This is a genomic window from Bacillus sp. FJAT-27001 (assembly GCF_019039175.1).
Taxonomy (GTDB): Bacteria; Bacillota; Bacilli; order Bacillales; family Bacillaceae; genus Bacillus; species Bacillus velezensis.
In genome coordinates this window covers 397,819-743,161 of sequence record NZ_JAHOAA010000001.1, presented here as the reverse complement: position 1 = coordinate 743,161, position 345,343 = coordinate 397,819, and the positions used below count along the sequence as shown (strand labels likewise).

Annotated in this window: 302 protein-coding genes, 3 pseudogenes and 8 riboswitches (1 of these 313 cut by a window edge); of the genes and pseudogenes, 249 read left to right on the top strand and 56 right to left on the bottom strand. The window is 45.9% G+C overall.

Annotated elements, in window-relative coordinates; all coding sequences use genetic code 11:
* Window positions 1–720: alpha-helical endospore appendage domain-containing protein (locus BGM27_RS20485; RefSeq protein WP_483297753.1), on the bottom strand; the 720-nt coding region annotated here is incomplete at its 3' end.
* A 271-nt stretch (window positions 721–991) separates the two neighbouring features.
* Complete coding sequence (locus tag BGM27_RS02860) at window positions 992–2,176, bottom strand: MFS transporter (protein WP_007407225.1); 1,185 nt, start codon at window positions 2,174–2,176, stop codon at window positions 992–994.
* 81 nt (window positions 2,177–2,257) lie between these two features.
* Between BGM27_RS02860 and yeiL the strand changes: the two genes are divergently transcribed.
* Window positions 2,258–2,929 (top strand): transcriptional regulator YeiL, encoded by a 672-nt coding sequence (gene yeiL / locus BGM27_RS02855; RefSeq protein ID WP_041482289.1) that lies wholly within the window; start codon window positions 2,258–2,260, stop codon window positions 2,927–2,929.
* Window positions 2,930–2,976: 47 nt separating this feature from the next.
* Here yeiL and metE read toward each other — a convergent pair whose 3' ends face one another.
* Together metE and BGM27_RS02845 are read right to left on the bottom strand one after the other, a co-directional pair.
* Complete coding sequence (gene metE / locus BGM27_RS02850; RefSeq protein WP_007407223.1) at window positions 2,977–5,265, bottom strand: 5-methyltetrahydropteroyltriglutamate--homocysteine S-methyltransferase; 2,289 nt, start codon at window positions 5,263–5,265, stop codon at window positions 2,977–2,979.
* Between the two features lie 83 nt (window positions 5,266–5,348).
* A riboswitch (SAM riboswitch) is annotated at window positions 5,349–5,503 on the bottom strand.
* A 139-nt stretch (window positions 5,504–5,642) separates the two neighbouring features.
* On the bottom strand, window positions 5,643–6,602 hold the full coding sequence (locus BGM27_RS02845; RefSeq protein ID WP_007407222.1) for a S8 family peptidase: 960 nt from the start codon (window positions 6,600–6,602) through the stop codon (window positions 5,643–5,645).
* A gap of 219 nt (window positions 6,603–6,821) precedes the next feature.
* Here BGM27_RS02845 and BGM27_RS02840 point away from each other — a divergent pair, with 219 nt between their 5' ends.
* The gene (locus tag BGM27_RS02840; protein ID WP_007407221.1) at window positions 6,822–7,655 is read left to right on the top strand and encodes an STAS domain-containing protein; all 834 of its coding nucleotides are present in this window, start codon (window positions 6,822–6,824) and stop codon (window positions 7,653–7,655) included.
* Between the two features lie 45 nt (window positions 7,656–7,700).
* Here BGM27_RS02840 and BGM27_RS02835 read toward each other — a convergent pair whose 3' ends face one another.
* From BGM27_RS02835 to BGM27_RS02825, 3 genes are read right to left on the bottom strand one after another with little or no spacing between them, the layout of a single operon-like run.
* A complete protein-coding gene (locus BGM27_RS02835) occupies window positions 7,701–8,462 on the bottom strand; it encodes an energy-coupling factor transporter transmembrane component T family protein (RefSeq protein WP_007407220.1) in 762 nt (253 codons plus the stop codon).
* Complete coding sequence (locus BGM27_RS02830; protein ID WP_007407219.1) at window positions 8,437–10,074, bottom strand: ABC transporter ATP-binding protein; 1,638 nt, start codon at window positions 10,072–10,074, stop codon at window positions 8,437–8,439. Before BGM27_RS02830 ends, BGM27_RS02835 begins: the two co-directional genes overlap by 26 nt.
* Window positions 10,061–10,660, bottom strand: a complete 600-nt coding sequence (locus tag BGM27_RS02825) for an ECF transporter S component (RefSeq protein ID WP_007407218.1) — start codon at window positions 10,658–10,660, stop codon at window positions 10,061–10,063. Before BGM27_RS02825 ends, BGM27_RS02830 begins: the two co-directional genes overlap by 14 nt.
* A 182-nt stretch (window positions 10,661–10,842) precedes the next feature.
* Window positions 10,843–10,956, bottom strand: a riboswitch (TPP riboswitch).
* Window positions 10,957–11,104: 148 nt separating this feature from the next.
* Between BGM27_RS02825 and BGM27_RS02820 the strand changes: the two genes are divergently transcribed.
* The 3 genes from BGM27_RS02820 to mgtE all read left to right on the top strand — a co-directional run bounded on the left by BGM27_RS02820 (window position 11,105) and on the right by mgtE (window position 14,455).
* The gene (locus tag BGM27_RS02820; protein WP_007407217.1) at window positions 11,105–12,367 is read left to right on the top strand and encodes a glycoside hydrolase family 18 protein; all 1,263 of its coding nucleotides are present in this window, start codon (window positions 11,105–11,107) and stop codon (window positions 12,365–12,367) included.
* An 88-nt stretch (window positions 12,368–12,455) separates the two neighbouring features.
* Window positions 12,456–12,593, top strand: coding sequence for a transcriptional regulator SplA domain-containing protein (locus BGM27_RS02815; RefSeq protein ID WP_003154740.1), 138 nt, complete (start codon window positions 12,456–12,458; stop codon window positions 12,591–12,593).
* Between the two features lie 106 nt (window positions 12,594–12,699).
* Window positions 12,700–12,865: riboswitch (M-box (ykoK) riboswitch) on the top strand.
* A 234-nt stretch (window positions 12,866–13,099) separates the two neighbouring features.
* Window positions 13,100–14,455 carry a magnesium transporter gene (gene mgtE, locus BGM27_RS02810; protein WP_007407216.1) on the top strand — a complete coding sequence of 452 codons (1,356 nt, stop codon included), beginning with the start codon at window positions 13,100–13,102 and terminating at the stop codon, window positions 14,453–14,455.
* A gap of 35 nt (window positions 14,456–14,490) precedes the next feature.
* Here mgtE and BGM27_RS02805 read toward each other — a convergent pair whose 3' ends face one another.
* A complete protein-coding gene (locus tag BGM27_RS02805; RefSeq protein ID WP_003154734.1) occupies window positions 14,491–14,823 on the bottom strand; it encodes a MerR family transcriptional regulator in 333 nt (110 codons plus the stop codon).
* A 193-nt stretch (window positions 14,824–15,016) separates the two neighbouring features.
* Between BGM27_RS02805 and BGM27_RS02800 the strand changes: the two genes are divergently transcribed.
* From BGM27_RS02800 to BGM27_RS02785, 4 genes are all read left to right on the top strand, one after another.
* Window positions 15,017–15,172, top strand: coding sequence for a hypothetical protein (locus BGM27_RS02800; protein WP_003154733.1), 156 nt, complete (start codon window positions 15,017–15,019; stop codon window positions 15,170–15,172).
* Between the two features lie 88 nt (window positions 15,173–15,260).
* Window positions 15,261–15,443, top strand: coding sequence for a Fur-regulated basic protein FbpA (gene fbpA / locus BGM27_RS02795; RefSeq protein WP_003154731.1), 183 nt, complete (start codon window positions 15,261–15,263; stop codon window positions 15,441–15,443).
* A gap of 142 nt (window positions 15,444–15,585) precedes the next feature.
* On the top strand, window positions 15,586–16,050 hold the full coding sequence (locus BGM27_RS02790) for a MarR family winged helix-turn-helix transcriptional regulator (protein WP_007610911.1): 465 nt from the start codon (window positions 15,586–15,588) through the stop codon (window positions 16,048–16,050).
* 178 nt (window positions 16,051–16,228) lie between these two features.
* Complete coding sequence (locus tag BGM27_RS02785; RefSeq protein ID WP_007407215.1) at window positions 16,229–16,783, top strand: YkoP family protein; 555 nt, start codon at window positions 16,229–16,231, stop codon at window positions 16,781–16,783.
* A gap of 9 nt (window positions 16,784–16,792) precedes the next feature.
* On the opposite strand, the gene BGM27_RS02780 is transcribed toward BGM27_RS02785, so the two are convergent.
* Window positions 16,793–18,628, bottom strand: coding sequence for a DNA ligase D (locus BGM27_RS02780; protein ID WP_020953984.1), 1,836 nt, complete (start codon window positions 18,626–18,628; stop codon window positions 16,793–16,795).
* 2 nt (window positions 18,629–18,630) lie between these two features.
* Window positions 18,631–19,512 (bottom strand): non-homologous end joining protein Ku, encoded by an 882-nt coding sequence (gene ku / locus BGM27_RS02775; RefSeq protein ID WP_007407213.1) that lies wholly within the window; start codon window positions 19,510–19,512, stop codon window positions 18,631–18,633.
* Between the two features lie 531 nt (window positions 19,513–20,043).
* Here ku and BGM27_RS02770 point away from each other — a divergent pair.
* The 4 genes from BGM27_RS02770 to BGM27_RS02755 all read left to right on the top strand — a co-directional run bounded on the left by BGM27_RS02770 (window position 20,044) and on the right by BGM27_RS02755 (window position 23,905).
* Entirely contained in the window at window positions 20,044–20,679 is a 636-nt protein-coding gene (locus BGM27_RS02770; RefSeq protein ID WP_369878818.1) for a DedA family protein, read from the top strand.
* Window positions 20,680–20,924: 245 nt separating this feature from the next.
* Complete coding sequence (locus tag BGM27_RS02765; protein ID WP_007407211.1) at window positions 20,925–21,707, top strand: TerC family protein; 783 nt, start codon at window positions 20,925–20,927, stop codon at window positions 21,705–21,707.
* 276 nt (window positions 21,708–21,983) lie between these two features.
* Window positions 21,984–22,739, top strand: coding sequence for an RNA polymerase sigma factor SigI (sigI, locus tag BGM27_RS02760; protein WP_003154719.1), 756 nt, complete (start codon window positions 21,984–21,986; stop codon window positions 22,737–22,739).
* Window positions 22,736–23,905, top strand: coding sequence for an anti-sigma factor domain-containing protein (locus tag BGM27_RS02755; protein ID WP_007407209.1), 1,170 nt, complete (start codon window positions 22,736–22,738; stop codon window positions 23,903–23,905). Before sigI ends, BGM27_RS02755 begins: the two co-directional genes overlap by 4 nt.
* Before the next feature lie 6 nt (window positions 23,906–23,911).
* Here the strand turns inward: BGM27_RS02755 and BGM27_RS02750 are convergent, their stop codons facing one another.
* The gene (locus BGM27_RS02750; RefSeq protein WP_003154717.1) at window positions 23,912–24,106 is read right to left on the bottom strand and encodes an alpha/beta-type small acid-soluble spore protein; all 195 of its coding nucleotides are present in this window, start codon (window positions 24,104–24,106) and stop codon (window positions 23,912–23,914) included.
* A 135-nt stretch (window positions 24,107–24,241) separates the two neighbouring features.
* Window positions 24,242–24,943 (bottom strand): DUF1836 domain-containing protein, encoded by a 702-nt coding sequence (locus BGM27_RS02745; RefSeq protein WP_007407208.1) that lies wholly within the window; start codon window positions 24,941–24,943, stop codon window positions 24,242–24,244.
* A gap of 148 nt (window positions 24,944–25,091) precedes the next feature.
* Between BGM27_RS02745 and htpX the strand changes: the two genes are divergently transcribed.
* The 4 genes from htpX to BGM27_RS02725 all read left to right on the top strand — a co-directional run bounded on the left by htpX (window position 25,092) and on the right by BGM27_RS02725 (window position 28,437).
* Window positions 25,092–25,985, top strand: a complete 894-nt coding sequence (htpX, locus tag BGM27_RS02740; RefSeq protein WP_007407207.1) for a protease HtpX — start codon at window positions 25,092–25,094, stop codon at window positions 25,983–25,985.
* Between the two features lie 158 nt (window positions 25,986–26,143).
* Window positions 26,144–27,496 carry a TrkH family potassium uptake protein gene (locus tag BGM27_RS02735; RefSeq protein ID WP_007408478.1) on the top strand — a complete coding sequence of 451 codons (1,353 nt, stop codon included), beginning with the start codon at window positions 26,144–26,146 and terminating at the stop codon, window positions 27,494–27,496.
* Between the two features lie 94 nt (window positions 27,497–27,590).
* Window positions 27,591–28,265 carry a DUF421 domain-containing protein gene (locus BGM27_RS02730; protein ID WP_020953985.1) on the top strand — a complete coding sequence of 225 codons (675 nt, stop codon included), beginning with the start codon at window positions 27,591–27,593 and terminating at the stop codon, window positions 28,263–28,265.
* A 1-nt stretch (window position 28,266) separates the two neighbouring features.
* Window positions 28,267–28,437, top strand: a complete 171-nt coding sequence (locus BGM27_RS02725; RefSeq protein ID WP_007408476.1) for a hypothetical protein — start codon at window positions 28,267–28,269, stop codon at window positions 28,435–28,437.
* Between the two features lie 41 nt (window positions 28,438–28,478).
* Here the strand turns inward: BGM27_RS02725 and BGM27_RS02720 are convergent, their stop codons facing one another.
* Window positions 28,479–29,501: an acyltransferase family protein gene (locus BGM27_RS02720; RefSeq protein WP_007408475.1), complete on the bottom strand. Its 1,023-nt coding sequence runs from the start codon at window positions 29,499–29,501 to the stop codon at window positions 28,479–28,481.
* A 255-nt stretch (window positions 29,502–29,756) separates the two neighbouring features.
* On the opposite strand from BGM27_RS02720, the gene BGM27_RS02715 reads away from it, so the two are divergent.
* Together BGM27_RS02715 and BGM27_RS02710 are read left to right on the top strand one after the other, a co-directional pair.
* Window positions 29,757–31,976, top strand: a complete 2,220-nt coding sequence (locus tag BGM27_RS02715) for a PAS domain-containing sensor histidine kinase (RefSeq protein ID WP_007408474.1) — start codon at window positions 29,757–29,759, stop codon at window positions 31,974–31,976.
* On the top strand, window positions 31,973–32,470 hold the full coding sequence (locus tag BGM27_RS02710) for a methylated-DNA--[protein]-cysteine S-methyltransferase (RefSeq protein WP_007408473.1): 498 nt from the start codon (window positions 31,973–31,975) through the stop codon (window positions 32,468–32,470). The genes BGM27_RS02715 and BGM27_RS02710 overlap by 4 nt, the downstream gene beginning before the upstream one ends.
* Window positions 32,471–32,711: 241 nt before the next feature.
* Here the strand turns inward: BGM27_RS02710 and mtnA are convergent, their stop codons facing one another.
* The 3 genes from mtnA to BGM27_RS02695 all read right to left on the bottom strand — a co-directional run bounded on the left by mtnA (window position 32,712) and on the right by BGM27_RS02695 (window position 36,100).
* Window positions 32,712–33,773 (bottom strand): S-methyl-5-thioribose-1-phosphate isomerase, encoded by a 1,062-nt coding sequence (gene mtnA / locus BGM27_RS02705; protein ID WP_007408471.1) that lies wholly within the window; start codon window positions 33,771–33,773, stop codon window positions 32,712–32,714.
* Window positions 33,774–33,779: 6 nt separating this feature from the next.
* Complete coding sequence (mtnK, locus tag BGM27_RS02700) at window positions 33,780–34,964, bottom strand: S-methyl-5-thioribose kinase (RefSeq protein WP_007408470.1); 1,185 nt, start codon at window positions 34,962–34,964, stop codon at window positions 33,780–33,782.
* Window positions 34,965–35,073: 109 nt separating this feature from the next.
* Window positions 35,074–35,228: riboswitch (SAM riboswitch) on the bottom strand.
* Between the two features lie 92 nt (window positions 35,229–35,320).
* The gene (locus tag BGM27_RS02695) at window positions 35,321–36,100 is read right to left on the bottom strand and encodes a carbon-nitrogen family hydrolase (RefSeq protein ID WP_003154702.1); all 780 of its coding nucleotides are present in this window, start codon (window positions 36,098–36,100) and stop codon (window positions 35,321–35,323) included.
* 91 nt (window positions 36,101–36,191) lie between these two features.
* Here BGM27_RS02695 and BGM27_RS02690 point away from each other — a divergent pair, with 91 nt between their 5' ends.
* The 6 genes from BGM27_RS02690 to spo0E all read left to right on the top strand — a co-directional run bounded on the left by BGM27_RS02690 (window position 36,192) and on the right by spo0E (window position 41,201).
* Entirely contained in the window at window positions 36,192–37,388 is a 1,197-nt protein-coding gene (locus BGM27_RS02690) for a pyridoxal phosphate-dependent aminotransferase (RefSeq protein WP_007408469.1), read from the top strand.
* 36 nt (window positions 37,389–37,424) lie between these two features.
* Window positions 37,425–37,524, top strand: a riboswitch (SAM riboswitch).
* A gap of 81 nt (window positions 37,525–37,605) precedes the next feature.
* On the top strand, window positions 37,606–38,820 hold the full coding sequence (mtnW, locus tag BGM27_RS02685; RefSeq protein ID WP_015239734.1) for a 2,3-diketo-5-methylthiopentyl-1-phosphate enolase: 1,215 nt from the start codon (window positions 37,606–37,608) through the stop codon (window positions 38,818–38,820).
* A complete protein-coding gene (gene mtnX, locus BGM27_RS02680) occupies window positions 38,817–39,521 on the top strand; it encodes a 2-hydroxy-3-keto-5-methylthiopentenyl-1-phosphate phosphatase (RefSeq protein WP_007408467.1) in 705 nt (234 codons plus the stop codon). Before mtnW ends, mtnX begins: the two co-directional genes overlap by 4 nt.
* Window positions 39,479–40,108, top strand: coding sequence for a methylthioribulose 1-phosphate dehydratase (locus tag BGM27_RS02675; protein ID WP_007408466.1), 630 nt, complete (start codon window positions 39,479–39,481; stop codon window positions 40,106–40,108). The genes mtnX and BGM27_RS02675 overlap by 43 nt, the downstream gene beginning before the upstream one ends.
* A gap of 15 nt (window positions 40,109–40,123) precedes the next feature.
* Window positions 40,124–40,660: a 1,2-dihydroxy-3-keto-5-methylthiopentene dioxygenase gene (locus tag BGM27_RS02670; RefSeq protein ID WP_007408465.1), complete on the top strand. Its 537-nt coding sequence runs from the start codon at window positions 40,124–40,126 to the stop codon at window positions 40,658–40,660.
* 280 nt (window positions 40,661–40,940) lie between these two features.
* On the top strand, window positions 40,941–41,201 hold the full coding sequence (spo0E, locus tag BGM27_RS02665) for an aspartyl-phosphate phosphatase Spo0E (protein WP_007408464.1): 261 nt from the start codon (window positions 40,941–40,943) through the stop codon (window positions 41,199–41,201).
* A 209-nt stretch (window positions 41,202–41,410) separates the two neighbouring features.
* Here the strand turns inward: spo0E and BGM27_RS02660 are convergent, their stop codons facing one another.
* Window positions 41,411–42,928 (bottom strand): sporulation kinase KinD, encoded by a 1,518-nt coding sequence (locus BGM27_RS02660; RefSeq protein ID WP_046559543.1) that lies wholly within the window; start codon window positions 42,926–42,928, stop codon window positions 41,411–41,413.
* A 198-nt stretch (window positions 42,929–43,126) separates the two neighbouring features.
* On the opposite strand from BGM27_RS02660, the gene mhqR reads away from it, so the two are divergent.
* Complete coding sequence (gene mhqR / locus BGM27_RS02655; RefSeq protein WP_007408463.1) at window positions 43,127–43,573, top strand: MarR family transcriptional regulator MhqR; 447 nt, start codon at window positions 43,127–43,129, stop codon at window positions 43,571–43,573.
* A gap of 35 nt (window positions 43,574–43,608) precedes the next feature.
* Here the strand turns inward: mhqR and motB are convergent, their stop codons facing one another.
* The 3 genes from motB to clpE all read right to left on the bottom strand — a co-directional run bounded on the left by motB (window position 43,609) and on the right by clpE (window position 47,447).
* Window positions 43,609–44,394, bottom strand: a complete 786-nt coding sequence (gene motB, locus BGM27_RS02650) for a flagellar motor protein MotB (RefSeq protein ID WP_003154685.1) — start codon at window positions 44,392–44,394, stop codon at window positions 43,609–43,611.
* Complete coding sequence (motA, locus tag BGM27_RS02645) at window positions 44,366–45,181, bottom strand: flagellar motor stator protein MotA (RefSeq protein ID WP_007408461.1); 816 nt, start codon at window positions 45,179–45,181, stop codon at window positions 44,366–44,368. The genes motB and motA overlap by 29 nt, the downstream gene beginning before the upstream one ends.
* 169 nt (window positions 45,182–45,350) lie before the next feature.
* The gene (clpE, locus tag BGM27_RS02640; protein WP_007408460.1) at window positions 45,351–47,447 is read right to left on the bottom strand and encodes an ATP-dependent protease ATP-binding subunit ClpE; all 2,097 of its coding nucleotides are present in this window, start codon (window positions 47,445–47,447) and stop codon (window positions 45,351–45,353) included.
* Window positions 47,448–47,848: 401 nt separating this feature from the next.
* Between clpE and BGM27_RS02635 the strand changes: the two genes are divergently transcribed.
* The 6 genes from BGM27_RS02635 to queF all read left to right on the top strand — a co-directional run bounded on the left by BGM27_RS02635 (window position 47,849) and on the right by queF (window position 52,694).
* A complete protein-coding gene (locus BGM27_RS02635; protein WP_020953988.1) occupies window positions 47,849–48,886 on the top strand; it encodes a YkvI family membrane protein in 1,038 nt (345 codons plus the stop codon).
* Window positions 48,887–48,983: 97 nt separating this feature from the next.
* Complete coding sequence (locus tag BGM27_RS02630; protein ID WP_007408456.1) at window positions 48,984–50,105, top strand: hypothetical protein; 1,122 nt, start codon at window positions 48,984–48,986, stop codon at window positions 50,103–50,105.
* Window positions 50,106–50,213: 108 nt separating this feature from the next.
* Window positions 50,214–50,258, top strand: a riboswitch (PreQ1 riboswitch).
* Window positions 50,259–50,354: 96 nt separating this feature from the next.
* Window positions 50,355–51,014 carry a 7-cyano-7-deazaguanine synthase QueC gene (queC, locus tag BGM27_RS02625; RefSeq protein ID WP_003154679.1) on the top strand — a complete coding sequence of 220 codons (660 nt, stop codon included), beginning with the start codon at window positions 50,355–50,357 and terminating at the stop codon, window positions 51,012–51,014.
* A complete protein-coding gene (gene queD / locus BGM27_RS02620) occupies window positions 51,015–51,458 on the top strand; it encodes a 6-carboxytetrahydropterin synthase QueD (RefSeq protein WP_007408455.1) in 444 nt (147 codons plus the stop codon). It abuts the gene before it with no gap.
* The gene (gene queE, locus BGM27_RS02615; protein ID WP_003154676.1) at window positions 51,451–52,182 is read left to right on the top strand and encodes a 7-carboxy-7-deazaguanine synthase QueE; all 732 of its coding nucleotides are present in this window, start codon (window positions 51,451–51,453) and stop codon (window positions 52,180–52,182) included. Before queD ends, queE begins: the two co-directional genes overlap by 8 nt.
* Window positions 52,183–52,199: 17 nt before the next feature.
* Complete coding sequence (queF, locus tag BGM27_RS02610) at window positions 52,200–52,694, top strand: preQ(1) synthase (protein ID WP_003154673.1); 495 nt, start codon at window positions 52,200–52,202, stop codon at window positions 52,692–52,694.
* A gap of 571 nt (window positions 52,695–53,265) precedes the next feature.
* Here queF and BGM27_RS02600 read toward each other — a convergent pair.
* Window positions 53,266–53,634, bottom strand: coding sequence for a winged helix-turn-helix transcriptional regulator (locus BGM27_RS02600; RefSeq protein ID WP_007410449.1), 369 nt, complete (start codon window positions 53,632–53,634; stop codon window positions 53,266–53,268).
* A gap of 168 nt (window positions 53,635–53,802) precedes the next feature.
* Between BGM27_RS02600 and BGM27_RS02595 the strand changes: the two genes are divergently transcribed.
* The 6 genes and pseudogenes from BGM27_RS02595 (at window position 53,803) to BGM27_RS02570 (ending at window position 58,358) form a co-directional block, all read left to right on the top strand.
* A complete protein-coding gene (locus BGM27_RS02595) occupies window positions 53,803–54,549 on the top strand; it encodes an SDR family NAD(P)-dependent oxidoreductase (RefSeq protein ID WP_007410450.1) in 747 nt (248 codons plus the stop codon).
* Between the two features lie 114 nt (window positions 54,550–54,663).
* A pseudogene (locus BGM27_RS02590) lies at window positions 54,664–54,876 on the top strand (7-cyano-7-deazaguanine reductase); the annotation flags it as partial.
* A gap of 317 nt (window positions 54,877–55,193) precedes the next feature.
* The gene (ykvP, locus tag BGM27_RS02585; RefSeq protein ID WP_007409587.1) at window positions 55,194–56,393 is read left to right on the top strand and encodes a spore protein YkvP; all 1,200 of its coding nucleotides are present in this window, start codon (window positions 55,194–55,196) and stop codon (window positions 56,391–56,393) included.
* A 15-nt stretch (window positions 56,394–56,408) separates the two neighbouring features.
* Complete coding sequence (locus BGM27_RS02580) at window positions 56,409–56,636, top strand: LysM peptidoglycan-binding domain-containing protein (RefSeq protein WP_007409588.1); 228 nt, start codon at window positions 56,409–56,411, stop codon at window positions 56,634–56,636.
* Between the two features lie 96 nt (window positions 56,637–56,732).
* The gene (locus tag BGM27_RS02575; RefSeq protein ID WP_007409589.1) at window positions 56,733–57,668 is read left to right on the top strand and encodes a glycosyl hydrolase family 18 protein; all 936 of its coding nucleotides are present in this window, start codon (window positions 56,733–56,735) and stop codon (window positions 57,666–57,668) included.
* A 414-nt stretch (window positions 57,669–58,082) separates the two neighbouring features.
* Window positions 58,083–58,358 carry a DUF3219 family protein gene (locus tag BGM27_RS02570; RefSeq protein WP_007409590.1) on the top strand — a complete coding sequence of 92 codons (276 nt, stop codon included), beginning with the start codon at window positions 58,083–58,085 and terminating at the stop codon, window positions 58,356–58,358.
* A 72-nt stretch (window positions 58,359–58,430) separates the two neighbouring features.
* Here the strand turns inward: BGM27_RS02570 and BGM27_RS02565 are convergent, their stop codons facing one another.
* Window positions 58,431–58,616, bottom strand: coding sequence for a YkvS family protein (locus tag BGM27_RS02565; protein ID WP_003154669.1), 186 nt, complete (start codon window positions 58,614–58,616; stop codon window positions 58,431–58,433).
* A 163-nt stretch (window positions 58,617–58,779) separates the two neighbouring features.
* Between BGM27_RS02565 and BGM27_RS02560 the strand changes: the two genes are divergently transcribed.
* The 6 genes from BGM27_RS02560 to BGM27_RS02535 all read left to right on the top strand — a co-directional run bounded on the left by BGM27_RS02560 (window position 58,780) and on the right by BGM27_RS02535 (window position 65,249).
* Entirely contained in the window at window positions 58,780–58,974 is a 195-nt protein-coding gene (locus BGM27_RS02560) for a hypothetical protein (RefSeq protein WP_007409591.1), read from the top strand.
* A gap of 275 nt (window positions 58,975–59,249) precedes the next feature.
* Window positions 59,250–59,873, top strand: coding sequence for a cell wall hydrolase (locus BGM27_RS02555; protein ID WP_007409592.1), 624 nt, complete (start codon window positions 59,250–59,252; stop codon window positions 59,871–59,873).
* A 115-nt stretch (window positions 59,874–59,988) separates the two neighbouring features.
* Entirely contained in the window at window positions 59,989–61,329 is a 1,341-nt protein-coding gene (locus BGM27_RS02550) for a polysaccharide biosynthesis protein (RefSeq protein ID WP_007409593.1), read from the top strand.
* A 62-nt stretch (window positions 61,330–61,391) separates the two neighbouring features.
* A complete protein-coding gene (gene stoA / locus BGM27_RS02545; RefSeq protein WP_007409594.1) occupies window positions 61,392–61,886 on the top strand; it encodes an endospore biogenesis thiol-disulfide oxidoreductase StoA in 495 nt (164 codons plus the stop codon).
* A gap of 242 nt (window positions 61,887–62,128) precedes the next feature.
* Window positions 62,129–64,042 carry a heavy metal translocating P-type ATPase gene (locus BGM27_RS02540; RefSeq protein WP_007409595.1) on the top strand — a complete coding sequence of 638 codons (1,914 nt, stop codon included), beginning with the start codon at window positions 62,129–62,131 and terminating at the stop codon, window positions 64,040–64,042.
* Window positions 64,043–64,154: 112 nt separating this feature from the next.
* Window positions 64,155–65,249 (top strand): M24 family metallopeptidase, encoded by a 1,095-nt coding sequence (locus BGM27_RS02535; RefSeq protein WP_007409596.1) that lies wholly within the window; start codon window positions 64,155–64,157, stop codon window positions 65,247–65,249.
* 57 nt (window positions 65,250–65,306) lie between these two features.
* Here BGM27_RS02535 and BGM27_RS20710 read toward each other — a convergent pair whose 3' ends face one another.
* Window positions 65,307–65,432 (bottom strand): hypothetical protein, encoded by a 126-nt coding sequence (locus BGM27_RS20710; protein ID WP_003154659.1) that lies wholly within the window; start codon window positions 65,430–65,432, stop codon window positions 65,307–65,309.
* A 100-nt stretch (window positions 65,433–65,532) separates the two neighbouring features.
* On the opposite strand from BGM27_RS20710, the gene BGM27_RS02530 reads away from it, so the two are divergent.
* The 9 genes from BGM27_RS02530 to BGM27_RS02490 all read left to right on the top strand — a co-directional run bounded on the left by BGM27_RS02530 (window position 65,533) and on the right by BGM27_RS02490 (window position 76,302).
* Window positions 65,533–66,498, top strand: coding sequence for a LacI family DNA-binding transcriptional regulator (locus tag BGM27_RS02530; RefSeq protein ID WP_007409597.1), 966 nt, complete (start codon window positions 65,533–65,535; stop codon window positions 66,496–66,498).
* Window positions 66,499–66,548: 50 nt separating this feature from the next.
* The gene (glcT, locus tag BGM27_RS02525; protein WP_096335139.1) at window positions 66,549–67,415 is read left to right on the top strand and encodes a glucose PTS transporter transcription antiterminator GlcT; all 867 of its coding nucleotides are present in this window, start codon (window positions 66,549–66,551) and stop codon (window positions 67,413–67,415) included.
* Between the two features lie 230 nt (window positions 67,416–67,645).
* The gene (ptsG, locus tag BGM27_RS02520; RefSeq protein WP_007409599.1) at window positions 67,646–69,742 is read left to right on the top strand and encodes a glucose-specific PTS transporter subunit IIBC; all 2,097 of its coding nucleotides are present in this window, start codon (window positions 67,646–67,648) and stop codon (window positions 69,740–69,742) included.
* Between the two features lie 96 nt (window positions 69,743–69,838).
* Complete coding sequence (locus BGM27_RS02515; protein ID WP_003154654.1) at window positions 69,839–70,105, top strand: phosphocarrier protein HPr; 267 nt, start codon at window positions 69,839–69,841, stop codon at window positions 70,103–70,105.
* Window positions 70,105–71,820, top strand: coding sequence for a phosphoenolpyruvate--protein phosphotransferase (gene ptsP / locus BGM27_RS02510; protein WP_007409600.1), 1,716 nt, complete (start codon window positions 70,105–70,107; stop codon window positions 71,818–71,820). Before BGM27_RS02515 ends, ptsP begins: the two co-directional genes overlap by 1 nt.
* 87 nt (window positions 71,821–71,907) lie before the next feature.
* Complete coding sequence (gene splA / locus BGM27_RS02505) at window positions 71,908–72,147, top strand: splAB operon transcriptional regulator SplA (RefSeq protein WP_003154646.1); 240 nt, start codon at window positions 71,908–71,910, stop codon at window positions 72,145–72,147.
* An 84-nt stretch (window positions 72,148–72,231) separates the two neighbouring features.
* Window positions 72,232–73,260: a spore photoproduct lyase gene (splB, locus tag BGM27_RS02500; protein WP_007409601.1), complete on the top strand. Its 1,029-nt coding sequence runs from the start codon at window positions 72,232–72,234 to the stop codon at window positions 73,258–73,260.
* A 126-nt stretch (window positions 73,261–73,386) separates the two neighbouring features.
* Window positions 73,387–75,354 (top strand): methyl-accepting chemotaxis protein, encoded by a 1,968-nt coding sequence (locus BGM27_RS02495; RefSeq protein ID WP_007409602.1) that lies wholly within the window; start codon window positions 73,387–73,389, stop codon window positions 75,352–75,354.
* An 81-nt stretch (window positions 75,355–75,435) separates the two neighbouring features.
* A complete protein-coding gene (locus tag BGM27_RS02490; RefSeq protein ID WP_007409603.1) occupies window positions 75,436–76,302 on the top strand; it encodes an NAD(P)-dependent oxidoreductase in 867 nt (288 codons plus the stop codon).
* A 32-nt stretch (window positions 76,303–76,334) separates the two neighbouring features.
* Here BGM27_RS02490 and BGM27_RS02485 read toward each other — a convergent pair whose 3' ends face one another.
* Window positions 76,335–77,111: a CAP domain-containing protein gene (locus BGM27_RS02485; protein WP_007409604.1), complete on the bottom strand. Its 777-nt coding sequence runs from the start codon at window positions 77,109–77,111 to the stop codon at window positions 76,335–76,337.
* A 336-nt stretch (window positions 77,112–77,447) separates the two neighbouring features.
* On the opposite strand from BGM27_RS02485, the gene BGM27_RS02480 reads away from it, so the two are divergent.
* Window positions 77,448–79,580 carry a peptidoglycan D,D-transpeptidase FtsI family protein gene (locus BGM27_RS02480; protein WP_007409605.1) on the top strand — a complete coding sequence of 711 codons (2,133 nt, stop codon included), beginning with the start codon at window positions 77,448–77,450 and terminating at the stop codon, window positions 79,578–79,580.
* Between the two features lie 177 nt (window positions 79,581–79,757).
* Window positions 79,758–81,578 (top strand): PAS domain-containing protein, encoded by a 1,821-nt coding sequence (locus BGM27_RS02475; RefSeq protein ID WP_007409606.1) that lies wholly within the window; start codon window positions 79,758–79,760, stop codon window positions 81,576–81,578.
* Here the strand turns inward: BGM27_RS02475 and BGM27_RS02470 are convergent.
* A pseudogene (locus tag BGM27_RS02470) lies at window positions 81,559–82,772 on the bottom strand (aminotransferase A). The gene BGM27_RS02475 and the pseudogene BGM27_RS02470 sit on opposite strands and share 20 nt — an antisense overlap.
* 200 nt (window positions 82,773–82,972) lie before the next feature.
* Window positions 82,973–83,134, bottom strand: a complete 162-nt coding sequence (locus BGM27_RS02465) for a hypothetical protein (protein ID WP_007409608.1) — start codon at window positions 83,132–83,134, stop codon at window positions 82,973–82,975.
* 188 nt (window positions 83,135–83,322) lie between these two features.
* Here BGM27_RS02465 and cheV point away from each other — a divergent pair, with 188 nt between their 5' ends.
* Window positions 83,323–84,234, top strand: coding sequence for a chemotaxis protein CheV (cheV, locus tag BGM27_RS02460; RefSeq protein ID WP_007409609.1), 912 nt, complete (start codon window positions 83,323–83,325; stop codon window positions 84,232–84,234).
* A 42-nt stretch (window positions 84,235–84,276) separates the two neighbouring features.
* On the opposite strand, the gene BGM27_RS02455 is transcribed toward cheV, so the two are convergent.
* The 4 genes from BGM27_RS02455 to BGM27_RS02440 form a co-directional block, all read right to left on the bottom strand.
* A complete protein-coding gene (locus tag BGM27_RS02455; RefSeq protein ID WP_003154622.1) occupies window positions 84,277–84,741 on the bottom strand; it encodes a YkyB family protein in 465 nt (154 codons plus the stop codon).
* 122 nt (window positions 84,742–84,863) lie between these two features.
* Complete coding sequence (locus BGM27_RS02450) at window positions 84,864–86,156, bottom strand: MFS transporter (RefSeq protein WP_007409610.1); 1,293 nt, start codon at window positions 86,154–86,156, stop codon at window positions 84,864–84,866.
* A gap of 75 nt (window positions 86,157–86,231) precedes the next feature.
* The gene (locus BGM27_RS02445) at window positions 86,232–86,726 is read right to left on the bottom strand and encodes a L,D-transpeptidase family protein (RefSeq protein WP_095284082.1); all 495 of its coding nucleotides are present in this window, start codon (window positions 86,724–86,726) and stop codon (window positions 86,232–86,234) included.
* A 74-nt stretch (window positions 86,727–86,800) separates the two neighbouring features.
* The gene (locus BGM27_RS02440) at window positions 86,801–87,664 is read right to left on the bottom strand and encodes a metallophosphoesterase (RefSeq protein ID WP_007409612.1); all 864 of its coding nucleotides are present in this window, start codon (window positions 87,662–87,664) and stop codon (window positions 86,801–86,803) included.
* Window positions 87,665–87,808: 144 nt separating this feature from the next.
* Between BGM27_RS02440 and fadH the strand changes: the two genes are divergently transcribed.
* The 14 genes from fadH to BGM27_RS02370 all read left to right on the top strand — a co-directional run bounded on the left by fadH (window position 87,809) and on the right by BGM27_RS02370 (window position 98,106).
* Complete coding sequence (gene fadH / locus BGM27_RS02435; protein WP_007409613.1) at window positions 87,809–88,573, top strand: 2,4-dienoyl-CoA reductase; 765 nt, start codon at window positions 87,809–87,811, stop codon at window positions 88,571–88,573.
* A 113-nt stretch (window positions 88,574–88,686) separates the two neighbouring features.
* Window positions 88,687–89,235, top strand: coding sequence for a hypothetical protein (locus BGM27_RS02430; RefSeq protein WP_007409614.1), 549 nt, complete (start codon window positions 88,687–88,689; stop codon window positions 89,233–89,235).
* 141 nt (window positions 89,236–89,376) lie between these two features.
* A complete protein-coding gene (locus BGM27_RS02425; RefSeq protein ID WP_007409615.1) occupies window positions 89,377–90,597 on the top strand; it encodes an EAL domain-containing protein in 1,221 nt (406 codons plus the stop codon).
* Window positions 90,598–91,040: 443 nt separating this feature from the next.
* Window positions 91,041–91,280, top strand: coding sequence for a YkuJ family protein (locus BGM27_RS02420; protein ID WP_003154613.1), 240 nt, complete (start codon window positions 91,041–91,043; stop codon window positions 91,278–91,280).
* Between the two features lie 122 nt (window positions 91,281–91,402).
* The gene (locus BGM27_RS02415) at window positions 91,403–91,921 is read left to right on the top strand and encodes a ribonuclease H-like YkuK family protein (protein ID WP_007409617.1); all 519 of its coding nucleotides are present in this window, start codon (window positions 91,403–91,405) and stop codon (window positions 91,919–91,921) included.
* A 140-nt stretch (window positions 91,922–92,061) separates the two neighbouring features.
* Window positions 92,062–92,253, top strand: a complete 192-nt coding sequence (abbA, locus tag BGM27_RS02410) for an antirepressor AbbA (RefSeq protein ID WP_007409618.1) — start codon at window positions 92,062–92,064, stop codon at window positions 92,251–92,253.
* Between the two features lie 143 nt (window positions 92,254–92,396).
* Window positions 92,397–92,840, top strand: coding sequence for a cyclic-di-AMP-binding protein CbpB (gene cbpB, locus BGM27_RS02405; protein ID WP_003154608.1), 444 nt, complete (start codon window positions 92,397–92,399; stop codon window positions 92,838–92,840).
* A gap of 140 nt (window positions 92,841–92,980) precedes the next feature.
* Entirely contained in the window at window positions 92,981–93,862 is an 882-nt protein-coding gene (gene ccpC, locus BGM27_RS02400) for a transcriptional regulator CcpC (RefSeq protein ID WP_007409619.1), read from the top strand.
* Window positions 93,863–93,974: 112 nt separating this feature from the next.
* Window positions 93,975–94,448 (top strand): flavodoxin, encoded by a 474-nt coding sequence (locus tag BGM27_RS02395; protein WP_007409620.1) that lies wholly within the window; start codon window positions 93,975–93,977, stop codon window positions 94,446–94,448.
* Entirely contained in the window at window positions 94,438–95,331 is an 894-nt protein-coding gene (locus BGM27_RS02390) for a WD40/YVTN/BNR-like repeat-containing protein (protein ID WP_007409621.1), read from the top strand. Before BGM27_RS02395 ends, BGM27_RS02390 begins: the two co-directional genes overlap by 11 nt.
* Before the next feature lie 26 nt (window positions 95,332–95,357).
* Window positions 95,358–95,813: a flavodoxin gene (locus tag BGM27_RS02385; protein WP_007409622.1), complete on the top strand. Its 456-nt coding sequence runs from the start codon at window positions 95,358–95,360 to the stop codon at window positions 95,811–95,813.
* 81 nt (window positions 95,814–95,894) lie between these two features.
* Complete coding sequence (gene dapD / locus BGM27_RS02380; protein ID WP_007409623.1) at window positions 95,895–96,605, top strand: 2,3,4,5-tetrahydropyridine-2,6-dicarboxylate N-acetyltransferase; 711 nt, start codon at window positions 95,895–95,897, stop codon at window positions 96,603–96,605.
* Window positions 96,606–96,675: 70 nt separating this feature from the next.
* Window positions 96,676–97,800, top strand: coding sequence for an N-acetyldiaminopimelate deacetylase (locus tag BGM27_RS02375; protein WP_007409624.1), 1,125 nt, complete (start codon window positions 96,676–96,678; stop codon window positions 97,798–97,800).
* Window positions 97,801–97,860: 60 nt separating this feature from the next.
* Window positions 97,861–98,106, top strand: a complete 246-nt coding sequence (locus BGM27_RS02370; protein ID WP_003154596.1) for a YkuS family protein — start codon at window positions 97,861–97,863, stop codon at window positions 98,104–98,106.
* A 33-nt stretch (window positions 98,107–98,139) separates the two neighbouring features.
* On the opposite strand, the gene BGM27_RS02365 is transcribed toward BGM27_RS02370, so the two are convergent.
* On the bottom strand, window positions 98,140–98,946 hold the full coding sequence (locus BGM27_RS02365) for a mechanosensitive ion channel family protein (RefSeq protein WP_007409625.1): 807 nt from the start codon (window positions 98,944–98,946) through the stop codon (window positions 98,140–98,142).
* Between the two features lie 288 nt (window positions 98,947–99,234).
* Between BGM27_RS02365 and BGM27_RS02360 the strand changes: the two genes are divergently transcribed.
* Window positions 99,235–99,693: a TlpA disulfide reductase family protein gene (locus tag BGM27_RS02360; RefSeq protein WP_007409626.1), complete on the top strand. Its 459-nt coding sequence runs from the start codon at window positions 99,235–99,237 to the stop codon at window positions 99,691–99,693.
* A gap of 452 nt (window positions 99,694–100,145) precedes the next feature.
* Window positions 100,146–100,742 carry a transcriptional regulator Rok gene (gene rok / locus BGM27_RS02355; RefSeq protein WP_003154591.1) on the top strand — a complete coding sequence of 199 codons (597 nt, stop codon included), beginning with the start codon at window positions 100,146–100,148 and terminating at the stop codon, window positions 100,740–100,742.
* Window positions 100,743–100,762: 20 nt separating this feature from the next.
* Here the strand turns inward: rok and BGM27_RS02350 are convergent, their stop codons facing one another.
* Complete coding sequence (locus BGM27_RS02350; RefSeq protein WP_007409627.1) at window positions 100,763–101,755, bottom strand: coiled-coil domain-containing protein; 993 nt, start codon at window positions 101,753–101,755, stop codon at window positions 100,763–100,765.
* Window positions 101,756–101,900: 145 nt separating this feature from the next.
* Between BGM27_RS02350 and BGM27_RS02345 the strand changes: the two genes are divergently transcribed.
* The 14 genes from BGM27_RS02345 (at window position 101,901) to sipT (ending at window position 114,687) form a co-directional block, all read left to right on the top strand.
* Window positions 101,901–102,503: a molybdenum cofactor guanylyltransferase gene (locus BGM27_RS02345; protein ID WP_007409628.1), complete on the top strand. Its 603-nt coding sequence runs from the start codon at window positions 101,901–101,903 to the stop codon at window positions 102,501–102,503.
* 51 nt (window positions 102,504–102,554) lie between these two features.
* Window positions 102,555–103,574 (top strand): molybdopterin-synthase adenylyltransferase MoeB, encoded by a 1,020-nt coding sequence (locus BGM27_RS02340; RefSeq protein WP_007409629.1) that lies wholly within the window; start codon window positions 102,555–102,557, stop codon window positions 103,572–103,574.
* 17 nt (window positions 103,575–103,591) lie between these two features.
* Complete coding sequence (locus BGM27_RS02335) at window positions 103,592–104,884, top strand: molybdopterin molybdotransferase MoeA (RefSeq protein WP_007409630.1); 1,293 nt, start codon at window positions 103,592–103,594, stop codon at window positions 104,882–104,884.
* Window positions 104,845–105,366, top strand: a complete 522-nt coding sequence (gene mobB, locus BGM27_RS02330) for a molybdopterin-guanine dinucleotide biosynthesis protein B (RefSeq protein WP_007409631.1) — start codon at window positions 104,845–104,847, stop codon at window positions 105,364–105,366. The genes BGM27_RS02335 and mobB overlap by 40 nt, the downstream gene beginning before the upstream one ends.
* On the top strand, window positions 105,367–105,837 hold the full coding sequence (locus BGM27_RS02325) for a molybdenum cofactor biosynthesis protein MoaE (RefSeq protein ID WP_007409632.1): 471 nt from the start codon (window positions 105,367–105,369) through the stop codon (window positions 105,835–105,837). It abuts the gene before it with no gap.
* Window positions 105,834–106,067, top strand: coding sequence for a molybdopterin converting factor subunit 1 (gene moaD, locus BGM27_RS02320; RefSeq protein ID WP_007409633.1), 234 nt, complete (start codon window positions 105,834–105,836; stop codon window positions 106,065–106,067). Before BGM27_RS02325 ends, moaD begins: the two co-directional genes overlap by 4 nt.
* A 323-nt stretch (window positions 106,068–106,390) precedes the next feature.
* Window positions 106,391–107,089, top strand: coding sequence for a YknW family membrane protein (gene yknW, locus BGM27_RS02315; RefSeq protein ID WP_007409635.1), 699 nt, complete (start codon window positions 106,391–106,393; stop codon window positions 107,087–107,089).
* 1 nt (window position 107,090) lies between these two features.
* Window positions 107,091–108,227 (top strand): efflux RND transporter periplasmic adaptor subunit, encoded by a 1,137-nt coding sequence (locus BGM27_RS02310; protein WP_007409636.1) that lies wholly within the window; start codon window positions 107,091–107,093, stop codon window positions 108,225–108,227.
* On the top strand, window positions 108,228–108,920 hold the full coding sequence (locus tag BGM27_RS02305; RefSeq protein ID WP_007409637.1) for an ABC transporter ATP-binding protein: 693 nt from the start codon (window positions 108,228–108,230) through the stop codon (window positions 108,918–108,920). It abuts the gene before it with no gap.
* Window positions 108,917–110,110, top strand: a complete 1,194-nt coding sequence (locus BGM27_RS02300; RefSeq protein WP_007409638.1) for an ABC transporter permease — start codon at window positions 108,917–108,919, stop codon at window positions 110,108–110,110. Before BGM27_RS02305 ends, BGM27_RS02300 begins: the two co-directional genes overlap by 4 nt.
* A gap of 282 nt (window positions 110,111–110,392) precedes the next feature.
* Window positions 110,393–111,148: a DeoR/GlpR family DNA-binding transcription regulator gene (locus BGM27_RS02295; RefSeq protein WP_007409639.1), complete on the top strand. Its 756-nt coding sequence runs from the start codon at window positions 110,393–110,395 to the stop codon at window positions 111,146–111,148.
* Window positions 111,145–112,056: a 1-phosphofructokinase gene (gene pfkB / locus BGM27_RS02290; RefSeq protein WP_003154572.1), complete on the top strand. Its 912-nt coding sequence runs from the start codon at window positions 111,145–111,147 to the stop codon at window positions 112,054–112,056. Before BGM27_RS02295 ends, pfkB begins: the two co-directional genes overlap by 4 nt.
* A gap of 14 nt (window positions 112,057–112,070) precedes the next feature.
* Window positions 112,071–113,975, top strand: coding sequence for a PTS fructose transporter subunit IIABC (locus BGM27_RS02285; protein ID WP_007409640.1), 1,905 nt, complete (start codon window positions 112,071–112,073; stop codon window positions 113,973–113,975).
* A gap of 130 nt (window positions 113,976–114,105) precedes the next feature.
* Complete coding sequence (gene sipT / locus BGM27_RS02280; protein WP_003154568.1) at window positions 114,106–114,687, top strand: signal peptidase I sipT; 582 nt, start codon at window positions 114,106–114,108, stop codon at window positions 114,685–114,687.
* A 37-nt stretch (window positions 114,688–114,724) separates the two neighbouring features.
* Here the strand turns inward: sipT and BGM27_RS02275 are convergent, their stop codons facing one another.
* The gene (locus BGM27_RS02275; protein ID WP_007409641.1) at window positions 114,725–114,994 is read right to left on the bottom strand and encodes a hypothetical protein; all 270 of its coding nucleotides are present in this window, start codon (window positions 114,992–114,994) and stop codon (window positions 114,725–114,727) included.
* 159 nt (window positions 114,995–115,153) lie between these two features.
* Between BGM27_RS02275 and BGM27_RS02270 the strand changes: the two genes are divergently transcribed.
* Window positions 115,154–116,773 carry an ABC-F family ATP-binding cassette domain-containing protein gene (locus tag BGM27_RS02270; RefSeq protein WP_007409642.1) on the top strand — a complete coding sequence of 540 codons (1,620 nt, stop codon included), beginning with the start codon at window positions 115,154–115,156 and terminating at the stop codon, window positions 116,771–116,773.
* Between the two features lie 112 nt (window positions 116,774–116,885).
* Window positions 116,886–117,794 (top strand): ketopantoate reductase family protein, encoded by a 909-nt coding sequence (locus BGM27_RS02265; protein WP_007409643.1) that lies wholly within the window; start codon window positions 116,886–116,888, stop codon window positions 117,792–117,794.
* 31 nt (window positions 117,795–117,825) lie between these two features.
* On the opposite strand, the gene BGM27_RS02260 is transcribed toward BGM27_RS02265, so the two are convergent.
* The 3 genes from BGM27_RS02260 to mreBH form a co-directional block, all read right to left on the bottom strand.
* Entirely contained in the window at window positions 117,826–119,058 is a 1,233-nt protein-coding gene (locus BGM27_RS02260) for an aminopeptidase (RefSeq protein ID WP_007409644.1), read from the bottom strand.
* A gap of 100 nt (window positions 119,059–119,158) precedes the next feature.
* Window positions 119,159–119,293: a protein YkpC gene (locus BGM27_RS02255; RefSeq protein ID WP_003154559.1), complete on the bottom strand. Its 135-nt coding sequence runs from the start codon at window positions 119,291–119,293 to the stop codon at window positions 119,159–119,161.
* 71 nt (window positions 119,294–119,364) lie between these two features.
* Window positions 119,365–120,372: a cell shape-determining protein MreBH gene (gene mreBH, locus BGM27_RS02250; protein WP_003154558.1), complete on the bottom strand. Its 1,008-nt coding sequence runs from the start codon at window positions 120,370–120,372 to the stop codon at window positions 119,365–119,367.
* A gap of 270 nt (window positions 120,373–120,642) precedes the next feature.
* On the opposite strand from mreBH, the gene BGM27_RS02245 reads away from it, so the two are divergent.
* The 5 genes from BGM27_RS02245 to ade all read left to right on the top strand — a co-directional run bounded on the left by BGM27_RS02245 (window position 120,643) and on the right by ade (window position 125,821).
* A complete protein-coding gene (locus BGM27_RS02245; protein WP_003154557.1) occupies window positions 120,643–120,927 on the top strand; it encodes a transcriptional regulator AbhA in 285 nt (94 codons plus the stop codon).
* Between the two features lie 172 nt (window positions 120,928–121,099).
* Entirely contained in the window at window positions 121,100–122,404 is a 1,305-nt protein-coding gene (locus BGM27_RS02240) for an ATP-binding protein (protein WP_007409646.1), read from the top strand.
* A 1-nt stretch (window position 122,405) separates the two neighbouring features.
* Window positions 122,406–123,233 carry a gamma-glutamylcyclotransferase family protein gene (locus tag BGM27_RS02235; protein ID WP_007409647.1) on the top strand — a complete coding sequence of 276 codons (828 nt, stop codon included), beginning with the start codon at window positions 122,406–122,408 and terminating at the stop codon, window positions 123,231–123,233.
* A 40-nt stretch (window positions 123,234–123,273) separates the two neighbouring features.
* Entirely contained in the window at window positions 123,274–123,939 is a 666-nt protein-coding gene (ktrC, locus tag BGM27_RS02230) for a Ktr system potassium transporter KtrC (RefSeq protein WP_003154554.1), read from the top strand.
* Between the two features lie 148 nt (window positions 123,940–124,087).
* Entirely contained in the window at window positions 124,088–125,821 is a 1,734-nt protein-coding gene (gene ade / locus BGM27_RS02225; RefSeq protein WP_007409648.1) for an adenine deaminase, read from the top strand.
* 32 nt (window positions 125,822–125,853) lie between these two features.
* Here ade and rnjA read toward each other — a convergent pair whose 3' ends face one another.
* Both rnjA and BGM27_RS02215 read right to left on the bottom strand, forming a co-directional pair.
* The gene (gene rnjA, locus BGM27_RS02220; RefSeq protein ID WP_007409649.1) at window positions 125,854–127,521 is read right to left on the bottom strand and encodes a ribonuclease J1; all 1,668 of its coding nucleotides are present in this window, start codon (window positions 127,519–127,521) and stop codon (window positions 125,854–125,856) included.
* Window positions 127,522–127,526: 5 nt separating this feature from the next.
* A complete protein-coding gene (locus tag BGM27_RS02215; RefSeq protein WP_003154548.1) occupies window positions 127,527–127,736 on the bottom strand; it encodes a DNA-dependent RNA polymerase subunit epsilon in 210 nt (69 codons plus the stop codon).
* 354 nt (window positions 127,737–128,090) lie between these two features.
* Between BGM27_RS02215 and BGM27_RS02210 the strand changes: the two genes are divergently transcribed.
* Window positions 128,091–128,864: a Cof-type HAD-IIB family hydrolase gene (locus BGM27_RS02210; protein WP_007409650.1), complete on the top strand. Its 774-nt coding sequence runs from the start codon at window positions 128,091–128,093 to the stop codon at window positions 128,862–128,864.
* A 34-nt stretch (window positions 128,865–128,898) separates the two neighbouring features.
* On the opposite strand, the gene def (BGM27_RS02205) is transcribed toward BGM27_RS02210, so the two are convergent.
* Together def (BGM27_RS02205) and BGM27_RS02200 are read right to left on the bottom strand one after the other, a co-directional pair.
* Window positions 128,899–129,453 (bottom strand): peptide deformylase, encoded by a 555-nt coding sequence (gene def / locus BGM27_RS02205; RefSeq protein WP_003154544.1) that lies wholly within the window; start codon window positions 129,451–129,453, stop codon window positions 128,899–128,901.
* 111 nt (window positions 129,454–129,564) lie between these two features.
* Window positions 129,565–129,744 carry a YjcZ family sporulation protein gene (locus BGM27_RS02200; RefSeq protein ID WP_007409651.1) on the bottom strand — a complete coding sequence of 60 codons (180 nt, stop codon included), beginning with the start codon at window positions 129,742–129,744 and terminating at the stop codon, window positions 129,565–129,567.
* Between the two features lie 244 nt (window positions 129,745–129,988).
* Between BGM27_RS02200 and BGM27_RS02195 the strand changes: the two genes are divergently transcribed.
* The 14 genes from BGM27_RS02195 (at window position 129,989) to lpdA (ending at window position 189,770) form a co-directional block, all read left to right on the top strand.
* Window positions 129,989–130,627: a YkyA family protein gene (locus BGM27_RS02195; RefSeq protein WP_032865273.1), complete on the top strand. Its 639-nt coding sequence runs from the start codon at window positions 129,989–129,991 to the stop codon at window positions 130,625–130,627.
* A 456-nt stretch (window positions 130,628–131,083) separates the two neighbouring features.
* On the top strand, window positions 131,084–133,390 hold the full coding sequence (gene fabD, locus BGM27_RS02190; protein WP_007409654.1) for an ACP S-malonyltransferase: 2,307 nt from the start codon (window positions 131,084–131,086) through the stop codon (window positions 133,388–133,390).
* A gap of 21 nt (window positions 133,391–133,411) precedes the next feature.
* Window positions 133,412–145,669, top strand: a complete 12,258-nt coding sequence (locus BGM27_RS02185) for an SDR family NAD(P)-dependent oxidoreductase (protein ID WP_007409655.1) — start codon at window positions 133,412–133,414, stop codon at window positions 145,667–145,669.
* Window positions 145,669–150,441 (top strand): type I polyketide synthase, encoded by a 4,773-nt coding sequence (locus BGM27_RS02180; protein ID WP_007409656.1) that lies wholly within the window; start codon window positions 145,669–145,671, stop codon window positions 150,439–150,441. Before BGM27_RS02185 ends, BGM27_RS02180 begins: the two co-directional genes overlap by 1 nt.
* 47 nt (window positions 150,442–150,488) lie before the next feature.
* Window positions 150,489–159,197 (top strand): type I polyketide synthase, encoded by an 8,709-nt coding sequence (locus BGM27_RS02175; RefSeq protein ID WP_007409657.1) that lies wholly within the window; start codon window positions 150,489–150,491, stop codon window positions 159,195–159,197.
* Window positions 159,190–166,194: an SDR family NAD(P)-dependent oxidoreductase gene (locus tag BGM27_RS02170; RefSeq protein ID WP_007409658.1), complete on the top strand. Its 7,005-nt coding sequence runs from the start codon at window positions 159,190–159,192 to the stop codon at window positions 166,192–166,194. The genes BGM27_RS02175 and BGM27_RS02170 overlap by 8 nt, the downstream gene beginning before the upstream one ends.
* 23 nt (window positions 166,195–166,217) lie before the next feature.
* A complete protein-coding gene (locus tag BGM27_RS02165; protein WP_007409659.1) occupies window positions 166,218–171,929 on the top strand; it encodes a type I polyketide synthase in 5,712 nt (1,903 codons plus the stop codon).
* Window positions 171,929–179,308, top strand: a complete 7,380-nt coding sequence (locus tag BGM27_RS02160; RefSeq protein WP_007409660.1) for a type I polyketide synthase — start codon at window positions 171,929–171,931, stop codon at window positions 179,306–179,308. Before BGM27_RS02165 ends, BGM27_RS02160 begins: the two co-directional genes overlap by 1 nt.
* A 50-nt stretch (window positions 179,309–179,358) precedes the next feature.
* Window positions 179,359–183,210, top strand: a complete 3,852-nt coding sequence (locus tag BGM27_RS02155; RefSeq protein WP_007409661.1) for an alpha/beta fold hydrolase — start codon at window positions 179,359–179,361, stop codon at window positions 183,208–183,210.
* A 32-nt stretch (window positions 183,211–183,242) separates the two neighbouring features.
* Complete coding sequence (locus tag BGM27_RS02150; RefSeq protein ID WP_007409662.1) at window positions 183,243–184,334, top strand: serine hydrolase domain-containing protein; 1,092 nt, start codon at window positions 183,243–183,245, stop codon at window positions 184,332–184,334.
* Window positions 184,335–184,804: 470 nt separating this feature from the next.
* Window positions 184,805–185,920, top strand: coding sequence for a pyruvate dehydrogenase (acetyl-transferring) E1 component subunit alpha (gene pdhA, locus BGM27_RS02145; protein WP_003154530.1), 1,116 nt, complete (start codon window positions 184,805–184,807; stop codon window positions 185,918–185,920).
* A gap of 3 nt (window positions 185,921–185,923) precedes the next feature.
* Window positions 185,924–186,901, top strand: a complete 978-nt coding sequence (pdhB, locus tag BGM27_RS02140; protein ID WP_003154528.1) for a pyruvate dehydrogenase complex E1 component subunit beta — start codon at window positions 185,924–185,926, stop codon at window positions 186,899–186,901.
* 123 nt (window positions 186,902–187,024) lie between these two features.
* Complete coding sequence (gene pdhC / locus BGM27_RS02135) at window positions 187,025–188,353, top strand: pyruvate dehydrogenase complex dihydrolipoyllysine-residue acetyltransferase (RefSeq protein ID WP_003154526.1); 1,329 nt, start codon at window positions 187,025–187,027, stop codon at window positions 188,351–188,353.
* Between the two features lie 4 nt (window positions 188,354–188,357).
* On the top strand, window positions 188,358–189,770 hold the full coding sequence (gene lpdA / locus BGM27_RS02130; RefSeq protein WP_007409663.1) for a dihydrolipoyl dehydrogenase: 1,413 nt from the start codon (window positions 188,358–188,360) through the stop codon (window positions 189,768–189,770).
* A 47-nt stretch (window positions 189,771–189,817) separates the two neighbouring features.
* On the opposite strand, the gene BGM27_RS02125 is transcribed toward lpdA, so the two are convergent.
* On the bottom strand, window positions 189,818–190,192 hold the full coding sequence (locus tag BGM27_RS02125; protein ID WP_007409664.1) for a hypothetical protein: 375 nt from the start codon (window positions 190,190–190,192) through the stop codon (window positions 189,818–189,820).
* Window positions 190,193–190,440: 248 nt separating this feature from the next.
* On the opposite strand from BGM27_RS02125, the gene BGM27_RS02120 reads away from it, so the two are divergent.
* Together BGM27_RS02120 and BGM27_RS02115 are read left to right on the top strand one after the other, a co-directional pair.
* Window positions 190,441–191,241, top strand: coding sequence for a polysaccharide deacetylase family protein (locus BGM27_RS02120; RefSeq protein WP_007409665.1), 801 nt, complete (start codon window positions 190,441–190,443; stop codon window positions 191,239–191,241).
* A 113-nt stretch (window positions 191,242–191,354) separates the two neighbouring features.
* Window positions 191,355–191,474: a GapA-binding peptide SR1P gene (locus BGM27_RS02115; RefSeq protein ID WP_003154518.1), complete on the top strand. Its 120-nt coding sequence runs from the start codon at window positions 191,355–191,357 to the stop codon at window positions 191,472–191,474.
* Window positions 191,475–191,521: 47 nt separating this feature from the next.
* On the opposite strand, the gene BGM27_RS02110 is transcribed toward BGM27_RS02115, so the two are convergent.
* Window positions 191,522–192,994, bottom strand: coding sequence for an aminotransferase class I/II-fold pyridoxal phosphate-dependent enzyme (locus BGM27_RS02110; RefSeq protein WP_007409666.1), 1,473 nt, complete (start codon window positions 192,992–192,994; stop codon window positions 191,522–191,524).
* Between the two features lie 179 nt (window positions 192,995–193,173).
* Between BGM27_RS02110 and BGM27_RS02105 the strand changes: the two genes are divergently transcribed.
* On the top strand, window positions 193,174–193,440 hold the full coding sequence (locus BGM27_RS02105; RefSeq protein WP_007409667.1) for a UPF0223 family protein: 267 nt from the start codon (window positions 193,174–193,176) through the stop codon (window positions 193,438–193,440).
* A gap of 34 nt (window positions 193,441–193,474) precedes the next feature.
* Here the strand turns inward: BGM27_RS02105 and BGM27_RS02100 are convergent, their stop codons facing one another.
* Window positions 193,475–194,107, bottom strand: a complete 633-nt coding sequence (locus BGM27_RS02100; protein WP_007409668.1) for a DUF1054 domain-containing protein — start codon at window positions 194,105–194,107, stop codon at window positions 193,475–193,477.
* Window positions 194,108–194,343: 236 nt separating this feature from the next.
* Here BGM27_RS02100 and BGM27_RS02095 point away from each other — a divergent pair, with 236 nt between their 5' ends.
* The 3 genes from BGM27_RS02095 (at window position 194,344) to BGM27_RS02085 (ending at window position 195,902) form a co-directional block, all read left to right on the top strand.
* Window positions 194,344–194,532 (top strand): hypothetical protein, encoded by a 189-nt coding sequence (locus BGM27_RS02095; protein WP_007409669.1) that lies wholly within the window; start codon window positions 194,344–194,346, stop codon window positions 194,530–194,532.
* Window positions 194,533–194,665: 133 nt separating this feature from the next.
* The gene (suhB, locus tag BGM27_RS02090) at window positions 194,666–195,463 is read left to right on the top strand and encodes an inositol-1-monophosphatase (protein ID WP_007409670.1); all 798 of its coding nucleotides are present in this window, start codon (window positions 194,666–194,668) and stop codon (window positions 195,461–195,463) included.
* Window positions 195,450–195,902 (top strand): GNAT family N-acetyltransferase, encoded by a 453-nt coding sequence (locus tag BGM27_RS02085; RefSeq protein ID WP_007409671.1) that lies wholly within the window; start codon window positions 195,450–195,452, stop codon window positions 195,900–195,902. The genes suhB and BGM27_RS02085 overlap by 14 nt, the downstream gene beginning before the upstream one ends.
* 51 nt (window positions 195,903–195,953) lie before the next feature.
* Here the strand turns inward: BGM27_RS02085 and BGM27_RS02080 are convergent, their stop codons facing one another.
* Entirely contained in the window at window positions 195,954–197,519 is a 1,566-nt protein-coding gene (locus BGM27_RS02080) for a M4 family metallopeptidase (RefSeq protein ID WP_007409672.1), read from the bottom strand.
* Window positions 197,520–197,885: 366 nt separating this feature from the next.
* Between BGM27_RS02080 and BGM27_RS02075 the strand changes: the two are divergent.
* Together BGM27_RS02075 and BGM27_RS02070 are read left to right on the top strand one after the other, a co-directional pair.
* Window positions 197,886–198,020, top strand: a pseudogene (locus BGM27_RS02075) (RNA polymerase sigma factor); the annotation flags it as partial.
* Window positions 198,017–198,310: an anti-sigma factor family protein gene (locus BGM27_RS02070; RefSeq protein ID WP_007409673.1), complete on the top strand. Its 294-nt coding sequence runs from the start codon at window positions 198,017–198,019 to the stop codon at window positions 198,308–198,310. The pseudogene BGM27_RS02075 and the gene BGM27_RS02070, both read left to right, overlap by 4 nt.
* Before the next feature lie 38 nt (window positions 198,311–198,348).
* On the opposite strand, the gene BGM27_RS02065 is transcribed toward BGM27_RS02070, so the two are convergent.
* Window positions 198,349–198,966 carry a hypothetical protein gene (locus tag BGM27_RS02065; protein WP_007409674.1) on the bottom strand — a complete coding sequence of 206 codons (618 nt, stop codon included), beginning with the start codon at window positions 198,964–198,966 and terminating at the stop codon, window positions 198,349–198,351.
* Window positions 198,967–199,276: 310 nt separating this feature from the next.
* A complete protein-coding gene (locus BGM27_RS02060) occupies window positions 199,277–199,465 on the bottom strand; it encodes a YlaF family protein (RefSeq protein WP_003154504.1) in 189 nt (62 codons plus the stop codon).
* Between the two features lie 111 nt (window positions 199,466–199,576).
* Here BGM27_RS02060 and typA point away from each other — a divergent pair, with 111 nt between their 5' ends.
* On the top strand, window positions 199,577–201,415 hold the full coding sequence (gene typA, locus BGM27_RS02055) for a translational GTPase TypA (RefSeq protein WP_007409675.1): 1,839 nt from the start codon (window positions 199,577–199,579) through the stop codon (window positions 201,413–201,415).
* A gap of 56 nt (window positions 201,416–201,471) precedes the next feature.
* A complete protein-coding gene (locus BGM27_RS02050; protein WP_007409676.1) occupies window positions 201,472–201,792 on the top strand; it encodes a YlaH-like family protein in 321 nt (106 codons plus the stop codon).
* 42 nt (window positions 201,793–201,834) lie between these two features.
* On the opposite strand, the gene BGM27_RS02045 is transcribed toward BGM27_RS02050, so the two are convergent.
* Together BGM27_RS02045 and BGM27_RS02040 are read right to left on the bottom strand one after the other, a co-directional pair.
* Window positions 201,835–202,044 (bottom strand): YlaI family protein, encoded by a 210-nt coding sequence (locus BGM27_RS02045; protein ID WP_007409677.1) that lies wholly within the window; start codon window positions 202,042–202,044, stop codon window positions 201,835–201,837.
* 102 nt (window positions 202,045–202,146) lie between these two features.
* Window positions 202,147–202,770 carry a YhcN/YlaJ family sporulation lipoprotein gene (locus BGM27_RS02040; protein ID WP_007409678.1) on the bottom strand — a complete coding sequence of 208 codons (624 nt, stop codon included), beginning with the start codon at window positions 202,768–202,770 and terminating at the stop codon, window positions 202,147–202,149.
* 154 nt (window positions 202,771–202,924) lie between these two features.
* On the opposite strand from BGM27_RS02040, the gene BGM27_RS02035 reads away from it, so the two are divergent.
* Window positions 202,925–204,253 (top strand): PhoH family protein, encoded by a 1,329-nt coding sequence (locus BGM27_RS02035; RefSeq protein WP_007409679.1) that lies wholly within the window; start codon window positions 202,925–202,927, stop codon window positions 204,251–204,253.
* Here the strand turns inward: BGM27_RS02035 and BGM27_RS02030 are convergent.
* Complete coding sequence (locus BGM27_RS02030) at window positions 204,248–204,724, bottom strand: hypothetical protein (protein WP_007409680.1); 477 nt, start codon at window positions 204,722–204,724, stop codon at window positions 204,248–204,250. The two genes, BGM27_RS02035 and BGM27_RS02030, sit on opposite strands and share 6 nt — an antisense overlap.
* A 103-nt stretch (window positions 204,725–204,827) precedes the next feature.
* Between BGM27_RS02030 and glsA the strand changes: the two genes are divergently transcribed.
* The 4 genes from glsA to pyc all read left to right on the top strand — a co-directional run bounded on the left by glsA (window position 204,828) and on the right by pyc (window position 211,083).
* Window positions 204,828–205,757 carry a glutaminase A gene (gene glsA / locus BGM27_RS02025; RefSeq protein ID WP_007409681.1) on the top strand — a complete coding sequence of 310 codons (930 nt, stop codon included), beginning with the start codon at window positions 204,828–204,830 and terminating at the stop codon, window positions 205,755–205,757.
* A gap of 107 nt (window positions 205,758–205,864) precedes the next feature.
* Window positions 205,865–206,146, top strand: coding sequence for an Fpa/YlaN family protein (locus BGM27_RS02020; protein WP_003154494.1), 282 nt, complete (start codon window positions 205,865–205,867; stop codon window positions 206,144–206,146).
* Between the two features lie 203 nt (window positions 206,147–206,349).
* Window positions 206,350–207,561: an FtsW/RodA/SpoVE family cell cycle protein gene (locus tag BGM27_RS02015; protein ID WP_007409682.1), complete on the top strand. Its 1,212-nt coding sequence runs from the start codon at window positions 206,350–206,352 to the stop codon at window positions 207,559–207,561.
* A gap of 75 nt (window positions 207,562–207,636) precedes the next feature.
* Entirely contained in the window at window positions 207,637–211,083 is a 3,447-nt protein-coding gene (gene pyc / locus BGM27_RS02010) for a pyruvate carboxylase (protein ID WP_007409683.1), read from the top strand.
* A 99-nt stretch (window positions 211,084–211,182) separates the two neighbouring features.
* Here pyc and ctaA read toward each other — a convergent pair whose 3' ends face one another.
* Window positions 211,183–212,109 carry a heme A synthase CtaA gene (gene ctaA / locus BGM27_RS02005; protein WP_007409684.1) on the bottom strand — a complete coding sequence of 309 codons (927 nt, stop codon included), beginning with the start codon at window positions 212,107–212,109 and terminating at the stop codon, window positions 211,183–211,185.
* 343 nt (window positions 212,110–212,452) lie between these two features.
* Between ctaA and cyoE the strand changes: the two genes are divergently transcribed.
* The 6 genes from cyoE to ctaG all read left to right on the top strand — a co-directional run bounded on the left by cyoE (window position 212,453) and on the right by ctaG (window position 218,425).
* Complete coding sequence (gene cyoE / locus BGM27_RS02000) at window positions 212,453–213,370, top strand: heme o synthase (protein WP_003154486.1); 918 nt, start codon at window positions 212,453–212,455, stop codon at window positions 213,368–213,370.
* Window positions 213,371–213,587: 217 nt separating this feature from the next.
* Window positions 213,588–214,658, top strand: coding sequence for a cytochrome c oxidase subunit II (coxB, locus tag BGM27_RS01995; RefSeq protein WP_003154484.1), 1,071 nt, complete (start codon window positions 213,588–213,590; stop codon window positions 214,656–214,658).
* Between the two features lie 31 nt (window positions 214,659–214,689).
* Window positions 214,690–216,558 (top strand): cytochrome c oxidase subunit I, encoded by a 1,869-nt coding sequence (gene ctaD / locus BGM27_RS01990; protein ID WP_007611227.1) that lies wholly within the window; start codon window positions 214,690–214,692, stop codon window positions 216,556–216,558.
* Window positions 216,558–217,181 carry a cytochrome c oxidase subunit III gene (gene ctaE / locus BGM27_RS01985; RefSeq protein WP_003154482.1) on the top strand — a complete coding sequence of 208 codons (624 nt, stop codon included), beginning with the start codon at window positions 216,558–216,560 and terminating at the stop codon, window positions 217,179–217,181. The genes ctaD and ctaE overlap by 1 nt, the downstream gene beginning before the upstream one ends.
* Window positions 217,182–217,183: 2 nt before the next feature.
* On the top strand, window positions 217,184–217,516 hold the full coding sequence (gene ctaF / locus BGM27_RS01980; protein WP_007409686.1) for a cytochrome c oxidase subunit IVB: 333 nt from the start codon (window positions 217,184–217,186) through the stop codon (window positions 217,514–217,516).
* Between the two features lie 24 nt (window positions 217,517–217,540).
* Window positions 217,541–218,425 (top strand): cytochrome c oxidase assembly factor CtaG, encoded by an 885-nt coding sequence (gene ctaG, locus BGM27_RS01975; protein WP_020953993.1) that lies wholly within the window; start codon window positions 217,541–217,543, stop codon window positions 218,423–218,425.
* 34 nt (window positions 218,426–218,459) lie between these two features.
* Here the strand turns inward: ctaG and BGM27_RS01970 are convergent, their stop codons facing one another.
* Window positions 218,460–218,819, bottom strand: coding sequence for a YugN family protein (locus BGM27_RS01970; protein ID WP_007409688.1), 360 nt, complete (start codon window positions 218,817–218,819; stop codon window positions 218,460–218,462).
* A gap of 140 nt (window positions 218,820–218,959) precedes the next feature.
* Between BGM27_RS01970 and BGM27_RS01965 the strand changes: the two genes are divergently transcribed.
* The 9 genes from BGM27_RS01965 (at window position 218,960) to coaD (ending at window position 223,561) form a co-directional block, all read left to right on the top strand.
* The gene (locus tag BGM27_RS01965) at window positions 218,960–219,403 is read left to right on the top strand and encodes a CBS domain-containing protein (protein ID WP_007409689.1); all 444 of its coding nucleotides are present in this window, start codon (window positions 218,960–218,962) and stop codon (window positions 219,401–219,403) included.
* Between the two features lie 84 nt (window positions 219,404–219,487).
* On the top strand, window positions 219,488–220,528 hold the full coding sequence (locus BGM27_RS01960; RefSeq protein ID WP_007409690.1) for a CAP domain-containing protein: 1,041 nt from the start codon (window positions 219,488–219,490) through the stop codon (window positions 220,526–220,528).
* A 175-nt stretch (window positions 220,529–220,703) separates the two neighbouring features.
* Complete coding sequence (locus BGM27_RS01955) at window positions 220,704–221,114, top strand: YlbD family protein (protein ID WP_007409691.1); 411 nt, start codon at window positions 220,704–220,706, stop codon at window positions 221,112–221,114.
* A 15-nt stretch (window positions 221,115–221,129) separates the two neighbouring features.
* Complete coding sequence (locus BGM27_RS01950; RefSeq protein ID WP_003154475.1) at window positions 221,130–221,369, top strand: YlbE-like family protein; 240 nt, start codon at window positions 221,130–221,132, stop codon at window positions 221,367–221,369.
* A 70-nt stretch (window positions 221,370–221,439) separates the two neighbouring features.
* A complete protein-coding gene (gene ricF, locus BGM27_RS01945; RefSeq protein WP_003154472.1) occupies window positions 221,440–221,889 on the top strand; it encodes a regulatory iron-sulfur-containing complex subunit RicF in 450 nt (149 codons plus the stop codon).
* Between the two features lie 58 nt (window positions 221,890–221,947).
* Complete coding sequence (locus tag BGM27_RS01940) at window positions 221,948–222,220, top strand: YlbG family protein (protein WP_003154470.1); 273 nt, start codon at window positions 221,948–221,950, stop codon at window positions 222,218–222,220.
* A gap of 90 nt (window positions 222,221–222,310) precedes the next feature.
* Entirely contained in the window at window positions 222,311–222,520 is a 210-nt protein-coding gene (locus tag BGM27_RS01935; RefSeq protein ID WP_007409692.1) for a hypothetical protein, read from the top strand.
* On the top strand, window positions 222,520–223,074 hold the full coding sequence (gene rsmD / locus BGM27_RS01930; protein WP_007409693.1) for a 16S rRNA (guanine(966)-N(2))-methyltransferase RsmD: 555 nt from the start codon (window positions 222,520–222,522) through the stop codon (window positions 223,072–223,074). The genes BGM27_RS01935 and rsmD overlap by 1 nt, the downstream gene beginning before the upstream one ends.
* Before the next feature lie 4 nt (window positions 223,075–223,078).
* Window positions 223,079–223,561 (top strand): pantetheine-phosphate adenylyltransferase, encoded by a 483-nt coding sequence (gene coaD, locus BGM27_RS01925; RefSeq protein WP_007409694.1) that lies wholly within the window; start codon window positions 223,079–223,081, stop codon window positions 223,559–223,561.
* A gap of 18 nt (window positions 223,562–223,579) precedes the next feature.
* Here the strand turns inward: coaD and ylbJ are convergent, their stop codons facing one another.
* A complete protein-coding gene (ylbJ, locus tag BGM27_RS01920; RefSeq protein WP_007409695.1) occupies window positions 223,580–224,806 on the bottom strand; it encodes a sporulation integral membrane protein YlbJ in 1,227 nt (408 codons plus the stop codon).
* 179 nt (window positions 224,807–224,985) lie between these two features.
* On the opposite strand from ylbJ, the gene BGM27_RS01915 reads away from it, so the two are divergent.
* Both BGM27_RS01915 and BGM27_RS01910 read left to right on the top strand, forming a co-directional pair.
* A complete protein-coding gene (locus tag BGM27_RS01915; protein ID WP_007409696.1) occupies window positions 224,986–225,765 on the top strand; it encodes a patatin family protein in 780 nt (259 codons plus the stop codon).
* Window positions 225,766–225,770: 5 nt separating this feature from the next.
* The gene (locus BGM27_RS01910; RefSeq protein WP_007409697.1) at window positions 225,771–226,793 is read left to right on the top strand and encodes a SepM family pheromone-processing serine protease; all 1,023 of its coding nucleotides are present in this window, start codon (window positions 225,771–225,773) and stop codon (window positions 226,791–226,793) included.
* Window positions 226,794–226,811: 18 nt separating this feature from the next.
* On the opposite strand, the gene BGM27_RS01905 is transcribed toward BGM27_RS01910, so the two are convergent.
* Entirely contained in the window at window positions 226,812–228,059 is a 1,248-nt protein-coding gene (locus tag BGM27_RS01905) for a nucleotidyltransferase (RefSeq protein ID WP_007409698.1), read from the bottom strand.
* 208 nt (window positions 228,060–228,267) lie between these two features.
* Here BGM27_RS01905 and BGM27_RS01900 point away from each other — a divergent pair, with 208 nt between their 5' ends.
* From BGM27_RS01900 to gerR, 3 genes are all read left to right on the top strand, one after another.
* Window positions 228,268–228,786, top strand: coding sequence for a YceD family protein (locus BGM27_RS01900; RefSeq protein ID WP_007409699.1), 519 nt, complete (start codon window positions 228,268–228,270; stop codon window positions 228,784–228,786).
* 21 nt (window positions 228,787–228,807) lie between these two features.
* A complete protein-coding gene (rpmF, locus tag BGM27_RS01895) occupies window positions 228,808–228,987 on the top strand; it encodes a 50S ribosomal protein L32 (RefSeq protein ID WP_003154457.1) in 180 nt (59 codons plus the stop codon).
* 157 nt (window positions 228,988–229,144) lie between these two features.
* The gene (gerR, locus tag BGM27_RS01890; protein WP_003154450.1) at window positions 229,145–229,720 is read left to right on the top strand and encodes a sporulation-specific transcriptional regulator GerR; all 576 of its coding nucleotides are present in this window, start codon (window positions 229,145–229,147) and stop codon (window positions 229,718–229,720) included.
* Between the two features lie 39 nt (window positions 229,721–229,759).
* Here gerR and BGM27_RS01885 read toward each other — a convergent pair whose 3' ends face one another.
* Window positions 229,760–230,242 carry an N-acetyltransferase gene (locus tag BGM27_RS01885; protein WP_007409700.1) on the bottom strand — a complete coding sequence of 161 codons (483 nt, stop codon included), beginning with the start codon at window positions 230,240–230,242 and terminating at the stop codon, window positions 229,760–229,762.
* A 162-nt stretch (window positions 230,243–230,404) separates the two neighbouring features.
* On the opposite strand from BGM27_RS01885, the gene BGM27_RS01880 reads away from it, so the two are divergent.
* The 50 genes from BGM27_RS01880 to BGM27_RS01635 all read left to right on the top strand — a co-directional run bounded on the left by BGM27_RS01880 (window position 230,405) and on the right by BGM27_RS01635 (window position 287,489).
* The gene (locus tag BGM27_RS01880; RefSeq protein WP_038462175.1) at window positions 230,405–231,286 is read left to right on the top strand and encodes a 2-dehydropantoate 2-reductase; all 882 of its coding nucleotides are present in this window, start codon (window positions 230,405–230,407) and stop codon (window positions 231,284–231,286) included.
* 86 nt (window positions 231,287–231,372) lie between these two features.
* Window positions 231,373–232,992, top strand: coding sequence for a bacillithiol biosynthesis cysteine-adding enzyme BshC (bshC, locus tag BGM27_RS01875; protein WP_007409702.1), 1,620 nt, complete (start codon window positions 231,373–231,375; stop codon window positions 232,990–232,992).
* Window positions 232,993–233,117: 125 nt separating this feature from the next.
* Window positions 233,118–233,549, top strand: coding sequence for a division/cell wall cluster transcriptional repressor MraZ (gene mraZ, locus BGM27_RS01870; RefSeq protein WP_007409703.1), 432 nt, complete (start codon window positions 233,118–233,120; stop codon window positions 233,547–233,549).
* A 69-nt stretch (window positions 233,550–233,618) separates the two neighbouring features.
* Window positions 233,619–234,554, top strand: coding sequence for a 16S rRNA (cytosine(1402)-N(4))-methyltransferase RsmH (rsmH, locus tag BGM27_RS01865; RefSeq protein ID WP_007409704.1), 936 nt, complete (start codon window positions 233,619–233,621; stop codon window positions 234,552–234,554).
* A gap of 39 nt (window positions 234,555–234,593) precedes the next feature.
* Complete coding sequence (ftsL, locus tag BGM27_RS01860; RefSeq protein WP_003154442.1) at window positions 234,594–234,947, top strand: cell division protein FtsL; 354 nt, start codon at window positions 234,594–234,596, stop codon at window positions 234,945–234,947.
* 6 nt (window positions 234,948–234,953) lie between these two features.
* On the top strand, window positions 234,954–237,098 hold the full coding sequence (pbpB, locus tag BGM27_RS01855) for a penicillin-binding protein 2B (protein ID WP_007409705.1): 2,145 nt from the start codon (window positions 234,954–234,956) through the stop codon (window positions 237,096–237,098).
* Between the two features lie 113 nt (window positions 237,099–237,211).
* Complete coding sequence (locus BGM27_RS01850) at window positions 237,212–239,131, top strand: stage V sporulation protein D (protein WP_007409706.1); 1,920 nt, start codon at window positions 237,212–237,214, stop codon at window positions 239,129–239,131.
* Between the two features lie 195 nt (window positions 239,132–239,326).
* Window positions 239,327–240,799, top strand: a complete 1,473-nt coding sequence (locus BGM27_RS01845; protein ID WP_003154436.1) for a UDP-N-acetylmuramoyl-L-alanyl-D-glutamate--2,6-diaminopimelate ligase — start codon at window positions 239,327–239,329, stop codon at window positions 240,797–240,799.
* A 107-nt stretch (window positions 240,800–240,906) separates the two neighbouring features.
* The gene (gene mraY, locus BGM27_RS01840; protein ID WP_007409707.1) at window positions 240,907–241,881 is read left to right on the top strand and encodes a phospho-N-acetylmuramoyl-pentapeptide-transferase; all 975 of its coding nucleotides are present in this window, start codon (window positions 240,907–240,909) and stop codon (window positions 241,879–241,881) included.
* Window positions 241,882–243,237 carry a UDP-N-acetylmuramoyl-L-alanine--D-glutamate ligase gene (gene murD, locus BGM27_RS01835; RefSeq protein WP_007409708.1) on the top strand — a complete coding sequence of 452 codons (1,356 nt, stop codon included), beginning with the start codon at window positions 241,882–241,884 and terminating at the stop codon, window positions 243,235–243,237.
* 58 nt (window positions 243,238–243,295) lie between these two features.
* Window positions 243,296–244,396, top strand: a complete 1,101-nt coding sequence (spoVE, locus tag BGM27_RS01830; RefSeq protein ID WP_003154430.1) for a stage V sporulation protein E — start codon at window positions 243,296–243,298, stop codon at window positions 244,394–244,396.
* A gap of 116 nt (window positions 244,397–244,512) precedes the next feature.
* On the top strand, window positions 244,513–245,604 hold the full coding sequence (gene murG, locus BGM27_RS01825) for an undecaprenyldiphospho-muramoylpentapeptide beta-N-acetylglucosaminyltransferase (protein WP_003154428.1): 1,092 nt from the start codon (window positions 244,513–244,515) through the stop codon (window positions 245,602–245,604).
* Window positions 245,605–245,629: 25 nt separating this feature from the next.
* Window positions 245,630–246,541, top strand: coding sequence for a UDP-N-acetylmuramate dehydrogenase (gene murB, locus BGM27_RS01820; protein WP_007409709.1), 912 nt, complete (start codon window positions 245,630–245,632; stop codon window positions 246,539–246,541).
* A gap of 128 nt (window positions 246,542–246,669) precedes the next feature.
* On the top strand, window positions 246,670–247,458 hold the full coding sequence (locus BGM27_RS01815) for a cell division protein FtsQ/DivIB (protein ID WP_007409710.1): 789 nt from the start codon (window positions 246,670–246,672) through the stop codon (window positions 247,456–247,458).
* A 549-nt stretch (window positions 247,459–248,007) separates the two neighbouring features.
* Window positions 248,008–249,321, top strand: coding sequence for a cell division protein FtsA (gene ftsA, locus BGM27_RS01810; RefSeq protein WP_007409711.1), 1,314 nt, complete (start codon window positions 248,008–248,010; stop codon window positions 249,319–249,321).
* 35 nt (window positions 249,322–249,356) lie between these two features.
* The gene (gene ftsZ, locus BGM27_RS01805) at window positions 249,357–250,505 is read left to right on the top strand and encodes a cell division protein FtsZ (RefSeq protein ID WP_003154424.1); all 1,149 of its coding nucleotides are present in this window, start codon (window positions 249,357–249,359) and stop codon (window positions 250,503–250,505) included.
* A 273-nt stretch (window positions 250,506–250,778) separates the two neighbouring features.
* Window positions 250,779–255,074 carry a S8 family peptidase gene (locus tag BGM27_RS01800; RefSeq protein ID WP_007409712.1) on the top strand — a complete coding sequence of 1,432 codons (4,296 nt, stop codon included), beginning with the start codon at window positions 250,779–250,781 and terminating at the stop codon, window positions 255,072–255,074.
* A 216-nt stretch (window positions 255,075–255,290) separates the two neighbouring features.
* A complete protein-coding gene (gene spoIIGA / locus BGM27_RS01795; protein WP_007409713.1) occupies window positions 255,291–256,220 on the top strand; it encodes a sigma-E processing peptidase SpoIIGA in 930 nt (309 codons plus the stop codon).
* A 57-nt stretch (window positions 256,221–256,277) separates the two neighbouring features.
* A complete protein-coding gene (gene sigE, locus BGM27_RS01790; RefSeq protein WP_007409714.1) occupies window positions 256,278–256,997 on the top strand; it encodes an RNA polymerase sporulation sigma factor SigE in 720 nt (239 codons plus the stop codon).
* A 140-nt stretch (window positions 256,998–257,137) separates the two neighbouring features.
* The gene (gene sigG, locus BGM27_RS01785; protein WP_003154420.1) at window positions 257,138–257,920 is read left to right on the top strand and encodes an RNA polymerase sporulation sigma factor SigG; all 783 of its coding nucleotides are present in this window, start codon (window positions 257,138–257,140) and stop codon (window positions 257,918–257,920) included.
* Window positions 257,921–258,049: 129 nt separating this feature from the next.
* Entirely contained in the window at window positions 258,050–258,847 is a 798-nt protein-coding gene (locus BGM27_RS01780; RefSeq protein ID WP_007409715.1) for an ABC transporter ATP-binding protein, read from the top strand.
* Window positions 258,848–258,851: 4 nt separating this feature from the next.
* A riboswitch (TPP riboswitch) is annotated at window positions 258,852–258,957 on the top strand.
* A gap of 76 nt (window positions 258,958–259,033) precedes the next feature.
* A complete protein-coding gene (locus BGM27_RS01775; RefSeq protein ID WP_023842863.1) occupies window positions 259,034–260,314 on the top strand; it encodes an acetylornithine deacetylase in 1,281 nt (426 codons plus the stop codon).
* A 60-nt stretch (window positions 260,315–260,374) separates the two neighbouring features.
* Window positions 260,375–260,626, top strand: a complete 252-nt coding sequence (locus tag BGM27_RS01770) for a YlmC/YmxH family sporulation protein (protein WP_003154415.1) — start codon at window positions 260,375–260,377, stop codon at window positions 260,624–260,626.
* Between the two features lie 154 nt (window positions 260,627–260,780).
* Window positions 260,781–261,617 carry a peptidoglycan editing factor PgeF gene (gene pgeF, locus BGM27_RS01765; RefSeq protein ID WP_020953996.1) on the top strand — a complete coding sequence of 279 codons (837 nt, stop codon included), beginning with the start codon at window positions 260,781–260,783 and terminating at the stop codon, window positions 261,615–261,617.
* Window positions 261,618–261,621: 4 nt separating this feature from the next.
* A complete protein-coding gene (locus BGM27_RS01760) occupies window positions 261,622–262,314 on the top strand; it encodes a YggS family pyridoxal phosphate-dependent enzyme (protein ID WP_007409718.1) in 693 nt (230 codons plus the stop codon).
* Window positions 262,311–262,769, top strand: a complete 459-nt coding sequence (sepF, locus tag BGM27_RS01755; protein WP_007409719.1) for a cell division protein SepF — start codon at window positions 262,311–262,313, stop codon at window positions 262,767–262,769. Before BGM27_RS01760 ends, sepF begins: the two co-directional genes overlap by 4 nt.
* Window positions 262,770–262,775: 6 nt before the next feature.
* Window positions 262,776–263,054 (top strand): YggT family protein, encoded by a 279-nt coding sequence (locus BGM27_RS01750; protein ID WP_003154408.1) that lies wholly within the window; start codon window positions 262,776–262,778, stop codon window positions 263,052–263,054.
* Window positions 263,055–263,115: 61 nt separating this feature from the next.
* A complete protein-coding gene (locus BGM27_RS01745) occupies window positions 263,116–263,886 on the top strand; it encodes a YlmH family RNA-binding protein (protein WP_007409722.1) in 771 nt (256 codons plus the stop codon).
* A gap of 94 nt (window positions 263,887–263,980) precedes the next feature.
* The gene (gene divIVA / locus BGM27_RS01740; RefSeq protein WP_003154406.1) at window positions 263,981–264,475 is read left to right on the top strand and encodes a septum site-determining protein DivIVA; all 495 of its coding nucleotides are present in this window, start codon (window positions 263,981–263,983) and stop codon (window positions 264,473–264,475) included.
* Between the two features lie 341 nt (window positions 264,476–264,816).
* Window positions 264,817–267,582, top strand: coding sequence for an isoleucine--tRNA ligase (gene ileS / locus BGM27_RS01735; protein ID WP_007409724.1), 2,766 nt, complete (start codon window positions 264,817–264,819; stop codon window positions 267,580–267,582).
* Window positions 267,583–267,731: 149 nt separating this feature from the next.
* A complete protein-coding gene (locus BGM27_RS01730; protein WP_007409725.1) occupies window positions 267,732–268,103 on the top strand; it encodes a TraR/DksA family transcriptional regulator in 372 nt (123 codons plus the stop codon).
* Between the two features lie 101 nt (window positions 268,104–268,204).
* The gene (lspA, locus tag BGM27_RS01725) at window positions 268,205–268,666 is read left to right on the top strand and encodes a signal peptidase II (protein ID WP_003154398.1); all 462 of its coding nucleotides are present in this window, start codon (window positions 268,205–268,207) and stop codon (window positions 268,664–268,666) included.
* Between the two features lies 1 nt (window position 268,667).
* Window positions 268,668–269,582 carry an RluA family pseudouridine synthase gene (locus tag BGM27_RS01720; protein WP_007409726.1) on the top strand — a complete coding sequence of 305 codons (915 nt, stop codon included), beginning with the start codon at window positions 268,668–268,670 and terminating at the stop codon, window positions 269,580–269,582.
* Window positions 269,583–269,772: 190 nt separating this feature from the next.
* Window positions 269,773–270,318, top strand: coding sequence for a bifunctional pyrimidine operon transcriptional regulator/uracil phosphoribosyltransferase (gene pyrR / locus BGM27_RS01715; protein ID WP_003154392.1), 546 nt, complete (start codon window positions 269,773–269,775; stop codon window positions 270,316–270,318).
* A gap of 154 nt (window positions 270,319–270,472) precedes the next feature.
* Window positions 270,473–271,783: a uracil permease PyrP gene (gene pyrP / locus BGM27_RS01710; RefSeq protein ID WP_007409727.1), complete on the top strand. Its 1,311-nt coding sequence runs from the start codon at window positions 270,473–270,475 to the stop codon at window positions 271,781–271,783.
* A gap of 142 nt (window positions 271,784–271,925) precedes the next feature.
* Window positions 271,926–272,840: an aspartate carbamoyltransferase catalytic subunit gene (locus BGM27_RS01705; RefSeq protein WP_007409728.1), complete on the top strand. Its 915-nt coding sequence runs from the start codon at window positions 271,926–271,928 to the stop codon at window positions 272,838–272,840.
* Window positions 272,824–274,110, top strand: coding sequence for a dihydroorotase (locus BGM27_RS01700; protein ID WP_007409729.1), 1,287 nt, complete (start codon window positions 272,824–272,826; stop codon window positions 274,108–274,110). Before BGM27_RS01705 ends, BGM27_RS01700 begins: the two co-directional genes overlap by 17 nt.
* Window positions 274,107–275,201, top strand: coding sequence for a carbamoyl phosphate synthase small subunit (locus tag BGM27_RS01695; RefSeq protein ID WP_007409730.1), 1,095 nt, complete (start codon window positions 274,107–274,109; stop codon window positions 275,199–275,201). Before BGM27_RS01700 ends, BGM27_RS01695 begins: the two co-directional genes overlap by 4 nt.
* Window positions 275,186–278,401, top strand: a complete 3,216-nt coding sequence (gene carB, locus BGM27_RS01690; protein WP_007409731.1) for a carbamoyl-phosphate synthase (glutamine-hydrolyzing) large subunit — start codon at window positions 275,186–275,188, stop codon at window positions 278,399–278,401. Before BGM27_RS01695 ends, carB begins: the two co-directional genes overlap by 16 nt.
* A complete protein-coding gene (locus BGM27_RS01685) occupies window positions 278,398–279,168 on the top strand; it encodes a dihydroorotate dehydrogenase electron transfer subunit (protein WP_007409732.1) in 771 nt (256 codons plus the stop codon). Before carB ends, BGM27_RS01685 begins: the two co-directional genes overlap by 4 nt.
* The gene (locus tag BGM27_RS01680) at window positions 279,168–280,103 is read left to right on the top strand and encodes a dihydroorotate dehydrogenase (protein WP_007409733.1); all 936 of its coding nucleotides are present in this window, start codon (window positions 279,168–279,170) and stop codon (window positions 280,101–280,103) included. Before BGM27_RS01685 ends, BGM27_RS01680 begins: the two co-directional genes overlap by 1 nt.
* Window positions 280,072–280,791, top strand: coding sequence for an orotidine-5'-phosphate decarboxylase (gene pyrF, locus BGM27_RS01675; RefSeq protein ID WP_007409734.1), 720 nt, complete (start codon window positions 280,072–280,074; stop codon window positions 280,789–280,791). Before BGM27_RS01680 ends, pyrF begins: the two co-directional genes overlap by 32 nt.
* The gene (gene pyrE / locus BGM27_RS01670) at window positions 280,788–281,420 is read left to right on the top strand and encodes an orotate phosphoribosyltransferase (protein ID WP_007409735.1); all 633 of its coding nucleotides are present in this window, start codon (window positions 280,788–280,790) and stop codon (window positions 281,418–281,420) included. The genes pyrF and pyrE overlap by 4 nt, the downstream gene beginning before the upstream one ends.
* Before the next feature lie 101 nt (window positions 281,421–281,521).
* A riboswitch (SAM riboswitch) is annotated at window positions 281,522–281,626 on the top strand.
* A 127-nt stretch (window positions 281,627–281,753) separates the two neighbouring features.
* On the top strand, window positions 281,754–282,455 hold the full coding sequence (locus tag BGM27_RS01665; protein ID WP_003154369.1) for a phosphoadenylyl-sulfate reductase: 702 nt from the start codon (window positions 281,754–281,756) through the stop codon (window positions 282,453–282,455).
* A gap of 12 nt (window positions 282,456–282,467) precedes the next feature.
* A complete protein-coding gene (locus tag BGM27_RS01660) occupies window positions 282,468–283,532 on the top strand; it encodes a sulfate permease (protein WP_020953998.1) in 1,065 nt (354 codons plus the stop codon).
* Window positions 283,533–283,580: 48 nt separating this feature from the next.
* The gene (sat, locus tag BGM27_RS01655; protein ID WP_007409738.1) at window positions 283,581–284,729 is read left to right on the top strand and encodes a sulfate adenylyltransferase; all 1,149 of its coding nucleotides are present in this window, start codon (window positions 283,581–283,583) and stop codon (window positions 284,727–284,729) included.
* Between the two features lie 13 nt (window positions 284,730–284,742).
* Window positions 284,743–285,336 (top strand): adenylyl-sulfate kinase, encoded by a 594-nt coding sequence (gene cysC, locus BGM27_RS01650; protein WP_007409739.1) that lies wholly within the window; start codon window positions 284,743–284,745, stop codon window positions 285,334–285,336.
* 124 nt (window positions 285,337–285,460) lie between these two features.
* Window positions 285,461–286,234, top strand: coding sequence for a uroporphyrinogen-III C-methyltransferase (cobA, locus tag BGM27_RS01645; protein WP_007409740.1), 774 nt, complete (start codon window positions 285,461–285,463; stop codon window positions 286,232–286,234).
* Window positions 286,235–287,020, top strand: a complete 786-nt coding sequence (locus BGM27_RS01640) for a sirohydrochlorin chelatase (RefSeq protein ID WP_007409741.1) — start codon at window positions 286,235–286,237, stop codon at window positions 287,018–287,020.
* Window positions 287,001–287,489, top strand: a complete 489-nt coding sequence (locus BGM27_RS01635) for a precorrin-2 dehydrogenase/sirohydrochlorin ferrochelatase family protein (protein ID WP_007409742.1) — start codon at window positions 287,001–287,003, stop codon at window positions 287,487–287,489. Before BGM27_RS01640 ends, BGM27_RS01635 begins: the two co-directional genes overlap by 20 nt.
* 442 nt (window positions 287,490–287,931) lie before the next feature.
* Here the strand turns inward: BGM27_RS01635 and BGM27_RS01630 are convergent, their stop codons facing one another.
* Window positions 287,932–289,638: an Rqc2 family fibronectin-binding protein gene (locus BGM27_RS01630; protein WP_007409743.1), complete on the bottom strand. Its 1,707-nt coding sequence runs from the start codon at window positions 289,636–289,638 to the stop codon at window positions 287,932–287,934.
* A 119-nt stretch (window positions 289,639–289,757) separates the two neighbouring features.
* Between BGM27_RS01630 and BGM27_RS01625 the strand changes: the two genes are divergently transcribed.
* The 17 genes from BGM27_RS01625 to spoVM all read left to right on the top strand — a co-directional run bounded on the left by BGM27_RS01625 (window position 289,758) and on the right by spoVM (window position 307,312).
* Window positions 289,758–292,430, top strand: a complete 2,673-nt coding sequence (locus BGM27_RS01625) for a calcium-translocating P-type ATPase, SERCA-type (protein ID WP_007409744.1) — start codon at window positions 289,758–289,760, stop codon at window positions 292,428–292,430.
* 81 nt (window positions 292,431–292,511) lie between these two features.
* Window positions 292,512–293,387, top strand: coding sequence for a YicC/YloC family endoribonuclease (locus tag BGM27_RS01620; protein ID WP_007409745.1), 876 nt, complete (start codon window positions 292,512–292,514; stop codon window positions 293,385–293,387).
* Window positions 293,388–293,463: 76 nt separating this feature from the next.
* Window positions 293,464–293,733, top strand: a complete 270-nt coding sequence (remA, locus tag BGM27_RS01615) for an extracellular matrix/biofilm regulator RemA (RefSeq protein ID WP_003154355.1) — start codon at window positions 293,464–293,466, stop codon at window positions 293,731–293,733.
* A 7-nt stretch (window positions 293,734–293,740) separates the two neighbouring features.
* Window positions 293,741–294,355 carry a guanylate kinase gene (gmk, locus tag BGM27_RS01610; RefSeq protein WP_003154347.1) on the top strand — a complete coding sequence of 205 codons (615 nt, stop codon included), beginning with the start codon at window positions 293,741–293,743 and terminating at the stop codon, window positions 294,353–294,355.
* Window positions 294,356–294,358: 3 nt separating this feature from the next.
* A complete protein-coding gene (rpoZ, locus tag BGM27_RS01605; RefSeq protein WP_003154346.1) occupies window positions 294,359–294,562 on the top strand; it encodes a DNA-directed RNA polymerase subunit omega in 204 nt (67 codons plus the stop codon).
* Window positions 294,563–294,652: 90 nt separating this feature from the next.
* The gene (coaBC, locus tag BGM27_RS01600) at window positions 294,653–295,873 is read left to right on the top strand and encodes a bifunctional phosphopantothenoylcysteine decarboxylase/phosphopantothenate--cysteine ligase CoaBC (RefSeq protein ID WP_003154345.1); all 1,221 of its coding nucleotides are present in this window, start codon (window positions 294,653–294,655) and stop codon (window positions 295,871–295,873) included.
* The gene (priA, locus tag BGM27_RS01595) at window positions 295,870–298,281 is read left to right on the top strand and encodes a primosomal protein N' (RefSeq protein WP_007409746.1); all 2,412 of its coding nucleotides are present in this window, start codon (window positions 295,870–295,872) and stop codon (window positions 298,279–298,281) included. The genes coaBC and priA overlap by 4 nt, the downstream gene beginning before the upstream one ends.
* Window positions 298,282–298,305: 24 nt before the next feature.
* The gene (gene def, locus BGM27_RS01590; protein WP_007409747.1) at window positions 298,306–298,788 is read left to right on the top strand and encodes a peptide deformylase; all 483 of its coding nucleotides are present in this window, start codon (window positions 298,306–298,308) and stop codon (window positions 298,786–298,788) included.
* A 4-nt stretch (window positions 298,789–298,792) separates the two neighbouring features.
* A complete protein-coding gene (fmt, locus tag BGM27_RS01585; RefSeq protein ID WP_020954000.1) occupies window positions 298,793–299,746 on the top strand; it encodes a methionyl-tRNA formyltransferase in 954 nt (317 codons plus the stop codon).
* Complete coding sequence (gene rsmB / locus BGM27_RS01580; protein WP_007409749.1) at window positions 299,733–301,076, top strand: 16S rRNA (cytosine(967)-C(5))-methyltransferase RsmB; 1,344 nt, start codon at window positions 299,733–299,735, stop codon at window positions 301,074–301,076. Before fmt ends, rsmB begins: the two co-directional genes overlap by 14 nt.
* 3 nt (window positions 301,077–301,079) lie before the next feature.
* Window positions 301,080–302,171, top strand: coding sequence for a dual-specificity RNA methyltransferase RlmN (gene rlmN, locus BGM27_RS01575; RefSeq protein ID WP_003154339.1), 1,092 nt, complete (start codon window positions 301,080–301,082; stop codon window positions 302,169–302,171).
* A gap of 5 nt (window positions 302,172–302,176) precedes the next feature.
* Window positions 302,177–302,938: a Stp1/IreP family PP2C-type Ser/Thr phosphatase gene (locus tag BGM27_RS01570; protein ID WP_007409750.1), complete on the top strand. Its 762-nt coding sequence runs from the start codon at window positions 302,177–302,179 to the stop codon at window positions 302,936–302,938.
* The gene (gene pknB, locus BGM27_RS01565) at window positions 302,932–304,875 is read left to right on the top strand and encodes a Stk1 family PASTA domain-containing Ser/Thr kinase (RefSeq protein WP_007409751.1); all 1,944 of its coding nucleotides are present in this window, start codon (window positions 302,932–302,934) and stop codon (window positions 304,873–304,875) included. Before BGM27_RS01570 ends, pknB begins: the two co-directional genes overlap by 7 nt.
* A gap of 14 nt (window positions 304,876–304,889) precedes the next feature.
* The gene (rsgA, locus tag BGM27_RS01560; protein WP_007409752.1) at window positions 304,890–305,780 is read left to right on the top strand and encodes a ribosome small subunit-dependent GTPase A; all 891 of its coding nucleotides are present in this window, start codon (window positions 304,890–304,892) and stop codon (window positions 305,778–305,780) included.
* 1 nt (window position 305,781) lies between these two features.
* A complete protein-coding gene (gene rpe / locus BGM27_RS01555) occupies window positions 305,782–306,435 on the top strand; it encodes a ribulose-phosphate 3-epimerase (protein ID WP_007409753.1) in 654 nt (217 codons plus the stop codon).
* Window positions 306,436–306,500: 65 nt separating this feature from the next.
* Window positions 306,501–307,145 carry a thiamine diphosphokinase gene (locus BGM27_RS01550; protein ID WP_007409754.1) on the top strand — a complete coding sequence of 215 codons (645 nt, stop codon included), beginning with the start codon at window positions 306,501–306,503 and terminating at the stop codon, window positions 307,143–307,145.
* A gap of 86 nt (window positions 307,146–307,231) precedes the next feature.
* Complete coding sequence (gene spoVM / locus BGM27_RS01545) at window positions 307,232–307,312, top strand: stage V sporulation protein SpoVM (protein WP_003154329.1); 81 nt, start codon at window positions 307,232–307,234, stop codon at window positions 307,310–307,312.
* 77 nt (window positions 307,313–307,389) lie between these two features.
* Here the strand turns inward: spoVM and rpmB are convergent, their stop codons facing one another.
* Window positions 307,390–307,578 carry a 50S ribosomal protein L28 gene (gene rpmB / locus BGM27_RS01540; protein ID WP_003154328.1) on the bottom strand — a complete coding sequence of 63 codons (189 nt, stop codon included), beginning with the start codon at window positions 307,576–307,578 and terminating at the stop codon, window positions 307,390–307,392.
* 258 nt (window positions 307,579–307,836) lie between these two features.
* On the opposite strand from rpmB, the gene BGM27_RS01535 reads away from it, so the two are divergent.
* From BGM27_RS01535 to fliF, 39 genes are all read left to right on the top strand, one after another.
* Window positions 307,837–308,199: an Asp23/Gls24 family envelope stress response protein gene (locus BGM27_RS01535; protein WP_003154327.1), complete on the top strand. Its 363-nt coding sequence runs from the start codon at window positions 307,837–307,839 to the stop codon at window positions 308,197–308,199.
* A gap of 15 nt (window positions 308,200–308,214) precedes the next feature.
* Window positions 308,215–309,882 (top strand): DAK2 domain-containing protein, encoded by a 1,668-nt coding sequence (locus BGM27_RS01530; RefSeq protein ID WP_007409755.1) that lies wholly within the window; start codon window positions 308,215–308,217, stop codon window positions 309,880–309,882.
* A gap of 142 nt (window positions 309,883–310,024) precedes the next feature.
* A complete protein-coding gene (sdaAB, locus tag BGM27_RS01525; protein ID WP_003154325.1) occupies window positions 310,025–310,687 on the top strand; it encodes an L-serine ammonia-lyase, iron-sulfur-dependent subunit beta in 663 nt (220 codons plus the stop codon).
* A 20-nt stretch (window positions 310,688–310,707) separates the two neighbouring features.
* The gene (gene sdaAA, locus BGM27_RS01520) at window positions 310,708–311,610 is read left to right on the top strand and encodes an L-serine ammonia-lyase, iron-sulfur-dependent, subunit alpha (RefSeq protein ID WP_007409756.1); all 903 of its coding nucleotides are present in this window, start codon (window positions 310,708–310,710) and stop codon (window positions 311,608–311,610) included.
* Window positions 311,588–313,636: an ATP-dependent DNA helicase RecG gene (gene recG / locus BGM27_RS01515; RefSeq protein WP_007409757.1), complete on the top strand. Its 2,049-nt coding sequence runs from the start codon at window positions 311,588–311,590 to the stop codon at window positions 313,634–313,636. The genes sdaAA and recG overlap by 23 nt, the downstream gene beginning before the upstream one ends.
* Window positions 313,637–313,743: 107 nt before the next feature.
* Window positions 313,744–314,310, top strand: a complete 567-nt coding sequence (gene fapR, locus BGM27_RS01510; RefSeq protein ID WP_003154320.1) for a transcription factor FapR — start codon at window positions 313,744–313,746, stop codon at window positions 314,308–314,310.
* A gap of 13 nt (window positions 314,311–314,323) precedes the next feature.
* Window positions 314,324–315,322: a phosphate acyltransferase PlsX gene (plsX, locus tag BGM27_RS01505; RefSeq protein WP_007409758.1), complete on the top strand. Its 999-nt coding sequence runs from the start codon at window positions 314,324–314,326 to the stop codon at window positions 315,320–315,322.
* Window positions 315,323–315,340: 18 nt separating this feature from the next.
* A complete protein-coding gene (fabD, locus tag BGM27_RS01500) occupies window positions 315,341–316,294 on the top strand; it encodes an ACP S-malonyltransferase (protein ID WP_007409759.1) in 954 nt (317 codons plus the stop codon).
* Window positions 316,287–317,027 carry a 3-oxoacyl-[acyl-carrier-protein] reductase gene (gene fabG, locus BGM27_RS01495; RefSeq protein WP_003154312.1) on the top strand — a complete coding sequence of 247 codons (741 nt, stop codon included), beginning with the start codon at window positions 316,287–316,289 and terminating at the stop codon, window positions 317,025–317,027. The genes fabD (BGM27_RS01500) and fabG overlap by 8 nt, the downstream gene beginning before the upstream one ends.
* 84 nt (window positions 317,028–317,111) lie before the next feature.
* On the top strand, window positions 317,112–317,345 hold the full coding sequence (gene acpP / locus BGM27_RS01490; RefSeq protein WP_003154310.1) for an acyl carrier protein: 234 nt from the start codon (window positions 317,112–317,114) through the stop codon (window positions 317,343–317,345).
* A 138-nt stretch (window positions 317,346–317,483) separates the two neighbouring features.
* Window positions 317,484–318,233: a ribonuclease III gene (gene rncS, locus BGM27_RS01485; RefSeq protein WP_007409760.1), complete on the top strand. Its 750-nt coding sequence runs from the start codon at window positions 317,484–317,486 to the stop codon at window positions 318,231–318,233.
* A gap of 101 nt (window positions 318,234–318,334) precedes the next feature.
* The gene (gene smc, locus BGM27_RS01480; RefSeq protein ID WP_007409761.1) at window positions 318,335–321,895 is read left to right on the top strand and encodes a chromosome segregation protein SMC; all 3,561 of its coding nucleotides are present in this window, start codon (window positions 318,335–318,337) and stop codon (window positions 321,893–321,895) included.
* A gap of 19 nt (window positions 321,896–321,914) precedes the next feature.
* On the top strand, window positions 321,915–322,904 hold the full coding sequence (gene ftsY / locus BGM27_RS01475; RefSeq protein ID WP_003154301.1) for a signal recognition particle-docking protein FtsY: 990 nt from the start codon (window positions 321,915–321,917) through the stop codon (window positions 322,902–322,904).
* Window positions 322,905–322,987: 83 nt separating this feature from the next.
* Window positions 322,988–323,758 (top strand): phosphotransferase family protein, encoded by a 771-nt coding sequence (locus BGM27_RS01470; protein WP_007409762.1) that lies wholly within the window; start codon window positions 322,988–322,990, stop codon window positions 323,756–323,758.
* Window positions 323,759–323,879: 121 nt separating this feature from the next.
* Window positions 323,880–324,212: a putative DNA-binding protein gene (locus BGM27_RS01465; RefSeq protein ID WP_003154299.1), complete on the top strand. Its 333-nt coding sequence runs from the start codon at window positions 323,880–323,882 to the stop codon at window positions 324,210–324,212.
* A gap of 13 nt (window positions 324,213–324,225) precedes the next feature.
* A complete protein-coding gene (gene ffh / locus BGM27_RS01460) occupies window positions 324,226–325,566 on the top strand; it encodes a signal recognition particle protein (RefSeq protein ID WP_007409763.1) in 1,341 nt (446 codons plus the stop codon).
* A gap of 105 nt (window positions 325,567–325,671) precedes the next feature.
* Window positions 325,672–325,944, top strand: a complete 273-nt coding sequence (gene rpsP / locus BGM27_RS01455) for a 30S ribosomal protein S16 (RefSeq protein WP_003154296.1) — start codon at window positions 325,672–325,674, stop codon at window positions 325,942–325,944.
* On the top strand, window positions 325,944–326,189 hold the full coding sequence (locus BGM27_RS01450) for a KH domain-containing protein (RefSeq protein WP_007611392.1): 246 nt from the start codon (window positions 325,944–325,946) through the stop codon (window positions 326,187–326,189). Before rpsP ends, BGM27_RS01450 begins: the two co-directional genes overlap by 1 nt.
* A 90-nt stretch (window positions 326,190–326,279) precedes the next feature.
* Window positions 326,280–326,666 (top strand): YlqD family protein, encoded by a 387-nt coding sequence (locus BGM27_RS01445; RefSeq protein ID WP_003154291.1) that lies wholly within the window; start codon window positions 326,280–326,282, stop codon window positions 326,664–326,666.
* Window positions 326,667–326,670: 4 nt separating this feature from the next.
* Window positions 326,671–327,195 (top strand): ribosome maturation factor RimM, encoded by a 525-nt coding sequence (gene rimM / locus BGM27_RS01440; protein WP_003154290.1) that lies wholly within the window; start codon window positions 326,671–326,673, stop codon window positions 327,193–327,195.
* Entirely contained in the window at window positions 327,192–327,923 is a 732-nt protein-coding gene (gene trmD / locus BGM27_RS01435) for a tRNA (guanosine(37)-N1)-methyltransferase TrmD (protein ID WP_007409764.1), read from the top strand. Before rimM ends, trmD begins: the two co-directional genes overlap by 4 nt.
* A 140-nt stretch (window positions 327,924–328,063) precedes the next feature.
* Window positions 328,064–328,411, top strand: a complete 348-nt coding sequence (rplS, locus tag BGM27_RS01430; protein ID WP_003154288.1) for a 50S ribosomal protein L19 — start codon at window positions 328,064–328,066, stop codon at window positions 328,409–328,411.
* Window positions 328,412–328,553: 142 nt separating this feature from the next.
* Window positions 328,554–329,402 carry a ribosome biogenesis GTPase YlqF gene (gene ylqF, locus BGM27_RS01425; protein ID WP_007409766.1) on the top strand — a complete coding sequence of 283 codons (849 nt, stop codon included), beginning with the start codon at window positions 328,554–328,556 and terminating at the stop codon, window positions 329,400–329,402.
* Between the two features lie 72 nt (window positions 329,403–329,474).
* A complete protein-coding gene (locus tag BGM27_RS01420; RefSeq protein WP_007409767.1) occupies window positions 329,475–330,242 on the top strand; it encodes a ribonuclease HII in 768 nt (255 codons plus the stop codon).
* Between the two features lie 16 nt (window positions 330,243–330,258).
* Window positions 330,259–331,962 (top strand): hypothetical protein, encoded by a 1,704-nt coding sequence (locus tag BGM27_RS01415; protein ID WP_007409768.1) that lies wholly within the window; start codon window positions 330,259–330,261, stop codon window positions 331,960–331,962.
* Window positions 331,959–332,240 (top strand): FlhB-like flagellar biosynthesis protein, encoded by a 282-nt coding sequence (locus tag BGM27_RS01410; RefSeq protein WP_007409769.1) that lies wholly within the window; start codon window positions 331,959–331,961, stop codon window positions 332,238–332,240. Before BGM27_RS01415 ends, BGM27_RS01410 begins: the two co-directional genes overlap by 4 nt.
* A 174-nt stretch (window positions 332,241–332,414) precedes the next feature.
* Window positions 332,415–333,572: an ADP-forming succinate--CoA ligase subunit beta gene (sucC, locus tag BGM27_RS01405; RefSeq protein WP_003154283.1), complete on the top strand. Its 1,158-nt coding sequence runs from the start codon at window positions 332,415–332,417 to the stop codon at window positions 333,570–333,572.
* A 28-nt stretch (window positions 333,573–333,600) separates the two neighbouring features.
* Window positions 333,601–334,503 (top strand): succinate--CoA ligase subunit alpha, encoded by a 903-nt coding sequence (gene sucD, locus BGM27_RS01400; RefSeq protein ID WP_003154281.1) that lies wholly within the window; start codon window positions 333,601–333,603, stop codon window positions 334,501–334,503.
* Window positions 334,504–334,568: 65 nt separating this feature from the next.
* The gene (dprA, locus tag BGM27_RS01395) at window positions 334,569–335,468 is read left to right on the top strand and encodes a DNA-processing protein DprA (protein WP_007409770.1); all 900 of its coding nucleotides are present in this window, start codon (window positions 334,569–334,571) and stop codon (window positions 335,466–335,468) included.
* A 181-nt stretch (window positions 335,469–335,649) separates the two neighbouring features.
* Window positions 335,650–337,725, top strand: a complete 2,076-nt coding sequence (topA, locus tag BGM27_RS01390; RefSeq protein ID WP_007409771.1) for a type I DNA topoisomerase — start codon at window positions 335,650–335,652, stop codon at window positions 337,723–337,725.
* A 64-nt stretch (window positions 337,726–337,789) separates the two neighbouring features.
* Complete coding sequence (trmFO, locus tag BGM27_RS01385) at window positions 337,790–339,097, top strand: FADH(2)-oxidizing methylenetetrahydrofolate--tRNA-(uracil(54)-C(5))-methyltransferase TrmFO (RefSeq protein WP_012117550.1); 1,308 nt, start codon at window positions 337,790–337,792, stop codon at window positions 339,095–339,097.
* A gap of 69 nt (window positions 339,098–339,166) precedes the next feature.
* On the top strand, window positions 339,167–340,084 hold the full coding sequence (gene xerC, locus BGM27_RS01380) for a tyrosine recombinase XerC (RefSeq protein ID WP_007409774.1): 918 nt from the start codon (window positions 339,167–339,169) through the stop codon (window positions 340,082–340,084).
* Between the two features lie 15 nt (window positions 340,085–340,099).
* Window positions 340,100–340,645, top strand: a complete 546-nt coding sequence (gene hslV, locus BGM27_RS01375; protein WP_003154267.1) for an ATP-dependent protease subunit HslV — start codon at window positions 340,100–340,102, stop codon at window positions 340,643–340,645.
* 16 nt (window positions 340,646–340,661) lie between these two features.
* Window positions 340,662–342,065: an ATP-dependent protease ATPase subunit HslU gene (gene hslU / locus BGM27_RS01370; RefSeq protein WP_007409775.1), complete on the top strand. Its 1,404-nt coding sequence runs from the start codon at window positions 340,662–340,664 to the stop codon at window positions 342,063–342,065.
* A 37-nt stretch (window positions 342,066–342,102) separates the two neighbouring features.
* Window positions 342,103–342,882 (top strand): GTP-sensing pleiotropic transcriptional regulator CodY, encoded by a 780-nt coding sequence (codY, locus tag BGM27_RS01365; RefSeq protein WP_003154263.1) that lies wholly within the window; start codon window positions 342,103–342,105, stop codon window positions 342,880–342,882.
* Window positions 342,883–343,235: 353 nt separating this feature from the next.
* The gene (gene flgB, locus BGM27_RS01360) at window positions 343,236–343,625 is read left to right on the top strand and encodes a flagellar basal body rod protein FlgB (RefSeq protein WP_003154260.1); all 390 of its coding nucleotides are present in this window, start codon (window positions 343,236–343,238) and stop codon (window positions 343,623–343,625) included.
* On the top strand, window positions 343,625–344,077 hold the full coding sequence (gene flgC, locus BGM27_RS01355) for a flagellar basal body rod protein FlgC (protein ID WP_007409776.1): 453 nt from the start codon (window positions 343,625–343,627) through the stop codon (window positions 344,075–344,077). Before flgB ends, flgC begins: the two co-directional genes overlap by 1 nt.
* Before the next feature lie 10 nt (window positions 344,078–344,087).
* The gene (fliE, locus tag BGM27_RS01350) at window positions 344,088–344,408 is read left to right on the top strand and encodes a flagellar hook-basal body complex protein FliE (RefSeq protein ID WP_007409777.1); all 321 of its coding nucleotides are present in this window, start codon (window positions 344,088–344,090) and stop codon (window positions 344,406–344,408) included.
* A gap of 42 nt (window positions 344,409–344,450) precedes the next feature.
* On the top strand, window positions 344,451–345,343 hold the 5' portion of the coding sequence (fliF, locus tag BGM27_RS01345) for a flagellar basal-body MS-ring/collar protein FliF (RefSeq protein WP_007409778.1). Its footprint extends 718 nt past the window's final position; the window shows 893 of its 1,611 coding nt (coding positions 1–893); it begins with the start codon at window positions 344,451–344,453; the stop codon falls past the right edge of the window.

The window sequence follows — 345,343 nt, the reverse complement described above, 5'->3', positions numbered from 1 at the left end:
TCCGGTGCCGCCAGTAACGCCGGTGATCCCGGTCGGTCCGGTGCCGCCAGTAGCACCGGTAATTCCAGTCGGTCCGGTGCCGCCAGTAGCGCCGGTACTCCCGGTCGGTCCGGTGCCGCCAGTAACGCCGGTGCTTCCGGTCGGCCCGGTACCGCCAGTAGCACCGGTGCTTCCCGCCGCAGCTAAAAGTGTATAGTCAGCTGAGGCTCCAGGGGTTCCCGCCGGGCTGTTTACGTTTGCGACGTAAGAGCTTCCGTTATACAAGACAACCTGTCCGGTTGTGTAAGTGGGGGCAATCAGCGGATTAAAAGCGACAATCCCTTGAAGGCCCGCACCGGTGACCCCCGTAGGTCCGATCGCTCCGGCCGGTCCGACTGCTCCCGTCGGTCCCGTCGGCCCCGTAGCACCAGTCGGTCCCGCCAGTGTAGGGATATTTGAGATACTGTCCAATTTTGAACCGAGAAGAAGCTCCTGTTTCATTAAGCTGTCAAGCGTATCACGGACGCTCTCATTCAGGTTAAGAATATCCGCAAGACTTGACGGGGGCCCTGTTAATCCGGGAATCGTTCCGAGCGCGTATTGGATTTTTTCCCCTTCCGCATTCAGAATATGTGCCATTCCCAGTTCTTCCATAGCAATTGACGAAAGAAGAAGGTTAATGGTATCGTCTCTGGAAAGTGTAACGACAGGGGTGATATTGGGCAAATTAGGCTGTGACACAATGTCCCTCCTTATGAGTTGGCTGAAAATCATTTTATTACGAACAAAGTTCCCCGAAATGAGCGTAAGCAGTACTGTATCAGTATATTCACTGATTCTGTCCAAGTTTCTGAATGGATTCCCTTCATTAACCAATTGAGCGGGTTATACCGCTGTTTTTGATTTCATCATATATGAAGGAAATACTTTAAATATAGAGAAAATACATCGCACAGCATTCGCAAATCGGTCAAAATGACAGCGGGACATGTGATCGTCTATAAAGCGATGGCTATATATCTTGTGCGTTTCCTGCAAAAACTCTCTTTTTCATTTCAAGTTTTCTGTATAAAAGGGCGAGAAGCATGGATGGGATCGTACAAACAATCATTCCGATAAAGGCATACCGGGGTTCAATTTCATATAAAAAACCTCCGAAAATAGTAAATACCGCAGTGCTCCAGCTGAGAGCAAGCGCTGAATATATGCCTTGGGCTTTCGGGATTTGCGCGGGTGAAATATTTTTAATTAAGTATTTCATAAATGCATAGTGTGCCATCGCGAATGAACAGGCATGCAGCGTCTGCGCAATACAGAAAATGATGACATGAGGAAAGGCAAATACGAGTATCCAGCGTACGGTAGCACCAAGCGCCGCCAAGGCGAGCAAAGAGCCTGCCGTAAATTGATGAAAGTATCGGTCAGCGATTGCAAAGAAGATAATCTCCGCGATAACGGCGATGTTGATAATGATTCCGATGGCATATGCGGGGGCATCGATTTCCTGCAAAAAGAGATAACCGTAATTGTAATAAGACGCGTGTGCCGCCTGCAGTAAGATAACGATTGCGAGCACCAGACCGAAATATTTGATGCGGAATAAGGCAAACATGCCCTCTTTTCTTGCGCGGTCTGTTTCCGGCCGTTTTGAAAGAACAGCTGGCGCATGCATAAAGCTGAGGCATGCGAATATCAGGGTGCCCAAAAGCAGTGCCCATAAAATCGCTTGATCTCCGAATATACCTGTAAAGACGGACAGGATGACGCCGGCTGAAACAAAACCCGCGGACCCCCACTGTCGGCTTGTCCCATAGGCCTTTAATTCGTTATGCTGTACAAGGACGCCGCAAGCGCTGTCTAAAGCAGGCATTAAAGCAGGGTAAAACACATGCAGCACTAATGTGACAAGAAGCAGGCTTTGAAAAGAATCAGCGGGAATATAACATAAAAGTGCGAGAAGCGTCCCGATTCTGGCGCCGTTTAATAAGGCTTTGTTGCTGAATTTTCCTGATAAATAAGGGAAGAATAATAATGTGGAAATCCCTCTTGCCGCCAAGCCCAGGCTCATAATGAAACTGGCTTCGGATACGGAAACCCCTTTTATATGCACCATCCATCCCGTCCAATAGGGCAGAAAAACACCCCATGTCATAAAAAAACTAAAAAAATGCAGACTCATCCAGCGATATGCTTTCATTCCCGTTCCTCCTTTAATTGGCATGTTATCATGTAAAGACATAAAGACAATATGAGATATCTCATATTTTTGGGGTGGACGATGGAAATTTATAAAGGCGAGAAAAAGCGGCATCAGTTAAAAAAACACTCAATCGCGCATTTATTCTCTTTCCCCGCTGAAGAGTTTATGGAAGTGCGCGAATATGAGCGGGACGAATGGATTATTCAAGAGGGCAGGAGGCCTGACTTCCTGTTTTACGTGATTGAAGGAAAAGCGAAAATATATGTAACCCACCAAAACGGGAAAGTTTCTTTAATTAATTTTATCAACAAAAATGATTACATCGGAGAGATGGAACTATTACATAAAGTGTATTACACAAAAGGAATTCAAGCCTCAGCGAAGACTGTTTGTTTTGCTCTGCCTATTTACCGCTGCCGCGCGCAATTGCTGCAGGATGCGAAATTCCTGCGTGAATTGGCTAAGTTTTTAAGTGCTAAGGCAACGCTTATGGCTTCGAAATATTCACAAAGTCTGGCGTTCCCGCTTGAAAACCGGCTGGCCGATTTTATTTTGCAGACGGCTTATGAAGGGGTTTATAAAGAGAAGCACGTAACGGTCTGTGATTATTTGGGTGTATCTTACCGTCATCTCTTGCATGTGCTGACGCAATTCTGCCAAAAAGGGTATTTGCAAAAAGAAGGGCGGGGCTATCAAATTAAGCAGCATGATTCACTAAGTGAACTTGCGAAGGCGCTGAAGAATAAGTAGCACGCCCAGAAAAAACAGCCACCCGCGATTTGCGGATGGCTGTTTTTTTATACAAGCTGAGCTTGTTTTTTTCGTGCCTGTTTCGCGGCGTCGACCATATTTTTTAATGCCGCAACGGTTTCTTCCTGCTGTCTTGTTTTCAGTCCGCAGTCCGGGTTTACCCAGAAGCGGTCAGTCGGACACACTTCAAGCGCGTCATCAATAATTTGATAGATTTCTTCAGTTGCCGGCACACGCGGGCTGTGAATGTCGTATACACCGAGTCCGAGGCCTTTCACGTAAGGATGTTCTTTCAAATATTCTAAAAATCCTCCGTGGCTTCTGCTGTGTTCGATTGTAATGACATCCGCGTCAAGATCATTGATCGTATCTACGATATCTTCAAAGTTGCTGTAACACATATGCGTATGAATCTGCGTCTCATTTTGCACAGAAGACGTCGTTAACCGGAATGCTTCTGCGGCCCAAGTTAAATATTCATCCCAATCCTGCGTTTTTAACGGCAGTCCTTCGCGGAGCGCGGGTTCATCCACTTGGATAATCTGAATACCGGCATCTTCAAGCGCTTTTACTTCTTTTCTGAGGGCAAGCCCGATCTGGAAGGCGATTTCTTTTCTTGAAATATCCACACGCGGGAATGACCAGTTTAAGATGGTGACAGGTCCCGTCAGCATGCCTTTCATGTGTTTTTCCGTCAGCGATTGGGCGTAGACCGTATCTTTTACCGTCATCGGTTCGATAAATTCGACATCTCCGAAAATGACAGGCGGACGTACGCAGCGTGAACCGTAAGACTGCACCCATGCATATTTCGTAAAGGCGAATCCGGCCAGTTTTTCACCGAAGTATTCGACCATGTCCGTACGCTCGAATTCTCCGTGAACGAGCACGTCTAAGCCGATTTCTTCCTGAATGTCAACCCAGCGCTTCGTTTCCGCATTAATAAAGGCTTGGTACTGTTCATCCGTCCAATCTTTTTTCCGCCATTTTTGCCGTGCGCTCCGCACCTCTGCAGATTGAGGGAAGCTTCCGATTGTCGTCGTCGGCAGAAGGGGAAGACCGAGTGATTCATTCTGCAGCGCCAATCGTTCTTCAAAGCTTGCCGGACGGGAGAAATCTTTTTCCGTCAGCTGATTCAGCTCTTCTTTTTGAGCTGAGTTCGCTCCTGTTGCGAATGCTTTTAAAGCCTTAAGTGCCGCTTTTGATTCTTCGATCTGCTCACTGACGGCCGCTTTGCCGGACAGAAGCCCTTCTTTTAAGACGCCGAGTTCCGCCAGTTTTTCTTTAGCGTATGACAGGCCGTTCAGCAAATCCTTTTCAAGATGCTCGTCAGGGTGTTTCGCCACCGGCACGTGCAGAAGGCTGCTTGAAGGCTGAATCCATAACTCCTCAACATCAGCGTGGCTGAGGATATCCAGAGCTGCATCAAGGCGTTCTTCAACATCGATTTTCCAAATGTTGCGGCCGTCGACCACACCGGCTGCCAGCACTTTATCTTTCGGGAAGCCGTGCTTTTTCAGCTGATCAAGGTTTCTGCCTTTATCATGCACGAAGTCAAGCCCGATTCCCTGTACGGGATAAGAAACGAGTTCTTCATATGCATCAACCGAATCGAAGTATGTCTGCAGGAGGACATTCAGCCCTGAAAGCTCTTTTGTAATAGATTCATAGAGTTCTTTTGCGGCACGGACGTCTTCAGAAGAAGCTGTCACAAGGGCCGGCTCATCGATCTGAACCCATTTTACGCCTTCAGCTTCAAGTTCTTTCAGCAGCTGAACATAAAGAGGAACAAGGCGTTTTTGAATCGCTTTCGCTTCTGATTCTTCGTATCCTTTCGCAAGCGTGACAAATGTATACGGACCGACGATGACAGGTTTCGTTTCCGCTCCGAATTCTTCTTTGATCCGGCGGTAGTCGTCAAGCTGTTTGTTTCTCGTCAGACGGAATTCAATGCTTTCGTCATATTCAGGAACGATGTAATGGTAGTTGGTATTAAACCATTTCGTCATTTCACTGGAAACGGCGTCTTTTACACCGCGGGCAATCGCAAAGTATGTATCAACGGGATCCGTGATGCTGCGGAATCTTTTCGGAATCCAGTTAAAGCTGACGGCTGTATCAAGCACATGGTCATAATGGGTGAAATCAGAGACCGGCACGATATCGATATGTTGGTCAAGCTGTGTTTTGACAGCTGATAAGAATAAACCGTCAAGCTCTTTAAGAAACGTTTCTTTATCAGTTTTACCTTTCCAATAAGCCTCAAGCGCTTTTTTCCATTCTCTGTTCAAGCCGATTCTCGGAAAACCGAGGTTCGAAGTTTTGATTGTTGTCATTAAGTTTCCTCCTTTAAGTGAGATGTAACAAAAAAGCCTCTTTCTCATGAGAGAAAGAGGCTTTAACTTCAAAATGCAAGCCTCTCTTATCTCTCAGATCACGTCTGATGGAATTAGCACCGTGCCTTATGAGACAGTCGTCTCGGCGCAAAAATCACGCGCCCCATTTCACAATGGAATTACGGTCGGTTGCTGTTGGGGTCAAAAGGCCAATCCCTCGCCCAACTCTCGATAAGAGAAAATATTTAAATTTTTTTGAAAAGTTACATCGTTTGTTGGTTATCTTATCAGCTTATTCAGACCACTGTCAATAGAAAATCTCACATTTTAAAAATTGGTGATGTGACAAGCTGATCAATCATTATATGAGAAAAATATCAGAAAGACAGCAGCTGTGCCTGTTCGGCTCTTTCCATCAGTACTTCAGGCGCGTCTAAATACAGAAATCCGTTCCCGGCCAATGTTTTGGCGATGTCCAAAGGAAGGGTCCGCCGCACGAGCTGGGCGTAGACTTCAGCCTCAGAAAGCGTCCGCTGAAACGCGTCCTGTTCAAGCCCTTTTATTAAGGCAAGCGCTCCGCTCACATGCGGGGCGGCCATTGAAGTGCCCGTCAGTTTCCCGTATTTATGGTTGGGAAGGGTGGAGAGAATATTTTCTCCCGGAGCCACCAGGTCAATCTCTTTATTGGCGTTTGAAAATTCAGACGATTTACGGGCGATTGAGACTGATCCGACTGCGATCACCTCGTTGTAAGCGGCTGGATACGACAGTTCCTCTGTACGTTCGTCTCCGTCGCCTTCGTTTCCTGCCGCGCAAACGACCAGAACACCGCTTTTTACCGCATTTGTGACGGCTTCTTTCAATTCTGGCACATCGCTTGGCCCGCCGAGTGACATGGAAATAATATCGGCCTTTTGTTCAACGGCGTAGTTGATGCCGTTAATGATCCATTCGTATTTGCCGCTGCCGTTTTGACCGCCGAGAACTTTAACGATTAAAAGGCTTGCTTCCGGCGCGACACCCGAAATTCCGCCGTTTGAATCATTGGCGGCAATCGTTCCGGAAACGTGTGTCCCGTGTCCGTTATAATCGGAAATCGCGTCTTCTTTGCCTCCGTCATCATCGGTGAAGTTTTTCCCGCCGACAATTCGGTCTTTCAAATCAGGATGATTGATGTCGCAGCCTGTGTCAAGCACCGCGATTTTAATATCCTTGCCTTTAAACCCTTTTGCCCACAACTCTGGCGCCTTAATCACTTTAATCCCCTCTGGAAGCTCGTTCACCTCCATGATCTGTTCATCCGTGACATAAGGAATCAAATGCATTTCACCATTCATAAAAAAGCCCTCCTTTTTTATGCTTGCGAGTGGATACAAGGGTGTTGCTACTATTTTATGGCAGAGCATGCCGGCCGGAAAGAGTCATTTGAAGCATTTTCATAAAAAAGGCGTAATCTATCGCACTAAAAAATTTCAAATAAATGGATAGTTTAACAGCTTTTATTTTCATTCATGATCCGCTGACGGTATAATTGGAAATGGGAAAGGAGAAGAGATATGAAGATAAGTGAAGCATTATACAACTATTTTTCAGAACAAGTGGATCAAATTGCGAAAGAGTGGATCGAAACGATGGAAGATTCGGATCCGAATTCGATTTATTCTTTGACAAATCCCGTCATCACAGAAGAACTGACGGAGCAGGATAAAGAATTTTACCGGCATATTAATAAAATGTATATCATGCCGAAAAAAGAATTTTTAGAAGAGTTCGAGCAGTGGGTGATTGAGCTTGCGAAAGACCAGAAGCATCTGGATACTCCCGTACAGTATGTGGTCCGTGAATTCATGAGAAACCGGAGACTATACATCAGTTATTATGATGCGTTTGCCGATAAACATGAATCTTCGTTTGCACAGGGAGAAAGGAAGAAATGGGAGAATTTAATTGTACAAGTATTTGATTTTACGATTTACACGTTTGTCGATCATGCCGAGCATAACTCAAAAATGCAGCTGAATGCGCAAAGAGAAATGATTTTGGAGTTAAGCTCGCCGGTTATCACGCTGAGCAAACGGACGGCGCTGCTGCCGCTTGTCGGCGATATTGACACGGAGCGCGCCAAATTCATTCTTGAAAATACGCTGAGCACATGTGCAAAACGGCTGATTGAACATCTGTTAATTGACCTGTCGGGTGTAGTGGTTGTCGATACGATGGTGGCGCATCAGATTTTTAAATTAGTTGAGGCGCTGAAATTGATCGGCGTCACGTCCACTTTATCCGGAATCAGGCCGGAAATCGCTCAAACCGCCGTACAGCTCGGCATTAATTTCTCAGATATTACGATCAAGTCCAATCTCGCTCAGGCTCTCAATTATCATCAATAACATACATAACAAAACAGGCTGCCGAATCACTCCGGCGGCCTGTTTTTATACAAACAACAATGAAATGAGCCAGCTTGCGCCGAATAACAGAAGCACGAGCAGGAAAAAGCACCAGTCGGCGCGGCGCACGGTAACAGTTCTGTAAAACGTGCGGTTTCGGCTCCCCGTAAAGCCTTTAGATTCCATCGCGATCGCCGTGCGTTCCGCCTTTCTGATTGCGCCTGCCAATAGCGGAATGGTGAAGCGCCTGAAGGCGGAGAGCTTTCCTTTCAGCCCGGAATCAGACCCCGCGCCCCTGATTCTGTGCGCCTGCCGGATGATCAGGATTTCATCTTTCAGAAGAGGGAGAAACCGGAACCCCGCGATAACGCCGTATGCAAGCTTGGGCGGCAGCTTACACTGCTGAATCAGACTGAGCATGAACAGAATCGGATCGGTTGTGAAAAGAAACATCATCGACAAAGCGGAAAAACATAAAATACGAAACGCGATAGAAATCCCGAGCGCCGCGTTATCACTGTTGACGGCAATCGGCCCGAGCTTAAACAGCAGGTTGCTTCCGGTTGTCGGGACGTTTCCGAATACGGCGGCTGTCCATAAAGAACCGAAGGCCAGAATGACAAACGGAATCGTGAACAGCAGCCATTTTTTCAGCGGCACACGCCCCGCCGAGAGGACGCCTCCCGCAATGATGATATAAAACAAAGCAGGGGTGTACGGATTATAAATAAACGACAGCATAATGACGCATAACAATACAGCCGCCGCCTTTATTGACGGGTTAACAGCCTCCAGCCGCAAGTTCATTTCTCCGCCTCCTGTCGTGTTTCATCCATTCATACCGCAGCGGTAAAGCCAAATGCGCTTGCTCGGCGATCCCGGTGTTATCAGAAAATAAAGCGTCGGGAGTTCCCCGGAATACCAGTTTCGTGCCGCAGAGCACAAGGATCGTGTCGGCATAATCTGAGACGAGTTCCATATCGTGTGTCACCATCAAAACAGCCGTTCCTTCCTTTTGAATCTCACGGAGCATTTGCATACACTCCCGCGCCGTTTTGGCATCCTGTCCGAAAGTCGGTTCATCAAGCATCAAAACGTTCACATTGTGCATAAGCATCGTTGCGACGCTGAGCCGGCGTTTTTGTCCTTGGCTTAAAGAAAACGGATGCTGTGAGGCATGGCGTCTCAGGCCGAATCGGGTTAACAGCTGAAGAGCTTTCTCCTTTGCGGCTCTGCTGCTTTCAAAACCGAACATCAGCTCTTGAATGACGGAATCTGTGACAAATTGGTGTTCAGGATTTTGGAAAACATATCCGATCAGCCGCCGCAGCTCTTTTTCAGAATAGGAATCAATCGGTCTGCCGTCTATTTTGATGTCTCCGCCCAGCGGACGGATGAGCTTGGCCGCGGCAGAAAGAAGCGTTGTTTTTCCTGTTCCGTTAGGGCCGGCAATCGCGGTGATTGAACCTTTTTTTACGGAAAAGCTCACATCCTGAAAAATGACGTCTGCCCCTCTTGAGAATGACAGCTCGTGAACGCTCAGCGCGTCTTCTGCCGAAAGCGCGGCGGGCCGGGGTTCGGGCAGAGACGGTACAGATTCTTGAAACAGCTTTTCTTTACACAATGTAAAAGGAATGCTGACGTGCTCCTGCAATGAGATCACACGCGGAATCGGAATGCCGAGCTGCATCAGCTCTTCAATCTTTGTTTCAAAGATAACGTCCGTCTCTCCGTCCATCACCTTCTGACCCGTTTCGTCAAGGACAATCGTCCTGTCCATCCACGGCGCCCAATGATCAAGCTGATGTTCGATAACGAGAAGGCCGAAGCCTTTTTTTGCTTGAAGATCTTTGATCAGCCGCGCCAATTCACGTGCGGAATATGGATCAAGCTGTGCCGTCGGTTCGTCCAAAATAATGAGTTCCGGTTCCATCGCAATGATACAGGCAAGCGCCACTTTTTGTTTTGAACCGCCTGACAGCGAAGCGATCGTTCGCGTTTTCAAATGAGTGATCTCTAATTTTGCCAAAACGTCATCGATGATTGCGTCCATATCTTCTTTTGTATATTGCAAATTTTCCAGGCCGAAGGCGATTTCATCTTCAACCGTCAGCATGCAAAACTGCTGGTCCGGATCTTGAAACACGACGCCGATGGATCTGGCGGCGGGTTCTGTCAGATGTGAAAGAGGTGTTCCGTATAAAGAAACGGTTCCCGATTGAACCCCATCGCATGCTTCCGGGTACAGACCGTTTAAACAGAGAGCGAGCGAGCTTTTGCCGCATCCGCTCGGCCCGAGCAATAAAGCCCGCTCTCCTTTCCGGAGCTGAAAGGACACGTTTTGAAGAATCGGCTTTTCATCCTGATCATAAGAAAAGGTAAGACGGCCGGCCGATAGAAGGGGCTCAGATGCCTGCATCTTGGTTCACCTGTTTCTTTTTCTTCTTGAATTGTTTTCCGAGCGCCATGCCGTTCAGCACCCCTGTGTAAGCCAGCGCATCACTGATTGCTTTGCCGAGAAGGCCGGCAAGAAGCGCACCTGAGATCAGACGGATGAGAAGCATGACGGCTAATAAACCCGGATTCAAAACAGAGTATCCGGAAACGAACAAGTCATAAATGAAGCTCGTCACAGAAGACCCCATACCGGATAAAAGAAGCACGGGCAGGGTATACACCCGCCAGCGTGTCGCAAAAAAGACCGCTTCCGCACCGATTCCCTGTGCGATCCCGATCAGAATCACCATCGGTCCTGACGGATTTCCGAGTAAGCACTCCACAAAAGCGGCGATGATTTCAGAAACGAGAGCCGCTCCCGGTTTTTGAATAATGTACGCGGCAATTACCGAGACGATAAACCAGATACCGTAAATCGGTTCATAGCTCATCCGGCCGAAAAACCCTGCCGCTATATTGCTTGCATGAGTTGATACTAAATAAATGACAGCAAATACAACACTGATGACGGACATGACGACAATTTCTCTCATTTTCCAATTTTTCATTGTGATCTCCTGCTTTCTTATCGGATAGTTGTTTGTATGAAAGAGTTGATTTTACGAAAGACGATTGATCGTAAGTTTCATATTGCGGTGTCCTCCCCCGTTTTTTAATGAAAAATAAAAAACTGCATATCCGAGGGAATATGCAGCAGCAGAACGAAAACGCATGGGGAAAAACCCTGCGCTCCGGTCAATCTGCACTTCCCCACGCTGGTATTATCCAGATCGGGTTATAAGGGATCAAAACATGCCTGCCGCATGTTTTATCTCAGCCGATAACAGCACCCCTAGTGCGTTTCCTATACAGTTTTTTATGATGACATCATCATAGTTGATCATGTCTGATTTGTAAACAGCCTTTCTTCAAACAGAGTTTGGAATCGGACCGGATGATCATTCATAAAGATAAGTAGAGCCCTTTTGATCAAAAGGAAACGGAGGACATCTATGTTTGTTCATACAGTGCAGTCTGGTGACTCGTTATTTTCCATCAGCAGAAAGTACGGATACCCTGTTGACAGCATCAGAAGCGTCAACGGGCTTGAGGAAACGAATATCGTTCCGGGGCAGGCGCTTTTAATCCCTCTTAATGAATATACGGTTCAGCCGAATGATACGTATGCCGTTATCGCAGGTAAGGCTTATGTGCCGCAGATGCAGCTGATGCAGGCAAACCCGGATATTCCGCCGAACCGGCTGCGGGCGGGTATGAAAGTGAAGATTCCTGATATCTCTAACTATCTTGCGGGAACCCTGCAATTTTATGTCATTCGGACGCCTGAAGCGGATAGAGAGCTAATTAATGATTTTGCGCCGTATTCTTCGGCGATTTCTTTGTTTGAATATCATTTTGGCCCGAATGGAGATATCATTAACGATTTAAACGACAGAACCGCAATAGAAACCACATGGCAGAACAGAGTGCGTCCGCTTGCCGTCATTACGAATCTGACAGAAGGGGGATTCAGTCCGGAATTAGCCCATCAAGTGCTGCAAAATCCGACGGCAAGAACGAATCTCGTCAACAATATCGTCTCCTTAACCGTAAGAAAGGGATACGGCGGTGTAAATATTGATTTTGAACGGGTCAGAGAAGCTGACAGGGACCTCTTCACAGGATTTCTCCGGCAGTTAAAAACCCGGCTTTCAGAGCATCAGCTCGCGTTAACGATATCGGTTCCGGCGAAAACAAGTGATGCAGTGCCGTGGCTGAGGGGATATGATTACGGCGGAATCGGAGCCGTGGTCGATTATATGTTCATTATGGCGTACGACTGGCACCACGCCGGCAGTGAGCCGGGACCCGTGGCGCCTTTGACAGAGGTCAGGCAAACGATCAATTTTGCCATCAGCAGGGTGCCGAGAAGAAAAGTGATTCTCGGTGTTCCGCTATACGGGTATGATTGGGTGATTCCGTACCGTCCCGGAACGATCGGATCCGCCATCTCCAATCAGCGCGCCATGGAAACGGCCATGAAGCACCAATCAGTGATCCGTTATTCCCAGCAGGAGCGTTCCCCTTACTTCCGGTATACTGATGAAAATGGAAGAACGCATGAAGTGTGGTTTGAGGATGTGCGGAGCATGAGTGAAAAAATGGTTCTCGTCCGGGAGTTCGGACTGCAGGCGATCGGCGCGTGGCAATTAACGCTCGGTTTCAAACCGGGCCCGTGGCTGCTTAGGAACTTTTTCACGATCCGAAAAATATAGCTGCATGTCCCGCTACGCAAGTAATTTTTTTTCCTATGATAACGGGTCTTCTTTTGGACAATCTAAAATTGAACAGGAGGTCTGTCATATGAAGAAAAGGGAAGAGCAGTATATCAACGAGGCTGAGTATGTACCGCATCCGACAAAAGAAGGGGAGTACGCGCTCATGCTGCATGAATCCTATCATTTCCTTTCAGAAGAGGATGAAAGCGATTTGCCGGAATAAGGGCTTTATGCCTTTATTCCGTTTATTTTATAGGTATGTGCTGAAATCACAAATTTAAGGTTGACACATTCCTTTTTTTTCTGTAATCTCAGTGTGTCAATTCAAATAAGAACTTCGTTAGGTGAGGCTCCTGTATGGAGATACGCTGCTGCCCAAAAATGTCCAAAGACGCCAATGGGTCAACAGGAATCATCGACATAAGGTGATTCTTAACGCAGCTGGATGGCTGTCCTATGCCATACAGTGCTAAAGCTCTACGATTGGAGGCCCCGCACGTTTATTTGCCGTGCTTGTTTTCGCCTTCATATCAGAAGGTTTTTTTTATGCCTCAAAACGTACACGACTGAGCATGATAAGGAGGTGCGGAGTATGGATTCTCCCCATTCGAGTATGTCAGAAGAAGTACCCATATACAGCCAGATAACCAGTGACGACATGATGAGGAGACAAACCGCCGCACTTCCCTTGACGGACGGCGCGTCTCCGTAAAGGAGGTACGAGTCCCGATGGTCCAAAACATGACCTATGACGAACTCATATTACGCATTATCATTTTATTGCGGGACGGAAAAATAAAAGAATTCCGAAACATGATAGATGAGCTTCAGCCCTATGACATGGCATTTTTGTTTAAAGAAATGCCGGAAAAGCACCGGGCCCGTTATCTGTCATATATGACGGTTGATGACATCACCGACATGATCGGAGAGCTGGAGCGGGAATTTCAGCTTGCCGTTTTGCATAAAGTCGGTAAAACGAAAGCCACTCTCGCAATGAATAAAATGGATAACGACGATCTCGCCGCATTGCTGGAAGAGATGGATGAAGAACTGAAAGAACAGCTTTTATCCAGCATGGAGGCTGAGGAATCAAAGGCCGTGCAGCTTTTGATGAACTATCCGCAAGAATCGGCGGGACGGATGATGACGAACCGCTTCGTCTGGATTCCGCAGCATTATACAGTAAAAGATGCGGTCGTGAAGCTGAAAAGCTTTGCAGAAATCGCAGAATCAATAAATTATTTGTACGTGATTAATGACAGCAAGCAGCTTGTCGGAGTGCTCTCATACAGAGATTTAATTCTCGGCGAGCCTGACGATAAAGTGCAGGATCTCATGTTTACACGTGTCATCTCGGCCGGGGTGCTCCAAGACCAGGAAGAAGTCGCCAGGCTGATCCAGCGGTATGACTTTTTAGCCATTCCGATCGTGGAAGAAAATCATGTGCTTGTCGGTATTGTCACTGTCGATGATATTATTGACGTCGTGATTAAAGAAGCCGATGAAGATTACGAAAAATTCGCAGCCTCCGGTAAGGCGATTACATTTGATACGAAAGCGTACGTTGCGGCGTACCGCCGTTTGCCGTGGCTCATTCTGCTTTTGTTTATCGGATTGATTTCCGGAAGCATTCTGAATTATTTTGAAGATACATTGCAAAAAGTAGTCGCCCTCGCGTTTTTCATGCCGATGATCGCGGGAACGACGGGTAATACAGGCACACAGTCACTCGCCGTCGTCATCAGAGGACTGGCTAAAGAAGAAATGAATAAAAAAACCATCTTTAAACTGATTTTCCGTGAATTAAGAACCGGTATCTATATCGGCATCGTCTGTGCGATCGCGATTACGATTGTCGCAACCGTCTGGCAGAAAGACTTAACGCTCGGTTTTGTCGTCGGTTCATCGCTGCTTGCAACGTTGATTATCGGTACGATGGCCGGAACGATCGTCCCTATTATTCTTCATAAATTGAACATTGACCCGGCGATTGCATCAGGTCCGCTGATTACGACGCTGAACGATATTTTGTCCTTATTAATTTATTTCGGCATTGCAACTGCATTTCTTCATGCTTTATAAAAAAAGTCCGTCTCACAGGAGGCGGACTTTTTTGATCAGCGGTTTTTATACTTAAAATGAGCATTAAGCTGTCCTTCCAGCATTTTTTTGCGGAGCTGCGGGTCGTTTTTGAGAGCCTGTTCTTTTTTTCGCATGTCTTTTAAAATCTCAGCCGTCTGCACGCCGTCTTCCCGCTTGTTGGCAATATCCATCAGCCGCTCAACGTCCGCGAAGGAATACTTTCTCGTTCCCCGTGATGAACGCTGCGGATAGATTAATTTCCGTTCTTCATAGTATCTGATCTGTCTGACTGACAATCCGGTTAATTCGCTTACAATGCCGATCGAGATTACTTTTTTATCTTTGTAAGATTGTTCGTCTGTCGTCATTTTTCCACCCCTGGATGTCTTTTACTCATATTATATAAGAAAAAAAGAGAAAAAACCTGACGCTTGTCAGGTTTTCTGACGCGGAATAGAAAATTTTAGAAAAAAAGCGGCAGAAAAATTGACAAGGTTAATGCATGGTTCTGTGCCCCGTTTTATGCTTACTGTACAGACACAATGAGGAGGAAGGATAGGAATGGAGAAAGAAAAAGCGGTTTCGCTGGCAAAAGAAATCATTGAATTAGATATGAAACGCGATGAAATGCTGGAGGCGTTCATGCAGCTTGCCGGGGAACACGCTTTTCCGCTGCTCAGAGCCGTCCAGAACGGACTTTACCGAAAAACATCATAATCTACAGAAGTTTTACAATGGCTTTATACGTCTTTGATATAAAAGCGTTATTCTGATCATAGAATAACGGAAAACAAAGGAGGCCGCTATGAGTCGTTTGCTTCAAAATGCATTGGACAAAGAGAGAAACCATTATTCCAAAAAGCTTCTGCAGATCGGAGTCTATACGAAAGAAATACTCAATTCCATGACAATTACGGAGCTGAGAAAGGAATACGCGTATTTTTTTCGGAACATTCCCTATAAAGAACGGAACCCTTATACAAATTAAATGATGTATAAGGGTATTTTTTTATATAAAAAAGAAGGAATTCTGAAAAACGGCACGAATAGAATATAAAACAAAGAACGACTCTTATGAATTGTAAGGGTTTACATTATTTTTTTATAAAAATCTTAAATACGGGGTAGATATGATGAGATTATCATTTAACGAAGAAGAAGTGATGCGTTCGATGAATTTGTACAAAGTTTTTGCAAGGGCTTTCAAGAGTGTGTCTGAACACAGCATCCGCGACAGTAAAGAACACGGTTTTAATCCGACTGAATTTGCCGTTTTGGAGCTGCTCTATACGAGAGGACCGCAAAAGCTTCAGCAAATCGGGTCGCGTCTTTTGCTTGTCAGCGGGAATGTCACCTATGTCATCGACAAGCTTGAAAGAAACGGGTTTTTGGTCAGAGAACAAGACCCTAAGGACAAACGGTCTGTTTACGCCCATTTAACTGATAAAGGAAACGAGTATTTGGATAAAATTTATCCGATTCATTCATTGAGAATTGCGAGAGCGTTTTCAGGACTTATGCCTGAGGAACAGGAACAGCTGATAGCCTTACTGAAAAAAGCGGGAATTCACAGCCAGCATTTGCTTTTCCGTTAAAAGAAAGCGGATACAAACACTCTTCTTCACGAAGAGTGTTTTTTTCTGTTCCGGACAGTAGAGCCTGAAGCGGTTTTTGCATAAGCTGATACAGGTCGGCATCATTATTTACCAATCATAATGTGACATGCCCCATGCCAAAATATGAGGGTGCTTTGAATATAAAGAAGGTGAACATGTGAGAAGCTGTCTGCTGTCTATATGGTACTTACTTGATCCGCTTTATTTCTTCTTTACCCGGCTGACGCTGATTGATAAACGGCAATCGAATGTATTCCGCGTCCGTTTGACTAGATATAAAGGAAAAGAAGTCATCCTGAGCGACGGAACCAGAATTAAAAAAAACGACGTGTTAGTTAAGATTCATCTTCATAATGTCAAACTCCTGAAAGAGCTGCAGCCTATTGAAAGCGCGGTCAGAAGGGGGATTATGCTATATCAGAAGGTATATCAATCCATGCCTCATTTAGCGGATTATATTAACCAGCATAAACGGAAAGACGAGATTAAGGGAGTCGTCGGCATTACAATGCTTCATAAAGGAGCTGCGAGACTCGGTTTTGATGTGATAAAACCGTCCAGCGGCTGCTACAGGCTGTTTAAGAAAGCGGCCCATATTCCGATTTTATACTTTACTGCAAAACAGCTCACCCTCAAAAACATTCCTTACTCCTGCTATTTATTTATTTCCAAAGAAAAATTGATGTGCACGTATCAGACTGAAAAGAGCTGACAAAAAGCGTCAGCTCTTTCTCTTGATTTGCTCAAGCACGATTGAAAGCGGGCCGTCCTGCGGATTCCGGTAAAAATCATAAAACGGATCTCCCTCTGTCCTGACGCGGTTCACTACTGTATCGATCGTATAATCATCAGGTGTTAAAGAGGAGTTGACTTCGCTCCAATAAAGGGGAGCTGCAACCGTTCCCAATTCGTTGCCCCGGGTCGAATAGGGTGCGATAATGGTTTTCCCTTCGGCATGCTGCAAGTAATCTAGGTAGAGCCTGCCGTTTCGGTTTTTGATAAACCGCTCTGTCGTAAAAAGATCCGGCCGCGTCCTGACGCAATAATCGGCGATGAGCATTGTGAACGCACGGGTTTCTTCATAGGTGAATGCTTCCGGTGAAAGCGGGATGTAGAGCTGAATGCCTTTATTTCCGGAGAGCTTCGGGAATGACGTAATGCTGAATGAGTCAAACAGCTGTTTCAGCACATGCGCAGCCTCCACTGCCATAGGAAAATCATTCCTTGACGGAGGATCAAGATCAATGACGATCTCTGCGGGCCTTTCAGAATGCACTGTCTGAAACGGAACGTGAAATTCAAGTGCCAGCTGATTAGCCAGCCATAAAAGTGACGGTATGCTGCTGCATACGATGTGCTCGTGGCTCCCGTCAAACACGCTTGAGACAAAGTCCGGCGTGTAGTCCGGTTTGTTTTTTTGAAAAAAAGATTCGCCAGGCGCGCCGTGCGGATAACGGATCACCGTGACGGCCCGATCTTTAAGAAAGGGCATAAGAAAATCGCTCATTTTCACCATGTAACTGAGGAAATCTGCTTTCGTTTTTTCACGTTTTTTAAAAACAATCTTATCCAGGCTTGTGAACTGCAGCTTCGGCGGCAGCGTTTTAGAGTGAAGGATAAGCTGTTGATACGTGCATTCCGTCCAATCCATTTCAAACTGAAAAGACACAAAAGATACTTCACGCAGCGTGTCCTGCAATATGGTTAAATACTGAACGGTCATGCAGATAGAAGGCTCAAGTGTATACTCGCCGCTGTTTTGTTTTTTTCCGTGGGTCTCCATAATGGTTCTGACGGCGTTTTTTTCTTCCGCCTGCATGCCGTGGGAAACGGAAGCGATCGGGACGGCGGTGCCGTCTTTTAAAACAGAGGCCGTTACATACCCGTTCTTCGGATTAAACCCGGTTAATAGCACATGTGCCGTTTTCATATGTTTATACTTTTGCCAGTCGGGAGAGCGTTTATTTTCCGCCCAGCCGCTGGAAGCCTTTTTTGCTACGATACCTTCTCCGTCATGGCGGACGACCTTGTCCCAAAGCGCATCAAAGTCAGTGTGTTCCGGAATGTATTGAATGGCTTCTTCCGCTAAGTGATGAGGGCAGGCGGGAAGATTTGCTTCTTTAAACAGTTTGGAAAGGACGCGTTTCCGTTTCACATACGGTAATGAAACGGTGCCCGCGCCTTCCAGAACGAGGAGATCAAACGCCAGAAAGCGGCACGGCCGTCTATCAGCGATGCTTTCAATTGATTCCGTCCGTTTTAAACGTCCGCGGATTTGAAGATGCTCAAAGTCCGCTCTGTACGGATTGATTAAATAGACAAGCTCTCCGTCAAGCGTAATGGGGAACCTGTCTTTCATGTGCTGAAAACACCGGGCCGCAAAAGCCGTGATTTCCGGAAATTGATTCGTCAGCGTCTGTCCGTTTCTGCTGGTTAATGTAACGCCGCTTTCGTCTATGCGGAGAAGACAGCGGAATCCGTCATACTTTACCTCATAGCGCCACTCACTGCCTTCAGGCGGTACAGAGGTCAAAATCGGCTGCATCGTCAGCACCATGATTAAGACGTTCCGGCTTTTTGTCTGGTCGTCTTCTGCTTTTTGCCTCCGCCGCCTGCTGACGCGGCGTCTTTTGGCCGCGCCGGTGCAGCCTGTTCGCGATCCGGCCGCTTCGTCCGGTCAATGCTTGCCTGAAGCGCGCTGACAAGATCAATGACATCTTCGCGCGGGCCGGCAGCAGCCGGTGTCACGCCCGCTTCTTCATGTTCGAGCTTATCGTTAATTTTAGCGAGAAGGGCTTTCCGGTATGTGTCTTCGTATTGTTCCGGGTCAAACTCGGTTGTCAGCTCATTAATTAACGTAATCGCCGTCTGCAGCTCTTTTTCATTAACGGCTGTCTGCTCGGGAACGCCCGGCACATGTCCGGCATTTCTGACTTCATCCGGATAATGAATGGATTCCATCACGATGCAGTTGTCATACACGCGAAGAATCGCAAGCTGCTGTTTAGAGCGGATCGTAATGGAGGCAATCCCGATTTTACCCGTCGTCCTCAGCGCTTCCCGCAGAAGTGTATAGGCTTTTGTGCCGTTATCTCCCGGCCCGACATAATATGACCGGTTAAAATAAATCGGATCAATTTCCTGCAGCTGGACAAAGTCAACAATCTCAACCGCTTTTTCTTCATGTTCCTGTTTTATGTCTTTCAAGTCTTCGTCTGTCATAATGACGTATTTCCCTTTTACATACTGATAGCCTTTCACGATTTCATCAGGCTCCAGACTTTTTTCACATCCGGTGCAGATTTTTTCGTATTTAATCGGCGCATGGTCTTCTTTATGAAGACTGCGGAATTTTATATCTTTATCTTCAGTGGCCGCAAAGAGCTTGACCGGGATATTGACGAGGCCGAAACTGATCGAACCCTTCCACATCGTGTGCATGAATAAAAACTCCTTTTTGTCTTTATTGTGGATAAACGGTTCCGTTCCATGTGTAGCAACTTATGGGTGTTGCGGCGCTTCATGGAGCGGCTGTTCCATTTCCTCAGGCGGAAATGGTCGGCTGAAAAGCAAATGAATTCTTTATTTACAATCAGTGAATCGGTAAGTTCTTTAAAGCGCTGAAGTCCCTGAAAATCATCAGCGGTAATCAAAAAGATTATACAAAATCATTCCCCGGGAAATGCCTAAGCATTCCCATGTAGTGACTGAGAGAATTTCCCGCTCCCATATGAACTGAATCCGCGGTCAGCCGCCGCTTACTTTTCCGGAGAATCTTAAGTGATGTAAACGCCGCCAGACAAGCAATCAGGAGACAGGCGGGACGTTGTATTGCGCTTATTCCCTCCCGCTATACCGATCTGAAACGACTCACATTTATAACGGGCATGTCTAAAAGATATTTCAGCCTCAAGGTTTTGTGTTAAAATCATTCTTAAGTTTCGGAATATAGACGTAAGCCGGGAGTGATAGATCATCGAAGATTTCATCATATCAATAATAGAGGCGTTTAAAAGCTTATCTTATGCCGGAATTTTTTTGGCGCTCAGTATAGAATTCATCCCGGCGGAAATTGTTCTTCCGCTTGCGGGCTATTGGGTCTCAAAAGGGGATATGACGCTTGCCGGGACCGTGTTTGCCGGTTCGCTCGGCGGTGTTTCAGGTCCGCTTGTCTTATATGGAATCGGCAGGCTGGGCGGTCGGCCGTTTTTGCTGAAATATGGAAAGTATATATGGATAAAACCCGAATCCCTGCAGAAATCAGATGATTTCTTTCAGAAGCACGGAGGTTTGGTCGCGTTCAGCGGCCGTTTTATACCGGGGGTCAGGACGCTGATTTCTTTGCCGTGCGGCATTGCGAAGATGAATGTCTGGGTCTTCTCTCTATATACATATGCAGCGATGCTGCCGATTACATTTGCTTACGTATACCTCGGAATGAAACTCGGGGAAAATTGGAAAAGCGTCGGTTCCATTCTCGATCAATATATGCTGCCGCTCGGTATATTCATTGTGTTGCTTCTCATTCTTTGGATGTTTTTAAAGAGAAGAAAACAGCGGGCCAAAACAGAAAAAATTTCTCAATTTGTTAAAAAAGTTAAGCGTTGACAAATGATGAAACAGGCTTTATCATGAGCGTATAAACAAATATTTCTTGAAATCCCAAAGGGGAGTAGCGTCCGGATATTCCGGAAACAAAGTCGTCAATTCATGGATCATATCCATCGGCTTTGTTGGCATGCCAATCATTCATGTCTAGCAAGACCTTTGCCTTATATCGGCAAAGGTCTTTTTTGCGTAAAAAACCGCCGGTATAAGCTCGGATGATAGAAAAAAGAAACGGAGGGAATGGATTGGACTTTGCATTATTATTGGAGTATGGATGGGTTCTTCTCGTTTTAATCGGGCTGGAAGGGATTTTGGCGGCGGATAACGCGCTGGTGATGGCTGTGATGGTGAAGCATCTTCCTGAAAAACAAAGGAAGAAGGCTTTATTTTACGGATTGGCGGGCGCATTTATTTTGCGTTTCGGGTCGCTGTTCGCCATTTCTTTTCTGGTGAATGTTTGGCAGGTCCAGGCCGTCGGCGCTTTATATCTGTTTTACATTTCGGTCAGCCATTTGCTGAAGCGGTATGTATTTAAAGATAACGCCGGTCAGAAAACGCAGAAAGAAAGCGGGTTTTGGCAGACTGTCTTGAAAGTGGAGCTCGCGGACATCGCTTTTGCCGTTGATTCCATTTTAGCGGCGGTCGCGCTTGCCGTAACGCTCCCGGGAACTCAGCTTCCTGCCATCGGCGGCTTGGACGGCGGTCAGTTTCTCGTTATTTTAGCCGGCGGCGTAATTGGTTTAATCATTATGCGTTTTGCGGCATCAATGTTCGTATCCTTACTGAAAACCAGGCCGGGCCTTGAAACGGCGGCATTTGTGATTGTCGGATGGGTAGGCGTGAAGCTCGCTCTTTATACATTGGCCCATGAGGAACTCGGTATAATTCCGGCAGATATCATCCATTCGGCGGCCTGGAAAATCATTTTCTGGGCGGTTCTGGCTGCCATTGCGGTTTGCGGATGGTTTATGTCAGGAGCAAAACAAATAGAGTCTGGCGCGGAATCGGAAAAAAGAGAACACGCGTAAAATGATCAAAAAGGGAGTCTGGCTTTTTAAAAAGCAGGTTCCCTTTTTTGTTTGAAACGCTTACATTTAAGACATATGATAACAATTTTATAACAGCATTGTTACAAAAAACACAGAGAAAACCCCCTTAATTCTGCATGGGGGCACGAAATCATGTATAGTACGTCTTATTGGCTTGTCATAATTGAGACAAATGAAATCGATTTCTCTTTTTCTTCCTTTGCGAATCCCTACTAAATTAGCTATGATTATGAGTAGTTATAGGGAGGAACTGAGGTGAAACCAGTGCTTAGCCTTTTGTTTAAATTGGGAAAAAAGAAGCAAACGCTTGAAACATCTGTTGAAAAAATACAAAAAGGCGACAAAGATCTGCAGAACGATTTAATACAGCAATATAAGCCTTTTATCGCGAAGACGGTTTCATCCGTTTGTAAACGATATATAGATGAAAAAGACGACGAATTCAGCATCGGGCTGATCGCGTTTAACGAAGCCATTGAAAAATATTCGGCTGAAAAAGGTAATTCGCTGCTTGCATTTGCAGAGCTGATTATAAAAAGAAAAGTGATAGATTATATCAGAAAAGAAGCAAGAACCGCTCAGCATATCAATATGGATGTGCAGGAAGGCGACGACCAGGAATCTTCGCAGAGCCTTATCGAAGCGGAGCTTTCCATTGATGAATACCGCAAACAGATAGAACAGGAACAGCGCCGGGAAGAAATTCTTTTTTTTCAGAAGCAGCTGAAAGAATACGGCCTGTCTTTTAAAGAGCTGCTGGAACAATCGCCGAAGCATACAGATGCGAGGCAGAATGCGATTAAGGTAGCCTACACGCTTGTTGAAAATGAAGAGCTGGCGTCCATTTTGCACCAGAAAAAACAGCTTCCTGTCAAGCAGCTGGAGCAGCTCGTGTCGGTCAGCAGAAAAACGATCGAACGGAACCGAAAATATATCATCGCCATGAGTATTATTATTACCGGTGATTATATTTATTTAAAAGATTATCTTAAAGGGGTGTTGCACTCATGAGAAGAGGGATCATAGTAGAGAAAAATAAAAAATTCGTCACGTTGCTAACCCCTGACGGACAATTTTTAAAAACAAAAAATGATCACCGCACTTGTGAAATCGGAGAGGAAATTACGTTCGAAGGCGAAACGCGTATGGGAAGAAGGGCCAGCTTTTTTGATTTTCTGAAACTGCGCCCTTTTAAATTGGGAGTGTTTACGATGACTGCTATTATTTTGTTTATTTTAATTTTGCTCCCGGTTTTTTCTGATAACAAAGCTTACGCGTATATGACGCTTGACATTAATCCCAGCATTGAAATGGCTTTAAACAGCAAATATGAAGTCATTGAACTGACACCGCTGAACCATGACGCCAAACAGGTCATCAGTGACATCGGAGATTGGAAAAGCAGCGATTTTAAGGAAGTCATCAGTAATATTATTACCGATTGCAGCAAGCATGGATATGTAAAGGAATCAAAAGAGATTTTAATTTCCACGGTTTATGAAAATACAGATGACAATACATATAAAAAAGGCGTTAAAAAACAGCTGGCTGACATGACTGAAAAATATAAGGGCACCTACCAGGTCCAATCGCTTGAATCTGATATGGAAACAAGAGAAAAAGCAAAACAGGAAGGGATGTCAACAGGCAGCTACATAAGAAGAAACGAAAAGAAAACAGAAGAAAAACAGCCTGAAAAGCAAACCGACGGCAATGAAACAGATCAAAAAGATACCGAAACAGACGCTGATCAAAGCGAGCAGCCGGACACAGAAAAGCCGGCGGCTGATGAAAAGACAGCTCCTGATGAAGAAAAGGCAGCAGAGAAGCCGGGAAACAATGAAACAACGCCCGGTACGGAAGAAGCGAAGCCGGACAGTCAGGACGGCAATCAGCAAACCGAAAAAAATGCAGCTTCCGGATCAGAGGAAAACACACAGAAGGAACAAGATGGGGAAACAGAGCAGCCCCCAACACAAAATCCTCAGGAAAACGGAAATGACAAAGAGCCTAAGCAAAAGTATTACAATCATTACTGGAACCATGATCGCAATGAACATTGGGAATCCTATCGGCATCATGAAGATTCGTCAGACCGAAGGAATCCGAACGGCTACCGGCACGGAAAGGAGAATGCCGATAAATATCAAAATTCGCCGAGAAGTCCCGGCGAATAAGCTGCATTATTGATTTTTCCCGTTTAATTGTGATTGAGCCTGCTGTACAAGACGTTTTGTCATTTCCCCGCCTACAGAGCCGTTTGCGCGTGCTGCTGTATCAGAGCTAAGGTTCACGCCGAATTCTTGAGCCACTTCGTATTTAAATTGGTCAAGTGCCTGCTCAGCCCCTGGAACTAAGAGTTTATTTCTGCTCGCCATCTTTTTCATCTCCTTTTCTCTGGCAAGATGTGTTTTCGCGTTTTAGTTTCAAACGGAACGGTATTGATTATGCTGGCAATTGTTGTACAGCAAAAAAACCCCGGCGCAGACACCGGGGCGAAGAAGCGTTATGAATTATAATAAATGGCTGGTCATTTTGTAGGCTGAGGCTTGAATATGGAAAGTCAAAACGGAGAGCACCGTGACGGCGATTATGGATCTGATATTGTTCCATTGTCCGCTTCCGAGTTCTTTAAAGCAGCCTTTGAGCTTGTCCGTCTGCTCTTCGACGAGCTCCTGCAGGCTCGTTTCCTTCATCGGCGGGTTTGCCTTATGATGAAGATAATCAATCACTTGGGCGCAGCTTTCATAGTAGCTGATCGGGCTGATGACGTCGTCTGATCTGTCTGTGATCGTGTTAAAAGCGATTTTTAATATGCCGCGTATATGTTCGAAGTCATAAATTGATTTTAAATCACGTACAATGAGAAGGATGACAGCTTGTTCAATTGTATATTTTTTGCCGAGTAAGGGGTGGCCGATTAAATCTTTAATATCGCGCTTCACCCAGTTTTGGACGGCGGTTGATTTTAAAGACGTCAGCTCGCACAGATTTCCCAGCTCGACAATCTCGTTAGTTGAAAGCCCGTATTCCTTTTTCTCTTTTTTTCGTTCGAATCTCGTCAGAAATTCAGGGATATGCAGACGGCTTTCCGCCTCATCCAAGGTCATATCCGCTGATTGCAATAAGATTTGGAGAGGGGTTGCGTCTCCTTGGCCTTTTAGCGCGTAAAGAAGCCGGACCATATCAGTTCGGGTCAGTTTAAACGTGTTCATGGTTCACCTCTGATTGATTACGTGTTCACTTTTTAATATCACTGAGAATTACATTAACATCATACGTCGAAATTGTTGCATTTTCAAACAGATCATTTATAATTTAAGTAAATAAGTTCTTTTGATCTTAAAAAAGACGGAGGTAATTATGGCGAAAAGAATATTTCTGTTTATTTTAACGAACCTTTTGGTCATTACGACAATCGGAATTGTGCTTACGATTATTACAAGCGTTACCGGTGTCGGCTCGTATATACAAAATGGCCGCATTGATCTGATGGCATTGCTCGTGTTCAGTCTTGTCGTCGGTTTTGTCGGTTCTTTTATTTCTCTCGGAATGTCCAGATGGATGGCCAAAACGATGATGGGCGTCCGGGTGTTAAATCCGAAGAAACAGTCGCTCAGCTATGAAGAACAGCAATTGGTTGACCGCGTGCACAGATTGTCCCGTGCCGCAGGGATGACGAAAATGCCTGAAGTCGGCATTTATCATTCCCCGGAGGTCAATGCTTTTGCGACCGGACCTTCTAAGCGCCGTTCGCTTGTCGCGGTTTCTTCAGGTTTATTGCAGCAGATGGATGATGCTGCGGTGGAAGGGGTTCTTGCCCATGAAGTCGCACACATCACAAACGGTGATATGGTCACGATGACGCTGCTGCAGGGAATCGTCAATACGTTCGTTGTATTCCTTTCCCGAATCGCGGCATGGGTTGCAAGCCGCTTTGTCAAAGAAGACCTCGCGCCGGTCGTTCATTTTATCGCGATGATCGTGTTTCAGATTATCTTTTCCATTCTCGGCAGTCTTGTCGTCTTCGCCTACTCGCGCCATAGAGAGTTTCACGCTGACCGCGGCGGTGCAGACCTTGCCGGCAAGGATAAAATGATTCACGCCCTGCGTACGCTGAAGTCTTATACAGGACATGTGAATGAAGAGGACCAGACGGCGGTGCAGACGTTAAAAATTAACGGTAAAAAGCATTCGTCACTGTTCTCCACACACCCTGATCTCGATGAGCGCATCCGCAGGCTGGAAGCAAAATAATCAACAAAACCTCTGACAATCGTTTCAGAGGTTTTTTGTTTAAAGATCGGCAAATTACATAAGGTAATGAAAAATCTTTCTAAAAAGACCTTTAAAAATTCTCCCAATATCATTAGAATAATTACGTACTACATTTGAGAGGCAGAAGGAACTATCTTATGAAATTAAAACTGAAGAAATTCATACAGATCTTGTCGCCTGCACAGCTGATTGCATTATATTATTTTCTCGCTGTGACGGTGGCATTTATTTTGCTAAGTCTGCCGGCCGCCCACAAACAAGGGGCCAGCTGGTCGTTTATAGACGCGCTGTTTACGGCTGTCAGCTCAGTCAGTGTCACCGGTTTAACGGTCGTCAACACGGCTGATACATTCAGCACGGCCGGGATTGTCATTTTGGCTTTCGTGCTTCAATTCGGCGGAATCGGCATCATGACGCTCGGAACATTCGTCTGGCTCATTATGGGCAAACGGATCGGTCTGCGGGAACGGAAGCTCATCATGGTGGATCAGAATCAATCGCAGTTTTCCGGTATCGTCAACCTGATGAAGCAAGTGCTGTTTTTGATTTTATTAATCGAGTTTTTAGGCGGCATCATCTTAGGAACATATTTTTTAACGTATTATGATTCGTTTGAACAGGCGTACTTGCACGGATTCTTTGCGAGCGTCAGTGCCACGACAAACGGCGGTTTTGATATTACGGGAAATTCACTCGTCCCGTTCAGACATGACTATTTCGTGCAGTTTATTACGATGCTTCTGATTATTTTCGGTGCGATCGGTTTTCCAGTGCTCGTAGAAGTAAAGGACTTTTTGTTTTCAAAACAGCGCAGATACTCATTCACGCTGTTTACGAAAATTACGACCGTTACGTTCGGAATGCTCGTTTTGTTCGGAGCCGTGGGCATTTATGCGCTTGAAGCAAGCCATGTCATGAAGGGGAAAAGCTGGCATGATGTTTTATTTTTATGTCTCTTTCAATCAACCGCTACGCGAAGCGGCGGGCTTGCGACAATTGATATCAGCCAGCTGTCGGCGCCGACATTATTTTTCATCTGCGCCCTCATGTTCATCGGCGCATCACCGAGCTCGGTCGGCGGCGGAATCCGTACGACGACGTTTGCGCTTAACCTTCTTGCCCTGTTTCATTTTGCCCGGGGAAATAAAGCGGTCAAGGTCTTTAAACGCGAGCTTCACCAGGCTGATGTCATGAAGTCGCTGGTCGTTACGATGATGGCGATTCTGCTCGTGTTCGGATCGACGCTGATTCTGGCCGTGACCGAGAAAAATCAGACGCTCCTCGGACTGCTTTTTGAAGTGTGTTCCGCATTCGGAACGACCGGCCTGTCGCTTGGGATTACTCCGCATTTAAGCGACATCGGAAAATGCGTCATCATGATTGTCATGTTTATCGGCCGGATCGGCATTTTGACGTTCCTTTATCTGATCGGCCGAAAAGAAATCGAAGCAAATTATCACTATCCGAAGGAAAGAATGATTATCGGCTGACACCGCTTTTCAGAAAGCGGTGTTTTTTATTGCCGTAAAATGGATGAGTGGAAACAGTTTCTTTGGAGATTCTACTTGTAAAGAGGTGACGTCATTGTTTACCGTATTTTGGAAGTCGGTAGTTATGATAGCGGTCGGTACCTTTTTATTGCGGATTGCCGGACGGAAATCAATCAGCCAGCTGTCGGTGACCCAGACAGTCATCATGATTTCGATCGGCTCGATTATTATTCAGCCGTTTATTGAACATAATTTATGGGAAACTATTTTCGCGGCGGCGATTTTTATTGCGGTATTAATCCTGATGGAATATTTAGAAATCAAATCAAGCTTTTTTGAGTTTTTATTTTCAGGAAAAACCGTCGCCGTTGTCAGAAACGGAAAAATCATCCCGGAAAACTTAAAAAAAATGCGTTTTACCGAATCTCAGCTGTCAATGAGGATCAGGCAGGAAGGCCTCGGAGACATTCAAGATTTTAAATATGTGCTGCTTGAGCCGAACGGACAGATCGGCTATGAGCTCCTTGATGAGGCCAAAAACGTGACAGTGCGCGACTTGAAAAAAATGCTTGATGAATTCAAAACAGATTTGCTGACAGAAGGAGGAAATCAAATGAAACGCAAAGCAGCAAAGAATGAAGCTTTGACCAACAACAACACACCGACTGAGAGCATGGACAAAGATGCATATAAAACACAATATGACGGTGATCCCGGACTGAGAGGCGCAAACCGCAAATCAAAACACGGCAAACAAGGAGGCGAGTAACATGACGAAAAAAAACCGCCACAGCAAAGACATGCAAAACCATAAAAAGCCGATGGACCCTAAATTGCTTGAAGAAGAGTTTGCAAGCGAGCTCGGTGATTATAACGCCGGAAAATGGATTGAAACGCTTGAACAGACGAAGCCAAAGAAAAAAGAAGACCGCAAACAATAAAAAATACCTCTTAGGCGGCAACGCTTAAGAGGTATTTTGCATTATTTCGAATAAGCACCGTTTCTTGTTCCTTTCACCGCTTCAAGCCAGCCGGTGATCCGCAGCTCAATAAACGGCTGTGCGGCCGTTTTCACCGCATTGCTGGAGAGAATGGACGTAAGAGCGGCCGTTAAAATTAAGAGCATGACTAAATTCTGATAATCAGACAAGTGATCTTCAAGCCCGATCTGCCGCAGCGTTTTTATAATGAATCCATGCAGCAGATACACGTAAAACGTTCTCGTCCCCCATTTCGTAAAGAAATAACGCTTTTGCGGAACGAGCGCCAAAAAGCTGAAAGTGGCGGCAAAGGCCAAAACATACCAGCCGATGCGCGACAGACCGCTCAACAGCGACACTGTGCCGAATGTAGAATAAGGCTCCGATCCGAACAGCCACGAGTAATCAAAGTCAATACACCAGCATAAGAGGAAAACAATCCCCAGTACGCCCGCGGCAATCTGTCTGCCTCTTTTAGCCCGAAGTAAATCAAAGTGCTGTTTCTTTAAATAAAACCCGACGAGAAACATCGGAAGAAAAACAAACGTCCGTGAAAGACTCAGCGTGCTGCTGATAAAATCAAGATACCCGATCATGACGGCAAGCCCGCAGCTCGCCCCAAGCGCCCACATTTTCGGCAGCTTCGTAAAGGGGTAAAGCAGCAGATTCCAAAAGAATAAGCTGACTAAAAACCAGAGAGACCACTGCGGATCAATCGGATTGACGCTTGCCATGCTTTCATCCTGAATCAAATAGTAAAAAACTGAGTAAATGCCCTGAAAAATCAAGTACGGAATAATCAGCTTCACAGCCAGCTTCTTCACATAACCTTTCCGCTTAAAGTTTTTTGCGAAATAGCCGGAAACCAGGATAAAGGCCGGCATATGAAAAGTATAAATGAATTTGTAGAGATGGAGCATAAACTCATTTCCGTTAATAAATGACCGGAGGATATGGCCGAACACCACCAGAAAAATCAAGATAAACTTGGCGTTGTCAAAGTAACTGTCTCGCGATTTTGTCATAGCATCACCTTCTCTTCAAAAATCATCCACTTCATGATTATTTCCTGTTGGTGTTCATTTTAAAATAAAAAACAAAAAATTGAAGGAGGACAAAAGGGATTGTTAGGATGATGTAATGGGGAGGTAAGGATCGTAGAAAAAGACTTTAACTTGTCATATCATTGAAATTTTCTGAAATGTATAGGGCGAATGAAGGAAGATGAGGTATTTTGTAGAAATATTGAAGGATAGGTTTTTGAAGAAGGAGTGTACTGAATGGCTGAAACTCTGGATTTGCAAACAAACGAGTCGCTGAAAGAGCAGCTGAAGCGGATGAAAGAGGAAAATGACCGCCTGAAGAGTGATTTGAACCGGTATCACGTGATTATGAATAACACGCTTGATGCCATTTTTATATGCCGTAAGGAAATGAAAATCGTCCAGGCGAACGAGGCTGCGGCCCGGATGATGCAGATTGAGGCAGAGAGCCTCATTAACCGCTCCGTCCTGGATTTTTTATATTCCGTGCCTCAGGAAGAACTGAATAAGGCCGTGAAAAAGTTTTTAAAAAAAGGCCATCTGTGGAAAGAGGTGCCGATTAAGCTTGACAGCGGCGCGACGAAATACATTGAATTCCTCGCCAGAGACGGAATTGGGGAGGATTATTTTTTTGTGGTGATGAGGGACATCTCCTCTAAAAAAATATTAGAGCGCGAATTCTCCATGAACGAGCAGCTGTTTAAAGATTTGTTTGACAGGGCTGTCGACGGCATCGTGCTGTTTGATAAGGACGGCGGGTTTATTGATGCGAACCTCTCTTTTTGCAAAAGCTTTGAGATCGGCCAGAATGAATTGTCCCATCTGTCGCTCCGCCATTTTACCGACGGAGAAAACAAAAAGCATCTGAAAGAAATCTGGGAAACCCTCCGCAGAAAAGGAAACGCCAAAGGAGAACTGCCCGTCAAGCTTCGGTCGGGCGAAGAGAAGCTGTTTGAATTTACGATTACGTCCAACTTAATCAGCGGGTTCTACATGTCTATTATGAGAGACATAACAGAGAAACGGTTGATGGAATTGAAACTTTTTAAAAGCGAAGAGCGATTCCGCGAAATTTTTGAAAACGCCATGGACGCGATTGTCATTTGGTCTGATGACGGAAAGATTGCCAAAGCAAACGAATCGGCGTGCCGCATTTTCGAACTGCCGATGGATAAACTGGTGGAGACGAATTTATGTACGTTTATCGTTGATCCGCAGAAAAAATACAAACAGATTAAGAAAAAATATGAAAAATACGGGGAAATCCGTGAAGAAATGCTGTTTCAGATGGCAAACGGCCAATTTAAAGAGTTGGAATTCACATCAAAACGAACCATACTTGAAGGTCAGCATTTAACCATTTTAAGAAATGTCAGCGATCGTAAGCGGATGGAAAAGGAATTGCGGGAAAGCGAGCTGAAATTCAGAAAAGTATTCAACGGCTCAATGGACGGCAAGGTCTTATTTGACAACCAATTCCGCATTATTGACGCGAATCCTCTCGCAAGCCGTATACTCGGTATGCCGGATGAGGAGCTGAGAGCGTACACCGTTCCGGATATTCTTTCTTTATTTGATATTGAAAACGCGGGTGTTCCCGCCAGAAAGATTGATTTAGAAGGAATGGATAATGAAATCCCCTTCCTGTTAAGCAGCAGCGACAGCCGCAAACTGGAATTCTCCTTCAAAAGAAATATCATTCAAAATATGAATCTGGCCATCTTTAAAGATGTCACAGAGGCCAAAGAGCTTGAAGAGAGGCTGCGGAAATCCGACACTCTTCATGTTGTAGGGGAGCTGGCGGCGGGCATCGCCCACGAAATCAGAAACCCGATGACGGCGCTGAAAGGGTTCATTCAGCTTCTTCAAGGAAGCATTGAAGGCGAATATTCTCTGTACTTTAACGTCATTACCTCAGAATTAAAACGCATCGAGTCTATCATCACTGAATTTTTAATTTTAGCGAAACCCCAGGCGATATTATATGAAGAAAAAGACGTGACGCAGATTATGAAAGACACGGCTGATCTTTTGAATGCCCAGGCCAATCTTGTCAATGTGCAGATCCATCTGAACCTGACCGGAAACATCCCGCCGATTTACTGTGAACCGAATCAATTAAAACAGGTGTTTATCAATATTTTAAAAAACGCCATTGAAGTCATGCCGGGCGGCGGCAATATCTACGTGACCATTCAGTCTTCTGATCAAGACCACATTTTGATTTCTATTCAAGATGAAGGAACAGGCATTTCCGAAGACAAATTAAAACGTCTGGGTGAACCATTTTACACGACAAAAGACAGGGGAACGGGCCTCGGTCTCATGGTCAGCTATAAAATCATCGAAGAACATCAGGGACGCATTCATGTGGAAAGTAAAGAAGGGAAGGGCACCGTTTTTCATTTGACGCTTCCGATCCGGCAGAATACCGAAGAAAGAAGGAGCGGGGAATGATCTGTTTTACAAGTGTGAGAGCGCCGTTTGGAACCGTCATCATAACAGAGGAAGAGAGCTTTATTACCGGCCTGTTTCTCACCGGGGAAGATTTTGAGGAATGGCGGAAAGACGCGCCCGGCGTAAAGCCGTGCGAAACCGCTTTGCTGTCGGAGGCGAAACAGCAGCTGGCATCATATTTTTCAGGAGAAAGAAAGCAATTCTCTCTGCCTCTGAGACAAAAAGGCACACCCTTTCAGGAAAGGGTATGGAACGCGCTGACGATGATTCCTTACGGGGAATCCCGAAGCTACGGCGATATGGCTGAAGCGATCGGAAAACCGAAAGCGGTGCGCGCCATCGGACAAGCCAATAAACGAAACCGGCTGCCGATTTTGATCCCTTGCCATCGGGTAATCGGCAAAAACAGCGCCTTAACGGGATACGCGGGCACGAAGACGGATGTAAAAGCGGTGCTGCTGAACATCGAACAAATATCCTATAAAGAAAAATAAAGCGTATGGCACGTTCCGTTTTTTCACGTCCGACATATCATTTTATTAAGTGAAAAAAGTTGGTCTGATGAAAAAGGAGGACGAAGCCTGATGAAAATGAGCCGTCCGCAAAAGATAGCCGGTTATGCAGAGCTGTTTTTTAAAATGCATCTCATTACAGCCGTCCAAAAAGATGAAGTGATTACATTGTGCAGACAAAAAAACCGCTGACATTGCCTGAGGCAATATCATCAGCGGTTTTTCAGCTCAGCTGGCAGTCAGTGAATAATTGTTCAATTTCTTCCGTGTAAGAGCCGGTCACAATTCCTTTCTCGGTTATAATGCCGGAAATCAGGCTGCCCGGTGTGATGTCAAAGGCCGGATTGAAGACCGGCACATCTTCGGGAGCGGTGCGTATGCCGGAGATCTGTCTGACTTCATCCGGATCTCTCTCTTCAATCGGAATCTGATAGCCGTTTTCAATCTGCAAGTCAAATGTCGAAAGCGGTGCGGCCACAAAAAACGGAATTTGAAAGGCGTTTGCCAAAATAGCGAGGCCGTACGTTCCGATTTTGTTGGCCGTATCACCGTTTTTTGCAATTCTGTCAGCGCCGACAATGACTGCAGAAATATGTTTTTCCTTCATTGTATGGGCGGCCATGCTGTCCGTAATGAGCGTGACATCAATTCCGCCCTGCATCAGCTCCCACGCCGTCAGCCGTGATCCTTGGAGAACGGGTCTTGTTTCACATGCGTAGATATGAAGGCCGAGGTCTTTTTGTTTCGCTAAGTAAAAGGGAGCGAGCGCCGTACCGTATCGGCTTGTGGCAATCGAGCCCGCATTGCAGATGGTCATGATCTGGTCGCCTTTTTTAAAAAGGTGCAGCGCATTCTGGCCGATCATTCGGCATGTTTCTTCATCCTCAATCTGAATTTGAATGGCTTCATGAACGAGCGTTGTCTTCGCTTCATTGATTGAGGTCGCATCCCTGATGGAATCCGTCAGTCTGTCAAGCGCCCACGCGAGGTTGACGGCAGTGGGCCTTGAACTGTTTAAATATGCTTTGACATCCGCGAACTGACGTCGGAAATCTGAAAGGTCGCGGGCTTCAAACGACTTGGCGGAGAGCGCGAGTCCGAACGCCGCGGTTATACCGATGGCCGGGGCGCCCCTTACTTTCAGCGTGACAATCGCGTCGAATACATCTTCCTTTGTTTTAAGTTCCGCATATTCAGTGACGTCGGGAAGCTTTTGCTGATTTAAAATGCGGATGTAGGTTTCTTTCCATTCTACAGAACGGGGGATGGCAAATTCATTGGTCATGCTGCATCATTCCTTTACACGAAGCTTAAATTGGTCCAGAACCTCGGTGATATGCTTCAGTTTTTTTCTGTTTTCGATATAATAGGCGCCGATGTCAAGCGCGAGCTTCTTCCGTTCGATTCGTTTGTCAAACGGAGTGATTTCATCTAAGTCAGCCACATGGGCGAGTCCGATCGTGCGCCGGATCAGTTCGCATCCCGCAAAACCGACCGCTTCCTCAAACGCGTTTTTCAGTGTGTCTTCCAGCAGGTGTCTGCGGGAAGGCAAGCAGTCTTTCTCCCATGCTTCACTGAATGTTTTCACAAATGTATCCCATACGGCGGCAGTATGATCATATAACGGCTGTCTGTCGTCACCGTCGCGGCTGAGGGCGTTTAACAGCAGATTGGCGATAAATTGGCCGATGTCAAACCCGATCGGTCCGAAGAAAGCAAACTCGGGATCAATCACCTTTGTTTCATGTGCATCGGCGAAAATGCTTCCCGTGTGCAGATCGCCGTGAACCAATGTTTCCGCGGAATTCAGAAAGATGGCTTTCAATTCGCCAGCGCCTTCTTTCAGCTGGGAATTGTTCCAAACTTTTTCTGCGTATGGGCGCAGCTCCTCTTCAAAATCGTTTGTCTCATGGTCGAGAAACGGTTCTGTAAACACAAGCCTTTCCGTAATATTGCAAAGCTCAGGATTTGTAAACTGCTTTGCGAGCTGCTGCTTTACTTTCGCATCAAGCGCATAATCAGATGAGTAAAACAGCGTTTTCCCTAAAAATTCACCGATATGAACCGATAAGTTCGGATAATGCTGCCCTTCCAGCAGCCCTTTTCTTGAAATCCGCAAATGGGAGAGGTCTTCCATTACCGTGACGGCCATTTCAGTATCGGAATAGTAAACGGCCGGAACGAGGTGCGGCACGTGTTCGCCCTGGCGGATGAGGGCGCTGCTTTCGATTCTCGCCCGATCAATCGTAAGCGGCCAGCTTTCACCGACGACTTTCGCGTAAGGGATTGCCTGTTTAATAATCAGTCCTTTTTTGTTTTCTTTATCGTAAACATGAAAGACATAATTTAAATTGCCGTCGCCGATTTCACGGCATGTCAGAGTGCTTTTGTTTTGGAATAAGCCGAGCTTGACGGCTAACGCGGCGGCGGAGCTTTCTGTTAATTGTTCATAAAGACTTGTTTTAGTTGCTGACATGGATTTACCCTCCAATTATGTAGTGGCAGTAAGAGATCGTGACGGAGAATACGCCCGAAAAAAAGCCTCCTTCTCTGAAAGAGAAGGAGGCTGAAACAGTGCAGTCCGCCTCTTATCTCTCAGATAACATCTGATGGAATTAGCACCGTGCCTTATGAGACAATCGTCTCGGCGCAAAATGTACGCGCCCCATTTCACAATGGAATTACGGTCGGTTGCTGTTGGGGTCAAAAGGCCAATCCCTCGCCCAACTCTCGATAAGAGAAAAATATATTGATTTGTATCACAATTCGGATTAATCAGTTGATGAAAATATTAGCAGGTGCCGGATATTCTTGTCAACATTTTTTTGAAAATTAATATAAATCACGCCGCAAGTCTTGGAAAACCGGAATGGTTCCCCGCACGGCCGCGCTTTCTGACACATCGATTTCCGCCCGGACTGCGCCTTCCGTCCGGTCTCCTTCGGCTAAAATCCGGCCCCACGGGTCAATAATCAGGCTGTGGCCGGCAAATTCATTATCGGGATTGGACCCCGTGCAGTTAGAGGCTGCGACAAAACATTGGTTTTCAATTGCTCTGGCGATAAGCAGGCTTCGCCAATGATCAAGGCGGGGCAGAGGCCATTCCGCAGAGATAAACAGGACATTCGCGCCCTGGGACGTATGCTTTCTGATCCATTCGGGGAAACGGATATCATAGCAGATCAGCCCGGCGCACTTGACACCGTCAAGCTCAAAGGAACCGTCGCTGTTTCCTGCTGACAAGTAAAGGTGTTCATCCATCAGCTGAAACAGATGGGCTTTCTGATACCGCTTCACGATCTGTCCGCTGTTATCGGCGATGTACATGGTGTTATAGACATTTTCGCCTTCTTTGACCGCAAAAGATCCGGCAACGAGGTGTACGTTGTATGTTTTTGCCGTTTCTTTAAGCCATTGTTCCGAAACTTTGCCGTTTTCATCCGCCAGCTGGTCTAGCCGTGTGAGATCATAGCCGGTCGTCCACAACTCAGGAAGCACGATTACATCAGCATGGCGGCTTTCTTGCTCAATCAAAGATTCTGCTTTTTTAAAGTTTTCTGAAGGATTTCCGTATGAAATATCAAATTGCAAACAGGAAACGGTCCATTTCATTTTTTAACACCTCAAGTTTCTCTTTACTTTTTTTATTTAACCATATATGATGATGGACTATCATTTCAAGACATTTTTAGAAGGTGAAAATATGAACTTTGAAATCTCAGATGTACTCAAACAGCTGCCGGAACAATTTTTCGCATCATTGGTGCAAAAAGTGAATCAAAAGCTGAAAGAAGGCAGAGACGTCATCAACTTAGGGCAGGGAAACCCTGATCAGCCGACGCCTCAGCATATCGTTGAAGAAATGAAGCGCGCCGTCGAAAGGCCGGAAAATCATAAATACTCATCATTCCGGGGCGCTTACAGCTTCAAAAAAGCAGCCGCTGCATTTTATGAAAGGGAGTACGGGGTCACGCTTGATCCTGAAACGGAAGTCGCCGTGCTGTTCGGAGGCAAGGCGGGACTTGTTGAGCTTCCGCAATGTCTTTTAAACCCGGGAGATACCATTCTGGTGCCTGATCCCGGATATCCTGATTACTGGTCAGGCGTCGCCCTTGCAAAAGCGAGAATGGAAATGATGCCGCTGACGGAAGAAAGAGGGTTTCTCCCTGATTACAGCGTAATTCCTGAAAAGGTGCGGAGCGAGGCGAAGCTGCTGTATCTCAATTATCCGAATAATCCGACCGGCGCTGTGGCGACAGAGGCGTTTTTCGAGGAGACGGTCGGTTTTGCGGAGCAAAACGGCATTTGTGTCGTTCATGATTTCGCGTACGGAGCCGTCGGCTTTGACGGGCATAAACCGCTGAGCTTTTTGCAGACCGAAGGCGCAAAAGAGACGGGAATCGAAATCTATACCTTGTCCAAAACGTATAATATGGCGGGCTGGCGGGTCGGATTTGCCGTCGGAAACGCTTCTGTCATCGAAGCGATCAACCTTTATCAGGATCATATGTTTGTCAGCCTGTTTCCCGCGGCGCAGCAGGCGGCGGCAGCCGCACTTTTAGCGGATCAGGCATGCGTCGCGGCGCAAAATGACAGATATGAATCGAGACGCAATGCATGGATTAAAGCCTGCCGCGATATCGGCTGGGATGTGACGGCTCCGGCGGGCTCCTTTTTTGCATGGCTCCCTGTGCCTGACGGTTATACGTCACAGTCGTTTTCAGACCTGCTGCTCGAGAAAGCGGATGTCGCGGTCGCTGCCGGAAACGGGTTCGGAAAATGGGGGGAAGGCTATATAAGAGTCGGTCTTCTGACAAGTGAAGAAAGACTTAAAGAAGCTGCGGAAAGGATCGGGAAACTGAATCTTTTCACCCGAAAAAGCATTGACATATCAGGATAACAATGCGATAATTCAAAATACTTTATAAAATCATTATTCTTATCAAGAGCAGGCAGAGGGACGAGCCCGATGAAGCCCGGCAACCGACTGATAAAGCACGGTGCTAATTCTTGCAGCAGGAGCTGAGAGATAAGATTCGGACATAACACGAAGCCTCTTTCTGCTCATACGGAAGAGGTTTTTTTATGTTTTGCGAAAGAAAGAGAGGCGTTCACGCATGAGCGAAGTATTGGCAACATATCTTCTGACAGACACAACGGACAGTGAAAAGCGGGCGGAACAGATTGCGGCGGGGCTGACGGTAGGCTCCTGGACTGACCTGCCCCTGGTGAAGCAGGAACAGCTCAGAAAACATAAAGGGCGGGTCGTAAAAGTTGAGGAGAAAGAAGGAACCTCAGAAAACGAAACACAATCCGTCATCACCATCGCCTATCCCGAGGCGAATTTTTCAAGAGATATTCCGGCCGTCCTGACGACGGTATTCGGAAAGCTGTCACTGGACGGAAAAATAAAATTGACTGATCTTGAATTTTCCGAAGGGTTTAAACGCTCCCTTCCCGGGCCGAAATTCGGTATATACGGCATCCGCAAACTGCTGGGCGAATTTGAAAGACCGCTTCTGATGAGCATATTTAAAGGCGTGATCGGACGGGATCTCGCCGACATTAAAGAACAGCTCAGACAGCAGGCGCTCGGCGGCGTGGATCTTATTAAAGATGACGAAATTTTCTTTGAAAATGAACTGGCTCCGTTTGAAACCCGCATTATCGAAGGAAAACAAGTCCTGAAGGAAACCCGGGAGGAGACGGGGCATAAAACGCTGTATGCCGTAAACCTTACGGGAAGGACCGCTGAATTGCGGGATAAAGCGAGGCGCGCGGCAGAACTCGGGGCGGACGCGCTTTTATTGAATGTGTTTGCTTACGGTTTAGATGTGATGCAGAGTCTTGCTGAGGACAGGGAAATCCCGCTTCCGATCATGGCGCATCCGGCAGTCAGCGGCGCGTTCACATCATCTCCCGTTTACGGCTTGTCGCATGCGCTTTTGCTCGGCAAGCTGAACCGCTATTGCGGCGCTGATTTCAGTTTATTTCCGTCACCTTACGGATCCGTTGCTCTTCCGAAGGAGTCCGCGCTTGCAATCCATGATGAATGTGTAAAAGACGATGTCTTTCATCCGTCGTTTGCCGTCCCGTCAGCAGGCATTCACCCCGGTATGGTGCCATTATTGATGCGCGATTTCGGCATCGATCACATCATCAATGCCGGCGGAGGCATTCACGGCCATCCGAAAGGAGCCGAGGGCGGGGGAAAAGCGTTCCGCGCCATCATTGATGCGGTGCTTGAAGCGCAGCCGATTGAAGAAAAAGCCGCGTCGTGCAAAGATCTTCAGCTCGCATTAGACAAATGGGGAAGGGTGGAAGCCGTATGACCCGCACACCGCTGATTATTTGTGATTTCGACGGAACGGTCACCATGAACGACAACATTGTCAGCATGATGAAAGAATTCGCGCCTCCTGAGTGGCTTGAATTAAAAGACGGTGTTCTGTCTAAAAGCATATCAATCCAAGAAGGAGTCGGCCGGATGTTCGGACTGCTGCCGAGCAGCTTAAAAGAAGAACTGACCGGCTTTATTCTGAAGGATGCGAAAATACGGGACGGCTTTTTGGATTTTGTCTCGTTTGTCCGGTCAAACGGCCTCCCGTTTTATATCGTAAGCGGGGGAATGGACTTTTTTGTGCATCCGCTTTTGGAAGGGATCGTAGAAAAGGAGCGGATTTTCTGCAATCATGCATCCTTTGACAATGAGCATATTCATATAGACTGGCCGCACGCCTGTGACGGAGACTGTACCAATCAATGCGGCTGCTGCAAACCGTCAGTCATCCGTAAGCTATCCGATCAGCAGAAATTTCTCATTATGATCGGTGATTCGGTCACGGATGTCGAGGCTGCAAAGTTGTCCGATATGTGCTTTGCGAGAGATTATCTTTTGACTGAATGCAAAGAACTCGGCCTCCGGCATCTGCCTTTTCAAGATTTTCATGAGGTGAAAACAGGCATTGAAAACATCGGGGAGGTGCAGGCATGGCTGCAAAAGAAGAACGCTGGCGCGAACTTGCCGAGGTAAAGCGCGAGCTGGCTGAAAGAGACTGGTTCCCGGCAACGAGCGGGAATCTTTCCATCAAAGTATCCGACGCGCCGCTGACTTTCCTCGTTACGGCGAGCGGAAAAGACAAACGAAAAGAAACAGATGAAGATTTTCTCTTAATCGATGAGAACGGGAAGCCCGCTGAGACCGGCCATTCTTTAAAACCCTCAGCAGAAACGCTTCTCCACACTTACTTATACCAAAAGACAGACGCCGGCTGCTGTCTGCATGTCCATACCGTCAATAATAATGTCATCTCAGAGCTTTACGGGGATGAAAAACAAATCACTTTTCAGGGGCAGGAGATGATTAAGGCGCTCGGATTATGGGAGGAAAACGCGTCCGTGACCGTTCCGATCATTGACAATCCGGCGCACATCCCGGCATTGGCCGAAAACTTCGCGCACCATGCGGCCGCCGGCTCAGGCGCGGTGTTAATCCGCAATCACGGCATTACGGCATGGGGGCGGACCGCATTTGAAGCGAAAAGGGTGCTGGAAGCCTATGAATTTTTATTCAGCTGTCACCTCAAGCTTCTGTCACTTCGGCCGCAGCTGGTAAAATAAAAGGAGGAATAGAAAATGGCGACCATCAGAATTCATGACGAAAAAAATACGCTCATTGAACATCAGGAAGAAGTAGCGCGCTTCTTAGACGAACAAGAGGTGATCTATGAGCAGTGGAACATTGAAAAACTTCCGTCTGAGCTTTCGGAAAAATACGATCTAACCGAAGATGAAAAAGAACGGATTCTCGCGGCGTTTGACACGGAGATTCAGGACATTTCAGCCCGGCGCGGATATCAGTCTCAGGATGTCATTTCTTTATCAGACACCACGCCGAATCTTGATGAATTATTAAAAAATTTCCAAAGAGAACATCACCACACGGATGATGAAGTCCGCTTTATCGTCAGCGGACACGGCATCTTCGTCATTCAAGGCAAAGACGGCACATTTTTCGACGTCCGTTTAAATCCGGGAGATTTGATTTCAGTTCCGGAGAACATCCGCCACTACTTTACGCTTCAGGAAGACCGCCGGGTCGTCGCAATCCGAATCTTCGTGACGACTGAGGGCTGGGTGCCGATTTACGAAAATGAAAGTGTGCAAAACTGATAGACGCCCGAACCTCTCATGCACCCACCGGCATGAGAGGTTTTTTATTGTAATATAAAGTCAGCTTTGGCTGTTTTTTAATTCTTGAATATGCCGCATTCTGTTTATATCATTACCCGAATGGGTATTATTCTCTTATTCATGCTAAAGATTCCAATATGAAATGAAAAAATAAGTTATTTAGTAAAAAAATGTTTACAAATAAAGTATAATCTGTAATAATGCTCAATAACCCAATCAAACTTGTTTCCTATTCTTTTAGCGGTGAGGGGTGAAGTGAATGGGCAGTTATTCTGAACAAGAAAAATTGCTTCTATCTATTGATAAAAAAAGAAAAATGATGATAGATGCGGCTAACAGGCAAGGGTTTACAGGATATGACACGATCAGGCACAGCCAGGAACTGGACTGTCTGATGAACGCGTATCAGCAGCTGGTAAACCGTGATCGTACACATCACCAAGGAATACAGGGCCTTGTGAAGAAAATAGGCTTGTTCTCCCGCGGTGACGTCATGCCTGCATATGAAGCAAACAAATGATGGATGATAAAACAGATAACGAAGACTGAATGCGCTTCCTGATCAAGCGCCGCATCCGAAAGATGACCGCGTACAGTCAGCACATTTTTCCGCTGGCACGGCTCACGAAGCGCCTCGTACTATCTGCCGGCTATGATGCCGTTCCTCTGGTATATCCTCTTACACATACTCTTCTTTAAATAAAAAACACCCCGATCAGGGTGTTTTTTTCATCGAGAAGCGGCAGGGAGGGTAATGGTGACCTCTGTGCCCTTATCGACTTCGCTTTGAATGTCAATCGAACCGCCGTACATCAGCATGATTCGTTTACATACGACAAGGCCGAGGCCGGTGCCTTTTTCCTTTGACGTTACAAACGGAAGAAAAATGTGCTCAAGCATATCTTCAGAAATGCCCATTCCGTTGTCGGCCACCTTAATGACTGCTTTATGATCGCGGGCTTCTAAATAGATGGACAGCCGGCCGCCTTCCTGCATGGATTCCAGCGCGTTTTTCGCGACATTTAAAATCACCTGTTTAATATGGTCTTTCGTGCAGTTGACCTTGAGCGGCCGATTGACGAGAATCTCCACATTCACTTCCACATTGTATAGATTCCCTTCAGAATAAATAATCGGCATAATCTCATCAAGAATATCCTGCAGCGAGTTCACTTCCAACCGTTCAGCAGTAGGTTTTCCAAGCACTAAAAACTCACTGACAATCTGATTGATCCGTTTAATCTCCTGCTCAATAATTGAGAAATACAGCTGATCTTCCTCCGATTTGTATTTTTTCTGCAAAAGCTGAATGAAGCCGCTGATCCCTGTAAGCGGGTTGCGGATTTCATGGGCGGTGCTGGCGGCAAGCGTTCCGATAAGCTCCAATTTCTGCGCTTCATTTTGAGCGCGCTCCAGCTGGGTCTTGCGCTTAAGCAAATAATATTGAACGAGGATGAACAGAATATTCAGCAGCACGGCAATACTGGACATCGGCAGCAGCACGCTTTTGGTCAGCTCATTCAGCTCAACCGGTTTCGGATAAACATTGATATTCCAATTAATATCATCCAGATAGCCGCTGACCGGTTTCACACCTTCTGATTGATCAGCCCGTCCGCTGGCAAATATCACTTTATTCTGATTGGTTGCCTTGACATAAACGTCAGGGCTCAGCATATTGATCATATTTCTCAAATAATCGACTTGTATGGCGGCTACTAAATAATCCGTGACTTCCCGTTTTGCGTCTAACACCGGCACGCAGATCGTGAAGATGCGCTGGCCTGTAATTCTGCTGGAGTAGTCATTTGTGATGACCGTTTTTTTCGTCTTTTTCGCCTTCGTAAAATACGGTCTGTCGGCCAAATTCACCTTTGATTTCAGATCAGTCGTGCTTGCGATGACATCACCTTTGGAATTCAGCATATACAGTCCGCTGAATCTGGGTTCATCCTCAAAAGCCTGATCGAGAATGTCAATGATCTTTTCTTCATTGACAGGCTTATCGACAGCGATCGCAAGTGTTGTCATCCGGGCTTTTGTTTCACCGATTAAATAATTGAGCTTATTGCGGTGAAGGTTGAGCATCATACTGGCTTCCTGTATGTGTTTATCGGCTATTTTCTGCTTTTCTTTTTCATAAATGAAAAAGCTGATAATAAGTGCCGGGATGATCACCAATATGAGATAAAGCTTGATCTTTCCCCGGGCACCTTTAAATGTATTCACTCTGCATCGCTCCAACATTACACTTGAATAGAGGTATTATATCATTTTTATACTTCTTTAATAAGAAAAAATAACCAAAATGATAGAAAAACAAATTATTTTATTAAGGTCTGACAAAAAGAAGAGAAATTTTGGAAACATTTTTGTTGACATTTTTCATTTTGTTTATTAATGTTTCTCTGTAACGGTTTCTTTTGTAAAAGGATGATTGAATGTATGACGGATAAAACAGAAAACTCATTGAAATTATTTATTGTACTGTCACGTGCGTACCGATCTATTAACGACCATATGAATAAACATATTCATAAGCACGGCCTGAACCCGACGGAATTTGCGGTGCTTGAGCTGCTGTACCACAAAGGCAACCAGCCGCTTCAGCAGATCGGCGACAAAATTTTATTAGCGAGCGGAAGTATTACATACGTTGTTGACAAATTAGAGAAAAAAGAACTTCTCATCAGAAAAGCCTCGCCGACTGACAGAAGAGTGACTTTCGCACAGATTTCCGAAAAGGGAATCCGTCTTTTGGACGATATTTTCCCTGATCATGCTGACGAAATTAAAGAAATGATCAGTGTGTTGAGTGATGAAGAGATAGAAATGTGTACGGAAATGCTGAAAAGAGTGGGGTTAAACGCTAAACATTTTCATCAGAAATAAAAAAGGAAGCCATTTGAAAGGCTTCCTTTTTTATATTACTGATTTTGGTCAGTCGCGGCGTTTCTAGGCTGTATCAATACCTCGACGCGCCTGTTTTTGCTGCGCCCTTCGGCGGTTTTGTTCGACACGGCCGGTTTATACTCTCCGAAACCTTTGGCGCTGAATACTTTTGCGTCAAGTTTCGGGTTTTCCGTGAGAATAGCCATGAAGTTGACGGCCCGCATGACGCTTAAATGCCAGTTAGATTGATATTGTGAGTTTTTAATCGGTACATTGTCCGTATGTCCGCTGATAATAATGTTCCTTGGCGGATTCAGCACAAGGAGATTCGAGATTTCCTTGGCAAGCGGAATATCTTCCTGACGGATATCCGCCCGTCCGGAATCAAAAAAGATACTGTCTTTAATGGTAATTAAGAGTCCTTCTTTAGTCAGCTTTGTTTCCAGCTGAGTTTCAAGCTTTTTATTTTTTATAAATTGATTGACTTGCTTTTGCACGCCTTCAAGTTCTTCGCGGTCGGCTGCTTCTCTTTCTTTCTTTTTCTGTTCTTTATCTTTTTCCTTGTCTTTTTTTAACTGATCAACGCCGTCTTTTTCGTTTTCAGGAGGGGTGACGCTTGAATATTCAAGAACACCCGTGCCTCCGGTAAACACGGCGTTAAATGATTTAGACAGCATTTGGAATTTCGCCGCATCGACCGAGCTCATGGCGAACAATACAATGAACAGAGCCAAAAGAAGGGTGAGCAAATCCGCGTACGGGATCAGCCAAGACTCATCCACATGCTCGTCATCATGCTTCTTCTTCTTTTTTCTCGCCATTGTTTGCCTCTCCTTCTTGTTCAGCGACTTTTGCGCGTTCATTCGCAGGAAGATACATGAGAAGTTTTTGTTCGATCACTTTCGGGGCCTGTCCTTCAAGCACTGACAGAACGCCTTCGATCATGATTTCACGCAGTTTGACTTCCTGCTTTGATTTGCGTTTCAGTTTGTTGGCGAAGGGATGCCATAGTACATATCCTGTGAAAATCCCGAGAAGGGTGGCGACAAAAGCCGCACTGATGGCATGTCCGAGCGCCTCGGTATTGTTCATGTTGGAAAGAGCCGCGATAAGGCCGATGACCGCACCCAAAACGCCGAGTGTCGGCGCATATGTGCCGGCTTGTGTAAAGATGGCTGCGCCGGCCTGGTGTCTGTCTTCCATCGCTTCAACTTCCTCAGTCATAATATCTCTGATAAATTCTGCGCTTTGTCCGTCAACCGCCATACTCAGGCCGTTTTTCAAAAATGCGTCATCCACGTCTTCAATGCTTGCTTCCAATGCGAGCAGACCTTCACGTCTGGCGATTTGCGCCCATTGAGAGAACATAGGAATTAATTGCGCAATTGTCAGCTGTTTGTTTTCTTTAAACAGCACTTTAAAAAGGGCAGGCACTTTTTTGATTTCTTTTCCGGGGAATGCGATGATCACCGCAGAAATCGTACCGAACAAAATAATCAGAATAGCTGCCGGGTTAGCGAGTGCGCTTAAGCTGACCCCTTTCAGCACCATGCCCACGCTTAAAGCAATCAAGGCGAGGATGATACCGATAATCGATGTTTTATCCATAGTTTTCACCAAATCCTTTATACTAGCTTTCTATGGTTAATATCGGTGGCAGTGCATGGAACTTTAGGGTGATTGAGAAATTGTTCCCGAATTCTTCACAGTTTCTCCCTTTCGGCATGGAGAAAGAAACAAAAAAGCGGCTCCCCGCGAGGAGGGAACCGCTTTTTTCTTATTGTGCCCGGACTTTGATGCCGTCCTCTTCCATTACGACATGGAAGGCTTTTATTTCGTTGTCATCCAATAAGAGATCTGTCATTTCGTCCTCGATCAATTCTTGGATGGTTCTTCTGAGCGGGCGTGCTCCGAAAGCTGGGTGGTAGCCGATTTCAGCGATTTTTTCTTTCGCTTCGTCCGTTACGCTCAGGCTGATGCCGCGCTCTTTTAATGTGTCTTCAAGCTCTGTGAGAAGCAGGCTGACGATTTTCACGAGATGTTCTTTTTTCAGGGATTGGAATTCAATGATGCTGTCAAACCGGTTTAAAAACTCCGGTTTGAAGAACGCGCTCAGTGAATCAATCAGCGTTTGTTCCTCCAGGACGCTCTCTTCAGATTGGAATCCGACTTTCACCTGTTTTTCGCCGGTTCCAGCGTTGCTTGTCATAATCAAAACGGTATCTTTGAAGCTGACCGTTCTGCCCTGGCTGTCTGTCAGACGGCCGTCCTCCATAATCTGCAGAAACATATGCTGGACATCAGGGTGGGCTTTTTCAATCTCATCGAGCAGCACGATGCTGTACGGATTGCGGCGAACTTTTTCCGTTAATTGACCGGCTTCATCGTGTCCGACATATCCCGGCGGTGAACCGATAATTTTTGATACGGCGTGTTTTTCCATGTATTCACTCATATCGAGACGGATAATGGAATCTTTTGTACCGAACAGTTCATCTGCGAGTGTCTTTGATAACTCGGTTTTTCCGACTCCGGTCGGTCCGACAAAGAGGAAGGAGCCGACAGGTCTGTTTTTGGATTTTAAGCCGGCGCGGCTTCGTCTGACCGCTTTCGCCACTTTTTTCACGGCTTTTTCCTGACCGATGACGCGCTGATGAAGATGCTCTTCAAGTTCCTTCATTTTGACTTGTTCATCAGCCTGGAGTTTTCCGACCGGAATGCCTGTTTTCTGTTCAATGATGGCTTGAATATGCTCCGCCCCGATTTCAGGTGAAGAGGCCGGTGTTTCATGCGCCAGCTGCTTTTCCAACGCCGCTTCTTCATCACGCAGTTTCGCGGCAAGCTCATAATTTTCTTCATGAAGCGCTTTTGTTTTCTCCGCGTCAATTGCTTTGAGTCTCTCAGCCGCATCTTCTTCATTTACGGTATCAAGCTCCAGGTTCGCCTTAGAGCCGGCTTCATCTAATAAGTCGATCGCTTTATCCGGCAGGTGGCGGTCCTGAATGTAACGGGATGAAAGCGTAACACAGGCGTTTATCGCTTCATTGCTGAATGTGACGCCGTGGTATTTCTCGTATTTATCTTTAATGCCTTCCAGAATGCTGATGGCTTGTTCTATTGTAGGCTCGTGAACCATGACAGGCTGGAAGCGTCTTTCAAGCGCCGCATCTTTTTCAATCTGGCGGTACTCTTTCAGCGTTGTCGCCCCGATGACCTGCAGCTCGCCTCTGGCAAGCGCCGGTTTCAGGATGTTCCCGGCATCCATTGATCCCTCGGCAGAGCCGGCGCCTACAAGAAGGTGAATCTCGTCAATGAACAAGATGACGTTTTTCCGTTCTTTTAATTCGTTCATTAATTGTTTCATTCTTTCTTCAAACTGGCCTCTGATCCCTGTATTGGCGACGAGAGAAGCGACGTCAAGCAGGTAAAGCTCTTTGTTTTTCAATTTGTTCGGCACATCGCCTTCAGCGATTTTAAGCGCGAGGCCTTCTGCAATAGCCGTTTTACCGACGCCTGGCTCACCGATCAGCACCGGATTGTTTTTATTCCGGCGGTTCAAAATTTCAATTACGCGCGCCACTTCATGATCGCGGCCGATCACAGGGTCAATCAGACCTGCTTTTGCGCCGTTTGTGACGTTTTGAGCGAGCTCGTCGAGCAGGCCTTTTTCAGAGCCGGCCTGCTGTTTATTTTGATTGGGAGCGAAACCTTGCTCAAACGGGAATCCGAATGATTGCGGCCCCATGCTCATAGACGGTTTTCGGGTTAATTCTGTATAACATGTTTCACATAAAACGAATTGTTTTTGAATGGAATTGACTTGCATGTTCAGGCGAATCGTCGCCTCGTTTTTCTGACAATGTTGACAACGCATTTGCCAAAACCTCCTCGAAAAATGTTTGATCATCTTTGACCAAATGGATTAGAAAATAAGGTCTTAACTTTGACCTTCTTTGATTAATAGTATACTCTGACCTTCTTTGACTTTCAAGTGTTTTGTTTCAAACCCTGAAAAATAAATGTTTACAGCATGATAAGTGATATTTGTGAGGTTTGATTATTTTTGACCAATATAGTCAGAAAGGAAATGAAATGTTTTGACCTTTCTTGATGAAGAGTATACGCCGGCCCTTTTTTTCTTTCAATATTTTTGCTTAGAGGAGAGAGCTGAATCTGTTTTCTCCGGGGAAGGACGATTTGTTCGTCTTTTCGGGCGACTTGTCTCATAAGCATATATAAAGGCCTGGACAAATCTGCGCTTAGCCGGAGGGTGAAATGGGACAAACAAAAGGTTCTGCAAGTCAGCTTGCATTTGTATACGTAGGCACGGTTGTAGGAGCCGGTTTTGCCACGGGACGGGAAATCGTTGAGTTTTTTCTGAAGTTTGGCTGGATCGGTCTGTTCGGTATCGTGGTAAGCGGTCTGATGTTTACATATTTAGGCGCCAAAATCATGATCATTTCCAAACGGATTCATGCAGCATCTTATCAGGAATTGAACACATATTTATTCGGCCAGTCCATCGGCCGCGCCGTGAACATGTTTATGATGTTTATATTGCTGGGAGTGACCTCTGTCATGCTGTCCGGAGCGGGAGCGCTGTTTCATGAACAGCTTGGCTGGTCCGCACAAGCGGGGATCCTTCTGACGATCGTACTGAGCTTTGCCGTCATGACAAGCGGCGTTAAAGGTGTGTTCGGCGTCAATATATTGGTTGTGCCGCTTTTAATTTCCTTCTCTTTTATCGTGACAGCAGATTCATTTGTATTTACAAGCACGAGAAACGCGGACGAATGGGTATGGCCTGACAAGTGGAATTGGCTTTTGTCCGCCGTCTCTTACGGCGCGTTAAATTTATCGCTCGCCCAAGCCGTGCTTGTGCCGCTTGCGAATGAAATGTCTTCAGAGAAGGTGATCAGAAGGGGGGCTTATTTTGGCGGCGTTCTGTTGACACTGGTGCTTGCCGCGAGCTTTTTATCATTATCGGTGCTGCCGGATGTGCTGGAGTTTGACATTCCGATGGCTCAAGTCGTCTATTCGTATTCGCGTTCGCTTCATATCATTTATTTGTTTATTATTTTCGGAGAAGTGTTTACGTCGGTCATCGGTAATTTATACGGATTGGAAAAACAATTAAACAGTTTTCTTCATATAAAAAGTACATATATTTACGGCGGCATTTTGGCGTTTGCTTTCATTATCAGCCAAATCGGCTACGGACAGCTGATTTCCACCGTTTATCCGGTGTTTGGGTATGTGAGCCTCGCTTTCATCGGCGCATTGATTTGCAAAAAAATCCCGAAAGAAAAATAAGGATATAAGGAAAATGTCTGTATTTTTTGGGAATTCCCCTTCTTTTTTCCTGACATTTCTGTATAATGAATTGGGAAATGATGGGGAGGAGTAAGAGATGAAAGCTCGACGTGTATTATTGGGATTTATTTTTATTTGTATCGGCATTGCGTTTTTTTTACAGAGGGCGGGAGTTATTCATATATCCGCAGGTTCGGCGTGGCCGTTTCTTTTCATTATAATGTCCGCAGGGTTTCACGCCGGATTTATTTTTGCGAAAAAAACGCCTGACCAGGCGGGACTGCTCGTTCCGGGCGGTATGTTTTTTGTGCTGGGCTGCCTGTTTTGTTTTGAAACGGCAACGGGATGGACGTATTCAGGCGTGACGTGGCCTGTTTATATATGGGCGCCTGCTCTCGGTCTGTTTGAGCTGTGGTATTTCGGCGGGAGGAAGTTAGGTGTATTGATTCCTGCTTTCATCCTGACAGCCGTGGGAGCACTATGCTTTGCCGGTATGCTGATGACGGGGCTGTGGCCGCTTTTGATCATCGCAGCCGCGCTTTTGTTTCACGCCGCTGCCTTTATGCAGCCGAAAAAAAGATCGGGCCTTCTTATTCCGGGCGGCATTTTGCTTGTGACGGGCGGGTTGTTATGGTTTGAAACGCTGACGGATTGGACATACGCAAATGTGACATCGCCTGTCTACCTCTTTGCCGTTGCGTTCGGCCTGTTTGAAGCCTGGCTGTTCGGCAGAAGGCAAAGAGGGCTTTTGACTGCTGCGGCGGTTCTGTGCGCCGCGGGCATTTTCGGCATATTCACCAATGCAAATGAAGTCATCAGCGAACGCGGCTGGCCCGCTCTCATTCTTTTGCTGGGCGCCGCTTTTCACATTCCGATTTTCGGCCCGAAACCTGTCAAAAACGCGGGACTTCTCGTACCGGGCGGCATCTTATTGATTACGGGGATCTTGTTTGTCTTTGAAACGGCAACCAATTGGTCCTACTCCGGTGTGACATGGCCTGTTTACCTGTTGGCAACGGCATTCGGTTTATTTGAGCTGTGGCTGTTCGGCGGGAAACAGAAGGCGCTGCTCATCCCGGTTGCGGTGCTGACCTTGACAGCACTTTGCTTTATGATGACGAATCAGCCGATCATTCCGGTTTCTGTTTTCTGGCCTGCTTTATTTGTTCTGATCGGGATTGCGCTGATGGTATTTCCGGGGAAAAAACGCGGGGCTTAAACCCGATTTTGCAGCCTGACACAGGGTTCAGGCTGTTTTTTTATTGTCACGGGAAACAACATTATGGTATGATAGCAAAAGTGAAAAAAGAAGAAAATCCGTATTGATGCGGGAGAGGTTCTAGCTACACCCTCTATAAAAAACTAAGGACGAGCTGTATCCTTGGATACGGTTTTTTTATGTTTTTTAGGGCGCCTTCTCCGAAAAAGGCGCTTTTTTTATGGAATGATAGATAAGGGAGAGAAAGACATGAAAAAAGAAAAAGCAGTTGTGGTGTTCAGCGGAGGCCAAGACAGCACGACTTGTTTATTATGGGCTTTGCAAAATTTCGAAGAAGTGGAAACCGTTACATTCCATTATAATCAGCGTCACCAAGAAGAAATCGATGTGGCAAAATCGATTGCCGAAAAGCTCGGTGTCAAAAATCACTTGCTTGATATGTCTCTTTTAAATCAGCTCGCGCCGAATGCGCTGACAAGAGATGATATCGAAATTGAAGCGAAGGACGGGGAACTGCCGACAACCTTTGTGCCGGGACGCAACCTTGTATTTTTATCCTTTGCATCGATTCTTGCATATCAAATCGGCGCGCGCCACATTATCACCGGTGTTTGCGAGACTGATTTCAGCGGCTACCCGGACTGCCGTGACGAGTTCGTCAAATCCTGCAATGTCACCGTCAACCTGGCGATGGAAAAGCCGTTCGTCATTCATACGCCGCTTATGTGGCTGAACAAAGCGGAAACGTGGAAACTTGCGGATGAGCTCGGCGCGCTTGATTTTGTAAAGAATAACACACTGACTTGCTATAACGGCATCATTGCGGACGGATGCGGCGAATGCCCGGCATGCCTGCTCCGCAATAAAGGATATGATGAATATATGAAAATGAAAGGAGAGCGAAACTAATTGCTTTCTCAAATTTACCCGCAGGTTCAGCATCCTTATTCGTTTGAGTTGAATAAGGACATGCACATCTCAGCCGCGCACTTTATTCCCCGCGAAAGCGCCGGAGCGTGCAGCAGAGTCCACGGGCACACGTATACAGTAAATATTACAGTTGCGGGGGATGAACTGGACGATTCAGGCTTTCTCGTGAATTTCAGCGTGCTGAAGAAATTGGTGCACGGCGCTTATGACCATACATTGCTGAATGACCATGACGAGTTTTCTGCTGATGATGACAGATATTCACTGCCGACGACCGAGGTCGTGGCCAAAACGATTTACGATAAGGTGCAGTCCTACCTCGAAACACTGGAGAATCAGCCGGTCTGCGTGCAGATTTTTGTCAGGGAAACCCCGACAAGCTATTGCGTATACCGCCCGAAAAAAGGTGATAGGAATGGCTAAAGGAATTCCGGTATTAGAAATTTTCGGACCGACGATACAAGGGGAGGGCATGGTTATCGGCCAGAAAACCATGTTCGTCCGCACGGCGGGCTGCGACTACTCTTGCAGCTGGTGCGACTCCGCTTTTACATGGGACGGCTCAGCCAAAAAAGATATCCGCTGGATGACGGCGGAAGACATTTACCGCGAGCTGAGAGAAATCGGCGGAGACGCCTTTTCCCATGTCACCATCTCAGGAGGAAACCCGGCGCTGTTAAAGCAGCTTGACGCGCTGATTCTGCTGCTGAAAGAGCACGGGGTGCGCGCCGCTTTAGAAACGCAGGGAACGGTCTATCAGGATTGGTTCACAATGATTAACGACCTGACGATTTCACCGAAGCCGCCAAGTTCGGGGATGACAACCGATTTTGCAAAGCTCGATCACATTGTGTCTTCGCTTGATGCGGCAGAAAGGCTTAACGCGGTCAGCTTAAAGGTCGTCATTTTTAATGATGAAGATCTGCAATTCGCGAAAACCGTGCACAAGCGGTATCCGAATATCCCGTTTTATCTTCAGGTCGGAAACGATAACGTCCATACGACGGACGACCGGGCATTGATCGCACATCTGCTCGGAAAATACGAAACACTCGTTGATAAGGTTTCAGCCGATTCGGATCTGAATCTCGTCAGAGTCCTGCCTCAGCTGCATACATTGCTTTGGGGCAATAAACGGGGAGTTTAATAGAAAGGGAGATTTATATGACAAGAAAAGAATCAGAATTAGAAGGAGTTACGCTCCTGGGGAATCAAGGGACAAACTATTTATTTGAATATGCGCCGGAGGTTTTGGAATCATTTCCGAATAAACACGTGAACCGTGATTATTTCGTTAAATTCAACTGCCCGGAATTTACGTCGCTTTGCCCCAAAACGGGACAGCCGGATTTTGCAACCATCTACATCAGCTATATTCCGGACGAAAAAATGGTGGAAAGCAAATCGCTGAAGCTGTATCTTTTCAGCTTCCGCAACCACGGAGATTTCCACGAGGACTGCATGAACATCATCATGAATGATTTGATCGAATTAATGGACCCCCGCTACATTGAAGTATGGGGCAAATTCACGCCTAGAGGCGGAATCTCGATTGACCCGTATACAAACTACGGCAGACCGGGAACAAAATATGAAAAAATGGCCGAACATCGGATGATGAATCATGATATGTACCCGGAGACGATTGATAATCGGTAATTATTCCGTTGTGTGATACGGAGTGTGAAACGAAGTGGAGTCACAGTAAAATCCGAACATTCAGTGCTGATTTTCAGCGGAATTGTGACCGAGTCACAGCGAAGTGTGACCAGCACTAAGCTCAATAAAAGTGTGACCCGGTCACACTAAAAGTGGGAAAAGTCACCCCTGAAAATGGCTCTACTCATGGGAATTGTATTAAAAAGTGTGACCTGAGGTGCAACCTGAACTGTGACTTTTATGCAGTGAAAAATTGATAGTACAGAAGCAGATTAAGGCGTACAATTTGTACGTCTTTTCTTTTTTATCCGAAAGAAAAAATGCCTATCTAGAGATCATAGGCATTAAATATTATTATCAATATCTTCATTTATTTTTTGGCTAAGTTTCTGAACCTTCTCTTTAACATTTGAAACAGCTCTTTTTTGAATTTCATCAAAGTTTTCCTGAATATAGTCCATGACACTTCTTATTAGAACTTCACTTTCAAAATTGAATATCTCATTTATTTCTGACTGTTCTTCATCTGTTAGGTGATGGTATTGAAGTTGTTTAGCATTTACTTCAGCAGCTACATCAATCCTAACTTTAGTTGTTCTGGTTGTACAATTTCATATTCACCTTCTGCATACTTTTGCTCCGCATAATGGCTTCCCCATTGACAGAGCTCCTGCAAGATAGGTTTAAGAGATTCTCCAAGTTCAGTGGATGAATATTCAACCTTCGGCGGTACTTGATTATACATCTTTCTGCTCACAAGTCCACTGGCTTCAAGCTCTCTAAGTGTTTGAATCAGCATTTTCTGAGTTATATTTGGGATCATGCGCTTTAATTCACTCGTTCTCTTTGGTCCATTCATTAAAAAGTATAATACAAGGCCTTTCCATTTTCCGCCAATAACTTCCTTTGTCACTTCAAACCCACAGCTAAATTTTTTCATGTCTAAAGCTCTCCATTCCACATTTATTACTTTTTAGTTACTATATCACAAAAAAGTGGGTACTTCCGATAATGTGCTTACTGAAGGATACTATATCTTGTAAGTTGTTCTTCAAGTACTTAAAGGTACTAGACATAAAATAAAATCAATTCTAAAGGAGTGTTAAGTATGGGTAAATTTGAAGGTAAAATAGCGCTTGTAACGGGTGGAACAAGTGGGATTGGTCTTGCTACAGCACAAAAATTTGTAAACGAAGGTGCATATGTTTATATCACGGGACGTAGACAAAACGAACTTGATAAAGCTGTTAACCAAATTGGCAAGAACGTAACCGGTGTTCAAGGTGATATTTCTAAGCTTGAAGACTTAGATAAACTATATGACATGATAAAGCAGGAAAAAGGTAAGTTGGACATTCTTTTTGCTAATGCAGGCACCGGCAACTTCCTTTCATTAGGTGAAATTACTGAAGAGCAGGTTGATAGAACGTTCGACATTAACGTTAAAGGAACCATCTTTACTGTTCAAAAAGCGTTATCACTATTCCCGGACAAAGTAGGTTCTATTATTGTAACGGGCTCTACTGCTGGATCAATTGGCAACCCAGCGTTTAGTGTATATGGAGCATCTAAAGCAGCATTAAGAGCACTGGTTCGCAACTGGATTCTTGACCTAAAAGGTACTGAAATCCGTGTAAATGTGGTTAGTCCAGGAGCTATTCTTACACCTGCATACGATGAGCTTTTTGGTGATGCACTTGAAGGAGCAATGGAAAATACCAGAAATACTGTTCCAGCTGGAAAAGTTGGGACACCTGAAGAAGTAGCAAACGCTGTATCTTTCCTTGCTTCAGACGAAAGCAGTTACTTGACGGGTGTTGAATTGTTCGTAGATGGCGGGCTAGCACAGGTATAATTTCACTGTGCAGAGATTACAAATAGTCCCCTTGGTAAGGTGTGAAATTGGTGTGACTTCATGATTAATGTCTAGAGCAAGTACTTATGGGACAAGACTTTGACCTGCCTTTTCTTCCACGAGGACTGCATGAACATCATCATGAATGACTTGATCGAATTAATGGACCCCCGCTACATTGAAGTATGGGGCAAATTCACGCCTAGAGGCGGAATCTCGATTGACCCGTATACAAACTACGGCAGACCGGGAACAAAATATGAAAAAATGGCCGAACATCGGATGATGAATCATGATATGTATCCGGAGACGATTGATAATCGTTAATCACTATAAAAGCGTGCCTATTATGACTTTTATGCAAATAAATTGCTATTGCAGAGGTAATGTAAGACGTACAAATGTGTACGTCTTTTTCTTTTAAGCACAAAAGCAATTTATTAACGAAAGTATTTTGGCAGAAAGGCTAACAAAATCAAAGGAAAATATGTTGTAGATTGCTTTCTTTTTTTGTGGGGCATCCATATCCCAATCACGTTATCTTGCACTTGAACATTTTTTATAGACTGGTACCGCGACAAATTATTTCTCTTCTACATACCAATAAAGTAGACATTAAAAAGTGAAAGAGAGGGCGAAAATGTGTGAAAATTCTTTTCCTCGAGAGTCATCCCATGTGGCTCTATGGTTTACCAAATGGGTTTAGGGAAGCAGGACATACCGTAATGATTTCCGGTCCTGTAAGTCGGGAAAATATCACTGAAATGATAGACGAATTTAAACCAGATCTAATAGTATCTATGGGATGGACACCAGAGCATTCAAGGGAAAAGCAGGCCTGGATTCGCAACGCTACTAAAAAGGTGAATATCCCTCTCGTTTATTGGGCAACTGAAGACCCGCTGCACACTCAAAACTTTACTATCCCGTTAATTAAAAAGGTGAAACCAGATTTTGTTTTCACGGTTACGCCTTCTCTGTGTAAAACTTATGAAAGCATGGGGATTAAAGCAGCTCACTTAGACTTTGCATTTCACGAAAGTATACATCACCAGATTAAACCATTAGCAAAATACAGTTGTGATATAGCAGTGGTGGCTAATGCTTACCCTAATTTTCTTGAAGAACATCCGGAAGTGTTCCGTTCGTCCTCTTTAAAAACGCTTATTCGTCCTCTTATACGGAAGGGTATTCGCATTGATTTTTGGGGGAGAAACTGGGAAAAAATGAGTAAATATATAGGAAGAGAAATTCCCCGCAATTGGATCCATGGATACCTTGATTATACTGAAGCATATAAAGTCTACAGTTCAGCAAAAGTCGTTATCGGTTTGCAAAACTGTGAAAGCCAACTTACGCAACGCACCTATGAGATTCTTGGTTCCGGGGGGGTTTTATTGACATCGGATACACCAGCAGTTCGAGGTAAATTCAAACCTGGCCGCGATCTCATCGTTTCTTCCTCCCCAAAAGAAACATTGGAAAAGGTTAAATACTATTTGAATCATGATAGCGAGAGAAAAAAGATTCAGATAAACGGTAAAAAGGCTGTAAAGAATGATTCCTATCTGCATAGAGCCGAGAGAATGCTTGAGGTGCTAAAAAGCAGAGGAATTATAAGAAACTTAGGGAAAACCATTCATTATGTAGATGTTCTCAAAGAAAAATACGTGATCCATCATGTTACTCCCGGTGAAACATTATCAATAATTGCCAGGAAGTATAATGTTTCCCTGCAGCAACTCATGGAGCTTAATCATTTCAAATCAGATCAAATATATGCTGGACAAATCATTAAGATTAGAGAGAAACTGTTTAGAAATATTGATAACAAATTTTTCTAAAGGAGAGTAATATGAATGAAGGGGAAAATACCTAAAATAAGAAATCAAGCGAATAAAGTAAAAAGAACGCCTCGTTATATGGAATTTCCCGTGACATACGAAGTATATCATGTGGAATCCGGCGATACATTATGGACGATTTCTAAATCCTTCAATATCCCGGTACAACAACTTATAAATCTTAATAAGCTTTCTTCAGATAGAATTTATCCTGGACAAATTATAAAGATAAGAGAAAGATAATCTTTGAGGTTTCGGAAACGAATCAAATTGAAATGACAATCCTCATTTTTTTATTTGTGGGGAACTTGATATTTTTGGGGATGAAGGGGTTATGAGATGTTTCAAATGAGCTATTTCTATTCTGGATTAGGATGGGATTTTATTCAACACGTTGATCAAACGAACGGAGTATTAAATGTTGTGTCTCCTGATTTTTTTTATATCAGAAAAGATGGATCATTACTTCTCCGTTCAGCTAATCCCGATGTGATTAAAGCTCTTCATAGAAGAAAATTAAAAGTAGTTCCTTTTCTAAGCAATCATTGGGATCAGGATTTGGGGCGATTTTCATTAATGAACCGAGTTCTTTTAGCTAAACAAATTTCTCATGCAATAGAAGAACTGGATTTGGACGGAGTTAATATCGATATAGAAAACCTTACAGAAAAAGATCGGAATTTATTTACAGATTTTGTTAGATTGGTAAGGAAAAGTATTCCTAGACATAAAGAAGTATCAGTTGCAGTGGCGGCAAATCCTTTTGGCTGGACGAAGGGCTGGCACGGATCATATGATTACGAGTATTTAGCTAAATATGCAGATTACCTTATGATTATGGCCTACGATGAAAGCCACCTTGCTGGACCTACTGCAAGTGTAGGATGGGTGGAAAAGTCCATTCAATATGCTCTGACCCAAAAAATCTCTCCTGAAAAACTAGTTTTAGGATTGCCATTCTATGGCCGCTGTTGGATGAAAGGCCAATCTGCCTCTCAAGCCATTCCCCTTTACCTTGTTGACTCATTAGTAAAAAGGCATAACGGGACAATTATTTTTGACACAGAGAGTCAATCTCCAAAAGCTATTTTTACTGTCAATCACGATAACAAGGGGCTGTTGCCTTCGGGAACATATACATTATGGTTTGAAAATGAACAGTCACTCAGAGCAAAAATAAAACTCGCTCAAAAATATAATCTGAAAGGTCTTGGCAGCTGGAGTCTTGGACAAGAGGATGCGTCAGTCTGGAATACAGTGTTTAAAAATATATAATGATTTATAGTTCAAAGCAAAATTCGAAGATAATTGCAATGAATCTCTATCCTGAATGGATGCTGGTTTATCTAAAAAACATGATGAGAATTGATTGACCACTCTCATTAAAGGATGGGGAAATTCAAGGCGCCAAGGTACGTGGAGAACCATGACTTGTTGATAATCGACCATATAGTTTCTCCTCAGAAATGAGGGGGTTTTACATAAAAAAGACGAGCGAATCCGGGGGGAATTCCACTCGCCGCTTTCTAATGAAAAGACGGGTGCTGGATGGCAGCTCGTCTGTTTCATTATAAAATAGGGAACATATGTTTGTAAAGGCCTGCGCTGTTTTTTCTCATTCGGAGCGGATCAATTGTAAAGGAATGGTCAGCATGATAGCATGTCCTGTAAAAAGAAGGAGTGTTCGTTATGGAGCCGTTAGAGTTAAACGGTGTAAGACTGAAAATGTATGATTGTAAAGAAAGTGCGGGTGAAAACGGCCGCATGATTTCATTTATATTGAAGGTGACCTCTGAAACGTATCATGATATTGCCGTCCTTTTGTATGAAAAAACATTTGACATCAAGGCGCCCGAGCGTGGGCTTGAATTCCGCGGTAAAATAACCAACTACTATACATCCGTCACTAATCTTTACAATAAAGATGAGACAGGTGATTTTTTTGTAGAAATGACCGAGATCTGAATTCATTTGAAAAAGCTGCCGGGCGGCAGCTTTTGTGCGGGATATGTAAATGGTTCGGATTGTTCGGGGGGTTTAATAGGAGTCTCTGATGATTTTATAATTCTTATGGTTGACGACAGTGAGGGAATCTAATTCAAGGTCACGATAATTATCCATGATGGTTACATCAACGATGACGGAGTTTTCATTTACTTTTTCAACAATACCGGTTAATCCGTTTTTAAATTCAATGACGTTTCCAACCTTAGCAATTTTCACGAGCTTCCTCTCCTTTATCATAAATCCTGTTTGAAAATATTTTGCAGTATTTTCTTTAAGAAGTAAAGCGATATGGGTATCAGCCCGCTCAATCATTGTCCCGGCGGGGGAAAGATGGTATATTGATTTTCGGGAAAAAGCCGAGAAAAGGAGGCTGTGTTCGTTGCTGCCTGAAGAAATTTCAGAATGTATCAACCAAATGCGCACCGGTGAAATCAAAGAATTCAGGGTGCAGAAAGAACATTTTCTTGCATTTCGAGCAGTTTTATCGAAGCAGGAAGATTTTAAGCATTTCCGCGGTATTGCACAGCAGGGCGGAGATGTTGTTTTCCAGTATTTAGAACAGCCAAGAAGCTGACGGCTCCTCGCACATGAGGAGTCTTTTTTTTGTTTTTTGGTTTCTCATTTCATCTTGCTGTAACAGATGTAAACAAAATGTAAAATCCCTCCGATGGATACTTTTACTGCTATTTGGTTAATGTTGTGAAAATGACGGCTGTTTTCCTGCCAATAACAAGGCTGTTAACGAACTTCTTCCATCATAAAAGCTGATTGGGAGCACTGGAAAATCTTTAACCGTGAATTTGCACACAGCTCTTGTTAAGGTAGTGAAGTATTTAAGGAGGAAATCGTATGACGACAAAATTTGCTGCCTTGGCTGTCTTTTTTCTATGTTTTATGCCTGCATCAAAAATTGAACATACAGAAGCTCTGTTTACTTTTGCGAAGAAGCCAAAGCAAGAACCCAGCACACTGGTTGCTGATTTAAATAAAAAAAGCTCGGTTCCGAAGCTTTCAAAAACGGATCATAAGCATTCTATCCAACCGATAAAGCTGTCATCTCACCAAGAGAAGAAGGCAAAACCGGAAGAGACGGCTTATCAGCCGCCGAAAAAAACGTATTCCCGCGCTGACAGACAACTTCTGTCACGTCTCGTTCACGCAGAAGCGAAAGGTGAATCTTATAAAGGGAAGGTTGCCGTAGCCAGCGTAGTGCTGAACCGCACTGAAAAAAACGGCTTCCCGGATACCATTCGGGGTGTGATCTATCAAAGGAATGCATTTGAACCGGTAGCAAACGGAAGCATTAATCAAAAGCCGGATAAGGATTCCATCGCCGCCGCAAATGAGGCGCTTGACCATCCGGGCAGAGAAACGAACGCGTTGTTTTTCTACAATCCGAAAACGGCATCTGACCACTGGATCCGTTCCCGAAAAATTATCGAACGGATCGGCAGACACGTATTTGCGATGTAAGCATAGCGGGATCAAAAATATCCCGGCTATGCTTTTTTCAATTTTGAGAAATCGAAAATATTTTCAGAACTTGTCTCATATGATGATGGAAGAACGAGAGACAAGGAGAGACACCATGAATCGATTTGTGAAAGGGATCATTCTTTTATCCATCGCCGCCTTTTTCGCGGAATGTCTGGAATTTGTCGTGAATATGATACTGGCGCGGGAGCTTGGCGAGCATGGGATGGGACTTTACATGAGCATTCTGCCCACCATTTTTTTAATTATCGTCATCGCCAGTCTGGAGCTTCCGATCTCCATTTCAAAATTCATCGCGGAATCCAATCAGAAGCTGCATGAAAGCATGCTCCGGCATGCCTTCAGAATGACCGCCGTTTTTACCGCGTTTTCAACCGCGGCCGCAAGCATCGCGCTGCCGTTCATTCCTGTATTCGATACGTATCACCCGTTTATTAAAGGGATTGTCATCGGGCTGATTCCAGTCGTCGCTTTTACATCCATCGCCAGAGGTTATTTTATGGGTGTGCAGCAAATGGGAAAAATCGCGGTTGCGAATGTCATGAAAAAAATCATTCAAGTGCTTTGTCTGTTTATCTTTTTTCAATGGTACTCTTTTGAAATTGATATGGCCGTGCTCATTTCATTATTTGTGCTGGTCGCAAGCGATGTCGTGGTGTTCGTTTACTTGTATACGCAGTTTATTTTGGCGCGGAGGGCGCTTTCCGGCCATCAGCACATTCATCTGCGCGGCAAGGACGTGCGGAAACGCCTCCTGGCCGTATCCATCCCGACAACGGGACTTCGTATATTTCATGCGGTGACAAACGCCATTGAACCCTTTTTAGTGAAAGGAGCGCTGCTGGCGTCCGGGGCAGCCGGGACAGCCGCGATTGATCAATACGGCATGCTTGCCGGTGTAGCGATGACAATCGGTTCGTTTCCCGCATTTATCGCCCATTCGCTGATGGTCGTCATGATTCCCAGCATTTCAGAAGCGTATGCGCTGTCCCAATATGATATTGTGCTGAAACGGCTGAGACAAGCGATTTTTATTACATTCGGCTACGGCATTCCGGCAGTCTGGGTCATGTTTCAGTTCGCGGGCCCGCTGACCCATTTGTTTTTTCAGTCTCCGGAAGCGCAGTATTATTTGCAGCTTTTGTGGCCGTTTTTTCTTTTTCATCTGTTTGTGATGCCGCTTCAGGCCTGTCTGATCGGTATCGGCCACGTGAAAACGGCGTTTTATCATAACGTATGGAGCAGCATTGTGGGGCTTTCGATGATGTATGTGCTCGGTTCTATGCCGGAATTGCAAATGCTCGGCATTATACTCGGCATGAATACCGGCATGATTCTTCTGACAAGTTTACATTACGCGACGATCTGCAAAGACCTCGGTGTCTCCGTGTTTTTGACGGGCGGCGGAAGAACAGCGCCCCGGATCGAAAGCTGAAAAGGCTGATACATTTCAATAAGGAAGGGCAAGCTATCCGAAACGCGTGAAAGGAAGATCATATGCATAAAAACCGCCTAATTGTATGTGCAGTCCTTTTGATAGCTGCCGCCGTCTGGATGCCTGAAGCAAAAGCCTCATCAGAAAAACAGGCAGTTCCCGCCGTGTTTCTGATGAAGACGATTGAAGGAGACGAGATATCGATTCCGAATAAAGGGCAGAAAACGATTTTGCATTTTTGGACATCATGGTGTCCGCCGTGCAAAAAAGAACTGCCTCAGTTCCAAACGTATTATGAACAGCATCAGTCCGATGATGTAAGCCTTGTAACGGTAAATTTGATGAATGCCGAGCGAAACAAAAATACCGTTCAAAACTTTGTCAGTCAGCACCATCTCACTTTCCCGATTGTTCTTGACACGAAAGGCGAGCTTATGAAGGAATACGATGTCATGACGATTCCCACGTCATTTCTGCTGAATGAAAAAGGAGAAATCGAAAAAAAGATCGTCGGTCCGATGACCGCCTCACAATTAAAAGAATGGTCAGAGAAATAAAAAGGTGCGGGAGGAATTCCTCCCGCACCTTTTTTGCATATAATGAACAGCTGAAGAAACACTAATGATAATTATTATCAAAAAGAAATTAAAACAATTATAATTGAAATCTTCCGCCGGCATGCTATAATAAAGGAAACACTGCGATAACACTGTGAAAATGCTGCCTGTCAGGCGGCTGTTTTGCTTTTATCGGGGAATTGAAGATGATTTGCGTTCTCAATTAGAGAGGAGAATTCATAATGAATGAACAAGTGATGACACAAACCCATTCACAACAGCACATACAAGAAGAGCGGGCCGGAAAAAAGTGGCTCCAGCATGCAGAACTCATTGCGGCGCTCGTATCCGGCGTCCTTATTCTTGCGGCCTGGTTTTTTACCGAAACAAAAGGCCTGTCCGTCACTTTGTATATCCTTGCCTTCCTGATCGGGGGATTTGCAAAAGCGAAAGAGGGAATTGAGGATACCATTGAGACGAAGGCGTTAAATGTGGAACTGCTGATGATTTTTGCGGCTGTCGGCTCCGCCCTGATCGGTTATTGGGCTGAAGGCGCTGTTCTTATCTTTATTTTTTCGTTAAGCGGCGCGCTCGAAACATATACGATGAATAAAAGCAGCCGTGATTTAACATCTTTAATGAAACTGGAACCGGAGGAAGCGACACTGCTTGCGGACGGACGGGAAAAGCGGGTGCCGGCTGCTGAACTTAAGATCGGTGACATGATCGTCATTAAGCCGGGCGAACGCGTAGCAGCAGACGGGATCATTGAGTCTGGCGTGACGAGCCTCGATGAATCGGCGCTTACGGGTGAAGCGATGCCGGCGGAAAAAACAGCCGGAGATTCTGTGTTTACAGGAACGGTAAACGGAAACGGCTCCTTAACGGTCCGTGTGACGAAAACAAATGAACAGTCTTTATTCAGAAAAATCATCCGGCTGGTGGAATCAGCCCAAAACAGCGTGTCACCGGCTCAGGCATTTATTGAGCGGTTCGAAAGTGTCTATGTCAAAGGCGTGCTGTTAGCCGTGGCTTTGCTTTTATTCATTCCTCATTTCGCTTTAGGCTGGAGCTGGAGTGAAACCTTTTACAGGGCGATGGTGTTTATGGTGGTCGCCTCCCCGTGCGCACTTGTCGCTTCTATTATGCCCGCTGCGCTTTCCCTTATCTCAAATGGGGCCCGCAACGGATTATTGGTTAAAGGAAGTGTGTTTTTAGAGCAGCTGGGAAGCGTACGGATGATCGCATTTGACAAAACCGGCACGGTCACTAAGGGACAGCCGGCAGTCGCGGCATTTCAAGCTGCGGAACATGTGAGTGAAGATGAGATCATGCAGGCGGTGTATGCCATGGAAAAGCAATCAAGCCACCCGCTTGCAAAAGCGATAGCTGAATTTGCCGAAAGCCGGGGCGCCGCGCCCGCAGGACATCTATCGATTGACGAGACGTCCGGATTCGGTGTTCAGGCTGAAATAGAAGGTGTCAAATGGATGGTCGGAAAAGCGGGGTTTGCAGGTGAAGATGCGGCAGATGCTTTTTTGCAAACATCGGGAAAAGAATTAAAGGATAAAGGTTTTACACTGGTCTTTGTTAAAAAAGATGACCGGATTGCGGGCTGCTTTGCCTTAAAGGATCAAATCCGACCTGAAGCCAAAGCCGTGATGGCTGAGCTTGAATCACTGGGCATTAAAACAGCCATGCTCACCGGCGATCAGTCTGAAACTGCGGCTGCCATTGCAAAAGAGGCGGGCATGACGACGGTTGTTGCCGATTGTCTGCCGGACCAAAAGGCAAAAGAAGTGAAGAAGCTGAAGGAAACGTACGGCACAATCGCCATGGTGGGGGACGGCATTAATGACGCGCCCGCTCTGAAAACCGCTGACGTCGGTATTGCGATGGGCGGGGGAACGGACGTGGCCCTTGAAACGGCTGACTTAGTCCTTATGAAAAATGATCTTCACAAGCTTGTGAAAATGTGCAGACTCTCAAGGAAAATGAACCGGATTATTAAGCAGAATATTGTTTTCTCGCTCTCGGTCATCTGCCTTTTGATCTGCGCCAACTTTCTTCAGGTGATGGAACTGCCGTTTGGCGTGATCGGGCATGAGGGGAGCACGATTCTGGTCATTCTGAACGGACTGAGATTATTAAAATAAACATGACAGCCGCACACGGGCGGCTGTTTTTTTAATGTTCGTTCACAGCATAAACGCCGGAAAACTGATAGAATGAATAAAGAGTCACTTTGGTAAGGAGGAAAAGCAAAAAATGAACAGATTAGAACGTGTTTCATCTTGGCTGAAAAAAGAAGGACATGATGCGGCGTTTATACATACAAAGGAAAACGTATTTTATTTAACTGATTTTTACACGGATCCGCATGAGCGGTTAATGGGATTGTTCCTGTTTCAGGAACAGGAGCCGTTTTTCGTTTGTCCGGGAATGGAAGCCGGACAAGCCCGCAGCGCCGGGTGGGAGCATGATATTATCGGCTACGGCGATCACGAAGATCCGTGGGAGCTGATCAAAGCCGAGCTCACAAAACGAAATGTGCGGCTTGATTCCATCGCGGTTGAAAAGGATTCGATCTCTCTTTCCCGCTCAGAACAGCTCAAACAAGCTTCAGGGGGCGCGGCATTTGTTTCGGCAGAAGAAACGCTCAACCAATTCCGTCTCGTGAAAGATGAGAAGGAAATCAGCATTCTCAGGGAAGCGGCAAAACTTGCGGATTACGGAGTTGAAGTCGGTGTCGCGGCGCTCAAAGAGGGTGTGAGTGAAACCGAAGTACTCGCGCAGATTGAGTTTGAGCTGAAGAAAAAAGGCGTGCAGGGCATGTCATTTTCAACGATGGTGCTGTTCGGGGAAAAATCTGGCCAGCCCCATGGGAATCCGGGTGCAGACCGGTTGAAAAAAGGCGATTTCGTTCTGTTTGATCTGGGCGTTATTCTTGACGGCTACTGTTCAGACATTACGAGAACATTCGCATACCAATCAATCAGCCCGAAACAGGAAGAGATTTACGAAACGGTGCTTAAAGCTGAACAGGCGGCGCTTCAATTAAGCAAACCCGGCGTCAGAATCGGCGATCTCGATTTAAAAGCCCGCGGCATTATTGAAAAAGCCGGATACGGAGACTATTTCCCGCACCGCCTCGGCCACGGACTCGGGATTTCGGTTCACGAATATCCATCAATGAGCAGCGCGAACGACACACTCCTCAAAGAAGGCATGGTGTACACGATAGAACCGGGGATTTACGTGCCGGATGTCGGCGGCGTGCGCATTGAAGACGATGTGTTCGTCACAAAAGACGGCGCCGAAGCATTAACGCAGTATCCGAAAGAATTAACGATTCTGAAATAGAAAGCTTTGTGATAAAAAAGGACGGTTCTGGAACGCAGCGTCCTTTTTTATCACCTTTTAAATGAAAAAATCATCAAAATGCTGAAATGGTTTGATGTCATGCTTTTCATTCAGGGGCCGCAGGGCAAGGTAACTGCCGCCGAGTATGGCGAGACACAAACCGATTAAGCAAAGAATCCCCATCGCTGTTCTTCTCCTTTCAAACGAATAGGCTGTTTCTGTTTCTAGCTTACTGTATGAAACGCATTCCAGATCAAGGGAAAAAAAGAAAGGGGGGGACGCAATGGCTACGATCAGAGACATTGCCGGCGCTGCCGGGGTTTCCGTTACAACGGTATCAAGAGTTTTAAACGATCATCCTTATGTAAGTAAGGACAAAAGAGAAAGAGTGAAAAAAGCGATGCAATCGCTCGGATATACGCGCAACATTCATGCTGTGCATTTATCAAAAGGTTTTTCCGATATGATCGGCGTTGTGCTTCCGTCGGTGAATCTTCCGTATTTTGCAGACCTTGTTGCAGGTATTGCCGAGGCTGCCGAAGCGTCAGGCGTGCATCTTTCTTTATACCAGACAGATTATCAGCAGCAAAAAGAACGTTTTGCCTTATCACAGTTACAGGAGCGCCAAGTGGACGGCCTGATTATCTGCTCCAAAGCAATTCCTGATGAACATCTGCTTACCGTGAAAGAACCGCTCATCCTCTGCCAGTACACTGATGCGGCGGGGCTTTCCTCCATCAGTAATCCGCATCGGGAAGCATTTCGGCACGGTCTGGATTATCTGATAGAAAAGGGACACCGGAAAATAGCGATCAGTCTGGCCAGAAAAAAGGGAAAAAACAGTCAAGTACGCATTGCCGCATACAAAGAGGCGCTCAAGAAGATCGGGGAGCCTTACAGGGAAGAGCTGGTTGTGGAAAAGGCGCTGACGCTGCTTGACGGGAAAGCCCTTTTTCATAGATGGAAGAGCTGGGATGACAAACCGACTGCGCTGTTTGCGGCGAATGATCAAGTATCCGCAGGTCTTTACCTTGAAGCCAAGGCAAACGGGACGCGCATCCCGGAAGAGCTTGCGATTTTGAGCATCGACAATCATGATATCAGCAAGATGTTAGGTATTTCCACAATAGATATACAAACAAAAGAAATGGGAAAGCAGGCTTTTCACATGCTTGAGAACCGGATCAGCGGCGGGCCTCCGGCAAGGAAAGTTCTTGATTACCGCCTTATTGAACGATCAACCGTCTAAAAAAAGAATTGACGCGCTTTCCGTTCGTTTTGTACGATATGAGGTATTGAATGACAAAGGAGCTGAGGATCATGAAGGGGTCCTTTACAGTTGAAAAGGTATTAAATAACAATGTGCTCATCGCAACACATGATAGATACAGTGAGGTCGTCTTAATCGGAAAAGGGATCGGCTTTGGAAAAAAACAAGCGGATGTCATTGAAGATAAAGGGTATGACAAGATGTTCATCTTAAAGGATGAAAAAGAACAAAAACAATTTAAAAAGCTCCTCGGTTATGTGGACGAGACACTTGTCGACATCTCCAATGACGTCATTTATCATATCAAGAAGCGGACAAGCCAAGCGTTAAATGAGCATATCCATATTGCGCTGACTGACCATATTGCCTTTGCGGTAAAGCGGCTGCAGCAGGGTTTTGACATTAAAAACCCGTTTCTCATGGAAACCGAAACGCTTTATCCGGAAGAATTCCAAATTGCCCGTGAAGTCGTCGGCATGATTAATGAAAAGACGGGAATCTGTCTTCCGGAAGGAGAGATCGGCTTTATCGCTCTGCATATCCACTCCGCCCTGACGAATCGGCCCCTTTCAGAGGTCAATCAGCATTCACAGCTGATGTCCCGGCTCGTTCAGGTGATTGAGGAATCTTTCCAGATGAAAGTGAATAAAGAAAGCGTCCACTATTTGCGGCTGATCCGGCATATCAGATTTACCATAGACAGGATTAATCGGGAAGAGCAGACAAAAGAACCAGAAAAGTTAATGTTATTATTGAAAAATGAATACCCGCTATGCTACAATACTGCTTGGAAACTGATAAAAATCTTGCAGCAAATACTGAAAAAACCAGTTCATGAGGCGGAAGCGGTTTATCTCACGCTTCATTTGTACCGATTAACCAATAAAATTTCATAATTTCAGTTGAAACCTTAAAAACGTGTCACTGATTCGATCAGGCATGAGTGATTGAGGGTAAAAAACGGGAAGAACGGTCCCGTTATTTTGCACACCCTTTTTACTCATGCCTTTTTTGTTGTGTAAAAGGGCAAATGTAAACGGTTAAACTGAAGACTTGCGCCAGTGAATTCGTTGTCATGAATTTTCGCTGTAAGGTCACACTAGCTAACAGAGGAGGTACATCTTTTATGTTTAAAGCATTATTCGGCGTTCTCCAGAAAATCGGCCGTGCTCTTATGCTTCCGGTTGCGATTTTACCGGCTGCGGGGATCTTGCTTGCGTTAGGGAATGCCATGCAGAACAAAGATATGATTCAAGTCATGCACTTCTTAAGCAATGATAACGTTCAGCTTGTGGCGAATGTCATGGAAAGCGCCGGCCAAATCGTATTTGACAACCTGCCGCTTCTTTTTGCAGTAGGGGTTGCGATCGGTCTTGCCAACGGAGACGGTGTTGCCGGAATCGCGGCTATTATCGGATACTTGGTCATGAACGTATCCATGAGCGCCGTGCTTATGGCAAACGGCAGTATTCCGTCTGACAAAATTGAACGGGCAAAGTTTTTTGCGGAAAACCATCCGGCCTATATTAACATGCTGGGGATACCCACTTTGGCGACGGGCGTGTTCGGCGGTATTATCGTCGGGGTTCTGGCCGCGTTATTGTTTAACAAGTTTTATAAAATTGAACTTCCGCAGTACCTCGGATTCTTTGCGGGTAAGCGGTTCGTCCCGATTATCACATCAATTTCCGCATTAATTCTCGGTCTTATTATGTTAGTGATCTGGCCTCCGATCCAGCACGGTCTGAATTCCTTCTCCACGGGTCTTGTGGAAGCGAATCCAACCTTGGCGGCCTTTATTTTCGGGATGATTGAGCGGTCATTGATTCCGTTCGGTCTTCATCACATTTTCTACTCGCCGTTCTGGTATGAATTTTTCAGCTATAAAGATGCGGCCGGAGACATCATCCGCGGAGATCAGCGGATTTTCATGGCTCAGATCAAAGACGGCGTACAGCTGACGGCGGGAACATTTATGACGGGGAAATATCCGTTTATGATGTTCGGTCTTCCGGCGGCAGCGCTTGCAATCTATCATGAAGCGAAGCCTGAAAAGAAAAAACTTGTAGCCGGAATCATGGGTTCTGCCGCTCTGACAAGTTTCTTAACGGGAATTACCGAGCCGCTTGAATTCTCATTCTTGTTTGTGGCTCCTATCCTGTTTGCGATTCACTGCGTATTCGCGGGACTTTCCTTTATGGTTATGCAGCTGCTGCATGTAAAAATCGGTATGACCTTCTCAGGCGGTCTGATTGACTACTTCCTGTTCGGAATTCTGCCTAACCGGACGGCTTGGTGGCTTGTCATTCCGGTCGGCTTAGGATTAGCCGTCATTTACTACTTCGGTTTCCGGTTTGCGATCAGAAAGTTCAATCTGAAAACGCCGGGCCGTGAAGAAGAGGCTGCGGATGAAGGTGCGGGCGCCTCAGGCGAAGCCGGCGACCTTCCTTATGAAATCCTGCAGGCAATGGGTGATCAGGAAAACATTAAGCACCTTGACGCTTGTATCACGAGACTTCGCGTTACGGTCAACGACCAGAAGAAAGTGGATAAGGCCCGTCTGAAACAGCTTGGCGCCTCAGGCGTTCTTGAAGTCGGAAACAACATTCAGGCCATTTTCGGCCCGCGTTCTGACGGTTTAAAAACACAGATGCAGGATATTATCGCCGGACGCACGCCGCGCCCTGAACCGAAAGTATCCGCGCAAGAAGAAGTCAGCCAGCAGGTTGAAGAGGTTATCGCAGATCCGCTCCGAAACGAGCAGGGTGAAGAAGTGTTCGCTTCTCCGATCACCGGCGAAATCCATCCGATTACCGATGTGCCTGACCAGGTGTTCTCAGGAAAAATGATGGGTGACGGTTTTGCGATTCTTCCTGAAGAAGGAATCGTCGTATCGCCTGTCCGCGGAAAAGTGCTGAATGTTTTCCCGACAAAACATGCGATCGGCCTTCAGTCTGACGGCGGAAGAGAGATCCTGATTCATTTCGGAATCGACACAGTCAGTCTGAAAGGCGAAGGATTCACTTCTTTTGTTTCTGAGGGTGACCGGGTTGAACCGGGGCAAAAGCTGCTTGAAGTTGATCTTGAAGCGGTTAAACCTCATGTTCCTTCATTAATGACACCGATTGTCTTTACAAATCTTGCCGAGGGTGAAGCGATTTCCCTTTCGGCCGAAGGTACCGTAAAACGGGAACAAAAAGATATTGTGAAAATCGGAAAATAAGCATATAAATACGCCGTGCTTGTCAGATGACAAGTACGGCTGTATGATATAATATTGTGTAGTAAAATAGCTTTAATTTAAAGGAGAATGATAATCATGGCACAAAAAACATTTAAAGTAACAGCAGATTCCGGAATCCACGCTCGTCCTGCGACAGTTCTTGTACAGACTGCAAGCAAATACGATGCTGACGTAAACTTAGAATATAACGGCAAAACAGTAAACCTTAAGTCAATCATGGGCGTTATGTCTCTAGGTATCGCTAAAGGCGCTGAAATCACAATTTCCGCTTCAGGCGCTGACGAAAACGATGCTCTTAACGCTTTAGAAGAAACAATGAAAAGCGAAGGACTCGGCGAGTAATGCAAGAATTAAAAGGAATAGGCGCTTCAGCCGGAATTGCGATTGCGAAAGCATACCGGCTTGAAGAGCCGGACTTAACGGTTGAAAAGAAAAACATTGCTGATGCTGCGGCTGAAGTAAGCCGTTTTGATGAAGCGATTGTACGTTCTAAAGAAGAGCTTGAAAAAATTAAAGAGCATGCTTTAAAAGAACTGGGACAAGACAAAGCTGACATTTTCTCCGCGCACCTTTTAGTTCTGAGTGATCCTGAGCTGTTGAACCCGGTAAAGGAGAAAATCAGCACAGATTCAGTCAATGCTGAATTCGCTTTGAAAGAAACAGCTTCCATGTTCGTTACTATGTTTGAATCAATGGATAACGAATACATGAAAGAGCGTGCGGCGGATATCCGTGACGTAACAAAACGTGTGACGGGGCACCTGCTGGGCGTGGAAATTCCGAACCCGAGCATGATCTCAGAAGAGGTTGTTATCGTGGCTGAAGATTTGACACCGTCTGATACGGCGCAATTAAACCGTCAGTTTGTAAAAGGTTTTACAACTGATATCGGCGGACGCACTTCACACTCCGCGATCATGGCCCGTTCGCTTGAAATTCCGGCTGTCGTCGGCACAAAAGCGGCTACAGGGACAATTGAAAACGGTGTTACGGTAATCGTAGACGGCATCGATGGTGATGTGATCATCGATCCTTCCAGTGAAACGTTAAAGAAATATGAAGAAAAGCACAGTGCTTACCTGGCGCAAAAAGCTGAGTGGGCGAAGCTCGTCAATGAACCGACTGTTTCTAAAGACGGCCATCATGTAGAGCTTGCCGCAAATATCGGCACACCTGACGATGTAAAAGGCGTTCTTGAAAACGGAGGAGAAGCTGTAGGGCTTTACCGTACGGAATTCCTTTACATGGGACGCGACCAGCTTCCGACGGAAGACGAGCAGTTTGACGCTTATAAAACGGTTCTTGAGCGTATGGAAGGAAAATCAGTTGTCGTGCGGACATTGGATATCGGCGGCGACAAAGAGCTTCCTTACCTGCAGCTCCCTAAAGAAATGAACCCGTTCTTAGGCTACAGAGCCATCCGCCTTTGCCTTGAAGAGCAAGAAATCTTCAGAACTCAGCTTCGTGCGCTGCTTCGTGCAAGTACATACGGAAACTTAAAAATCATGTTCCCGATGATTGCGACAGTAAACGAGTTTAAACAGGCGAAAGCGATTCTTCTCGAAGAAAAAGAAAAACTCGTCGAAGCCGGCGTAGCGGTTTCTGACGATATTGAAGTCGGTATGATGGTAGAGATTCCGTCTACAGCCGTTATCGCAGATCAGTTTGCCACAGAAGTTGACTTCTTCAGTATCGGAACAAATGACTTGATCCAATACACGATGGCTGCTGACCGCATGAACGAGCGCGTAGCTTATCTGTATCAGCCATACAATCCGGCGATTCTCCGTCTGATCACCCTTGTTATTGAAGCCGCTCACAAAGAGGGCAAATGGGTCGGCATGTGCGGAGAAATGGCGGGAGACGAAATTGCGATTCCGATTCTTCTCGGCTTAGGCTTAGATGAGTTCTCGATGAGCGCTACATCCATCCTTCCGGCAAGAACGCAGATCAGCAAGCTTTCTAAAAAAGAAGCTGAATCATTCAAAGAAACAATCTTGTCTATGAGCACGACAGAAGAGGTTGTCGCATTCGTTAAAGAAACATTCAATAAGTAATACAAAAGCCAGACGGTGTAAGCCGTCTGGTTTTTTTCATATTCGGAAAAAAGGGGGGAACAATAACTTTCAACAGGAGGGATTATCATGACAAAATCATTTGCAGCGGGGGATACGGTCTATGTGATTTACCGCAATCCGCATGCCGCCAATGTTGCCCATATTAAAGAGGCGGAGATCGTCCATCACCCGTATCATGAGGGAGAACTGTCTCTGTTTTTATACGAAACCTATCATCCGCTGGCCGAAGATGACGCGGTCTTTTCGACATATGAGGAAGCGGAAGCGCTTTACAGCGAGCTTTTTGAAGAAGACCGGTATCATTGATCAAAGGAAATGTTTACAACGCATATTCACTCTCTTTTAAACGGAAAGTAACAACATGAGAATATGTAAAGGGAGTGTCTGTCTATGCTGAAGCCGTTTGTGCCCCAGCTTGTTTATATTGAACCGAGAGCGCTCGAATACCCGTTAGGAAAAGAGCTGAAGAATAAGTTTGAAAACATGGGGCTTGAGATCAGAGAAACGACATCGCATAATCAAGTCCGGAATATTCCGGGAAAAAATCACTTGCAGCAATACCGGAACGCGAAATCAACATTGGTAATCGGCGTCCGGAAAACACTGAAATTCGATTCTTCAAAGCCGTCCGCCGAATATGCCATTCCGTTTGCGACGGGCTGTATGGGGCATTGCCACTATTGCTACCTGCAGACGACGATGGGGTCAAAGCCCTACATTCGGACATATGTCAATGTGGAAGAGATTCTGGATCAGGCTGATGAGTATATGAAAGAACGGGCGCCGGAATTTACAAGATTTGAAGCCTCTTGTACGTCTGATATCGTAGGAATCGATCATCTGACACATACATTAAAAAGAGCCATTGAACATTTCGGACAAAGCGAATTGGGACAGCTCAGATTCGTGACTAAATTTCACCACGTCGATCATTTGCTTGATGCAAAACATAACGGAAAGACTAGGTTCAGATTCAGCATCAATGCGGATTATGTCATTAAAAACTTTGAACCGGGAACTTCTCCGCTCGACAAACGGATAGAAGCCGCCGTTAAAGTCGCTAAAGCGGGCTATCCGCTCGGTTTCATCGTGGCGCCGATTTATATTCACGATGGCTGGGAGGAAGGCTATAAGGAACTGTTTGAGAAACTTGATGCGGCGCTTGATGAAGACGTTCGGCATGACATCACATTTGAACTGATCCAGCACCGTTTTACAAAACCGGCCAAACGGGTGATTGAGAAGAACTATCCGAAAACAAAGCTTGAGCTTGATGAAGAAAAGCGCAGATACAAATGGGGTCGCTACGGAATCGGCAAGTATATATACCAAAAAGACGAAGAGCATGCTTTAAGGGAAACACTGGAATCTTATATCGAAACCTATTTCCCGAAAGCGAAAATCGAATATTTTACGTAAGGCGGAGCTGTCGGTACGACGGCTCTTTTTTTGCTGCGCCAAATGGCGGAAATGTTTGATATTTATTTCAAGGTTTATTCATTTTCTTGGCCGAAAGACCGATATAACTCTCAGGAGGGGATGGTTATGTTTAAAAAAATGCACATCAAAATTGCTGTGTTTGTATCGGCAATGCTTATCGTAACGGTTGTTTTTTTAACGGTTTCTTCATATTTGACATTAAAGCCGATGATGACGGAGGAAGCAAAACGTACGACAGAGAATGTCACCAATTCACTCGGTCAGAACATTGAGCTTCAGCTGAAAAATGATGAGACCGTATTAATGAGATTAGCAGGCGGTGAATTGTCCCGGTCTTTTTTATCAGATGGGAACAAAGAAACCGCGCGGCTTTTTAACGATGAGTTAAAACAGATCGGACAGAATGACAAATATGTCGCGCTTGCGTACGTCGGAACCGCAAACAAACAAATGTTTACATATCCAAAGGCCGACTTTGCCAAAGACTATGATCCGACAAATAGAACGTGGTATAAGATGGCGGCCGAAAAACCCGATAAGGTTGTCTGGACTGACCCTTATAAAGATGCAGTGACGGGAGACATGATCGTGACGGCGTCAAAAGCCATTCAAAACAGCGGAACCGTCGTCGGAGTGGCGAGCTTAGATCTGAAACTGTCCTCCATTCAGAGCATGGTCAACGAGCAAAAGGTACCATATAAAGGATTTGCGTTTTTGGCGGATGAAAACGGCTCTCTTCTGGCGCATCCGGAAAAACAGGGAAAAAATATTTCGGAAGATCAGACGTTAAAAGACATCACTACGGATAAAGAAGGCATCAAAGAGCTGCAGGGGAACATGGTCGTCTACCAAACGGTAAAAGAAACAGGGTGGAAAGTCGGAACGCAGTTTGAAAAAGATCAGCTGATGGGAGTAGCCGACAAAATGAACACGGTGAGCATTTTTATGTCACTGATCGCCCTTGTGATTACGATCGGACTCAGCTATTTCCTTGCAAAAACGATAACCGGGCCGATTCAGCAGCTGATCGCGAAAACAAATTCGGTCTCAGCGGGAGATTTAACCGTCCGCGCCCGGACGAAATCAAAAGATGAAGTAGGCGAGTTAACAAAAGACTTTAACCAAATGGTTGAAAATATGAAAGAGATGGTCGAACAGGTTAAGGCCTCCTCAGAAAATGTGTCTGATACATCTGACCAGCTAACCGTCATTTCACAAGAAACAAATGAAACGAGCGGACAAATCGCAAAAGCGATAGAGGAAGTCGCCGCCGGAGCGACAGAGCAAGCGTCAGAGGTTGAGACGATCAATGAAAAATCAGAAAATCTCTCGGTCAAAATAAAAGGAATCGCAGATCGCGCAGGCAGCATAAAACAACTCTCAAAATCTTCAGAGGATGCCAGCTACAAAGGACTGGACGCGCTCGGGCAGCTGCTGATGAAGTCAAACGAAGCCAATTCAGAAACGAAAAAAGTAGAGGCAATGCTGAATGACCTGGAAGAACAAACGAAAAACATAGAAGAAGTCGTGACGGCAATATCCGCCATTTCAGACCAGACGAACCTCTTGGCGCTGAATGCGAGCATTGAAGCCGCAAGAGCGGGAGAAAGCGGCCGGGGCTTTGCCGTCGTCGCGGAAGAAGTCCGCAAGCTTGCTGAACAATCAGCTCTTTCTTCCGGCCATATCAGTGAGACGGTCCGTCTGATTCAATCAGAGACAAAAGAAGCGTCACACGCGATGATTGAGGCAAGCAGAATGAATGATGAACAAAACAGCGCCATTCATGAAACGGGTGAGGTCCTCAATCTGATTACGACGGAAATGCAGTCTCTCGTTCAAGGTATAGATCATATTTACAATGACATTCAAAAAATGAGTGAAGAACAAGCCGCGATTCAAGAAGCGATTCAAAGCATCTCCGCCATTTCTCAAGAATCTGCGGCAGCGGCGGAAGAAGTGAACGCTTCTACTGATGAACAGCTCGTTACGCTTGAAAAAGTGAAGCAATCGACTGATATGTTAAAGAGCGCAAGCGAAGATCTGATCAGCGCCATTTCTAAATTCACCTTGTAATGCGGTCTCTATCAGCCTATAATATGGTAATATAGACATGAAAGAATAATATTATGAATCGCATCAGGGGAGGAAAGCGCAGTGAACAAAACGGTCGGATTTATCGGTTTGGGCGTCATGGGAAACAGTATGGCATCGCACATTTTAGAAGCGGGCTATCCTGTTTTAGTCTACACGCGTACGAAACAAAAAGCGGAAGAGATTCTGAATAAGGGAGCGGTCTGGCAGGAGACGGTCAAAGACCTTTCAGAGAAAGCTGACATTATTATTACCATGGTCGGCTATCCGAGTGATGTCGAGGAAATCTATCTCGGCGAAAACGGCATTCTCCGGCACGCAAAAGAAGGGGCGTTTGTCATTGACATGACGACATCAAAACCGTCTCTGGCGAAAAAGATTGCGGAGCAGGCCAAAGAAAAGTCCATTCACGCCTTGGATGCACCCGTTTCCGGCGGAGACATCGGCGCGCGGAACGGAACGCTTGCCATTATGGCCGGAGGAGAAAAAGAAGCGTTTGAAGCATGCCTGCCGCTTTTCTCCGTTATGGGGGAAAACATTCAGTATCAAGGGCCGGCCGGCAGCGGCCAGCATACGAAAATGTGCAATCAGATCGCGATTGCAGCGGGAATGGTCGGAGTGGCTGAAGCGATGGCTTACGCTGAAAAATCCGGTCTGAACCCGGAACAAGTGCTGAAAAGCATTACAACCGGAGCTGCCGGAAGCTGGTCATTGTCCAACCTCGCTCCCCGTATGCTGAAAGGCGATTTTGCACCAGGATTCTACGTGAAACACTTTATTAAAGACATGGGAATCGCCCTTGAAGAAGCGGAGCTGATGGGAGAAGAAATGCCCGGATTGGCACTTGCCAAATCATTATACGACAAGCTTTCCGCGCAAGGTGAAGAAAACAGCGGAACTCAAAGTATTTATAAGTTTTGGGTGAAATAAAAAAGATTGCCCGGAGGGGCAATCTTTTTTATTTATTTTCCGATAAATTGCTGTGTCCAGATGTTTCCTGATTCTACGTAACCGACACCGATTTGAGTGAACTCAGGATTCATGATGTTCTTTCGGTGGCCTTCACTGTTCATCCAAGCTTTAACGACAGCTTCAGGAGTCGGCTGTCCTTTGGCGATATTTTCACCGGCGGTTTTATAAGTGATTCCGAAAGACTTCATCATATCGAAAGGTGAGCCGTAAGTAGGGCTTTGGTGATCGAAATAGTTTTTGTCTTTCATATCTTGTGATTTTGCGTGAGCTGATTTGCTTAGTTTATCATCAATCTGCAGAGGTTTTAAGCCTTGCTTTTGTCTCTCTGCATTTGTCAATTCAACGACTTTCTTTTCGTACGCACTGACAGAAGAAGGAGTTTTCTCGCTGCTGTTGTTTGTGTTATCTGTCTGCTTTGCATTGTCAGCCGTCTGGTTTTGATCGGCTTTCGGTTTTTCGGCAGCTGCCGGTGCCGTTTTTGCCGGTGTTTCTTTTTGAACGTCTTTAACTGTCATATCAGAATTCTTTGCGTGTTTTTGCAGCTGCTGTTTCAGTTCTTTCTCATTTTTAACGTTCAGCTGTTTCACGCTCGTTTTCATATGTAGTTTTTCAATAGCCTCTTGAAGAGTCAGATGCTGTACAGTGTTTCCTTTTTTCACGGTAACGACGTGCTGGCATGACAGCTCTTTGGCAGATGCCTGCTGAATGCCTCCGAATGTAATTAAACTGACTGCCGCGGCGGCAGATAAGAGAAATGCTTTTTTCATAGTTAATAGCCTCCCAGAGAAGTTTTTTTCTACATGAAAAATCTTATCACAGCTTTTTTGTCATAATGCAGGCAGCCATTTCCTTTGACAACAAACGTTTGTCATAATTGTAATTGAGCACAGAAAAATGGCTTTATATCAGGAAAAACGATCTGTATTTATTTTTTAAAATCCGTTACATCTCTTCAAATTATTTGAAGTGTTAGATATATTTTAAGATAATTTGATCTTGACAGTTTTTTTTACCCGTTTTCGCTGTAACAACTTTTACAAAAATGTTACAATTAAAATCTGTTTATGTAAATATATTCAATGATTTGAGAGGTGTAACAGAAAGTGGCTGAAGTCGCGCGCGAACCAAAGAAAAAAACGAAACGTTACAGAGCGCTGAGAATGAATCTCTATTTTTTGATTGTTTTTCTTCTCTTTACGGCACTGATTTTTAAACTCGGCATCGTCCAGATTGTCGAAGGGGATAAACACCGCCAGGATGCGGAGAAGGCAAATGCAAAAACCGCCTATTATCCGACACCGCGGGGAAAGATGTATGACAAGCGGAACAGAGTGGCGGTTGATAACCAGGCTGTGCCTGAAATTGTATACGTTTCTACCTCAAAAACCTCGGCAAAGGACAAATTGAAAACGGCAAAAAATCTCGCCGCACTGATTCATATTGATACTGAATTTATGAAGGATCGAAATATCATTGATTACTGGCTTGCCGCACATCCGAAGAAGGCGGAAAAGCTTATGAAGGATTCAGAAAACAGCCTGAAATCCCAAGAAGTATACAAACGCCAGATTGAACGCGTCCCGAAGCAGGAGATTGATGCGATCAAAAAAAATAAAAAAGAGCTGGAAATCGCGGCGATTTATACGCGTTTTTCAAGCGGCAACGCCTATCAGCCGCAAGTCGTCAAATCAATGGACCCGAATAAGCTGAACGGAAACGGAAACAGCGGTTCACTGCTTGACGAGCATGAAAACAACAAGCAAAAACCAAAAAGCGACCTGACATATGAAGAAGTTTCCGTCGTATCCGAGCACCTGAAAGAGCTCCCCGGCATTGACGTGATCAATGACTGGACGCGGAAATATCCGTACGATAAAACGCTGTACTCTCTGTTCGGCGGTGTGACGACACCGGAACAGGGATTGTTGGGCGAACGGAAAGATTATTATGTCACAAGAGGCTACTCACTGAATGACCGGGTGGGTAAAAGCTACATTGAATATCAGTATGAAGACTATTTAAACGCACATAAAGAAAAAGTAGAGTATGTGGAAAACAGCAAAGGTGAGGTCGTCAGCCAAAAGCCCGTCGATGAAGGCAGCAGAGGCTACGATCTTCAGCTCTCGCTCGATATGGAATTACAGTCGAAAGTCGAAAAAGTCATTGAAAAAGAGCTGAGAAGAAGCCGCGCCGCGGGCAACTTTATGGTTGACAGAGGATTTGCCGTCATGATGGACCCGAACAACGGGGATATTCTCTCAATGGCGGGGAAACGCATCGATCTCGAAACAAATAAAACACAGGATTTTGCGATCGGATCATTTACGACCCAATATGAGATGGGCTCTTCTGTTAAAGGAGCGACTGTTCTCGCGGGTTACCAAAGCGGCCTCCCGCATTATAAAACGTTTGTCGATGCACCGCTTGTATTTAAAGGCGACACGAAAAAACAATCGTGGACACAAATGGGAGCCATTACTGAGCTGACTGCGCTGCAAAGAAGTTCAAACGTATATATGTTTCATGTGGCCATGCATATCGCCGGCATTACTTACGTCCCGCACGGTACGCTGCCTGCCGGATTAGACGATATTAAAAAAATGCGCAACTACTACGCCCAATTCGGTTTGGGTGTGAAGACCGGGATTGATCTTCCTCAGGAATCAGCAGGCATGCAGTCAAATCCGCAATTGGTCGGGGGATTACTGCTGGATTTTGCGATCGGACAGTTTGATACGTATACGCCGCTTCAAATGGCTCAATATATTTCAGCCATCGCAAACGGCGGGTATCGCGTCCAGCCGCGGATCGTCACAAGCATTCATGAACCGGACAGCAAAAATAAGATTGGAAAAGCGATTGAACAGCGAGATATTAAAATTTTGAACAAAGTAAATAACAGTCCGAGCGATTTTGATCAGGTTCATAAAGGAATGAAATTGGTTACAAGCTCATCTCAAGGAACGGCTTATTCAACATTCCAGGGGTCCGGCGCTGATGTTTCCGGAAAAACGGGAACTGCGCAGACGCGCTATTACGGCACGAACAAAAACTGGTGGGGGAAAGACACTTATAACCTGACCTTTGTCGGCTATTATCCGTCAGAACATCCACGAGTGGCATTCAGCGTCGTCGTACCGACTGTTCAGGATGATCACGATCCCGTCAGCAAAAACATTGCCAAAGGAGCAGTTGACGCTTACAAAGAGCTTGAAAAGAAATACAATAAAAAATAACAAATGAAAGGGCGGCCGAACATCTCGTGCGCCCTTTCTTTCATTCAGGAAAATTGACGTTCACAATAAGAATAGAAGGAGAATGCTCATTTTTTAGCGAATCAATCTAGTGGAATTTCTTTTTATATCAGTCCGTGTCCAGCCTGCAGTGCGAGTATAATGCAAAGGAGGGATTCTGTGGAACAGGATACTCAGCATGTCAAACAGTTTCAATCGAAAACCGATCTTCATGCCGTTTTGACGTCTAACGGGCGTATTATGTATATTTCTGCAAACTGCAAATCGTACTTCAGTTATTCTCAGGAAGAGATGATCGGGTCATTTCTCAAAACGTTCCTGCATGAAGAAGATCAATTTTTGGTTGAAAGTTACTTCTATAATGAGCATCATTTGATGCCTTGCACCTTTCGTCTTATTAAAAAAGATCATACCATCGTATGGCTTGAAGCGGGTGTGGAAATTGTCACACCGCAAATGGAGGGGACGGATCGGGAAATCATCCTCAAAATCAAGGTGCTTGAGGAGAAGACGCCCCGCCGGCCTTATATGTATGAACAAAAGAAGAAAAAGGCAGAACAACAGTCGGAAGATGCGGCTGGAAACGGCGAATTCGAGCGTCTTGTCGAAATGCTGCCGAATCCTTTATATGTCAGCATCAACGGCACAATCGCCTACGCCAACAACGCGATGCTTGCCATGCTGGGAGCCGAGAGCAAAGACGAGGTAATCGGCAGGCGCTCTTATGAATTTATTGAAGAAGAGTATCACGACATTGTGAAAAACCGAATTGTGCGGATGCAAAAAGGAATGGAAGTCGGAATGATCGAACAGACGTGGAGAAGGCTCGACGGCACGCCCGTTCATTTAGAAGTGAAGGCGGCACCGACGACATATAAAAATCAGCGGGCGGAATTGCTGCTTCTGATTGATATTTCTTCACGGAAAAAATTCCAAACGATTCTGCAAAAAAGCAGAGAGCGTTATCAGCTCCTCATTCAGAATTCAATTGATACGATCGCCGTGATTCACAATGATAAATGGGTATTCATGAATGAGTCGGGCATTTCGCTGTTTGAGGCTGAAACATATGAAGATTTAATCGGGAAAAACGTCTATGATCAGCTTCATCCCTGTGATCATGACGGCGTGAAACAGCGGATCCAAAATATTATCAACCGAAAGACCGAGTCAGAAATTATTAAGCAATCGTGGTTTACCTTTAAAAACCGGCTGATCTACACGGAAATGGTCTGCATTCCGACGACGTTTTTCGGAGAAACGGCCGTGCAGGTCATTCTGCGTGACATTTCTGAGCGGAAACAGACGGAGGAATTAATGCTGAAGTCGGAGAAGCTGTCTATCGCAGGGCAGCTGGCGGCGGGAATCGCTCACGAAATCCGCAATCCGCTGACGGCGATCAAAGGATTTTTACAGCTCATGAAGCCGACGATGGAGGAAAACGAACATTACTTTGAAATTGTGTTTTCTGAACTGAGCAGAATCGAATTAATTTTAAGTGAGCTTTTAATGCTTGCCAAACCTCAGCAAAACGCCGTGAAAGAGCGTGTAAACTTAAAGAAAATTATAAGTGAAGTGACCGCTCTTTTAGAGACGCAGGCAAATCTTAAAGGGATTTTTATCAAAACGGATTACGAACATGACAGCATGTATATTAACGGTGATCAAAATCAGCTGAAACAGGTGTTTATCAATCTGATTAAAAATGCCGTTGAGTCGATGCCGGATGGGGGAACGGTTCACATCATCATGACAGAAGATGAGTATTCCGTTAATGTGACGGTGAAAGACGAGGGTGACGGGATACCGGAAAACGTGCTGAAACGAATAGGCGAACCGTTTTTGACAACGAAAGAAAAAGGAACCGGCCTGGGGCTGATGGTCACATTCAACCTTATTAAAAACCACCAGGGAGCTATCCAAGTAGACAGCAAACCGGACAGAGGCACGGCCTTTCATATTACATTCCCGAAACAATAAAAAACAACGGCGTTATGCCGTTGTTTAAATAGTCTGTATGGATTCTCTCGTTTTTAAAATAAATGCTTCCAGCCGGTCCAAGCCTTCTCTCAATGTATCCAGTGAATATGCGAATGACAGCCTCACATACCCTTCACCCAACTTTGAAAACGAGCTGCCGGGCACAAGAGCCACACCTGCATCCTCTAAAAGAGCCATACTAAAATCAAACGATGACATTCCGAATGACTTAATGGAAGGGAAGATATAAAATGCGCCTGACGGCTTTACGACGTCAAGCCCCATTGAAACAAGACGGTCATATACATAGTCAAGCCGCTTTTTATACTGTTCTCTCATAATAAGCGCATCATCAACACCGTTTGTCACCGCTTCAAGAGCCGCTTTCTGAGAGATTGAAGACGCGCATGTCACACTGTATTGGTGAACTTTTAAGATGTGCTTGGCAATTTCTTTCGGTGCGAAAATGAAACCGATTCTCCAGCCCGTCATGCTGTGCGATTTTGACAGGCCGTTGATGACGATCGTCTGGTCTCTCAAATAAGACGCAATCGAATAATGCGGTTTGTCATAGGTTAATTCGCTGTAAATCTCATCAGACAGGACAAAAACATTTCTGCCCTTCAGGACGGCTGCGATGTTTTGCAGCTCTTCCTCAGACAATGTCACTCCGGTCGGGTTTGACGGATAAGGAAGAATGACGCATTTTGTTTTTGGTGTCAGCGATTCTTCAATGAGCCGCGCCGTCAGCTTAAATCCGTGTGTCGTCGTATCCACATGGACCGGAACGGCGCCCGACATGCGGATGATCGGTTCGTAGCCCGGATATATCGGTCCGGGGAGAATAACTTCATCGCCCGGAGATAAAATCGTCCGCAAAGACGCGTCAATCGCTTGGCTTGCCCCGGTTGTGACGATGATTTCAGTTTCAGCTTCATAATTCAAATCAGCTTTTTTCTTCATATAAAGCTGTACGGCCTGTCTCAGCTCAAGGCCGCCCGCATTCGGAGTATATGCCGTTGCGTTCTCGTCGATTGCCTTTTTGGCAGCCGCTTTGACATGGTGCGGCGTGAAGAAATCCGGCTGACCGATCGTAAGCGAAATGACATTGTCGTGCTGAGCTACAAGATTTGAGAATTTGCGAATTCCTGAAATTTCAATTTCTTTTACATTCGGATTAAGCAAATGTTCCATAATTCATCACCTTATACTATATATTGAGTTTATCCTATTTTACCACTAGCTGAGCATTTGTCATCTTTTTATTGAACTATCCCGAGTATATGTCCGATATGTGAAAACATACCTTCTTTCAGAAAAAAATAAGACAACCAGCTGAAATGATTGTCTTCATTGTATCATGATCTATCTATTGTGATATGTGGCGAATGTCATTAATACCCGTATTCAAAGCTGACGTCTTCCCGCCATAAGATGTATGGAGCGGGCTTGTCGGGACGCTCTTTCGCCTCTTTTTTCATTTGCAGGTAAGCCGTTTTGCTGATATCTTCTAACACCGTCATTTGATCTTGGTCGAATATGACTACTGTACCCATTTATTACACCCTTCTTCCTGAAAAATCCTTGACTATTTTACCACTCGATGTCAAAAAGTCAATGGGATATCAGAAAAAAGCATCTTTTTATAAAGAGTTCATGGCCAGTTGGATCGAATACATTCACTTTTTCCGTTTACAGCCGATATATACAGTACAATACTGAATGCGGATAGCGAGGGATTGAATTGTCTTTACAACAATACGATATTTTATTGGATTCAGGCACAAACGAATTAGAAATCGTCAAATTTGAAGTAGGTGTCAATACATTTGGCATAAATGTGATGAAAGTCCGGGAAATCATTCAGCCGGTAGATGTCACATCTGTGCCTCAGTCTCATAAAGACGTAGAAGGGATGATTAAGCTGAGAGGCGAAATTCTTCCCGTCATCAGTCTGTATACCTTTTTCGGCGTTGATGCCGAAGGAGCAAAAGACGATAAATATATCGTAACGGAATTCAACAAGCGGAAAATCGTCTTTCACGTCGGTTCCGTTTCACAAATCCACAGGGTGTCCTGGGAGGCGATTGAAAAGCCGACTTCCTTGAACCAGGGGATGGAGCGGCATTTAACGGGAATCATCAAACTGGAAGACACGATGATCTTTCTGCCTGATTATGAAAAGATCATTTATGATATTGAATCGGCATCCGGAGTTGAGACTTATCATGTCCATCAGGAAGGATTTGATGAAAGACGGGCGGGTAAAAAACTGATCATCGTTGAAGATTCGCCGCTTCTGATGCGTCTTTTGACGGATGAGCTGACTGAGGCGGGGTACAGTGAAATCGTTACGTTTGAAAACGGAAAAGAAGCGTATGATTACGTCGTGGAACTGACGGATAACGGAGCAAACCTGTCAGACCATATTGACATGATTATCAGTGACATTGAGATGCCGAAAATGGACGGGCATCGTTTGACGAAGCTCCTTAAGGATAACCCGCAAAGCTCTGATGTGCCGATTATGATTTTCTCGTCCCTGATTACAGACGACCTGCGCCACCGGGGCGAAGTCGTCGGAGCGGATGAACAGATCAGCAAGCCTGAAATCAGCGAGCTCATTAAAAAAGTGGATACGTACGTGATTGAATAGAAAAAAGCCGATGCATGACGCATCGGCTTTTTTGCGGCGGAATTAAAAATAACTCTCACCAAGTTTTTTAAATACGGGTTTATGATAAGCGGGCTGCTGCCTGTTGGCGGCAAGCGGTTTTTCCTTTAAGCCCACATATTTTTGCAATACGTTTTTCGCTTTTGTCAAAGACATTTGTGCTTTAGGATTACGGTACGATTGATTTAACGTACCTAAATGCGGAAGATGCTGGAAGTCTTCTTTTGTTGGAGGCATGTGAAAATAGTAGTCTCCGATAGAGATAAGTACGTCTGACTGCTGTTGGCTAAACCTGGGATTATTTGAAAAGTGAAGCCCTATTTTTTTCCCTTTGCCTTCTTTCACAAGCTTTTGTAATGCCCGTTTTTTCAGCAGATAAAGGTATTTAGGGTTGGGGGCGGTTTTTGCATGGCGGTTCACAGTATAAACAGCTTTTGAAAGATTCTCGATGGTTGGCTGCAGCTCTTTCGAATAAGCGTGGTCGTCCATTATTTCTCTCCTTTGCATTGATCAAGTTCATATATAGATTATACTTTTTTAGCGTTGAAATGCAAATATTGATTATAAAAATACGCCTTTTTCTGATGAAAAGGGCGCATTTTTTTCCTTTATTAGACAGGATTCGCATGTTTTTCAGAATCAGCCTTTAATGATTGTTGCACATCGACCTCTGCTGCCTCGGCGCTGTATTTCGGAAGAGCGATAAAATAGAACACAAATACCGCTAAAATCACGATTCCCATGCCGTAATAAAGGTAATCAATATTGGTAACGAATTTCGGAAATAACAGGGCAACCAGTCCGAGTGTAATCGATTGGGCAAACATCATAAAAGGATCCTGCCAGCCGCTGACCCGGCCCATTATTTTCGGATGAACGATTTTCGGCATCCAGCCGCCGATGGCGATATTGACAGGGCCGATGCACATGCCGAGGACGAAAGCCGCCATATAATAAATCCACAGCTTATCCGTATAGCCGAGGACAAAAATGAGCAGTCCGGCTGCCAAAATAGGAATCGACATCAAATGATGCGGTTTGACTTTTTTTGCGATCATCGTTCCGATCACACTTCCTGCAAGCAGGCCGAAGCCGAGTGCGACGGTGAAGATGGAAGTATGTGATTCGTAATGATCAGGCGCAAGTCCGTATTTCATCGTAAACATCGGCAGTACGGCAAAGCCGCCGTTGACAAAACCAAAGATAAAAAAGCCGAAAATAAGGGAAGCAAGCAATTTGTTTTTAACAATATATACGATCCCTTCCTTAAAATCAGCGACCGAGTCTTTCAGAAACGAATCTCCCCATTTAAAAGGGCCGTTCGGCTGACGGGCTTCTTTCGGAATGCGGCACGCGCGGATCAGAAAGCCTGATACAATAAAGCTGACAAAATCAAGGATAATGGCTCCGTGAATACCGATCGTTTTATACATAAACGCGCCTATACCGACGCCGAAAACCATGAAGATGCTGAACAGGATCTGGTTAAGTCCCGCCGCTTTCGCGTAATGCTCCTTAGGCAGAATAGCTTGTACAAGGCTGGCTTCCGCCGGGAAAAAGAACTTGGTCACGGCGCTTCTGATGAACAAAATACAGAACACGAGAGGGATGCTCCCGGTGTATAATGCGGCAAACAATACGATCGTCAGTCCGGCTCTGATCCAGTCACAATTCTCTGCGACCTTTTTCCTATCAAGCCGGTCAGCTGCGACACCGACAATCAGAAATACGAAAACTGTCGGCAGTGAATACATCAGCTCAGCCAAAGTCGTGTATGCCGGCTGGTTTGAAAAATGGTCCAGCAAGTAAAAAGCGAAAGCCATATTACCTACAGTCGTTCCCATTTGAGAAGCGAGTGCTGCGAAAAAGAGACGGACAAAATTGCGATTTTTAAATATATCCATAAACACGCTCCTTACCCTAAAGGTCCCACTGTAATATATTATCATCAGCTCGTTCCATTAACAAATAAGATCTTTCTATCTTATAATAGTCACCCTTGTTCCATTAGGAACGGCAGCGGCAAGTTCAGTGACGTCCTGATTATACATCCGGATGCATCCTTTTGATACCGCTTTGCCGATGGAGGAAGGATTATTTGTTCCGTGAATGCCGTAATGAATTTTAGAGAGGCTGAGCCAATAAGCGCCGAACGGGCCGCCGGGCTTAGGCTGGCGGTTCACGATGTAAAATTCTCCGGTCGGCGTGGTCGTCAATATTTTTCCGACTGCGATGGGATACGTACGGATGAGCCTGCCAAGGCGGTATAACTCCAGTTTCTTCGCTCCGATATACACGATGATGGAGTAGGGAATGGTGGATGGGTCGGGAAGATTCGGTATGATAATATGCTGTCCCGCGTATATGACCGATTGGATTGAGGGATTTGCCTGAAGGAGAGCAGCAGTGCTTATTCTGAAGTCTTGCGCAATGCTTGAGATGGTTTCTCCTTGTTTCACTTGATATGTCAGCAGTTTCATCACCCTCCTTTTTGCTCTTTTCCATATACATATTACGGAGGGGGTGTCTGTGCATCAGGATAAAAGTCTTATTTTTGCTCGGTTTTCAATGTGAACAGCGTGATTTCCGGTCTGGCTAAAAATCGATACGGCAGTCTTGTCGTACCGAGCCCGCGATTGACGTAAACGCCTGTGTCATGCAGCGTATACATGCCGTCGGTATACGTTTTTCCGTAAGGAGGCGTAATAAGAGGGCCGAAAAACGGGAGCTGGACCTGGCCGCCGTGAGTGTGTCCCGACAGCTGGAGGTTTACGGGATATCCGCCTATCTTGAGAGCGGCATCAGGCTCGTGGACGATTAAAATGGAAAACGCATCTTCGGAAAGGCGTGACAGGGTGCCTTCATAATCGGGTTTTCCGAGCATTACATCATCCAAAAACGCGAATTCAATCCGGCTTCCATCTGTCAGCTGCACCTGACGGTAGCCGTTTCGAAGCACTTGAAAATCAGCCGCTTCCATCAGAGCCTTGTACGTGTTCGTACCGTAGCCTCCGTGGTCATGGTTTCCGTAAACACAAAGTTTGCCGAAGGGAGCTTCAAGATTTTGCAGCACGGCGAGTGCATGCTGGTGATCATTAAATAAATGCGGCTTATCAATTAAATCTCCCGTAAAGATGAGCAGATCGGGTTTCAGCTGATTGATCTTTTCCGCTGCTTTATTCAAGTCACCGGATGTAAACACATCACTGAGATGCGTATCGCTGAATTGAACGATTTTAAAATTGTCAAAACCGCGGGGGATCAGGCGGCTGGTGATTGTATGCCGGGTGATCTCAATCATGCGCGGTTCAATATACCGGGCATAGCCGTAACCTCCGCAAGCCATTGCGAGAGCTGTACCCAAAATGCCGAATCCTCTTTTTAAAAATGTTCTTCTGGTCATTTTCTCCATATGTAAAACCAACCTTTGTCAGAGTTGTTCTATTATATCATCAGCTTGGCTGAAAAATCCCTTCTCAGCATGTAATGACGCGGAAAGACATCTGTGATAAAATTATGAATGATTATTCATTCAATAATAAGGGGTGGGTTTGTTATGGATAAGAAAGCGGTAATCATTACAGGCGGATCAAGCGGCATGGGAAAAGCAATGGCGAAAAAACAGGCTGAATTAGGATGGCACGTCATGGTGACAGGGAGGAACCATGAAGCACTTGAGGAAACAAAAAAAGAAATTGAGACCTTTGAGGGGCAGGTCGCCTGTTTTCAAATGGATGTCCGTTCTGATTCCGCCGCTTCAGACATGATGACAGAAGCGAAAAAAGTCTTTGGCCGGCTCGATGCGCTGATTAACAATGCGGCCGGCAACTTTATTTGCCCGGCAGAGAAGCTGACGCCCAATGGATGGAAAGCTGTTATTGAGATTGTTTTAAACGGCACATTTTTCTGCAGCCAAGCAGCGGCAAGGCATTGGATCGAGCAGGAGCAGAAGGGCGTCATCTTAAATATGGCCGCTACATACGCATGGGGAGCGGGAGCGGGTGTCGTTCATTCCGCTGCAGCCAAAGCGGGGGTATTGTCACTGACAAGAACGCTGGCCGTTGAATGGGGGAGCAAATACGGCATCCGCACAAACGCGATAGCCCCCGGCCCGATTGAACGGACAGGCGGTGCGGAGAAGCTGTTTGAATCGGAAAAAGCGGTGTCCCGCACTATGAACAGTGTGCCGCTCGGCCGGCTGGGCACACCGGAAGAAATCGCCGCGTTGGCAGCGTTTTTGCTATCTGATGAAGCGTCCTATATAAACGGGGATTGTATCACAATGGACGGGGGTCAATGGCTGAATCCTTATCCGTTTTAATTTTTCATATATTGATTATTTTGCAAAACAAGCGAACGTTAAAGCCGCCGTTCGCTTGTTTTATTTTCTATTCAAAATTATGATATAATTTTGAAAGATTAAGGGGCGATTAATTGAAGAAATTATTAAAATGGTTCGTTGTACTATTTGTAAGCAGTTTCGTTATCATCTTTAATATTTGGTACTTTATTATTTGTGCTTTTACTCCGGAGTATTATCAAAATACCAATCTTACATCTGATGAAATAATCAGATTTGAAAAGCTATATCACATCGATTTTCCTGATGAAACGAAATTTATTAAAGCCAGGGAGTATTTGAGTGGGCTCGGAGGCGATACATCGGCTGTATTATATGTGTCTCTGCCAGCCAAGCTGGCGGAAACAATTTTATCTGATTACACGTATATGCCAATAAATCATACTGATACTGCCGGTTCAATGTATGGAGTTGACGTTTCCGAGAGTGTTGGCGGGTTAACAACTCTTACATTTGGCACTTTAGATAAAAAAGGAACTTTCTTTCAGTTGAAACATGATGATGATTGGATATTTAACAGCACTGATTGGAGCCATTATTTTTGGACAGCTGCCGGTTATAATGCTCTTATATTTATCCTTTTATTTGTGATTGTGAAACAAATGAATAACGTCCTTAATTAACCGGTCTGAAGAGTGATCTTAAAAATGTCCCCCTTTTATTTTAAGCTGCGGCCATACTGCCTCCTTTTCCCCTAATCTAAACATTTGTGGTGCTGATATAATTGTGTATAATCAGACAAAGATAGAGAAGCAGGTGATAACATGTTGGACCCACTTGATATACTGACGAATATTGATGATGTCATTCCGTATTACCAAGCGATTTTTAACGCTGAGGAACAAAGAGTCGTAGGCTACGAAGTGCTTGGGCGGATTTTGGCAGATGCGGAGATTGAGAGCCTCGGGCCGTTTTTCTTAGATTCCGGCATTCCGGAAGAATATAAGCTTGAGGTCGATGACAGAGTCATCAGGCAGGCGCTGGAGCGGTTTAAAGAAGCTGACCGTGATCTGTTGATTTTTATCAATCAGGATGCGAATGTATTGATGCTTGACCACGGCGAAAGCTTTCTTGAGCTTTTGAAAGAATACGAAGAGCAGGGCATTGAATTGAACCGTATTGTGCTTGAGATCACCGAGCACAATTTCGAAGGCGACATTGAACAGCTGTACCATATGCTTGCCTACTATCGTACATACGGCATTAAAATCGCGGTGGACAATATAGGTAAGGAGAGCAGCAACCTGGACAGAATCGCGCTCCTTTCACCGGACCTTCTGAAAATAGATTTGCAGGCGCTGAAGGTATCTCAGCCGTCACCATCATATGAGCATGTGCTGTACAGCATTTCATTGCTGGCGAGAAAAATCGGCGCCGCGCTGCTGTATGAAGATATAGAAGCTGATTTCCAGCTCCAGTACGCATGGAGAAACGGAGGCCGATTTTTTCAAGGCTATTATCTGCAGGCGCCGAGCGGGGATTTTATAGACCGGAGCCTGTTAAAAGCACGCTTGAAAACGGAGTTTCAGCAATTTATTACGAGAGAAAAAAAGAAGCTGGAAACGGTATATGAACACTCTGAGAATTTTTATAAGCGGGTCAATCAGGCAGTTTCCGAGCTGAAGAAAACCCATCAGGCGGACGATGAGTTTATTAAAAAACTGGCGGAAAACCTGACCGACTGCTGCTTCAGAATTTATATGTGTGATGAAGAAGGCTATCAGCTGACGGGAAATGTGTTCAAGCAGTCCGGCGAATGGCTTTATCAGCCTGAATACATGGAGAAAAACTGGAGCTGGCGTCCGTACTTTTTAGAAAACATCATGAAGATGCGGAATTCAAGAAAAGGCTTTTTCAGTGACCTGTACAGTGATATTGAGACAGGTGAGATGATCAGAACCTTTTCATACCCGATGGATGACAATATGTATTTATTTATCGATCTGCCTTACTCTTATTTATATGAACAGGACGGGTTACTTTAAAGCGGCTGCTGTATGCCGCTTTTTTTGTTCATTTGAAAAAAGTTTTAAAAAACGATTGACAATGATACTGATAATCATTATCATTTAGTTATAGAGAGAAGTTACTCTCTGTTCCCCAACCCCTCTATCAGATCAAGATCCGAAAAAACTTGGCGCTACCCCCGCCAAGTTTTTTTATGCTATCTCCTCATAAAAGGGCTTCTCCTTACATACATTTGATAATGGCGGCTCAAAAAGTGAAAAATTATTTTTGAAAGGTGTATGACATTCCGAAAAAAGCTTCAAACTATTCGAAAACACGGTTTTCCCGTTTATTTCTTTTTGAAAATCCAGCGGGAAAATGCCATCCCGGTCTACTTTATGGTATGATGCTCTGTAGAACTTGTATTATAATAAATACTTGTTGATTTGAAGTTGTTTTTTGAAAGGAGTCTTTTTTTAGAATGTCACAATTAATGGGTATCATCACGCGGCTGCAAAGTCTGCAAGAAACAGCGGAAGCGGCTAACGAGCCGATGCAGCGTTATTTTGAAGTTAACGGCGAAAAAATTTGCAGTGTTAAATATTTCGAAAAAAATCAAACGTTTGAACTGACGGTTTTCCAAAAAGGTGAAAAACCTAACACATATCCGTTTGATAACATTGACATGATTTCTATTGAAATTTTTGAGCTCCTTCAGTAATTTGATTTGATTTTTCAGGCTGACCAAGCTTCCGGTCTTCCGCAAGCGGAGCTTTATTAAATTATGCAAAGGAACGTGCTTGTTCGTTTGGTTGTAGACTCTGGAAAGAGGAGTGTCCGTACATGGCTGATTCTTTTCTGTTTTATAATCTTTCTGAGGCACAGATGACCTTTCAAGACGTGACGGAGCGGCTGAAACGCTTTGTCAATAAAGACCCCCGTTCAGCATACGTGCTGTCTGTAGGGACTGATTCACAAGTTTACCGCGACTTCACAAAGTTTATTACGGCTATACACTTGCACCGTACAGGCAAGGGAGCTTGGGGCTGTTTGAAAAATCATGATCTTGCAAGACCGATACATAGCCTTCGCGAAAAAATTTCGCTGGAAACCGCATTCAGCCAGGAGATGGCTGCGCATATCCTCGACGGCCGTCTTATGGAACTGACAGATTTGCTCTTGCCTTTTACGGATGAAGGGGCGGATCTTTCATTTGAAGTGCATCTGGATATCGGTCAAAAAGGGCTGACAAAAGAATTGATACAAGAAATGACCGGCCGCATTACCTCGATGGGCATTGAAGCGAAAATCAAGCCCGATTCCTGCACAGCATTCAGTTATGCCAATCGTTACACAAAATAATATTTCATACAGAATCCGCAAAATGTCGAATTATGCGGTTGACGATTTTTTTCTGTTTACTTATTCTAGCGGTAGAGCTGAAAGCAAATTTCACCTTGCTTTCGGAGGTATTCAGTTAAAAATAGGGGGCCTGATTACGTATGAGTCTTATCGGTGAACGATTTACGGAAGAAGAACAGAAACTTCTGCTGAATATCCTGATCAATCAAGAATATGCCATTGAGCTTTTGACCAGCGAAATCAACGATATAGAAGCAGGGTCAAAAAGCGTTGATGGAACCACTTATAAAAAACTCGTAACGCTCTATGACCGTTTTCGGAATGAAAATTAATCAGCGGCCTATAAATTGATACTCGATTGCAAAGAGTATCTTTTTTATTGACGGAAACTTTTCGACAAAAAATGATAATGTTTATATTATTGCAATATAGGGAATACATGCTTTGATGAAAAATGTAAAGGGGTCGAAGTGACATGATTAGCTTACAATCAGATCAGCTTCTTGATGCAACAGTCGGACAATTTATGATCGAGGCGGATAAAGTGGCGCACGTTCAAGTCGGAAACAACCTTGAGCATGCTCTATTAGTGCTGACGAAAACCGGCTATACCGCCATTCCCGTCCTTGACGCTTCGTACCGTCTGCACGGTTTGATCGGGACAAATATGATTATGAACAGCATTTTCGGACTTGAACGGATCGAGTTTGAGAAGCTGGATCAAATTACGGTTGAGGAAGTCATGCTGAAAGACATTCCCCGTCTCCACATCAATGATCCGATTATCAAAGGGTTCAGCATGGTCATTAACAACGGCTTTGTCTGCGTTGAAAATGATGAAGGCGTCTTTGAAGGCATTTTCACGAGAAGAGTCGTATTAAAGCAGTTGAGCAGTCATATCAGATCATTGAATAAGTAGGCTCGCACGATCAGCCTATTTGTTCTTTTGCATGCCAGAAAAAGAAAACGCATACATATGAGTGGCGCTTGCCTCGGCAGCCTTTATTTTATTAGAATGGTAGATAAGAAATACGAAAAGGCATTGAAAAGGAGGACGACATGCAGCTTCAAGAGCTTCATATGCTCGTAATTTTAGCTGAGGAATTAAACATGAGGAAGGCTGCCGAACGGTTATTCGTGTCACAGCCGGCTCTGTCCCAGCGATTGCAGACCATTGAAAAAGCCTGGGGAACAAAGATCTTTCTAAGATCTCAAAAAGGACTTACGGTAACGCCGGCAGGAGAAAAAATCATACAATTTGCAAATGACGTCACGGATCGGCAAGAAAGAATCAGAGAAAACATTGATGAACTTGAGGGTGAGATTCACGGCACACTAAAGCTTGCCGTCGCTTCGATTATCGGGCAGCACTGGCTTCCGAAAGTGTTAAAAACATATGTGGAACGATATCCGAATGCAAAGGTCTCTCTCATTACAGGGTGGAGCAGCGAAATGCTGAAAAGTCTGTATGAAGATCAGGTACATATCGGCATTATCCGGGGAAATCCGGAATGGAAAGGCCGGAAAGATTATTTAATGACCGATCATTTATATTTGGTCGATACGGAAATTTCCTGTATTGATGATATTGCCCATACCGACCGGCCGTTCATCCAATTCAAAAGCGACAGTACATATTTTCAGGAAATTCAGCATTGGTGGCATCAAAAATTCAAAACCTCGCCGAAACAGACCATCCTTGTCGATCAGATTGAAACGTGCAAGCAGATGGCGCTGCACGGGATCGGTTATGCCATTCTGCCGTCAGTCACATTAGAAGAGGAAGATAAAGTAAATAAAATGCCCCTGCTTGATACAAAGGACCATCCGATCGGCCGTGACACATGGCTGCTCGGATATGAGCCGGCCTTTGAATTAAAACAGGTGCAGGCTTTTGTTTCTGTCATTAAAGATATGCTGAAGCAGGAACGCCCATTTTAGAAAGACAGCAATCATGCTGTCTTTTTTTTATTTTTTATTGACAATGAAAATCATTATCATTTAAAGTGTTATATATGTTAATGAAAATCATTATCAATTACGAGGTGATTATATGCAGAAAGCATTAATGATATACGCAAGCATGTCGGGGAATACAGAGGATATTGCCGGAATTATAAAAGAAACACTGAGCGGGCATCAGATAGCAGTTGACTGTCTCGACATGGACGAAGCAGAGGCGGATTCTCTCGAAGCATATGATTATGTTTTTGTCGGCACGTACACATGGGGGGATGGTGATCTTCCTTACGAAGCGGAAGATTTTTACGAAGATATTCTGCACAGCCAGCTCAACGGACTGAAAACGGCCTGTTTCGGTTCAGGCGATCACGCCTACCCGAAGTTTTGCGAAGCGGTCACGGTGTTTTGCGATGCGTTTGAACAGGCCGGAGCCAATTTATATCCGGAAACGCTGAAAATTGAGCTGGCGCCCGAGACGGCTGAGGATCAGGAATGCTGCAAAGAATTTGTCCGCGGTTTTCTTGCATGGGCCGCTCACCACGGAGACAAGTGCCATGTTTCATAAAGGCGCGACGGCTGTCATGGCATCAGTATCTTCGGGATTTTTTGTCGCTGTGAAAGGCGAAGGTATTTTTCATTTTTCGGCGGAAGAAGGCTGGAAAAGACTATTCCGAGTGAAAAGCAGAATTTATGTGCTGACTTACATAGGGCCCTACATATTCGCGGCTGGAGAAAAAGGCGCCGTCCTCAGATCAGCCGATCAGGGAAAGACCTGGACGGCCTCCCGGTTTCCGACCAGCGCCTCCGTATGGGCCGTTGCCGGGCGGAATGACGGGTTTGTCTGTGCGCACGGCACATACTGCCTCTACTTATCTGATGATTTCGGCGTCACTTGGCATGTGGCTAAGCCCTTTTCACAATTAAAGGAGCCGCCTGTCATCCGTTCGCTTTGTTTACACGGTCAGACGATTTATATCGGCACCCGAATTCATATGAATCATGGCGGCATTTGGGCGTATGATCTGACGGAAGAACGCATCCGGCGTATAATCCGCGAAAGGCAGCGCATGACGGCTTCAATGATGATGTATCAGAATGACTGGCTCATTGCAGCAAAGGGCGCGGCAAAGGGAGAACGTGGGGAGGTTGCCGTCCGAAACGTGCGGACGCAAGAGGAGTTTGCCATTACAGCCGGACCCGCCGTACGGGAAAAATCATTTCTCGACGTTTCTGAGGATAACGGGATTATTTATGTCACATCGTCACAGGACGAAAACGGATTTTCGCGTATTTATCAAGCTGATCTCGCCGCCGGTGAATTAAAGTGGTTTGATACGATCCGCGGTCACGGATGGCGGGTGGCCAACCGGGAAGAAAACTTTTTTTGCGCGGGCCTTTACGAAAGTAAGTTTGTCAGACCGTATGAGGCGGTTCGGCTCGCACATTAGTTTTTATGCATAAAGGAGAGACGAAGATGGGGAATGTATTGCTTGTTTACGCCACAATGTCAGGAAACACCGAGGCGATGGCGGATTTAATTGAAAAAGGGCTGATCGAAGCACAAGCATCCGTAGACAGATATGAAGCGATGGATATTCATGCCGAACTTTTTAATGATTACGAGTATATTTTATTAGGCACATATACGTGGGGAGACGGGGATCTTCCTGATGAAATGCTCGATATTGCTGAAGATATGGAAAACCTGGAGTTTACGGGAAAAACATTTGCTTTGTTCGGTTCCGGAGATACGTCCTATGAGTTTTTTTGCGGGGCGGTTGACGAATTGGAAAAAGTAATCACGGCCCGCGGCGGGCGGGTGGTGCTGCCGTCGGTCAAAATTGAAAACAACCCTGAGGGCAGTGAGGAAGAAGAGCTCCGGGAATTCGGAAGACAGTTTGCCGCGCTGTGCAGCCAGCCGGCAGAATAAAGGCTTGTTCCTTTTTTTCTTGTCTTTGTATCCTTCCTTTGTTACAGTAATGAGGTAGAAAATCAGAGGAGGACAATACATATGAAAATGATGGATGCAAATGAAATTATTTCATTTATTCAAAATAGTACAAAATCAACGCCTGTAAAAGTGTATGTAAAAGGCGATCTTGAAGGAATCAGCTTTGGCGATTCCGCTAAAACATTCCTGAACGGCCAATCCGGCGTCGTTTTTGGCGAGTGGGCTGAAATTAAAAGCGCAATCGAAGAAAACAAAGACAAAATTGAGGATTACGTCATTGAAAATGACCGCCGCAACTCTGCGATCCCGATGCTTGATTTAAAAGATGTTAAAGCGAGAATCGAGCCCGGCGCTATTATCCGCGACCAAGTTGAAATCGGCGACAATGCCGTTATCATGATGGGTGCATCTATTAATATCGGTTCAGTCATCGGCGAAGGTACGATGATTGATATGAACGTTGTTCTTGGCGGACGCGCGACTGTCGGCAAAAACTGCCACATCGGAGCGGGTTCTGTATTAGCGGGCGTTATTGAGCCGCCTAGCGCTAAGCCTGTTGTCGTGGAAGACGACGTTGTGATCGGCGCAAATGCGGTTGTGCTTGAAGGCGTAACAATCGGTAAAGGCGCGGTTGTCGCTGCCGGAGCCATCGTTGTAAATGACGTCGAGCCATATACCGTTGTAGCGGGAACACCTGCGAAAAAAATCAAAGATATCGATGAAAAAACAAAAGGCAAAACAGAAATCAAACAGGAATTACGCCAGCTGTAAGGAATGGTTTGATAGAATGGGCGTGGATGATAAAATCCACGCCTTATTCTTATCTCAAGGAGGAATACATATGGAAAAAGAGCGGCTCATTGCCATCCGAAGAGATCTGCACCGCATTCCGGAGATCGGCTTTCAGGAATATAAAACCCAACAGTACCTGCTGAATCTATTGAACCAATATCCGGAGGAAAGAATTGAAATCGAAACTTGGAGAACCGGCATCTTTGTCAAAGTCAACGGCACGGCTCCGGAAAAAATGCTCGCCTACAGAGCGGATATAGACGCTCTGTCGATTGAAGAGCAGACGGGGCTTCCGTTTGTATCTGAACACCCCGGTTTTATGCACGCATGCGGCCACGATATGCACATGACCATTGCGCTCGGCATTATTGATCATTTTGTCCATCATCCCGTCAAACATGATCTGCTCTTTTTATTCCAACCGGCTGAAGAAGGACCGGGCGGAGCGGAACCGATGCTTGAAAGCGATGTGCTGAAAAAATGGACGCCGGATTTGATTACCGCTCTCCATATAGCACCTGAGCTTCCTGTAGGTACAATTTCCACCAAAAGCGGATTGCTGTTTGCCAATACGAGCGAGCTTGTCATCGATCTTGAGGGGAAAGGCGGGCATGCGGCATATCCGCATACAGCAGACGACATGGTCGTTGCCGCGAGCACGCTTGTCACGCAGCTGCAAACGGTCATATCCAGAAATACGGATCCGCTTGACAGCGCTGTGATAACTGTCGGAACGATTACCGGGGGCACGGCGCAAAATATCATCGCAGAGCATGCTCATCTGGAGGGAACCATCCGGACGCTTTCCGAGGAATCAATGCGTATGGTGAAAAAGCGAATTGAAGAGCTTGTCAAAGGAATTGAAATCGGCTTCCGATGCAAAGGAAAAGTCACGTATCCGTCCGTTTATCATCAAGTTTATAATACAAGCGGCCTGACCGAAGAATTTATGCAATTTGTCAGCGATCATCAGCTTGCTGACGTGAGAACGGCGAAAGAAGCGATGACCGGAGAAGATTTCGGCTATATGCTGAAAAAATATCCCGGCTTTATGTTCTGGCTGGGGGCCGATTCATCCCACGGGCTTCATCACGCCAAGCTGAACCCGGATGAAGATGCGATGGAAACCGCGGTAAATGTCATGGTCGGATATTTTTCGAAGTATGCCAATTAAATCCGAAAAGAAGAATAATCTAACAATAATTGAGCATTCTACATAACGGAGGTGTTCAATATGACGAAAAAAATTGGAATTGAACAATCTTTATCGGATGTAGAACAGGCGTTAAAACAAAAAGGATATGACGTAGTGATGATGAAGACTCCTGAGGATGCGAAGAATTGTGACTGCTGTGTCGTAACCGGACTTGACAGCAATGTCCAAGGAATTGCCGATACGTCAACTCAGGCTCCCGTCATTACGGCTTCCGGAATGACCGCCGACGAAATCTGCAGCGAAGTGGAAAAAAAATTTCATTAAAAAGAAAAAACCGAAGCTTACGCTTCGGTTTTTCTATTCGGCGGAAGCGGCGTTTTTAAAACGGTCGAGCGCGATTTTTATTTCTCTCCGCAGTACGCGTTCAATCCGCCATTGCTCCATATTTTCTGTTTTGGCAATGATTCTGATCACCATTTCTGACGTGCTTAAATCCTGAACCCCGATGACGTCCGGCCCTTCCTTAATCTGCGGGAGCTCAGCGGCTGCTTTGTCACACGCGGTTTGCAGGATTTGAATGGTTTCATCAAGATTTTTTTCAAGCGGCACTTTAATATCGACAAGCGCCTGCATCGTTCCGCGGGAATGGTTGCTCACATTCGTAATGCCCCGGTTGGGAAGATAGTGAAGCGTGCCGTCAAAGCTCCGGATTTGCGTCGTACGGAGACCGACCTGCTCGACAATGCCGCTGTAGCCGGCAACCGTAATATAATCGCCGACGTCGATCTGTTTTTCCAAAAGGATAAAAAATCCGGTGACGATGTCACTGACAAGCCCCTGAGCCCCGAAGCCGACTGCGAGACCGACCACGCCGGCGCCGGCAATGAGAGCGCTCGGATTGTAGTGAAATAAATCCAAAATCATCACGATAAAAACGAAAATCAAGATGTATCCATATACATTAAGCGCGAGGCTTCGCAAAGTATAAGCGCGGCCTGTGGAGAGGTTGTTTTGTTGCTCGAATTTCTGAAACAGATGCTTGATCAGCTTTTTTCCTGCCGTCCGGAAAATAAAGTACGCTAAAATAATGAGAGCCAGCTTTATGATGAAAATCCCGGCAGATGTGAGAAGCCCGGCCCAGTCAAAGTGTTTTAAATCAATCATAGTGATGTCTTCCTTTCAAGTCTTTTGCGGAAAAAGCTAAAAGTGATATACCCGTTTTTAAAATAAGATAAACCTTTTAATAGAAACCAGTTATTTCATTTATGATTTGTTCATATTGCCCGGTTTCAATATCATCATTTTTGTGAAGATATGAACTAAGGAATCGCCACACTCATTTTAACATGGTGATTCAGCCAAATCATATCCTTTGGAGGGAAAACAGGAGAACGTTGCCCGGCGAAACTGAAAGCCCCGGCAAAAAACCTTTTTCATAAGGAGGGAAATAAGATGAAATTACGTCAGCAAATGCCTGAATTGACAGGCGCTAAAGCATGGATTAACAGAGAAGTCACGAAGGAACAGCTGGTCGGCGGAAAGCCGGCACTGATTCACTTCTGGTCCGCCAGCTGCCGCATGTGTAAAGAAGCGATGCCTGAGATGAACGAATTTCGTGATAAATATAAAGATCAGCTGAATGTGGTGGCCGTTCACATGCCCCGTTCCGAAGACGATCTTGATCTTGAGAAAATCAAGAAAACAGCGGCTGAACACGATATCTCTCAGCCGATTTACGTCGACAGCGATCATACGCTGACTGAAGCATTTGAAAATGAATATGTGCCGGCTTATTACCTTTTCGATAAAACCGGACAGCTCCGCCATTTTCAAGCGGGAGGAAGCGGGATGAAAATGCTTGAAAAACGTGTCAGCCGAGTACTTTCAGAAACGGAGCAGGCTTCTGAGTAATCGGGACAATCTCCGTCGGACTATTGTCTCGGTTCTGCAAACCCTTTGCCGTTTAGGTAACAGGGTTTTTTTGTGCTTATTGGATAAAAAATTCCAATATGGCATGTGTGGCTTAAAAAATAAGAGAAACAGCCGTAAACACGCTGTACCGCTTGTTTTATCGATATCATTATCTTTTACATATTATAGTCGAAAATTGTAGATATCACGCTAATTTTCATTAAACAAGTAATTTCAAGTTATATTTTGAAATGGTTGAATAAATTGGAACTTTGTCCAGAATCCCCTATATGATAAGGGATTTTTGTATATAAAGTACCATTTTCAGAAAATAAGCAATTTTTCATAGAGTAAATAAAATAGTAAAATGATAAAATAATAGTTGATAAAATTACTTTTGTAATCTAATATCTTAATAAAAGCGTTTAAATTTTTGACAGGGGGTTTTACACATGTTTAATGAAAGAGAAGCGCTGCGCTTACGTTTAGAACAATTGAACGAAGCAGAGGTAAAAGTCATTCGTGAATATCAAATAGAACGTGATAAAATATATGCAAAACTGAGAGAATTAGACAATACAGGCAGCCTGTCCGATACAAAAAAAGAGTTTCGTCCGGAGAAAAAAAGTGACTCTCTCCCGGTGCTTGCAGAGCTTGCAGCACAGGAAATGAGAAGCTATCAAAAGCCGCAGACACAGCCTCAATCCTCCCAGCCGCAGATGCAGTCTATTACGTCTCTTCCCGCCGGCATTCCAGACGGTTCTACAAGAAGAAGAAGAGGGACGGCGAGACCGGGATCAAAAGCGGCAAAACTGCGCGAAGCAGCGATTAAAACATTGAAACGCCACAATGCAGCGATTAAAAGTTCCGAACTGCAAAAGGAAATTGAAAAGGAAAGCGGCCTTGAAATTCCTAATATGACAACATTTATGCAAAGCTTAATTAAAATGTATCCGGAAGTGAAAAAACCATACCGCGGCCAATATATTCTTGAGGGAGAAATTTCTCAGGAAACAGCAGAAACGGCAAATGATACGGCTGCTGAATAAAACAGTAAAAACTGCTTGCGTTACTCAAGCAGTTTTTTTGCGCTTTCCCGCTTATTCTGCGGAAGTGACGCATCTTTTCCAGGTTTTTTTTCAAGCTTGACGACATATTTTTGGAAAGGCTTTTCGCCGTCAGCACGTTCTTTCAACGCATCCAGTTTTTCATCAAACGACTGATCGCGGGACTCTGATTGTACAAATTGTTTTTGCAGGGAGATGACTTGTTCGGTAACGGCTTTAAGCAAGTCTTCTGCCTGAACAGTCTCTTTGGAAACAGAAGGGATTTCCAGAGCTTGTTCCGCCGGTTCCGCCGTGCGGCTGTCAATATCAGCAAAATGGCCGGCAATCCAAGCATCACTTTCGTCCAGCTGCCGTTTATATGAAAGAATGGTTTCTTGAAATAACTTTTCTTTCGTTTTTTCTATTTCTACAAGCCGTTCTTTTGTTTCTAGTATTCGATCTCTCATATGATTAATTTCTATTTTAATATGTTTGAGCTGGTATTCTTTTTCTATCATTTGTGTTTGAAGCCGGGTATTTTCGTCTGCAGCGGCATGATAACGCTGTTTCATATCTTCGTGAGAAGTCCGTTCAGTTTGAATGGCGGTCTCAAGTGAGCGGATGCGGGTATGTAAGTTTTTATTTTCTTCTTCAAATTTTACATTTGTAAGATGCAGACGGTGCTTTTCTTCCATCTCATTTTTCCGCCGAAACGTTTCCTGCTGAAGCAGTTCTTGCAGAATGACGATTTTATCGAGCAGCCCGGCTCTGATTTCATGCAAAGAACGTTCCGTGTCACTTGTCTGTTTGTGTTTTTGAGCCATGGCTTCCAATTCGTCAGAAAGCTTGTGAAGCCGCTCTTTAATATTGGCGTTTTCCTCCTGAAGCTTATTATTTTTCTGATGGAAGTAGCTTGCTTCAAATTCTGAAATTAATTTTCTGCATCTGGAAAGTTCAGATTTCAAGTAAAGGTTCTCTTGAGAAGTGTCGTGGAAAAACGGACCTGATATTTTCATAAGAACCATCTCCCTCATGATGTTAACACTACAATATGGGAAAGGAACAACGGCTATTCCTCTTAATTAAACAGACAAGCACCGTAATATTGTATTTCGGCTGAGGCGTTTGCTATGCTTTTATATAGAATGGGAGAGAGATGACATGAAACGGGTGAATGTAATATTAGCGGGGGGAGCTTCCCGAAGATTCGGAGAACCGAAAGCTTTTGCAAAGTGGAAGGGCGGCATGTTTTATGAACAGGCGAAAAAAGCCTTCGGCGGCGGAGAAACGGTGATTATCAGCCGCCCTGAGCATATAAAAAAGTTCTTATCAAACAGGGAGCGGCATGTTTTTGCCGATGAGCCGCGGTTTCGGGGAATGGGCCCGCTTGCCGGCATCTATACGGCAATGAAACAAACGGAAGGCGAAATATATACGGTCATATCCTGTGACACGCCGCTCGTGACAAGAAAAACGATGGCGGCGCTTGAAATGAAGCTGACCGGAAATCTGGACGCTGTCATACCGGTTTGTAAAAACAGAGAGCATCCCCTCTTGGCGGTTTACCATAAACGGGTGCAGGATGTGCTTTTTGATCAGCTGACACAAAACAAACTGAAAATGACAGACACGCTGAAACGGCTGTCTGTCTGTTATGTGCAGGCTGAAGACATCGGCGCCGGGCCGGAGGAGTTCGCTAATATCAACACACAGGATGATTACACCAGACTTTTGGCGCATGTCGAGTCTTCAAATCAAGACTGATCGGGGAGAAACATGGTATGATGGAAATAAAAATGCAAGGGGACAACACAGATGGAAGAGCGCTATTCGCGGCAGACAAGATTTAAGCCGATAGGGGAAAAAGGGCAGCAGGCGCTGGCTGACAGCAGTGTCCTGATTGTCGGAGCCGGAGCCCTCGGAACAGCCGCGGCAGAGGGTTTGGCAAGAGCCGGAGCGGGCCGTATGGCGATTATTGACCGGGATTATGTGGAATGGAGCAATTTACAAAGACAGCAGCTGTATACAGAAGAAGACGCGAGACAGCGCCTGCCGAAAGCAATGGCGGCCAAGGCGCGTCTTTTGGCGGTAAACAGTGATATACATATCGATGCTTACGCGGCGGAAGGTACGGCAGAAACGCTCGAACCGCTGATCGAACAAGCGGATTGCATCGTGGATGCGACAGATAATTTTGAAACGAGAATGGTCATCAATGATCTGGCGCTGAAAACGAAAACACCTTGGATTTACGGTGCCTGTGTCAGCAGTCAGGGAATGTGCATGACGATTATTCCGGGGGTTACGCCGTGTTTATCCTGCCTGTTTGAGCAAATGCCCGTGGGCGGAGCGACATGTGATACAGCAGGCATCATACCTCCGGCGGTTCATATCGTCTCCGCTTATCAGCAGGCTGAGGCGCTGAAATTGCTGACAGGAAATCATGCGGCGGTAAATCGGCTCTTTTTCACGTTTGACGTGTGGAATAACACCAATATGAGCATAAATGTGGATCAGATCAAACGGGATCATTGCCCTTCCTGCGGCGCGGAGCCCGTATATCCGTATCTGCAGCCTGAAAACAGGCCGAAAGCAAGCGTGCTGTGCGGAAGAGACACCGTTCAAATCAGATCGGAAGCCTTAAAGAGGCTGGATAAAGAAGAGCTTGTCAAACGTCTGAAGCAGATCGGTAAAGTGGAAGCAAATGAATTTCTGCTGCACATGGCGTATGAGCGCTTCAGAATCGTTATTTTTCAGGACGGACGGGCTTTGATTCACGGTACAAACGATATAAAAGAAGCAAATTCAGTTCTGGCCAGGGTGATCGGACTGTAGGAAGGGGAGATATTGCTATGCTTGAAAAAAGAACGCCGATTCAGGTGGACGAAGCAGTCCGCCGGGTGAGCCGGTATAAAAAACAGGGGGATACCGAATGGGTGGCGCTTGAGGACAGTCTCCACCGCTATTTGGCGGAGGATGTTAAGGCGGATCATGATGTGCCGGCCTTTAACCGTTCCCCGTATGACGGGTTTGCCATCAGGGCGAGCGATTCAAAAACGGCTTCCCGTGACAATGCCGTCACCTTTGAAGTCATTGACCATATCGGAGCCGGCGCCGTATCGGAAAAAGAACTCGGCCCTTATGAAGCGGTCCGCATTATGACGGGGGCGCAGATTCCAAAAGGCGCGGATGCCGTAGTGATGCTTGAGCTGACAAAAACGTTTTCTGAAAACGGGACGAATTACATGTCAGCGAAACGCCCTTTTCATGCGGGCGATAATATTTCATATCAAGGAGAAGATGCGAAAAAGGGCAGCCCGCTATTAAAAAAAGGGACGAAAATCACGCCGGGCGTAACCGCTCTTTTAGCAACCTTCGGCTATGCTTCCGTTCCCGTGGTCAGAAAGCCGGTTGTCGGCATTATCGCAACGGGAACCGAGCTTCTTCATGTCAGCGATCCGCTTGAGCCGGGGAAAATCCGCAACAGCAACGCTGCCATGGTGTATGCCCAGGTCATTGAAGCGGGCGCGGTACCGCTGAACTTAGGGAAAATTTCCGATGATTTTGATGACAGCTATGATGCGGTGAAGGAAGCTATGAAAAAAGTTGATTTCCTGATCACGACCGGCGGCGTGTCAGTCGGCGATTTTGATTTTCTCCCAGACATTTATAATAAGCTCGGAGCGGAAGTTCTTTTTAACAAAGTGGCAATGCGCCCGGGGAGCGTGACAACTGTCGCCCGGGCCGATGACATGCTGCTGTTCGGCCTTTCAGGCAATCCGTCCGCATGTTATGTCGGATTCACCCTGTTTGTCAAACCGATGATTCGGACATGGCTTCTGAATGAAAAACCTCATTCCGGATGGGCGGAAGCCGTGTTAACAAGCGACTTTCCGAAACCGAATCCGTTTACGAGATTTGTGAGGGCATTTGTTTATCATAAGGACGGAAAGATGATGGCGTCACCGGTCGGTCTCGACAAATCAAGCTCAGTCACATCTCTGGCCGAAGCAAACGCGTTTATCCTTCTGCCGGGAGGAACGAGGGGGTATGAAGCGGGCCGGACGGTTCACGCGCTCCTCATCCGTGATGAGAATGGAAGTGAATGGCCGTGGTCAATTCTTTCCCGATCGTCCAGATCGTAGGTTTTCAAAACAGCGGTAAAACAACGTTTATTGAACGTGTGCTGAAAGCGGCGCCGAAAGAGTGCGATATTGGATGTTTAAAACATCACGGACACGGCGGAGAACCGGAACCTTTTTCTGACGGAAAAGACTCGGAGCGTTTTTCAAAAGCCGGGGCCGCGGTTACGGCAGTAGAAGGGGACGGCGTCCTGCAGCTTACGGCGCGAAAAAAATGGGATCTGGCGGGTTTGATCAGTCTGTATGAATGTCTGGGAATTGACGGTCTTCTCATAGAGGGATTTAAACATGCGCCGCATCCGAAAATCATTATGATCAAAGACAGCGAAGATTGGCAAAAGCTGAAGCATTTGGAGCGCGTGATCGCGGTTGTCAGCAGAAATACGGAGCATATGCCGGCAGATGCAGGCATGCCCGTTTTCCATGCGGACGATCCGGCTGCCATGATGTTTGTGCTTTCGCAGCTGAAAGGGGAATCTGCATAAATGGAACGTTTTCAAATTACAAGGGAACCTATCATTGCGGAAAATATCGTAAAAAAAGTTGAAAAGCGTGAAGCCGGCGCCATCACAACGTTTATCGGCACGGTCAGAGAGTGGACTGCCGGACGGCGGACGGTGCGTCTCGAATATGAAGCGTATGAACCGATGGCTGTTCAAATGCTTTCTCAAATCGGCGATGAAATCAGTGCGAAATGGGAAGGAGCCGAAGCTGCAATCACTCACCGTGTCGGCGTCCTTGATATCGGAGAAGCAGCGGTCGTAATCGCCGTGTCTTCTCCGCACAGAAAGGCGGCATATGAGGCGAATGAATATGCAATTGAACGGATAAAACAGATTGTGCCGATATGGAAAAAAGAAATCTGGGAAGACGGAGAAGAATGGATAGGCGATCAGCTGGAAACAACGCCCTATCCGAACGGAAAACCGGATTTGCATAAAGGGGAATCGCGATGATTAAAGTATTATTGTTTGCCGGGCTTGCGGAGCAGGCGGGAACACCGGTCATTGAACTTGACGAAAAAGAGACGGCGGCGTCTGCTGTAAAAACGCTGCTAAAGGAACGGTACGGCCTTCAGACGATTGACAATGCCATGATCGCAATCAATGAAACATATGTAAAAGACAACAGCATCGTAACAGAAGGTGATACCATTGCCTTTATCCCTCCTGTAAGCGGAGGGTGAAAAAAGAGCCGGATGTGCATGATTGCCATCCGGCTTTTTTGTATATAGGCGCTGAATTCCAGAGAATATCTAAATGGGATTTAAAGGGATATGCGATTGAGCTGGTTTTGACTGCATGAATAGGCTGAAGACAGTGCCTTCACAAGGCTTTGAACCTCCCGTCATACCGGTCTGACAATGCTTTTTTTTACATAATTATGGAACGTAAAGCTGAGAATTTGTGTTACAATTTAGCATAAATACGCAAACGGCAAAAAAATTGAAACTTCTCTCAGCCTAAAGCGTACGTATAAACAGAATAATACATAGGAGGCATCAGCAATATGGAACCAAACCTGGAAAAAAGCAATACGGCAGTAACGGAAAAGCCGTCAATTTTCGGCGTCATTACAAGTCCTGTTGTGCAGTTTAAAAGATTAAAAGAGAAGCCGGTCATCGGCATTCCTCTCCTGATTGTCATCATTCTCATCGCGGCCGGCAGTATTTTGCGCGGATTGGGGATGAATTATGAAGAAGTGCTGAACAGCTCATCTCTTGACGGATTGTCGGATGATCAGATTGAAATGACCAAAACCATTGCTAAATTCGGCTCGATGTTCGGAGGAATCTTCGGGGGCATTATCGCTCTGTTTATCGTTCCGCTCATTTACTGGCTGTGCGTTAAAATTTCAGGCGGCGTAACAACTTACAAAAAAATGCTCTCACTCAGCCTGTTTACGGCATTTATTACCAATATCGGCTTAGTTATTAACGGTCTTGTCACTTATTTTACCGGTGCGGGCTCATTGTATGCCGTTACATCTTTGGCGAGTGTCATACCGGCCGGAGGCGGCGTCGCGGTCTTTTTAAGCGCGTTCGACATTTTCAGCATCTGGAGCTATATTCTGCTCGCTTTGGGACTTCGCTATACAGGCGGCATTTCGAAAAAAGCGGCCTGGACTTCCGCGATTGTCCTGTTTGTTATTATGCTTTTAGTTTCGGCAGTCGGAGGACTGTTAAGTTCAGTGACAGCAGGTGTATAACATGAAAAAAATTTGGATCGGAATCAGCATCGCCGTAATTGTTGCAGTATTCATCGGTATCAATATTTATAAGTCTGCCGCTCCCGCGGGCGGCAGCGCCGGGAAAAAAATCGAAACCGGAACCATGGAAAACAGAGAAATCTCCTCTACGGTTATGGTTCCGGGAACACTTAAATTCTCTAAAGAACAGTATGTTTTTTATGAAGCGGATAAAGGAACTCTTGATAAAGTGAAAGTAAAAGAAGGCGACAAAGTAAAAAAAGGGTCGTCGTTAGTCACGTATACAAATGAGCAGCTCAATCTTGATAAAGAACAAAATGAGTTGACAGAACAATCAAAACGGATGCAAATCGAACAAGTTGAAGAAAAACTCAGAGCATTAAACAGCAAGGAACAAGATCTGGCAAAACAAGTGGGAGAAGCGGAAGCCAAAAAACAAATTGAATCCGAACGGACTGATCTGCAGCTTCAGCAAAAAACGGCGGAAATCGAATTAAAGCAATCTGATTTGCAAAAGCAGTCTCTTGAAAATCAGGTGGCGAATCTCAATGTTAAGAGTGAGATGGACGGGACGGTAATCTCGGTAAATCAAGAAGCGGCTTCTAAAAAATCGGATATTCAAGAACCGGTTATACATATAGGAGACCCGGAACACCTGATCGTTGCCGGCAATTTGTCCGAATACGACACGCTGAAAGTGAAAAAGGGACAAAGCGTTACAATTACCTCAGACGCCATTCCAGGTAAAACGTGGAAAGGGAGAGTGGCGGCTGTCGGCCTCGTTCCTGATCAAAAGTCAAGCGCTGCTTCGGGGGAAAGTACGGAACAGGCCGTGCAGTATCCGTTCCAGGTTAAGCTGATCGGAAACCTTCCGGAGGGCAAGCCGGGGTTTAAATTAATTATGAACATTGAAACAGACAAACGGAAAGCCGATACGCTGCCGTCCTCCGCGGTCAAAAAAGACGGAGATGAGCACTGGGTCTTTACGGTAAAAGACGGGAAGGCCAAACGCGTGAAAGTTAAAGTCGGCGATACCGCAAATCAGCTTACGGAGATAAAAGAGGGGCTTTCAAAGGATGATAAAGTCATTCTGAATCCGGCTGACGGTTTGACTGACGGAACGGATGTGAAAGCATAGATGATTCAGCTTTCAAAGGTGAAAAAAAGCTATCAGATCGGCAAGGAGACGTTTGATGTTCTCCGTTCAATCGACCTGACGATTGAAGAAGGAGAATATGTGTCAATTATGGGACCGTCGGGATCGGGAAAATCTACGATCATGAATATCATCGGCTGTCTGGACAGACCGACGTCCGGCAGTTACAGGCTTGCGGGCGAAGATGTTTCTTCATGCACCGAAAAAGAGCTTGCGGCGGTCCGGAACAAATCAATCGGATTTGTCTTTCAGCAATTTCAGCTGCTGCCGCGATTGAATGCAAGAAAAAATGTCGAACTCCCCATGATCTACGCCGGTATCGGCAAAAAAGAGCGTGAGGAACGGGCTGAGCATGCGCTGGAAAAAGTCGGTTTGGCGGATCGGATGCGTCACATGCCGAATGAGCTGTCCGGCGGCCAGAAGCAGCGTGTCGCGATTGCAAGAGCCATTGTGAACGAACCGAAGCTCATACTAGCTGATGAACCGACCGGCGCGCTGGATACGAAAACAAGCATTTCCATTATGGAGCAGTTCACAGAGCTTAATGCAGAGGGCGTGACCGTGGTGCTTGTCACTCATGAGCCTGAAGTGGCGGACTGTACAAACAGAGTGATTTTCGTCCGTGACGGCATGATCGTTTCCCGCGATGCTGAGCAGAGGAGAGTGGGGGAATGAGCCTGTCAGAAAATCTCCGGATGGCCCTCAGTTCCGTAAGAGCTCACAAGCTGAGATCGATTCTGACAATGCTCGGAATCATTATCGGCGTCGGTTCAGTAATCGTTGTTGTGGCTGTCGGCCAGGGCGGAGAGCAAATGCTGAAGCAATCCATCAGCGGGCCGGGCAATACGATTGAATTGTTTTACATGCCCAGTGATGAAGAATTAACAGCCAATCCGAACGCCTTACAGGAAGCGAGTTTTACAGAAGAAGATATTAATGGATTAAAAGGTGTGGACGGCGTAAAGCAGGTTGTTGCTTCCGCGGTAAAATCCATGACGGCACGTTACCATGAAGAAGACACGGATATTACGCTGAACGGCATTAACAGCGGCTACATGGACGTAAAAAAGCTGGACGTTCAAGATGGACGGACATTTACGGATAATGATTTTCTTTCCGGGAAAAGAGCGGGAATCATCTCGAAAAAAATGGCTGAAAAGCTGTTCGGGAAAACGTCTCCGCTCGGAAAAATCGTCTGGGCCGGCGGACAGCCCGTTGAAGTAATCGGCGTACTGAAAGAAGAGAGCGGCTTTTTATCGTTAGGGCTCAGTGAAATGTATGTGCCGTTCAACATGCTGAAAACGTCTTTCGGTACTAACGACTACAGCAACGTTTCCGTTCAGACGGAGTCAGCTGATCAAATCAAATCAACAGGAAAAGAAGCGGCCCGTCTCTTAAATGACAATCACGGTACAAAAGAGGCCTATCAAGTCATGAATATGGAAGAAATCGCGGCGGGCATCGGTCAGGTCACGACCGTCATGACGACGATCATCGGTTCGATCGCTGGTATTTCTCTCGTTGTCGGCGGGATCGGGGTCATGAATATTATGCTCGTATCAGTGACGGAACGGACAAGAGAAATCGGCATCCGCAAATCGCTCGGTGCCACGAGAGGACAGATTCTGACACAATTCTTAATTGAATCTGTTGTGCTTACATTAATCGGCGGCTTAATCGGAATCTGTCTCGGCTACGGGGGAGCATCACTCGTTTCCCTTATCGCAGGCTGGCCGTCGCTCGTTTCCTGGCAGGTGGTTTGTATCGGTGTGCTGTTCAGTATGCTGATCGGTGTCATTTTCGGCATGCTGCCCGCCAACAAAGCATCTCGCTTAGATCCGATTGAAGCGTTACGGTATGAATAATCGGCGCCCCATGCAGTCTGCATGGGGTTTTTTTGTGTTTTAATGATTGAATGAATATAATAGACTTTTTTCATTTATGATAAAAAGAAAATGTCATACAATTGTCCCTCTTTTTGTCGAATTTACAGTTTACAAACCCTATGTACATACGTTAATATGAACAAATGTGAAAGATTTTGATAGTTATTGAATGAATTTGAGTGATTTTAGTTGCTAGAAGTAAAAAAAGCGTTTACAATTATCTTGCAGCCGAAATGAATACGTTTCCAAAGGAGGCGGAATATGCTCACTCCTGAAAGATATCAGCTGATTATGGATCAGATTGAAAAGCGTGATGTGGTGAAGATTCAAGAGCTGATAAGTATGACAAATGCTTCTGAATCAACGATCAGAAGAGATTTATCAACACTTGAAGAGCGCGGATTTTTAAAGCGCGTTCACGGCGGGGCGTCTAAACTTTCCAACAGCAGGCAAGAACCCGATATGCTTGAAAAATCCTCCAAAAACCTTCAGGATAAACTGAAGATCGCAGAAGAAGCGGCATCTTTATTAGAAGAAGGTGACTGTATTTATCTTGATGCGGGAACAACTACATTGCACATGATTGATTTTATAGATCCATCTAAGGACATTGTGGTTGTCACAAACGGAGTTATGCATATCGACGCTTTAATAAGGAAAGGGATCCCCTTTTATCTTCTCGGAGGATATGTGAAGCATAGAACAGGTGCGATGATCGGCGGCGCCTCATTAACGGCGGTCAGCCAGTACCGTTTTGACAAAAGCTTCCTCGGGGTGAACGGCGTGCACATTGAAGCAGGCTTTACAACACCCGATCCGGATGAGGCTCTTCTGAAGACAAAGGCTGTGAGACAGGCGAAAAATGCGTATGTTTTAGCCGATCCTTCTAAATTCGGCGAGATTTCTTTCGCAGCGTTCGCCGCCTTGGGCGATGCCGCTATCATTACCACTGAAGCTGAAGAACTTGCATTCGATAATTACCAAGAAAAAACTGTCGTAAAGGTAGTGAAACCATGATTTACACTGTAACCCTCAATCCGTCTGTTGACTATATCGTTCACGTTGAAGATTTTGCCGTAGGCGGTTTAAACCGTTCCAGCTATGACACGAAGTATCCCGGCGGAAAAGGCATCAACGTTTCGAGATTACTGAAAAGACACCATGTGCCGTCAAAAGCATTGGGATTTGTCGGCGGATTTACCGGAAACTATATCACGTCATTTTTGCAGCAGGAAGGTCTGGAAACGGCTTTTTCTGAGGTGGATGAAGACACGCGTATAAATGTAAAACTGAAAACGGGCGATGAAACGGAAATTAACGGACAGGGCCCGACGATTTCAGACGAAGTGTTCAATGCCTTTTTAGAACAGTTCTCCGCTCTGGAAGAAGGAGACATCGTCGTTTTAGCGGGAAGCATTCCTTCTTCCCTGCCGCATAACACGTATGAAAAAATTGCTGAGGCATGCAGAAAGCAGAATGCCCGGGTAGTGGTGGACATCTCCGGTGAAGCGCTGATGAAAGCGACAGAAATGAAACCGTTTTTGATGAAACCGAATCATCATGAGCTTGGGGAAATGTTCAATACGGTCATTGATTCAGCCGAAGCTGCCGTTCCTTACGGTAAAAAATTGATTGAACAAGGCGCTGAACATGCGATTGTTTCGATGGCTGGCGACGGTGCGCTTTTATTTACGAAAGAGGCGGTTTTCCTCGCCAATGTTCCTAAAGGAAAGCTTGTCAATTCGGTAGGCGCGGGTGATTCCGTCGTCGCGGGATTCCTTGCGGGAATTTCAAAACAGCTGCCTTTGGAAGATGCGTTCCGTTTAGGAGTTGCTTCCGGAAGCGCGACGGCATTTTCTGAAGAACTCGGAACTGAAGAGTTTGTACAGCAGCTTCTTCCTGAAGTTAAAGTCACACGTCTATAGAGGAGGAAAGAAAAGTGAAGATAACTGAGCTGTTAACAAGAGATACAATTCATCTCAATATAGAAAGCAAAGAGAAAGAAAACGTTATCGATGAAATGGTGACAGTGCTTGACAAAGCCGGCAGATTAAATGACAGAGAGGCTTACAAAGCAGCCATTTTAAATCGTGAAAGCCAAAGCTCGACGGGAATCGGCGAAGGCATTGCCATTCCTCATGCGAAGACGGCGAGCGTCATTAACCCGGCCATCGCATTCGGCCGTTCAAAAGATGGTGTGGATTATGAATCATTAGACGGTCAGCCGGCACACCTGGTCTTTATGATTGCGGCAACCGAAGGAGCGAATAATACGCACCTTGAGGCATTATCAAGACTTTCAACGCTTCTCATGCGTGAGGAAATCCGCAAACAGCTTCTTGAAGCTGAATCAGAAGATGCGATCATTGACATCATCAATCAGCATGACAAAGATGACGATGAGGAAGAAGAAGAGCAGGAAGAACAGGCAGCGCCGTCAGGAAAAGGCAAAATCCTTGCCGTTACGGCATGTCCGACAGGTATCGCCCATACGTTTATGGCAGCTGACGCACTGAAGGAAAAAGCGAAAGAGCTCGGCGTTGACATTAAAGTCGAGACAAACGGCTCAAGCGGTATCAAACATAAGCTGACGGCTCAAGAAATTGAAGACGCGCCTGCGATCATCGTGGCGGCTGATAAACAGGTTGAAATGGAACGCTTTAAAGGCAAACATGTTCTTCAAGTGCCTGTGACGGCCGGTATCAGACGTCCTCAGGAACTGATTGAAAAAGCCGTTAACCAAGATGCGCCGATTTACGAGGGCAGCGGCGGAGGATCTTCCGCTTCAGATGAAGACGGTCCGAAACAGAAATCAGGCACAAGTATCGGAAGTACTTTCTATAAACACTTAATGAGCGGTGTCAGCAACATGCTGCCATTTGTCGTCGGCGGCGGAATTCTCGTTGCGATTTCATTCTTCTGGGGAATTCATTCAGCTGATCCGAAAGACCCGACATACAACACGTTTGCCGCAGCGCTGAACTTTATCGGCGGCGATAATGCGTTAAAGCTGATTGTTGCAGTTCTTGCCGGATTCATCGCAATGAGTATTGCGGACCGTCCGGGATTTGCGCCGGGTATGGTCGGCGGATTTATGGCTACGCAGGCGAATGCCGGATTCTTGGGCGGACTGATTGCCGGATTCTTAGCAGGTTATGTCGTAGTCCTTTTGAAAAAGCTGTTTGTCTTTATTCCTCAGACTCTTGACGGATTAAAACCTGTATTGATTTATCCGCTGCTCGGTATTTTTATCACCGGTGTCCTGATGCAGTTTGTCATAAACACACCTGTCGCAGCGTTTATGAATTTCTTAACAAATTGGCTTGAAAGCCTTGGAACTGGAAACCTTGTCTTAATGGGTATTATTTTAGGCGGTATGATGGCTATCGACATGGGCGGCCCGCTCAATAAAGCGGCGTTCACTTTCGGTATCGCGATGATCGGGGCCGGAAACTATGCGCCGCATGCGGCCATCATGGCGGGCGGAATGGCTCCGCCGCTTGGAATCGCGCTGGCGACAACATTCTTTAAACACAAATTCTCTAAACGTGACCGTGAAGCCGGTATTACGTGCTACTTCATGGGAGCAGCTTTCGTTACAGAAGGCGCCATCCCGTTTGCAGCGGCTGATCCGCTTCGCGTCATCCCTGCAGCCGTTGTCGGTTCTGCGGTAGCTGGCGGGTTGACAGAGTTTTTCCGGGTAACGCTTCCTGCACCGCACGGAGGAATATTCGTTGCATTCATTACGAACCATCCGCTGCTGTACTTAATGAGCATCGTGATCGGAGCGATTGTAACGGCGGTTATCTTGGGAATCGTCAAAAAACCGGTTGCAGAGAAATAAGCAAAAAGCGTCCTTTACGGGCGCTTTTTTCAATCATGTACGCATAGAAGCGTTATGTATTTTGTGATGAGTTATGATAAAGTAAAGATGGTACATGAACTGAAACAGTGATCGTCTAGGAGGAACCACGTTGACTGAAGAACAAAAACCTACTTCTGAAAAATCGGTAAAAAGAAAATCCAACACATATTGGGAATGGGGAAAGGCCATCATTATAGCGGTTGCACTTGCGCTGTTAATCCGCCATTTCCTGTTTGAACCGTACTTAGTGGAAGGATCATCAATGTACCCGACATTACATGACGGTGAAAGGCTGTTTGTCAACAAAAGCGTCAATTATATCGGAGAAATCGAGCGGGGAGACATCGTCATTATTAACGGCGATACATCGAAAGTCCATTATGTAAAGCGGCTCATCGGAAAACCTGGAGAAACGGTGGAAATGAAAAATGACACGCTTTATATAAACGGCAAAAAAATCGCAGAACCGTACCTCGCGAGCAATAAAAAAGAAGCGAAAAAACTGGGAGTCAACCTGACGGGAGATTTCGGCCCCGTAAAGGTTCCGAAAGGCAAATACTTCGTCATGGGCGACAATCGGCTGAACTCAATGGACAGCCGGAACGGCCTCGGCTTAATTGCCGAAAACCGGATCGTCGGCACCTCGAAGTTTGTGTTCTTCCCGTTTCATGATATGCGTCAGACAAAATAAAAACGCCGCGCTGCCCGATTTGGACAGCAGGCGTTTTTTATTTGGCAAACGAGGCGGCGACGGCGATGAACATTACCGTGGCCAGCACTGATCCGACAATGGCCAGAACGCTGAAAAAAAGATTCACCTGCTGCTTCTCTTTGCCGCGTTTTTCAAGCATCCGTTTTGAAAAGAGATGCGAAAACGTATAAATGAGGGCGATTCCGACGTACAAGCCGATGTCACGTGCGGTAAAGCCTGTGACGGCCAGAAAAACCCCGGTAAAGAAAATCATAAGACAATATTCTGTGAGTGTTAAAAGCTTCAACTTGTTCCTCCGTGATGAATATGTATATATATCTATTGTATCACAGGGCACCGGGTTTGCCTGCATCTTTTCAAACCCGTATATTCGCAGGGAAACATTTCTCTTCCCCTTTATTCATGGTATACTTTTAATGATGATAGACACGATGGAGGATTCTAAATGATTGCTGTAAATAATGTGAGCTTGCGTTTTGCGGATCGCAAGTTATTTGAAGATGTCAATATTAAATTTACGCCGGGCAACTGCTACGGATTAATAGGCGCAAACGGTGCCGGAAAATCAACATTTTTGAAAATTTTATCCGGTGAGCTGGAGCCGCAGACCGGCGATGTCCATATGAGCCCGGGCGAACGTCTTGCCATTCTGAAGCAGAACCACTTTGAATATGAAGACTTCGAAGTGCTGAAAGTCGTTATTATGGGACATAAACGTTTATACGAAGTCATGCAGGAAAAAGACGCGATTTATATGAAGCCTGATTTTTCAGATGAAGACGGCATCCGCGCCGCTGAGCTTGAAGGAGAGTTTGCGGAATTAAACGGATGGGAAGCTGAAAGTGAAGCCGCTATTTTGTTAAAGGGCCTGGGCATCTCTGAAGACCTGCATACGAAGAAAATGGCTGACTTAGGCGGTTCAGAAAAGGTGAAAGTGCTCTTGGCACAGGCGCTGTTCGGCAAGCCGGACGTTCTGCTGCTTGATGAACCGACCAACCACTTGGATCTGAAAGCGATTCAGTGGCTGGAAGAGTTTTTAATCAACTTTGAGAACACAGTCATCGTCGTATCCCATGACCGTCACTTTTTAAATAAAGTGTGCACGCACATCGCCGATCTTGATTTTAATAAAATTCAAGTGTACGTCGGCAACTATGATTTCTGGTATGAATCCAGCCAGCTTGCTTTAAAGCTTTCTCAGGAAGCCAACAAGAAAAAAGAAGAGCAGATTAAACAGCTTCAGGAGTTCGTGGCCAGATTCAGCGCCAACGCCTCTAAATCAAAGCAGGCGACATCAAGAAAGAAACTCCTTGATAAAATCACGCTTGATGATATCAAACCGTCATCACGCCGTTATCCTTATGTCAATTTCACGCCGGAACGCGAGATCGGAAATGACGTGCTGCGGGTTGAAGGCTTAACAAAAACGATTGACGGGGTTAAGGTGCTTGATAACGTCAGCTTTATTATGAACAGAGAAGATAAAATTGCTTTTACGGGACGCAACGAACTTGCCGTTACGACATTGTTTAAAATCATTTCCGGGGAAATGGAAGCTGACAGCGGCACATTTAAATGGGGCGTGACCACTTCTCAGGCGTACTTCCCTAAAGACAACAGCGAGTATTTTGACGGCAGCGATGCGAACCTTGTTGACTGGCTCCGCCAATACTCGCCGCATGACCAAAGCGAAAGCTTTCTGCGCGGCTTCTTAGGACGCATGCTGTTCTCAGGAGAAGAAGTCAACAAAAAATCAAACGTCCTTTCCGGAGGAGAAAAAGTGCGCTGCATGCTTTCAAAAGCGATGCTTTCCGGCGCGAACATTTTAATTCTGGATGAACCGACAAACCACTTAGATTTGGAATCCATTACGGCGCTTAACAACGGCTTAATCAGCTTTAAAGGCGCTATGCTGTTTTCATCTCATGACCATCAGTTTGTACAGACAATTGCCAACCGCATCATTGAATTAACGCCTAAAGGCATTGTTGACAAACAAATGTCTTATGACGAATTTCTTGAAAACGCGGATGTACAGAAAAAGCTTGAAGAGCTATACGCGTAATAAAGAAGCAGGGGAGACTCTGCTTTTTTATTTATGAAAAAAGTTTTCAATCTTCTGACTTCCCGTTACAATAAATGAATACATAACTTGAAAAGAGACGGAGGAATGCATCATGAAGTTTTTAGTTGTCGGAGCTGGGGGAGTGGGCGGATATATCGGCGCGCGTCTTGCAGAAAAGGGAAATGACGTGACGTTTCTCGTCCGCAAGAAACGGGCGGAACAATTACAAGAAACGGGTTTGACCGTCAAAAGTGAAAAAGGTGATGTTTCAATCAAGCCGAAATTAATGATGGCGGGCGAAGAAGGAGCATTTGACGCGGTTATCATCGCTTCAAAAGCGTATTCTTTGCAGGACGTCATTCGGGATGTCAAACCGTTTGTCAAATCTTCGTCGGTCATTATTCCTTTTTTAAACGGATACAGGCACTATAACCAGCTGTTTGAAGCTTTTTCAAAACGGCAGGTGCTGGGCGGCCTCTGCTTTATTGAGAGCGCCCTTAACGACAAAGGGGAAATTCTTCATACGAGCGCTGCCCACCGCTTTGTTTTCGGTGAATGGAACGGGGAACGCACAGAACGTATGAACGAGCTGGAAAACGCATTTGCAGGTGTGAAAGCGGATGTCATCATCAGCCGGGATATTGAAAAGGACATTTGGAAAAAATATATGTTTATTGCCGCGCAGGCGGGAGTGACCACTCTGTTTCAACAGCCTGTCGGACCGATTTTAGAAACAGAAGGCGGCCGCAACACGGCAAAGCGCCTCTTTGCTGAAATCGGTGCCATTTTCAAGGCTGCCGGCATCCCGAAAGATCCTGGTCTGGAAGAGGAGAGTTATCGCACATTGACAAGCATGTCTTACCATATGAAATCGTCGATGCTGAGAGATATGGAAAAGGGCAGGGTGACGGAAGGTGATCATTTACACGGATTTTTGCTTGAGAAAGCGAAAGGCTTGGCAGTTGATACACCTGTTTTGGAAACCGTCTGCGCCAACTTGCAAATGTATGAAGCGAAATAAAAAAAGGAGGCCTGATCGCCTCCTTTTTTTATTAAAATGCCCAGTTTCCGTTTCTGAAGATCGGTTCTCTTTTGCCGTCCGCCGTAATGCCGTCGATATTCATATCTTTGGAACCGACCATAAAATCTACGTGTGTAATGCTTTCATTTAAGCCCTCTTTGACAAGCTCTTCCCGTGTCATTTGTTTGCCGCCCTCAATATTAAAGGCATACGCACTGCCGATCGCCAAGTGGTTAGAGGCGTTTTCATCGTACAGTGTGTTGTAAAATAAAATATTTGATTGTGAAATCGGTGAATCGTACGGCACTAAGGCCACTTCTCCGAGATAGTGTGAGCCTTCATCGGTTTCGACGATGCCTTTTAAAATCTCCTCGCCTTTTTCAGCTTTCACATCAACGATGCGGCCGTTTTCAAAGGTAAGAGTGAAGTTATCAATAATGTTGCCGCCGTAGCTCAGCGGTTTCGTGCTGGAAACCGTGCCGTTCACCCCGTCACGCTGCGGGAGGGTAAAAACCTCTTCTGTCGGCATGTTGGCCATGAATTCGTGCCCGCTTTCATTCACGCTTCCCGCGCCTGCCCATACATGTTTTTTCGGCAGTTCAATGGTTAAGTCTGTTCCTTCAGCCTGATAATGCAGGGCGCTGTAATGTTTTTTGTTTAAGTGTTCCACTTTTTCATGAAGGTTTTGATCATGTTTTTTCCATGCTTCCACAGGGTTTTCTTCATTTACGCGGGTCGTTTTGAAAATTTCTTCCCATAAAAGCTGAACGGCTGTTTCTTCCGGCTGATCCGGGAACACTTTTTTCGCCCAGCCTGTTGAAGCGGCTCCGATCACCGTCCAGCTGACCTTATCTGATTGAATATATTGTCTGTATGTATGCAATGCTTTTCCGGCGGCTTTTTGGAACGCTGCAATCCGTTTGCCGTCAGTGCCTTTTAATAGGTCGGGGTCGGATGAGACGACAGAAATAAACGCAGCCCCTTTTTTCGCGAGCTCTTCTTTTCCTTTTGCTTCCCATTCAGGATACTCTTCAAACGCTTCAAAAGGTGCCATCTCGTATTTTAATCTGGACAGTTCATCGTCCTGCCAATTTACTGTGACGTTTTTAGCGCCTTTTTCATAAGAATGTTTGGCAAGCAGTCTGACAAGTTCCCGGACATCAGTTGAGGCATTGATTACGACATGCTGTCCTTTTTGGACATTGACGCCGACTTCTACCGCCAGCTGAGCATATGTATGTAACTTTTCAGTAAACGAACTCATCGTTCATTCCTCCTCATCGGTTTTTCTCATCATATCAAATATCGCCTCATAAAGGAAAGAAAGGAGCACAAACGAAAAAGACACAGCTTTTGCTGCGTCTTTACGGGTGATTCAGTTTTACGGCGCCGCCGGCCGGAGAATGGGGCATATTGGCCAGTGAAATGCTCATACCCCCCAAAATAATTCCGCTTAAAATGACGGCTACTGCTACGCGTCTTCCCACATCTCTAAGCATATGCTTCCTCCTTAATGTTTCTCCAGTTCTCACAATATGAGCCGGGTGGAGAAAAAAGAAGCATAATCTTATTATTTAATTGCTTTTTGCAGCTTGTCGATGACGTCTAATGAACGCCCCGTGCCGATAGCCACTGATTCAAGCGGATTTGCCGCCAAATGAACGGGAACGACGATTTCATCTGTCAGCCATTCTTTCATCCCGTTTAAAAGGGAGCCTCCTCCGGTTAACACGACGCCGCGGTCAACGATATCACCGCTGAGCTCCGGCGGACAATCTTCAAGTGTCGCTCTGATCGCTTCAAGAATATGCAGGAGCGACTCACGCATCGCGTGCTGAATTTCATTAGATTGCAGTCTGATTGTCTTCGGCAGACCGGTTACAAGGTCACGCCCGCGGATTTCCATCGTTTCCGGCACATGTTCGATCAATGCAAAACCGATTTCCATTTTCACTTGTTCTGCCGTACGTTCTCCGATCAGCAGGTTGTATTTTTTTCTGACGAACGAGGCGATATCTTCATCAAGCTGGTCGCCGCCGATTCTGATCGAATGGCAGGATACGACGCCCCCGAATGAGATGATGGCGACTTCAGTCGTACCGCCGCCGATATCTACGACGACGTTTGCGACCGGCTCGTCAACAGGGAGGTCGGCCCCGATTGCAGCGGCTACGGGTTCTTCAATCAAGTGAACGTTTTTCGCTCCGCAGTTTTTGACAGCGTCACTGATGGCGCGTCGTTCAACGGCTGTTGAGCCTGAAGGCGTGCAGACGACGACATTCGGTTTGCGGAAAGTCATTCCGATTTTTTTTCCGGCTTTTTTCATAATGTGTTTTAATAAGTCAGTTGTCATATCATAATCAGCAATGACACCGTCTTTCATCGGCCGAACGGCGACGATTTTCCCCGGCGTCTTTCCGATCATGCTTTTGGCATCCGTTCCGATGGCAAGCACCGCTTTCGTTGTTGTATCTACAGCGACAACGGAAGGCTCGTTTAAAATAATTCCTTTATTTTTACTGTAAACAAGTATATTAGCGGTTCCTAAGTCGATTCCGATCTCAGTTGATTGAAACATGTTTTCACCCAATCCCTATCCTGATTTAATTGATTCTACATTTAAAGTTTCTGAGAAAAACCACGATTTTTGGGGGTTTCCGCCGGGAATGAAATGTTTTTGTAAAAAAGGAGGGAAAGTCTGTATCCCATATTTCAAAAGGATTTTCTTCTGTAAAAAAACATTCAGTTCCGGATGCTGAGAAACTTTTGCTCCGTTCCTTTCGTCTACGTTTATGAAGGATTTTCCTTGGACATAAAGAAGAGACATTAAAGGAAGTAGGGGATTTCTATGAAATCAATTGGTGTAGTAAGAAAAGTAGACGAACTCGGGCGTATTGTCATGCCGATTGAATTGAGAAGAGCATTGGATATCGCTATTAAAGATAGTATTGAATTTTTCGTTGACGGAGACAAAATTGTCTTGAAAAAATACAAGCCGCACGGCATTTGCTTAATGACGGGGGAAATTACTCCCGAAAATCAGGAGTACGGCAACGGCAAAATTATTTTAAGTCCTGAAGGAGCGAAAATGCTGCTTGAGGAAATCGAGGAAGCGTTAAAAGATAGATCATAATCAGCAAAAAGGGCGGAGCATCATTCCGTCCTTTTATTATGAACTTGTGCAAAAACTCACGGGAAAAGTAAGCGAACCTGCTCAATTAATTGGGAATAGTTATCATTTTTTAGTCAATAATGCAGTCAACAATGTTACAATATATGTAGAAATGCTAGCGGCAGGTGGGACTATGGGAAAATATCAAGCGCGTATCATTTCCTTAATCTTGGCAATGATTTTTATTATGTTTTGGGATTATTTATTTTATATGATTGAACGGAATCCGATTAACTGGCCCGTTGACATCACCTTTACCGCCGTCACATTAATCAGCGTCTGGCTGCTGGCTTATTATGTGGATAATAAAAAGCAGCTGCTGGCGGAGCTGAAGGACAGCGAGCAGAAAGCAAAGGCGCTTTCAGATGAGAAAAACCGGATCATGGACAATCTGCAGGAAATCGTTTTTCAGACGGATGCTCAAGGGAATATTACATATTTGAATCAGGCCTGGACGGCGATTACGGGCCACTCCATCAGCGAATGTATGGGCACGATGTATAATGATTATTTTATAAAAGAAAAACATATCATTGATTATATTATCTCCCAAATCAAGCAGCAGTCCCCGTCAGGAATGTTTACGGCCAAATATATTAAAAGAGACGGCTCGATCTTTTGGGGAGAAGTCCATTATAAGCTGTATTATGACCGCAGACAGAAATTTGTCGGAAGCCTGGGGACGATGTCTGATATCAGTGAACGGAAAAAAGCTGTCGATGAGCTTCTGGAAACGAACGAACGCCTCGCCATGCAATCTCAAAAGCTGGCCATTGCCGGGGAGCTTGCGGCAGGAATCGCCCATGAAGTAAGAAATCCTTTAACGTCAGTCAGCGGCTTTCTCCAGCTGATGAAAGCCCAGTATCCGGAAAGAACGGATTATTTTGATATTATTTTTTCGGAGATTAAAAGGATTGATCTCGTGCTGGGGGAGCTGCTTCTGCTCGCCAAGCCGCAGACCGTGACGTTTACCGCTCATCATCTCAACCATATTTTACGGCAGGTGGCGACGCTTCTTGACACGAACGCGGTGCTGTCGAACACTGTGATTGAGAAGGATTTCAGGCAGACTGAGTCCTGTATGGTCAACGGTGACGAAAACCAGCTGAAACAGGTATTTATCAATATTATTAAAAATGCGATTGAAGCGATGCCTGACGGCGGGAATATTCATATTTATACAAAACGGGATGAAGAATACGCGGTGATCAGCATACAGGATGAAGGAAACGGCATGTCGAAAGAAAAGCTTGAAAACATCGGGAAACCGTTTTTCTCAACAAAAGATCAGGGAACGGGTCTCGGGCTTCCGATTTGTTTACGAATTCTGAAGGAGCATAATGGTAAACTTAACATTAAGAGCAAAAATGGAGAAGGCAGTACGTTTCAGGTGATTCTGCCGTTAGAAGCGGCTGCTGTCCAAAAGGAGGAAAAATAACTTGCTTCTTTTTGCATACGGTTTGTTACGGAAGCGTGAAGAAAACCATGAACTGCTGAAAGGCGCTCCGTGTGTGTGCGAGCAGGCTGCGATAAACGGCGTGCTGTACGAAACGGATAAAGGTCAGCCTGCGGCGTCTTTAGCAGAAACAGCTTTTGTGTACGGGGAATTGTATGAAACAGATCATCAGATGATCCGTAAGCTGGATGCGTATTATGCTGATTTTGATCGAAAAGAGGTTGCCGTGACGACGGATGCCGGGAATAAAACCGCCTTCGCATATGTCGTAAAGCCCGACCAGTGTGCCTCATTCAGCCGTATCAAAAGCGGAGACTGGAAAGAATACCGTTTTATGAAACGGGAGGATGACAGTCCGGTTTATTATTTCGCATACGGCTCCTGTATGGACAATGCCCGGTTTAAACAGGCGGGGGTCGACCACTTTTTTGCCGAGCCGGTCGGAGGGGCGGTTGTTGAAGGGTATTCGACGAGATTCACGTTAAGGCGTCCTGACGGTTCCAGAGCCGATCTTGTTGAAGACGGGGGACGAACTGAAGGCGTGCTGTACAAGCTCCCGTTTGAAGCGGCAACCTATCTGTACAAAAGAGAAGGTGTTGATAACCACACATACCGTCCCGCGTTCATAGAAGTGTGTGCCGGCGGCCGTGTATACAGAGGCGTCCTGACGTTTCTCGTTCTTGATAAAGCTGAGGAAATTGCGCCTCCGGGTCACTATCAGGAAGAAATCGAACGCGGATCGGATCTGTATTTATCGCCCGCCTTTTCAGAAAAGCTTAAACGCTATATGAACTCATTGCCGAAAATGTGATACTATTCCTATTAGAGATATTGTTTAAAGGAGTACTGTTATGAGAAAAGAGTTTGCCGTTATCGGTCTCGGACGCTTCGGCGGAAGTATTTGCAAAGCATTAAGTGAAGAAGGCCTTGAGGTCATGGCGATGGATATTGATGAAGATAAAGTAAATGAATACGCCAAAATTGCATCACACGCGGTCATCGGCGATTCAACCGATGAATCGGTGCTGAAAAACTTAGGGCTGCGCAACTTTGACCACGTCATTGTGGCAATCGGCGAAAATATACAGGCGAGCATTTTAACGACGCTGATCTTAAAGGAACTCGGCGTGAACACGATCACGGTTAAAGCGCAGAACGATTATCATGAGAAAGTGCTTGCGAAAATCGGGGCCGATCACATCGTCCACCCTGAACGTGACATGGCAAAACGCATCGCCCACAACATCGTATCAAATAATGTGCTTGATTATTTGGAGCTGTCCGACGAACACAGCATTGTGGAGATCGTGGCCAACAGCAGGCTTGCGGGCAACACACTGCTTGATCTGGACATCCGGGCGAAGTACGGCATTAATATCGTGGCCATCAAGAGAGAAAAAGAAGTGATCGTATCTCCGCTGGCGACTGAAATGATCCAAAAAGAAGATATTCTCATCGTTATCGGCTCTCTTACGGACATTTCCCGATTTGAAAAAAGAGTGCTTCACACAAAGTGAAAAGCCGTCCGTAAAAGGACGGTCTTTTATTATGTCAGAATAGAAAGACATTTATCATGTAAGCGGTATTTTCTGCAATTTTTATTGACTATGATCAGGCGATCCGATAGCATATTGTACCATATACAGAAAAAGAGGAGGCCTCATTTTGAACAAAGAAACACTGGCTGAACGGCTGAATGCATCAGCCGGCAGACAAAAAGCCGATACCGTCATTAAAAACGGAAAAATCATGGATGTATTTAACCAGGAATGGATTTCTGCAGATATCGCCATTACGGGCGGAGTGATCGTCGGGTTGGGCGAATATGAAGGGGAAGAAGTCATTGATGCAGAAGGTCAAATGATCGTTCCGGGCTTTATTGACGGACATGTTCATATCGAGTCCTCTATGGTTACTCCGATTGAATTTGCTAAAGCCGTCCTCCCACACGGAGTGACTACTGTCATTACTGATCCTCACGAAATTGCGAACGTTTCCGGAGCAAAAGGCATTTCTTTTATGATAGAGCAGGCGAAAAAGGCGCCGCTGAACATCCGTTTCATGCTTCCTTCCTGTGTTCCCGCCGCTAGCTTTGAACGCTCAGGAGCCGTATTAAAAGCCGAGGATTTAAAGCCTTTTTATCAGGAGAAAGAGGTGCTCGGACTTGCGGAAGTAATGGATTATGTGTCTGTTGCGGAAGGTGAAGAGGATATGCTTCAGAAACTGCTTGATGCCAAGCGTCACGGAAAACGGATCGACGGGCATTTAGCCGGACTGTCTTCAGATATCATCAATATATACAGAACCGCAATGGTGTCAAATGATCATGAAGTGACGACAAAAGAAGAAGCGCTGGACAGAATCAGACGGGGAATGTATGTCATGCTGCGCGAAGGATCGGTGGCAAAAAATACGCTCAATGTGCTGCCGGCGGTGAATGAAAAAAACGCGCGCCGCTTTTTCTTTTGTACGGATGATAAGCATGTAGATGATCTGCTTTCAGAAGGAAGTGTGAACCACCAAGTCAAAATGGCGATAAAGGCGGGACTTGATCCATTCCTTGCGTATCAGCTCGCCAGCTTAAATGCGGCTGAGTGCTACGGCCTTGAAACAAAAGGGGCGGTAGCGCCGGGTTTTGACGCAGATCTGCTGTTCATTTCAGATGTACGGGAGGCTGCCGTCACGAAGACCATGGTCGCCGGCCGGACCGTTGCCGAGAACGGACGAACGGTTTATGAACAGTCTGCCGGTTCCTATTCGCCGGACCAGGCGCTGTTGGATACAGTGCGGCTGAGATCGCCGCTGACTGAATCTGATTTTCATATACCGATTCAAGAGGGCAAGAAAATGAATGTAATCGAAATGATACCGAATCATTTGGAGACGAGAAAAAAAGAAGTGCCTGCACCGTCTGCTGACGCGTTTTGTCCTGATACAGAAAATGATTTATTAAAAATCGCCGTCACAGAGCGGCACAGCGGCGAAAAAATGATAGGACTCGGGATTGTACAAGGGTTCGGGTTAAAAGAAGGCGCCATCGCCACAACCATTTCTCACGATTCCCATAATATCATCGCCGTCGGTACAAACGATGCCGATTTGGCAAAAGCAATCAACAGGCTCCGTGACACCGGAGGAGGATTAACAGCCGTGAAAAACGGAGAATTGCTTCACTCCGTTCCGCTTCCGATCGCCGGGCTTTTGTCTGATAAGTCGGCGGAATGGGTCAATGACAGCTTGGGCGTGCTTCATGAAAAGCTTCCTCTGCTCGGATTCACCGGTGATTTCAATCCGTTTCTCACATTATCGTTTTTAGCGCTTCCGGTGATTCCGGATATTAAAATGACAGCAGCCGGTCTGTTTGATGTCAAAGCCTTTCAGCATATTCCGCTGCAATAAAAAAACTGCACTCATTACGAGTGCAGTTTTTTTTAGACCTCCATAATGATCGGAAGGATCATCGGGCGGCGTTTTGTTTTTTCGTATAGGAACGGAGCAAGCGTATCGGTAATTTCGTTTTTAATTTCGGACCACTGCGTTGTTTTCCGATCCATTACTTTCTCCAGATGGTTCGAAATCAGCTGCTGCGCGTCATTGATCAAATCACCGGATTCTCTCATGTATACAAAACCTCTTGAGATTAAATCAGGCCCCGCCGAAACCTTAAAGTCGTCCATATTGATGCTGACAACAACGATAACAAGGCCTTCTTCTGAAAGAATGCGGCGGTCGCGGAGCACGATATTGCCGATATCACCGATTCCGCTTCCGTCAATGTAAACGGAGCCGGACGGAATTTTGCCTGCCACAGCGGCTTCTTCGCCTTTGAGGGCCAGCACTTCGCCATTATCCATGATAAAGCAGTTTTCTTCGGGTATGCCGCAATCAGTCGCGAGTTTGACGTGCATTTTCTGCATTCTGTACTCACCGTGAATCGGCATAAAGAACTTCGGTTTGATCAGGCGGAGCATTAATTTCTGCTCTTCCTGTCCGCCGTGTCCGGATGTATGAATGTCATTCAATGAACCGTGAATGACTTCTGCGCCCGCACGGTACAGCTGGTTGATGGTGCGGCTTACGCTGATTGTGTTTCCGGGAATCGGAGAGGAAGAAAAGACGACCGTATCTCCGGGATTAATGGAAATCTGCCGGTGCGTCCCGTTAGCGATGCGTGATAACGCCGCCATCGGTTCACCTTGGCTTCCCGTACATAAAATCGTTACCTTATTGGCAGGCAAACGATTGATTTCGTTATGCTCAATAAACGTATTTTTAGGACAAGTAATGTAACCGAGATTTTGTCCGATTTCAATAGCCGATTCCATACTGCGTCCGAATACGGCAACTTTTCTGCCGTTTAAAACGGCTGCTTCAATCACCTGCTGAAGACGGTGTATATTCGAAGCGAATGTCGCAAATATAATTCTGCCGTCCACTTTTCGGAAAATATCGTGAATGCTTTCGCCTACGCGGCGTTCTGACATGGTGAAATCAGGAACCTCACTGTTTGTACTGTCAGAAAGCAGGCACAAAACGCCTTCTTTCCCGATTTCAGCCATCTTTGTCAAGTTTGCCGGTTCGCCTACCGGTGTGAAATCGAACTTAAAGTCCCCGGTATGTACGATATTGCCCGGCGGTGTTTTGACGACGATTCCGTATGAATCCGGAATGCTGTGTGTCGTTCTGAAGAAGGATACTGACGTCTTGCGGAACTTCACGATGTCGTCTTCACCGATGATGTTTAATTTGGTCTGTCTTAACAGCCCGTGCTCTTCAAGTTTATTCCGAAGTAAGCCGATCGCGAGTTTACCGCCGTAAACGGGAATATTTACTTGTCTGAGCAGGTACGGAATACCGCCGATATGGTCTTCGTGACCGTGGGTGATAAACAGACCTTTAATTTTATCTTCATTTTTTACTAAATACGTGTAATCGGGGATTACGTAATCGATGCCGAGAAGTTCATCTTCCGGGAACTTGATTCCCGCATCAATCAGTACAATTTCATCCTGAAACTGCACCCCGTACGTATTTTTCCCGATCTCGCCCAATCCGCCGAGGGCGAAAACGGCAGTCTGGTCATTTTTTACAAATTTCATTCCGCTCATAACTCCAATACTTTAAAATTTTCGCTCTGCTTCTCATATTCTAAAAAAGCACCGTCCACAGGCTGAACAAATTCAATGTTGTATTTCTGATCTTTCAGTTTCGTTCTGACGTCCCGTTCTGAAACGCCCTCAATGTAAAGTGAATCTGTTTTTTCCCGAACAGGTACTTCGTCAGCCTTCTCTTGATAAAATACCTTATAAATCATCCAAATCTCTCCTTAAATGCCGTATGTTAGACTCGCTTATTCTATTATATTCGAAAACGGATTATAAGGAAAGTCTCGAGCAAAAAAGGGACTTTCAAAAACCGAAAGATCCCTTCTACGCGATGACTTTTTTCCGGAGCATTCCGCCCCACTGTCTTCTGAGTTTCTTCCGTAATCGGCGCAGCATCGTATACCTCCTTTAAAGCCTTTTATAGCAGTAGTATGCGGAAAAAATGAATTTGTTTTCGTGGGTAAAACTGGAATTTCATCAAGGCGGTTTTCCGGAAGAAAAACTTTCTGTATGATGATATTGAAAAAGACACGACTGATAAACGGGAAAAAGGAGAAATTGACATGAATCCAAAACTGATCTTTTTTGATATTGACGGCACGATCTATGACCATGATAAACATATTCCCGATAGCGCAAGAAACGCCGTGACGGCGCTTAAAGAGGCTGGCCATCACGTTTTTATCGCCAGCGGAAGGTCCCCGTTTATGGTAAAACCGATTCTGGAAGAGCTTGAGATTGAATCATTTATTTCATACAACGGCCAGTATGTCGTATTTGAAGGTGAGGTCATTTATAAAAATCCGCTTCCTGAAGATGCGGTTGCGCGTTTATTAAAGCAGGCGGCAGAAGGGGAGCACCCCGTCGTATTTATGGCGGAAGACACGATGAAAACGACCGTCCCCGGACATCCGCACGTCTCGGAAGGAATCGGCAGTCTGAAAGCGCCTTATCCCGAAGTTGATGAAACTTTTTATAAAGGAAAAGAAATTTATCAGCTGCTTTTATTCTGCCGCGGACATGAAGAAAAAGCATATGCCGCTTTTCCGGAGTTTGATTACGTCCGCTGGCACGAATTGTCAACGGATGTGCTTCCGAAAGGCGGTTCAAAAGCGGAAGGCATTAAAAGAGTGCTTGAGCGGCTTCCGTACGGCGTAAGTGACACTTATGCATTCGGCGACGGATTAAATGACCTTGAGATGATCCGTTTTGTCGGCACCGGGGTGGCGATGGGAAATGCGGTTCCGGAATTAAAAGCTGCCGCTGATTTCGTCACAAAGCCGGTGGATGAGGAAGGAATCAGCTGGGCCGTCAAAGAACTGGGCCTTTTGCAATAAAGAAAACCGGCACTTTGGGAAGTGCCGGTTATTTTTAACGGTCAATGGCAATGGCGTTTTCAGGTTCTTTGAACGGATTTTCTTTATCAATATGGTCGTAAAACATCACGCCGTTCAGATGATCGATTTCGTGCTGAAACACGATGGCCGGAAAACCTTTGAGGCGGATGTCAATCTGTTCTCCTTCAAGCGTCACCGCCTTTACGCGGATGCGGGCGTAGCGCGGCACATAGCCGGGAATGGGTTCGTCTACCGACAGGCAGCCTTCTCCGCTCGTCAAGTAGCTTTTTTCCACTGAGTGGCTGACGATCTTAGGGTTAAAAAGAGCATAGCTGTATAAAGTGCCTTTCGCATCTTCTGCATGGACGGCGATCATCCGTTTTTTTACGTCTGTTTGGGGAGCGGCAAGACCGACGCCCGGACGAAGCTTGTATTTCTCGGCTAATTCAGGATTTTGGCTGTTTTTCACAAACTCAATCATATCAGCAAGATGCTGTTTTTCTTCGTCAGAAGCGGGAAGCTGAACCTCTTCAGCGATCTCTCTGAGCGCGGGATGTCCGTCGCGTACAATATTTTCCATAGTAATCAAGAAACTTCACTCCTAAAGCTTAATATGTAAATTATAGCGAATTTCTTTATCGCGGCGCAATGAAACAATTGGCCGGCCATAGCAGGCCGGCCGATGTCATGGTGTATAATGTCAGCAGCCGCAGCCTAAATAAGCGGCACCGACGATGATTAATAAGATAAACAATACGACGATTAATGCGAATGTGCGGCCGTATCCGCCGCCGCAGCCGTAACCGTAACCGCCGCCATAACCATATCCGCCGCCGCAACAACCGCCGCCAAATCCGCCGCCAAATCCATATCCGTACATAAAAAAACCTCCTCTTTTAATTACGCTGACCCTCTGTCAGCAGGGCCGGCGTCTACTATAAACTATGTAAAAGCCAAAAAGATGTATGGTCATCCGCCCTGTTTTCTCAATTTTTTACGCAAGTATTCTTTGAAAGCACCGTAAGCGTCTTTACACGGTCATGCCAATTACAGCTCAGCTATTGTCAAAAAGCGTTCGGGCTTCTATAGTGGAAATTGTCAAGATTGGGGGATTTTAAGTGAATATGATTCAGAAAAAGGTATTAGCAGGAATCGGAGCGCTCGGCGCCGCAAGTATGCTTCTTGCCGGCTGCGGGGGAAAAGATCCGGTTGAATCGCTTCATGACTCGATGGAAAAAGCCGTTCAAGCGGAAAAACCGTTTCAAAAAGAGCAGAAAACATTAGAAAAATTGGAGAAAAAAGAGCATAAGCTATACGACAGCGCGGTTAAACTGAATATGGATGATTACCAGAAAATTGTTACACTGTCTGATCAGGCTCTGAGCAATGCAAATCAGCGAAAAAAACATCTGAAAGCAGAAAAAGACAGTATTGATGATTCAAAAAAAGCGTTTGAATCCGCAAAAAAAACTTCTCAAGAAATAAAGGATAAGAAAGTAAAAGAAAAAGCCGGGCATGCTGTCGCTTTAATGGAGAAAAGGTATGCATCTTATGATCTTTTGTACAAAAAGTACGAAAAAGCCATTTCACTTGATAAGGACCTTTATAAACTGATTAAAGATAAAAAGCTCACATTAGCGCAGCTGGAAGAGCAAATCAGCAAAGTAAACTCAGTTTACGAAAAGGTGCATAAACAAGCAGATGAGTTCAATCAATTTACTAAAGACTACAACAAAGAGAAAGAACTATTATTCCGCAAATAGTATAGTGAAGGCATATCGGCATGGGCTGATGAACTGATAACAACCGAGTTCAGCCGCCTGTAAAAAGGCGGCTGAAGAATTGGTATATACGTGTGTTTCCCATTGACAACAAGTAAATCATGGTATAGTATTTATTTAGGGAAATATTCACATAAAACCAATCGTTGTTTCGGCACGTTGGAATGTTTTTATTATATTGATATATATAAAACAGAATGAAAATGCGATTTTAATTATCAGAAAATTCTATCTATTTATATTTACGGCGATATGATATTTGTACATGCTTTTTGCTTTTAAACCTTTATCCGGCATAAAGGTTTTTTTATTTTGCTTAGTAATGCTTATTAAGTAAGGGTGCTGAGAGTAAACGACAATTTTAAAATTGAAGTGAAAAACGTTAATCAAAATCGGAACGAAAAGAAACGGCAGAAATACGGAACAGGAGGAAAACAAATGCTTGCTTATGTCTTTCCCGGACAGGGAGCGCAGTTTAAAGGAATGGGCAGAGACTTATTCGATGAATTCAGTGAGCTCATTAAAAAGGCAGATCATATTTTAGGATACTCCATAAAGGATTTATGCCTTTCAGATGAAAAAGAAAGGCTGACTGATACGAAGTATACACAGCCTGCAATTTATACAGTGAGCGCACTGCAATATTTAAAGGGTTTAAAAGAAGGTCATACACGCCCTGATGCTGTTGCAGGACATAGTCTGGGTGAATATACTGCGCTTTTTGCGGCCGGCGTTTTTAATTTTGAAACAGGTCTCCGGCTGGTTGCTAAAAGAGGCGAGTTAATGAGTGAGGCTTCCGAGGGCGGAATGGCTGCCGTGATCGGACTGGATGAGCATCACATAAAAAAAATACTTCAAAAGTATGAACTCGGCCAAATAGATATCGCCAATTACAATACATCTTCACAAATTGTGATAGCAGGGGCTGCAGAAGAGATAAAGCGGGCAGCCTCTTTTTTTGAAAAAGAAGGGGCGAAAGCTTATATCGTATTGCAAGTCGGCGGAGCTTTTCATTCTCGTTTCATGGAAAGTGCACAGCGTGAATTTGCGGAATTTATCGAGGAGTTTCATTTTTCTGAATTGAATTTCCCGGTCATTTCTAACTATACGGCAAGACCTTATAAACAAGAAGATATCAAACGGAATTTAATTGAACAAATAACAAACTCGGTAAAATGGACTGAAAGCATCAGGTATCTAATGGGACAAGGCGTCACTCTGTTTGAAGAGATCGGTCCTGGAAACATTCTGACTAAATTAATTCAAACCATACAAAGAGATGAGGAACCGCTTAATATTAGTGCGCCGGAAGACAGTCTCTTTTTTTCTGAAGGGAACAAGGACAATTCGGAAAGCGGGAAAGAGCATAGCCTCTTGGTCGAAAATATAGAGAGCGGTGCAGCTTCACCGGTGTCCCGATTGGGTGATCAATCTTTCAAAGAAGATTACGGTTTGACATACGCGTATTTGGCAGGTGGGATGCATAGAGGGATCTCTTCCGCTGAAATGCTGATCCGCCTCGGGAAGAAAGGAATGCTGGGGTTCTTTGGCACAGCGGGTTTACCTATAAGGGAAATTGAACAGGCCCTTATTTCTATTAAGAAGACACTCAAAAATGGCCAGCCCTACGGAATGAATCTGCGATTTGAGCCGGATCATCAAGATAGAGAAAAGGAATTGATAGATTTATATATCAAGCATGACGTACGAGTAATAGAAGCGTCTTCGTATTTTTCCGTCAGCGCACCATTAATTTATTACAAAGCGCATCAGTTGAAGATAGACAAAAGCGGCAGGGTCATACCTCATAATCGGATCATTGCCAAAGTTTCACGGCCGGAAGTTGCGGCCGCATTTCTGAGTCCGCCTCCTCAAAGTATCGTAAAGAGAATGTGTCAGCACGGTATGCTGACGGAAGAGCAGGCGGAGTGGCTCACCCGTATTCCGGCAGCAGACGATATCATTATTGAAGCAGATTGCGGAAGTAATACTGAACAGGGCTCATTGACAGCGATGCTGCCGTTTTTTGTTAACCTGCGGGATGAAATGATGGAAACACACAAATACGCAAGGAAGATAAGGATCGGGGCTGCGGGAGGAATCGGGACTCCCGAGTCTGCCGCGTCTGCTTTTTTAATGGGCGCTGATTTTATTATGACGGGATCCATTAATCAATGTACAGTTGAAGCCGAAACAAGCGGTTTTGTTAAAGAAATGCTGAGTGAGACAGGAATATGCGATACTGCTTATGCGCCTTCGGAGACTCTGTTTGAGTTCGGAACAAAGGTGCAGGTGCTGAAAAAGGGCACGCTGTTTCCGGTCAGGGCAAATAAATTATTTCAAATCTACCAACAATATGAGTCTTTGAGTGAGATAGATGAAAAGACAAAGATTCAGCTCGAAAATGATTATTTTAACAAGACTTTTGATGAAATCTACGAAAGCTTAATAGAAAAACAGCCGAACCTGGCCCGAAAAGCTGAGCGCAATCAAAAATATAAGATGCTGTTACTATTTAAGTGGTATTTGCAGAGAGGATGTCTGCTTGCTTTGGAAGGGCAGGAAGAACAAAAGGTGAATTTCCAAGTTCATTGCGGCCCGTCTTTAGGCGCTTTTAATCATTGGGTAAAGGGCACGGATTTGGAATCATGGAGAAACAGACATGTCGATGACATTGGTGAAAAATTGATGAATGAGACCGAAAGTCTGCTAAGGCGCAGATTGGATACGTTATTTCTACACTAAAGAAGGAGCGGGTGGAGGCCAATGGTTCATTTGAATAAACAGAGTGCGGATATCGCGATAATCGGGGTTGCTTGCAGATTCCCCGATGCAGATCATTATCATGAATTCTGGGAAAACATAAATAGCGGCAAAGATTCCATCCGGGAAGTGCCGATTGAACGGTGGGATCCCGAACTTTATTATTCAGCTGATATCAGTATACCGAACAAAACAATCAGCAAGTGGGGAGGTTTTATTCATAAAGCTGACCATTTCGACCATAAGTTTTTTAATATCTCTCCCCGGGAAGCGAAAAACATGGATCCTGAGCAAAGAATCCTTTTAGAAGAAACTTGGCGGTGCATCGAAGATTCCGGGGTTTCTTTGCAGGATCTCCAGCGTAAAACCACTTCTGTTTTTGCGGGTATTATGAATTCTGACTACCGGCAGACAGGTCATGCTGAATCGGAAATCGACAGTTATGCCTGTTTAGGAAGTTTCGAAGCTATGCTTTCCAACCGGCTTTCATACACATTCGGTTTGACCGGAAAAAGCATGTCTGTAAATGCCGCTTGTGCATCGTCGCTTGTTGCTTTACATGAAGCGGTTAAGTCATTGCGGACAAAAGAAAGCGATTATGCAATCGCATCGGGAGTAAACTTGAATTTCCAACCCGGAAAATATATTTCTTTTTCTAAAGCCAGAATGCTGAGTCCTGACGGCAAATGTAAAACCTTTGACGCAGCAGCGAACGGGTACGTTCCCGGAGAAGGGGCAGGCGTTGTATTGCTGCAGCGCCTTGGTGATGCAGTAAAAGCCGGTCACCATATATACGGGATCATAAAAGGGACAGCTGTTAATCATGGCGGTAAATCCCGTTCCATAACCGCTCCCAGAGCAGAAGCGCAGTGCCGGGTCATCTCAGAAGCTTTACACAACGCTGCTGTCGATGCTGCGACGGTTTCTTATGTAGAAGCACATGGCACAGGTACATCTCTGGGCGATCCGATAGAAATAGAAGCATTGACAAAAGCGTATCGGCAATATACTGAGGATACTCAATATTGCAGGATCGGAAGTGTGAAAACAAATATCGGTCATACAGAAGCAGCAGCGGGAATGGCCGGATTGATAAAAGTTCTAATGATGATGAAACACCGGAGGGTGCCGAAAAGCCTGAATGTACATACGGTAAATCCAATTATACAGTTTGAAAAAACACCGTTTAGGCCGGCGCTTGATTCAAGTGATTGGAAGGCGGCAGACGGGGCTCCGCTCAGGGCGGGAATCAGCTCCTTCGGTTTTGGGGGTGTTAACTCTCACGTCATCATCGAAGAATTTATACATACAAAAGACGAATCTGATAGAAAAGGAAGGGTACCCTTCCTTTTTTCCGCTAAAAGTGAAGAAAGCATGAAACAAATGATACATCATTGGAGAACCTTTGCTGACGATTCAGAGGAATTTTGCAAAATATCAAATGAAGTGATCAGCAGCACCCTTTTAACGGGGAGGACATCGTTTGATTACAGGGCTGGTTTATTGGCAGGCAGCAAGGAGGAATTTAAAAATCAGCTTAAAGAGGGATTGAGTTTTCGGAGGAAACAAGATTCTGAATGGGCGCTTGCCATCGGTGACTTCAAATGGGAAAGTTATAAACAATTTGCCGTTTTGAAACGGGTGTTCCCTGATTTAGAAAAGAACGTAAGGCCGGTGCTGAAGGGTATACCAACATTGCACAGTTCATTTAAAAGAAAATGGACACCTGAGAAAATCCGCTTGTATTCTTTAGTTATCAATACGGAAATCATAAAAAGTATCCTGGCATCCGGTTTTAAGCCAAGCCTCATTACAGGCGCCGGAGACGGATATTACGTCGCTCTTGCAGCAGCGGATATCATCAAAATTGAAAAGGCCATTTCTGTAATCACAGGCGCTGAAAAACCTTCGCACATATCCTGTGAGCCGCCGTCCATTCCATTTGTCAATCCGTACACTTCAAAAACGTACCCGCCGGTTCGATTAAATGAAGAATATGTAAGGATGCTGCTGAACGGTCTGAGCTTCCCGGCTGATTTTGCAGACCGCCTGTACGGGAAAACACGGCTGCTTCTTGAGCACCAATATACGTTTAAAGGTTTTTTAGAAGAGTGGGATAAAGCGGGAAAGACTCAGGAAATCGAGATTTTATCTTATATTGTGAATCGCACGGCGGATAAAAGAAACGCATTGCCGGCTGATGAGGAAGCGGCGATCATGGCTATCCTTGCCTCTATGAGAAGACTGTATAAGAGATGGGATTTAACAGATTATGATGGATTCTTTAATAATGATTATGTTCTGGAAATATTAAATTTACTGGATGAAGGAATCTTGTCTAAAGAACTTTTTCTGAGCATGTTATTGAAAAAGCAAGACGGAATTAAACAGGCTGTTGCTTGTATTAATGAGCAGCCGGCAGGTTTTTATGATAAAACTCGTTTTCCGTTGATGACAGAATACAATCAAATGGATGCCGTGTCTCAGGAGATAGCTGACCATATGCCGCTTCACACGGAAGAAAAGGGAACGGAGCCGGATGTGAATATTTCTGATTTTTCAGTTTTTCAATTCGGATCGCTCCCTCCATCAGCAAAACTAAACAAAGCGGCTGCTTTTGAAGCGGACAAACCAGCCGATGAGGCTCTATATCATTCATTTATGCAAATGTGGCTTTCAGGAGAAGAGATTGAATGGGCGAAACTAGGTGATTATCATAAAAGAAAAGCCCCGCTTCCGCCTTATCCGTTTGAGCGCTGTCAATTTTCTTTAAACCCTCAGCCGGTAAAATCAGACGCGGCTTTTTCAGAAAAGAAGAATCAGGCACTTTATACGCCGGTATGGAAAGAAACCGCACTTGAGAATGAAGCGGGCAGCCGACAAGTCTGTACTATTTTGTTGTTCTCCGGGAATAAAGACTATTTTGAAGAGCTGAAAAAAAGAGAGAATACGTCCGCATATCTTATTATGCCCGGTGAGCGTTTAGAGCAGATAAGCGACAGTGTTTTCACGATCAACAGGCAGCGTCCCGAAGATTATCAAGGTGTCATTCGTCTGTTAAAGGAAAAAGGCGCAGCGCCTGATGCAATTTTGCATACGTGGTCTGAAAAACAGCCTGAACTGGAAGAAACACTCGAATCAGGAATTTATTCCGTGTTTTATCTGACTAAGGCTTTAATCAGCGAGAACCTTATAAACAAAGTAACGTTCATTTATACATTCAGCGCAGATCAAAAAGAAAAATTGCCGTATTTTGAAGGTGTGAACGGTTTTTTAAAATCGGTAAAACAAGAATACCCGCAGCTTCATTGTAAGACGGTTTGCTTTGAACATGATTCTGCATCCGTTTCATTTTCAGAAAGGGCTGACATTCTTTATAAAGAAATAAACACAGCGCCTGATCGGCATATTCATATCACTTACAGAGGCTGCGTAAGATATGCACGGATGTTAGTGAAGCAGAGAGAAACAAACAGAAAGACCGTTCAATACCCTGAAAAAGATAAAGTGTATTTAATTACAGGGGGATTTGGGGGGATTGGCAGTAAAGTCGCTGAATATTGCGCGAAAACTGAAAGATCCACCATTATCCTATCGGGGCGATCTGTTTTAAACGGAGATAAGCAGAAACATTTAGAATACCTGAACAGCTTTAAAGCCAAGGTTTATTATATACAGGCGAATATATCCGATAAAGAAGCGGTAAAAAAAATGATTGACGGTATTACCGATCAGCATGCAGGTCTTCATGGCGTCATTCATTGTGCAGGAGTTATCAGAGACTCGCTGCTTTTTCGAAAAACAAAGCAGGAACTTTCAGAGGTGATTGCTCCGAAAGTTCATGGTGCATTGAATCTTGATCATGCAACGAAGTCGCTCGAATTGGATTTTTTCGCCGTTTTTTCTTCAGTCGTCTCTATTGCAGGGAACGAAGGCCAATGTGATTATGCATATGCAAACGGCTTTTTAGATCATTTTGCCGAATATCGGGAACAGAAACGGCAAAATTCTCTGCGCAGCGGCCGCACGCTGACAATCAATTGGCCTTTATGGCAAGACATCGGAATGGGGGCGAACCTGTCAGGTCAAGGGCGGACGTCTCTTTTTCATGGTTCCGGGCTCGAAGAACTTCCTGCTGAAGACGGAACGCAATGGTTTTCGCGGATTGTAACTTCGTGTCAGCTGCATAATATTGCAGTCTGCGGTGATCATGAGCGCTTTGAACAATTTATGCGGCAGAGATTTTTGACGGACGAAACAGAGACAGTCAGTGCCATTCCTTTGGCTCAAGGCGATATTTTGGATCAGACAGTTTTGTTTTTAACCAATATCATCTCCTCTGAGATCGGTGCAGAACGGGAAGAGATCGATCAAGATGTGCATCTGGCTGAATATGGAATGGATTCGGTTATGATTCATCAATGCAACACAAAGCTGGAGCAGTCACTGGGAGCAATTTCGAAAACGCTTTTATTTGAATTTCATACAATCAGAGATTTAGCAGATCATCTTGTAAAGGAATATCCGGATCGGCTGGGGCGTTTATTTTCACGGGAGGAAAAAGGAAAACAGATTCAGAGCATTACCCCCGCCAGGCCGGAACAAAACATCACTGCACCTGCGGCGGAGGAAAAAGAACATCTTGACGGGATAGCGGTAATCGGTATCAGCGGCCGTTATCCCGGGGCTGAAAATATCGAAGAATTGTGGGAGCTTCTATCAAAAGAGAGAACCGCAATCACAGAAATTCCGAAAGAACGATGGAATTATGAGACCTACTATGATCCAGACCCCGCTAAAGCGCATGAGGGGAAAATTTATTGCAAATGGGGCGGATTTTTAAAGAATGCTGAATCATTTGATTCTTTGTTTTTCCAAATATCGCCGAGAGAAGCAGAAGCGATGGATCCTCAGGAACGAATATTTCTCGAAACCGTGTGGAAAGCATTTGAAGATTCGGGATATACCATTGAAGGGTTGAGAAAGCAGACCGAAAAACATGTCGGTGTATTTGCGGGAGTGACGACCAATTCTTACAAGCTGCTCGGCGAAAGAATACCGACGGACAAAAACGATGTACTTCCAAATTCGTTCCCATGGTCTCTCGCGAACAGAGTGTCTTACACATTTGACTTTACAGGTCCCAGTGTCCCTGTAGATACAGCTTGTTCTTCATCCTTAACGGCAATTCACATGGCTTGCCAAAGTTTAACAAAGGGTGAGTGCTCGGTTGCGGTTGCGGGAGGAGTAAATTTGTATCTTCATCCTTCTGACTATTTATACAGGTGTCAGATGGGGATGCTTTCAAAATCGGGAAAATGCAGAAGTTTTGGAGAAGGCGGCGACGGTTTCGTGCCCGGGGAAGGTGTAGGGGCCGTTATTCTTAAACCGCTTAAAGATGCCATACGTGATAATGATACTGTGTACGCCGTCATTAAAGGAACGGCAATTAATCATGGCGGAAAGACAAATGGCTATACGGTGCCTAATCCTGCCGCACAGGCGGATTTAATTCAAGGAGCTCTTAAAGCGGCCGGTTGGAGCGCCAGAAGTGTCAGCTTTATTGAAGCCCACGGCACGGGAACGCCGCTGGGTGACCCGATTGAAGTCCGAGGCCTGACCAAGGCGTTTAGAGCTTATACCGAAGATGTTTCATATTGCTCTCTCGGATCGATTAAATCTAACATCGGCCACCTGGAAGCGGCCGCGGGTATTGCCGGCCTGACAAAGATTATCTTACAAATGAAGTATAAAAAAATAGCCGCAACACTGCATGCTGAACGGGTGCATCCGGATCTTTATCTGGAAGAGACACCTTTTTGCCTCCAGCAGGAAACCGCCGACTGGATAAAACCCGCGAATGAAAAACATTCTGACAGCAAATATCCGCGGCGTGCGGGATTAAGTTCTTTCGGAGCGGGCGGGGCAAATGCTCATATCCTTGTGGAAGAGTATGAGTCTGCTGCTGACTGTCATACGAGGCGTGAGGAAAGTGAGGAACTTATCGTACTCTCAGCCAAGCATTCACTGAGTTTACGGGAATCAGCAAAACAGCTGGAGGAATATCTTCAAAAGGCCCGTCATAAGCAGGGCGAGTTTTTACAGCAAGCGGGAACAAACAAGCCGGTTCACCTTTCTGATATTGCGTATACCCTTCTTGAAGGGCGTGAAGCCATGCCGGAAAGGCTTGCTGTCATTTCAAATAATATCGATGATCTGATGTTGAAATTAAATCACTTTTATAATGGAATTGACGATCACGAAATATTTAGAGGGAAAAAACCGAATCATAAACGCAGACAGCAGCAATCGGATCTTCCGCTCAAATCCGGCGGCACCACATTAACCGAAATGGCTGAATTTTGGGTATCAGGAGGCAATTTAAGCTGGGAAGATTTCCGCACCGGCAGAAAACCGAGAAAAATTGCCCTGCCGACTTACCCTTTCTTAAAAAACAGACTGTGGGTGTCAAATAAGGCGCAAACAACATCAGCAGCCGGTACAGCTCCTTTATTTGATTTTTCAGCAGGTGAGTGCCGATTTTATAAAACGCTTTCTGATTCTGAATATTATGTAAAAGACCATGTTGTGCATGGGAAAACGGTTCTGCCCGGAGCGGCAATCATCGAAGCGGCCAGAGAAGCGGGAGAGAGGCTGTACGGAAAATCAGTCATAAAACTGAGTCAGGTTGTATGGGCGGTTCCGATAACCGTTGAAAAAGAAAAGACGATAATGATAGATCTGCTGCCGAATCAAAAAGACGGCAGATTTGTGGTGAAAACCGATATGCAACCTGAAGCGGCAGTTCACTGCCAAGGAAACATTATCACATGCGGAGATCAAGATGCCTCTCATACAGAGCATTTTCAATTGGACAGCTGGTTAACCGGACAGAAAAGATTAATCAGCGGCGCTGAGTGTTACAGGGATTTCCGGCAGAGCGGTTTGGACTATGGAACCAGTTTTCAGGTAATAAAACAGCTGTTTATCCATGAAAATGCTGTTCTTGCACGAATATCACTTCCTGAGAGCATTCATAAAAAATCCGGCACGCTGCTGGAACCGTGTTTATTGGATGGCATTTTTCAATCCACAACAGGGTTTACGTCCGGTCAGGAAGACGATCACACCGCATATTTGCCTTTTGAATTAGGTGAGCTGGAGATTCTTCACGCACCTTCGGCAAACGGCTATGCTTACATTACAGCTGCCGATGAAAGACAACATGATGATGTCAAAAGGTTTCATATCCTATTTATGGATGAAAACGGATCTGTAAGTCTTAAAATAAAAAACTTAGCGTTGAAGGCATTAAGGGCTGCACCGCAGACTCAGGATGAGCGGCATTCAGTTAAGTATTACACTGATATGTGGAAGCGGGCACCTCTGCTTCATCAGCCTGAAGCCAGCGGTTTAAACAGCTGCCTTGTGATTTCACTCCGTCGGGATATATCAGAACCGCTGATCCGCCAGGCATATAAAGATATCGGCCTGAACATGATCTTTGTCCGCCATGGCGGCAGTTTTCAAGAAAAAGAAGCTGATTCCTTTGAATTGAACAGCGTCAAACTTGACGGCTATAAGAAATTGCTGGCGATTCTTAAAGAAAGACAAGTGACCATTGACCGCGTCATTTTAATCGGGATGAGCCCTGAAACGGGAATTGAGCAGAACATGCGTGAAAAGCTGGAAGAGGCTGTTTTGCCGGTTTTCAATGTAACGAAAGCTCTGTTAGCAACAATCCCAAGACATAAAATCCTGATATCACATGTATTTTTCACAAGGGAAAATCAAATCTTACCTTATCAAATGGCAATCAGCGGCTTTTTTAGGTCGCTTCATTTAGAACATCCAATGTTGTCCGGTAAAAATATTGAAATACAAAGCGACGAAATTCAGTTACAGCTGGACACCGGTCTGCCTGAATTAAAAAACCTTGTGAAAGAAACAATCATCAGCGATGATACTTCAGAAATCAGATACAGAGATGGAATTAGGCAGGTAAAGCACTCTGCAGAAATTGAAAGTGCCGAGCCCCCCGAAAAGATGGAAGTAAAAGAAGGGGGAGTTTACCTCATTACAGGAGGAACAGGCGGTCTGGGACTGATTTTCGCCAGACATCTTGTGCGAAAAGGGAGAATAAAACTTGTCCTTATCGGCAGGTCAGAGCTTTCTGAGGAAGCCGTAAGCAATGTAAAAGAGCTCGAAAAAAACGGATCAGAGGTTTTTTATGTAAGAACCGATATTTCTGATAAGGAAAATGTCAATAACCTGATAAAACTCGTCAAAAACAAATTAGGTCCTGTTAAAGGAATTATTCACAGCGCCGGTGTGATAAAAGATTCATTACTCATCAATAAGCGTGAAGAGGATCTCGATTCAGTCTTGGCCAGCAAGGTTTACGGAACGATATGGCTTGACCGGTATACAGACAGAGAACCTCTGGACTTTTTTGTTATGTTTTCATCTATCAGCGCAATAATCGGGAATGCCGGACAAACTGATTATGCTTATGCAAACCGGTTTATGGATTATTTTGCGGAAATGAGAGCGGCGGAAAATAAACCTGGAAAAACAGTCTCGATTAATTGGCCTTTATGGAAAGAAGGCGGTATGCAAATTGATATTCATTCAGAGAAGTTCCTTTATGACCGTTTCGGAATGCTGCCTCTGGGAAAACGGGAAGGCCTTGCAGCATTTGATCAAGCAATGACAGGGTGTGAACATCAAATAATGGTATTTAGCGGTAATGAATTAAAGCTGGAACGAATGATAACGATTGACAGCGGCAAAAGTGACCCGGCAATCGCCGACGAAAATTACGAACCGAAAGAGCTGTCAATAACTGAATCTTTAAAAAGCACTTTGACGCGCATCATCACCGGCGTATTAAAAATTGAAGAACGGGAATTTGATTTTGAACTGCCGATAAGTGAATACGGATTTGATTCAATTATGTTTACAATGCTGGGCAACGAATTAAACGAAACATTAGGAATATCAATGATGCCGTCAGATTTTTTCGGTCTTACTGATTTTAATGAACTTCTTGAGTTTTTAAAGAGTGAGTATTCCGAGGAGCTTCATCTCTGCGGTTCTTTTTCTTCAGATGAATCTGCGGCGAAAGACCGGAGAGAAAATCTGATTGAGGGCATCGCAAAGATGATGTCAAGTATTTTGAAGATTGACAGAAAGGAAATAGAAGAAGAGACTTCATTCGGCGAGTACGGATTTGATTCTATTACGTTTACCAGACTCGGAAATGAAATCAATCAACAATATGGTACGGAATTATTGCCGTCCATTTTCTTTGAATGCAATTCACTGGATGAATTGACTGATTATGTAATCGAGCAATACGGAGAAATCCTTTTTGCTGAGACAGAATCTTTTTCTGCAGCTGACGAAAAAACATTGTACAGCACGCCTCCGCCGGAATCTTATGAACATTCCCCTGAGCCTGAAAACAAAACCAGGCAAGAGGAAAGACATATGAATGAGCCGGTTGCAATAGTGGGAATAAGCGGCCGTTTCCCCCAAACAGATACGCTGGAAGACTTTTGGGAAGGAATTGAAAAAGGGCGGGATATGATTACAGACATTCCTGAAGACCGTTGGAACTGGAAAGAGTTTGACGGCGATCCGATCAGGGACGTCAATAGAACAAAAATAAAAAAAGGCGGATTTATCAAAGGCGCGGACAGTTTTGATCCGTTGTTTTTCGGGATTTCTCCCGCCGAAGCAGAATTAATGGATCCCCAGCAAAGAATTTTTATGGAGACTGTATGGAAAACAATAGAAGATGCGGGATATAAGCCGTCTGATTTGGCAGGGACGAAAACCGCGGTGTTTGCAGGGGTCGCCACAACGGATTATGCTGAACGTCTGAATGAAAATGGTGTCTCTGTTCAGGCGCAGACCGCAACCGGTTTAAATCATTGTATATTGGCAAATCGTATTTCTTACCAGCTGAACCTGACGGGTCCGAGCGAACCGATTGACACTGCCTGTTCAAGTTCGTTAGTTGCACTCCATCGTGCGGCTGAGGGGATTCAAAGAGGCGATTTTGAAATGGCGATTGCAGGCGGAGTGCATATTATGACAAGCCCTACTCTGTTTATAGCTTTTGATAAAGCAGGTATGCTTTCCAAAGACGGAAAGTGCAAAACGTTCGATAAAAGCGCTGACGGCTATGTAAGGAGTGAAGGGGCGGCTGCAGTATTGCTTAAGCCGCTCAGCAAAGCACAGGCAGACGGTGATCATATATATGGTTTGATTAAAGGGTCAGCTGTAAATCACGGCGGCCGCGCCAATTCTTTGACAGCTCCGAATCCGAACGCTCAGGCGGACTTATTAACCGAAGCTTGGCGGAAGGCGGGGGTCAGCCCTGCCACTGCGGGATATATAGAAGCGCATGGCACAGGGACAAGTCTTGGCGATCCGATTGAAGTGAACAGCATCATAAAGGCATTTAAAACGTTATATCAAGAATGGGACATTCCTTTTGCGAAACAGAAATGCTGCGGAATCGGGTCTGTGAAAACAAACATCGGCCATCTCGAAACCGCTGCCGGAATAGCCGGAGTGCTGAAAGTGTTACTGGCTTTTAAATATCGCAAACTTCCGGGACTCGCCCATTTTTCAGAACTCAATCCATACATCAAACTGGAAAATACGCCATTTTATATCACAGAAACCGCTCAAAAGTGGAATCCGATAAAAGATAAAGAGAACAACGATCTGCCGAGGAGAGCGGGTGTCAGCTCATTCGGATTCGGCGGTGTGAACGCGCATATTGTTTTAGAGGAATATAGGGAACCTCAAAAAGAAGTGCCGGAAAACAACGGTAACACACATATTTTTGTTTTATCTGCGAAAACCAAAGATCAATTACTTGAGTATATCCGGCATATGGTTCAGTACTTGGAGCGCGTGATTGCCGGTGACATGCCCGTTAATGCCAGTGACATGGAATTTACATTGCAAAACGGCCGGGAAGCAATGAACGAAAGAATTGCCGTATGTGCAGCGAGTCTGACTGAGCTGAGAGATAAATACGTCAGCTTTCTTGATGACAGCAGGGTGCAAAAAGGCGTATTTATAAGCGAAAACACTGAAGAGCGCACAGCTGTTTCTGAATATATGATTGAGGAGGCTCTTCAAAGCGGAAAAGAGGAGCTGCTCGCACAATGGTGGGCCAATGGAGCCGAGTTTGAATGGAAGACAATCGGCAATAAGAAATTGAATAGAGTGCCGCTGCCAACTTATCCGTTTGCAAAAGAGAGTTATTGGTTCACCCCGAAAAAGAACAAAAGCGAGGTTAATAGCAAAAGTCTTCACCCATTAATCAGCGAGAATGTCTCAACATTAAAGAAACAAGCATTTAAAACTGTTATTTCCGGAACTGAATTTTTCGTCACTGATCATCTTGTTTCAGGAGACTATGTGCTGCCAGGAGCCGCTTCGCTTGAAATGGCTCTTGTTTGTGCGGAAATAAGCGGAGAAAGTAAAGTATCTAAAATAAAAGACGTGATGTGGAACAGACCTATATTATATAAAGGAAAAACGCTGCACATTTATACCGACTTGGAAATGAAACAAGATAAGTTGAACGTAACGATATGTAAAGAGGGGCCGGATGGCGTGCAGCAAATCTGCACACAAAGTGAAACAGTATTCGGAGACATAAACAGCAATCCTGAGTATGTCGATATTGATAAGTTCAAACGCAGCAGTAAGGCGGTCATAAACCGGGAAGAGTGTTATCACCGCTTCAGTCGTATTGGCCTGACATATCATAGCGGTTTTCAAACGTTGAAAGCCGTATATCGCGGTGATATGGAGTTAATGGCAGAATTGGAGCTTCCGGATCATTTAGCGAACGGGTTTTCACATTTTACACTTCATCCTTCATTAATTGACGGCGGTTTTCAAGCGGCGGCATTTTTGTTAAGAGATAATGAGAAAGACGGCTTATTTGTTCCTTATTCACTTAGAGAGCTTCACATTAAGAGGGCGCTTACTGCCCGATGCCATGTTTCGGTGAAAGAAACCGGTTTTTATACGTATAACATTGATTTTATTAACGAGAGCGGCGAAATAGCCGTGAGCATGAAAGACTTTACTGTCAGAAAAGTGACCGGGGGAGAATTAACCGCAGGTCATAAAAATGAAGATCAGGAAATTCTCTTCTTATTGGAACAATTGAAAAACGGTGAACTTTCTGCTGACCAAGTTTATCAGCTGCTGGAGGGAAAATAGTGCAGATCAAACAAATACTTTCCTTAATTGAAGAACAGCAAATGTCTCCTGATGCAGGACTGGAGCTAATTCGCACTTACAGAAAAGAACAAATGGAAAAAAAGGCGGAGCCGGAATCACAAGCTCCGTCCCCAACCATTTTTTTTAAGAACGATTGGGTAAGGACAAATAACATTGATATGCCGAATCAGCAGGCACCGGGGAATATGCTGATTTTTGATCAGGATAACCGTCTGTTTCAGCATGCCGAGATGATGAATGGAGATCATAACCGTGTCATTCTCGTAACGCCCGATTCTGATTATAGAATTGAACGGAATAGATGCACAATCAATCCTTCTGATGAAAATCATGTCGAAATGCTGCTGTCTGATTTGGCTGAAAACGGATTTACACCTGATGTCGTGCTTTATTTATGGAACGGAGAAATCAGAGAATTCACTGAAAAATCCGTTAATGAAACTCTTTGCAGAGGGATCAACTCGCTCTTTTTATTATCAAAAGCTTTAATGCGAAGAAACGAACCTGTTATGTTATTGCATATTTATTGGACAAGCGGTCTGAATCAGCCGTTTCATGAAGCTGTCGGAGGGTTCATGAAAACGGTAAACATGGAAAGCTCCAAGCTTCAAGCGAAAACCATACAGATACGCCATGAGGATTCTGACAAAAATCCTCCGGTTTCCGAGATGTGGGATGCTGCAATCAGTGAAATACAGCGCTTTCAAACGGATGAATGTGAGATTTTAATAGACTCATATACCCGTTATGTGAAAGGGCTGCAGCATATTGATAATCCGGAACACGCCAACGGATCTGTAACGTATCAAAAAGGCGGCATATATATCATTACCGGAGGAGCGGGAAAACTCGGGCTGCTGTTTGCGGAACACATCGCTAAAGAAAACCAAGCCGTGATTATACTTACAGGCCGTTCTTTTTTAACAGCTGATCAAAAAGAACGGATCAGTAAGCTTAATGAGAGCGGCTCTATTGTTGAATATCAGCGGACGGACATCACAGATCGAACAGAGGCAGAGCGATTCATTTTCGGCGTTAAACAGCGGTACGGCAGCATAAACGGGATCATTCATGCTGCCGGCATCCTTCGTGACTCATTTCTTGTAAATAAAAGTCTCAGTGATTTTACGGACGTACTGAAACCGAAAGTTTACGGGACAATCTGGCTGGATGAGCTGACAAAAGACGAAGATCTTGATTTTTTTGTTCTCTTTTCTTCTTTTTCCGCTTACGGAAATGCCGGCCAAAGTGACTATGCGTACGCAAATCATTTTATGGACAGTTTTGCAGTGCTTCGATCTCAGCTCTCCCGAAACGGAAAAACACTATCAATCAATTGGCCGTTATTGAAAGATGGCGGGATGAGTCTCGACAGCAATGGAATCAACCAAATAAAAGAAAAATACGGAATGACTCCGATGCGAACTTCCTCTGTTTTGGAAGCGTTTCTGAAAATGCTGCGGTCTTCATTTACCAGCTTAATGCCTGCAGAAGGAAAGCGGGATAAAATGATAAAAGCGCTTTCGATTCAAAGAAATACAGCTGCAGCAGATCAAGATACACTCACGGCGGAACACGATGAAGAAGAGGAATATGCTGCGAAAGAAAAAGTCAATGACTATTTAATCAAGATCATCAGCGGTGTCTTGAAAATCCAAGCTCATAAAATAAATGCGAAAGACTCTTTTGAGAAATTCGGAATCAACTCACTTATGATCATGTCACTTATTTCAAAGCTTGAAGATACTTTCGGGGATCTTCCAAAAACAATCTTTTTTGAATATCAGAACATTGAAGAGCTTTCAAACTTCTTCCTAACATCTTTTAAAGATAAAGTGCTTAAGGCCGCAGGGGCAGCTCCGGTAACAAGAGTGCCGAAGAAAAGAGAAAATCTGAGTAAAAAACAGCACCGGCAGCAGAGGGTTGCATCTGCACCGAGCATGGTTCCGCCGGGTGAGGATATTGCCATTATCGGTGTGAGCGGAAGATATCCGAATTCCGATACTCTTGAGGAGTTCTGGGAAAACATTGCCGGAGGAAAAAACTGTATTATTGAAATCCCCGAGGAACGTTGGGATTTCAGATCGAATTACAGTCCTGACAGAATGGAGAAGGGAAAAATCAACAGTAAGTGGGGAGGTTTTATCAGCGGTGTTGATCAATTCGATCCGCTGTTTTTCCACATTTCTCATAAAGAAGCTGAGCTGATGGACCCTCAGGAGCGAATTTTTCTCGAAACCTCCTGGCATACGTTTGAAGATTCAGGATATACAAAAGAGAAGCTTGACGGTATGAAAGCCGGTGTGTTTGTCGGAGCCATGTACGGACAATATCAATTATTCGGCGCAGAAGAAACTGCGCGGGGCAATCCGATTGCGCTCAGTTCCTTCTTTTCATCTATTGCGAACAGGGTTTCATACTTTTTTAATCTCTCCGGCCCGAGCATTGCACTGGATACGATGTGTTCATCATCGCTGACGGCCATTCACTTGGCATGTGAGAGCATTAAAAGAGGGGAAAGTGAAATTGCGCTTGCGGGCGGCGTTAATGTGTCCATACATCCCAGCAAATACCTTTGGCTGAGTCAAGGTAATTTTGTTTCCACCGAAGGATTGTGCAGAAGTTTCGGAGAGGGCGGAGACGGCTATGTCCCGGGAGAAGGTTCGGGCGCCGTCCTTTTGAAACCTTTGGAAAAAGCAATTGCTGATCAGGATCATATATACGGAGTAATTAAAGGAACATCTGTAAATCATGGCGGAAAAACCAATGGATTTACGGTTCCGAATCCGAATGCACAAGCTGAGCTGATTGCTGAAAATTTCAAGAAATCGGGCATCAGTCCGCGTTCCGTCAGCTACTTGGAAGCACACGGAACGGGTACCTCGCTCGGAGATCCGATTGAGATCGCAGGATTGACAAAAGCGTTTGAGAAATTTACGGACGATAAACAATTTTGTGCCATAGGTTCAGTGAAGTCTAATATTGGACATCTGGAGTCTGCCGCAGGTATAGCAGCCCTTACAAAAGTTCTTTTACAATTTAAGCATCAGAAATTGGCGCCATCCATTCACTCGGAACAGCTGAACCAAAATATCCGATTTGAAAAGACGCCTTTTTACGTTCAGCAGAAAGAAGAAGAGTGGCGGAAAGAATCAGGCGCCTCCCGCAGGAGAGCAGCAATCAGTTCGTTCGGAGCGGGCGGAGCAAATGCCCATGTCATTGTGGAAGAATATCAAAACCATGCGGACACACAAACAATAAGCGGTCCGTTTGCCGCAGTTCTCTCTGCCAAAAATGAAGACAGGCTGAAAGAATACGCCCGGCGCCTTCTGCAATTCACAGAGCGGGAGACAAAGGTCTCGGCAGCTGATATCGCTTTTACATTGCAGACATGCAGGGAACCGATGGAAGACAGACTTGCTGTTGTAGCTTCCGATTTGCCGGAACTTAAGGAGAAGCTGAGAACTTTCTGTACTGAAGGAACAATTGGAGAGGGCGTATACAAAGGGAATGTTACGAAAGATTTTGATAAAGTCTTTATCTTTCATGATCAAAAGAGGAAAGATAAATTCCTCGAGGTGATGATGGAGACAAAGGACTTGAATCTTCTTGCAAAATTATGGTCTTTCGGGGCTGATATTCATTGGAGAGAGTTATATGAAGAATATACCCCGCAAAAGGTCAAGCTTCCTTTATATCCATTTGCTGAGGAGTCTTACTGGGTGCCTCGAAACCAAAGTGCAGAATTTCCGGAAATATTGCCGCGGCAGTCTTCACTGCACCCGCTTCTGGATTCGAATGAATCTACTCTGGAACAGCAGTTTTTTAAAACGACATTAAGAGAAAAAGAGATTTGGTTAAAAGACCACATCGTAAAAAACAAGAGCATTCTCCCGGCAGCTGCTTTTCTTGAAATGGCATGCGCAGCGGGAACGCGGTCATATCGAAAGAAAAAGGTCACTCGTTTAAAAAACGTGATATTTGCCAGACCGGCCATGCTTTTGAAAGAGAGCCTGACCATTTACACTCACATTTCCGTAAAAGACGGCAGCATATTATTTAACATGTCACCTGACGAGGATGCTGCTGTAAGGACTGGATTTGTGACGGGGGAATTAGATTATGATCATCATTACAGTGATGATGATATAGAGAACATCGACAGACAAGAGATGATAAACAGAAGTGCTTTTGTCCGTGAACAAGATGAATGTTACGAGTATTTTCGGGAAAACGGGTTCCTGTATGGGCGCGCTTTTCAGCCGATTCAGCGTTTATGGGGCGGAAAAACGGAAGCGGTTGCACACTTATTGCTGCCAAAAGAAGCCGCATATGCTCTTGAACATTATACATTGCATCCGTCTTTAATTGATGGGGCTCTGCAATCTTTGTTCGGCATTACGGACGGAAGAGAAGAGGCATCTGTTTATGTTCCTTTTTCAATAGGAGAGGTTACGGTTCGGAAAAAGGTTTCAGCAGAATGCTGGGTTTATGCGCGTAAAACAGGCCAAAAAGGTCAATCCGAGCTTATTTACGATATTCAGCTGCTTAATGAACAAGGAGAAAGACTTGCAGGTTTGAAGGATGTAACCATTCGTAAAAAAGAAACGTTTTCCGCGGAGGCACAGACTCGTGCAACAGCGGATTCCAATGGAAAGAACGAGAGAGTAAAAGAGCTCCTCAGACAATTAAAAGCGGGCGAACTGACTGCGGAGGAAGCAGATTATGCGCTGGAGCGTATGCAGGATTAGTTTATCATTTTGCGGCAGTGCCATTTGTAAAGGGGATGAAGATTTTTATGAAAGAAGCCCGTCATATTAGAAAAAAAGTACTTTCTGACATAGAAAGCGGCATCATTTCTTTGGAAGAAGGAGTAAAGCGGATACAGCAGCTTGGTTCTCATTCCGCAGGGGGTAACGGACAGGCGATATATTATCAGACGGTCTGGCAGCGGACAGATCTCAGCATTCATGTAAAAGGCGGCCGACGTGAGGGCAGCCTTTTATTATTTGATAAAAATGAAGATGTGAGTAAAGAACTTGCTGCATTGCATGATACAAGGGTTATCTTGGTTAAGCCGGGGAAAGAGTTTCGAAAAACCGGGGACGGTGTATTTGAAATCGACCCCCGCTCTGAAAGAGATTACATAAACCTGTTAGGATGGCTTATAGAAGAAGAGAAGTCAGATATACGGGAAGCGGTGCATTTGTGGTCAGACATGCCGTTTGAAAAAACAGAGAGAGCGATTCGTGAACAATGCGACAGCGGAGTCTATTCTTTGTTTTTATTACAACAGGCGCTCTTCAAAAATAACTGCCGCAAACCGATCAAACTGTTATATGGATATTTTTCACATCTTTCTGGAGAACAGCCTCTTTACGCGGCGGCAAGCGGATTTTTGCGGACATTGCAGCTGGAAAATCCGTTAATCTCAGCAAAAAGCATTGAGATGGAGCAGTCAATAGCAGCCGTTCACGCAGCTGATATCATACGCAATGAGCTGAGTGATTTCCAGCCTTCAGATGTAGAGATTCGTTATAAAGACATGCAGCGTTATGTCAAACAGCTCAAAACGTATGAACCCGAAAAAAATTCCCGAAGCGGAGATGTGCCGCTGAGAGAAAATGGAGTATATATTATCGCAGGAGGCGCGGGCGGATTAGGATTTACCTTTGCAGAATATTTGGCTTTTCAAACAAAATGCTGCCTTGTTTTAACGGGGAGATCTCCGCTTTCAGATCATATAAGAAAACAGCTGAGACGATTAGAGGATGCCGGTTCGTCAGCTGTTTATGTTCAGGCTGATATTACCAATAAGGAAGAAGCCGAATATGTAGTCAAAACAGCCAAAACTTCTTATGGAAAAGTAAACGGGGTCATTCAGGGCGCGGGAATCATCCGTGACTCTTTCCTTCTTAACAAGTCACGAGAGGAATTCGATCAGGTAATCAGACCGAAAGTATTGGGTACGATGTGGCTGAATGATGCTGTTGAGAAAGAAAATCCTGACTTTTTCATTTGCTTCTCCTCTACTTCCGCAGTGTTGGGAAATGTCGGGCAATCTGATTACGCGTTCGGAAACAGTTATATGGATCATTTCATGAATATGCGTTCTGCCCGGAATTCTGATACGATTTCTCTCTCTCTGAACTGGCCGCTGTGGAAAGAAGTCGGCATGCAAGTGGATGAGCGCACGGTAGAGACAATGAAAAAGGCGGGTTTTTATCCTTTAGAAAAAGAGGAAGGTAAAGAAGCGTTTGCAGTCGCATTGTCCTCCGGTTTTTCGCAATTTACTGTATTTTACGGAGATGAGCAAATTGACAATCATGTTCAGCAATTATATGAACGAAAAGACAATATTCAGGCAGATGAAGGAACAGGGAGAAATATCGAATCATTTGATTCAGAGAAACTGAAAGCTGAAACATCTGATTTCATCATCAAAGTGATTGCTGCAGAATTCAGGATGCCTGCGGACAAAATAGATGCAGAAGAGGCATTGGAAAAATACGGACTTGATTCCGTTATGATTATCAATATGACGAATGAGCTTGAAAAACATTTCGGCGCGCTCTCAAAAACGCTGTTATTCGAATATCAGACTGCAGAAGAATTGTCACAGTATTTCGTTGAGGAGCACAGGGATACTCTTCTTCATAAACTCCGGTTAGGAGAAAACGGGAGCAGCACCCCATCTCAGAAGAAAAAAGATCATGAACAGACAGCCGAAGTTAACGGGAAACAGAAAATCCAGATGAAAAATCAGGTGCAGCAGGAGAAGTATCATGACAATGATATCGCGATTATCGGTATCAGCGGACGTTACCCGATGGCAAATGATCTTGATACTCTGTGGGAAAACTTATTGAACGGTAAAGACTGTATAACTGAGATACCTGAGGATCGGTGGGATTCGGGGCTGCACTATCAGCCCGCAGCGGGCGATGAAGTAAAAAACCAAAGCAAATGGGGGGGATTTATTGACGATGTGTATCATTTTGATCCGTTGTTCTTTAATATTTCTCCTGCCGAAGCTGAATTAATTGATCCGCAGGAGAGACTGTTTTTAGAGACGGTTTGGCACACCATAGAAGATGCGGGGTACGCAAAGAAAACGCTTGAACGAAAAAACGTCGGTGTTTTTGCAGGGGTTATGTACGGCCACTATCAGCTGTACAGCGTTGGTCACGAAGCGGCCGTTTCTTCCTCATATGCATCAATCGCCAACCGGGTATCGTACTTCTTTAATTTCAGCGGACCAAGTATTGCTTTGGACACGATGTGTTCCTCATCATTAACGGCTGTTCATTTTGCCTGTGAAAGTTTAATCAGGAATGAATGTGAAATTGCAATTGCAGGAGGCGTCAATTTATCCATTCATCCTCATAAATATGAACTCCTGACTCAAGGCGGATTTTTATCCAGTGATGGCCGGTGCAGAAGCTTCGGTTCCGGAGGAGACGGCTATGTGCCGGGAGAAGGGACAGGTGCCGTGCTGCTGAAACCTGTAAAAAAGGCTATTGCGGACGGTGATCAGATTTATTCAGTTATTAAGGCAACAGCCATCAACCACGGTGCTAAGACGAATGGATATACCGTGCCGAATCCCAAAGCTCAAAGTGAGGTCATTACGAGAGCCTTAAAAAAAGGATTTATTGATCCAAAAAGCATCAGCTATATAGAAGCTCACGGAACAGGCACCGCCTTAGGAGATCCGATTGAAATCACCGGTCTGACCAGAGCATTTTCAGATGCCGAACGCGATAAGAAAACATGCGCGATCGGATCGATTAAATCAAATATCGGACATCTTGAGGCTGCTGCAGGCATAGCGGGCATTACGAAAGTTATTCTTCAAATGAAACATAAAACGATTGTTCCGTCACTGACTCATTCTGCTGAATTGAATGAAAATATACCGTTTCAAAAAACACCTTTTTATGTACCGGACAGTGCCGAAAAATGGGAGTCATCCGTTCCCAGGCGTGCCGGAATCAGTTCTTTCGGGGCAGGAGGAGCTAATGCCCATGTTATTTTAGAAGAATTTGCGGATGAAGCTATCTCTCCTCTCGCGGCTGAAGAACCTGAACAGCTTTTATTTGTTTTTTCTGCAAAAAATGCCGACAGGCTGGCAGAATATGCAAAACGCGCAAAAGAACATATAGCAGCCAGAGATTATCCATTAGAAACACTTAGAAATACAGCATTTACTTTACAAACCGGCAGAGAAGAAATGCCGCACAGATTGGCTGTTATCGCCTCCACAAGAGATGAATTGCTTAAAAGACTGACAGACTATATTCTCGGAAACGCGACGGATCATATTTTTACAAGCGGCAAAGACACAACAGAAGCTCAAAGGATGAATAAAGTTGAAATTGAAGAAGCAGCCGCAAACAGGGATCTTGTGAAGATTGCTGAATACTGGGTTGGCGGTAACGGGATAGAGTGGCCGTCACTTTATAAAGATGCCACTCTGAGACGGGTATCAGCACCCGGATATCCATTTGCCAAAGAGCTGTGCAGAATAGATACGCAAAATATGGGAAGCCGCCGGATGAACGTAAATAACGATCTGCATCCTTACATTTCATGCAATATATCTGATTTTAAAGCACAGAAGTTTCTTATCAATGTAAGCGATACCGGTTTGTATATAAAAACAAAGTATCAAGACAAGGAAATGTTTCCGTTTCTCAGCCAGATTGAAATGGCGAGAGCTGCCGGAGCGATGGCTTCAGGGAATCCGATTATTAAATTAACAGAGCTCTCCTTTAGAGAACCGATGTTACAAAGCGGAAGCAATGAGCAGATCCGGATTGTATTAACCCCGGATAATCAGGGTGCATCGTATTCTATAGAAAAACAGAGCGACTCATCCATTTATTCCTCAGGGCGGCTCGAATTAGAAGGCGGGGCGTACGAGAACGGAAATATTCATCTTGAGCCGTTTCTGTCTCAGCGCGCAGACCGCATACCGCACGAAGCGTTTTATCAGCGGCTTGCCGAATTCGGATACAGCTGCAGTGACAGTCTGAAAGCGGCAGAGCAATGCGTCAGCAGGAACGGACAGGTACTTTTAAAGATAAAAGCAAAGGCCGGGCCGAAAGGGTGCATAATCAAACCGGAAGTTATTGAGAGCGTATATCAAGCCGTCATATACCTTGCGGGGGAAAATGCCGGAGAGCTTCCGGAAAACATTAAAGAATGTACGATTTTTGATCATGAGACTGAACCCGTTTATGTATATGCAGAACAAACTGGAGAAAGCGATTCGGCTTATGATGTGTATGTATTAGACAATGCCGGCGGGATTTTGATGGAACTGAGCGGGCTGGTTTTTGGCGAAAAGCCTAATAAAAATGTGCGTTTTTATGAGCATAAGTGGGATCAAAAAAACCCTCTGATTGAAATCAAAGATAGGGAGCCAAAAACAATTCTGGTCTTTGCAAAAGATGAAGCATTGGCTGGAGCTCTGAAAAATCAATCAGACAGCCGTGTCATTCTCGTCACGCCGGATCAGCGGCAGACCGATCAAAATCTGCTGACATTCTGTGTAAACCCGGAAGTGACGTCAGATTACATTCGTTTATTCGAAGAATTAGAGAAAAAGGGGTTTTCTCCTGATGTCATCTTGCACACGGGAGAAACATTTTACGCGGGTGACCGCCTTCTCAGCGGCCTGGAATCAATTTTTTATTTATTAAAAGCCCTGAGCGCCCGCAGTGACGCCTCTCTTTATCTTCATTCTCTGCTTCTTGTTCACTCTTTTAAAGAAGGCGTGAATGATCCGTATACGGGCGCTCTTGCAGGCTGTTTAAAAACGGCGAATATGTTGGTGCCATCCGCAGAGAATGTGAAGTCAATCGGTTTTTCAGAACGTATATCAATTGAAAAAATGGCTGAATTTTGTCTTAACGAAATGGTTTCAGGCATGGAACGGCAGGCGGAAGAAGTTAAATATATAAATGACAAGAGGTTTGTTAAGACATTAAAGGAGTATGTATTCAATCATACAGAGCACTCTCATCAGCTGAAACAGGAAGGGATTTACCTCATAACGGGCGGTTTGGGCGGTCTGGGCCTGATTTTCGCAAAATATTTGGCCTCTCAATATCAAGCAAAATTAGTATTGACGGGAAGGTCACCGTTAACTGCTGATAAACGCCATAACATTGACCGGCTGCAGGCGCTTGGAGGAGATGCGGTATATTATCAAGCTGATGCCGCAGATCAAAAGACGATGGGACGGGTCATAGAAGAAACGAAACGGACTTGGGGCTCCATTCAAGGCGTTATTCATTCAGCTGGTCATGCCGATGATCGGTTATTTACAGAGATGAATCTGGCTGATTTTTCAGATGGCATGACTGCTAAAATTGAAGGCACGGTATGTTTAGATGAATTAACGAAAGATGAGCCGCTTGATTTCTTTATCGTATTTTCTTCTATTTCTTCGGTCTTCGGAGATTTTGGACAGGTTAACTATGCGTTGGGCAATTATTTTCAAGATCAATATATAAATTGGAGATCCGAACAGAGCCGCCGGCAAGAGAGACAAGGCAAGAGCATTTCGATTAACTGGCCGTTGTGGCGTAAAGGCGGAATGCATTTAAACAAAGAAGCTGAAGAAGCATATCTTTCCGCATCCGGGTTTGATTATTTGGAAACGGAAGAAGGGATAGCGGCTTTTGAGACGATTTTGGCAAGTGACTGTCCGCAAATTTCGGTTGTTACCGGGGATGCCGGAACAACACCAGCAAGAAAAGATCTGCCGCATCAAAAAGTAAATACGCTTCAGGTTCGTCAAGAGGAAATTTCTTATACAGCACCGGCTTATACAGACAATGTCCTGGAAGAACTGAAGCAAATGGTATCGGAATTATTGAAAATTAACATTGAACAGCTGGATACGGCAGAGAATTTCGGCAATCTCGGCTTTGATTCTATCAGTTTGAAAACATTAGCTGTCCGACTGAATAAAAAATACAAGCTTAAGCTGACACCTGCCGTTTTCTTTACTTACAGCCATATTAAGTCTCTTTCAGAATTTCTAAACAGTGAACTGCGTACTGTTGCAAAAGGGAATACAGATGCAGAAAAAAACATTTCTGAAAAAAGGAAAGTAGTGCACGCTGGGAAAACCACCGGGAAAACCGTGAAGCCGCCGCGAAGTTTTCCGTTTGAAAAAAAGACAACAAGACAGGCTGACCATCATCCAGAGAAGCAGCCAGTTGCCATTATCGGGATGAGTTGTGTTTTTCCGGGATCAAAAAATGCAGATGAGTTTTGGATCAATTTAATCAATGAAAAAGATTTGATTCAGGAAATTCCCCCGGATCGCTGGGATTGGAAAAAATACGCCGAAGGCAAAGGAAGCAGCGAAGTACATTCGAAATGGGGCGGCTTTATCACAGATGCCGATAAATTCGATGAGGCGTTTTTCAATATTAATCCGCGGGAAGCAGAACTCATGGATCCTCAGCACAGAATTTATTTGCAGGAGACCTGGAAAGCGATAGAAGATGCGGGTTACAAAGCTTCAAAGCTGTCTGGCAAAAATATCGGGGTGTTTACGGGCATTCAATTTAATGATTACCGCCAGCTGCTGATGAGGCATTCGGACGGGGCGCATGCGTTTGCGGGAACCGGAAACAGCCAGGCGCTCATCAGCAATCGTGTATCCCATTATTTTAATTTCAGAGGTCCGAGTGAGTCCATTGATACAGCCTGCTCAAGCAGTCTTGTAGCAATCCACAGAGCTGTGCGCTCGATTCAAAATGGTGAAAGTGAGCTGGCGGTAGCAGGCGGGGTTTCGCTGCTCTTAGATCCAGTCACGCATATGTATACTGATAAACTCGGTATTTTGTCTAGGGACGGCCGGTGTAAGACGTTTGATAAACTTGCCGACGGTTATGTCCGCGGTGAAGGTGCAGCTGTTCTGTTATTGAAACCATTGCAAGCGGCAATGAATGACAGAGACAATATTTACGGAGTTCTGAGAGGAACCGGAGAAAATCACGGAGGAAGATCTGCTTCATTGACCGCTCCGAACCCGGAAGCTCAGGCAGAACTGTTAACGTCTGTTTACAAAAATGCCGATATTCCTGTTGATACGATATCTTACATTGAAGCACACGGAACCGGGACAGAACTGGGAGATCCGATTGAGATTGAAGGCTTGAAAAAAGCGTTTGGATCTTTTGAGCCGCATTCAGGAAAGAATCATGATCAATATTGCGGCATCGGTTCAGTAAAAACGAATATCGGTCATTTAGAGCCCGCCTCTGGAATGCCGGGGCTGATTAAAGTATTACTATCCATGAAGTATAAAACATTGCCTGCCACACTACATGTCAATGAACTGAACCCTTACATTCAATTAAGCGGAACACCGTTTCATATTGTCAATAAAACTATGAAGTGGGCCAGATTAATAGATCGAAAAGGAAATGAAATTCCGCGCCGTGCCGGAGTCAGTTCCTTTGGATTCGGCGGGGCAAATGCTCATGTCATCGTGGAAGAATTTGAATACGGACAAGATAAAGCAGTAACTGCCGAGCGGGAACAAATCATTGTTCTTTCGGCCAAAACAAAGGAAAGGCTGATGGTTAAAGCCAAAGAGTTAACAATGTTTTTACATGAAGAACTATCAGTTCAATTCAGTCAGCAAGAGGTACAGGAACGTGATTTGCAAGAGGCGGTTCGGGAAGCGGCAGCGGGTATCCTGCGTTTAGATACCGCAGATATAGATGCAAAGACACCTCTTTCGGAATTCGGATTTGATCCGTTGGCTTATTCCGAATTAATCTCTTTTATAAACCAAATGTACGGCACAGAAATATCACTTGACATATTTCAGGAATTAAATACACTGAGCGAGCTGTGCCGCTATATCAGCAGCATCCGGAATCGATCAGCTGATAAACCGTATAACGGCAATTTTAGAGAAAAGTCCGGATTCGGTCTTGAAGAAATAGCATATACGCTGCAAACCGGAAGGGAACCATTTGAATGCCGCCTTGCGATCACTTGCTCGAATATCGGAGATCTTCTTGAAAAATTAAACGGTTACATCCAGGGGAGCAGGCTGCAAGGTGTTTACGAAGGAAATGTAACGGATTTTGATAGTCTGTACGCTCCTTTATTCGGCGGCCCCGAAGGTCATGCATATGTTCAATCACTGATTCAGCAAAACAAGCCGGCCAAACTGGCTCAGTTGTGGACGATCGGTTGTGAAATCAGCTGGGAAGACTTGTATGAGGAGGAACTCAAACCGGTTAAACTGTCTCTTCCTCTCTATCCTTTCAGTAAGAACAGACATTGGATTCATTTAAATAAAGATGAAGCGCAGAAGGCTGAGGCTTTCTCGAACACTGAGCTTCACAACTCAAATAAAGATACAGCAGATGGAGAAATCATGTCGCTTCTTGAAAAAGCACAAACAGGTGAGATGAATATGAAAGAGACGTCAGAGCTGATAGAGGAGTTGCTTTTCCATGAATGAAAAAACGATGCAAATTGAGCAAATCGTGAAAAAGGTGAAAGAATGCAGCCTGACGCCTGAAGAAGGGCTGGAATTAATTAAGAGCTTGGGGACAACCCATCTATATGAAATGGTATGGGATAGATATGAATTTAAAGGCAGTAAAAAATTCCCGCATACGAAAGAGCCAATTTTATTTTTTTGCGAAGACGACAGCATGTATACCGTAATGAAGAGACAGCTTGAAGGTTATGAGGCGCCTTTCATTTACGTGACTTCCGGCGAGCGTTTCGAAGATTGCCGGAACGGTCGTTTTACAATGAACTTTGCAAAAGATGAGGATTATGATGCGTTATGCGGGGTTCTGCGTTCTCAAAATATAAGACCCCGCCATATTATTCATTTTTTAGCTGCCGGGCTCTTCAAAAATACGGAAGATGCAATGAGAAAGCAGCTCAATAAAAGTCTGTATTCCTTGTTTCAAATGTTTCAGGCCTTCATGGCGAACAAACTTTGTCCGAAAGCAGAAATTTTGTATCTGTATGAAAATGCCGAGGGTGAGGTTCAGCCGATTTATAACGCGGTTGAAAGTTTTCTTAAGACCGTACAGGCCGAAAATCCGAATTTCACATGTAAGGCTGCAGAGCTGAAATCAATGTTTGACGAGCCGTTTACAAAGCAGCATATTGCAGATGTCATCTCTTTTGAATGGAACAATCAATGTAAGACGGACCACTTTACCTGTTATGAGCCGAGGCATTATTATAAAAGGCAGCTTCAAAGAGTAAAAAAAGAAGATGGGGAGAAACATAGTTTCAGTGTAAAAAAGAACGGTGTGTATTTAATTACGGGAGGAGCCGGCGGTCTCGGGTATCTGTTTGCGGAATATCTGGCGAAACAGGCAGAAGTCAAGCTGATATTAACCGGGCGTTCCCCGGCCTCCCGTGAAACGGCGCAAAAATTAAGCGCTCTTGAAAATCTCGGCGCTGAAGCCTTATATGTCCCGGCAGATATTTCAAAGGAAAAAGAGACGGACGCTTTGATTAAGCACATTAAGCAGACATTCGGAGAATTAAACGGAATTTTGCACAGTGCCGGACTTGTTAAGGATGCATTTATCATAAAAAAAACGAAAGAAAGCATAGAAGAAGTTATAGCGCCTAAAGTATTCGGAACCGTTTGGCTGGATAAAGCAGCTGAAGAAGAGCCTCTAGATTTCTTCGTTATGTTTTCATCCCTTTCGGCCGTTCTGCCTAATGCGGGTCAAAGCGACTACGCCTTCGCTAACGGATGTATGGACGGATTCACCCAGTATCGAAGCATTAAAGGACGTCCCGGGAAAACACTTTCTATTAATTGGCCGTTATGGGATGCGGGCAATATGACAGTCGGGCCGGGAGAGCTGCAGGCTTTAAGACATGCAGGGCTGGAACTTTTATCCGCCCAAGCAGGGCTTGCCGCTTTTCAGGACAGTATGAGCCGCTCTGCTTCTCAGCTGGCTGTTATCAGCGGAGACAAAGATAGAATAAGTGAATTACTCTCAACTGACCATAAAAAGATAGAGACTGTGCCTGAAAACAACAGTAACCTGCCGCAATTACATGAAAAAGATCTGAAAAAGCAAACGGTCCGTCTTTTGACAGAGATCGTCGGAGCGGAAACGGGAAGACCGGCGGACAGTATTTTACCCGAGGATACGTTTGACCGTTACGGAATTGATTCTCTAACGATTTTAGGTCTTAACTCTCGTCTGGAAAAATATTTTGGAAGAGTGTCTAAGACTCTTTTCTTTGAATACAGCAGTGTTGAAGAGCTGTCAGAGTATTTTCTTGAACACTATCAGCATGAGTTGCAGAAGGCGTTTTTACCGGCAGCCGAACAGCGAATTGATCATTCGGCTCCGGCGAAACGGGAGAAGCTTTCCGTTTCCCGCATACCATCCGCACCTTCCGAGGAAGATATTGCGATTATCGGTATAGCCGGCCGCTACCCGATGGCGAAGGATGTGGAAGAGTTTTGGGAAAATATTTCTTCCGGAAAAGATTGTATAACGGAAATACCGAAAGAGCGCTGGGATTTTCGGAAATATTATCACACAGGTGACAATGCCCGTCATGACAGCAAATGGGGAGGTTTTATAAAAGACGCTGATAAATTCGATCCGCTGTTCTTCTCAATTTCGCCTCGTGATGCCGAGTTAATTGATCCTCAGGAACGGTTATTTTTAGAGACAGCATGGCACACGTTTGAAGATGCGGGTTACACAAAGAAAAAGTTGAAACGGCATAAGACAGGTGTATTTGTCGGTGTCACCTACAGCCACTATCAGTTATTTGCAGCCGGTGCTTCAGATGATGAGGAACGTCAGGCGCTCTTGTCTTCTTATTCGTCTATCGCAAACCGGGTGTCATATTTCTTTGACCTGCACGGACCCAGCCTTGCAATTGATACAATGTGTTCTTCTTCACTTTCTGCTGTTCATTTTGCATGTGAAAGTTTAAAAAGGGGAGAATCCACCCTCGCCATAGCCGGAGGCGTGAATTTATCTTTACACCCGGATAAATATACTTTACTTTCCCAAAATCATTTTGTTTCAAGCGATGGGCGCTGCAGAAGCTTTGGAGCGGGAGGAGACGGATATGTGCCGGGAGAAGGAGTCGGGGCCGTTCTTTTGAAATCGCTTTCTGCCGCGAAGGCTGACGGGGACAGGATTTACGGTGTGATTAAGGGAACATCTGTAAATCACGGCGGAAAAACAAACGGATACACTGTGCCAAATCCGGGCGAGCAGGCAAACGTCATCAGTGAAACTCTTGATAAGGCGGGGATTGATGCAGACAGCATAAGTTATATTGAAGCGCATGGCACCGGGACATCTTTGGGAGACCCGATTGAAATTTCAGGTTTAACCAAAGCTTTGCACAGCTCGAAAAGCGATTATCGTTGTGCAATTGGTTCGGTTAAGTCAAATATCGGACACCTAGAAGCTGCGGCGGGAATTGCTTCTATCACAAAAGTGCTGATGCAAATGAAGTATAAACAGCTTGCTCCTTCCCTTCATTCCGATAACTTAAATCCTAATATTGATTTTGAGGAAACACCGTTTTACGTGCAGTCTGAACTGACCGATTGGGAGACGCCGCAAAATCAAGCCAGAAGGTCAGGCATCAGTTCGTTCGGCGCTGGAGGATCTAATGCCCACATTATCATCGAAGAGTATAAGAATGAAGAAAAGATGGAAACGGTAAAGAGCAACAAGACGCAAATTATTCTGCTTTCTGCCAAAAATGAAGAACGTCTCAGACTCTTGATTGATGCATATATAAATGAACTGGGGCCAAAAACGTCACTAGCCGATGCCGCGTACACCTCGCAGACCGGGAGAAACGCTATGGAAGAGCGGCTCGCTGTTGAGGCTAGCAGCATTGACGACCTTCGCAATAAGCTGACGATGTATTTGCGGTCAGATCATAAGTTAAACGGTTTATATAGGGGAAAGGCCCGCCGAGACGCTGGTCAAAAGAATGCCCTGTCTGCCGCCCGCTTTAAAAGTGCAAGAGAAATGGCCATTCACTGGGTGAACGGAGGAGACGTTCAATGGGAAGAGATGTACACTGCGGAATTACCGAAGCTTGTCTCTCTTCCTGCATATCCTTTTGAACGGAACAGATATTGGGTGCCTGCCGCAAAAGCTGCACAGAAACAGAAAAAAACAGGTGTACCGCAAAGTCTGCCACACGCACCGACTGATTTATCATTTGATGTATTAAAAAAAGCGTGGAAAAAACAAAAGGCTGCGCCCTCCGCTTTTACGAAAGGACAGGTGATGATCCTGGCTAATAGTGAAAGTGAGCGGCTTGCATTCGAATTGTTTGATTCAGATCCTCTGATTGAATCCGCTGTCATTTGCGTAGATAACTGGGATCATTCGGATGGAGAAGCCAAAAAAACGGCTCTAGCAGTCATAGAAGAAAATCCGGAAATCATCGGCATGATTGACCTGTCAGATTTGCGGAGTGATCAAAACGGGGCACGCACCGGCACAATCGGGAAGCTGACACTGCTGCAGGAAATCATAAAGACACGTAAACAGCTTTTCGTTTTACATGTGACCAGAGGGCTGCAGACATTTCTGAATGACAAGCCGTCGTTAGCCGGAGCCGAAACAGCCGGACTATATAAAATGCTGAGTGCGGAGTATCAAAAGATAAAATCAAAAACAATAGATGTAGACGGGCATGTCGGGACTGCGGCGGAATTGAGACAGGTAATCACAGATGAAGCTTGCGCTGACGGGCTGTATAGTGAAATCTGCTACCGGAACGGTGAACGTTATATTCCATACGTCGAGAAATTACATGCAACGGAAATAAACCGGAAACTATCCGGTCTGCCAGTATGCCGTACGGATCAAACCCTGGTTATTACAGGGGGAACAAGAGGGATCGGAGCAGAACTTGCCAGACATTATGCCGGCAAGGGAGTCAAAAAACTTGTGTTGATGGGAGTAACCGACCTTCCGGAATCTGATAAAATAGCCGGCATGTTAAAAGACACCGATGAAAAGTCACCTCTTTATTCGAAATTACAACTGCTGCATGAGTTGGATCAAAAGGGAGTTCAGGTGGAAGTGTATTCCGGGCCGCTCACGGAAAAAGAAACATTACAACGCTTCTTTTCAAAGGTGAGACTGAAGTTCGGCAAAATCGGCGGGGTGATTCATTGCGCTGGTGCAGCCAATCATTCGAATCCGGCTTTTATTCATAAATCTGATCAAGAAATAAGAGAAGTATTTGAGCCAAAGGTGCAGGGGATGCAGGTACTTCATGACATTTTTATTGATGACAAACTTGATTTCTTCATTTTGTTTTCATCTGTTGCGAGCGCCTTTCCTTTATTAGGCGCCGGAACAAGTGACTATGCCGCAGCGAACGCTTTTATGGATTACTTTGCGGCGTATCAGCATGCAGCCGGCAGAACGTATTATCAATCAATTAACTGGCCGAGCTGGAAGGACATTGGGATGGGCGAGGTGACCAGTCCATCATATCAGGCACTTGGTTTACTTTCACACTCAACAGAAACAGGTATTGCCATGCTGGATGAAATGATGACGATAAACGGATACCCCTGCCTTATACCGGCAAAGACACATCCGGAGAAATTCAAGCTGGAGCAGCTGCTTCAGACAAGAATTCAAGCTGCTAAAAATAACCCGGATGCTGAAGAAAAAGAGATCTCTGGTCAGGGAGACAATGAAGCTATGATCAGGAAGTTAATGGAGATTTTTTCCGCGGAGCTGAAAATACCTTATGAGAATTTAGATCAGGATACGTCTTTTGCGGATTACGGAGTTGATTCAATCTTACTGGTTCAGCTTGTCAAAAAAGCGGAAGATGCATTTCAAATAAAAATTGAACCATCAGCTTTTCTGGAGTATCCGAGTTTTTCACAACTGGGCGTCTATTTAAACGAATTATTTGCAAGTGAGGGAATCAGTCCTCAAATTGATTCAGAAAACATTGAGGTTCGGAAAAAAGAGCAACATATAAATCAAAATGCTTCCGAAGTACGGGACAGCGGATCTCAAATACAACAAACCAGTCTGAACCAAATCGCTATTATCGGAATGGGCTGTGAGTTTCCGGATGCTCCGGACACAGAAACGTTCTGGACAAACTTGAAGAAAGGACAAAATAGTGTCCGCGAAGTCCCGGCGTCGCGATGGGATATTTCTTCATACTACTCTGACACCTATGAAAAGGGAAAAAGTATCAGTAAGTGGGGCGGATTTCTTCAAGATATTGAGTCTTTCGATCCCGCGTTTTTTAATATGAACAAAAGTGAGGCATCAGAGCTTGATCCGTTAATCAAAAAATGCCTTGAGGTCAGCGTCCAGACTTTGAGAGACGGCGGCTATACAAAAGAAGAAGTATCAAACAAAGAAGTCGGCGTCTTCATCGGTTCGCGGACCGGGACGTTTATGTCCAAAATAGGTTCCCCTTCAAAAAATACGATCGTGGGTATAGGACAAAATTTCATAGGCGCGCATATCTCACACTTTTTTAATCTGAAAGGACCGAATCTGGTTGTAGACACGGCTTGTTCTTCTTCATTGGTCAGCGTCCATCTCGCTTGTCAAAGCCTGATGTCAAAAGAGTCAGATATGGCGATTGCGGGCGGAGTTGACATTTTGCTGGATCAAAAGCCTTACGTCATGCTGAGTGAGGCTCGGGCGCTTTCACCTGAAGGAAAATGTCATACATTTGATGAGAAGGCAGATGGATTTGTACCGGGAGAGGGATGCGGCGCAGTCCTTTTGAAAAGACTTGATGACGCCCTTGCCGAAGGTGACAGAATTTACGCGGTAATTGACTCATCCGCGGTTAATAATGACGGACAGACAATGGGAATGACAACACCTAATCCGAAAGCGCAAAGCGCAGTGATAAAAAAAGCCCTGAAAAAAGGCGGAATTGATGCAGATACTCTCAGTTATGTCGAGACGCATGGCACCGGTACGATGATAGGAGATCCGATTGAATTAAAAGCGCTGACAGAAGTGTTCCGGGAGGTTACGGAAGAAAGGCAATTTTGCGGAGTAGGCAGCGTAAAAACGAATTTCGGACATTTAATGAGCGCAGCGGGGATAGCGAGTATTATAAAGGTTGCCTTATCCATAAAAAATCAGATGCTCCCGCCGACATTACATTGTAAAACGCCAAATCCGCGTTTTAAATTTGATCAGTCGCCATTCTTTCCGAACACGTCTTTAAAAGAATGGCGTCCCAGAAAAGGGGTTTTGAGAGCCGGAATCAGTTCTTTTGGATTCGGGGGCACGAACGCACATATGATATTGAGCGACAGCCATCTCACATTAGGATATGGAGAGACAAAAAGACACCCGCTTTCTCCGGTTATATTCAATAAGGAACAATGCTGGATCGACAATGGAGAAACTCCAGAAAAGGAAGAGTCAGAATTGCTGATTCCTTTACTTGATTTCAAAGAATTATAAAGAAAAGAAAAGGAATGAGACAGGTGGCCAGTAATCAAAACTATCAGTTCACATTAACAATTAAACATACGGACTATATTGTCAGGGATCACCGGGTGCATGGCACCCGGATTATACCCGGTGTCACATTTTTAGATATGATATACCGTATGGCGCTGAGCAAAGGTTTGCCTATTGAAGAACTCGAATGTCAGAATATTTTGTATTTGGAACCTGTAGCAACATCGGATACCTTTGACAGAGAAATCCGCATCCGTTTTCAGGGATTGGAACAGGGATGGGAAATTCAGGCGAAGAGCAGAAAGGTAAAAGATGACCGCATCCTGGATGAAAGCTGGGATGAGAATATGACCTGCAGGCTCATGCAGAAATTCCCGGAAAGCATGAGTTCAATTCATATCGATGAAATCAAACATGCCTCCGTCCGTGAAGCCGATATGGAGATATGTTATGACTATTTAAAAAAGGTTGATATAGAGCATTTTGAATTTATGAAGAGTCTGGGGAAGGTTTATGCGTCTGATCATTCTGTACTTGCAGAGTTGTCGCTCAGCCAAATTGCCAATCAATATACCGGCTATTTTCAATTGCATCCCACTTTTCTTGATGCGTCTACCATCATATCGATCCTTTATCAGGCATGTCCCGAATATTTTACACAAGGATCTCCGGCAAGCCGGATGAAAACGTATATTCCCATTCATATTGAATCTTTCCGTATGACGAAGCGCCTGGAAGACAGGTGTTATGTGTACATAGAGAAGCAAGACCAAAATCATGATTCAGGGGATGTCATCCAAGTAAGTTACGGTTTGTACGATGCATACGGGGAGATGATCGCTTATTTTACGCGGCTGTCTGTGAAACATATTCGCTCAAAAGATTTAATTGAAAACCTGAAGCAGACTCGTTTGGAAACTGAAGCGGCTTCTCAGCCAAAAGACAGCCTGATCAGAAAAGATTCAATCATAAATCGAAGCGAAAGCATCGAGACACACCTTAAAGAATTAATATCCGGGGTTTCAAATATAGATCTGCGTGACATAAGGACAGACATTGGTTTTTATGAACAAGGCCTGGATTCAGCTTCTTTGCTTGCCATTGTCAAAGAACTTGAAAACAAAACAGGGGAACAGCTGTATCCTACACTCCTGTTTGAGCAGAAAACGATCCGGGAACTCGCCGCGTATATTAAAGAAAATCAAAAAATGTCCAGTTATTTCTTAACGCAAAATCAACCGGCTGAAAAGCCTGACATGAAAGAAAGTAAGAACGAAAATCTTTCCGCTCTTATAACAGAAGGAGACATTCAGCAGCTGATCGCAGACATCAAAGGGACTGCCCCTGAAACACTCTCTGTTGTAAAAGGTTTTTATGAACAAGGCCTCGATTCCGTAACACTTATGCAAGCCGTAAAAGCATTGGAGGAGAAAACAGGCAGGGAACTGTACCCTACTTTATTGTTTGAGTATCCGACGATTCAAAAACTTGCAAATTATTTTGCAGAGAGCGGCGAAAAGACTTTCGTTGACAAAGACCTCCCTCTTCATCATGGAGAGAATCATACGGCTCTGACATATTTAACGCCGTATTGGAGACAAAAGCCTGCCGCTTGGGACCCGCATTGCAGCAATAAAAAGAAAAGAACATGCCTGCTGTTTCAATATGACAGAGAGCTTTTTCATTTTATGCGGGAAAATGCTGAAAATGGGTTCGAAAATACACAGATCATTCTCGTTTTATCAGGGAATCGTTTCTCCTATCACGGAGACGGTGTTTATGAGATAGATCACAGGGAGGAAGCTCACTTTGACAGGCTTGCAGCTGATCTGAAAAAAAGGGGGCAAATGCCCGACACCGTGGTGTACGGGTGGCCGGAAGGATCATTTGCCGGCCCGGAAAAAATAAGTGAACAGCTTTCTAAAGGGGCTTACCCGCTATTCTTTTTCAGCCGGGCATTGATGCGCAGCAAGACGGAAAAAAAGGTTGTATCGCTTTTCCTTTATCCGGCGGATCATAAAAATGATCAGCCGCTTTACGCTTCAGTCCATGGCGCAGGGCAGTCTATTGTGCTTGAGAACCCGAAACTGGCCCTTAAGACAATCGGGATATCAGTATCAGACAAGTCATCGTTGCCGGAACTTACAGCTGAAATCATCAGAGTCGAATCTACGGAAGCGCATCCGGGAGAAACCGATCTTTATTATGAAGGAAATGTGCGCTGGGTCCGTGCCTTACGGGAAGCAGAACCGGCTCCAAACTCAGATTTCTCCTTTAAAGAAAACGGAGTATACATGATTACAGGAGGGGCCGGCGGCTTAGGCCTTATATTTGCAGAACATATTGCAGCCCAAACGAAAGCCAATATTATTTTAGCGGGCCGTTCTGAACTTACGGAAGACAAAAAGAACAAAATCAGCCGAATGAAAGCAGGCGGTTCTTCGGTTCAATATATAAGAGGTGATTTTTCAGATAGCCGCGATGCAGAGCGAATCATAAAAACCATTAAAAGGAAATTCGGAGAAATCAACGGTGTGATACACAGTGCCGGTGTGACGCACGACGCTTTATTGATTCAAAAATCAAAAGATGAAATTCAGGAAGTAATCGCTCCGAAAATAAATGGGACGGTCTTATTGGACAGCTTGCTGCAAACCGAACCTTTGGACTTCTTTGTGATGTTTTCATCAAGCACCTCGATGTACGGGAATATCGGACAGACGGATTACGCATTGGCCAACCGGTTCATCGATCTTTTCGCTGAGTGGCGTGAAGGAATGAGGCGGAAAAAAGAACGCTCCGGCGTCTCAGTAGCCATCAGCTGGCCGCTATGGGAAGACGGCGGCATGAAAGTGGATAAACAAACTGAAAAATGGATGAAACAAAAAATCGGTATGGTTCCCCTTAGTAAAACCAATGGGATCAAAGCTTTTCAAGATTCACTCTCTCTGAACGCATCACAGCTGATCGTGTTTGAAGGTGACAAAGAAAAATTGGAATCTGCACTTCAAGATACCTTCATGGAGGATGAAAGCCGTGAGATCCAAATAAATGAAACAGCTGATACAAGGCATGAGGACATTGCCATTATCGGATTAAGCGGAAAGTATCCGATGGCTGAAGACTTACCTGAATTTTGGGAGAATTTAAAGAGCGGAAAAGATTGTATTACAGAAATCCCGCCTGACCGCTGGAATATGGATGATTTCTTCAGCGAAGACAGAGATATGAAAGGGAAGTCTTACAGCAAGTGGGGAGGTTTTATCAGCGGAGCCGATCAATTTGATCCGCTTTTCTTTCATATTTCCCCAAGGGAAGCAGAACTTATGGATCCCCAGGAAAGGCTCTTTTTAGAAACGGCCAAACATTGTTTTGAAGACTCAGGGTACCCGAGAAACATGCTGGAAAAGATGAAAGTCGGTGTATTTGTCGGTGCAATGTGGGGCCAATATCAACTATTTGAAGGAGAAGAAAATGGAGTGGCTTTCTCGCCGGCTTCCGTCTATTCTTCAATTGCCAATCGGGTGTCTTATTATTTTCATTTAAAAGGTCCGAGTTTGGCTCTGGATACAATGTGCTCTTCATCACTGACCTCTATTCATTACGCATGCCAAAGCATACATTGCGGAGAGAGCGATATGGCATTAGCCGGCGGAGTGAATTTGTCAATACATCCGAATAAATATAAGTTCCTCAGTATGGGACAGTTTCTATCAAGTGACGGCAGATGCCGGAGTTTTGGAAAAGATGGAAGCGGTTATGTTCCCGGTGAGGGAGTCGGGGCCGTATTGTTAAAACCATTGAAAAAAGCAATAGAAGATCAAGATCAAATATACGGTGTGATTAAGGGAAGCGCCGTTAACCATGGAGGAAAGACGAGCGGATATTCCATACCGAATCCGGATGCACAGGCGGAGGTCATTTCAGAAGCGCTTCGTAAAGCTGACATTGATCCGAATACCGTCAATTATATTGAAGCGCATGGAACGGGTACGTCATTAGGCGATCCGATTGAAATTCAAGGACTGAAAGATTCCTATCAATTGAACCATCCTTGCGCCATCGGTTCGGTGAAATCAAATATCGGACATTTAGAATCTGCGGCAGGAATCGCTGCGGTAACGAAAGTGCTTCTCCAAATGAAGAATAAGCAGCTTGTTCCTTCTCTGCATTCCGATATTGTTAATCCGTTTATAGATTTTGATCAGGTTCCTTTTCAAGTGCAGCGGAAAGCGGCTGAATGGAATATTCCGCAAAACAGCAATGCTGTTCATCCTTTGAGAGCCGGGGTAAGCGCTTTTGGGGCAGGAGGAACAAACGCGCATCTTATATTGGAAGCGTATGAGCCGCCAAAAGCTTTTGATCATCAAAGCGGCCGAGTGATCTTTGTTTTATCGGCTCAAGACAAACAACGGCTGATAAAATATGCAAAGGTTATGGCTGATTTTCTATCAGAAAATGAATCGAAGGATAACAATCATAAACTGCGTCTTCAGGATATTGCCTATACACTTCAGACGGGACGCGATCATATGGAAGAACGGCTGGCGATAGTGGCAGATTCCGAGCGGGTCATTGCTAAAGAGCTTTCAGCTTATACCAGGGGTGAAAAAAGCAGCTTAAGCTATACCGGTAATACATTCGAATCAGAAGTTCACAATGAAATGCCTCACGTTTGTTCAGATTACGCCGAAGCAGCATCCAAATGGGTAAATGGAAGAAAGATAGATTGGGAGACTTTTGAGGTGAATCGGAATGCTCGCAGGATTTCTATTCCGGGACAACCGCTGATCAAACAGCGGTATTGGATAGCGGAAAAAGGGGAAGCACTTGTTTCAGCGGATGTGAGTAAGCCGACTCACCCTTTCTTGGGGAGTAACACGTCCGATTTTAATCAGTTCAGTTTCACGAAAAAAATCAGCCGTAATCATCCGTTCGCACTAAGTCTGTCTGAAGGAAACGTGTCCTTTTTCCCTTATGCATCTTTGGCTGAAATGGCTATCGTCAATGCAGCGGCAGCATTTGGACAACCGGTTCAAACATTGACTGATTTATTGTGGACCGAAAGCATGAACGGAATGACTGATATACGGGAACTGATGATTACGCTGACGCCTGAGCGCGACTTTGCGCGGTTTGACATATATGCAAACACAAAAAATGAAAATAAAGTACGTCTTGCCAGGGGAAATGCGCATATTGTTAAGCCTGAAAGCGGTATGTTTCCTGAAGCGCTTGATATTGCTGAAGTCAAATCAAAAATGACTGAACATCCTGCTGAAGCGCCTTTTGTCATTGAATCAGCGAAAAACAGTGACGGAATGCTGTCGCTTCATTCATTGCCGGATGAGCTTTATGCAAAAAGAGAGAATTTTACGATCTCTCCTGAAGCGCTTGAGTCCGCGATTCAAGCCAGTGCGTTTTTTGTCAGCGGAGAAACCTTCCCGGAATTGATCGGAATGGGAGCGGCGGATGTCTATCACCCTCTCGCTCAAAATTTTTATGTCTATACTCAAAAAGAGAACCGGCAGAACAGCCGTGATGTAACGTGTCATATGACGTTTACAGATAAAAACGGAAGCATTCTGGCAGAGTGCAGAGATGTGAGATTCAGATATGGTCATGAAAAAGACACTGTTCAGACGGACGACGAACTCATTCGTCTCCTGCGTCAATTGGAAACCAATGATATTGATCAGAAGGCTGTATTGAAACAATTAATGGGGGAAGAATGATGAACGGAAAACGTGAACTACTCAGCGATATTCTTGATCTGATTCAAACAGGACAAATGTCGGCTGACGAAGGCTATGCCCGTGTGACATCCATTCAGAATCAAAAATCACGGGCATCGAACCATCCGCTTTTATATTACAAGCCGGAATGGACTGAATCGTTCATTCCCAGTAAGAAGAGCGTACCCTTGACGGGATTGCTCCTGATTTTTGCAGAAAATGAACGGCAAATACAAGAATTGAGCGGTTTGTTTAAGGACTGTACTCTCTTGTTTGTTATCCGCGGAAAAGAATTTGCTGTTTTACATGATGATACGATTTGTATGAACCACGTGAAAAAAGACGATTATCTAAAGCTGTTCCGATACATTCATGATCATTTTCAGCTGCCCGAAAAGATTCTTCACTTGTGGTCTGATTCTCAGGCTGACATGAGTAAGAAAGGTATACAGAAACAATTGGAAAACGGATTGTTTTCTCTTCTGTATATTACACAGGCGCTGATTGAACTAAAATGGAAAAAGATAATAAAGCTGACGCATATTTTTCAAACAGAGAATAAAGAACAACTGCCGCTGCATCATGCTCTCGGCGGATTGGTGAAAACCGTTCACCAGGAACACCCCAATTTTCACTATCAGATTATCAATATCACGCAATCAGAGGGTGCGGGAGCCGCTCTTCCAGCAATAGCGGATATATATCAGAGAGAGTGTGACGAAAAACGGGATATCCATTTTGAAGTGCGCTATGAAAACGGCAGACGTTTTACGAAAAGCTATAATAAAGCCGGCTCATTCGATTTAACCCAGCCGCTGAAACATCATGGGAATTATCTGATTACAGGAGGCCTGGGCGGTCTCGGTTATATTCTGGCAAAACATCTGTCGGAAAAATGGAAAGCGAATCTCATATTGACAGGGCGCTCTGATTTAACTGAAGAGCAGGAGAAAAAGATCGAATATTTAAGAAGTTCAGGTTCAACAGTTGAATATATCCGATCTGATGTTTCAAAACAAAGTGATGCTGAACGGATGTTTGCTTTTGCAAAAGAGCAGTTCGGCACCTTACATGGAGTATTTCACAGTGCCGGCGTACTCCGTGACTCTTTTATCTTAAGAAAGACAAAAGAAGAAATTGATCAAGTCACAGGTTCGAAAGTTTATGGCACGCTGTGGCTGGCGGAAGAAATCAAAAAAATGAAAGTTGAATTACTTGTCTTGTTTTCATCCACATCGGCAGTCTTCGGCTCAGCCGGCCAATGTGACTATGCTTTCGCCAATGCCTGTTTGGATCAGTATGCAGCAGTTATGACCGCAAAAGAGTCTGCCGAAAGGATAGTGTCAGTCAATTGGCCGCTATGGACTTCCGGCGGGATGAATATTGACGATGAAGGAATATCCTACATGAAACAGGAACTCGGTCTTGACCCGTTAGATGACAGTGACGGAATACAGGCTCTGGAGAACAGCTTGTGTCAATCATCTGAACAGCTGATTGCCCTGAAAGGCCGAAAAGAAAAGATTGAGGATGTGCTGAAGCGTGCCGGCACAATCAGCTTACATTCAGACCAGCAGGAAGATGCCGATTTGCAAAACGATGAATTAAGACAAAATATCATCAGTTATCTGAAAAATATAATGTCAGAGGAATTGAAATTACCGGTCTCACTCATAGATGAAAAACAATACCTGGAGAAATACGGCATTGATTCAGTAATGATCATGCGTCTGACCAAAAAGCTGGAGCAAAGTATCGGCAGATTGTCGAAAACATTATTTTTTGAATATCATTCAATATCTCAGTTAGCTGAATATTTCCTGAGTCATCACAGCGAACGAATGATGAAACTGCTGAAACCGGCCGGCACATCTGAACTTGTCTCATATCAAAAAAAGCAAAAAAGAAAACCAGTGAAAACAAAAGCGCCGGTACGCTCTGAAGGAGAAGGTTCAAAAGAGCACATTGCGGCCGATCCCCTTTCTGCTGATATAGCCATTATCGGTGTCAGCGGCAGATACCCGGGTGCGGAAAACATCAGGGAGTTCCAGAATGTGCTGATGAATGGACGGGATTGCGTAAGCGAAATTCCTGATGACCGGAAAGAAATGCTGGAGGGAAGCTGCTATAAGTGGGGAGGTTTTCTGAAAAATCCAGACCGGTTTGATCCTTTATTTTTCCGGATATCACCGAAAGAAGCGGCTTTTCTTGATCCTCAGGAACGTCTCTTTTTAGAGACAGTGTACAATACCATAGAGGATGCGGGTTATAAACCTTCAGATCTGACCCGCAAAAAGGTCGGAGTATTTGCAGGCGTCACATATGGAAGCTATCAATTTTTCGGCGTTGAAGAATCACTTAAAGGAAATGAACTGGCCGTCGGGTCTCCATTTTCTGCAATAGCAAACAGAATATCATATTTCTTTAACTTTAAGGGGCCGAGTATGGCGGTTGATACAATGTGTTCATCCTCTCTTAACGCCATTCACTTAGCCTGTGAAAGTATACGAAGAGGAGAAAGCACACTTGCTGTTGCCGGCGGGGTCAATCTTACGCTTCATCCGAATAAATATACATTATTAAATCAAAGCCGCTTCTTTGCAAGTGATGGCCGATGCCGGACATTCGGCGAGGGCGGTGACGGTTATGTACCGGGAGAAGGAGTGGGATCCGTACTTTTAAAGCCGGCGGCGGAAGCGGTAAGGGACGGAGACCATATTTATGCGCTGATTAAAGCGACAGCGGTCAATCACGGAGGGAGAACAAACGGTTTTACGGTTCCTAATCCAAATGGTCAATCTGAACTGATACAGGACGCGCTTCAGAAAGCTTGTATTGACCCTCGTACAATTAGTTATATTGAAGCTCACGGAACGGGAACTTCTCTTGGAGACCCGATTGAGATCACCGGGTTAACAAAAGCGTTTCGGGAATTTACGGAGCACACTCAATATTGTTCCATCGGTTCTGTCAAATCAAATATCGGCCATCTTGAGGCCGCAGCGGGAATTGCCGGTTTGACAAAGGTTCTTTTGCAAATGAAACTGAAAAAACTGTTTCCTTCCATACATGCGGAGACGTTGAATCCAAATATTGATTTTAAAGCCTCTCCCTTTTATGTACAGCGGTCATTGCAAGATTGGAAGAAACCGAAACTGCAGGAAAACGGAAAAACAGTAACTGTTCCGAGAAGAGCGGGGATCAGCTCATTCGGAGCGGGAGGAACGAATGTTCATATCATTATAGAAGAATATGAAGAAACAAACGTCTCAACAGAACATGTTGAGAACGAACCGCATATTGTCCTGTTATCTGCCAAAGACAATGAACGTCTTCTTGAGTATGCCGAAAACATGAGAGATTTTATCCAGCGTTCACTAAGTCCTGAAGTAAAGGATAAGCAGCCTGATATGAAAGAAAAGGTGTATGAAGTACTCAAACCGTTTGTTTCGGAATTGCTTCATATCCATCCGGAAGAAATTAATATTGCTGATCACCTGAGTGAATTTGGCGTAGGACCTTTGGAATTAAGCCGGATGGCGGATTTTATTAACGAAATGTTTCATATTGAACTCACGATGTATGAATTAACTGATTGCCCCTCCATTCAAGCGGTTACTGAATACTTATTGAAGGAATATGCCGGAGCGATAAGAAACCTGTTCCCGAATGAAGTGATGGAAGGCAGCCAATCGGAAAGCGTCGTTTTACGGGATCTGGCATACACTACACAATCGGGCAGAGAAGCGATGGAGGCCAGAGCGGCGATTACCGGTACCTCTCTTAAAGAAATGAAAGATAAATTATTTGAGTTTTGCCGCGGTGACAAGCAAGTTCCAGGCGTATATGTTCATCAGCAATCAGCAGATGCATTTGCTGAAAAAATGAAGGCGTTAACGGAAGGCAGAGCAGGTGAATTGTTTGTAAAGACCATTATTGAGAACGGTGAAGCGGAAAAGCTGGCTCAATTATGGGTTTGGGGGGCGGATATCGACTGGAAATCCGTTCATCAACATTTACAGCAGCCGGGTAAACGGATCTCAATTCCGACTTATCCGTTTGCAAAAGAACGTTATTGGGTTCCGTCCAGGACTGAGAAGACAGAGATCCCTCAGCATTCTTTTCAACATCACTTGCAAAAAAAATGGAGGGAGAATCCGTTTGTAAATCCATCCGAAACAAAAGAGTACGGACTGACAGTAGCATTTGTAAATCAAGACACAGAATCAATTGCCCGCTCCATTTGTTCGGATATAGATCAGGAGAATCTGATTGTCATCAAACATCACTCTTCATTTATAAAACACTCTGATCAAATGTTTGAGTGTTCTTTATTAGATGAAAACCACGCATACCACGTTATCCGTGAGATCTTCTCGGGCGGTGAGCGGCAGGTCCAAAATATATTTGATTTCTCAGATATCGGAAACCAGAGTGACAATCAGAACGGCATCCCATATGGTAAATTCTTATTTATACAAGAAATAATTAAGCGGAGTAAAAAGGAAACACCATTATCCATTTTACAAATCACCAATGGCTTGCAGGTATTTAAAGCGGAAAAACCAAAGCTGACGGGGGCAGAATCAGCGGCTTTTCTGAAAGCCCTTTCTGCGGAATACGGCTTTGTTCATGTGAAAACAATAGATATAGACAGCATGAAAGAAACGCATGAGCTGAAACAAATCTTTAAGAATGAAAGGCAATGTACCGGAGAGAATGAAGTATGCTACCGCAGCGGCGTCAGATATGTTCCGTATTTTGAAGAAGAAAGAATCCATACCGGCGGGCCTGTTTCATTTCCTGCGGATAAAGCCGTCGTGATTACCGGCGGGACAGGGGGCATTGGCAGAGCAATAGCTGAAGATTTGGTGAAACGGGGAGTGAAAAAACTCGTGCTGACGGGTACGCGTCCATTACCTTTGCGAAGTGAATGGGATCATTTGCTGAAAGAGGGCAGACAGGACGAAAAGACAGTCAGCAATATAAAACTGTTTCAAAGTTTTGAAGAGAAAGGTGTCAACTATATGTATTACAGCGGTTCTCTCACAAATGAAGAGAAGCTGCGTTCATTCTTTCACCAAGTAAGCCTTGAATTTAAAGATATAAGCGGTGTCATACACTGTGCCGGACTGCACAGCGGCGGAAATCCGGCATTTATTCATAAAAGAATGAGTGAATTTAAGACGGTGTACGGGCCGAAAGTCACTGGACTTCAGAATTTGGAGCGGATTTTTAATAATAGGCCGCTGGATTTCTTTATTCTATTTTCATCAATTGCAGCACAGTCACCCAAACTGTCGAAAGGAATGACTGATTACGCGTCTGCAAACGCATATATGGACTATTTCGCGGTTTATCATTTTCAAAAGGGGAGAACGTATTTCACGTCCATCAATTGGCCGAGCTGGAAAGAAGTCGGAATGGGTACTGTGACGAGTCCTTTATATGATGAATTGGGACTGGACTCTCTATCCACACGGGAAGGACTGGCGATTTTGTATCATGCACTGGAGAGAAAATCGGCCAATATCATTCCTATCGTGAAAAAAGGAACAGTGTTTCATGCAGACAGTCTCCTGAACATCAATAAAACCGGCGGAGCTTCGGTTCCAGTCCGAAGACAGGAGACTCCCGACACTTTTGATCATTCAGAAGGGCTTGTCAGTGAACTTTCTGCCGTATTTGCCGAGGAATTGAGCATTCCCCTTGAAAAGCTTAACCCAAATACGGATTTTCAGGAATACGGTGTGGATTCTATACTACTTGTCAGCATTATACATCGAATAGAAGCAATGATTCAGAAAAAAATTGACCCTACTGTGCTTCTTGAACACAACACGATTCATGGTCTTGCGGAATATATCGGTAAGACGGCGCCGCCGTTGAAAAAACAAGTCGAACAGACTGATTCTCAAAGCAGCAATCAGCAAGATATGCAGTCTGTGACGAGCCGAAATACAGAACCGCAGACGGCTTCCTCTGCAAAGATAGCTGTTATCGGAATCGGATGTAAGTTCCCTGGAGCGGCTGATAAAGAGGAATTTTGGGACAATCTGAGAAAAGGGAAGAATCATATTAAAGAAGTATCTGATTCCCGGTGGAATATAGAAGAAAATTACTCTCCGGTGCAGCAAAAGGGAAAAAGCATCAGCAAATGGGGAGGATTTATCAATGGAATCGGCAGCTTCGATCCGGAGTATTTCCGCATGGAAGAGGAGAAAGCCATCCAAACGGACCCGCTGATAAGACATTTCTTAGAAACGAGTGTACAGACTGTACGGGATGCCGGTTATGAAGAAACAGAATTATCGGGAAAAAAAGTCGGCGTATTTGTCGGTTCCAGAATGGGCGGCTACGGTCACAAACTGCCGAAAGAAAGCAGCAGCCACATTGTCGGGCTTAGTCAAAACTTCATTGCTTCACATGTGTCGCATTTCTTTAATTTTCACGGTCCAAGCATGGTTTCTGATACCGCTTGTTCTTCTTCATTAGTCAGCATTCATTTAGCCTGCCAAAGCATAAAAAACGGTGATTCAGAGATGGCGCTGGCAGGAGGAGCGGATCTGCTTTTGGATGAAATTCCTTACCTGATGTTAACAGAAGGAGGAGCTCTTTCGCCGGACGGTCAGTGTTTTACTTTTGATGAAAGGGCAAACGGTTTTGTACCCGGAGAGGGTTTTGGCGCTGTTCTGTTAAAACCGCTGGAGAAAGCGAAAGCTGACGGAGATCGGATATACGGTATCATTGAAGCATCAGCTATTAATAACGACGGTGCGACAATGGGAATTACGACTCCGAATCCTAAGCTTCAAGAGCAGGTTATTCAAGATGCATTTGAAAAAGCCGATATCACTCCCGGATCAGTCAGCTACGTCGAAACTCACGGCACAGGCACGATGATTGGAGATCCGATTGAGCTTCAGGCTCTGACAAAAGTATTCCGAAGAGACACAAACAAAACGCAATTTTGCGGAGTAGGAAGTGTGAAAACCAATATCGGACACTTATTAAGCGCTGCCGGAGCGGCAAGTTTCATTAAAGTGATTTTATCAATATGGCATAAGGAAATTCCGCCTACATTGAATTGTGAAACGCCAAATCCCCGCTTTGAATTTGAAAAGTCGCCTTTTTATCCGAATACAGAGCTGAGAAGCTGGAAGGATGGAAAACGGAGGGCGGGCATCAGCGCTTTCGGTTTTGGCGGAACAAACGCCCACCTTTTGGTAAGCGGCCTGGATGATTCATATCATTCCGTCAGAACTCCGCTGCCGCCTGCCGAGTTTGTCAGAAAAGAGTACTGGCCGGATTCAAATCGGAAAAAACAAATCAAACAGAATAAAAAACGGCTTCTTGAAATTATTGATGAAACAGAGTAGCACCTGCTCTGTTTCTTTACTTTGTAAAAGAAGAAAGGTTGTCGAGTTGCATGAGGTTCAGCGTATTAGTCAAACATGACGATTATATTGTTTCAGACCATGTCCTTCATCAAGTGCGTACGATACCCGGCGTAACGTATCTGGATTTAATAACACGATTTTTAGCTGAGAAAGGGATATCACCCCGAAGTTTTGAAATCAAACATGTTTTATTCCGTGAACCTGTTGCGACGTCAGTCCATTTTGATAAAAAAGTCACCTTTCAGTTTACGGAACAAGAAAACGGCTGGCTTGTTGAAACAACAAGCAGGAAATGGGTCGCTGAAAAGGCGGAAGGTGAAGCGTCAGTCAACTTGCAGGCGGAAATCATAAGAAAAAATGCGATAAACGAAAAGACAATTTCAATTGAAGAATTAAAGAAAGGGGCCGTCCGGATTTCGGATGCTGAATCCGCCTATCGTAATTTGCGCAGGGGCGGCCTGATTCATAAAGATTTTATGAAATTGGAAGGTACGGTATATGAAGGTGAAAATTATATTCTGGGAGAGGTCAGTTTAAGCGGACTTTCAAAAGAATATACAGATGACTTTTACATGCATCCCGCATTTTTGGATGGGTCTCTCAGCTTGTTGGGAATCCTTACATCAGACTTGCCGGATGAAGGAACAAATGCGTTTATCCCTATATATATTGAGACATTCCGGGCACTGCATAAAACAACTGGGTCTTGTTTTGTGTATATTAATAAAACCAGTATAACGCAGCCGCCTTCTAAAGACATTTTATATGCGGACATAGAAGTATACAGGCCTGATGGAGTGCTTGCTTTTTATTATGAGCGATTCGGTGTGAAAAGAGTCAGAAATGAAAAATCAATACAAAGGCTGGAGCATTCCCAAAAAGCTAAAGAAGTCGGCAGCGTAGCGAACAATAAAGAAATGATCAGAAATAATTTGATCCAAGAGATAGCCGGCATGATTGAAAAACCTGCTGAAACAGTGAAGAATGATATTTCCTTTTACGAGATGGGCTTGGATTCTAAACAATTATTAGACTTATCCAAAAAATTAGAACTGATGTTAGGTTCAAAGCTGTACCCGACTTTATTATTTGATTACTCCACAATCGGTGAATTGACGGAATTTCTGCAGGGGAAATACGGAGCCGACATTACAGACTCTATCTCCGATACAGTTCAGCACCAAGACAGTCATAAAACATTAACAGATGAGCTGTCATCCATTATTGGAGAGGTTACAAACACACCGCCAAATAATGCGGACAAACACCAATCTTTTTACGAACTGGGTCTTGACTCAAAACAGCTGCTGCATATATCGAAAATGCTCGAGGAAAGATTGGATACACAATTGTATCCGACATTGCTTTTTGATTATAACAATATTCATGATTTAGCGGCTTATTTAGAAGAAAAATATGATGTGCGTAATACGCCGGCCGCAGCTTTTAAAGAAAAAACGCAAACGAAAGAGCCGTCTGAAAAGCCGGTGCTTGATTCCTTGTATTTACAAAAAGAATGGATAGAATCGCCATTAAAGTCCGGAGAAGTACCTAAGGAAAATACATTGATTTTCGATTTCGACAGTTCATTGAGTGATGAAATCCGAAAGTACATCGGCAGTGAAAATGTTATTTATGCGGAAGCCGCTGCTGAATATGAAATGGTAAATGAAAAGCATTATAAAATTAATCCGGAGCAGTCTGCTCATTACACCAGACTTTTAGAAGATATGAAAAAGTCCGGAGCATTTCCGGCGTCAATCATTCATTACCTGTCAAAAAAAGCTTATACTGAGGCAGCGTTAGATTTGACTCACAGCTTTTATTCAATCCTTTATTTAAGCAAAGCATTGATCCGTCAAAAAACAAAAGAAAACATCAACATTTTGTACGTACATGACAAGGGTCAATATACAAATCCGGTTTACGCCGCGATTGGAGGCTTTTTTAAAACGCTGAATGCGGAGCAGCCGAATATAAAGTGTAAAACGGTTGAGATTTCTTCAAGACAAACCATTGAAAAAGCACCTTTGCTTCTCAATGAATTAAGTGCCGGACATCATCAGGCTGTGAAATATGACAGCGATCAAAAAAGGCGGGTGACAGCATATAAAGACGCTTCGCCGCAAACAGGACAAAAGGCCGCCAAGTTTGCAAAAAACGGGGTGTATCTCATCATCGGAGGATTAAGCGGCATCGGCTGGATTATTTCAGCGTTTCTTTATGCAAATCACGGAGCCAGCGTTATCATTGCCGGGCGATCGAAAATGACAGCAGACATGGAAGAAAAATTAGACAGCATCCGATATGACGGGGCAAGCATTTCTTATATCCAGGCTGACATGTCAGATAAGCAGCAGGTCATCAAGTTAGCGGAAAAAATTCATGCTGATTATTCCGAAGTCAACGGGGTCATTTACAGTGCAGGCGTGTTAAAAGACTCTCTCATTATGAATAAAACAGACGCGGAAGCTCAAGCGGTGCTGCAATCAAAGGTCAATGGTGTGATTCATTTGGATGAAGCGCTCAGAGATATGCCTTTAGACTTTTTTGTTTTGTTTTCTTCCATCTCCTCAGAAATCGGAAGTCTGGGTCAAGCCGATTACGCCTACGCCAATCGTTTTCTGGAGCATTTTGCCGAGTGGAGGGAATGTATGAGAAAGGCGGGGGGAAGATCAGGAAAAACCATCGCTGTAAATTGGCCTTTCTGGAAAGACGGAGGCATGTCAGTTGATCCCGGCATTCAAGACATTATGAAAACGGAGTACGGACTTCACCCATTAGAAAATACTGCCGGAATCAAAGCTTTTGAACACTCGCTTCTCGGCCAAGGCCACCAGCTGATCGTGTTATACGGAGAAAAAGAAAAAATACAAAACGATTTCAAGCCGTTATCCGCCCGTTCAGCACCGCCTCTGGTAAGAGATTCAGCGATTGCAGCCGATTTTGATGCTTCGTCAGTCGTTACGGGAGAAGCTGAAAGTCCTTTCCGGATACTCGGCACAGCTTCCAATCGTCATCTCGACGATTATTTGCATTATTGGAGCAGACTGAAGAAAGGAGCCCTTCAGCACGATCAAAGCGATGCCGCAAAAAAACTTATCGCTTTTTACCAGACAGAAGAAACGGAAACCGTTCATTTTCTGGCAAACACAGAAAATGCCCGGCATATGGAAATATTGATGAGCGGTAAGGGTGAAACAATTTTACTGATTTGCGGTTTTGCTACCACTGCTTACATGTGGAAAGAACAAATGAAGGAGTGGGCAGATCAATTTAATGTAATTGTCATACACACACCGGGTTACGGGCTGAGTGAGGGGAGCGCCGATTTTACACTGAGCGGGCTGGCTCAGACTTTTATCGAAGTGCTGAACGAGATAGGGGTTGCTTGGCCGATCCACATTGCGGCAGCTTCTTGGGGAGGCATGATAGGGCAGAGGATAGCCTATGAATACCCTGAAAAAGTAAAAACACTCATTCTTTCCGGAAGTTACACCGCATACGAAGAAGACCCTGAAAGCAGTGTCGAGGAAAAACTGAAAAATGATTTTATAGCTATAGGAAAGTCGCATGAATATGAAAGTTTATACAGTAATCAATTCTTAAATGCTTCTATTGAACGTTTTATGAAGATACATCAACAAGAAGGCTATTCTACAATCGGCTTTTTAAAAGACATTCATACAAGAACGCTTATCCTTACGGGTGAGAAGGAAAGCGTAGTTGATCAGAAAGAAACAAAAAGGCTGCAGAACCTGCTGAGTAATGCAGAATTAAAGAAAATTAAGGGAGCGGGGCATCTTCCGAACATTACACATCCGGAAGAATTTAATAAAGCGGTGTCAGAATTCATCAAGAAATCAGTAAGTAAGGGATGAAAACGATACATACAGTACAGGGGGAGAAAACAATGAAACAAACATTAAGCAATCCGGCATTTGATATGAAACAAATTAACGCTCTTAACGGCCATTATCAGACGATGATAGACAATGGAGATCTGCAATGTGCGAGTTATATGATGTCAAGAGGAGGTGAGGTTTTTGCAGCTGAGTCGTTAGGGGAATTTACCGGCGGACAAAAAGAAAAGCAAACATTTCAGCTTGATACCATCAGAGAAATCGGTTCTTTGACAAAAGTGTTTACCGCTGTAGCAGTCATGCAGCTCGTCGAAAAAGGTTTGCTCGATCTGAAAATGCCGGTCAAGCTCATTTTGCCAGCGTTTGATAAACCGGGTTTCGGAGAAATTAAAATTTTGCACCTTTTGACTCATACGGCGGGATTAAGTTTTGAGCTGGATATTCAAAAGGCTGAAGGCATTGACTTAACGAATGAGGAAGAATGGATAAACTATCTGGTCAGTACGCCTTTGGAGTACGGAGTGGATGAAGCATGGAACTATTCCAGAACCGGCTTTGTTATACTTGGCATCATTATTTCAAAAGTAACAGGCGTATCCTACGAACAGTATGTAACAAAGCATATTATTGAAGCGCTCGGATTAGAAAGAACGTATTTTTATGTGCCTGATGCTTTAAAAGAAGAAGTTTGTGTGATCAATGAGCACGAGTGCGTACAGCTGGAAAAAAGTCATCACCCGTATTTTCCGAATAAAGCGACAAGCGGTCTGTACTCTTCATTGCGAGATATTTGGAAGTTAGCTGAAATGTTTAGAAATAAAGGCAGATTGAAAGATAAGAAGCTGCTTGGAAGAAAAACAGTCGAAGCGATGCTGAGAAATCAAATAAAGCCCGGTCTTCCTTTTTACTTCTTCGGAGCGCCCAGAGAGGAAGGCGGCTTTGGTTTAGGCATTAATTTGTGGCCGGCCGGTGACCATTATTTCATGACAGAAGGCACCTTCTCACATCTTGGAATGGGTTGGTGCGGCATGTTTTCTGATCCAGCCGAAGATTTTACGTATGTATTTTTCACTCCGATTTCCGAGTTTCACCCTCATGCCGTGCTGACGCCGCTGAATATCGTGTGGGCGGGTATTGAATAATTAGACAAAAGCATCGTCCCGTCTGTTCGGCAGGCGGGACGATTGCTAACTGCCCGTTTTTATCCCGCGGCATCTTTTCAAAGCCCGCCCCGAAGTTAAATAACTTAATTTACTCTTTGTAATTTTTTTTAATTATAGTACAGTAGAGCATTTTTATAATACAGTTTAAAGTCTTTTATAGTACAGTTTGGCGCAATATGATCTTATGTTTTATAAGCGGTTTCAAAATGAGGTTATAAATAATTGACGGCTTTGTTTAATTACTGTAAACTATGGTTGTTGATCATATTGTACTAATAAAAAATCTTTTTTTATTAGTACAGTTTAAACGTCATTATCTTTGCTTAAGCGCTATGTGAATTTCTGAATGATTAATTTTAGAATTGCAGAGCATGATAAGACTGTTTTTAATACGGATGGCTAAACGGTATCCTAACCCTGTTAAATCAAAAGAAGAGGTGGTTTAAAAAATGGCTGCAAAGACAAAAACTTCAATTGTTGATAGCAAAAAACAATTTGATGCTATTAATAAGCAGTTTGAAACGTTCCAAATTTTAAATGCTGAAGGAGAAGTCGTAAATAAAGACGCAATGCCTGATCTTTCAGATGATCAGTTAAAGGAATTAATGAGAAGAATGGTGTATATCCGCATTTTAGACCAGCGTTCAATTTCTCTTTCCCGTCAAGGACGTTTAGGTTTCTATGCACCGACAGCGGGCCAGGAAGCTTCTCAAATTGCATCACACTTCGCGCTTGAACAGGACGACTTTATCCTTCCGGGTTATCGTGACGTTCCTCAGCTGATTTGGCACGGTCTTCCTTTACACCAGGCATTCCTGTTCTCAAGAGGCCATTTTAAAGGTAATCAGATGCCTGAGGGAGTAAATGCTTTATCACCTCAAATTATTATTGGTGCTCAAATTATCCAAACCGCAGGTGTAGCTTTAGGTCTTAAAAAGCGCGGTAAAAAAGCGGTAGCTATTACTTACACTGGTGACGGCGGAGCTTCTCAAGGTGACTTCTATGAAGGAATGAACTTTGCCGGAGCATTTAAAGCGCCAGCGATCTTCGTTGTTCAGAATAACCGCTATGCGATTTCAACTCCTGTAGAAAAGCAATCATCCGCACAGACAATTGCCCAAAAAGCAGTTGCCGTCGGTATTACAGGTGTTCAAGTAGACGGAATGGATGCACTAGCCGTTTATGCTGCAACCGCAGAAGCACGCCAGCGCGCAATTAACGGTGAAGGTCCGACTCTGATTGAAACTCTTACATTCCGTTACGGACCTCATACAATGTCCGGTGACGATCCGACTAAATATCGTACGAAAGAAATAGAAAATGAATGGGAGCAAAAAGACCCGCTCGTACGTTTCCGCAAGTTCTTGGAAAACAAAGGACTATGGTCTGAAGAAGAAGAGAACAAAGTGATTGAACAGGCCAAAGAAGAAATCAAACAAGCTATCAAAAAGGCTGACGGCGAATCAAAACCGAAAGTAACAGAGCTGATTGAGAATATGTTTGAAGAGCCGACGTTCAACTTGAAAGAACAACTTGAAATTTACAAAGCGAAGGAGTCGAAGTAAGCCATGGCGCAAATGACAATGATTCAAGCGATCACTGATGCGTTACGCACAGAACTGAAAAACAATGAAAACGTTCTGCTTTTCGGGGAAGATGTAGGCGTTGCCGGAGGCGTATTCCGTGCAACTGAAGGCCTTCAAAAAGAATTCGGTGAGGACCGCGTATTTGACACGCCGCTTGCTGAATCCGGTATCGGCGGTCTGGCTCTCGGTTTAGGCCTGCAAGATTACCGTCCTGTTATGGAAATCCAATTCTTCGGATTCGTATATGAAGTAATGGATTCAATCTCAGGACAAATGGCTCGTCTCCGCTACCGTTCCGGCGGACGCTGGACTTCTCCGGTGACAATCCGTTCTCCATTCGGCGGAGGGGTTCATACACCTGAACTTCACGCTGACAGTTTGGAAGGCCTTATCGCTCAGCAGCCGGGTATTAAAGTTGTTATCCCTTCCACTCCTTACGATGCAAAAGGACTGCTGATTGCCTCTATCAGAGACAATGATCCGGTTGTTTTCTTAGAGCATATGAAACTTTACCGTTCTTTCCGTCAGGAAGTTCCTGAGGAGGAATACACAATTGAGCTTGGCAAAGCTGATGTGAAACGCGAAGGTACTGACCTTTCTATCATCACATACGGCGCGATGGTTCATGAGTCGCTTAAGGCTGCTGAAGAGCTTGAAAAAGAAGGCGTTTCTGCTGAAGTTATCGACCTTCGCACTGTAAGTCCGCTTGATATTGATACGATTATTGCTTCTGTTGAAAAAACAGGCCGCGCAATTGTCGTGCAAGAAGCTCAAAAACAAGCCGGCATCGCTGCCAACGTTGTAGCTGAAATCAATGACCGCGCGATTCTGAGCCTGGAAGCTCCGGTTCTGCGTGTTGCGGCGCCTGATACAGTATTTCCTTTCTCGCTTGCTGAGAGCGTATGGCTTCCAAACCATAAAGACGTTCTTGAAACTGCGAAAAAAGTTCTTGAATTTTAATCAGGCATCATAAAAGACGGTAAAGAGAGTCCTTTTCTCTTATATGAAGGAGTCTGTTTACTAGGTTCAATGCTTGCGAATGCATAACTAAAATTTGCTTAATCAACTAGGAGGTCGAAAACTGTGGCATTTGAATTTAAACTTCCGGATATCGGGGAAGGTATCCACGAAGGCGAAATCGTAAAATGGTTTGTTAAGCCGAACGACGAGGTAGAAGAAGACGATGTTCTGGCTGAAGTGCAAAATGATAAAGCAGTGGTAGAAATTCCTTCACCTGTTAAAGGAAAAGTATTAGAATTAAAAGTTGAAGAGGGAACAGTTGCAACTGTTGGACAAACGATTATTACGTTTGACGCACCTGGTTACGAAGATCTTCAATTTAAAGGAAGCCATGATTCAGGAGAGGCGAAAACTGAGGCTCAAGTTCAGTCGTCTGCTGAAGCAGGGCAGGATATCTCTAAAGAAGAGACTCCTAAAGAGCCTGCAAAAGAAACCGGCGCAGGACAGCAGGACCAAGCGGAAGCTGATCCGAACAAACGCGTGATCGCCATGCCTTCCGTACGCAAATATGCCCGTGAAAAAGGCGTGGATATCCGTAAAGTAACAGGTTCAGGCAATAACGGACGTGTTGTAAAAGAAGATATCGACAGCTTTGCAAATGGAGGAGCGGCTCAAGAAGCGGCACCGCAAGAAACAGCTGCACCTCAGGAAACAGCTAAACCTGCAGCGGCTCAGGCTCCTGAAGGCGAATTCCCTGAAACACGCGAAAAAATGAGCGGTATCCGTAAAGCGATCGCGAAAGCAATGGTGAACTCTAAGCATACTGCACCGCACGTAACTCTTATGGATGAAGTTGACGTAACAAATCTTGTTGCTCACCGCAAACAGTTCAAACAAGTTGCTGCTGATCAAGGCATCAAGCTGACTTATCTGCCTTACGTCGTCAAAGCATTAACATCCGCTTTGAAAAAATTCCCTGTTTTAAACACATCTATTGATGATAAAACAGATGAAGTGATCCAAAAACATTACTTCAACATCGGAATTGCAGCGGATACCGAAAAAGGCCTGCTTGTGCCGGTAGTGAAAAATGCCGACCGTAAAGCCGTTTTCGAAATCTCTGATGAAATCAACAGCCTTGCTACAAAAGCGCGTGAAGGCAAGCTTGCACCTGCGGAAATGAAAGGCGCTTCTTGCACGATCACAAATATCGGTTCTGCCGGAGGCCAATGGTTCACACCGGTTATCAACCATCCAGAGGTTGCGATTCTCGGTATCGGCCGTATTGCTGAAAAAGCAATCGTCCGTGACGGTGAAATTGTAGCTGCTCCTGTCTTAGCTCTTTCTCTCAGCTTTGACCACCGTATGATTGACGGAGCAACTGCACAAAATGCGTTAAACCACATCAAGCGTTTACTGAACGATCCACAACTTATTTTAATGGAGGCGTAATGTTATGGTAGTAGGAGATTTCCCTATTGAAACAGATACTCTTGTGATTGGTGCGGGACCCGGCGGCTATGTAGCTGCCATCCGCGCTGCTCAGCTTGGACAAAAAGTAACAGTCGTTGAAAAAGCAACTCTTGGAGGCGTTTGTCTGAACGTCGGCTGTATTCCTTCAAAAGCGCTCATCAATGCAGGCCATCGTTACGAGAATGCAAAACATTCAGATGACATGGGGATCACTGCTGAGAACGTAACGGTTGACTTTACAAAAGTCCAAGAATGGAAAGCTTCTGTTGTAAATAAGCTTACCGGCGGTGTTGCAGGTCTTTTAAAAGGAAATAAAGTGGACGTTATAAAAGGGGAAGCTTATTTCGTAGACAGCAACTCTGTCCGCGTAATGGATGAGAACTCTGCGCAAACATACACATTTAAAAACGCAATCATTGCTACCGGTTCTCGCCCTATCGAATTGCCAAACTTCAAATATAGCGAACGCGTTCTGAACTCTACAGGCGCACTTGCGCTTAAAGAAATTCCGAAAAAGCTCGTTGTTATCGGCGGCGGATATATCGGTACTGAGCTTGGAACAGCGTATGCGAACTTCGGAACTGAATTGGTTATTTTAGAAGGCGGAGATGAAATTCTTCCTGGCTTCGAAAAACAAATGAGTTCTCTCGTTACCCGCAGACTGAAGAAAAAAGGCAACGTTGAAATCCATACAAGCGCCATGGCTAAAGGCGTTGAGGAAAGACCTGACGGCGTAACAGTTACATTCGAAGTAAAAGGCGAAGAAAAAACGGTTGATGCTGATTACGTATTAATCACTGTCGGACGCCGTCCGAACACTGATGAGCTCGGCCTTGAGCAAGTCGGTATCGAAATGACTGACCGCGGTGTCATTAAAACAGACAAGCAGTGCCGCACAAACGTACCGAACATTTACGCAATCGGTGACATCATTGACGGACCTCCATTGGCTCACAAAGCGTCTTACGAAGGTAAAATCGCTGCCGAAGCTATTTCAGGAGAGCCGGCTGAAATCGATTACCTCGGTATTCCGGCGGTTGTATTCTCTGAGCCTGAACTGGCTTCTGTCGGTTACACTGAAGCACAGGCGAAAGAAGAAGGCATTGAAGTCGTTGCAGCTAAGTTCCCGTTTGCAGCAAACGGACGTGCGCTGTCTCTTAACGAAACTGACGGCTTCATGAAGCTGATCACTCGTAAAGAAGACGGTCTTGTAATCGGTGCGCAAATTGCCGGCGCAAGCGCTTCTGACATGATTTCTGAATTGAGCCTGGCGATCGAAGGCGGAATGACTGCTGAAGATATCGCAATGACAATTCACGCTCACCCGACATTGGGCGAAATCACTATGGAAGCTGCCGAAGTAGCAATCGGAAGCCCGATCCATATCGTAAAATAATAATGTAACAAAGAAACAGCCCCCGTTTGTAAAAGCGGGGGCTGTTTTTATTGTGCAAGCACATGCTGCATAGGTTTGATGATATCCTCTTTTTTCTTTACGGATCCCTCAATCTTCATGACCACATGCCGATGATTGATCACCATCAGCGCAGGGAACGTGTTGATTTCCTCTTCCCATCCCTTTCTGTTGTCATAAACCTTCATTTGATCGACATGATGGGGATATTTCTTTTCTAAATCAAGAATCGCATCGTAATAAGGCACTTCTTTATCTATATGATTTTCATCGGAAAAAAACAAGATTTGAGTGTGATGAATGCTGTCGATCCGGTTTTTTGTGAATGGACTGACAGTAGAAACCGAACAGCTTGACAGAACGAACAGCATCAAAAAAAAGGGAATCACCGTACGGTAGCGCATCTATCTTACTCCTCTGTTTTATATAATATATTGGTTCATCCATTTATAAGGACTATATCAAGTGTATCACGAGAGGTGAAAAACCTAAGGCTTGTTACTGAATTGTTATATAATTGAAACCGTTTTTAATGAAGAAATAATACGTGTGACAACTTGCGCAGCCGATGTGTAAAAAAGGCACATTGTTTTTCGTGAGAGCGCTGTTTTTTCGTTATACTGGGAGCAAAACCATATCAGGAGGGATTGTCATGTATAAAGCCGCTGCAGCCGTCATATGTATGTGCTTACTTGCCGGCTGCCAATCAAATGAAAAGATGCAAACAAACAAACCCCATTCTCAAGCCGCGGCCAATCATGCCAAACGGGAAAACCACCATACAAAAGAGGAAAAACAGAAAAAACAGAAGGCGGAGCCCCGTTACTATATCAATCCGAAAAGCTTTTCTGTGGAAAAAATGGATGAACAGAAAGAGAAAAAACCGATCGCATTGGTAACGATCGATGACGCGCCTGATCAGCATGCCGCTGAGATTGCGGACAAACTGCACGATCTCAATGCGTCAGCGATCTTTTTTGTAAACGGACATTTTTTGAAAAAAGATGAAAATAAGAAAGCGCTTAAGCATATTCATGAGTTAGGTTTTATGATCGGTAATCATACAATGACTCATCAAAACTTAAAAGATCTTTCCGAGCAAAAACAACGGGAAGAAATCATTGGCGTCAATAAAGCGGTTGAAAAGGTAATAGGAGAGAAACCCGCATTTTTCAGGGCGCCTTTCGGAAGCAATACGGACTACAGTGACAGACTTATAAAAAAAGAAGGTATGGTGAAAATGAACTGGACCTTCGGGTATGATTGGGATCAGAAATATCAATCCAAAAAAGCGCTTACCGATATCACACTGAACAGTCCTTATCTGCGGGACGGGGCCAACATATTGATGCATGACCGGAAATGGACGGCGGAAGCCATGCCGGACATTGTAAAAGGATTGCGTCATAAAGGATATACTGTGATTGACCCTCGAGCTATAAAAAGACCGTAAAAAATAAATGTGTTATACAATTTATCAGTTGACATATTAAATGTGACATAATAATATAATAACAACAAGTAAAAATTAAGCGTTTTCAAATTCTGAGAAATGGGGAATGACAGATGGGTACAATTGTTTGCCAAGACTGTAACGAAGCGATTCATTACTTTGAGGATGAGAAGGTCACGACGTTATACGGAACATGCTGCGGACAATGCCAGTGTCATCTTGAAGAAGAGTAAAAAGCGTAAAAAGGCCCGAAACGATTTCGTTTCGGGCTTCTTTATGTTTATTGGATGGCTTTTTGCTCTTTGATGACTCTGATCATTTCAAGCGTTGCATCTTCGGGACCCTGCACAGGAAGGCCGGCGTCCAAGTTTTTAAAAATGTAGCTGATATTTTCTTCAGTAATGATCTCACCCGGAATAAAGATCGGAATTCCCGGCGGGTACACCATGACAAACTCTGCGATGATCCGTCCTGCGGATTCTTTTAACGGAATGACTTCCGTATTTGCGTAAAACGCGTCTCTTGGCGTCATCGCTAGCAGAGGAATTTCAGGAAGCAGAACTTCGGTTTGCTGATGAGCATAGTCATTGTCGGAAGCCTGCTTTGAAATGTCTGTAAGCGCGCTTACAAGACGGTCGGCATCTCCCGCTCTGTCGCCGGGGGTGAAAATACATAAAATATTATACAAATCGGACAGCTCGACTTCGATATTATATGATTCGCGGAGCCATTTTTCAACGTCATGACCCGTCAGTCCGAGGTTTTTGACCGAAATGATTAATTTAGTCGGATCATAACTGAATGCAGCTTTAGACCCTGTGATTTCTTCGCCGACACAGCGGATGCCTTCAATTTGATTGAGGCGTTTCCGTGTCTGATCCGCCAGCAGAATCGTATCTTCAAGAAGGTCGCGGCCTTCTGTAGCGAGGCGTTTTCTTGCGACATCCAGTGAAGCCAGAAGCAGATAGGATGTTGACGTTGTCGTCAGCATGCTTAAAATCGACTGTACTCTTTCTTTGGAAACAAGACCTTCTCTCACATTTAAAATGGAGCTCTGCGTCAGGGAGCCTCCCAATTTGTGCACGCTTGTGGCTGCCATATCAGCGCCCGCCTGCATGGCGGACAGAGGAAGCTTATCATGAAAATGAATATGCACGCCGTGCGCTTCATCGACAAGCACAGGCACATCGAAAGAATGCGCGAGCTTTACAATGCTGCTCAAGTCAGCTGCCACACCGAAGTACGTCGGATTTATGACAAGCAGGCCTTTTGCGTCAGGGTGCTCCGTCAAAGCCCGCTCGGCGGACTCAAGCGTAATGCCGTGAGAAATTCCGAGCTCATCGTCAATTTCCGGGTGAATAAAAATCGGCACCGCTCCGGAAAATACAATGGCCGACATAATGGATTTATGAACGTTTCTAGGGATGATGATTTTATCTCCGGGTCCGCATACGGCCATGACCATCGTCATAATGGCGCCGCTCGTCCCTTGTACGGAAAAGAAGGTATGGTCTGCGCCGAATGCTCGAGCGGCCAGATCCTGGGCTTCTTTAATGATGCCCTTTGGCGCATGTAAATCATCCAGGGGCTCGATATTAATTAAATCTATGCTTAACGCGTTTTCTCCGATAAATTGTCTGAATTCCGGATCCATTCCCGCGCCTTTTTTATGGCCCGGAATGTGGAATTGGACAGGCTGTCTGTCCGCGTGCTTTTTCAGTCCGCTGTACAGGGGTGTTTCATGTTGCGGCAATTGTTTTCCCACCTTTATCATAATACCTACGGATTAGTTTGTATTACATTCAGTTTTATTACCCGTTTTTTAAACGTAAAACAAATGAATTATATTATGAACTTGAAAGAAAGTAAAGAACAATTTATGATCTATGGAAGATGCTTATTTTGAGCATGATTATAAAGGAGTGAAGACATTTGGAATATCAATATCCGATGAATGAGGACTGGACGACAGAGGAGGCCGTGGATGTCATTGCTTTTTTTCAGCAGGTGGAAAACGCCTATGAAAAAGGAGCTGACCGAGACAGACTTCTGAATGCGTACCGCCGCTTTAAAGAAATCGTTCCCGGGAAAGCGGAGGAAAAGAAAATCTGCAGCCAATTTGAAGCTGACAGCACCTATTCCCCTTATCGGACTGTGAAACAGGCGAAACAATCAGATCAAGCGATTATCAAAATGTAGACAAAGCGAGCCGGCAATCGGCCCGCTTTTTATTTTATGAGACTTTCTGAGTCAGTGTGTATAAAAAGGAAAGCTTCCTAAAAGCATCTTCAATGGTTTGCAGGAATTCATTGTTGTTCATGTTGATCACGTCTTCTTTTTGCAGCTGAATGCCGCACAAAAGCTCTGCTTTTTTCACTGTCTGCAGGCGTTCAAATAATGTTTTCAGCTGCTCCTGATCCATGTCGGACTGCTTGTACGCCCCTGGCTTCGTATGATCCGGCGACCATACAAAATGACCGGGAATCTGTTTTGTGATGTCCTCCTGCTTCGCTTCCAGCAATCTGCCGTATTCCTCTTTTATCGGAGATTCATAAATGATGGCAAACCATACAAACATATGGGTGTCCCATAAACCGATCTGAAAGTGAGGGAGTTTCTTATACCCGCGTTTGCTGTTGGCAAAGGCAACCCAGCTGTCAGCCGGCGGGTTGACAGATCTTCTCGCGTGCTTGGCGACATGCGGAAACATTTCATCGCCTGTCAATGCTGACAATGTCGGTGCGAAATGCTCTCCTAACAAGGTCAGCTTCGGGCGGACTTGTTCTTTTAACACCTCCATGCGCGGATCTAAACCTTCTATTGTAAATGTATCGAAGTCTTCTTTTGTAAAACGCATCTGAGTCATCTTTTTCCTCCTTATCGTAAGTATTCATATTTTACCACAGCCGCCGCCGGCCGCAAAAACATTGAGAACGTTTGAGCCGAGAGGATTGGTGGTAAAAAACGAATAGGTAAACACACAATTTTAAGAATGTTGTTACAGCCGAATATAAGTTTCCATACGATATAAGAAGTATCATTAATAAATTGGAAAAATGGGATGCTTTTTTAACAAATGATCTCTGGAAGGGGCGAAAGACAATGAGGCAAGTGGTGAAGGAAGGATTCAGGGAGGAAAAAAATAACCGTGTAGCTGTCTGGAGACTAGAGGTTGATTATGAATTGGCAACCCTGTATGAGGCCATGCAAAAAGAGAATGCAGATCAAATCGATCTTAGCAAAAGAAAACTGGAACGTCTCAGAAAAGAATGGATTCGGCTTAACGGATAAAGAATAGTAAAAACGAACCGCAGGAAATGGTTCGTTTTTACGTGAGAAGGCATTTTTTTCATTTTCCTTGCTTTTTCATCGCCTTTATCAGTATGCTATAGAATAAGCTATACATAGAAAAGAGGTACACGGTATGACAAATTGGACGGAAATTGATGATATCGCAAAACAATGGGTAAAAGAAGCCGGAACGAGAATCAGACAATCCATGCAGGAAAGCTTGACGATTGAAACAAAATCAAATCCGAATGATTTAGTCACAAATATTGATAAAGAGACGGAACGCTTTTTCATTGACCGTATACAGGGAACTTTTCCCGGACACCGGATTCTCGGAGAAGAAGGGCAGGGAGATAAGCTCCGCTCCCTTGACGGAATCGTCTGGATCATTGATCCGATTGACGGAACGATGAATTTTGTCCATCAAAAGCGGCATTTCGCGATCTCCATCGGCATCTTTGAAGACGGAAAAGGCAAAATCGGCTTAATTTATGATGTGATGCAGGACGAGCTGTATCACGCATTCAGCGGAAAAGGGGCTTATCTGAACGACACGCCGCTTGCTCCTTTAAAAGAAGCTTCCATTGAAGAAGCCATTATTGCAATCAATGCCACATGGGTGACGGAAAACAGAAGGATTGACCCGAGTATTTTGGCGCCGCTCGTAAAACGGGTCAGAGGAACGCGTTCCTACGGTTCGGCGGCACTTGAGCTGGCCAGTGTTGCGGCCGGCCGCATTGACGCATACATTACGATGAGGCTCGCGCCGTGGGATTACGCTGCCGGCTGCGTGCTGCTGAACGAAGTCGGGGGCATTTACACGACCACAGACGGCGAACCGTTTACGTTTTTAGACAACCACAGCGTGCTTGCGGGCAATCCGGCAATACATAAAATTATCTTTGACGACTATTTACATGCTGACAGGTAGAGATTTTGAAGAAGAAGATCTCGGGTTTCTGGAGCAGCTGGCGGCTGCACACCCGGTGTGGAAAAACGAAGAGTTCGGAACAAAAAATGCGGCGGAGTTTATGCTTGCATACTCCATGTACAATGGAACGTGGCTCGTATGGGAGATTGACGGCGCTCCTGCCGCCGTCAGTTTTCATTTGGAATGGGCGCCTTCAAACGGAAAACCGTGGCTCGGAACCGTGGCCGTCGCTCCGGAGGCAAAAGAGAAAGGAATCGGACGCGCGGTCATTGAAAAGATTGCGGGCCGGCTGAGAGGGGAGCATAAAGCGATGTTTTCAGCCGTTCCCCTGGACAGGCAGGAATGGGTTTTGTTTTTAAGCCAATGCGGCTTTGAACAGCTTAAGCTTGAAAAAGACGATCGGGAAAAGACATATATGATCATGGTGAAGCCATTGTGAAATGTTTCAGATATAAAAAAGAGACCGGATTTCTCCGGTCTCTTTTCTTGTTTACAAGCCGACCGCATTCCAGGCCGCTTCTACGCTTGCAGCGTCTTGAGAGCCGTAAAGGTCCCGCGCTGATTGAATCAAAGCTGCTTTTGCATCTTTAAAGTTTGATGACGGAGTGAGATATACCGTTAGTGCGCGATAGTAAATCTGCTCCGCTTTTTTCACGCCGATTTTTGTAATCGTGTTGTAAGCGGCTTTGTTCGGAATTCCGCTGTTTGTATGCACGCCGCCGTAGTCGCCGGCATCAGTGTTCGGAAGGTTTTGATAATTTTTGTAATGGTCGGGCTGTCCGTATTTTGTCGGAGTGGATAAACTGCGGAGAGCCGGCTGGCTGACCGTAATATCTTCACCGATATCCCAGTCCTCAGTATCGTTGAAGTATCCGAATACATCAGAGAAGGATTCGTTTAAAGCGCCCGGCTGATTTTCATAGTTCAGGTTGGCTGTTTCCTGTGTAACACCGTGTGTCATTTCATGGGCCGTTACGTCCATTGAACCGGAAAGAGGCGAGAAGAATGAGCCGTCACCGTCACCGTAAATCATTTGGTCGCCGATCCAGGCCGCGTTATTGTATTTGCTGCCGTAATGAACAGAAGATACGATTTTGCCGCCTTTATTGTCGTAGCTGTTGCGTTTAAACGTCTGATAGAAATAATCGTACACTTTGCCGAGATTGTAATGCGCATCAACGGCAGCGCGCTGAGAAGAAGTTGTGAACTGGTTGGTAGTGCTTGATACGAGCGTGCCCGGCAGGTTATACTGTCGGTTTTGCAGATCGTACGTAATAATTTGCGTTCCGGTAGGTTTAGAAAGATCGCGCATTACATATTTGCCGCTTTCAGAAGAAATATTTAATGAGACCGTTTTTCCTTTAAGAGTCGTACCTGTTCCGGTTGCAGCGGCATGCTCCACTTTGTTTTGCTTTTTCAGGACTTTCCCTGTCTCCGCATCAACGGTTACTTCCCAGTTAGCTGGTTCCGGTTCGATGTAGCGGATGGTTACATCATAGGCGAGGCGGTATTTACCGTCTTTTGTGGCCGCTGCTTTCAGCTCGGCTTTGTTTTTGTTTGCAACGTTGCCGTTAGAGACGGCTTCAGGTGATTTGCCGATTGCTTTAAAAGCATGATCCAGCGCCTGATTTGCAGATAATTTTTTGCTGTTTGCCGTTTTGGCAGAAGCATCGTTGTTTAATTCACCGTTAATCGCATAGACATTGTTGGATTTATCGACGTGAATAATGACTTGCGAGTCTTTCACAGGCACACCGTTAACGACAGGCACATAACGGAAGTGCTTGTAGCCGAGATCATCAGTCGTGTGGTCAATCAGCTTCAGTCTCTCGGAAGGGTTGCCTTTGAAGACTTTGCCGTTTTGTTTCAAGTATTGCTTGATTGCTTTGTCACTGACTGAAGGCAATTCAGATTGCACCAAAGAATGCTTCGGCACAAAGTTCGTCAGGTTTTCTTTAAGCTGAGGATTCTCAGCGGCCTGAACACCCGGAAGACTGATAGTTAAACTCATAAAGGAAGCGGCGACAGCAACAGACAATTTCTTACCTAAACCCACAATAAATCCCCCTTTTTGAAAATAATGAAAACTTATATTGTTATAATAAACCAGCATTCTCTCATTCTGCAATATAAAACTAGACTCCGCTGATGAATTGATAGAATCGTCCCGGAAAGGCTTCCGGCGGCCGGCATCGGGGGATAAGCCGAGAGGCACGTGTTGAATCAGACATGAGTCGAATGATGCGATTTATTCTGAAAAAAATGACAAATGAAGTCGGGAAAAATGATAGGGGAAAAATGTTCCGATCTGTAAAACTTTTTTTATAGCCGTTTGTCTAAACGGGTGAGGCCTTAATAAACGAAAAGGATTGTTTCAGATGTCAGAGATTTTCAGTCATTTTATTCAGCATTTCGACAGGTATTTCAAGAGCTGTCTTACGAAGAGATTGCTGATGTTTTGGACTGGAGTCTTTCGAAGGTGAAGAGCACCCTGTACAGGGCGAGAATGCAGCTGAAACAGCACTTGGCGGAAAAAAGGAAGGACGGACAGATATGACTTGCTGTTTAGTGAGAGATTTACTCCCTTTATATATTGAAGGCGATTGTGAAACAGAAACGGAGCGATTTATTTCCCGTCATCTTGAATCATGCGGTAAGTGCGGGAGTTTATATCATATGATGAAGGAGCCGCTTGACCTCGGCAGCCCTGAGATGAAGGCGCCAGCCTGTTATGCAGAAGAAGAAAGGCGGTTTAAGGAACGGTATTACGGGAAGCTGCTGATAAAAGCAGCCTGTTTGTTCGGTGCTGTTTTCTTTATCATGTTGATCCTTAAACTGCTGATTTAAAAAAACGCCCGGCTGAATGACCGGGCGTTTTAATCCGTTTACTCAGCCGGATGAAAGGCTGTATAAATGCCTTCAAGCAATTCCTGGGGCAGTGAATTAAAGAATCCGGCACACAGCTTTGCTTCTTTTTTTCCTGCTCCTGCTTTTTCAGCAAGTTCCTGATCAAATGTATACACACCGTCTTCTTCAATCAGCGCAGATTGAAGGATATGAAGACTTTGGGAAAAAGCGGTGAACAGCTGATCAACGATAAGGGCCTCTTTTTCCGTAAAGCCAAGCTCCACCGCTTTTTCTTTATTAAATGTATATTCGCCGTCCGTTTTCTCAATACATTGGGAAAGTACGGTTAAAAATTCGGTTGAACTGTCCCACAGCTTTTGAATGATCTGGGCTTGTTCTTGATCTAATCCCAATTCAACCGCTTTTTTACCGTCAAAATAATAGACACCGTCTTTTTCGTAAATCGATTGGCTGATGATGTCTAAAAGCTTTGCCGCGTCTTCCGGTGTTTTCTCTGCGGAAGCCTCCAGGGCATGCGGTTCATTTGCCTGAATCGTTTTTGCGCCGGCAGAATCAAGCGGACTGAATGCAAGCAAGGCGGCTGAGGCGGTTGCGGCGGCAGTTACAGCGGTTTTCTTCAAAAAAGATGTTTTCATTTCGTTCTCTCCTTGTCATGTGTATTTGCTTACAGCCACAAGTATAAAAAGACAATGATGGAATTGAAATAGGAGGTATGGTATTTTCTGCATAACGATGCCGGACTATTTCAGACTGCATATTCTGAGGGAATCTGCTGATGTAACTAGAATGGGAGCTGTCATTTCCGGCTTCCTGACTAGGCGGCGGGGGAGATAAGCCTTACATCTGGAGCCTGTTTTGAGGATATAAAAAAGCCTGAATCTTTGATTCAGGCTTCATAAGATATTGTCTTTCCATGTTTACGGAATTTTGCAAAGGGTCATGCTTTTAATCAAGCAGTCCCTGTTCGCGCATTTTTTTCTTTACGGTGAAACCGCTTCCCATCATGGCGATAACAAGAACAATGCTTCCGATGATGCCCCATGCGCTTTTCTCAGCGATTGATACGCCGATCAGCATCATGCTGAAGACTGCTGCGAATGCAAATAATAATAAGAGCCAATTCAATTTTTTCATATTTCCATCCCCTTTAACGTCATACTTTCAGTTTACAGAAAAACGTAACGCTTTTAAAGAGGATGTGTGGTATAATATGAAAGTTATCTAATTTTTTTAGGAGATGAAAATGTGAAACTTCGAAACGATCTTCGCAACATCGCGATTATTGCCCACGTTGACCATGGGAAAACGACTTTGGTAGACCAATTGCTTCACCAAGCCGGAACATTCCGTGCCAACGAAAATATTGCCGAACGCGCAATGGATTCAAACGATCTTGAACGTGAACGCGGTATTACAATTCTTGCGAAAAATACTGCGATTAACTATAAAGATACACGCATTAATATTTTGGACACTCCGGGACACGCCGACTTCGGCGGAGAGGTAGAACGGATTATGAAAATGGTTGACGGCGTTCTGTTAGTCGTTGACGCATATGAAGGCTGCATGCCGCAAACCCGTTTCGTACTGAAAAAAGCCCTTGAGCAGAACTTAAATCCGGTTGTCGTCGTAAACAAAATCGACCGTGATTTCGCCCGCCCGGAAGAAGTCATTGATGAAGTGCTTGATTTGTTCATCGAGCTTGACGCAAACGAACAACAGCTTGAGTTCCCTGTCGTCTACGCTTCTGCGATTAACGGAACGGCAAGTCTGGATCCGAAAAAGCAGGACGAAAATATGGAATCACTGTATGAAACGATTCTTGAACATGTCCCTGCCCCGGTAGATAACGCCGAAGAGCCTCTTCAATTCCAAGTGGCGCTGCTTGATTACAATGATTATGTCGGCCGTATCGGTATCGGACGCGTTTTCCGCGGCACGATGAAAGTGGGTCAGCAGGTTTCATTGATGAAACTTGACGGAACGGTAAAATCATTCCGCGTAACGAAAATCTTCGGTTTCCAAGGATTGAAACGCGTGGAAATTGAAGAAGCGAGAGCGGGAGACCTCGTTGCCGTTTCGGGCATGGAAGACATCAACGTCGGTGAAACGGTTTGTCCGGCTGACCACCATGAGCCGCTGCCGGTTCTGCGCATTGATGAGCCTACGCTTCAAATGACATTTGTCGTAAACAACAGCCCGTTTGCAGGCCGTGAAGGCAAATATGTCACAGCCCGCAAAATTGAAGAGCGTCTGAACGCGCAGCTTCAAACAGACGTCAGTCTTCGTGTCGAACCGACTGCATCACCTGACGCATGGGTTGTTTCAGGACGCGGTGAGCTTCACCTGTCCATTTTAATTGAAAACATGCGCCGTGAAGGCTATGAGCTTCAAGTGTCTAAACCTGAAGTTATCATTAAGGAAATCGACGGCGTAAGCTGCGAGCCTGTTGAGCGCGTGCAGATTGACGTGCCTGAAGAGCATACCGGTTCTGTTATGGAATCAATGGGTGCGAGAAAAGGCGAAATGCTTGATATGATTAATAACGGAAACGGCCAGGTCCGCCTGATCTTTACCGTACCTTCACGCGGACTCATCGGCTATTCTACTGAGTTTCTGTCACTGACACGCGGTTTCGGTATCCTGAACCACACGTTTGACAGCTATCAGCCGATGCAAAAAGGCCAAGTCGGAGGCCGGCGTCAGGGTGTGCTCGTTTCCATGGAAAACGGAAAAGCGACATCTTACGGAATTCAAGGTATTGAAGACCGCGGCGTCATCTTCGTTGAGCCTGGAACAGAAGTATATGAAGGCATGATTGTCGGCGAACATAACCGTGACAATGACCTTGTCGTCAATGTCAGCAAAATGAAACAGCAGACAAACGTCCGTTCCGCTACGAAGGATCAAACGACTACGATTAAGAAAGCGCGCATTATGTCGCTTGAAGAATCACTCGAGTACTTAAACGAAGATGAATACTGTGAAGTAACGCCGGAATCCATCCGTTTAAGAAAGAAAATCCTGAATAAAAACGAACGTGAAAAAGCGGCGAAAAAGAAAAAAACAGCAGGAATGTCTTAATCACTTGCAGAATTTGAAAAGGTAGAACCCGAACGGAAAAGGGGAGGGGGATCCTTTTGAATGAAGTAAGTGAACGGCTGTCGTTCTTTGCGGCTCTTTACCAAGTGGATGAGCATCCGCTGTCGGGAATGTGGCTGTTATACGGAACGATCGTCGTGCTTTCGGTGATTGTATTTAAACTCGGCTTTGCCAAACGGCTGCCGGTGTTGAAGGCTGCGGCAGTTTATCTCTTTCTCGTGCTCGGCTGCACCGTACTGACTTTTTTCGGTGTGTTTCTGCCGGTCGGAGAAGGGCTTGTTGTCGCCGCCTTGATTTTGATCGTTTACAAAATCCGTCTGCACCAGTCCAAAAAAAGCCAGTCAGCTAAACCGCAATAAAAAAATGACCTTGCCTTCCGGCGGGTCATTTTTTTATTCGGTTTATTTTTTCAGTTTATCTTTTTTCGCTTTTTGTCCGGGATGAAAGGAAAAGTGTCCGGTATTCAGCCGCGCCTCCGTTTTGACTTTGATTCGGTCATGGCATTCCCGGCACATATATGTATGAATCGGACGATTGCGGAGGCGTTTGGCTGTCAGTGTTTCATCATCAATTTGTTCGATTTTGTCGCAAATGGAACATTTTACTCTCATTGATTTTTCACCTCTTTCACTATGACAAGCATTATATCATGGATGCCCCTCCTGCCAAAGGGAAAGAAAGCAGCGCCCTTCCTTTGGAGCGGGCGCTGCTTTTTACCGGCGGTTTTTCATATGATGATCCGATTGATCGTTCTGTTCGTTCTGCAGCTTGTTCTGGTCTCTTTGGTTCAGCTGATCATCATTTGATTGAGTCGGTGATTCTTTTTCATTGTCGGTCACATCATTCGGGACTTCTGGCATGACACGGCCGACGATGGCGGCAAGTTCGTCCAAAATGCCTGAAACGGGGCGGCCGGCCTTAATGTCGCTGCCCATGCCTCTCAGACGGGAAACCGTATCAGGATCAGCCACGACAACGGCATTGGCGCCGTAAGGATCGTTTTTTAACGCCTGGGCAACCGTGTATTTAATGCTCTCCACTTTACTTCTTTCTAAATTGTCATCCACATCGATACCGACAACGGAGTATCTTCCGAGTACAACCGCGGTGGCATCTGAAATGCCGGGGATTTTTTCGGTTACCTCGACGAGATGCTTAGCGATGTCTGTCCGGCCGGGATTTTCAGCTGCCTCAGGAGCCGTATTTTTCACATGGATCGGTTTTCCATCGCGCTGATCGGCTGATTCGTTCTGAATATTGCGGCCGCGGCCGTCCTGTACAGCAGTGCAGCCGGTAAGGATAAACAAGGCTTGTATGATAATGAAAAGAATTCGCACGTCAGATTTCCTCCTTGAATGCTTTCATTTATTTTATTGTTGAATTAACCTTCTATCTTTATTCACCAAATCATATATTTTAGCAGGCATCCCCGTTTTTCGTGGAAAGAGAAGCACACGATGGGCTTTGATCCTTATTTCAGGAGGCTGAGACTTGAGTAAAATTTATGTGTTAGATACGAATGTACTTTTGCAGGATCCTAACGCCATTTTTTCCTTTGAAGAAAACGAAGTTGTCATCCCCGCCGTCGTGCTGGAAGAGGTCGATTCAAAAAAGCGGTATATGGACGAGGTCGGGAGAAATGCGAGGCACGTATCTAAGCTGATAGACGGGCTCAGGGAGAAAGGAAGGCTGCACGAGAAAGTTCCGCTTGAAAGCGGAGGAACGCTCAGAATTGAACTGAACCACCGGTCATTTCACCAGCTCCAAGAAATTTTTATCGAAAAAACGAATGATAACCGCATTTTGGCGGTGGCAAAAAATTTAAGCCTTGAGGAGGAAACGAAAGAAAACGGCCGCCTCGTCATCCTGGTCAGCAAAGATGTGCTTGTCAGGGTAAAGGCGGATGCCATCGGGCTTTTGGCGGAGGACTTTTTAAACGACAGAGTCGTTGACCATGATGAAATATATAGCGGGTACAAAGATATATTTATGAATAAAGAGCGGTTTGCCTCGTTTTATAAAAACAAACAAATTTCAGTCAAGGAGCTTCAGCAGCATCAGGTTTATCCGAATCAATTTGTGCTGATGAAAGATGAATTAGGAGGATCTTCGTCTGCGGTCGGCATGACAGATAAGAAAGGCGAGACCGTAAAAAGACTCGTTTTCGATGATGAGCACGTATGGGGTATCAGGCCGAAGAACGTTCAGCAGACAATGGCGCTTGAACTCCTGCTGAGGGAAGATATCCCGCTCGTCACCCTGATCGGAAAAGCGGGAACGGGAAAAACCTTGCTTGCTCTCGCGGCAGGGCTTCTGCAGACGGAGGATCTCGGTATTTATAAAAAACTGATCGTCGCGCGTCCCATCGTCCCGGTGGGAAAGGATATCGGATATTTGCCTGGCGAAAAAGAGGAAAAGCTCAAGCCGTGGATGCAGCCGATCTTTGATAATCTTGAATTTTTATTCAATGCGAAAAAGCCGGGTGAACTTGAAGCGATTTTGGCAGGAATCGGATCGATTCAGGTGGAGGCGCTGACATACATTCGGGGAAGAAGCATTCCGGATCAGTTTATTATTATTGATGAGGCTCAGAATTTGACGAGGCACGAGGTCAAAACGCTTTTGACTCGGGTGGGAGAGGGCAGCAAAATTGTCCTGATGGGCGATCCGGAGCAAATAGATCACCCATACTTAGACAGTTTAAATAACGGACTTGCTTATGTGGTAGAACGGTTTAAAGAACAAACCGTCTCCGGCAGCGTGAAGCTTGTGAAAGGTGAGAGATCCGGCCTTGCACAGCTTGCCGCCGATTTGTTATAAAACTTCGATTTCTGTGACGCCCGTTATCGGTTTTTCAAAGTCTCCGTCCACGTAAAAATGGACCGGGCCGCCGTCTTGAAGGGGTTTCCCCGCATCGCTGAAATGCGCGATTGCGTCCATCGCCTTTTCTAGCGGCACTTCGGTTCTTTCTGATTTTGAAATAAATGCGCACAGGACAGCGCTTTCTTTTGGCTCGGCATTTGCTAAAACAGCGCCGAGCTTCATGGCGAAGCTGCCGTTCATCAGTCTTTCTTTTTCATAACGTTTTTCGCTTTTTAAAGTCGGCGGCGAAATGCGCCCTTCTCTGATCACCCGTTCCGGATCAAGCGTATGCTCCTGGGTTTCTGCAGAGCCGTCCGGATGAACGGGCTGATTTTTTTCAAACGGAAACTTGCGGTCATCGAAAATCCAGACACTCGGATCAATTGTAATCGGATATGTAACATTGCCTTTTACCTGAATAACGCTCATGGTGAAGCCCCCCTTTACTTAAAGTATAAAAGTTTTCGCATGAATTGTCACTTTGCGTCGCAAATTAGATGTATACAACGGCAGCAAAGTGAGGATGATCGACATGGTATGCCGGCATTACCAAGAGCTGGACGCATTAGTTCAGGAAGCGAAAAAAAGGACCGAAGAAGGCAAAGTGGCAGACTATATTCCGGCTCTGGCTGAATCTGAACAAGACAGCCTTTCGGTCACGATTTATCATGCGGAAAATACATGTCTGACGGCAGGAGACGCCGACCGGACATTTACGCTGCAGAGCATTTCGAAAGTGCTTTCTCTGGCGCTCGTACTGATGGATTACGGAAAGGAAAAGGTGTTCAGCTGCGTGGGTCAGGAGCCGACCGGCGACCCGTTTAATTCCATGATTAAGCTTGAAACAGTGAATCCGGGCAAGCCTTTAAATCCGATGATTAATGCGGGCGCTCTCGTCGTAACGGGTTTCATTAAAGGGCATTCGCCGAAAGACCGCCTGGATTACCTGCTCGGATTCATCAGAAGACTTGCGAATAATCAGGACATTACATATTGCAGACATGTCGCGGAATCGGAATTCAGTTCATCCATGATTAATCGGGCCATGTGTTATTACATGAAGCAGTATGACATTTTTAAAGGCGATGTTGAAGAGGTCATGGATTTGTATACAAAACAGTGCGCGATTAAGATGAGCAGTCTGGACTTAGCCAAAATCGGCTGCGTATTCGCCCTTGACGGCAAGCATCCGGAAACCGGGGAGCAGGTCATTAAAAAAGATGTGGCGAGAATCTGCAAGACGTTTATGGTGACATGCGGCATGTACAATGCGAGCGGGGAATTCGCGATCAAGGTCGGCATTCCCGCTAAAAGCGGCGTTTCGGGAGGAATCATGGGCATTTCGCCGTACAACTTCGGAATCGGTATATTCGGCCCGGCGCTTGATGAAAAAGGCAACAGCATCGCGGGTGTGAAGCTTTTGGAAATCATGTCTGAGAAATACAGGCTGAGTATTTTTTGAAACATTTTTTATCATAACATCTGCTTAAATTCTCTTGCAATTTCATCTGATACCCTTTATGATAAATAGAAGAATTAGGTACTCGCCTGGGGAACGGAGGGATACTTTTGGCTTCAGAGATTATAGTTGACCATCAGCAGAAAGCATTCGAGCTGTTGAAGTTAGATGCTGAGAAGATTTTGAAGCTGATCCGAGTACAAATGGATAACTTAACGATGCCTCAATGTCCTCTGTATGAAGAGGTCTTGGATACTCAGATGTTCGGACTGTCGAGGGAAATCGATTTTGCTGTCCGCCTGGGATTAGTTGACGAAAACGACGGCAAAGAGCTGCTGGACAGACTTGAAAGAGAACTGTCTGCTTTGCATGACGCGTTTACAGGAAAATAAATGATCAAACTCAAACTATTCAACGGTTTGGGTTTTTTTATAACCGTAAACCGTTTTTTGCATCTTCTTTTCGTAAGACGGTCTCTTAATCTGCATTTCATCCGAAAAACTATAAAGAAACTGCGTAAAATGTTTATGAATTATAGTAAAATATAATACGCAATAGGTATTAAACGTAAGCTTTAAGCAGGAAAGAGGATGTTATGTTTAAAAGAATGTTAAAATCTTACGATTATTCATTGATATGCGCTATCATTCTGCTGTGCAGTTTCGGATTGGTAATGGTATACAGCTCAAGCATGATTACCGCCGTTATGCGTTACGGCGTGAGCAGCGACTATTTCTTTAAACGGCAGCTGTTCGCCGTCATCGCGGGGTTTGTGCTGTTTATCATCGCGGCCGTTTTTCCGTACAAAGTGTTCGCCCATCAAAAGATTCAGAAATTCATACTGCTTGCGTCAGTGGCTGCGCTTTGCGCGCTGTTTGTTTTCGGACATGTTGCCGGAAACGCGCAAAGCTGGTTTAAAATTGGCGGAATGGCCATTCAGCCGGGGGAATTTGTCAAGCTGACCCTGATACTGTACCTTGCCGCGGTATACGCAAAGAAACAAAGCTATATCGATCAGCTTTTGACGGGGGTTGCGCCGCCGGTGATCGTCACCGTAGTCATTTGTGCGCTTATCGCCATTCAGCCTGACTTCGGAACGGCGATGATTATCGGCCTGATCGCATTTTGCGTCATTATGTGTTCGGGATTCAGCGGAAGGACCCTGCTCAGGCTGGTTCTCATGGCGGGAATCGTATTGCTCCTTGTCAGCCCGATCATCTATCTGAAATGGGACGATATTTTGACACCCGGGCGTATGAGCCGGTTTGAAAGCCTTGAAAATCCATTTAAATACGCCAGCACATCAGGCCTGCAGATTATAAATTCGTATTATGCGATCGGCTCAGGCGGTTTTTTCGGTCTCGGTCTTGGAGAAGGCATTCAAAAATACGGTTATCTGCCTGAATCGCATACAGACTTTATTATGGCGGTTATTTCAGAGGAGCTCGGCATTTTCGGCGTCCTGTTTGTCATTGTGCTGCTGGCTTTTGTCGTGTTAAAAGGTTTTTATATTGCGAGAAAATGTGAAGATCCGTTCGGGAGCCTTTTGGCAATCGGGATATCCAGCATGATTGCGATTCAGACCTTTATCAATCTCGGCGGTGTCAGCGGCTTAATTCCGATTACAGGTGTTCCGCTGCCGTTTATCAGCTACGGGGGCTCATCAATGTTGTTGTTATTAATGAGCGCCGGTATATTGGTGAATGTCAGCATGCATGTCAAGTACTCAGAAAAGAAGAAAAAGAGGGAGCCCGTTCCGTCTAAGGGGGTAAAAAGACGGCAGACGGAAAAATCTGTGTATCTCTAAAAAACAAGTGTATACACAGGGCGGATATTCCTTTATTATAAACTACATATTTATTAGGCCAAGGGGGAGAAAAGTTTGTCACAACAATCCATCCAAAAAGTGTTAGTAGCAAACAGGGGAGAAATTGCGATTCGGATTTTCCGGGCGTGCACAGAATTGAACATCAGAACGGTAGCCGTTTATTCAAAAGAAGATTCGGGCTCCTATCATCGCTATAAAGCGGATGAAGCTTATCTTGTGGGAGAAGGCAAAAAACCGATTGATGCGTATCTTGATATTGAAGGGATTATTGAGATCGCAAAAAGAAACGGCGTAGATGCCATTCATCCGGGCTACGGATTTCTCTCTGAAAATATCCAATTTGCGAGACGCTGTGAAGAAGAGGGCATCGTATTTATCGGACCGACGTCAGCGCATTTGGATATGTTCGGAGATAAGGTAAAGGCGAGGGAGCAGGCAGAAAAAGCCGGCATCCCCGTTATTCCGGGGAGTGACGGACCGGCTGAAACATTAAAAGATGTCGAACAATTCGCAAAAGTCCACGGATTTCCGTTTATTATTAAAGCATCGCTCGGAGGCGGAGGGCGCGGAATGAGAATCGTCCGAAGCGAAAGCGAATTGAAAGAATCGTTTGAGCGGGCCAAATCAGAAGCGAAAGCCGCATTCGGAAACGATGAAGTGTATGTTGAAAAACTGATCGAAAATCCTAAGCATATTGAAGTTCAGGTGATCGGAGATAATGAAGGCAATGTCGTCCATCTGTATGAGCGGGACTGTTCCGTTCAGAGACGCCATCAAAAGGTCATTGAGGTGGCGCCGAGTGTATCTTTGCAGCCTGAATTAAGGGACGAAATCTGTGAAGCGGCTGTGGCGCTTGCGAAAAATGTCGGCTATATCAACGCGGGGACCGTGGAGTTTCTCGTAGCGCGCGGTGAATTTTACTTTATTGAAGTGAACCCGCGCGTGCAGGTGGAGCATACGATTACGGAAATGATAACGGGGGTTGATATCGTTCAGACGCAAATCCTCGTCGCGCAGGGCCACGGACTGCACAGCCGTGCCGTCAATATCCCTGAGCAGAAAGACATTTTTACAAACGGGTATGCGATACAATCACGTGTGACCACTGAAGATCCGCTGAATGACTTTATGCCTGACACGGGTAAAATTATGGCTTACCGCTCAGGCGGCGGCTTCGGCGTCCGCCTTGATACGGGAAACAGCTTCCAGGGCGCCGTCATCACGCCTTATTATGATTCACTGCTCGTCAAGCTGTCGACATGGGCGCTGACGTTTGAACAGGCATCAGCGAAAATGGTCCGCAACCTGCAGGAATTCAGGATCAGGGGCATTAAGACCAATATTCCGTTTCTTGAAAACGTGGCAAAGCATGAAAAATTCCTGACGGGCCAATATGACACATCGTTTATCGACACAACGCCTGAGCTGTTTGTTTTCCCAAAACAGAAGGACCGCGGAACAAAAATGCTTTCCTATATCGGCAATGTCACGGTAAACGGTTTTCCGGGAATCGGGAAAAAAGAAAAACCTGCATTTGATAAGCCTCAGACCGTTACGTTAGGTATCGGGGAAAAGCCGGCAAGCGGTACGAAACAGATCCTTGATGAAAGAGGCGCTGAGGGGCTTGCAGACTGGGTGAAAGAGCAAAAATCCGTGCTCCTGACCGATACAACGTTCAGGGATGCCCATCAGTCCCTGCTTGCAACCCGGATCAGATCCAATGATTTGAAAAAAATCGCGAATCCTACGGCTGCCCTGTGGCCTGAACTGTTCAGCCTTGAAATGTGGGGAGGCGCGACATTTGATGTAGCGTACCGTTTCTTAAAAGAAGACCCTTGGAAGCGCCTTGAAGATCTTCGCAAGGAAGTGCCGAACACATTGTTCCAGATGCTGCTTCGTTCATCAAATGCCGTCGGTTATACAAACTATCCGGACAATGTCATCCAAAAATTTGTCCGGCAGTCAGCGGAGTCAGGTATTGACGTATTCCGGATCTTTGACAGCCTGAACTGGGTAAAAGGGATGACGCTGGCCATCGATGCCGTCCGTGAAACCGGAAAAGTGGCGGAGGCTGCGATTTGTTACACGGGAGATATTCTTGATAAGACCCGGACGAAATATGATTTGCAATATTATCTTTCTATGGCGAAAGAGCTTGAGGCGTCTGGTGCGCACATTCTCGGCATTAAAGACATGGCTGGTCTTTTGAAACCTCAAGCCGCATACGAACTTGTCTCAGCGCTGAAGGAAACGATTGATATTCCCGTTCATCTTCACACGCATGATACGAGCGGCAATGGCGTCTTTCTCTATGCCAAAGCTGTTGAAGCGGGTGTGGACATCGTGGATGTCGCCGTCAGCTCAATGGCGGGTCTGACTTCACAGCCGAGCGCAAGCGGATTTTATCATGCCCTTGAAGGAAACAGCCGCCGTCCTGAAATGGATGTCCGGCAGGTGGAAAGACTGTCGCAATACTGGGAATCCGTCCGTCAGTATTACAGTGAATTTGAAAGCGGGATGAAGTCTCCGCATACTGAGATTTATAATCATGAAATGCCGGGCGGCCAGTACAGCAATCTGCAGCAGCAGGCAAAAGGAGTCGGCCTCGGTGATCGCTGGAATGAGGTGAAAGACATGTACAGCGTCGTCAACCGCATGTTCGGCGACGTCGTGAAAGTAACACCTTCTTCCAAAGTCGTCGGAGATATGGCGCTTTACATGGTGCAAAACAATTTAACAGAACAAGATGTTTATGATAAAGGCGAAACGCTTGATTTTCCGGATTCAGTCGTTGAGCTCTTTAAAGGGCAGATCGGCCAGCCGCACGGCGGATTTCCGGAAAAACTGCAAAAGCTCGTTCTGAAAGGGCAGACGCCGATCACGGTAAGACCGGGTGAGCTGCTTGAACCGGTATCTTTTGAAGGCATTAAAGAAGAATGGAAAGAAACACATCATATGGAATTGAGTGATCAGGACGCAATCGCGTATGCTCTTTATCCGAAGGTGTTTACTGAATATGTTAAAACGGCGGAACGCTTCGGTGATATTTCCGTATTAGACACACCGACTTTCTTCTACGGCATGACACTCGGTGAAGAAATCGAAGTGGAAATCGAGCGCGGAAAAACGCTGATCGTGAAGCTTGTATCTATCGGTGAACCGCAGCCAGATGCGACACGTGTCGTTTATTTCGAATTGAACGGCCAGCCGCGCGAGGTGGTCATTAAAGATGAAAGCATTAAATCATCCGTACAGGAAAAATTAAAAGCAGATCGGACAAACCCAAGCCACATTGCGGCATCCATGCCGGGAACCGTCATTAAATTGTTAACGGAAACCGGGGCAAAGGTGAATAAAGGCGATCATCTGATGATTAATGAAGCGATGAAAATGGAGACGACGGTACAGGCGCCGTTCTCCGGGACGATACAGCAGATTCATGTGAAAAACGGTGAACCGATTCAGACAGGCGATTTACTGATCGAAATTGAAAAAGCGTAAAAAATGAACATCTAAAAAACCTGATCCGCCCTCGTGTGCGATCAGGTTTTTTAGATGTAAAAAGGCCGAAGCTCTAATGCTTCGGCCTTTTCATGTGCCTCAGATGTACCGCTGTTTTGATTCATAGCGGAAGCGGGCGATTAATAATAAGAAATAGCATAAGACGCCGAACAGGCCGGCAATAAAGAGCGAATGGGCAAGTGCAAAGCCGGTGGCCATTTCTGAATAAACAACCATGATTCCGGAGAGCGCCTGTAATACAACAAAGGCAAGAGCCGCTATCCAGCCCCCAAGAATCTGTTTTTGGTCTTTGTAGGAGCGCACCGCATGTGCAAAAGCGACAAGAATCCATACGAACAGAAGCAGCGCTGCCGTTCTGTGGCCCATCTGCACCCATTCCTGAAAATGGGACGGAAGCCCGTGATTCAGCCTGCTGCAAAGCGGAACGTCAGGGCAGGCAAGGCTTGATTTCGTATGGCGCACATAAGCTCCCGTATAAACGACGATATACGTGTAAATCGAAAGGCCGATCATATGAAACTGCATTTTCCTGCCGATTCTGAGCGGCTTGACGAGCTTTTTGTCTGATTTATCAGCTTCGAATATGAGCAGCGTCAAAATCAGAACAGAAGCGAAAGAAATCAGCGATATGCCGAAATGAAGCGCCATAACGAGCGCATTTGATCCGAAAACAACCGCTAATGCGCCGAGAAGCGCCTGTAAAAATAAAAAGATAATGGACATAATGGCGAGAAAGGTTGTTTCACGGAAAACAGGCGTGACTTTTCTCCATGCCCAAAAAGCGAGACTCAGCACGAGAACGATTGAGACACCGCTTGCGAGTCTGTGGCTCCATTCAATGATAGAAGCGGCGTTAAGCTCCGGGAAAAACCGGCCGTGGCAAAGCGGCCACTGCCTTCCGCATCCGAGACCCGATCCTGTCTTTGTGACAAGAGCGCCGCCGATCAGCACGACGAGCATAACGAATGTCGTCAGCACGCCGAGCGCTTTCAAAGCTTTATTCATTTTACATTCACCTTCTTAACAAACTGGACAAAATGATATACGTACCAAGTGTAAGCGAATATGTGTTTTGTGGCAATTCTCAATTCTGTTTGTTCACAAAAATATAATAGAATCAGGACTTCTTAGATAATGGGGTTGATTATTCCAGATGGGTCTGATAGAAATAAAGTAACCGCTTTATTATGAAACCGGCGGATTTGGTAAAATTCATAAAAAGTTCACAAATAAATTCCTGTTTCTCGTTTAATATTTAAGAGGATGTTTTTTTACAGGTCATTATCTTGTATGATAGAGTTGCAGGTCTTAAAAAACCTGCTTTAGGTTTGTAAGGGAGGTTTACGTTATGGCTAATTCCAGAATTTTAAACGATACAGCTATAGACGGACAGATTGAAGAGACGACGGCATGGAAGGATTTCCTTTCGCTTATCAAAATAGGAATCGTCAATTCGAATTTAATTACGACTTTTACCGGCATGTGGCTTGCGTTACATATATCCGGTCTGAGTTTTTTAGGCAATTTAAACACCGTGCTTCTTACATTAATAGGATCTTCTTTGATCATCGCCGGTTCTTGTGCGGTTAACAACTATTACGACCGTGATATTGATCATTTAATGGAACGCACGAAAGTAAGACCGACGGTAACCGGAAAGATTCAGCCGAATCAAGCGCTGTGGTCAGGAATTTTACTCATTGCTTTAGGACTTATCATGCTTTTGATGACCACCGTGATGGCAGCAGTCATCGGTTTTATCGGCGTGTTTACGTACGTTGTTCTTTATACAATGTGGACGAAACGCCGTTATACGATTAATACGGTTGTCGGAAGTGTATCAGGCGCCGTGCCGCCGTTAATCGGCTGGACAGCGGTTGAAGGGCACATCGGTGTTGTCGCGTGGGTTTTATTCATGATTTTATTCATCTGGCAGATTCCGCACTTTTTAGCGCTTGCGATTAAGAAGACGGAAGATTACAGAGCAGCGAATATTCCGATGCTTCCGGTAGTGCACGGCTTTGAAGTGACGAAAAGACAGATTATCGTCTGGGTCGCATGCCTGCTGCCGCTTCCATTTTTCCTCGGCAGTCTAGGTCTTCCGATCGTCATTCTCGGCACTTTGCTGAATGTCGGATGGCTTGTTCTCGGACTGATGGGATTCCGCATGAAAAACATCATGAAGTGGGCAACTCTTATGTTTGTCTATTCGCTTAATTACATGACCATTTATTTTGTAGCGATGGTGGTCTTTACGCTGTTTTAATTAAATAATGAGCTTGTTTGATCGCCAAAACAAACAATGACAACTAGTAAACGCCGCCTTGACCTTTTGTTTAATCAGGCGGCTTTGCTTTTATACATAGATGGAATTTTAAGTAAAAAATCTCATATTTTAAGAAATGAGGAAAAGAAGTATTTCGGCTGGAAGCAGATTTACTGCTTGTGCATCTCGTACTGATTCAAAAAAGGGGTTGGGTGAAATGTTAAAGCGTTGGCGTCTTTTATCATTATTAGCCTTAGTGCCGCTTTTATTGAGCGGCTGTGGAAAACCGTTTCTGTCCACACTCAAGCCTGCCGGCGAAGTGGCTGATAAACAATATGATCTGACGGTGCTCAGCACACTTATCATGGTTGTCGTCGTTGCGGTCGTAGCAGTTATTTTCTTTTACGTCATTGTGAGATTCAGACGGTCGCGTATAGGGGAGGACACGATACCGAAACAGGTGGAGGGGAACCGTTTTTTAGAAATCACCTGGACCGTTATTCCGATCCTGCTTCTGATTATTCTTGTCATTCCGGTTGTCATCGATACATTGGCGCTGGCGGATACGTCGCCGATGGATAAGAAAAACCGTAAAGCAGAGGATGCGCTCGTGATTAATGTAAGGGCGAATTTATACTGGTGGGAATTCGAGTATCCTGATTACGGGTTTGTGACAAGTCAGGAGCTGATCGTTCCCACAGATGAACGCGTCTATTTCAAGCTGAAGTCCTCAGATGTGAAACACTCTTTCTGGATTCCGTCAGCCGGGGGAAAAATCGATACGAATACGGATAATGACAATACTTTCTTTCTGACCTTCGATTCTAAACGCAGCAAAGAAGCGGGAGAATATTTCTTCGGGAAATGCGCAGAGCTGTGCGGACCTTCACATGCGCTGATGGATTTCAAAGTGAAACCGCTGCCGTCAAAAGAATTTAAACAATGGACGAAAGCGATGAAAAATTATAAGCATACAACAGACTCCGGTTTAGCCGCGCAAGGAGAAGAGCTGTTTAAGGAAAAAAACTGCCTGAGCTGTCATGCGGTTGAGCCCAATGATAAACGGGCTGAAGCGGCAAGAACGGCTCCGAACCTCGCTACCTTCGGTGAACGGGTCAAAGTGGCCGGCATTAAGGATGCGAATAAAGAGAATATAAAAGCCTGGCTGAAAAATCCGGACAGCATTAAACCGGGCAATAAAATGACAGGCACTTATCCGAAGCTCTCGGACGCTGAAACGGATGCGCTGTATGAATATTTAAAAGGGCTGAAAGCGGAGAACAAGTGAGGACAGGGAGATATCAGGGGGGAGGTCGTAAATGATGAATACGCTTACAGGACAGCAAAGAAAAAGCTCTTTGCTTTGGGATTATTTGACGACGGTTGACCATAAGAAAATCGCGATTTTATATATGATCGCCGGGGGATTTTTCTTCGTCGTCGGCGGACTTGAGGCCATGCTTATCAGGATTCAGCTCTTGAGGCCGGGGAACGATTTTATGGGTGCTCAGCAGTTTAATGAAATTATGACGATGCACGGCACGACAATGATCTTCCTGGCGGCGATGCCGCTGTTATTCGGGCTGATGAACGCGGTTGTGCCGCTTCAGATCGGGGCGCGTGACGTATCGTTCCCATTTCTGAATGCGCTCGGATTTTGGCTGTTTTTCTTCGGAGGCATCTTTTTGAATCTGAGCTGGTTTTTAGGAGGCGCTCCTGATGCAGGCTGGACGTCGTACGCGTCGCTTGCGCTGAATTCGAAAGGGCACGGCATAGACTTTTTCGTGCTCGGCCTGCAAATATCAGGCTTAGGTACGCTCATTGCGGGGATCAACTTTCTCGCCACGATTATTAATATGAGGGCGCCGGGTTTGACGTATATGAGACTGCCGCTGTTTACGTGGACGACATTTGTGGCGTCGGCACTCATTTTATTCGCATTTCCTCCGCTCACCGTCGGTTTGGCGCTGATGATGCTGGATCGTTTGTTCGGAACGAATTTCTTTAATCCTGAATTGGGCGGCAATACGATAATCTGGGAGCATCTGTTTTGGATTTTCGGGCATCCGGAAGTATACATTTTAATTCTTCCCGCCTTTGGGATTTTTTCAGAAATCATTCCCGTATTTGCGAGGAAACGTCTGTTCGGTTATTCGTCTATGGTCTTTGCGATCGTGCTGATCGGCTTTCTCGGGTTCATGGTTTGGGTTCACCATATGTTTACGACGGGACTCGGACCGATCGCTAATGCGATATTTGCGGTTGCGACGATGGCGATCGCGGTGCCTACGGGCATTAAAATTTTCAACTGGCTTTTGACCATCTGGGGAGGAAATGTCAAATTCACGACGCCTATGCTGTATGCCGTCGCCTTTATTCCTTCTTTCGTACTCGGAGGAGTCACGGGTGTCATGCTGGCGGCCGCAGCGGCAGATTATCAGTTCCACGATACGTATTTTGTCGTAGCGCATTTCCACTATGTCATTATCGGCGGCGTTGTGTTCGGCATCCTGGCGGGCGTGCATTTCTGGTGGCCGAAAATGTTCGGGAAGGTGCTTCATGAAACGATGGGGAAAATTTCGTTCGTCTTATTTTTTATCGGGTTTCATCTTACCTTCTTCATTCAGCATTTCCTCGGTTTGATGGGAATGCCGCGGCGCGTTTACACATATCTGCCCGGCCAGGGGCTTGATACCGGCAACCTGATCAGTTCAATCGGCGCGTTTTTCATGGCGGGCGCGGCTGCTTTACTCGTCGTCAATATTATTTATACCTCAATAAAGGGGAAATACGTCGGGAACGACCCGTGGCTGGACGGTCGTACGCTTGAATGGGCGGTCTCTTCGCCGCCGCCGGAATATAATTTTAAACAGCTTCCGTTTGTCCGGGGACTTGACCCGCTGTGGATTGAAAAGCAGGCCGGAAATGAAGGGATGGCGCCTGCAGAGCCTGTAGAGGACATTCATATGCCGAACGGCTCCATCATGCCGTTTATCATATCTTTCGGGCTGTTTGTCGCAGCGTTCGGGTTTTTATACCACTCCGATTATTCATGGGGGCTTCCGGTTATCTTCATAGGGCTCGGCATCACATTCTTTACCATGCTGCTTCGCTCTGTGGTCGATGATTACGGCTATCATATTCACAAAGAAGATCTGCCGAATGATGATAAAGGGGTGAAGGCGTAATGCAGCTGCAGGAAAAAATGACGGCTGAAACCTTTCCGGCTTCTCCTGAAAAAGCAACGCTGGAGGGGAAAAATAAGTTTTTGGGATTTTGGCTGTTTCTCGGCGGGGAAACGGTTCTGTTCGCCTCGCTATTTGCAACATTCCTTGCTTTACGGGAATCTAAAGCCGGAGGGCCGTCAACGGCTGAGATGTTTGAGCTGCCGATCGTATTTATCGCGACGATGCTTCTTTTAACGAGCAGCTTAACGAGTGTGTATGCGATGTATCATATGAAAAATTTCTCCTTTAAAAAAATGCAGGTGTGGCTTTTGGTTACCGTTTTATTGGGAGCAGGATTTTTAGGGGTAGAAATCTATGAATTTATGCATTACACTCACGAATTCGGCTTTACCATTACAAGCTCTGCGCTCGGCTCAGCGTTTTACACGCTCGTCGGCACACACGGAGCACACGTGGCGTTCGGGCTGTTGTGGATCAGCGCGCTGATGATCCGGAATGCAAAAAGAGGGCTCAGCCTTTATAATGCGCCGAAATATTATGTGGCCAGCTTATATTGGCATTTTATCGATGTCGTGTGGGTCTTTATCTTTACCGTTGTATATTTGATGGGGATGGTGGGATAACGATGGACGATAACAAAAACAGAGGGACTGTCAGTACGGATCTCGAATATCGAAAAAAGAAAAATGCCGAGGAGATGAAATATCAGGTCATATCCTTCGGTTTGATGATCGGCCTTACGCTTGTCGCGTTTTTGACGGTGGCTGCTGACGGCATTGCCGGATGGTTTACGATGCCGTTTCTGATCCTGCTTGCGGTCATCCAGGTCATCTTTCAGCTGTTTTACTTTATGCATATGAGCCAGAAGGGGCATGAAGCGCCGTCATTATTTCTGTATTCGGGAATATTTGTCGCGTTTATCACCGTGCTTGCATTTGTCACGATTATTTGGTGGTAATCGGGGCGGCGGGGAGTGAGAGATTTGATTAATTTGGAAATGTTCGGGTTTCGCGCAATGTGGAGCCCATATCTGTTTTGTATAACTGCCGTGATAACAGGTGTTTACTTTTACTGGTGCAGCCGGCATAAAGGACGTGTGTCCGCTAAGGAGAAGGTGCTGTTTGTGCTTTCCGCGCTATTTTTTTACGCGGCTGCGGGAAGTCCGGTTGATTTATTGGGCCATGTGATGTTCAGCGCCCATATGACGCAGATGGCGGTTCTGTTTTTAGTCGTACCGCCGCTGTTGATTTCCGGAATTCCCGGCTGGGCATGGAAAAAACTGATCTTCCGTCCTGTCGTAAAGCCGCTGTTTTCGTTCTTTTCAATGCCGCTTATCGCATTAGTGCTGTTTAACGGTATTTTTTCACTGTATCACATCCCGTTTATATTTGATTTCGTCAAAACGGATTCGCTGTATCACACGCTGATGAACGGACTCATCTTTGTAACGGCGTTTTTTATGTGGTGGCCGCTTGTGCATAAGGTGGACGGTCTGCCCCGTCTCAGCGGTTTAATGAAGCTGGGGTATATTATGGCAGACGGGATTCTGTTAACGCCGGCCTGCGCGCTCATTATGTTCAGCGGGGCGCCCATGTATGCCACGTATACAGATCCGGCGGCTTGGGCCGAAGCAATGAAGCTTTGCGTTCCTTTAGATTTGCTGGAGGAGATCCCTTTATCCGGACCGGAGATGTTTAACACGCTCCCTCCTCTGGAAGATCAGCAGCTTGGGGCAGTACTGATGAAAATCATTCAAGAGGCGGTCTACGGAACATATTTGGCTGTCATCTTTTTTCAGTGGGTCAGAACGGAACGGGAAAAAGATACGCTGTCAGAGCCGCCGTATATCGAGCATACCGTCTCATGAAAAAAAGTACAGCAGAATATGCTGTACTTTTTTATTACATTTGCACTGTTTTTAATGACTCTTCCAATTCAAGCAGTAAAGCTTTGCTTTCAGCGACGACATGTTCCGGAAATTCTTCAGCGCTGCCGTATTCTACGCCGTGCGGATAATAATGCTTTCCTAAAAGAGGGGCCTTCAGCTGAATCACGGCCCGGCTGCCGCCGACATCGCCCTCTTTTGCCGTTCCTTGAATCCGCAGATAAAATGTCCCCTCAGGTACTGAAAACTTTTTGTCGTAAGTCACTCTTTCATAATCCCATTGTCCAGCCAGAATGAGCCCTTTACCTTCCATCAGATCATTCAAGCGGCTGAGCTCCGCTGTTACCCCTTCAAGACCGCTGTTTTCAAACTTCAAACCTTCCCCCTCCTTTTAAAAATGCCCTTTCCTGACAATCATAGTATGAAAGCGTTACACTTTCAATGATTCATACGGTGAAAGTATGCAAAAAGAAAAATTTGACGACAATAGTAGCAGAAAAAAGGAGGAATTCCGCAATGACAAAGATCAATAAGCTCATGACGTCAGACTTGCAATATTGTACAGTATTAGATAATGTATATGAAGCTGCGGTGAAGATGAAAGACGCAGATGTCGGCGCCATTCCGATAGTGGATGAAGACGGCGCCACACTTGTCGGGATCGTGACAGACAGAGATCTCGTATTACGGGGAATTGCTTCAAAAAAGCCGAACTCTCAAAAAATAACCGACGCAATGACAGAGCGGGTTATCAGTGCAGAGGAAGGCGCCTCTGTGGAGGAGGTGCTCCATTTGATGGCTGAACATCAGCTCAGAAGAATTCCCGTCACAAGGGATAAAAAACTGGTCGGCATTGTTACGCTCGGCGATCTTTCGTTGGCCGAGCAATCAAATGAGCAAGCAGGCCGAGTGCTGTCTGACATTTCTGAAGACGGCGGTCCGGAGGGGTTTATCCATTAAACATAAATCACGGACGATGCAAATAGGCTGTACTGTATAAGAGTAAACAAAAACAGAACGGTTTGAACATATGGGGGTGAGAGGTTGAAAAATATCGCAAGGGCTCTCGTTATCCTTTTGCTTATTTACGGAGCGTATGTTCTGTTTATACAATATGGATCGGCTCCTCAGAAAAAGACGGATCAGGAGGAGCCTCAGGTTTCCAATGAAGAAGAGAGCGGAAAACGGCTGAAAATGCCGTCATCCGGACTGCTTTCTCTCATGGGGAAATCTGCCGCCGATGTGAAAAAGAAACTTGGGGAACCGTCCCGGAAAGATCCTTCTGCCTACGATTACGAGTGGTGGGTGTACAACCAGGGGAAAGACCAATACGTACAAGTCGGTATTTTGAATGATAAAGCCGTGACTTTATACGCTTCGGGAAGCGGCATCAACGCAAAACCGTTTAAGATCGGCGAATCGACTGGCGAAGTTTTTAAAACGACGCAGGTTTCTCCTTTTGTCAATGTGACTGACAAGGGAAACACGTATCGGTTCGAGTTTTCTGAAGAAGATATCAATACCCGTCCCACCGTTAAGATAGGCGGAATGTATGTTCAGCTGTACATGGACAAATTTGACGGGAATCTGTCAAGCATCAGGGCATTTGATGCGGAAACGCTTGTGAAACAAAGGCCGTATGAAGTCATGTACAGAGGAAAGCTGACAGAACCCGAGCCTGTTTCTGATAAAAAATGGAACGACATTGAACGAGCGAGTGAACAGCAGATTCTCGATATTACAAATGTCATCCGCGTGAAACACGGACTTGCAAGGCTGAAATGGGACGAAGGCGCCGCAAAAGTGGCATTCGGCCACAGCAAGGACATGAAGGATAACAAGTATTTCTCTCACGTCTCAAAGAAATACGGGACTCTGAAGGACCGCTTGGAAAAAGGCGATGTGAAATACCGGGAGGCCGGTGAAAATATTGCCTACAACTATGTGGACGGTCCTGCAGCCGTTGAGGGCTGGCTGAACAGCGAAGGCCACAGAAAGGCGCTGTTAAGCCCGGATTATACGCACCTCGGTGTCGGCGTTGATCAGAAGTATTATACGCAAAACTTCATTAAGCCTTGGCAGTAAAAAACCGCAGAGGAGCGCGTCCCCCGCGGTTTTTTTATGTTTTTTCGCGAGCGGTGCTCCTGGCGAAAAAAACAATTTTTATATATACCTGCTTTTTTTCGCAATTTAGGCGAACATTAAGGCGCATGAACCGATACATTATAGCAGGCAAAACTTTTCGGAGGGGGTGAGAATTGTGGCGAATCAGCAATCACGGCAATCAATCGATGATTTTAAACAATTCGTAAAAAAGCATCCCAAACTGATCCAAAATGTTCGCAAGGAACAAAGAAGCTGGCAGGAAGTCTATGAAAATTGGGTTCTTCTGGGCGAGGATGATCCGATATGGGACCCTTTTAAAGACGAGGCCGTTCAGCCTTCTTCCGACGCGGAAACCAAACAGGAACCAGCTGAAAAAAACGATTTCGTTTCAAAAATGGTCACTGCCGTCAAAAAGATGGATATCAACCAAATGAATGAGCAGATCAATAAAATGAGCCAATCCATTTCATCATTGCAAAGCCTTTTAAGCCAATTTTCGGGGAGCAGCACGAAGCAGCCCCGGCAAGGCTCCGGACAACATCCTTTTTCGTTCAGAAAGGATTAAAGAAGGGGATCGTGTATGCGAAAAGAGGTTCAGGAATTCATATCCGCAGATGAGGAACGGAAACGGTTTATACGGCAGCGTCCCGTCTGGTACCGCAGACTTGCGAGAAAACCGGACGATCTCAATTCCTTTCAGCTTGACATGATGAATTTTTATGAAAAGACGATACCGCATCGGGTAAGCCAATTCTCAAACGGGATTCAAATGGCGCAGATGATGATGCAGATGGTTCACGCCATGCGTTCACAGGATTAAAAAGCGTTTAAACGCCGCATTTTCCAATTGGGTGGTTTCATGGTAAACTAGCAACTGGAGGTGCGTATTTATGTATGCAACAATTGAGTCCGTCAAGCTTCAAAGTGAAGCGGAGCAGCTTGCCGGCATGATTCTGCAGTCTGAGACGGCTGAAAATTACCGCGATTGTTACAAGCGTCTCCGTGAAGATGAAGAGGCAGGGCGGATCATTCGTTCATTTATGAGCGTTAAAGAGCAGTATGAGGATGTGCAGCGCTTTGGCAAATACCATCCTGATTATAGAGAGATTTCCCGCAAAATGAGAGAAATGAAACGGGAACTGGATTTAAACGATAAGGTGGCCGAATTTAAAAAAGCGGAGACTGAGCTTCAGTCGCTGCTTGACGAGATCAGCATTGAACTCGGAACGGCCGTCTCGGAGCATGTAAAAGTTCCGACGGGGAATCCTTATTTTGACGGCCTGTCATCCTGCGGCGGCGGGTGCGGTTCCGGCGGCGGCTGCGGATGCAAAGTTTCCTGACGAGACGGCCGTCTCGTCTTTTACATAAAATGAACAGAAAGTCAGGCGGGTGATCATGATGGAAAATAAGCGCCAAGGCATAATCGTATATCTGCATTCCTTAAAACACAGCAAAATGCTGAGAAAATTCGGCAACGTTCATTATGTTTCCAAGCGGCTGAAATACGTTGTGCTGTATTGCGATATGGACCTAATCGAAAAAACAATGGAAAAGATTTCTTCTTATTCATATGTGAAGAAGGTAGAGCCTTCTTATAAACCTTTTTTAAAGCTGGAATTTGAATCAAAGCTTGATAAGGCGAAAGAGTACGATTATAAAGTCGGTATATAAAAAAATCCCCGCAGATACCTGCGGGGTCCTTCTATTCCTTAACAAGTTAAGGAGAAGGAAAAGGGAGAGGAGAAACCGGAGGAAGAACTTATGGGGAAACGTAAGTCTTCTCCGCGGTTGGCAACAACATCATTCATTGATGCTGTTACACGTAGTCTTGACAGGAATGTGAATATGTATACACGTTTTTCACGTTCATTGTTTGAAAGAATGCTTTATGATAAGATAGGGATTGTTTTGATACATAACGGCTCAGCCGATGAGAAACATCAAAGTTTTCAGAAAAAGTGGTGTGAATAATGAGAGTAATTTCCGGTTCAAGAAAAGGACGAGCCTTAAAGGCTGTGCCGGGCACATCAACAAGGCCGACGACGGATAAAGTAAAAGAGTCTATTTTTAATATGATCGGCCCGTATTTTGACGGAGGAACGGGGCTTGATTTGTTTGCGGGGAGCGGCGGTCTCGGGATTGAAGCGCTGTCGCGCGGATTTGACCGCTGTATCTTTGTGGATCGTGATTTCAAAGCCATCCAAACGGTAAAAGCGAATATCAAAGCGCTTGATCTGCTGTCTTCAGCGGAAGTATACCGCAATGATGCAGAGCGGGCCCTCTATGCCGCGGCGAAACGGGAAAAAGGTTTTGACGGAATTTTCTTAGATCCTCCGTATAAGGAACAAAAGCTGAAAGCGCTTATCGAAATGATTGATGAGCAGAACATGCTGAATGAAGACGGTTTTGTCGTAGCCGAGCATGATAAAGCCGTTGCGCTTCCTGAAGCCGTCGGCGCGCTTTCTGTAACAAGAAGGGAAATTTACGGGCTTACAGGAGTGACGATATACCGAAATAGGGGGTAATGATGTGGCAAGTATAGCTGTATGTCCCGGAAGTTTTGATCCCGTCACCTACGGACATCTGGACATTATCAGACGGGGGGCAAACGTGTTTGAGCAGGTGTACGTATGCGTGCTCAATAATTCTTCTAAGCAGCCGCTGTTTACAGTAGAGGAACGATGTGAGCTGTTAAGAGAAGTGACAAAAGACATACCGAATGTTACGGTCGAGACGTCACAAGGACTGTTAATCGACTATGCGAAAAAAAAGCGGGCGAAGGCGATTATCAGGGGGCTCAGAGCCGTTTCTGACTTCGAATATGAGATGCAGGGGACTTCCGTCAACCGCGTGCTCGACGAATCAATAGAAACTTTTTTTATGATGACGAACAATCAGTACTCTTTTTTAAGTTCAAGCATCGTAAAAGAAGTCGCAAAATATAACGGGCCTGTTTCAGAGTTTGTTCCTCCGGAAGTTGAACAGGCGCTGATGCAGAAATTTAAAGGATGAGAAGCGCTGATTGGCGTCTCATCCTTTTTTTGTCCGTGCTGACAGCCTGTAACAATAAATCAATGCGTATATGGCGAGAGCTGTCAGCGTGATGGCGGGCCCGGTTTCAACAAGTGTATTCCAGCCGCTGACGGCAGCAGATCCCGCTTCCTGATCGCGGAAAGGGAGGAATACGGACTGGTAAGGTTCGTCCAATGCAAGGTAAAGCGGCTTCCACAGTAAGAGAATAAAGAGTGCGGCATAAATGCCCTGAAGGATACGCGCCGCGAAAAACGGTTTAAAGCGGATATCTGTTTCCGATAAAATGCCGGCTACCTGGGCCTGTACGGAAAGGCCGCTGAACCCGAGAATAAAACTCACAATCATGGCTTTCGGCAGCAAGGCGGCATCAGCTTCACTGACCAGCTTGCTCCCAAGTGTAATTTCAAACATTCCGCTGATAAGAGGGATGTCCAGATTTGCCGGAAGATGAAAAAGCGAAAGCAGCGCGTTTGTAAATACAGAAAGCACATCCATGACTTGTACGATTGATAATAACCGGCTGAAAACCGAAAACAATATAATAAAACCGCCCACCATCAGCAAGGTTTGTACAGAAGAGGTGACGGCGTCGCCCAAAATTTTTCCGAGCGGCCGCTTTTCCGAAAGCCGCGCCTTGTGGAGGGCCAGAAATGCTTCCTTCAGAGAAGGGAGAGCGATCGTCTTTTTACCGGTATACGCCGCTTCTTCTTTCCGTCCGTATGAACGCATCGTCAGGCCGACGGCGATGTTTCCGAGATAGTGAGCCGATGCCAGCAGAATGCCGAGAGACGCGTTATGAAAAAAGCCGACTGCCACAGCAGCGAATATAAATAACGGATTGGATGAATTGGTAAAAGAGACGAGGCGTTCAGCCTCTACTCTGGAGATTTGTTTATCCTGGCGCAGCCGTGCAGTCAGCTTCGCGCCGGCCGGATTGCCTGAAGCCATGCCCATAGCCAGTACAAATCCGCCGACCCCCGGCACTCTGAAAATGGGACGCATAAAGGGTTCGAGTAAAAGGCCGACAAACTTGACAATGCCGAATCCGATTAAAAGCTCAGATAGAATAAAAAACGGAAGCAATGAAGGAAAAACTACCTCCCACCACATGGAAAGACCGGTTTTGGAGGCTTCGAATGAGGCCTGAGGGTGTGAAATAACCGTAGCCGTCAAAAAAATGAAAAACAATGAAATCAAAAATGTATGAAACTTAGACAAATTCATTCTTACCTCCCCGATGCTAAAATTGCACACTGACATTTATATCATGATAAAATATAGAACAGACCTTAAAGGCGGCCGGGCAAGTACCTATTTGTCATCCTGTACTAATATACGAGCATAGGGGTTCAATTTAGACCATAGAATTCATGTATAGGATGTCTATTAGGGGGTTCGTCGCGTTGGCCAAACCTACAATCGGGTTAGCGTTAGGTTCGGGAGGGGCAAGAGGCATCGCTCATCTCGGAGTGTTATCCAGTTTACATAAGCATCAGATTCCAATTGATATGATTGCCGGCAGCAGCATGGGAGCATTAGTCGGAAGCTTTTATGCGGCCGGGCATGACGTGGCCACGATGAAAAAAGTCGCTAAAGCATTTAAGCGGCGGCTGTACGCGGATTATACGATGCCGAAGCTCGGATTTTTAAAAGGAGACCGCATCAGGCAGCTCGTTCATGCCTATACGTACGGCAAGCCGATAGAAGAACTGCGGATCCCGCTCGGCATCGTGGCCTGCGACCTTCAGACCGGCGAAAAACTCGTTTTTACGAAAGGTTCAGTGTCCGAAGCCGTCCGCGCGAGCATCAGCATACCGGGCGTTTTCGTCCCGCAAAAAATGAACGGACGTATGTTAGTCGACGGCGCGGTGGTCGACAGAATCCCGGTTTCCGCCGTAAAAGATATGGGTGCTGATATCGTCATCGCCTCTGACGTATCCCGGGTGAAAAAAACGGAAAAGGCGGCACATATTTTTGATGTAATCATGCAAAGTATGGATATACTGCAAAATGAATTGGTCCGTCACCAGACCATTGCCGCAGACGTCATGATCCGCCCTTCTCTTGAATCATTCAGCTCAAGTTCTTTTGCCAACATTGATCATATGATCACAGCGGGCGAAGAAGCCGCAGACCGGATGATCGGCCGGATTAAACAAGAAATAGAGAACTGGGAGGGCTAACTCATATGAAAGCAAAACATTTTCGCTGGGTGTTTATCATCCTGATCTTATTAATCGCTGTTACATTTATTAAGCTTCCGTATTACATCACACAGCCGGGAGAAGCATCAGAGCTGAGACCGCTGATTAAGGTGGACGGAGGCTATCCTGAAAAAGGAAGCCTTTCCTTGATGACTGTCAAAGTAGGCCCCGCCAATCCGTATACATATCTTTGGGCGAAAGTGCATCCTTACGAAGAAATCGTCCCTGATGAAAGCATAAAAGAAGAGGGCGAATCGGACTCGGATTATATGAAGCGCCAGCTGCAAATGATGAAAAGCTCCCAAGAAAACGCGGTCATTGCCGCTTATCAAAAAGCCGGGAAACAGGTGAAATACTCATTTAACGGCATTTATGCCAGCTCAGTCGTCTCTGACATGCCGGCAAAAGGAAAAATAGAGGTCGGTGATAAAATCATCAGCGCGGACGGGAAAACATACGAATCCGCTGAAAAGCTGATTGATTATATCAGCAGCAAAAAAGCGGGGGAAAAAGTAACGTTTCACATTGAACGGGACACGAAAGAAAAGACCGTTGACATTGTGCTGAAATCATTCCCGGACGACCCGAAAAGAGCGGGAATCGGTGTCGCATTATATACGGACCGGAACGTGAAAGTGAAGCCGGATCTTCATTTCAGCATTGAAAACATCGGCGGGCCTTCTGCGGGTCTCATGATGTCTTTAGAAATTTACAACCAGCTGACAAAACCTGACGAAACAAAAGGCTATAATATAGCCGGAACGGGGACAATCGACGTGGACGGCAAAGTCGGACCGATCGGCGGAATCGATCAGAAAGTCGTCGCCGCAGACAAAGCGGGAAAAGATATTTTCTTTGCGCCGAATCAAAACGGAGCTGAAAATTCTGATTACAAAAATGCGGTAAAAACGGCGAAAGCAATCAAGTCCGATATGAAAATCGTCCCTGTCGACACCATGCAGGACGCACTTGACTATTTGGATCAGCTGAAAGTAAAAAGCACCTGATACAGACAGGTGCTTTTTTTACGCATTCAAAAAACACTTTTCGTCTTCATCATAGCGGATCGGCGCTTGTGAAAATTCCTGTTTCTCAAACAATGTGCGTTCAGGTTCGTTTATCGGCAGGCTGTAAACCCGTCCCGCCAGTATGTCCAGATCCAGAGCGGGATGAGAGAAAGAAGAGAGCTTGCTGACGAGAGGTGCGGTAAGCTCTTTTTTCTTTGCCGACAGGTACGCCTGTCCTTTTTTCGTCATTCCGAGAAGACGGATATAAGGAGCGCTTGAAGGCTGCAAGAGCCGATGCATGTCTTCTTTTTTCGTCCGTGTCAGAATGTGCGTGTTCATCCGCTGCAGCCTCGTCCACGTGTATCGTTTTGTTTTCAATCGTTCCATCATTTCGCGATAGGATCGGGCTTGTCTGATGGTGCGCAGAATTCTGTGCTCAAGGCCTTCTTCCACTTCATAGATTCGGCTCAATTCTTCAGCGGAAAGAGTGCTGAGGCTGTATTTTACATATGAAAAATAGTCTTCCGTGCTGTGCCATATTCCGTATGATTTTCTGTATGCCTCCAGCTCACGCGCAGACGCTTCCGGGAGAAAGCTCCTTGCGGCCGCCGTTCCTTTTTCTATCAGCGCTTTCCGGATGCTTGTTGCGCTGGCTATCCGGCTGTTATCTCCGGGAAGCTCGGCGTCATGATATTGGGAAGCGATTCTGGCTGTCGTATAAGGCTTCATAGCGGAACCGGAGGTGTGTATCGCTCTAACATAGTGAAAACCGAGAATATTGTTCGGCTTGGACAAATCGAGCATGTCCCGCCCTTTGAATATGTGTGAAAAAGCTTTTGAGGCGGCGGCCGGATAGCTGAGACCCTTTTTCAGCTCCTCTTTCAGAATCAGGCTGCAGTCATCTTCCTTTCGGCTGAACGCTTCAGACGCTTCAAGAAAGGATTCGATCCGCCCGTTTTCGCTGCCGAAAAACAAGCTGCTGCATCCTAAATGATGAAGAAGCGAAACGCTGCCGCGCGCGAATAATTCCGCTTTTTGTACGGCATATATATAAGGGAGCTCAATGACGATATCCACGCCGTTTTCCAGCGCCATTTTTGTCCGGGCCCACTTTGAGACGGCGGCCGGTTCCCCGCGCTGCAAAAAAGGGCCGCTCATCACCGCCGCCGCGACGCTGCTGTCCGTTTTGATTTTTGCTTGTTCCGCATGATAGCGGTGTCCATTATGAAAGGGATTATATTCAACAACCAGGCCGACTGCTTTCATATTTGTCCCGCCTTTCTTGCTATGTTTTGCTTCGTGTGGTACATTTGCAAATGAAGTGCATATTTTAGTCCGTTTCGTTTAGTGTATGCATAGCCTATCCGGCTGTCAACGATTGCATGACGGCGGCATTATGCTGTAAAGAAAAAATATTGACAAAAACATTCTGAAAAGCTATAATCATGTTTGTTGCTTTCCTGAGGTGATACAAATGAAATGGACGATTTATCAGCTTCATCAAATGGCGAAAAAGAGCTTTGAATTTGATGAAACAGTTGAGTTAAATGAGCTGACAAAATTGAATTCTGACATCCGCCGCATTTCTCCCGTCCGGGTGAAGGGCCGCGCGGAGATTGAATCCAAGCAAGTTTCGTTTGACTTTACGATTTCAGGCGAAATGGTTTTGCCGTGCTCAAGAACTTTAGTTGATGTGCCGTATCCATTTACAATCGCGACAAAAGAACTGTTTAGATTTCATAAGTCGGATGATATAGAAGATGAGGACGTTCATTTTGCTGAAGACGATACCGTCGACTTAACTCCGATCATAAAAGAAGAGATTCTTTTAGAAATTCCTATGCAAGTCTTTTGTGAAACTGAACAAAAAGAAGGAGCCGCTCCCCAAGTGGGGAAGGATTGGCAAGTGATTTCTGAGGAAGACAAGAAAAATCAAATCGACCCCAGACTTGCGGATCTGAAAAAGCTCTTAACACAAGATGATGAATCTTAACTCTTTAAGGAGGTGGGAATAATGGCTGTACCTTTTAGAAGAACTTCTAAAATGAAAAAAAGATTGCGCCGTACACATTTCAAACTAAATGTACCTGGTATGACAGAATGCCCGTCATGCGGAGAGATGAAATTGTCTCACCGTGTATGTAAAGCATGCGGATCATACAACGGCAAAGACATAAATGTTAAAAGCAATTAATGTATGAAGAAAAGCGCGGGAATCTTGGTTCCTGCGCTTTTCTTTTTTTTGCCCCTCCAGCCTGCTCCCGCCGAAAAAATTGTGAGCCCCAGTAGTCTATCTAATCTATCAGCGGCATATGTATGAGGTAAATGAGCAAATATGGAGGGAGATACGATTGACGATAACGAGACAAGACGCGTGGACGCAAGATGAAGATTTGCTGCTGGCAGAAGTGGTGCTCAGGCATATTCGGGAAGGCGGGACCCAGCTTTCCGCTTTTGAAGAAGTCGGCAGAGCGCTGACGAGAACGGCTGCCGCCTGCGGGTTCAGATGGAATTCTTATGTCAGAAAACAATATCAGTCAGGGATAGAACTGGCGAAAAAACAGCGGAAGGAATTAAGAAAGCAGATCGGGGTGCATTCCGCCAATCTGCCGGGAACCGTCAAACAGCCTCCGATCCGCAGGGCGGAAGGAGAAAAAGAGCTATCCATTGATGATGTCATTTTGTTTCTGCAGCAATTTAAAGAGTCGCCAGCCGCAGCGGATGTGCGTCATGAAAAAGAAAAACTCACAGAACAGCTGACCGCGCTGCAAAAAGAAGTCGAGGATCTGCGTGAGGAAAATGAAAGCTTGAGAAACAAGCTGGAGATGACGGAAGAAGATTATAAAGCGTTAATTGACATTATGGACAGAGCGAGAAGGATGGTCAATTCAAAAGAAGACGACAGAAAATCGGCGCAGAGCCTGTAAAATGAACCGGCCTGGGGGCGGCGCCCCGCCGGTTTTTTATTATGCCGTTTCTCCGGATGTCATTTCACCGTCCATATCGGGATGCCAAATATAAGGATTTTCTCCTTTATCACGCGCCATATCATATTTAACGGGCTCAAAATTCATCTTATCCCAGAAATCTGCTGATTTCATGCGTGAATTTGTCCTGATCGGCATTCTGAAGGATTTTGCAAAATCAACAAGCGCTTTTCCGTATCCGTTGTTTTGATAGCCCGGAAGAACCTCAAGCTTCCAAAGTTCCAAAAAGTCCTGACGGTGATCAAAATACGGATTCGCGCCTCCGTTTACCTGATATAAACTCATTCTCGCCACTAGTTTATCCCCGAAGTAAATCCCGTAAAAAGGCGAGGTGCTGTCATTTTCAATGATATTATCCTGAAGATCTTCAAGCATCGACAGCTCCTGCATCCCGTATTCCTTAAACCTTTTAAATTCTTCGAGTGTCTTAAAGTTGATGAGCAGTCGCTCTATTTTCAACACAAACTCCCCCTTTGTTGTGTTCTACCATTATTGTAAACGCTTTAATTGAAAATTCCAACTATAATATGCTTGCCAGTCTTTTTGCTCAAAACGAAATTGAAGTAATTTGCGGCGGCTTCTGCTATGATAATATGGAAAAATGCAGATATAGGGTGTGACAGTGTGAAAATCGGAATTATCGGCGGCGGAGCGGTAGGCCTTTTATGTGCTTACTACTTATCGTCCCGCCATCAGGTAACGGTCATTACGCGGCGGACGGAGCAGGCTGATGCGATTAACTCAGGCGGTATACGGCTTTTGAAAGACGGAATAGAATGTACGGCGGCATGCAGAGCGCAAACAGGCATCACTTCCGGATTCGACCTCTTAATCGCAGCCGTTAAACAGCACCAGCTAAGTGCTGTGTTGCGGGATCTTGAGACGATAAAAGGGACGAATGTGCTGTTTTTGCAAAACGGCATGGGACACATACACGACATTAAAGATTGGCATACGGATCATTCGCTTTATGTCGGCACTGTTGAGCACGGAGCAAAAAAGATATCAGATCATGCCGTTGAACATACGGGAGCCGGAGCCGTAAGATGGAGTGTATTCAGCGCATCCCGGCCGGAAACGCTCAAAAGCATCTTTTCCGGCATGCACCGGGATTTTCCCGTATATGATGAAAACGACTGGTATCGGCTGTTAACGGGAAAACTGATCATAAATGTATGCATCAACCCGTTAACTGCATTGCTGCGCGTGAAAAACGGAGAGCTGTTAAGAAATGACGCTTACAAAAAGTATATGAGAAACGTGTTTGAAGAAGCGGAGACAATACTTGGCCTCGCCGATAGAGAAAAAGCGTGGAACAAGGTTTGCGAAGTTTGCAGACTGACGGAAAAAAATCATTCTTCCATGCTCGTCGATATCATGGCAGGCAGGCGGACAGAGGCCGATGCGATTATCGGCTACCTTGTAAAAGAAGCGGAAAGCCGCGGATTGCCGGCCGTTCATCTCCCGTTTTTACACCGCAGCATAAAAGCGTTAGAAAGAAACTGAAACAAAGTCTTTTGAGGTTTTCCGGTAACATGCTATACTCATTTCGGAAACCTAACTATTTATTGGAGAAAGGAAGTTCCAGACAGATGCAGCTAACTGAACTTTCCATCAAAAGTCAAAATAAGTTTGTGCAGCACTATATAGATGGAGAAAACATGTCTTCATTTTTTGATTATGATATTCATTCAGAGGACGTATGGCAAAAGCGGCTTCATGACCTGTCTTCGCGGCCGTTTGCCAGAGAGGAATTAGCGGATTATTTATCCTCCTATCACGAAAAATTTTACTCCGCCGCCATGCAGGCCTCCATCGAAAAACTGAGAGATCCAAAAAGCGCAGCGGTAGTAGGCGGCCAGCAGGCCGGTCTTTTAACGGGGCCTCTTTACACCATACATAAAATTATCTCCATTATCGTACTTGCCAGACAGCAGGAAGAGGCGTTGCAGATTCCTGTCGTTCCGATTTTCTGGGTGGCGGGTGAAGATCACGATCTGGAAGAAATCAATTTTGTGCATACGTCAACAGAGAATAAAGGTCCGGTGAAACAGAAACTGCCGCAGTCGTACTGGAAAAAAACATCGGCGGCTAAAACCGAGCTTGATCAGGAAAAATGCGCGGCTTGGATTGATGAAGTGTTCGCTGCTTTTGAGGAGACGGATCACACAAACACACTCCTTCAAAACGTGAAGCGATGTTTACGCTCATCAGAGACATTCACGGACTTTTTTGAGCTGTTGATCGCCGACTTGTTTCAAGAAGAAGGCCTTATTCTGATGAATTCGGGAGATCCGGGGATTAAAAAGCTGGAAACGGGTATGTTTCAGCAGATTTTAAAACACAATCATGAGCTTGCCAAAGCCGTGTCAGACCAGCAGCGTTTTATGCGGGAAGCCGGTTATCACCCGATTATTGAATCGGACAAAGATCAGGCCAATCTGTTTTACGAACATGAGGGAGAGCGTTTCTTAATTGAAAAAGAAAACGGCGTTTTTGTCATTAAGGAGCTTGACCTGAAGTGGACGAACGACGAGCTTCATACCCATATGGAAGAAAAACCGGAATGTTTCAGCAATAACGTTGTGACAAGGCCGCTTATGCAGGAGTTTCTCATCCCGACTCTGGCGTTTATCGCGGGACCGGGGGAGATCAATTATTGGGGTGAGCTGAAGCGGGCTTTCTCATTAATGGGCTTTCGCATGACTCCGGTAGTGCCGAGACTGAACATTACGATTCTTGAGCGCCATATTGAAAAGAAGCTTTCAGAACGGAATATCCCGCTTCAGGAAGCGATCGAACACGGCACCGGACACCTGAAAGACACTTATTTTGAAGAGCAGATTCCGGAAGAGTTTTCTTCTGTAATGGAACAGGCGAAGTCGCAGATTGAAGCCGTCCATAAACGCGCAAGGGACGAAGCGCTGAAGGTCGATTCTAGCCTTGAGCCGCTCTTACAGAAGAATGCCGCCTTCATTCAAGATCAGCTCTTGTTTTTAGAACGGACGGTAACGAAAAGAATTGAAGAAAAAGAAGGCTTTGTGCTGCGTGACTATGAAAGAATCCAAAACAGCATCAGACCGCTCGGCGCTCCGCAGGAACGGATTTGGAATGTGATGTATTATCTGAACCGCTACGGTCCAAAATTCTTCACAACCTTCAAACATCTGCCATTTTCTTTTCAAAACCAACATCAGATTGTCAAACTTTGAAATAAAGTTTTAAAGAACCCTGAATAGTTCAGGGTTTTTTTTTATGTGTAAACAGTGTAAAATGAGGTTGTGGAGAGAAGTGGCGGATAGTGGTGAGTTTAGGGGAGAAAGTGGGGGTCCTTATCATGTTTATGGGTGAATACCGGCATACTGTTGATGCAAAGGGCCGCATGATCGTACCCGCAAAATTCAGAGAAGGCCTCGGTGAGCAGTTTGTGCTGACCAGAGGACTGGACCAATGCCTTTTCGGCTATCCGATGAATGAATGGAAGCTGATTGAAGAAAAGCTGAAGGCTCTGCCGCTCACCAAAAAAGACGCCCGCGCATTTACCCGATTCTTTTTTTCCGGTGCGACCGAATGCGAACTGGACAAGCAGGGAAGGGTTAATATTGCGTCATCTCTTCTGAATTACGCAAAACTGGAAAAAGAATGTGTTGTCATCGGGGTTTCCAATCGAATTGAATTGTGGAGTAAGGTAATATGGGAACAATACACAGAAGAGCAAGAAGATTCATTCGCTGAAATTGCTGAAAACATGATTGGATTTGATATATAATGGATCTTCGTGCATCACAACAACAACTGACAATTCAATTCATTCCTGATAAAGGTGGGACCGACACAAATGTTTCAGCATAAGACAGTACTTCTTCGTGAAACCGTCGACGGTTTAAATATCAAACCGGACGGAACCTATGTGGACTGCACCCTTGGCGGCGCCGGGCACAGTACATATTTATTGCAGCAATTATCGGAAAAAGGACGCTTGATCGCCTTTGATCAAGATGACACGGCACTTGAAAACGCAAAGAAAACATTGTCCGAATACAAAGGACAGCTTATTCTGGTGAAAAGCAACTTTCGTTATTTAAAAGAGTGTTTACATGAACACGGCATTACGAGTGTCGACGGAATTCTATTTGATTTAGGAGTATCCTCTCCGCAGCTTGATACACCGGAACGGGGATTCAGCTATCATCATGACGCACCGCTGGACATGAGGATGGACCAGTCGGCCGCCCTTACGGCGAAAGAAGTCGTAAATGAATGGCGGTATGAGGACCTTGTGAGGATTTTCTTTAAATACGGAGAAGAAAAATTCAGCAAGCAGATCGCCCGAAAAATTGAAGAGGCAAGAGAAAAATCGCCTATTCAAACAACCGGCCAACTGGTCGATCTAATAAAGGACGCGATACCGGCTCCGGCAAGAAGAAGCGGAGGTCATCCGGCCAAACGTGTATTCCAAGCCATACGAATCGCCGTAAACGACGAGCTTCAAGTATTTGAAGAGGCCCTCTTGCAAGCGATAGAGGTGCTGAAGCCGGGCGGAAGGGTGTCTGTGATCACTTTTCACTCGCTGGAAGACAGAATGTGCAAGACGACATTCAAGGAAAAATCATCACTTCCCGAACTGCCTCCGGGTCTTCCTGTGATACCGGAAGAATTTGAACCGGAATTAAAGCTGATTACAAGAAAGCCCATTACGGCATCAAAAGAGGAGCTTGAAGAAAATAACCGCGCCCGGTCAGCGAAGCTCCGCATTGCGGAGAAACGAAAATAACGGGCAGCAAATGACAACATTAAAGGAGGTCATCAGCCTATGAGCAACTTAGCTTACCAGCAGGAAAAACAACAACGGCCAGTGATAAGTCCCGAAAAAAAGGTGATTGTCAAAAAGAGGGCTTCCATTACACTCGGGGAAAAGGTGCTGCTCGTCCTGTTTGCCATTGCCGTTCTCTCCACATCAATGTTTATCGTATCAAAGGCATACGCGGCGTACCAATCCAATATTGAGGTGCAAAAACTGGAGGAGAAAGTATCTGAGAAGAATAAGCAGATCGGTGATCTCGAAAAGACGGCTGCTGACTTAAGCCAGCCGCAGCGCCTGATGGATATCGCCAAAAAGCACGGTTTGAATCTGAAAGATAAAAAAGTGAAAAACATACAGGAATGATAACCCATGCCGAAAAAAAATAAGTTTATGAACAGAGGAGCAGCGATACTCAGTATTTGTTTCGCTCTCTTTTTCTTTGTCATTCTCGGGAGAATGGCGTACATTCAATTAACCGGTAAAGCAAACGGTGTAGAACTTGCAACAAAAGCGACCGAGCAGCACGAAAAAAAGCGGACGATAGAAGCGAGCCGCGGCTCTATTCTTGACCGGAACGGTAAAGTGCTTGCAGAGGACACGGCGACATATAAGCTCATTGCCGTGCTTGATAAAAAGATGACGACCGACAAGAAGCATCCTCAGCATGTCAAAGACAAAGAGAAAACGGCGGAAAAACTGGCGACCGTTATCAATCTTGATAAAAGCGAGATTCTGGACATCTTAAACAGGGATGGCGCGAAGCAGGTGGAATTCGGTTCAGCCGGCCGCGATATCTCTTATGCGAAAAAACAAAAGATCGAAAAAATGAATCTTCCGGGTATTTCTTTCTTAAGAGATACGAAGCGCTACTATCCGAACGGTGTATTTTTGTCAAATGTTCTCGGCTATGCCGATGTGAATGAAAAAACAAACGAGATACAAGGCTCTTTAGGGCTTGAAAAAATACTGAACAACTATCTGACGGAACGCGACGGATCCGTCACTTACGAAAGTGATAAATCCGGCTGGAAACTTCCGAACAGCAAAGAAAAAATCACCGCACCTAAAAACGGTGACAATGTATATTTAACCATTGATCAGAAAATTCAAACCTTTTTAGAAGACAGCATGACGAAAGTAGCGGAAAAATATAAACCGAAAAAAATTATGGCGGCTGTCGTAGAACCGAAAACAGGCAAAGTGCTTGCGATGGGGCAGCGTCCGAGTTTCGACCCGAATATCAGAAACGTCACCAATTATTACAACGACTTAGTGTCGTACGCGTATGAACCGGGATCGACGATGAAGATCTTTACGCTTGCTGCGGCGATTCAGGAAAATGTGTTTTCCGCAAACGAGAAATATAAATCAGGAACATATAAAGTGGGAGGCGGACCTGTTAAAGATTGGAACGATGGCGCCGGCTGGGGCATGACAAGCTTCCATGACGGCCTTATGAGGTCATCCAATGTTGCTTTTGCCAAACTGGCCAACGAAAAACTGGGGTTTGACCGGTTTAATGAGTACCTGCACAAATTCGGGCTCTATCAAAAAACAGGGGTTGATCTGCCCGGTGAAGTATCAAGTAAAATTAACTACAAATATGATTTTGACAAAGCGTCTACGGCTTACGGCCAAGCATCGGCGATAACGCCGATCCAGCAGCTTCAGGCCGTCACGGCGATTGCCAATAACGGCAAAATGATGAAACCTTACGTCATTGATCATATTGTCGACCCCGATACGAAAAAAGTCGTCAAGCAGACAAAACCAGAGCAAGTAGGCACGCCGATTTCAGCCGATACGGCGAAAAAAGTCCGGAATCTGCTCGGAGAAGTCGTGACGTCAGACATCGGAACGGGAAAACCTTATAAAATTGAAGGATTTGACGTCGCGGGTAAAACGGGAACCGCGCAAATCGCCGGGACGGGCGGATATTTAAAGGGAACGAGCAACTATGTGTTTTCATTCATGGGCATGGCGCCGAAAAATGATCCTAAGCTCGTCATCTATGTAGCCGTGCAGCAGCCGCAATTAAAAGCGGGGCAAAGCAGCTCTGATCCTGTCGCGGAAATCTTTAACCCGACGATGAAAAACAGCCTCCACTACATGAATATCGAACCGACGGAAAAAACAGATTCCGGTCAGGAAGAAACGAAAAGCCAAAAGATGCCTGACCTGACAGATAAGACGGTCAAGAGCGCTGAGAAGGAAGCGAAAAATGAACATCTCACACCGATTGTCATCGGCAGCGATGTTGCCGTAAAAGAGCAGTATCCGACAGCCGGAGAAGATGTGATCACCAATCAGAAAATCTTCTTAAAAACAGACGGAAAGATGACGATGCCGGATATGTCCGGATGGTCGAGACGGGAAGTGCTTCAATTCAGCAAAGTATCAGGCATTCACATCGATGTGAGCGGTGAAGGTTACGCTTCAAGCCAAAGTGTGAAAAAAGGCAAAGAACTGAAAGAAAATACCGTGATCAAGGTGAAATTTAAAAATCCTGATTAACGGGACAGAGAAGTCCGCGGATGCCCGCGGGCTTCTTTTTTATGCGCCGCCGTTCTATGTGTCCAAGCTGAGGCATAAATTGAAACAAGCCTAAATAAGGAGTGGACGGTCCCTTGCGCGTTTCAAATGTAACGGTTCGAAAACGTTTATTACTGGTTTTGCTTATTGGCGTAATCATTTTTTTGATCATTGACAGCAGATTAGGCTATGTCCAATTTGTGATGGGAGAAAAGCTGACTTCACTGGCTAAGGATTCCTGGAGCCGGAATTTGCCGTTTGAGCCTGAGCGGGGAGAGATTCTTGACCGAAACGGCGTGAAGCTGGCTACTAATAAAAGCGCGCCGACCGTCTTTGTCGTACCGCGCCAGATCCAAAATCCCATCAAAACGGGCAAGCTTCTCGCGTCAGTTTTAAATATGTCGGAAGAGAAGGTCTACAAACACATTACTAAGAAAACCTCCATAGAAAAAATCTCACCCGAGGGGCGGAAAATTTCCAATAAAAAAGCGAAAGAAATCAAAGCGCTCGACTTAAAAGGGGTTTATGTGGCTGAAGACAGCATCCGCCATTATCCGTACGGAAGCTTTTTGTCCCATGTTCTCGGTTTTGCCGGTATTGATAACCAGGGCCTTCTCGGTTTGGAGGCTTATTATGATGATGACTTAAAAGGTGTCAAGGGATCCGTAAAATTTTATACGGATGCCAAGGGGAAGAAAATGCCTGATGAAGCGGATGATTACACCCCTCCGAAAGACGGACTTGATATGAAACTGACGATTGACGCCAAGGTTCAGACGATTATAGAAAGAGAGCTCGACAATGCAGCGGCGAAATATAACCCGGACGGAATGATTGCGGTCGCAATGAATCCGAAAAACGGGGAAGTGCTCGGCATGTCAAGCCGTCCTGATTTTGATCCGGCTGACTATCAATCGGTGGATCCGTCTGTTTACAACCGGAACCTGCCGGTATGGAGCACATATGAACCGGGTTCGACCTTTAAGATTATTACGCTTGCGGCGGCTCTTCAAGAGCAAAAAGTAAACTTGCAAAGAGACCACTTTTATGACAAAGGATTTGCCGAGGTCGACGGCGCCCGCCTCCGATGCTGGAAAAAGGGCGGCCACGGTTCGCAATCTTATCTTGAAGTCGTTCAAAATTCCTGCAACCCCGGGTTTGTACAGCTGGGGGAACGGCTCGGAAAACAAAAGCTGTTTCAATATATTAAGGACTTCGGCTTTGGAAAGAAAACAGGCATTGATCTGCAAGGGGAAGGAACGGGGATCTTATTCCCGCTTGACAGAGTCGGCCCGGTCGAACAGGCGACAACCGCTTTCGGACAAGGGGTTTCCGTCACGCCGATTCAGCAGGTGGCAGCCGTTTCCGCAGCAATAAACGGCGGAACGCTTTATACTCCATTTATCGCCAAAGAGTGGGTTGATCCCGTTACGAAAAAAACCGTTAAGAAACAATCGCCGATTGCGAAAAGGCAAGTTATTTCCCAGGAAACGTCAAAGCAGATCAGATATGCTTTAGAAAGCGTCGTCGCTCAGGGAACGGGGCGGAATGCCTTTGTGGAAGGATATCGCGTCGGCGGAAAAACAGGTACCGCACAAAAGGTCAAAGACGGCAAATATCTCGAAAACAACCATATCGTCTCCTTTATCGGTTTTGCGCCGGCTGATGACCCGAGCCTTGTCGTGTATGTCGCGGTTGATAATCCGAAAGGCACGATTCAATTCGGGGGAACCGTCGCCGCGCCGATTGTCGGAAATATGATGAGAGACAGTCTGCCTGAGCTCGGCGTGAAACCGCGAAAAAATCAAATCGAGAAAAAATATCAATGGAACGACACAAAAACAATAGAGGTTCCGAATGTTGTAGGGATGTCTGTCTCTGATCTTGAGTCGCTGCTTGTCAATTTGAATATTGACTCCTCAGGAAAAGGAAGCAAAATTGTGAAACAATCACCTGCAGCCGGAACGAAAGTAAAAGAAGGCTCAAAGATCCGTGTTTACTTGAGTGAAGAATGAGTCTTTTTGAGGCAGCCGATTGTTTTCGGCTGCCTCTTATCATAAAGAGAAAAAAAGAAGATAACTTTTAAGATTAACTGGATGTATCCTTTTATTTACGCTAAAATATGAACTGTATGTTTAAAAGCCATTCTGACTTTTATAAACGGTTATCATGATAAAAGAATGAATAGAATTTCTGAGAGGTTTGATACAATGAAACTTACAAAGCTGCTTACATATTTAATGGCCGAACCTGTTCAAAATGACTTTCATGACCCTGACATAACTTCAATTGAGATGGACTCCAGGGAAGTGAGAAAAGGGAGTCTTTTTGTGTGTATAAAAGGGTATACGGTAGACGGACATGATTTTGCCCAAAAAGCCGCAGAAAACGGCGCAGCGGCCATCGTTGCCGAGAAAGAGCTTGACGTCGATGTTCCTGTCATTATCGTCCGCCGGTCACAGCGGGCGCTCAGCGTTCTTTCTGACGCGTTTTACGGGCAGCCGACAAAGCAGCTTCAGCTTATCGGCATCACCGGCACAAACGGCAAAACATCAACGACGCACATGGTTGATGAGATTTTCAAAAAAGCGGGAAGACAGACCGGTTTAATCGGAACGATGTACATTAAAATCGGGGATGAGACATTCCCGGTCAAAAATACAACGCCCGAAAGCGTCACACTGCAAAAAACGTTCAAGAAAATGAATGATGAGCATGTTGACACAGCTATTATGGAAGTGTCTTCTCACGCTCTGTCACTCGGCAGGGTTCACGGCTGCGATTATGATATCGCCGTATTCACGAACCTGACGCAGGACCATTTAGATTATCACAAGACGATGGAAGACTACAGACAGGCTAAAAGCCTCCTGTTTTCCCAGCTGGGCGGCTCCTTTAACCACGAAAAGCCGAAGCGGGCCGTTTTAAACGCAGATGACAAAGCCAGTGCTTATTTTGAAAAAGTGACGGCGGCGCACATCCTTACATACGGAATCGAGAATGATGCCGATGTCATGGCGAAACAAATCGAGATCTCTGCGCAAGGCACAAGCTTTGAACTCGTTACGCCAAAAGGAACAAAGCAGATCACAGTTTCACTCGTCGGCCGCTTCAACGTGTATAACGTACTGGCTGCAGCGGCGACAGCGATCGCAGCGGGTCTGCCGTTTGATACGATCACAAGCGCTCTTGAAGAGCTGCAAGGTGTCAGAGGCCGGTTTGAACTGGTGAATCACAATCAGCCGTTTCCTGTGGTTGTCGATTACGCGCACACGCCTGACAGTCTGGAAAACGTCCTGAATACATGCAAAGACATGACAGAGGGCAAGCTTTTCGTCGTCGTCGGCTGCGGCGGAGACCGGGACAAAACGAAACGCCCGAAAATGGCGGAAATTGCGGTGCGGATTGCCGACGAACCGATTTTCACTTCAGATAACCCGAGAAGCGAGGACCCGCTGGCCATATTAAGAGATATGGAAAGAGGGGTAGAAGGCACTTACTATCACAGTATCGCAAACCGCGAGCAGGCTATCTTTTTTGCCATTGCCAACGCGAAAAAGGGAGATGTGGTTCTGATTGCCGGGAAAGGGCATGAAACCTATCAGCAGATCGGCAATGAAACATTCGACTTTGATGACGCCGAAGTAGCGGGAAGAGCTATTGTTGAGCTGAATAAAAAGTAAAACAGGAAAGAGTGTTAGAATGAGGGAAATGAAAAGAATTACGGGGACACAATGTGAATATGATAAATACGTATGTCGTTTGAACGAAACGGGAGGAGAAAAGAGCAATGCTTGAGCAAGTGATTTTATTTACAATAATAATGGGATTTTTAATCAGTGTTCTGATATCTCCGATTCTTATCCCGTTTTTAAGACGTTTAAAATTCGGCCAAAGTATCAGGGAAGAGGGGCCGAAATCACATATGAAAAAATCAGGGACGCCGACGATGGGCGGGGTCATGATTATTGTATCCATCGCCATTACGGCGATTGTCATGACGCAGAAATTTTCGCATCTGAGCGCGGAAATGTTTCTTCTGCTGTTTGTCACGATCGGATACGGCCTGCTCGGCTTTCTGGATGACTATATTAAAGTAGTAATGAAACGGAATCTCGGATTGACGTCGAAGCAGAAATTGATCGGCCAGATCATTATTGCCATTGTATTTTACGGAGTATATCATTATTGCCATTTTTCAACCGGCATCAGGGTGCCGGGCACACATCTGTCAATCGATCTCGGCTGGGGATACTTTATCCTCGTTCTCTTTATGCTTGTCGGAGGTTCAAATGCCGTCAACCTGACAGACGGTCTGGACGGTCTCTTGTCCGGTACCGCGGCTATCGCATTCGGCGCTTTCGCCATCCTTGCGTGGAACCAGTCACAATATGACGTTGCGATTTTCTCGGTTGCCGTTGTCGGCGCCGTTCTCGGTTTTCTTGTATTCAACGCCCATCCCGCCAAGGTATTTATGGGGGATACCGGTTCGCTTGCGCTCGGAGGAGCGATCGTGACCGTTGCCATTCTGACGAAGCTTGAAATTCTGCTCGTCATTATCGGCGGAGTATTTGTTATTGAGACCTTATCTGTTATCTTACAAGTCATCAGCTTTAAAACGACAGGAAAACGAATCTTTAAGATGAGTCCGCTTCACCACCATTACGAATTGGTCGGATGGTCTGAATGGAGAGTTGTCGTCACATTCTGGACTGCGGGACTGCTGCTTGCCGTTTTAGGAATTTACATCGAGGTGTGGTTATAAGTGGAAAACGAACTTTTTTTGCAAAAACAAAACTTTCTAGTCCTCGGACTGGCGAAAAGCGGATATGCGGCTGCGTCGATTCTTCATGAAAAAGGCATTAACGTCGTCGTGAATGATCAAAAAGCCTTTGAAGAGAACGAACCTGCCCAAAGGCTTGCAGAAAGAGGAATTGAAGTCATCTGCGGTGAGCATCCGACGTCACTTTTTGATCAGCATCACATTACCATTCTGATCAAAAATCCCGGAATCCCGTATGAAAATATCATGGTGGAGGAAGCGCAAAGAAGAGGCATCCCGGTCTGGACGGAAATCGAGCTTGCGTATTATATCACCAATGCAAAATTCATCGGCATTACAGGTTCAAACGGGAAAACAACAACGACGACCCTGATTTATGAAATGCTGAAAGCTGACTCGATAAAGGCGCTGGTCGCAGGGAATATCGGCACTGTCGCCAGTGAAGTGGCTTATCATGCTGACGGTGATGAATGGATCGTCACAGAGCTTTCTTCGTTCCAGCTTATGGGGACTCATGCGTTCAGACCTGAAATCGGCCTGATTTTAAATGTGTTCGACGCTCATTTGGATTACCATCACAGCCGTGAAAACTATGAAAAAGCCAAGCAGAACGTGTATCTTCATCAGCTTGAGAGTGATACGGCCATCGTCAATCAAAGCGATGAAACAGTCGTGCGGCTTGCCGAAAGCGGAAAAGCCGGCACCGTTCCGTTTTCAGTTCACCAGGAACTGTCAAGCGGCGCATTCATTAAAGATGGAATGCTGATGTTCGGCGATGAAGCGATTCTGCCTGTTGATGACATCGTACTGCCGGGCGCGCACAATTTAGAAAATATATTGGCCGCTGTAGCCGCGGCAAAAACGGCGGGCGCGTCTAATAAAGCGATTCAGAAGGTGCTGACAAGCTTTACCGGTGTCAAACACCGTCTGCAGTATGTAACTGCGATCCAGAATCGTAGATTTTATAATGACAGCAAAGCGACGAATATTTTGGCCACAAGCAAAGCGCTCTCCGCGTTCAAAGCACCGGTTATTCTGCTTGCAGGCGGACTGGACCGCGGCAACGGTTTTGACGACCTGAAACCGTATATGGACAATGTCAAAGCGGTCCTGACGTTCGGACAGACAGCGCCGAAGATAGAAAAACTGGGCAATGAGCTGGGAATACAACATGTCAAACGTGTCGATAATGTTGAACAAGCAGTATCTGCGGCGTTTGCGCTCTCAAATGAAGGAGACGTCATCCTCTTGTCACCCGCGTGTGCAAGCTGGGATCAGTTCAAAACATTTGAAGAACGCGGTGACATGTTTATAGATGCCGTGCATATGCTTAAGTAAGGGCTTGTCTCTGTTCATCGGCAGCCCTAAATGACTTATGCTTGGGGTGTCGATTGCTTTGACTACTAAAAAAACAGCGCCTGATTTGTTATTAGTTATCATTACGTTATTGCTTTTAACAATAGGATTAATTATGGTCTACAGTGCAAGTGCGGTATGGGCGGATTATAAATTTGACGACTCGTTTTTCTTCGCGAAACGGCAGCTGCTGTTTGCGGGGATCGGCGTCATTGCCATGTTTTTCATTATGAATGTGGATTATTGGACATGGCGCACATGGTCGAAGCTGCTTCTGATCATTTGTTTTTTTCTGCTTGTGCTTGTGCTGATTCCGGGAGTCGGAATGGTGCGGAACGGTTCAAGAAGCTGGATCGGAGTGGGAGCGTTCAGCATTCAGCCTTCGGAGTTTATGAAACTCGCGATGATTGCGTTTCTGGCTAAATTTCTTTCTGAAAAACAGAAGAACATTACGTCATTCAGACGCGGATTCGTTCCCGCGCTCGGAATCGTGTTTTCTGCATTTATTATTATCATGTGCCAGCCCGACCTGGGAACGGGGACGGTAATGGTGGGCACGTGCATCGTGATGATTTTTGTTTCCGGTGCGCGAATCGCTCATTTCGCGTTTCTCGGACTCATCGGTTTAAGCGGATTTGCGGCGCTTGTTCTGTCCGCTCCATATCGGATTAAACGGATTACCTCTTACTTAAACCCGTGGGAGGATCCGCTTGGAAGCGGATTTCAGATCATTCAGTCGCTCTATGCCGTAGGTCCGGGCGGTCTGTTCGGGATGGGGCTCGGTCAAAGCCGGCAAAAGTTTTTTTACCTGCCGGAGCCGCAAACCGATTTCATTTTTGCTATTTTATCTGAGGAACTCGGCTTTATCGGCGGTTCGCTCATATTGCTGCTGTTCAGTATTTTATTATGGCGGGGCGTCAGGATTGCCCTCGGCGCGCCGGATTTATACGGAAGCTTTGTCGCCATCGGTATTATTTCTATGATAGCTATTCAAGTCATGATTAATATCGGCGTTGTGACGGGGCTGATCCCGGTAACAGGAATTACGCTGCCGTTTTTAAGCTACGGAGGCTCATCACTGACGCTGATGCTCGCAGCGGTCGGCGTACTTTTAAATGTCAGCCGGTACTCGAGGTATTGATCTGTATCTTGCCTCATCACTCATGATTTATTCGTTATCTATAAAAAAACAGACAACATCAATAACCCTGTCCTAAAAAACAGGGTTATCGCTATGTGATTAAGGGGGACATACGAATGCGTATTGCAGTAAGCGGAGGCGGAACCGGAGGACATATTTATCCGGCCCTGGCCTTTATTAAAGAAGTTCAGCGCCGGCATCCGGATGTGGAATTTTTGTATATCGGAACAGAGAACGGTCTTGAGAAAAAAATTGTTGAACGGGAAAATATCCCGTTCCGCGCCATTGAAATTACAGGTTTCAAACGAAAACTTTCTTTTGAAAATGTAAAAACCGTCATGCGTTTCTTAAAAGGCGTGAAGAAAAGCAAATCATATTTAAAAGAGTTTAAACCGGATGCCGTTATCGGTACAGGCGGCTATGTATGCGGTCCGGTTGTATACGCGGCGGCAAAAATGGGAATTCCGACGATCATTCATGAGCAAAACAGCCTGCCCGGCATCACAAATAAGTTTCTCTCGAAATATGTTAATAAGGTAGCAATTTGCTTTGAAGAGGCAAAATCGCATTTTCCTGCTGAAAAAGTTGTGTTTACGGGAAACCCGAGAGCCTCTGAAGTCGTCTCAATTAAGACAGGCCGCTCATTAACTGAGTTCGGGCTGAAAGACAATCAAAAAACGGTGCTCATTTTCGGCGGAAGCAGAGGCGCGGCTCCCATTAACCGTGCCGTTATAGATATGCAGGAAGAATTGAAAACGAGACCTTACCAAGTGCTTTATATTACCGGGGAAGTGCATTACGAGAAGGTAACGGCTGAGCTGAAAGGCGGAAAAGCCGCTGATAATATGGTGACAAAACCGTTTTTGCACCAAATGCCGGAGTACTTACAATCAATTGATGTCATTGTGGCCAGAGCCGGAGCGACGACGATTGCGGAAATCACCGCTCTCGGCATTCCGAGCGTGCTTATTCCGAGCCCGTATGTGACAGCCAATCACCAGGAAGTCAATGCGAAGGCGCTCAGCCAGCATGACGCTGCAATCGTACTGAAGGAAACCGAGCTCAGCGGAGAAAAACTGATCGCTGCGCTGGACAAAATCGTCATGAATGAAGAAACCTTAAAAGACATGAGTGAGCGGACAAAATCACTCGGTGTTCCGGATGCGGCAGCCAGACTGTACAGTATCATGGAAGACATAAAAAAATAGAGCAAATGGAATGCGGAGGTTTATGATGGAGAACGTAATTCAGGAATTAAGAGACCGCGAAGTCGGCAAAGTGCTGGAACAAGAACCGCTCGCGAACCATACAACGATGAAAATCGGCGGTCCGGCGGACATTTTGATCATCCCCAACCGTGTGGAAGCGGTCAAAGATATTATGGATATTGTGAAAAAACATGATCTGCCATGGACGGTTATCGGCCGCGGTTCAAATCTGCTCGTGCTTGATGAAGGCATTAGAGGAGTTGTCATCAAACTGGGCGCGGGTCTGGATCATTTGGAGATTGACGGTGATCAGGTGACGGTCGGAGGCGGCTATTCGGTCGTCCGGCTTGCGACTTCCATGAGTAAAAAAGGAATGTCCGGTCTCGAATTTGCAGCGGGCATTCCCGGATCAATCGGCGGAGCCGTCTATATGAATGCCGGGGCGCACGGATCTGATATGAGTGAGATTCTTGTGAAAGCCCGTATCTTATTTGAAGACGGCACAATCGAATGGCTGACAAACGAAGAGATGGATTTCAGCTACAGAACGTCTGTTTTGCAGAAAAAACGCCCCGGCGTCTGTCTCGAGGCAGTTCTTCAGCTTGAGCAAAAGGAACGGGAAGCCATTACGGCGCAAATGCAGCAGAACAAAGATTACAGAAAAAACACTCAGCCGTATTCAAGCCCATGCGCCGGGAGCATATTCAGAAATCCGCTGCCGGATCATGCCGGAAACCTCGTTGAAAAAGCGGGATTAAAAGGACATCAGATCGGCGGAGCAAAAGTGTCCGAAATGCACGGGAATTTTATCGTCAATGCCGGCGGAGCGACTGCCAAGGACGTTCTCGACCTGATTGAATATGTGAAAAAGACAATCCGTGAGCAGTATGATGTTGACATGCATACAGAAGTTGAAATCATCGGAGGGAATCGTTAAAAGGTTCTCTGATTACGTGAGCTCATGTGATATACTTTTAACAAATGTCAAACGGCATCACAGCATGCCGTTTGTTTTTCAATCAGACGAATGTCAAGCTGTTTCATTCTTAGTGAGGTGGACAGGCAGTGAACCCAAATCATGAAAGAGAAAAAATTGTAAATATTGAAGAGCGGATTCCGAAAATCAAAGAGCAGCGGAAGCAAAAAGCAAACCGCCGGCTGATTTCATTCATTGTGCTCTTTTTTATGATGGTGCTGATCATCGTGTACTTGCAGATGCCGATCAGCAAAGTGTCTTCTGTCACCGTTTCCGGAAACGAAAACGTGTCTGTAAAAGAGATCAACGCGCTTTCTGATATACATAACGGACAAACCGAGTTCTGGAGTCTGAACAAGAAACAAACAGAAGAAAAGATTGAGCAGAATAAGCTGGTGAAAAAGGCGGAACTTTCAAAAGTATTTCCTAACAAAGTCAGCATTCACATTGAAGAATACAAGACGATCGCGTATCTGCAGCGGCATGATGTATATTATGAAGTGCTCGAAAACGGCACTGTGCTGCCGAACGAAGTCACGCCGGATGACGCGGGCCCGATTTTGGTTGACTGGACAAACGCGAAAAAGCGGGTCAAAATGGCGGAGCAGCTTGATAAGCTTTCCGGTTCGCTTAAGCAGTCGATTTCTGAAATCTATTATACACCGGTAAAAATGGATCAGGACCGGATCAAGCTGTATATGAACGACGGGTATGTAGTTACCGCTTCTATTAAAACGTTTGCCGGCCGGATGAAGACCTATCCTTCTATCGTTTCCCAGCTGGACGGCGGGAAAAAGGGGATTATCCACTTAGAAGTCGCTACGTATTTTGAAGAATTTAACAAAGGTAAATCCGGCAAGAAAAAAGAAAATGATTAATAGTTCTAAAGAACTAATTTAAAGGTGATTCAAAAGAATCTATTGCGATCAGCGGGGCAGCCGATATAACCGATAGCGGAATCATTATGACTATGTTTGTTTTTGTCCGGTATATGGCTGCCGGACAAGCGGAAAATTCTCAATGCAATGGGCGTGTCTTCTGCAGTGAGCATTGCATTTGGAATTTTCCTCCTGTTTCTTCTTTTTTCGGATGTTTCTGGCAATATCTATAGCTTTTCTGGAGGTTCATCTTAGTGTAGACTAATGGAAAGCGGGTATATTTGCATCTGGTTTGCACAGTATGGCACCGTGACAGGAAATCTTACGGTAAGGTGGGCCGTCTCTAAAAAAAATAAAAAAAATACGATATAAAAGAGGATATACATAGAATATAACGAATAGTTTCATTAAACATAAATTGTGAGAAATCAGATAAGAATTTGTTGATGCTGTTGTTTTTGTTACACACTTGTAAAGCCACATTCATTGTATTGTTGTTCCGCAAATAATAGAATAGAATTTGATCGAAATGTGAGGAGGTGCCATAGAATGAACAACAATGAACTTTACGTCAGTCTTGACATCGGTACGTCCAATACAAAAGTGATCGTCGGAGAAATGACAGATGATTCCCTTAACATTATCGGAGTGGGAAATGTACCGTCTGAAGGGTTGAAAAAAGGCTCAATCGTTGATATAGATGAAACCGTTCATTCTATAAGAAAAGCGTTTGACCAAGCTGAAAGAATGGTAGGTTTTCCGCTGAAAAAAGCCATTGTCGGCGTTAATGGAAATTATATTCATATTCAAGATACGAACGGCGTTGTCGCTGTTTCCAGTGAAAACAAAGAAATTCACGTTGAAGACGTCCGCAGGGTAATGGAAGCGGCACAGGTCGTGTCAGTTCCGCATGAGCAGCTGATCGTAGACGTCGTTCCGAAACAGTTTATCGTTGACGGAAGAGACGAAATTACCGATCCGAAAAAAATGCTCGGCGTGCGCCTGGAAGTAGAAGGCACGCTGATTACCGGCTCCAAAACGATCTTACATAACTTACTTCGCTGTGTGGAGAGAGCGGGCGTTGAAATTACTGATATTTGCCTGCAGCCGCTTGCGGCCGGTTCGGCGGCTTTGTCAAAAGACGAAAAAAACCTCGGAGTCGCCATGATTGATATCGGCGGCGGCTCGACGACGGTGGCGGTATTTGAACAGGGGCACCTGAAGGAGACAGCCGTCATTCCGCTCGGAGGCGAAAACATCACGAAAGATGTATCGATCGGATTGCGCACTTCCACCGAAGAGGCTGAAAGAGTAAAAAAACAATTCGGACATGCATTCTACGATGAGGCTTCAGAAGATGAAGTATTTGAAGTCACCGTCATAGGAACGAATCAAAAGCAATCTTTTACACAGCAGGAAATTGCCAATATTATTGAAGCAAGAGTGGAAGAGATTCTTGAGATTGCCGCAGCCGAAATTGAGCATATGGGAATTACAGATCTGCCCGGCGGCTTTGTGCTGACCGGCGGACAGGCCGCAATGCCCGGAGTGCTTTCATTGGCACAGGAAGTGCTGAGGCACAATGTAAGGGTCGCAAGCCCGAATTATATCGGTGTAAGAGACCCTCAGTATATGACGGGTGTCGGCTTGATACAATTTGCCTGCCGAAATGCCAGAATTCAGGGAAGAAAAATAGGCTTTCATATGCCGGAAGAAGCCGTGCAGGAAATCGCGGTCTCTCACGAAGAAGCACATCATCAGCGGCCAGAGGCGCAGCAGCGTCCAAAAGCAAAACAAAAAACACAAGCCGAACACAACAAACCGAGCAAAATGAAAAAACTATTAAGCATGTTTTGGGAATAGATTGATAGTCATTCGGCAGATTAGGAGGATTTAGCATGTTGGATTTCGAAACAAACATAGACGGCTTAGCATCAATTAAAGTAATCGGAGTAGGAGGCGGCGGTAATAACGCGGTCAACCGAATGATTGAAAATGAAGTGCAGGGTGTAGAGTACATTGCGGTAAACACGGACGCGCAAGCTCTTAACCTGTCAAAAGCGGAAGTGAAAATGCAGATCGGGGAAAAGCTGACCCGCGGTCTCGGAGCGGGAGCGAATCCGGAAGTCGGCAAAAAAGCCGCTGAAGAAAGTAAGGAACAAATCGAAGAAGCGCTAAAAGGTGCTGACATGGTGTTCGTTACAGCCGGAATGGGAGGCGGTACCGGAACGGGAGCCGCACCGGTTATCGCGCAAATCGCAAAGGACTTAGGCGCTTTGACTGTCGGTGTCGTAACAAGACCGTTTACATTTGAAGGAAGAAAACGTCAGCTGCAGGCTGCAGGCGGTATCACGGCAATGAAAGAAGCCGTTGACACACTGATCGTTATTCCGAATGACCGCATTCTTGAAATTGTCGATAAAAACACACCGATGCTTGAAGCATTCCGTGAAGCTGATAACGTGCTTCGCCAAGGGGTGCAAGGTATCTCTGACCTCATCGCGACGCCTGGTTTAATCAACTTGGACTTTGCCGATGTCAAAACCATCATGTCCAACAAAGGTTCAGCATTGATGGGTATCGGGATCGCTACGGGCGAAAGCCGTGCTGCTGAAGCCGCCAAAAAGGCGATCTCCAGTCCGTTACTGGAAGCGGCAATCGACGGAGCGCAAGGTGTTTTGATGAACATTACGGGAGGTACAAATCTGAGCCTCTACGAAGTGCAGGAAGCAGCCGACATCGTCGCTTCTGCATCTGACCCTGATGTCAACATGATTTTCGGTTCAGTTATCAATGAAAATCTGAAAGATGAAATCGTCGTCACCGTTATTGCGACCGGTTTTATCGAACAGGAAAAAGATGACTCAAAACCGCAGCGTCCGACTTTAAACCAAGGATTGAAGTCTCAAAGCCAAAACGCTGCGAAACGTGAGCCGAAACGAGAAGAAACACAGCATCAAAACACGGTGAACCGCCATACATCACAGCCGGCGGATGATGCCCTCGACATTCCTACATTTTTAAGAAACCGCAACAAACGCGGCTGATGTAAAAAAGGACAAGACCACATGGTTTTGTCCTTTTTCTTTTTTGTGTACAGTCTTCCTTCCTATCCCCATGATCTATACAGTGAAAAAAGAAACTTTATACCTATGACGAATTGATTGTTTTTTAGTTTCATACGGCTTTCTACAGAATGCGACAATATCTGGATGGAAGATTGTCTACATTTAACGTACAGCATCGAAATGACAAACGATTCCAATTATGAAGGAGGGATACACATTTTATAGGGCGTTACCAAATAAGGGGGGATACGATTGAAGAAAAAAACAAGAAACAGATGGACAGGCTCCGTTTTAAGCGCGATTGTCGTCAGTTCCCTGTTGTTTCCGGGTGCAGCCGGAGCGAACAGCACACCGGGGGCAGTTTCTTTCACCAAAGATCTTTCTTCCTCTAAGAGCATTCAGCATAAGATTTCCGATTCAGTCAAGAAGCGTTTTGAAAAAAATGATAAAGTCACGTTTCTTATCAAATTTAAAGAGAAAGCCAATACGAAAAAAGCGGTCAAAGAAGCAGAAAAAAACGCCAAGTCTCAATCGCTTTCCGCAGCAAAAACCGAATATCAAAAGCGGTCAGCCGTCGTTTCTTCTTTAAAACTGGCGGCTCATGATGCGCAGCAGAATCTGAAAACATATTTGGAAAAACAAAAAAAGAAAGGCAAGGCTGATCACATCCATTCCTATTATATTGTTAACGGAATGGCAGTCACTGCTTCGAAAGAGGTAATGGAAAAAGCCGCCTCATTTCCTGAAGTAGAAAAAGTTCTTCCGAATGAAAAACGTCAGCTTACTCAACGACAATCAAAAGCTCCTTTTCAAATGAAGAAAAAACAAAAAGAGATCAAAGCAAAGGAAGGCATCGAATGGAATATCAGCCAAATTGATGCGCCGCAGGCCTGGGCTTCAGGATACGACGGAACCGGCACGGTTGTCGCCTCCATTGATACGGGAGTTCAGTGGGATCATCCGGCGCTTAAAGAAAAATACCGGGGTTACGATCCTGAAAATCCCGCAGCGCCGAATCATGAAATGAACTGGTATGATGCCGTGTCCCATAAAGACGCTCCCTACGATGATCTTGAACACGGCACTCATGTAACAGGGACCATGACGGGTTCAGAACCTGACGGCTCAAATCAAATCGGTGTGGCTCCGGGGGCGAAATGGATCGCAGTAAAAGCATTTTCAGATGACGGAGGAACTGATGCCGATATTTTGGATGCCGGTGAATGGGTGCTCGCGCCTAAAGATAAAAACGGCACGCCCCATCCCGAGATGGCGCCGGATGTTGTCAATAATTCCTGGGCAGGCGGTTCGGGAATGGACGAGTGGTACCGCGATATGGTGAATGCGTGGAGAGCGGCAGGGATTTTTCCGGAATTCTCTGCGGGAAATGAAGACTTATTTACACCGGGAGGACCGGGTTCAATCGCAAACCCGGCCAATTATCCTGAAGCATTTGCGACAGGTGCGACTGACATCGACAAGAAACTCGCTGATTTCTCACTGCAAGGCCCCTCACCGTATCATGAAACAAAACCGGACATTTCGGCTCCGGGAGTGAATATCCGTTCTTCGATTCCTGGAGGAACATACGAAGGCGGCTGGGACGGAACTTCAATGGCCGGGCCGCATGTGGCGGCGACGGCGGCTTTGTTAAGGCAGGCGAACGCCTCTATTACGGTCGATGAAATGGAAGACGTTTTGACGCGCACCGCCGAAAAGCTGACAGATTCCGTTTTTCCGGAATCACCGAATAACGGTTACGGCCACGGTCTCGTTAACGCTTTTGATGCCGTTTCTGCCGTAACGGACGGAATCGGAAGCGTAGAAGGCAAGGTCTCTTCTGCGGGCGAAGATCACAATCCGCCCAGCTTTCACCATGAACCGGTCTCAGCGGCTTACAAAGGGGCACACCTTCCGTTAACGGTTACAGCAGAAGACGATGTAAGTGTAACTGAAGTCATCCTTTCCTATCAGTTTGATGAAGGAAAGTGGAAAACGACAGCCGCCGTTCAAAAAAGCGGTGATGAAAAAAAGGGAACATACCAGGCGGAGATTCCGGATGTAACGGGAAGCAAGGTAAGTTATAAATGGACCATAAAAGATTTCGGAGGTCATTCTGTAGAATCTGATACGTACCGGGCTGACGTGAAACCGAGCATTACGGCGGGATACAAAGAGGATTTTGAATCACAGCCGGCGGGCTGGTCCAGTTATGGGACACATGACCAATGGGAATGGGGTATCCCGGGTTCAGGGCCCGGCGCCGCATTTTCCGGAGATAAAGTGTATGCGACGAATCTGTCCGGCCCTTATGCCGATTCAGCCAACATGAATTTGGTGATGCCTCCGATTCAAGTTCCGGAAACAGGACGGCTGTTTTTGCAATTTAAAAGCTGGCACAAGCTCGAAGAATTTTTTGATTACGGGTATGTGTTCGTTCTTCCGGAAGGAAAATCAAATTGGGAGCAGGCGGCCGTTTACAATGGTGACTCCGCAGGATGGAACGATGAAGAGGCAGATTTATCTGCGTATAAAGGCCAAAACATAAAGCTCATGTTTAATATGCAGTCAGACGAAGTACTCAATGAAGACGGATGGTATATCGATGATGTCCGGCTTTCAAGCAGCCCTCTCGGCAAGGCGGCTAAAAAAAGTAAACACAATAGACAAACACCTCCCGGCCACCTGAAGAAAAAAGCCGTCAGTCCGAAACAGGCCAAACCGGCAGTGAAATCACCCGGAAAAAGAGTAAAACGTGAAACAAACCTCCTCCCTCTCAGAGCGCAAATCAGTGTCGCCGAGACGGGGAAATCCGTATATTCCGACCCTGCAAGCGGAAGCTACAGCCTGTCGCATAAGGCGGGAAGCTATACGCTGAAAGCCGAGGCTTACGGATTTAAGTCCGCTTCGAAACAAGTTTCTATTCAATCAGACAAAACCGCACAGGCAGACTTTACACTGGAGCAAATGCCGTCCGGCACGCTAAAAGGAACCATCACCAGTCAGTCCACAGGCGAACCGGTAAAAGGGGCTGCGCTTTATGTGGCCGAGGATGCCGCAATTGAACCGGCGGTGACAAACGATAAAGGGGAATATTCGCTTAAGGCGTACGAAGGCTCCTACACAATCAAAGTAGCGGCAAAAGGCTTTTACAATAGCGAATTTTCCGTTGACATCAAAGGAGATGCTGAAAAAAACGTCAAGCTTAAGCCGTATATCGGTTATGAAGGGGAAATTGCCTATGATAACGGGATGGAAGAAGCCGCGCTGTCATATTTTAAAGCCGGCAGCAAATCTGCCGTAAAGATGACGCTTAAAGACGGAAAAGAACACGGTATGCTGACGGGAGGCCTTTTTAAATTTTGGGGCGCCGACTGGCCTGATCCGGGCGGTACCGAATTCCAAGCAGAAGTATATGATGCATCCGGCCCTGATGGAGCTCCGGGCAGCAAAATTGCCGGCCCGTTCCAAGCTGAAGCGCTTCGAAACGGCGAATGGACCAAAGTGGATCTCAGCTCAAAAGGAATCGCGGTCGGAAAGGATTTTTATCTTGTGTTCCGCCAGACGAAACCCGATCCTTATACACCTGCCCTGTCATCTGATGACGGCAGTCCGTACTCGAACAGAAACTGGCAATACCTCGACGGCCGCTGGTCTAAAACCGATAAATCAGACGGAAACTTTATGATCAGGGCTTTGGTCGACTACGAAGCTTCTGTGCCTGAAATAACGTCGCCTGAAGACCGGTCATTTACAAACAAGAGGTCAATCACGGTGAAAGGAACGGCTTCACCAAAAACCGCTGTCCGTCTTACCAATAACGGTAAAACCGCCGCAGAAACGAAAGCAGATGCAGACGGCAATTTCCAGGCCGGCGTCACACTCACTGAAGATGCCAATCGGCTGACGGCGGCATCTGTGACAGACAGCGGGTCAACCGATGAGTCACGCCCTGTCACGGTCATACTGGATGAGGATAAGCCGGATGTGACGATTGACAGTCCGGAAAAAGGTGATAAAACAAATAAAGAAGCAGTGACCGTAAAAGGAAAAGTGCACGACGCCCATTTAGAATGGGTAAAGGTGAACGGAAAAAAAGCTGAAGTAAATAACGGTTCTTATCAAGCGAGAACCCTTCTGGAAAACGGCAGCAATGAGATCAAGGTCACGGCCTCAGATGAAGCGGGTAACAAAACAACGAAAAAGACGGTAATCGATGTCAATTACAATGCTCCCGTCATTTCCGGATTGGTTCCCGGAGCGGATAAGGAATTAAAAGCCGGAGAATCAGTGAAAATCGCTTTTTCAAGCGGAAAGAAATTAGACGCTTCCTTCGTTATCCGTCTGCCTCTGACAAACGCCCGGGCAGGGAGCCAAAACGCAACAGAGCTTCCGCTGAGAGAAATTTCTCCGGGACGATATGAGGGTTACTGGACGGCGACCTCTTCCATCAAAGCAAGCGGAGCAAAAATTGACGTTATCGCAAGAGATGACTACGGAAATGAAACGAGACAGACGGCTAAAGGAAAACTTTATATCAATGAGTAAAAACAGAGCGCTGCCAGATCACGGCAGCGCTTTTTTAGTTGAAACGGACAATAGGAAAGCAACCCTTTCGGCCCTCGACAAATAAAACGGTTATCCCTTAAAAATTGTACTTTACCCTCAACATTAATTGACAGACTTTCCCACGGAGCTTGCTTTATACTTATGAAACAAGAGAGAGAAACAGATAAGTAAGACAAAAGAGGAAAGGGGTCAGATGTGAAAATCTATCTGGATGTCATTTGGCTGTTGAACTTTTGTTTTGATTCTCTTTTGCTTTTATTGACCGCCTTTATTTTAAAACGCCAGGTAAAAAAAAGAAGAGTGGCCGCCGGCGGTTTCATCGGGTCAGCCATTGTGCTTCTGATGTTTACGCCTGTTTCTCCCTTTGTGGAGCATCCGGCGGGAAAAATGGCGTTTTCAGTAGTCATCGTGCTTACGGCTTTTGGCTTTAAACGGTTCCGATACTTTTTTCAAAATTTGTTCGCCTTTTATTTCGCGACTTTTCTCGTCGGCGGGGGAATGATCGGCGTACATTCCCTGCTGCAGACAGAATCAATTGTGCAGCAAGGGGTAATGGTCACAAGCCAGACCGGATTCGGCGACCCGATCAGCTGGATGTTTGTAGTTATCGGATTTCCGGCCATATGGTTTTTCTCGAAAAAGAGAATTGAAGACATCGAGACGAAGTCCATTCAGTACGATGAACTTGTCATGGTGCAGGCGGAATTCAGCGGACAGACAATCCGCGCGAAAGGATTGGTGGATTCCGGGAATCAGCTGTATGATCCGCTGACGAAAACGCCGGTCATGATCCTTCACATTGACAAATTCGCTCTGATTCTCAGCGAAAAGGAAACGGACCTCATCAAATCCGCCAGTCCGCTTGAAGTGATAGAGCAGCTTGATGATTCGTTCCGCCATGCGGATAAGCTGAGGCTGATTCCATACAGGGGCGTCGGCCAGGACAATCAATTTTTACTCTGTTTAAAGCCGGATTACGTCACGATTTTAACAAAAGACGAAATGATCGCTTGTGAAAAATGCCTGATCGGCATCAGCACAAAACCATTATCCGCGGACGGTGAATTTGACGGAATCGTTCATCCGAAGATGCTGACAGGGAAGGCTGTAAAACATGTTTCCTGACGAAAAGTCTGTTATTCATCATACTCAAAACGCGTTGTATTTAGAAGGGGGAGGAAGATGAAAAAACTTAAGCTGCGTCTGACATATTTGTGGTATAAATGGCTGATGAAACTCGGACTGAAAAGCGATGAAGTGTATTACATAGGAGGAAGCGAGGCGCTGCCGCCGCCTTTGTCTAAAGAAGAGGAGCAGGTGCTCTTATTAAAGCTGCCGAGCGGGGATCAGGCGGCGCGGGCCATTCTGATTGAGAGAAACTTACGTCTTGTCGTTTACATTGCCCGCAAATTCGAAAATACCGGCATCAACATCGAGGACTTAATCAGCATCGGCACCATCGGTTTGATCAAAGCGGTAAACACTTTTAATCCGGAAAAGAAAATCAAACTCGCCACCTACGCGTCGCGATGTATCGAAAACGAAATTTTAATGTACTTGCGCCGAAACAATAAAATCCGTTCAGAGGTGTCCTTTGATGAACCGCTGAATATTGATTGGGACGGAAACGAGCTGCTGCTTTCGGATGTGCTCGGCACAGATGATGATATTATTACAAAAGACATTGAAGCCAATGTGGATAAAAAACTTTTGAAAAAAGCGCTTGAGCAATTAAACGAAAGAGAAAAGCAGATTATGGAACTGCGTTTCGGGCTTGTCGGAGAAGAAGAAAAAACACAAAAAGATGTAGCCGACATGATGGGGATTTCACAATCTTATATCTCCCGGCTCGAAAAGCGGATTATCAAAAGACTGAGAAAAGAGTTTAACAAAATGGTGTAAAATTTTTTCCAACTGACAGCCCTTACTGCTGCAAGGATTGCCGCAGCCGGATGTTTATTTCTGTAAAATGGCGGTGCATATTTTTCCCACCCGAGGAGATACTTAACGTTGTACAGCAGCTCCTAGTGGGAGGGAAAAACGTGTCAAGAAATAAAGTCGAAATTTGCGGGGTGGATACCTCCAAATTACCGGTGCTCAAGAATGAAGAGATGAGAAAGCTGTTTAGGCAATTACAGGATGAGGGCGATGATTCAGCGAGGGAAAAGCTTGTAAACGGCAATCTGCGCCTTGTCTTAAGCGTCATTCAGAGGTTTAACAACAGAGGAGAGTATGTTGATGACTTATTTCAGGTCGGCTGCATCGGACTAATGAAATCCATTGATAATTTTGACCTAAGCCATAATGTTAAGTTTTCAACATACGCTGTACCGATGATCATCGGAGAAATCCGCAGATATTTGCGGGATAACAATCCGATCCGCGTCTCGAGGTCGCTTCGCGATATCGCATATAAAGCGCTTCAAGTAAGAGAGCGGTTAATCAGTGAGACAAGCAGGGAGCCGACAGCAGAGGAAATCGCCAAAGTTCTTGAAGTGCCCCATGAAGAAATTGTGTTTGCCCTTGACGCCATCCAGGATCCGGTTTCACTGTTTGAGCCGATTTATAATGACGGCGGCGATCCGATTTACGTGATGGACCAGATCAGCGATGAGCGCAATAAGGATACACAATGGATTGAGGAGCTGGCTCTGAAAGAAGGCATGAGAAGACTGAACGAACGGGAAAAAATGATTTTGCGAAAGCGCTTTTTCCAAGGGAAAACCCAGATGGAAGTCGCTGAAGAAATCGGCATATCCCAAGCTCAGGTCTCAAGGCTTGAAAAGGCAGCCATTAAACAAATGAATAAGAATATCCATCAATAACGGAAAAAGCCTTTAAACCTTGTTTAAAGGCTTTTTTCATGCGATGGTTTACGTTTGCAAAAAAGTAATGTATTCTAATGTGTAAAAGTTTTTAGAAAATTTAAACAAAATCAAACGGGGGAAACTGCAATGATTTTACAGCTGGACAGTGTGTCATTAAAAAGAAACGGGAAATGGATTTTGAAAGATATTAACTGGCGCGTCGAGAAAAACGAAAATTGGGTGCTGTACGGATTAAACGGAGCCGGAAAAACGGCTTTGCTGAATATGTTATGCTCTTATTACTTCCCCACTTCAGGAGAGATGCAGGTGCTCGGCCATCAATTCGGCAAAACAGAGCTCGGTGACAGGCTCAGAAGGAAAATTGGCCTTGTTTCGGCAGGTCTTCAGCACAAATTATATGCCGCGGACTCCGCTTTTGAAATCGCCCTCAGCGGCGCGTACGCCTCAATCGGGCTGTACGAAACTCCGAGTGAGCAGGTAAGGGAAAAAGCGATCGGTCTTCTGAAGGATTTGGGCGCCATCGGTTACGCCGACAGACGGTATGAAACATTATCACAAGGGGAAAGACAGAGAGCGCTGATTGCGCGGGCGCTTATGGCTGATCCGGAACTGCTGATTTTGGACGAACCCGTGACGGGTCTTGATTTTATGGCAAGGGAGCAGCTGCTGGACACGATTACGTCGATCGCCGAAAAAGAAAATGCGCCGTCCATCCTTTATGTCACCCATCACGCTGAAGAAATTCTGACGGTATTTGATCAGGCGCTTCTTTTAAAACAAGGCGAGGTGTTCGCCTCCGGGAAAATCAGGGACATGCTTTCTGACGAGCGGCTTACAGCGTTTTTCGATATGCCTGTCAATGTCTTATGGAACAATGGCCGCCCGTTTTTAACACGTGCAAAAGAGGCATCATCCGTAAAATAACATAAATTCACCCTGGGGGTGCTGCCATGCGGCTGAGAGAGACGTTTGTCTCAACCCTTAACGGACCTGATCCGGATCATGCCGGCGGAGGGAAGCGGTGAAAAAAGCGGAGGAAGATCCGTTTTTTACCCGTTTCATTTCATGAATGAAACGGGTTTTTTGATACAGCCAAAGGGGAGATTTCCAATGCATCAGATTGATATGCTGTTACACCAGGCGGAGAAACGGCGGCACGACTTCATACATATTGCTGAAAGATTGATAGCCTTTCCCACTCCGGCCCCGCCAGCAAGAAATACGGCAGAAGCCCAAAAGTGGGTGGCCGAATTTTTAAAAGAAACGGGCTGCTCGGTCGATATGTGGGATGTGTATCCGGAAGATCCGAATGTAGTCGGTGTTTTAAAAGGGACAGATTCAAGCAGGCATCAAAGCCTGATTTTAAACGGACACATTGATGTGGCAGAAGCCGGGGGCGAAGACTGGCACTCTGACCCGTTTCAGCCGCACGTAAAAGATGGCATGCTGATCGGAAGGGGTGCCGCTGATATGAAAGGGGGTTTGGCGTGTGTTCTTTTCTCTCTGAAGCTGATCCATGATGCCGGCATTAAGCTTCCGGGCGACCTCATTGTACAGTCTGTAATCGGAGAAGAAGTCGGTGAGGCGGGGACGCTGGAATGCTGCAAACGCGGCTATCACGCGGATTTTGCCGTTGTCGCGGATACGAGCAGCCTGCATATTCAAGGGCAGGGCGGAGTCATCACCGGCTGGATAGAATTGAAAAGCAAACAAACATTTCATGACGGCATGAGGCGCAATATGATTCATGCGGGCGGAGGCACATTCGGAGCGAGCGCCATCGAAAAAATGGCGAAAATCATCGCTGCCTTGGGAGAGCTGGAGCGCCACTGGGCGGTAACGAAAAGCTATCCCGGTTTTGCGCCCGGCACCAATACGATCAACCCTGCCGTCATTGAAGGCGGAAGACACGCAGCGTTTGTCGCCGATGAATGCCGGTTATGGATCACCGTCCACTTTTATCCGAACGAAACGCACGAACAAGCAGCCGCAGAAATCGAAGACTATATTAATCGTGTCGCTGACAGTGATCTGTGGCTCAAAGAAAACAGGCCGGTGTTCAAATGGGGCGGATCTTCGATGATTGAAGACAGAGGAGAGGTGTTCCCGGCGCTGGAAATCGACCCGGATCATCCGGCAGTTTCTGTCTTGGCTGCATCACACTCAGCCGTCAGAAAACAGGAGCCCGTCATTGATGTTTCCCAAACCGTAACTGACGGAGGGTGGCTTTATCATGCCGGGATTCCGAGCGTCATATACGGTCCCGGCGATTTAAAAAACGCCCACTCCGTAAACGAGGAAGTGTCCGTTGATGAGCTTATGGACTATACGAAAATTATGCTGAGATTTATCCTCGCCTGGTGCAGCCGCAAAAAAGATTGCCCGATGTGACAAGGTTCAGCCCGGCCGTTCATATAATAGGAAAAAGAACGGGCAAAGGGCGTGATACGGATGATCAGCATATCTGAATTTCAAATAAAAGATGTGGTAAACGTGTCGAACGGAAAAAAACTCGGAAGCATCGGTGATATTGATATTAACGTGACAACGGGAAAAATTCAGGCGATTATTTTAGGCGGCAGCGGAAAAGTTCTCGGTTTTTTCGGAAAAGAAGAGGAAATGATCATTCCTTGGCGAAATATAGTTAAAATTGGGGAAGATGTCATCTTAGTGCGTGTAAACGAACCAAAGGGGGGAGCGTAATCCTCCCTTTACTTGTAAAAAGCCGGAAATCTCAATGTTTCCGGCACATTTATTTATCTCATTTTTCAATCAGCCGCTAAACGTATGCTTAAAATTGTGTTAAAATGAGTGGGAAATTACGCTTTTTTAATGTTTGTCGAAAGGTTGGATCTCCATGAATACATATCACCCGTTTAGTCTTACCACCCCCTCGGCACTCATGATAGAAGACTGGAACTGTGTGAATCAGCTTAACACAAAGGTCATCGCCGGATTCACAACGAAAAACGGCGGTGTCAGCAATCCTCCGTATGAGTCATTAAATACCGGATTGCACGTCCGGGACAAAGCTCATGATGTTGTGACAAACCGTGAAGTCATAGCGTCCTTATGCGGTACTGATCTGGATTCCTGGGTGTTCGCCGACCAGACACATGAAAACCGCGTCCGGCGCGTGACAGCCGGGGATAAAGGAAAAGGAGCGAGAGACTATTCTTCCGCATTCCGCGGGACGGACGGGCTCTACACGAAAGATGCGAATCTTTTTTTGGCCCTTTGTTTTGCGGACTGTGTGCCCTTGTATTTTTATGACCCGGTGAAATCCATTATCGGCGCTGCCCATGCCGGATGGAAGGGGACGGTCAAACAAATCGGACGTATCATGACGGAACGCTGGGTAAACGAAGAAGGCTCCCGTTTAACAGATATTCAGGCTGTCATCGGTCCGTCCATCAGCGCGGGAAGCTATACAGTCGACGACCGCGTCATCAATGAAGTGCGGGCGCTGCCTTTTACGGCTGAATCCGCCATATGCGAAACGGAAAAAGGCCAGTATCAGCTTGATTTAAAAGAGGTCAACCGTCTTCTTCTGATACATTGCGGCATTCCGGAAGAAAACATTTCAGTCAGCGGTTTATGCACCGAACGAGAGCGTGAACTATTCTTTTCACACCGCCGCGACAAAGGGAAAACGGGACGCATGATGTCCTTTATCGGAATGAAGGAGGCGTAAGATCTTGCGTGTTGCTGATCAATTACGACATATAAACGAAAGAATAAACGAAGCATGTAACAGATCGGGCCGAAGCCCCGAAGATGTTACTGTCATCGCGGTTACAAAATACGTATCAGCCGAAAGGGCTCAAGAGGCCGTTGATGCCGGTATTACAAGTCTGGGAGAAAACCGGGATGCCGAGCTTATCCATAAGCAGGAAGTCATCAAAGGCAGCCCGGAGTGGCACTTTATCGGCAGTCTTCAGTCCAGAAAGGTGAAGGCCGTCGTTGACCGTGTATCTTATATTCATTCCTTAGACAGACTGTCATTGGCAAAAGAGATTGAAAAACGGGCGCAGCATGCGGTTCGCTGTTTTGTGCAGGTGAATACTTCGCTTGAGCCGTCTAAGCACGGTTTGAAAACAGAGGAGGTCATCCCCTTTATCAGAGAGCTTTCTGAGTTTAGAAACATTTCTGTAGAGGGCCTGATGACGATGGCTCCCCTGACAGACGATACAGAAACGATCAGAGCCTGCTTCCGGCAATTGCGTGATCTGAGGGATCAGGTGCAAAAACTGCATCAGACAAACGCACCGTGCCGGGAACTGTCAATGGGCATGTCAAATGATTATGAAATCGCTGTTGAAGAGGGCGCAACTTTTATCAGAATCGGCTCTTCATTAGTCGGAAATGAACCGGGGGGTGTAAACAAATGAGCATGAAAAATAAACTGAAAAACTTTTTCTCAATGGATGAGGAGGAGTACGAGTACGAATACATTGAAACGGAGCAGGATCATCCGGAAGAGCATGAACAGCAGAAAGATAAACAGCCTGCTTACGCTCAGAAGCCGCAGGGCAAGCAGAACGTAGTAAGCTTGCAAAGTGTTCAGAAATCCTCTAAAGTGGTGTTGAGTGAACCGCGTGTATATGCGGAAGCGCAGGAAATCGCCGATCATTTAAAGAACAGGCGGGCGGTTGTCGTCAATCTGCAGCGCATCCAGCATGATCAGGCGAAAAGAATCGTCGACTTTTTAAGCGGTACCGTCTACGCCATCGGCGGCGACATTCAGAGAATCGGTTCAGATATTTTTCTGTGCACGCCTGATAATGTCGACGTTTCCGGCACGATTTCGGAGCTTATAAATGAAGACGAACATCAGAGGTGGTAAAGCAGGATGATTCTTTATCAAATTTTTTCCGTTCTGAGTTATTTAATTTACATCTACTCGTTTGCCCTGATCATCTATATCTTTATGTCATGGGTGCCGAGTACGAGAGAAACGGCGGTCGGACGGTTTCTCGCAGCGATTTGCGAACCGTATTTAGAGCCGTTCAGAAGGATCATTCCGCCCATTGCCATGCTGGATATATCCCCGATTGTAGCGATTATCGTGCTTCGGTTTGCCACGACGGGACTTTGGGGCCTATACCGCATGATCGCAATGTATACTTGAATGCGACAGTTTGATATGGGCTTGGCACCAGCCAAGCCTCTTTACATAGAAAGGAAAGAACATGAGCGATATTTACCAGCACTTCAGACAAGACGAGCGGCCTTTTATTGATCAGGCGCTTGAATGGAAACAGATTGTCCTGGACCAGTATCGGATGAAGCTGACTGATTTCTTAGATCCCAGAGAACAGGTCATTGTAAAAGCCGTTATCGGCGACGCCTGCGGTCTTGCGTTTTTCGGAGGATATGACAGAGCTGAGCGCAAACGCGCGATTTTATACCCTGAATATATGGAACCTGAACAGGATGATTTTGAGCTTCGGGCTTTTGACGTTCAATACGCTGAAAAATTCGTCAGCATTGACCACCGCTCTCTTCTCGGATCATTAATGGGGATCGGCTTAAAGCGGCAGAAATACGGCGATCTGATTTTCTCTGAGGAAGCCGTGCAGCTGATCGTCTCCGGTGAAATCGCCGATTTTGTCAGCACTCAGCTGACCAAGGCGGGCAAAGCGCCGGTAAAGCTTGAGAAAATCGAGCTTTCCGCTCTTCACATTCCCGCTTCAGATGTCGAAATAAGGGATGACACGGTTTCTTCATTGCGTCTCGACGCCGTCTGCGCTTCAATGAGCAGGCAATCCCGGCAGAAAGCGCAGGCGCTTGTGAAAAACGGGCTCGTTAAGGTGAATTGGAAAGCCATTGAAGATCCGTCTTATCAGGTTGCTGAAGGGGACATGCTCTCGATTCGCGGCTTCGGACGATGCAGTTTGGCAAAAGTTGACGGAAAAACGAAAAAAGACAAATGGAAAGTTACATTTGAACGGCAAAAATGAGTCGTTTTTTCAGTTTTTTTCTCCATCTGTGCCGTATTTGTTTTATAATGTGAACTAGATAACCGTACTGAAATGTAAAAATGGAGGTGGCAATATGCCATTAACGCCGAATGATATCCATAACAAAACGTTTACAAAAGGTTTTCGCGGATATGATGAAGATGAAGTAAATGAATTTTTAATGCAGGTCAGAAAAGATTACGAAATCGCACTCCGTAAAAAAACGGAGCTTGAGGCGAAAGTGAACGAGCTGGACGAAAAAATCGGCCACTTTGCCAATATCGAAGAAACGCTGAATAAATCAATTCTCGTAGCCCAGGAAGCCGCAGAAGACGTAAAGCGCAACTCGCAGAAAGAAGCGAAGCTGATCGTCCGTGAAGCAGAAAAAAATGCTGATCGCATCATCAATGAGTCGCTTTCCAAATCAAGAAAAATCGCAATGGAAATCGAAGAGCTGAAAAAACAGTCTAAAGTCTTCAGAACACGTTTCCAAATGCTGATTGAAGCGCAGCTCGATCTGCTGAAGAACGATGATTGGGATCATCTGCTGGAATACGAAGTCGACGCGGTATTTGAGGAAAAAGAATAATTTTCTGATTTTCTTGACATTCTCCGGCCCGTTCGAATATAATACGTTCATAAATTCAGATGAAAAGACGATTGAAAGGGACCGGCATGACTCAAAACAGGCTATAAAGCGACCCGGGGAAGGTGAAAGCCCGGGATGGCCGGAATCATGCAGATCAGCCCTTTAGTTTCCTTTCTGAACCGAGAGTAGGATAGGACGTTCCATCACGTTACGATGTTCGAGAGGAAAAGACGGATGATCCGTTTTTTCTAAAAGGGTGGTACCGCGAGATAAGCTTTCTCGTCCCTTATGGGATGAGAGGGCTTTTTTTATTTTCTGAAAAATGTTGTGGAGGAATGAAAATGGATTACAAAGATACGCTGTTAATGCCGAAAACAGATTTTCCGATGCGCGGAAATCTGCCAAATCGTGAGCCGGACATGCAAAAAGACTGGGAGGAGCAGGACATTTACCGTCTTGTTCAAGAACGGACGAAAGACCGCCCGAAATTCGTGCTGCATGACGGACCTCCTTATGCAAACGGAGACATCCACATGGGCCATGCCCTGAACAAAATCCTGAAAGACTTCATCGTCCGCTATAAATCAATGAGCGGCTACAACGCACCGTACGTGCCGGGCTGGGATACGCACGGACTGCCGATTGAAACGGCGCTGACGAAAAACAAAAAAGTAAACCGGAAAGAAATGTCCGTCGCTGATTTCCGCAAGCTTTGCGAAGATTATGCATGGCAGCAGATCGAAAGACAGCGCGAACAATTCAAGCGTCTCGGCGTCAGAGGCGATTGGGAAAACCCGTATGTTACGCTTCAGCCTGAATTTGAAGCGCAGCAGATCCGCGTTTTCGGCGAGATGGCGAAAAGAGGCTATATTTATAAAGGTCTGAAGCCGGTCAACTGGTCGCCTTCCAGTGAATCTGCCTTAGCAGAAGCGGAAATTGAATATCAGGACAAACGTTCCGCGTCTATTTATGTTGCGTTTAAGGTGAAAGACGGTAAAGGCGTTCTGGAAAACGGAGAAAGCTTCATCATCTGGACGACGACGCCGTGGACGATGCCTGCCAACCTCGGAATTTCCGTTCATCCTGATCTTGAATACAATGTCATCAAGGTTGGAGACAAGCGTTATGTAGTGGCAGCTGAACTGATCGAAAACGTAGCGGAGGCATGCGGCTTTGAAAATCCCGAAGTTGTCGCATCATATAAAGGCAGAGAATTAGAATACATCACTGCAGAACATCCGCTGTACGGCAGAGATTCACTCGTCATGCTCGGTGACCACGTCACAACCGATGCCGGAACAGGCTGTGTTCATACTGCCCCGGGCCACGGGGAAGATGACTTTATCGTCGGCCAAAAGTACGGCTTAGAAGTACTGTGCCCTGTTGATGAAAAAGGAAACATGACCGACGAAGCGCCGGGCTTTGAAGGAATGTTTTACGATAAAGCCAATAAACCGATCACGGAGAAGCTTGAAGAAAACGGCGCGCTCTTGAAACTCGAGTTTATTACACACTCCTATCCGCATGACTGGAGAACGAAAAAACCGACCATCTTCAGAGCGACAGCGCAATGGTTTGCGTCAATTAAAGATTTCAGATCCGATCTGCTTGATGCCATCAAACAAACGAAGTGGGTGCCGGAGTGGGGCGAACAGCGCCTTTACAACATGGTGCGCGACCGCGGTGACTGGTGTATCTCAAGACAGCGCGTCTGGGGCGTTCCGATCCCGGTATTTTATGCAGAAAACGGTGAGCCGATCATCACTGACGAAACGATTGAACACGTGTCTGAGCTGTTCAAACAGCACGGCTCAAACGTCTGGTTTGAAAGAGAGGCAAAAGACCTTCTGCCGGAAGGATTTACACATCCGGGAAGCCCGAACGGAATCTTCACGAAAGAGCAAGACATTATGGATGTGTGGTTTGATTCAGGTTCTTCCCATCAGGCTGTTCTTGAAGAACGTGATGATCTTGTCCGTCCGGCTGATTTATACCTTGAAGGCTCTGACCAATACCGCGGCTGGTTTAACTCATCTCTTTCCACCGCTGTTGCAGTCACCGGCAAAGCGCCGTATAAAGGCGTATTAAGCCACGGATTTACACTTGATGCAAACGGCCGTAAAATGAGTAAATCACTCGGCAATACGATTGACCCGACAAAAATCGCAAAACAGCTTGGAGCTGAAATTCTGCGTTTATGGGTATCTTCCGTAAACTATCAGGCCGATCACCCGGTTTCTGAAGATATTCTGAAGCAGGTCGCGGAAGTATACCGGAAAGTCCGCAACACGTTCCGCTTCCTTCACGGCAACCTGTTCGATTTCAATCCAAGCGTCAATGCCGTGGATGTAAAAGATCTCCGCGAAGTGGATCAATATATGCTGATCAAGCTGAATAAGCTGATCGATAAGGTGAAAAAAGCGTACGATGAATATGAATTTGCGGTTGTTTATCACAGCATTCACAATTTCTGTACGATCGAGCTCAGCTCCTTCTATCTTGATTTTGCAAAAGATGTTGTGTACATCGAGCATGCGGATCATCCGGACCGCCGCAGCATGCAGACCGTCTTCTATGAAACGCTGCTGGCGTTAGTGAAGCTGACGGCGCCGATTCTCCCGCATACGGCGGATGAAATGTGGTCTCACTTATCATTTGTTGAAGAAGCGAGCGTGCAGCTGACAGATATGCCGGAAACCATCGCTGTTCCGGACAGTCAAGCGACAGAAGAAAAGTTCGACCGCTTCATGGAGCTTCGAAACGACGTGCTGAAAGCTTTGGAAACAGCCCGTAACGAAAAAATTATCGGAAGATCATTGGAAGCGAGCCTGACTTTGTATCCGAACAAAGAAAACCGCGACCTCTTGTCATCCATTAAAGAAAATATCGCGCAGCTGTTTATCGTCTCAGAACTGACAGTAAGAGACGAAAGTGAAGCACCGGAAAACGCGCAAAGCTTCACAACAGGAAAAATGACCGTAGAAAAAGCGGAAGGCCAGATGTGTGAACGTTCCCGCGTAATTTCTAAAGATGTCGGAGCCAATCCGAAATATCCGACACTATCACTGCGCAATGCGGAAATCGTTGAAAAATATTATCAAAAATAATGAATGAGAAAGCGCCGGTGACAGCCGGGCGCTTTTTTTACATGCCACTAATGTCATCGATTAGAACGACAGGAAAAATCTTATGGGCTTCAAATGGCGCCCTGGGGGCAACAATAAAGCTATAACATCAAGAGCAGGAGTTGTGATGAATGAATGATCAACTGACCGCAATCCACACGGAGCTTCTCATGATGAAAGAAGAACTTCAATCAAGATTATTCGAATATTCTTGCTTTCAAATGTCAGCATCTGTTGAACCTTCAATGAACGACCAAGAAGCAACTCTGATCTATCATATAAAAGAAGAACTTCAGGACGTTCTTCTTGCCCTGTCTAAGTTTGAAAACAATACGTACGGTTATTGTGAAAAAACAGGCGACCCCATTCCGATTGAAAAACTTGCGGTGCTGCCGACGGCCAGAACCGCTGATGATTTTTATTATCCCGCTCAATTTGAAAAGAAAACCCTTCCATATTGGGAACCCGGAGATTATGCATATGATCAGGCGCTGTATGAGTGACAGCGTCTGTTTGCATGCGCTTATGATCTGCCTTTACTCTGGCACCTTTTACTGATAAAATTCATAAAGGATAAAAGTAACTGTATACTGGAGGAACGTGTGTGCTTTATTATCTTATCGCTCTTTTTATTATTATTGCCGACCAATTGACCAAATGGCTTGTCGTCAGCCATATGGAATTGGGACAAAGCATACCTGTCATCGACCAGGTGCTTTATATCACATCTCATCGCAACACGGGAGCGGCGTGGGGGATTTTAGCCGGCCAAATGTGGTTTTTCTACGTCATTACCATCGCCGTGATTATCGGAATCGTTTATTACATACAGCGTTATGCAAAAGGGCAGATGTTACTCGGAATTTCTCTCGGCTTAATGCTGGGCGGTGCGGCCGGAAACTTTATTGACCGGGCGGCGCGCCAGGAAGTGGTTGATTTTATTCATGTCATCATCGTGGATTATCACTATCCGATTTTTAATATCGCGGACTCCTCACTGTGCGTCGGTGTAATACTTTTATTTATTCATATGCTGTTTGACAGCGGGAAAAAGAAGGAGCAATAACATGAATCAATTTGAGATAACCGTTCAGCCTGAACAAAAGAGCGAACGGATTGATAAATTTTTGGCTTCAACGGGAGAAAACTGGTCACGCACTCAAGTGCAGCAATGGGTAAAAGAGGGATTGGTATCCGTTAACGGCAAATCCGTAAAAGCGAATTATAAAATGCAGCCCGGCGATCAGGTAAACGTCACCATTCCTGAACCGGAAGAATTGGACGTGCTTGCAGAGCCGATGGATTTGGACATTTACTATGAGGATCAGGACGTCTTGGTTGTGAACAAACCGCGGGGCATGGTTGTACACCCGGCGCCCGGCCATGTGACAGGGACGCTTGTAAACGGACTGATGGCTCACTGCAACGACCTTTCCGGCATTAACGGCGTCATGCGCCCGGGAATCGTCCACCGGATTGATAAAGATACTTCCGGTCTGTTAATGGTCGCTAAAAACGATATGGCGCATGAATCACTTGTTAATCAGCTCGTCAATAAAACCGTGACCAGAAAGTACACAGCGGTTGTCCACGGGGTGATTTCACATGATGACGGAACGATTGACGCTCCGATCGGGAGAGATAAAAAAGACCGTCAAAGCATGACCGTAACAAGAGAAAGCAGCAAAAACGCCGTCACGCATTTCCACGTGCTTGAGCGTTTTCAAGATTTCACGCTCGTAGAGTGCCGTCTTGAGACCGGAAGAACGCATCAGATCCGTGTTCATATGAAATATATCGGGTTTCCTTTGGCAGGCGATCCGAAGTACGGACCGAGAAAAACCATTGATTTCAATGGTCAGGCGCTTCATGCCGGAATATTAGGTTTTGATCATCCGCGGACGGGAGAATACATGGAGTTTGAAGCGCCCCTTCCTGAAGATATGAAAAAACTCATTGAAGATTTAAGAAATAGCCATTGACAGCGACTTTCTTTTCTGAAATAATAAAAACAAGCTGAATAGATTCTTTAACACAGTCCAGAGAGGCTGAGAAGGATAACGGATAGGACAGAAGAGATACACGTGTGTGTCTTCGTCCTGGAAAGGAACCCCTCTATGCTCTGGCAGGAGGGGTTTTTTCTTCTTATATACGAATGGAGAGGTGTCACGAGTGAATCAAAAAGCTGTTATTCTCGACGAACAGGCGATCAGGCGGGCGCTGACAAGGATAGCCCATGAAATGATCGAACGGAATAAAGGAATGAATGACTGCATTCTTGTAGGGATTAAAACAAGAGGCATTTATTTAGCGAAGCGGCTGGCCGAGCGGATCGAACAGATTGAAGGGAATCCGGTCACCGTCGGGGAAATCGATATCACCCTTTACCGTGACGACCTCACGAAAAAAACGAGCAATGAAGAGCCGCTTGTAAAAGGCGCGGACATTCCGGCCGATATTACAGACCAAAAGGTCATTGTGGTTGATGATGTGCTTTATACCGGCCGGACGGTGAGAGCGGCGATGGATGCCCTCGTTGATGTCGGACGGCCGTCATCGATACAGCTTGCCGTGCTTGTCGACAGAGGGCACCGGGAGCTGCCGATCAGAGCGGACTATATCGGGAAAAACATTCCGACCTCAAAAGCTGAAAAAGTGATGGTTCAGCTGAGCGAAGTTGATCAGACTGATATGGTCGCCATTTACGAAAATGAATAATCACCCTTTTTAAATGCATTCCAGAGAGTTTGCAAAGAGGATTTTAAAACACAAAGCCGGGCGGATCGACGCGGCCAGGTTTTGTATGCCTCTTTGCGCAAAAAGCAAAGAGGTTTTTTTATACCATTTGAAAGTCAACCGGGAGGAAAACGCCATGAGTAAGAAAAAAGTAAACCTGGGAGTCAGGGACGTCCCCAATCCATTGTCTTGGCTGTCATTCAGCCTGCAGCATTTATTCGCCATGTTCGGTTCAACCATACTCGTGCCGAAACTGGTCGGAATGAGCCCGGCAGTGGCGCTTGTCACGAGCGGAATCGGGACACTCGCCTATCTCTTGGTGACAAAAGGCCAGATTCCCGCTTATCTCGGCTCATCATTCGCCTTTATATCACCGATTATCTTGGTGAAGGCGACGGGAGGGCCGGGGGCTGCCATGGTCGGCGCTTTCCTGGCGGGAATTGTGTACGGCCTGATCGCGCTTCTCATCAGGCAGCTTGGAACGGGGTGGTTGATGAAGCTGCTGCCCCCGGTGGTCGTCGGGCCGGTCATCATCGTCATCGGCCTCGGACTGGCAAGCACAGCCGTCAATATGGCAATGTATGCCGATCCGAATGCAAAGGAACTCGTCTACAGCTTGAAACATTTCAGTGTAGCCGGCGTCACTTTGGCCATCACCATTATCTGCGCCATCTTTTTACGGGGATTTTTAAGCCTGATTCCGGTATTGATCGGCATTATAGGCGGCTATCTGTTTGCGCTGACACAGGGCATCGTCAATTTCCAGCCGGTCATTGATGCAAAATGGTTCGCCGTTCCTGAATTTATCATCCCTTTCAAAGACTATACGCCGTCAGTGACGTTGGGCATTGCGGCTGCGATGGTGCCGGTCGCTTTCGTGACGATGTCAGAACATATCGGCCATCAAATGGTGCTGAGTAAAGTCGTCGGACAGGATTTCATTAAAAAGCCGGGACTGCACCGCTCCATAATGGGGGACAGTGTTGCGACGATCATCGCTTCGTTAATCGGCGGCCCGCCGACGACGACATACGGCGAGAACATCGGTGTCCTGGCAATTACGAGAGTTTTCAGCGTCTTTGTCATCGGCGGCGCGGGTGTGATTGCGCTGTGCTTCGGATTTATCGGAAAAGTATCAGCGCTGATCAGCTCTGTTCCGTCCGCGGTTATGGGAGGCGTTTCCTTCCTGCTCTTCGGAATTATCGCCTCCAGCGGCTTAAGAATGCTGATTGACAACAACATTGATTATGAAAACAAGAGAAATTTAATTATCACATCCGTCATTCTCGTGATCGGTGTCGGAGGGGCTTTTATTCAAGTATCAAAAGGCGGGTTCCAAATATCCGGCATGGCGCTTGCGGCAATCGTCGGAGTCATCCTGAACCTTATCCTGCCGCATGCAAATGAAGAAGACGCGATTGCATCAGAAAAACAAAATCATATGTAAAACCTTTTAAAGAAAGTCCAGAGAGGCTTGGAAGGGTTATAACGGGAAGAAGCTGTACGCTGCTTCTCTCTTTAACCGCACCCCGAGTCTATAGACCGGGGTGTTTTTTTACGGCCTTCAAGCGGAAACGGAGGAGAAAAACATGAATCATTTAACGGCGATGTCTGAACTGAGCGCAGCTGAAATTACAGAACTGCTGCGTGAGGCAAAAGCGATAAAAGAGGGAACAGTCCGCCCCGATCTCGCGGGAAAATTTGTTGCGAATCTGTTTTTTGAACCGAGCACGAGAACGCGGTTCAGCTTTGAAGTGGCGGAAAAGAAACTCGGGATGAACGTGCTCAGCTTAGACGATACGAGCACAAGCGTTCAAAAAGGCGAGTCCTTATACGACACGGTCAAAACTCTGGAATCAATCGGAGCGGACGCCTGCGTCATCAGGCACAGCACGGATGAATATTACAAAGATCTGACCGGCAGAGTCAATATTCCGATCTTAAACGCCGGCGACGGCTGCGGCCAGCACCCGACTCAGTCATTGCTCGATTTAATGACGATTCAAGAGGAATTTGAGACCTTTCAGGGCCTGACGGTTTCCATTCATGGCGATATCAAACACAGCAGGGTGGCAAGGTCAAATGCCGAGGTGCTGACAAGGCTCGGCGCACGCGTGCTGTTTTCTGGTCCGCCGCAATGGCAGGATGAGAAAAACGCCTTCGGCACCTGTGTACAGACGGATGAAGCCATACAAGCTTCAGATGTCGTCATGCTGCTCCGCATCCAAAATGAAAGGCATCAGACAGAAGCCGACCAAAAAGGCTACCTGGAAGCATACGGGCTGACCGCAAAGCGGGCGGAGAGCATGAAGCGGCATGCCATCATCATGCATCCCGCACCGGTGAACAGAGGAGTCGAAATTGACACAACATTAGTGGAATGCGGAAAATCAAGAATCTTTAAACAAATGGAAAATGGCGTGTATATCAGAATGGCAGTCTTAAAAAGAGCACTGCAAACCAATGTGAAAAGGGGAGAAGCGGCTTATGTCTTATCTCATTAGGAACGGCTGGATGTTAAATGAACAGGGAGAAAAAGTGGCACAGGATATCCGGGTAACGGGTGAATTCATTTCGGAAACCGGGCTTCTGACAGCGAAAGACGGAGAAACGGTGATCGACGCTGACGGACTGTTCGTTTCACCGGGACTCGTAGACCTTCATGTTCACTTCAGAGAACCGGGCGGCGAGAAAAAAGAAACCATTGAGACGGGCTCTAAAGCCGCGGCGCGAGGCGGCTTTACCACAGTCGCAGCCATGCCGAATACAAGACCGGTGCCGGATACGAAAGAGCAGATGGAATGGCTGCAAAACCGGATCAAAGAAACCTCATCTGTCAGGGTTCTTCCTTACGCATCCATTACGATCAGGCAAACCGGCGAAGAAATGACAGATTTTAAGGCGCTTCATGAAGCCGGAGCATTCGCCTTCACCGATGACGGCGTCGGCGTTCAGACGGCCGGAATGATGTATGAAGCCATGAAACGGGCGGCTTCAATGAATAAAGCGATTGTCGCTCATTGTGAGGATAACTCACTTATTTACGGAGGGAGCGTGCATGAAGGTTCTTTTTCAAAAGCGAACGGCCTGAACGGCATACCTTCCATTTGTGAAGCGGTACATATCGCCCGTGACGTCCTGCTGGCGGAAGCGGCGGGCTGCCATTACCACGTGTGTCATATCAGCACGAAAGAATCGGTCAGAGCCGTAAGAGACGCAAAAAAAGCGGGAATTTGCGTGACGGCGGAAGTGTCGCCGCACCACCTGCTGCTTTGTGACGAAGATATCCCGGGACTTGATACCAATTTTAAAATGAATCCGCCGCTTCGCAGCAAAGAGGACAGAGAGGCGCTGATTGAAGGGCTTTTAGACGGTACGATTGATTTCATCGCCACTGACCATGCGCCGCATACTGAAGAAGAGAAAAACACGGATATGAAGCTTGCGCCTTTCGGGATCGTCGGTTTAGAAACAGCCTTTCCGCTTCTGTACACACATTTTGTGAAAAACGGGGCGTGGACGCTGAAGCAGCTGGTTGATTTCATGACGGTAAAACCTTGCGAGGCATTTGATCTTCCGTACGGAACGCTTGCACCGGGGGCGCCGGCTGACATCACCCTGATTGATCTGGAAAAAGAAGCAGCCATTGACAAAGATACATTTTTATCTAAAGGAAAAAATACGCCATTCAACAAGATGAAGTGCTTCGGTTGGCCTGTTGCAACGATGGCTGCCGGTAAGCTTGCATACGAAGAAGGGAGACTCGTCAAATGAAAAGAAGACTAGTGCTGGAAAATGGAGCGGTATTTGAGGGTGAAGCATTCGGGAGCCTGGAGCATACCGCGGGTGAAGTCGTATTCAACACGGGAATGACCGGTTATCAGGAAATTTTATCAGACCCTTCTTACTGCGGGCAGATCGTGACGCTGACGTATCCTCTGATCGGCAACTACGGAATTAACAGAGATGACTTTGAATCCATCACTCCTTTTGTAAAAGGGCTGATCGTAAAAGAACTGTGCGAGCTGCCTTCCAACTGGCGTTCGGCTTACACGCTTGACGAGTATTTGAAAATGAAAAATATCCCCGGCTTACAAGGGATTGACACGAGAAAGCTCACAAGAATGATCCGCACGGCCGGCGCATTAAAAGGAACGTTTGCTTCAAGTGAGGAGAATGTCGGAGAGGTTCTTGCAAGGCTGAAAGAAACGGAACTGCCGAGAAATCAAGTCGCTCAAGTATCTGCGAAAACGGCATATCCGAGTCCGGGCCGCGGCAAACGCATCGTACTCGTCGATTTCGGTATGAAGCATGGCATTTTAAGAGAGTTAAACAAAAGAAAATGCGATGTCATCGTTGTGCCGTACAATGTAACGGCGGAAGAAGTGCTTCAGCTCAAGCCGGACGGCATCATGCTTTCTAACGGACCCGGAGATCCGAAAGATGTGCCGGAAGCCATTGAAATGATAAAAGGCATACTCGGGAAGGTGCCGTTATTCGGAATCTGCCTCGGCCACCAATTATTTGCGCTGGCATCCGGAGCGGAAACGGAAAAAATGAAATTTGGACACAGGGGTTCCAATCATCCGGTTAAAGAGCTTGCGACAGGGAAAGTCGCTTTAACCGCCCAAAACCACGGATATACAGTTTCTTCAATAGATGAAACAGAGCTTGAAGTGACGCACATTGCGATCAATGATCAAACGATCGAAGGACTCAAGCATAAAACATTGCCGGCATTTACGGTTCAGTACCACCCTGAAGCTTCACCGGGACCGGAAGACGCCAATCATTTATTTGACAGATTCATTGACTTGATCGAAACAACTGAGAAAGAAGGGGAAGCGGTATGCCAAAACGCGTAGATATTAAAAAGATTTTAGTGATCGGATCAGGCCCGATTATTATCGGACAGGCGGCGGAATTTGATTATGCGGGCACACAGGCGTGTCTCGCTTTAAAGGAAGAAGGCTATGAAGTCATTCTCGTCAACTCGAATCCGGCAACGATTATGACGGATACAGAAATGGCTGATCGGGTATACATAGAACCGCTGACGCCGGAGTTTCTCACGCGTATTATCAGAAAAGAACGGCCGGACGCCATCCTGCCGACTCTGGGAGGACAGACCGGACTGAATCTTGCCGTCGAGCTGTCTGAACTCGGGGTTCTTGAGGAATGCGGGGTGGAAGTGCTCGGCACAAAGCTGTCCGCCATCCAGCAGGCGGAAGACCGCGACTTATTCCGTACGCTGATGAATGAGCTGAATGAACCGGTGCCGGAAAGTGAGATCATCCGCACTTTACAGGAAGCCGAGGAATTTGTCGGCCGGATCGGGTTTCCGGTTATCGTGCGCCCCGCTTACACATTAGGCGGAACGGGCGGCGGCATCTGCTCGAATGAAGCAGAACTGAAAGAGATCGTCGAAAACGGATTAAAACTCAGCCCCGTCCATCAGTGCCTTCTGGAAAAAAGCATTGCCGGTTACAAAGAGATCGAATATGAAGTCATGAGAGACAGCAGAGATCACGCGATCGTCGTCTGCAACATGGAAAATATCGATCCGGTCGGCATCCATACGGGTGACAGCATCGTCGTTGCCCCGAGCCAGACTTTGAGCGACCGGGAATATCAGCTTTTGCGCAATGTTTCATTAAAGCTGATCCGCGCGCTCGGCATTGAAGGCGGCTGTAATGTTCAGCTCGCGCTCGATCCCGACAGCTTCCAATATTACATTATCGAAGTGAATCCGAGGGTGAGCCGCTCATCTGCCCTCGCCTCAAAAGCGACGGGTTACCCGATCGCAAAGCTTGCGGCGAAAATCGCAGTCGGGCTTTCTCTTGATGAAATGATGAATCCCGTAACGGGAAAAACATATGCGGCTTTTGAGCCCGCGCTTGACTATGTCGTTTCTAAAATCCCGCGCTGGCCGTTCGACAAATTTGAGTCGGCAAACCGCAGGCTCGGGACGCAAATGAAAGCCACCGGAGAGGTCATGGCCATCGGACGCACCCTTGAAGAATCGCTGTTAAAGGCGGTCCGCTCATTGGAAGCCGATGTCTATCACCTGGAACTGAAGGATGCGGAAGAGATTTCTGACGGGCTTTTGGAAAAACGGATCAGAAAGGCCGGGGATGAACGCTTGTTTTATCTTGCTGAAGCGTTCAGAAGAGGCTATACAGTGGAGCAGCTTCATGAATTTTCCGCAATTGACGTATTCTTTTTGCACAAGCTCTGTAAGCTGGTCGCTTTTGAAACAGAGCTGAAAGCGGAAAAAGGCAGCCTCGCCGTCCTTCAGACAGCGAAGGAACTCGGTTTCTCCGACAAATATATCAGCCGGGAATGGAATATGCCGGAACAAGAGCTGTATCAAATGCGAAAAGAAGCAGACATCAAGCCTGTATATAAAATGGTGGATACATGTGCGGCGGAATTCGAATCAGAAACCCCGTACTTTTACAGCACATATGAGGAAGAGAACGAGTCTGAGGTTACATCAAGAAAAAGCGTCGTCGTCCTCGGTTCCGGCCCGATCCGTATCGGACAGGGCGTCGAATTTGACTATGCGACCGTTCATTCTGTCTGGGCGATCAAGCAGGCAGGCTATGAAGCGATTATTATCAACAACAACCCTGAGACGGTGTCCACTGATTTCAGCATATCAGACAAACTGTATTTTGAACCGCTGACGGTAGAAGATGTCATGCACATCATCGATTTGGAACAGCCGGAAGGCGTTGTCGTCCAATTCGGCGGCCAGACGGCGATTAATCTTGCGGAAGAATTGAGCGCCCGCGGCGTCAAAATCCTCGGCACATCACTTGAAGATTTAGACCGTGCGGAAGACCGGGATAAGTTTGAGCAGGCGCTTGAGGCGCTGAATGTGCCGCAGCCGCTCGGAAAAACCGCCGTGTCGGTGAACGAAGCGGTCAAAATTGCCGCATCCATCGGCTATCCGGTACTTGTCCGCCCTTCGTATGTGCTCGGCGGCCGGGCGATGGAAATCGTCTATCACGAAGAAGAGCTGCTTCACTATATGAAAAATGCGGTCAAAATCAACCCGCAGCATCCGGTGTTAATCGACCGTTATCTGACGGGGAAAGAAATCGAAGTCGATGCCGTATCTGACGGCGAAACAGTCGTTATTCCGGGAATTATGGAGCATATCGAGCGGGCCGGCGTCCATTCAGGGGATTCAATCGCCGTCTATCCGCCTCAGTCTTTAAGCGAAGACATTAAGAAAAAAATCGAACAATACACTGTAGCCTTGGCAAAAGGCCTTAACATCATCGGGTTGCTGAACATCCAGTTCGTACTGTCGCAAGGTGAAGTGTATGTGCTTGAGGTAAATCCGCGGTCAAGCAGAACCGTGCCGTTCTTAAGCAAAATCACAAAGATTCCGATGGCGAATCTGGCGACAAAGGTCATTCTCGGCCAAAAGCTTGCTGATTTCGGCTATCAAGAGGGGCTGCAGCCTGAACAGCAGGGGGTATTCGTGAAAGCGCCTGTCTTCTCATTCGCGAAGCTGAGAAGAGTAGATATTACGTTAGGCCCTGAAATGAAGTCGACGGGAGAGGTCATGGGCAAAGATTCAACCCTGGAAAAAGCGCTCTATAAAGCGCTGATTGCTTCTGGCATTCAAATCCCGAACTACGGCTCAGTGCTGTTGACTGTTGCCGATAAAGATAAAGAAGAAGGACTGCTGATCGCGAAGCGGTTCCACGCCATCGGCTATAAAATCTTGGCGACGGAAGGAACGGCGGCTTATTTGAAAGACGCTCAGATTCCGGCTCAAGTCGTCGGGAAAATCGGCGAAGAAGGGAAAAATCTGCTCGATGTGATCAGAAACGGCGAAGCGCAATTTGTCATCAATACGCTGACAAAGGGCAAACAGCCGGCCAGAGACGGCTTCAGAATCCGCCGCGAATCCGTTGAGAACGGAGTCGCCTGCCTGACATCTTTAGATACGGCCGAAGCCATTTTGCGGGTATTGGAAAGCATGACATTCCGGGCGGATCATATGCCTGCATCCGAAACCAATCAAAAGGCGGCAGCCACGATATGAAAAAAGCGCATTTGACTGTTCAATCCAACTTAGAAATTGCCGACCGGATTTATAAGATGGTGCTGAAAGGAGAGCTTGTCCGGCACCTTACCGAGCCGGGTCAATTTCTACATCTGAAGGTGAGTGACGCGGTCACGCCGCTATTAAGAAGACCGCTCAGCATTGCGGACGTCGATTTCGCCGCGAATGAAGTATCCGTTATCTACAGAGCTGACGGTGAGGGAACGCGTCTTTTGTCCGAGAAAAAAGAGGGCGGCAGGATAGACGTTCTCGGCCCTCTCGGCAACGGATTCCCCGTCCGGCGGATTGAACCCGGCAAAACCGCGCTGTTAGTCGGAGGCGGAGTGGGGGTTCCGCCTTTGCAGGAACTGTCAAAGCGCCTGACGGAAAAAGGCGTAAACGTCATTCATGTGCTTGGATTTCAATCAGCAAAAGATGTTTTTTACGAACAGGAATGTCGTGCGTACGGAGACACCTATGTGGCGACGGCTGACGGCACATATGGAGAGAAAGGGTTTGTCACCGATGTCATCCGTGAAAAGCAGCTCGAATTCGATGTCCTGCTAAGCTGCGGACCGACACCGATGCTGAAAGCTCTGAAGCAGCAGTACGGCCATAAAGAGGTTTATCTTTCGATGGAAGAGCGGATGGGCTGCGGCATCGGGGCCTGCTTCGCCTGCGTGTGCCGCACGGGTGAAAGCGATACATCCTATGTAAAGGTCTGCCTTGACGGGCCGGTATTTAAAGCTGAGGAGGTGGCGCTGTAATGTTAGAGGTGAATCTGCCGGGTCTCCAATTGAAAAACCCGATCATCCCCGCTTCCGGATGTTTCGGTTTCGGGAAAGAATATGCCGGATTTTACGATTTATCATGCCTCGGAGGCATTATGATTAAAGCTACGACGAACGAAGCCCGCTTCGGAAATCCGACGCCGAGAGTGGCGGAGACAAGCGCGGGAATGCTGAATGCCATCGGACTGCAAAATCCCGGCCTTGAGCATGTGCTCAATCATGAGCTGCCTTGGCTCGAACAATTTGACACGCCGATTATCGCAAATGTCGCCGGTTCTCAGGTGGACGACTATAAAGAAGTGGCCGAGCACATCAGCCAAGCGCCGAATGTGCATGCGCTTGAGCTTAACATTTCATGTCCGAATGTCAAAACGGGGGGGATTGCTTTTGGTACTGATCCCGTCATGGCGGCCGAACTGACAAAAGCGGTGAAAGAAGTTTCCGCAGTGCCTGTGTATGTGAAGCTTTCGCCTAATGTCGCAAACATAACCGAAATTGCTAAAGCGATTGAAGCGGCCGGTGCTGATGGTCTGACGATGATTAATACACTCATCGGGATGAGGCTCGATCTCAAGACGGGACGGCCGATCTTAGCAAATAAAACGGGCGGACTGTCAGGCCCGGCGATCAAACCGGTCGCCATCCGGATGGTATACGAAGTCAGCCAGGCCGTTCAAATCCCGATTATCGGGATGGGAGGCGTTCAGACCGCAGAGGATGCATTAGAATTTCTTCTTGCGGGAGCGAGTGCGGTTGCCGTCGGCACGGCAAACTTCGTCAATCCGTTCGTCTGCCCGGAAATCATAGAACAGCTCCCCCGTGTACTGAGCCAACACGGCTTTCAATCTGTAAGTGAATGCATCGGAAGGAGCTGGAAACATGAAAAACAACCTGCCCATCATCGCGCTTGATTTTGCATCAGGGGAAGAGACTTTAACGTTTTTAGACTTGTTTGAAAAGGAAAGGCTTTTTGTCAAAACCGGGATGGAACTTTTTTATCAGGAAGGCCCCGCCATCATTCACCAATTAAAAGAACGGAACTGTGATATATTTTTAGATTTAAAGCTTCATGATATCCCGACTACGGTCAATAAAGCGATGAAGCGGCTGGCCGGCCTCGGCGTTGATCTCGTCAATGTGCATGCGGCAGGGGGCGCACGCATGATGCGCGCGGCCCTTGAGGGGCTTGAAGAAGGCACGCCGGCAGGCAGAAAACGCCCGTCTTTAATCGCGGTGACTCAGCTGACCAGCACTTCAGAGCAGGTGGCGAAGGAAGAGCTTCTGCTGCATAAGCCGCTGTTAGAAACGGTCGTGCATTACGGCAAAATGGCGGAAGAGTGCGGGCTGGACGGAGTGGTATGTTCGGTGCATGAAACAAAAGCCATTTATGAAGCGGTCCGGCCTTCATTTCTGACAGTCACACCGGGCATCCGCACGGCCAGTGACGCAGCTGACGATCAAGTCCGGACGGCGACTCCGTTATTTGCGAAAGAAAACGGTTCGTCAGCCATTGTCGTGGGCCGCTCAATTACAAAAGCGGAAAACCCCGTTGAAGCATATGAAGCAATTAAACTGGAATGGGAGGGCGTTCGCCGATGAAACAGGCTATCGCAAAACATCTATTACACATTGAAGCTGTCTTTTTACGCCCGAATGAGCCGTTTACGTGGGCGAGCGGCATTTTATCACCGATCTATTGTGACAACCGTCTGACATTGTCGTATCCAAAAGTGAGAAATGATGTGGCGGACGGGCTCGGCAAACTGCTGAAAGAGCATTTTCCCGAGGCGGAGATGATCGCGGGCACTGCAACGGCGGGCATTCCGCATGCTGCGCTTCTCGCAGACCGTGCAGGCGCACCGATGTGCTACGTCAGAAGCAAACCGAAAGCGCACGGCAAAGGAAATCAAATAGAAGGCGCCATTAAAAAAGGGCAAAAAACAGTCGTGATTGAAGACTTGATTTCTACCGGAGGCAGCGTGCTTGAAGCTGCAGCGGCCCTTCAAAGAGAGGGCGCGGAAGTCCTCGGCGTCATTTCCATTTTTACATACGGACTGCCGAAAGCAAAAGAAGCCTTTAAAAAAGCGGGTCTTCCTTATTACTCGTTAACGGATTATGACACGCTGATTGAAGTCGCGCTTGAAAACGGAACGATTCATTCAGATGACATTGAGAAACTGAAATCATGGAAACAGAATCCCGAGTCAAAAGATTGGTTTAAAAAATAATGACAATAAAAACAGGCCTCAGGGCCTGTTTTATTATTCCTATCAAAAAACTCGGGTTGACTTCTGTTAGAATTGTGCTAAAATTTAGTACAAATCTAAAAAGCTTATCAAGAGCGGCTGAGGGACTGGACCGATGACGCCCGGCAACCTGCGTGTCATGCAAGGTGCCGCATCCAGAAAAATGCACAGCATTTTGAAGATAAGGGCTATACCGGGTCACTGTCTTTCATTCCGCTGGATTGAAAGTTTTTTATATGAAAAAAAGATTGAGGGATAAGACAACCGGCAGAAAACAACAGCTGATTGATTGTCTCCGGGAGGAGGAAAGGAAAAATGCTAACGTATGACACATGGGAAGAGCCGGCGATTACATTTCCGGAAGACGATTCCTATAAAGGCGCGCTGTCCGTTTTAAAATGGGCATACGGCCACTACGGAGACCAGCTTGTTTACGCGTGCAGCTTCGGGATTGAGGGCATCGTCCTGATCGATTTAATTTCTAAAGTAAAGAAAGACGCGGAAATCGTGTTTCTTGATACGGGTCTTCACTTTAAAGAAACATATGAAACGATCGAAAAAGTGAAAGAGCGTTACCCGGGACTGAACATTATCCTGAAAAAGCCAAGCCTTACTCTTGAAGAACAGGCCGAGGCTCACGGAGATAAACTGTGGGAAAGAGAACCGAACCAGTGCTGCTACATCAGAAAAATTCTGCCGTTAAGAGAAGCGCTCGCAGGGCATCCGGCATGGCTGTCCGGCCTTCGCCGGGATCAAGGGCCGAGCCGGGCGAATACGAATTTCCTGAATAAAGACGACAAGTTTCAATCGATTAAAGTATGCCCGCTGATCCATTGGACATGGAAAGACATCTGGAGATATACTTCCAAGCATGAGCTGGATTACAATATCCTCCACGATCAGGGGTATCCTAGCATCGGCTGTGAACCGTGCACTTCACCTGCGTTTACCGCGGAAGATTTGCGGAGCGGCAGATGGAACGGCATGGCGAAAACAGAATGCGGACTGCATGAATAAAGGAGCTGCACGATGGAATTAGCCGCTATTTTATTCTGCCTGTTTTTTGCCATGAATATCGGAGCCAGCGGAGCCGCGGCTTCAATGGGAGTCGCTTACGGGTCCGGCGCAGTTAAAAAGAAAACGTATGCGCTGATCATCTGCGCGGCCGGAGTCCTGTCAGGGGCGGTTATCGGCGGCGGTGAAGTCGTTAAGACGATCAGCGGCGGAATCATTCCCGAACAAACCATTTCGCTCACCATTGTCTGCATTATTATCGGATCGGCGGCGCTATCATTATTCACGGCGAATGTGCTCGGCATTCCGCTGTCGACGAGTGAGGTCACTGTCGGGGCGATTGTCGGTGTCGGCGTCGCGTACAAAGTATTGTTTTTACAGCATCTTTTAGTCATCGTGATTTTTTGGGTGCTCGTACCGTTCGTCGCGTTCTGTTTCACGTTTCTCGTCTCGAAGGTATTCAGTTCTCTGAATATTCGAGTCATTTCGAGTCGGAAACAGAAGATTTTAGGGATTGTGCTGCTGATTGCGGGGTTTTGGGAAGCTTTTTCAGCCGGAATGAACAATGTCGCAAATGCGGTGGGCCCTTTGGTTGCTGCGGGCGTGCTCAGCGTGTCCAAAGGAACGCTGTACGGAGGCATCTTTGTCGCTCTCGGCGCTCTGCTTTTAGGACGCAAAGTGCTTGAAACCAACGGGAAAAAGATTACGAGATTTTCAGCCGGAGAAGGCATACTGCTTTCAGGAACCGGCGCGGGGCTTGTCATTATCAGTTCCGTCTTCGGTCTGCCGGTCCCATTGGCGCAAGTCACATCATCATCAATTATCGGTATGGGAATGGCCAAAAACGGGCCGAACGTTTTTCATAAAGAAGTCGTGAAAACGATGCTCAAAGTATGGGTCGTTTCACCGTTTTTGTCACTGTCGATTTCGTATTTGCTTGTCTCCCTGCTGTTAAAAGGAGATTACTATTCCATCTTTATGATGGCCAGCGTGCTTTTGGCAGCTGGCGGAGCCGCCAGTCTGATGAAAGCCATCCGAAAAGAGAAACGCTCTGTCCATGAACAAGGCGGAGGCATTTAACTATTAATCTGAGTTTATTTATCTGTTAACTGGGAGGAATCATGTATTATGAGTTTAGCACCGCACGGAGGAACATTAATTAATCGGGTAAATGAGCAGTATGATCTTACATCCGTCCAAAAAGAAATTGAGCTTGATTTGATTTCGTTCGCTGATTTAGAGCTGATCGGGATCGGGGGGTACAGCCCGATTGAAGGATTTTTCACAGAAAAAGATTACGTGTCAGTCGTTGAAAATATGCGTCTGGCATCCGGGGTTGTCTGGTCCCTGCCGATCACGCTTCCGGTCGATTCAGAAAAAGCGGCTGAGCTTGCCGTCGGCGACACGGTGAAACTGACTTACGGCGGAGAAACATACGGCGTAGTCGACATCGAAGATATTTATACGCCGGATAAACAAAAAGAAGCCGTTCACGTATATAAAACCGATGATGCCGCGCATCCGGGCGTGAAAAAATTATTTTCACGCGGCGATACGTATGTCGGCGGGCCGATCACATTAGTTAAAAAAGCGTCAAAGCAGTTTCCCGAGTTTACATTTGAACCTGCCGATACAAGACGAAGCTTCGAAGAAAAGGGCTGGAAAACCATCGTCGGTTTCCAAACGAGAAATCCGGTCCACCGCGCCCACGAATATATCCAAAAAACCGCGCTTGAGACGGTTGACGGCCTGTTTTTGAACCCGCTCGTCGGTGAAACAAAATCAGATGACATTCCGGCGGATGTCAGAATGGAAAGCTACCAGGTGCTGCTCGATCATTATTATCCGAAAGACCGCGTGTTCCTCGGCGTATTTTTGGCGGCTATGCGGTATGCGGGGCCGAGAGAAGCCATTTTCCACGCGCTTGTCCGCAAAAACTACGGCTGCACGCATTTTATCGTCGGCCGCGATCATGCCGGCGTCGGTGATTACTACGGCACATATGAAGCGCAAGAGCTGTTTGATCAATTTACAGCGGATGAACTCGGGATTACACCGATGAAATTCGAGCACAGCTTCTTCTGCCAGAAATGCGGCAACATGGGAACGGCCAAAACATGCCCGCATGACAGAGAAGACCACGTCATTCTGTCAGGAACAAAGGTCAGAGAAATGCTGCGAAGCGGCGTCATGCCGCCGGCGGAATTCAGCCGTCCTGAAGTTGTCGAGGTGTTGATTAAAGGGCTGAAAACGAAAGAAGAAGCAGGCGTTTCTTAAGGAGGAAAATAGAGTGACAAATCGTGATATCGTGTGGCATGAAGCCTCAATAACGAAAGAAGAATACCAGCAGAAAAACAAGCATAAAAGCTCTATCCTCTGGCTGACGGGCTTAAGCGGTTCAGGAAAATCCACGATTGCAAACGCCGCAGCGCGCGAGCTGTTTGAACAAGGCTATCAAGTCATCGTGCTTGATGGTGATAACATCCGCCACGGCTTAAACAAGGACTTAGGTTTTTCCGATGATGACCGCAAGGAAAATATACGCCGCATCGGGGAAGTGGCGAAGCTTTTCGTTCAGCAGGGAACCATCGTCATCACGGCTTTTATTTCTCCGTTCCGTGAGGACAGAGATCAGGTGAGAGAGCTTGTGGCAGAGGGCGAATTTAATGAAATCTACGTGAAATGCGATCTCGATATATGTGAAAGACGCGATCCGAAAGGTTTATATAAAAAAGCAAGAAATGGTGAAATTCCGTTCTTTACGGGGATCGACTCACCGTATGAAGAGCCGAAAGCGCCTGAGCTCGTACTTGATTCAGGGAAATGTGAACGCGAAGAATGCACCGGAAGACTGGTTGACTTTGTGAAAAACAGCTTAGCATAATAGGTCCAAAAAGGCCGCGCAATCAGCCGGATATCCCCCGCAATGGCGGGATATGGTAAAATAGCTGAAGTGCGGCCTCGCGGCTGTTCTGGGAAGATTTCAAAACGGATCGGGGAGACATGCTATGGGGAAAGTATTTATCGTTGGAGCCGGTCCGGGAGATCCGGACTTATTAACGGTGAAGGCAATGAAAGCCATACAGAAAGCGGATGTTATATTATATGACAGATTGGTAAGCAAAGAGATTTTACAGTATGCCGGAGAAGAAGCGGATCTGATTTACTGCGGCAAGCTCCCGGATTTTCACATTATGAAACAGGATACGATCAACCGTTTCCTTGTGAAGTATGCGAAAAAGGGGAAAACCGTTGTAAGGCTTAAGGGGGGCGACCCGTTTGTTTTCGGCCGCGGAGGCGAAGAAGCGGAGGCTCTCGCGCAAAACGCCATTCCGTTTGAGATCGTTCCCGGCATTACATCAGGAATCGCGGCTGCTGCTTATGCCGGCATTCCCGTGACGCACAGAGAGGCGAGCTCCAATGTCGCATTCGTTACGGGACATTATAAACAAGAAGACGACTTTGAAGAAAAATGGAAAGCGCTGGCGACGGGCATTGATACGCTGGTGATTTATATGGGAATTAAAAATATCCGGCAGATTGAAAGAATGCTGCTGGAAAACGGCAGAGACGCCGGCACCCCGGCAGCCTTTATTCATTGGGGAACGACGGACAGGCAAAAAACAGTCGTCTGCACCGTCGGCACGCTTTCAGACACAGTGATAAAAGAAGAAATCAAAAACCCGAGCTTAATTGTTATCGGCGATGTCGTCAATTATCATTGCAAACTGGACTGGTATGCATCTGAACAGAAAAATCTGGATTTGAGCGAGGCGTTGTAAATGAAGCAGGCGATTTTATACATCGGGCACGGAAGCAGGCTGAAAAAAGCGCAGACAGAGTCGGCGGCGTTTTTAAAAGGGTGCATGCCGCACGCTGACGCTCCCATTCAGGAAATTTGTTTTTTAGAACTGCAGGAACCGTCTATTGAAGCGGGATTTGAAGCATGTGTCAGACAAGGCGCCACTCATATTGCGGCCGTGCCTTTGCTGCTGTTGACCGCTGCCCACGCAAAACATGACATTCCGGCTGAAATCGCCCGTGCGGCGGCCCTGCATCCCGATATAAAAGTGACATATGGTGTTCCGATCGGAGTGGACGATGAAGTCGTAAAAGCGGTGCATCATCGCATTGAAGATACCGGAGTGCCCATTGAGCAGGCGAAAGTGGTGCTGATCGGAAGAGGAAGCACAGATCCGGCAGTTAAGAACGCAGTCAGTGAGATTGCCGGAAAACTTGAGGCGATTACACCTGTTAAAGAAGTCATCCCTTGTTTTTTAACAGCATGTGATCCGCACTATAAAGAAGTGTTTGCCGGCCTTGAAGAGGATGACGGAGCACCCGTTTTTATCGTTCCATATCTTCTGTTTACCGGGCTTTTAATGACTGAGATTGAACGGGAAGTTCAAAAGCTTCAAACGGTCAATCAAAATGTTCATCTCGCTTCATACTTAGGTTTTCACCCGCATATTAAGCAGGCGTTTTTGAACCGTGTGTCAGAAGCTGTTCGAAACCCCGGCGGTCAGTTTGATTTTAAGGGGGGACAGTATGCTGCCTCTGCACATTAATTTAAGCGGAAAAAGAATTATCATCGCGGGCGGAGGCAATGTTGCCTTAAGAAGGCTCAAAACGGTGCTTCCGGAAGACGCGGATATTACTGTAATCAGTCCCGATGCCCTGCCTGAAATTAAACAGCTGGCGGATGAAGGGCGCATCCGCTGGGTTTCCCGTAAAATTGAAATGAAGGATCTCGCGCCCGCTTTTTTCATCATTGCCGCGACAAATGACCGCAGCGTGAATCAGGAGATAGCCGCGAGCGCTTCTGAAACGCAGCTGGTCAATTGTGTAAGCGATGCTGAACAGGGCAGCGTGTATATGCCGAAGATCATCCGCAAAGGGCGCATTCAAGTATCCGTATCAACAAGCGGCGCAAGCCCGGCACATACGAAAAGACTGGCTGAGGACATAGAGCATCTCATTACTGCTGATTTGGCTGAAGAAGTGGATCGATTATTTGAGAAAAGAAGAAGACCATAAAAAACACCTTGTCTGTCATCAGGCAGGGTGTTTTTTATACTGTCCTGACAGTCCCCGATTGTGAACAATTCAAAACGAAAGCGGGCAGTTTGAACGGTATATGCCGGCAAGCGGTCAGGATTGCGAAGTGACGCGGAATATCTATCTGATCCCAATGCCGCCTGGATTCCGCCCGCATACAAAGGAAAGGTCAGAGACCCGGCATGATTATATTAACTGGGCCGGATGTGTTCAGGTTTGACGAGGGAAGGTGATAGTATCCGCCGCCAAATCAGGTGTGACCGTTTTAATCAGAGACGGCCCCGGCGGATCAGGCAGACATGACGGGAAACTGATCAGATATTGTAAAGATCGGTTCTGACGGCTGGGAGAGTGTCGTCTCCGTTTATACGTAATAAAAAACACCTCCAAGCTGAGTGCGGGTTTCAGCTTGGAGGTGCGTTTATTTTTTCAGCCGTATGACAAGGTCGGCATCAGGTGTGACAAATACGGTATGCTGGCTGTCATAGGTGACAAATCCGGGCTTTGCGCCGTTTGGCTTTTTCACGTGTCTGATTTTTGTATAATCAACGGGAACGGAGCCGGAATCTTTCGCCTTGGAAAAATAAGCGGCGATCGCAGCCGCCTCCAGTATGGATTGTTCATCCGGATCGCTGCTTTTAATCACAACGTGGGAACCCGGAATGTCTTTCGTGTGGAACCATAAATCATCCCTTGCGGCAGCTTTTGTCGTTAAGTACTCATTTTGTTTATTGTTTTTGCCGACAAGAATCGTCAATCCCCGTGAAGATTCATATTGCTCCAAAACAGGAACGTGCTGCTTCTGTTTTTTCTGTCCTCGCTGCTGTTTCGGTCGCAGATATTTGCCTTCCACAAGCTCCTCCCTTATTTCGTGAATATCCTTTGTGGAGGCGGAGGAGAGCTGCTGGATCAGCTGATCGAAATAAGCGATTTCCTCCTCGGCCAGACGGATCTGTTCTTTTACCACCTCGACGGAATTCTTCGCCTTTTGATACTTAGTAAAATACATCTGCGCGTTTTCTGACGGTGTTTTGTTCGGATTTAAAGGGATGGTCAATGTCTTACTTTCTTCATCATAATAATTGATGACTTCCGCTTCTTTGTCACCTTTTTTCAGCATGTACAAATTTGCCGTCAGCAGTTCGCCGTATAGCTGGAATTCCTTCGCATTCTCTGAGTAGTCGAGCGTCTTTTCCAGCTTTTTTATCTTATTGGCGTTCTTTTTCCGTTCGTTTGCGACAAACCGCTCGAGATCCTGAGCCTGCTGTTTGACGCGGTCGCGTTCCGCCTTGCCGAAATAAAACCGGTCCAACAGCTCACTCAGTGAGTGAAAGGTGCGCTCTTCTCCGTTTACATGTGTGAGAGACAGGAGATAAAAGTATTCCTTTCCGCCGGCTGTCGTAATGTTCGGTGTAAACCTGCAATCTTTCACGGCATGGAACATTTCAATCAGCGTCTTCGGCAGCGTTATTTTGTTAGCGAGGCCCGCTCTGTGCACGGCTTCTTTTGCAAACAGCGGAGAAACACCGGAGAAGTGTCTGACGATCTGCTGGTCAAGCCGTCCTTCCTGAAAACTGAGATAACGCAAAACGTCCTCTTCATCCGCGGCAAGCGGCGAAATTTTTTCCTGAGCGGGAGGAAGCTTGTAATCATATCCCGGCAGAACGGTCCGGTAGCTGTTCATCGACGGAGATAAATGTTTCAGCCCGTCGATGATGGCTCCTTCTCCGTCAGTCAGAATAATATTGCTGTGCCGCCCCATAATTTCAACATACAGCGCTCTGACGGTTTCGTCGCCGATTTCATTTCTGCTTTTTATGCGGAATATCATAATCCGGTCTAATCCGGCCTGTTCTATTTTCTCAATAAATCCGCCTTCGATATGCTTTCTGAGCAGCATACAAAACATCGGCGGCTCGCTCGGATTTTCATAGGCCTGGTTTGTCATGTGCACCCGTGAATAGCTCGGATGCGCCGATAATAATAATTTATGGTTTTTTCCGTTAGCGCGGATATGAAATATCACATCGTGCTTAAAAGGCTGATGGACTCTCGTAATCCGGCCTCCGGCGATCCGGCTGTTTAATTCATGTGTCATTCCGTATGTAAACATGCCATCAAAAGACATATAAAACACCCTTTCCTTCTTCCTGCATTCGATAATTATAGCATGAAAAGGGACGAGTCAGAATAAGCTTGTTTACAGAGTGACATCTCTAAAGCGAGGCAGGGGAGTGGACGAGAAGAATGAAGTTTCATGAAATGGGACAAACCGATTTGCTGAAAGCAACAAATACGTCCATTAAACAGGGGTTGACCGAAAAAGAGGTGAAAAAACGCCTTGAAAAGCACGGACCGAACGAGCTTCAGGAGGGCAAGAGGACACCGGCGATCGCCGTGTTTTTCGCCCAATTTAAAGATTTTATGGTGCTCGTGCTGCTGGCGGCAACCTTAATATCCGGGTTTTTAGGCGAATATGTAGATGCCGTAGCGATTATGGCGATTGTATTTGTCAATGGGGTTCTCGGTTTTTTTCAAGAGCGGCGGGCGGAAAAGTCTTTACATGCATTAAAAGAGCTGTCAACGCCGTATGTGTCAGCGTTGCGGGACGGGAGCTGGAAGAAAATTCAGTCCAAGGAGCTCGTTCCCGGCGATATCATGAAATTTTCAAGCGGCGACCGGATTGGCGCGGATGTGCGGATCGTTGAAGCGAAAAGCCTTGAAATTGAGGAATCGGCGCTGACCGGGGAATCAATTCCGGTGGTTAAACAAGCTGATAAACTGAGAAAGCCGGATGTTTCGTTAGGCGACATCAGCAATATGGCGTTTATGGGTACGATCGTAACGCGCGGCAGCGGTGTCGGCGTCGTCGTCGGTACAGGAATGAATACGGCAATGGGGAAAATCGCCGATATGCTGGAATCCGCCGGCAGCCTTTCAACACCGCTGCAGCGAAGACTTGAAGAGCTCGGCAAAATTTTAATTATCGTCGCGCTCCTTTTAACGGTATTGGTCGTTGCAGTCGGCGTCTTACAGGGACATGAGCTTTACAGCATGTTTTTGGCCGGGGTGTCATTGGCCGTCGCCGCGATTCCGGAAGGGCTTCCCGCCATTGTTACGGTGGCATTATCAATCGGCGTCCAGCGCATGATCAAACAAAAATCAATTGTCAGAAAGCTCCCGGCGGTTGAAACATTGGGCTGCGCCTCTGTCATTTGTTCTGATAAAACCGGCACGCTGACACAAAACAAAATGACCGTCACCCATATGTGGTCAGGGGGAAAAACATTTAAAGTGTCAGGCATCGGCTATGAGCCGGAGGGCGTTTTCACCCGAGATGAGCGGGAAATCAAGCCGAAAGATGAGAAGATTCTTGAACAGATGCTGGTTTTCGGCGCGTTGTGCAACACATCCGAAATCGCACTGAAAGACGGCCATTATGTACTCGACGGCGATCCGACAGAAGGAGCGCTGCTGACGGCTGCAAGAAAGGGCGGCTATTCAAACGATTGGCTCAGCGGGCACTACCGCGTGGTTGCCGAGTTTCCGTTTGACTCCGTCCGCAAAATGATGACCGTCATTGTAGAGGATCAGGAAAAAAAGCAGTTCGTCATCACTAAAGGAGCGCCCGATGTGCTGATTGACCGCTCGTCACATCTGATGTACGACGCAAGAAGCGCGCCATTTTCTGGAGAAAAGAAAGCAGAAACGGAAGCGGTTCTGAAAGAGCTGGCGTCGCAAGCTTTGCGTACGATCGGGATTGCTTATAAACCGCTTAAGCCCGGAGAAAAACCGACAATGGAGCAGGCGGAAAAAAATCTGACGATGCTCGGCTTGTCAGGCATAATTGATCCGCCCCGTCCGGAGGTCAGACAGGCGATTAAAGAATGCCGTGAAGCCGGCATTAAAACGGTTATGATCACAGGGGATCACGTCGAAACGGCAAAGGCCATTGCGAAAGATTTGCGTCTTCTTCCGAAAAAGGGGCGTGTGATGGACGGGAAGACGCTGAATGAGCTTACGGAGAAAGAACTTATCGAAACGGTCGATGATGTCTACGTCTTCGCACGTGTGTCGCCTGAACATAAATTAAAAATCGTCAAAGCGTTCCAGGAAAACGGACACGTCGTCGCCATGACGGGAGACGGGGTTAATGACGCGCCGGCCATAAAGCAGGCAGATATCGGCGTTGCCATGGGCGTGACGGGAACGGATGTGGCAAAGGAAGCCTCTTCTCTCATTCTGGTAGATGATAACTTTGCTACGATTAAATCAGCCATAAAAGAGGGACGGAATATCTATGAAAATATAAGAAAATTCGTCCGGTATTTGCTCGCCTCCAACGTCGGTGAAATTTTAGTGATGCTGTTTGCGATGCTTCTCGCTCTGCCGCTGCCGCTCGTTCCGATTCAGATACTGTGGGTGAACTTAGTCACTGACGGGCTGCCGGCGATGGCCCTCGGTATGGATCAGCCGGAAGGAGACCTGATGAGGCGGAAGCCGCGGCACCCGAAAGAAGGAGTGTTTGCGAGAAAACTGGGCTGGAAAGTCGTATCAAGAGGGTTTTTAATCGGAGCTGCAACCATTTTAGCGTTTATCATCGTCTATCACCGCAATCCTGAAAATCTGCCCTACGCACAGACCGTTGCATTCGCGACTCTTGTCCTGGCTCAGCTTATACACGTGTTTGACTGCCGGAGCGAAACGTCTGTTTTCTCCCGGAATCCGTTTGAAAATATCTATCTGCTCGGGGCCATCATTTCTTCTATCTTCCTGATGGTCATCGTCATCTATTATCCGCCGCTGCAGCCGATTTTCAAAACAGTGCCGATTACGCCGGGCGATTGGATGCTGATTATCGGTATGTCGGGCATACCTACTTTTTTGCTGGCGGGTTCACTTTTGACAAGAAAAAAATAATTCCATATGATATAATCTTAGGGGTAATAGCATGTCTATTGCCCTTTTATTTTGATAACGGGAAAGAATTGGGTGTTTCATATGATACGGAGTATGACAGGCTTCGGCAGCGCAAGCAGCACAAAAGGCGATCTCTCGGCAACCGTTGAATTGAAATCCGTCAATTACCGGTTCAAAGAAGTGAACGCCCGCCTGCCACGGCCTTTGCTATATGTAGAGGATAAGCTGAAACAAACGATATTGCAGCATATACAGCGCGGAAGAGTAGAGCTGTTTCTCACTGTAAACAGTGACGCGCTCATAAAAAGAAGCCTGAACATCGATTGGGAGCTCCTTGATGAATATGTGAGCGCCGCACGCGTCATGAAAGAGCGCTACAGCCTGGCCGCAGAACCCGATGCAATGGAGTTCTTTAAATTTGAACATATTGCGCAGATACACGAAGAACAAATGCGTGATGACAAGCTTGAAGAAGTCATCAGGGAAGCCGCTGAGCTGGCTGTAAAGGAACTTTGTGACATGAGGGAAAAAGAAGGACGGCTTTTGGCGGAAGACTGCTTTCTGCACATTGAGCGGCTTGAGACGCTGTCCGAACAGGTGAAAGAGCGCGCTTCGGCCGTTGTTATTCAATACCGCGAGCGTCTTTACGCCCGAATGAAGGAATGGACGGAGGATGCGCTCGACGAAAGCAGGCTGATCACGGAATGCGCCATTTTCGCCGATCGTTCTGATATAACGGAAGAAATTACCAGATTGAAGAGCCATTTTGTTCAATTCCGTGATATATTAAAAGAAGGCGGGGCAGTCGGCCGCAAACTTGATTTCCTTGTTCAGGAGCTTAACCGAGAAGCGAACACGATCGGCTCAAAAGCCAATGATCATCAAATCACAAAGCTTGTCGTTGAAATGAAAAGTTCTATTGAAAAATTGAAGGAACAAGTGCAAAATATAGAATAGCGACTGTGCGTATTGTTTACAGACGGCCTCTTCAGGTTACACTAGAGACGTCTATTTTACAGGGGGAACGTAGAAGATGACGATTAAACTGATTAATATCGGATTTGGCAATATCATCTCCGCCAATCGGATGATTTCGATTGTCAGCCCGGAGTCTGCGCCAATAAAGCGAATGATCCAGGATGCAAGAGACCGCGGAATGCTAATAGACGCTACATACGGACGAAGAACCCGTGCAGTTGTCGTCATGGATAGTGATCACATTATCTTATCTGCCGTCCAGCCTGAGACAGTTGCACACAGACTTTCTGTGAAAGAAGAAATTATGGATGAAGGGCAGGGGTAATTGCCGCATGAAAGAAAGAGGGTTATTAATCGTTCTCTCAGGTCCCTCCGGAGTTGGAAAAGGAACGGTTCGGCAAGCAATATTTTCACAACAGGACACGAAATTTGAATACTCAATTTCAGTCACGACGAGAAACCCGAGAGAGGGCGAAGTCGATGGCGTCGATTATTTCTTTAAATCCAGAGATGAATTCGAACGCATGATTGAAAACAACAAACTGCTTGAGTGGGCAGAATATGTCGGCAACTATTACGGAACGCCCGTTGATTATGTCGAACAGACGCTTCAAGAAGGAAAAGACGTCTTCTTAGAGATTGAAGTGCAGGGCGCGCTCCAAGTGCGGAATGCATTTCCGGAAGGCCTGTTTATCTTCTTAGCGCCGCCGAGTCTTTCTGAGCTGAAAAACAGAATCGTGACAAGAGGGACTGAAACCGACGATTTAATCGAAAACAGAATGAATGCCGCAAAAGCTGAAATCGAAATGATGGACGCGTATGATTATGTCGTTGAAAACGACGATATCCAAACGGCTTGTGATAAGATTAACGCAATCGTTCTCGCCGAGCACTTAAAACGTGAACGCGTCGCTCCGAGATATAAGAAAATGCTGGAGGTAGAATAACTTATGTTAGATCCGTCAATTGACTCTTTAATGAATAAATTAGATTCTAAATATACGCTGGTGACCGTGTCTGCAAGACGCGCGCGTGAAATGCAGATCAAAAAAGACCAGCAGATTGAACATACCATTTCTCACAAATATGTAGGCAAAGCTTTAGAAGAAATTGACGCGGGCCTGCTTTCGTTTGAAAGAGAAGACAGCGAATAACAAGCACACGTAGCAACCTATCTCTACATAGGTTGTTATTTTTTTCCGTTTGGGATTTGTCCAATGCTTTCATAAAGGGGAGAAGACTTCATGAAAAACCGAAACATTCTGCTATGCGTAAGCGGAGGAATTGCCGTTTATAAAGCTTCCGCACTCACGAGCAAGCTGGTTCAGGCCGGCGCAAACGTCAAAGTGATTATGACTGAGTCCGCGCGTGAGTTTGTTTCTCCGCTGACATTTCAGGCGCTGAGCCGGAATGAAGTATATACAGATACATTTAATGAACAAAATCCGAAGGTGATTTCTCATATTGATGCCGCTGACTGGGCGGATTTAATTATTGTCGCGCCCGCTACGGCAAATATCATCGGAAAGCTTGCCAACGGAATTGCTGACGATATGCTCACAACGACGGTGCTGGCGGCTGAGGCCCCGGTCTGGGTGGCGCCTGCGATGAATGTCCATATGTATGATCATCCGGCGGTGAAACGGAACATCTCTGTGCTTTATCAGGACGGGGTCCGCTTTATCGAGCCGAGTGAAGGCTATTTGGCATGCGGATATGTCGGCAAAGGAAGGCTGGAGGAGCCGGAGCTTATTGTTGAGCGTGTCAGAGAGCATTTTAAGGAGCCTGAAGACGATGCGCCGCTGAAAGGAAAACATATTGTCATTACGGCCGGTCCGACGCGCGAAGCCGTGGACCCTGTCCGCTTCTTCACAAATAAATCCACCGGCAAAATGGGCTACGCCGCTGCTGAAGCCGCCGTCCGTCTCGGGGCGCGGGTGACGCTGATTTCAGGCCCGGTGTCAATAGAGCCGCCAGTCGGGCTGTATCAGTTTCTTCCTGTGCAATCGGCAGCCGATATGAGAGAAGCCGTGCTTTCTGTGTTTGATTCATGCGACATGGTGATTAAGACGGCGGCCGTGGCCGATTTTACGCCGGCGGCTGTTTCTGATCACAAAATGAAGAAGAAAGACGGTTCGCTCGTGATCGAATTCAACCGTACGGCAGACATACTGAAAGAACTCGGCGAACGGAAAACACACCAGCTGCTGGTCGGTTTTGCGGCTGAAACGCAAGACGTCGAACGCTATGCGCGCAGAAAACTCGAACAGAAAAACCTTGATATGATCGTTGCGAATGATGTGAAAGCAGAAGGGGCCGGATTTGGCACGGATACGAATGTCGTCACCTTCTATTTCCGGGACGGAAGAAAACGGGAGCTTGCGCTTATGTCTAAACTTGACGTTTCCTTTGAAATGCTGAAGGAAATGACCGCTTTGAAAGCCGAGGACCGAAAACCCGTATGAATGTAGCAGAAGTTATTGTCGATGTCAGCTCCAAAAACATTGACAGACCCTTTGATTACAAAATTCCCGATCATTTAAAAGGGATGATCGAAGTCGGCATGCGGGTGATTGTCCCGTTTGGCCCGCGCAAGCTTCAAGGATTTGTGACCGGTTTGAAAGATTCGTCTGAATTAAACGGCGGCTCAATGAAGGAAGTCGAGAAGCTTCTTGATTTGACGCCCGTTCTGACTGAGGAACTGATGCAGCTGTCTTCATGGCTTTCTGACAAAACGCTGTCGTTTAAAATCACGGCGCTTCAGGCAATGCTGCCCGCCGCACTGAAGGCGAAGTACGAGAAAGAGCTGAAAGTCGTTGACGAAGAAGCGCTGACACCGGACATCAAACAGCTTTTCAGGAATCAAAAAAGTCTTCTGTACTCGGATATTACCGATGAAAGCATTCTTTCGTCACTTCAAAAATTCGTGCGCAAAGGAAGCATTGATGTCACATATAAAGTCGCCCAAAAAACGAATAAAAAAATGATCCGCATGATCGAAGCGGGGGCGGACAAAGAAGAACTCGCCCGGCACGCAGATTCATTGACAAAGCAGGCTTCTAAACAGCTCGCCGTGCTTACTTATTTTATCGGCGGGGGAGCAAAGATTTCCGCGGCCGAGCTTTGCAAAAAGACCGATTCCAGTTCCGCGACGCTGAAAACGCTTCTTAAAAAGGGGCTTCTTACGGAAAGCTTTGAGGAGGTTTACCGCGATCCTTATCAGGACAGAATGTTCAAAAAAACAGAGCCGCTCTCTCTTACAGAAGAGCAGCAGGCCGCTTTTGAGCCGATTAAACAAGCTGTAGCCGATCATGTCCATCACGTCTTTCTGCTTCACGGCGTCACGGGAAGCGGCAAAACGGAAATTTACCTGCAATCCATTGAGAAAGTGCTGGCAAAAGGACAAGAAGCCATCGTGCTCGTTCCGGAAATCTCGTTGACACCGCAAATGGTCAACCGTTTTAAAGGCCGCTTCGGCTCACAGGTTGCGGTCATGCACAGCGGATTATCCACAGGTGAAAAATACGATGAATGGCGGAAGATTCAGCGCAAGGAAGTCCGGCTTGTCGTCGGAGCCAGATCGGCCATCTTTGCCCCGTTTGAAAATCTCGGCATGATCATTATTGATGAAGAGCACGAATCTTCCTATAAGCAGGAGGAAATGCCGCGGTATCATGCAAAGGACGTAGCCATCCGCCGGGCCGAGCATCACAGCTGTCCGGTCGTCCTCGGGAGCGCCACGCCGACATTGGAGTCATTTGCGCGGGCGAAAAAAGGCGTTTATGAGCTGCTTCCATTAAAACATCGCGTAAATCGCCAGCTCATGCCTGACGTTTCTCTCGTTGATATGAGAGAAGAACTGAGAAACGGCAACAGATCAATGTTTTCAAGAGAACTGATGGAACAGCTGGAAGAGAAGCTTGCAAAAAAAGAGCAGGCCGTCCTTTTTCTGAATAAACGGGGGTATTCCTCGTTTGTGATGTGCCGGGACTGCGGTTATGTGCCGCAATGTCCGCATTGCGACATTTCGATGACTTATCACCGCTACGGACAAAGGCTGAAATGCCATTACTGCGGCCATGAGGAACCTGTCCCGGGAACATGCCCGGAATGCGGCAGCGAACATATCCGCTTTTTCGGCACGGGAACGCAGCGTGTGGAGGAGGAGCTTACGAAAGTGCTGCCTAAGGCGCGCGTAATCAGGATGGATGTGGACACCACTTCAAGAAAAGGCGCCCATGAAAAACTGTTGTCAGCGTTCGGTGAAGGAAAAGCGGATATCCTGCTCGGTACGCAGATGATCGCAAAAGGGCTTGATTTTCCGAACGTGACGCTCGTCGGAGTATTAAGCGCAGATACGACGCTTCACATCCCTGATTTCAGGGCCGCGGAGAAGACATTCCAGCTGCTGACGCAGGTAAGCGGCCGGGCCGGGCGGCATGAAAAGCCGGGAACGGTGGTCATTCAAACGTATACACCGTCTCATTACAGCATTCAGCTGACGAAAACGCATGACTATGAAACTTTTTTTCAGCAGGAAATGGCGCACAGACGGGCCCAGTCATACCCGCCTTATTATTACGTGGCGCTGGTGACCGTTTCTCATGAAGAAGCGGCAAAAGCCGCGGTCACCGCAGAAAAGATTACAAACTATTTAAGAGCGGGATGCGGGCCTGATACGAAAATTCTCGGGCCGGCGGCTTCCCCGATCGCCAGGATCAAAGATAGATATCGCTATCAATGCGTGATAAAATACAGACAGGAAAACGAGTTGCAGATTCAGTTGAAAAAGATACTGGAGCACTATAAACGCGACATTGCGCAAAAGCATGTCATGATTTCAATCGATATGAATCCGTACATGCTGATGTAACATTAGTTTTTGGAGGGCAAAATTTTGGCTGTAAAAAAAATCGTCACACACCCGGCGGAGGTTCTGGAAACACCTGCCGATGAAGTGACAGTGTTTGATAAAAAATTAAAAAAACTGCTTGACGATATGTACGATACGATGCTCGAAATGGATGGCGTCGGTCTCGCCGCGCCGCAAATCGGCATTTTAAAAAGAGCGGCCGTCGTGGACATCGGTGAAGAAAGCGGCCGGATCGACCTTGTAAATCCGGTTATTCTTGAAAAGAGCGGTGAACAGACCGGAGTCGAGGGCTGCTTAAGCTTTCCCGGAGTTTACGGCGATGTCACCCGCCCGGATTACGTAAAGGTAAAAGCCTATAACCGTAAAGGAAAACCGTTTATTTTAGAAGCGGAGGGTTTTTTGGCCAGAGCCGTTCAGCATGAAATGGATCATTTAGACGGCATTTTATTCACATCAAAAATTACGGCTTACTACACTGAAGAAGAACTGGCAGAAATGGAAGGATGATTGGATGACAAGGATCGTTTTTATGGGAACGCCCGATTTTTCAGTTCCCGTCCTGCGCACGCTTATTGAAGACGGGTATGAAGTGGTTGGTGTCGTTACGCAGCCTGACCGCCCGAAAGGCAGAAAAAAAATCATGACGCCCCCTCCTGTTAAGGCTGAAGCTGAACGTCACGGCATTCCCGTGCTTCAGCCCGAAAAAGTAAGGCTCGAAGAAGAAATAGAAAAAGTGCTCAGCCTGAAGCCGGACCTGATTGTTACGGCGGCATTCGGACAGATCCTGCCCAAGCAGCTGCTGGACGGCCCGAAATACGGCTGTATCAACGTACACGCGTCACTATTGCCTGAATTAAGAGGCGGAGCGCCGATACATTATTCGATTCTCCAAGGCAAGAAGAAAACGGGCGTGACAATCATGTATATGGTTGAAAAGCTTGATGCGGGTGATATGATTTCGAAAATCGAAGTGGAAATTGATGAAACGGATAACGTCGGCACGCTTCACGACAAATTAAGCATAGCGGGGGCAAAGCTTTTGTCAGAGACCGCCCCGAACGTCATTTCCGGAAATATTAATCCGATCAAACAGGACGAATCAAAAGCGACTTACGCGCCTAACATTAAGCGTGAGCAGGAGCGGATTGATTGGGCAAAGCCCGGAGAACAGATTTACAACCAGATCAGAGGTTTAAACCCTTGGCCTGTCGCCTATACAACTTTGAACGGTCAAAATATGAAAGTATGGGCTTCTGAAAAAGTTGCGGCAAAAACTGAAGCTGCGCCCGGAACAGTCATCCGCACGGAGCAAAACGGCATTGTCGTCGCATCAGGAAACAGCACCGCCCTTTTAATCACAGAGCTGCAGCCGGCGGGAAAAAAACGGATGAAGGGCGAAGATTTTGTAAGAGGCAAAAATGTGCAGCCCGGTGACGTGTTAGGAGAAGCAAATGAAGAAAATTAATGTCCGGGAGCTCGCCCTTGAAGCGCTTGAGAAGCTTGAGCAAAATCAGGCATACAGCAACCTGCTTCTTACATCGGTTATCAAAACGAACACGCTCAGCGATCAGGACAGAGGACTGCTGACAGAGCTTGTCTACGGAACGCTGCAAAATAAAATCGCCTTAGACTACATGCTGAAGCCTTTTATCTGCAAGCCGAATAAGGTGAAGCCGTGGGTGATTCAGCTGCTTCGCTTGTCCGCGTATCAAATGGAGTATTTAGAAAAAATTCCGGATCGCGCCGCCATCCATGAAGCGGTTGAAATCGCCAAAAAACGAGGGCATAAGGGCATTGCGTCTTTTGTCAACGGCATCCTCCGCTCCCTGCAGCGTGAGGGGGCGCCGTCATTCGCTGAAATTGAAGACCCGGTTCTCCGTCTTTCTACAGAGACAAGCCATCCCGAATGGCTCGTAAAAGAGTGGGTCGAGGCGTACGGCTTTGAGGCGGCTGAACAGATCTGCCGGATTCATCTCATTCCGCCGAAGCAGACGCTCCGTGTCAATCACATAAAGAGCGACAGGGAAACAGTGCTGAATGAGATGGAGAATGCCGGTCTTGAAGCTGAAGCCGGAGACCTTTCTCCTGATGCGATTAAGCTTTTAAAAGGAAGCATCGCGAACACGGCATTTTTCCAAAACGGCCGGGTATCCATACAGGATGAAAGCTCAATGCTTGTCGCGCGGGCGCTGGACCCGAAGCCGGGCGAAACCGTTTTAGACGCATGCGCCGCACCGGGCGGAAAGTCGGCTCACATTGCGGAACTGATGGAGAACGAGGGGAGCCTCACATCGCTTGATCTTCACCGCCATAAAGTGAAGCTGATTAAAGAGGGCGCAGAACGGCTCGGGCTTACGATCATTGACGCGCAAACGATGGATGCGCGAAAAGCGGGAGAGGTCTTTGGCGCAGAACGGTTTGACCGTGTTCTCGTTGATGCCCCTTGCTCAGGTTTCGGCGTCATCAGAAGAAAACCCGATATGAAATATACGAAGACGCCGGAGGACAGCAGACGGCTGTCAGAAATCCAGCTCGGCATTTTAAGGGAAATCGCCCCATTAGTAAAAAAAGGTGGCACACTCGTATACAGTACGTGTACAATGGACCGGACAGAAAATGAAGAAGTTATGCATGCGTTTATACAAGAACACCCTGAGTTTGAACCCGATTTGTCTCTTGAAAAGCGGCTGCCTGAAAAGGCGAGACCCTTTGTTCAGGATGGAAGCCTTCAAATTCTTCCGCATTATTTCGGAACAGACGGTTTCTTTATTAGCAGCATGAGAAAGAAGGGATAAAAAATGACACAATTAAAAAAGACAAGCGTACGGAAAGAGCTGCGGACTGAGCAGCCGTCCATTTACTCTTTTGAATTAGATGAAATCAAACAATGGCTGACCGAGAATGGCGAAAAGCCGTTCCGCGCAGCACAGATTTTTGAATGGCTTTATGAGAAGCGGGTTTCTTCATTTGATGAAATGACAAACCTCTCAAAAAGCCTGCGTGAAAAACTCGAGAGCAATTTTGTGCTGACAACGCTGAAAACGGCTGTAAAACAGACATCTCAAGACGGCACGATGAAATTTTTATTTGAGCTTCATGACGGTTATACGATCGAAACGGTTTTAATGAGACACGAGTATGGTAATTCTGTATGTGTAACGACACAGGTCGGCTGCCGGATCGGCTGCACATTTTGCGCGTCAACGCTCGGCGGACTGAAACGGAATCTTGAAGCGGGAGAAATCGTCGCTCAAGTCGTGAAAGTGCAAAAGGCGCTTGATGAAACGGATGAACGCGTCAGCTCAGTCGTCATCATGGGAATCGGAGAGCCGTTTGATAATTTCAATGAAATGCTCGCTTTCTTAAAAATCATTAACCACGATAAAGGGCTGAACATCGGAGCGCGTCATATCACAGTTTCCACCAGCGGAATCATTCCGAAGATTTACGATTTCGCCGATCAAAAAATGCAGATCAATTTCGCGATTTCTCTGCATGCTCCGAATACGGAAATCAGAAGCCGTCTGATGCCGATTAACAAAGCCTATAAGCTTCCTGACCTTATGGAGGCCGTCAAATATTACATCGAGAAAACAGGCAGACGGATCAGCTTTGAATACGGGCTGTTCGGTGGCGTAAATGATCAGGTCGAACATGCAGAAGAGCTTGCAGAACTGTTAAAAGACGTGAAATGCCATGTCAATTTAATTCCGGTAAACTATGTGCCTGAACGGGATTACGTCCGCACACCGAGAGATCAGATTTTCGCATTTGAAAAAACGTTAAAATCCCGCGGTGTAAATGTCACGATCAGAAGAGAGCAAGGCCATGACATTGACGCGGCCTGCGGTCAGCTTCGCGCGAAGGAGCGTCAAGACGAGACGAGGTGAAGAGGTTGATTACAGCCTTGAAAACAGATACAGGTAAAGTCCGCCGGCATAATGAAGATGCGGCGGGCATTTTCACAAAAGAAGACGCGGTGCTTGCGGTTGTCGCCGACGGCATGGGCGGTCATCTTGCCGGAGATGTAGCGAGCAGGATGGCGGTTGCGGCGATGGAAGAGCAGTGGAACCGGACCGAAACGGTTCCTTCTCTGCCGTCTGCTTGCGAGGATTGGCTGAAAGACCGGATTCATGAGGCGAATGTCAAAGTACATGACCACGCTAAAGCGAATGAAGAATGCCGGGGAATGGGCACCACTGTTGTTTGCGCCTTATTCACCGGGAAGTTTGTCACTGTGGCTCATATCGGTGACAGCCGGTGCTACCTGCTTCAAGAGGGGGAATTCACTCAGCTGACTGAAGACCATTCGCTTGTGAATGAGCTGGTCAAGACGGGGGAAATTTCGAAAGAGGACGCCGAGCACCATCCGCGGAAAAATGTATTGACGAGAGCGCTGGGGACAGATGAAACCATCAGTCCCGACGCCCGTTCTTTTGAACTGTCTGACGGCGATCAGCTGCTTTTATGCTCTGACGGACTGTCAAATAAAATAGAAGATCACGAGATCAAACAAATGCTTCAAGCCGAATCTGATCCTCAGGAAAAAGTAGACCTTCTCATCAGCAAAGCGAATCAAAACGGCGGCGAAGATAACATCACGGCTGTGTTGATTGAGTTTTCCGCAGATGCAAAAGAGGGTGAAGACAAGTGCTAACCGGCAAGCGGATCAGCGGGCGTTATCATATCCTCCGGCCCATTGGCGGCGGCGGAATGGCAAACGTTTTTTTAGCTGAGGACATCATTCTCGAACGTGAAGTCGCAATTAAAATTCTGCGGTTTGACTTTGTGAATGACATTGATTTTATCAGGCGTTTCAGAAGAGAAGCACAGTCGGCATCAAGCCTCGATCATCCGAATATCGTCAGTATTTACGATATCGGGGAGGAAGGCGATATTTATTACATTGTCATGGAATATGTGGAAGGCATGACATTAAAGGAATACATAAACGCACACGGACCGCTTCATCCGAAAGAAGCGCTGTCCGTTATGGAGCAGATCGTCTCGGCCATCGCCCATGCCCATCAAAACCATATCGTGCACCGGGATATTAAACCGCACAATATATTGATAGATCATTTAGGGCATATCAAGGTGACGGATTTCGGCATCGCCACAGCGCTTACGTCTACGACAATCACACATACGAATTCTGTGCTGGGCTCGGTTCATTATTTGTCTCCGGAGCAGGCGAGAGGCGGTCTGGCAACGAAAAAATCAGATATTTACGCGCTCGGCATCGTGCTGTTTGAGCTTTTAACAGGTAAAATTCCTTTTGACGGAGAATCAGCCGTCAGTATAGCGCTAAAGCATCTGCAAACAGAAACGCCTTCCGCCAGAAAGTGGAACCCTTCCATTCCGCAGAGCGTCGAAAACATTATTTTAAAGGCAACCGCTAAAGACCCGTTTCACCGCTATGAAAGCGCCGAGGACATGGAAGCGGACATCAGAACGGCTTTTGACGCCGGCAGGCTGAATGAACAAAAATTTTCCGTGCAGGATGATGAGGAAATGACAAAAGCCATTCCCGTTATTACTGACGGCACAAAAGCCGCGCCTCAGGCGGAGACGCCGGGGGAGACGGATGATAAGGAACAGCAGCCCGCCAAAAAGAAAAAACGGAAATGGCCGTGGGTTTTGCTGGCCGTCTGTTTCATTTTCATTATGGCAGCTGTTCTTGCGGTCACCGTGTTTCCGTCTTTATTTATGCCTAAAGATGTAAGCGTCCCCGATGTACGGGGCATGAAGTACGAAAAAGCGGAAGCCCTGCTTGAAAAGAACGGGCTCCGGGCGGATCCTGATATAACGGACATTGAAGATGAAAAAATAGAAGAGGAATTAATGGTCAAAACGGACCCAAAAGCGGGGTCTACCGTTAAAGAAGGCTCTTCTGTAAAACTGTACAAAAGCATCGGAAAACCGAAAACCCAGCTGATCGACGTGAAAGGGCGGCAGATCGGCGACGCAAAAAAAGCGCTGAAGGAAAAAGGCTTCAAACATGTCAATGTCAAAGAAGAGAACGATGACAGCGAGGCCGGCACCGTAATTGATCAGAACCCGTCAGCCGGCACCGACATGGTCGCAAGCGACGATGAAGTCAATCTAACGGTCAGCCTCGGCCCGGCGGACGTTACGCTGAGGGACTTAAAGACTTACAGCAAAGAAGCGGCTTCAGGGTATCTTGAAGATAACGGCCTGCAGCTTGTTGAAAAACAAGCCCATTCAGATGACGTGCCGGAAGGACAAGTCATGAAGCAAGAGCCGGCAGCCGGCACTGCGGTTAAGCCGGGAAGTAATGTTGAAGTGACGTTCTCGCTCGGACCTGAAGAAAAACCGGCGAAAACGGTAAAAGAAAAAATCAGCATTCCTTACGAACCCGAACATGAAGGGGACGAGCTTGAAGTGCAAATCGCCATCGATGATAAGGACCACAGCATCTCTGATACGTATGACTCATTTAAAATAAAAGAGCCGACTGAAAAAACAATTGAACTGAAGATTGATCAGGGACAGAAGGGGTATTATCAAGTGATGGTCGATCATAAAGTCGTCAGCTACAAAACGATTGAATACCCGAAAGATAATGACTGACAAGGAGGGACCCTATGCCTGAGGGCAAAATTATAAAAGCGTTAAGCGGATTCTATTATGTCTTGGATGAATCACAGGACAAGATCATTCAATGCAGGGGCCGGGGCATTTTCAGAAAAAATAAAATAACGCCCCTGGTCGGCGATTATGCCGTTTATCAGGCTGAAAATGATAAAGAAGGCTACCTGCTGGAAATCAAAGAACGAACAAACGAGCTGATCAGGCCGCCAATTTCAAATGTCGATCAGGCCGTTCTTGTCTTTTCTGCCGTTCAGCCGGCGTTCAGCACGTCTTTATTGGACCGTTTTCTCGTCCTTGTGGAAGCCAACGGCATTCACCCGATCATCTGCATAACCAAAATGGACTTAGCTGCAGACGGGGAATCGAAAGAGGCGATACTTTCTTACGTGAAAGACTATCAGGCGATCGGTTATGACGTATATGTGACGTCATCAAAAGAAAACAGCGGCTTAACAGGCATTGTGAAACACTTCGAGAACAAAACGACGGTGTTTGCCGGTCAGTCCGGAGTCGGAAAATCTTCGCTTTTAAATGCGATCAGCCCGGAGCTTGAGCTGAAAACAAACGAGATTTCCGCGCATTTGGGACGCGGAAAACATACGACGCGCCATGTGGAGCTCATTCATACATCAGGCGGTCTGGTTGCGGATACTCCGGGGTTCAGTTCGCTTGAATTTACCGGCATTGAGGAAGAAGAGCTGGGCAGCACGTTCCCTGAGATCAGAGAAATAAGCGCCTCTTGCAAATTCAGAGGCTGTCTGCATCTTAAAGAGCCGAAATGCGCGGTAAAGCAAGCGGTGGAAGAAGGAGAGATTCAGCCGTACCGCTATGAGCATTACAAAGAATTTATGCAGGAAATAAAAGAGAGAAAGCCGAGGTATTAATATGATTAAGGTTGCGCCATCAATTCTTTCCGCCGATTTTGCTTCACTGGGCGAGGAAATTAAAGACGTGGAAAAAGGAGGGGCGGACTATATCCATATTGATGTCATGGATGGCCATTTCGTCCCTAACATTACAATCGGGCCGCTTATCGTTGAAGCCGTCCGTCCGGTGACTGATCTGCCGCTGGATGTCCATCTTATGATTGAAAACCCGGACCGCTACATCCCGGCATTCGCAAAAGCCGGTGCGGACATCCTTTCCGTTCATGCTGAAGCGTGTCCGCATCTTCACCGGACCATTCAATTGATAAAAGAGCAGGGAGTAAAAGCGGGAGTTGTGCTCAATCCGCATACGCCCGTCCAAACGATTGAACATGTGATCGAGGAGCTTGACCTTGTGCTGTTAATGACGGTTAACCCCGGTTTTGGCGGACAGCGCTTCATTCATTCGGTTCTGCCGAAAATCCGTCAGGTCAAACAGCTGGCTGAGGAGAAAGGCCTGTCTGAGCTTTTAATCGAGGTGGACGGAGGCGTTAATATAGAAACAGCCCCTTTATGCGCTGAAGCGGGCGCCAATCTGCTTGTTGCCGGGTCTGCCGTATATAATCAGCCGGATCGGAAAAAAGCCATCGCTGACATCCGAAACGCATCATAAACATGCTGAAAAAGAGCCCGGTGAAAGCCGCCGGCTCTTTTCGCGTCTAAGAGAGAGGATAACATATGAAGACAATCAATATCGTTGCGGGCGGCCCGCGGGAGCTTATTCCCGATCTATCCGAATACACAGACGGAGATACGATGTGGGTCGGAGTCGATAAAGGGACGGTTGCTCTTTTGGAGGCCGGAATCATTCCGCAGGAAGCTTTCGGTGATTTTGACAGCATTACGGAAGAGGAGCTCATGCAGATTCAAAAAGCGGCGCCGGCCCTCCATGTGTATCAGGCGGAAAAAGATTATACCGATCTTGAACTCGCCCTTGACTGGGCTTTACAAAAAGAACCGGAAAACATTCGGGTATTCGGTGTGACGGGCGGAAGAGCCGATCATTTTTTAGGGAACATCCAGCTGCTGTATAAAGCCTTACATAAGAACACCGATGTCGAGCTGATCGACCGGCAGAATGACATTCAGATGTTCGGGCCCGGCCGTTATACAATTGAAGAAAAAGCGTGCAGACGCTATATTTCTTTCATTCCGTTTACGGAAGCGGCAGACGGCCTGACACTCGACGGTTTTAAATATCCCCTTGATAATTGTCATATTCCTCTGGGTTCCACACTATGTATTAGTAACGAACTCATTCATTCACGAGGTACTTTTTCGTTTGCAAAAGGCATATTAATAATGGTAAGGAGCGCGGATTAGAAAAGCGGCTTCTGCCATATGCGGAAAAAACCATGAATCCTAAAGTGATGAACGCAGCGGATACGGGACTTATAGGAGGGGACAAAATGAAATTTTATACCATTAAATTGCCGAAGTTTTTAGGAGGAATTGTCCGGGCGATGCTGGGCTCATTTAGAAAAGAGTAAGCCCAAGAAGCTGAAATTGCCCTCTTTGAACGCATAAAAAACGCCTGCCGCATAAAAGGGCAGGCGTTCATTTTTGCTTATACACGCTCAACTTTACCGGATTTTAAAGCCCGGGCAGATACATATACTTTTTTAGGTTTGCCGTCAACGAGGATGCGGACCTTTTGAAGGTTGGCGCCCCAAGTACGCTTAGAAGCGTTCATTGCGTGAGAACGGTTGTTTCCGGCTTTTGTTTTTTTACCTGTAATAAAACATTTACGTGCCATTTGTTTCCCTCCTAACTGCGCGAAACATCTTTTCAAACATAGTGTCTCAGATGCTTTCGTTATACAATACTTTAAATAATTTACCACAGCTAAAAACCGTTTGCAACTATTGTTTCCCTTACTTTCAAGAAAAATCACTTGACATGTAAAACCAATCACATTTCCGCGCTGAAGGCCGCTGTCTGTATCTTTTCTTTTCATAATGGGATACATATAGTAGAATAATGATAACTCTATGCACCTGAAGGAGGAACCTGTGTGTCCATTGAAATGAAGACAAAATACGGACAGATTGATATATCCAACGAAGTCATCGCAATGGTTGCCGGAGGCGCTGCCATTGACTGTTACGGAATAGTGGGGATGGCCTCAAAAAACCAGATTAAAGACGGTTTGTCTGAAATCCTCCGGAGAGAGAACTTCGCAAAAGGCGTACATGTCCGTCAGGAAGCCGAACAAATACATATCGACATGTACATTATTGTCAGCTACGGCACTAAAATATCCGAAGTAGCCCACAATGTTCAGACGAAGGTAAAATACACAGTAAATCAAACAATCGGACTTGCAGTTGATTCTGTAAATATTTATGTCCAAGGCGTACGAGTAACGAACCCGTAGTGAGGAGGATGAGTATTGTCTAGACGAAACTTAGATGGGAGAGCTTTTGCGGCAATGATTCTGGCGGGGGCTGAGACATTGTCTCAAAACGCATCCGCGGTGGATGCGCTGAACGTGTTTCCCGTGCCTGACGGCGACACCGGAACAAATATGAATTTATCGATGTCATCCGGTGCAAGAGAGGTAGAGCACATTGACTCACCCGACATCGGCAAAGTCGGCATCGCCTTGTCAAAAGGCCTGCTTATGGGAGCGAGAGGAAACTCAGGGGTGATCTTGTCCCAATTGTTCAGAGGTTTCACAAAGAGCATTGAAAACAAAAACCAAATAGACGCCCAAGAATTTGCCGCAGCACTCCAAGCGGGAGTGGATATGGCATATAAGGCGGTCATGAAACCGGTTGAAGGAACGATTTTAACCGTGGCCAAGGATGCGGCTAAAAAAGCGGTCGCCTCGGCCAAAGAAGAAACCGATATTATTTCGGTCATGGAGGCCGTTATTGAAGAAGCGGAAGCGTCGCTGAACCGCACGCCGGATCTGCTTCCTGTTTTAAAGGACGTCGGTGTCGTTGACAGCGGCGGAAAAGGTCTGCTTTGTGTATATGAAGGCTTTTTGGCTGCTTTAAAAGGAGAGGCCGTACCGAAAAAAGCGGTTCTTCCGGCACTCGATGATATGGTGAATGCCGAGCATCATAAAAGTGCGCAGAGCATGCTGAGTACAGAAGACATTGAATTCGGATTTTGTACGGAAGTGATGGTGAGGCTGGATCAAGATAAACGGACGTTCAAGGAAGAGACGTTCAGAAACGAACTGAGCCGTTTCGGCGATTCATTGCTGGTCGTGGCTGATGATACGCTTGCGAAAGTTCATATTCATGCCGAAGAACCAGGGAACGTACTCAATCTCGCACAGCGTTACGGCGATTTGATTAAAATTAAAATTGAAAACATGAGGGAACAGCATACTTCAATCATCAGCCGAGAACATGATGAAAAAAAGCCGGCCGGCGTTATGAAAGAAGCCCGCAAGCCTTTTGGCATCGTGACTGTGGCAATGGGAGAGGGCATTTCTGAATTGTTTACGAGCATCGGCGCTTCACACGTAATCGAAGGCGGCCAGACAATGAATCCGAGCACGGAAGATATTGTTGAAGCCGTTCAGTCTGTCAATGCGGAGACGGTTTTCATTCTTCCGAACAATTCCAATATTGTGATGGCTGCCAATCAGGCGGCGAGCGTGGCTGAAGAAAATGTCATTGTCATTCCGGCAAAAACGGTCCCTCAAGGCATGACCGCCCTGCTTGCGTTTAACCCTGACCAGCCGGCTGATGTAAATGAAGCCAATATGCTTGAGGCCATCCGGAATGTGAAAAGCGGACAGGTGACATATTCAGTCAGAGACACCCATATCGACGGCAAAGATATTAAAAAAGGTGATTTTATCGGCATTTTAAACAGTTCAATTATCGGCAGCGCCGAAGATCGGATAAGTGCGGCGAAATTGCTGCTGGATGAAATGATCGGGGAAGAAGATGAAATCGTCACCATCCTGTACGGAGAGGACGCGCCGGAAGAAGAAGCTGAGAAACTTGCTGAGTATATTGCAAGCGTCTGTGAAGATATCGAGGTTGAAATCCATAACGGCAGACAGCCTCTGTATCCATATATATTTGCGGCAGAATAGAAGGGCTTATCAGGCCCTTCTATTCTTATGCCTTTATTTACCTGCGGCAGTGCGGCAGTGTGCCTGCTTGCCAATTGAGAAATGTTCAATTAGTCTAAAGAAAAGCGCTGAATAAAGTGATGTTAAGGAGGAACAAACCAGCATGAAGTATAGAAGCGTTTTTGATATTATCGGCCCGGTAATGATCGGTCCGTCCAGTTCACATACCGCAGGCGCCGCCCGGATCGGCAGAGTGGCCAGAAGCTTATTCAGGCGGGAGCCCCGCCGAATCGTTGTGTCTTTTTACGGATCATTTGCGGAGACGTATAAGGGTCACGGGACTGATGTCGCGATTATCGGCGGCCTGCTTGATTTTGATACATTTGATGAGCGGATTAAAACAGCGATTCAAATTGCGGAAGAGAAGGGCATATATGTAGAGTTCCGTACAGAGGATGCCGTGCCCGTTCATCCGAATACAGCGCGCATCGTCATTTCTGATGATGAGGGAGAGCTTGCCCTTACCGGTATTTCCATCGGCGGCGGAAAAATAGAAATCACGGAGCTCAACGGCTTTGAGCTGCGTTTGTCCGGAAACCATCCGGCTATTTTAGTCGTTCACAATGATAAATTCGGCACGATTGCAGGCGTTGCCAATGTGCTTGCGAAATTCTCCATCAACGTCGGACATATGGAAGTGGCGCGTAAGGACGTCGGCCAGCTTGCGCTGATGACGATTGAGGTCGATCAGAATATTGAAGAAGAAGTGCTTGACGAGCTTTCAACACTTCCTAATATTATACAGGTTACTAAGATAGCTGACTAAAAAGTCAGGAGGAAAATGACATGTTTCGTAATGTAAAAGAATTAATAGAAATCACTCAAGAAAAACAAATTCCGATTTCGGAAGTGATGATCACCCAAGAGATGGAAGTGACGCAAAAAACGCGGGAAGAAATCTTTCAAGGAATGGAGCGCAATCTCTCCGTCATGGAAGCAGCTGTTGAAAAAGGGCTGAAGGGCGTCACGAGTCAGACCGGTTTAACAGGCGGAGATGCCGTGAAACTTCAGGCATACATCCAATCGGGAAGAAGTCTGTCGGGCAATCTGATTTTAGACGCCGTTTCTAAAGCTGTGGCGACAAATGAAGTCAATGCGGCGATGGGAACGATCTGCGCTACACCGACCGCCGGCTCTGCCGGGGTCGTGCCGGGAACGTTATTCGCCGTAAAGCATAAGCTGAACCCTACGACAGAACAAATGATCCGTTTTCTGTTTACAGCCGGCGCGTTCGGTTTTGTCGTAGCAAATAATGCGAGTATTTCAGGAGCGGCAGGAGGCTGTCAGGCGGAAGTCGGGTCAGCATCAGGCATGGCAGCGGCTGCGATTGTGGAAATGGCGGGCGGAACGCCTCAGCAATCAGCGGAAGCAATGGCGATTACACTGAAAAATATGCTCGGTCTCGTATGTGACCCGGTCGCCGGATTGGTAGAAGTGCCGTGTGTCAAACGAAACGCAATGGGAGCATCCAACGCAATGATCGCGGCGGATATGGCGCTGGCCGGGATTACAAGCCGCATTCCTTGCGATGAGGTGATTGACGCGATGTACAAAATCGGCCAGACAATGCCGACAGCACTGCGTGAAACGGGACAAGGCGGTTTAGCCGCGACACCGACGGGAAGAGAATTAGAGAAAAAAATTTTCGGAGGAGCGCTGAAATCAAGTGGCACACCATCAGCAAACTAGTATAGCGGAAATTAAGGGCATTGGGCCGGAAACAGAAAAAACATTGCACGAACTTGGTATCTATGACATTTCTGATCTTCTGAATTATTTCCCTTACCGTTATGACGACTATGAGCTGAGGGATTTAGAAGAAGTAAAACATGAAGAAAGAGTGACGGTAGAAGGGAAGGTTCATTCAGAACCTTCTCTTACCTATTACGGCAAAAAACGAAACAGGCTGACATTCAGGGTGCTTGTCGGCAATTATTTAATTACCGCGGTCTGCTTTAACCGTCCCTACTTAAAAAAGAAACTGACGTTAGGTTCTGTCGTCACGATATCCGGGAAATGGGATAAACACAGACAGACCGTTTCCGTGCAGGAATTAAAAAACGGTCCTCATCAAGAAGATAAAAGCATTGAGCCTGTTTATTCCGTTAAAGAAAACGTCACCGTAAAAATGATGAGACGGTTTATTAAGGAAGCGCTGCAGCATCATTTGGACAGTGCGGCCGATCCGCTTCCTGAAAAATTGAGAATCCGCTACAAGCTGCCTGATTACAAACATGCCCTGCAGACGATGCATCAGCCTGAAACGAGGGAATCGTTACAGCAGGCAAGACGCCGGTTTGTTTACGAGGAATTCTTATTATTTCAGCTGAAAATGCAGGCGTTCCGTAAAGCGGAAAGGGAACAGTCAAAAGGCATCAGCCATGTGTTTCCTGCTGAAAAGCTCGCCGCTTTCACAGACAGCCTGCCGTTTTCGCTCACAACCGCACAGACGCGCGTGCTTCGGGAAATTACCGCTGATATGACATCCCCTTACCGAATGAACCGTCTGCTGCAAGGTGATGTCGGTTCAGGGAAAACGGCCGTCGCCGCCATCGCTTTGTACGCTGCGATTTTGTCGGGGTATCAGGGGGCATTAATGGTGCCGACTGAAATTCTGGCCGAACAGCATGCAGATTCTCTCGTATCGTTGTTTGCAAATGAAGATGTAAATATCGCGCTTTTGACGAGTTCTGTCAAAGGCAAGCGGCGCAGGGAGCTTTTGGAGCGGCTTGCTCTCGGAGAGATTGATATTTTAGTAGGGACCCATGCTTTAATCCAGGATGAAGTGGAATTCAAAGCGCTGAGCCTTGTTATTACGGACGAGCAGCACCGGTTCGGGGTCGAACAGCGCAAAAAACTCAAGAATAAAGGTCAGGATCCGGATGTGCTGTTTATGACAGCTACTCCGATTCCGAGAACGCTGGCCATTACCGTCTTCGGAGAAATGGATGTTTCCGTGATAGATGAAATGCCCGCGGGGCGAAAACAAATCGAAACGTATTGGGTGAAACACGACATGCTGGAGCGGATTTTGGCTTTTATAGAAAAAGAGCTGAAGCAGGGAAGGCAAGCCTATATTATCTGCCCGCTCATTGAAGAGTCGGATAAACTGGATGTACAGAATGCGATTGACGTATATAACATGCTGTCTGACGTTTACCGCGGTAAATGGAATGTCGGCCTGATGCACGGGAAGCTCCATTCTGATGAAAAAGATCAGGTGATGAGAGAATTCAGCGCCAATCAATGTCAGGTACTTGTATCAACAACCGTCGTAGAAGTCGGCGTGAACGTGCCGAATGCGACGATTATGGTCATCTATGACGCCGACCGTTTCGGGTTATCTCAGCTCCATCAGCTCCGCGGCCGGGTCGGGCGGGGAGACCACCAATCTTTCTGCATCTTGATGGCAGATCCGAAATCCGAAACCGGGAAGGAACGGATGAGAATCATGTCGGAGACAAACGACGGCTTCGAGCTGTCTGAAAAGGACCTTGAACTGCGCGGCCCCGGTGATTTCTTCGGAAAAAAACAGAGCGGTATGCCCGAGTTCAAGGTGGCGGATATGGTTCATGACTACAGAGCTTTGGAAACGGCCCGCCAGGATGCGGCCAATCTGCTGTCTTCAGAGGCTTTTTGGAAAGATGACGAATACCGCATGCTGCGCGGTCAATTACTTTCAAGCGGCGTCCTGGAAGGGGAGAAATTAAGCTGATTCTGCAAAATTCGGCGGCTTTCAAAAAAACAATCATTGCATTCCAATCTATGAGATTATATACTACTATTAGTACCTAGTCTTAATTGTCCGGATGGTGTTTACAGATGAGAAGAAGCAAGAAAGAACGCCAAAAATTATTGCAGCAGACGATCAAATCGACACCCTTCATCACAGATGAAGAATTAGCGGGGAAATTCGGCGTCAGCATTCAGACGATCCGTTTAGACCGCTTAGAGCTCTCAATACCGGAGCTGAGGGAAAGAATTAAAAACGTGGCAGAACAAACGCTTGATGATGAAGTGAAATCACTGTCTTTAGACGAAGTGATCGGTGAAATTATTGATCTGGAGCTTGACGGCCAGGCCATTTCCATATTAGAAGTAAGACGCGAGCATGTCTTCAGCCGCAATCAAATTGCGCGGGGGCATCATTTGTTTGCGCAGGCGAACTCACTCGCCGTAGCCGTCATTGATGATGAGCTGGCGCTGACCGCAAGCGCAAATATCCGCTTTACAAGACAGGTGAAAGAAGGCGAGCGCGTCGTTGCGAAAGCCAAAGTGACGGCAGTCGAAAAAGAAAAAGGCAGAACGGTAGTTGAAGTCAACAGCTATGTGGGAGAAGAAGTCGTGTTCTCCGGCAGCTTTGACATGTACCGTTCAAAACAATCATAAAGGTGGAGCATGCATGAGAATAGCTGTAGATGCAATGGGAGGCGACAACGCACCCAAAGCTGTTATTGACGGAGTAATGAAGAGTATTGAGGCATTTGACGATCTTCATATTACGCTGGTCGGTGACAAGACAACGATAGAATCACACTTGCCAACAACATCAGACCGCATCACTGTGTTGCACGCCGATGAAGTGATTGAACCGACGGATGAACCGGTCCGCGCCGTACGCAGAAAGAAAAACTCGTCTATGGTGCTGATGGCGCAGGAAGTGGCTGAAAACAGAGCGGACGCCTGCATCTCAGCGGGGAATACGGGCGCACTCATGACAGCGGGACTGTTTATCGTCGGCAGAATTAAAGGAATCGACCGGCCTGCGCTTGCGCCGACGCTTCCGACCGTTTCAGGCGACGGTTTCCTTCTTTTGGACGTGGGAGCCAATGTCGATGCCAAACCGGAGCATCTCGTCCAGTACGGAATTATGGGATCTGTATATGCCCGGCAGGTTCTCGGAATCAGCTCGCCCCGCGTCGGATTGTTAAATGTCGGCACGGAAGAAAAGAAAGGAAACGACCTGACAAAAAAGACGTTTGAATTATTAAAAGAAACAAACGTGAATTTTGTCGGAAACGTTGAGGCGAGAGACTTGCTCGAAGGCGCTGCTGACGTCATCGTCACAGACGGCTTTACGGGCAACGTCACGTTGAAAACATTGGAAGGTTCAGCGTTATCGATTTTCAAAATGCTGAAAGATACACTGACTTCAAGTTTTGTTTCTAAGCTCGCAGCGGGAGTGCTGAAGCCGAAGCTGATGGAAATGAAACTGAAAATGGACTATTCTGAGTACGGCGGGGCGAGTCTTTTCGGTTTGAAAGCGCCCGTCGTTAAAGCGCACGGCTCTTCTGACGCACGCGCTGTTTACCATGCGCTGCGCCAGGCGAGAGAAATGGTCAGCCAAAACGTGGCCGCATTTATAGAAGAAGAAGTAAAAGAAGAAAAAACAGATGAGTAGTCTGGAGGTTACCGCATCATGAGTAAGATTGCATTTTTATTTCCCGGACAGGGATCACAATATATCGGTATGGGAAAAGACCTGTACGAACGCGAAGAAGCGTCAAAACGTATTTTTGATGAAGCGGATGAAACGCTTGAAACAAAGCTGAGCTCGCTCATTTTTGAAGGCGACGCCGAAGAATTAACCCTTACATACAATGCGCAGCCTGCGCTGTTGACAACGAGCATCGCCGTATTGGAAAAGTTTAAAGAATCCGGCATCACGCCTGATTTCACCGCCGGACACAGCCTCGGAGAATATTCGGCGCTTGTTGCGGCGGGAGCGATGACATTTAAAGATGCCGTTTACACGGTAAGAAAACGGGGAGAATTCATGAATGAAGCTGTGCCGGCCGGAGAAGGCGCCATGGCCGCTATTCTCGGAATGGATGCGGAGTCCTTGAAAAAGGTGACGGATCAAGTGACGGAAAACGGTCATCTCGTACAGCTTGCAAACTTGAACTGCCCCGGCCAGATCGTAATTTCCGGAACGGCAAAAGGCGTGGAGCTGGCTTCAGAAGAAGCGAAAAACAACGGAGCAAAACGGGCAATCCCATTAGAAGTAAGCGGACCGTTCCATTCTGAATTAATGAAGCCGGCAGCGCAAAAACTCGAGGAGGTGCTCAGCGCCTGTGAGTTAAAAAATGCGGCTGTTCCCGTGATTTCAAACGTTTCGGCTGACGTTATGACAGAAAAAGACGATATCAAGAAAAAACTGATCGAACAGCTGTATTCACCTGTTCGCTTTGAAGAAACCATTAACAAACTGATTGACGAAGGCGTCACGACGTTTGTTGAAATCGGGCCGGGAAAAGTGCTTTCAGGCCTTGTGAAAAAAGTGAACCGCCGCCTTAAAACAATCGCGGTTTCTGACCATGAAACCATCGAACTGGCGATTCAAACGCTGAAGGAGGAGAATCAGGATGCTTAATGAAAAAACAGCAGTGGTAACGGGAGCGTCCCGCGGAATCGGGCGGGCGATCGCGCTTGATCTTGCGAAAAACGGCTGTAACGTAGTAGTCAACTACTCCGGGAATGAAGCGAAAGCGAACGAAGTCGTAGATGAAATCAAATCTTTGGGCCGAAACGCGATCGCGGTAAAAGCCGATGTATCAAATTCCGAAGAAGTACAAAACATGATGAAAGAGGCTGTCGCTGCCTTTTCTTCAATCGACATTCTCGTGAACAATGCGGGGATCACAAAAGACAATCTTCTGATGAGAATGAAAGAAAATGAATGGGATGATGTCATTAACATTAACCTGAAAGGTGTATTCAACTGCACGAAAGCCGTGACAAGACAGATGATGAAACAGCGCTCCGGCCGGATTATCAACGTATCATCAATCGTCGGCGTCAGCGGAAACCCCGGCCAGGCGAACTATGTGGCGGCAAAAGCCGGTGTAATCGGCTTAACGAAGTCATCAGCCAAAGAGCTTGCGAGCCGCAATATTACGGTTAATGCCATTGCTCCGGGCTTTATTTCTACAGATATGACGGACAAGCTTTCTAAAGAAGTCCAAGATGAAATGCTGAAGCAGATTCCGCTCGCGCGTTTCGGTGATCCTTCCGATATCAGCAGCGTTGTTACGTTCCTTGCTTCTGAAGGATCGCGTTATATGACGGGCCAAACCCTTCATATTGACGGCGGAATGGTGATGTAAAGATTTGTTTTTAAAATTTCATCCTAGTTTCTCTAGTTTTTTAAAAACGAATCCTCTATAATACTTGAGGGGAGGTGAATTGCTATGGCAGATACATTAGAGCGTGTAACGAAAATCATCGTAGACCGCCTTGGCGTTGATGAAGCTGACGTCAAACTTGAAGCTTCTTTCAAGGAAGACTTAGGTGCTGATTCCCTAGATGTAGTTGAGCTTGTTATGGAACTTGAAGACGAGTTTGATATGGAGATTTCTGACGAAGATGCTGAAAAGATTGCAACAGTCGGCGACGCTGTGAACTACATACAAAACCAGCAATAAGCTGATGCTAAAAGTCCCGCCTGACAGCGGGGCTTTAGCCCTTTAATCGTTCGGTTACCGGCGTCTGACGCTGTACGCGCTGCCGATTCCGTTTACGGCGGGGAGCGCGGTGAACCTGATGTGCCTATGGAGGTTACTATGTCAAAACACTCACATTTTAAAGATAAAAAAAAGTTCTATAAAAAAATAGAGCAATTTAAAGAGTTCCAAGAACGGATTTCGGTTCATTTTCAAAACGAGAAACTTTTGTATCAAGCATTTACACATTCATCTTATGTGAATGAGCATCGGAAAAAGCCGTATGAAGACAATGAAAGGCTTGAATTTTTAGGTGACGCTGTTTTGGAACTGACGATCTCCCAATTCTTATTTGCCAAATACCCGGCCATGAGTGAAGGAGATTTGACGAAGCTGAGAGCCGCTATCGTATGCGAGCCGTCACTCGTCTCACTTGCCCATGAATTGTCATTCGGCGATCTTGTTCTCTTGGGAAAAGGAGAAGAAATGACGGGCGGCAGAAAGCGTCCTGCGCTTTTAGCGGATGTGTTTGAAGCGTTTATCGGCGCACTGTATCTGGATCAGGGCCTTGACCCGGTTCAGCAATTCCTGAAAGTGTACGTGTTCCCTAAAATAAACGATGGTGCTTTTTCTCATGTGATGGATTTCAAAAGCCAGCTTCAAGAATTTGTACAGCGGGACGGAAAAGGATCGCTTGAGTACAAAATTCTCAATGAAAAAGGGCCTGCCCACAACCGGGAATTCGAGGCGCTAGTCTCTCTTAAAGGTGAGGCGCTCGGTATCGGGAACGGACGTTCCAAAAAAGAAGCCGAGCAGCATGCGGCACAGGAAGCTCTTGCAAAATTGCAAAAACATCATACGAAACAATAAAATCCCCCTGTATCCCTAGGGGGATTTCAGTATGTCTGCGCCTGATATAAGCGGGTGATTATGATAATATTGAGATACTTATACGATAAGGAGGATCTGGGATGTTCCTCAAACGTTTAGACGTTATAGGATTTAAATCATTTGCAGAACGGATATCCGTTGACTTTGTAAAAGGCGTCACGGCCGTTGTCGGTCCGAACGGCAGCGGAAAGAGCAACATTACCGAAGCTATCCGCTGGGTGCTCGGCGAACAATCAGCCCGCTCGCTTCGGGGCGGGAAAATGGAAGATATCATTTTTGCGGGAAGTGATTCACGCAAGCGGCTGAACCTTGCCGAAGTCACGTTAACGCTTGATAATGAAGATCATTTTCTCCCGATCGATTATCACGAAGTCAGCGTGACGAGACGGGTGTACCGTTCCGGAGAGAGTGAATTTCTCATCAACAATCAGCAGTGCCGTTTGAAAGACATCATTGACTTATTTATGGACTCCGGGCTCGGAAAAGAAGCATTCTCTATTATCAGCCAGGGGAAAGTCGAAGAGATTCTCAGCAGCAAAGCGGAAGACCGCCGCAGTATTTTTGAAGAAGCGGCCGGCGTGCTGAAATATAAAACAAGAAAGAAAAAAGCGGAAAACAAACTGTTTGAGACGCAGGATAACTTAAACAGGGTGGAAGATATTCTTCACGAGCTTGAAGATCAGGTCGAACCGCTGAAAATCCAGGCATCAATCGCCAAAGACTACTTAGAAAAAAAGAAAGAGCTTGAGCATGTCGAAATCGCCCTTACCGCCTTTGACATCGAACAACTGCATGGCAGATGGTCGGGTTTAAAAGACAAGGTGCAGGCTGCTAAAGAAGAAGAATTGGCGGAATCATCGGCTCTATCCGCAAAAGAAGCCATGATAGAAGAGACGAGAGATAAAATCCACGCGCTTGATGAATCCGTCAACGAACTGCAGCAGGTTCTGCTCGTGACAAGTGAAGAGCTGGAAAAGCTGGAAGGCCGGAAAGAAGTGCTGAAAGAGCGCAAAAAAAACGCCGCGCAAAACCGGGAACAGCTTGAGGAATCCGTTACACATTACACGAACAAAGAAGCCGAACTGAAAGCGGACATTGCAAAACAGTCTGCCGTATATGATAAACTTCGTGCGGAAGTGAAGCGGTTAAACGCCCAAGTGAAAGAAAAGCAGCAGGCTCTCAGTCTGCATAATGAAAATGTAGATGAGAAAATCGAACAATTAAAAAGCGATTACTTTGAATTGTTAAACAGCCAGGCGTCGATTCGCAACGAGCTGCAGCTTTTGGATGACCAGATGTCCCAATCCGCGGTCCAGCAGGCGAGACTGACCGCAAACAATGAAAAATATCTTGAAGAACGTAACGATATTGCAGTCCGCAAAGCGGCGTGCGAAGAAGAATTGGCTGCCGTTGAAGAGGATATTCACAATCAGGTCGTCCGCTTTCGCGAAGTCCAGACAGCATATGAACAGAAAAAACGCCAATATGAAAAGAAAGAATCTGCGCTGTATCAGGCATATCAATTCGTCCAGCAGGCCAGATCCAAAAAAGATATGCTTGAAACGATGCAAGGCGATTTTTCAGGATTTTACCAAGGCGTAAAAGAAGTGCTGAAGCAGAAAGAGCAGCTCGGCGGCATCCGCGGCGCCGTTCTCGAACTGATTGCCACCGAACAAAAGTATGAAACGGCGATCGAGATTGCACTCGGCGCAGCGGCGCAGCACGTTGTCACAGACGATGAGCAGGCGGCGCGGAAAGCGATTCAATATTTAAAACAGAATTCCTTCGGCCGCGCGACGTTCCTGCCGCTTACGGTTATGAAACCGCGCCAGCTCCAAACCCGTGATGAACAGACGGCTCAGAAGCATCCGTCTTTCCTCGGCACAGCGAGCGGGCTTGTCACATATGATGCCGCGTATCGGAATGTCATTCAAAACCTTCTCGGCACCGTGCTGATCACTGAAGATTTAAAAGGCGCGAATGAACTGGCCAAGCTTCTCGGGCACCGCTACCGCATCGTGACGCTTGAGGGCGATGTCGTCAATCCAGGCGGATCAATGACAGGCGGCGCGGTCAAAAAGAAAAACAATTCTCTGCTCGGCAGAAGCCGTGAGCTTGAGACGGTGACTGCGCGGCTTGCCGAAATGGAAGAAAAAACAGCTCTGCTCGAAAAAGAGGTCAAAACGCTGAAGCAGGCCATTCAAGAGCTTGAACATACGCTGAGCGGTCTCCGTGAAGACGGTGAAGCTTTCAGAACAAAGCAGCAGGATGTAAAAGGCAGGCTGTATGAACTCGAAGTTGCTGAAAAGAACATCAATACCCATCTGGAGCTTTACGATCAGGAGAAAGCATCACTGACGGAAAGCAGCCGGGAAAAAGAGACGCGCAAATCAGCTCTGGAAGAACAGCTGAGTGAGGCATCCGGCCAGCTGAAAGAGCTTGAGGAAGAGATGGAAAGGCTGACAAAACAAAAGCAGACCCTATCCTCAACAAAAGAAACGCTCTCTCATGAACTGACGGAATGTAAAGTGGCCGCTGCGAAAAAAGAACAGGCGTGCTCGAGTGAGGAAGACAACCTCAAAAGGCTGAAAAAAGAGCTTGAAGAAACACAGCTCGCTCTGAAAGAAACACGGGAAGATTTAAGCCTCCTGACCTCAGAGATGACGTCCAGCACAAGCGGTGAGGAGCAGCTTGAAGAAGCAGCCCATCACAAGCTTCACGATAAAACGAGAACGATCGAATTGATCGCCAGCCGGCGCGACCAGCGTGTGAAGCTCCAGCGGGCTCTTGATACGAACGAGCTTGAACTGAAAGAGATGAAGCGTCTGTATAAGCAAAAAGCAGACATTCTGAAAGATGAAGAGGTAAAACTCGGCCGGATGGAAGTTGAGCTTGATAATCTCTTGCAGTATTTACGCGAGGAATACAGCTTATCCTTTGAAGGAGCAAAAGAACAATATCAGCTCGAACTCGAGCCTGAAGAGGCGAGAAAACGGGTCAAACTGATCAAGCTTTCAATTGAAGAGCTCGGAACGGTCAATCTCGGCAGCATCGATGAATTTGAAAGAGTAAACGAACGGTATCAGTTTTTAACAGAGCAGAAAAATGACCTGACGGAAGCGAAAAATACACTGTTTCAAGTCATTGAAGAAATGGATTCTGAAATGACGAAGCGATTCCATGAAACGTTTATCCAGATCCGTTCTCAATTCAACGACGTGTTCCGTTCTTTATTCGGAGGAGGACGGGCTGAACTGAAGCTGACTGATCCGAATGATCTTCTTAATTCCGGGGTGGACATTATCGCGCAGCCTCCGGGTAAAAAACTGCAAAACTTAAATCTTTTGTCAGGGGGAGAACGGGCGCTGACTGCCATTGCCCTTTTATTCTCCATTCTGAAAGTAAGGCCCGTGCCGTTCTGCGTCCTTGATGAAGTGGAAGCTGCGCTTGATGAAGCCAATGTATTCAGGTTTGCGCAATATTTAAAAAAATACAGCGGCGACAGCCAGTTTATCGTCATCACCCACAGAAAAGGCACCATGGAAGAAGCGGATGTCCTCTACGGTGTTACGATGCAGGAATCCGGCGTTTCCCGAATGGTTTCGGTCAAACTGGAAGAAACAAAAGAATTCGTTCAGTAACGAGGAAAGAGGTTGAAAGATGAGCTTTTTTAAAAAATTAAAAGAGAAAATCACGAAACAGACAGACTCCGTCTCTGAAAAATTTAAAGATGGTCTTGAAAAAACAAGAAATTCCTTCTCAAATAAAGTGAACGAACTCGTCTCCCGCTACCGGAAAGTCGACGAGGATTTCTTCGAAGAGCTTGAGGAAGTGCTGATTGGCGCTGACGTAGGTTTTACAACCGTCATGGAGCTGATTGATGAGCTCAAAAAAGAAGTGAAGCTGAAAAACATCCAGGATCCTCAGGAAGTGCAGTCCGTCATTTCTGAAAAGCTTGTCGACATTTATAACAGCGGCGACGAACAGATTTCTGAATTAAATATTCAGGACGGGCGCCTGAACGTTATTCTGCTTGTCGGGGTAAACGGCGTCGGAAAAACGACAACGATCGGAAAACTTGCCCATAAGCTGAAGAATGAAGGCAAATCCGTTGTGCTCGCTGCCGGAGACACCTTCAGAGCCGGGGCGATTGAACAGCTTGAAGTGTGGGGGGAGCGTACAGGCGTGCCTGTCATTAAACAGGCTGCCGGAAGCGACCCTGCTGCGGTTATTTATGATGCCGTACACGCGGCTAAAGCAAGAGGAGCGGATGTGCTGATTTGTGATACGGCCGGCCGCCTTCAGAATAAAGTAAACTTAATGAAAGAGCTTGAAAAAGTCAAACGCGTCATCGAACGCGAAGTGCCTGAGGCTCCGCATGAGGTTCTCCTTGCGCTGGACGCGACGACAGGCCAAAATGCGATGGCGCAGGCGAAAGAATTCTCCAAAGCGACGAATGTGACGGGTATCGCGTTAACGAAGCTTGACGGCACCGCTAAAGGCGGTATCGTCCTGGCGATCCGCAATGAGCTTCACATCCCCGTGAAACTGGTCGGCCTCGGAGAAAAGGTTGACGATCTCCAGCGGTTTGATGCAGAATCTTACGTATACGGTCTCTTTTCTGATTTAGTTGAAAAAGCCGAGGATTAATGAATAAAAAACGAGTATAAAATGTACGGTTTTATACTCGTTTTTTTATACGCATTGATAGATCGGAATGGAGGGGGCAATTGTTGGACAAATGGCTGAAAGCTGAATTGGAAAGTAAGATCGGCGCGATAAACCATATGTCGCTGCTGGATGAACAGGGAGGCACTTCAACCGTTCGGAAAATAGTGACCGGCCAAGACGCATTTCTGCTGAAAAGTTCTTTTCAACAGAAGTATCGGGAATGGTTAATGAGAGAAGCCTTCGTTTTACAAAAACTGACGGAAACTCGTCGTCTGCCTGTTCCTATTTATTATGGGATGATACAGGAACAGCATGCCAGCCATATCGTAATGTCATTTGAGGATGGAATCACACTGACTTCGGCTTTAAGAAAAGCAAAAGGGGATACTGAAAAGAAAAAGCTGATCAAAAGTTTCGGCCAGTTTCTGCAACGTCTGCATGAAACCGAAATGGTCTCTGGTTTACAGCCGGAAACAGACTGGCTCGATCTGCAAATCAAACGAGCCGGGGAATATGTCAAAAAAGGACAGGCTGAAGGAAGTGCAGAGCTTTTGAAGGAATTGGACAGGTGCAGGCCTGTTCCTGTTCAGCAGACAATGATTCACGGTGACTGCACGACTGATAATGTGCTGGTGAAAGACGGAGAGGTCTATCTGTTTATCGATGCTGCGGGAATATCGGCGGGAGATCCGCGATATGATGAATCATTAGCGATCAGTCATTTTGTCACAAATGAAGCATGCCTCAATGCTTTTTACGAAGGCTATTGCCGCTATCGTGTATCAAAACAAGAATTCGAGTATTTTAACGACGGTCTATATGAATTTTTTTGAAAAAACTTATTATGTAAAAAGAGCATCCTGCTTTGACAAGATAAAAACTTGACACACGCTCTGAAACCATGTAAACTAAGTTTTTGTAAAGGGATTTGACTTAACAAAGGGGAGAGCTCAAATGTCGCTCGAAAAAACGACGAGAATGAACTATTTATTTGACTTCTATCAGTCGTTGCTGACGTCAAAACAAAAGAGCTATATGTCGCTTTATTATCTGGACGATTTCTCCCTTGGTGAAATAGCCGAAGAGTATGACGTTTCAAGGCAAGCCGTTTACGATAACATCAAACGGACTGAAGCGATGCTTGAACAATATGAAGAAAAACTGCTCCTTTTTAAAAAGTTTCAGGAGCGTAAAGAAATGTTTACAAAGCTGAAAGAGCTTGCTTCCGGGTTGCAGGAAGAGGAAAAAATGACGGCTCTGATTGAAGCGCTTGAGAAATTAGATTAGGAGGCGGCAAACAATGGCATTTGAAGGATTAGCCGACCGACTGCAAAAGACGATTTCAAAAATCCGCGGAAAAGGAAAAGTCAGCGAACAAGACGTAAAAGAGATGATGCGTGAAGTTCGTCTTGCGCTTCTTGAGGCTGACGTTAACTTTAAAGTCGTAAAGGATTTTGTGAAAAAAGTAAGTGAACGGGCTGTCGGACAGGACGTTATGCAGAGTCTGACACCCGGTCAGCAGGTTATTAAAGTCGTAAAAGAAGAGCTTACCGAGCTGATGGGCGGCGAAGAAAGCAAAATTGCCGTCGCCAAACGCCCCCCGACCGTTATTATGATGGTCGGGCTCCAAGGTGCCGGTAAAACGACAACCACGGGGAAGCTTGCCAACCTGCTGCGCAAAAAACATAACCGCAAACCGCTGCTCGTGGCTGCGGATATTTACCGCCCCGCCGCGATTAAACAGTTGGAAACCCTGGGGAAACAGCTTGATATGCCGGTCTTTTCGCTTGGCGATCAGGTCAGCCCGGTGGAAATTGCCAGACAGGCGATTGAAAAAGCGAAGGAAGAGCATCATGATTATGTGATTTTAGATACCGCCGGACGGCTGCACATCGATCATGAACTGATGGATGAGCTCTCCGGCGTAAAGGAAGTCGCAAATCCTGAGGAAATTTTCCTTGTCGTCGACTCAATGACCGGTCAGGATGCGGTAAACGTCGCCAAAAGCTTTAATGACCAGCTCGGTTTAACGGGCGTCATTTTAACAAAGCTTGACGGGGATACCCGCGGAGGTGCGGCGCTTTCTATCCGCGCGGTCACCGAAACGCCGATTAAATTCGCCGGAATGGGAGAAAAGCTCGATGCTCTTGAAGCGTTCCATCCTGAACGGATGGCATCCCGAATTCTCGGAATGGGTGACGTGCTGACCTTGATTGAAAAAGCTCAGGCGACCGTTGATGAAGACAAAGCCAAAGAGCTTGAGCAGAAAATGAGAACGATGAGCTTCACATTGGATGATTTTCTGGAGCAGCTCGGCCAGGTCCGAAACATGGGGCCTCTTGACGAACTGTTGCAAATGATGCCCGGCGCAGGCAAAATGAAAGGCTTAAAAAACATCCAAGTCGATGAAAAACAGCTGAATCATGTGGAAGCGATCATTAAATCAATGACTGTTCTTGAAAAAGAACAGCCGGATATCATTAACGCCAGCCGGCGGAAGCGGATTGCCAAAGGAAGCGGAACATCCGTTCAGGAAGTCAACCGTCTTTTAAAGCAGTTTGAGGAAATGAAAAAAATGATGAAGCAGATGACCAACATGACAAAAGGGAAGAAAAAAGGCTTTAAATTACCTTTTATGTAATCGGTTATACATGATAAAACCGTTGTTAAGAAAAAACACTTTACAAACACTTTTATCATTGTTAATATACTATCTTGTTGAAATATTTTCGGAGGTGCTAGTAAAATGGCAGTAAAAATTCGTTTAAAACGTATGGGAGCAAAAAAATCTCCTTTCTATCGTATTGTTGTAGCAGATTCTCGTTCACCGCGTGACGGCCGTTTCATCGAAACAGTCGGCACATACAACCCGGTTGCAAAGCCGGCTGAAGTGAAAATCAACGAAGAGCTTGCTCTTAAATGGCTTCAAACAGGAGCTAAACCTTCTGATACAGTCCGCAACTTGTTCTCAAGCCAAGGAATTATGGAAAAATTCCACAACGCTAAACAAGGCAAGTAATGACTGATCAGAACTTGGAAGATTTGATTGTCAGCATTGTGGCTCCGCTTGTCGACCATCCGGAAGACATAACGGTCACAAAGGAAGAGACTGATCAAAAGATTGCGCTGCGCTTATCTGTCAATAAGTCAGATACCGGTAAGATTATCGGAAAGCAAGGCCGGACTGCAAGAGCGATTCGAACCGTCGTTTTTGCAGCTGGCGCACAGTCTTCTAAGAAAGTTCAATTTGAAATATTTGACTGAAAAAGGGAGAGGGCCGGCACCTCCCCTTTTTTTACACGTAAAAAAGGCAAATGAACAGAAATATGTTGGAAGAGTGGGGAGTCTGGTCCTATGCAGATTATTCACAGAGTAACCGTTATGCAGGTTCTGACCGAGCAAAGCAAGGAAAAGCTTTTGGCCTCTTTTGCAGAAAAAAAGCAAACGCTTGAACGAGAATGCAGCCAGCTCTATTTTCAGCTTAGAAAACATGAAAAAGATCAGCAGAATCCCGATGTAGCGGAATCTTTTAAAAAAGCCATTGAGAAAAGACAAGACAAAATCAAAATGATCGATTTCCAAATAAGCCAGACAGAGTCGCTCCCGCTTGGAAGCGAAGTGAAGGAAAAGGAGATCGATGCGCTGCTTTCAATCAACGTCGGTGATAACTGGCATGAAAAAACAGCGGCAAATACCATCGTCATAAAAGACGGGGTAGTAATTGAAATCCGCCCGAGGTGATAATATGACAAACAGATGGTTTAATGTAGGCAAAATTGTAAATACCCACGGCATTAAAGGCGAAGTGCGGGTCATTTCTAAAACGGACTTTGCCGAAGAACGGTACAAGCCCGGCAATACGCTCTATTTGTTTGCGGAAGGGGCTGCGGAGCCAATCAAAGTAACGGTCAGCGCCCACAGGCTTCACAAGCAGTTTCACCTGCTGCAATTCAAAGAAATGCCGAGTCTCAATGAAGTCGAACACCTAAGAAACATGGTGATCAAAGTCCCTGAAGAAGACTTGGGAGAGCTTGAAGAAGATGAATTTTATTTTCATGAAATCATCGGCTGCGAGGTTGTGTCAGAAGACGGGGAACTGATCGGCACAGTGAAGGAAATCTTGACGCCAGGGGCTAATGACGTATGGGTGGTTGCAAGAAAAGGCAAAAAAGATGCGCTCATTCCGTATATTGCTTCTGTGGTAAAGGATATTAATATAAATGAGAAGAAAATTAAGATTCATGTAATGGAAGGGTTAATAGACGAATGAAAATCGACTTTTTAACACTGTTTCCCGAAATGTTTCAAGGGGTGCTCGGCTCCTCCATTCTGCAAAAAGCACAGGAAAAAGAGGCTGTCCGTTTTGACGTCATCAATTTCCGGGCTTTTTCGGATAATAAACACCAAACGGTTGATGATTACCCGTACGGCGGGGGAGCCGGGATGGTGTTAAAGCCGCAGCCCGTATTTGATGCGGTTGAAAAGCTGACAGCCGGTACGGACGCCAAGCCGCGCATTATTCTCGTCTGCCCGCAAGGTGAGCGTTATACGCAGAAGAAAGCCGAGGAGCTGGCACAAGAGGAACATCTCATGTTTATTTGCGGACATTATGAAGGGTATGATGAACGGATCCGGGAACATCTTGTCACTGATGAAATCTCCATCGGGGATTTTGTGCTGACCGGGGGAGAGCTCCCTGCCATGATGATCGCCGACAGCGTTGTCAGGCTTTTGCCGGGCGTCCTCGGAAAAGAAGCATCCCACGTGGAGGATTCCTTCAGCACGGGGCTTTTAGAGCATCCGCACTATACGAGGCCTGCAGATTATAGAGGCTTAAAAGTGCCTGAGACCCTTCTGTCGGGCAACCATGCTAAAATACAAAAATGGCGAAATAAAGAATCAATCAGAAGAACCTTTTTAAGACGTCCCGATCTTCTTGAAAACTATCCTCTCACTGATGAGCAAAGAAAATGGATTTCCGAGTGGGAAAACGAATAGATTCTATTGCGCAGGCGATGAAGATATGATAAGATACTACTTGTGGCTTAAGGAGGCTTATCCTTCAGAAGCTTGAAAACGATGTTCCGCTGTGCCTTGCAGTTGTGGCCAAGAGCATCTGTTGGAAGGAGTTGAAAACGATGCAAAAACTAATTCAAGATATCACAAAAGAACAGCTTCGCACTGATCTTCCTGCGTTCCGTCCTGGTGACACTTTACGTGTACACGTAAAAGTTGTTGAGGGTAACCGTGAGCGTATCCAGATCTTCGAAGGTGTTGTGATCAAGCGTCGTGGTGGTGGAATCAGCGAAACGTTCACAGTTCGTAAGATTTCTTACGGTGTTGGCGTTGAACGTACATTCCCTGTACACACACCAAAAATCGCGAAAATCGAAGTTGTACGTTACGGTAAAGTACGTCGCGCTAAGCTTTACTACCTGCGTGAACTTCGCGGAAAAGCGGCTCGTATTAAAGAAATCAGACGATAATGATAACGAACGAAAAGAGCTTGTTACCCGTAACAGGCTCTTTTTTTATATGAAATTTGTAAAAGCAGAACAAGCAACGTAAAATACATAAGAGATCATCGGAACATCCGGTTCCGGTAAATAAGGCAGGTGTCGAAGTCACATGACCATTCAATGGTTCCCAGGCCATATGGCTAAAGCGAGACGGGAAGTAACAGAAAAACTGAAATTAATTGATATCGTATACGAATTGGTGGATGCGAGAATCCCGATGTCATCGAGAAATCCGATGATTGAGGAGATTTTAAAAAATAAGCCGCGCATTATGCTTTTAAATAAAGCCGATAAGGCGGATGCGGCTGTGACTGCCCAGTGGAAGGACCACTTTCAGGAACAGGGCATTCCCTCTCTTTCAATAAACTCCGTTAACGGGCAGGGACTGCATCAAATCGTGCCGTCCTCGAAAGAGCTGCTGAAAGATAAGTTCGATAAAATGAAAGCAAAAGGTGTTAGGCCAAGAGCAATCCGTGCATTAATCATCGGCATTCCGAATGTCGGCAAGTCTACGCTCATTAACCGGCTGGCCAAAAAAAACATTGCCAAGACGGGAGACAGGCCCGGCATTACCACTTCACAGCAGTGGGTAAAGGTAGGCAAGGAATTAGAGCTGCTCGATACACCGGGAATTTTATGGCCTAAATTTGAAGATGAGCTTGTCGGCTTGCGCCTGGCGATCACCGGGGCGATTAAAGATACGATTATCAACCTGCAGGATGTGGCCGTCTTCGGGCTGCGCTTTCTGGAAGAGCATTATCCCGACCGCTTGAAGGAGCGCTACGGACTTCAGGAAATCCCTGAGGATATCGCCGCTCTTTTCGACGCGATCGGTGAAAAACGCGGCTGTTTGATGGGCGGCGGAATGGTTGACTATGATAAAACAACGGAAGTCATCATTCGGGACATCCGGACGGAAAAATTCGGCAGGCTTTCATTTGAAACACCATCAGAATAAAGACGCGCAGCGATGCGGGTCTTTATTTTTTCCGCAGAATACCGATATACATAATGTAAGGGAGAAGAGAACGTGAATACATTAACCGTAAAAAGCGTAAAAGAACGCCTGCAAGAGGTCAGGGACGAAAGCGACCCCTTCCTTGCCCAATGTGAGAAAGACCCGAGAAAAAGCGTACAGACGCTTTTAGAGCAATGGCTGAAAAAGCACGCGAAGGAAAAAGCTCTTAAAGAGCAATGGCTGAACATGACGTCATACGAAAGACTGTCATCCAAAAAGGGCTTCCGCCTGATTGCGGGTGTTGACGAAGCCGGAAGAGGGCCGCTTGCCGGACCGGTTGTCGCCGGCGCCGTCATTTTGCCGGCAGAATGCGAGATTCTCGGTCTCACGGACTCGAAGAAATTGTCGGAAAAGAAGCTCGAGGAGTATTACAGCCGGATCACGGAAGAAGCGGCGGCTGTAGGAGTCGGCATTGTCCATGCGGACGTCATTGACCGGATCAACATTTATGAGGCCGCGAGACTGGCGATGGTAAAAGCCGTCAATGCTTTAACGGAAACACCTGATTATCTGCTTGTTGATGCCATGACCCTTCCGCTTGACATTCCGCAGTCATCAGTTATAAAAGGGGATGCCAAAAGCGTGTCAATTGCCGCCGGAGCCTGCATAGCAAAAGTAACGCGGGACCGTCTCATGGCTGAGTACGCCAAAACCTACCCCATGTACGGCTTTGAAAAAAATAAAGGCTACGGAACGAAAGAACATCTTGAAGCTCTTCAGGCATACGGACCGACAACTATTCACCGAAAAACGTTCGCTCCCGTTCAATCTTATTGTTAGAAAAGAGGCTTAAGACATGAACATAAGCGGCGAAATCCAAGCGGCTTTCAGACAGCTGACGGCGGAAATCCCTCCGGACCGGCAAGACGGCGGTAAAGACAGCGGCGCTCAAAGGCTGCTGTTAGGGAAGGTTCTCCGTTTGCTGGACGATCAAAGCGCTCTTATCCAAATCGGCGGCCGGACGATGCAGGGAAAACTTGAAACCGCCCTTCGCCCGCAGGCGTATTACTGGTTTTCTTATGACAAACAGCCGGCGGAAAAAACGGGCCGGCTTCATGTCATCGACCAATTCGAAGGAAGCCCGAAAACCGTTCAGGAAGCGGCGGGAAGACTGTTAAACGCTCTTTCTGTCAAACCAGGCCCTGTGTCTCTGCAGATTGCCGAAACGTTTATGCAGCAGAAGCTGCCGATGACGGAAAACAGCCTCAAAGCTTGCATCCGCTGGGCTGAATCGCTTCCGGCCGCCGAATTGAAAAAAGCGGCGGAAACAATCGTATTTGCGCTGAAACGGGAACTGCCCGCACATCCGGAAGTCTTGTCAGCCATTCATGCCGTTAAATATCCGGTTCCGACCCGGCGCCTCCTCTCAGGACTGCTTCAGGCAATCAATCAGGCTCCGCAATCGGCAAAAGAGCTGTCTGTGCTCAAAGAGGCGGTTTCTGACGTGTTAAACGCGGAAACGGATCTTCATGCAGAACGTCTCCTGAAGAAGCTTGCCGAGGCTGCACGCATGCCGCTCTCAGAAACCGGGCTGATGGATGAAGGAGAACGGACGGAATCAAAGCAATCACCATTTGTCCGAGAGACTCGTGAAAACGGAAAGGCAGTCTCAAGCCAGCCTTCTCCTCCGAGTGCACGGACAGATACGGAACTGCCTGAAAAAACGGCAAAACAGATCATAGAGAAATTAATGACATCGGCAGAAAAAACTGAAAACCGTCACGTAAAAGTAACGGCGGAGATCATTAAGGCTTTCATTTCTCAAGAAAAAACATTGAAAACAGCACCTGTTCTTCAAAACGCACATCTGACAGAACAGGAGGCGGCTGTTTTTGAAAAAGCCGCTCAGCTCACCGAATTGAAATATGCAGAAAAACATGATGTATTAAGCCTTTTGCAGAAAATCAAAAAAGGACTGGGCACGCGTGATGAATTATCATTCATTACAGCGCTTGAAAAAGGCGTATCTCCGCAGCCGGAGAAACAAGCACTGAAAACAGCCCTCCAAGCCGTCCGGACGCTTCAAGAGGCGCCCCAATCCGTTAAACAAGAGGCGGAACCGCTTATTCATAAATTAAACGGCCAGCTGTTTATTGAGCAGCATAATCCTTCTGTTACGCAGATGGTGCTGTCATTTCCGCTGGGAGCGTCCGCGTATGAGAATGACATCACAGTTCTCTTTAAAGGACGGAAGAAGCCGGACGGAAAACTCGATCCGTCACATTGCAGGCTCCTGTTTTTGCTGCACCTTGAAACACTGCAAGAAACCGTTGTGGACTGCATGATTCAGCAAAATGTAATGACCATTACGGTTGAGACTGATTTTGAGCTTCAGGCGGCCATCGACCCTCTCGTACCGGCTTTAAAAGAAGCTGTAAAAGAAACGGGCTTCAGCCTGTCAGGCGTCACGGCTAAAAAACGGCGCCCGAAAGACCAGAGCGCTCTTGTGGAAGAGTTTATAGAAAAAGACGGCGGAAGAAAAGTGGATGTGAAAATATGAAAGAGCAAACGCCGTTAAGAAGAGCTGTCGCCCTGCATTACGACCGGCAGAAAGACCAAGCCCCGAAGGTTGTCGCAACAGGCAGGGGGCACGTGGCGGAAAATATTATAAAAGAAGCTGAGAAGGCTGGGGTCCCCATTCAGGAAGACCGAACCCTTGTCGAATTAATGCGCCATTTGACGGTTGACGATCAGATACCGGAGGCGCTTTATGAAACCGTTGCCGAAATTTTTTCATTTGTTTACAGACTGGATGAAACCCTGAAAAACGAAAAATAAGGACCATTCATTTCCCGGACTCCGTTTAAATTTATATTTTCAATAAAATAAAAGTTAGAATGTTTGGAAGGATATAAAGATTTTGTTTTGAACCCTAGACAATTCTTCCAGTATTATATAGAATGAAAGCGCAGTCTATTTTTAGTTTTGCTACATAAGTTAGGAGGATGGGAAATGAATATCCATGAGTACCAGGGAAAAGAAGTCCTCAGAAAATACGGGGTGTCTGTTCCTGAAGGTAAAGTGGCTTTTACAGCAGAGGAAGCAGTTGAAAAAGCAGAGAGCCTGTCAAGCTCGGTTTATGTCGTAAAGGCGCAAATCCATGCTGGCGGCCGCGGCAAAGCTGGTGGGGTAAAGATTGCAAAAACAAAAGATGAAGTGAAAGAGTATGCCGAAGAACTGTTAGGCAAGACGCTCGTCACACATCAAACGGGTCCGGACGGACAAGTAATAAAACGCTTACTTATTGAAGAAGGCTGCGATATTAAAAAGGAATACTATGTCGGGCTTGTACTTGACCGCGCTACTTCAAGAATCGTTTTAATGGCGTCTGAAGAAGGCGGAACGGAGATTGAAGAAGTAGCGGAAAAAACACCTGAAAAAATTAAAAAAGCGGTAATTGATCCGGCTGTCGGCCTTCAGGGCTATCAGGCAAGGGAAATTGCATTCGCAATTAACATCCCGAAAGAGCTTGTCGGTAAAGCCGCTAAATTTATGCTCGGTTTATATAAAGCATTTGTTGAGAAGGACTGCTCCATCGCCGAGATCAACCCTCTCGTCGTTACGGGGGACGGAAACGTCATGGCGCTGGATGCTAAGCTGAACTTCGACAGCAATGCGTTATACAGACAAAAAGACATTATGGAATACAGAGATTTAGATGAAGAAGATCCGAAAGAAATCGAAGCGTCAAAATACGATTTAAGCTACATTTCCCTTGATGGAAATATCGGCTGTATGGTAAACGGCGCGGGTCTTGCAATGTCTACAATGGATATCATTAAACACTACGGCGGAGAACCTGCAAACTTCCTTGATGTCGGGGGCGGCGCAACCGCAGAAAAAGTTACGGAAGCTTTTAAAATCATTCTTTCCGATCAAAACGTAAAAGGAATTTTCGTTAATATTTTCGGAGGCATCATGAAGTGCGATGTCATCGCCGAGGGCGTTGTTGAAGCCACGAGACAAGTCGGCTTGACATTGCCGCTGGTCGTGCGCCTTGAAGGGACAAACGTAGATTTAGGAAAGAAAATCCTGAATGAATCAGGCTTAAACATCACATCTGCGGAATCAATGGCAGACGGCGCACAGAAAATCGTATCCTTAGTTTAGGAAAGAATGAAAGGCAGGGGACCAGATAATGAGTGTTTTTATCAATAAAGATACAAGAGTTATTGTACAGGGGATTACAGGTTCTACCGCTTTATTTCATACAAAGCAGATGCTGGAATACGGCACGAATATCGTTGGCGGTGTAACACCTGGAAAAGGCGGAACGGAAGCGGAAGGCGTACCGGTATTCAATACGGTCGCAGAAGCGGTTCATACAACGGGCGCAGATGCGTCAGTTATTTACGTGCCGGCTCCGTTTGCGGCGGACGCAATTATGGAAGCGGTTGACGCGGAAATTGATCTTGTCATTTGTATCACTGAGCACATTCCGGTTTTGGACATGGTGAAAGTGAAGCGCTTTATGGAAGGCAAGAAAACGAGATTAATAGGGCCGAACTGCCCTGGTGTTATTACACCTGAAGAATGCAAGATCGGCATTATGCCGGGATACATTCATAAAAAGGGTCATGTAGGCGTTGTATCCCGTTCAGGAACATTGACATACGAGGCCGTCCATCAGCTTTCAGAAGCCGGCGTAGGCCAATCTACCGCTGTAGGGATCGGCGGCGATCCGGTCAACGGCACGAACTTTATTGACGTGTTAAAAGCGTTCAATGAAGATCCTGAAACACATGCTGTCATCATGATCGGAGAAATCGGCGGCACAGCTGAAGAAGAAGCGGCTGAGTGGGTGAAAGCGAACATGACGAAGCCTGTTGTCGGCTTTATCGGCGGTAAAACCGCGCCTCCGGGAAAACGCATGGGCCATGCGGGCGCCATCATCTCCGGAGGAAAAGGCACGGCAGAAGAAAAAGTCAAAACGATGAACGCCTGCGGAATTGAAGTCGCGGAAACCCCTTCTGTAATGGGTGAAACGCTGATTAAGGTGTTAAAAGAAAAAGGCTTATTTGAAACGTGCAAAACTCACTGATCGAAGCAGGGGCAGCCGTAACGGCTGTTCCTGTTTTTGCTGAAAAAAAGAGGAGGTTTCCAGATTTGGATCAAGCATCGCGCTGTTTAATGGTCTGCAGTATTAATCAAATCATTTCCCCGTCTCTTCTATTAAAATGGTGGAAAGCTGATCATTCTCTGTCTTTTTTACCGGATCCGCATCCATTAACGGTTTTATCAGAAGGGAAAACAGCCCCGGAAGCAATTTTTCGGGAAATAGAGCGCAAGGATCCGGAACTTGATGAAGTTCTGTCCGATTACCGCCGCGAAGGCATTACTGTCATTCCGATTTCATCAAGCCGCTATCCAACATGGCTTAAAGCGATTTATGATCCGCCGGCTGTCTTGTATGCAAAAGGGAACACGCTGCTTCTTGAAAAAGGCAGAAAAATCGGGATTGTAGGAACGCGGAAACCGACGGAAGACGGAATAAAAGCGGTTGGGCATCTTTCCGCCGAACTCTCAAAAAAAGGCTGGGTCATTGTAAGCGGGCTTGCATCCGGTATAGACGGATTGTCTCATAAGGCGAGCATCAGGGCAAAAGGGCTTACGATCGGCGTGATAGCCGGCGGATTCCATCACATCTATCCCCGGGAAAATCTCCTGTTAGCAGAATACATGGCTGAACACCATCTCCTACTCTCAGAACATCCTCCTGAAACAAAGCCGAAAAAATGGCACTTTCCGATGAGAAACCGCATAATCAGCGGACTAAGTGAAGGAATTGTGGTCGTGCAGGGAAAAGAAAAAAGCGGTTCATTAATCACAGCTTACCAGGCTCTCGATCAAGGCAGAGAGGTATTTGCCGTTCCGGGTTCCATATTTAATCCATATTCCGGAGGACCTATAAAACTCATTCAAGAAGGGGCGAAAGCTGTATTATGCACAGAGGATATTGACGGAGAGCTGACCGCCCGATGCGTTCAGTATACGGAACCCTTTTGAAATATCGTTTGACAAACGGTATTGTAATATTTAATAATAGTGAGGATTTAAAGTTGCACATTATTTTCATGTATAAAATGACGTTCATCATAAAGAATGAAATGTTGAAAGCCATAAAAAGGCAGCTCTAAAATGAATTGATACTTGAAAAGAGAGAGAACACCTCTTGAGGGGGATGAAAATGTCTGATTATCTAGTCATCGTGGAATCGCCGGCAAAGGCGAAAACGATTGAACGTTATTTAGGGAAGAAATATAAAGTCAAAGCTTCAATGGGACATGTCCGGGATCTTCCGAAAAGTCAAATGGGAGTTGACATCGAACAGAACTTTGAACCGAAATATATTACGATCCGCGGAAAAGGCCCTGTTTTAAAAGAATTAAAAACAGCGGCAAAGAAAGCAAAAAAAGTCTATCTCGCGGCCGACCCCGACAGAGAAGGGGAAGCGATTGCATGGCATCTCGCACACAGTCTTGATCTGGATCTCAGCTCGGACTGCCGGGTCGTCTTTAATGAAATAACGAAAGACGCCATTAAAGAATCATTTAAACATCCGCGCATGATTAATATGGATCTTGTCGATGCGCAGCAGGCGCGCCGCATACTAGACAGACTCGTCGGATACAAAATCAGCCCGATTCTTTGGAAAAAAGTAAAAAAAGGCCTCAGTGCGGGCCGTGTGCAATCCGTTGCGCTCCGGCTGATCATCGACCGGGAAAAGGAAATCAACGATTTTAAACCTGAAGAGTACTGGACGATTACCGGCTCATTTTTAAAAGGAAAAGAGACGTTTGAAGCCGGATTTTTCGGAAAAAACGGCAAAAAGCTTCCTTTAAAAAGCGAAGAAGACGTAAAAGCCATCCTTGCTCAGCTGAAAGGCAATAAGTATACAGTTGACAAGGTTACGAAAAAAGAGCGCAAACGAAATCCCGCTCTGCCGTTTACAACGTCCACTCTGCAGCAGGAGGCTGCAAGAAAGCTGAATTTCAGAGCGAAGAAAACGATGATGATCGCGCAGCAATTATATGAAGGAATTGATCTCGGCAAAGAAGGGACAGTCGGGCTCATCACGTATATGAGAACGGACTCAACGCGGATTTCCAATACAGCCGTTGAAGAAGCGTCAGCTTTTATTGATCAGGCGTACGGAAAAGAGTACTTAGCGGGAAAACGGAAACCGGCAAAGAAAAATGAAAACGCACAAGATGCCCACGAAGCGATCCGCCCGACTTCGGTGCTCAGAAAACCTGCCGACTTAAAAGCGGTGCTTGGAAGAGACCAGCTCAGATTATACAAGCTGATTTGGGAGCGCTTTGTTGCAAGCCAGATGGCCCCTGCCGTCCTTGATACGATGAGCGTCGATCTCAGCAATAACGGATTGACATTCCGGGCAAACGGAAGTAAAGTCAAATTCGCCGGCTTCATGAAAGTCTATGTAGAGGGTAAAGACGATCAGCTGGAAGAAAAAGACCGCATGCTTCCGGACCTTAAAGAGGGAGACACGGTTTTATCGAAAGATATTGAGCCTGAGCAGCACTTTACTCAGCCGCCTCCGCGTTATACAGAGGCGCGCCTGGTTAAAACGCTTGAAGAACTGGGGATCGGCCGTCCTTCGACATATGCGCCGACTCTTGACACCATCCAGCGCCGCGGTTACGTGGGATTAGACAATAAACGGTTTGTGCCGACTGAGCTTGGGCAGATCGTGCTGGATCTTATCATGGAGTTTTTCCCGGAAATCATTAACGTTGAATTCACGGCTAAAATGGAAAGAGACCTTGATCATGTTGAAGATGGCCAGACAGAATGGGTTCAAATCATTGACAGCTTCTATACTGATTTCGAAAAACGCGTGAAAAAAGCGGAAGCCGAAATGAAAGAAGTGGAAATTGAACCTGAATACGCCGATGAAGATTGTGAGTTATGCGGCTCCCGGATGGTTTATAAAATGGGCCGATACGGCAAATTTATGGCGTGCTCCAATTTCCCTGACTGCCGGAATACAAAACCGATTGTCAAACAAATCGGCGTAAAATGCCCTAAGTGCCATGAAGGAAACATTGTCGAACGAAAATCAAAAAAGAAACGCATCTTTTACGGCTGTGACCGTTATCCTGAATGCGACTTCGTATCTTGGGACAAACCGATTGAACGAAAATGCCCGAAATGTGAAAATATGCTCGTAGAGAAAAAGCTTAAAAAAGGCATACAAGTCCAATGCGTCGAATGCGATTATAAGGAAGAACCACAGAAGTAGCGGTGAGCAGAGCCTTGCTCACCTTCTTTGTGTGGAAGGGACAAACAACAGGAGATGAAAAGAAATGAACCAGCAAACAGTTAATGTAATCGGAGCAGGCCTTGCCGGAAGTGAAGCGGCATGGCAGCTTGCAAAACGAGGAATTCAAGTGAAACTATATGAAATGCGGCCCGTCAGGCAGACGGCAGCCCATCATACTGATAAATTCGCCGAACTGGTATGCAGCAACTCCCTCCGTTCAAATACACTCGCCAATGCGGTAGGCGTATTAAAAGAAGAAATGCGGGCCCTTGACTCGGCAATCATTCAATCTGCTGATAAATGCTCGGTTCCGGCCGGGGGAGCGCTTGCCGTTGACCGTCATGAATTTGCGCAAAGCGTGACGGATCTCGTGAAAAACCATCCGAACGTAACGGTTCTTACTGAGGAAGTAACAGAGATTCCGGAAGGCCCGACTGTTATCGCGACCGGACCGCTTACGTCAGAATCGCTTTCACAGCAGCTGAAAGAGCTCACGGGAGAAGAGTATCTGTATTTTTATGACGCGGCGGCGCCGATTGTCGAAAAAGACAGCCTCGATATGGAGAAAGTGTACTTAAAATCCCGTTATGACAAGGGAGAAGCGGCGTACTTAAACTGCCCGATGACAGAGGAAGAGTTCGACCGTTTCTATGAAGCATTGACGACGGCTGAGACGGTACCTTTAAAAGAATTCGAGAAAGAAATCTTCTTTGAAGGCTGCATGCCGATTGAAGTCATGGCGAAAAGAGGCAAGAAAACAATGCTGTTCGGACCGATGAAACCGGTCGGACTGGAAGATCCGAAAACAGGCAAGCGCCCTTATGCAGTCGTTCAGCTCAGACAGGATGATGCGGCGGGAACGCTTTATAATATTGTAGGTTTTCAGACACATTTAAAATGGGGAGACCAAAAAGAAGTGCTTAAACTGATCCCCGGTCTTGAAAATGTTGATATCGTCAGATACGGCGTCATGCACAGAAACACATTTATCAACTCGCCGAGCCTTTTGAACCCGACATATCAATTTAAACAGCGGAACGATCTGTTTTTCGCGGGCCAAATGACCGGCGTAGAGGGTTATGTTGAATCTGCCGCTTCAGGTCTTGTAGCGGGAATCAATGCCGCCAAACTTGTGCTCGGTCAGGATCTTGTGACATTCCCGCAGGAGACGGCGATCGGAAGCATGGCTCACTACATTACGACGACAAATCAGAAGAACTTCCAGCCGATGAATGCAAACTTCGGCCTCTTAAAAGAATTGCCTGTAAAAATTAAAAACAAAAAAGAACGAAATGAAGAATACGCTAAACGCGCAATTGAGACTATTCAAACTATTTCGAAAACGATATAGCTTTTCATTGCAACTTCGATGCATTATATGATACCATTTAAAAGCCCTTCGGAGAGGGAGGTCTTCATAATGACTGAGAATGTTAACTTTTTTTTAAAGTTATTCGTTGAATATTTACAAATTGAAAAAAATTATTCACAATATACTATTGTGAATTATGTTAATTCGATTGAAGAATTTGGGATGTTTCTGCATGCTCAAAATATAAATGGAATGAAAGAAGCTGCATATCATGATGTGAGAATATTTTTGACGGAGGCTTATGAAAAAGGCCTGTCAAGAAAAACAATCAGCAAGAAAATTTCAGCTTTGAGAAGCTTCTATAAATTTTTAATGAGGGAAAAGCTTGTTGAAGAGAATCCGTTTCAGCTTGTTCATCTGCCGAAACAAGAGAAACGGATTCCGAAGTTTCTTTATGAAAAAGAACTTGAGGAACTATTCGCTGTTTCAGACAGAAGTCAGCCGTCAGGGATGCGCGATCAGGCCCTGCTTGAGCTTCTTTATGCGACCGGAATGAGGGTCAGTGAGTGCTGTACGCTCACTGTCGGCGATCTTGACCTGTTCATGGATACGGTGCTCGTTCACGGGAAAGGCAAGAAGCAGCGCTATATCCCGTTCGGCTCATATGCCCGTGATGCGCTGGAGCTGTATATCAACAGCGGAAGGCAGTGCCTGCTTGAAAAAGCAAAAGAGCCTCATGATGTGCTGTTTGTCAATCAAAGAGGCGGCCCGCTGACCGCCAGAGGAATCCGGTATATTTTAAGCGGGCTTGTAAAAAAAGCATCCGGCACTTTACATATACACCCGCATATGCTTCGGCACACGTTTGCGACTCATCTGCTGAATGAAGGGGCTGATTTAAGAAGCGTCCAGGAGCTTTTGGGCCATTCCAATCTGTCTTCTACGCAGATTTACACGCATGTATCGAAGGAAATGCTGAGAAACACATATATGTCCCACCACCCGAGAGCTTTTAAAGAAAATTAAAAGGAGGCCCTTCTCATGTCATCTTTTCATGCGACAACGATTTTTGCCGTCCAGCATAACGGGAAAAGCGCTATGTCAGGAGACGGCCAGGTCACATTCGGTCAGGCTGTAGTCATGAAACATACCGCGAGAAAAGTGAGAAAGCTGTTTAACGGAAAGGTTCTGGCCGGATTTGCGGGATCTGTTGCAGACGCTTTCACACTTTTTGAAATGTTTGAGGCGAAGCTTGAAGAATACAACGGCAATTTAAAACGTGCGTCGGTTGAGCTTGCGAAAGAATGGCGCAGCGATAAAGTGCTGCGCAAGCTGGAAGCCATGCTGATTGTCATGAACCAGGATACCTTGCTTCTCGTATCGGGAACAGGTGAAGTGATTGAGCCGGATGACGGCATTTTGGCAATCGGCTCCGGCGGAAACTACGCCCTGTCAGCAGGAAGAGCGCTGAAAACCTATGCCGGAGAGAATCTGTCCGCCAAAGATATTGCAAAAGCCGCTTTGAAAATCGCGGGCGAGATTTGTGTGTACACAAACGATCAGATCATTTTGGAAGAACTTGAATAGAAAGGACTTGAGGCGCATGGAAAACAAACCGTTAACACCGAGACAAATCGTAGATCGGTTGGATCAATACATTGTAGGACAGCAGGATGCGAAAAAAGCTGTCGCCGTGGCATTAAGAAACCGCTATCGCAGAAGTCTTCTTGATGAAAAACTGAGAGACGAGATCGTTCCCAAAAACATCCTGATGATGGGCCCGACCGGGGTGGGGAAAACAGAGATCGCCAGACGGATCGCCAAGCTTACCGGTGCGCCATTTATAAAAATTGAAGCGACAAAATTTACAGAAGTCGGCTATGTAGGCAGAGATGTCGAATCAATGGTCAGAGACCTCGTTGAGACATCCGTGCGGCTCATTAAAGAAGAAAAAATCAGCGAAGTGAAAGAACAGGCTGAAGAAAATGCAAACAAACGTATAGTGCGGCTTCTCGTTCCTGGAAAGAAAAAACAAGCGGGTGTGAAAAATCCGTTTGAAATGCTTTTCGGAGGAAACCAGGCGGCAAATGATGATGAAGCCGACCAGCAGGAAGAAGCAAGCCTTGAAGAGAAAAGAAAGCGCATGGCGCATCAGCTCGCATTGGGAGAGCTCGAAGACCATTACGTCTCCGTAGAGGTGGAAGAGCAGCAGCCGTCGATGTTTGACATGCTGCAAGGCTCCGGGATGGAGCAGATGGGCATGAATATGCAGGATGCGCTGAGCAACCTGGTGCCAAAAAAGAAAAAACGCCGCAAAATGACGGTCAGAGAAGCAAGGAAGGTTCTGACCAATGAAGAGGCAGGCAAATTAATCGATATGGATGAAGTCGGCCAAGAGGCCGTGTTAAGAGCTGAAGAGGGCGGCATTATCTTCATTGACGAAATAGATAAAATCGCAAAAAACGGAGGGGCTTCTTCCTCAGCAGATGTATCGAGAGAAGGCGTTCAAAGAGATATCCTTCCGATTGTCGAAGGATCTACCGTCGTCACGAAATACGGCTCCGTCAAAACAGATCACGTGCTGTTTATCGCAGCCGGGGCATTCCATATGGCCAAACCGTCTGATCTGATTCCGGAGCTGCAGGGCCGCTTTCCGATTCGTGTAGAATTGAGCAAGCTGACGGTAGATGATTTTGTGAAAATTCTCGTCGAACCCGATAACGCGCTGTTAAAACAATATCAGGCTTTATTGCAGACAGAAGGTATATCTCTTGAATTTTCTGACGAAGCTATTCGTAAGATCGCCGAAGTGGCTTATCATGTGAATCAGGATACGGACAACATCGGAGCGAGAAGGCTTCACACGATATTGGAACGTCTCTTGGAAGACCTGTCGTTTGAAGCGCCGGACGTGACGATGGAAAAAGTAGCCATCACGCCGCAATACGTTGAAGAAAAGCTCGGAACGATTGCAAACAACAAAGATCTAAGTCAATTTATATTGTGAAAATTTAATAAGAGGAATTCTAGGAGGATTATTTATCATGGCTTTACTACAAAAAACACGAATTATTAACAGCATGCTGCAGGCTGCGGCAGGCAAACCCGTAAACTTTAAAGAAATGGCTGAAACGCTTCGTGACGTCATTGATTCTAATATTTTCGTCGTCAGCCGCAGAGGAAAGCTTTTGGGCTACTCTATTAATCAGCAGATTGAAAATGACCGCATGAAAAAAATGCTTGAAGACCGCCAGTTCCCGGAAGAGTACACGAGAAATCTGTTCAATGTTCCGGAGACGTCTTCAAACCTTGATATCAACAGCGAATACACGGCGTTTCCTGTAGAAAACAGAGACCTGTTCCAAGCGGGCTTAACAACGATCGTGCCGATCATCGGCGGAGGAGAGAGACTGGGCACGCTCATTCTGTCCCGTCTGCAGGATCAATTTGAAGATGATGATCTCATTCTTGCTGAATACGGAGCAACCGTTGTAGGAATGGAGATTTTAAGAGAAAAAGCGGAAGAAATCGAAGAAGAGGCGCGAAGCAAAGCGGTTGTTCAAATGGCGATCAGTTCTCTGTCTTACAGTGAACTTGAAGCGATTGAGCATATCTTTGAAGAGCTTGACGGAAACGAAGGCTTGCTTGTGGCAAGTAAGATTGCCGACCGTGTCGGCATTACGCGTTCAGTAATCGTTAATGCGCTGAGAAAGCTGGAAAGCGCAGGTGTCATTGAATCCAGATCACTAGGAATGAAGGGGACGTACATTAAAGTTCTGAACAACAAATTCCTTATTGAATTGGAAAACCTTAAATCTCATTAAGACAAAAGCAGGATCCCTAAAAATGGGGGTCCTGCTTTTTTTATGGACAATAGGTGAAAAGTTGCAGTTTAAAGTTGCTTATTGGAATCTGATCTGAGATAATCCATCTTGCTGTGTGAAAATAAGGGGAAGATACAGAAATTCGGCTATTTTCAGTCTTATATTAATCAAATATTTGTAGTCCAAATACTCTAGGACTTTATACCTATGTGTAAAATGGATACAAATGAGTACTTTTTTTTAGCCTAACTTCATAGACTTTAAGCCTGTTATTTCTTACAATAAGCATATGGTTTTACAATTCTCGACAAGGATTTTTAGGAGAAAAATATCTGAAATGGAGGTAAGTGGATTTGGACTTATTTTCTGGAACTATACAAAATCTTGAGAATGCCTTGGGGAGAGCGGACATTAAGCAAAAAGTCTTAACTAATAACATCGCCAATATAGATACACCGAACTATAAGGCAAAAAAAGTCTCTTTCCGAAATTTGTTAGATCAGGAAACATCCAATCTTGAGGCGGTAAAAACCGACTATCGGCACGTTGACTTTACGGGTTCAGGGGACGATTATTCTATCGTGTCCAGCAGTGATACATCGTACCAGCAAAACGGAAACAATGTCGATATCGACAAAGAAATGACAGATTTAGCCGAAAACCAAATTAATTATCAGGCTTTGGTTGAAAGAATGAGCGGCAAATTCAATTCTCTGAAAACCGTCTTGACAGGAGGAAAATAATGAGTGGCTTTCAAAGCTTAAATATTTCGGGTTCCGCTTTAACTGCACAGCGTGTCCGGATGGACGTCGTATCGTCCAACCTGGCCAATATGGATACAACGAGAGCGAAGCAGGTAAATGGTGAATGGGTGCCTTACAGAAGAAAGCTGGTATCTCTCCAATCCGGAGGCGAATCATTTTCGTCCCTTTTACATTCCAAGATGAACGGAACAGGAAGCGCGGGAAGTGGCGTAAAGGTATCTGGTGTTACGGAAGACCCGTCCGCTTTTAATCTCGTTTATGATCCGGAGAATCCTGATGCGAATAAAGACGGATATGTACAAAAACCAAATGTAGATCCATTAAAGGAAATGGTGGATCTTGTCAGCAGCTCGAGATCATATGAAGCAAACGTAACTGCATTAAACGCCTCCAAAGGCATGCTTTTGAAGGCGTTAGAAATCGGAAAGTAAGGTGATGTAAGTGGTTAACGCTATTACTCCTTTTCAGCTTCAACAAACCCAAAATACTCAAAACGTAACGAATCAATTAAACCAAACTCAAAAAACTGATTCTTCAAACCAAACAAGCTTTTCGGAGCTTTTAAAAAACTCTATTGATTCGTTAAATGAGTCACAAGTGAAATCTGACCAAATAACGAACGAACTGGCTGCAGGAAAGGATGTAAACCTTGACGAGGTCATGATCGCTGCCCAAAAAGCAAATATTTCTCTGACGGCCGCTACCGAATTCCGCAATAAAGCCGTGGAAGCCTATCAGGAAATCATGAGAATGCAGATGTAGTGGTCAGATTGAAGAGAATGACTGGAATGACCGGGGGTTAACATGAATCGTACTCTAATGCAAATGAAAACCAAAACGGCAGCGTTTTGGAACAACAGATCAAAAACACAGAAGATACTCATGGTAAGCGGCTTGGCCGCATTCATTATTTTACTCATCGTCGTTATTATTTTTACTTCGTCTGAAAAGATGGTGCCTCTTTATAAAGATTTGTCCGCGGAAGAAGCGGGGAAGATTAAAGAAGAGCTCGATACGAAAAAGGTGTCTTCTGAACTTGCTGACGGCGGCACGGTCATTAAGGTTCCTGAGAGCCAAGTGGATTCGCTTAAAGTCCAGCTTGCCGCGGAAGGTCTGCCGAAAACGGGATCAATTGATTATTCGTTTTTCGGACAAAATGCGGGCTTCGGCCTGACGGATAATGAGTTTGACGTTTTAAAGGTTGAGGCGACTCAGACCGAATTGTCAAACCTGATAAATGAAATGGACGGTATTAAAAGCTCGAAGGTCATGATCAACATGCCGAAAGAAGCCGTGTTCGTCGGTGAAGATCAGCCGGCAGCGTCCGCTTCAATCGTTTTGCAGATGAAACCGGGCTACTCGCTTGATCAAAACCAGATCAACGGGCTGTACCATCTCGTTTCTAAAAGTGTTCCGAACTTAAAAGAAGATAATATCGTCATAATGGATCAAAATTCTACATATTATGACAAAAGTGACAGCGGTGCAGGGTCCGTTTCTGACAGTTATGCTTCTCAGCAAGGTATTAAGTCGCAGGTCGAAAAGGACATTCAAAAACATGTTCAGTCACTGCTCGGCACAATGATGGGGCAGGATAAGGTCGTTGTTTCCGTGACGGCGGATGTTGACTTCACGAAGGAAAAACGCACTGAAGACACTGTCGAACCTGTCGATAAAGATAACATGGAAGGCATAGC

Coding starts and splice junctions, on each gene's coding strand:
- BGM27_RS02860 (WP_007407225.1), bottom strand. CDS start 2,176: ATGAAAGCATATCGCTGGATGAGTCTGCATTTTTTTAGTTTTTTTATG.
- yeiL (WP_041482289.1), top strand. CDS start 2,258: ATGGAAATTTATAAAGGCGAGAAAAAGCGGCATCAGTTAAAAAAACAC.
- metE (WP_007407223.1), bottom strand. CDS start 5,265: ATGACAACAATCAAAACTTCGAACCTCGGTTTTCCGAGAATCGGCTTG.
- BGM27_RS02845 (WP_007407222.1), bottom strand. CDS start 6,602: ATGAATGGTGAAATGCATTTGATTCCTTATGTCACGGATGAACAGATC.
- BGM27_RS02840 (WP_007407221.1), top strand. CDS start 6,822: ATGAAGATAAGTGAAGCATTATACAACTATTTTTCAGAACAAGTGGAT.
- BGM27_RS02835 (WP_007407220.1), bottom strand. CDS start 8,462: ATGAACTTGCGGCTGGAGGCTGTTAACCCGTCAATAAAGGCGGCGGCT.
- BGM27_RS02830 (WP_007407219.1), bottom strand. CDS start 10,074: ATGCAGGCATCTGAGCCCCTTCTATCGGCCGGCCGTCTTACCTTTTCT.
- BGM27_RS02825 (WP_007407218.1), bottom strand. CDS start 10,660: ATGAAAAATTGGAAAATGAGAGAAATTGTCGTCATGTCCGTCATCAGT.
- BGM27_RS02820 (WP_007407217.1), top strand. CDS start 11,105: ATGTTTGTTCATACAGTGCAGTCTGGTGACTCGTTATTTTCCATCAGC.
- BGM27_RS02815 (WP_003154740.1), top strand. CDS start 12,456: ATGAAGAAAAGGGAAGAGCAGTATATCAACGAGGCTGAGTATGTACCG.
- mgtE (WP_007407216.1), top strand. CDS start 13,100: ATGGTCCAAAACATGACCTATGACGAACTCATATTACGCATTATCATT.
- BGM27_RS02805 (WP_003154734.1), bottom strand. CDS start 14,823: ATGACGACAGACGAACAATCTTACAAAGATAAAAAAGTAATCTCGATC.
- BGM27_RS02800 (WP_003154733.1), top strand. CDS start 15,017: ATGGAGAAAGAAAAAGCGGTTTCGCTGGCAAAAGAAATCATTGAATTA.
- fbpA (WP_003154731.1), top strand. CDS start 15,261: ATGAGTCGTTTGCTTCAAAATGCATTGGACAAAGAGAGAAACCATTAT.
- BGM27_RS02790 (WP_007610911.1), top strand. CDS start 15,586: ATGATGAGATTATCATTTAACGAAGAAGAAGTGATGCGTTCGATGAAT.
- BGM27_RS02780 (WP_020953984.1), bottom strand. CDS start 18,628: ATGGTGCTGACGATGCAGCCGATTTTGACCTCTGTACCGCCTGAAGGC.
- ku (WP_007407213.1), bottom strand. CDS start 19,512: ATGCACACGATGTGGAAGGGTTCGATCAGTTTCGGCCTCGTCAATATC.
- BGM27_RS02755 (WP_007407209.1), top strand. CDS start 22,736: ATGAGAAGAGGGATCATAGTAGAGAAAAATAAAAAATTCGTCACGTTG.
- BGM27_RS02750 (WP_003154717.1), bottom strand. CDS start 24,106: ATGGCGAGCAGAAATAAACTCTTAGTTCCAGGGGCTGAGCAGGCACTT.
- BGM27_RS02745 (WP_007407208.1), bottom strand. CDS start 24,943: ATGAACACGTTTAAACTGACCCGAACTGATATGGTCCGGCTTCTTTAC.
- htpX (WP_007407207.1), top strand. CDS start 25,092: ATGGCGAAAAGAATATTTCTGTTTATTTTAACGAACCTTTTGGTCATT.
- BGM27_RS02735 (WP_007408478.1), top strand. CDS start 26,144: ATGAAATTAAAACTGAAGAAATTCATACAGATCTTGTCGCCTGCACAG.
- BGM27_RS02725 (WP_007408476.1), top strand. CDS start 28,267: ATGACGAAAAAAAACCGCCACAGCAAAGACATGCAAAACCATAAAAAG.
- BGM27_RS02720 (WP_007408475.1), bottom strand. CDS start 29,501: ATGACAAAATCGCGAGACAGTTACTTTGACAACGCCAAGTTTATCTTG.
- BGM27_RS02715 (WP_007408474.1), top strand. CDS start 29,757: ATGGCTGAAACTCTGGATTTGCAAACAAACGAGTCGCTGAAAGAGCAG.
- BGM27_RS02710 (WP_007408473.1), top strand. CDS start 31,973: ATGATCTGTTTTACAAGTGTGAGAGCGCCGTTTGGAACCGTCATCATA.
- mtnA (WP_007408471.1), bottom strand. CDS start 33,773: ATGACCAATGAATTTGCCATCCCCCGTTCTGTAGAATGGAAAGAAACC.
- mtnK (WP_007408470.1), bottom strand. CDS start 34,964: ATGTCAGCAACTAAAACAAGTCTTTATGAACAATTAACAGAAAGCTCC.
- BGM27_RS02695 (WP_003154702.1), bottom strand. CDS start 36,100: ATGAAATGGACCGTTTCCTGTTTGCAATTTGATATTTCATACGGAAAT.
- BGM27_RS02690 (WP_007408469.1), top strand. CDS start 36,192: ATGAACTTTGAAATCTCAGATGTACTCAAACAGCTGCCGGAACAATTT.
- mtnW (WP_015239734.1), top strand. CDS start 37,606: ATGAGCGAAGTATTGGCAACATATCTTCTGACAGACACAACGGACAGT.
- mtnX (WP_007408467.1), top strand. CDS start 38,817: ATGACCCGCACACCGCTGATTATTTGTGATTTCGACGGAACGGTCACC.
- BGM27_RS02675 (WP_007408466.1), top strand. CDS start 39,479: ATGGCTGCAAAAGAAGAACGCTGGCGCGAACTTGCCGAGGTAAAGCGC.
- BGM27_RS02670 (WP_007408465.1), top strand. CDS start 40,124: ATGGCGACCATCAGAATTCATGACGAAAAAAATACGCTCATTGAACAT.
- spo0E (WP_007408464.1), top strand. CDS start 40,941: ATGGGCAGTTATTCTGAACAAGAAAAATTGCTTCTATCTATTGATAAA.
- BGM27_RS02660 (WP_046559543.1), bottom strand. CDS start 42,928: ATGTTGGAGCGATGCAGAGTGAATACATTTAAAGGTGCCCGGGGAAAG.
- mhqR (WP_007408463.1), top strand. CDS start 43,127: ATGACGGATAAAACAGAAAACTCATTGAAATTATTTATTGTACTGTCA.
- motB (WP_003154685.1), bottom strand. CDS start 44,394: ATGGCGAGAAAAAAGAAGAAGAAGCATGATGACGAGCATGTGGATGAG.
- motA (WP_007408461.1), bottom strand. CDS start 45,181: ATGGATAAAACATCGATTATCGGTATCATCCTCGCCTTGATTGCTTTA.
- clpE (WP_007408460.1), bottom strand. CDS start 47,447: ATGCGTTGTCAACATTGTCAGAAAAACGAGGCGACGATTCGCCTGAAC.
- BGM27_RS02635 (WP_020953988.1), top strand. CDS start 47,849: ATGGGACAAACAAAAGGTTCTGCAAGTCAGCTTGCATTTGTATACGTA.
- BGM27_RS02630 (WP_007408456.1), top strand. CDS start 48,984: ATGAAAGCTCGACGTGTATTATTGGGATTTATTTTTATTTGTATCGGC.
- queC (WP_003154679.1), top strand. CDS start 50,355: ATGAAAAAAGAAAAAGCAGTTGTGGTGTTCAGCGGAGGCCAAGACAGC.
- queE (WP_003154676.1), top strand. CDS start 51,451: ATGGCTAAAGGAATTCCGGTATTAGAAATTTTCGGACCGACGATACAA.
- queF (WP_003154673.1), top strand. CDS start 52,200: ATGACAAGAAAAGAATCAGAATTAGAAGGAGTTACGCTCCTGGGGAAT.
- BGM27_RS02600 (WP_007410449.1), bottom strand. CDS start 53,634: ATGAAAAAATTTAGCTGTGGGTTTGAAGTGACAAAGGAAGTTATTGGC.
- BGM27_RS02595 (WP_007410450.1), top strand. CDS start 53,803: ATGGGTAAATTTGAAGGTAAAATAGCGCTTGTAACGGGTGGAACAAGT.
- BGM27_RS02580 (WP_007409588.1), top strand. CDS start 56,409: ATGAAGGGGAAAATACCTAAAATAAGAAATCAAGCGAATAAAGTAAAA.
- BGM27_RS02575 (WP_007409589.1), top strand. CDS start 56,733: ATGTTTCAAATGAGCTATTTCTATTCTGGATTAGGATGGGATTTTATT.
- BGM27_RS02570 (WP_007409590.1), top strand. CDS start 58,083: ATGGAGCCGTTAGAGTTAAACGGTGTAAGACTGAAAATGTATGATTGT.
- BGM27_RS02555 (WP_007409592.1), top strand. CDS start 59,250: ATGACGACAAAATTTGCTGCCTTGGCTGTCTTTTTTCTATGTTTTATG.
- BGM27_RS02550 (WP_007409593.1), top strand. CDS start 59,989: ATGAATCGATTTGTGAAAGGGATCATTCTTTTATCCATCGCCGCCTTT.
- stoA (WP_007409594.1), top strand. CDS start 61,392: ATGCATAAAAACCGCCTAATTGTATGTGCAGTCCTTTTGATAGCTGCC.
- BGM27_RS02540 (WP_007409595.1), top strand. CDS start 62,129: ATGAATGAACAAGTGATGACACAAACCCATTCACAACAGCACATACAA.
- BGM27_RS02535 (WP_007409596.1), top strand. CDS start 64,155: ATGAACAGATTAGAACGTGTTTCATCTTGGCTGAAAAAAGAAGGACAT.
- BGM27_RS20710 (WP_003154659.1), bottom strand. CDS start 65,432: ATGGGGATTCTTTGCTTAATCGGTTTGTGTCTCGCCATACTCGGCGGC.
- BGM27_RS02530 (WP_007409597.1), top strand. CDS start 65,533: ATGGCTACGATCAGAGACATTGCCGGCGCTGCCGGGGTTTCCGTTACA.
- glcT (WP_096335139.1), top strand. CDS start 66,549: ATGACAAAGGAGCTGAGGATCATGAAGGGGTCCTTTACAGTTGAAAAG.
- ptsG (WP_007409599.1), top strand. CDS start 67,646: ATGTTTAAAGCATTATTCGGCGTTCTCCAGAAAATCGGCCGTGCTCTT.
- BGM27_RS02515 (WP_003154654.1), top strand. CDS start 69,839: ATGGCACAAAAAACATTTAAAGTAACAGCAGATTCCGGAATCCACGCT.
- ptsP (WP_007409600.1), top strand. CDS start 70,105: ATGCAAGAATTAAAAGGAATAGGCGCTTCAGCCGGAATTGCGATTGCG.
- splA (WP_003154646.1), top strand. CDS start 71,908: ATGACAAAATCATTTGCAGCGGGGGATACGGTCTATGTGATTTACCGC.
- splB (WP_007409601.1), top strand. CDS start 72,232: ATGCTGAAGCCGTTTGTGCCCCAGCTTGTTTATATTGAACCGAGAGCG.
- BGM27_RS02495 (WP_007409602.1), top strand. CDS start 73,387: ATGTTTAAAAAAATGCACATCAAAATTGCTGTGTTTGTATCGGCAATG.
- BGM27_RS02485 (WP_007409604.1), bottom strand. CDS start 77,111: ATGAAAAAAGCATTTCTCTTATCTGCCGCCGCGGCAGTCAGTTTAATT.
- BGM27_RS02465 (WP_007409608.1), bottom strand. CDS start 83,134: ATGGGTACAGTAGTCATATTCGACCAAGATCAAATGACGGTGTTAGAA.
- BGM27_RS02455 (WP_003154622.1), bottom strand. CDS start 84,741: ATGGACGACCACGCTTATTCGAAAGAGCTGCAGCCAACCATCGAGAAT.
- BGM27_RS02450 (WP_007409610.1), bottom strand. CDS start 86,156: ATGGATATATTTAAAAATCGCAATTTTGTCCGTCTCTTTTTCGCAGCA.
- BGM27_RS02440 (WP_007409612.1), bottom strand. CDS start 87,664: ATGGAGAAAATGACCAGAAGAACATTTTTAAAAAGAGGATTCGGCATT.
- fadH (WP_007409613.1), top strand. CDS start 87,809: ATGGATAAGAAAGCGGTAATCATTACAGGCGGATCAAGCGGCATGGGA.
- BGM27_RS02425 (WP_007409615.1), top strand. CDS start 89,377: ATGTTGGACCCACTTGATATACTGACGAATATTGATGATGTCATTCCG.
- BGM27_RS02420 (WP_003154613.1), top strand. CDS start 91,041: ATGTCACAATTAATGGGTATCATCACGCGGCTGCAAAGTCTGCAAGAA.
- BGM27_RS02415 (WP_007409617.1), top strand. CDS start 91,403: ATGGCTGATTCTTTTCTGTTTTATAATCTTTCTGAGGCACAGATGACC.
- abbA (WP_007409618.1), top strand. CDS start 92,062: ATGAGTCTTATCGGTGAACGATTTACGGAAGAAGAACAGAAACTTCTG.
- cbpB (WP_003154608.1), top strand. CDS start 92,397: ATGATTAGCTTACAATCAGATCAGCTTCTTGATGCAACAGTCGGACAA.
- ccpC (WP_007409619.1), top strand. CDS start 92,981: ATGCAGCTTCAAGAGCTTCATATGCTCGTAATTTTAGCTGAGGAATTA.
- BGM27_RS02395 (WP_007409620.1), top strand. CDS start 93,975: ATGCAGAAAGCATTAATGATATACGCAAGCATGTCGGGGAATACAGAG.
- BGM27_RS02390 (WP_007409621.1), top strand. CDS start 94,438: ATGTTTCATAAAGGCGCGACGGCTGTCATGGCATCAGTATCTTCGGGA.
- BGM27_RS02385 (WP_007409622.1), top strand. CDS start 95,358: ATGGGGAATGTATTGCTTGTTTACGCCACAATGTCAGGAAACACCGAG.
- dapD (WP_007409623.1), top strand. CDS start 95,895: ATGAAAATGATGGATGCAAATGAAATTATTTCATTTATTCAAAATAGT.
- BGM27_RS02375 (WP_007409624.1), top strand. CDS start 96,676: ATGGAAAAAGAGCGGCTCATTGCCATCCGAAGAGATCTGCACCGCATT.
- BGM27_RS02370 (WP_003154596.1), top strand. CDS start 97,861: ATGACGAAAAAAATTGGAATTGAACAATCTTTATCGGATGTAGAACAG.
- BGM27_RS02365 (WP_007409625.1), bottom strand. CDS start 98,946: ATGATTGATTTAAAACACTTTGACTGGGCCGGGCTTCTCACATCTGCC.
- BGM27_RS02360 (WP_007409626.1), top strand. CDS start 99,235: ATGAAATTACGTCAGCAAATGCCTGAATTGACAGGCGCTAAAGCATGG.
- rok (WP_003154591.1), top strand. CDS start 100,146: ATGTTTAATGAAAGAGAAGCGCTGCGCTTACGTTTAGAACAATTGAAC.
- BGM27_RS02350 (WP_007409627.1), bottom strand. CDS start 101,755: ATGAAAATATCAGGTCCGTTTTTCCACGACACTTCTCAAGAGAACCTT.
- BGM27_RS02345 (WP_007409628.1), top strand. CDS start 101,901: ATGAAACGGGTGAATGTAATATTAGCGGGGGGAGCTTCCCGAAGATTC.
- BGM27_RS02340 (WP_007409629.1), top strand. CDS start 102,555: ATGGAAGAGCGCTATTCGCGGCAGACAAGATTTAAGCCGATAGGGGAA.
- BGM27_RS02335 (WP_007409630.1), top strand. CDS start 103,592: ATGCTTGAAAAAAGAACGCCGATTCAGGTGGACGAAGCAGTCCGCCGG.
- mobB (WP_007409631.1), top strand. CDS start 104,845: ATGGCCGTGGTCAATTCTTTCCCGATCGTCCAGATCGTAGGTTTTCAA.
- BGM27_RS02325 (WP_007409632.1), top strand. CDS start 105,367: ATGGAACGTTTTCAAATTACAAGGGAACCTATCATTGCGGAAAATATC.
- moaD (WP_007409633.1), top strand. CDS start 105,834: ATGATTAAAGTATTATTGTTTGCCGGGCTTGCGGAGCAGGCGGGAACA.
- yknW (WP_007409635.1), top strand. CDS start 106,391: ATGGAACCAAACCTGGAAAAAAGCAATACGGCAGTAACGGAAAAGCCG.
- BGM27_RS02310 (WP_007409636.1), top strand. CDS start 107,091: ATGAAAAAAATTTGGATCGGAATCAGCATCGCCGTAATTGTTGCAGTA.
- BGM27_RS02305 (WP_007409637.1), top strand. CDS start 108,228: ATGATTCAGCTTTCAAAGGTGAAAAAAAGCTATCAGATCGGCAAGGAG.
- BGM27_RS02300 (WP_007409638.1), top strand. CDS start 108,917: ATGAGCCTGTCAGAAAATCTCCGGATGGCCCTCAGTTCCGTAAGAGCT.
- BGM27_RS02295 (WP_007409639.1), top strand. CDS start 110,393: ATGCTCACTCCTGAAAGATATCAGCTGATTATGGATCAGATTGAAAAG.
- pfkB (WP_003154572.1), top strand. CDS start 111,145: ATGATTTACACTGTAACCCTCAATCCGTCTGTTGACTATATCGTTCAC.
- BGM27_RS02270 (WP_007409642.1), top strand. CDS start 115,154: ATGATTGCTGTAAATAATGTGAGCTTGCGTTTTGCGGATCGCAAGTTA.
- BGM27_RS02265 (WP_007409643.1), top strand. CDS start 116,886: ATGAAGTTTTTAGTTGTCGGAGCTGGGGGAGTGGGCGGATATATCGGC.
- BGM27_RS02260 (WP_007409644.1), bottom strand. CDS start 119,058: ATGAGTTCGTTTACTGAAAAGTTACATACATATGCTCAGCTGGCGGTA.
- BGM27_RS02255 (WP_003154559.1), bottom strand. CDS start 119,293: ATGCTTAGAGATGTGGGAAGACGCGTAGCAGTAGCCGTCATTTTAAGC.
- mreBH (WP_003154558.1), bottom strand. CDS start 120,372: ATGTTTCAATCAACTGAGATCGGAATCGACTTAGGAACCGCTAATATA.
- BGM27_RS02245 (WP_003154557.1), top strand. CDS start 120,643: ATGAAATCAATTGGTGTAGTAAGAAAAGTAGACGAACTCGGGCGTATT.
- BGM27_RS02240 (WP_007409646.1), top strand. CDS start 121,100: ATGGGAAAATATCAAGCGCGTATCATTTCCTTAATCTTGGCAATGATT.
- ktrC (WP_003154554.1), top strand. CDS start 123,274: ATGAGAAAAGAGTTTGCCGTTATCGGTCTCGGACGCTTCGGCGGAAGT.
- rnjA (WP_007409649.1), bottom strand. CDS start 127,521: ATGAAATTTGTAAAAAATGACCAGACTGCCGTTTTCGCCCTCGGCGGA.
- BGM27_RS02215 (WP_003154548.1), bottom strand. CDS start 127,736: ATGATTTATAAGGTATTTTATCAAGAGAAGGCTGACGAAGTACCTGTT.
- BGM27_RS02210 (WP_007409650.1), top strand. CDS start 128,091: ATGAATCCAAAACTGATCTTTTTTGATATTGACGGCACGATCTATGAC.
- BGM27_RS02200 (WP_007409651.1), bottom strand. CDS start 129,744: ATGTACGGATATGGATTTGGCGGCGGATTTGGCGGCGGTTGTTGCGGC.
- BGM27_RS02195 (WP_032865273.1), top strand. CDS start 129,989: ATGATTCAGAAAAAGGTATTAGCAGGAATCGGAGCGCTCGGCGCCGCA.
- fabD (WP_007409654.1), top strand. CDS start 131,084: ATGCTTGCTTATGTCTTTCCCGGACAGGGAGCGCAGTTTAAAGGAATG.
- BGM27_RS02185 (WP_007409655.1), top strand. CDS start 133,412: ATGGTTCATTTGAATAAACAGAGTGCGGATATCGCGATAATCGGGGTT.
- BGM27_RS02175 (WP_007409657.1), top strand. CDS start 150,489: ATGAAAGAAGCCCGTCATATTAGAAAAAAAGTACTTTCTGACATAGAA.
- BGM27_RS02170 (WP_007409658.1), top strand. CDS start 159,190: ATGAATGAAAAAACGATGCAAATTGAGCAAATCGTGAAAAAGGTGAAA.
- BGM27_RS02160 (WP_007409660.1), top strand. CDS start 171,929: ATGAACGGAAAACGTGAACTACTCAGCGATATTCTTGATCTGATTCAA.
- BGM27_RS02155 (WP_007409661.1), top strand. CDS start 179,359: ATGAGGTTCAGCGTATTAGTCAAACATGACGATTATATTGTTTCAGAC.
- BGM27_RS02150 (WP_007409662.1), top strand. CDS start 183,243: ATGAAACAAACATTAAGCAATCCGGCATTTGATATGAAACAAATTAAC.
- pdhA (WP_003154530.1), top strand. CDS start 184,805: ATGGCTGCAAAGACAAAAACTTCAATTGTTGATAGCAAAAAACAATTT.
- pdhB (WP_003154528.1), top strand. CDS start 185,924: ATGGCGCAAATGACAATGATTCAAGCGATCACTGATGCGTTACGCACA.
- lpdA (WP_007409663.1), top strand. CDS start 188,358: ATGGTAGTAGGAGATTTCCCTATTGAAACAGATACTCTTGTGATTGGT.
- BGM27_RS02125 (WP_007409664.1), bottom strand. CDS start 190,192: ATGCGCTACCGTACGGTGATTCCCTTTTTTTTGATGCTGTTCGTTCTG.
- BGM27_RS02120 (WP_007409665.1), top strand. CDS start 190,441: ATGTATAAAGCCGCTGCAGCCGTCATATGTATGTGCTTACTTGCCGGC.
- BGM27_RS02115 (WP_003154518.1), top strand. CDS start 191,355: ATGGGTACAATTGTTTGCCAAGACTGTAACGAAGCGATTCATTACTTT.
- BGM27_RS02100 (WP_007409668.1), bottom strand. CDS start 194,107: ATGACTCAGATGCGTTTTACAAAAGAAGACTTCGATACATTTACAATA.
- BGM27_RS02095 (WP_007409669.1), top strand. CDS start 194,344: ATGAGGCAAGTGGTGAAGGAAGGATTCAGGGAGGAAAAAAATAACCGT.
- suhB (WP_007409670.1), top strand. CDS start 194,666: ATGACAAATTGGACGGAAATTGATGATATCGCAAAACAATGGGTAAAA.
- BGM27_RS02085 (WP_007409671.1), top strand. CDS start 195,450: ATGCTGACAGGTAGAGATTTTGAAGAAGAAGATCTCGGGTTTCTGGAG.
- BGM27_RS02070 (WP_007409673.1), top strand. CDS start 198,017: ATGACTTGCTGTTTAGTGAGAGATTTACTCCCTTTATATATTGAAGGC.
- BGM27_RS02065 (WP_007409674.1), bottom strand. CDS start 198,966: ATGAAAACATCTTTTTTGAAGAAAACCGCTGTAACTGCCGCCGCAACC.
- BGM27_RS02060 (WP_003154504.1), bottom strand. CDS start 199,465: ATGAAAAAATTGAATTGGCTCTTATTATTATTTGCATTCGCAGCAGTC.
- BGM27_RS02045 (WP_007409677.1), bottom strand. CDS start 202,044: ATGAGAGTAAAATGTTCCATTTGCGACAAAATCGAACAAATTGATGAT.
- BGM27_RS02030 (WP_007409680.1), bottom strand. CDS start 204,724: ATGAGCGTTATTCAGGTAAAAGGCAATGTTACATATCCGATTACAATT.
- glsA (WP_007409681.1), top strand. CDS start 204,828: ATGGTATGCCGGCATTACCAAGAGCTGGACGCATTAGTTCAGGAAGCG.
- BGM27_RS02015 (WP_007409682.1), top strand. CDS start 206,350: ATGTTTAAAAGAATGTTAAAATCTTACGATTATTCATTGATATGCGCT.
- ctaA (WP_007409684.1), bottom strand. CDS start 212,109: ATGAATAAAGCTTTGAAAGCGCTCGGCGTGCTGACGACATTCGTTATG.
- cyoE (WP_003154486.1), top strand. CDS start 212,453: ATGGCTAATTCCAGAATTTTAAACGATACAGCTATAGACGGACAGATT.
- coxB (WP_003154484.1), top strand. CDS start 213,588: ATGTTAAAGCGTTGGCGTCTTTTATCATTATTAGCCTTAGTGCCGCTT.
- ctaD (WP_007611227.1), top strand. CDS start 214,690: ATGATGAATACGCTTACAGGACAGCAAAGAAAAAGCTCTTTGCTTTGG.
- ctaE (WP_003154482.1), top strand. CDS start 216,558: ATGCAGCTGCAGGAAAAAATGACGGCTGAAACCTTTCCGGCTTCTCCT.
- ctaF (WP_007409686.1), top strand. CDS start 217,184: ATGGACGATAACAAAAACAGAGGGACTGTCAGTACGGATCTCGAATAT.
- BGM27_RS01965 (WP_007409689.1), top strand. CDS start 218,960: ATGACAAAGATCAATAAGCTCATGACGTCAGACTTGCAATATTGTACA.
- BGM27_RS01950 (WP_003154475.1), top strand. CDS start 221,130: ATGCGAAAAGAGGTTCAGGAATTCATATCCGCAGATGAGGAACGGAAA.
- ricF (WP_003154472.1), top strand. CDS start 221,440: ATGTATGCAACAATTGAGTCCGTCAAGCTTCAAAGTGAAGCGGAGCAG.
- BGM27_RS01940 (WP_003154470.1), top strand. CDS start 221,948: ATGGAAAATAAGCGCCAAGGCATAATCGTATATCTGCATTCCTTAAAA.
- BGM27_RS01935 (WP_007409692.1), top strand. CDS start 222,311: ATGGGGAAACGTAAGTCTTCTCCGCGGTTGGCAACAACATCATTCATT.
- rsmD (WP_007409693.1), top strand. CDS start 222,520: ATGAGAGTAATTTCCGGTTCAAGAAAAGGACGAGCCTTAAAGGCTGTG.
- ylbJ (WP_007409695.1), bottom strand. CDS start 224,806: ATGAATTTGTCTAAGTTTCATACATTTTTGATTTCATTGTTTTTCATT.
- BGM27_RS01910 (WP_007409697.1), top strand. CDS start 225,771: ATGAAAGCAAAACATTTTCGCTGGGTGTTTATCATCCTGATCTTATTA.
- BGM27_RS01905 (WP_007409698.1), bottom strand. CDS start 228,059: ATGAAAGCAGTCGGCCTGGTTGTTGAATATAATCCCTTTCATAATGGA.
- BGM27_RS01900 (WP_007409699.1), top strand. CDS start 228,268: ATGAAATGGACGATTTATCAGCTTCATCAAATGGCGAAAAAGAGCTTT.
- rpmF (WP_003154457.1), top strand. CDS start 228,808: ATGGCTGTACCTTTTAGAAGAACTTCTAAAATGAAAAAAAGATTGCGC.
- bshC (WP_007409702.1), top strand. CDS start 231,373: ATGCAGCTAACTGAACTTTCCATCAAAAGTCAAAATAAGTTTGTGCAG.
- mraZ (WP_007409703.1), top strand. CDS start 233,118: ATGTTTATGGGTGAATACCGGCATACTGTTGATGCAAAGGGCCGCATG.
- rsmH (WP_007409704.1), top strand. CDS start 233,619: ATGTTTCAGCATAAGACAGTACTTCTTCGTGAAACCGTCGACGGTTTA.
- ftsL (WP_003154442.1), top strand. CDS start 234,594: ATGAGCAACTTAGCTTACCAGCAGGAAAAACAACAACGGCCAGTGATA.
- pbpB (WP_007409705.1), top strand. CDS start 234,954: ATGCCGAAAAAAAATAAGTTTATGAACAGAGGAGCAGCGATACTCAGT.
- BGM27_RS01845 (WP_003154436.1), top strand. CDS start 239,327: ATGAAACTTACAAAGCTGCTTACATATTTAATGGCCGAACCTGTTCAA.
- mraY (WP_007409707.1), top strand. CDS start 240,907: ATGCTTGAGCAAGTGATTTTATTTACAATAATAATGGGATTTTTAATC.
- murG (WP_003154428.1), top strand. CDS start 244,513: ATGCGTATTGCAGTAAGCGGAGGCGGAACCGGAGGACATATTTATCCG.
- murB (WP_007409709.1), top strand. CDS start 245,630: ATGGAGAACGTAATTCAGGAATTAAGAGACCGCGAAGTCGGCAAAGTG.
- ftsA (WP_007409711.1), top strand. CDS start 248,008: ATGAACAACAATGAACTTTACGTCAGTCTTGACATCGGTACGTCCAAT.
- ftsZ (WP_003154424.1), top strand. CDS start 249,357: ATGTTGGATTTCGAAACAAACATAGACGGCTTAGCATCAATTAAAGTA.
- sigE (WP_007409714.1), top strand. CDS start 256,278: ATGAAAAAACTTAAGCTGCGTCTGACATATTTGTGGTATAAATGGCTG.
- BGM27_RS01780 (WP_007409715.1), top strand. CDS start 258,050: ATGATTTTACAGCTGGACAGTGTGTCATTAAAAAGAAACGGGAAATGG.
- BGM27_RS01775 (WP_023842863.1), top strand. CDS start 259,034: ATGCATCAGATTGATATGCTGTTACACCAGGCGGAGAAACGGCGGCAC.
- BGM27_RS01770 (WP_003154415.1), top strand. CDS start 260,375: ATGATCAGCATATCTGAATTTCAAATAAAAGATGTGGTAAACGTGTCG.
- pgeF (WP_020953996.1), top strand. CDS start 260,781: ATGAATACATATCACCCGTTTAGTCTTACCACCCCCTCGGCACTCATG.
- sepF (WP_007409719.1), top strand. CDS start 262,311: ATGAGCATGAAAAATAAACTGAAAAACTTTTTCTCAATGGATGAGGAG.
- BGM27_RS01750 (WP_003154408.1), top strand. CDS start 262,776: ATGATTCTTTATCAAATTTTTTCCGTTCTGAGTTATTTAATTTACATC.
- BGM27_RS01745 (WP_007409722.1), top strand. CDS start 263,116: ATGAGCGATATTTACCAGCACTTCAGACAAGACGAGCGGCCTTTTATT.
- divIVA (WP_003154406.1), top strand. CDS start 263,981: ATGCCATTAACGCCGAATGATATCCATAACAAAACGTTTACAAAAGGT.
- ileS (WP_007409724.1), top strand. CDS start 264,817: ATGGATTACAAAGATACGCTGTTAATGCCGAAAACAGATTTTCCGATG.
- BGM27_RS01730 (WP_007409725.1), top strand. CDS start 267,732: ATGAATGATCAACTGACCGCAATCCACACGGAGCTTCTCATGATGAAA.
- BGM27_RS01720 (WP_007409726.1), top strand. CDS start 268,668: ATGAATCAATTTGAGATAACCGTTCAGCCTGAACAAAAGAGCGAACGG.
- pyrP (WP_007409727.1), top strand. CDS start 270,473: ATGAGTAAGAAAAAAGTAAACCTGGGAGTCAGGGACGTCCCCAATCCA.
- BGM27_RS01705 (WP_007409728.1), top strand. CDS start 271,926: ATGAATCATTTAACGGCGATGTCTGAACTGAGCGCAGCTGAAATTACA.
- BGM27_RS01700 (WP_007409729.1), top strand. CDS start 272,824: ATGTCTTATCTCATTAGGAACGGCTGGATGTTAAATGAACAGGGAGAA.
- BGM27_RS01695 (WP_007409730.1), top strand. CDS start 274,107: ATGAAAAGAAGACTAGTGCTGGAAAATGGAGCGGTATTTGAGGGTGAA.
- carB (WP_007409731.1), top strand. CDS start 275,186: ATGCCAAAACGCGTAGATATTAAAAAGATTTTAGTGATCGGATCAGGC.
- BGM27_RS01685 (WP_007409732.1), top strand. CDS start 278,398: ATGAAAAAAGCGCATTTGACTGTTCAATCCAACTTAGAAATTGCCGAC.
- BGM27_RS01680 (WP_007409733.1), top strand. CDS start 279,168: ATGTTAGAGGTGAATCTGCCGGGTCTCCAATTGAAAAACCCGATCATC.
- pyrF (WP_007409734.1), top strand. CDS start 280,072: ATGAAAAACAACCTGCCCATCATCGCGCTTGATTTTGCATCAGGGGAA.
- pyrE (WP_007409735.1), top strand. CDS start 280,788: ATGAAACAGGCTATCGCAAAACATCTATTACACATTGAAGCTGTCTTT.
- BGM27_RS01665 (WP_003154369.1), top strand. CDS start 281,754: ATGCTAACGTATGACACATGGGAAGAGCCGGCGATTACATTTCCGGAA.
- BGM27_RS01660 (WP_020953998.1), top strand. CDS start 282,468: ATGGAATTAGCCGCTATTTTATTCTGCCTGTTTTTTGCCATGAATATC.
- sat (WP_007409738.1), top strand. CDS start 283,581: ATGAGTTTAGCACCGCACGGAGGAACATTAATTAATCGGGTAAATGAG.
- cobA (WP_007409740.1), top strand. CDS start 285,461: ATGGGGAAAGTATTTATCGTTGGAGCCGGTCCGGGAGATCCGGACTTA.
- BGM27_RS01640 (WP_007409741.1), top strand. CDS start 286,235: ATGAAGCAGGCGATTTTATACATCGGGCACGGAAGCAGGCTGAAAAAA.
- BGM27_RS01635 (WP_007409742.1), top strand. CDS start 287,001: ATGCTGCCTCTGCACATTAATTTAAGCGGAAAAAGAATTATCATCGCG.
- BGM27_RS01630 (WP_007409743.1), bottom strand. CDS start 289,638: ATGTCTTTTGATGGCATGTTTACATACGGAATGACACATGAATTAAAC.
- BGM27_RS01625 (WP_007409744.1), top strand. CDS start 289,758: ATGAAGTTTCATGAAATGGGACAAACCGATTTGCTGAAAGCAACAAAT.
- BGM27_RS01620 (WP_007409745.1), top strand. CDS start 292,512: ATGATACGGAGTATGACAGGCTTCGGCAGCGCAAGCAGCACAAAAGGC.
- remA (WP_003154355.1), top strand. CDS start 293,464: ATGACGATTAAACTGATTAATATCGGATTTGGCAATATCATCTCCGCC.
- gmk (WP_003154347.1), top strand. CDS start 293,741: ATGAAAGAAAGAGGGTTATTAATCGTTCTCTCAGGTCCCTCCGGAGTT.
- rpoZ (WP_003154346.1), top strand. CDS start 294,359: ATGTTAGATCCGTCAATTGACTCTTTAATGAATAAATTAGATTCTAAA.
- coaBC (WP_003154345.1), top strand. CDS start 294,653: ATGAAAAACCGAAACATTCTGCTATGCGTAAGCGGAGGAATTGCCGTT.
- priA (WP_007409746.1), top strand. CDS start 295,870: ATGAATGTAGCAGAAGTTATTGTCGATGTCAGCTCCAAAAACATTGAC.
- fmt (WP_020954000.1), top strand. CDS start 298,793: ATGACAAGGATCGTTTTTATGGGAACGCCCGATTTTTCAGTTCCCGTC.
- rsmB (WP_007409749.1), top strand. CDS start 299,733: ATGAAGAAAATTAATGTCCGGGAGCTCGCCCTTGAAGCGCTTGAGAAG.
- rlmN (WP_003154339.1), top strand. CDS start 301,080: ATGACACAATTAAAAAAGACAAGCGTACGGAAAGAGCTGCGGACTGAG.
- rsgA (WP_007409752.1), top strand. CDS start 304,890: ATGCCTGAGGGCAAAATTATAAAAGCGTTAAGCGGATTCTATTATGTC.
- rpe (WP_007409753.1), top strand. CDS start 305,782: ATGATTAAGGTTGCGCCATCAATTCTTTCCGCCGATTTTGCTTCACTG.
- BGM27_RS01550 (WP_007409754.1), top strand. CDS start 306,501: ATGAAGACAATCAATATCGTTGCGGGCGGCCCGCGGGAGCTTATTCCC.
- spoVM (WP_003154329.1), top strand. CDS start 307,232: ATGAAATTTTATACCATTAAATTGCCGAAGTTTTTAGGAGGAATTGTC.
- rpmB (WP_003154328.1), bottom strand. CDS start 307,578: ATGGCACGTAAATGTTTTATTACAGGTAAAAAAACAAAAGCCGGAAAC.
- sdaAB (WP_003154325.1), top strand. CDS start 310,025: ATGAAGTATAGAAGCGTTTTTGATATTATCGGCCCGGTAATGATCGGT.
- sdaAA (WP_007409756.1), top strand. CDS start 310,708: ATGTTTCGTAATGTAAAAGAATTAATAGAAATCACTCAAGAAAAACAA.
- fapR (WP_003154320.1), top strand. CDS start 313,744: ATGAGAAGAAGCAAGAAAGAACGCCAAAAATTATTGCAGCAGACGATC.
- plsX (WP_007409758.1), top strand. CDS start 314,324: ATGAGAATAGCTGTAGATGCAATGGGAGGCGACAACGCACCCAAAGCT.
- fabD (WP_007409759.1), top strand. CDS start 315,341: ATGAGTAAGATTGCATTTTTATTTCCCGGACAGGGATCACAATATATC.
- fabG (WP_003154312.1), top strand. CDS start 316,287: ATGCTTAATGAAAAAACAGCAGTGGTAACGGGAGCGTCCCGCGGAATC.
- acpP (WP_003154310.1), top strand. CDS start 317,112: ATGGCAGATACATTAGAGCGTGTAACGAAAATCATCGTAGACCGCCTT.
- rncS (WP_007409760.1), top strand. CDS start 317,484: ATGTCAAAACACTCACATTTTAAAGATAAAAAAAAGTTCTATAAAAAA.
- smc (WP_007409761.1), top strand. CDS start 318,335: ATGTTCCTCAAACGTTTAGACGTTATAGGATTTAAATCATTTGCAGAA.
- ftsY (WP_003154301.1), top strand. CDS start 321,915: ATGAGCTTTTTTAAAAAATTAAAAGAGAAAATCACGAAACAGACAGAC.
- BGM27_RS01465 (WP_003154299.1), top strand. CDS start 323,880: ATGTCGCTCGAAAAAACGACGAGAATGAACTATTTATTTGACTTCTAT.
- ffh (WP_007409763.1), top strand. CDS start 324,226: ATGGCATTTGAAGGATTAGCCGACCGACTGCAAAAGACGATTTCAAAA.
- rpsP (WP_003154296.1), top strand. CDS start 325,672: ATGGCAGTAAAAATTCGTTTAAAACGTATGGGAGCAAAAAAATCTCCT.
- BGM27_RS01450 (WP_007611392.1), top strand. CDS start 325,944: ATGACTGATCAGAACTTGGAAGATTTGATTGTCAGCATTGTGGCTCCG.
- BGM27_RS01445 (WP_003154291.1), top strand. CDS start 326,280: ATGCAGATTATTCACAGAGTAACCGTTATGCAGGTTCTGACCGAGCAA.
- rimM (WP_003154290.1), top strand. CDS start 326,671: ATGACAAACAGATGGTTTAATGTAGGCAAAATTGTAAATACCCACGGC.
- trmD (WP_007409764.1), top strand. CDS start 327,192: ATGAAAATCGACTTTTTAACACTGTTTCCCGAAATGTTTCAAGGGGTG.
- rplS (WP_003154288.1), top strand. CDS start 328,064: ATGCAAAAACTAATTCAAGATATCACAAAAGAACAGCTTCGCACTGAT.
- ylqF (WP_007409766.1), top strand. CDS start 328,554: ATGACCATTCAATGGTTCCCAGGCCATATGGCTAAAGCGAGACGGGAA.
- BGM27_RS01415 (WP_007409768.1), top strand. CDS start 330,259: ATGAACATAAGCGGCGAAATCCAAGCGGCTTTCAGACAGCTGACGGCG.
- BGM27_RS01410 (WP_007409769.1), top strand. CDS start 331,959: ATGAAAGAGCAAACGCCGTTAAGAAGAGCTGTCGCCCTGCATTACGAC.
- sucC (WP_003154283.1), top strand. CDS start 332,415: ATGAATATCCATGAGTACCAGGGAAAAGAAGTCCTCAGAAAATACGGG.
- sucD (WP_003154281.1), top strand. CDS start 333,601: ATGAGTGTTTTTATCAATAAAGATACAAGAGTTATTGTACAGGGGATT.
- topA (WP_007409771.1), top strand. CDS start 335,650: ATGTCTGATTATCTAGTCATCGTGGAATCGCCGGCAAAGGCGAAAACG.
- trmFO (WP_012117550.1), top strand. CDS start 337,790: ATGAACCAGCAAACAGTTAATGTAATCGGAGCAGGCCTTGCCGGAAGT.
- xerC (WP_007409774.1), top strand. CDS start 339,167: ATGACTGAGAATGTTAACTTTTTTTTAAAGTTATTCGTTGAATATTTA.
- hslV (WP_003154267.1), top strand. CDS start 340,100: ATGTCATCTTTTCATGCGACAACGATTTTTGCCGTCCAGCATAACGGG.
- hslU (WP_007409775.1), top strand. CDS start 340,662: ATGGAAAACAAACCGTTAACACCGAGACAAATCGTAGATCGGTTGGAT.
- codY (WP_003154263.1), top strand. CDS start 342,103: ATGGCTTTACTACAAAAAACACGAATTATTAACAGCATGCTGCAGGCT.
- flgC (WP_007409776.1), top strand. CDS start 343,625: ATGAGTGGCTTTCAAAGCTTAAATATTTCGGGTTCCGCTTTAACTGCA.